At 69.1% G+C, this 452,816-nt stretch carries 407 protein-coding genes, 3 tRNA genes and 18 pseudogenes (2 of these 428 cut by a window edge); 187 read left to right on the forward strand and 241 right to left on the reverse strand.

The features are described 5' to 3' along the window. The 4 genes and pseudogenes from H9L41_RS11925 to H9L41_RS11940 all read right to left on the reverse strand — a co-directional run. Window positions 1–1,299 (reverse strand): annotated as a pseudogene (locus tag H9L41_RS11925) (aminotransferase class III-fold pyridoxal phosphate-dependent enzyme) (its annotated part extends 282 nt beyond the left edge of the window); the annotation flags it as partial. Next, window positions 1,188–4,349, reverse strand: coding sequence for a type I polyketide synthase (locus tag H9L41_RS11930; RefSeq protein WP_187523369.1), 3,162 nt, complete (start codon window positions 4,347–4,349; stop codon window positions 1,188–1,190). The gene H9L41_RS11930 and the pseudogene H9L41_RS11925, both read right to left, overlap by 112 nt. Before the next feature lie 389 nt (window positions 4,350–4,738). Then, entirely contained in the window at window positions 4,739–5,104 is a 366-nt protein-coding gene (locus H9L41_RS11935) for an antibiotic biosynthesis monooxygenase family protein (RefSeq protein WP_028447097.1), read from the reverse strand. A gap of 20 nt (window positions 5,105–5,124) precedes the next feature. Beyond that, window positions 5,125–5,880, reverse strand: a complete 756-nt coding sequence (locus H9L41_RS11940) for a CTP synthase C-terminal region-related (seleno)protein (RefSeq protein WP_051319215.1) — start codon at window positions 5,878–5,880, stop codon at window positions 5,125–5,127. Between the two features lie 108 nt (window positions 5,881–5,988). On the opposite strand from H9L41_RS11940, the gene H9L41_RS11945 reads away from it, so the two are divergent. The 3 genes from H9L41_RS11945 (at window position 5,989) to H9L41_RS11955 (ending at window position 9,418) form a co-directional block, all read left to right on the forward strand. After that, window positions 5,989–6,876 (forward strand): LysR family transcriptional regulator, encoded by an 888-nt coding sequence (locus H9L41_RS11945; protein ID WP_028447095.1) that lies wholly within the window; start codon window positions 5,989–5,991, stop codon window positions 6,874–6,876. A 97-nt stretch (window positions 6,877–6,973) separates the two neighbouring features. After that, window positions 6,974–7,738: a substrate-binding periplasmic protein gene (locus tag H9L41_RS11950; protein WP_028447094.1), complete on the forward strand. Its 765-nt coding sequence runs from the start codon at window positions 6,974–6,976 to the stop codon at window positions 7,736–7,738. Window positions 7,739–7,924: 186 nt separating this feature from the next. After that, window positions 7,925–9,418, forward strand: coding sequence for an AMP nucleosidase (locus tag H9L41_RS11955; protein WP_028447093.1), 1,494 nt, complete (start codon window positions 7,925–7,927; stop codon window positions 9,416–9,418). Window positions 9,419–9,888: 470 nt separating this feature from the next. Here H9L41_RS11955 and modC read toward each other — a convergent pair whose 3' ends face one another. Genes modC through modA form a run of 3 tightly spaced genes read right to left on the reverse strand, consistent with a single transcriptional unit; the run spans window position 9,889 to window position 12,384 of the window. Continuing rightward, a complete protein-coding gene (gene modC, locus H9L41_RS11960; protein ID WP_028447092.1) occupies window positions 9,889–10,962 on the reverse strand; it encodes a molybdenum ABC transporter ATP-binding protein in 1,074 nt (357 codons plus the stop codon). Then, the gene (modB, locus tag H9L41_RS11965; protein ID WP_028447091.1) at window positions 10,959–11,636 is read right to left on the reverse strand and encodes a molybdate ABC transporter permease subunit; all 678 of its coding nucleotides are present in this window, start codon (window positions 11,634–11,636) and stop codon (window positions 10,959–10,961) included. The genes modC and modB overlap by 4 nt, the downstream gene beginning before the upstream one ends. 7 nt (window positions 11,637–11,643) lie before the next feature. Then, entirely contained in the window at window positions 11,644–12,384 is a 741-nt protein-coding gene (gene modA / locus H9L41_RS11970; protein ID WP_034607452.1) for a molybdate ABC transporter substrate-binding protein, read from the reverse strand. Window positions 12,385–12,649: 265 nt separating this feature from the next. Here modA and H9L41_RS11975 point away from each other — a divergent pair, with 265 nt between their 5' ends. Beyond that, a complete protein-coding gene (locus H9L41_RS11975) occupies window positions 12,650–13,429 on the forward strand; it encodes a TOBE domain-containing protein (RefSeq protein WP_051319214.1) in 780 nt (259 codons plus the stop codon). 802 nt (window positions 13,430–14,231) lie between these two features. Next, the gene (locus H9L41_RS11980; RefSeq protein ID WP_084300470.1) at window positions 14,232–15,647 is read left to right on the forward strand and encodes an SGNH/GDSL hydrolase family protein; all 1,416 of its coding nucleotides are present in this window, start codon (window positions 14,232–14,234) and stop codon (window positions 15,645–15,647) included. A 63-nt stretch (window positions 15,648–15,710) separates the two neighbouring features. On the opposite strand, the gene H9L41_RS24750 is transcribed toward H9L41_RS11980, so the two are convergent. From H9L41_RS24750 to H9L41_RS11990, 3 genes are all read right to left on the reverse strand, one after another. Then, on the reverse strand, window positions 15,711–15,947 hold the full coding sequence (locus H9L41_RS24750; RefSeq protein WP_373282008.1) for a transporter substrate-binding domain-containing protein: 237 nt from the start codon (window positions 15,945–15,947) through the stop codon (window positions 15,711–15,713). Between the two features lie 2 nt (window positions 15,948–15,949). Then, a complete protein-coding gene (locus H9L41_RS11985) occupies window positions 15,950–16,489 on the reverse strand; it encodes a transporter substrate-binding domain-containing protein (protein WP_265583756.1) in 540 nt (179 codons plus the stop codon). Between the two features lie 87 nt (window positions 16,490–16,576). Further along, entirely contained in the window at window positions 16,577–17,356 is a 780-nt protein-coding gene (locus tag H9L41_RS11990) for a transporter substrate-binding domain-containing protein (protein ID WP_028447088.1), read from the reverse strand. A 151-nt stretch (window positions 17,357–17,507) separates the two neighbouring features. Here H9L41_RS11990 and hrcA point away from each other — a divergent pair, with 151 nt between their 5' ends. Continuing rightward, on the forward strand, window positions 17,508–18,524 hold the full coding sequence (gene hrcA, locus H9L41_RS11995) for a heat-inducible transcriptional repressor HrcA (protein WP_028447087.1): 1,017 nt from the start codon (window positions 17,508–17,510) through the stop codon (window positions 18,522–18,524). 153 nt (window positions 18,525–18,677) lie between these two features. Here the strand turns inward: hrcA and H9L41_RS24755 are convergent, their stop codons facing one another. Further along, window positions 18,678–18,854, reverse strand: a complete 177-nt coding sequence (locus H9L41_RS24755) for a hypothetical protein (RefSeq protein ID WP_265583757.1) — start codon at window positions 18,852–18,854, stop codon at window positions 18,678–18,680. Between the two features lie 72 nt (window positions 18,855–18,926). On the opposite strand from H9L41_RS24755, the pseudogene mltB reads away from it, so the two are divergent. Next, window positions 18,927–19,766, forward strand: a pseudogene (gene mltB, locus H9L41_RS12000) (lytic murein transglycosylase B); the annotation flags it as partial. 34 nt (window positions 19,767–19,800) lie between these two features. On the opposite strand, the gene H9L41_RS12005 reads toward mltB, so the two are convergent. The 5 genes from H9L41_RS12005 to H9L41_RS12025 form a co-directional block, all read right to left on the reverse strand. Further along, window positions 19,801–21,255 (reverse strand): exonuclease domain-containing protein, encoded by a 1,455-nt coding sequence (locus tag H9L41_RS12005; RefSeq protein ID WP_187523370.1) that lies wholly within the window; start codon window positions 21,253–21,255, stop codon window positions 19,801–19,803. Window positions 21,256–21,461: 206 nt separating this feature from the next. After that, a complete protein-coding gene (locus H9L41_RS12010; protein ID WP_028447086.1) occupies window positions 21,462–21,836 on the reverse strand; it encodes a type II toxin-antitoxin system VapC family toxin in 375 nt (124 codons plus the stop codon). Next, window positions 21,833–22,030, reverse strand: coding sequence for a type II toxin-antitoxin system VapB family antitoxin (locus H9L41_RS12015; RefSeq protein ID WP_028447085.1), 198 nt, complete (start codon window positions 22,028–22,030; stop codon window positions 21,833–21,835). The genes H9L41_RS12010 and H9L41_RS12015 overlap by 4 nt, the downstream gene beginning before the upstream one ends. Window positions 22,031–22,140: 110 nt before the next feature. Then, complete coding sequence (locus tag H9L41_RS12020; protein ID WP_028447084.1) at window positions 22,141–26,160, reverse strand: translocation/assembly module TamB domain-containing protein; 4,020 nt, start codon at window positions 26,158–26,160, stop codon at window positions 22,141–22,143. A gap of 67 nt (window positions 26,161–26,227) precedes the next feature. Beyond that, window positions 26,228–27,976 (reverse strand): autotransporter assembly complex protein TamA, encoded by a 1,749-nt coding sequence (locus H9L41_RS12025; RefSeq protein ID WP_169730212.1) that lies wholly within the window; start codon window positions 27,974–27,976, stop codon window positions 26,228–26,230. A 190-nt stretch (window positions 27,977–28,166) separates the two neighbouring features. Here H9L41_RS12025 and H9L41_RS24760 point away from each other — a divergent pair, with 190 nt between their 5' ends. After that, window positions 28,167–28,892 carry a putative metalloprotease CJM1_0395 family protein gene (locus H9L41_RS24760; protein WP_245589233.1) on the forward strand — a complete coding sequence of 242 codons (726 nt, stop codon included), beginning with the start codon at window positions 28,167–28,169 and terminating at the stop codon, window positions 28,890–28,892. Window positions 28,893–28,917: 25 nt separating this feature from the next. On the opposite strand, the gene H9L41_RS12035 is transcribed toward H9L41_RS24760, so the two are convergent. Beyond that, window positions 28,918–29,262: a thioredoxin family protein gene (locus H9L41_RS12035; protein WP_308417332.1), complete on the reverse strand. Its 345-nt coding sequence runs from the start codon at window positions 29,260–29,262 to the stop codon at window positions 28,918–28,920. Between the two features lie 33 nt (window positions 29,263–29,295). Between H9L41_RS12035 and H9L41_RS12040 the strand changes: the two genes are divergently transcribed. Beyond that, on the forward strand, window positions 29,296–30,471 hold the full coding sequence (locus tag H9L41_RS12040; RefSeq protein WP_157462047.1) for a hypothetical protein: 1,176 nt from the start codon (window positions 29,296–29,298) through the stop codon (window positions 30,469–30,471). A 58-nt stretch (window positions 30,472–30,529) separates the two neighbouring features. On the opposite strand, the gene H9L41_RS12045 is transcribed toward H9L41_RS12040, so the two are convergent. From H9L41_RS12045 to H9L41_RS12055, 3 genes are read right to left on the reverse strand one after another with little or no spacing between them, the layout of a single operon-like run. After that, window positions 30,530–30,937, reverse strand: a complete 408-nt coding sequence (locus H9L41_RS12045; protein WP_028447080.1) for a group II truncated hemoglobin — start codon at window positions 30,935–30,937, stop codon at window positions 30,530–30,532. Between the two features lie 50 nt (window positions 30,938–30,987). After that, entirely contained in the window at window positions 30,988–31,326 is a 339-nt protein-coding gene (locus tag H9L41_RS12050) for a YkgJ family cysteine cluster protein (protein WP_028447079.1), read from the reverse strand. Between the two features lie 25 nt (window positions 31,327–31,351). After that, a complete protein-coding gene (locus H9L41_RS12055) occupies window positions 31,352–32,293 on the reverse strand; it encodes a tRNA dihydrouridine synthase (RefSeq protein ID WP_028447078.1) in 942 nt (313 codons plus the stop codon). A 736-nt stretch (window positions 32,294–33,029) separates the two neighbouring features. Here H9L41_RS12055 and H9L41_RS12060 point away from each other — a divergent pair. Continuing rightward, complete coding sequence (locus H9L41_RS12060) at window positions 33,030–34,271, forward strand: methyl-accepting chemotaxis protein (RefSeq protein WP_187523371.1); 1,242 nt, start codon at window positions 33,030–33,032, stop codon at window positions 34,269–34,271. An 87-nt stretch (window positions 34,272–34,358) separates the two neighbouring features. On the opposite strand, the gene H9L41_RS12065 is transcribed toward H9L41_RS12060, so the two are convergent. Both H9L41_RS12065 and msrA read right to left on the reverse strand, forming a co-directional pair. Beyond that, window positions 34,359–34,961, reverse strand: coding sequence for a GNAT family N-acetyltransferase (locus H9L41_RS12065; protein WP_028447076.1), 603 nt, complete (start codon window positions 34,959–34,961; stop codon window positions 34,359–34,361). Window positions 34,962–35,086: 125 nt separating this feature from the next. After that, a complete protein-coding gene (gene msrA / locus H9L41_RS12070; protein ID WP_034607448.1) occupies window positions 35,087–35,644 on the reverse strand; it encodes a peptide-methionine (S)-S-oxide reductase MsrA in 558 nt (185 codons plus the stop codon). 290 nt (window positions 35,645–35,934) lie between these two features. Between msrA and H9L41_RS12075 the strand changes: the two genes are divergently transcribed. Beyond that, the gene (locus H9L41_RS12075; protein WP_051319212.1) at window positions 35,935–36,756 is read left to right on the forward strand and encodes a putative outer membrane beta-barrel protein; all 822 of its coding nucleotides are present in this window, start codon (window positions 35,935–35,937) and stop codon (window positions 36,754–36,756) included. A gap of 13 nt (window positions 36,757–36,769) precedes the next feature. On the opposite strand, the gene H9L41_RS12080 is transcribed toward H9L41_RS12075, so the two are convergent. The 6 genes from H9L41_RS12080 to H9L41_RS12105 all read right to left on the reverse strand — a co-directional run bounded on the left by H9L41_RS12080 (window position 36,770) and on the right by H9L41_RS12105 (window position 42,367). Next, complete coding sequence (locus H9L41_RS12080; protein ID WP_028447073.1) at window positions 36,770–37,621, reverse strand: DMT family transporter; 852 nt, start codon at window positions 37,619–37,621, stop codon at window positions 36,770–36,772. 110 nt (window positions 37,622–37,731) lie between these two features. Then, a complete protein-coding gene (locus H9L41_RS12085; RefSeq protein WP_028447072.1) occupies window positions 37,732–38,880 on the reverse strand; it encodes a DSD1 family PLP-dependent enzyme in 1,149 nt (382 codons plus the stop codon). 34 nt (window positions 38,881–38,914) lie between these two features. Further along, complete coding sequence (locus H9L41_RS12090) at window positions 38,915–39,256, reverse strand: FKBP-type peptidyl-prolyl cis-trans isomerase (protein ID WP_028447071.1); 342 nt, start codon at window positions 39,254–39,256, stop codon at window positions 38,915–38,917. A 118-nt stretch (window positions 39,257–39,374) separates the two neighbouring features. Continuing rightward, complete coding sequence (locus H9L41_RS12095) at window positions 39,375–40,754, reverse strand: TRAP transporter large permease (protein ID WP_169730211.1); 1,380 nt, start codon at window positions 40,752–40,754, stop codon at window positions 39,375–39,377. Further along, window positions 40,751–41,311 carry a TRAP transporter small permease gene (locus H9L41_RS12100; RefSeq protein WP_028447069.1) on the reverse strand — a complete coding sequence of 187 codons (561 nt, stop codon included), beginning with the start codon at window positions 41,309–41,311 and terminating at the stop codon, window positions 40,751–40,753. Before H9L41_RS12100 ends, H9L41_RS12095 begins: the two co-directional genes overlap by 4 nt. A gap of 147 nt (window positions 41,312–41,458) precedes the next feature. Next, window positions 41,459–42,367 (reverse strand): TRAP transporter substrate-binding protein, encoded by a 909-nt coding sequence (locus tag H9L41_RS12105; protein WP_308419499.1) that lies wholly within the window; start codon window positions 42,365–42,367, stop codon window positions 41,459–41,461. A gap of 303 nt (window positions 42,368–42,670) precedes the next feature. On the opposite strand from H9L41_RS12105, the gene H9L41_RS12110 reads away from it, so the two are divergent. Together H9L41_RS12110 and H9L41_RS12115 are read left to right on the forward strand one after the other, a co-directional pair. Further along, the gene (locus H9L41_RS12110; protein WP_157462046.1) at window positions 42,671–44,566 is read left to right on the forward strand and encodes a sensor histidine kinase; all 1,896 of its coding nucleotides are present in this window, start codon (window positions 42,671–42,673) and stop codon (window positions 44,564–44,566) included. After that, entirely contained in the window at window positions 44,563–45,165 is a 603-nt protein-coding gene (locus H9L41_RS12115; RefSeq protein WP_028447066.1) for a response regulator transcription factor, read from the forward strand. Before H9L41_RS12110 ends, H9L41_RS12115 begins: the two co-directional genes overlap by 4 nt. Window positions 45,166–45,361: 196 nt before the next feature. On the opposite strand, the gene H9L41_RS12120 is transcribed toward H9L41_RS12115, so the two are convergent. The 4 genes from H9L41_RS12120 to H9L41_RS12135 all read right to left on the reverse strand — a co-directional run bounded on the left by H9L41_RS12120 (window position 45,362) and on the right by H9L41_RS12135 (window position 49,061). After that, complete coding sequence (locus H9L41_RS12120) at window positions 45,362–45,562, reverse strand: hypothetical protein (RefSeq protein WP_187523373.1); 201 nt, start codon at window positions 45,560–45,562, stop codon at window positions 45,362–45,364. Further along, on the reverse strand, window positions 45,559–46,560 hold the full coding sequence (locus H9L41_RS12125) for an aminotransferase class V-fold PLP-dependent enzyme (RefSeq protein WP_187523374.1): 1,002 nt from the start codon (window positions 46,558–46,560) through the stop codon (window positions 45,559–45,561). The genes H9L41_RS12120 and H9L41_RS12125 overlap by 4 nt, the downstream gene beginning before the upstream one ends. Window positions 46,561–46,712: 152 nt before the next feature. After that, window positions 46,713–47,870, reverse strand: a complete 1,158-nt coding sequence (locus H9L41_RS12130; protein ID WP_051319209.1) for an HD-GYP domain-containing protein — start codon at window positions 47,868–47,870, stop codon at window positions 46,713–46,715. A gap of 348 nt (window positions 47,871–48,218) precedes the next feature. After that, window positions 48,219–49,061, reverse strand: a complete 843-nt coding sequence (locus H9L41_RS12135) for a tryptophan 2,3-dioxygenase (RefSeq protein ID WP_028447064.1) — start codon at window positions 49,059–49,061, stop codon at window positions 48,219–48,221. 308 nt (window positions 49,062–49,369) lie between these two features. Here H9L41_RS12135 and H9L41_RS12140 point away from each other — a divergent pair, with 308 nt between their 5' ends. Beyond that, window positions 49,370–50,800: a catalase gene (locus H9L41_RS12140; RefSeq protein ID WP_028447063.1), complete on the forward strand. Its 1,431-nt coding sequence runs from the start codon at window positions 49,370–49,372 to the stop codon at window positions 50,798–50,800. 406 nt (window positions 50,801–51,206) lie between these two features. Continuing rightward, entirely contained in the window at window positions 51,207–51,953 is a 747-nt protein-coding gene (locus tag H9L41_RS12145) for a substrate-binding periplasmic protein (protein WP_028447062.1), read from the forward strand. Here H9L41_RS12145 and H9L41_RS12150 read toward each other — a convergent pair whose 3' ends face one another. Beyond that, window positions 51,954–52,985 (reverse strand): LacI family DNA-binding transcriptional regulator, encoded by a 1,032-nt coding sequence (locus H9L41_RS12150; RefSeq protein ID WP_028447061.1) that lies wholly within the window; start codon window positions 52,983–52,985, stop codon window positions 51,954–51,956. A 236-nt stretch (window positions 52,986–53,221) separates the two neighbouring features. On the opposite strand from H9L41_RS12150, the gene H9L41_RS12155 reads away from it, so the two are divergent. Continuing rightward, complete coding sequence (locus H9L41_RS12155; RefSeq protein WP_028447060.1) at window positions 53,222–53,689, forward strand: Dps family protein; 468 nt, start codon at window positions 53,222–53,224, stop codon at window positions 53,687–53,689. Between the two features lie 49 nt (window positions 53,690–53,738). Here H9L41_RS12155 and H9L41_RS12160 read toward each other — a convergent pair whose 3' ends face one another. The 5 genes from H9L41_RS12160 to pcaC all read right to left on the reverse strand — a co-directional run bounded on the left by H9L41_RS12160 (window position 53,739) and on the right by pcaC (window position 57,179). Further along, window positions 53,739–54,614: a DMT family transporter gene (locus H9L41_RS12160; RefSeq protein WP_028447059.1), complete on the reverse strand. Its 876-nt coding sequence runs from the start codon at window positions 54,612–54,614 to the stop codon at window positions 53,739–53,741. A 169-nt stretch (window positions 54,615–54,783) separates the two neighbouring features. Continuing rightward, window positions 54,784–55,071, reverse strand: coding sequence for an HU family DNA-binding protein (locus H9L41_RS12165; RefSeq protein WP_028447058.1), 288 nt, complete (start codon window positions 55,069–55,071; stop codon window positions 54,784–54,786). Between the two features lie 148 nt (window positions 55,072–55,219). Further along, window positions 55,220–56,101: a methylated-DNA--[protein]-cysteine S-methyltransferase gene (locus H9L41_RS12170; RefSeq protein WP_051319208.1), complete on the reverse strand. Its 882-nt coding sequence runs from the start codon at window positions 56,099–56,101 to the stop codon at window positions 55,220–55,222. 62 nt (window positions 56,102–56,163) lie between these two features. Next, a complete protein-coding gene (locus tag H9L41_RS12175) occupies window positions 56,164–56,763 on the reverse strand; it encodes an adenylate/guanylate cyclase domain-containing protein (protein WP_028447056.1) in 600 nt (199 codons plus the stop codon). Further along, the gene (gene pcaC, locus H9L41_RS12180; protein WP_051319207.1) at window positions 56,760–57,179 is read right to left on the reverse strand and encodes a 4-carboxymuconolactone decarboxylase; all 420 of its coding nucleotides are present in this window, start codon (window positions 57,177–57,179) and stop codon (window positions 56,760–56,762) included. The genes H9L41_RS12175 and pcaC overlap by 4 nt, the downstream gene beginning before the upstream one ends. 72 nt (window positions 57,180–57,251) lie before the next feature. On the opposite strand from pcaC, the gene H9L41_RS12185 reads away from it, so the two are divergent. The 3 genes from H9L41_RS12185 to H9L41_RS12195 all read left to right on the forward strand — a co-directional run bounded on the left by H9L41_RS12185 (window position 57,252) and on the right by H9L41_RS12195 (window position 59,857). After that, entirely contained in the window at window positions 57,252–58,490 is a 1,239-nt protein-coding gene (locus tag H9L41_RS12185; protein ID WP_051319206.1) for a mechanosensitive ion channel family protein, read from the forward strand. Between the two features lie 75 nt (window positions 58,491–58,565). Beyond that, entirely contained in the window at window positions 58,566–58,958 is a 393-nt protein-coding gene (locus tag H9L41_RS12190; RefSeq protein ID WP_034607443.1) for a hypothetical protein, read from the forward strand. Between the two features lie 116 nt (window positions 58,959–59,074). After that, a complete protein-coding gene (locus H9L41_RS12195) occupies window positions 59,075–59,857 on the forward strand; it encodes an alpha/beta fold hydrolase (RefSeq protein ID WP_084300467.1) in 783 nt (260 codons plus the stop codon). 391 nt (window positions 59,858–60,248) lie between these two features. On the opposite strand, the gene H9L41_RS12200 is transcribed toward H9L41_RS12195, so the two are convergent. Beyond that, complete coding sequence (locus H9L41_RS12200) at window positions 60,249–60,719, reverse strand: Lrp/AsnC ligand binding domain-containing protein (RefSeq protein WP_028447055.1); 471 nt, start codon at window positions 60,717–60,719, stop codon at window positions 60,249–60,251. Window positions 60,720–60,876: 157 nt separating this feature from the next. Between H9L41_RS12200 and H9L41_RS12205 the strand changes: the two genes are divergently transcribed. Next, the gene (locus tag H9L41_RS12205; RefSeq protein ID WP_028447054.1) at window positions 60,877–62,181 is read left to right on the forward strand and encodes a D-amino acid dehydrogenase; all 1,305 of its coding nucleotides are present in this window, start codon (window positions 60,877–60,879) and stop codon (window positions 62,179–62,181) included. Window positions 62,182–62,438: 257 nt separating this feature from the next. Continuing rightward, complete coding sequence (gene alr, locus H9L41_RS12210) at window positions 62,439–63,506, forward strand: alanine racemase (protein WP_028447053.1); 1,068 nt, start codon at window positions 62,439–62,441, stop codon at window positions 63,504–63,506. A 232-nt stretch (window positions 63,507–63,738) separates the two neighbouring features. Here alr and H9L41_RS12215 read toward each other — a convergent pair whose 3' ends face one another. Next, a complete protein-coding gene (locus H9L41_RS12215) occupies window positions 63,739–65,475 on the reverse strand; it encodes a cation:proton antiporter (RefSeq protein ID WP_028447052.1) in 1,737 nt (578 codons plus the stop codon). Between the two features lie 232 nt (window positions 65,476–65,707). After that, window positions 65,708–66,268 (reverse strand): TetR/AcrR family transcriptional regulator, encoded by a 561-nt coding sequence (locus tag H9L41_RS12220; protein WP_308419500.1) that lies wholly within the window; start codon window positions 66,266–66,268, stop codon window positions 65,708–65,710. A gap of 140 nt (window positions 66,269–66,408) precedes the next feature. Here H9L41_RS12220 and H9L41_RS12225 point away from each other — a divergent pair, with 140 nt between their 5' ends. Both H9L41_RS12225 and H9L41_RS12230 read left to right on the forward strand, forming a co-directional pair. Continuing rightward, on the forward strand, window positions 66,409–66,867 hold the full coding sequence (locus H9L41_RS12225) for a DUF2000 domain-containing protein (protein ID WP_051319205.1): 459 nt from the start codon (window positions 66,409–66,411) through the stop codon (window positions 66,865–66,867). Between the two features lie 15 nt (window positions 66,868–66,882). Next, a complete protein-coding gene (locus tag H9L41_RS12230; protein ID WP_028447049.1) occupies window positions 66,883–67,476 on the forward strand; it encodes a LysE family translocator in 594 nt (197 codons plus the stop codon). Window positions 67,477–67,482: 6 nt separating this feature from the next. Here H9L41_RS12230 and H9L41_RS12235 read toward each other — a convergent pair whose 3' ends face one another. Beyond that, window positions 67,483–68,391 (reverse strand): LysR substrate-binding domain-containing protein, encoded by a 909-nt coding sequence (locus tag H9L41_RS12235; RefSeq protein ID WP_028447048.1) that lies wholly within the window; start codon window positions 68,389–68,391, stop codon window positions 67,483–67,485. A 128-nt stretch (window positions 68,392–68,519) separates the two neighbouring features. Here H9L41_RS12235 and H9L41_RS12240 point away from each other — a divergent pair, with 128 nt between their 5' ends. From H9L41_RS12240 to H9L41_RS12280, 9 genes and pseudogenes are all read left to right on the forward strand, one after another. Beyond that, window positions 68,520–69,134, forward strand: a complete 615-nt coding sequence (locus H9L41_RS12240; protein ID WP_028447047.1) for an FMN-dependent NADH-azoreductase — start codon at window positions 68,520–68,522, stop codon at window positions 69,132–69,134. Between the two features lie 431 nt (window positions 69,135–69,565). Continuing rightward, entirely contained in the window at window positions 69,566–69,670 is a 105-nt protein-coding gene (kdpF, locus tag H9L41_RS12245; protein WP_084300466.1) for a K(+)-transporting ATPase subunit F, read from the forward strand. Beyond that, window positions 69,667–71,467: pseudogene (kdpA, locus tag H9L41_RS12250) on the forward strand (potassium-transporting ATPase subunit KdpA). The gene kdpF and the pseudogene kdpA overlap by 4 nt, the downstream one beginning before the upstream one ends. A gap of 19 nt (window positions 71,468–71,486) precedes the next feature. Next, window positions 71,487–73,606 (forward strand): annotated as a pseudogene (gene kdpB, locus H9L41_RS12255) (potassium-transporting ATPase subunit KdpB). Between the two features lie 99 nt (window positions 73,607–73,705). Further along, the gene (gene kdpC, locus H9L41_RS12260) at window positions 73,706–74,296 is read left to right on the forward strand and encodes a potassium-transporting ATPase subunit KdpC (protein ID WP_028447044.1); all 591 of its coding nucleotides are present in this window, start codon (window positions 73,706–73,708) and stop codon (window positions 74,294–74,296) included. Between the two features lie 170 nt (window positions 74,297–74,466). Next, window positions 74,467–77,178 (forward strand): DUF4118 domain-containing protein, encoded by a 2,712-nt coding sequence (locus H9L41_RS12265; protein ID WP_028447043.1) that lies wholly within the window; start codon window positions 74,467–74,469, stop codon window positions 77,176–77,178. Beyond that, a complete protein-coding gene (locus H9L41_RS12270) occupies window positions 77,175–77,828 on the forward strand; it encodes a response regulator (RefSeq protein WP_308419501.1) in 654 nt (217 codons plus the stop codon). Before H9L41_RS12265 ends, H9L41_RS12270 begins: the two co-directional genes overlap by 4 nt. Window positions 77,829–78,181: 353 nt before the next feature. Beyond that, window positions 78,182–78,622 carry a PTS sugar transporter subunit IIA gene (locus tag H9L41_RS12275; protein ID WP_187523375.1) on the forward strand — a complete coding sequence of 147 codons (441 nt, stop codon included), beginning with the start codon at window positions 78,182–78,184 and terminating at the stop codon, window positions 78,620–78,622. A 30-nt stretch (window positions 78,623–78,652) separates the two neighbouring features. Further along, window positions 78,653–79,570, forward strand: coding sequence for an acetylglutamate kinase (locus H9L41_RS12280; RefSeq protein WP_034607440.1), 918 nt, complete (start codon window positions 78,653–78,655; stop codon window positions 79,568–79,570). Between the two features lie 91 nt (window positions 79,571–79,661). On the opposite strand, the gene H9L41_RS12285 is transcribed toward H9L41_RS12280, so the two are convergent. Beyond that, window positions 79,662–80,033: a DUF6697 family protein gene (locus H9L41_RS12285; RefSeq protein WP_028447039.1), complete on the reverse strand. Its 372-nt coding sequence runs from the start codon at window positions 80,031–80,033 to the stop codon at window positions 79,662–79,664. A 326-nt stretch (window positions 80,034–80,359) separates the two neighbouring features. Here H9L41_RS12285 and H9L41_RS12290 point away from each other — a divergent pair, with 326 nt between their 5' ends. Genes H9L41_RS12290 through H9L41_RS12300 form a run of 3 tightly spaced genes read left to right on the forward strand, consistent with a single transcriptional unit; the run spans window position 80,360 to window position 82,356 of the window. Further along, complete coding sequence (locus H9L41_RS12290) at window positions 80,360–80,827, forward strand: PTS sugar transporter subunit IIA (protein ID WP_034607437.1); 468 nt, start codon at window positions 80,360–80,362, stop codon at window positions 80,825–80,827. A gap of 26 nt (window positions 80,828–80,853) precedes the next feature. Then, entirely contained in the window at window positions 80,854–81,732 is an 879-nt protein-coding gene (locus tag H9L41_RS12295) for an amino acid kinase family protein (protein WP_034607436.1), read from the forward strand. 9 nt (window positions 81,733–81,741) lie between these two features. Beyond that, window positions 81,742–82,356 (forward strand): GNAT family N-acetyltransferase, encoded by a 615-nt coding sequence (locus tag H9L41_RS12300; RefSeq protein WP_051319203.1) that lies wholly within the window; start codon window positions 81,742–81,744, stop codon window positions 82,354–82,356. A gap of 7 nt (window positions 82,357–82,363) precedes the next feature. Here H9L41_RS12300 and H9L41_RS12305 read toward each other — a convergent pair whose 3' ends face one another. After that, entirely contained in the window at window positions 82,364–83,269 is a 906-nt protein-coding gene (locus H9L41_RS12305; RefSeq protein ID WP_028447037.1) for a LysR family transcriptional regulator, read from the reverse strand. A gap of 96 nt (window positions 83,270–83,365) precedes the next feature. Here H9L41_RS12305 and H9L41_RS25740 point away from each other — a divergent pair, with 96 nt between their 5' ends. From H9L41_RS25740 to aroC, 3 genes are all read left to right on the forward strand, one after another. Beyond that, window positions 83,366–83,842: an NAD(P)H-binding protein gene (locus H9L41_RS25740; protein WP_308419502.1), complete on the forward strand. Its 477-nt coding sequence runs from the start codon at window positions 83,366–83,368 to the stop codon at window positions 83,840–83,842. A 5-nt stretch (window positions 83,843–83,847) separates the two neighbouring features. Beyond that, on the forward strand, window positions 83,848–84,354 hold the full coding sequence (locus H9L41_RS25745) for a Rossmann-fold NAD(P)-binding domain-containing protein (RefSeq protein WP_308419503.1): 507 nt from the start codon (window positions 83,848–83,850) through the stop codon (window positions 84,352–84,354). 164 nt (window positions 84,355–84,518) lie between these two features. Continuing rightward, complete coding sequence (gene aroC / locus H9L41_RS12315) at window positions 84,519–85,622, forward strand: chorismate synthase (RefSeq protein WP_028447035.1); 1,104 nt, start codon at window positions 84,519–84,521, stop codon at window positions 85,620–85,622. A 171-nt stretch (window positions 85,623–85,793) separates the two neighbouring features. On the opposite strand, the gene H9L41_RS12320 is transcribed toward aroC, so the two are convergent. The 4 genes from H9L41_RS12320 to hemN all read right to left on the reverse strand — a co-directional run bounded on the left by H9L41_RS12320 (window position 85,794) and on the right by hemN (window position 89,094). Next, window positions 85,794–86,054: a hypothetical protein gene (locus H9L41_RS12320; RefSeq protein ID WP_034607434.1), complete on the reverse strand. Its 261-nt coding sequence runs from the start codon at window positions 86,052–86,054 to the stop codon at window positions 85,794–85,796. A gap of 214 nt (window positions 86,055–86,268) precedes the next feature. Next, window positions 86,269–86,736, reverse strand: coding sequence for a DUF7931 domain-containing protein (locus H9L41_RS12325; protein ID WP_157462045.1), 468 nt, complete (start codon window positions 86,734–86,736; stop codon window positions 86,269–86,271). Then, window positions 86,733–87,428, reverse strand: coding sequence for a sulfite exporter TauE/SafE family protein (locus H9L41_RS12330; RefSeq protein WP_028447034.1), 696 nt, complete (start codon window positions 87,426–87,428; stop codon window positions 86,733–86,735). Before H9L41_RS12330 ends, H9L41_RS12325 begins: the two co-directional genes overlap by 4 nt. Window positions 87,429–87,687: 259 nt before the next feature. Continuing rightward, window positions 87,688–89,094, reverse strand: coding sequence for an oxygen-independent coproporphyrinogen III oxidase (gene hemN / locus H9L41_RS12335; protein WP_051319201.1), 1,407 nt, complete (start codon window positions 89,092–89,094; stop codon window positions 87,688–87,690). A gap of 90 nt (window positions 89,095–89,184) precedes the next feature. On the opposite strand from hemN, the gene fnr reads away from it, so the two are divergent. Then, entirely contained in the window at window positions 89,185–89,916 is a 732-nt protein-coding gene (gene fnr, locus H9L41_RS12340) for a fumarate/nitrate reduction transcriptional regulator Fnr (protein WP_028447032.1), read from the forward strand. A gap of 60 nt (window positions 89,917–89,976) precedes the next feature. Here the strand turns inward: fnr and H9L41_RS12345 are convergent, their stop codons facing one another. Together H9L41_RS12345 and H9L41_RS12350 are read right to left on the reverse strand one after the other, a co-directional pair. After that, entirely contained in the window at window positions 89,977–90,270 is a 294-nt protein-coding gene (locus tag H9L41_RS12345) for a hypothetical protein (protein WP_028447031.1), read from the reverse strand. Window positions 90,271–90,355: 85 nt separating this feature from the next. Further along, a complete protein-coding gene (locus H9L41_RS12350; protein ID WP_157462044.1) occupies window positions 90,356–90,514 on the reverse strand; it encodes a hypothetical protein in 159 nt (52 codons plus the stop codon). 27 nt (window positions 90,515–90,541) lie between these two features. On the opposite strand from H9L41_RS12350, the gene H9L41_RS12355 reads away from it, so the two are divergent. Further along, window positions 90,542–91,465, forward strand: a complete 924-nt coding sequence (locus tag H9L41_RS12355) for a LysR family transcriptional regulator (RefSeq protein ID WP_028447030.1) — start codon at window positions 90,542–90,544, stop codon at window positions 91,463–91,465. Beyond that, window positions 91,456–92,199: a hypothetical protein gene (locus H9L41_RS12360; RefSeq protein WP_028447029.1), complete on the forward strand. Its 744-nt coding sequence runs from the start codon at window positions 91,456–91,458 to the stop codon at window positions 92,197–92,199. Before H9L41_RS12355 ends, H9L41_RS12360 begins: the two co-directional genes overlap by 10 nt. A 95-nt stretch (window positions 92,200–92,294) precedes the next feature. Here the strand turns inward: H9L41_RS12360 and H9L41_RS12365 are convergent, their stop codons facing one another. The 10 genes from H9L41_RS12365 to H9L41_RS12410 all read right to left on the reverse strand — a co-directional run bounded on the left by H9L41_RS12365 (window position 92,295) and on the right by H9L41_RS12410 (window position 104,261). Continuing rightward, window positions 92,295–92,867 carry a phasin family protein gene (locus tag H9L41_RS12365; RefSeq protein ID WP_028447028.1) on the reverse strand — a complete coding sequence of 191 codons (573 nt, stop codon included), beginning with the start codon at window positions 92,865–92,867 and terminating at the stop codon, window positions 92,295–92,297. Between the two features lie 201 nt (window positions 92,868–93,068). Next, complete coding sequence (locus tag H9L41_RS12370) at window positions 93,069–95,258, reverse strand: HDOD domain-containing protein (protein ID WP_051319200.1); 2,190 nt, start codon at window positions 95,256–95,258, stop codon at window positions 93,069–93,071. A gap of 126 nt (window positions 95,259–95,384) precedes the next feature. Further along, window positions 95,385–95,942 carry an SMC-Scp complex subunit ScpB gene (scpB, locus tag H9L41_RS12375; RefSeq protein WP_034607430.1) on the reverse strand — a complete coding sequence of 186 codons (558 nt, stop codon included), beginning with the start codon at window positions 95,940–95,942 and terminating at the stop codon, window positions 95,385–95,387. 2 nt (window positions 95,943–95,944) lie between these two features. After that, on the reverse strand, window positions 95,945–96,820 hold the full coding sequence (locus tag H9L41_RS12380) for a segregation and condensation protein A (protein WP_028447027.1): 876 nt from the start codon (window positions 96,818–96,820) through the stop codon (window positions 95,945–95,947). Continuing rightward, window positions 96,817–98,085, reverse strand: coding sequence for a hemolysin family protein (locus H9L41_RS12385; RefSeq protein ID WP_308419504.1), 1,269 nt, complete (start codon window positions 98,083–98,085; stop codon window positions 96,817–96,819). The genes H9L41_RS12380 and H9L41_RS12385 overlap by 4 nt, the downstream gene beginning before the upstream one ends. A gap of 250 nt (window positions 98,086–98,335) precedes the next feature. Further along, entirely contained in the window at window positions 98,336–99,004 is a 669-nt protein-coding gene (locus H9L41_RS12390; protein ID WP_028447025.1) for a MarC family protein, read from the reverse strand. A gap of 343 nt (window positions 99,005–99,347) precedes the next feature. Then, the gene (locus tag H9L41_RS12395; RefSeq protein WP_028447024.1) at window positions 99,348–100,676 is read right to left on the reverse strand and encodes an ATP-binding protein; all 1,329 of its coding nucleotides are present in this window, start codon (window positions 100,674–100,676) and stop codon (window positions 99,348–99,350) included. Further along, on the reverse strand, window positions 100,673–101,350 hold the full coding sequence (locus tag H9L41_RS12400; RefSeq protein ID WP_028447023.1) for a response regulator transcription factor: 678 nt from the start codon (window positions 101,348–101,350) through the stop codon (window positions 100,673–100,675). Before H9L41_RS12400 ends, H9L41_RS12395 begins: the two co-directional genes overlap by 4 nt. A 139-nt stretch (window positions 101,351–101,489) precedes the next feature. Continuing rightward, window positions 101,490–103,469 carry an LTA synthase family protein gene (locus H9L41_RS12405; protein WP_051319199.1) on the reverse strand — a complete coding sequence of 660 codons (1,980 nt, stop codon included), beginning with the start codon at window positions 103,467–103,469 and terminating at the stop codon, window positions 101,490–101,492. A 507-nt stretch (window positions 103,470–103,976) separates the two neighbouring features. Beyond that, window positions 103,977–104,261 (reverse strand): DUF2277 domain-containing protein, encoded by a 285-nt coding sequence (locus tag H9L41_RS12410; RefSeq protein ID WP_028447021.1) that lies wholly within the window; start codon window positions 104,259–104,261, stop codon window positions 103,977–103,979. 305 nt (window positions 104,262–104,566) lie between these two features. Between H9L41_RS12410 and amaB the strand changes: the two genes are divergently transcribed. The 5 genes from amaB (at window position 104,567) to H9L41_RS12435 (ending at window position 110,735) form a co-directional block, all read left to right on the forward strand. After that, complete coding sequence (gene amaB, locus H9L41_RS12415; protein ID WP_028447020.1) at window positions 104,567–106,141, forward strand: L-piperidine-6-carboxylate dehydrogenase; 1,575 nt, start codon at window positions 104,567–104,569, stop codon at window positions 106,139–106,141. Between the two features lie 233 nt (window positions 106,142–106,374). Beyond that, a complete protein-coding gene (locus tag H9L41_RS12420; protein WP_187523376.1) occupies window positions 106,375–106,701 on the forward strand; it encodes a winged helix-turn-helix transcriptional regulator in 327 nt (108 codons plus the stop codon). Then, window positions 106,698–107,267, forward strand: coding sequence for a hypothetical protein (locus H9L41_RS12425; RefSeq protein WP_187523377.1), 570 nt, complete (start codon window positions 106,698–106,700; stop codon window positions 107,265–107,267). The genes H9L41_RS12420 and H9L41_RS12425 overlap by 4 nt, the downstream gene beginning before the upstream one ends. A gap of 216 nt (window positions 107,268–107,483) precedes the next feature. Continuing rightward, the gene (locus H9L41_RS12430; protein WP_028447017.1) at window positions 107,484–107,954 is read left to right on the forward strand and encodes a methylglyoxal synthase; all 471 of its coding nucleotides are present in this window, start codon (window positions 107,484–107,486) and stop codon (window positions 107,952–107,954) included. 171 nt (window positions 107,955–108,125) lie between these two features. Beyond that, a complete protein-coding gene (locus H9L41_RS12435) occupies window positions 108,126–110,735 on the forward strand; it encodes a M1 family metallopeptidase (RefSeq protein ID WP_051319198.1) in 2,610 nt (869 codons plus the stop codon). A gap of 213 nt (window positions 110,736–110,948) precedes the next feature. Here H9L41_RS12435 and H9L41_RS12440 read toward each other — a convergent pair whose 3' ends face one another. After that, a complete protein-coding gene (locus tag H9L41_RS12440; RefSeq protein ID WP_028447016.1) occupies window positions 110,949–111,860 on the reverse strand; it encodes a LysR family transcriptional regulator in 912 nt (303 codons plus the stop codon). Window positions 111,861–111,977: 117 nt separating this feature from the next. Here H9L41_RS12440 and H9L41_RS12445 point away from each other — a divergent pair, with 117 nt between their 5' ends. Next, window positions 111,978–112,535: a DUF1993 domain-containing protein gene (locus H9L41_RS12445; RefSeq protein ID WP_051319197.1), complete on the forward strand. Its 558-nt coding sequence runs from the start codon at window positions 111,978–111,980 to the stop codon at window positions 112,533–112,535. Then, complete coding sequence (locus tag H9L41_RS12450) at window positions 112,532–113,182, forward strand: glutathione S-transferase family protein (RefSeq protein WP_028447015.1); 651 nt, start codon at window positions 112,532–112,534, stop codon at window positions 113,180–113,182. The genes H9L41_RS12445 and H9L41_RS12450 overlap by 4 nt, the downstream gene beginning before the upstream one ends. Before the next feature lie 296 nt (window positions 113,183–113,478). On the opposite strand, the gene H9L41_RS12455 is transcribed toward H9L41_RS12450, so the two are convergent. Together H9L41_RS12455 and H9L41_RS12460 are read right to left on the reverse strand one after the other, a co-directional pair. Beyond that, entirely contained in the window at window positions 113,479–114,555 is a 1,077-nt protein-coding gene (locus tag H9L41_RS12455; protein ID WP_028447014.1) for an enoyl-CoA hydratase/isomerase family protein, read from the reverse strand. 31 nt (window positions 114,556–114,586) lie between these two features. Continuing rightward, window positions 114,587–115,396 carry an enoyl-CoA hydratase gene (locus H9L41_RS12460; protein ID WP_308419505.1) on the reverse strand — a complete coding sequence of 270 codons (810 nt, stop codon included), beginning with the start codon at window positions 115,394–115,396 and terminating at the stop codon, window positions 114,587–114,589. 111 nt (window positions 115,397–115,507) lie between these two features. Here H9L41_RS12460 and H9L41_RS12465 point away from each other — a divergent pair, with 111 nt between their 5' ends. The 3 genes from H9L41_RS12465 (at window position 115,508) to H9L41_RS24775 (ending at window position 116,536) form a co-directional block, all read left to right on the forward strand. Beyond that, window positions 115,508–115,852 (forward strand): hypothetical protein, encoded by a 345-nt coding sequence (locus H9L41_RS12465; protein ID WP_034607427.1) that lies wholly within the window; start codon window positions 115,508–115,510, stop codon window positions 115,850–115,852. Window positions 115,853–116,059: 207 nt separating this feature from the next. Beyond that, complete coding sequence (locus H9L41_RS24770) at window positions 116,060–116,239, forward strand: hypothetical protein (RefSeq protein WP_265583759.1); 180 nt, start codon at window positions 116,060–116,062, stop codon at window positions 116,237–116,239. A 90-nt stretch (window positions 116,240–116,329) separates the two neighbouring features. Beyond that, on the forward strand, window positions 116,330–116,536 hold the full coding sequence (locus H9L41_RS24775) for a hypothetical protein (RefSeq protein WP_265583760.1): 207 nt from the start codon (window positions 116,330–116,332) through the stop codon (window positions 116,534–116,536). Window positions 116,537–116,550: 14 nt separating this feature from the next. Here the strand turns inward: H9L41_RS24775 and H9L41_RS26170 are convergent. From H9L41_RS26170 to H9L41_RS12485, 4 genes and pseudogenes are all read right to left on the reverse strand, one after another. After that, window positions 116,551–116,925: pseudogene (locus tag H9L41_RS26170) on the reverse strand (GNAT family N-acetyltransferase); the annotation flags it as partial. A gap of 430 nt (window positions 116,926–117,355) precedes the next feature. After that, entirely contained in the window at window positions 117,356–118,807 is a 1,452-nt protein-coding gene (gene tldD / locus H9L41_RS12475) for a metalloprotease TldD (RefSeq protein WP_028447011.1), read from the reverse strand. A gap of 103 nt (window positions 118,808–118,910) precedes the next feature. Further along, window positions 118,911–119,768 (reverse strand): carbon-nitrogen hydrolase family protein, encoded by an 858-nt coding sequence (locus H9L41_RS12480; protein ID WP_028447010.1) that lies wholly within the window; start codon window positions 119,766–119,768, stop codon window positions 118,911–118,913. A 55-nt stretch (window positions 119,769–119,823) separates the two neighbouring features. Next, window positions 119,824–123,723, reverse strand: coding sequence for a YhdP family protein (locus H9L41_RS12485; protein WP_028447009.1), 3,900 nt, complete (start codon window positions 123,721–123,723; stop codon window positions 119,824–119,826). Window positions 123,724–124,557: 834 nt separating this feature from the next. On the opposite strand from H9L41_RS12485, the pseudogene H9L41_RS24785 reads away from it, so the two are divergent. The 6 genes and pseudogenes from H9L41_RS24785 to H9L41_RS12510 form a co-directional block, all read left to right on the forward strand. Further along, a pseudogene (locus H9L41_RS24785) lies at window positions 124,558–124,991 on the forward strand (TonB-dependent receptor plug domain-containing protein); the annotation flags it as partial. 249 nt (window positions 124,992–125,240) lie between these two features. Next, window positions 125,241–126,869, forward strand: coding sequence for a TonB-dependent receptor domain-containing protein (locus tag H9L41_RS24790; protein ID WP_265584051.1), 1,629 nt, complete (start codon window positions 125,241–125,243; stop codon window positions 126,867–126,869). Then, window positions 126,839–127,243 (forward strand): TonB-dependent receptor, encoded by a 405-nt coding sequence (locus H9L41_RS24795; RefSeq protein ID WP_265583762.1) that lies wholly within the window; start codon window positions 126,839–126,841, stop codon window positions 127,241–127,243. Before H9L41_RS24790 ends, H9L41_RS24795 begins: the two co-directional genes overlap by 31 nt. Before the next feature lie 143 nt (window positions 127,244–127,386). Beyond that, a complete protein-coding gene (locus H9L41_RS12500; RefSeq protein ID WP_187523379.1) occupies window positions 127,387–127,572 on the forward strand; it encodes a hypothetical protein in 186 nt (61 codons plus the stop codon). A gap of 129 nt (window positions 127,573–127,701) precedes the next feature. Beyond that, on the forward strand, window positions 127,702–130,404 hold the full coding sequence (gene glnE, locus H9L41_RS12505; protein WP_028447007.1) for a bifunctional [glutamate--ammonia ligase]-adenylyl-L-tyrosine phosphorylase/[glutamate--ammonia-ligase] adenylyltransferase: 2,703 nt from the start codon (window positions 127,702–127,704) through the stop codon (window positions 130,402–130,404). Next, window positions 130,404–130,865: a hypothetical protein gene (locus H9L41_RS12510; RefSeq protein WP_051319195.1), complete on the forward strand. Its 462-nt coding sequence runs from the start codon at window positions 130,404–130,406 to the stop codon at window positions 130,863–130,865. The genes glnE and H9L41_RS12510 overlap by 1 nt, the downstream gene beginning before the upstream one ends. Before the next feature lie 87 nt (window positions 130,866–130,952). Here H9L41_RS12510 and H9L41_RS12515 read toward each other — a convergent pair whose 3' ends face one another. Beyond that, on the reverse strand, window positions 130,953–131,513 hold the full coding sequence (locus H9L41_RS12515; protein WP_028447005.1) for a 3'-5' exonuclease family protein: 561 nt from the start codon (window positions 131,511–131,513) through the stop codon (window positions 130,953–130,955). Between the two features lie 334 nt (window positions 131,514–131,847). Here H9L41_RS12515 and H9L41_RS12520 point away from each other — a divergent pair, with 334 nt between their 5' ends. Further along, the gene (locus H9L41_RS12520; protein ID WP_187523380.1) at window positions 131,848–133,578 is read left to right on the forward strand and encodes a hypothetical protein; all 1,731 of its coding nucleotides are present in this window, start codon (window positions 131,848–131,850) and stop codon (window positions 133,576–133,578) included. Window positions 133,579–133,920: 342 nt separating this feature from the next. Continuing rightward, on the forward strand, window positions 133,921–134,208 hold the full coding sequence (locus H9L41_RS24800; protein WP_211236901.1) for a hypothetical protein: 288 nt from the start codon (window positions 133,921–133,923) through the stop codon (window positions 134,206–134,208). A 73-nt stretch (window positions 134,209–134,281) separates the two neighbouring features. On the opposite strand, the gene H9L41_RS12530 is transcribed toward H9L41_RS24800, so the two are convergent. After that, on the reverse strand, window positions 134,282–134,695 hold the full coding sequence (locus H9L41_RS12530; protein WP_028447003.1) for a DUF1801 domain-containing protein: 414 nt from the start codon (window positions 134,693–134,695) through the stop codon (window positions 134,282–134,284). Window positions 134,696–134,750: 55 nt separating this feature from the next. After that, window positions 134,751–135,302: a hypothetical protein gene (locus H9L41_RS12535; protein ID WP_034607423.1), complete on the reverse strand. Its 552-nt coding sequence runs from the start codon at window positions 135,300–135,302 to the stop codon at window positions 134,751–134,753. A 366-nt stretch (window positions 135,303–135,668) separates the two neighbouring features. Between H9L41_RS12535 and H9L41_RS12540 the strand changes: the two genes are divergently transcribed. Beyond that, the gene (locus tag H9L41_RS12540) at window positions 135,669–136,283 is read left to right on the forward strand and encodes a YybH family protein (RefSeq protein ID WP_051319192.1); all 615 of its coding nucleotides are present in this window, start codon (window positions 135,669–135,671) and stop codon (window positions 136,281–136,283) included. Between the two features lie 317 nt (window positions 136,284–136,600). Here the strand turns inward: H9L41_RS12540 and H9L41_RS12545 are convergent, their stop codons facing one another. The 3 genes from H9L41_RS12545 to H9L41_RS12555 are packed head-to-tail and all read right to left on the reverse strand — an operon-like array spanning window position 136,601 to window position 138,880. Further along, on the reverse strand, window positions 136,601–136,897 hold the full coding sequence (locus tag H9L41_RS12545; protein WP_028447000.1) for a 2Fe-2S iron-sulfur cluster-binding protein: 297 nt from the start codon (window positions 136,895–136,897) through the stop codon (window positions 136,601–136,603). Further along, entirely contained in the window at window positions 136,894–138,126 is a 1,233-nt protein-coding gene (locus H9L41_RS12550; RefSeq protein WP_051319191.1) for a hypothetical protein, read from the reverse strand. Before H9L41_RS12550 ends, H9L41_RS12545 begins: the two co-directional genes overlap by 4 nt. Beyond that, window positions 138,110–138,880: a sterol desaturase family protein gene (locus tag H9L41_RS12555; protein ID WP_051319190.1), complete on the reverse strand. Its 771-nt coding sequence runs from the start codon at window positions 138,878–138,880 to the stop codon at window positions 138,110–138,112. The genes H9L41_RS12550 and H9L41_RS12555 overlap by 17 nt, the downstream gene beginning before the upstream one ends. A gap of 367 nt (window positions 138,881–139,247) precedes the next feature. Between H9L41_RS12555 and H9L41_RS12560 the strand changes: the two genes are divergently transcribed. From H9L41_RS12560 to H9L41_RS12575, 4 genes are all read left to right on the forward strand, one after another. After that, entirely contained in the window at window positions 139,248–140,483 is a 1,236-nt protein-coding gene (locus H9L41_RS12560) for a Rieske 2Fe-2S domain-containing protein (protein ID WP_187523381.1), read from the forward strand. 410 nt (window positions 140,484–140,893) lie between these two features. Further along, on the forward strand, window positions 140,894–142,489 hold the full coding sequence (locus H9L41_RS12565) for a GH3 family acyl-acid amido synthetase (RefSeq protein WP_051319188.1): 1,596 nt from the start codon (window positions 140,894–140,896) through the stop codon (window positions 142,487–142,489). A gap of 95 nt (window positions 142,490–142,584) precedes the next feature. Further along, on the forward strand, window positions 142,585–143,022 hold the full coding sequence (locus tag H9L41_RS12570; RefSeq protein ID WP_187523382.1) for an EndoU domain-containing protein: 438 nt from the start codon (window positions 142,585–142,587) through the stop codon (window positions 143,020–143,022). A gap of 83 nt (window positions 143,023–143,105) precedes the next feature. After that, window positions 143,106–143,855 carry a PH domain-containing protein gene (locus tag H9L41_RS12575; protein ID WP_187523383.1) on the forward strand — a complete coding sequence of 250 codons (750 nt, stop codon included), beginning with the start codon at window positions 143,106–143,108 and terminating at the stop codon, window positions 143,853–143,855. On the opposite strand, the gene H9L41_RS12580 is transcribed toward H9L41_RS12575, so the two are convergent. The 8 genes from H9L41_RS12580 to H9L41_RS12615 all read right to left on the reverse strand — a co-directional run bounded on the left by H9L41_RS12580 (window position 143,852) and on the right by H9L41_RS12615 (window position 153,121). Continuing rightward, entirely contained in the window at window positions 143,852–144,280 is a 429-nt protein-coding gene (locus H9L41_RS12580; RefSeq protein WP_028446996.1) for a GFA family protein, read from the reverse strand. The two genes, H9L41_RS12575 and H9L41_RS12580, sit on opposite strands and share 4 nt — an antisense overlap. Before the next feature lie 251 nt (window positions 144,281–144,531). Beyond that, window positions 144,532–146,562, reverse strand: coding sequence for a methyl-accepting chemotaxis protein (locus H9L41_RS12585; protein WP_028446995.1), 2,031 nt, complete (start codon window positions 146,560–146,562; stop codon window positions 144,532–144,534). Between the two features lie 166 nt (window positions 146,563–146,728). Next, a complete protein-coding gene (locus H9L41_RS12590; RefSeq protein ID WP_028446994.1) occupies window positions 146,729–147,613 on the reverse strand; it encodes a ferritin-like domain-containing protein in 885 nt (294 codons plus the stop codon). Further along, window positions 147,610–148,446 carry an SDR family NAD(P)-dependent oxidoreductase gene (locus tag H9L41_RS12595; protein WP_084300459.1) on the reverse strand — a complete coding sequence of 279 codons (837 nt, stop codon included), beginning with the start codon at window positions 148,444–148,446 and terminating at the stop codon, window positions 147,610–147,612. The genes H9L41_RS12590 and H9L41_RS12595 overlap by 4 nt, the downstream gene beginning before the upstream one ends. Beyond that, window positions 148,443–149,441, reverse strand: a complete 999-nt coding sequence (locus H9L41_RS12600; RefSeq protein WP_034607419.1) for a Rieske 2Fe-2S domain-containing protein — start codon at window positions 149,439–149,441, stop codon at window positions 148,443–148,445. Before H9L41_RS12600 ends, H9L41_RS12595 begins: the two co-directional genes overlap by 4 nt. Beyond that, window positions 149,429–150,169: a hypothetical protein gene (locus H9L41_RS12605; protein WP_051319186.1), complete on the reverse strand. Its 741-nt coding sequence runs from the start codon at window positions 150,167–150,169 to the stop codon at window positions 149,429–149,431. Before H9L41_RS12605 ends, H9L41_RS12600 begins: the two co-directional genes overlap by 13 nt. Before the next feature lie 211 nt (window positions 150,170–150,380). Beyond that, window positions 150,381–151,022: a phosphatase PAP2 family protein gene (locus tag H9L41_RS12610; RefSeq protein ID WP_051319185.1), complete on the reverse strand. Its 642-nt coding sequence runs from the start codon at window positions 151,020–151,022 to the stop codon at window positions 150,381–150,383. Next, window positions 151,019–153,121 carry an amidohydrolase family protein gene (locus H9L41_RS12615; RefSeq protein WP_084300458.1) on the reverse strand — a complete coding sequence of 701 codons (2,103 nt, stop codon included), beginning with the start codon at window positions 153,119–153,121 and terminating at the stop codon, window positions 151,019–151,021. Before H9L41_RS12615 ends, H9L41_RS12610 begins: the two co-directional genes overlap by 4 nt. 110 nt (window positions 153,122–153,231) lie before the next feature. Here H9L41_RS12615 and H9L41_RS12620 point away from each other — a divergent pair, with 110 nt between their 5' ends. Then, the gene (locus tag H9L41_RS12620) at window positions 153,232–155,367 is read left to right on the forward strand and encodes an AsmA family protein (RefSeq protein WP_028446993.1); all 2,136 of its coding nucleotides are present in this window, start codon (window positions 153,232–153,234) and stop codon (window positions 155,365–155,367) included. Window positions 155,368–155,548: 181 nt separating this feature from the next. On the opposite strand, the gene H9L41_RS12625 is transcribed toward H9L41_RS12620, so the two are convergent. Next, the gene (locus tag H9L41_RS12625) at window positions 155,549–155,707 is read right to left on the reverse strand and encodes a DUF3309 family protein (protein WP_034607418.1); all 159 of its coding nucleotides are present in this window, start codon (window positions 155,705–155,707) and stop codon (window positions 155,549–155,551) included. A gap of 500 nt (window positions 155,708–156,207) precedes the next feature. Here H9L41_RS12625 and H9L41_RS25750 point away from each other — a divergent pair, with 500 nt between their 5' ends. From H9L41_RS25750 to efp, 9 genes are all read left to right on the forward strand, one after another. After that, window positions 156,208–157,245 (forward strand): CHASE3 domain-containing protein, encoded by a 1,038-nt coding sequence (locus tag H9L41_RS25750; protein WP_308419506.1) that lies wholly within the window; start codon window positions 156,208–156,210, stop codon window positions 157,243–157,245. Beyond that, a complete protein-coding gene (locus tag H9L41_RS25755; protein ID WP_308419664.1) occupies window positions 157,152–158,741 on the forward strand; it encodes an ATP-binding protein in 1,590 nt (529 codons plus the stop codon). The genes H9L41_RS25750 and H9L41_RS25755 overlap by 94 nt, the downstream gene beginning before the upstream one ends. Beyond that, window positions 158,738–159,274: a response regulator gene (locus H9L41_RS25760; protein ID WP_308419507.1), complete on the forward strand. Its 537-nt coding sequence runs from the start codon at window positions 158,738–158,740 to the stop codon at window positions 159,272–159,274. Before H9L41_RS25755 ends, H9L41_RS25760 begins: the two co-directional genes overlap by 4 nt. After that, a complete protein-coding gene (locus H9L41_RS25765; protein WP_308419508.1) occupies window positions 159,271–159,750 on the forward strand; it encodes a response regulator in 480 nt (159 codons plus the stop codon). The genes H9L41_RS25760 and H9L41_RS25765 overlap by 4 nt, the downstream gene beginning before the upstream one ends. Further along, on the forward strand, window positions 159,747–160,571 hold the full coding sequence (locus H9L41_RS12635; protein WP_028446991.1) for a CheR family methyltransferase: 825 nt from the start codon (window positions 159,747–159,749) through the stop codon (window positions 160,569–160,571). The genes H9L41_RS25765 and H9L41_RS12635 overlap by 4 nt, the downstream gene beginning before the upstream one ends. Before the next feature lie 268 nt (window positions 160,572–160,839). After that, the gene (locus tag H9L41_RS12640) at window positions 160,840–161,430 is read left to right on the forward strand and encodes a chemotaxis protein CheB (RefSeq protein ID WP_028446990.1); all 591 of its coding nucleotides are present in this window, start codon (window positions 160,840–160,842) and stop codon (window positions 161,428–161,430) included. 15 nt (window positions 161,431–161,445) lie between these two features. Further along, entirely contained in the window at window positions 161,446–162,684 is a 1,239-nt protein-coding gene (locus H9L41_RS12645; RefSeq protein ID WP_051319183.1) for a hybrid sensor histidine kinase/response regulator, read from the forward strand. A 45-nt stretch (window positions 162,685–162,729) separates the two neighbouring features. Then, window positions 162,730–163,839, forward strand: a complete 1,110-nt coding sequence (gene earP, locus H9L41_RS12650; RefSeq protein ID WP_028446989.1) for an elongation factor P maturation arginine rhamnosyltransferase EarP — start codon at window positions 162,730–162,732, stop codon at window positions 163,837–163,839. A 226-nt stretch (window positions 163,840–164,065) separates the two neighbouring features. Then, window positions 164,066–164,629: an elongation factor P gene (efp, locus tag H9L41_RS12655; protein ID WP_028446988.1), complete on the forward strand. Its 564-nt coding sequence runs from the start codon at window positions 164,066–164,068 to the stop codon at window positions 164,627–164,629. A 185-nt stretch (window positions 164,630–164,814) separates the two neighbouring features. Here efp and H9L41_RS12660 read toward each other — a convergent pair whose 3' ends face one another. From H9L41_RS12660 to H9L41_RS12700, 9 genes and pseudogenes are all read right to left on the reverse strand, one after another. Beyond that, on the reverse strand, window positions 164,815–166,017 hold the full coding sequence (locus H9L41_RS12660; RefSeq protein ID WP_051319182.1) for a CynX/NimT family MFS transporter: 1,203 nt from the start codon (window positions 166,015–166,017) through the stop codon (window positions 164,815–164,817). Then, window positions 166,014–166,715, reverse strand: coding sequence for a FadR/GntR family transcriptional regulator (locus H9L41_RS12665; protein ID WP_034607414.1), 702 nt, complete (start codon window positions 166,713–166,715; stop codon window positions 166,014–166,016). The genes H9L41_RS12660 and H9L41_RS12665 overlap by 4 nt, the downstream gene beginning before the upstream one ends. Window positions 166,716–167,262: 547 nt before the next feature. Beyond that, a pseudogene (gene cysM, locus H9L41_RS12670) lies at window positions 167,263–168,218 on the reverse strand (cysteine synthase CysM). 96 nt (window positions 168,219–168,314) lie between these two features. Further along, window positions 168,315–169,781, reverse strand: coding sequence for an esterase-like activity of phytase family protein (locus tag H9L41_RS12675; RefSeq protein WP_028446986.1), 1,467 nt, complete (start codon window positions 169,779–169,781; stop codon window positions 168,315–168,317). A 477-nt stretch (window positions 169,782–170,258) separates the two neighbouring features. Next, entirely contained in the window at window positions 170,259–171,254 is a 996-nt protein-coding gene (rfaD, locus tag H9L41_RS12680) for an ADP-glyceromanno-heptose 6-epimerase (RefSeq protein ID WP_028446985.1), read from the reverse strand. Window positions 171,255–171,470: 216 nt separating this feature from the next. After that, window positions 171,471–172,067 (reverse strand): LytR/AlgR family response regulator transcription factor, encoded by a 597-nt coding sequence (locus H9L41_RS12685; RefSeq protein WP_265583763.1) that lies wholly within the window; start codon window positions 172,065–172,067, stop codon window positions 171,471–171,473. 205 nt (window positions 172,068–172,272) lie between these two features. Continuing rightward, the gene (locus tag H9L41_RS12690) at window positions 172,273–173,526 is read right to left on the reverse strand and encodes a sensor histidine kinase (RefSeq protein ID WP_051319181.1); all 1,254 of its coding nucleotides are present in this window, start codon (window positions 173,524–173,526) and stop codon (window positions 172,273–172,275) included. A 107-nt stretch (window positions 173,527–173,633) separates the two neighbouring features. Next, window positions 173,634–173,891, reverse strand: coding sequence for a (2Fe-2S) ferredoxin domain-containing protein (locus H9L41_RS12695; RefSeq protein ID WP_051319180.1), 258 nt, complete (start codon window positions 173,889–173,891; stop codon window positions 173,634–173,636). Then, window positions 173,888–174,799, reverse strand: a complete 912-nt coding sequence (locus H9L41_RS12700; RefSeq protein ID WP_034607413.1) for a LysR family transcriptional regulator — start codon at window positions 174,797–174,799, stop codon at window positions 173,888–173,890. The genes H9L41_RS12695 and H9L41_RS12700 overlap by 4 nt, the downstream gene beginning before the upstream one ends. A gap of 92 nt (window positions 174,800–174,891) precedes the next feature. Between H9L41_RS12700 and H9L41_RS12705 the strand changes: the two genes are divergently transcribed. Next, complete coding sequence (locus H9L41_RS12705) at window positions 174,892–175,857, forward strand: MBL fold metallo-hydrolase (RefSeq protein ID WP_028446983.1); 966 nt, start codon at window positions 174,892–174,894, stop codon at window positions 175,855–175,857. Window positions 175,858–175,923: 66 nt separating this feature from the next. Here H9L41_RS12705 and H9L41_RS12710 read toward each other — a convergent pair whose 3' ends face one another. From H9L41_RS12710 to H9L41_RS12780, 15 genes are all read right to left on the reverse strand, one after another. Continuing rightward, a complete protein-coding gene (locus H9L41_RS12710; protein ID WP_028446982.1) occupies window positions 175,924–176,313 on the reverse strand; it encodes a low affinity iron permease family protein in 390 nt (129 codons plus the stop codon). Window positions 176,314–176,359: 46 nt separating this feature from the next. Continuing rightward, a complete protein-coding gene (locus H9L41_RS12715) occupies window positions 176,360–177,439 on the reverse strand; it encodes a YbdK family carboxylate-amine ligase (protein WP_187523384.1) in 1,080 nt (359 codons plus the stop codon). A gap of 52 nt (window positions 177,440–177,491) precedes the next feature. Further along, window positions 177,492–178,715, reverse strand: coding sequence for a cation:proton antiporter (locus tag H9L41_RS12720; RefSeq protein ID WP_028446980.1), 1,224 nt, complete (start codon window positions 178,713–178,715; stop codon window positions 177,492–177,494). Window positions 178,716–179,026: 311 nt separating this feature from the next. Next, window positions 179,027–180,268: a sensor histidine kinase gene (locus H9L41_RS12725; protein WP_051319179.1), complete on the reverse strand. Its 1,242-nt coding sequence runs from the start codon at window positions 180,266–180,268 to the stop codon at window positions 179,027–179,029. Further along, window positions 180,258–180,503 carry a hypothetical protein gene (locus H9L41_RS12730; protein ID WP_506256280.1) on the reverse strand — a complete coding sequence of 82 codons (246 nt, stop codon included), beginning with the start codon at window positions 180,501–180,503 and terminating at the stop codon, window positions 180,258–180,260. The genes H9L41_RS12725 and H9L41_RS12730 overlap by 11 nt, the downstream gene beginning before the upstream one ends. Further along, window positions 180,434–180,991 (reverse strand): sensor histidine kinase, encoded by a 558-nt coding sequence (locus H9L41_RS12735; protein WP_265584052.1) that lies wholly within the window; start codon window positions 180,989–180,991, stop codon window positions 180,434–180,436. The genes H9L41_RS12730 and H9L41_RS12735 overlap by 70 nt, the downstream gene beginning before the upstream one ends. Beyond that, window positions 180,991–181,710, reverse strand: a complete 720-nt coding sequence (locus H9L41_RS12740; protein WP_187523387.1) for a hypothetical protein — start codon at window positions 181,708–181,710, stop codon at window positions 180,991–180,993. The genes H9L41_RS12735 and H9L41_RS12740 overlap by 1 nt, the downstream gene beginning before the upstream one ends. A 405-nt stretch (window positions 181,711–182,115) precedes the next feature. Beyond that, a complete protein-coding gene (locus H9L41_RS12745) occupies window positions 182,116–182,661 on the reverse strand; it encodes a response regulator (RefSeq protein WP_028446979.1) in 546 nt (181 codons plus the stop codon). A gap of 74 nt (window positions 182,662–182,735) precedes the next feature. Next, the gene (gene nosR, locus H9L41_RS12750; protein WP_034607411.1) at window positions 182,736–184,022 is read right to left on the reverse strand and encodes a response regulator c-di-GMP phosphodiesterase, NosR family; all 1,287 of its coding nucleotides are present in this window, start codon (window positions 184,020–184,022) and stop codon (window positions 182,736–182,738) included. 343 nt (window positions 184,023–184,365) lie between these two features. Next, the gene (locus H9L41_RS12755; protein WP_245589232.1) at window positions 184,366–185,715 is read right to left on the reverse strand and encodes an ATP-binding protein; all 1,350 of its coding nucleotides are present in this window, start codon (window positions 185,713–185,715) and stop codon (window positions 184,366–184,368) included. Beyond that, the gene (locus H9L41_RS12760; protein ID WP_034607410.1) at window positions 185,708–188,206 is read right to left on the reverse strand and encodes an EAL domain-containing protein; all 2,499 of its coding nucleotides are present in this window, start codon (window positions 188,204–188,206) and stop codon (window positions 185,708–185,710) included. The genes H9L41_RS12755 and H9L41_RS12760 overlap by 8 nt, the downstream gene beginning before the upstream one ends. A gap of 1 nt (window position 188,207) precedes the next feature. After that, a complete protein-coding gene (locus H9L41_RS12765) occupies window positions 188,208–189,350 on the reverse strand; it encodes a sensor histidine kinase (protein ID WP_051319176.1) in 1,143 nt (380 codons plus the stop codon). 752 nt (window positions 189,351–190,102) lie between these two features. Continuing rightward, window positions 190,103–191,080, reverse strand: coding sequence for a GTP 3',8-cyclase MoaA (gene moaA / locus H9L41_RS12770; protein ID WP_028446978.1), 978 nt, complete (start codon window positions 191,078–191,080; stop codon window positions 190,103–190,105). Window positions 191,081–191,435: 355 nt separating this feature from the next. Then, a complete protein-coding gene (locus H9L41_RS12775; RefSeq protein WP_034607409.1) occupies window positions 191,436–192,305 on the reverse strand; it encodes a hypothetical protein in 870 nt (289 codons plus the stop codon). A gap of 176 nt (window positions 192,306–192,481) precedes the next feature. Next, window positions 192,482–193,270: a GntR family transcriptional regulator gene (locus H9L41_RS12780; RefSeq protein WP_051319175.1), complete on the reverse strand. Its 789-nt coding sequence runs from the start codon at window positions 193,268–193,270 to the stop codon at window positions 192,482–192,484. 413 nt (window positions 193,271–193,683) lie between these two features. Between H9L41_RS12780 and uraH the strand changes: the two genes are divergently transcribed. From uraH to H9L41_RS12915, 27 genes are all read left to right on the forward strand, one after another. Next, a complete protein-coding gene (gene uraH, locus H9L41_RS12785; protein ID WP_028446976.1) occupies window positions 193,684–194,037 on the forward strand; it encodes a hydroxyisourate hydrolase in 354 nt (117 codons plus the stop codon). Between the two features lie 2 nt (window positions 194,038–194,039). Continuing rightward, on the forward strand, window positions 194,040–195,533 hold the full coding sequence (gene xdhA / locus H9L41_RS12790; protein ID WP_051319174.1) for a xanthine dehydrogenase small subunit: 1,494 nt from the start codon (window positions 194,040–194,042) through the stop codon (window positions 195,531–195,533). After that, window positions 195,520–197,865 (forward strand): xanthine dehydrogenase molybdopterin binding subunit, encoded by a 2,346-nt coding sequence (gene xdhB / locus H9L41_RS12795; protein ID WP_028446975.1) that lies wholly within the window; start codon window positions 195,520–195,522, stop codon window positions 197,863–197,865. Before xdhA ends, xdhB begins: the two co-directional genes overlap by 14 nt. A 19-nt stretch (window positions 197,866–197,884) precedes the next feature. Next, complete coding sequence (gene xdhC, locus H9L41_RS12800) at window positions 197,885–198,979, forward strand: xanthine dehydrogenase accessory protein XdhC (protein ID WP_028446974.1); 1,095 nt, start codon at window positions 197,885–197,887, stop codon at window positions 198,977–198,979. A 342-nt stretch (window positions 198,980–199,321) separates the two neighbouring features. Next, window positions 199,322–200,893 (forward strand): ABC transporter ATP-binding protein, encoded by a 1,572-nt coding sequence (locus tag H9L41_RS12805; RefSeq protein WP_028446973.1) that lies wholly within the window; start codon window positions 199,322–199,324, stop codon window positions 200,891–200,893. Further along, a complete protein-coding gene (locus H9L41_RS12810; RefSeq protein ID WP_308417331.1) occupies window positions 200,883–201,983 on the forward strand; it encodes an ABC transporter permease in 1,101 nt (366 codons plus the stop codon). The genes H9L41_RS12805 and H9L41_RS12810 overlap by 11 nt, the downstream gene beginning before the upstream one ends. A gap of 10 nt (window positions 201,984–201,993) precedes the next feature. Next, entirely contained in the window at window positions 201,994–202,926 is a 933-nt protein-coding gene (locus tag H9L41_RS12815) for an ABC transporter permease (protein ID WP_028446971.1), read from the forward strand. Window positions 202,927–203,119: 193 nt separating this feature from the next. Then, window positions 203,120–204,199: a BMP family ABC transporter substrate-binding protein gene (locus tag H9L41_RS12820; protein ID WP_028446970.1), complete on the forward strand. Its 1,080-nt coding sequence runs from the start codon at window positions 203,120–203,122 to the stop codon at window positions 204,197–204,199. Window positions 204,200–204,449: 250 nt separating this feature from the next. Then, window positions 204,450–205,733 carry a urate hydroxylase PuuD gene (locus H9L41_RS12825; RefSeq protein WP_028446969.1) on the forward strand — a complete coding sequence of 428 codons (1,284 nt, stop codon included), beginning with the start codon at window positions 204,450–204,452 and terminating at the stop codon, window positions 205,731–205,733. A gap of 1 nt (window position 205,734) precedes the next feature. Next, window positions 205,735–207,039 carry a guanine deaminase gene (gene guaD, locus H9L41_RS12830; RefSeq protein ID WP_028446968.1) on the forward strand — a complete coding sequence of 435 codons (1,305 nt, stop codon included), beginning with the start codon at window positions 205,735–205,737 and terminating at the stop codon, window positions 207,037–207,039. A 204-nt stretch (window positions 207,040–207,243) separates the two neighbouring features. After that, complete coding sequence (locus H9L41_RS12835; protein ID WP_028446967.1) at window positions 207,244–208,602, forward strand: 8-oxoguanine deaminase; 1,359 nt, start codon at window positions 207,244–207,246, stop codon at window positions 208,600–208,602. 120 nt (window positions 208,603–208,722) lie between these two features. Further along, window positions 208,723–209,481: a class II aldolase/adducin family protein gene (locus H9L41_RS12840; protein ID WP_034607408.1), complete on the forward strand. Its 759-nt coding sequence runs from the start codon at window positions 208,723–208,725 to the stop codon at window positions 209,479–209,481. A gap of 48 nt (window positions 209,482–209,529) precedes the next feature. Further along, the gene (locus H9L41_RS12845; RefSeq protein WP_028446965.1) at window positions 209,530–209,721 is read left to right on the forward strand and encodes a 4-oxalocrotonate tautomerase; all 192 of its coding nucleotides are present in this window, start codon (window positions 209,530–209,532) and stop codon (window positions 209,719–209,721) included. A 638-nt stretch (window positions 209,722–210,359) separates the two neighbouring features. Next, window positions 210,360–210,875, forward strand: coding sequence for a hypothetical protein (locus tag H9L41_RS12850; protein ID WP_028446964.1), 516 nt, complete (start codon window positions 210,360–210,362; stop codon window positions 210,873–210,875). Continuing rightward, complete coding sequence (locus H9L41_RS12855) at window positions 210,872–211,393, forward strand: hypothetical protein (protein WP_051319173.1); 522 nt, start codon at window positions 210,872–210,874, stop codon at window positions 211,391–211,393. The genes H9L41_RS12850 and H9L41_RS12855 overlap by 4 nt, the downstream gene beginning before the upstream one ends. A 118-nt stretch (window positions 211,394–211,511) precedes the next feature. Then, window positions 211,512–213,743, forward strand: coding sequence for a secretin GspD/PilQ domain-containing protein (locus tag H9L41_RS12860; protein WP_187523388.1), 2,232 nt, complete (start codon window positions 211,512–211,514; stop codon window positions 213,741–213,743). 55 nt (window positions 213,744–213,798) lie between these two features. Continuing rightward, window positions 213,799–214,242: a type IV pilin protein gene (locus H9L41_RS12865; protein ID WP_373282117.1), complete on the forward strand. Its 444-nt coding sequence runs from the start codon at window positions 213,799–213,801 to the stop codon at window positions 214,240–214,242. Continuing rightward, the gene (locus H9L41_RS12870) at window positions 214,243–214,647 is read left to right on the forward strand and encodes a type II secretion system protein (protein ID WP_051319170.1); all 405 of its coding nucleotides are present in this window, start codon (window positions 214,243–214,245) and stop codon (window positions 214,645–214,647) included. Window positions 214,648–214,652: 5 nt separating this feature from the next. Further along, window positions 214,653–215,144 (forward strand): type II secretion system protein, encoded by a 492-nt coding sequence (locus H9L41_RS12875; protein WP_051319169.1) that lies wholly within the window; start codon window positions 214,653–214,655, stop codon window positions 215,142–215,144. Window positions 215,145–215,157: 13 nt separating this feature from the next. Continuing rightward, entirely contained in the window at window positions 215,158–215,592 is a 435-nt protein-coding gene (gene gspG / locus H9L41_RS12880; RefSeq protein WP_034607541.1) for a type II secretion system major pseudopilin GspG, read from the forward strand. A 12-nt stretch (window positions 215,593–215,604) separates the two neighbouring features. Continuing rightward, window positions 215,605–216,789: a type II secretion system F family protein gene (locus H9L41_RS12885; RefSeq protein ID WP_028446959.1), complete on the forward strand. Its 1,185-nt coding sequence runs from the start codon at window positions 215,605–215,607 to the stop codon at window positions 216,787–216,789. An 11-nt stretch (window positions 216,790–216,800) separates the two neighbouring features. Then, on the forward strand, window positions 216,801–218,450 hold the full coding sequence (locus H9L41_RS12890; protein ID WP_245589231.1) for a GspE/PulE family protein: 1,650 nt from the start codon (window positions 216,801–216,803) through the stop codon (window positions 218,448–218,450). Further along, window positions 218,431–219,213 carry a hypothetical protein gene (locus tag H9L41_RS12895; protein ID WP_157462039.1) on the forward strand — a complete coding sequence of 261 codons (783 nt, stop codon included), beginning with the start codon at window positions 218,431–218,433 and terminating at the stop codon, window positions 219,211–219,213. The genes H9L41_RS12890 and H9L41_RS12895 overlap by 20 nt, the downstream gene beginning before the upstream one ends. Then, window positions 219,210–219,740 carry a hypothetical protein gene (locus tag H9L41_RS12900; RefSeq protein WP_028446957.1) on the forward strand — a complete coding sequence of 177 codons (531 nt, stop codon included), beginning with the start codon at window positions 219,210–219,212 and terminating at the stop codon, window positions 219,738–219,740. The genes H9L41_RS12895 and H9L41_RS12900 overlap by 4 nt, the downstream gene beginning before the upstream one ends. A 46-nt stretch (window positions 219,741–219,786) precedes the next feature. Beyond that, complete coding sequence (locus H9L41_RS12905) at window positions 219,787–220,485, forward strand: colicin D domain-containing protein (protein ID WP_084300450.1); 699 nt, start codon at window positions 219,787–219,789, stop codon at window positions 220,483–220,485. Between the two features lie 68 nt (window positions 220,486–220,553). Beyond that, a complete protein-coding gene (locus tag H9L41_RS12910; protein WP_187523389.1) occupies window positions 220,554–220,841 on the forward strand; it encodes a hypothetical protein in 288 nt (95 codons plus the stop codon). 103 nt (window positions 220,842–220,944) lie between these two features. Further along, a complete protein-coding gene (locus H9L41_RS12915) occupies window positions 220,945–221,271 on the forward strand; it encodes a hypothetical protein (protein ID WP_028446956.1) in 327 nt (108 codons plus the stop codon). Window positions 221,272–221,473: 202 nt separating this feature from the next. Here H9L41_RS12915 and fusA read toward each other — a convergent pair whose 3' ends face one another. The 3 genes from fusA to H9L41_RS12930 all read right to left on the reverse strand — a co-directional run bounded on the left by fusA (window position 221,474) and on the right by H9L41_RS12930 (window position 224,467). Continuing rightward, window positions 221,474–223,483: an elongation factor G gene (fusA, locus tag H9L41_RS12920; protein WP_028446955.1), complete on the reverse strand. Its 2,010-nt coding sequence runs from the start codon at window positions 223,481–223,483 to the stop codon at window positions 221,474–221,476. A 101-nt stretch (window positions 223,484–223,584) separates the two neighbouring features. Next, on the reverse strand, window positions 223,585–223,725 hold the full coding sequence (locus H9L41_RS12925; RefSeq protein ID WP_157462037.1) for a hypothetical protein: 141 nt from the start codon (window positions 223,723–223,725) through the stop codon (window positions 223,585–223,587). A 331-nt stretch (window positions 223,726–224,056) separates the two neighbouring features. Beyond that, window positions 224,057–224,467, reverse strand: a complete 411-nt coding sequence (locus H9L41_RS12930; RefSeq protein ID WP_028446954.1) for a VOC family protein — start codon at window positions 224,465–224,467, stop codon at window positions 224,057–224,059. A 361-nt stretch (window positions 224,468–224,828) separates the two neighbouring features. Between H9L41_RS12930 and H9L41_RS12935 the strand changes: the two genes are divergently transcribed. The 4 genes from H9L41_RS12935 (at window position 224,829) to H9L41_RS12950 (ending at window position 229,092) form a co-directional block, all read left to right on the forward strand. Then, window positions 224,829–225,410 (forward strand): hypothetical protein, encoded by a 582-nt coding sequence (locus H9L41_RS12935; RefSeq protein ID WP_187523390.1) that lies wholly within the window; start codon window positions 224,829–224,831, stop codon window positions 225,408–225,410. After that, on the forward strand, window positions 225,353–226,078 hold the full coding sequence (locus H9L41_RS12940) for a hypothetical protein (protein WP_187523391.1): 726 nt from the start codon (window positions 225,353–225,355) through the stop codon (window positions 226,076–226,078). The genes H9L41_RS12935 and H9L41_RS12940 overlap by 58 nt, the downstream gene beginning before the upstream one ends. Next, window positions 226,015–226,815 (forward strand): alpha/beta hydrolase family protein, encoded by an 801-nt coding sequence (locus tag H9L41_RS12945; RefSeq protein ID WP_187523392.1) that lies wholly within the window; start codon window positions 226,015–226,017, stop codon window positions 226,813–226,815. Before H9L41_RS12940 ends, H9L41_RS12945 begins: the two co-directional genes overlap by 64 nt. 183 nt (window positions 226,816–226,998) lie before the next feature. Further along, window positions 226,999–229,092 (forward strand): acyltransferase family protein, encoded by a 2,094-nt coding sequence (locus H9L41_RS12950; RefSeq protein WP_265583764.1) that lies wholly within the window; start codon window positions 226,999–227,001, stop codon window positions 229,090–229,092. A gap of 132 nt (window positions 229,093–229,224) precedes the next feature. Here the strand turns inward: H9L41_RS12950 and H9L41_RS12955 are convergent, their stop codons facing one another. After that, window positions 229,225–230,331, reverse strand: coding sequence for a 3-deoxy-7-phosphoheptulonate synthase (locus H9L41_RS12955; RefSeq protein ID WP_308417330.1), 1,107 nt, complete (start codon window positions 230,329–230,331; stop codon window positions 229,225–229,227). A gap of 472 nt (window positions 230,332–230,803) precedes the next feature. On the opposite strand from H9L41_RS12955, the gene dhbC reads away from it, so the two are divergent. The 7 genes from dhbC to H9L41_RS12990 all read left to right on the forward strand — a co-directional run bounded on the left by dhbC (window position 230,804) and on the right by H9L41_RS12990 (window position 238,205). Then, on the forward strand, window positions 230,804–232,000 hold the full coding sequence (dhbC, locus tag H9L41_RS12960; protein WP_028446950.1) for an isochorismate synthase DhbC: 1,197 nt from the start codon (window positions 230,804–230,806) through the stop codon (window positions 231,998–232,000). Next, window positions 231,997–233,616, forward strand: a complete 1,620-nt coding sequence (locus H9L41_RS12965) for a (2,3-dihydroxybenzoyl)adenylate synthase (RefSeq protein WP_034607406.1) — start codon at window positions 231,997–231,999, stop codon at window positions 233,614–233,616. The genes dhbC and H9L41_RS12965 overlap by 4 nt, the downstream gene beginning before the upstream one ends. Window positions 233,617–233,797: 181 nt before the next feature. Then, the gene (locus H9L41_RS12970) at window positions 233,798–234,679 is read left to right on the forward strand and encodes an isochorismatase (RefSeq protein WP_028446948.1); all 882 of its coding nucleotides are present in this window, start codon (window positions 233,798–233,800) and stop codon (window positions 234,677–234,679) included. A 35-nt stretch (window positions 234,680–234,714) separates the two neighbouring features. After that, entirely contained in the window at window positions 234,715–235,485 is a 771-nt protein-coding gene (locus H9L41_RS12975; RefSeq protein ID WP_028446947.1) for a 2,3-dihydro-2,3-dihydroxybenzoate dehydrogenase, read from the forward strand. A 146-nt stretch (window positions 235,486–235,631) separates the two neighbouring features. Continuing rightward, entirely contained in the window at window positions 235,632–237,005 is a 1,374-nt protein-coding gene (locus H9L41_RS12980; RefSeq protein ID WP_051319168.1) for a S41 family peptidase, read from the forward strand. 44 nt (window positions 237,006–237,049) lie between these two features. Next, complete coding sequence (locus tag H9L41_RS12985) at window positions 237,050–237,421, forward strand: MmcQ/YjbR family DNA-binding protein (protein ID WP_028446946.1); 372 nt, start codon at window positions 237,050–237,052, stop codon at window positions 237,419–237,421. 271 nt (window positions 237,422–237,692) lie between these two features. Then, window positions 237,693–238,205: a hypothetical protein gene (locus H9L41_RS12990; protein ID WP_028446945.1), complete on the forward strand. Its 513-nt coding sequence runs from the start codon at window positions 237,693–237,695 to the stop codon at window positions 238,203–238,205. Window positions 238,206–238,423: 218 nt separating this feature from the next. On the opposite strand, the gene H9L41_RS12995 is transcribed toward H9L41_RS12990, so the two are convergent. Continuing rightward, window positions 238,424–241,558 (reverse strand): efflux RND transporter permease subunit, encoded by a 3,135-nt coding sequence (locus H9L41_RS12995; RefSeq protein ID WP_028446944.1) that lies wholly within the window; start codon window positions 241,556–241,558, stop codon window positions 238,424–238,426. Continuing rightward, on the reverse strand, window positions 241,498–242,751 hold the full coding sequence (locus H9L41_RS13000) for an efflux RND transporter periplasmic adaptor subunit (protein ID WP_265583765.1): 1,254 nt from the start codon (window positions 242,749–242,751) through the stop codon (window positions 241,498–241,500). Before H9L41_RS13000 ends, H9L41_RS12995 begins: the two co-directional genes overlap by 61 nt. Before the next feature lie 424 nt (window positions 242,752–243,175). Here H9L41_RS13000 and fepB point away from each other — a divergent pair, with 424 nt between their 5' ends. Further along, window positions 243,176–244,207: a Fe2+-enterobactin ABC transporter substrate-binding protein gene (gene fepB / locus H9L41_RS13005; protein ID WP_028446943.1), complete on the forward strand. Its 1,032-nt coding sequence runs from the start codon at window positions 243,176–243,178 to the stop codon at window positions 244,205–244,207. A gap of 248 nt (window positions 244,208–244,455) precedes the next feature. Here the strand turns inward: fepB and H9L41_RS13010 are convergent, their stop codons facing one another. Continuing rightward, a complete protein-coding gene (locus H9L41_RS13010) occupies window positions 244,456–245,202 on the reverse strand; it encodes a beta propeller repeat protein (RefSeq protein WP_187523393.1) in 747 nt (248 codons plus the stop codon). Window positions 245,203–246,164: 962 nt separating this feature from the next. Beyond that, window positions 246,165–247,442 carry an enterobactin transporter EntS gene (entS, locus tag H9L41_RS13015; RefSeq protein WP_028446941.1) on the reverse strand — a complete coding sequence of 426 codons (1,278 nt, stop codon included), beginning with the start codon at window positions 247,440–247,442 and terminating at the stop codon, window positions 246,165–246,167. 307 nt (window positions 247,443–247,749) lie between these two features. Here entS and fepD point away from each other — a divergent pair, with 307 nt between their 5' ends. From fepD to H9L41_RS13035, 4 genes are all read left to right on the forward strand, one after another. Further along, window positions 247,750–248,811, forward strand: coding sequence for a Fe(3+)-siderophore ABC transporter permease (fepD, locus tag H9L41_RS13020; RefSeq protein ID WP_034607405.1), 1,062 nt, complete (start codon window positions 247,750–247,752; stop codon window positions 248,809–248,811). Further along, window positions 248,811–249,857: an iron-enterobactin ABC transporter permease gene (gene fepG, locus H9L41_RS13025; protein WP_028446939.1), complete on the forward strand. Its 1,047-nt coding sequence runs from the start codon at window positions 248,811–248,813 to the stop codon at window positions 249,855–249,857. Before fepD ends, fepG begins: the two co-directional genes overlap by 1 nt. A 112-nt stretch (window positions 249,858–249,969) precedes the next feature. Beyond that, window positions 249,970–250,704 (forward strand): ABC transporter ATP-binding protein, encoded by a 735-nt coding sequence (locus H9L41_RS13030; RefSeq protein ID WP_308419509.1) that lies wholly within the window; start codon window positions 249,970–249,972, stop codon window positions 250,702–250,704. Between the two features lie 231 nt (window positions 250,705–250,935). Beyond that, the gene (locus tag H9L41_RS13035) at window positions 250,936–251,412 is read left to right on the forward strand and encodes a Rossmann-fold NAD(P)-binding domain-containing protein (protein ID WP_051319165.1); all 477 of its coding nucleotides are present in this window, start codon (window positions 250,936–250,938) and stop codon (window positions 251,410–251,412) included. A gap of 73 nt (window positions 251,413–251,485) precedes the next feature. Here the strand turns inward: H9L41_RS13035 and H9L41_RS13040 are convergent, their stop codons facing one another. Continuing rightward, window positions 251,486–252,358 carry a substrate-binding periplasmic protein gene (locus H9L41_RS13040; RefSeq protein ID WP_034607404.1) on the reverse strand — a complete coding sequence of 291 codons (873 nt, stop codon included), beginning with the start codon at window positions 252,356–252,358 and terminating at the stop codon, window positions 251,486–251,488. A gap of 309 nt (window positions 252,359–252,667) precedes the next feature. Here H9L41_RS13040 and H9L41_RS13045 point away from each other — a divergent pair, with 309 nt between their 5' ends. After that, window positions 252,668–253,681: a fatty acid desaturase gene (locus tag H9L41_RS13045; RefSeq protein ID WP_028446936.1), complete on the forward strand. Its 1,014-nt coding sequence runs from the start codon at window positions 252,668–252,670 to the stop codon at window positions 253,679–253,681. A gap of 218 nt (window positions 253,682–253,899) precedes the next feature. Here H9L41_RS13045 and H9L41_RS13050 read toward each other — a convergent pair whose 3' ends face one another. The 5 genes and pseudogenes from H9L41_RS13050 to H9L41_RS13070 all read right to left on the reverse strand — a co-directional run bounded on the left by H9L41_RS13050 (window position 253,900) and on the right by H9L41_RS13070 (window position 266,639). Further along, complete coding sequence (locus H9L41_RS13050; protein ID WP_187523394.1) at window positions 253,900–256,140, reverse strand: amino acid adenylation domain-containing protein; 2,241 nt, start codon at window positions 256,138–256,140, stop codon at window positions 253,900–253,902. A 179-nt stretch (window positions 256,141–256,319) separates the two neighbouring features. Further along, window positions 256,320–262,628 (reverse strand): annotated as a pseudogene (locus H9L41_RS13055) (amino acid adenylation domain-containing protein); the annotation flags it as partial. A gap of 158 nt (window positions 262,629–262,786) precedes the next feature. Continuing rightward, window positions 262,787–262,999 (reverse strand): MbtH family protein, encoded by a 213-nt coding sequence (locus H9L41_RS13060; RefSeq protein WP_028446935.1) that lies wholly within the window; start codon window positions 262,997–262,999, stop codon window positions 262,787–262,789. An 89-nt stretch (window positions 263,000–263,088) separates the two neighbouring features. Further along, entirely contained in the window at window positions 263,089–264,396 is a 1,308-nt protein-coding gene (fes, locus tag H9L41_RS13065) for an enterochelin esterase (protein ID WP_028446934.1), read from the reverse strand. 134 nt (window positions 264,397–264,530) lie between these two features. After that, entirely contained in the window at window positions 264,531–266,639 is a 2,109-nt protein-coding gene (locus H9L41_RS13070; RefSeq protein ID WP_028446933.1) for a TonB-dependent receptor, read from the reverse strand. A gap of 461 nt (window positions 266,640–267,100) precedes the next feature. On the opposite strand from H9L41_RS13070, the gene H9L41_RS13075 reads away from it, so the two are divergent. Then, a complete protein-coding gene (locus tag H9L41_RS13075) occupies window positions 267,101–267,763 on the forward strand; it encodes a response regulator (protein ID WP_028446932.1) in 663 nt (220 codons plus the stop codon). A gap of 37 nt (window positions 267,764–267,800) precedes the next feature. Here H9L41_RS13075 and H9L41_RS13080 read toward each other — a convergent pair whose 3' ends face one another. The 7 genes and pseudogenes from H9L41_RS13080 to H9L41_RS13110 form a co-directional block, all read right to left on the reverse strand. Continuing rightward, the gene (locus tag H9L41_RS13080; protein ID WP_051319164.1) at window positions 267,801–268,544 is read right to left on the reverse strand and encodes a response regulator; all 744 of its coding nucleotides are present in this window, start codon (window positions 268,542–268,544) and stop codon (window positions 267,801–267,803) included. Between the two features lie 212 nt (window positions 268,545–268,756). Further along, the gene (locus tag H9L41_RS13085) at window positions 268,757–269,443 is read right to left on the reverse strand and encodes a 4'-phosphopantetheinyl transferase family protein (RefSeq protein ID WP_028446931.1); all 687 of its coding nucleotides are present in this window, start codon (window positions 269,441–269,443) and stop codon (window positions 268,757–268,759) included. Further along, entirely contained in the window at window positions 269,440–270,201 is a 762-nt protein-coding gene (gene rlmB / locus H9L41_RS13090; RefSeq protein WP_028446930.1) for a 23S rRNA (guanosine(2251)-2'-O)-methyltransferase RlmB, read from the reverse strand. The genes H9L41_RS13085 and rlmB overlap by 4 nt, the downstream gene beginning before the upstream one ends. Window positions 270,202–270,288: 87 nt before the next feature. After that, window positions 270,289–271,973: pseudogene (gene recJ / locus H9L41_RS13095) on the reverse strand (single-stranded-DNA-specific exonuclease RecJ). Window positions 271,974–272,167: 194 nt separating this feature from the next. Further along, the gene (locus H9L41_RS13100) at window positions 272,168–272,407 is read right to left on the reverse strand and encodes a hypothetical protein (RefSeq protein WP_187523395.1); all 240 of its coding nucleotides are present in this window, start codon (window positions 272,405–272,407) and stop codon (window positions 272,168–272,170) included. Further along, a complete protein-coding gene (locus tag H9L41_RS13105) occupies window positions 272,389–273,189 on the reverse strand; it encodes a hypothetical protein (protein ID WP_187523396.1) in 801 nt (266 codons plus the stop codon). The genes H9L41_RS13100 and H9L41_RS13105 overlap by 19 nt, the downstream gene beginning before the upstream one ends. After that, window positions 273,189–274,739, reverse strand: coding sequence for a hypothetical protein (locus H9L41_RS13110; RefSeq protein ID WP_028446928.1), 1,551 nt, complete (start codon window positions 274,737–274,739; stop codon window positions 273,189–273,191). Before H9L41_RS13110 ends, H9L41_RS13105 begins: the two co-directional genes overlap by 1 nt. 264 nt (window positions 274,740–275,003) lie before the next feature. Between H9L41_RS13110 and H9L41_RS13115 the strand changes: the two genes are divergently transcribed. The 4 genes from H9L41_RS13115 to H9L41_RS13130 all read left to right on the forward strand — a co-directional run bounded on the left by H9L41_RS13115 (window position 275,004) and on the right by H9L41_RS13130 (window position 278,318). Beyond that, window positions 275,004–276,248 (forward strand): lipoprotein-releasing ABC transporter permease subunit, encoded by a 1,245-nt coding sequence (locus tag H9L41_RS13115; protein ID WP_028446927.1) that lies wholly within the window; start codon window positions 275,004–275,006, stop codon window positions 276,246–276,248. After that, window positions 276,241–276,909, forward strand: a complete 669-nt coding sequence (gene lolD / locus H9L41_RS13120) for a lipoprotein-releasing ABC transporter ATP-binding protein LolD (protein ID WP_028446926.1) — start codon at window positions 276,241–276,243, stop codon at window positions 276,907–276,909. The genes H9L41_RS13115 and lolD overlap by 8 nt, the downstream gene beginning before the upstream one ends. 128 nt (window positions 276,910–277,037) lie before the next feature. Continuing rightward, a complete protein-coding gene (gene serB, locus H9L41_RS13125) occupies window positions 277,038–277,892 on the forward strand; it encodes a phosphoserine phosphatase SerB (RefSeq protein ID WP_028446925.1) in 855 nt (284 codons plus the stop codon). Window positions 277,893–278,126: 234 nt separating this feature from the next. Next, window positions 278,127–278,318 (forward strand): hypothetical protein, encoded by a 192-nt coding sequence (locus tag H9L41_RS13130; protein WP_028446924.1) that lies wholly within the window; start codon window positions 278,127–278,129, stop codon window positions 278,316–278,318. Window position 278,319: 1 nt separating this feature from the next. Here H9L41_RS13130 and H9L41_RS13135 read toward each other — a convergent pair whose 3' ends face one another. The 8 genes and pseudogenes from H9L41_RS13135 to rimO all read right to left on the reverse strand — a co-directional run bounded on the left by H9L41_RS13135 (window position 278,320) and on the right by rimO (window position 288,117). Next, entirely contained in the window at window positions 278,320–279,219 is a 900-nt protein-coding gene (locus H9L41_RS13135) for an alpha/beta fold hydrolase (protein WP_028446923.1), read from the reverse strand. 105 nt (window positions 279,220–279,324) lie between these two features. Further along, window positions 279,325–279,759 carry a DUF1631 family protein gene (locus H9L41_RS13140; RefSeq protein WP_187523929.1) on the reverse strand — a complete coding sequence of 145 codons (435 nt, stop codon included), beginning with the start codon at window positions 279,757–279,759 and terminating at the stop codon, window positions 279,325–279,327. Next, the gene (locus tag H9L41_RS13145) at window positions 279,660–281,915 is read right to left on the reverse strand and encodes a DUF1631 family protein (protein WP_187523397.1); all 2,256 of its coding nucleotides are present in this window, start codon (window positions 281,913–281,915) and stop codon (window positions 279,660–279,662) included. The genes H9L41_RS13140 and H9L41_RS13145 overlap by 100 nt, the downstream gene beginning before the upstream one ends. 289 nt (window positions 281,916–282,204) lie before the next feature. After that, window positions 282,205–283,107: an alpha/beta fold hydrolase gene (locus H9L41_RS26175; protein WP_373282118.1), complete on the reverse strand. Its 903-nt coding sequence runs from the start codon at window positions 283,105–283,107 to the stop codon at window positions 282,205–282,207. A gap of 256 nt (window positions 283,108–283,363) precedes the next feature. After that, window positions 283,364–284,571, reverse strand: a pseudogene (locus H9L41_RS13155) (GNAT family N-acetyltransferase). A 14-nt stretch (window positions 284,572–284,585) separates the two neighbouring features. After that, window positions 284,586–285,734, reverse strand: a complete 1,149-nt coding sequence (locus H9L41_RS13160) for an NAD(P)/FAD-dependent oxidoreductase (protein ID WP_028446919.1) — start codon at window positions 285,732–285,734, stop codon at window positions 284,586–284,588. A 106-nt stretch (window positions 285,735–285,840) separates the two neighbouring features. Further along, window positions 285,841–286,779 (reverse strand): hydrogen peroxide-inducible genes activator, encoded by a 939-nt coding sequence (locus H9L41_RS13165; RefSeq protein ID WP_028446918.1) that lies wholly within the window; start codon window positions 286,777–286,779, stop codon window positions 285,841–285,843. Between the two features lie 72 nt (window positions 286,780–286,851). Further along, window positions 286,852–288,117 carry a 30S ribosomal protein S12 methylthiotransferase RimO gene (gene rimO, locus H9L41_RS13170; protein WP_308419510.1) on the reverse strand — a complete coding sequence of 422 codons (1,266 nt, stop codon included), beginning with the start codon at window positions 288,115–288,117 and terminating at the stop codon, window positions 286,852–286,854. Between the two features lie 77 nt (window positions 288,118–288,194). Here rimO and H9L41_RS24810 point away from each other — a divergent pair, with 77 nt between their 5' ends. Genes H9L41_RS24810 through H9L41_RS24820 form a run of 3 tightly spaced genes read left to right on the forward strand, consistent with a single transcriptional unit; the run spans window position 288,195 to window position 289,827 of the window. Then, complete coding sequence (locus H9L41_RS24810; protein WP_265583769.1) at window positions 288,195–288,848, forward strand: recombinase family protein; 654 nt, start codon at window positions 288,195–288,197, stop codon at window positions 288,846–288,848. A 5-nt stretch (window positions 288,849–288,853) separates the two neighbouring features. Beyond that, complete coding sequence (locus H9L41_RS24815) at window positions 288,854–289,462, forward strand: hypothetical protein (RefSeq protein WP_265583770.1); 609 nt, start codon at window positions 288,854–288,856, stop codon at window positions 289,460–289,462. 38 nt (window positions 289,463–289,500) lie between these two features. After that, window positions 289,501–289,827, forward strand: a complete 327-nt coding sequence (locus tag H9L41_RS24820; protein ID WP_265583771.1) for a hypothetical protein — start codon at window positions 289,501–289,503, stop codon at window positions 289,825–289,827. A 97-nt stretch (window positions 289,828–289,924) separates the two neighbouring features. Here H9L41_RS24820 and H9L41_RS13180 read toward each other — a convergent pair whose 3' ends face one another. Next, a complete protein-coding gene (locus tag H9L41_RS13180) occupies window positions 289,925–290,284 on the reverse strand; it encodes a hypothetical protein (protein ID WP_187523398.1) in 360 nt (119 codons plus the stop codon). Window positions 290,285–290,670: 386 nt separating this feature from the next. Between H9L41_RS13180 and H9L41_RS13185 the strand changes: the two genes are divergently transcribed. The 9 genes from H9L41_RS13185 (at window position 290,671) to H9L41_RS13225 (ending at window position 295,141) form a co-directional block, all read left to right on the forward strand. Further along, the gene (locus H9L41_RS13185) at window positions 290,671–291,504 is read left to right on the forward strand and encodes a helix-turn-helix domain-containing protein (protein ID WP_245589236.1); all 834 of its coding nucleotides are present in this window, start codon (window positions 290,671–290,673) and stop codon (window positions 291,502–291,504) included. 184 nt (window positions 291,505–291,688) lie between these two features. After that, window positions 291,689–292,402 carry an autoinducer binding domain-containing protein gene (locus H9L41_RS13190; RefSeq protein WP_084300441.1) on the forward strand — a complete coding sequence of 238 codons (714 nt, stop codon included), beginning with the start codon at window positions 291,689–291,691 and terminating at the stop codon, window positions 292,400–292,402. Window positions 292,403–292,520: 118 nt separating this feature from the next. After that, window positions 292,521–292,928: a hypothetical protein gene (locus tag H9L41_RS13195; RefSeq protein ID WP_028446913.1), complete on the forward strand. Its 408-nt coding sequence runs from the start codon at window positions 292,521–292,523 to the stop codon at window positions 292,926–292,928. Between the two features lie 20 nt (window positions 292,929–292,948). Beyond that, a complete protein-coding gene (locus H9L41_RS13200) occupies window positions 292,949–293,458 on the forward strand; it encodes a hypothetical protein (protein ID WP_028446912.1) in 510 nt (169 codons plus the stop codon). After that, window positions 293,455–293,697, forward strand: a complete 243-nt coding sequence (locus H9L41_RS13205) for a helix-turn-helix domain-containing protein (RefSeq protein ID WP_157462034.1) — start codon at window positions 293,455–293,457, stop codon at window positions 293,695–293,697. The genes H9L41_RS13200 and H9L41_RS13205 overlap by 4 nt, the downstream gene beginning before the upstream one ends. An 87-nt stretch (window positions 293,698–293,784) precedes the next feature. Beyond that, on the forward strand, window positions 293,785–294,060 hold the full coding sequence (locus H9L41_RS13210; RefSeq protein WP_028446911.1) for a hypothetical protein: 276 nt from the start codon (window positions 293,785–293,787) through the stop codon (window positions 294,058–294,060). A gap of 183 nt (window positions 294,061–294,243) precedes the next feature. After that, window positions 294,244–294,471, forward strand: a complete 228-nt coding sequence (locus tag H9L41_RS13215; RefSeq protein ID WP_028446910.1) for a hypothetical protein — start codon at window positions 294,244–294,246, stop codon at window positions 294,469–294,471. Between the two features lie 44 nt (window positions 294,472–294,515). Beyond that, window positions 294,516–294,872 carry a hypothetical protein gene (locus H9L41_RS13220; protein ID WP_028446909.1) on the forward strand — a complete coding sequence of 119 codons (357 nt, stop codon included), beginning with the start codon at window positions 294,516–294,518 and terminating at the stop codon, window positions 294,870–294,872. Between the two features lie 92 nt (window positions 294,873–294,964). Beyond that, window positions 294,965–295,141 (forward strand): DUF3606 domain-containing protein, encoded by a 177-nt coding sequence (locus H9L41_RS13225; RefSeq protein ID WP_084300439.1) that lies wholly within the window; start codon window positions 294,965–294,967, stop codon window positions 295,139–295,141. A 26-nt stretch (window positions 295,142–295,167) separates the two neighbouring features. Here the strand turns inward: H9L41_RS13225 and H9L41_RS13230 are convergent, their stop codons facing one another. From H9L41_RS13230 to H9L41_RS26180, 37 genes are all read right to left on the reverse strand, one after another. After that, entirely contained in the window at window positions 295,168–295,707 is a 540-nt protein-coding gene (locus H9L41_RS13230; RefSeq protein WP_051319162.1) for a hypothetical protein, read from the reverse strand. Beyond that, window positions 295,704–296,147: a lysozyme gene (locus H9L41_RS13235; protein ID WP_211236898.1), complete on the reverse strand. Its 444-nt coding sequence runs from the start codon at window positions 296,145–296,147 to the stop codon at window positions 295,704–295,706. Before H9L41_RS13235 ends, H9L41_RS13230 begins: the two co-directional genes overlap by 4 nt. Next, complete coding sequence (locus H9L41_RS13240; RefSeq protein WP_157462033.1) at window positions 296,144–296,656, reverse strand: hypothetical protein; 513 nt, start codon at window positions 296,654–296,656, stop codon at window positions 296,144–296,146. Before H9L41_RS13240 ends, H9L41_RS13235 begins: the two co-directional genes overlap by 4 nt. A gap of 73 nt (window positions 296,657–296,729) precedes the next feature. Next, window positions 296,730–297,530, reverse strand: coding sequence for a DNA adenine methylase (locus H9L41_RS13245; RefSeq protein WP_028446906.1), 801 nt, complete (start codon window positions 297,528–297,530; stop codon window positions 296,730–296,732). A 313-nt stretch (window positions 297,531–297,843) separates the two neighbouring features. Beyond that, the gene (locus H9L41_RS13250; protein ID WP_028446905.1) at window positions 297,844–298,278 is read right to left on the reverse strand and encodes a hypothetical protein; all 435 of its coding nucleotides are present in this window, start codon (window positions 298,276–298,278) and stop codon (window positions 297,844–297,846) included. A gap of 9 nt (window positions 298,279–298,287) precedes the next feature. Further along, a complete protein-coding gene (locus tag H9L41_RS13255) occupies window positions 298,288–299,022 on the reverse strand; it encodes a hypothetical protein (RefSeq protein WP_187523399.1) in 735 nt (244 codons plus the stop codon). A gap of 134 nt (window positions 299,023–299,156) precedes the next feature. Continuing rightward, a complete protein-coding gene (locus H9L41_RS13260) occupies window positions 299,157–299,834 on the reverse strand; it encodes a hypothetical protein (RefSeq protein WP_187523400.1) in 678 nt (225 codons plus the stop codon). A gap of 9 nt (window positions 299,835–299,843) precedes the next feature. Beyond that, a complete protein-coding gene (locus tag H9L41_RS13265; protein ID WP_187523401.1) occupies window positions 299,844–300,173 on the reverse strand; it encodes a hypothetical protein in 330 nt (109 codons plus the stop codon). After that, window positions 300,170–302,086, reverse strand: coding sequence for a hypothetical protein (locus tag H9L41_RS13270; protein WP_051319161.1), 1,917 nt, complete (start codon window positions 302,084–302,086; stop codon window positions 300,170–300,172). The genes H9L41_RS13265 and H9L41_RS13270 overlap by 4 nt, the downstream gene beginning before the upstream one ends. Then, window positions 302,087–302,995: a LamG-like jellyroll fold domain-containing protein gene (locus tag H9L41_RS13275; protein ID WP_028446903.1), complete on the reverse strand. Its 909-nt coding sequence runs from the start codon at window positions 302,993–302,995 to the stop codon at window positions 302,087–302,089. Between the two features lie 29 nt (window positions 302,996–303,024). Beyond that, a complete protein-coding gene (locus H9L41_RS13280; RefSeq protein ID WP_034607395.1) occupies window positions 303,025–303,429 on the reverse strand; it encodes a hypothetical protein in 405 nt (134 codons plus the stop codon). Continuing rightward, a complete protein-coding gene (locus H9L41_RS13285; protein ID WP_157462032.1) occupies window positions 303,426–304,439 on the reverse strand; it encodes a LamG-like jellyroll fold domain-containing protein in 1,014 nt (337 codons plus the stop codon). Before H9L41_RS13285 ends, H9L41_RS13280 begins: the two co-directional genes overlap by 4 nt. Then, complete coding sequence (locus H9L41_RS13290; RefSeq protein ID WP_051319160.1) at window positions 304,430–305,533, reverse strand: hypothetical protein; 1,104 nt, start codon at window positions 305,531–305,533, stop codon at window positions 304,430–304,432. Before H9L41_RS13290 ends, H9L41_RS13285 begins: the two co-directional genes overlap by 10 nt. Window positions 305,534–305,544: 11 nt before the next feature. Continuing rightward, window positions 305,545–309,105 (reverse strand): hypothetical protein, encoded by a 3,561-nt coding sequence (locus H9L41_RS13295; protein ID WP_028446901.1) that lies wholly within the window; start codon window positions 309,103–309,105, stop codon window positions 305,545–305,547. A 1-nt stretch (window position 309,106) separates the two neighbouring features. After that, window positions 309,107–309,484 (reverse strand): hypothetical protein, encoded by a 378-nt coding sequence (locus H9L41_RS13300; RefSeq protein ID WP_028446900.1) that lies wholly within the window; start codon window positions 309,482–309,484, stop codon window positions 309,107–309,109. After that, window positions 309,484–313,689: a phage tail tape measure protein gene (locus H9L41_RS13305; protein ID WP_157462031.1), complete on the reverse strand. Its 4,206-nt coding sequence runs from the start codon at window positions 313,687–313,689 to the stop codon at window positions 309,484–309,486. Before H9L41_RS13305 ends, H9L41_RS13300 begins: the two co-directional genes overlap by 1 nt. Window positions 313,690–313,713: 24 nt before the next feature. Then, window positions 313,714–314,487: a phage tail tube protein gene (locus H9L41_RS13310; RefSeq protein WP_051319158.1), complete on the reverse strand. Its 774-nt coding sequence runs from the start codon at window positions 314,485–314,487 to the stop codon at window positions 313,714–313,716. A 59-nt stretch (window positions 314,488–314,546) separates the two neighbouring features. Next, complete coding sequence (locus H9L41_RS13315; protein WP_028446899.1) at window positions 314,547–314,777, reverse strand: DUF7210 family protein; 231 nt, start codon at window positions 314,775–314,777, stop codon at window positions 314,547–314,549. Window positions 314,778–314,824: 47 nt separating this feature from the next. Further along, a complete protein-coding gene (locus H9L41_RS13320) occupies window positions 314,825–315,268 on the reverse strand; it encodes a hypothetical protein (RefSeq protein ID WP_028446898.1) in 444 nt (147 codons plus the stop codon). A gap of 16 nt (window positions 315,269–315,284) precedes the next feature. After that, window positions 315,285–315,875: a hypothetical protein gene (locus H9L41_RS13325; RefSeq protein ID WP_187523402.1), complete on the reverse strand. Its 591-nt coding sequence runs from the start codon at window positions 315,873–315,875 to the stop codon at window positions 315,285–315,287. Beyond that, window positions 315,872–316,417: a head-tail adaptor protein gene (locus H9L41_RS13330; RefSeq protein WP_028446896.1), complete on the reverse strand. Its 546-nt coding sequence runs from the start codon at window positions 316,415–316,417 to the stop codon at window positions 315,872–315,874. The genes H9L41_RS13325 and H9L41_RS13330 overlap by 4 nt, the downstream gene beginning before the upstream one ends. Further along, a complete protein-coding gene (locus H9L41_RS13335) occupies window positions 316,417–316,965 on the reverse strand; it encodes a head-tail connector protein (RefSeq protein WP_028446895.1) in 549 nt (182 codons plus the stop codon). Before H9L41_RS13335 ends, H9L41_RS13330 begins: the two co-directional genes overlap by 1 nt. A gap of 6 nt (window positions 316,966–316,971) precedes the next feature. Next, the gene (locus H9L41_RS13340) at window positions 316,972–317,145 is read right to left on the reverse strand and encodes a hypothetical protein (RefSeq protein WP_157462030.1); all 174 of its coding nucleotides are present in this window, start codon (window positions 317,143–317,145) and stop codon (window positions 316,972–316,974) included. 58 nt (window positions 317,146–317,203) lie between these two features. Then, window positions 317,204–318,517, reverse strand: coding sequence for a phage major capsid protein (locus tag H9L41_RS13345; protein ID WP_308419511.1), 1,314 nt, complete (start codon window positions 318,515–318,517; stop codon window positions 317,204–317,206). A gap of 72 nt (window positions 318,518–318,589) precedes the next feature. Continuing rightward, window positions 318,590–319,549: a S49 family peptidase gene (locus H9L41_RS13350; protein WP_028446893.1), complete on the reverse strand. Its 960-nt coding sequence runs from the start codon at window positions 319,547–319,549 to the stop codon at window positions 318,590–318,592. Beyond that, window positions 319,546–320,793, reverse strand: coding sequence for a phage portal protein (locus tag H9L41_RS13355; protein WP_245589230.1), 1,248 nt, complete (start codon window positions 320,791–320,793; stop codon window positions 319,546–319,548). The genes H9L41_RS13350 and H9L41_RS13355 overlap by 4 nt, the downstream gene beginning before the upstream one ends. Window positions 320,794–320,810: 17 nt before the next feature. Continuing rightward, window positions 320,811–320,975, reverse strand: coding sequence for a hypothetical protein (locus H9L41_RS13360; RefSeq protein ID WP_169730203.1), 165 nt, complete (start codon window positions 320,973–320,975; stop codon window positions 320,811–320,813). 5 nt (window positions 320,976–320,980) lie between these two features. Beyond that, complete coding sequence (locus H9L41_RS13365) at window positions 320,981–322,753, reverse strand: terminase large subunit (RefSeq protein ID WP_084300438.1); 1,773 nt, start codon at window positions 322,751–322,753, stop codon at window positions 320,981–320,983. Continuing rightward, complete coding sequence (locus H9L41_RS13370; RefSeq protein WP_028446891.1) at window positions 322,660–323,490, reverse strand: hypothetical protein; 831 nt, start codon at window positions 323,488–323,490, stop codon at window positions 322,660–322,662. Before H9L41_RS13370 ends, H9L41_RS13365 begins: the two co-directional genes overlap by 94 nt. A 207-nt stretch (window positions 323,491–323,697) precedes the next feature. Then, complete coding sequence (locus H9L41_RS13375; protein WP_169730207.1) at window positions 323,698–323,934, reverse strand: HNH endonuclease; 237 nt, start codon at window positions 323,932–323,934, stop codon at window positions 323,698–323,700. A gap of 337 nt (window positions 323,935–324,271) precedes the next feature. Continuing rightward, on the reverse strand, window positions 324,272–324,832 hold the full coding sequence (locus tag H9L41_RS13380) for a hypothetical protein (protein ID WP_157462029.1): 561 nt from the start codon (window positions 324,830–324,832) through the stop codon (window positions 324,272–324,274). A 420-nt stretch (window positions 324,833–325,252) separates the two neighbouring features. Further along, window positions 325,253–328,042 carry a DUF5906 domain-containing protein gene (locus tag H9L41_RS13385; protein WP_051319156.1) on the reverse strand — a complete coding sequence of 930 codons (2,790 nt, stop codon included), beginning with the start codon at window positions 328,040–328,042 and terminating at the stop codon, window positions 325,253–325,255. A 7-nt stretch (window positions 328,043–328,049) separates the two neighbouring features. Further along, a complete protein-coding gene (locus H9L41_RS13390) occupies window positions 328,050–328,217 on the reverse strand; it encodes a hypothetical protein (protein WP_157462028.1) in 168 nt (55 codons plus the stop codon). A gap of 26 nt (window positions 328,218–328,243) precedes the next feature. Next, window positions 328,244–328,390, reverse strand: coding sequence for a hypothetical protein (locus H9L41_RS13395; RefSeq protein WP_157462027.1), 147 nt, complete (start codon window positions 328,388–328,390; stop codon window positions 328,244–328,246). Between the two features lie 128 nt (window positions 328,391–328,518). Next, window positions 328,519–328,857, reverse strand: a complete 339-nt coding sequence (locus tag H9L41_RS13400; protein ID WP_028446888.1) for a hypothetical protein — start codon at window positions 328,855–328,857, stop codon at window positions 328,519–328,521. A gap of 1 nt (window position 328,858) precedes the next feature. After that, a complete protein-coding gene (locus H9L41_RS13405; RefSeq protein ID WP_308417328.1) occupies window positions 328,859–329,293 on the reverse strand; it encodes a phage regulatory CII family protein in 435 nt (144 codons plus the stop codon). A gap of 206 nt (window positions 329,294–329,499) precedes the next feature. Next, window positions 329,500–329,766, reverse strand: a complete 267-nt coding sequence (locus tag H9L41_RS26180; RefSeq protein WP_051319155.1) for a transcriptional regulator — start codon at window positions 329,764–329,766, stop codon at window positions 329,500–329,502. Window positions 329,767–329,851: 85 nt separating this feature from the next. On the opposite strand from H9L41_RS26180, the gene H9L41_RS26185 reads away from it, so the two are divergent. The 16 genes from H9L41_RS26185 to H9L41_RS13490 all read left to right on the forward strand — a co-directional run bounded on the left by H9L41_RS26185 (window position 329,852) and on the right by H9L41_RS13490 (window position 339,850). Further along, window positions 329,852–330,352, forward strand: a complete 501-nt coding sequence (locus H9L41_RS26185) for a helix-turn-helix domain-containing protein (protein ID WP_157462025.1) — start codon at window positions 329,852–329,854, stop codon at window positions 330,350–330,352. Further along, window positions 330,309–330,872, forward strand: coding sequence for a DUF4124 domain-containing protein (locus tag H9L41_RS13425; protein WP_265583772.1), 564 nt, complete (start codon window positions 330,309–330,311; stop codon window positions 330,870–330,872). The genes H9L41_RS26185 and H9L41_RS13425 overlap by 44 nt, the downstream gene beginning before the upstream one ends. A 210-nt stretch (window positions 330,873–331,082) precedes the next feature. Beyond that, complete coding sequence (locus H9L41_RS13430; protein ID WP_187523403.1) at window positions 331,083–331,538, forward strand: hypothetical protein; 456 nt, start codon at window positions 331,083–331,085, stop codon at window positions 331,536–331,538. Then, window positions 331,535–331,696, forward strand: coding sequence for a hypothetical protein (locus H9L41_RS13435; protein ID WP_157462024.1), 162 nt, complete (start codon window positions 331,535–331,537; stop codon window positions 331,694–331,696). Before H9L41_RS13430 ends, H9L41_RS13435 begins: the two co-directional genes overlap by 4 nt. After that, entirely contained in the window at window positions 331,693–332,232 is a 540-nt protein-coding gene (locus H9L41_RS13440; RefSeq protein WP_028446885.1) for a 3'-5' exonuclease, read from the forward strand. Before H9L41_RS13435 ends, H9L41_RS13440 begins: the two co-directional genes overlap by 4 nt. Window positions 332,233–332,329: 97 nt before the next feature. Beyond that, a complete protein-coding gene (locus H9L41_RS24825) occupies window positions 332,330–332,455 on the forward strand; it encodes a hypothetical protein (protein WP_265583773.1) in 126 nt (41 codons plus the stop codon). 2 nt (window positions 332,456–332,457) lie between these two features. After that, a complete protein-coding gene (locus H9L41_RS13445) occupies window positions 332,458–332,652 on the forward strand; it encodes a hypothetical protein (protein WP_028446884.1) in 195 nt (64 codons plus the stop codon). Further along, window positions 332,649–333,071, forward strand: coding sequence for a hypothetical protein (locus H9L41_RS13450; RefSeq protein WP_028446883.1), 423 nt, complete (start codon window positions 332,649–332,651; stop codon window positions 333,069–333,071). Before H9L41_RS13445 ends, H9L41_RS13450 begins: the two co-directional genes overlap by 4 nt. Before the next feature lie 8 nt (window positions 333,072–333,079). Then, on the forward strand, window positions 333,080–334,030 hold the full coding sequence (locus tag H9L41_RS13455) for a phosphoadenosine phosphosulfate reductase domain-containing protein (RefSeq protein ID WP_034607391.1): 951 nt from the start codon (window positions 333,080–333,082) through the stop codon (window positions 334,028–334,030). Window positions 334,031–334,133: 103 nt separating this feature from the next. After that, a complete protein-coding gene (locus H9L41_RS13460; RefSeq protein WP_034607389.1) occupies window positions 334,134–335,054 on the forward strand; it encodes a recombination-associated protein RdgC in 921 nt (306 codons plus the stop codon). Further along, window positions 335,047–335,442, forward strand: coding sequence for a hypothetical protein (locus H9L41_RS13465; RefSeq protein WP_051319154.1), 396 nt, complete (start codon window positions 335,047–335,049; stop codon window positions 335,440–335,442). The genes H9L41_RS13460 and H9L41_RS13465 overlap by 8 nt, the downstream gene beginning before the upstream one ends. Beyond that, complete coding sequence (locus H9L41_RS13470) at window positions 335,435–336,409, forward strand: DUF5131 family protein (protein WP_028446881.1); 975 nt, start codon at window positions 335,435–335,437, stop codon at window positions 336,407–336,409. Before H9L41_RS13465 ends, H9L41_RS13470 begins: the two co-directional genes overlap by 8 nt. Continuing rightward, the gene (locus H9L41_RS13475; RefSeq protein ID WP_051319153.1) at window positions 336,402–336,713 is read left to right on the forward strand and encodes a hypothetical protein; all 312 of its coding nucleotides are present in this window, start codon (window positions 336,402–336,404) and stop codon (window positions 336,711–336,713) included. Before H9L41_RS13470 ends, H9L41_RS13475 begins: the two co-directional genes overlap by 8 nt. Then, window positions 336,710–338,503 carry a DNA cytosine methyltransferase gene (locus H9L41_RS13480; protein WP_028446880.1) on the forward strand — a complete coding sequence of 598 codons (1,794 nt, stop codon included), beginning with the start codon at window positions 336,710–336,712 and terminating at the stop codon, window positions 338,501–338,503. Before H9L41_RS13475 ends, H9L41_RS13480 begins: the two co-directional genes overlap by 4 nt. Further along, window positions 338,500–339,585, forward strand: a complete 1,086-nt coding sequence (locus H9L41_RS13485; RefSeq protein ID WP_187523404.1) for a DNA-methyltransferase — start codon at window positions 338,500–338,502, stop codon at window positions 339,583–339,585. Before H9L41_RS13480 ends, H9L41_RS13485 begins: the two co-directional genes overlap by 4 nt. Beyond that, window positions 339,578–339,850, forward strand: a complete 273-nt coding sequence (locus H9L41_RS13490; protein ID WP_051319151.1) for a hypothetical protein — start codon at window positions 339,578–339,580, stop codon at window positions 339,848–339,850. The genes H9L41_RS13485 and H9L41_RS13490 overlap by 8 nt, the downstream gene beginning before the upstream one ends. Before the next feature lie 211 nt (window positions 339,851–340,061). Here H9L41_RS13490 and phaR read toward each other — a convergent pair whose 3' ends face one another. After that, the gene (gene phaR, locus H9L41_RS13495) at window positions 340,062–340,622 is read right to left on the reverse strand and encodes a polyhydroxyalkanoate synthesis repressor PhaR (protein WP_028446878.1); all 561 of its coding nucleotides are present in this window, start codon (window positions 340,620–340,622) and stop codon (window positions 340,062–340,064) included. A gap of 253 nt (window positions 340,623–340,875) precedes the next feature. Here phaR and H9L41_RS13500 point away from each other — a divergent pair, with 253 nt between their 5' ends. Beyond that, window positions 340,876–341,418 (forward strand): phasin family protein, encoded by a 543-nt coding sequence (locus tag H9L41_RS13500; protein ID WP_051319150.1) that lies wholly within the window; start codon window positions 340,876–340,878, stop codon window positions 341,416–341,418. Window positions 341,419–341,582: 164 nt separating this feature from the next. On the opposite strand, the gene H9L41_RS13505 is transcribed toward H9L41_RS13500, so the two are convergent. From H9L41_RS13505 to H9L41_RS13580, 16 genes are all read right to left on the reverse strand, one after another. Continuing rightward, window positions 341,583–343,265 (reverse strand): ABC transporter ATP-binding protein, encoded by a 1,683-nt coding sequence (locus tag H9L41_RS13505; RefSeq protein ID WP_028446876.1) that lies wholly within the window; start codon window positions 343,263–343,265, stop codon window positions 341,583–341,585. A 16-nt stretch (window positions 343,266–343,281) separates the two neighbouring features. Next, window positions 343,282–344,310, reverse strand: coding sequence for an ABC transporter permease (locus H9L41_RS13510; RefSeq protein WP_028446875.1), 1,029 nt, complete (start codon window positions 344,308–344,310; stop codon window positions 343,282–343,284). An 18-nt stretch (window positions 344,311–344,328) separates the two neighbouring features. Next, window positions 344,329–345,270: an ABC transporter permease gene (locus H9L41_RS13515; RefSeq protein ID WP_028446874.1), complete on the reverse strand. Its 942-nt coding sequence runs from the start codon at window positions 345,268–345,270 to the stop codon at window positions 344,329–344,331. Next, complete coding sequence (locus tag H9L41_RS13520) at window positions 345,267–346,589, reverse strand: M3 family metallopeptidase (RefSeq protein ID WP_187523405.1); 1,323 nt, start codon at window positions 346,587–346,589, stop codon at window positions 345,267–345,269. Before H9L41_RS13520 ends, H9L41_RS13515 begins: the two co-directional genes overlap by 4 nt. Continuing rightward, window positions 346,589–347,266, reverse strand: a complete 678-nt coding sequence (locus H9L41_RS13525; protein ID WP_187523406.1) for a gluzincin family metallopeptidase — start codon at window positions 347,264–347,266, stop codon at window positions 346,589–346,591. Before H9L41_RS13525 ends, H9L41_RS13520 begins: the two co-directional genes overlap by 1 nt. 43 nt (window positions 347,267–347,309) lie before the next feature. After that, entirely contained in the window at window positions 347,310–349,046 is a 1,737-nt protein-coding gene (locus tag H9L41_RS13530; RefSeq protein ID WP_187523407.1) for an ABC transporter substrate-binding protein, read from the reverse strand. A 626-nt stretch (window positions 349,047–349,672) separates the two neighbouring features. Then, complete coding sequence (locus tag H9L41_RS13535) at window positions 349,673–349,999, reverse strand: ExbD/TolR family protein (RefSeq protein ID WP_308419512.1); 327 nt, start codon at window positions 349,997–349,999, stop codon at window positions 349,673–349,675. 115 nt (window positions 350,000–350,114) lie between these two features. Beyond that, window positions 350,115–350,546 (reverse strand): ExbD/TolR family protein, encoded by a 432-nt coding sequence (locus H9L41_RS13540; RefSeq protein ID WP_028446870.1) that lies wholly within the window; start codon window positions 350,544–350,546, stop codon window positions 350,115–350,117. A gap of 3 nt (window positions 350,547–350,549) precedes the next feature. Further along, entirely contained in the window at window positions 350,550–351,146 is a 597-nt protein-coding gene (locus H9L41_RS13545) for a MotA/TolQ/ExbB proton channel family protein (RefSeq protein WP_308419513.1), read from the reverse strand. Between the two features lie 427 nt (window positions 351,147–351,573). After that, the gene (locus tag H9L41_RS13550; RefSeq protein ID WP_187523409.1) at window positions 351,574–351,945 is read right to left on the reverse strand and encodes a hypothetical protein; all 372 of its coding nucleotides are present in this window, start codon (window positions 351,943–351,945) and stop codon (window positions 351,574–351,576) included. Window positions 351,946–352,022: 77 nt separating this feature from the next. Continuing rightward, complete coding sequence (locus H9L41_RS13555; protein ID WP_187523410.1) at window positions 352,023–352,241, reverse strand: hypothetical protein; 219 nt, start codon at window positions 352,239–352,241, stop codon at window positions 352,023–352,025. Between the two features lie 577 nt (window positions 352,242–352,818). Further along, window positions 352,819–352,895: transfer RNA gene (locus H9L41_RS13560), tRNA-Arg, on the reverse strand. Between the two features lie 30 nt (window positions 352,896–352,925). Further along, window positions 352,926–353,001: transfer RNA gene (locus tag H9L41_RS13565), tRNA-Arg, on the reverse strand. 20 nt (window positions 353,002–353,021) lie between these two features. Beyond that, a tRNA-Ser gene (locus tag H9L41_RS13570) sits at window positions 353,022–353,115 on the reverse strand. A gap of 51 nt (window positions 353,116–353,166) precedes the next feature. Beyond that, window positions 353,167–354,393, reverse strand: a complete 1,227-nt coding sequence (locus H9L41_RS13575) for an aspartate kinase (RefSeq protein ID WP_028446867.1) — start codon at window positions 354,391–354,393, stop codon at window positions 353,167–353,169. Window positions 354,394–354,551: 158 nt separating this feature from the next. Beyond that, the gene (locus H9L41_RS13580) at window positions 354,552–355,064 is read right to left on the reverse strand and encodes a DedA family protein (protein ID WP_265583774.1); all 513 of its coding nucleotides are present in this window, start codon (window positions 355,062–355,064) and stop codon (window positions 354,552–354,554) included. Between the two features lie 342 nt (window positions 355,065–355,406). Here H9L41_RS13580 and lplT point away from each other — a divergent pair, with 342 nt between their 5' ends. Next, a complete protein-coding gene (gene lplT, locus H9L41_RS13585; protein ID WP_028446865.1) occupies window positions 355,407–356,699 on the forward strand; it encodes a lysophospholipid transporter LplT in 1,293 nt (430 codons plus the stop codon). Between the two features lie 42 nt (window positions 356,700–356,741). Beyond that, complete coding sequence (locus H9L41_RS13590; protein ID WP_028446864.1) at window positions 356,742–357,050, forward strand: cupin domain-containing protein; 309 nt, start codon at window positions 356,742–356,744, stop codon at window positions 357,048–357,050. Window positions 357,051–357,139: 89 nt separating this feature from the next. Here the strand turns inward: H9L41_RS13590 and dut are convergent, their stop codons facing one another. Continuing rightward, entirely contained in the window at window positions 357,140–357,592 is a 453-nt protein-coding gene (dut, locus tag H9L41_RS13595) for a dUTP diphosphatase (protein WP_028446863.1), read from the reverse strand. Beyond that, window positions 357,589–358,791: a bifunctional phosphopantothenoylcysteine decarboxylase/phosphopantothenate--cysteine ligase CoaBC gene (coaBC, locus tag H9L41_RS13600; RefSeq protein ID WP_028446862.1), complete on the reverse strand. Its 1,203-nt coding sequence runs from the start codon at window positions 358,789–358,791 to the stop codon at window positions 357,589–357,591. Before coaBC ends, dut begins: the two co-directional genes overlap by 4 nt. A gap of 113 nt (window positions 358,792–358,904) precedes the next feature. Between coaBC and radC the strand changes: the two genes are divergently transcribed. The 8 genes from radC (at window position 358,905) to H9L41_RS13640 (ending at window position 366,946) form a co-directional block, all read left to right on the forward strand. Beyond that, on the forward strand, window positions 358,905–359,609 hold the full coding sequence (gene radC / locus H9L41_RS13605) for a RadC family protein (RefSeq protein ID WP_028446861.1): 705 nt from the start codon (window positions 358,905–358,907) through the stop codon (window positions 359,607–359,609). Between the two features lie 217 nt (window positions 359,610–359,826). Continuing rightward, complete coding sequence (locus tag H9L41_RS13610; protein ID WP_028446860.1) at window positions 359,827–360,846, forward strand: SPM autocatalytic domain-containing protein; 1,020 nt, start codon at window positions 359,827–359,829, stop codon at window positions 360,844–360,846. Between the two features lie 190 nt (window positions 360,847–361,036). Continuing rightward, a complete protein-coding gene (locus H9L41_RS13615; RefSeq protein ID WP_028446859.1) occupies window positions 361,037–362,272 on the forward strand; it encodes a branched-chain amino acid ABC transporter substrate-binding protein in 1,236 nt (411 codons plus the stop codon). A gap of 192 nt (window positions 362,273–362,464) precedes the next feature. Then, entirely contained in the window at window positions 362,465–363,394 is a 930-nt protein-coding gene (locus H9L41_RS13620; RefSeq protein WP_028446858.1) for a branched-chain amino acid ABC transporter permease, read from the forward strand. Between the two features lie 19 nt (window positions 363,395–363,413). Further along, window positions 363,414–364,559 (forward strand): ABC transporter permease subunit, encoded by a 1,146-nt coding sequence (locus H9L41_RS13625; RefSeq protein ID WP_051319148.1) that lies wholly within the window; start codon window positions 363,414–363,416, stop codon window positions 364,557–364,559. Then, on the forward strand, window positions 364,552–365,337 hold the full coding sequence (locus H9L41_RS13630) for an ABC transporter ATP-binding protein (RefSeq protein ID WP_028446857.1): 786 nt from the start codon (window positions 364,552–364,554) through the stop codon (window positions 365,335–365,337). Before H9L41_RS13625 ends, H9L41_RS13630 begins: the two co-directional genes overlap by 8 nt. Window positions 365,338–365,354: 17 nt before the next feature. Next, window positions 365,355–366,077 carry an ABC transporter ATP-binding protein gene (locus tag H9L41_RS13635; protein WP_034607386.1) on the forward strand — a complete coding sequence of 241 codons (723 nt, stop codon included), beginning with the start codon at window positions 365,355–365,357 and terminating at the stop codon, window positions 366,075–366,077. Window positions 366,078–366,184: 107 nt separating this feature from the next. After that, a complete protein-coding gene (locus H9L41_RS13640) occupies window positions 366,185–366,946 on the forward strand; it encodes a competence/damage-inducible protein A (RefSeq protein ID WP_028446855.1) in 762 nt (253 codons plus the stop codon). A gap of 24 nt (window positions 366,947–366,970) precedes the next feature. Here H9L41_RS13640 and nudC read toward each other — a convergent pair whose 3' ends face one another. Beyond that, window positions 366,971–367,792, reverse strand: coding sequence for an NAD(+) diphosphatase (nudC, locus tag H9L41_RS13645; protein WP_028446854.1), 822 nt, complete (start codon window positions 367,790–367,792; stop codon window positions 366,971–366,973). 108 nt (window positions 367,793–367,900) lie between these two features. Here nudC and H9L41_RS13650 point away from each other — a divergent pair, with 108 nt between their 5' ends. Continuing rightward, window positions 367,901–369,544, forward strand: coding sequence for a methyl-accepting chemotaxis protein (locus H9L41_RS13650; RefSeq protein ID WP_028446853.1), 1,644 nt, complete (start codon window positions 367,901–367,903; stop codon window positions 369,542–369,544). 73 nt (window positions 369,545–369,617) lie between these two features. Here H9L41_RS13650 and H9L41_RS13655 read toward each other — a convergent pair whose 3' ends face one another. Next, window positions 369,618–369,920: a PilZ domain-containing protein gene (locus H9L41_RS13655; RefSeq protein ID WP_051319147.1), complete on the reverse strand. Its 303-nt coding sequence runs from the start codon at window positions 369,918–369,920 to the stop codon at window positions 369,618–369,620. Window positions 369,921–370,099: 179 nt separating this feature from the next. Between H9L41_RS13655 and H9L41_RS13660 the strand changes: the two genes are divergently transcribed. From H9L41_RS13660 to H9L41_RS13670, 3 genes are all read left to right on the forward strand, one after another. Continuing rightward, window positions 370,100–370,318 carry a hypothetical protein gene (locus tag H9L41_RS13660; RefSeq protein ID WP_028446851.1) on the forward strand — a complete coding sequence of 73 codons (219 nt, stop codon included), beginning with the start codon at window positions 370,100–370,102 and terminating at the stop codon, window positions 370,316–370,318. 104 nt (window positions 370,319–370,422) lie between these two features. Continuing rightward, on the forward strand, window positions 370,423–371,265 hold the full coding sequence (gene hpnC / locus H9L41_RS13665; protein ID WP_028446850.1) for a squalene synthase HpnC: 843 nt from the start codon (window positions 370,423–370,425) through the stop codon (window positions 371,263–371,265). After that, a complete protein-coding gene (locus H9L41_RS13670; RefSeq protein WP_157462022.1) occupies window positions 371,262–371,840 on the forward strand; it encodes a thermonuclease family protein in 579 nt (192 codons plus the stop codon). Before hpnC ends, H9L41_RS13670 begins: the two co-directional genes overlap by 4 nt. Window positions 371,841–371,843: 3 nt before the next feature. On the opposite strand, the gene H9L41_RS13675 is transcribed toward H9L41_RS13670, so the two are convergent. The 13 genes and pseudogenes from H9L41_RS13675 to gluQRS all read right to left on the reverse strand — a co-directional run bounded on the left by H9L41_RS13675 (window position 371,844) and on the right by gluQRS (window position 386,931). Beyond that, the gene (locus tag H9L41_RS13675) at window positions 371,844–372,662 is read right to left on the reverse strand and encodes a DMT family transporter (RefSeq protein ID WP_028446849.1); all 819 of its coding nucleotides are present in this window, start codon (window positions 372,660–372,662) and stop codon (window positions 371,844–371,846) included. A gap of 114 nt (window positions 372,663–372,776) precedes the next feature. Continuing rightward, on the reverse strand, window positions 372,777–373,895 hold the full coding sequence (locus H9L41_RS13680) for a helix-turn-helix transcriptional regulator (protein ID WP_028446848.1): 1,119 nt from the start codon (window positions 373,893–373,895) through the stop codon (window positions 372,777–372,779). A gap of 405 nt (window positions 373,896–374,300) precedes the next feature. Further along, window positions 374,301–375,839 (reverse strand): amidophosphoribosyltransferase, encoded by a 1,539-nt coding sequence (purF, locus tag H9L41_RS13685; protein ID WP_028446847.1) that lies wholly within the window; start codon window positions 375,837–375,839, stop codon window positions 374,301–374,303. A 45-nt stretch (window positions 375,840–375,884) separates the two neighbouring features. Continuing rightward, the gene (locus H9L41_RS13690) at window positions 375,885–376,376 is read right to left on the reverse strand and encodes a CvpA family protein (RefSeq protein ID WP_028446846.1); all 492 of its coding nucleotides are present in this window, start codon (window positions 376,374–376,376) and stop codon (window positions 375,885–375,887) included. After that, window positions 376,373–377,095, reverse strand: a complete 723-nt coding sequence (locus H9L41_RS13695; protein WP_028446845.1) for an SPOR domain-containing protein — start codon at window positions 377,093–377,095, stop codon at window positions 376,373–376,375. The genes H9L41_RS13690 and H9L41_RS13695 overlap by 4 nt, the downstream gene beginning before the upstream one ends. 9 nt (window positions 377,096–377,104) lie before the next feature. Next, window positions 377,105–378,373 (reverse strand): bifunctional tetrahydrofolate synthase/dihydrofolate synthase, encoded by a 1,269-nt coding sequence (folC, locus tag H9L41_RS13700; RefSeq protein WP_028446844.1) that lies wholly within the window; start codon window positions 378,371–378,373, stop codon window positions 377,105–377,107. A 108-nt stretch (window positions 378,374–378,481) separates the two neighbouring features. Beyond that, window positions 378,482–379,347: pseudogene (accD, locus tag H9L41_RS13705) on the reverse strand (acetyl-CoA carboxylase, carboxyltransferase subunit beta). Window positions 379,348–379,426: 79 nt separating this feature from the next. Then, window positions 379,427–380,230, reverse strand: a complete 804-nt coding sequence (gene trpA / locus H9L41_RS13710) for a tryptophan synthase subunit alpha (protein WP_028446842.1) — start codon at window positions 380,228–380,230, stop codon at window positions 379,427–379,429. A gap of 61 nt (window positions 380,231–380,291) precedes the next feature. Continuing rightward, entirely contained in the window at window positions 380,292–381,515 is a 1,224-nt protein-coding gene (gene trpB, locus H9L41_RS13715) for a tryptophan synthase subunit beta (RefSeq protein ID WP_034607383.1), read from the reverse strand. A 27-nt stretch (window positions 381,516–381,542) separates the two neighbouring features. Then, window positions 381,543–382,163 carry a phosphoribosylanthranilate isomerase gene (locus H9L41_RS13720; protein WP_028446840.1) on the reverse strand — a complete coding sequence of 207 codons (621 nt, stop codon included), beginning with the start codon at window positions 382,161–382,163 and terminating at the stop codon, window positions 381,543–381,545. A 21-nt stretch (window positions 382,164–382,184) separates the two neighbouring features. Then, on the reverse strand, window positions 382,185–382,967 hold the full coding sequence (gene truA / locus H9L41_RS13725; RefSeq protein ID WP_028446839.1) for a tRNA pseudouridine(38-40) synthase TruA: 783 nt from the start codon (window positions 382,965–382,967) through the stop codon (window positions 382,185–382,187). Between the two features lie 94 nt (window positions 382,968–383,061). Next, complete coding sequence (locus H9L41_RS13730; RefSeq protein WP_169730205.1) at window positions 383,062–385,746, reverse strand: motility hub landmark protein FimV; 2,685 nt, start codon at window positions 385,744–385,746, stop codon at window positions 383,062–383,064. 261 nt (window positions 385,747–386,007) lie between these two features. Beyond that, a complete protein-coding gene (gene gluQRS, locus H9L41_RS13735) occupies window positions 386,008–386,931 on the reverse strand; it encodes a tRNA glutamyl-Q(34) synthetase GluQRS (protein ID WP_051319145.1) in 924 nt (307 codons plus the stop codon). A gap of 78 nt (window positions 386,932–387,009) precedes the next feature. Between gluQRS and fdxA the strand changes: the two genes are divergently transcribed. Then, window positions 387,010–387,348, forward strand: coding sequence for a ferredoxin FdxA (gene fdxA / locus H9L41_RS13740; RefSeq protein ID WP_028446836.1), 339 nt, complete (start codon window positions 387,010–387,012; stop codon window positions 387,346–387,348). Between the two features lie 268 nt (window positions 387,349–387,616). On the opposite strand, the gene prpR is transcribed toward fdxA, so the two are convergent. Next, a complete protein-coding gene (prpR, locus tag H9L41_RS13745) occupies window positions 387,617–389,515 on the reverse strand; it encodes a propionate catabolism operon regulatory protein PrpR (protein ID WP_034607381.1) in 1,899 nt (632 codons plus the stop codon). Window positions 389,516–390,040: 525 nt separating this feature from the next. Here prpR and prpB point away from each other — a divergent pair. The 10 genes and pseudogenes from prpB (at window position 390,041) to H9L41_RS13790 (ending at window position 397,848) form a co-directional block, all read left to right on the forward strand. Further along, window positions 390,041–390,960, forward strand: a pseudogene (gene prpB, locus H9L41_RS13750) (methylisocitrate lyase). After that, window positions 390,960–391,529, forward strand: coding sequence for a GNAT family N-acetyltransferase (locus tag H9L41_RS13755; protein ID WP_028446833.1), 570 nt, complete (start codon window positions 390,960–390,962; stop codon window positions 391,527–391,529). The pseudogene prpB and the gene H9L41_RS13755 overlap by 1 nt, the downstream one beginning before the upstream one ends. Window positions 391,530–391,581: 52 nt before the next feature. Further along, window positions 391,582–392,727 (forward strand): bifunctional 2-methylcitrate synthase/citrate synthase, encoded by a 1,146-nt coding sequence (prpC, locus tag H9L41_RS13760; RefSeq protein WP_028446832.1) that lies wholly within the window; start codon window positions 391,582–391,584, stop codon window positions 392,725–392,727. 101 nt (window positions 392,728–392,828) lie between these two features. Beyond that, window positions 392,829–393,464 carry a hypothetical protein gene (locus tag H9L41_RS13765; RefSeq protein WP_028446831.1) on the forward strand — a complete coding sequence of 212 codons (636 nt, stop codon included), beginning with the start codon at window positions 392,829–392,831 and terminating at the stop codon, window positions 393,462–393,464. Between the two features lie 218 nt (window positions 393,465–393,682). Then, complete coding sequence (locus H9L41_RS13770) at window positions 393,683–395,134, forward strand: bifunctional 2-methylcitrate dehydratase/aconitate hydratase (RefSeq protein WP_028446830.1); 1,452 nt, start codon at window positions 393,683–393,685, stop codon at window positions 395,132–395,134. Window positions 395,135–395,416: 282 nt separating this feature from the next. After that, window positions 395,417–395,551, forward strand: a pseudogene (locus tag H9L41_RS26190) (DUF4256 domain-containing protein); the annotation flags it as partial. A 52-nt stretch (window positions 395,552–395,603) separates the two neighbouring features. Then, entirely contained in the window at window positions 395,604–395,963 is a 360-nt protein-coding gene (locus H9L41_RS13775; RefSeq protein ID WP_245589229.1) for a DUF4256 domain-containing protein, read from the forward strand. A gap of 76 nt (window positions 395,964–396,039) precedes the next feature. Continuing rightward, a complete protein-coding gene (locus H9L41_RS13780) occupies window positions 396,040–396,411 on the forward strand; it encodes a VOC family protein (protein ID WP_028446829.1) in 372 nt (123 codons plus the stop codon). A 121-nt stretch (window positions 396,412–396,532) separates the two neighbouring features. Next, on the forward strand, window positions 396,533–397,054 hold the full coding sequence (locus H9L41_RS13785) for a hypothetical protein (RefSeq protein WP_028446828.1): 522 nt from the start codon (window positions 396,533–396,535) through the stop codon (window positions 397,052–397,054). A 320-nt stretch (window positions 397,055–397,374) separates the two neighbouring features. Next, a complete protein-coding gene (locus tag H9L41_RS13790) occupies window positions 397,375–397,848 on the forward strand; it encodes an Lrp/AsnC family transcriptional regulator (RefSeq protein ID WP_028446827.1) in 474 nt (157 codons plus the stop codon). 97 nt (window positions 397,849–397,945) lie between these two features. Here H9L41_RS13790 and H9L41_RS25770 read toward each other — a convergent pair whose 3' ends face one another. The 13 genes from H9L41_RS25770 to H9L41_RS13855 all read right to left on the reverse strand — a co-directional run bounded on the left by H9L41_RS25770 (window position 397,946) and on the right by H9L41_RS13855 (window position 413,325). Then, window positions 397,946–399,091 carry an alpha/beta fold hydrolase gene (locus tag H9L41_RS25770; RefSeq protein ID WP_084300432.1) on the reverse strand — a complete coding sequence of 382 codons (1,146 nt, stop codon included), beginning with the start codon at window positions 399,089–399,091 and terminating at the stop codon, window positions 397,946–397,948. Window positions 399,092–399,271: 180 nt separating this feature from the next. Continuing rightward, window positions 399,272–400,159: a succinate--CoA ligase subunit alpha gene (gene sucD / locus H9L41_RS13800; RefSeq protein WP_028446826.1), complete on the reverse strand. Its 888-nt coding sequence runs from the start codon at window positions 400,157–400,159 to the stop codon at window positions 399,272–399,274. 152 nt (window positions 400,160–400,311) lie between these two features. Then, window positions 400,312–401,481: an ADP-forming succinate--CoA ligase subunit beta gene (gene sucC, locus H9L41_RS13805; RefSeq protein ID WP_028446825.1), complete on the reverse strand. Its 1,170-nt coding sequence runs from the start codon at window positions 401,479–401,481 to the stop codon at window positions 400,312–400,314. A 217-nt stretch (window positions 401,482–401,698) separates the two neighbouring features. Then, window positions 401,699–403,135 carry a dihydrolipoyl dehydrogenase gene (lpdA, locus tag H9L41_RS13810; protein WP_028446824.1) on the reverse strand — a complete coding sequence of 479 codons (1,437 nt, stop codon included), beginning with the start codon at window positions 403,133–403,135 and terminating at the stop codon, window positions 401,699–401,701. A gap of 123 nt (window positions 403,136–403,258) precedes the next feature. Further along, on the reverse strand, window positions 403,259–404,518 hold the full coding sequence (gene odhB, locus H9L41_RS13815; protein ID WP_028446823.1) for a 2-oxoglutarate dehydrogenase complex dihydrolipoyllysine-residue succinyltransferase: 1,260 nt from the start codon (window positions 404,516–404,518) through the stop codon (window positions 403,259–403,261). Window positions 404,519–404,590: 72 nt separating this feature from the next. Next, window positions 404,591–407,413: a 2-oxoglutarate dehydrogenase E1 component gene (locus H9L41_RS13820; RefSeq protein ID WP_028446822.1), complete on the reverse strand. Its 2,823-nt coding sequence runs from the start codon at window positions 407,411–407,413 to the stop codon at window positions 404,591–404,593. Window positions 407,414–407,536: 123 nt separating this feature from the next. Further along, complete coding sequence (gene gltA, locus H9L41_RS13825) at window positions 407,537–408,820, reverse strand: citrate synthase (protein WP_028446821.1); 1,284 nt, start codon at window positions 408,818–408,820, stop codon at window positions 407,537–407,539. A gap of 90 nt (window positions 408,821–408,910) precedes the next feature. Continuing rightward, on the reverse strand, window positions 408,911–409,171 hold the full coding sequence (locus H9L41_RS13830; RefSeq protein WP_028446820.1) for an FAD assembly factor SdhE: 261 nt from the start codon (window positions 409,169–409,171) through the stop codon (window positions 408,911–408,913). A 13-nt stretch (window positions 409,172–409,184) separates the two neighbouring features. Further along, on the reverse strand, window positions 409,185–409,889 hold the full coding sequence (locus H9L41_RS13835) for a succinate dehydrogenase iron-sulfur subunit (RefSeq protein ID WP_308417327.1): 705 nt from the start codon (window positions 409,887–409,889) through the stop codon (window positions 409,185–409,187). Window positions 409,890–409,910: 21 nt separating this feature from the next. Further along, window positions 409,911–411,686: a succinate dehydrogenase flavoprotein subunit gene (sdhA, locus tag H9L41_RS13840; RefSeq protein ID WP_028446818.1), complete on the reverse strand. Its 1,776-nt coding sequence runs from the start codon at window positions 411,684–411,686 to the stop codon at window positions 409,911–409,913. Further along, the gene (sdhD, locus tag H9L41_RS13845) at window positions 411,686–412,033 is read right to left on the reverse strand and encodes a succinate dehydrogenase, hydrophobic membrane anchor protein (protein WP_028446817.1); all 348 of its coding nucleotides are present in this window, start codon (window positions 412,031–412,033) and stop codon (window positions 411,686–411,688) included. The genes sdhA and sdhD overlap by 1 nt, the downstream gene beginning before the upstream one ends. Further along, complete coding sequence (gene sdhC / locus H9L41_RS13850) at window positions 412,027–412,401, reverse strand: succinate dehydrogenase, cytochrome b556 subunit (RefSeq protein ID WP_028446816.1); 375 nt, start codon at window positions 412,399–412,401, stop codon at window positions 412,027–412,029. Before sdhC ends, sdhD begins: the two co-directional genes overlap by 7 nt. Before the next feature lie 201 nt (window positions 412,402–412,602). Then, window positions 412,603–413,325 carry a GntR family transcriptional regulator gene (locus H9L41_RS13855; RefSeq protein WP_051319143.1) on the reverse strand — a complete coding sequence of 241 codons (723 nt, stop codon included), beginning with the start codon at window positions 413,323–413,325 and terminating at the stop codon, window positions 412,603–412,605. A 267-nt stretch (window positions 413,326–413,592) separates the two neighbouring features. Here H9L41_RS13855 and H9L41_RS13860 point away from each other — a divergent pair. Beyond that, window positions 413,593–414,578, forward strand: a pseudogene (locus H9L41_RS13860) (malate dehydrogenase). A gap of 539 nt (window positions 414,579–415,117) precedes the next feature. Here H9L41_RS13860 and H9L41_RS13865 read toward each other — a convergent pair. The 8 genes and pseudogenes from H9L41_RS13865 to H9L41_RS26200 all read right to left on the reverse strand — a co-directional run. Beyond that, the gene (locus H9L41_RS13865; protein ID WP_187523411.1) at window positions 415,118–415,507 is read right to left on the reverse strand and encodes a hypothetical protein; all 390 of its coding nucleotides are present in this window, start codon (window positions 415,505–415,507) and stop codon (window positions 415,118–415,120) included. Between the two features lie 124 nt (window positions 415,508–415,631). Then, the gene (locus H9L41_RS24845; protein WP_265583775.1) at window positions 415,632–418,331 is read right to left on the reverse strand and encodes an RHS repeat domain-containing protein; all 2,700 of its coding nucleotides are present in this window, start codon (window positions 418,329–418,331) and stop codon (window positions 415,632–415,634) included. Beyond that, entirely contained in the window at window positions 418,262–419,092 is an 831-nt protein-coding gene (locus H9L41_RS24850) for a hypothetical protein (RefSeq protein WP_265583776.1), read from the reverse strand. The genes H9L41_RS24845 and H9L41_RS24850 overlap by 70 nt, the downstream gene beginning before the upstream one ends. Window positions 419,093–419,222: 130 nt before the next feature. Next, a pseudogene (locus H9L41_RS26195) lies at window positions 419,223–419,999 on the reverse strand (hypothetical protein); the annotation flags it as partial. Window positions 420,000–420,097: 98 nt separating this feature from the next. After that, window positions 420,098–420,739 (reverse strand): FG-GAP repeat domain-containing protein, encoded by a 642-nt coding sequence (locus H9L41_RS24855; RefSeq protein ID WP_265583777.1) that lies wholly within the window; start codon window positions 420,737–420,739, stop codon window positions 420,098–420,100. Between the two features lie 32 nt (window positions 420,740–420,771). Beyond that, entirely contained in the window at window positions 420,772–421,956 is a 1,185-nt protein-coding gene (locus H9L41_RS13875) for a SpvB/TcaC N-terminal domain-containing protein (protein WP_187523413.1), read from the reverse strand. Window positions 421,957–422,330: 374 nt separating this feature from the next. Further along, a complete protein-coding gene (locus H9L41_RS13880) occupies window positions 422,331–424,142 on the reverse strand; it encodes a prolyl oligopeptidase family serine peptidase (RefSeq protein ID WP_187523414.1) in 1,812 nt (603 codons plus the stop codon). Window positions 424,143–424,288: 146 nt separating this feature from the next. After that, window positions 424,289–424,513: pseudogene (locus H9L41_RS26200) on the reverse strand (hypothetical protein); the annotation flags it as partial. A 472-nt stretch (window positions 424,514–424,985) separates the two neighbouring features. On the opposite strand from H9L41_RS26200, the gene H9L41_RS25775 reads away from it, so the two are divergent. Both H9L41_RS25775 and H9L41_RS26205 read left to right on the forward strand, forming a co-directional pair. Further along, the gene (locus H9L41_RS25775) at window positions 424,986–425,486 is read left to right on the forward strand and encodes a carbohydrate-binding protein (protein WP_373282119.1); all 501 of its coding nucleotides are present in this window, start codon (window positions 424,986–424,988) and stop codon (window positions 425,484–425,486) included. A 31-nt stretch (window positions 425,487–425,517) separates the two neighbouring features. Then, a complete protein-coding gene (locus tag H9L41_RS26205) occupies window positions 425,518–426,990 on the forward strand; it encodes a chitinase (protein ID WP_265583778.1) in 1,473 nt (490 codons plus the stop codon). Between the two features lie 404 nt (window positions 426,991–427,394). Here H9L41_RS26205 and H9L41_RS13890 read toward each other — a convergent pair whose 3' ends face one another. From H9L41_RS13890 to mmuM, 9 genes and pseudogenes are all read right to left on the reverse strand, one after another. Then, the gene (locus H9L41_RS13890; RefSeq protein WP_169730204.1) at window positions 427,395–428,279 is read right to left on the reverse strand and encodes a TIGR02285 family protein; all 885 of its coding nucleotides are present in this window, start codon (window positions 428,277–428,279) and stop codon (window positions 427,395–427,397) included. 309 nt (window positions 428,280–428,588) lie between these two features. After that, window positions 428,589–430,727, reverse strand: coding sequence for a chitinase C-terminal domain-containing protein (locus H9L41_RS13895; protein WP_373282019.1), 2,139 nt, complete (start codon window positions 430,725–430,727; stop codon window positions 428,589–428,591). Next, on the reverse strand, window positions 430,724–431,221 hold the full coding sequence (locus H9L41_RS26210; protein ID WP_373282020.1) for a carbohydrate-binding protein: 498 nt from the start codon (window positions 431,219–431,221) through the stop codon (window positions 430,724–430,726). Before H9L41_RS26210 ends, H9L41_RS13895 begins: the two co-directional genes overlap by 4 nt. Before the next feature lie 723 nt (window positions 431,222–431,944). Next, window positions 431,945–433,845, reverse strand: a pseudogene (locus H9L41_RS13905) (glycosyl hydrolase family 18 protein). A 764-nt stretch (window positions 433,846–434,609) separates the two neighbouring features. Further along, a pseudogene (locus H9L41_RS13910) lies at window positions 434,610–435,523 on the reverse strand (cupin-like domain-containing protein). Window positions 435,524–435,683: 160 nt separating this feature from the next. After that, a complete protein-coding gene (locus H9L41_RS13915; RefSeq protein ID WP_028446807.1) occupies window positions 435,684–436,550 on the reverse strand; it encodes a 2OG-Fe(II) oxygenase in 867 nt (288 codons plus the stop codon). Between the two features lie 150 nt (window positions 436,551–436,700). Beyond that, window positions 436,701–438,479 (reverse strand): glycosyl hydrolase family 18 protein, encoded by a 1,779-nt coding sequence (locus H9L41_RS13920; RefSeq protein ID WP_187523415.1) that lies wholly within the window; start codon window positions 438,477–438,479, stop codon window positions 436,701–436,703. Between the two features lie 1,156 nt (window positions 438,480–439,635). Beyond that, complete coding sequence (locus tag H9L41_RS13925; protein ID WP_034607378.1) at window positions 439,636–440,574, reverse strand: carbohydrate kinase family protein; 939 nt, start codon at window positions 440,572–440,574, stop codon at window positions 439,636–439,638. 129 nt (window positions 440,575–440,703) lie between these two features. Then, window positions 440,704–441,606: a homocysteine S-methyltransferase gene (gene mmuM, locus H9L41_RS13930; protein WP_245589228.1), complete on the reverse strand. Its 903-nt coding sequence runs from the start codon at window positions 441,604–441,606 to the stop codon at window positions 440,704–440,706. A gap of 231 nt (window positions 441,607–441,837) precedes the next feature. Here mmuM and H9L41_RS13935 point away from each other — a divergent pair, with 231 nt between their 5' ends. The 3 genes from H9L41_RS13935 (at window position 441,838) to H9L41_RS13940 (ending at window position 446,675) form a co-directional block, all read left to right on the forward strand. After that, a complete protein-coding gene (locus tag H9L41_RS13935; RefSeq protein WP_187523416.1) occupies window positions 441,838–443,775 on the forward strand; it encodes a type IV pilus assembly protein FimV in 1,938 nt (645 codons plus the stop codon). A gap of 567 nt (window positions 443,776–444,342) precedes the next feature. Then, entirely contained in the window at window positions 444,343–445,380 is a 1,038-nt protein-coding gene (locus tag H9L41_RS24865; protein ID WP_265583781.1) for a transglycosylase domain-containing protein, read from the forward strand. Continuing rightward, complete coding sequence (locus tag H9L41_RS13940; protein ID WP_265584055.1) at window positions 445,302–446,675, forward strand: penicillin-binding transpeptidase domain-containing protein; 1,374 nt, start codon at window positions 445,302–445,304, stop codon at window positions 446,673–446,675. Before H9L41_RS24865 ends, H9L41_RS13940 begins: the two co-directional genes overlap by 79 nt. Window positions 446,676–446,825: 150 nt before the next feature. On the opposite strand, the gene H9L41_RS13945 is transcribed toward H9L41_RS13940, so the two are convergent. Next, complete coding sequence (locus H9L41_RS13945; protein WP_028446804.1) at window positions 446,826–448,388, reverse strand: tyrosinase family protein; 1,563 nt, start codon at window positions 448,386–448,388, stop codon at window positions 446,826–446,828. A 323-nt stretch (window positions 448,389–448,711) separates the two neighbouring features. After that, on the reverse strand, window positions 448,712–449,971 hold the full coding sequence (tyrS, locus tag H9L41_RS13950) for a tyrosine--tRNA ligase (protein WP_308419667.1): 1,260 nt from the start codon (window positions 449,969–449,971) through the stop codon (window positions 448,712–448,714). Window positions 449,972–450,321: 350 nt separating this feature from the next. On the opposite strand from tyrS, the gene H9L41_RS13955 reads away from it, so the two are divergent. From H9L41_RS13955 to H9L41_RS13965, 3 genes are all read left to right on the forward strand, one after another. Beyond that, the gene (locus tag H9L41_RS13955) at window positions 450,322–451,452 is read left to right on the forward strand and encodes an anhydro-N-acetylmuramic acid kinase (protein WP_051319142.1); all 1,131 of its coding nucleotides are present in this window, start codon (window positions 450,322–450,324) and stop codon (window positions 451,450–451,452) included. A gap of 227 nt (window positions 451,453–451,679) precedes the next feature. Beyond that, a complete protein-coding gene (locus tag H9L41_RS13960) occupies window positions 451,680–452,114 on the forward strand; it encodes a hypothetical protein (RefSeq protein WP_028446802.1) in 435 nt (144 codons plus the stop codon). A gap of 93 nt (window positions 452,115–452,207) precedes the next feature. Next, a complete protein-coding gene (locus tag H9L41_RS13965) occupies window positions 452,208–452,558 on the forward strand; it encodes a hypothetical protein (protein WP_028446801.1) in 351 nt (116 codons plus the stop codon). Window positions 452,559–452,642: 84 nt separating this feature from the next. Here the strand turns inward: H9L41_RS13965 and H9L41_RS13970 are convergent, their stop codons facing one another. Then, window positions 452,643–452,816, reverse strand: the 3' end of a protein-coding gene (locus H9L41_RS13970; RefSeq protein WP_028446800.1) for a carboxymuconolactone decarboxylase family protein. It continues 267 nt past the right edge of the window; only the last 174 of its 441 coding nucleotides appear in the window; its start codon lies off the right edge, out of view; it ends in the stop codon at window positions 452,643–452,645.

The raw sequence follows: 452,816 nt of genomic DNA on the forward strand, positions 1-452,816 counted from the left end.
CTCGTCGAAGATCAGCAGGATGCCGTGGCGCGCGGTCAGTTCGCGCAGCCGCAGCAGGAACTCGCGCGGCTGCAGGTCGAGCGCGCGGCTCTGCACCGGCTCGACCAGCACCGCGGCCAGGCTGTCGGCCTCGCGGGCGATCGCCTCCAGCGCCGCGTCGCTGCCGTAGTCGAGCACCAAGAGGTCGGCGACGAAGTTCGGCAGGATGCCGGCGGCGACCGGCTCGGCCGCCTCGCCGACCGCCGCGCGGTCGCCCAGCACGCCGTCGAAGTGGCCGTGGTAGGACTTGCGGAACAGCGCCACCTTGCTGCGCTCGCGCACCAGCCGCGCCAGCCGCAGCGCGGTCATCACCGATTCGCTGCCGGACTGGCAGAACAGCACCCGGTCCATGCCGGTCAGCTTGCACATCAGCTGCGACACCTCGGCCGCCAGCGGCGAGCGGGTGCCGAGCGCGAGGCCGAGGCCGGCCTGGCGATGGATCGCCTCGGTCAGGATGGCCGCGCCGTGGCCGAACAGGTTGACGCCGAAGTCCATCGACAGGTCGACGTAGCCGTTGCCGTCGACGTCCCACAGCCGCGCCCCTTCGGCGCGCGCGCCGGTGATCGGGTAGACCAGCTCCTTCAGCGCCGGCCGGAAGCCGGCCGAGGCGCGCACGTCGGCCAGCCGCTCGCGGCGCTGGTCGGCCAGGCGCTTGGAGCCGGCCGTGCGAGCCACGTAGGCGTGGGTGAAGGCGGCCAGGTGGGCGGCCTGGCGCGGGTCGAGCGCGCTGCGGCCCGGCGACGCGGCGCCGCGGCCCGCCGCAGCGGCGATGCGGCGCGGCTCGGGCCGGATGGCCTGCACCTGCGCCGCGGCGGCCGGCGGCGGCGGTGCGCTGCCGAGCGCGGCGAGCTGGCCGTGGATCACCTGCTGCACCAGTTGCAGTTGCTGCTGGAACAGGCCGGCGTACTCGGCCGGCACGGCGCCCGGCGGCAGCGCCGGCATGGCGAGCGGGGCGACGGGCAATCCGGCGACGGGCAGTCCGGCGACGGGCGAAGCGGCGATGGGCACGCCGGCCGTCGCCGCGGCCGGCACGGCGGCCGCCAGGTGGGCGCTCAGCGCGTCGACCGTGTCGAGCTCGTTGAGCAGCTGGCGCGCGCTGATCCTCACGCCGTAGCGCGCCTGGATCGCGCGCATCGCCTCGGCCATCATCACCGAGTCGGCGCCCATCTCGATGAAGGGCTTGTCGAGCGGCAGCCGCTCGGGCGCCTCGCCCAGCGCGCGGGCGATCTGCTCGACGACGTCGGCGCGCACCTGCTGCACGCGGGCGGCCGCATCGGCCGGGGACGGGTGGGAGGACATGGCGGTTTCCTGGCGCGAAGCGGTGGGGACGGCGGCCGGAACGGCCGCGCTGGGGAATGGGGCGCGAGATCGCACGCGCAGGCGGGATCGAGCGCGACGCCGGCCTGGCGCAGCGCGGCGGCGGCTTCGGCCAGCGCCGGCCAGTCGCGGCCGGGGCCGTCGAGCGCGGCCAGCCATTGCGCCTCGGCGCCGCCGGCCAGCGTCGGCCCCAGCGTGGCCAGCGCCGGCCGCGGGCCGAGTTCGAGGAACAGCCGGTGACCGTCGGCCAGCAGCGCCTCCAGGCCCTCGCGGTAGCGCACCGTGCCGCGCGCATGCGCGGCCCAGTAGGCGGCATCGGGCGCACCGGCGTGGCGGCGGCCGTGCAGGTTGGCGATCGCGGGCACGCCGCCGGCCTGCCAGTCGACCATCGCGGCGAGGCCGGCCAGCCGCAGCACGATCGGTTCCATCAAGGGCGAGTGGAAGGCGGCGGCGACGTCGAGCAGGCGGCTGCGGATGCCGCGCCCGGCCAGCCCGGCCGCCGCGGCCTCGATCGCCGCCGCCGTGCCGGCCAGCACGCAGCTGGCCGGGCCGTTGTCGGCCGCCAGCGCCAGTTCGGCCGGCCGCGCCTCGACCAGCGCGGCAACGTCGGCGGCGCCGGCGCGCACCAGCAGCATGGCGGCGCCGTCGGCGGTCTCCTGCATCAGCGCGCCGCGGCGCGCCACCAGCGGCAGCACCTGCTCCAGCGGCGCCATGCCGGCCAGCACGGCGGCGACGTATTCGCCGAGGCTGTGGCCGGCCAGCGCGGCCGGCCGCACGCCCCAGCCGGCCCACAATTGGGCCAGCGCCCAGCCCAGCGCGAACTGCGCCGGCTGGGCATAGCGGGTCTGCCGCAGCAGCGGGCCGCCGCGCTCGGCGTCGAACAGCAGCGTGGCCAGCGGGACGTCGAGCAGCTCGTCGAGCAGCGCGGCGCAGCGGTCGATCGCGGCGCGGAAGCCGGCGTGGTCGCGGTACAGCGCCGCGGCGGCGCCCGGCTGCGGATTGCCCTGGCCGGGGATCAGGAACACCACGCCGCGGGCGGCCGGCGATTCCGGCGCGAACCAGCAGCGGCGCCGCTGCCAGGGGTAGGCCGGCAGCGCGACCAGCTGGCCCAGCGGCGCCTGGGCGGCCCAGTCGAGCGCGTGGCCGAGCACGTAGAGCCGGGCGCCGAGCGCCAGCCGCGGCGGGCCGGCCGGCAGCTCGGCGCGCGCCAGCCGCTCGGGCAGCCCGGCCGGCCAGTCGGACTCGACGCACAGCAGGTCCCAGCGGCCGGCCAGCCGTTCGGCCAGCGCGGCGTCGGCGGTCTCGGCGACCGCCTTCACGCCCCAGTGGCGCAGCGCTTCGGCGCAGGCTTCATCGCCGCCCAGCAGCGCCAGCCGGCGCGGCCCGGTGGCCGGCCGGCGGCCGAGCAGCAGCGCCGGGTGCGGCCGGCCGGCCACGGCGGCGGCCAGCGCCTCGATCAGCACTGGCAGCGGGCCGAACGCCGCCAGCCGGTGGTCGAGGTGATCGCGCCGCAGCGTGGCGGTGTGCACCAGGTCGGCCAGCGCGGCCGGATCGAGCGTGCGCAGCCGCTCGGCCAGGCGGCCGGCCTGCGCGGCCAGCGCCTCGGGCGAGGCCGCCGACAGCGGCAGCAGCCATTCGCCGCCGGGCTCGCCCGGCGATGCGGCCGGCAGCGCGGGCGGCAAGGCAGCCGCTTCGAGCACTACGTGGGCGTTGCTGCCGCCGAAGCCGAAGCTGCTGACGCCGACCCGCGCCGGCCGGCCGATCGGGTCGAGCGGCACCGCCTCGGTCGCCACGGCGAGGCCGAGCGCGGCCAGGTCGATGTCGGGATTGGGCCGGCTGAAGTTCAGCGACGGCGGCAGCCGCCGCGCCGCCAGCGCCAGCGCGGCCTTGATCAGCCCGGCGATGCCGGCGGCCGCTTCGAGGTGGCCGATATTGGTCTTGATCGAGCCGACCGCCAGCGGCGCCGCGCGGCCGGCGGCATAGACCTCGCCCAGCGCCTGCGCCTCGATCGGATCGCCGAGCGGGGTGCCGGTGCCGTGCAGCTCGACCGCGTCGACCTCGGCCGGCGCCAGGCCGGCATCGGCCAGCGCGGCGCGCAGCACCGCGCTCTGGGCCGGCCCGCTCGGCGCGGTCAGGCCGTTGCTGCGGCCGTCCTGGTTGACCGCGCTGCCGGCGATCAGCGCCAGCACGCGGTCGCCGGCCGCCGCGGCCTCGGCGGCGCGGCGCAGCACCACCATGCCGCCGCCCTCGCCGCGCACGTAGCCGTCGGCGGCCGCATCGAAGGTCTTGCAGCGGCCGTCGGGCGCCAGCATGCCGGCGCCGGCGAACACCTGCATCAGCTCGCCCGACAGCAGCAGGCCGACGCCGCCGACCAGCGCCAGGTCGATCTCGCCGGCGCGCAGCGCGCGCACCGCCAGGTGCACCGCGGTCAGCGAGGACGAGCAGGCGGTGTCGACCGCCATGCTCGGCCCGGCCAGGTTGAGCCAGTAGGAGATGCGGTTGGCGGCGATGCTGAAGGCGTTGCCGGTGCCGGCGTAGAGCTCGCCGCCGTCGCCGCGCCGCATCTGCAGCCGGCTGTAGTCGTAGGTGGAGATGCCGAGGTAGACGCCGGTGCGGCTGCCGGCGAGGCCGGCGCGCGGCAGGCCGGCGGCCTCCAGCGCTTCGACCGCCAGTTCCAGCGCCAGCCGCTGCTGCGGGTCCATCTGGTCGGCTTCGCGCTGGGCGATGCCGAAGAACTGCGGGTCGAACAGCTCGGGCGCCGCGATCAGGCCGGCGCGCTCGATGCCGCCGGCGGCGATGGCCGGCCGCAGCGCGGCGACCGGTCCGATCGCCTCGCGGCCGTCGAACAGCAGTTCGGCCAGCCGATCCGGGCTGTCGGCGCCGGGGAAACGGCAGGCGGCGCCGATGATGGCGATCCGGCCGGGCGGCGCATCGGGTGATTCGTTTATATATTCGTCGGAAGGAATTGGGAATGCATTGGAGGCCGTCGCCATATTTGGATATTCGCCGTTCGTCCCTGTATTTCCGCCGCGGCGATTCCCGGCCAATCAAGGAGGAATGCGACCCGCGGCGGGGCGTATTTCGTTCGGGGCTATTGTCGGCTGACGGACTGATTCATTAGAACCTGTCAGCACTGACAGGCGTTCCGATGGAACGAACGGTGAATACGGCAATTCGGCGGGATTATTTAATAAATATCGCCGTGAAATGGGAATATCGCCGCATTTATAGGCGGCAATATAATGTTTCAATTAAAAGACGGATAGGCCGGAAAATATATGGCCTGTCATTTCCTGCATCGGGCGTTCTGCCGGCCGGAAGCCGGTGCGCCGCTTCGACGATCCTGTGCGGGCCGGGGGGCGGCCCGCAGCGGCCGGCGCGGCTAGCCGGCCGCCTCGTCGCGGCGGAAGCCGTAGGCGCGCTCGACCCGGGCGATGCGCACCTCGAACGCCGCATACCAGTCCGTCCGGCCGCGCGCCCGCGCCAGGCTGTGTTCGCCCTGCCGGCGCCAGGCGGCGATGGCGGCCTCGCTGTCCCAGTAGGACACGGTGATGCCGAGGCCGTCGGCGCCGCGCGCCGATTCGACGCCAAGGAAGCCCGGCTGCTGCCGCGCCAGCTCGACCATGCGTTCGGCTACCTCGGCATAGTCGGCGGCGACCTCGGTGCGCAGCGATGTGAAGATCACGGCGTAGTAAGGCGCGGCCGGCGTAGGCGCGGCCGGCGTCGATGCGAGCGATGAAGGATGCATGGCGGTCTCCGGGTTGGATGTCATTGCCGTACCCAGGCCTGCGCCGCGCAGGCGCGCAGCAGCGCGACCACCGGCGGCGGCGCGAAACCGGCCAGCGCGGCGCGCTCGGGCTGGAACAGCGTGGCGACGAAGAAGGGATGGCCGTCGAGCTCGACCGCGCGGACTTCCCCGGCAGCGCCTGGGCCGGCCGCATCGAAGGCGGTCGCCCGCAGCGGCCCGGCGGTGAGCGCGGCGGCGAAGGCCGGGTTGAGGCCGTAGCTGCAACGGTAGCCCACTTCGAGCGCCAGCGTGCCGTAGGCGCGCGCCAGCCGCGAACCGGCCGCCAGTTGCACCGGCCCGCTCTGCTCGACCAGCGCGCAGGCCAGCGGCGCGATCACCGCACGCGCGGCGCCCGGTGCGGTCTCGGCGTGCGCCGCGTCGTGCCAGCCGAGCACGTGGCGCGCGTACTCGACCAGCGCGGCCTGGAAGCCGCCGCAGGTGCCGAGGAAGGGCAGCCGGTTCGCCCGCGCATGGCGGATCGCGCGCAAGGCGCCGTCGTCGTCGCGGTAGGGGCTGCCCGGCACGCACCAGACGCCGTCGTAGCCGTCGAGCCGCGCCGCGTCGGCGATCGTCTCGGTGCCGATCCAGTCGGCCTCCAGCGCGATGCCGGCCTGCCCGGCCGCCAGGGCCAGCGCGATGGGATTGGCGCGATGCGCCGTGATGCCGTCGTCGCGGTCACCGACCACCGCCAGCCTGACCGTGCGGCGGCCCTGGCCCGCCCTGCCGTCTGCGTTCATATGCGTATCCCCTGGGAAGCGGGCACCGCCTGCCGGTGCCGCGACAGGCACTCTAGGATCGCGCCGGCGCACTGTATATTGACCGCATCGCAATCCATTCTTGCAGCCATGCAATATCGACTCGACCATGCCGACCTCGCCCTGGTGCTCGCCGTGGTGCGCGGCGGCAGCCTCGCCCGCGCCGCGGCCTTGCTGGAACAGGACGTCTCGACCGTGTTCCGCGCCATCCGCCGGCTCGAGAAGGCGCTCGGCAGCGCGCTGTTCGACAAGCGCCGCAGCGGCTATCTGCCGACCGACGCCGCGCTGCGGCTGGCCGAACAGGCCGAGGCGGCCGAGCGCGCGCTGGCGGCGGCCCGGCTGGCGCTGGCGCGCGACGAGGCGATGGTCAGCGGCACGGTGCGGCTGACCTGTACCGATTCGGTGCTGCACGGCCTCCTGCTGCCGGCGCTGCGCCGCTTCATGCCCGGCTACCCGGCGCTGACGCTGGCGCTGGCCACCTCGAACGACTTCGCCAACCTGAGCCGCCACGACGCCGACCTGGCGCTGCGGCTGACCGACCACCCGCCCGAGCACCTGGTCGGCCGCCGGCTCGGCACGGTCGACTACCTGCTGTGCGGCCATCCGTCCTACCTGCGCGCCGCGGCCGGCCAGCCGCCCGAGGCGCTGAGCTGGATCGCGCCCGACGACGTCCTGCCCGACCACCCGACCGTCGCCTGGCGCCGCCGCGCGCATCCGGCCGTGCTGCCGGCCTACCGCTGCAGCACGCTGCTGGCGGCGGCCGGCCTGGCCCGCGCCGGCCTCGGCATCGCCGCGCTGCCGCGCTTCCTGCTCGACGGCGACGGCGACGGCGAGTTGCAGGCGCTCGGCGACGCGCTGCCCGGCTGCGCCACCGGGCTATGGCTGCTGACCCGGCCCGATTGCCGCGCGCTGCGCTCGGTATCGACGCTGTTCGAGGAACTGGGGCGGGCGATCGCGCTGCCGGCCGCGGCCGGTTGAACCGTCCGGCGCAACGCAGCGCGCGCGGCTTGCGCGGCGGCAAAGCCGGCCTATATTTGCTGCGAGCGAATATATTATCCACGGACAGGAGCGCACCATGCCGACCCGGCGCCAATTCATGCTCGACAGCGCAGCCCTGCTCGGCGCCGCCTGTCTCCCCGCGCTCGCCGCGGACAAGGACGCCCCGATCCGCATGGGCTATTTCGACAGCTACGAGCCGTTCAGCTTCCGCGGCGGCGACGGCGCGATGCGCGGGGCGCTGGTCGAGGGCATGGCGCTGGTCGGCCGCAACGCCGGCTACCGCCTCGACAACCAGGGCTTCCCCTGGGCGCGTGCCCAGGCCATGGTCGAGAACGGCAGCCTCGACGGCTTCTGCACCACCATCACCAAGGGCCGGCTGGTCTATGCCGATTTCGCGCCGACGCCGATCGTCAGCGTGCGCTTCGGCATCTACCACCGCGCCGACGACCTGCGTCCGCTCGAGATCCGCTCGGTGGCCGACATGCGCGCCTTCCGCCACGGCAACTTCATCGGCGCCGGCTACCCCAAGGAAAACCTCGAACCCGACCAGATGCAGTGGCTCAAGGACGAGGAGACCGTGCTGCGCATGATCGACGCCGGCCGGCTCGACATCTATGTCGAGGGCGAGGTCGTCACCCGCACCAAGCTGCGCCAGCTCGGCCTGCTCGAGCGCTTCCGCTTCACCCCGGCGCCCTTCCTGCCGCCGGTCAATTTCTGCTTCGGCCTGCGCCGCAGCTACCCGGACGCGGCCGCCGTGCTGGCCCGCATGGAAGCCGCGGCCCAGGCGGCGCGCCGTTCGGGCGAGCTCGACGCGATCCTGGCCGCGGCGACCAAGCGCTGACTATCGCCCGATCGCATGCAGGAGCGGCTTCAACCGCGGATGGTGCCGGCGCACACGACCCTTCGCGGCTGAAGCCGCGCCTAGGTACATCCGTCCATCGCACCTTCCCGCAGGAATCCGCTCCTAGCAGCATCCGCCCACCGCCGCCGCGAGACATCGTCACGGCGGCCGATGAATAATGCCGCCATGAGCTACCTGCCCGCCTTCATCGCCCCCACCCGCCATACCGACCCGGCCAGCGCGCTGGCCCAGGTGCGGCTGATCTACGACCAGAGCGTGGCCCATCTGCGCGAGGCGATGCGCCGCTTCGTCGCCGGCGAGACGCTGCCGGGCCGCGCGCGCGCCTGCTACCCGCTGCTGCGCTTCCAGGCCGACAGCGCGACGCGCCATCCGGCCGCCGAGGACGTGCTGCGCAGCTACGGCTTCGTCTCCGCCGCCGGCCGCTTCGAGACCACGCTGACGCGGCCCGAGCTGTACTCCGACTACTACCTCGAGCAGTTCGCCCTGCTGCTGCAGAACCACGGCGGCGAGCTCGAGGTCGGCACCAGCACGCAGCCGATCCCGGTGCACTTCTCCTTCGCCGAGCACGACCATATCGAGGGCAGCCTGGAGCCGGCGCGGCGCCAGCTGATGCGCGAGATGTTCGACCTGCCCGACCTCGCCGCGATGGACGACGGCATCGCCAACGGCACCCACATCCCGCGGCCGAACGAGCCGCGGCCGCTGTCGCTGTTCACCGCGCCGCGCGTCGACTACTCGCTGCACCGGCTGCGCCACTACACCGGCACCGGGCCCGAGCATTTCCAGAACTTCGTGCTGTTCACCAACTACCAGTCCTACATCGACGAGTTCATCAAGCTCGGCCAGGCCGGCATGACCGACCCGGCCAGCGACTACGTCGCCTTCATCGAGCCGGGCAACGTGGTGACGCGCCGGGCGGGCCTGCCGGCCGAGCCGGCCGACGCGCTCGGCGTGGCGCCGCCGCGGCTGCCGCAGATGCCGGCTTACCATCTGGTGCGGCCCGACCGCAGCGGCATCACCATGGTCAACATCGGCGTCGGTCCGGCCAACGCCAAGACCATCACCGACCATGTCGCGGTGCTGCGGCCGCACGCCTGGATCATGCTCGGCCATTGCGCCGGCCTCCGCACCTCGCAGCAACTGGGCGACTACGTGCTGGCGCACGGCTATGTGCGCGAGGACCACGTGCTCGACGAGGACCTGCCGCTGTGGGTGCCGATCCCGGCGCTGGCCGAGATCCAGGTCGCGCTGGAGACCGCGGTATCGGCCATCACCGGCGTCGACGGCCCCGAGCTCAAGCACCTGATGCGCACCGGCACGGTGGCCAGCACCGACAACCGCAACTGGGAGCTGCAGGCCGACAACCAGCCGCAACGCCGCTTCAGCCAGAGCCGCGCGGTGGCGCTGGACATGGAGAGCGCCACCATCGCCGCCAACGGCTTCCGCTTCCGCGTGCCCTACGGCACCTTGCTGTGCGTGAGCGACAAGCCGCTGCACGGCGAGATCAAGCTGCCCGGCATGGCCAATCACTTCTACCGCGAGCGGATCGAGCAGCATCTGCGCATCGGTATCCGGACCATGGAGTTGCTGCGCGGACAGGGGGTGGATCAGTTGCATAGCCGCAAGCTGCGCAGCTTTGCCGAGGTCCCCTTCCAGTAAACGCTTGGCACGGATTGGGGGCACATGGACTCGAGCGGCGGTTCGAGCCCCGGCTGAGCCGGGGCTTGGCGGGCAGTCCGGGCTCGGGCGGGCTGCGTTTACATCCTGATTTCTTCCCACTCCCCCGCCCTCTCCCAGGGCGAGGGAGCCTCGCTACGCTCGTTCGCTCTCCGTTGTGCCGCCTGCTGGCATATTGCTGCGCTCATACCGGTTGCGAAGGCTGCCATGGATGGGGTTTTGCAGGGGCGGCTGAAGCCGCTCCTACAAGTGCGCTCCCTCAGGCGTCGCAACCGCCGAACGGACTCGCTGACGAGCGCCAGCGAGGCCTCCCCGCGGCGGCGGGGACGGGAGGGGTAGGATTGAATCAGGGTAGGGCCCACCGTCTCGGGCCGCACGAATAGTGAGCGCCCGGGTTCCCCGGGCGCCTGCACTGCATGCATCTACCCTGCCCCGCTCGTTCATTGCAGGCCCTACAGCAAGGCCACCGACTTGATCTGCGCCCATACCCGCTCGCCCGGCGCGATCGCCAGCGTGTCGAGCGACAGCCGGGTGATGCGCGCCACCAGCGTGGCGCCGGCCAGGTCCAGCCGCACCAGCGCATGCGCCGGATGGGCCGCCGGGCCGACGGCGGTCACCACCGCCGGCAGGCGATTGAGGATGCTGGCGTCGTGCTGCTCGCTGCGCGCCAGGCTCACGTCGCGCGCCGGGATGCGCACGCGGCAACGCTCGCCGGCGCGCGCCTCGCCGGCCGGCGCGCGCAGCTCGCCGCCGGCGAAGGCCAGCCGGGCGAGCTGGTAGTGCGCATCGACCTCCAGCACCGTCGCCTCCAGCACCACGCCGATCTCGTCGTCGAACACCGGCGGCAGGTCCAGCCGCGACAGCGTGTCCGACAGCGCGCCCTGCGCCACCACCCGGCCCTGGTCCAGCAGCACCAGGTGGTCGGCCAGCCGGCTCAGCTCGTCGGTGGCGTGGGTGACGTAGATCATCGGCAGGTCGAGCTCGCGGTGCAGCCGGTCGAGGTAGGGCAGGATGTCCTGCTTGCGCCGGTAGTCGAGCGCCGACAGCGGCTCGTCGAGCAGCAGCAGTTGCGGCGAGGTCAGCAGCGCGCGCGCGATCGCCACCCGCTGGCGCTCGCCGCCCGACAGCCGGTCCGGCCGCCGCGCCAGCAGCGCGCCGATGCCGAGCAGTTCGATCGCGCGGTCCCGGCTCACCCGCCGCGCGCCCGCCTCGATGCGGCGCAGGCCGTATTCGAGATTGCGCCGCACGTCCAGGTGCGGGAACAGGCTGGCCTCCTGGAACACCATGCCGATGCCGCGCCGGTGCGGCGGCAGGAACACGCCGCGCGCACTGTCCTGCCAGGTCTCGCCGCTCACCGCCAGGCGGCCGCGCGCCGCCGGTTCGAGCCCGGCGATGCAGCGCAGCAGCGAGGTCTTGCCCGAGCCCGACGGACCGAACAGCACCGATACGCCGCGGGCCGGCAAGGCCAGCGCGGCTTCGAGCCGGAAGGCGCCGAGCGCCAGCGTGAAATCGGCCTCGACGCTCATGGCGCCGGCCGCCTGGCGGCGACGAGATGCAGGCCGAACAGCACGACGAAGCTGAACACCAGCATGCCGCCGGCCAGCCAGTGCGCCTGCGCGTATTCGAGCGCCTCGACCCGGTCGTAGATCTGCACCGAGATCACCCGGGTGCGGTCGGGGATATTGCCGCCGATCATCAGCACCACGCCGAATTCGCCGACCGTGTGGGCGAAGCTCATCACCGTGGCGGTGATGAAGCCGGGTTTCGCCAGGGGCAGGACCACGCTGAAGAAGGCGTCCCAGGGCGAGGCGCGCAGCGTGGCCGCCACTTCGAGCGGGCGCGGGCCGATCGCGCGGAAGGCCTGCACCAGCGGCTGCACCGCGAACGGCAGCGAGTACAGCACCGAGGTGATCACCAGGCCGGCGAAGGTGAACGGCAGCAAGCCCCAACCCAGCCACAGCGTGAGCCGGCCGAGCGGACCCTGGCTGCCCATCGCCAGCAGCAGGTAGAAGCCGAGCACGGTCGGCGGCAGCACCAGCGGCAGCGTGACCAGCGCGCCGACCGCCTGGCCCAGCAGGCTGCGGCTGCGCGCCAGCCACCAGGCCAGCGGCGTGCCCAGCAGCAGCAGCAGGATGGTGGTGGTGGTGGCCAGCTCCAGCGTCAGCCGGATCGCCGACCAGTCCTCGGCAGCGAGCGGCATCGCGGCCTCAGTAGGAATAGCCGTAGGCGGCGATCAGCTTGCGCGCCGGCTCCGAGCGCAGGTAGTCGAGCAGCGCGCGCGCCGCCGGGTTGTCCTTGCCGCGGGCCAGCAGCGCCGCGTCCTGGCGGATCGGCGTATGCAGATTGGCCGGCACGATCCAGGCCGAGCCGCTCTTGATCCGGCCGCCTTCGTAGACCTGCGACAGCGCGACGAAGCCGAGCTCGGCATTGCCGGTGGCGACGAACTGCTGGGTCTGGGCGATGTTCTCGCCGGTCACGAAGCGCGCGGCGAGGCCGTCGTAGAGCTTGAGCGCCTTCAGCGTCTCGACCGCCGCGGCGCCGTAGGGCGCGAGCTTGGGATTGGCCACCGCCAGGTGCTCGAACTTGTCCTGGCGCAGCACTTCGCCCTTGGCGTCGACCAGGTCGTCGCGGGCGCTCCACAGCACCAGCTGGCCGATCGCGTAGGTATAGCGGCTGCCGGCCACCGCCAGGCCTTCCTGCTCGAGCTTGGCCGGCGTCTCGTCGTCGGCCGCCAGCAGCACCTCGAACGGCGCGCCGGCACGGATCTGCGCATAGAACTTGCCGGTGGCGCCCGAGGACAGCAGCGCCTTGTGGCCGGTGGCCTGCTCGAAGGCCGGCGCGATCTTCTGCATCGCCCCGGCGAAATTGGCCGCCACCGCGACCTGCACCTCGTCGGCCTGCGCCGCCACCGCCAGCCACGCCATGGCGCCCAGCGCCGCCCACCGCATCGCTTTCACCGTGCATTCCCTCGTTCTGGACATCATAGGATCGCCGCGCGATCCACCGCGGCCAGGTCGCTATGCAGTAAACTGCATAGCGATGCGAGACTCGCACGCCGGGCGGCTTCCGGTCAATGAGGCCAAGCCATGTGAAACGTGACTCGCCGCCATGCGGCTCGGGTGAAACGTGATACGTGGGCATCAGTGCGGCAAAGCCGCGCAGCTTTCACATTTCACGTTTCACATCCCCTTCCCTCTTCCCCCTTCCCACGACATGCCCGGCTATCCCCTGATCCCCGCGCTCGGCACCGACGGCGGCCCGCCGGTCCCGACCAATCGCATCCTGCTGCTCGAAGGCATCGCCGAGACCGGCTCGATCGGCCAGGCCGCCAAGGCGGCCGGGCTGAGCTACCGCGCCGCCTGGACCGCGCTGGAGGAGCTCAATACGCTGAGCCGCACGCCGCTGGTCAGCACCGTGGTCGGCGGCAAGGGCGGCGGCGGCGCCAGCCTGACCCAGGCCGGCCGCAACCTGGTGACGGTCTACCGCGCGCTGGAAGCGATGCAGCGCAAGCTGCTGAACGAACTCGAGCCGATCGCCGACGCCGCGGTCAGCCTCGACACCCTGCACCGCATGATGCTGAAGACCAGCGCGCGCAATCAGCTGCACGGCACGGTGCGGCGGATCGTGCCGGGCACGGTCAACGACACGGTCGAGCTGGCGCTCGACGGCGGTGATGCGCTGCGGGCGGCGATCACCCGCGAGAGCACCGAATTGCTGGCGCTGCAGCCGGGGACGGCGGCGGTGGCGCTGGTCAAGGCTTCGTGGGTCGGACTGCAGGCCGGCCATGTCGCGGCGGCCAAGGCGGCGCAGAACGCGCTGCACGGCGTGGTGGAGAGCCGCGGCGAGGGCGACCGGCGGGCCGAGGTACGGGTGCGGCTGGTCGGCGGCGGGCTGATCGTGGCGCTGAGCGATGCGGCGGAAGGCCATGCGGTCGGCGAGGCGGTGACGGCGCTGGTCGACGAGGCCAGCGTGATCGTCGGGGTAGCGCATTGAGCCCGATCATGCTCGACCGGCGCTTCGATGTTCGACCGGCGCGCCCTCACCCTAGCCCTCTCCCGGTGGGAGAGGGAACGACAGCGCGGGCTGATGCGGCTGCGGTTTGATTTCGCGCGATCATCGAAACACGCCGGTATTCGACGAACGATCGCCCCACACCTTACGTCACTCGCACGACAACCCCATCCCACCCCAGCCCTCCCTTGAAGGGGAGGGAGCCCGATGGCGCCACGAATGAGCGGATGCGGCCGTAGTTGCGGATGCGGTCCCCTCCTCCCTCTTCAAGGGCGCGGCCGGGAGGGGCAGGGGTTTGCCCTTCGCCCTTCGCCCTTCGCCCTTCGCCCTTCGCCCTTCGCCCTTCGCCCTTCGCCCTTCACCCTTCGCCCTTCGCCCTTCGCCCTTCACCCTTCACCCTTCACCCTTCGCTCTTCCCCGTCGCCCTTCCCCCTTCACCCTTCCCACCTCCCCCGTTGCTCCCCGCTACACCCTCTAGAGCAATCGCTCCACTTCGCATGCATTAAGCATATGATCGCCGCTCGCTCAAGCGCTCGCTCGGCATAACTACCGGGTCGTGCCGCTCGGGCGAAGACCGGCGCCACCCTGCCGGTCCAGGTCGGGCCGCATGCGATCGCGCCTGCGGTCCCGCCTCTCGCGCCGGCATCCCGGTATCCGCATCACCCGCCCGTCACGGGCAAGCCAGGCCGCGGCGGTCCGCCCGGCCGAGCACGTGCTTCAAAGAAGATCACCGGGGAGCCGGCGTTCCCGTCGCGATGATCCGCAGCACACAAGAGGAGACAAAATGAAGATGAAGAAAACCCTGCTACTCGGCGCCGTCCTGTGCGGCAGCTGGGCTTCCGCCGCCCCGACCGCTACCGTCGACGCCCTGCCCGGCGTGGCCCGGCCTAGCGAGGCCCGGCCTAGCGAGGCCCGGCCTGGCGAGGCCCGGCCCGATCCCGCCCTCGGCCACTACCTGTCGCCCAAGGGCCCGGCCTCGGTCGAGGAGCTGCAGCAGCTCAAGGCCCGCCGCGCCCGGATGGGCATCGCGGCGACCACCGCCATCGCCGCCGCCAGCGGCAATACCTACACCTATCTGCGCTGCCACTACCGCACCGGCACCACCAGCAAGCCGACCAGCAACTACGTCTGGGCGCTCGATCCGGTCAGCGGCGACTACTACCGCGTCAACGGCTCCTGGTGGTCCGGCGGCCTGTTCGACTGGAAGAACATGTTCTACAGCGACGTGGCCCAGGGCACGCTCAAGTCGGTCTGCCAGAGCACGCTGAGCCGCAAGGGCATCGCCCAGCCGGTCGCCATGTACGCCGCCGCCGACAACGCGCTGTCGTTCAACTACACGGTGTGGACCAACGACGGCGCCAGCCAGGCCGGCATCAACAAGATCGTGGCCTTCGGCGACAGCCTGTCCGACAACCAGAACATGTACAACGCCTCGCAATGGCTGCTGCCCAACCGCAACAGCTGGTTCCTCGGCCGCTTCAGCAACGGCTACAACTGGGTCGAATACCTGTCGGAAGGCCTCGGACTGCCGCTCTACGACTGGGCGGTCGGCGGCGCCGGCGTGAACACCGAGAAGTACGTGATCTCGGGCGTGACCGACCAGGTGCAGTCGTGGAAGCAGTACATGCAGAAGGCGCCCAACTACCGGCCGGAAAACACCCTGTTCACCGTGCTGATCGGCGGCAACGACTTCGTCAACTACGACCGCACGGTCGACCAGGTGATCGCCGGCGAGACCCGCGCGCTGCAGGACCTGATCAACGCCGGCGCGCGCAACATCCTGCTGCTCAAGCTGCCCGACGTCTCCAAGGCGCCGGTGTTCAAGCTCAAGGGCAACGCGGCCGCGGTGGCGGCCAAGGTGGTCGACTACAACGCCCGGCTGGCCGCGCTGGCCGCCAGCCTCTCGGCGCAGTACGGCGGCAGCCTCAACATCCGGGTGTTCGATACCCATGCGCTGTTCAACGACGTGCTGGCCAACCCGGCCAAGTACGGCATGCGCAATACCACCGCCTCCTGCCTCAACATCAACAGCGACAGCACGCTCAACTACCTGTCGAGCCAGTCGACGCGCAGCGAATGCAGCGATCCGGACACCTTCGTGTTCTGGGACACGCTGCACCCGACCACGCGCACCCACAAGCTGCTGAGCGACGCCGTGCGCGGCTTCGTCGGCAGCAGCTACACCCTGGCCCGGAAGTAAGCGGCCGCGGCAAGCGAAAAGGCCACGCAGCGCTGCGTGGCCTTTTTTCCATGCGCGGTGCGCTCAATAGATGTTGAAGATGAAGTACTTGCGCTGGACTTCCTGGTAGGTGCCGTTGTCCAGGATGACCGCCAGCGCCTTGTTCAGGCGCTCGCGCAGGTCGGCGTCGCCCTTGCGGACGGCGATGCCCTGGCCTTCGCCGAAATACTTGCTGTCGACCACCGCCGAACCGATCAGCTCGAAACCCTTGCCCTTGGGCGTCTGCAGGAAGCCGTAGTAGCCGGCCACCGAGTCGTCCATCGCTACGTCGACGCGGCCCCGGCCAATGCGTCGTAGAGCTCGTCGGTGCTCTTGAAGCGCACGATCGGCGAAGTGGCGGCGTACTTGGCGCTCACGTAGCTGTCGTAGGTGGTATCGGCCTGCACGCCGATCTTGAGGCCGGCCAGCCGCTTGGGCGTGAGGAAGGCGTAGGGGATGCGGTGGGCGCGGGCGAAGAAGAAGGCCGGCGTCTGGGCGTAGCGGGCGGTGAAGTCGACCTCGCGCAGGCGCTCGGCGGTGATCGACATCGAGGCCAGGATGGCGTCGGCCTTGTTGGCCTTGAGCGCCGGGATCAGGTCGTCCCAGTCGAAGCGGACCAGCTTGCACTGCGCCTTCATCTCGCGGCACAGCGCATTGGCGATGTCGACGTTGAAGCCCTTGAGGTTGCCCTTGGCGTCGAGCTCCTCGAACGGCGGGAACTTGCCCTCCATGGCGATGCGCAACTCGGCCGCGCCGGACGGCAGCAGGCAGGCCGACAGGGCCAGGACGAGGATGGAGGACAGGCGGCGATGCAGCGATTTCATGTTAACGATCCCATGGTGACGGCAAAAAACAGGCGGCGCTCATGGCGCCGCCTGCTGCTCGGACCGCCAGTCTAGCCGGCTTCGGCCTCAATAGATATTGAAAATGAAGTACTTGCGCTGAATCTCCTGGTAGACCCCGTTGTCCAGGATGACCGCCAGCGCACGATTGAAGCGGTCGCGCAGCCCGGTGTTGCCCTTGCGGATCGCGATGCCCTGGCCTTCGCCGAAGAACTTGGGATCGACCACCGCCGAGCCGACCAGCTCGAAGCCCTTGCCGCTCGGCGTCTGCAGGAAGCCATAGTAGCCGGCCACCACGTCGTCCATCACCATGTCGACCTCGCCCTTGGCGAGCGCCGCGTACATCTCGTCGGCGCCCTTGTAGCGCACGATCGGCGAAGTGGCGGCGTACTTGGCGCTCACGTAGCGGTCATAGGTGGTCTCGACCTGCACGCCGATCTTCATCTTCTCGACCCGGCGCGGGGTGATGAACACGTAGGGCACGCGACGCGCCTTGGCGAAGAAGAAGGCCGGCGTATTGGCATAGCGGTCGGTAAAATCGACCAGCTTCTTGCGCTCTTCGGTGATCGACATCATCGCGATCGAGGCGTCGACCTTCTTGCCGTCGATCTTGCCGTCGAGCGCCGGGATGATGTCGTCCCAGTCGACCTGCACCAGCTTGCACTGCACCTTCATCTCCTTGCACAGCGCATTGGCGATGTCGATGTCGAAGCCCTTCAGATTGCCCTTGGCGTCGATTTCCGAGAACGGCGGATACTTGCCTTCCACCGCGATATGCAGTTCTTCGGCCTGCACCGCGCCGAGCCCCAGCAGCAGCGCGAACGGGAGGATCAAGCGTAGGCATTTCATGGGGGAAACTCCGGTATTGACTCGCAAGCCTCGCAGCCTACGACAGGCGAGTCGTCCATACAACACATCCGCAGCGGCGCTGTTGCATTGCAGCACCTCGCCGTGCGCGGCGGCCCGCTTGCCGCACGGCGGATGCGCGCTACAATCGGGCATGCTCAGCGAACGCGCGCAAATCCTGCTCAAGACCCTGGTCGAACGGTATATCGCCGAAGGGCAGCCGGTCGGCTCGCGGACCCTGTCCAAGTATTCCGGGCTCGAGCTCTCGCCGGCCTCGATCCGCAACGTGATGGCCGATCTCGAGGAGCTCGGCCTGATCGCCAGCCCCCACACCTCGGCCGGCCGCATCCCCACCGCGCGCGGCTACCGCCTGTTCGTCGACACCCTGCTCACCATCCAGCCGCTCGAACAGGGCCGCATCGCCCAGTTGCAGGGCCAGTTGCTGCCCGACAACCCGACCCGAGCGGTGGCGGCCGCCTCCAGCCTCCTGTCCCAGCTCACCGAATTCGCCGGCGTGGTCATGTCGCCCAAGCGGCGCGGCATCCCGCTGGCGCAGATCGAATTCGTGCGGCTGGCCGAGAAGCGGGTGCTGCTGATCCTGGTCACCGCCGACGGCGACGTGCAGAACCGCATCCTGCTCAGCGAGCGCGACTACGACGCCAGCGAATTGATCCAGGCCAGCAACTTCCTGACCCAGCATTGCGTCGGCAAGACGCTCGAACAGGTGCGCGACAGCGTCTACCAGGAGCTGCGCGGCCTGCAGGGCGACATCGCCCAGCTGATGAACGCCGCGGTGGCGGCCGGCAGCCAGGCGCTGGCCGAGGAACCGCTGCCGATGGTGATCACCGGCGAAAGCAATCTGCTGCGCGTCGACGACCTGTCGAGCAACGTCGAGCGCCTGCGCCAGCTGTTCCGCGTGTTCGAGGAGAAGACCGCGCTGCTGCAGCTGCTCGACCACGGCCAGCGCGCGGCCGGCGTGCAGATCTTCATCGGCAACGAGGCCGGCATCTCGCCGCTCGACGAATGCTCGGTGGTGACCGCGCCGTACAAGGTCAACGGCGAGATCGTCGGCACGCTGGGCGTGATCGGCCCGACCCGCATGGCCTACGAGCGCGTCATCCCCATCGTCGACATCACCGCCAAGCTGCTGTCCTCGGCGCTGTCCCACTGACCGGCCGCCGCGGCGCCGGCCGCGGCCGACCGTCCCTTCCGAGGAATCCCTTTTGCGCCTGCCTTTCTTCCCGCTCCTGCTCTGCCTCGCCGCCCTCGCCTGCCATGCCGCCGACGCGGAGGCGCCGGCCGAGGCCCAGGTCGAGCTCCAGTCCTATGCCGCCACGGGCGAAGCCGTCGCCGCCGTCGAGATCGCCCAGCCGGCGGCGCCGCTCGCCTTCAGCCAGCGGCCCGAAGTCCGCGCCTTCATCGAGGAGATGGCCAGCCAGCACGGCTTCGACGCCGCGGCGCTGACGCTGCAGTTCGACCAGGTGGTCGAGAAGCCCAGCATCCTGGCCATCCTCGACCGCCCTCGACCAGCCGGCCCTACTATGCGTTCCGGCCCAATTTCGTCAACGACCAGCGCATCCGGCTCGGCGTGGCCTGGTGGCGCGAACACGCCGCGCTGCTCGACGCGGTCTCGGCACGCTACGGGGTCGAGCCCGAATACCTGGTCGCCATCCTCGGCGTCGAGACCATGTGGGGCCGCAATACCGGCACCTTCAGGGTGATGGACGCGCTCAGCACCGTCGCCTTCGGCTATCCGCGCCGGGCCGAATTCTTCCGCAAGGAGCTGCGCGAATTCCTGCTGCTGGCGCGCGACGAGGGCGTGTCGCCGTTCAGCTTCCGCGGCAGCTACGCCGGCGCGATGGGCATGCCGCAGTTCATGCCGTCGAGCTTCCATGCCTATGCGCAGGACTGGAACGGCGACGGCCGCCACGACATCTGGAACGATACCGGCGACATCCTGGCCAGCATCGCCCACTACTTCGTGCAGCATGGCTGGCAGGCCGGCCGGCCGCTGGTGGTGCCGGCCGCGGTCGAGGGCGACGCCTACGGGCCGCTGGTCGAGGACAAGTTCAACCTGCACTACCGCGTCAGCGAGCTGGCCGCCTTCGGCGTGCGGCCGGCCGCGCCGCTGGCCGGCGACCCGCTGGCGGTGCTGGCGCCGCTCGAAGGCGCGCCGGGCGTGACCAACTACTGGCTCGGGCTCGGCAATTTCTACGCGATCACCCGCTACAACCGCAGCACGCTGTACGCCATGGCGGTGCACGAGCTGGCGATGGCGACCAAGGCCGCCTATCTCGACCCCTCGCTGCTGCCGCCGGAGCCGAAGCCGGCGCGCAAGGCCAAGCCGCAGCGCGCCAAGCCGAACAAGGGCAAGGCCAAGCCGGCTGCCGTTCATAAAGGCAAGAAGAAGTAGGCGGATCGTCCGCGTGGGCACGAGGAGCGCCACCCTATGGACAGGCAGAAAACCGCGGACCGTCGGTTTTCGTAGGAGCGGCTTCAGCCGCGAAAGCGCCGGTTCCGCCACCACCATTCGCGGCTGAAGCCGCTCCTACAAGGGCGGCCCCTCGCGAAGACCGGCCTAGTCGACCGAGTCCGATCCAGCCTCGTCCGCATAAGCCATCGGCACGATCTCCAGGCCATGCCGGCCGCTCAGCCGCTTGGCCAGGATCTTGTAGGTGTCGACGTCGAACGGCGCGTCGGCGCGGCGCTCGAGCAGCGCATACAGCGCCTCCTGGTTGGCGGCCGTGCCAGGTGGCGCCAATGGTCGACCAGGTGCAGGTCGCAGGCCGCGCTGGCCTCGTTCTGCTCGCGGATCGCCACCAGCCCTTGAACGGCCAGCGCTGCAGCCGCTGCTTGGCCAGAATCGCGCACAGCCGCGCCTGGTGGGTCAGCAAGGGTTCCTTGCCGACGCAGGCGCCGCGGCAGCGACCGACCTGCATGCCGAAGCACGGCGTGCCGCCCTTGCGGCCGGCGCGGTCGAGCCCGAGCGCGACGGTGCACAGCCGGTTGGCTTCGGCGATCTTGCGCAGCGTGTTCTGCGCTTCGCGCGCGCTGCCGTAAAGACCGTACAGGTGCGGATCGCGGCCGAAGTCGTGGCGGTCGGCCTGCACCAGCTCGGGTTGCGCGCTGCCGTCCTCGTTCGGCTCGAAGCGCCAGGCGCAGACCGCCTCGTCGCGGCGCGGCCGCGGATTGTGGCTCGGCTGCAACTCGCGCAGCAGCCGCGCCTCGAGCAGCTGCGCGCCGAGCTCGCCGGCGGTCGACACCCAGTCGAGCCGGCGCACCAGCGGCGCCAGCTTGGCCGCCCGCCCCTTCGGCCCGGCCGCGAAATGCGCCAGCACCTTCTTCTTCAGGTTGTCGCCGCCGCCGACGTAAAGCGGCTGGTCGTCCTCGCCGTAGAACAGGTAGACGCCATGGCCGTCGGGGATCGACTCGACCTGTTCCGGGTCGATGCCCGGCGGCAGGTTGGGCGGCCGGCTCACCTCGTCGAGCGCGGCGGCCAGCGCGTCCATGCTCAGCTCGCGGCTGAGCTTGTCGACGAACTGGTGGATCAGCCGCGCATCGGTCAGCGCGCGATGGCGGTCGCCGTCGACGTAGAGGCCGTTGCGCTCGGCCACCGCGTCGAGGTTGTGCTTGTATTCGCCGGGGAACAGCCGGCGCGACAGCTTGACGGTGCAGACCACGCGGGCGCGGAAATCGATGCCGACGCGCTTGAACTCGTGCTTGAGGAAGCCGTAGTCGAAGCGCGCGTTGTGGGCGACGAACACGCCGCCCTGCAACCGCTCGAGCAGCGCCGGCGCCAGCGCGGCGAAGGTCGGCGCGCCGGCCACCATGGCGTCGGTGATGCCGGTGAGGCGGCTGATGAAGGCGGGATCGCGGTCTGCGGATCGACCAGCGAACTCCATTCCTCGACCCGGCCGCCATGCCACGTCACCACCCGACCTCGGTGATGCGGTCGCGTTCGGCATTGGCGCCGGTGGTTTCGAGATCGACGAAGATCAGCGGTTGATCGAACAGGGAGGGCATGGGGAGAACGACGCGGAGCGGCTGGCGCGGGGAAGGCGCGATTATGGCGTATTTGCCCCGGCGCCGCCGTTCGATATCCGGTGCCTCAATGCTGCGCCTCGGCGAAAGCGCAGCCGAGTTCCTGCGCGATGCCGGCCAGGCGCTTGTCGCGGCTCCATAGCCGCGCGGGCGGCTGCATGACGGTCGACGCCAGCAGGTGCGCGTCGACGTAACCGATCCCGCGCCCCATCAGGCGCCGCTGCTCGATGAAGAACAGCACCTCGGCATCCTCCGCGCGCGGCAGCGCCGGCAAGGCGGCCAGCAGGTCCAACACCTGCCGCCGCGCACCCAGCTGGCCGCAGGCCAGCTCGCCGACCACCATCGGGTGCACATGGACCGAACCGCTTTCGAGCAGGCTGCGCAACTGCTCGTCGCCCTGCCGCAGGTGATCGATCCAGACCGACGTATCGACCAGGATCACGGCTCGCCGTCCCTGCGCCGCGGCACGGCCTGCAGGTCGGGCTCGGAACCGCCGAGGCGGGCCAGGCGGCGCGCGCTTTCGCGCTGGATCAGGGCCAGCAGCGCTTCGCGCATCAGCGCACTGCGCTCCTGCAGGCCGCTCAGGCGCTGGGCCTGGTCGAGCAGCGCGTCGTCCAGGTTGAGGGTGGTCCGCATGGCAGTCTCCTTCAAGCATCGATATCGGCATCATTTGATGCCGATATCGATCGCCTGGCAAGCCGCCTCTTCCGTCCGTACGGCCTGCGCCAGATCGGACGCCGGCTGCGTCAGTCGAACATCCACGAATACAGCACGTCGACCGAACTGGTCTCGCCCGCCGTCAGCGCCACCGACACCCGCTTGGACAGCTGATAGGTCAGCTTCACCGCGTAGCCTACGCCCTCGAGGCTCTGCTCGTAGCTCACGTAGGCGCGGTCGGACAATCGCTTGCCTAGGCTGACCACCCGGCCGGCCATCGGGTTGTTGCCGCTGGCATCGGCGTCCTTGCGCGTATAGGCATCGGAGCGGCCGACGCTGATGTCGTCGAGGCCGAAGGTCGAGGCCATCTGCTGGCGCAGGCTGACCGACTCGCCGGCGGTGAACAGCGCGTCGGCCGCCGCCAGCAGCAGGTCGGCGTCGCCGCCGCTGCCGGCCGTGCCGCGGCCGAGCACCAGCCACGACAGCTTCTCGCTGTCCGGCATCGGCTCGTCGCTGGTCAGCGAGACGCGCGGCGCCAGCGCGGTGCCGACGATCTTGACGCCGACCTCGACCGGCAGGTTCTTGCGCACCGCCAGGATGTCGAGCGCCGGATTGTCGAGCGGGCCCTGGAAGGTGACGATGCCGCGGTCGATCGCCAGGTTCTGGCCGTAGGCGGCGTAGCGGCCCTCCTCCACCTTCACCGAGCCGCTGGCGCCGAGGTTCTGCGTCGGGCTGGCCGACAGCCGCACCAGGCCGGACAGGCGGGCATCGAGCCCCTGGCCCTTGAAGACGAATTTCTGGCCGAGATCGAGATCGAGCCGCAGCGTCAGCAGGATCGGCTTGGCCTGCTTGCGGGTCGCCTCGCCGCGGCCCTTGACCACCACGTCGTCGCCCAGCCGCGGCGCATCGCTGCGCGGCAGCTCGATCAGGCCCTCGTCGGCGGTCAGCTTGCCGGTCAGCGTCAGCGCCTCGCCCTGCACGCCGAGATTGGTCTCGCCCGACACCACCAGGTTGCGGTCCGGCCGGGTCAGCGCGCCGAAGCGGTTGAACTTGACCAGCAGCGTGCCCTCGGGCCCGGCGTCGCGCAGCGACATGCGGCCCGAGGCGGTCACCTCGCCGCGGCCGCCCTTGAGGCTGAAGGCCGCCAGCTGGGCGGTATCGCCCTCCAGCGTGGCCTCGAGCCGGCCCTCCTGGTAGTTGACGCCGCTATCGGGCAGGCGGATCGCCACGCCGTCGGCATTGAGCTTGCCGAACCAGCGCGGCGCGCCGATCACGCCGCCGGCGGTCAGCTCGGCCGCCAGCTTGCCCTCGACCTTGGCGGTCGGGCCCAGCAGCGGGCCGACCCAGCCCAGCGCCGGCATGTCGGCGCGCAGCCGGCCTTCGAGCGGCGCGCCGGCGGCCGGCCGCCAGCCGGTCTCGGTACGCTCGAAGCGGGTGGCCAGCTGGCCGGCCGCCGAGCCGAAGGCATCCGACTTCAGGTCGGCCGCCACGCTGGCGCGGTCGCCGGCCAGGTCGAGCTGGACCCGCGCGCTGGACAGCCGCAGCGGCATCGGCTTGACGGTCGGATCGTCGACCGACAGCGACAGGTCGCCCGACTGCCGCTCGACCACCAGGCTGCCGGCCAGCCGCTCGTCGCCGCTGAGGTCGAAGCGGGTCGCCAGCACCAGGTCGGTGACGATGCGCTTGTTCTGCACCGGCAGCCGCGCCAGCCACTCGGCCAGCGCCAGGTTGCGGATCTCGCCCTGGGCGGCGAAGCGGCCGCCCTGCCATTGCACGCGCCGCACGTCGATGCGGGCGCCGAGCAGCTGGGCGTCGAGCGCCTCGACCGCGCCGCCGCCGGACGACAGCGCCAGCCGCGCCGGCGCATTGAGCTGCAGCGGCCAGGTGCCGTCGTTGCCCAGCCGCTCGATGCGGCCGCGCCAGCCGTCGGCGTCGAGCGCGCCCTCGGCCGCCAGCACCAGGTCGAAATCCTGCCCGGCCGCATGGCCGGCGCCGCTGGCCTCGATGCGGTGGGCGGCCTGGGTGCCGTTGACCGCCAGCTTCAGGTGCGGCACCTCGGTCTTCGGCGCGGTCAGGCCGGCCACCTCGAGCCGCAGCACCAGCGGGCTGCTGGCCGGCTTGTCGGGCGCCGCTTCGAGCCGCGCCGCCAGGCTGGCCTCGCCGAGCCGGATGTCGCCCGGCATGCGCAGCGCGGCGACCTGGGCGGTGCCGTCCAGCGTCGGCCGCTTCAGCGTGCCGGCCAGCGCCAGCCTGGCGTCGACGCGGCCGCTGAAGCCCGGCCCGAAATCGCCGACGTCGGGCAGCGCGAGGTCGAGCGCCAGCTGGTCGCCGGGCCGGCCGAAGGCGCCGCGCGCGTTGAGCCGGTTGGCGCCCAGGCTCAGCGCCAGCGCCACGTTGTCGGCCCGGTTGCCGCGCCAGTCGCCGCGCAGCGTGCCCTGCAGCGGCTGGCCGTTGAAGCGGCTGGGCTGGATCTCGGCCTTCAGGCCGGCGCTCAGCGGCGCCGCCAGCTGGCCCTGCAGCGCCAGCGCGGCATTGATGCTGCCGGCGGCGATCTTGTGGCCGGCCAGGTCCGACAAGGCGGCCGGGTCGAAACCGGCCAGCTTGCCGTTCAGCACGTAGCCGCGGGTGCCGGCCAGCGCCAGCCGGCCGCCGAGTTCGAGCTTGCCCTGGCCGCTGTCCAGCCTGAGCTTGCGGATCTCCAGCGTGCGCCCCTCGCCGGCGCCGGCCAGCGCCGCCTCGAAGCTGGCCGCCAGCCGCTTGTCGCCCAACTGGCCGGCCAGCACCGGCGCGGCCGGCGCGCCGCTCAGCTGCAGCTTGCCCGACACCGGCCAGGCCGGCCCGCCGAAGATGCGCGGATCGAGCTTGTCGAGCTCGGCCGCCAGCGCCAGCCGCTCGCGCGCGGCTTGGCCCGACAGCAGCACCCGGCCGCCGGTCAGCCGCGCCTCGAAGCGCTCGATGCGGGCCAGTTTGGCGTCGAACACCCATTGCGCGTCGAGCGCCGCGAGCGGCAGCCGGCCATCGGGCCAGTCGCCGGCCAACGCGTTGCGCAGCGTCAGGCTGGCGGCCACCGTCTCGCCGCCGCGCGGCTCGGCGCGCAGCGCCAGGTCGAACGCGCTGCGCGGCAGGCCGGGCGCCAGCGCGCCGAGGTTGAAGGCGCGGGTGTTCAGCTGGCCGCGCTGCAGGATGTTCCACGGCGTGGCGGCGAAGGGACTGAGGTAGAGGTCGAAATCGACCGAGAACGGTTCGGCCGGCTTGGCCGGCGCGGCGGCCATGGCAGCCTTGGCCGGCGTGGTCTTCGCGCCCGCCGCGGCGGCCTTGGCCGGTACGGCGACGCGGACGAAACCGGCAGCCGGCGCGGCCGACGCGAGCGGCGATGCCGGCCGCAGGGTGCTGGCGCCGCGGCCGCTGAGCCGCAGCGATTCCAGGCTGCCGGCCAGCGCCACGTCGACGTGCCAGGGCCGCTGCTCGGCCTCGCCGCGCAGCGCCAGCGCGCCGCCGAGCTTGAACGGCCGCGTGCCGGCCAGCCGCAGCTCGCCCTCGCCCTGGAACCATGGCGTGGTGGCCTGGACCAGCCGCAGGCGGTGGTGCTCGCCGTCGCTGTCGGCGGTCAGCACTGCATCGGTCAGCACGCTGCGGCCGTCGACGACCAGCTCGGCCAGGCTGGCACGGCCGAGCTGGATCGACAGCGGCGCGGCCAGCGATTCGGGCACCTTGCTCGGCTCGTGGCTCGGCGCCAGCTTCAGCGCCAGCTTGCCCAGCGTCAGCCGGTCGATCTGCAGGCGGCCGTACAGCAGCTGGGCCGGCCGCCAGGCCAGCTCGGCATGGTCGAGCCGCACCCGGGCCTTGGCGGTATCGACCTCGAGCCCCTGGATCGCCAGCGTATCGAGCACCGAGCCTTCGACGCGGCCGACGCGCACGGCACCGCCGGTCAGCGTTTCGATCGCGGCGAACAGGAAGCGCGTGCCGGTCGGGCTGGCCGCCAGCAGCACCAGCGTCGCGACGCCGCAGACCAGCGCGAACAGCGCCAGCTCGAGCCAGACCGGGCCGAGCCGGAAGCGGCGCCGGCGCGGCGGCCGGGCGGCGGGTGCGGGCGGCGGCGCGTCGCTCATGGCCGGCCCCTGCCGCGGCGCCGGGCCGCGGTGTGCGATGGATTCGGAACGAGGGTCGGGCGGCGCATCAGAATCCGGTCCCCAAGGCGAAATGCAGCCTGATCTTGCGCTCGTCGGCGCCGTAGGCGAGGTCGAGCGCGAACGGCCCGACCGGGCTGGCCCAGCGCGCGCCCACGCCGTAGCCCTTGTAGGCCTTGAACGAAGTCCAGTCGGCCGCCGCGCCGCCGGCGTCGGCGAACACCGCGGCGCGCCACTTGCCCCAGACCCGGTGCTGGTACTCGACGCTGCCGGTGGCCAGCACCTGGCCGCCCTCGACCGTACTGCCGTTCTTCACGCCCAGCGACTGGTAGTCGTAGCCGCGCACCGAGCCGGCGCCGCCGGCGCGGAACAGCCAGTCGCTCGGCACCGCCGAAGTCTCGCTGGCCACCACCTGGCCGGCCTCGCCGCGCAGCAGCAAGAGGCCGTCCTCGCCGGCCGGGCGATACCAGGCGGCGCGGCCCCAGGCGCGCACGAAATCGGTATCGGACAGCAGCGCCTTGGCCGCGCCGCCGAGCTGCCAGCTCAGGATCAGGCCGCGGCGCGGATCGTTGAGGTTGTCGAGTTCGCGCCGGGTCCAGCTCTGCGACGGGATCAGCGCGCGGTTGACGGTGCTGCTGCGCTCGGCCTCGTTCTTCTCGCGCGAACGCACGTACTGCAGCGCCTGGGTGACCTCGATGTCGCCCTTGAGCCGGCTGCGCTGCACGCCGACGGTCTGGCTCAGCTTGTCCAGGCCCGAGATGTCCTCGTGCTCGGCCTTGTAGCTGGTGGCGTAGCGGTAGCCTTTGTGGTCGGGCGGCAGCTCGACGCCGACGTTGAAGGTCTGGGTGCTGCGCTGCAGGTTCAGCCCCACGGTGCCGATCCAGCCCTTGCGGCGCAGATTGCTGAAGCGGTAGTTCCAGCTCGCCCGCGGGCCCTTGTCGGTGTCGTAGCCGAGGCCGACCTCGGTCTTGTGCTGCGGCGCTTCGATCAGCTCGACCCGCACCGGCACGTTGTCCGGCACGCTGGGGTCGACCGGCACGTCGAGGAACACGCTGGAGAAGTACGGCGTGTTCTGCAGCGCGGTCTGGAAATCGAGCAGCTTCTGCTGGCTGTAGCCCTCGCCGGGCTCGAAGGTGGCGAGCCGGTCGACCAGCTCGCGCGGATATTTGTCGAGGCCCTTGACGTCGAGCGGGCCGAAGGTGAAGCGCGGGCCGGAGTCGTACAGCACCGACAGCTCGGCCGAATTGCGCGCCGGGTCGATCGAGGCGAGGCTGTCCTTGATCTTCGCGGCCGGGAAGCGGTCGATGATCAGCGCCTGCAGGCCGCGGCGCTTGGCCGCGTCCCAGCCGGACTGGGTGAAGTCGGCGCCGATCGGCAGCGGCCAGACCTCGATCAGCTCGGCCCAGCGGGACTGGAAGTCGGCTTCCTGGCGGATCGCGCCGGCGATGCTCAGGTCGACGTCGTGGATCAGCGCCGGCTCGCCCGGCAGCACGGTGAAGCGCAGCCGCCAGCGCGGCCCTTCCGGCACCATGCGGGATTCCACCTTGGGATTGAAATAGCCCTGCGGCGCCAGCAAGGCTTCGATCTCGCGCGGCGTGGCCTCGTACAGGCGCTCGAGCTGCTCGCGGTCGATGTAGTCGCTGCCCTGCCAGCGCAGGATGCCGAGGTTGTGGCGCAGCAGGTCTTCCAGCGCCGACGGCGCATCGATCTCGACCAGGTAGTCGACCCCGGCGGCGTGGGCCTGCGCCGCCGCGAGGCAGGCCAGGAGCAACGATGGGAGGAACGGGATCTTCGGCACGGGCGCAAGTTTAACGGTCGAGCGGACGAGCGTCATGGCCGCCGCGAACTCGCCGCCGCGAAACGCATCCAAAACAAGGCGTTGGCGACGGCTGGGCTTGCGACGCACGGCCCGCTGCATAGAATTGGAGTACAGGACGGGCGGCCGCAGAGGCCGCCGCGACGTGGTCGAGACATCTGGCTAGAGACCGATGAGCATCTCCGGGGTTTCCTACAGCAGCGCCTATTCGGCGATGGCAGGCAGCGCACGGCTGCACAGCCCCGGCTGTTCCTGCCCGATGTGCATGCCGGTCCGCGTCGAAAGCACCCCGGCGCAGGTCGACAGCCAGCCGCCGGCGCCCGACCTGCAACAAGGCGGCGGCGGCACGGTCAAGGCCGGCAAGCAGCTGAGCGAGGAACAGCAGGATCAGCTGCGCAAGCTGCAGGCACGCGACCGCGAAGTGCGCCAGCACGAGCAGGCCCACCTGGCCGCGGCCGGCGGGCTGGCCGTCTCCGGCCCCACCTACACCTTCCAGCGCGGCCCCGACGGCGTCAGCTACGCGATCGGCGGCGAGGTGAACATCGACACCTCGCCCGGCCGCACGCCGCAGGAAACGCTGACCCGCGCCCAGACCATCGAACGCGCCGCGCTGGCGCCGAAGGATCCGTCGGGCGCCGACCGCGCGGTGGCCGCCCAGGCGCGCCAGATGGCGCAGGAAGCGCACCGGGCCATCGCCCAGCAGCGCAGCGAAGCGACCGGCGCGGGCGGCGAAGCGGTCGGCCAGGCCGGTGAAGCCGGCAAGCGGGCCGGCAGCGCGGCCGGCGCCGACCCGGGCGGCGAACAGGCCGGCAATCCGCGCCAGGACAAGGCGCGCCGCGCCTACGCCGACAACAGCCAGGCCGAGACCGCCCTCTCCCTGATCAGCGCCTACGCCTGATCGCCGTCCTTTCCATCGCAAGAAACTAACCGGCCGCTGCCTGCGCAGCAGGCCCGTCGATGCGTGCCAGCGCCTCCTCGATCAGCTTCGCGTCGTTCGGCCGCACCAGCCGCGCCACTTCCTGGCCGTCGCGCATGAAGACCAGCGTGGGCCACAGCTTGACCCGGAACGAGCGGCCCAGCGGCCGGCCGCTGCCGTCCTCGATCTTGAAGTGCCGCACTTCCGGATGGCCGTCCATCGCCTTGGCCAGCAGCGGTTGCGCGGCCAGGCAGTAGCCGCACCACGAGGCGCCGAATTCGATCAGGCTCGGCCCGGCGAGCGCGTCGACCTCGGCGCGCGGCGGTTCGGTCTCCGAGTAATGCTTGGTCATGGCCATAGGGAATCCTCCTGGAGAAATGGGCGCTTGCGCCGCCCCGTTGAGGAAATGGACCGCGAGGCGCGGCCTTGGTTGCCGGCCGATCCACGGCAGCGAAGCGAAGGCGGGGAATCTTTGCGGAAAACGGTGGCCCGACATAGGAAGCGCGTCCAGACGCGCGGCCGCCGAGGCCGACCTTCAGGGAGAGACCGCCGGGAGATCGCCATGATCGCGCCAGTCTCGTCAAGCACCAGCCCGCTGGGCCTCGCCCCGATCGGCACGCTCGTCCGGCCGGCCGCCCCGCAGGCGCCGCCCGCGAACAGCGACCTGTTCAGCCCGAGCACCATCGTTTCGCTCGGCAACCGGCCGGATTCCCCCATCGTCTACGACGCGGCCGGGCTGCTCGGCCCGCTGAGCCTGCTCAGCCCGACGGCCGCGCGGCGGGCCGCCCAATCGGACCAGGCGATGCGATCGGCTCTGGAGCGGGCGATCGAACTCGGCCTGATCCCGGCCGCCGATGCATCGTCGCTCGGCATCGACCCGCCGTTCTCCACCGAGCCGGCAGCGCTCGACCCGGCGCTGCGCGCAGCGCTGGCAGCCAATCCAGATCTCGCCAACCGGCTGTTCGGCAATGCGGCGGACGTGAACGCCGGCACCATCGACTTCGGTGCCGACGAGGTGGCGGCGCTCGCCGCTGGCGTGCCCGATACCGAGCCCCTGCAGCAGGCGAATCCGGCCTCCAATACCGTTGCCGCCGAGCGATCCGCCGCCACCGACCGGAATGACGACGGCAGCGCGCCGAACGACGCAGCGAACGCCACGCCGGCCAACGCGACCTCGACCGATGCGGCGCAAGCCGGTACGCAACAGGACAGCGCGACCGCGACGGCCGACTCGGAGCAGAACCTCACGGCGGCCCAAGACCTGAACAATCCGATGGCGCCCCGGACCCAGACCCAGACCACGGAAACCGTCACGGTCAGGCAGCCGCTGCCGCAGCCGGCGGCCACCACGCAGCAGGCCGCCGTCACGCCACAGGTCACCAGCGATCCCGCCTACGCCGGCGTCGCCTCGGCGTTCTACCTCAGCGCACTGGCGGCCCAGATGCAGGCCAACCGCCCCGTGACGACCGGCCTCGATTCGCCGCTGGCGGTCGCGCCGGCGCGGCCGGTCCGGCGGATCGAGCCGGCGCAGCCCGTCGCCTCGGGGCGTTCGGCGCGCTGAGGCCTCGAAGCGATGCGCCGTGGCCGAGCGGACGGCGGCGCATCGCCCATCAGCAGATTCAGCCCTCGGCGTTGCGCATGAAGTCCGCCGTGCGCCAGAACGCCTCTTCCAGGTGGCTCTTCAGCGGCGATTCGCCCGGCAACTGCTCTTCCATCGCCTTGAACATGCAGTACAGCCATTCGTCGCGCATGCGCGTATCGATGCGGAACGGCATGTGGCGCGCGCGCAGGCGCGGATGGCCGTAGCGCTCGATGTAGAGCGACGGCCCGCCGAGCCAGCCGCTGAGGAACAGGAACAGTTTCTCGTTGGCCGAATCGAGGCTCAGGCCATGGACCGCGCGCACGCCGGCCGCGACCGGGTCGGTATCCATGATTTCGTAGAAGCGGTCGACCAGCCGGCGCAAGGCCGCCTCGCCGCCGAGCAGTTCGTAGGGACTCGCTTCGAGCGTCTGTTCGGTCTGTTCCAAGTGTGCGTCCAGTCTTCGCGATGCCCGCTGCGGCCTGCAGCGGACGGGGTTCAATCGGCCACCGGCAAGGGCGGCAGGCCGTGGCGGCCGCGTGCGCGGTTGCAGGCTGCGGGGAAGATGCCGTGCTCGGCCAGCGGCGCGAATTCGCGGCAGGGGCCGGGGCGCTCGGCGTAGATGCCGCAGCGCACCGACTCGCCGATGCGGCCGACCAGGGCCACGCAGCGCGGCCGCGCGTAATCGGTGCCGCGCAGCCGGCACAGCGTGTCGTTCTCGTAGTCGACCAGGCCGGCCGGCACCCGGCCGCCCTCCTCGTCGAGCTCCATGCGGTCGAAACTGACGCGGAAGGCCGCGCAGCAGGCGCCGCAGCTCAGGCAGGCATTGTCGTCCATGCGGTGCGGCGCCCCTTGTCGCGGATCAAGCCGGCTGTGCGCCGGGCATCAGGTCGAGCTGCCGCTGGCCGCGGATCTCGCGGAACAGCGCGCCGGCCTCGGGGTAGCTGAGCTTGAGATAGCCGAGCCACTGCTTGAGCCGGCCCGGCGCGTAGGTGACCGCGCCCTGGCCGTGCACGCTGGCATGGAAGTCATGCACATAGGGCAGCAATGCCGGCCAGTCGACCACGTCGGGCGGCAGCCCGGCCGCGGCGGCGCGGATCTGCCGCGCCAGGTCCGGCCGCGCCACCAGGCCGCGGCCCAGCATCACATCGTCGCAACCCGATTCGGCGCGGCAGCGGAAGTAATCGTCGACGCACCAGATCTCGCCGTTGGCCACCACCGGCGCCTGCACCACTTCCTTGATGCGGGCGATCCAGTGCCAGTGCGCCGGCGGCTTGTAGCCGTCGGCCTTGGTGCGCGCATGCACCACCAGCTCGGCCGCGCCGGCCGTGTCGAGCGCCCGCGCGCAGTCGAGCGCCAGATGGGTGTCGAGGTAGCCGATCCGCATCTTGGCAGTGACCGGGATCGCCGCCGGCACCGCGCGGCGCACCGCGGCGACGATGGCGTGCAACAGCTCGGGCTCGTCCAGCAGCACGGCGCCGCCGCGATGGCGGTTCACCGTCTTGGCCGGGCAGCCGAAGTTGAGATCGATGCCGGGCGCGCCGAGCTCGGCCGCGCGGGCGGCGTTGTCGGCCAGGCAGGCCGGGTCCGAGCCCAGCAGTTGCAGCTTCAGCGGCACGCCGGCCGGCGTACGCCAGCCATGCAGCGACTCGGGCGCCACGCGGCGGAAATAGCGCGCCGGCAACAGCGTGCTGGTGACGCGCACGAACTCGGTCACGCACCAGTCGACGCCGCCGAGCCGGGTCAGCGCGGTACGCAGCGGCGCGTCGACCAAGCCTTCCATCGGTGCCAGAGCGATTCGCAAGATGGGTTCCAAGCCTTTGAAAAGGCGCGGATTCTAACAGGCCGCCGGCAAAGTGGCTAAACGCTGAGGACCGCGCTCCGACCGACAAGACCGGGACGCTTCGGTGCCTGTGGAAATCAATCGGCCATCGTTGCGCGCTTCAGCGCGCCGGCCCTCGCCCCGCGGGGTTTGCGCCATTCAGACACACCGCCGCGCGAGCGGCCGCCGGACCGGCAATTTCCAGGACATGTCTTATGCTGAACTGGATACGGCGGCTTGCAATATATTCGTCATATCTAATAAGCGCAGCCGCCCGGGCCTGGCGGACGCGCCGCCTTCATACCCAGATTGGCCAATTCGGAGCGGCGGACATGAAGAACCTCAGTTTTGCCCTGCGCATCAGCGCGGGTTTCGCCTTGCTGCTGGTACTGATGGTCGCGGTGGCGATCACCGGTTCCTGGGGCGTGGAAAGTCAGTACAGCCAGGTCCGCGCCATGGTCGACGGCGACATTGCGCTCAACAACGCGGCCAACGAGCTGCGCTACCACATGGGCAATCTGCGCCGCTTCGAGAAGGATTCCTTCATCAACCTGGCCGACGCCGGCAAGGTGAAGGAATACCGCGACAAGTGGGAGGCCTCGCTGACCGGTGCCAAGGACAGCCTGAAGCAGGCCCAGGCGCTGGCCGACGCCGAGCTGCGCGGCAAGATCGACACGCTGGGCAGCGCGATGGAGCAATACGCGGGGGCTTCCGCAGCGTGGCCGGCAAGCTCGGCGGCGAGCTGGCCAGCACCGCCGACGCCAACAAGGCGATGGGCGACTACAAGGCGCACGTGCACGGCATGGAAAGCGCCCTCAACGACATCATCAAGGGTACCGGCGACAAGGCCAGCCATGTCGCCGACGTGCTGGCCGACACCCGGGCGCACACGGTACGCGCGCTGTGGCTGCAGGCTGGCGTGGCGATCCTGATCGGCATCGCGGTGGCGGTCGGCGTGGCGCAGTCGATCCGCCAGCCGCTCAATGCGGCGCAGCAGGCGGCGCAGCGCATCGCCTCGGGCAACGACCTGACGGTGAAGATGCCGGCCAACGGCGACAACGAGATCGGCCGCACGGTGAGCGCCTTCCGCCGCGTGCTGGACGGCCTGCGCACGCTGGTGATCGACACCCGCAGCGGCGCGCGCCAGGTGGCGAGCTCGGCCAGCGAGATGGACACCATCTCTGAGCAAGTCGCGCTGGCCTCGTCCAACCAGGCCCAGGCCTCGGCCGCGGTGGCCGCCGCGATCGAGCAGCTGACCACCAGCATCGCGGTGGTGTCGGACAGCGCCGACAGCGTGCGCAGCGACGCCGGCGACGCGGTGCGCCAGGCCGACGACGGCGAGCGGCTGGCCAGCCGCGCGGCCGGCGAGATCGGCCGCATCGCCGAGGCGCTCGAATCGGCGCGCAGCACCATGGAGGCGCTCAATGCGCGCTCGGACGAGATCGGCGGCATCGTGCGGGTGATCCAGGAGATCGCCGACCAGACCAACCTGCTGGCGCTCAACGCCGCGATCGAGGCCGCCCGCGCCGGCGAACTGGGCCGCGGCTTCGCGGTGGTGGCCGACGAGGTGCGCAAGCTGGCCGAGCGGACCTCGACCGCCACCGCCGACATCTCGGGCAAGATCGGCACGGTGCAGCGCGACACCACCGACGCCAACGCGCGCATGAAGGAAGCCAGCGGCCGCATCGACGCCGGCGTGGCCTGCGCGCGCGAGCTGGCCGAGACGATGGCGCACATCCGCAGCGGCTCGGCCGCCAGCATGCACACGCTGACCGAGATCGCCGACGCGATCCGCGAGCAGCGCATGGCAGCCAACAACATCGCCCAGAACGTGGAGAAGATCGCCCAGATGAGCGAGGAGAACCATGCCTCGGTCTCGTCGGCCAATATGCTGGCCAAGCGGCTCAGCGAGCTGTCGCTCGGGCTGAACCAGCAGATCGGGCAGTTCGTGGTGGATTGAAGCCGGGAAGCCGGCCATGTCAAAGGCCCGCTCAGGAAACCGACCGCGGTTTCCTGAGCGGGCCTTCGCATTTCCGGCGGAAGTACGTCAGCCCTTCGCCGGCCGCTCCAGCCTCCGGCCGAACCAGACGCATCCCGGCTGCCGGAACAACTCCTCGAAACCGAAACGCGCATACCACGCCAGCGCCCGCTCGTTGCGCGGGTCGACGCCCAGGTGCACGCCCGCCACGCCGGCCGCGCCGAGCTGATCGAGCGCAGCCTGCATCAGCCGCGCCCCGACGCCCTGCCCCTGCGTGCGCGGCAACAGGTCGACGTGCAGATGGGCCGGCCAGTCGGCCAGCCGGGGATCGAGCGCCCAGGTCGAATGCAGCCGCTTCACCAGCCAGCCGTCCGGATCGTGGCCGGCATGGCTGCGCGCGCGCAGCGGCGGTAGCCAATCGCGTTCCATGCGGGCGTAGAAATCGGTCGAATCGGGCGTGGCCAGCAGGTAGCCGCTGACGCCGGCCTCGTCCTCGGCCACCCAGGCGAAATCGGGCTGCAGTTCCAGATAGGGGCCGGCGTACAAATGGCCCAGCAGCTCCGGGTCGCGCCCCGGCTGGGCGGCATCCTGGCCGGCGTCGCCGGTGGCGAGGCAGATCCGGTACAACGCATCGCGGTCTGACGGCCGGGCAAGGCGGATCGTGGCGGGCATGGCGGGCTCCTCGGTCGGGATCGGCCGCGGATCAGGGCCGCGGCGGCCGCCGATCATAACCGTGCGCGCCGCCGTAGCGGCGGCCAGCCGGACTACCCCGCCGGCCAGACCACTTCATCGGCCGATCACTGCTTGAGCCGCTCGGCGTACTTGGCGATCACCTTGCGCACCTTGGGCGCCACCACCGCGGCGCAATAGGGCTGGTTCGGATTGGCCTCGAAATAGCCTTGGTGATAGTCCTCGGCCGGCCAGAAGGTCTCGGCCGGCACGATCTGGGTGACGATGGCTTCCGGGAAGACCTGCTCGGCCGTCAGCGCAGTCACCATCTGCCGTGCGCTCTGCTCCTGCACCGGGTTGTGGAAGAAGATCGCCGAGCGGTACTGCGTGCCGACGTCGTTGCCCTGCCGGTCGGGCGTGGTCGGGTCGTGGATGGCGAAGAACACCTCGAGCAGTTCGCCGAAGCTGATCACCGTCGGGTTGAAGCTGATCTGCACCACCTCGGCATGGCCGGTGTCGCCCTTGCAGATCTGCTTGTAGGTCGGCTCGTCGACCCGGCCGCCCATATAGCCCGACACGACCTGCTGGACGCCGGCGAGCCGGTCGAACACGGCTTCGAGGCACCAGAAGCAGCCGCCGGCCAGGGTGGCGATTTCGATGGGTTCGGTTTGCGGCGTAGCGGTCATGACGGTTGGCTCCTCGGATATGGGACTGGGTCGGGCAGGATGCCCTTATCTGTCGCGGTCGCGGCGACTTCGTTCTGTGCGCGGGGACTTTCGGTCGGGATAGCCGCGGCCGGAGCCGGCTTCATTCAATTCGCCATTCGCCGGCAAGCTCGCGCAAATGATCTGAAAACCGCCTTTAAGACACTGTATTTCCTACAAAATCGGGCAACGCTTACACAAGCGAAAATATACAGAACTTATCCATTTTGGCCCCAGTCATGTTTATGTCATATGCTTGGAGGAAAGCCAAAATGCACACCCTGCCCTACCTGTCACGCCGTCCGTTCCAGCTTGCCGTCGCCGCCGCAGTGCTGCTGCCGGCGGCCTGGGCCGAGCCCTCGCCGGCGCTCGACCGCTTCGGCGTCTCGATCGGCGCGTTCTACCCCAACAAGGCCGACACCACCTTCAGCCTCGAAGGCAACGGCCAGTCGCTGAGCACCGGCACGATCGACCTCGGCGAAAAGGAGACGGTGCCGCGCATCAAGTTCGACTTCCTGCTCGGCGACAGCCAGGGCCTGGCCTTCGACTACTACCGCTTCGACCGCTCGCGCACCTATAGCGACGGCGCCGCCTTCGTGCTCGACGACGTGCCCTACGACGTCGACGCGACGGTGACCGGCCGCTACCGCTTCGAGACCGCCAACGGCGCCTATCGCTGGTGGTTCGGCCAGCAGAACACGGTGTTCGGCGTCGGCGTCGGCGCGGCCTACTACAAGCTCAAGCTCGAAGCCCGCGGCGAGGCGACCTCCAACGGCGCCACCGTGACCGGCGAACGCTCCGAGACCGAGGACACGCTGGCGCCGATGGTCACGCTCGGCCTGCGCCATGCGATCGGCGAGAACGTGCGCGTCTATCTGGACGGCTCGGGCGTCTACAAGAACGGCGACAAGAAGCTGCACGGCCATATCTACACCGGCGCGGCCGGGGTGGAGTTCTTCCCGTTCAAGAACGTCGGCATCGGCGCCGAATACGGCGTGACCAAGATCAAGCTCAAGCGCGACAAGGACGACTACCGCGCGCGCTTCGACATGCATATGGAAGGCCCGTCGGCCTTCCTGCGCATGCGCTTCTGATCGCGGTCCGGGGCTAGGCGGCCGGCGCGTCCGCGGACGCGCCGCGGTTGCCCAGCCAGGCGCCGGCCAGGATCAGGCCCAGCGCCAGCGCGGCCTGCCAGCCGAAGCGGCCGCCGCCGAAGGCCGCCAGCAGCGCGGTCGACAGCGGCGGCGTCAGGTAGGCCAGCGTGCCGATCGCGCGGGTATCGCCGTGCTTGAGCGCGGCATCCCACAGGAAGAAGGCCGCGCCCATCGGCCCCAGGCCCAGCAAGGCCAGCCAGCCCCACTCCGCGCCGCCCAGCGCATAGGCCGGCTCCAGCGCGGCATGGGCCAGCAGCGACAACAGGCCCGAAGCCATGCAGAAGCCGCCCACCGCGCCGGTCGGGAACGGCGCCACCCGCCGGGTCAGCAGCGAATAGGTCGACCACATCACCGCCGCCGCCGCGGCCAGCAGATAGCCCAGCGCATGGCTGCCGTCGAGCGACAGCGCGCCCTTGCCCAGCACGATCAGCACGCAGCCGGCCAGGCCCAGCGCCCCGCCGAGCAGGTGATGGCCGCCGAGCCGCAGGCCGGGCAGGATCACCGGCGACAGCAGCACGATCAGCAGCGGCCACAGGTAGTTGATCAGGTTGGCCTCGAGCGCCGGCGCGAAGCGCAGCGCCAGGAACAGGCAGAAGTGATAGCCGAACAGGCCGTAGCAGCCGAGCAGCAGCGTGCGCGGCGGCACCCGCCAGTCGCGCCAGCGCGGCAGCCCGCACAGCCCGCCGATGCACAAGGCCAGGCCGACCAGCAGAAACGGCGGCACGGCGACCAGCCGGGTGGACAGCAGCGCGAGCGAGCTCCACAGCGCGATGGCGGCGAGGGCGTAGAGGGTGGCGGCGGGCATGCGGAAACCGGGTAGAGCGAGGAGCCGCCGAGTGTACGGGCTGCGTCGGCCGATGCGGAACTGCGGTTATCCCGGCAAGGACGGCGCGCCGCCGTCCCCGCGCCGCCGCTTCAGCGGCTCAGGCCGCGCGCCGCGATCGGCCAGATCGCCTCGACCCTGCCCGCGCGCACGGCGACCAGTTCGTCGTGCAGGTTCAACGTCGGGTCGCAATGGCCCGGCACCAGCAGCAGCATGCTGCCCAGCGCCGGCCGCGGCTGGCCGGCCTCGCGGCTGCGGACGATGCCGTGCTCGTCGTTGGCCGCGGCATAGACCAGGCTGCCGCTTTCCCGGCCGTCGTCCCACACCCGCGGCAGGCCGGAGTCGACCGCCAGCGATTTCAGCCCGGCGTCGAGCACGATGCGCTCGCCGTTGCCGCAGCTCATCACCGTGCTGGCCAGGAACAGGCTGTGCTCGAAGCGCAGCGCATCGCCGTATTCGCTGCTGCCGTAGTCGGCGTCCATGAATGGGTAGGAGCCGGGCTGCACCTCGGTGTAGACGCCGCTGGCCAGGTCGAATTCGACGCTGCCGGTGCCGCCGCCGGTGACCACCTCGCAGCGCACCCCGGCCCGCTGCAGTTCGGCCAGCACGGCAGCGGTCCGCTCGGCGGCCCGGGCCGCGGCGGCCGCGCGCTCGGCGTGGCCGCGCAGGTGCTGGATCGCGCCGTGATAGGCCTGCAGGCCCTTGAAGCGCAGTTGCGGATGCGCCGCCAGCGCCTCCAGCAGCCGCAGCACGGCCGGCGCGTCGGCCACGCCGCAGCGCTCCTGGCCGATGTCGACCTCGACCAGGACGTCCAGCCGGCTGCCGGCCTCGGCGGTGGTCGCCGCCAAGGCCGCGATCTGGCCGGCGTGGTCGACGCAGACGCTCATGCGCGCATGCAGCGCCATCCGTGCCAGCAGCGCCGCCTTGGCCGGGCCGGCGATCTCGTTGCTGACCAGGATGTCGGGCACGCCGGCCAGCACGAAGGGCAAGGCCTCGCTGACCTTCTGGCAGCAGATGCCGACCGCGCCCTGGCGCAGCTGGGCCTGCGCGATGGCCGGGCATTTGTGCGCCTTGGCGTGCGGCCGCAGCGCCACGCCGGCCGCATCGGCGCGGGCCTGCATGCGCGCCAGGTTGCGTTCGAAGGCGTCGAGCTCGACCAGCAGCGCCGGGGTGTCGATGGCCGACAGCGGATCGCCGGGCCGGGCCGGCGGCGGGAGGACGAGGGAAGGATCGAGGGACATGGCTGCTCGCCTGGATGGAAGGTAGTCGGTGTGCTCAGTCGTCGCGCGTCAGCACTTCGAGCAGCTCGATCTCGAACACCAGGTCCGAGTTCGGCTTGATATGGGCGCCGACCTGCCGCTCGCCGTAAGCGAGATGGGCCGGCACCCACAGCTTGCGCTTGCCGCCGACCTTCATGCCCATCAGGCCCTGGTCCCAGCCCTTGATGACGCGGCCGGTGCCGATCACGCACTGGAACGGCTTGCCGCGCGCGTGCGAGGAATCGAACTGGGTGCCGTCCTCGAGCCAGCCGGTGTAATGGGTGGTGATCAGGGCGCCCTTGACCGCTTCCCTGCCGTCGCCCGGCTCGATGTCGACGATCCTGAGTTCACTGCTCATCGGTCGCTCTCCTGTCCCATGGTCGGTTTGTGCGGGCTGCGTTTTCGCAGGAATCGGCCGGCCTGGCAACAGAAACGGAATGGCCGCCATGACGGCGGCCATTCCGGTACGGCTCGGCCTACATCATCCCCAGCGTCCGCGGCAGCCAGGTCGAGATCGCCGGCACGTAGGTGATCAGCGCCAGGAAACCCAGCATCGCCAGCAGCCACGGCCATACCGCCACCGTCAGCTCGGTGATGCCCATCCGGGTGATGCCCGACGCGACGTAGAGGTTCAGCCCCACCGGCGGGTGGCACATGCCGACCTCCATGTTCACCACGATCAGGATGCCGAAGTGTACCGGGTCGATGCCGAGCTGGATCGCCACCGGGAACAGGATGGGCGCGAAGATCAGCACGATGCTCGACGGCTCCATCACGTTGCCGGCCAGCAGCAGCAGCACGTTCACCGCCAGCAGGAAGGCGATCGGCCCCAGGCCCATGCTCAGCAGCCAGTCGGCCATCGCCTGCGGGATGTTCTCGTGCGTCATCAGGAAGGAGAACAGCACCGCGTTGGTGATGATATAGAGCAGCATCGCGCTCATCGCGGCCGAGCCGACCAGCACCTTGGGCACCTGCTTCAGCGGCATGTCGCGGTAGATGAACACCGCCACGATGAAGGCGTAGACCGCGCTCATCGCCGCCGCCTCGGTCGGGGTGAAGATGCCCGAGTAGATGCCGCCCATCACCACCACGATCAGCAGGATGCCCCACACCGCGCGGCGGAAGGCGCGCCAGCGCTGCGCCCAGCTTGCCTTGGGCAAGCGCGGGTAGCCGAACTTGCGGGCGCGCCACCAGGCGACGAAGCCGAGCACGAAGGCCAGCATCAGGCCCGGGATCACGCCGGCCATGAACAGCGCGCCGACCGAGGTGTTGGTCGCCACCGAGTACATCACCATCACGATCGACGGCGGGATCAGGATGCCCAGCGCGCCCGAGGTGGTGATCACGCCGGCGCCGAACTGCTTGGGGAAGCCCTGCTTGACCATCGCCGGCAGGATGATCGAGCCGATCGCCACCACGGTGGCCGGGCTCGAGCCCGACACTGCGGCGAACAGCGCGCAGGCCAACACGCCGGCCAGACCCAGCCCGCCGTGCCAATGGCCGACCATGGCGGTGGCGAAATCGATCATCCGCCGCGCCACGCCGCCGTGGGTCAGGAAGTTGCCGGCCAGGATGAAGAAGGGGATCGCCATGATCTCGAACTTCTCGATGCCGGTGAACAGCTTGAGCGCCACCGATTCGATCGGCACCTGGGTCATGGTGAACAGGAAGGTCAGCACCGTGAGGCCGAGCGCGATCGAGATCGGCATGCCGGTCAACATCAGGCCGAGCAGCAGGCAGAAGATCATCGCCTTGCCGCCGCCGACCACCGACGCCGCCACCAGCATCGCCAGGATGCCGAGCGGCCATTTGATCGAAACCGGCCTGGCCGGGCTTGCAACGAGATCAGCGCTCATACCGGGGTCCCTTCGATTTCTTCTTCGAGGCCTTCGACGTGGCCGTGGTCGTGATGCGGCAATTCGCCGGTGCGCAGGTAGTTCCAGCCGACCTGCAGGAAGCGGAAGCACATCAGGTAGGAGCCGGCCGGCACCGCCAGGTAGACGATCCACATCGGGATCTCGAGGTCGGCCGAGGTCTGGTCGGTGTGGGCGATCTCCCACACGAAGGTGGCGCCGAGCGTGCCGACGATGCCGGTGAACAAGGCGCCGGCGCCGAGCGCGATCAGCACGAACAGCTTGCGGTGCTTCTCCTCCAGCCGGTTGACCAGCACGTCGACGCCGACGTGGATGCCGGTGCGCACGCCGTAGGCGGCGCCGAACTTGGCCATCCAGACGAACAGGTAGATGCACAGCTCCTGCGCCCAGCTCAGGTTCTGCCGCAGCAGCCAGTCCTGCACGCCGGGGATGGCGTAGCCCGAGGCGTAGCGGTGCAGCACCGCCACGAAGATGACGAGGGTGGCCACTGCCATCAGCGTGGCGATGAACCACTCCTCGAGGTGATCGAAGAATTTCATGTTGTCTGTCTCCCTGGAAAGGCGCGCCGGCTCATCGCGGCGGCGGGCCGCGAAGGATGGCCGCGGCGGCCGGGTTCCCGGCCCGGCCGCCACGCGCCCACGCCCGGGCGGCCCGCCTTAGCGGCCGGCCGCCCGGGCGGGTCCTGCTCAGTTGGCCGGATTGAAGCCGGTTTCCTTGTAGATCGACTGGATCAGGTCGTTGCCGATCCGGTCGGCCATCTGCGCATGCACCGGCACCAGCGCCTTCTTCAGCGCCGCGCGCTCGGCCGGGCTCAGGGTGACGATCTGGGTCTTGCCCGATTTCTTCACGTTCTCGATGTCGCCCTCGTTCTCGCTCTTGGCGATCCGGTTGGCGAACTGAGTGGCCTCCTTCAGCGAGAACTCCAGCTGCTGGCGCAGATCGGGCGGCAGGCCGTCCCAGAAGCGCTTGTTGACGATCACGGCGTAGCCCAGGTAGCCGTGGTCCGACAGCGTCAGGTACTTCTGCACCTCGTGCATCTTCTGGGTGTAGAAGTTCGACGGCGGGTTCTCGGCGCCGTCCACCACGCCGGTCTGCAGGCCCTGGTAGACCTCGGAGAAGGCCATCTGCTGCGGCAGCGAGCCGAGCGCGCGCATCTGCGCGTCGAGCACCTTGGACGACTGGATGCGCATCTTCAGGCCGCGGAAATCGGCCGGCGTCTTCAAGGGCTTGTTGGCGCTGAACTGCTTGAAGCCGTTGTCCCAGTATGCGAGGCCGAGGATGCCCTTGCTGTCGAGCTTCTTGAGCAGCGCGGCGCCGATCGGGCCCTGGGTGACCTTATGCAGCTCGTCGTAGTTGTCGAAGATGAAGGGCAGGTCGAACACCTCGAACTCCTTCACCCCGAGCGGGCCGAACTTAGCCAGCGACGGCGCCAGCATCTGCACCGCGCCGAGCTGCAGCGCCTCCAGCTCTTCCTTGTCCTTGTAGAGCTGGCTGTTCGGATAGACCTCGATCTTGACCAGGCCCTTGGTGCGCTCCTCGGCCAGCTTCTTGAAGAACATCGCGGCCTTGCCCTTGGGCGTGTCGTTGGCCACCACGTGGCTGAACTTGATGACGATGGGGTCGGCAGGGGTGGGGCGGCGGCGAGGGCAGCGGTGGCGGACAGCGCGAGCGCCAGCGCGGCGCCAAGCAGGGAGCGGCGTTGCATGGGGGATGTCTCCTGGATGTTGTTGGGACCAGCGCGATCGATCTTGTCCGGCCGGCCGGGCCGCCGCAATTGTGGTCGGACCCGATGGCGGGCCGCCGGCGCCGGGTGCCACCGGTATAGACCGCGGCCGGACGGGACGCAGTTGTGGCTGACCACGATGCCGCGCTCGTGGCCCTCGACTAGGATGCAGTCCATGCATCCGCCTCCCCTCCCCGCCCTGTCGGCGCGCCAGCTGTGGCTGTGGCCGCGCGTCGCACTGGTCCTGTTCGCTGCCGCCGTGATCGGCCTGATGGCCTACCTGCGCCAGAGCGAGCGCGAAGAAGCGCGGCTGGTGCTGATCAGCGACGTGCTGTGGATCGAGCAGAACCTGCGCTTCCAGTTCGACCAGACCGAGGAGCGGCTGCGCGCGCTGCTCGACGCCGCCCGCAAGAACGAAGTCGACGAGGCCGGCTTCGCCGCGCGCGCCCGGCTGCTGGCCGAGACCAACCCGGCCATCGTCGGCGTCCGGCTCAGCGCCGGCGGCCGGCGCTGGCGCCACGGCGTCGACGCCGAGGCGGCCGCGCTCGACGGCGCGCTGCGCTTCGCCCGCGGCACCGGCCGGCCCGGCTACAGCGACGTGCTCGGCCCGGCCGGCTATACCGCGGTGGCGCTGGTGGACGGCGAGCGCGAGGCGGTGGCGCTGATCTCGCTGCCCAAGCTCTTGGCCCAGCAGGTGCCGTGGTGGTTCGCCACCAAGTACCGGCTGGCGGTGCTCGACGGCCAGGGCCGCGAGGTCGCCAGCAAGTCCGCCATCACCACCGAGCGCGAGGCGCTGAGCTACCAGCTCACTTTCGACCCGCCCGGCCACGGCCTGGCCCTGCAGGTGACCGCCTACCGCGCGCCGACCGGCACGGTGCAGAAGGCGCTGGTGGCCGCCGTGCTGGTGCTGGCCGTGCTGGTGCTGCTGAGCGGCTGGCGGCTGCAGCGGCAGATCCGTGGCCGGCTCAGCGCCGAGGCCGCGCTGCGCGAGGAACACGCCTTCCGCACCGCGATGGGCAATTCGCTGGCGATCGGCATGCGCGCGCGCGACCTGGCCGGCCGCATCATCTACGTCAACCCGGCCTTCTGCCGCATGGTCGGCTTCGAGGCCGACGAGCTGATCGGCACGCTGCCGCCCTACCCCTACTGGAACCCGGCCGACCTCGACAGCCACCAGGCCCAGAACGAGGCGGTGCTGGCCGGCCGCGCGCCGCAGGACGGCTTCGAATCGACCATCCGCCACCGCGACGGCCGGCTGGTCGCCACCCGCGTCTACGCCACCCCGCTGATCGACGCCGGTGGCCGCCAGCGTGGCTGGCTCAGCTCGGTGGTCGACATCACTGCGCAGAAAGCGGCCGAGGCGCGCGAACGCGAGCAGGAAGAGAAACTGCGCCAGACCGGCCGGCTGATCGCCATGGGCGAGATGGCCTCGACGCTGGCGCACGAGCTGAACCAGCCGCTGATGGCGATGAGCACCTACGCCAGCGCCGCCCGCAAGCTGGCCGGCCAGGACGAGCGCGAGCTGCTCGATTCGACCCTGGTCAAGATCGGCGGCCAGGCCCAGCGCGCCGCCGAGGTGGTGCGCCGGATCCGCGAGTTCGTGCGCAAGCGCGCGCCGCACCGCGAGCCGGGCACGCTCGACGCCATCGTGGCCGACGCGCTGGAGCTGATCGAACCCGACGCGCGCGCGCGCAGCGTGCGGCTGACGGTGGAGCTGGCGGCCGGCGAGGCCGAAATCGAGGCCGACCGGGTGCTGATCGGCCAGGTGGTGATCAACCTCCTGCGCAACGCCATCGACGCCTGCGCGCCGCTCGACGCCGAACGGCGCGAGGTGCGGCTGGCCAGCCGGGCCGACGCCGAGGCGGTGCACCTGACGGTCTGCGACCGCGGCCCCGGCATCGCGCCGGAGATCGCCGAGCAGCTGTTCGAAGCCTTCTTCACCACCAAGCCGCTGGGCATGGGCATCGGCCTGTCGATCTGCCGTTCCATCGTCGAGCAGCACCATGGCAAACTCTGGTTCGAACCGGCGCCCGCCGGGGGTGCCTGCTTCCACGTGAGCCTGCCGCGATGAATGCAACCAAGCCGGTCTACCTGGTCGACGACGACGCCGCCGTGCGCGATGCGCTCGGCCTCCTGCTGCTGTCGCACGGCTACACGGTGCGCGCCTTCGACAGCGGCGAGGCCTTCCTGGCCGCCATCGACGCGCGCAGCGAGGGCGTGGCGGTGCTGGACGTGCGGATGACCGGGCTCAGCGGGCTCGACGTGTTCGACCGGCTGCGCGCCGACGACAGCGAGCTGATCGTGCTGTTCCTGTCGGGCCACGGCGATATCCCGATGGCGGTGCAGGCGGTCAAGCAGGGTGCCTTCGACTTCCTCGAGAAGCCCTGCGGCGACCAGCAGCTGCTGGACAAGATCGACGACGCGCTGGCGATCGCGCAGGCGCGCAGCCAGTCGCGCGGCGGCCAGCAGGCGGTGCAGTCGCGGCTGGCCACGCTGTCGCCGCGCGAGCGCGAGGTGATGCAGCTAGTGCTGGCCGGCAAGCTCAACAAGCAGGTCGCCGACGAGCTCAACATCGCCATCCGCACGGTCGAGGTGCACCGCGCCAACGTGTTCGCCAAGATGGGCGTGCGCTCGGCGCTGGATCTGGCGCAGTTGCTGGCGGGGCGCTAGCTCGGGCACGAATTCGCACTGGCCGTCGAAGCCCCTCTCCCTCGGTGAGAGGAGTCGGGGTGAGGGAGCGCCGGTTCAGCCGCCCGCTGACGGCACCAGGCCACGCATCCACGGTCAGCGATCACTCGACCGGCGTCCTTCACCCGGCCCTCCCCGGAGGGAGAGGGTTCAAGCCTCGCTCATCCGGCCATTCACTTCACGCCAGCCGCGCCACCGCCTCCGCCGCCCGCACCATCTGCTCGTCGGTATTGAGCAGATCCGGGCACAGCCGCAGCCCCGCCGCACGCGCGTCGCCGTTCACGCCGGCCGCCTTGAGCCGCGCCGCCAGCCCCATCGGATCGTCGTGCGGCACGGTCAGGAAGGCGCCGTAGTCCTCGCCCTCGCCGAAGCTGCTCACCCGCGCGCGCGCAGCGCCTCGGCCAGCGTGCGCTTCTGCTGCAGCGACCAGGCGCGCAGCCGCTCGACGCCGGCCGCGGCCACGAAGGCCAGGCCGGCTCGCGCCTGGTAGAAGCCGAGCGGGTTCATGGTCGACTCGAGCCAGCCGTCGCCGCCGGCGGCGAATTCGGGCGGCGTCGGCCGGCGGTAGGCGAACGGATCCTTCTTGGCGAACCAGCCGGTGTCGAGCGTGGTCAGCCCCTCGGCCAGCACCTCGGGCGAGACGTAGAGCCAGCACACGCCCGGGCCGCCGCGCAGGTACTTGTAGCTGCCGGCGATGGCGAAATCGACGCCGAGCGCGGCCAGGTCGAGCGGCAGCACGCCGTAGCCGTGGTAGACGTCGAGCAGCACCCGCGCCCCGGCGGCGTGCGCCGCCTCCACCAGCCGCGGCAATCCGGCCAGCACCTGGCCCGAGGCGAAGAACACCTGCGACACCACCACCAGCTCGATGCCGTCGAGCCGCTCGATCAGGTCGTCGACGTGGAAGCGGCCGTCCTCGCGCGGCGCGGTCCATTCGACCACGGCGCGGCCGCGGTCGGCGTACTGCTTGAGGATATGGTCGAGCGAATCGAATTCGCCGAGCGTGGTCAGCACCCGCGGCGCGGTGACGAAGCTGTTGAGCACCGCGCGCAGGCCCTGGCCGGCGCTGGTCTTGGGCACGATGCAGTCGGCCCGCGGCGCGCCGGTCAGCCGCGCGGTGGCGGCGCGCCAGGCCTGCATCTCGTCCCACCACGGGTTCCAGGCGTCGTCCATGCGGGAGAACCAGGCGCCGGCGCCTTCGGCCAGGTCGTCGGCAGTCGCGTCGAGCGGGCGGCCGAGCGAATGGTTGGCGAGGTAGATCTCTTCGCCGTCGCGCGCCAGCACGCGCGAGAACAACGGGAAGACGTGGCGGGCAAGGCCGGCGGCGTCGAACGGGGATGGGCCGAGCGGCGCGAAGGCGGCCTGGATGGCACGGGTCATTGAGGGGCTCCGGTCGAGGATCAAGACCGCGGCGCGTCCCGGCGGTAACCGGGGCACGCCGCAAAGCGCCCATGCTATACGGACTGCGCGGCGCCGGGCAGCCGGACCGGGCCGGGTGGGAACGGCAGGCGACAGTGGCGGGCGGCGCCCGGCTACATCGAGAAGTCCATCTCGCGTTCGCGCCACTGGTGATGCTCGAGGCTGAAATCGCTGGCCTCGCGGCCCCAGATCGACTCCATCTCGATCGGCACGCCGACGTCGGCGGTGCTCAGCGCGTCGACGATGCGGTACTGCGGCTCGCGCGTGTCGTACACCGTGGCGACCGCCAGCGGCATGCCCTCGACGCCGAGCAGGCCGTGCACGCGCGGCGTGTCGACGCGGTCGGTATGGCCGCTGACCACCCCGACCACGCCGTTCTTCAACTGCACCAGCGTACCGATCGGGTAGACCCCGAGCGCCTTGATGAAATAAGCCGCCAGCATCGCGTCGAAATGGTGGCCACGCTCGATCAGCACGTCGCGCAGCACGATCTTGGTACTGTCGGCGCGCCGGTAGCCGCGCTCGCTGACGCGCGCGCAAAAGAGATCGGCCAGGCCCAGCAACTGCGCCGCCGGCGAGATGCGCGGCCCGCGCAGGTGCTGCGGGTAGCCGCTGCCGTCGATCGCCTCGTGGTGCTCGGCCACCGCGCGCAGCCAGATCTCGTCGTTGACGCCGAGCTTGACCAGCCGGTCCATGCCTTCGAGCGGATGGGCGTGCACGCGCGCCTGCTGCGACAGCGTCAGCGGCTCGGCCTGGCGGGCCAGCGTGTCGTGCAGCTCGATCATGCCGATGTTCATGGTCAGCGCGGCGGCCAGCACCGAACCGTGGTTGGGCGCGTTGTTGCCCATCGCGTGCAGCACGTTGACCGCCACGCAGGCGGCGTTGACGGCGTGGCGGATCGAATAGCGGCCGCCGCGGCGCAGCACCACGGTGGCCATCACCACGCCGGGATCGCGCGCGTAGGCAGCCTGGATCAGCGCGACGATCTCGGCCACCGCGGCCTTGAAGTCGGGGGCGAGCTCGGGCTGGCGCAGCAGCACCGCGAGCTGGTAACAGGCATGGAGGATGTTCTGGAGCGCGGAATCGGGCGGCTGGTGCCAGCTCAGCGTCGATTCGATGTAGATGCCCTTGTCGAGCAGGCGATCGAGCTGGGCCTCGGTCTGGATGCTGGCGCCTTCGGCCAGCAGCAGGATGCCCTTGTCGTTGTAGACGTTCCACGGCAGCGGCTGCCCCACCACCACGTCGCCCAGGCTGATGCGTCGACGGTTCATACGACCTCTCCTCGAGACATGACGCCCGGCCGCGCTCCCGAACGGAGCCGGCCTCTTTCCCGCGCCGAATGCCGGAGATGTCGGGTCGGCGGCCTCGAACCGCTTCCCATTCCGGACGTGATTATTGTCGTTGCATCTTAGGCGCCTTTCCGGGCCGCTACATTACCGAAAGATAATATTTCTTACGGACGGCACGCTCGGAAGAAGACCACTTGCATGCGCAAGGAGATCGCCGGACTCGAGGTGCCCTGCATCACCTGGCATAGCCTGAGCATGAACGACGAGCGCCCGGCTGAACCGGGCGCCCGTACCGTCGGCGGATCCATCGAGGGTCCGCCCGCGACGCAGCTACAGGATGGAGCGCACCTGGAACAGCTCGGGGAAGAAGGTCAGCTCGAGCGCCCGCTTGAGGAAGGCCACGCCGCTCGATCCGCCGGTGCCCTGCTTGAAGCCGATGATCCGCTCGACCGTCTTCATGTGGCGGAAGCGCCAGAGCTGGAAGGCCTCCTCGACGTCGACCAGCTTCTCGGCCATCTCGTAGGCGTCCCAATGCGCGCGCGGCGCCTGGTAGATGGTCTTCAGCACCGCCACCACGCCTTCGCTCGCCACGTAGGGCTGGCTGAAGTCGCGCTCGAGCCGGTCGGCCGGGATGGCGAAGCCGCGCCGCGCCAGATGGGCCAGGAATTCGTCCCACAGGCTCGGCGCCTCGAGGTCGGCGCGGATGCGCGCATACAGCGCCGGGTCGTAGCGGAACACCTCGGCCTGGCCCTTGTGCTTGTTGCCGAGCAGGAATTCGAGTGTGCGGTACTGGTGCGACTGGAAGCCCGAGGACTGGCCCAGCACCGGCCGGAATTCGGCGTATTCGGACGGCGTCATGGTCTCCAGCACCGCCCACATATTGAACAGCTGCTGCTGGATCAGCTTTACCCGCGCCAGGATCTTGAAGCACGGCTCGAGCTCGTCGCGGCGGACGAAGCCGATGGCGGCGCGCAGCTCGTGGATCAGCTGCTTGAGCCACAGCTCGGACACCTGGTGCTGGATGATGAACAGCGTCTCGTCGTGCTGCGGCGGATCGGACAGCGGCTGCTGGGTGGCCAGCAGGCGGTCGAGCTGCAGATAGCCGCCGTAGCTGAGCCGGTCGGAAAAGTCGGTCTGGATGCCGGCTTCGAGGTCGCGCTGATTTGCTTGCATGGGTGTCTCCGGTAGCGAGGGCGCGATGATGCGCCCGCCCGGATGGCGACTCAAGCTGCGCTGCGGCACGGCGTGCGAGATGCGAGGTGCGGCGGACCGGTTTGCCATCATAGGCCTTGGCTATTTATTTATTGAATACATTCAATTTCAATAATTCATAGCCATTACCAATAATGATCTCAGTTCCGATCGCCCCCCGAGGAGAGAAACCATGACCGCTCACACGCTTTCCGGCCTGCTATACGAACTCTTGGCCGACTACGGCCGCAGCCGCTGATCCCCGTCCCGACCGCTCCAGGAGACCGCACATGATCCGCCTGACCACCTCCAACGGCGCTCCCGTCGCCGACAACCAGAATTCGCTGACCGCCGGCGCCCATGGCCCGGTGCTGCTGCAGGACTTCCACCTGATCGAAAAGCTGGCCCAGTTCAACCGCGAGCGCATCCCCGAGCGCGTGGTGCATGCCAAGGGCTCGGGCGCCTACGGCACCTTCACCGTCAACGCCGACATCACCCGCTATACCCGCGCCAAACTGTTCGACACGATCGGCAAGCAGACGCCGGTATTCCTGCGCTTCTCCACCGTCGGCGGCGAGAAGGGCTCGGCCGACACCGAGCGCGATCCGCGCGGCTTCGCGGTCAAGTTCTACACCGAGGAAGGCAACTGGGACCTGGCCGGCAACAACACTCCGGTGTTCTTCATCCGCGACCCGAGCAAGTTTCCCGATTTCGTCCACACCCAGAAGCGCGATCCGCAGACCAACCTGAAGAGCCCGACCGCGATGTGGGACTTCTGGTCGCTCAACCCGGCCTCGCTGCACATGGTCACCATCCTGTTCTCGGACCGCGGCACGCCGGACGGTTACCGCTTCATGCACGGCTTCGGCAGCCATACCTTCAGCATGATCAACGCCGCCGGCGAGCGCTTCTGGGTCAAGTGGCACTTCAAGTCCAAGCAGGGCATCCGCAACCTGACGCCGGCGCGGGCGACCGAGCTGGCCGGCAGCGATCCGGACTATGCCCAGCGCGATCTGTTCCAGGCGATCGAGCGCGGCGAATTCCCGCAGTGGCGCGTCTGCATCCAGGTGATGCCGGAGGCCGAAGCCGCCCGCTACTACGTCGATCCGTTCGACCTGACCAAGGTGTGGAACCACCGCGACTATCCGCTGATCGAGGTCGGCACGCTGGAACTGAACCGCAACCCGGTCAACTACTTCGGCGAGGTCGAGCAGGCCGCCTTCTCGCCGTCCAACGTGGTGCCGGGCCTGGGCTTCTCGCCCGACAAGGTGCTGCAAGGCCGGCTGTTCGCCTACCCGGATGCCCACCGCTACCGCGTCGGCACCAATTTCGCCCAGTTGCCGGTCAATGCGCCGAAGTGCCCGTTCCACACCTATCACCGCGACGGCGCGATGGCGCTCGGCGACAACGGCGGCAGCGGCCCGAACTACGAGCCGAACAGCTTCGGCACGCCGGCGGCCGACCCCACGGTGGCCGAACCGCCGCTGCGGCTCGACGGCGCAGCCGGCCGCTACGACCATCGCCAGGGCAACGACGACTACACCCAGGCCGGCGACCTGTTCCGGCTGATGAGCGGCGAGCAGCGGCAACTGCTGATCGACAATATCGTCGGCGCCATGCGGGGCGTGCCGGTCGAGATCCAGCGCCGCCAGATCGAGCACTTCCGCCGCGCCGATCCGGCCTATGGTGCGGGCGTCGCGCAGGGCCTGAAGCTCGATTGAGTCTGTGATCGAAGGTAGTGAACGGAAGGGCCGCCATGCGAATGACGGCCCTTCCCGCTTCGGCACCTGGAAAAAAAGAAGGCATGCCCGTAAGGACATGCCGTCGAAAAACTCCCGGAGAGGAGCGAAGACAAACGAGATGAGCATGGCGAGGGGCCGTCCGGCCCGCCTGCTGCGACCGGGATCGGCTCCATCCGACAGGAGCGATCGTCGATCGGCGTTCCGGCCTTTCCCTTGCGATGCAGAGTTAACGATAACATAATTCGAGCAGCAGTCCAGCCCCTCGACGTAACGGCCGGCCCAATGCTGCAAGAGTGCGTCGCAATACGGAACATCGGCCGCATCGGCAGCCGTCCGATCGGTCATCCACCAGGAAGGGATGGGAGACATGCACCGGAGTGCCGCGATGAAGATCCTGATCTGGGCCTGTACGCTGGCCCTGCTGCTGCCGGCCCAGGCCGCCAAGCTGACGCTGTGCGGAGTCGAATGGGGGCCGTTCAGCGTGCCCGAGGGCGACCAGCTGGTGCGCGGCATCTCGGTCGAGATCCAGCGCGAGGCGTTCCGGCGCCTCGGCATCATCGATCTCGAGTTCCGCAAGGCGCCCTGGCTGCGCTGCAAGACCGGCGTGCAGCATGGCAGCTACGACGCGGTGCTCGACGCCATTCCGGACCGCGACATGGTGGCCGGCGCGGTGCCGAGCGCCTATTTCCCGGTGGCGGTCTATGTGCGGCAGGACTGCCCGCACGACACCTTCTCGTGGAACGCGATGCGCGGCAAGACCGTCGGCGTGGTGCACGGCTACCACTATCCGGGCAACATCGACCGCTTCGACGGCTGGAGCCGCGACGAATCGGTCGATGACGAGCAAGCGATGGTGAAGCTCAAGGCCGGCCGCTACCACCACCTGCTGAGCGACATCTTCACCGCCCCGGCCATGTCGGAAAAAGTCGGCGTGCCGATCAAGATGCTCAAGCCGATGCTCGGCGCGCACGGCCTGTTCCTGGTGTTCGGCAAGCGCAATCAGGCGCTGGCCGATCGCCACGCGGCCGTGCTGGCCGACATGATCGAGGACGGCAGCATGGACCGGATCTACCGGCGTTACCTGCCCTACGGCTACACCGACCTGCAACGCCAGCTGGCAGGCCTGCGCTGATTACCGCGCGGCAGCGAGCGCCGGACCGGTCGAATCGCGCAGCACCAGCTCGCTGGGCAGCTCGATCGTCTGGGCTTCCTGGTCCGGATGCTCGATGCGCTGGATCAGCAGCCGCACCGCCTGCTCGCTGATGTCGGCGAACGGCTGGCGCACGGTGCTCAGCCGAGGGAAGACATAGCTCGCCTGCTGCACGTCGTCGAAGCCCAGCACCGAGATGTCCTCGGGCACCCGGAGCCCGCTGGCCTTGATCGCATCCATCGCGCCGAAGGCCATGAAATCGTTGGCGGCGAAGATCGCTGTCGGCGGCTGCGGCTGGGCCAAGAGGCGCCGGGCGGCCTCGTAGCCGGTGCACTGCTGGAAATCGCCGTCGACCACCTGCGCCGACGCGGCGAGGCCGGCCTCGGCCAGCACGTCGCGATAGCCCTGCTCGCGCGCCTGGCTCTGGCCGGTGAAGGGCGTGCCGGCCAGGAAGGCGATGCGGCGGTGGCCGAGTTCGAGCAGATGGGCGGTGGCGGCCCGGGCGCCCTGGTAGTTGTCGGCCCGCACCACCGGCAGCGCGGTCTCGCTGCGGCAGTAGCCGACCAACACCACCGGCACCTGCTCGGGACTCTGTTCGAAGAAGGCCAGCTGGCTGTCCGGCGAGCCCGGCAGCACCAGCAGCAGGCCATCGCACACGCCGCGCAGCAGCCGGCCGACGTCGGGCCGCGACGGCATGTCGGGCAGCGAGGCCGCGTTGTAGATCAAGAGGTCGCGCCCGCTGCGCTTCACCACGTTGCTGACCTTGCCGATGATGTCGGCGATCAGCGGCGACTCGAGGCTGCTCACCATCAGGCCCAGCACGTTGGTGCGGCTGCCCTTGAGCACCTTGGCCGACAGATTGGGTGCGTAACCGAGCTCGGCGGCCACCGCCAGCACCTTCTCGCGCGTCTTCTCGGCCACGTAGCCGCGGCCGCTCAGCGCGCGCGAAACGGTCATCACCGACACGCCGGCCTTCTTGGCCACATCGATCACCGTGACGGGAACCTCGGACATGCGCACTCCCTGCTTTATAAATTAATTGGTCTGTCATGCGGCGCCGCGGCCGAAGGCCGCTAGTTTCCGCCAAGCGCGGCCCGGCACCAAGCGGTAGATGTACCGCCAGGCCCGCATTGTGGCGCAAGCGGCGCGATCATGCGTACGGACTATCGCCATCGCAGGAACATTCAATTTCCCTCGCGGTCGTTCCGCTTGCACGATGAAGACCTCAACCCACGCAAGGAGGATTGCTCATGGACATCCATCTCGGCATCGACGAAACGAAGCGCCAGGCCATCGCCGAAGGCCTGTCGCGGCTGCTGGCCGACACCTACACGCTCTACCTGCAGACCCACAACTTCCACTGGAACGTCACCGGCCCGATGTTCAACACGCTGCACCTGATGTTCGAGCAGCAGTACACCGAGCTGGCGCTGGCGGTCGACCTGGTGGCCGAGCGCATCCGTGCGCTCGGCTTCCCGGCGCCGGGCACCTATGCCGCGTTCGACCGGCTGTCGACGGTGAAGGAGGTCGACGGCGTGCCGCCGGCCAAGGAGATGATCGCGATCCTGCTCAAGGGCCAGGAAGCGGTGGTGCGCACCGCGCGCGGCCTGCTGCCGCTGGTCGGCGAAGTCGGCGACGAAGCGAGCGCCGACCTCCTGACCCAGCGCTTGCAAGTCCACGAGAAGACCGCCTGGATGCTGCGCTCGCTGCTCGAATAGTGCAGACAGCAACAGTGGGCAATGCAGCGCACGGCCCGGCCGCGCGGCGCTAGCCTTCGCGCCGCGGCGGCCACAGGCCGATGGCCAGCGCCGTGCCGGCCAGGATCACCGCGCCGCCGGCGATCATCGCCGGCGTCAGCGCCTCGGCCAGGAACAGCCCGCCCCAGGCGATGGCGAACAGCGGGATCAGGAAGGTGACGGCGACCGCCTTGCTCGGCCCGACATGGGCGATCAGGCGGAAGTAGAGGAAATAGGCCAGTGCGGTGCAAGCCGCCGCCAGTGCGATCGCGGCCTGCCAGGCCTGGGCCGGCGGCGATTGCGGCGGCCATAGCCAGGCCGCCAGCGGCAGCAGCATCAGCGCCGCGGCGCCCTGGCTGCCGGTCGCCACCACCAGCGGCGCGACGCCGGCGAGCTTCTGCTTGGTGTAGTTGGCGGCGATGCCGTAGGACAGCGTGGCCGCCAGCGCCGCGACGATGGCGAAGCCGTCGCCGCCCGGCTTGAAGCTCACCTTGCCCCAGACCAGCACCACCACGCCGACGAAGCCGATGGCGAGACCGGCCACCCGTGTGGCCGGCAAGGGCGAGCGCAGCCACAGGTAGGCGACCAGCGCGCTCCACAGCGGAGTGGTCGCATTGAGCACGGCGGTGAAACCGGCCGACAGCGACAGCGTGGCCCAGGCGAACAGGCAGAACGGCAGCGCCGAATTGAGCAGGCCGACCACCGCCAGCGGCAACGCGTGGCGCCGGATCGCGCCGGCCTCGCGGCGCCACAGCAGCACCGGCAACAGGCACAAGGTGGCGAGCGCGACGCGGACGAAGATCAGCGCGACCGGGCCGAAGGCCGGCGCGGCGACGCGCATGAACAGGAAGGATGCGCCCCACAGGGCGGCGAGCAGGATGAGTTCGGCGAGGTCGCTGGGTTTCATGGCCGACCTGCCTTCATCGTCTCGAGCGTAGATGCGCCGCTGCGGCCGGGCGGCGCCTTCTTCCCGGCGCGCCCCGGATCAGATCCCTCGCACCGGGCCGGCCCCGTCCCGCCGCGTCGCGGCGGCATCAATAAAAACGGCGCCCGCAGCGCCGTTTCCATCGCAGGTCTCAGGCCACCGAGTCCTTCAGTGCCTTCACGGCGGTGAACGCGGGCACGCGCTTGGCCGGGATCTTGATCTCTTCGCCGGTCTTGGGATTGCGGCCGACCTTGGCAGCCTTGTCCTTGACCTTCAGCTTGCCGATGCCGGGCAGCGTCACTTCCTCGCCGGCCTTCAGCTGTTCTTGCACCACGCCGGTCAGGGCGACCAGCACGCGCGTCACATCGGCCTTGGTGACCGACTGGCCATCTTGGGCGGCCTGGGCGGCAACGGCTTCGATGAGTTGGGCTTGATTCATGTTTTGTTTTCCTCGGCAGGATGGATGAATTTCGTACACGACCGGCGACCGTGTCTGCGCTGGCTGCGCAAGCGCGCAATATTGCCAGTTTGCGCGCGCCGGTCAAACCGGAATTGCACCGAAAGGCCCGATTCTGCGTGATTTTCATTCAATTGACCGCCTCCGACGGACGGTGGCGGCCGAGTTCCAGCCCGAGCAGCGCCTGCTTGCGCACTTCGCCCCAGCGGTAGCCGCCGAGGCCGCCATCATGCCGGATCACCCGGTGGCAGGGAATCAGCAGGCCGATCGGATTGGCGCCGACCGCGCTGCCGACCGCGCGCGCGGCACCGGGCTGGCCGACGCGTGCCGCCAGCTCGCCATAGGTGGTCAGCCGGCCTTCGGGCAGCGCCAGCAGCGCCTCCCAGACCTTGAGCTGGAACCGGGTTCCCTTGACGAACAAGTGCACCGGCTCGGGCCGGCTGTAGCCGGCGAACAGGCGCTGCGCCAGCTTCGCCGCGGCGGCGTCGTCGCGCTCGAGCGCGGCGGCCGGCCAGTCGTGCCGAAGCTCGGCCAGCCGGATCGACTCATCGCCGTCGACGAAGGCCAGCTTGCACAGGCCGCGCGCGGTCTCGGCCAGCAGCGCCTTGCCCAGCGGGGTAGCCGCCACGCCCCAGACGATGGCCAGTCCGGCGCCGCCGCTGCGCACCTCGCCGGGGCTGGCCGCCTCGCAGCTGACCAGCAGATCGTGCAGCCGGCCGGGGCCGGACAGGCCGGCCTCGAGGCTGGCGCCGAGCACGTCGTCGCCGGCCCGCAGCGCGGCGCGCGCGCGCTCCTTGGCCAGGTGCTGCAGGAAGCGCTTGGGGCTGACGCCGGCCCAGCGCGCGAACAGCTTCTGCAGGTGGAATTCGGACAGGCCGACATGCCCGGCCAGTTCGGCCAGCGAGGGCTGCCGTTCGGCGTGGCTGCGCAGCCAGCCGAGCGCAGCAGCCACGGTGTCGTAGGCGCGGGCGCGTTCGTCGAGGTCTTCGGAGGAGGGGATGGCGGTTTCCATGAAGCCGATCTTAGTCAGCGCGGCCGGGGACGCACACCCGATTCTTGCGCCGCCGGCACGGCTCAGGCGGAGCCGTCGGCCTCGCGGTAGCGGTAGGCCGGCCGGCGGCCGAACAGCTCGCCGTGCGGCTCGAACCGATGCTGCGGCAGCGCATCGCGGAACGGGCCGGTGGCCAGGATCTCGCCGCCGTGGGCGATCTCTTCGCCGAGCTTGGACGCGGCATTGAGCTCGGCGCCCCACAGCTCGCCGTCGTCGATGCACAGCATGGTGCCGTAGCCCAGGCCGATGCAGACCTCGATGCGCGTCTCCGGCTGCCGCGTCGGATTGACGGCCACGGTGGCCGCCACCATGGCGCGCGCGCAGGCCAGCGCGTCGGCCGGCTCGGCGAACACCAGCAGCAGCGAATCGCCCTCGCGCTTGACGCAGCGGCCGCCATGCTGGGCGGCCAGCGGCAGGAACAGCGCCTCGGCTTCGTCGATCAGCTGCAGGAAGTGGACGATGCCGAAGGCCTCGACCGCGCGCGAGAAGCCGACCAGGTCGGTGAACATCACCGCCAGCGTGCGGCCGAAGCGCGCGGTGATGGCGGCGTCGATCGCCGCCAGGTCGGCGCCGTCGGCGCGCCGCCGGGCCAGCAGCGCGGCCAGTTCCGCGGCGTCGCTCATCGAGGCGGCTCGTCATTGGTCGCGGAAGCCGCCGCGGCATCGGCCGCCCCGGCCGCGGCGATCACCTCGCGCGCGGCGCGGAACGCATCGACGCACATCGGCACGCCGGCATAGACCGCCGAATGCATCAGCACCTCGCGGATCTCGTCGACGCTGGCGCCGTTGTTGAGCGCGCCGCGCACGTGGCCCTTGAGCTCCTGGGCGCGGCCCAGCGCCGCCAGCATGGCCAGCGTGATCAGGCTGCGGGTCTTGCGGTCCAGCCCGTCGCGGTTCCATACCGTGCCCCAGGCCTGCTCGGTGATGAAGTGCTGCAGCGGACGGGTGAAATCGTCGGCCTCGGCGAAGGCCTTGTCGACGAAGGCGTCGCCCATCACCTCGCGGCGCACCTTGAGGCCGCGTTCGAATTGTTCGCTCATTTCGTCTCCCTATTCCGTTTCGTGTTTTCCGCTTCCCATAATAGCGGCCTCGCGCCACCGCCTCGAACGCCCATGCCCCGCTACCCGCTGCTGTCCGCCCTGCTCCCGCTCCCCGCCCTGGCCGCCGGACCGGCCGTCCTGCCCGATACGCTGCTGCATGCGCTGGGCTACGCCGCGATCACCATCGCGCTGGCGCTGGCGGCAACCTGGCTGCTGGCGCGGCTGTCGCGCCGGCTGCTCGCCGCCGTGGTGCGGCCGCTGCGGCGGCCGGCGCGCCGGCTCGAGCAGCGCAGCCACCACCTGGTGCGCGCCCGCGCGCTGCTGCAGCTGCTCACCGGCCTGTTGCGGCTGGGCCGGCTGCTGCTGCTGGCGCTGATCGTCTACGTGACGATCGAGCGCTGCTTCAGCTATTTCCCGGCCACCCAGGCGCTGTCGGGCAAGCTGGCCGGCTGGCTGCTCGATCCGCTCAAGAACGGCGCGCTGCTGTTCGCGCGGGCGCTGCCGGACCTGCTGTTCCTCGCCGTGCTGGCCATCTGCACCCGCTACCTGCTGCGCGCCACGCGCTACCTGTTCCGCGAGATCGAGCGCGGCAAGCTGCGCATCGACGGCTTCTATCCAGACTGGGCCGGGCCGACGCAGAAGATCGCCAGCTTCCTCTTGATCGTGTTCGCGCTGATGGTGGCCTATCCCTACATCCCCGGCTCGGGCTCGGATGCGTTCAAGGGCGTGTCGCTGTTCATCGGCGTGCTGTTCTCGCTCGGCTCGACCGGCGCGGTGTCGAACATCGTGGCCGGCGTGATCCTGACCTATATGCGTGCCTACCGTGCCGGCGACCTGGTGCGCATCGGCGAGGTGCAGGGTGTAGTGATCAGCCATTCGCTGCTGGTGACCAAGCTGCACACCATCCGCAATCAGGAGATCACCATCCCAAACTCGGTGGTGCTGCAGGGCCACGTCACCAACCTGTCGTCCAGCGGCGCCCGCCGCGGCGCGCTGGTCAGCACCGCGGTCACCATCGGCTACGACACGCCGTGGCGCCAGGTGCATGCGCTGCTGCTGGAGGCGGCCGGCGCGACCGCGGAGGTGATGGCCTCGCCGCAACCGTTCGTGCTGCAGACCGAGCTGCAGGATTTCTACGTGCGCTACGAGCTGAACGCCTATACCGACCGGCCCGAGCGGCTGCCCTTCGTGCTGTCGGCGCTCAACGCCAATGTGCAGGACACCTTCAACCGCCACGGCGTGCAGATCATGTCGCCGCACTACTACGACCGCGCCCGTGCGCCGGTGCTGTCGCCGCCGCCGCACGACTGACCCGGCGGCGACGGCGGCCAGGCACTATAGATAAGCGACCGGCCCGCCAGCGGCCGGCACGACTAGGAGGATGCGATGTTTCCCTGGCTCTGGCTGTACACGCCGCAATTCCACTTCCCGTTCAGCGGCGGGGTGTCGCAGGACATCCGGCCGACCACCGACTGGTTCTTCGGCGCCATTCCACCGCAGGCCGGCGACGGCGATACCGAGCAGCGCGTGTTCGAGCGCGTCTCCTACGGCCGCCAGCTCAATGCGCTGCACGACGCGGTGGTCGCGCTGGCGGCGGCCACGCCGCCGCAGGACGAGGCCGGCCGCGCGGCCATGGCCCGGCTCGCCGCGGTACAGGCCGAGATCGCCGCCGCCAAGCGCGCGCAGCAGGACGACGAGGTCCAGGCGGCGCGCAAGGCGCTGGCGGCGCTCGATCCGGCGGCCCTGGCCGCGCTGCTGCGCGAATTCCAGCCGGGCTGATCGCTTCCGCGGCGGACGCCGGAACGGAACCGCGGCCGGCGCGGTCACTCAAGCATGCCCACCCGCGGCACGGCTGCCTTCCGCGGCCGGCCGCCCCCAACATGGAAAGGGATCGCATGCCTGCCACCGACAAGCTCCAGCTGTTTCTGCTGCCCGGCCTGCTCAACGACGCCCGGCTGTGGCAGCACCAGGTCGAAGGCCTGGCCGACCTCGCCGACGTGACGGTCGGCGACCTCACCGCCACCGACACCATTCCGCTGCTGGCCGCCGCCGCGCTGGCCCAGGCGCCGGCCGGCCACTACGCGCTGGCCGGGCTGTCGATGGGCGGCTACGTGGCGCTCGAGATGATGCGCCAGGCGCCCAACCGCATCCTCGGCCTGGCCCTGCTCGATACCAGCGCCAAGCCCGACACGGCCGAGGCCAGCGCCAACCGGCGCAAGCTGATCGAGCAGTCCGGGCACGACTTCGGCGGCGTGATCGCCTCGCTGCTGCCCAAGATGTTCACGCCGGAGGGCGCCGAGCCCGGCAGCGAGAACGCCCAGCTGTTCACCGAGATGGCGCACAAGGTCGGCCGCGACGGTTTCGTGCGCCAGCAGCAGGCGATCATGGGCCGGCCCGACAGCCGCGAGGACCTGCCGCGCATCGCCTGCCCGACCCTGGTGCTGTGCGGCCGGCAGGACACGCTGACGCCGCCCGAGCTGCATGCCGAGATGGCGTCGATGATCCCCGACGCGACGCTGGAGATGGTCGACGGCGCCGGCCACCTGTCGCCGCTCGAGCAGCCGGACGCGGTCACCACCGCCTTGCGCGCCTGGCTGCGGCGGCTGCAACCGGCGATCTATCCGCTCGATGGGGTGCAGGGGGTGCATGGCGATTCGCCGGCGCGGGATTTGCCATGACGGCTTAGCAGCGGTACAGAAGCCGAGACTGTCCTCAACGTGGCATGGCTGCGGTGTCTGGCCATCGCTCAACCAGCGATGCATCCTGCTACGGAGAGCCCCAACCCCGTCAGAGCCGCCGAGCACCGCTGGGCTCCGCGGGGGCAGTCGGCGAGCACTGTCTGAGGCCCGAAGGGCCGAGTTGCGCAGCCGCCCGCGGAGACCGAGGAGCGCAGGGAACCCCCGCGCAGCGGGGGCGGCTCTGTCGGGTCGCCTTTTCTTTGGTTACTTTCTTTTGGCGAAGCAAAAGAAAGTAACCCGGCCGCGGGACGGGCCCCGCCCCAATCCGCACGCAGTGCGGAATCCGCGGCGAAGCCGCTTAAAAGCGGATGGCCTTATAACGACGAACCCATCAAGCCGCCGCCACCGGCAACACCAAAGTCTCCTTCACCTCCTCCATCACCACATAGCTGCGCGATTCCACCGCCCCCGGCAGGTTGAGCAGGATGTCGCCCAGCAGCGTGCGGTACTGCGACATGTCGGAGATGCGCGCCTTCACCAGGTAGTCGAAATCGCCCGATACCAGGTGGCACTCGACGATATTGGGCAGCTTCATCACCTCGCGGCGGAACTGGTCGAAGATCTCGGCCGACTTGGCCGCCAGCCGCAGTTCGACGAACACCAGCTGGGCGCAGGCCACCGCGCGCGGATTGACGCGCGCGTAGTAGCCCTCGATCACGCCGTCGCGCTCGAGCCGCTTGACCCGCTCCGAGGTCGGCGTGGTCGACAGGCCGATCCGCTCGGCCAGCTCGGTCAGCGCCATGCGGCCATCCTGCTGCAAAAGGGTCAGGATCTTGCGGTCGGTACGGTCCAATTCGCGCATGTCGGCCAAGCCTCAGGTATGAACAGGAGAATTTCTCGCCATGATAGCAATGGACAGGAATAAATCGCGTAATAGCCGCGTAACTTGGCAGCACTTTTTGCAAAGCTATCCATAAACTGCGCGAAATTCCTGAACCTGTTCTCGAGGCAGAAAACCCATGCAAGTGATCGTGCTCGGCGGTGGCGTGATTGGCGTATCGACGGCGTATTACCTGGCGCGCGCAGGCGCCGACGTGACGGTGCTGGAGCGCCAGGACGGCGTCGCGCTGGAAACCAGCTTCGCCAACGCCGGCCAGATCTCGCCCGGCTACTCGACGCCGTGGGCCGCGCCCGGCATCCCGCTGAAGGCGATGAAGTGGCTGTTCCAGCGCCACGCCCCGCTGGCGATCCGGCCGGACGGCAGCCTGTTCCAGTGGCAGTGGATGGCGCAGATGCTGGCCAACTGCAACGACCGCGCCTACGCGATCAACAAGGAACGCATGATGCGGCTGTCCGAATACAGCCGCGACTGCCTGCGCGCGCTGCGGCAGGAAACCGGCATCGGCTACGAGGAACGCACCGGCGGCACGCTGCAATTGTTCCGCAGCCAGCAGCAGCTCGACGGCGCCGCCCGCGACATCCCGGTGCTCGAAGCCTGCGGCGTGCCGTTCGAACTGCTCGACGAAGCCGGCTGCGCCCGCGCCGAACCGGCGCTGGCCAAGGTGCCGGGCCGGGTGGTCGGCGGCCTGCGCCTGCCCAACGACGAGACCGGCGACTGCCAGCGCTTCACCACCGAGCTGGCGCGCCGCGCCCAGGCGATCGGCGTCAAGTTCCGCTTCGGCTGCGAGATCGACCAGCTGCTGGTCGAGCGCGGCCGCATCGCCGGCGTCGCGCTCAAGGGCGGCGAGCGGCTGCAGGCCGACCAGTACGTGGTGGCGATGGGCAGCTTCAGCCGCCAGCTGGTGCGCGGTCTCGGCCTCAACCTGCCGGTCTACCCGACCAAGGGCTACTCGCTGACCGTGCCGATCGTCGATCCGGCCGGCGCACCGGTCTCCACCGTGCTGGACGAGACCTACAAGATCGCCATCACCCGCTTCGACGACCGCATCCGCGTCGGCGGCATGGCCGAGCTCGGCGGCTACGACCTGAGCCTCAACCCGCGCCGCCGCGAGACGCTGGAGATGGTGGTCGGCGACCTGTTCCCCAGCGGCGGCGACATCGCGGCCGCCAGCTTCTGGACCGGCCTGCGCCCGATGACGCCGGACGGCACGCCGATCGTCGGCCGCACGCCCTACGCCAACCTGTCGCTCAACACCGGCCACGGCACGCTGGGCTGGACCATGGCCTGCGGCTCGGGCAAGTTGCTGGCCGACATCGTCACCGGCCAGCGGCCCGAGATCAGCACCGACGGCCTGGCCATCGACCGCTACGGCCGCCGCGCGATCGACGCCCGGCTCGGCTCGCTGAACCCGGCCGCCGCCTGATCCGCTCTTTCGCGGCCCCGAAGTATCGGGCGGCGCCGTGCCGGCTGCCCGATAATCGGATCGAATCGAATTGAATCGAACGGGAAGGCGTTCCGCCGCTGCCTGTAGGTCGCGCGCCTGAGTCGGCCACGGCCGGCGGCGGGGCGGAACCCGCCATCCGGTCGGCCCGTCCATGGCCGGTCGGCCGCAGTGCACACCGCCTTCCCGACTCCCGAACGTCCGCGGGTCCGCCCGCCCTCTCCTGCCCAAGCCTTGCCATGAGCCGTCCGCTGACCGCCACCATCGATCTCTCCGCCCTGCGCCACAACTACGCCCTGGCGCGCCGCCTGCACGGCGGCAAGGTGCTCGCCATCCTCAAGGCCAACGGCTACGGCCACGGCGCGGTGCGCTGCGCCGAGGCGCTGGCCGGCATCGCCGACGGCTTCGGCGTGGCCGCGATCGAGGAAGCGATCCAGTTGCGCGAGGCCGGCGTCCAGGGACCGATCCTGCTGCTCGAAGGCTGGTTCGAGCCGGCCGAGCTGGCGCTGATCGAGCGCTACGAGCTGTGGACCGCGCTGCACAGCCTCGAACAGATCGACGACATCGAAGCGGCCGAACTGACCCGCCCGTTGACGGTGTGGGTCAAGATCGACAGCGGCATGCACCGGCTGGGCCTCGCGCCGGCCGACTTCCGCCAGGCCCATGCGCGCCTGCTCGCCAGCGGCAAGGTCGGCCGCATCGTCGCCATGACCCATTTCTCCCGCGCCGACGAGCTCGATTGCGCGACCACGCCGCAGCAGCACGCCTGCTTCGTCGAGACGCTGGCCGACCTGCCGGTCGAGACCAGCCTGTGCAATTCGGGCGGCATCCTCGGCTGGCCGGCGCTGCACGGCGACTGGGGCCGCGCCGGCGTGATGCTGTACGGCGGCACCGCGGCCGACCGGCTGCTGCCCGACTGGCCGCGGCCGGTGATGAATTTCGACAGCCGCATCATCGCGGTGCGCGAGCTGGCGGCCGGCGAGCCGATCGGCTACGGCGGCGGCTTCGTCACCGAGCGGCCGACCCGGGTCGGCGTGGTGGCCTGCGGCTATGCCGACGGTTACCCGCGCGTGGCGCCGGCCGGCACGCCGGTGCTGATCGACGGCCAGCGCGGCCGGCTGATCGGCCGGGTGTCGATGGACATGCTGACGGTGGACCTGAACGATCACCCTGCCGCCGGCGTCGGTACGCCGGTGCGGCTGTGGGGCGAAGACCTGCCGGCCTGCGAAGTCGCCGCGGCGGCGGGTACCATCGACTACGAGCTGTTCTGCAACGTGAAGCGGGCCGCCTTCGTCTACCACGACTGAAGACCGGGCGCACCGCGGGCGGAAAGGACAACGGGGCCGGCTGGATAAGCCGGCCCCGTTCCGTTTCGATCCGCCGGTGTGCGGGGGATGACGCCACCGACGCCGGAATTATCGCGGCCCGGCGCCCTTTCGGACCACCTGTCATATCCTCCAGTTGAAGGATGCCGCTCGCAGCCGCCCCCTCATGAAAAATGCCCGGCCAGGCCGGGCATCCTCCTTCTGCCCATGCCGCTCAATGGCCGTGGCCATTGCCCTCCAGCGTCTCCATCAGCGCGATCTGCAGCTTGGCGTGGATCGCCACCAGCGCCCGCCGCAGCACCAGCAGCAGGCCAACCGCTATCGCCAGCACCGCCCACAAGAGCTCCCACGGCGGCAGGATGGCCGAGCTCAGCGCGGCGATGCCGAGGCCGATGCCGATCAGCGCGGCCAGCGGGATCAGCCGCGACACCAGCCGGCGCACCCTGGGCGTGTGGCTGCCGGCCAGCCGCTCGTCGATGCCGATCTCGGCCAGCAGCATCGCCAGCGCCACCAGCTTGCGGTAGATCGCCACCAGGAAAGGCAGCGACACCAAGAGCGCGGTGCCCCACAGCATGGCCTTGTGCCAGCCGGCGATGGCGGCCAGGTGACGGCCCAGCCAGGCGCCGCCGAGGAAGATCGCCGCCACCAGCAGCATGTTCACCACCACGTGCAGCAGGATGCGGCGGATCATGCCGGCCACCGCGGCCTTGTCGCCCTCGAGCTGCAGGCTCGACAGCCAGTCGGTATAGAGCCCGGCCAGCTGCGCCAGCGGCCGCGGCACGATGCGGCCCAGGCTGCTGGCGGTGCCGTCGGCGGCCCGGATCAGGTAGGGCGTGGTCAACGTGGTCAGCGCCGACACCGCCACCGCGATCGGGTAGAGGAAGTCGCTGGTCACCTTCAGGCTGGCGCCGAGCGCGGCGATGATGAAGCTGAACTCGCCGATCTGGGCCAGCCCCATGCCGACCTTGAGCGAGGTGCGCGGACTCTGCCCCGCCGCGAAGGCGCCGAAGCCGCAGGTCAGCACCTTGCCCAGCACCACCGCCACGGTGATCAGCGCGATCGGGCCGGCGTACTGCACCAGCACCGACGGGTCGAGCATCAGGCCGATGGCGACGAAGAAGATCGCGCTGAACAGGTCGCGGATCGGCTCGATCAGGTCTTCGATGGTCTCGAGGTGCTCCGATTCGGCCATCACCGCGCCGATCATGAAGGCGCCCAGCGCCACGCTGTAGCCGAGCTTGATGGCCAAGAGGCAGAAGCCGAAGCACAGGCCCAGCACGCTGACCAGCAGCATCTCGCGGCTGCCGCTCCTGGCCACGTAGGCCAGGAGGCGCGGCACCAGCAGGAGGCCGGCCAGCAGCGCCACGGTGATGAAGATGGCGAGCTTGCCCAGCGTGACGCCGACCTCGCCGGCCTGCACCGAGCCGGTCATGGCGATGCCCGACAAGAGCGCGATCATGGCGATGGCCAGCACGTCCTCGACGATCAGCACGCCGAAGATCAGCCGGGCGAAGCCTTCCTGCTTGAGTTTCAGCTCGTCCAGCGCCTTGACGATGATGGTGGTCGACGAGATCGACAGCATGGCGCCGAGGAATAGCGAATCCATGGTCTGCCAGCCGAAGTAGCGGCCGATCTCGTAGCCGATCCACACCATCAGCACGATCTCGGCCAGCGCCGCCACCAGCGCCGCGGCGCCGACGCGCGACAGCTTCTTCAGGCTGAATTCGAGGCCGAGCGAGAACATCAGGAACACCACGCCGAGCTCGGCCAGCGTCTGGATGGTGTCCTGGTCGGTGATCAGCGCGTAGGGCGGCGTGTGCGGGCCGATGATCAGGCCGGCGATCAGGTAGCCGAGCACCACCGGCTGCCTGAGCTTGTGGAACAGCACCGTGACCACGCCGGCGACCAGCATGATGACCGCGAGATCCTGGATGAAATGGATGCCGTGCATCGCTTCTCCCTGTTGTTATGGGTATCGGATTGGATCGGGGCCCTGCCGGGCGCCCCAGAACGCAGACCGGCCCCAACCGGTGGAATTCCCCGATGCTCGTCGATTCGCCGGGAAAAGGTGCGAACGGCCGGGCAACACCGTCCGCGCAGCGCCGAGCCGCGCGCTCAGGCCGACGGCAGGGGGCGGCAGGCAGCCTCGATCATGGCGCGCGCGACCGCCGGCATCGCCGGCATCAGCCGGTGGCCCGGCGCATAGGTCTGGCTGGCGGCGTAGGCCCCTCGATCAGCAGCGCCAGGCCGTCGGCCAGCGCCTGCGGGTCGGCCGCGCCGGCCTCGGCCGCGATCGCCTCCAGCCGCGCCATCAGGTCCGCCTTGGCCTGCGCCACCCGCTGCCGCGCCGGGTGGGCCGGATCGGGGATCTCGGCCGCGACGTTGACGAAGGGGCAGCCGCGAAAGCCCGGCCGCACCGCCCGCCCGGCCAGGTCGGCGAAGAACTGCACCAGCTGCTCGCGCGGCGCGCCAGGATGGCGGGCCACCGCAGCGTCGAAATAGGCCCAGAAGGTGTCGTCGCTGCGCTCCAGGTAATGCAGCAGCAGCGCCTCCTTGGACTTGAACTGGCGGTAGACCGCCATCTTGTTGAGGCCGGCGCGCTTGACCACCGCGTCGACGCTGACCGCCCGCACGCCGTCGCGATAGAACAGCTCGTCCACTGCCGCCAGGATCTGCGCCTGCGCCTGCGGCCCTTCCGTCACCTTGCGCGGCGCCTTGGCCACCGGCTGCGCGTCGTCTTCCATCGGTTCGCCCTTTCTCGCGGCGTTTGACACGTTACTCAGCAGTAACATAGCATCCGCAGCGAAGTTACTACACAGTCACATCGAACCGAATGCCCGCCACCGGCCGCCCGCCGCGGCCATCCAACCGAGGAGAACCCGCCATGCAAACCGCAGCGAACCCGACTGCCGCAGCGCCCGCCGCGCCGGCCGGCACCGACAAGTGCGTGATCGTGATCGACCAGGATCTGCCGCTCGGCGTGATCGCCAATACCGCGGCGGTGCTGTCGCTCTCGCTGGGCAAGGCGTTGCCGGACCTGGTCGGCCACGACCTGGCCGACCAGGGCGGCCACCGCCACCGCGGCATCACCACCGCGCCGATCCCGATCCTGAAGAGCGACCGGGCGGCGCTGCAGGCGCTGCGCGAGGCGCTGAAGCCGCACGAGGACGCGCTGACCGTGGTCGACCTGATCGAGGCGACGCGCACCACCCGCAGCTACGGCGAATACGCCGACCGGCTGGCCGGCACGCCGGTGGCCGAACTGGTCTACCAGGGCATCGCCGTGCACGGCAGCAGCAAGCTGGTGAACCGCTATACCGGCAGCCTCGGCCTGCTGCGCTGAAACCGGGAGCCCGCCATGCTGCTCGCCTTCATCGTCGCCACCACCGTCATCAGCCTGGTCCCCGGCCCCTCGATGGCCATCATCGTCATGAACACCGCCCGGCGCGGCCTGCCGCAGGGCATCCGGACCATCGCCGGCGCCGTGCTGGCCGACGCCGTGCTGCTGCTGGTCGCACTGTCGGGCGTCGGCGCCCTGCTCCATGCCTCGGCCCGGGCCTTCGCCGTGCTCAAGTGGCTGGGCGTGGCCTACCTGCTCTACCTGGGCATCCAGCAGCTGCGCAGCCGGCCGGCCGCCACGGCGGCGGCGCCGGCCCGGCAGGAGGGCAGCGCCTTCCTGCAGGGGCTCGGCACCACCCTGCTCAATCCGAAGATCATCGGCTTCCTGATCGTCTACTTCCCGCAGTTCCTCGATCCGCAGCGCAGCGCCTTCGACCAGTTGCTGCTGCTGGGGCCGCTGTTCCTGCTGGTGGTCTTCCTGGTGTTCCTGCTGTGCGCGCTGGCCGCCCGCGGCATCGCCGGCCTGCTGGCGACGCCGCGCGGCCAGGCCGGGCTGCAGCGCATCTCGGGGCTGTCGCTGATCGGCTGCGGCGCCTACGCGGCGGCGACCTGAGGCCGGCTAGACGTAACGGCCCGGATCGCGGCCGAACGCTTCGGCCAGGTAGTCGACCAGCACCCGCACCGCCGGCATCAGCCCGCGCCGGTGCGGGTAGACCAGCTGCATGAAGCCGCCCGGCAACTGCCAGTCGGGCAGCAGCCGCACCAGCGTGCCGGCCGCCAGTTCCTCGCTGCAGTAGGGCTCGGGCAACATGGTGACGCCGAGGCCATGCAGCGCCGCGGCCTTGCGCAGGCCGAAATCCTCGACCGCCAGCCGCGGCTCCAGCGCGATCTCCTCGACCTGGCCGTCCGCCGCGGTGAAGCGCCAGTGCACGCGGCGGTCGGCCTCGATCGCGCCGAGCGCCGGCAACTGCGCCAGGTCGGCCGGCTGGCGGATGCGCACGCCGGCCAGCAGGCTCGGCGCCATCACCAGCGCCGCGCGCGCCGGCCGCAGCCGGCGGGTGACCAGCGACGGATCCTCGTCGCCGGGAATCCGCACCCGCAGCGCGACGTCGATGCCCTCCTCCAAGAGGTCGACCCGCCGGTTGGTCATCACCAGCTCGAGCCGCACCTGCGGATAGGCCGCCAGGAAGCCCGGCAGCATCTGGGTCAGCTCGCTCTCCACCAGCGCCACCGGGCAGGACACCCGCACCCGGCCGCGCGGCGCGGCGCTCATCTGCGCCACCGTCTCCTCGGCCGCGTCGGCCTCGAGCAGCATGGCCTGGCAATGGCGGTAGTAGCGCTCGCCGACCTCGGTCAGCACCAGCTTGCGGGTGGTGCGCTGCAATAGCCGCGCGCCGAGCCGCGCTTCCAGCACGGCCACCCGGCGCGACAGCCGCGACTTGGGGATGCCCAGCAGCCGCCCGGCCGCGGCGAAGCCGCCGGATTCGACCACCCGGGCGAAATACATCAGCTCGTTCAGATCCTGCATGACCACCTCATCGTCCCATCAATGGAACGAACTATCGCATTTTTGCCGTCTAGTTCGCCATTGGGCGGATCAATAGGATGACGTTCAAGACGACCGCCACCGTGGCGGCCCCGCACAGGAGAACGATCATGAAGCTGCTGCACCTCGATTCCAGCATCCTCGGCGACGCCTCGGCCTCGCGCCAACTGACCCGCGACGTGGTGAACGCCTGGCGCGCCGCCGACCCGGCCGTGCAGGTGAGCTACCGCGACCTGGCCGCCGATTCGCTGCCGCCGCTGTCGGGTGGCAGCCTGGCCGCCAACGGCACCCCGGCCGAGCTGCGCGACGCCGCGCAACGCCACGAGGCCGGCCTGTCGGACGCGATCATGGGCGAATTCCTGGCCGCCGACGCCGTCGTGATCGGCGCGCCGATGTACAACTTCTCGGTGCCGAGCCAGCTCAAGGCCTGGATCGACCGCATCGCGGTGGCCGGCAAGACCTTCCGCTACGGCGCCAACGGTCCCGAGGGCCTGGTCGGCGGCAAGCAGGTGGTGATCGTGTCGACCGCCGGCGGCAAGCACGCCGGCCAACCCTCGGGCCAGGCGCACGAGGACTACCTGAAGTTCGTGCTCGGCTTCCTCGGCATCACCGACATCAAAGTGATCCGCGCCGAAGGCCTGGCGATGGGCCCGGAAGCGCGCGAAGCCGCCTTCGCCGCCGCGCGCGGGCAGATCGCCGATGCGTTCGATACCGCGGCGGCCTGATCGGCGGGCCCGCTCTTCCGCCTCCCTGGACCAGACGGCGCTGACGCTGGCAAGCCCCTCTCCATGACAGGAGAGGGGTCAGGATGAGGGCGGGTTCTACGAAGTACAGTCCATCGTCCAGCCCCTGCGCTCCGCAAACGAGAGAAGTGGAGCGGCAACCGGAGGTCAGGCGCTAGTCCCCAGAGCCCCGCGATAAGCGGGGCTTTTTGTCGTCTGGCAGCGCTGACAGGTCGTCTTTACGCATTCTTTACACCCCCTCCCGCTATCTGGACACCGTCTTTACGCCCCTTCCCTAGCATCCGGCTTGTTCTCATTCCTCGCTCAAATCGGAGTGCCGTCATGGAAATGCTCATCCTGCTGTTGATCCCGGTATTCGGTGCGGCGCTGCTCGCGCTGATCACCGGTTGCCGCCGCCTCGAGGGGTCGACCAAGTGAACCTCGACCTCGAATGGATCTACTGGCTGTCCGGTGGCCTCGCCACCGGGCTGTTCGTCTACTTGTGCTATGCGCTGTTCAACGCCGAGGAGGTCGCATGAACGCTTCGCCCATCCTCCAGCTCGGCCTGTTCCTGGTCGTGCTGTTCGCGCTGGCATGGCCGCTGGGGCGCTACCTGACGGCCGTGCTCGACGGCCGGCTGTCGACCCGCTTCGCCTGGCTCGGCGCGATCGAGCGCGGCGTCTGCCGCCTGATCGGCGCCGACCCGGCCGAAGACATGCCGTGGTGGCGCTACGCGATCGCCATCGTGCTGTTCAACCTGTGCGGCGTGCTCGCCGTCTATGCGCTGCAGCGCCTGCAGGCCGGCCTGCCGCTCAATCCGGCCGGCATGGCCAACGTCGAGGCCGGCTCGGCCTTCAACACCGCGGTCTCTTTCGTCACCAACACCAACTGGCAGGGCTACGGGGCGAGGCGACCATGAGCTACCTCACCCAGATGGCGGCGCTGGCGGTGCAGAACTTCCTGTCCGCAGCCACCGGCGTGGCCGTCGCCGCAGCCCTGATCCGCAGCTTCGCGCGCCGCTCCGCCGCCGGCATCGGCAATGCCTGGCTCGACCTGGGCCGCATCACCGCCTATGTGCTGCTGCCCCTGTCCTTCCTGCTCGCGCTGTTCCTGGTCGGTCAAGGCGTGATCCAGAACTTCGACGCTTACAAGGAAGTGAAGCTGATCGAGCCGGTCGCCTACCAGGTGGCCAAGACCGGCGCCGACGGCCAGCCGGTGCTGGACGCCGCGGGCAAGCCGGTGATGGAAGACGTGAAGAGCGAAACCCAAACCCTGGCCATGGGCCCGGTCGCCTCGCAGGAAGCCATCAAGATGCTGGGCACCAACGGCGGCGGCTTCTTCAACGCCAACTCGGCTCACCCCTACGAGAACCCGACCGGCGCCAGCAACTTCGCCCAGATGCTGGCCATCTTCCTGATTCCGGCCGCGCTGTGCTTCGTGTTCGGCGCCCAGGTCGGCGACCTGCGCCAGGGCCTGGCAGTGCTGGCGGCGATGACGACGATCTTCGCCGCGCTGTACGGCGTGGTGGTCTGGTCCGAATCGCACGCCAACCCGGTGCTGACTTCGCTGGGCATGGATGCGCGGGCCGGCGACAGCCCGGCCGGCAATCTCGAGGGCAAGGAAACGCGCTTCGGCGTGGTGGCGTCCAGCCTGTTCGCCACCATCACGACGGCAGCCAGCTGCGGTGCGGTCAACACCATGCACGACAGCCTGATGCCGCTGGGCGGCGGCGCCGTGATGTGGCTGATGCAGCTCGGCGAAGTGGTGTTCGGCGGAGTCGGCTCCGGTCTCTACGGCATGCTGGTGTTCGCCATCCTGGCGGTGTTCCTGGCCGGCCTGATGATCGGCCGCACGCCGAGTACCTGGGCAAGAAGATCGAGAGCTTCGAGATGAAGATGGTGTCGCTGGCCATCCTGATCACCCCGCTGCTGGTGCTCGGCGGCACGGCGGTCGCGGTGCTGACGCCGGCCGCGCTGTCCAGCCTGTGGAACCCCGGCGCGCACGGCTTCAGCGAGACGCTGTACGCCTTCAGCTCGGCCGCCAACAACAACGGTTCGGCCTTCGCCGGGCTGTCGGCCAACACGCCGTTCTACAACATCGCGCTCGGCATCGCCGTCTGGTTCGGCCGCTTCGTTCCCATCGTCGCGGTGCTCGCCATCGCCGGCAGCCTGGCGCGCAAGCCCCGGCTGGCGGTATCGGCCGGCACCATGCCGACGCACGGCCCGCTGTTCGTGGTCCTGCTGATCGGCTCGGTGATGATCGTCGGTGCGCTGACCTACATTCCGGCCCTGGCCCTGGGTCCGGTCGTCGAACACCTGCAACTGTTCGGTCGCTGAGGAGAGGGCCATGAACGATATGAACAAACAACTGCATTCCCAAGCCGAGACGCACGCCGCGCACACCGCTGCACGGACCTTGCCGCTGTTCGACCCCGCGCTGGTCCGTCCGGCCATCGCCGAATCGTTCCGCAAGCTGTCGCCGCGCGCCCAGTTCCGCAACCCGGTGATGTTCGTGGTCTGGATCGGCAGCGCGCTCACCACCGTACTGGGCATCCATGCCCTGGGCGGCCACGGCGAGGCGCCGGCCGGCTTCATCTTCGCGGTCGCCGCCTGGCTGTGGTTCACCGTGCTGTTCGCCAACTTCGCCGAGGCGCTGGCCGAGGGCCGCGGCAAGGCCCAGGCCGCCGCGCTGCGCGGCAGCCGCAAGAACGTGGTGGCCAAGAAGCTGGCCGAACCGCGCCGCGATGCCAAGGTCACCGTGCTCGATTCCGCCAGCCTGCGCCGCGGCGATCTGGTGCTGGTCGAGGCCGGCGATACCGTGCCGGCCGACGCCGAGGTGCTCGAAGGCGTGGCCTCGGTCGACGAATCGGCCATCACCGGCGAATCGGCCCCGGTGATCCGCGAATCGGGCGGCGACTTCTCGGCCATCACCGGCGGCACCCGGGTGCTCAGCGACTGGCTGGTGGCACGCGTCAGCGCCAACCCCGGCGAGGCCTTCCTCGACCGCATGATCGCCATGGTGGAAGGCGCCAAGCGCAAGAAGACGCCGAACGAGATCGCGCTGACCATCCTCCTGGTGGCGCTGACGCTGGTGTTCCTGCTGGCTACCGTCACCCTGCTGCCGTTCTCGTTCTACAGCGTGCAGGCGGCCGGCGCCGGCAGCCCGGTGAGCATCACCGTGCTGGTGGCGCTGCTGGTCTGCCTGATCCCGACCACCATCGGCGGCCTGTTGAGCGCCATCGGCGTGGCCGGCATGAGCCGGATGATGCAGGCCAACGTGATCGCCACCAGCGGCCGCGCGGTCGAGGCGGCCGGCGACGTCGACGTGCTGCTGCTGGACAAGACCGGCACCATCACGCTCGGCAACCGCCAGGCCAGCGCCTTCCTGCCGGCGCCCAACCTGTCGGACCGCGAACTGGCCGACGCGGCCCAGCTCGCCTCGCTGGCCGACGAGACGCCGGAAGGCCGCTCCATCGTGGTGCTGGCCAAGGAGAAGTTCGGCCTGCGCGGCCGCGAGCTGCACGATGCGCATTTCCTGCCTTCAGCGCCCAGACCCGCATGTCCGGCGTCGACATCCGCGACTCGGCCGGTACGATGCGGTCCATCCGCAAGGGTGCGAGCGATGCGGTGCGCGACCATGTCGAGGCCCAGGGCGGCCACTTCCCGCCGGCCGTGCGCGAGCTGGTCGACCAGGTGGCGCGCCGCGGCGGCACGCCGCTGGTGGTGGCCGACGGCAACCAAGTGCTCGGCGTGATCGAGCTCAAGGACATCGTCAAGGGCGGCATCAAGGAACGTTTCGCCGAACTGCGCCGGATGGGCATCAAGACCGTCATGATCACCGGCGACAACCGGCTGACCGCCGCCGCCATCGCCGCCGAGGCCGGCGTCGACGACTTCCTGGCCGAGGCCCGGCCCGAGGACAAGCTCAAGCTGATCCGCGACACCCAGGCCGAGGGCAAGCTGGTGGCGATGACCGGCGACGGCACCAACGACGCGCCGGCGCTGGCCCAGGCCGACGTGGCGGTGGCGATGAACAGCGGCACCCAGGCCGCCAAGGAAGCCGGCAACATGGTCGACCTCGACAGCAATCCGACCAAGCTGATCGAGATCGTCGAGACCGGCAAGCAGATGCTGATGACGCGCGGCGCGCTGACCACCTTCTCGGTGGCCAACGACGTGGCCAAGTACTTCGCCATCATCCCGGCCGCCTTCGCCACCACCTATCCGCAGCTCAAGGTGCTCGACGTGATGGCGCTGAACAGCCCGGCCTCGGCCATCCTGTCGGCGGTGATCTTCAACGCGCTGGTCATCGTCGCGCTGATCCCGCTGGCCCTGAAGGGCGTCAAGTACCGCGCGCTCGGCGCCGGCCTGCTGCTGCGGCGCAACCTGCTGGTCTACGGACTGGGCGGGCTGATCGTCCCCTTCGTCGGCATCAAGCTGATCGATGTGGTACTGGGCCTGCTCGGGGCCGCATGAGCGCTGGGACGGCCTGCTGCAGGCAGGCCGTCCGCGCGGCCCGATCCCCTCCATCCCGATGTGCAGGCTGCCGAGGCGCCGCCTGCAAGGAGCACCACCATGAAATCCCTGATCCGCCCCGCCCTGTCGCTGTTCCTGCTGCTCAGCGTCGTGACCGGCCTCGCCTACCCCGCCGCCGTGACCGGCGCGGCTCGCCTGCTGTTCCCCGCCGAGGCGGCCGGCAGCCTGGTCGAACGCAACGGCACGGTGGTCGGCAGCTCGCTGATCGGCCAATCGTTCAGCGGCCCGACCTACTTCTGGAGCCGGCCGTCGGCCACCGGGCCGATACCGGACAACGCGGCCGCCTCCAGCGGCTCCAACTACGGCCCGCTGCACCCGGCGCTGGCCGAGGCCGTCAAGGGCCGCGTCGAGCAGTTGCGCGCCGCGCATCCCGACCAGCACGGACCGGTGCCGGCCGACCTGGCGACGGCGTCGGCCTCGGGCCTGGACCCGCACATCTCGCCGGCCGCCGCCTACTACCAGATCGAACGGGTGGCCAAGGCCCGCGGCATGACGCCGCTGGCGGTGAAAACCCTGGTGGACCGCCATATCGAATACCCGAGCTGGCGCATCTTCGGCGACCGCACGGTCAACGTGCTCGAGCTGAACCTGGCACTGGACGAGCTGGCGATGAGCCGCCGCGGCGCATAATGCCGCGCAATGCCGGTTAGATCGGCCTCGGCCGCGAACGGTCGCCCGCGTACCGTTCGCGGCCGAGGCCGTTCCGACGCCGGCCGGCCCGCCTGGATGGGCATGGCTACGCTCGGCGCCGGGCGGCCCTGCCCTGCTTCCTACCCTACCCACTCGAATCCGATGCCGCCATGATCACCGACCGCCCCGATCCCGACCGCCTGCTGGAGACGCTGCACGCCGAGGAGGCCGCAGCCCGCCGCGGCAAGCTGAAAATCTTCTTCGGCGCCTGCGCCGGCGTGGGCAAGACCTACGCCATGCTGCAGGCCGCCGGACGGCAGCAGGCCGAAGGGGTCAAGGTCCTGGTCGGCGTGGTGGAAACCCACGGCCGGGCCGAAACCGCCGCCCTGCTCGACGGCCTGGTCCTGCTGCCTTCGCGCAAGGTCCAGTACCGCGACCGCCTGCTCGCCGAGTTCGACCTCGACGCCGCGCTCGCGCAGCGGCCGGAACTGATCGTGGTCGACGAGCTGGCGCACAGCAACGTCGAGGGCAGCCGCCACCAGAAGCGCTGGCTCGACGTGGAAGAGCTGCTCGAAGCCGGCATCGACGTCTACACCGCGCTCAACGTGCAGCACCTGGAAAGCCTCAACGACGTGGTCGGCTCGATCACCGGCGTGCGCGTGCGCGAAACGGTGCCCGACCACGTGTTCGAGCAGGCCGACGAGGTGGTGCTGGTCGACCTGCCGCCCGACGAGCTGCTGGTCCGGCTGTCTCAGGGCAAGGTCTACCTGGCCGACGCGGCCGAACGGGCTTCCAGGAATTTTTTCCGCAAGGGCAACCTGATCGCGTTGCGCGAACTGGCGCTGCGGCGCACCGCCGACCGGGTCGACGTGCAGATGCGCGCCTACCGCGCCGATCGCGCCATCGCCAACGTCTGGCAGACCAAGGAACGGCTGATGGTCTGCGTCGGCCCCGGCGCCAGCGGCGACAAGCTGGTGCGCGCCGCCGCCCGGCTGGCCGCCAAGCTGCAGGCCGACTGGATCGCGGTCTACGTCGAGACGCCGGCGCTGCAACACCTGCCCGACGAGCAGCGCCGGCGCGTGCTGGCCACGCTCAAGGCCGCCGAGCAACTGGGCGCCGAGACCGCCACGCTGGCCGGCACCGACCCGGTCGACACGCTGGCGGCCTACGCCAGGAGCCGCAACGTCAGCAAGCTGGTGATCGGCCATCGGCTGAAATCGGGCTGGCGCCGCAAGCTGCTGCCCGGCCTGGCCGACCGGCTGGCCGAGCGCGCCGCGGCGCTCGATCTCTACCTGGTCGGGCTGGAAACCTCCGATGCGCCGCCGGCCAGCCGCATCCGGCTGCCGCCGGGCCGGGCCGACTGGCGCGGCTGGGGCGCGTCCTGCCTGATCGTGGCCGTCACCACCGCGCTGGCCGGCGCGCTGCTGTCGATCTTCGACCTGGCCAACGTGGTGATGGTGTTCCTGCTGGCGGTGGTGCTGGTCGCGATCCGCTACGGCCGCGGGCCGGGCGCGCTGGCCGCCTGCCTCGCGGTGGCCAGCTTCGACTTCTTCTTCGTGCCGCCGCGACTCACCTTCACGGTCAACGACACGCAATACCTGTTCACCTTCGCGATGATGCTGACCGTGGCGCTGATCATCGGCCAGCTCACCGCCAAGCTGCGCTTCGAGGCCGACATCGCGCGCCGGCGCGAACGGCGTGCCGACGAGCTGTCGCGGCTGGCGCGCGAATTGTCGGCGGCGCTGACCACCGAGCAGGTCGTCGCCATCGCCATCGAGCAGGTAGGCAGCAATTTCCAGGCACGCAGCGCGGTGCTGCTGCCGGACAGCCAGGAGCGCATGCGCGAGGCCCATGCCGGCGACGCCGCCGCGACGCCCGCAGCCGAGGTCGACACCAGCGTGGCGCAGTGGGTCTACGACCATGCCGAAGCGGCCGGTTTCGGCACCGCCACCCTGCCGTCCAGCCCGGCCCGCTACCTGCCGCTGAAGGCACCGATGCGCACCCGCGGCGTGCTGGCGGTGCAGCCGACCGGCTTGTGGCTGTTCGACGAGCCCGAGGACCTGCGCCTGCTGGAGACCTGCGCGGCCCAGATCGCGCTGGCGCTGGAACGAGTGCACTTCGTCGAGGTCGCCCAGGACGCGCTGGTCAGCATGGAGGGCGAGCGGCTGCGCAATGGCCTGCTGGCCGCCGTGTCGCACGATCTGCGCACCCCGCTGACCGCCCTGGTCGGCCTGGCCGATACGCTGACGCACAGCCCGCTGGCCGAACCAGTGCGGCAGGAACTGGTCGCCGCCATCCGCGACAAGGCGCAGGGCATGGCCGAACTGGTCGGCAAGCTGCTCGACATGGCCCGCCTGCAATCCGGCGCGGTCGAGTTGCGGCGCGACTGGCAGTCGCTCGAGGAAGTGCTCGGCTCGGCCCGCCGCCAGCTCGATGCCGCGCTGGCCGAGCACAAGGTGACCAGCCGCCTGCCGGCCGACCTGCCGCTGTGCGAGTTCGACGCCGTGCTGATCGAGCGGGTGCTGGTCAACCTGCTCGACAATGCCGCCAAATACACCCCGCCGGGCAGCGAGATCGTCGTCTCCGCCGCGCATCGCGGCAACCTGATGCGCGTCACCGTCGACGACGACGGCCCCGGCTTGCCGCCGGGGCGCGAGGAAGCGCTGTTCGGCAAGTTCGAGCGCGGCGACAGCGAATCGGCGCTGCCCGGCGTAGGCCTTGGGCTGGCGATCAGCCGCGCCATCGTCGAAGCCCACGGCGGCAAGCTGCATGCCGAGAACCGCCCCGACGGCGGCGCCCGCTTCGTCTTCACCCTGCCCATGGGCACGCCGCCGACCCTGGCGGAGACCGAACAGCCCACCGAGCCGGAACCGACCCCATGAAACCGAACCGTATCCTGATCGTCGAGGACGATCCCCATATCCGTCGCTTCGTGCGCACCGCACTGGAAGCCGAGGACTTCACCGTATTCGAAGCCGACAACGTCGGCCGCGCGCTGATCGAGGCCGGCAGCCGGCAGCCCGAGCTGTTCATCGTCGACCTGGGCCTGCCCGACCGCGACGGCCGCGAGCTGGTGACCGAGCTGCGCGCCTGGTCGTCGGCGCCGGTGATCATCCTGTCGGCGCGCGACCGCGAGGAAGACAAGGTCGCCGCGCTCGACGCCGGCGCCGACGACTACCTGGTCAAGCCGTTCGGCGTGCCCGAGCTGCTGGCCCGGGTGCGGGCCCAATTGCGGCGCAGCGCCGTCAACGGCGGCCAGGATCCGAGCGCGCAGGTCCGCTTCGGCGAGGTCTGGGTCGATCTCGCCGCCCGCGAGGTGAAGCGCGGCGTCGAAGCGGTCCATCTGACGCCGATCGAATACCGCCTGCTGGCCGCACTGATCAAGGGCCACGGCCGGGTGATGACCCACCACCAGCTGCTGATGGCGGTCTGGGGCCGAACGCCGCCGGCCGCGACCACTACCTGCGCATCTACATGGGCAATCTGCGCCAGAAGCTCGAAGCCGACCCGGCCCAGCCGCAGCACCTGCTGACCGAGCTGGGGTGGGCTACCGGCTGGTCGGCCTGGCCTGAGGACCGGTTCACGGTCCTGCCCCCCGCCGTATCGAGCGAAACGCCGGGACGGGATGGCGCGCGACGAGACGACGCAACGGCCGGCCTACCGGCCGTTTCGCATGGCGGCCAGCGCACCGGCGGTCTTGACGGATTCTTGACGCGGCGCCGACGCCTCTTTGCACGGTCTTTACGTCGAGTTCCGTACGCTGTGTCCATGGCCGGTGCGGATACCGCCGATCCGGTGCCGCGGCCCGGCCCGCATGCGATGGCACGGGCGTGCCGATCGATGCGAACCATCCGAGGACTTCCTAGACATGCAGACCCTTGCCGAATGTGTCCGACCGAGGACATCCTGCTCGACATCGACATCCAGAACCGCGCCCAACTGTTCGACCGGACGGCGCAGCACATCAGGGCGCGCCACGGCCTGGATGGCCACGTCCCCGACCGCGTCGCCGAGCGGCTGACCGAACGCGAAAAACTCGGTTCCACCGCCCTCGGCCAGGGCGTCGCCATTCCCCACGCCCGCATTCCCGACCTGCAGCACCCCGTCGCAGTCTTCATCCGCACCGCGCAACCCATCCCCTTCGACGCCCCCGACGGCAAGCCCGTCGGCCTGTTATTCACTCTTCTGGTCCCCGAACACGCGACGCAGGAGCACCTGCAACTGCTGGCCGACGCCGCGCGCCTGTTCTGCGAGCGCAGCTGCCGCGAGCAATTGCGGGCGGCCCCCACGCCGCTGGATATCCGCCGCGTCCTGCTGGACGCCTGAACTACCCGCCCCATTCGACCGGAGAATCCCATGTCCATGCCTCAACCCGCCCAGCGCGCCCAATCGCTGACCGACTCCCTTCCTTACGTCCGCTCGCTGCACGGCCACACCGTGGTGATCGTCTGCGGCGGACGCAGCAGTTTCGACCCGCAGGCGCGGCAGGCGCTGGCGCAGGACGTCGCGATGCTGGCGCTGCTGGGGGCTCGGCCGGTGCTGGTGCATGGCGGCATGCCCGACATCAAGCTCATGCAGCCGGGCCGGCCGGGCGACGGGCAGGAGCCGCTGCGCCAGGTCACCCGCGCCGCCCTGACCGAAATCAACTTCGAACTGGTGCGCCTGCTCGACCAGCAGGGCGTCAAGGCGGTCGGCACTTCCGGCCGCGATGCGCACGCCGTGACGGCCGGCGCCGTACGCCAGATCGGCCGGATGGCCGAGGCCACCTCCCTGGACCCGAGCCTACTCGCCCTATTGCAGGCCAACGGCCTGGTGCCGGTGCTGATGCCGCTGGCGCCCGATGCCGACGGCTACGACCAGCCGCTGGCGCCGGAGCAGCTGGGCAGCCTGCTGGCGCAGCGGCTGTCCGCAGCCAAGCTGGTGCTGATCGGCGACGACCGGATCCGCCTGCAGCAGGAAGGGATCGAGGCCGGCATCACCGGCCGGCCGGCGCTGGAAGAATGGTTGCGGATGCATGAACGGAGCGAGGCGGCCGACATGGTCCGGGCCGCGCTCGGCGCGATCGACCACGGCGTGGCCGCGGTCCATCTGGTCGGCGCGATGCAGCCCGGCGAACTGCTGACCGAGCTGCTGACCGAAGAAGGCCACGGCACCGTGCTGTGCCGCCGCACCGGGCCGCAGGTGCTGGCCGACAGCGGCCGCTACTTCCAAGACTGCGACAGCGTGATCCGGCCCGACTTCACCGCCACCCGCAAATGCGTGGTGCGCTTCTGATCCGTTCCGCGCCGGGCCACCGGCGCTGCGGAACCTGGCCGATGCGGATCGGCCGCAGCGGGGCCGCGGAGCGGGCGGCTCCGGCTAGCCGCTAACGGCGTACGAGCTTGATCACGCGCGAAATCTGGCCCGTCGTGAAACCGCTGCCCTTGACGTAGGGCTGGCAGTCGGCGGGTGCGGTCAGCGAGTCCGCAGGCGCGTAATGGCCGACGTAGCGCCAGCGGTCGATTTCCCTGCGGATGAAGACCGGAATGGGATCGGTCTGCTTGGCGAGCACCCTGCCGGCGGCGCGGGCGGCACCGCCGCCATTGCAGAGCACCACGTCCGGCGCCTGCGGATTGAGATCCGGCCGCAGGCAGGCCGCGACCACCTTGCCCTTGTGCATGGGCAGGAAAGCCTGCTTGTTGCCGCCGCATTGAATATGGATATCTTCCCGCGTGTAATCCTTGCCGAGTTCGAACATAACATCTCCAGGTGAATGCGCAATGCGCGAATCGCAAAGCACCGGCGAGCATAATAAGCACGTCGTAAACACGGGATAAAATCCGGGCCGTTCCATATAGGAATGGCGTATAGATTATTGACGACCTCCGTCCTGCCTGGCCCGCAGGCATCCATCACTTCGCTGCAATTTATGCGATCCATATTTTTCGGGCCGCACTATTTACGCGATCTTTACGGCATCCGGCCTACGCTTCGATCGCGGCGAAAAACCGGTCCCATTCGACCGGTCGCCTCCCGACAAATGGGAGGACGCTCGCACCCATACCGAATCGACAGGGTTGAACGATGGATGCGCTGGCCCGAATCTGCCCGGCTGAAGATATTCTTCTACAAATCGAATTGCGCGATCGTCCGCAGCTGTTCGAATATGCGGCTCGGCACCTGCAGCGACGCTACGGCCTTTCGGCCGGCCATATCGCGCAGCGGCTGGCCGAGCGGGAAAGGCTCGGCTCCACCAGCCCGGGACAAGGCTTCGCGATTCCCCATGCGCGCCTGCCCGGCCTGTCGGTGCCCCTCGGCCTGTTCATCCGCCCCAACCATCCCATCGCCTTCGATGCCCCCGACGGCGAGCCGGCCGGAGAAATCCTGATCCTGCTGGTTCCCGAGCATGCTCACCGGGATCACCTGCGCCTGCTGGCCGATGCCGTCCGGCTGCTGTGCGACCGTACCTTCCGCAGCGCTCTGCGTGCCGCAGCCACGGCCGAGGAGATCCGCCTGCTACTGCTCGACGGCCCCGGCCGCGGCGCCGCATGAAGCCGGCGCCGTTGCAAGGACCGAGCATGCCGGCCGACCTCCCCCGCCGCCTGGAACGACTGCACGGCCTCGGCCTGCCGGCGGGCGCGCTGCCTTTCCTGCAGGTGCTGCAGCGCAAGGCGATCGTGATCGTCGACGCCGTGGCGCCGGGCGAGGCAGCCGGCGCCCGGCAGGCCTTCGCCCGGGACGTCGCGCTGCTCGCCCTGGCGGGTGCCCGGCCGGTGGTGGTCCATGGCGGCCCGCTGCCCTTCCCCGCCGACGCCCGCCTGCCCGGCTGCCTCGCCACGAACGACATGCGCGCCATGTTGGCCGGGATCAACCGGGAACTGGTGCAATTGATCGGCCGCTACGGTCCCAGGGCGATGAGCCTGAGCGGGCAGGAGGCGGACAAGCTCGCGCACGCGCCGCCTGCCGGCGAAGAACCGGACGGCCTGCTCGGCGCATGCCTGGATCGCGGCATGCTGCCCGTGCTGATGCCGCTGGCGACCGACACGGCGGGCAAGTGCCGGCTGGTGTCGCCCCTGCAGCTGGGCAGCCAGTTGGCGCGGCGTCTCCCGGCCGAAGCCATGGTCGTGATGGGCGATCCAGCCGCAGTGAGCGAACTGGCCAGGCTGACCGGAGCGGACGGCCGGGAAGCGCTGGAACGCTGGTTGGCCCACCATCCCCGCGCCGCGGCGGCAGGCCTGGCCCGGGCGCTGCTCGGCGCGCTGGGTCGCGGTGTGCAGACGGTATTGCTGATCGATGCGGCGAGGCCCGATGCGCTGATCGCCGAACTCCTGGCCGAGGAAAGCACCGGTGCTGTCTTCTGCCGTCGCAGCGCCGCCCAACTGCTGGCCGCCAGCGCCGCCTACCTGCTGGAAGGCGGCACGCCGCGGGACAGGCGAAAACCGGCCGCGCATCCCTGAAGTCCCGCCATGCAAACCGATCGAAGCGCGAAACCCATCTTCCTGTTGCACCCATGGCGGCCCGGCGATGCCGTGGAGGCGCTGACCGAGCTGCTGCACGACGCCTTCGCCCCTTTGCAGGACCTGGGCCTGGATTGCGCGAGCGGGCGGCAGACCGTCGCCGCCACCACGGCCCGGCTGCGGCGCGGACAAGGCTTCGCCGCGACGCTGGACGGCGAGCTGATCGGTTCGCTCACGGTCTATCGACCGCAGCACGACAGCGAGTGCCGGACCTATCGCAGGCCGGGCACGGCGAGCGTTCACCAGTTCGCCGTGCGTCCCGACTGGCAGGGCCACGGCGTGGGCCGGTCGTTGCTGAGCGTCGCCGAAGGCTGGGCGGCGGCGCAAGGCTATGACCAGCTGGCGCTCGACACGCCGGCCCCGGCCGGCCACCTGCTCGACTACTACCGGCGACTTGGCTTCACCTTGCAGGAAGAACTGCGGTTCAGCGGCCGCGCCTACCCCAGCGCCGTGCTCGGCAAGCCATTGAGCGGCCGGGATTGCGAACAGGGCCGCCGATGCGGCACGGCGGGAATGGAAGCGGTGGCCGGCCAGTTTACGCTCGCCCTGGCGACACGCCGCTAGCAGGACTTCAGCGCGAATCCGCGCCCGCGACATGCGCCTGCAGGCCTTCCACCAGCGCGTCGAAGGCCGCCTTGCAGCGCGGGCTGTTGCGCAGGTCCTCGTGCATGGTGACCCAGGTCTCCAGCCGGAGGGCGAACTGCCCGCCCAGCACGCGCACCAGCGGCGCCCCGGGCCGGCCGGCCAGCGCCGTCTGGCAGATGCCGATGCCGCAGCCGGCGCGGATCAGCGCCAGCTGGGCCAGGTCGCTGTCGCAACGCAACGCAAAGGATTCGCGGCCCCAGACCGGCAGCAGCTTGCGGGCAGCGCGCAGGAAAGGCGTCTCCTGGTCGAAGCCGATCAGCGCATGGCCAGCCAGTTCGTCCAGCGAGGCCGGCGTGCCGTACTGGCGCAGATAGTCGGCATGCGCATGCAGGCCCAGCTCCACTTCGCCGACCCGGCGGGCGATCAGTTGCGCCTGCCTGGGCGCGGTCATGCGCACCGCGATGTCGGCCTCGCGCTGCAGCAGGTCCTGCACCCGGTTGGTCGGCACCAGCTCGACCCGCAGCTGCGGATGCGCTTGCCGCAACTGCGCCAGCATCGGCGGCAGCACCTCGATGCCGATCACCTCGCTGGCCGAGATCCGCACGACGCCGCTGACGCCCTGGCCCCGGCTGGCGGCCGCGCGCGCCAGCGCCGCGGCGGTGCTGTGCATGGTCTGGGCGTAGCCGCGCAGCGCCAGCGCAGCCTCGGTCGGCAGCAGGCCGGTCTGCGAGCGGGTGAACAGCGGCTGGCCGAATGCCGCCTCGAGCGCGCCGACATGGCGCCCCACCGTGGGCTGGGTGATGCCGAGCGCACGCGCGGCGCCGGACAGCGACCCCTCGGTCAGCACCGCCAGGAAGGTGCGGTAGAGCTCCCAGCCGATTTCGTTTTCCATACGAAAATGTATAGCTGATCGATCATTCTCGGCAATTTCTTTACACCCGGCCCGTCGTCAGAATGCCTCCATCCCAACCGACGACGGAGCACGAACATGACCACCCAAACCACCCCGATCGGCAAGGCCCTGGTCCTCGGCGCCAGCGGCGGCATCGGCGGCGAAGTCGCCCGCCAGCTGCGCGATGCCGGCTGGCAGGTGCAGGCGCTGCAACGCGGCCTGGCCGAGCCCGCCATGCAGCGCGACGGCATCACCTGGCTGCGCGGCGATGCGATGGTGCGCGACGACGTGCAGCGGGCGGCGCGCGGCTGCAGCGTGATCGTCCATGCGGTCAACCCGCCCGGCTACCGCCGCTGGGCCGAGCTGGTGCTGCCGATGATCGACAACACCATCGCCGCCGCCCTCGCCGAGCGCGCCACCATCGTGCTGCCGGGCACGGTCTACAACTACGGCCCGACGCCTTCCCGCTGCTGCGCGAAGACGACCCGCAACGGCCGGTCACGCGCAAGGGCGCGATCCGGGTCGAGCTCGAACGCCGGCTGGAAGCCGCCGCCGGCCAGGGCGCGCGGGTGATCGTGGTGCGGGCCGGCGACTTCTTCGGCCCGCAGGTCGGCAACAGCTGGTTCGCCCAGGGCCTGGTCAAGCCGGGCCAGCCGGTGCGCACCGTGCGGATGCCCGGCGACCGCGGCGTCGGCCACCAGTGGTCCTACCTGCCCGACGTGGCCCGCACCATGGTCGCGCTGCTGGCCCGCCGCAGCACGCTCGCGCCGTTCGCCGCCTTCCACATGGCCGGCCACTGGGATGCAGACGGCAAGCGGATGGCGGAATCCATCCGCCGGGTGGTCGAGCGCCGCGGCGGCCGGGCCAGGCTCGCGGCCTTCCCGTGGTGGATGGTCCGGCTCGCCTCGCCCTTCGTCGCCACGCTGCGCGAGCTGCTGGAGATGCGCTACCTGTGGCGCCAGCCGGTGCGGATGGACGGCGGCAAGCTGGCCGCGGTGCTGGGCGAGGAACCGCACACGCCGCTCGATCAGGCGGTCGAAGCGACCCTGGCCGGCCTCGGTTGCCTGCCCGGACAGGCAGCCTGAAAGCCGGCCGTCCGGCACCGCCCGATTGACGCGAACGTCAGCGCCGGCGCGCCGCGGCGCCCTGCCCCGCCGGGCCGGCGCCGCGGCGCGCTGTGATAGACTCGTCGACCTTCATCCGATCGTCCGGCCCCGCGGCCGGCGTGTTCCAGGCGAGAGGTCGCACCATGTCGGGCAGTACGCTGGGTCTGTTGTTCACCGTCACCTCCTTCGGCGAAAGCCACGGCCCGGCCATCGGCTGCGTGGTCGACGGCTGCCCGCCCGGACTGGCGATCGGCGAGGCCGACATCCAGGCCGAGCTCGACCGCCGCAAGCCCGGCACCAGCCGCCACGTCACCCAGCGCAAGGAACCGGACACGGTCGAGATCCTGTCGGGCGTGTTCGAAGGCCGCACCACCGGCCACCCGATCGCCCTCCTGATCCGCAATACCGACCAGCGCAGCCAGGACTACGGCAAGATCGTCGAGACCTTCCGCCCGGGCCACGCCGACTACACCTACTGGCACAAGTACGGCATCCGCGACTACCGCGGCGGCGGCCGCAGCTCGGCGCGCGAGACCGCGGTCCGCGTCGCCGCCGGCGCCATCGCCAAGAAATGGCTGCGCGAGAAGTTCGGCATCGAGATCCGCGGCTACATGAGCCAGCTCGGCGAGATCGCCATCCCGTTCAAGGATTGGCGCCACGTCGGCGAGAACGCCTTCTTCGCCCCGAACGACGAGATCGTGCCGCAGCTCGAAGCCCACATGGACCAGATCCGCGCCGAGCGCGACTCGATCGGCGCGCGCATCGAGGTGGTGGCCGAGAACGTGCCGGTCGGCTGGGGCGAACCGGTCTACGACCGGCTCGACGCCGACATCGCCTACGCGATGATGAGCATCAACGCGGTCAAGGGCGTCGAGATCGGCGACGGCTTCGGCGTGGTCGCCCAGCGCGGCAGCGTGCACGGCGACGAACTCACGCCCGAAGGCTTCGCCAGCAACCACGCAGGCGGCGTGCTCGGCGGCATCTCGACCGGCCAGGACTTGCGCGTGAGCATTGCGATCAAGCCGACCTCGAGCATTCCGCAAGAGCGCAACTCGATCGACAAGCAGGGCAATCCGGTCCTGATGCAGACCACCGGCCGCCACGACCCCTGCGTCGGCATCCGCGCCACGCCGATCGCCGAGGCCATGCTGGCGCTGGTGCTGATCGACCACGCGCTGCGCCACCGCGCCCAGAACGCCGACGTGCGCGTCGATACGCCGCGCATCCCCGGACGCATCGGCGGATAAGCCCGGATATATATTTCGCTGCAGCGCATATAAGCCGCTATTGCACTGCGCCATCGCAATGGGAAAGGACGCCTGACGGCGTCCTTTCGCTTATTCGGCGCACGCGCATTAGCGGTCCGAATAAAACAAAAAGCCGACCCGAGGTCGGCTTTTCGCACTGCTCGAAGCGAATTACTGCTTCGGCTGTTCGGCCGGAGCGGCCGGGGCAGCAGCGGCGTCGGCCGGAGCAGCCGGAGCGGCAGCGGCGTCGGCGGGAGCGGCGGCCGGGGCAGCGGCGTCGGCCGGGGCAGCGGCAGGCGCTTCAGCCGGAGCGGCGGCAGGAGCTTCAGCAGCCGGAGCAGCGGCGGGCGCTTCAGCGGCCGGCTCTTCCTTCTTGCCGCAAGCGGCCAGACCCAGGGCCAGCAGGGCAGCGATGAGCAGGGACTTTTGCATGATTTACCTTTAGATGTGAGTTCACAGAGAAAACAAAGCAATCGACCGTTGATCGAGGGCTTTTAAAACCTTTGACGTATCAATGACGACCGACCGCAAAATTCTAGCAGCTTCCAAAGAAAAAACTAGGGGCAAATTGCGTCGCAACATGACGGCGGCCTAGGCCGCGCCGATACGCATTGCCGCGACAAACCCGATGTCAAACGAAAAGGACTCAGATGAATAGTCGGCGCCCGGCTCCCGCCGGCACCGCCTGCATCCATAGGTCGCCGAAACGCTGACGGCACGCCGCATGCGCACGGCCGGGGCCGGCGGCCTCGCCGCGCGGCGAATCGGCGTGGAAACGGCGCACCACCGCCCGTTCGGTCAGCAGGAAGGGCTCGCCCGCCTCGCGATCGGCCTCGCCGGTCAAACGCAATTCGAACAGGTGACCATAGACCTGCATCAGCGCCGCCAGCCGCGGGCAATGGCGCACGAACCAGGCCTCGTCGTGCAGCAGCAGGCGCAGGCGCAGCTGCTTGCCGGCCAATTGCGCATGCAGCGCCTCAGCGCAGGCCGGCGCCTCGGCACCGCTGCCGGCCAGGTCGGGATCGAACCAGTCGAGCGTGCGCTCGGCACCGGCCAGGGCAACGAGCACCTGGGCGCGGTATTGCTCGAGCGTGTCGAAAAGAAGTGGAGTCACGCGACTTGGTGCGCCGCCCAGCGCAGGAGTTCCGCCAGCGCCAGCGCTACCAGCAGGCCACCGGCCGCCAGCCGGATGCCGCGGCGGTCGCGCAAGCGGCGCAGCTGGCCTGCGGCGGCGCCCATGGCCAGCAGATTCGGCAGCGTGCCGAGGCCGAAGGCCAGCATCACCAGCGCGCCGCGCGCGGCCGAACCGCCGGCCAGCGCGCCGGTCGCGGCGGTGTAGACCAGGCCGCAGGGCAGCCAGCCCCACAGCCCGCCGGCGGCGAAGGCGGCCGGCAGGCTGCGCAGCGGCAGCAAGGCGGCGAAGCGCGGCTGCAGGCGGCGCCACAGCGTGCCGCCGATGCGCTCGAGCCGCGCCAGCAGCGGCGACCAGCCGGCGAGATACAGGCCGAGCAGGATGACCAGCAGCTGCGACAACAGGAACAGCAGCGTCTGCAGCCGCGCCGCGGCCGGCAGCCAGGCCACCGCGCCGGCCAGGCCGCCGAGCACGGTGCCGATCGCCACATAGGAAGCGAGCCGGCCGAGGTTGGCCGCCAGCAGCAGCGCCACGCGCCGGCCGGCCACGGCGTTGAGCCCCAGCGCGGCGGCCAGCCCGCCGCACATGCCGAGGCAATGCAGGCCGCCGAGGAAGCCGGCCAGCCACCAGCCGAGCAGGGTGAGCGCGAAGGAAGAATCGAAGGGATCGAACATCGCGCGAGCTTACGTGAACGGCATGTGAAACGTGAACAAGGCTGTGAAACGTGAAATGTGAAAGGTGAAACGTGAACCCCGCTCCTCATCCGCCAGAGCCGCCGGTGGGCGAAGAAGATACGGAAGCGCGGCAATCGCCGCGATTCGTCACGGCGCAGTCCTCGTACAAGGCTTGAAAGATCACTGCCGGCAGAGGAGCGGGGTTCACGTTTCACATTTCACATTTCACATTTCACAGCCTTTCACGTTTCACATGCCTTCAGATCACACGCGAATAGCGCGCCGCCATCCGCGTCTCGCGCAGGTAGCGGTCGAAGCACATCGCCACCACCCGCGCCAGCAGGCGGCCGCGCGCGGTCACGCGGATGCGGTCGGGCCCCAGCGCCACCAGGCCGTCCTGCGCCAGCGCTTCGAGCTGCGGCCACTCGGCGACGAAGTAGCTGCGGAAGTCGATCATCCAGCTGGTCTCGAACGGCTCGATCACCAGCTCGGACTGGCACAGCAGCGCCTGGATCACCGCGCGCCGCAGCAGGTCGTCGGCGCCGAGCGCCAGCCCGCGCGCGATCGGCAGCCGGCCCTGGCCGACCGCATCGTAGTAGTCGTCCAGCACGCGATGGTTCTGGGCATAGACGCCGCCGACCTTGCCGATGGCCGACACGCCGAGCCCGACCAGGTCGCACTCGGCCTGGGTCGAATAGCCCTGGAAGTTGCGGTGTAGCCGCCCCTGCCGCAGCGCGACCGCCAGCTCGTCGTCGGGCAGCGCGAAATGGTCCATGCCGATGTAGAGATAGCCGGCCGCCAACAGCGTCTCGACCGCCAGCCGCAGCATGGCGAGCTTGGTCTCGGCCGAGGGCATGGCCGTGGCGTCGATGCGGCGCTGCGGCTTGAAGCGCTCGGGCAGATGGGCGTAGCTGTACAGCGCGATGCGTGCCGGCCGCCAGGCTTTTACTTGTTCCAGCGTGACGGCGAGGCTGTCCGGCGTCTGCAACGGCAGGCCGTAGATCAGGTCGAGATTGATCGAGCGGTAGCCGAGCGCGCGGCCGGCATCGAGCACGGCGGCGGTCTGGCCGGCCGGCTGCACCCGGTTGATGGCGGCCTGCACGGCCGGGTCGAGATCCTGCACGCCGATGCTCATGCGCTTGAAACCGTGGCCGGCCAGCAGTGCCAGCGTGTGCTCGCCGAGCTGGCGCGGATCGATCTCGACCGAGCGCTCGGCATCGGGCGCGATCGAGAAGGCCACGGTCAGCATGCGCATCAGCCGCTCGAGCTGGGCGTCGGTGAGGAAGGTCGGCGTACCGCCGCCGAGGTGCAGCTGGGTCACCGGCGCCTCGCGGCCGAACAGCCTGGCCTGCATGACGATCTCCTGCTCGAGCGCGTCGAGGTAGGCGTCGGCCTGGCCGCGGTCCTCGGTGACGATCTTGTTGCAGGCGCAGTAATAGCAGGCGGTGCCGCAGAACGGCAGGTGGACGTAGAGCGACAGCGGCCGGCCGGCGCCGGCCATGCGCCGCGCGTCGACCGCACAGCGGTAGCGCGCTTCGTCGAATTCCTCGACGAAGCGGTCGGCGGTCGGATACGAGGTGTAGCGCGGTCCCGGCCCATCGTGGCGACGGACCAGTTCCGGGTCGAATTCGAGCGCGGTGGGGTCGTCGTTGAACGGGATCTGCATCGGTCAGGCTCGGGCTTGGCTTGTTCGCAGTCTAGGGAGGCGTCAAACTTGCGGCGTTGACCTGGGTCAAGCCATCCATCCGAACGCCATATGACCACCCTGTTCCCCGCCCACGAACTCAAGAACATCTGCGCCGGCTGCAGCCTGCGCGAGCTCTGCCTGCCGATCGGCCTCGAGCACGACGAGCTGTCGCAGCTCGACCAGATCATCAAGCAGCGCATCCCGGTCAAGCGCGGCGAGGCGCTGTTCCGCACCGACGATCCGTTCCGCTCGCTCTACGCGGTGCGCACCGGTTTCTTCAAGACCGTGGTGCTGTCGGAGGACGGCCGCGAGCAGGTCACCGGCTTCCACATGTCGGGCGAGCTGATCGGGCTCGACGCGCTCGGCGGCGAGCGCCATGCCTGCACCGCGATCGCGCTGGAGGACTGCGAGGTGTGCGAGCTGCCGTTCGAGCAGCTCGAATCGCTGTCCAAGGACATCCCGGCGCTGACGCGGCATTTCTACAAGCTGATGAGCCGCGAGATCGTGCGCGACCAGGGCGTGATGCTGCTGCTGGGCAATATGCGCGCCGAGGAACGGCTGGCCGCCTTCCTGCTCAACCTGTCGCAGCGGCTCGGCGCGCGCGGCTTCTCGTCCAGCGGCTTCCACCTGCGCATGACGCGCGAGGAGATCGGCAGCTTCCTCGGCATGAAGCTCGAAACCGTCAGCCGCACCTTCTCCAAGTTCCAGACCGACGGCCTGATCGCCGTGCAGGGCAAGCAGATCACCCTGCGCGACCTGCCGGCGCTCAAGCAGCTGCTGTCGGGCTGCGCCCGCAACTGAACTCCGCGCGGCCACGAAAAAGGCGACCCGAGGGTCGCCTTTTGTCCGCCTGCCGCACCTTCAATGCGCCAGCGTGCCTGGATCGTGATCTTGCTGCGGCTTGCTGAAATCGACCGGACAGTAACGGTTCAATTGCTCGCGATCGCGCTCGAAGAACAGCGTCAGCCCGCTCGACAGGCCGGCGAACAGCCAGCAGACGAAGAAACCGATCGAATAGGCCATGACGCGAGTTTCGAACAGCGGCTCGCCCTGGAAGGTCAGTTCGAGCGGATCGAACAAGGTGAAGAACAGGCTGTTGAGGATGCCGGCCACCAGGAAGGACGGCCACAGCACCAGGATCGACTTCAACTTCATGTGCAATGTCTCCATGTCTTTTTGCACTCTGCACCCCTGAATTGACTACCTGGGATCGGTCTGACGCCGACGTCGTGGGGCGATCCTAACGCCTGCCCGGGGCAGCGGCAAAGCCCTTTTCGATCAAGGCTCTACGCCCCGATTGGATGCTGCGATGCAGCACGAGTTCAATAAAATCGAAATACAGGTCGGCAAAGCTGCGCCGCTCGCCCATAATCGAGACGTAACATTCCTTGCCTGCCATGCAGTTGCCCGCTTCGGAATTCCTGACATGCGTCTATCCCTGGATGCGCTGGTCGTACTCGACGCCATCGATCGCAAGGGCAGCTTCGCCGCTGCGGCGGCCGAGCTGCACCGCGTGCCGTCCGCGATCACCTACACGATCCAGAAGCTCGAGCAGGACCTCGACGTGCTGATCTTCGACCGCAGCGGCCACCGTGCGCGGCTGACGCCGGCCGGCCAGGAACTGTTGCGCGAAGGCCGCCCGCTGCTCGACGCCGCCGCCGCGCTCGAGGCGCGCGTCAAGCGCGTCGCCACCGGCTGGGAGCCCGAGCTGCGCATCGCGGTCGGCGACCTGGTCGATTTCGGCGCCCTGCTCGGCTCGGTCGCGGCCTTCGACGGCATCGGCGGCGAGACCCGGCTGCGCTTCTCGCACGAGGCCTTCGGCGGCGCCTGGGATGCGCTCTACACCGGCCGTGCCGACCTCGCCATCGGCGCACCCGACGATGCGCCGCCCGGCGGCGGCTTCAAGAGCCAGCCGCTGGGCGAGGTCGAATTCGTGCTGGCCGCCGCGCCGCACCATCCGCTGGCGCGCGAGCCGCAGCCGGTGCCGATCCAGGCGGTCCGCACGCACCGCGCGGTCAGCGTGGCCGACAGCTCGCGCACGCTGCCGCCGCGCACCTCGGGCCTGCTGACCGGCCAGCCGACGCTGACGGTATCGACCCAGGCCGACAAGCTGGCCGCCCAGCTGGCCGGCCTCGGCGTGGGCTTCCTGCCGCGCCGCATCGCCCAGCCGCATATCGATGCCGGCCGCCTGGTCGCGCTGCAGTGCGAGGAAGCCAAGCAGGTCGCCAAGCTGCATGTCGCCTGGCCGACCAAGGCGCGCGGCAATGCGCTGCGCTGGTTCCTCGACCACCTGGCCCAGCCGGCCGTGAGCCGCCTGCTGTGCGAGGGCGGCGGACCGGCGTGCAGCTGATCGCCTGTGACCTGCCGGCCACGCTGGCGGCCCGGTTGGCGCGGCAGGGCAAGGCGGGCTGGTGTCTCGATGCGCAGATGCCGCCGGGCTGGTCCGCGCCGCCCGGGGGCGTCGCGCCGGCCGGGCCGCAGCTCTGGTTGCTCGGCGGCCCGCCGCCCTGCCCTCTCGCCGCCGGCGACTTGGTCGTCGAGCTCGGCGATGCATCCCCCTTGCCCGATCATCCGCAGCGCATCCGGATCGCCTGGCAGGACAGTCCGTTCGGCGTGGAGCACGGCTTCCTGCTCGCCGTCGGCGGCGAAGCCGGGCCGGTGGCGCAGGCCGGTGCGCTGCTCGACGCGCTGGCGCCGGCCGCCGGTGGCTGGCTGCATGCCGGCGATCTGGCCGCACCACGGCTGCTGGCCGACCTGGCGGCCATGCTCGGCGGCGGCATCGGCCAGTTGTCCGGCCTGATGATGGCGCCGCTGGGCCAGGCGCCCAGCGGCTGGTGGCAAGGCCAGCAGGACTTGCTGCGGGCGCTGGCCGAGCGCGCCGGGCGCTATCTGGACCACGAATCCGATCGCCGGCCCTACTGCGCGGCGCAACCCCTGCCGCCGCTGTTCATGCTGACGCCGCCCGGCGCCGCCGAAACCGATTCGCCGGCCTGCAAGCTGGCGCAACTGCTGCGCTGGCTGGGTCGGCAATCGGCCGGCAACGTACCGTCATCCGGCGCTCGAGGCACTCCGCCCGCATCCTGAAGCGCCCGGATGACGGACATGAAAAAACCCACGCCGAAGCGTGGGTTTTTTCGTTCGATCCGTCGCACCGCCGAGGCGGCGCGACCGGCGATCGATCAGACCGCGGCAGCGGGCGAAGCCTTGCGAGCCGAGGTCTTGGCAACGCCGGCAGCGGCCTTGGCCGAGGTTTCGGCGGCGGCGACGCTGGCTTCGGCGAAGTCGCTGGTGACCTTCTTGGCGGTCTTGGCGACCGTGTCGTAGGCCGAAGCGGCGGTGGCGACGGCGGTCTTGACGGCCGAGACGACGATCTCGGAGCCGGCCGGAGCCTGCTTCACGGCCTTGTCCAGCGTGGTGACCAAGCCCTTGTTGAATTCGATGACCTGTTCTTCGACGAAGGCGCCGAGTTCGGCCTGGGTGCTGCTGGCCGCTTCGTAGACGTTCTTGGCGACGGCCAGGGCCTTGTCGACCACCGGCTGCGACAGCTGCTGCTGCAGCGACAGCAGGCCTTGCACGTCCTTGACTTCGGTCAGGGCCTTGGCGGTGGCGGTGTTTTCGCTCAGCAGTTCGCGGGCGACGTCGAGCTGCAGGGTGACGAGGCGCTCGACACCGGACAGGGCGATATTGGACAGACGGATGGATTTTTCGAGTTGTGCTTGGCCGAGGGCGGCGAAATCGGAGGTTGCGAACATGGGTCTTCTCCTGGCTGATTGTCGGTGGAATGTGCCGTGCACATGGTCTCTTTTGCACCGCAGCATGAGACCATTATGGTCAGCGCCCGGTTCACCGTCAAGCTCTTTTTTGTGCGTTGCACAAAATCATCGATCCGTACTTTTATCCTTTGTTAACAACAGATTAAAAATTCGAGCAAAAAATCTAATGCGGCAGCGCAATCAGGCTCCGGCGACGGGCGGCGTCTTGTGGCGGATCGCCAGCACGGCCTGGTTGCGCAGCGCCTTGCACAGGCCCAGTTCCTTGGGACCGAGCCGCAGGCTGCCCGGCGCGTCCTGGTCGGCGTAGAACAGGCCGACCACCTTGCGGTCGATGACCACCGGCAGCAGGAGGAAGCTGCGGCCGGCGCCGAGCTGGCGGAACCAGGCCGGGATGCGCTCGCGCACCGCCGGGTGGTCGATGTCGTCGACCAGCTCGTCGCGATTGCGACTCAGCGCGGTGCGGAACAGGTCGCCGCTGTCGTCGAGCGGCAGCTGGAAGCGTTCGAGAAACGATTCGATGTCGTCGCCGAAGCCGAAGCGGCCGACCACCGCGTTGCGCTGCACGCTGCGCGTCGCCAGCAGCACCCGGCGCACGCCGAGGCTGCGGTAGAGCGTCTCCAGGATCATGCGCAGCAGGTCGTTGAGACGGAAATCGCCGACCAGGGTCTCGGTGACGTCCTGCACGCAGCTGGCCAGCACCTCGACAACTTCGGGCCGGTCGACCGCCGGCGCCGCCTCTTCCTCGGCCGGTGCCGGCTCCTCCAGCCCGGACTCGGCCGCCGCCATGCCGCCGCGCGGCAGCCCGCCGAGCTTGCGCAGCCGCGCCAGGGTGCCCTCGGACTGGGTTTCCAGGCCGAAGATGGCCGCCTCGCGCAGCGTCTCGCGTGCCGCCTCGTCGACCGCCAACCGCAGGTCGCGCTCGGTCAGCCGCATCGCCACGGCATGGCCGTCGCGCACGCGCAGGAAGCTGGCGAAGCGCTGGCCCTCGTCCTCGGCCAGCATCGCCCGCATCAGCGCGCTGCCGGCGTTGGCATAGAGCCGCAGCCAGTCGCCGTCGTGGCGCGGCGAGCGCGGCTTGGCGTCCTCCAGCGCCATGCTGCCGACCAGCTTGTCGGGCAGGTGCCAGCTGCGCGCGACCGCCATGCCGAGCTCCTCGTAACTGGCGCCGAGCTGGCTGCGGATAGCGCGCTCCTCGGTCTCGCCGGCCTCGATCAGGCGGGCGATCTCGCGGCTCTCGTCGTGGAAGTAGTACAGCGCCAGCAAGCGGCCGAGCCGGTGGAACATGCCGGCCACCCTCGCCTCCTCGAGGTCGCGGTAGCCGGTGCGCTCGGCCAGCTGGCGCGCGATCACGCTGGCGAAGAAGGCGCGCGCGACCTCGTCCTTGAGCTCGTCGGCGAGCGCGTGGTCGCTCAGCCGCTCGATCAGCACCAGGGTCAGCGTCAGCGCCTTGATGGTGTCGAAGCCGAGCACCATGACCGCGCGCGAGATGGTGCTGATGGTGCCGCCGAACTGGCCGTAGCTGGCCGAATTGGCCAGCCGGAGCACTTTGTTGGTGAGCGAGAAGTCGCGCAGGATCACCGTCGCCAGCGCCTGCAGCTTCTCGCTGTCGGCCGCAGCGACCCGGCTGATGGCTCCGACCGCGCGCGACAGCGCCGGGAAGTCGTCGGTCTTGCCCATGCGGCCCAGCAGCAAGCCGGCCGGGCTGTCATCCTGCTGCGCCGCGGTGCTCAGCGCCTCCATCTCGGCCAGGTAGTCGGCCAGCGCGGCGCGCAAATCGAGCGGATGGCCGTAGCGCGGAAAGCCGGCCTCGCCGAGCGCGCCGAGCACGATGCCTTCGAGCCGCGGATCGAGGCCGTCGGCGAAGGCGGACGGCAGCGCGACCTCGCCGCGCTCGTTGGCCAGCGGCAGCCGCGCCGTCAGCATCTGGTAGAGCAGCTCGCCGATGCCGCGCACCGGGTCCTCGCCCACCGCGTCGTCGGGCAACCGGGCAGCCAGCAGCGGTTGACCATCGGCGCCGAGCAGCACGCGCTCGGCCGCAATGAGGCCGATGCGCCAGCCGACCAGCCGCGCATGCGCCAGGCCGTCGAGCAGGCGCAGCGCCAGCCGCGCCGCCTGGAGCCGCGGCAGCGCGCCGGCCGCCAGCCGTTCGGCCAGCGAGGCGCCGGCACCCCAGCCGTAGGCGAGCCAGCGCTCGCCGTCGATCTCGGCGCGGCCTTCGAGCGGGGCGAGCACGGCGTGGCCGCCGGGATGGAGGGGGAAATCGTCGGGCAGGCCGGGATCGCGCAGCAGCAGGACCGGGTGGCCGTCCTCGGCATGCGCCAGCCAGCTGTCGCCGGCCTGCCGGACCAGGGTGTAGAGGGTCTCGTCCATCGCTTCGCCTTGCGAACTCCCAGGTACGGGCCGGCGGGCGAGCGTGGCGGAACACAGGCGTCGCGCCGGCACGCGATCGTTCGAATTATATTCTGCAAGCGTAGCAGAGAACCGGCCGAAAGCCAGTCAGTCCGCGGCTTCCGGCACCGTGAGGCCGCCCAGTTCGGCCAGCGGCGGCAATTCGCTGCGGCTCTTGAGGCCGAGGTCGTCGAGAAAGCCGCGGGTGGTGGCATAGAGACCGGGCCGACCCGGCGTCTCGCGGTGGCCGACCACCTCGATCCAGCCGCGCTCCTCCAGCGTCTTGACGATATTGCTCGACACCGCGACGCCGCGGATTTCCTCGATCTCGCCGCGCGTCAGCGGGCCCTTGTAGGCGATGATGGCCAGCGTCTCCATCACTGCGCGCGAGTAGCGCGGCGGCCGGGCCGGGTCGAGCCGGTCGAGGTAGGGCTGGTATTCGAGCCGGGCGCGGAAACGCCAGCCGCCGGCCAGCCGCACCAGCTCGACGCCGCGCCCGCTCCAGGCCTGCTGGATCGCCTCCAGCACCTCGTGCAGGAATTCGGCCTTGAGCTCTTCGGCGAACAGCTTCTTCAGGTCGTGCAGGCCCAGCGGCTGCTGGGCGACCAGCAGCGCGGTCTCGATGACGGTCTGGATGTGCTGGCGGTCGTGCAGCGCGGACGCCATGTTCAGGCTGCCTCCGCCGCTTCGAGCACGGCCGGCTCGAGGCCGGCCAGCCGCACGTAGATCGGCGCATAGGGCTCGGCCTGGCTCACTGCGATCAGGCCTTCCTTGGTCAGCTCGAGCACTGCGATGAAGCTGACCACCAGCATGGGGATGCCGCGCGCGGTGTCGAACAGCGCGGTGAATTCGAGGTAGCGGCCGCCGGCCAGCTGCTTGAGGATCTCGCCCATCTGCTCGCGCACGCTCAGCTCGTCCGGCTTCACCGTGTGGTGCTTGTTGTGGCGCGCGCGCGCCAGCAGCGCCAGCCAGGCGTGCTTCAGATCGACCGGGCTGACTTCGGGCAGCCGCTCGACCAGCTCGCGGTCGAAGGCGGCGGCGACCCAGGCGAAATCGCGGCCGGCCTGCGGCAGCTGGTCGAGCTCGAAGGCGGCCAGCTTCATCTGTTCGTATTCGAGCAGGCGGCGCACCAGCTCGGCGCGCGGATCGGCCTCGCCGCCCTCGACCGCGGCCGGCCGCGGCAGCAGCATGCGCGACTTGATCTCGATCAGCATGGCCGCCATGAGCAGGTATTCGGCCGCCAGCTCGAGCCGGCCGGTGCGCATCGCGTCGACGTAGTCCATGTACTGGGCGGTGACCACCGCCATCGGGATGTCGAGGATGTCGAGGTTCTGCTTGCGGATCAGGTAGAGCAACAGGTCGAGCGGCCCCTCGAAGCGCTCCAGCAGCACGCGCAGCGCCTCGGGCGGGATGTAGAGGTCGGCCGGCAGCTCGGTGACCGGCTGGCCGAACAGCAGCGCGATCGGCGCGGCCGGCCCGGGCTCCGCCGGCACGGCGGCCGCGTCGGGCAGCGGCGCGGTCAGCGGCTCGGCCAGCCCGCTCATCCGTCCTCGCCGTCGCTGTCGCCCTCGACCGCGGCATCGGGATCGAGCCGCGCCAGCACCTTGTCGATGCGCTTGCCGTCCATGTCGACCACCTCGAACAGCCAGCCGCCCCATTCGAGCGTGTCGGCGGTCTGCGGCAGCCGGCCCAGCAGCAGCATGATCATGCCGGCCAGCGTGTTGTAGCGGCCCTTGTCCTCTTCGGGCACCTGCTTGAGCTCGAGCCGGTCCTTCAGCTCGGGCACCGGGATCAGGCCGTCGAGCAGCCAGCTGCCGTCCTCGCGCTGCACCGCCCAGGCGTCTTCGATGTCCTGCGGCTTGAATTCGCCGGTGATCGCCTCGAGCAGGTCCTGCAGCGTGATCAGGCCCTGGATCTCGCCGTATTCGTCGATCACCAGCGCCATCTGCACGGCCGAGGAGCGGAAATTCTCCAGCAGCTCCATGCCGGTCAGCGTCTCCGGCACATAGGTCACCGGCTGCAGGTGGGCGGCGAAGTCCAGCGCCTCGCCGCGCAGCGTCTGGCCGAGGATCTGCTTGGCGGTGGCGATGCCGAGCACCTCGTCGAGCCCGCCCTTGCAGACCGGGTAGCGCGAGTGGTCGGTGTCGGCGATCTTGGCCAGGTTCTCGGCGCGGCCGTCCTCGACGTCGAGATAGGCGATTTCCGAGCGCGGCCGCATCAGCGAGCCGATCTGGCGGTCGTCGAGCCGGAACACGTTGCGCACCATCTCGTGCTCGTGCTGCTCGATGGCGCCCGATTCGGAGCCCTCGGCCAGCAGCGCGTGGATTTCTTCCTGGGTCACCTGGCTGGCGTTGTCGGCGTTCACGCCGAGCGTGCGCAGCACCAGGTCGGTCGAGGCCGACAGCAGCCGCACGAAGGGCTTGGTGACGGTGGCCAGCCATTGCATCGGCCGCGCGACCAGGCGGGCGATCAGCTCGGGGTTCATCTGGCCCAGCCGCTTGGGCACCAGTTCGCCGAGGATGATGGAGACGAAGGTGATGCACACCACCACCAGCACCAGCGCCAGGATCTCGGCGGTGCGCACCGGCATGCCGAAGCCCTGCAGCCAGATGCCGAACGGGCCGGCCAGCGCCGATTCGCCGACGATACCGTTGAGCACGCCGATCGAGGTGATGCCGATCTGGACGGTGGAGAGGAAGCGGGTGGGATTCTCGCCGAGCTGGATGGCGGCGCGGGCAGCGCTGTCGCCCGACTCGGCCAGCACTTGCAGGCGGGCGCGGCGGGCGGTGACGAGCGCGATCTCGGACATGGCGAAGACGCCGTTGATGAGGATGAGTCCGAGTAGAAGGGCGATCTCCATTGCGGGATGGGGGTGGTTGCGGACGGACTAGTGTACCAGCGGGGCCGCCAAACCGCCGCCGCGCCGGCGCGGCGCTGTTGCGGCGAGGCCCCGGCGCCCGCATTTTGGGCAGGCTAGCCGACCGCCTGGCCGGTCAAGCGCTTGGCCCATTCATCCACAGGCCGCCCACAGCCTTGTCCCTGCCCCGCTGTGGATGGTTCTAGGCCCCGTTGATCAAGCCGTGCAGCAATTCGGAGGCGCCGTTCCAGAAGATCTGCACGCCGATGCACAACAGGATGAAGGCCGACAGCCGCAGGAACACCGTGATGCCGGTCTCGCCCAGCCGCTTGAGCAGGCGGTCGGCGAAGCGGTAGCTGTAGTAGACGATGGCGCACAGCAGCAGCATGCCGATCACGCCGCCGGCGAGGTTCAGCGCGTCGATGCCGCCGCGCGAGCGCAGCGCGGCGCCGAGCGTGATCGCCACCGAGATCGAGCCCGGCCCGATGGTGAACGGGAAGGTCAGCGGGAAGAAGGCGCGCCGGATGATGGCGGCGCCGGCCGGCCGGCGCACGTTCTCGTCCTCGTGGTGATCCTCCGCGTCGAGCAGGCGCCAGCCGGCGGTGGCCACCACCAGGCCGCCGCCGACCTTGACCACCGCCAGCGAGATGCCGAAGAACTTGAGCAGCCAGGTGCCGACGAACATCGCGCCGAGCAGCAGGAACAGCCCGTTGATGGCGATGCGCTTGGCGATCACCTTGCGTTCCTGCTCGGTGGCGCCCTGGGTATAGGTGAGGAAGATCGGCGCGATGCCGGGCGGATTGATGATGGGCAGCAGCGCGGTGAGCACCAGCAGGATGCTCTTGATGAATTCGATCAGGTCGTCGGCCATGGCGGCGTGTTCCGGGGATGGTCTGGCCGCGATCATGGCAGCGCCGGCGCGGGCTGTGAATGACCGGATACCCGCGATGCGCAGCCGCCGTGGACTCGGGTGAGCGCACGGAGGAGCGGCTTCAGCCGCGAATGGTCGTTTCATCCGCCAGCATGGCCGGCTCCGCGATTCGCGGCTGAAGCCGCTCCTACAACACGGCCGCGGCATTGCCCAAAAATCGGGCAGCCCATTTAATCCATTTGAATTGAATGACTTAGACCGGTTTTCCACAGCCGATCCACACCCTTATGCCCGCCCGATGTGAATATGGTTATCAGACCGGGCGGCAATATGGAGCAATCGCTCAACGAACCGGCAACCATAAGGCGGCGCACAGGCCGCCGCTCTCGCGGCTGAAGGCCAGCCGACCGCCGTGCAAGGCCGCGACGCGGCGCACGATCGACAGGCCCAGCCCGCTGCCCGGCCGCGCACTCTCGCCGCGATAGAAGCGCTCGCCGAGCCGCTCGAGCACCGCGTCGGTCACGCCGCCGCCCTCGTCCTGCACCGTCAGCATCGCACCGCCATCCTCGCGCGCCAGCCGCACGGTGACCGTGCCGCCGGCCGGCGTATGCGCCACGGCGTTGTCGACCAGGTTGCGCAACGCCAGCCGCAGCAGGCCCGGCGCCGCATGCAGCACCAGCTCCTCGCCGTCGAGCGCCAGCTCGACGCCATGCGCCAGCGCCTGCGCCGCAGCGTCGGCCAGCACTTCGCGCGCCAGGCCCAGCAGGCCGCAGGCGCCGGCCTCGGGTACCGCCTCGAGGTGGTCGAGCCGCGCCAGCGTCAGCAGTTGGCCGGTCAGCCGCTGGGCGCGGTCGAGGCCACGCACCGCCTGGCGCAGCGCATGCCGGCGCGCCTCGTCGTCGGGCTCGGCGGCGGCCACCTCGACCTGGGCGCGGATGGCGGCCAGCGGCGTGCGCAGCTCGTGCGAGGCATCGGCGGTGAAGCGCCGCTCGTTGTCGAGCGCCACCTCGACCCGCCGCAGCAGCAGGTTGATCTCCTGCACCAGCGGCTCGACCTCACGCGGCGCGGCGGCGACAGCGACCGCCGACAGGTCGTCGTGGCGGCGGCCGGCGATCTGGCGCGACAGCTCCTTGAGCGGCGCCAGGCCGCCGCCGACCGCCAGCCAGAGCAGGCCGACCATCAACAGCAGCGACAGCAGCCAGGGCCCGAGCAGCCCGGCGGCGAGGCCGGCCGCCAGTTCGTCGCGCTCGTGCCAGGGCCGCGCCACGCCGAGCCAGCGGCCGCTGCCCGGCTCCTGCACGCGCAGCAGGCGCCAGCGCTCGCCGCGGGCCTCGACGGTCTGCAGCCGCGCCGGCTGCGCCTCGAAGCGCAGCGGCGGGGCGATCTCGCTGTGGAACAGCAAGCGGCCGTCGCTGCTCCAGATCCATGCGGCGAAGGCGTCGTCGTCGTCGAAGGCATTCAACCCCGGCGCGTCGACCGCCTCGTGCACCTTGCTGGTGTCGAGCGCGAGCAGGGTGGCGGCCACCTGCTCGAGCTGGTGGTCGAACAGTTCGTCGACCTCGTGCAGCATGAACCAGTAGGTCGCGCCGGCCAGCGCCAGCCAGACCGGCGCCAGCACGCCGAGCAGCAGCAGGATCAGGCGGCGCCGCAGCGAGCCCGCCGGCGCGCTCATGGCGAGCCTTCCGCCCGGGCCGGGTCGAGCAGGTAGCCCACCCCGCGCAGCGTCTTGATCCAGTCGGGGCCGAGCTTCTTGCGCAGGTGGTGGACGTGCACCTCGACCGCGTTGCTCTCGACTTCCTCGCCCCAGCCGTACAGCGCGTTCTCGATCTGCTCGCGCGACAGCGGCCGGCCCGGCTGGGCCAGCAGCAGCGCCAGCAGGTCGAACTCGCGCAGCGACAGCTCGAGCGGCGCATCGCCCAGCCGCGCGCTGCGCGCCGCCGGATCGAGCTGCAGCGCGCCGTGGCGCAGCAGCGGGTCGCTGCGGCCGGCGGCGCGGCGGGTCAGCGCGCGCAGGCGGGCGGCCAGCTCGGCGATCGCCACCGGCTTGACCAGGTAGTCGTCGGCGCCGGCGTCGAGCCCGGCGACGCGGTCGTCGAGCGCGTCGCGCGCGGTCAGCATCAGCACCGGCGTGGCGTCGCGGCGCTCGCGCAGCCGCTGCAGCAGGCTCAGGCCGTCGCGGCGCGGCAGGTTCCAGTCGAGCACCACGGCGGCGAAGCTTTCGGTCGTCAGCGCGAGGTCGGCGGCGACGCCGTCCGGCACCCAGTCGACCCGGAAGCCGGACTGGGCCAGGCCGGCACGCAGGCCGTCGCCGAGCAGGGAATCGTCTTCTACGAGCAGGATGCGCATGGGGCAAGTGTAGCGGGATCGAATGGAGGAAGTGGCGGGTCGCCCCGGCACGGCGGCGGCCCGGTCGGACCCGCTCGGACCCGGCCGGCCGCGGCGTGCCGCGCCACGGCCGGCCGGGCAGGGAGAGGAACCGCGGCGGCTAGTGCGCCTTCCAGGCCAGCCCGCCGTGGCCGTAGGCCCAGGCGGCGGCCTGGTACCAGGCGATCGCGTCGGCCGTCAGCTCGCGGTCGTCCGCCAGCCGTTCGGCCGTACCGGCCTCGAAATCCGGCCGCAGCGTGCGGGCGCCCTTGCGCGAATCGAGCTGGACCAGCTTGCCGTCGCGGATGAAGCCGAGATCCTGGTAGGTGCCGATGAAGGCGCGCTCGCGGCCCGGTTCGAGGTCGAACAGGTCGTAGCCGAGGAAGCGGCTGGTGTAGCTGAAGTTGAGCAGGCCCAGCAGCGTCGGCGCCAGGTCGGTCTGGCTGGCCAGGCGGCCGAACTCGGCCGGCTTGATGTGCTTGGGCGAGTAGAACAGCGCCGGAATGTGGTAGCGGTTGACCGGCAGATCGGTCTTGCCGGCGCTGGAGGCGCAGTGGTCGGCCACGATCAGGAACACCGTGTCGTCGAACCAGGGCCGGGTCGAGGCGCGGTCGATGAAGTCGCCGATGGCCCAGTCGGTGTACTTCACGCCGCCTTCGCGGCCCTGCTTGGAGGGGATGTCGATGCGGCCGTCCGGGTAGGTGAAGGGCCGGTGGTTGGAGGTGGTCATCACCTGCATGAACGAGGGCTTGCCGTCGGTCCAGGCCCGATCGGCCTCCTCGATCGCCTGGGTGAACAGGTCCTCGTCGGCCACGCCCCAGATGTTCTCGTGGTGGATGCGCTCGGCAGGGATGGCGGTGCGGTCGACCACCTGGTAGCCGTTGGCCGAGAAGAAGGCGTTCATATTGTCGAAGTAGCCGTAGCCGCCGTAGACGTAGCGCGCCTCGTAGCCCTTGGACTTGAACACCTCGCCGAGCGAGAACAGACCGGCGTTGCCGGGCCGCTTGACGATGGACTGGCCCGGCGTCGGCGGCACCGACAGCGCCAGCGCCTCCAGCCCGCGCACGGTGCGGGTGCCGTTGGCGTAGAGATTGGTCAGCAGCAGGCCCTGGGCGGCGAGCCGGTCCAGCCGCGGCGTGAGGCCCTGGTGGTTGCCGAAGCGGCTCATGAATTCGGCCGACAGGCTTTCGACCGAGATCAGCACCACGTTGAGCCGTTTTTCGGCGCCCGGGTAGGCGACGATGCGGGTCAGGTCGCGCGGCGCGGCGCTGGCCAGCCGCGCATGCGGCGTCGGCAGCTGGCGGCGCAGGCGGGCGAAGGCCTCGTCCAGCGGCAGGGCGCGGTAGAAGGTCGCGTAGTCGAGCTCGTTGTTATAGGCGGCGGCGAAGAACTCGTACACGCCGTTGCCGGCCAGTGCGTTGACGTAGCGGTTGTCCGAGCGGTCTTTCATGCGGGAATCGACGCCCTCGAAGGCCAGCAGCGGCAGCGCCAGCAGCAGCAATAGCCAGCCGAGCCGCTGGCCGTAGCGCGACGGCGCCTCGAGGCTGGCCCACAGCGCATGGCGCAGCCGCCAGGCGATCGCCAGCGCAGCCAGCGCCAGGCCGCCGAGGATGGTGCCGACCGGGTAGGACTCGCGGATGTTGCCGATCACCTCGTGGGTATAGAGCAGGTAGTCGACCGCGATGAAGTTGTAGCGCGAGCCGAATTCGTCCCAGAAGGTCCATTCGGCCGCCGCGTTGAACAGCATCAGGAACAGCCAGGCGACGGCACCGAGCAGCAGCGCCCAGCGCTGGACGCGGCTGCGGTAGAGCCGGTCGGGCAACGCGAACAGGTAGAGCGCGAGCGGGACGAAGAAATAGGCGGCCGCCACCAGATCGAACAGCAGGCCGATGCCGAAGACCTGCAGCAGGTGGCCGAAGCCGGGTTCGCCGGCGGCGCCGGCCTTGATCAGCAGCGCCAGCCGGGTCAGCTGCGAGATCGCCAGGAAAGCCAGCGCCAGCAGCCACAGCGGGCCGAAACGGTGGCGCAGGACGGCATCGCGGCGCAAGGCCGGGACGCGCACCGTGGACAGCGGCCAGGCGCGTTGCAGGGTCTTGTCCATGATCTAGACCCGTCCCTGGCGGCCAGCCGCGGTTTGCCGGCGGAGACGAGCGGTGGCGGCCGGATGGCCGGGATGGCGGGCGGGACGGAGGCGTTCATCGGCGGACGGACCTGGGCATTGGAACGGCCGCCATTGGAGCGCAGCAAGCTTAGGGGAAACTTAAGGAGCTTATTTCCCTGACCGAATATGCGTGCCCAGTGCGAATCAGCCCCTTTCCCGTGGCCGGGAGAGGCTCCCGCTTCCGCTACGCAGAAGCGGGGAAAGCGATGGGCAGTGGTTCGATGAACCGGCCCTCATCCGGCCCTCCGGCCCACCTCCCCCGCGCGCGGTGGAAGCGTGTGATCGCGCGCGCAGGGACCATGGTCAAAGGAGTAAGTCCCGAACTTAAGGAGCGTGCCCCATCAACGCCCGGGCCGAAGAGTAGTGGCCTCGGTCGTTCAATGCGCAGATCTCGGCGCCGAGCGGCATCGTCACCTTGCGCCGCTTCTCCGAGGGCCCCGAGGGCCGTCAGCCCTGGTTGCCGACGCGCCGGAAGCGCAGCGCCGAGCGCTCCTTCGCCTTCGCGGTCTCCTCCTCGCGCGTACGCGACCTGGCGCTGGTGACCAGCGAGCCGATCAGGGCCTCGGCCGAGGCCGCGATGTCCTGCACCGCGCGTTCGAACGCCGCCTCGTTCGCCTTCGACGGATGGGTGAAGCCGCTGAGCTTGCGCACGAATTGCAGCGATGCATCGTGGATTTCCTGCCGGGTGGCGGGCGGCTCGAAGTTGAACAGCGTCTTGATGTTGCGGCACATGGCGATTCCAGTGGGCGATCGGTTGCCGAATGATAGGCCCGCACCGCGGCGGAATGCCGGGCTCGGGGCCCGCGATGCCGGCCTGGCGCCGCCGCTGCCCAATTTTGCGGCAGGCCAGCCCGCGCGCCGGCCGCTCAAGTACTTGCCCGGCTTATCCACAGCCGGCCCACAAGCTTACTCACGGCTGACGTGGACAAGATCGGAACTGGAGAAGGCCGGCCCGACCGACTATGCTCGGCTCATCGGATCGTGGCGCCGGCCGGCCCCGCAGCGAGCGTCCGATCCAGCCCTCCAGAGAGACCCGCATGAGCCTGCCGCTCGACCTGATCGCCGACCTGCACCTGTCCGACCTCGCCGCCGAGCCGCTGTGGCCCTCGGCGCTGGTGGCCGGCGCCGCCCACTACGCCGACGCCGAGCCGCGCGAGATCTGCTCGCCGATCGACGGCCGCCCGCTCGGCCGCTATGCGCCCGCCACCGCCGGCCTGGTCAACCACGCGGTCGAGGCCGCCCACGGCGCCTTCCTCAAGTGGCGCAGCGTACCGGCGCCGCTGCGCGGCGAGCTGGTCCGCCGCATCGGCGACAAGGTGCGCCAGCGCAAGGTCGCGCTGGCCAGCCTGGTCACGCTCGAGGCCGGCAAGATCGCCAGCGAGGCCGAGGGCGAGGTGCAGGAATGGATCGACATCTGCGATTTCGCGGTCGGCCTGTCGCGCCAGTTGCACGGCCTCACCTTGGCCTGCGAGCGGCCGGCGCACCGGATGATGGAGCAGTGGCACCCGCTCGGCGCGGTCGGCGTGATCAGCGCGTTCAACTTCCCGGTCGCGGTATGGGCCTGGAACGCCATGCTGGCGCTGGTGTGCGGCGACGCGGTGGTGTGGAAGCCGAGCGAGAAGACGCCGCTGTGCGCGATCGCGGTGCAGCGGGTGATCGAGGAGGCGATCGACGAGATGGGCGAGGCGGTGCCGGCCCAGGTCTGCCAGCTGGTGCTCGGCGAGCGCGAGGCCGGCGAGCGCATCGCCGCCCACCCTTCCCTGCCGCTGGTATCGGCCACCGGCTCGACCCGCATGGGCCGCGCGGTGGCGCAGGCGGTGGCGGCGCGGCTGGGCCGCAGCCTGCTCGAACTGGGCGGCAACAACGCGATGGTGGTCAGCCCGAGCGCCGACCTGGAACTCGCGCTGCGCGCCATCGTGTTCTCGGCCGCCGGCACCGCCGGCCAGCGCTGCACCAGCCTGCGCCGGCTGATCGTGCACGAGAGCCTGATCGAGCCCCTGACCGCGCGGCTGGCGCAGGCCTTCGACAGCCTGCCGGTCGGCAATCCCGGCGACGAGGGCACGCTGGTCGGCCCGCTGATCGACGCCGAAGCCTACTGGGCCATGCAGCAGGCGCTGCAGGCGGCCGAACAGCAGGGCGGCCGGCTGGTCACCGGCGGCGAACGGCTGGCGGCCGGCGACGATCCGCGCCAGGCCTTCCTCGACCAGGGCTACTACGTGCGGCCGGCGCTGGTGCGGGTGCCCGGCAATATCGACGTGGTGCGCGAGGAGACCTTCGCGCCCATCCTCTACGTGATGCCCTACAGCGAGCTGCTCGACGCGATCGACCTCAACAACGGCGTGAGCCAGGGCCTGAGCAGCGCGATCTTCACCGACAGCCTGCGCGAGGCCGAGGCCTTCCTCGGCCCGGCCGGCTCGGACTGCGGCATCGCCAACGTCAACATCGGCACCAGCGGCGCCGAGATCGGCGGCGCCTTCGGTGGCGAGAAGGACACCGGCGGAGGCCGCGAATCGGGTTCGGACGCCTGGAAGAACTACATGCGGCGCGCCACCAACACCGTCAACTACGGCGATGCGCTGCCGCTGGCCCAGGGCGTGCGCTTCGAGGTCTGAACGGCCGTGAAACGTGACTCGCCGCTGCGCGGCGTCGGGTGAAACGTGAAACGTGTGCGGCGTTGCCGCACTCGAAATCACCGCCGCGCAGCGGCTGCTCCACGTTTCACGTTTCACCTTTCACGTTTCACCTTTCACTCCTTCTCAAACATGCCCTCCACCACCCCGCCCGCCCTCCACCCGCCGCCCGCCCGCCGATCTACGACGAAGACTGCGCCGAGCGCCGCATCGTCATGCTGCTCAACGCCAAGTGGGCCCCGCTGCTGCTGTGCGCGTTGCGCGCCGGCACCCTGCGCGCCAGCCAGCTGCAGCGCTGCCTGCCCGGCATCTCCAAGACCATGCTGACGCAGCGGCTGCGCGAGCTGGAGCGCGACGGCCTGCTGACCCGCGCCAGCGTGCCCGGCACGCCGCCGCAGGTCGAATGCACGCTGACGCCGCTGGGCCGGACCGTGGCCGAGCCGCTGGCCCAGCTGTGCGACTGGGCGGCGCGCCACGGCGACGAACTCGACGAGATCGAATGCAACCGGCTGACGGCCGGCGCGGCAGGAAAGCAATCTTGAACCTCGCCGAAGCCCTGCCCGATCGTCCCGCGCCCTCGCTCGCCGCCATGCCCGGCGCCGACTCAGCCGAGCGCGCCGCCGTGCTGGCGCTCATCGCCGGCTTCCTGGCCGGCATCGGCCTGCCGCTGCGCCGCACCGAGCTGACCGGTCCGACCTTCCTGCCCGGCGTCGACGTGATCGACGGCCGGCTGTGCTACGACCCGGCCCGGCTTGCCCACCCGGGCGACCTGCTGCACGAGGCCGGCCACCTGGCGGTGCTGGCGCCGGAGGTCCGCGCCGCGGCGCAGCACGACGTCGGCGCCGACGGCGGCTACGAGATGGCCGCCATCGCCTGGTCCTGGGCCGCGCTGGTCCACCTCGGCCTGGCGCCCGAATGGGTGTTCCACCGCGACGGCTACAAGGGCGAAGCGGACATGCTGCTGCAGGCCTTCCGCGACGGCGGCGGGGTCGGCGTGCCGATGCTGGCCTGGCTCGGCCTCACCGCCGATCCGGCCCGCCCGCACGACGACGGCCCGGTGTTCCCCGCCATGCGGCGCTGGCTGTGCGAAGCCGCGCCGGGCGGGTAGCGGCGACCCGCCACGCCCTCGCAGCCCGGAATTCATTCCGGCAGCGACGCCGATCGGGCGCGCCGCCGGAATGCCCGGCAAAGCGAGGCAGGCGCCGGATTGCGACCGCCGGAAACCGTTCCCGCCCGCTCGCCGCGACAGGTAGCGGCACGCTTTTGCCTACAGCGCAGGCCGGCCCTACCATGGCCTCCCGCCCAAGCACTGCCCGAAACCTGGATGGCCACCATGCAATACACCGAGATCGCGATGCAGCCCGGCAAGCGCCTGGCCCTGGTCGCCCACGACAACAAGAAGGCCGACCTGCTCGACTGGGCGCGCACCCACCGCGACCAATTGGCCGGCCACCGGCTGTGCGCCACCGGCACCACCGGCCGGCTGCTCGAGGCCGAGCTCGGCGTCGCGGTCGAGCGCTTCCAGAGCGGCCCGCTCGGCGGCGACCAGCAGATCGGCGCCCGCATCGTCGAGGGCGAGATCGACTTCCTGGTGTTCTTCTGGGACCCGCTCGAACCGCAGCCGCACGATCCCGACGTCAAGGCGCTGCTGCGCATGGCGGTGGTGTGGAACATCCCGATGGCCTGCAACCGCGCCACCGCCGACTTCCTGGTGTCCTCGCCGCTGATGGCGGCCGGCTACGTGCGGCGGGTGCCGGACTACGGCGGCCACCTGGCCCGGCCGATCGCGGGCTGAGCGGCACCGGCCGCCGCCGGTTGCGCGCCTGCAACGTGCGATAACGTCCACATCTCCGCCTTCGCGTCGATTGCAGCCAAATCGGCCGCCGCCGGCCGTCGCCGCCGGTCCTGCTTTGCTATAGTCGCAGCCCGCCCGGCCATCCCCGGGCCACTCGAACCAGGACCTCGCATGAACCGGCTGATCCGCCTTGTCGTGCTGGGCCTGCTGGCGCTACCCGCGCTGGCCGGCAGCGGCAAACCCGAACCGATGCGCCTGCCCGACGTGGCGACGCCGCTCGCCTACCGGCTCTCGCTCGAATTCGATCCGGCCAAGCCGCGCCATCGCGGCGATGTCGCCATCGACGTCGAGGTGCGCCAGCCTTCCGCCACGCTGCGGCTCAACGCCACCGACCTGGCGATCCGCTCGGCCCTGCTCGAGGCCGGCGGCCGCACGCTGCCGGCGCAGACCCGGCAGCTCGACGACGACCTGCTCGAACTGCGCTTCGCCGAGCCGCTGCCGACCGGCCGCGGCACGCTCAAGCTGCGCTTCGAGGGCAAGCTGCAGGACAAGGACGTCTACGGCCTGTTCCGCCAGAAGGAAGGCGGCGACTGGTACGCCTTCACCCAGTTCGAATCGACCGGCGCGCGGATGGCCTTCCCCGGCTTCGACGAACCGGGCTGGAAGGTGCCGTGGACCCTGTCGCTGACCGTGCCGGCCAAGCTGACCGCGGTCGCCAACACCCCGGTCGAGCACGAGACGCCGCAGGCCGGCGGCAAGAAGCGCGTCGACTTCAAGACCAGCCAGCCGATGCCGAGCTACCTGCTGGCCTTCGGCGTCGGCCCGTTCGACGTGCTCGACGGCGGCCGCGTCGGCAACACCGCGCTGCGCTACATCACCCCGCGCGGCCGCGCCGCCGAGGCGCAGTTCGCCGCCGGCATCACGCCCCGCATCGTCGAGCGGCTGGAAGCCTATTTCGGCATGCCCTATCCCTACGAGAAGCTCGACAGCCTGGTGCTGCCGGTGACGGTCAACTTCGGCGCGATGGAGAACGCCGGCCTGATCACCTATGCCTCCAACCTGATCATGGCCAAGCCCGGCGAGGAAACCGGCAAGTTCCGCCGCGACTACGTGGCGGTGGCCGCCCACGAGCTGTCGCACCAGTGGTTCGGCAACTACGTGACCATGGCCTGGTGGGATGACCTGTGGCTCAACGAAGCCTTCGCTTCCTGGATGGGCGACAAGATCACCGACCAGACGATGCCCGAATGGGGCTGGGACAGCAGCGTGCTGAACGCCCGCCGCGAGGCGATGTGGATCGACCGGCTGCAGTCGACCCGCCGCATCCACCAGCCGGTGCTGGTCAACCACGACCTCGGCGGCGCCTTCGACCACATCACTTACCAGAAGGGCCAGGCGGTGCTGGCGATGTTCGAGACCTGGCTCGGCCCCGAGCGCTTCCGTGCCGGCGTGCGCCGCTACATGGCGCGCCACGCCTGGGGCAACGCCACCGGCGACGACTTCCTGGCCGCGCTGGGCGCCGAGGAGCCGGCGCTGGCCGTCGCCTTCAGGACCTTCACCGAGCAGATCGGCATCCCGCGCGTGGCGGTCGAATTGTCGTGCGCCGGCAAGCCGACGCTCAAGCTGAGCCAGTCGCGCTTCCTGCCGCGCGGCTCGACCGCTCCCGCCGATGCGCGCTGGCAGGTCCCGCTCAGCGTGCGTACGCCGGCCGGCACCGCCCGCCTGCTGCTGACCGACAGGACCGGCGAGCTGGCCCTGCCCGATGCGAGCTGCCCGGCCTGGGTGCAGGCCAACGCCGGCGGCAGCGGCTATTACCGGCCGGTCTATGCGCCGGGCCAGTTGCAGCGGCTGATGCGCGACGGCAAGCCGACGGTGAACGAGATCCTGGCCGGCCTCGACGACGCCGCCGCGCTGACCGAATCGGGCGACCTGCCGCTGGCCGACGCGCTGGCGCTGGCCGAGCAGTACGCCGGCCATCCGCGCCGCGAGGTGGTCGAGGCGGCCGCCGAGATCCTGCTGCGGCTGCGCCCGCTGGTGACGCCCGAGCTGCGGCCCGGCTACGCCATGCTGTGGCAGCGCGCCTTCGGCCGCCAGGCCCATGCGCTGGGCTGGGCGGTGCAGCCCGGCGAGAGCGACGATGCGCGGCTGCTGCGCGTGCGCCTGCTCGAGCCGGTGGCCGAGCATGGCGGCGACATCCAGCTGCGCGAGGAAGCGCGGCGGCTGACCCGGACCTGGCTCAAGTCGCGCCGCACCATCGACGCTTCGGTGCGGCCGGTGATGCTGCGCGTGGCCGCGCTCGACGGCGACCGCAAGCTGTTCGAGGCCATGCGCGACGCGGCCCGGCGCAGCGACAACCGGCAGGAACGCACCGACCTGTACGGCGCGCTCGGCAACTTCCGCGCGCCCAAACTGGCCGAGGCCGCGCGCGGACTGCTGCTCGACCCTGCGCACGACATCCGCGAGGTGCGGCGGCCGTTCATGCGCAGCCAGAACGCCAACGAGGCGCTGCGGCAGGGCAGCCTGCGCTTCATCGAAACGCATTACGACGCGCTGGCCGGCCGGCTGGACCGCAACGGCCCCGGCGGCCTGCCGCGCGACCTGGACCGCGCCTGCAGCCGCGACGAGGCCGATGCATTCGAACGGGTGTTCGGCCCGCGCGCCGATCGCTATGAGGGCGGCCCGAAGACGCTGACGCAGACGCTGGAGACGGTGCGGCTGTGCGTGGCGTGGCGCGAGGCGCAGACGGCGGCGCTGGCGGAGTATCTAGGGGCGCGGCGCTGAGGCGGTCCTATCCACGCGGGTGGCCATCCTGAGTTGTCTGGGTTTGGCGGCAGTTCAGGTCGCCTCAGCCTGGTGGAAAGATGATCCGAAGGATCGGTGAGGGCTGCAGTTGAAACCACTGCACATCACTCACCCACAGCGCCTCTTTGCCCCCCACATCACGGCTGCGCGCCTGCCAGCAGTACATGATCGACACAAGCGCATGGCGGCAAGCTATTCCCCCGCCGCCACCGCCTCGAACTTCCCCACCAGGAAATCCAGCAGCCCGCGCACCCGCTGCGGCAGGTACTTGCTGCCGAGATAGACCGCATTGAGCGGCGCCGCCTCGCAGCGATAGCCAGCCAGCAGCGCCACCAGCCGGCCCTGCCGCAGATCGTCGGCCAGGTCGAGCGCCGACTTGCAGACGATGCCGGCGCCCTCGACCGCCCATTGCCGCACCAGCGCGCTGTCGTCGGCGCAGCGGTCGCCGCGGATCGGCACCGCGATCGCCTTCTTGCCCTCGTAGAACGTCCATGCCGTGCGCTGGCGGCCACCGCTGTAGAAGCTCAGGCAGTTGTGCCGCGCCAGCTCCTGCGGGGTCCGCGGCTCGCCGCGCGCCGCCAGGTAGGCCGGCGCGGCGCAGACCAGCTGGCGCGCCTGGTACAGCCGGCGCGCCACCAGCCGGGCGTCCTGCAGCGCGCCGTAGCGCAGCGCCAGGTCGACCTTGTCGCGCAGCAGATCGTGCAGGCCGTCGGACACGTGCAGCACCAGCCGCACCGCCGGATGCAGGCGCAGGAATTCGTCGAGCCAGGGCGACAGCACGGTGCGCGCCAGGTCGGACGGCGCGGCCAGGTGGACGTCGCCCGAGAGGCCGCGGCCGGCTGCGATGCGCGCCTCGCCGTCGGCCAGCGCGGCGAAGGCCTGCTCGCAGCTGTCGCGGAACTGCTCGCCTTCGGGCGTCAGCCGCAGCGCGCGCGTCGAGCGCTCGAACAGGCGCACCTGCAGCGCCGCCTCCAGCCGCTTGATCGCGGCGCTGGCGGCCGCCGGGGTGATCAGCAGCTGGCGCGCCGCGGTACTGAAGCTGCCGCTGTCGGCAGCGCGCAGGAACAGCTGGAGATCGGCCAGGCTGTAGCCTTTGGGAGTCATGGGCGGGTTCTCGCGGCTTTCAAATGGATATTGAAACTGAATGAATCCGGCGCACGATTATCAATCTGCCCCCGCAGCCGCACAATGCAGCCGTCTCCTCTGCCCGGCTTACCGCCCATGCCCACGCTCCACGCCGCCGCCGTCCCGGTGTTCCGCCGCTATCTCGCCCGGCTCGCCGCCCTGCTCGACCAGGCCGAAACCCATGCCGCGGCGCACGGCCTGCCGCCGGCCGAACTCTGGCAGGCGCGGCTGGCCGACGACATGCTGCCCTTCCATGCCCAGGTCCGGACCACCGCCGACTTCGCGCTGCGCAGCGCCGCCGCGCTAGCCGGCATCGCCAAGCCGGACTACGGCCCGCTCGCGGCCGACGGCCCGGCGCTGCGCGCGCGCATCGCCCAGGTCGACGCCTTCCTGGCCGCCCTGCCGCCCGAGCGCTTCGTCGCCGAGGACAGCATGATCGTCAGCCAGGCCGGCGAGGCCGCGCTCACGCTGCCGGCCGCGGTCTTCCTGCTGCATTACGCGCTGCCGAACTTCGTCTTCCACCTGACCGCCGCCTACGCGATCCTGCGCCGGCACGGCGTGCCGATCGGCAAGGCCGATTTCGACGGCTTCCATGCCTACCCGGCGCCCGCCGGGAGAACCGTCGCTGATTCACTGCCCCCGGAGCGCCCATGATCGACCTCTACACCGCCGCCACGCCCAACGGCTTCAAGATCAGCATTGCGCTGGAGGAGCTCGGCCTGCCCTACCGGCTGATCGCGCTCGACCTGGCCGCGCTCGAGCAGAAGCGGCCGGAATTCCTCGCCATCAATCCCAACGGCCGCATCCCGGCCATCGTCGACCACGACAACGACGGCTTCGCGGTGTTCGAATCGGGCGCCATCCTGCTCTACCTGGCCGAACGCAGCGGCCGGCTGCTGCCGAGCGACCCCAAGCTGCGCTCGCAGGCGATCCAGTGGCTGATGTTCCAGATGGGCGGGGTGGGACCGATGATGGGCCAGGCCAACGTGTTCTACCGCTACCTGCCGGAGAAGATCCCGCTGGCGATCGCGCGCTACCAGAAGGAAGGCCGCCGCCTGTTCGAGGTGCTGGACGGCCGGCTGGCGCAGCGCGACTACCTGGCCGACGAATACAGCATCGCCGACATCGCGACCTGGCCCTGGGTGCGCGGCCACGACTGGAGCGGCATTCCGATCGACGGGCTGGATCACCTGCAGGCCTGGATGGCGCGCATGGCGGCACGGCCGGCCTGCCAGCGCGGCATCATGCTGCCGCCGTCGCGGCCGGCGCCGGAGGGCGTGCTCAATATGGTGGTGCGCTAGGGGAAGCGGAGAGAGGAACGCGCTCAGGATCGCGGGCAGCTTTATGTAGGCCGGGCTTCATGCCCGACAGCGATCTCGATCGGCGGCGCTGTCGGGCGTAAAGCCCGACCTACGAGGTCGCAGCCGGACTGAAGTCCGACCTGCACGGGCCACGGCCACCTGGGTCGATGTAGGAGCGGCTTCAGCCGCGAATGGCTGCAGTGCGCTGCCGGCCATTCGCGGCTTCAGCTGCTCGTGCATGCTTGCAAACGGCCAGCGGCCGCCCTGCCTGAAATTTCCGGTTGCGGCAGCGCTGCTCACGGCGCCGCGAAAAAGCCGTCGATCAGTTCCGGCGAGACCTCGGCCAGCGTGGCCGGCGTCCAGCGCGGCGCGCCATCCTTGTCCACCAGCAGCGCGCGCACGCCCTCGGCGAAATCGGGGTGGCGGCAGCACTGGCGCGACAGCGTCAGCTCCATCTCGAACACCTCGCGCAGCGACAGCTGGCGCGCCCGCCGCTGCGCCTCGACGATCAGCCGCATCGAGGTCGGCGAGCCGGCCGCCAGCTTCTGCGCGCCGCTGCGCAGCCAGTCGTCGCTGCCTTCGTAATGGCTGATGGCGGCGACCATCTCGTCGAGGCTGTCGTAATCGGTCAGCGACTGGATCGCGTCGAAGTGCGCGCGTACCGGCGAAGGCGCCAGTTCCGGCACCGTGGCGCGCGACAGCTCGCGCAGATGGCTCGACAGCAGGCGCTTGTCGGCCTCGCCCTCGCCGTGCCAGGCCAGGCCCGCCAGGCCCTCGAGCAGGCCGCCGCGCAAGGCGGACGGCAGCACGAAGTCGGCCAGGCCCAGGTAGCGCGCATCGGCCGCGTTGAGGCTGGCGCCGGTCAGGCCCAGGTAGATGCCGAGCCGGCCCGGCAACCGGTTGAGGAACCACGAGCCACCGACGTCCGGATACAGGCCGATGGTGATCTCGGGCATGGCGATGCGGGTGCGCTCGGTCGCCACCCGGTGGCTGGCGCCCGCCATCAGGCCGAGCCCGCCGCCCATCACGATGCCTTGGCCCCAGGCCAGGATCGGCTTGGGATAGGTATGGATCGCGTAGTCGAGCGCGTATTCCTCGGCGAAGAAGGCGTCGGTGACGGCGTAGTCGCGGTCGCGGATGGCGTGGTACAGCGTCACCACGTCGCCGCCGGCGCAGAACGCCTTCTCGCCGGCGCCGCACAGCAGCACGCAGGCGACAGCCGGGTCGTCGCGCCAGGCCGCCAGCTGCGGCGCCAACAGCCGGATCATGTCGAGCGACAGCGCGTTGAGCGACTTCTCGGCATTGAGCGTGGCGACCGCGACCTGGCGGCCGCCGGCGGCCGGGTGCAGCGCGAACAGGACGGATTGGGTCATGGCGTTCCTCGCGATGGCGCCGCGGTGCGGATCAACGGTTCTTCCAGCTCGGCGCGCGCTTCTCGAGGAAGGCGGCGACGCCCTCGCGCTGGTCTTCGGTATCGAACAGATCGACGAACTTCTCGCGTTCAAGCGGCAGCGCCGACCACATCGGCTGGCTGCGCGCCGCCTGGATCAGCTGCTTGCAGGCCGCCACCGACGACGGGCTCTGCTTGGCCACCTTCTCGGCCAGCGCCAGCGCCTTGTCGCGGGCGGTGCCGGCCGGCACCACTTCCTCGACCAGGCCGATGCGCAGCGCGGTCGGCGCATCGATGCGCTCGCCGCACAGGATCATGCGCTTGGCCCAGCCCTCGCCGATCAGCCAGGGCAGGTGCTGGGTGCCGAGGCCGCCGGGCAACAGGCCGACGCTGGCCTCGGGCAGCGCCATCACCGCGTGCTCCTCGGCGATGCGGATGTCGCAGGCCATCGCGGCCTCGAGCCCGCCGCCCATGGCGTAGCCGTTGATCGCGGCGATGCTGACGCCGCGGAAGCGCGCCAGCGTCTCGAAGGCCTGGCCGAAGTAAGTGATCATGCGGCGCGCGCGCGCCTTGTCGCCGTCGGCGAACACGTTGAGGTCGGCGCCGGCGCTGAAGAACTTGGGGCCCTGGCCGGTCAACACCAGCGCATAGATCTCGCGGTCGGCGTCGAGCGACTCGACCAGCGCCTTCAGCGCCGGCAGGCTGTCCTCGGTCCAGGTATTGGCGGGGGATTCTGGATGGTGACGAGCGCGGTATGCCCGATGCGCTCGTAGTGGAGTTGCTCGCTCACGTCGTCTCCTGGGGGATTCTTGGCCGGCCGACACTATAGCGCCAAGCCACCGGCGCGCGCAGCGATTGACGCTGGCGAGCGTTTGTCGCCACACTCGCGGGCGGCGACATTTCGTTGTCAAACTACAAATAGAGAGACCACACCCATGCGTACCCTCGTCCTTCTCGCCGCCCTGCTCAGCGCAGGCGCCCTCGCTGCCGAACCGGCCAAGCACGGCTGCACCCAGCCGCCCATGCTGAAGGAAGGCGCCAAAAAGGCCGAGGCCGATGCCTTCAACGCCAGCTACAAGGCTTATGGCGACTGCATCAACGACTTCATCGCCGCCCAGAACGCCATCATCGACGCCCAGAGCGCCATCGCCGAACAGGCCAAGGCCACGGCCAGGGCGGCCATCGCCACCGGCAAGGCGGCGATCGAAGTCGGCGGCGCCGCCAAGGCCGAGCTCGACGCTTACAACGCCCAGTTCGAAGCGCTGCACAAGAAGAAATAAGCAGTAGTAATACTACTCACCCACAGTAGCGGCGCGGCGGGCAATTGACGCATACGTCAACATATCGCCACACTCGCGGCCTCTTCACCCGAAAGGACGCACCATGGCACGCATCGCCCTCCTCGCCGCCGCCCTGCTGCTGGCCGGCACCGCCGCAGCCGCCGAACCGGCCAAGCACGGCTGCACCGCCCCGAGCATCCGGGCCGGATGGCCAGCGACAACCAGCAGAAGGTCTTCAACAAGAAGAACAAGGAATACGGCGACTGCATGAAGAAGTACATCGCCGACCAGCAGGCCGTGATCCAGGCCGCGACCGACGCCGCCAACGCCGCGATCAACGAATTCAACGAATACGCCAAGAAGATCAACGCGCTGGCCGAGGAATAAGCGCCGGCCCCGAACGGACGACGGACGGGCCGTGGCTCAGGCAAGCTGATCGCGGCCCGCCTCCGGCGCGGCGGCGTCGCCGCGCAATGCATGCGCCAGGCCCTGGCTCGCCGCCAGCGCGCCCTCCGACCAGCCGCGCAGGCCGCGTTCCGCCGCGGCGCCCAGTTCTCCACCATCTCGCAAGCGAAGCTCGCCGCATCGGGCGCCGCCGGCGCCAGCCGAGCGATGCCCTGGCCGTCGCCGACGCCGAGCTTCATGCCGAGCGCGCGCGCCAGTTCGATCAATTCCGTGTTGTAGGGCAGGAAGTACATCACCACCTCGGCCACGCCGAGGTTGCGCGCATGCAGCACGGCACGCGCCAGCATGCGGCCGGCCACGCCCTGGCGGCGGCGGTCGGCGTCGACGCTGACGCCGATCTCGGCGATGCGGCCGCCGGGCTCGACCGCCAGCTGGGTCAGGCCGATCAGGCGGCGTTCGCCGTCGACCGTGGCGTGGACGCCGTAGAAGGCGTCGCGGCCGAAATCGAGCCGCTCGAGGTAGCGCTCGATCACCGCGTCCTCGGCCGGCTGGGCGAAGCGCTGGACACGGTCGGCGGCGTCGAGCCGCAGCAGGTGGGCCCGCATGGCGGGCAGGTCGGCTCGGCTCAGCAGGCCGACGAAGGGGGGCAGATCGGTATGGGCGGACATGGCGACTCCTTGGCGAGCATCGGGCCGTGTCGTCTCCTCGCCCGGTTCTGGCCGGGCGTTTGCGCGTGCGCTTGTAGTGTCTTGATCGATGGTGCGGCGCAATAGTTGCCGAGTATCCGGATCGCGCGAGCGCTAGCAAGACTGCGGCAAACCCCGATGTTGCGGCGCCACAACCGGCTCGCCGGGCCGGTTCGAGCAAACAGGCCGCCTTGCGACCGGACATGTCGTCGGCATACCACAGTCGCCGTTCGTCGGCTGCCGGCGTTCAGGGTCGATCGAACGCCGACTTGGCAGCCATATCCGTAGGAGCGGCTTCAGCTGCGAATGGCGCCGGTCGTCATCCGCCATTCGCGGCTGAAGCCGCTCCTACAAGCTCGCCCATCCTGCGTCCCACAGGATGAATGGCCGCACCGTGCAGGCTTCGGATACCTCAGGCGGTCCCGCCCACCGTCAGCCCGCCGTCGATCCGCACCGTCGGCTGGCCGACGCCGACCGGCACGCTCTGGCCTTCCTTGCCGCAGGTGCCGACGCCCGGGTCGAGCTTCAGGTCGTTGCCGATCAGGCCGACCCGCGTCAGCACGTCGGGGCCGTTGCCGATCAGCGTGGCGCCGCGCACCGGGTACTGGATCTTGCCGTCCTCGACCCAGTAGGCCTCGCTGGCCGAGAACACGAACTTGCCGCTGGTGATGTCGACCTGGCCGCCGCCGAAGTTGACCGCGTACAGCCCGCGCTTGATCGAGGCGATGATCTCCTCGGGCTCGGCCGTGCCGCCCATCATCACGGTATTGGTCATGCGCGGCATCGGGATATGGGCATAGCTCTCGCGGCGGCCGTTGCCGGTCGGCGCCACCTTCATCAGCCGCGCGTTGAGGCTGTCCTGCAGATAGCCTTGCAGCACGCCGTCCTCGATCAGCACGGTGCGCTGGGTCGGATTGCCCTCGTCGTCGACATTGAGCGAGCCGCGCCGGTCGGGGATGGTGCCGTCGTCGACCACCGTGACCCCCTTGGCGGCCACCCGCTGGCCGACCAGGCCGGCGAAGGCCGAGCTGCCCTTGCGGTTGAAATCGCCTTCGAGGCCGTGACCGATCGCCTCGTGCAGCAGGATGCCGGGCCAGCCGCTGCCGAGCACCACCGGCATCTCGCCGGCCGGCGCCGGCCGCGCCTCGAGGTTGACCAGCGCCTGCCGCACCGCCTCGCGCGCGTACTCCTGCAGCCGCTCGACGGTGAAATACGCATAATCGAAGCGGCCGCCGCCGCCGACATGGGCCGACTCGCGCCGGCCGTTCTGCTCGACGATCACCTGCACGCCGACCCGCACCAGCGGCCGCACGTCGGCGGCGCGATGGCCGTCGTGGCGCGCCACCAGCATCACGTCGTACTCGCCGGCCAGGCTGGCCATCACCTGGATCACCCGCGGGTCGAGCGTGCGCGCATAGCGCTCGACGCCCTCGAGCAGCGCCACCTTGTCGGCCTCCGCCAGGCTGGCCAGCGGGTCGATGCCCGGATACAGGCTGTGCGCCACGGTGCTGCGCACCGCCTGCACCCGGCCCGAGCCGCCCTGGCGGCCGATCGCGCGGGTGGCCTGGGCGGCCGAGCGCAGCGCGGCCAGGCTGATGTCGTCCGAGTAGGCGAAGGCGGTCTTCTCGCCGCTGACCACCCGCACGCCGACGCCCTGGTCGATGTTGAAGCTACCCGACTTGACGATGCCCTCCTCCAGGCTCCAGCCCTCGGTGCGGCTGTACTGGAAGTAGAGGTCGGCGTAGTCGACGTCGCGGGCGAGGATGTCGGCGAACACCTGGTCGAGCGCGGCATCGTCGAGCCCGTAGGGGGCCAGCAGGTACTGGTCGGCCGCGGCGAGCGCCGAGGGAAGCGGAGCGTTCATGATGGGTCCGTAGCTGCGCCGCCCGGTCGGGGCGGTGCGGATGAGTGGGGGATGAGGGTTCGAGCGGCGCGGCCGGGCGAGGTTCAGCGGCCGCGCCCCGGCGTCAGGCCAGCACGCGGTGGTCGAGCGCCGGCAGGCTCTGCCGCAGGCGCGCCTTGTAGTCGTTGTCGATGTCGGCCACCACCACGCCCGAGCCGCGCGGCAGGCGGTCGAGCACGATGCCCCAGGGGTCGACGATCATGCTGTCGCCGTGGGTCTCGCGGCCGTTGCGGTGGAAGCCGCCCTGGGCGCTGGCCACCACGTAGGCGAGGTTCTCGATCGCGCGGGCGCGCACCAGGGTCTCCCAGTGGGCGCGGCCGGTGGTCTCGGTGAAGGCGGCCGGCACCACGATCAGGTCGACCGGCTGCATGCGCCGAAACATCTCGGGGAAGCGCAGGTCGTAGCAGATCGCCAGGCCGACCCGGCCGAACGGCGAATCGAACACCACGATGTCGCGGCCGGCCTCGATGGTGTTCTCCTCGCGGTACTTCTCGCCGTTCATCTCGAAGCCGAACAGGTGGATCTTGTCGTAGCGCGCCGCCAGCCGGCCCTGGTCGTCGAACACCAGCGTGCTGTTCTTGACCTTGGCCGGATCGTCGCACCACAGCGGCACCGAGCCGCCGATGATCCAGATGCCGAGCTTGGCGGCCAGGCGCGACAGGAAGGTCTGGATCGGGCCCTCGCCCTCGCGCTCGCGCACGGCGACCTTGTCGACGTCCTTCAGGCCCATGATGGCGAAGTATTCGGGCAGCGCGACCAGGCGGGCGCCCTGCTTGGCGGCCATCTTGATCAGCACCTCGGCCTCGGCCAGGTTGGCTGCCACCGAGGGCCCGGACGCCATCTGCACGGCGGCGATGCGCAGGCCGCCCGAAGTGGCGGCACGCACGGCGGCCTGCTGGCTGGTATGGGCGCGGGTGGACATGGCGGGACTCCTTGGAATTCGATGCGCCGCGGCAGCGGCGATCGCGTTGCGGAAACTAGCGCGGCTTGGCCTGGACCTGGGCCTGCGGCTGCGCCGGCCGGGCGCCGACGCGGGCGACCTGCGGGTCGGCCCAGCCGCCGGTGACGTCGTACTCGTAGGCGATCAGGCGGCCCAGCGGATCCTTCAGCACGCGCTGCAGCAGGAAGGCTCCCACGCCGACCACCGGATTGGCCAGCGCCACGCCGGCGCCGAGCGCCACGCCGTCGCCGACCACCGGCACGATGCGGACGCGGATCTTCTGCGTCTCGCGGCCGATGTCGGCCTCGCCGCGGAACAGCACCTGCGCCGCCGGGCCGGCCACCGTCAGGTTGTCGGTCGAGATCACGCCACGCACGATTTTACTATCGCCCTCGATACGGTCGAAGGCAAAACCCTCGCTGAAGACGTCGCGGAAATCCAACGTCATCCGCCGCGGCAGCGCCTGCAGGCTCAGCACGCCGAGCAGCCGGCCGACGCCGGGCTCGACCTTGGCGAACTGGCCGTTCTGCGCACTCACCGTCAGCGCGCCGCTCAGGCTCGGGTAGTCGGGGCTCAGCGGCGAGCCCTGCCAGCTCAGGTCGCCGCGCAGGCTGCCGCTGCCGCGCCGCACCGTCTCGGCATAGCCGAAGCGGCCGAGCAGCTTGCCGATGTCGCTCGAATCGACCTGCACCTTGAACTGCGAGCTGCCGCCCTCGCCGCCGGGCCGCCAGCTGCCGCTCATGGCGAGCTGGCCGTCGGGGTTGGCGATCGCCAGGCTGTCGATCTGCCAGCCCTCGCGCTGCGGCTGGGCCTTGAGCTCGAGCTTGCCCAGCGCGTGGTCGCGGAAGCGGAAGTCGTCAGCCACCAGGTCGACCGCCGGCAGCCTCTGCTCGCCGCCCGCCGCCGAGGTGGCGCCGGCCGATGCGGCGGCGCCCGGCGCCTCGGGCAGCGGCAGCACCAGCCGGTCGAGCCGCGCATAGAAGCGGCCACGGCCCTGCGGCGCCCAGTTGCCGCGGCCCTCGACCTGGCGGCTGCTGGCGGTGAGCTGCCAGGCGCCCTGCGGCTGCGGCACCGCGCGCAGCGCGACGTCGTCGAGCTGCTTGCCGGCGGCCAGCAGGCGGCCGGTACGCAGTTCGATGCCGTCGAGCGGGTTCGCCGGGGCGGCGGAACCGCCGGCCGCATCGGTGACGGCCCCGTCGTCGAACACCGCCAGCCAGGGATCGAGCGCCAGTTCGGGCAGCGTGGCGGTCAGCCACAGGCCGCGGTTGGCGGCATTGGGCTGGCCGGCGCCGAGGTGGATCTCGCCGCGCTCGAGCCGCCAGTCCTTGCCGGCCGCGGCGCGGCGCAGGTCGGCGCCGAGGCTGGCGGCGCCGCCGGCGCCGACCGATACCCGCCAGCGCTCGCTCGCCTCGTCCGCCTCCAGCGCCAGCTGCAGCGGCCGCACTTCGCCCGCCGGCTTGCCCAGCGGCGCCGGCAGGTCGATGCGCACCTCGCGCAGCGGCGCCTCGACCGCCAGCTTCCAGCCCTTGGCCGGGACGTCGACGCGGGCGCGGTAGTCGGTCTGGCCGGTGACGCGCTCGGCCAGCGGCAGGCCGTAGCGCCGCATGGCCAGACCGGCGTCGGCGCGGCCGCTGGCGTCGATGCGCAGCGCGTGGTCGGCGCCGGTGGCGATGTCGACGTGCAGCGGGCCGCCGAGCATCTGGCCGGCGATGCCGCTGGCGTCGGCGCCGCGTTCGGTGAAATGCAGTTCGCCGCGCAGCGCCTCCAGGTCGGGCATCGCCTCGCCGATGCGCAACCGGTTGGCGGCGAAGCGGTAGCGGCCGTCGACGCGGGTCGCCTCGGCGTCCTCGAACGGGATGTCGAGCCGCAGCGCCAGCTTGCCGTCGCCGGCGGCGTGCGCGTCGCGGCCCAGCCCGCCGAGCGTGGCGTCGAGCGGGCTGTGGGCGATGAAGCGGAAGAATTCGGCGCTGGGGCCGGCGACGGCGCCGTCGATGCGGATCTCGCGGCTGTGGGCCAGGTCCTCGATCAGCGCCTCGGCGCGCTCGATGCGGGTGCCGAGCACCTGGCCGGTGCCGCCGATCTCGAGCCGGTTGCCGCGGATGCGGACCTCGCCGTCGAGCCGTTCGACCGCCGGCCAGCCGTCGGCATAGGCCAGCGTCACGCCGCGCGCGCGGGTGTCGACCCGCCAGCTGCCCTGGCGGCCGTCGGCGAACGGGAAGGCCGCCAGCGGGCCGTCGAGCACGAAGCGCGCGTCGCGCGCCTCGCCGGCGACCAGGCTGCGGCGCAGCCAGGCGCGGGTGTCCTGGCCCAGCACCACCGGCAGGTAGTCGGCCACCTTGGCGGCGGTCAGCCGCGCCACCTCGGCGCGCAGCGACAGCGTGCCGAGGCCCTCGCCCGGCCAGTCCCATTTCGCCTGGGCGCCGGCCTGCAGGTCGGCGTTGCGGACGAAGAAGTCGCGCAGGCTCACGCTCCAGCCGGCGCCGGCACGGCGCCAGTCGGCGGCCAGCCGCAGCTGGTCGAAACCGAGCGGCGCCTCGAACAGCTCGGCCGCCGCCAGTTGCACGCGCTGGCCGCGCAGCGCGACCCGGCCGCCCTGGCCGTCGAAATCGAGCGTACCGTCGAGCGGCCCGACGCCGGGCCAGGGCGCATGCGCGGCCAGCCCCAGGCCGGTGAAGGCGGCGCGGCCGCTCGGTGCGGCCGGATCGCGCCAGTCGCCCTGCCAGCGCAGCGAGGCGCGGTCGATGCGGCCGGCCGGCACCAGGCCCTGCAAGATGGACCGCCAGCGCGGCGGCAGGGGCAGGGCCGGCGGCAGGCCGGCCAGTGCCGGCAAGGTCAGGCCGGCCAGTTCGAGTTCGCCGCCGCCGCGCTGGTGCAGGCTCACGCTGGCCTGGCCGCCGTCGAGCAGCTTGCCGCCCTCGGCGCTCAGGCGCAGGCCGTTCAGCGTCAGCTCGCGCTCGCCGTCGCGGTCGGACCAGCGGCCCTGGCCGCTCAGCGTGTCGACGTCGAGCCAGGCCAGCTCGGGCGCCAGCCGCAGGCTGGCCTGGCGCAGGTCGAAGCGGCTGTCGACCGCGGACGGGCGCAGGCCGTCGAAGGCCAGCTCGAAGGACAGCCTGCCGCGGCCGCGCCGCACCTCGACCGGGTAAGGCAGCCAGCGGCCCCAGGCGGCCAGGTCGACCTCGGCCAATTGCGCTTCGAGCGTGCCGCGCCAGCCGTCGAAGCGCGCCAGGTCGTCGCCGCGCCAGCCGGCCTCGAGCACGAAGGGCGCCGCCAGCGCCGCCGGCGGCGTGGCCGCCAGCCGCAGCGTGTGGTAGCCGAACAGGTGGTTTTCCAGCTTCAGGTCGACCCGGTCGAGCACCAGCGGCGGCGCGCCGCGCAGGTCGTCGCGCCAACTCAGCCGGCCGCCGACGATGGCGATGTCGTGCTGGCGCAGGATCCAGTCGCCGAACGAGCCCTGGCCGCCGCCCTGGTTGAGCGGCAGGCCGGCCAGCCGGATCACCCCGGCCGGATCGCGGGTCAGTTCGAGGTCGGGGTCGAGCGCGGTCAGCGCGTCGAAGCGCAGCTCGCCCAGCAGCAGCGGCCACCAGGACAGCGTGGCCTCGGCGCGCGCCAGCGTCAGCGCCGGCCGGCCGTCGTCGCCGTAGAGGCTGAGCCCGCCCATCGACAGGTAGGGCCGGGTGCCGCGCCAGCCGCCCTCGATCCGCTCCAGGCCGACCGGCCGGCCGGCGCGCTCGCTGAGCTCGGCCACCAGCCGCGGCCGGTAGGCCTCGAGATGCGGGAACAGCCACCACTGCAGCCAGGCCGCGCCGCCGGCCCACAGCAGCATCGCCAGCGCCGCCAGCCAGACCAGCGCGCGGCCATGCCAGTGCAGGATGCGCAGGCAGCGGCGGCGCAGCCAGACCAGGCGGACACGCAGCGAATGGGAATGGGCAGGCGACATCGGGGTGACGGCGAAAGTCCGCGCGCGGCGGACGGCGAGGCGTGAAAGGGCGAGCATTCTAGCCGCCCGCGTCGGCGAGCGTCTCGGCGACCTCGGTTCGGGGCGCATTTGCGACGCTCGGGTGGCTGGGACCGGTGAGGCGTACGGTGGTTCTTGCCTTGGACGGGTGCCTGGGTGGTGCCTGGCAGGTGGGAACGCATGCCGGTCGAAGATGCAGGAGCCACCGCAGGAAGGACGCCATGACCGACAGCAATTGCTCGACCGGCGCTCCCTCACCCTGCCCTCTCCCGAAGGGAGAGGGTGGGCCGCGTCTATTTATCGCGCGAGGTGGGGTTCATCCGCCTCACGCCTCACGCCTCACACCTCACACCTCACACCTCACACCTCGCACCTCGCACCTCGCACCTCGCACCTCGCACCTCGCACCTCGCACCTCGCACCTCGCACCTCGCACCTCGCACCTCGCACCTCGCACCTCGCACCTCGCACCTCGCACCTCGCACCTCGCACCTCGCACCTCACACCTCACACCTCACACCTCACACCTCACACCTCACACCTCACACCTCACACCTCACACCTCACACCTCACACCTCACACCTCACACCTCACACCTCACACCTCACACCTCACACCTCACACCCATCATTTATTCCATTTAATGATTTAGAACATTGTTTTTATAATTTGTAAGCATTTGTTGCATTGCAATATCGTGCCTCCCGACCCTGATCCAAGCCGGTGCTCAGCGGCCCTTACCCGAGGCCGCAAGGCCGGCATCACAACCGGCCGGCCGACCACGAATCGCGCCCGGCCTCTACCGGGAGACCCAAATGAACCGCACGCATCGCCACCCCCACCACGCGCTGGCCCTCGCCATCGCCGCGCTCGCCCTGCCCGCCTATGCCGCCGAATCCGCCCCGCCCGGCGGCGAACAACTGGTGGTCACCGGCTCGCGCATCGCCCGCGCCAGCCAGGAAGGGCCGACCAGCGTCACCGTCATCACCGGCGCCGACCTCGAAAAGCAGGGCTACAAGAACGTGTTCGACGCGCTCGAAGGCCAGACCCAGAACACCGGCTTCGTCCAGGGCGCCGACTTCGGCAACACCTTCACCCCGGCCGCCAACGCGCTGAGCCTGCGCGGCCTCGGCCCAACCACACGCTCACTCTGGTCAACGGCCGCCGCGTGGCCGACTACCCGATCGCCTACGAGGGCTCGATCAACTTCGTCGACCTGGCCAACATCCCGTCGACGCTGATCGACCGCATCGAGATCCTCAACGGCGGCGCCTCGGCCATCTACGGCTCGGACGCGATCGCCGGGGTGGTCAACGTGATCCTTAAAAAGCGCGTCGACGGCGTCGACCTCAACTTCAGGCTCGGCACCACCGAGCGCGGTGGCGGCGACAACGCGCGGCTGCAGATCAGCGGCGGCCTCAACGGCGAACGACTCAGCGCGGTGTTCGGCGCCGAGTTCAGCCAGCGCGACCCGATCTGGGCCAAGGACCGCGACTTCATGGCCGACGCCACCCGCGACGGCGCGGCGCCGACCGCCGTGCTGTCGCGCCGCAACGTCGACAGCAACCGCTACGTCGACCTCAGCGCCGCCTGCGACCGGCTGGCCGGCACCTTCGACGGCAGCCTGCGGCGCTACAGCACCAGCCGCGGCGCCTATTGCGCCAGCGGCCAGTCCAGCTCCAGCTACTGGACCACCCAGACCGGCAACAGGAGCCAGAACCTGTACGGCGGCCTCGACTACGCGCTCGACGCCGCCACCACGCTGTTCGCCGAGTTGACGCTCGGCTTCAACCAGACCCGCAACAACACCCGCGGCCCGAGCTGGACCTCGGACGCGGCCGGCAACGGCTACTTCTTCAACCGCAACACCGGCGTCAACGAGGTCTGGACCAAGCGCTTCGCGCCCGAAGAGATCGGCGGCGCGGCGAGTTTCAACCGCAAATGGTCGGACCGCGCCGCCAACCTCGCCGCCGGCGTGCGCGGCGCAGCGGCCGGCTGGGACTACGAAGCCGCCTACAGCGCCTCGGTCTACACCAGCCGCAATACTGTGCGGCGCCTGCTGGCCGGCATCGATTCCTATTATCTCGGCCCGCGGCTCGGCACCGACGCCGACGGCGTGGCGATCTACGCGCCCGACCCTGCCCGCTTCATCCGGCCGTTCACCGCCGCCGAATTCGACCAGCTGACCGGCACCAGCGAGAGCGACGACAAGGCCTGGACCCAGACCGCCGGCCTCAGCGGCAGCCGCGAGCTGGCACAGTTGCCGGCCGGCCCGCTGCAGCTCGCCGGCGTGCTCGAATGGGGCAGCCAGGGCTTCCACAACCGACCCGACGACCAGCTCGGCCGGGGCGTGTTCTACAACGTCCGGCCGGCGCAGGACGTCAGCGGCACCCGTTCGCGCTACGCCGTCGGTGCCGAGTTCGGCATCCCGCTGCTCGCGCAGCTCGACGCCACGCTGGCCGCGCGCTACGACCACTACCGCTTCGCCGGCCGCGACGACGGCAAGCCGACCTATACCGCCGGGCTCGAATACCGGCCGAGCAAGGCACTGCTGCTGCGCAGCAACTACGCCACCAGCTTCCGCGCGCCGGACATGAACTACATCTATGCGGCGCAGACGCGCGGCTACTACGCATCGTCGACCGACTACTACCGCTGCAAGCAGTCGGGCCAGCCGCTATCGGACTGCGAATTCGCCGACGTCTCGCCGGGCTTCAACTACGTGCAGAACGGCAGCAAGGAGCTGCGGCCGGAGAACGGCAAGTCATTCGGCTACGGCCTGGTGTTCTCGCCGAGCAACCGCTTCGACATCTCGCTCGACTACTGGAACATCCAGATCGACGACCTGGTGACCAACCTGAGCGCCGACACGCTGCTGCGCGACGAGGCCGACTGCCGCACCGGCGTGAAGGACATCGGCTCGTCGCTGTGCGTCGACACGCTGCGGCGGGTGCGGCGCAATCCGGACGACGCGGTGCTCAACCCGGGCACGGTGCGCGAGATCGTGGTCAACCCGATCAACGCCTCGCACGAGCGCACCAGCGGCATCGACCTCGGCGGCAAGCTGCGCTGGGCCTACGAGGGATCGGCGGCTTCGTGCTGCGGATCAACTACACCAAGGTGCTGAGCCACCACTACCGCCAGTTCGCCGGCGACGCCGACAGCGACTACCTCGGCACGCTGGACAGCACCGACTGGCGCAGCAAGCTGATCGGCAGTCTCGACTGGACGCGCGGCGACTGGAACGCCACGGTGCACGCCACACGCTACGGCAGCATCCCGAACGGCGAGCAGAGCGGCCGGCTGTCGCCCTCGACCCTGACCAACGTCAACATCGGCTACCGCATCGGCAAATCGGCCAACGTCGCGCTGACCGTCAACAACGTCGCCGACAAGGTCTATCAGGACAAGACCGGTGGCTGGCCGTTCTACCCGGTCGGCAGCTATAGCCCGCACGGGCGGCGGGTCTGGCTGGAGTTCGGGTATCGGTTCGGTGCCTAGCAGCGCGCTCGCCCGCCGCGGCATGTTCCGCGCCGCGGCGGTGCGATGGCGGTCATATATGCGGGCCGCCTGATCGACCACCAGGCCGTGCAGGCCTGGGCCGACAGCCTGAGCACCGACGCACTGCTGCCGGCGCCACGCGGATGAAACTGAAGTGGACCGGCAAGGCGCTGTCCGACCTGACGCGCCTGTATCCAGGGCTCGACCGTCCACGTGCTGCGACTCTGGCGCACGCGGGAAGATCGCTGACCGCCGCCGCGCAACCGGGTTTCCGTAGGAGCGGCTTTAGCCGCGAAGTCCGCTGCGACGCTGACGCCATTCGCGGCTGAAGCCGCTCCTACAGCCTCCCCGCCGCTTTCGCCCGCGCACGGCTCCCGCACCAAGACTGGGCATGCCGCGCCGCGCCGCCCTATCATGGGAACCCGCATCCACGCTGCGCCCGCCGGGCCAACCCCGCCATGACCAGCCGCCTCGCCCCCGCCCTGCCCCACAGCCGCTACCTGCAGCGCCTGTTCAACGCCCAGCCCGCGCTGCAGGCCGCCACCGAAGCCGCGCTCGACCGGCCCTTCGCCCGCGCCGAGATGGAAGCCATGCTGCCGTTGGGCGCCGACGACGCCGCGCTCAAGCCCGCGCTGCGCAAGCTGCGCCAGGCGGTGATGGCGCGGCTGCTGTGCCGCGACCTGCTCGGCCTGGCCCGGCTCGACGAGGTGATCGCCACCGTCAGCGACCTGGCCGAGGTCGCCATCCTGGCCGCGCTCGAATGCACCACCCGGCCCGACGCCCGCCACGGCCGGCCGATCGGTGCCGAATCGGGCCAGGAGCAGAAGCTGATCGTGGTCGGCATGGGCAAGCTCGGCGGCCGCGAGCTCAACGTCTCCAGCGACATCGACCTGATCTTCGTCTACCCCGAGGACGGCGAGACCGACGGCCCGCGGCCGATCTCCAACCACGAATGGTTCGCCCGCGCCGGCCGCCGCCTGATCGCCCTCTTGCACGACGTGACCGAGGACGGCTTCGTGTTCCGCGTCGACATGCGGCTGCGGCCGTTCGGCGACTCCGGCCCGCTGGTGTCGAGCTTCCCGGCGCTGGAGAACTACCTGCTGACCCAGGGTCGCGAGTGGGAGCGCTACGCCTGGATCAAGGGCCGCGCGATCTGCGACGACAGCGGCCGCTACGCCGCGGCCGGCATACCCGGCCTCGGCGGCGACGCGGCCGGGCTGATGCAGCTGGTCACCCCCTTCGTCTACCGCAAATACCTCGACTACGGCGCCTACGCCTCGATGCGCGACCTGCACGGCCAGATCCAGCGCGAGGTGGTGCGGCGCGACATGGCCGACAACATCAAGCTCGGCCCCGGTGGCATCCGCGAGATCGAATTCATCGCCCAGGTGTTCCAGCTGATCCGCGGCGGCCGCCGGCCGGCGCTGCGCATCCGGCCGACCCGCACCGTGCTGCGCGAGCTGACCGCCATGGGGCAGCTCGAGGCGCTGGCGGTGGCCGAACTGAGTGCCGCCTACGTCTTCCTGCGCGACCTCGAGCACCGGCTGCAATACCTCGACGACGCCCAGACCCAGATGCTGCCGGCCGGCGAGGCCGACCGCGCGCTGATCGCCACCAGCATGGGCTTCGGCGACTGGGCGCGCTTCCTGGCCGCGCTCGATGGCCACCGCGCCAACGTGAGCCGCCATTTCGAGCAGGTGTTCGCGCTGCCGCAGGCCGAGGGCGACGCGGTGCATCCGCTGGCCGGCGTCTGGCTCGGCATCGCCGACGGCCAGGATAGCCACGGCCGGCTGGCCGCGCTGGGCTACGCCGACCCGGCCGAGATGGAACGGCTGCTGGCCGCGATCGCCCAGGGCAGCCGCTACCAGACGCTGGCCGACAAGAGCCGGCGCCGGCTCGACGCGCTGATCCCGCCGCTGGTCGAGGTCTGCGCCCGCCAGCCCAACCCAGACGCCACGCTGGCGCGCATCCTGCGTTTCCTCGACGCCATCGCCCGGCGCGAGTCCTACCTCGCCCTGCTGGCCGAGCACCCGCAGACGCTGAGCCGGCTGGCCGCGATGCACAGCGCCAGCCCCTGGGTGGCCGACTACCTGCGCCAGCACCCGATCCTGCTCGACGAGCTGCTCGACGCGCGGCTGCTCTATACCGCGCCGGACTGGCCGACGCTGGGCGAGCAGCTGCGGCGCGAACTGGCGCTGCACGAGGGCGACACCGAGGCCGAGATGGACGTGCTGCGCCACTTCCAGCACCAGCAGCTGTTCCGCCTGTGCGCGCAGGACCTGGCTGGCGAGTACGAACTGACCACGCTGTCGGACCACCTGTCGGCGCTGGCCGACCTGGTGCTGGCGGTGACGCTGGAACGCGCCTGGGCCGAGCTGCCGGGCCGCCACCGCGACACGGCCGCCTTCGCCGCGATCGGCTACGGCAAGCTCGGCGGCAAGGAGCTCGGCTACGGCTCGGACCTCGACGTGATCTTCGTCTACGACGACGAGCACCCGGACGCCGCCGAGAAATACGCCAAGCTGGCGCGCCGCATCACCACCTGGCTGTCGACCGTGACCGCGGCCGGCACGCTGTACGAGGTCGACCTGCGGCTGCGGCCGAACGGCTCGTCGGGCCTCTTGGTCTCCAGCGTGGCCGCCTTCGCCCAGTATCAGCGCGAGGACGCCTGGGTGTGGGAACACCAGGCGCTGACCCGCGCCCGCTACGCCGCCGGCGACGCCGCGATCGGCGCGGCCTTCGAGACGGTGCGGCGCGAGATCCTGGCCCAGCGCCGCGACCGCGAGCGGCTGGCCGAGGAAGTGGTCGGCATGCGCGACAAGATGCTGCAGACCCACCCGGCGCTGCCGGACGACGTCAAGCACCTGCGCGGCGGCCTGGTCGACGTCGAGTTCATCGTGCAGTACCTGGTGCTGGCGCATGCGGAACGGGTGCCGGCGCTGCTGGCCAACAGCGGCAATATCGCGCTCCTGGGCACCGCGGCCGAGGCAGGGTTGATTCCGCCGGCGCTGGCGGAGGACGCGCAGCAGGCTTACCGGCGGCTGCGCGAATTGCAGCACCGGCAGCGGCTGGACGAAACGCCGCCGCATGCAGAGGAGCTGGCGGCGGTGGAGCCGTATTGCGAGGCGGTGCGAAGTTTGTGGCGGTTGGTATTCGGCTGATGCGCATCGCCGCCCGCATGCACAGATCGACCTACGCCACGACGCCGCACCCGGTCCTGGCCATCGACGGCACGCCGCTCGACGTCTGGCTGCAGAGCCAGACGGGCGAGGCGGACATCCTCGGCCTCGTTCCGGCGCAGGGTTGGCTCGTCGACGAGACGGAACTCGCCCTGGCCTGGCGGCGCATCGAACCGGGCCAGGAGGGCTGCAGCACCATCGTGCCGCTGCTGATCTGCCCGGACGATGCGGATTTCAGCTGTACCACCGTGGTGGTGGAACAGGAGTTGCGCAGTGACGAGGTCGTCTGGCATCGCTTCGGTTACGCGGCCGATCTGCCGCGGGACCAGGTCGGCGCCACGGTCAGGTGGTTTCGCCACGATTCGGCGCTCCGGTTCCCGCGCGCCGAATTCACGACTGCATTGGCGGAGCTGAAAAGACTGACCCAGGAGGTATGGCTGTAATAGGCGCGGCAATACTCTGCCGCCAGGAGTTTCGGCCAAGGCCGACCTGATTCGCTGAATCAGGCCAAAGACGCGAACGCGGTACGGCTATTTCCCGGCAAGCCGACTATCTGCAAGCATGTTGCAGAACAGCGCCCCTTGCCCGATCGCGTCGTCGAGCGCGACGTGGGTATGCGGCAGTGCATCGAACCAGCGCTTGGGCATGTTCCGCTTGGTGCTTTCGCGGTAGTCCGTCTTCAGTACGGCCATCGCGAACGACTTGATGTCCAATGCCGAATGGCTGAACGGGCTCTTTCCAATGAAGCGGATCAAATACCAATACACGAACAGGAAATCGAACCCGGCGGGATAAGCGACGAAGACCGGCCGGCCCGGCAGGGACTTGATCCAGTCGACATAGCGCCGCATGGCATCGGCCGGCGCCTCCAGGTCGGTGCGGCATGCGACCCAGGCTTCGGGCTGGGTCGCCCACCAGGCTGCGGTCTCCGGATGCGGGGCCGCATCGGGCAGGGTTTCGAGATTGGCGCTGAAGGTCGACAGCAGTTGCTTGTCGGCGGTAAATGCAGCCGAGCCCAGGCTCAGCATCGAATGCGGGCCGGGAATTGGACCGTCGGTTTCGACGTCGGTACTGATATAGATTTCGGTCATCGTAGTCCTGATCAAGAATCATCCAATACCAATGGCAAATGGATGACCATGCCTTATGTGCACTGCGCAAAGACGCGCCCAATAAAATAACCAGCCTTCCGGCCAGCCGCCGAAATACCGCATGCACCAGGCCCAAGGTTCCCATAGCGGCTCCCCCACAGTCAGATGTTCGACCCAGCGGCATTCGGGCAATGTCCCCGCGACGACAGCGAGATCGATGATGGGCGATTGAAACAGATCGACGCCTTCTCTCACTTCGCTGGCCGTGACCCCTCAGTCCACCGGCACTGGGAACTGCAACTAATCCATTGTTCCTAAAAGAAATTCCTCCACAGTGCGCAGCAGCACCTATGGTGACAAAGTGCTCGCGGCAGCGAGTCTTATGCTCGCCTCGATGTGCCTACGAACGACGAATTGTCCCCATCGTCACAAGACCTTAAAGGAGGAACCCACCATGAGCCTCGCAGCAGAATGGCCCTTTACGCTCGCCGCGACCTACGCCAGCGCGACGAGCTTCACCGTAAGCGGCGACATCACCAGCGCCGGCAGCGGCGAGGCGTCGCTCGGGCGACGCGTCTGGGTGGATCAGACCGCCGCGCGCTACGGCACGGTCTCCGCAGCCAGCTACGCCGCCGGCGCGACCACGGTCACGTTGCAGGACATCACCGACGGCTCGGGCGCCGCAGCCAGCCTGGCCAATGCGGCGATGACCGCCAATTTCGGCATCAGCAATCCGGTCAATACCTCGGTCCCCTGGCCGTTCCGTGACGTTCGCTCGCAAAGCATCGCTGCCGACGGGAATGATCAGACCGCCGCACTCACCACGCTGTTCGGCGGTCTCAATGCCGCCGAACGGGCGCTCTACCTCACCCCGCCCGGCACGCGTTTCGTCACGGAAGACGTCATCGCGAGCCTGCCACCCGGTGTCGTCGTGCTCGATCTGTCCAGCATCAACAGCTTCAACTCCGCCGGGGAGACGACCAAGGAATACGGCCTGTTGTCGCGCGACAAATCCGTGTCCGACACCAACTTCGTGATGGCCTCGGGCCATCACCCGGTGATTCAGCTGAACAACTACGGCAATGCGGAAGACTCGCCCGGCACGCCGACCACCTCGGCGCTGGAGCGCAAGGCTTCGCTGCTGTGGGCGGCCGGCAAGTTCCGGACCGGGTCGACCGACAAGCACGGCTGGCGCGGCGCCGGCCTGCTGCAGTTCAGCAAGGACGCCAGCGGCGATTTCTGGAAGCTGGCGCTGCGCTCGCTGGCACCGTGGGCCGCCATCGAAGCCGAGTACGAGCGCTGGAGAACCGCGGCCGCCTATACCACGGGCGACTACGCCGCCAACGCCAACAACATCTACGTGGCCGCCAGCACCGGCACTTCGGGTGGCACGCCGCCCACCCACACCAGCGGCACCGTGTCCGACGGCGGCGTGTCCTGGACCTATGTCGATGCCGGCGACCGCACGTTATGGAGCGTGGATGAATACGGCCGCCTGAAGCTCAACGGCGGCAACGGCACCGACGACCTCCTCAGCTGCCGCCAGACCGCCATCGACACGGCGACCACCGCCACCGCACGCATCACCGCGCGCGGGACCAGCCGTGGCGCAGCACTGATCCTGGAACCCACCGATGGCTCGGCGAACGTCGCGGCCACGCCCTACCTGCGCGCGGATTCAGCCAATGGCCTGCGGATCATGAAATCCGACAGTTCGACCGACCTGGGCCTGTTCACCGACAGCGGCGGCTTCTACCACCGCGAGATCCGCAGCCGCCATGCGACCGCGACGGACATGGACGCCACCCCCTCGGTCACCGGCATCGGCACGCTCTACCTGGCCAATTCTGCGGCGACCAGCATCACGGCGCTCGATGACGGCGAAGATGGGCAGCGGGTGACGCTGATCGCGTTCAACGGCAATTCGACCATCGTCAGCAGTGCGACCCTGCTGCTGACCGGCTCGGCCAACCAAGCCCTGACCGCCTGGTCTTCGATCACCTTCGAGAAGGTGCCGACCTCGATCTCGAACCGCTGGATCGAGGTGGCGCGGAGCATCAAGTAGACACGCCGGTGGCGGCGTCCGCAGGCCGGTACGCCGCCCTCGCGGCGCGTCATGCCGTGCACACCGGCTTGCGATAATCCGGGGAGTTGATACCCAAGATGGGCAAGCTCGGGAGGACAACCCATGCAACAAACCAGGCAGCCGCTCTATCGCAAAGTCAACACGACGGCGCGGGGCGTTCACCATCATTTCGGCGGCGACTTTCAAGAGGCTCGGCAGCGGATCGGTGCCGAACAGAATTCGCCCAGGCGCCAGGGCATGAGATAGGGCAAACGCAGAGGCCTCGACTACACACCGCTCTTCCGCTTCCTGTTATCGCGCGTCGGATGCAAGTGGGACGAGGTGTATCGCGAGGCCGCGGCGCGGCTCGACCGGAAGGAGCCAATCTTCTGGCTGGTCGCCTTGCGCGACGAGGATGGGCGGCCTTATGTCCGCACAGGTGAGGCGAGCTACTTCAGCGGTCTCAGGGTCGACGCCGAAGGGGTATTACGAGTTGTCGATCCCGCTGTCGGCACCGGCAGTCTGGCGCCACTGTGTGCTTGCTGTACGCATACGTTCAACGGCGTGCCGTTTACTCGGCGCTACCTGAAGGAGCAGATTCCTCAGGTATCGGCAATTCGGAACGCTTGAGCACACACGTTCGCAAGGCAGGCGTTCTAGCGCAAAAAGTCTTGGCTGACCTGTACCAGCCCCCATTCGAGCCTCAGGAGTCAGAGTCGGCCATCGCTTGCACACGTACCTGCATATCGAGGTGTGCCGCCTCGATCAGCTTCGTCAGTGCCGAAGCATCGACCAGGCTGCTCGGCCTAAGCTTCACGTGCCGCATGAACCGACCGGTGCCTTCCAGCAATCGATCAGGATCGGCCATCTCGGCACCGAGAAAGAAACCGACATTGACGTGCGCCGTAAACGCGTTGACGTAGGCGAACGCCGCATCGCCCACGCAGGCGGTCGGATGGCCGTCGTGCAGCAGCTCGCGCACATCGTCGCCGCAGCCGCGCATGACTTCGAACCAGCGCTGCGCGATGGCACCCAGTTCGCCCGGATGATTCTGCATCCAGGCATCGACGGCCGGGTCATGTTCGACCGCGGTGGGAAATCGCATCAGTCGGCTCATGGCGTTGTCAGCTCCGTGCAAGAGCGAGTGGATCGGGCGACGTCATCCTGCTTGCCTATTGCTCGTCTTCCGGCCGAAGCTCGGAAAAGACCCATTCGAATTCGTCGATCATTCGCTTGGCCTGCGCATCGTATTCGGCCCGGTAGTGATGCACATGCGGCGATGGGATCGAAGGCCGGCCTTCGCTGAAACCGAGCGTCTCGAGCGCTGCCGCGAACCGGGCGATCGGCCCGTAGCCGAACAGCACGCCATGGCGGTCCCATACGATCGTCGCCCGATCCTGCGGCGAATGGACCCAGATGTCGAAACGGGCATCGGCGGCCAGGTAATCTCCGAACTCCCCGATGAACGTTTCGAACCGATCGCCCGAGATCGCCGGACTTTGATATCGCCCCGGCTCGGCTTCTCCTCGCGGCGTGTGCAATACGTAGAGCAGGAAATAAGGCGGAGCAAGGAGCCGGACCAGATGCGCGAAAGGCTTCGATCCCTGGGCAGGCATGCCGGCTACCAGGCGTTCGTATTCCGGCGAATGATCCTCGCGCTCATAGACCGGCAGGTGTGAATGCTCAGTCCATTCACCAGCCACGAGAGACGACAATTTATGCATGTTCTTAACGCCCAAGCTCGAATGGATTCGGCAATCGATATGAATCGAGTCGAAATGCGTAGTGAATCTGCCCCGGTCTACGGCTAAACCCCCGCCCCCACCAACCCCGCATTCGCCTCCCTCACCCGCGCCGCCTCGTCGTCGTACAGGAAAGGCAGGTAGCAGTAGCGCCGCCTCGCGGTCATCGGCGTCGCCTCATTATGCCCGCCCGGACTCCCGAGACCGCTGCGGCAGGCCAGGATGGACCGCCCCCAAAGCATGAAATCGCGATCCCGATCGCCATCGTGCAACCGGGCATCCGCGCGCCGTGTTTTTACATTGCGCCAGGCCGCTCTAAGCTGAAGCTTCCCAACCCGGAGACGACCGATGCCCTTCACCCGGCTGCTGTCCCTCATCTGCTGCTTCCTGCTGCTCGCCCTGCCCGCCCGCGCCCAGGAGGATCGCCACGACGACCACGAAGCGCTGCGGCAGATCCTGCAGCGCGGCGCCACGGCGCTGAACACCCGCGATTTCGATGCGATCGCGCCGCTGCTGCATCCGCGCTTCACCATCGTGACCGTCGACAACCGCAAGTTCACCACGTTGGCCGAGTTCAAGGCCTACTGGAACGGCCTGTTCGAGGGCGAGGGCCGGGTGCTCGACCGCATCGAGGCCAAGCCGGTGGCCGATGCGCTGACCGAGTTCCTCGATGAACAGACCGGCGTCACCCACGGCACCTCGAGCGACGTCTACCACTTCCGCGACGGCGAGGTGCGCACCATGCAGACGCGCTGGACCGCGGTGGTGGCCAAGGACGGCGGTCAGTGGAAGCTGGTGAAGCTGCATTCCTCGGTCGGGCTGTTCGACAATCCGCTGGTGGCGGCCACGCGCGAGGCGGCGATCCGCGGCGCGGTGCTGGTGGGGGTGGCCTTGCTGGCGCTGGGCTTGCTGGTCGGCTATGCGCTGGGGCGGCGTGGACGGCGGGTAGGCGCGCACGCGTAGACGTGGACGGTCGCCGGTGCCGGTCTATTCCATGGCGGCCATATACGCGTAGGAGCGGCTTCAGCCGCGAATTCGTCGTCCTCGGCGCCGCCGGCCGATATATCGACGGCGCCTTCGCGGCTGAAGCCGCTCCTACAGACGCGATGCGACGCCGTAGGTCGGGCTTTACGCCCGACATCGCTGCCGCTCGAATCGAGCACGCGAATCAAACTTCGACCCGTCAGCGACTCCGATGACCGGAGCTGTCGGGCGTAAAGCCCGACCTACGACCGCCCTTGCTCATCGGAACGATCGCCAGGACGGCCTTCCCGCCTCGTTTAACCGATCCGCCGAATCCGCATCGCCCCGGTCACCCTCACCTGGCAGGCCAGCCGGGCCAGCGGCCGCTCGGGCGCGTAGATCTCCAACGCCTCGCGCTCGTCCGCGTCGGGCGGGGCGATGCTGCCGGTCACCTCGGCTTCCAGCTCGACCAGGCAGGTACCGCACAGTCCGGCGCGGCAGCCGAACAGCAGCGGCGAATCGAGCGCCGACACCGCCAGCACCAGTTGCGCACCATGCGCCAGCTCCAGCGGCGCGAAGCCGCTGCCGGGGAATTCGACGCGATGCGTGCTCATGCCGCCTGCTCCGCCGGCATCGCCACCGGTTGCGTGCGCAGCGCTTCGGCGCGGCCGCGGAAGCGGGCGAAGGCGGCGCGGTTGGTCGCCAGGTAGCGCGCCACGCCGTTGCGCGCCATGTGGCGCATCTCCTTGTTGGCGCCGTTCAGCCAGGGGATCGGCTCGACGAACAGCTTGTACGATTCGACCGCCTCGGCATGGGTGCGCGCGGCGGCCTGCACGCCGTCCGAGTCCTCGCAGAAGCAGCGGCCGACCATCGCCAGCGCGGCCTCGTGCTCCAGGCCGAAGGCCGGGCTGCGCAGCAGCCGGTAGACCGTCTCGTACAGCGCCGGGTCGTACCAGAAGATGCCGTTGATCGCGGTCGAGAAGTGGTAGTGGTCGCGCTGGCAGCCGGCCACGCCGCGGTTCACCACCCAGCGCTCGAAGGCGGTCGGCTTGGGCAGCACGCGCGGCACCTCGAGTCCGACGATGCGCGAGGTGTTGAAGTGGAAGCTCTCGTCGGAGAAGTGGTACCAGCTGATCGCGGCCGGCGCGGGCGCCGCGGCCTGATCCGGGTGGCTGGCGTAGTGCTGGCCGAGCTTGTGCTGGACGATCTTGCCGTTGAGCGTGCGCAGGCCGCGGATCAGCAGGTACTGGCTGCCGAGGAAGGCGCTGCCGGCCATGGCGGAGAAGGCGCGCAGTTGCAGGCCCTTCCACCAGGCCTTGGCGCGGTTACTGTCGCCGAACACCATGGTCTCGGTGAACGGGTGGCGCATCGGGTAGGTGAACAGCCGGCGGCCGAACAGCCGGTGCTCGACGTCCTCGCCGATGGTCTTGAAGGCGTGGATGTGCACGCGTTCCTGGCGGGTCTCCAGGTCCAGGCTGTCGCATACCGGCCGGAAATCCTCGATCGCGTACAGGCCGGCGGCCGACACCTGGTTGAGGAAGATGGTGGCGATCTCGGCCGACATGATCTGGCTGTAGTAGGCCACCCAGTAGAGCTGGTTCAGCAGCCGGCGCTGGCTGGCCGACGACTGCTGCCACAGCGGCGTGCCCCACAGCAGCGCGTAGGGTTCGGGATTCCAGTCGGCCAGGCGGCAGTCGTCCCAGCGGTAGGCCGCCACCGCCGCCTCGATCGCCTCGGTGGCGTCCTGCTGGCGGTTGCGCCGCAGGTTGAGTTCGACCTGGCGGCACAGCCTGGCGTCGTCGAGCAGCGAATGCGGCTGCGCCTGTTCAAGTCCGCGATGCATCGCGTCCCCTCCATGGAATGAGCAACTGCGCCCAGGCCGGCTGCTCGGCCGCGACGCCGTATTCGGCCGGATAGCCGTCGGGCGCGCGGTAACTGCCGAACAGCCGGTCCCACAGCGTGAGATTGGCGCCGAAATTGCAGCGCGGCGCGCCGGCCGCGTGGTGCAGATGGTGCACCGCCGGGGTGACCAGCAGCACGGTAGCCCAGCGCCCGGCGCGCGCCCAGCCGGCCGGCCAGCGGATCGCCGAATGGCGCCACAGGTCGAGGCTGGCGGTGAGCATGGCGCCGGCCAGCCAGGCGGCCTTGTCGGCGCACAGCAAGGCCAGCAGCACGCTGGGCAGGAAGTAGACGAACAGCGGGTGCGCCGCCAGCGAGTTGCGCGCGCTGGTCCAGGCGCCGAGCCGGCGCGCGCCGTGGTGGGCACGGTGCAGCACCCAGCCGCCGGCGTGGAACCAGCGGTGCTGCAGGTAGTAAAGCAGGTCGAGTGCGACGAAGTTGAGCAGGAAAGCACTGGCGGCGCCGGGCAGCAGGCCGTTCCAGCCCGGCAGCCATTGGGCCAGCGCGCCGCCGAGCCCTAGCGCGGCCAGCGGGATCGCCGCGCCCTGCATCAGCAGGCCGCTGCCGTTGAGCAGCCAGTCGGCCGCATCGGGCCGGCCGCGCCGCAGCGGGCGCCAGGCCTCGAGCGCGCCGAGCAGCACGAAGCTCAGCAGCGGCAAGGCGAGCCACCATGACGGGGAAGGCGGGGCGATCAGCATGGCGGCATTGTCGGCGGCGGGTGGCGTGCTGCCAAGGTGGCCGACCTAGCCCTGGGTGCCGCCGATCCGCGTGACCGCATCACCTGTAGGAGCGGCTTCAGCCGCGAATGCGGTTCGGCGACGACCGGACCCCGCTCCTACAGAGCTTCCCTGCCCCGCTCCCACCGGAGAGACAGCGCCAGTTCAGACATGGAGCTACCCGCATCCGCGAGAGCGGCAATGACAGAGCACTCGGGTTCGGGCAGAGAAGACTGAACGGCCGCCCCTCATCCCCAGCCCTTCTCCCGGAGGGAGAAGGGAGCCCGGCCAGTGCCGCATCCACGCGCAGTTGGACATAATTGCGCCGGACCCATCCACTGACCGGCGCATGCCCCACTTCAAACCCTACTGGTACGTCGCCGCCGAATCCGCCGCCCTGCGCGGCCAGCCGCTGCGCCGCACGCTGCTCGGCGAGCAGATCGTGCTGTGGCGCGCCGCCGGCGGCCAGCCGGTCGCCCTGCCCGACCGCTGCCTGCACCGCTGCGCGCGGCTTTCCAGCGGCGCGGTGCGCGACGGCCTGCTGCGCTGCCGCTACCACGGCTGGGGCTACGACGCGCAAGGCTGCGTGCGGCTGATCCCGGCCGAGGGCGGCGCGCCGGCCGGTGAACGCCAGCTGCGCGCCGAGCCCTACGAGACGCGCGAGCAGGACGGCTACGTCTATGTCCGCCTGGCCGCGCCGACCGCCGCCTCGGGCGACGCGCCGCCGTTCGCCATGCCGCATTGGGACGAGGCCGGCTGGGGCCACGTCCGGCTGGTCAACCGCTTCGCCGCCGGCGTGGCCGACTGCATCGAGAACTACATCGACATCCCGCACACCGCCTTCGTCCACGACCGGGTGTTCCGCTCCAGCCGCGGCGAGCGCATCGCCGCCACGGTCGAGCGCGCCGGCGGCCGGGTACGGGTGCAGTACCGCGGCGAGCGCGGCAACCTCGGCTTCTGGCGCCGATTTCTCAATCCGAGCGGCGCGCCGGTCGAGCACGAGGACAACTTCTTCCTGCCCAACGTCACCTGCGTGCGCTACGCGCTGGCCAATGGCTACCGCTTCGTCATCACCTCGCAGTCGGTACCCGAGGACGAACGCCACACCCTGGTCTACACCGACCTGGCCTACCGCTTCGGCGTCTTCACCCGGCTGGCCGGGCCGTTCGTGCGCCGTGCCGGCCGCACGGTGATCGACCAGGACCTCGACATCCTGGCCGAGCAGGGCGAGGTGATCGCCCGCCACGGCCGCGACTTCCGCTTCTCGGCGCCCGACCGCATCCACCGCTGCGTCGACGAGATCCGCGCCGCCATCGCCCGCGGCGAGGACGGCCGCGCCCTGCCCCCCAGACCTTCGAGATCGAATTCTTCGTATGACCTTGCGCAGCCGGCTGTTCTCGCTCTTCCCCGCCGCCTTCCTGCTCGCCGCGCTGGCGCTGGCCGGCTGGCTGCTGTACCGGCCCGGCCCGCTGCCGGCGGCGGCGCTGCTGATCCATCTCTACCTGCTGCCGATGGCCTGCTACCGCCTGCACGGTGCACTGTGGCCGATCCGCGAAGGACTGAGCCGGCTCGACCTGCCCGATAGCTACGTGCCGTGGTGGGGCGGCCATATGTGCCAGCTGCCCTACGACAGCTTCCCCCAGCTCGAAGCCGCGCTGCGGCTCTTGCCCGGCGTCTACAGCCTGTGGCTGCGCGGCTGGGGCGCGCGCATCGGCCGCGGCGTCTACTGGACGCCGCTGGTCGAGATCACCGACCGCGCCATGCTCGAAATCGGCGACTACGCGGTGATCGGCCACAAGGCGGTGCTCTGCGCCCACCTGGTATCGCGCAAGGACAGCGGCGCGCTGCGGCTCTACCTGCGCCGCATCCGCATCGGCGCGGGCGCGCTGGTCGGCGCCGGCTCGCGCTTCGGCCCCGGCGCCAGCGCCGCGCCGGGCGAGCAGTTGCCGGCGCTGACCGACCGCTGGGCCGGCGGCGCCCGCCCGAGCGGCAGCCGTGAGCCTGCTGCTGCCGCCGGCGCTGTGGCTGCTCCGGGCCGCCAGCCAGCCGGCCTGGCGGCGCATGCAGCAGGCGCTGCGGCAACCGGCCGCCGTCCAGGCCGCCACGCTCGACCGCATCCTGGCCGCCTCCGCCCGCAGCGAGCACGGCCGCGGTCTCGGCCTGCAGCGCGGCGATCCGCGCCGTGTCTTCTCCGGCCTGGCGCCGGTCGACTACGCCGCGCTGCGGCCGCTGATCGAGGCCGACCTGGCCGGCGGCGGCCATCGCTTCAGCGCCGAGCGGCCGCTGTTCTACGAGCGCAGCTCGGGCAGCGGCGGCGCCGCCAAGCACCTGCCTTACAACCGCGCGCTGCGCGGCGCCTTCGACCGCATGTTCCGCATCTGGGCCTGCGACCTGCTGATGCATGGCCTCGCGCCGCGCAGCGGCCGCTGCTTCATGAGCGTGTCGCCGCCGCTGCTGGGCCGCGGCCAGGCCGCCGACGGCACCCCGATCGGCAGCCGGGACGACACCGCCTACCTCGGTGGTCCGCTGGCCGCGCTGCTGCGGCCCTTCCTGGTGCTGCCGCAGGACGCGCTGGCGCTGCGCGACGGCGACGACTTCAAGGATGTGCTGGCCGCCGCGCTGCTGGCCGAGCCGGCGCTGGAGGTGGTCTCGGTGTGGAACCCGGGCTTCTGGCTGATCCTGCTCGACCATGCGCTGGCCCGGCTCGACGCGCTCGGCCCCGAATTGCGCGCCGGCCGCATGCGCCGCGGCGGCCGCGACTTCCGCTTCGCGCCGATCCCCGCCGCCCGCCTCGCCACGGTGGCGCGCGCGCAGCAGGACGGCTGGCGGGCGGTCTGGCCGCGGCTGCAGCTGATCTCCTGCTGGCAGGACGCCGAATCGGCCCGCCCGGCCGCCGCGCTGCGCGCTGGCTTCCCCGGCGTGGCGGTGCAGGGCAAGGGCCTGCTGGCGACCGAAGGGCCGGTCACCGTGCCGCTGGCGGGCGCCCCGGCGCCGGTGCCGCTGCTGGGCGAGGTCTACCTGGAGCTGGAAATGGCCGACGGCAGCCTGCTGCCGCTGGAACGCTGGCGCGACGGCGACCGGGGCGAGATCGTGCTGACCACGCCGGGCGGCCTGCTGCGCTACCGCCTGCGCGACCGGGTAGCGGTAGCCGGCTTCCATCATGCCGCGCCCTGCCTGCAATTCCTCGGCCGCGCCGGCGGCGTGGTGGACCTGGTCGGCGAGAAGCTGGCCGAGGACTTCGTGCGCGGCGTGCTGGCCGGGCTGCATCCGGCCGCCGCCGTGCTGACGCTGTGCCCGCTGGCCGAGGCCGCGCCGCCGCACTACGCGCTGCTGACCGACCTGGCGGCGGACGGCCTGGCCGAGCGCGTGGACGCAGCGCTGGCCGCCTCGCCGCACTACCGCGTCGCGCGGGCGCTGGGGCAGCTCGGCGCGGTGCGCACGGCGGCGCAGGCCGCGATGGCGGCGACGCTGCATGCGGCCCTGGCGGCCGGCGGCATGCAGGAAGGGAACATCAAGGCGCGCGCCCTGCTGGACGTCGAGCAGGCGCGCCGGGTGTGGGCCGCGCTGCCGCAGCCCGCCCGGCCGCGATGAACGGCCGGCATGGCAAACGGCGCACCATTCACTAGACTGCCGGCAGCCCCGCACGAATGACCGGAGCCCTGGCCGCCCCAATCGGAGGAAAATCCATGCATCTGCCGCGCACTACCCGCTTCGCCGCCCTGACCACGCTGGCCCTCCTGGCCGGCAGCCCGCTCGCTCGGGCCGACGATTGCAATACCGGCGGCTTCGAATGGAGCCGGACCACGCCCGCGATCAATGTGCGGAGCATCTTCTGCGGGGAGATCAAGGGTCCGCGCGTGGCAGGTTTTCACTCGACGCAGTTGCGGAGCAGCTCGGTCGTCACCTCCATCGGCCATAAGAGTTCTCAGCATCAGGGCATCTACACCGCATCGGTGACGTTCAAGAGCGGCAGGTCCAAGTGGTCGACCTTCTTTCCCGACCATTGCAGCTACGACCAGATCGTGGCGTCCGTCGTCCATGCGGCCAACGACCGGCAAGGCGACGCGCAGCCCTGGGCATCTGGGGCTGGTCGGGCACCGACGGCGATGCCGGCCAGTGCATGAACAGCGAAGGCAAGCGATTCAAGATCCGGATGGGCGTGCAGGACGACAAGGTCACCACCGCCTTCCCGATGGATTGAGCCAGCATGAACCCGACCGCCGCGCTGCACGCCCGCTTCAACCCGCTGATCCGCCCCTACCTGGTGCTCTACGGCGGCCTCACGCTGGCCATCACCGTGGTCGGCCTGCCGCTGGCGCTGCTGTGGTTCTGCGGCGTCGGCCAATGGTGGGCGCGCCACTACTTCGACAAGCTCGAATGCGAACTCGGCCCGACCGCGCTGCGCTTCCGCAAGGGCATCCTGTTCCAGGTCGAGAAGACCATCCCGCTCGAGAACATCCAGGACGTGACCTTCATCGAAGGACCGCTGCTCAAGCGCTTCCACCTGAGCATCCTCAAGTTCGAGACCGCCGGCCAGAGCGCCGGGCAGGCGCACGACATGAAGCTGATCGGGGTGATCGACGCGGCGGACTTCCGCGGCGAGATCCTGCAGCGGCGCGAGGCGCTCAAGCACAGCCTGGCCTTGCAGCGCCCGGCGGCCCCGCCGCGGACGACGAAAGCCTGGCCTTGCAGCGCGCCATGCTGGCGCGACTGGACGAGATCGCGGCACTGCTCAGGGAACGCTGACCGGGCGCCGGATCGGCGCTCGCCGTCCCGGATGGCTGACCAGGCGGCCGAAAACCATCCGGCGGCATTCGAACGACCCGGGCTGCCACGAAAGCCGCATCGCCCCTGGCCGCGGCGTCACGATGGAAGTCCGCCAGCCGCCGATGGTTTCCCGCCACATGGGCACGGGCCATCGTCGACAGCCAGGGCCCGGAATGCGGCGCCGGGCTAGAGGGCTGCCACGAACCGCACATCCGCCACCCAGTTGCGCTGCCTGCGCGCCAGCCGCGCCCCGGTCTCCTCGCCCTCGAACGAAACCGGTGCCGGCCGCAGCAGCGACGCGTCCACGTCATCGAAGGCATTGACGCTGACTACCGCGTAGAGGCCGCCGTCGATCTCGCTGGTCACCACCGGCACCACGCCGCACTCCCGGCAGATGTGGAAGCGCGCCGTCCGGCTGCCGAAGGCATAGTCGGAAACCCGCGCGCGGTCGCGGATCGCCACCCGCAGCGAGGCGGACGGGTGGGCGGTCCAGACGCCGCCGTGCTTGACGCAGAAATCGCAGCTGCAGGCCCGCGCCGGGATTTCGGCCGGGTCCGGCGCCCAGTCCAGTTCGAACGAGATGTTGCCGCAGTGGCAACTGCCGTGGATGAGCATGGACACGTCCCTTGGGCCAGGTGAGAAGAGGGGGAATTGTAGGCCGAACGTCCCCCTGGCCACGGATCGGCAGCGATTGCGCGGCTGGCCGCGGCAGGCGCCGCCGCCCGCCGCGGGAATTGCAAAGGCCCCGATCCGGGATCGGGGCCCGCGGGGGCCGCCCGCGATTTCGCACGGGCCGCCTGGCGACGTCGCGCGATCAGCATGCCGCGCCGACCGTGGAGCGGGCTGCCCGGCGGCCATCCCGGCTCTCAAGCGAAGCGGAAAGCCGCCATCCGGCGCTCCAGGCCCTGCGCCAGGCTGCGCAGCTGCTCGGCGGTCGCGGCCGACGACTCGGCGGCGCGGGTGTTCTCTTCCGACATCTGGGCGATGGTCTCGACCCGGCCGGCCACCTCGTGCGCCACCGACGACTGTTCCTGCAGCGAATTCGAAATCTCGCCGACCACCTCCACCACCCGCGCCGAGCCGGTACGGATCTGCGCGATGGCCGAGCCGGCCTGGCTGGCCAGGCTCATGCCGTCCTCGACCTGCCGCACGCCCTGGTCCATGCCCTTCACCGCGCCCAGCGTGCCCTGCTGGATGCGCGCCACCACTTCGGCGATCTGCCGGGTGGACGCCGTGGTGCGTTCGGCCAGCTTGCGCACCTCGTCGGCCACCACCGCGAAGCCGCGGCCCTGTTCGCCGGCCCGGGCGGCCTCGATGGCGGCGTTGAGCGCCAAGAGATTGGTCTGCTCGGCGATCTCCTTGATCACGCCGACGATGCTGCCGATGGACTCGGCTTCCTTGCCCAGGATGCCGACATCGCCCGAGGCGGAGCGGACCGCGCTGGCGATCTGCTCGATGCGCTCGACGGTACGGTCGATCACCTGGCCGCCTTCGGTCGAGTTGCGGCCCGAATCGGTGGACAGCTGGCGGGCATCGTAGGCGTTGTCGGCCATGTGGCCGATGCTGACGGTCAATTCCTCCACGGCCGCGGCCATGGCGGCGGCGGCGTGGCTCTGTTCGCTGGTGGAGCCGGCGACCTGGGCGCTGATGGCGGCGATATGGGTGGCGGCGGCCATCACTTCCTGCGCGCTACCGTATACGTCGCGCATGGTCTCGCCCAGCTTGCCGGCCAGCTCGCCGCCGCTGCGCGCGATCAGGCTCAGTTCGTCGCGGCCGGGCATCCGCGGCGGCGCGGTGAAGTCGCCGCCGGACATGCGCGCCATCTCCCGCGCCAGCATTTCGGCGCGCAGGGTCAGGTCGCGGGCGAAGCCGACGATCAGCCAGCCCACCAGCGCCAGCAGGACCAGGCTCACCGCCACCTGCCCGGCCAGCGTCCTCTGCTCCTCGGCGATGCGCGCCCCCAGCGCGTCGACCACGACGTGGCGCTGCATCCCGGCCTCGAAACGGTCGAGCACCGCCAGGGTCTGGCTCACCTGCTCGAAATAAGCCGCCGCATCCCGTCCGAGCCGGCCTTGCGCGATGATCTTGTCGTTGATCTCGCGGCCCAGCGCAGCCATGGCCTGCACCGCCCGTTCCCATTCGCCCCGCACCGTCCGGGCCAGTTCGGGACTGCGGTCGGCCAGCAGCTCCAGGTCGTTGTCGATATGGCGGATGCCGCCGGCCAGGTTCTGGTTCAGCAGGAGGTCCAGCCGGCCCCGCCTGCGTTCGTCGATGCCGGTCACCGCCATGGCGGCGATCGAGCCGCGGATCTGGCCCAGGCTTTCGCGCAACTGCGGCAACTGGTCGTTCAGGGTCACGATCATGAAATAGGCGTCGGCCTGCGGGTCGAGCAGCAGGCCGGTATCGCCGGCGACGTGGTGGCGAAAATCGTTGACCTGGCCGATCAGCCGCGTATGCGCGGCGAAGTTGTCCTCCGGCCGGCGGCTCCGCCAGCTCGCCTTGATGGCGTTCCACCCGCCGGCGATGGCCTGCAGCTTGTCGCGCCATTGCTCCGCGTCCAGCAGGGCGGTCCGGGCGGTCAGCCCGGCCAAGGCCTGATCGATCTTCCCGGCCGCATCGCGGGCCGCCGGCTCCAATGCGCGGTCGCCGCTCAGCACCACCGTGCTGGCTCCGCGGTGGAGCGCGATCTCCTTGGCCAGCGGAACGATCGATTCGATGTAGCGCATGCCGGCCAGCTCCTGTTCGTCGCGGGCGATGTCGCGATAGCTGCCGACGGCGTAATAGATCGCGAACGCCAGCCCGGGCAGGACGGCGAGCAGGGAAATCAGCAGGAACTTCCTGCGGAAACTGAGCGCACGCGACAGCGCGATGGCTGGGCGCAGGATGGCGTCGAACATGATGTCGTCCAATTCGGTGAACAGGCCGCGTCCCGGGTAGGCGGGAACGGACCTGTACGTTGAAGGGGCTCCGGATGACGCTCATCATCGGCCGGTACGCAACCGGCCGTAACTGGGCCGATGCCCAGCAGGCGCCTGGGGCGATCCCTAGTCGGCCCCGGCCGACTCAGCCGTACAGCGCCAGGCAGGACTCGGCCGGCAAGGGCCGCAGCAGGCCCCCGGCGGCCAGCGCTGCCGCCTCGCCCTCCATCCCGCCGTGCGCGACGTAGCGCGCCAGCTGGTCGAGCTTGGCTTGCGTCGCCTCGCGGTCGAACAGCGCTTCGAAGGCCTCGATCCGTTCCGCCGCGCCGAAGCCGCCGGCCGCCGTCTCCAGCGCCCCCAGCACCGCCAGCGGGCCGCAGGCCAGCATGGTGCACAGCTCCGCCAAGGCGGCGCGGACCAAGGCGCGGTCGGCGGCATCGAGCCGGCCGGCGTCGAAATGCGCCACCCCGGCCGCGTAGTGCAGCGCCTCGTCCTGGGCGATGCCGGCCATCGCCGCGGCGAGGCGCGCATCGGTCGCGTGGGCGGCCAGGCGCTGGTAGTGGTGGATGCCCCAGCCTTCGAGGATCACCTGCAAGAGGTAGGACTGCGCGTGCGGGCTGCCCTCGGCCACCAGCCGCTGCAGGAAGCGGGTGAAGGCGTCCGGCGGCGCCGCGCACAGCGCATCGCCGGCCAGCGTGGCGAGCCAGTGATAGTGGCGCGCCTCGTCGGCGGCGGTGAAGGCATAGACCTGCTTCTCCAGCGGATCGGCGCTGGCCAGCACCCGGCCGGCGCAGTAGTCCATCGCCGTGCGCTCGATGCCGAGCGCCTCGACCAGCAGGCCGGCGGCGCAGCGCGACAGCAGCGCGGCGCGGCCGGCGGCATCGGCGCCCGGCCACCAGGCGCTGCGATCGAGCCGGAAGAAGGCCGCCGGCCAGGCCTGCGCCAGGTCGACCGGCGCCGCGTCCTCGCCCAGCGGCGTGCCGGGCCGGCGCACGGCCAGCTTGCGGCAGACCTGCGCCAGCGTGCTCATGGCGCGCTCCCGAGGCCGAGCAGCTTGCGCGCCAGCAGCCGGTTGAGCGCGGCGTAGACGCGGCCCGGCAGCAGCGCCAGCAGCCAGCTGGCGGCCTGCGCGTCGCGGCCCACGGCGATGCGCAGCGGCGCGCCGGGCCGGCCGGCGGCGCGGACGAGGGCGGCCGCCACCCGTTCGGCCGGCTGGGCGCGTTCCGCCAATCGCGCGCGCAGTGCGGCGAAGCGTTCGCCGCTGGCGCGATACAGCGGCGGCAGCTCGTCGACGAAATGCATGTGGCGGCCGAAGCCGCTGCGGGTCGAGCCCGGTTCGACCAGGTGTATACGCACGCCCTGCCCTTGCGTTTCCAGCATCAGCGCCTCGCTCCAGCCCTCCATGGCGAACTTGGAGGCGCAATAGGCGCCCTGCCAGGCATAGCCGCTGCGGCCGAGGATGGACGAGACGTTGAGCACCGCGCCGCCGGCCGCGCGCAGCGCCGGCAGCAGCGCGGCGGTCAAGAGCGCCGGGGCGATCACGTTGGCGTCGAGCTGGGCGCGCCATTCGGCCTCGCCGAGCAGCTCGACCGGCCCGCTCTGGCCGTAGCCGGCGTTGTTGACCAGCGCGTCGAGCCGGCCGCCGTATTCCGCCGAGATCAGCCCTGCCACCGCGGCGCGGCCGGCCGCGTCGGCCGGGTCGAGCCGGACCGGGCGGATGCGCTCGCCGGCGGCGATGCGCTCGGGCGAACGGCTGGCCGCCAGCACCTGCCAGCCGGCCGCGGCGAAGGCCTGCGCGGCGGCGAGGCCGATGCCGCCGCTGGCGCCGGTGATCAGCACGAGTCGCGGAGAGGTGGAAGTCATGCGGCGTCCCAGTCGGCGAGCGGCTGGCGCTCGTAGTGGCGGATGAAGGCGATCACCGAGCGGTCGGCCACGGTGGGATTGCGGAAATCGAAGCGGATGGTCTGGAACACCCGGGTGTCGCCATGGGCGAAGTAGCGCGCGCCGAGCCGGGTCAGCGCCAGCACCGCGCGGTCGCGCAGCCAGCCCAGCGGGCCGGCGTGGCGCCGCGTCAGCGCCACCGACCAGCCCTCGGTCCTGCCCTCGGGCGTGCGGCGCAGCGCGAACAGCACGTGCAGGTGCAGGAAGTCCGGCCCGAAGCTGGCCACGCCGCAGTGGCCGTACCAGTAGGTGGTCTCGTAGTGGAGCGTGTCGCGGTAGAAGCGGCCGAGCAGCCGGCCCAGCCAGTGGTCGGCCGGCATGCGGCCGCGGTTGCGGAAGCGCAGCGTGTGGGCGTCCTGCTCCTCGACCGCCAGCGACAGGATGTGGCCAGGCAGCTTGTGCACGGTGCGGAAATGGTGCTCGTCGATGGCGTTGACCATCACCACGTTGGGGTGGCAGCCCTTGACGAAGCGGTTGCCGAGCCGGCTGCGGATCGGTCCGTCGGCCAGCTCCGGCGGCAGCGGCAGGAAGGGGCCGGGCGTGCGGCCGGGCCAGATCCAGATCAGGCCGTGGCGCTCTTCCACCGGCCAGCTCCGGGCCGCGATCGCGCCGCCGTCGCGGCCCAGGCAGGGGATATCGGAACAGCGGCCGTCGGCCTCGAAGCGCCAGTCGTGGAAGAAGCAGCGCAGGCCCTCGCCCTCGACCCGGCCCTCGGCCAGGTGGGCGCCCATGTGCGGGCAGTGGGCGTCGAAGGCGCGCACCTGGCCCGAGGCCGAACGCCACAGCGCCAGCGGCCGGCCGGCCAGCTCGACCGCGCGCACCTGGCCGGGCGCCAGCTGGTGCGAGGGCAGCAGCCAGTACCAGCCCTGCACCAGCAGCGGCCGGTTGAACCGGGTCAGGTCGGTCAGGCCGGACATGGCGCCTCCGCCGCGGCCATGCCGCGTTCGAACACGCGCCGCGCCAGCGGCCGCAGGTTGGCCGGCTCGAGCGCGCACAGGCAGCACAGCTCGTCGCCGCGCGCATAGCCGGGATTGCGCTCGAGGAAGAAGCGCACGGCGTCGAGCCGGCGCTCGCGGTCGTCGACCTCGGCCAGCTCGGCGCGCAGATGGCCCTGCGAGGCGGCGAAGCGCACCACGCCGGCGGCCGGGTCGTAGGCCGCGCCGAAGCGCTCGGCCGCCAGCCGTGCCAGCAGGCCGGCCTCGAAGCCGTCGGCGCCCTGCGACCAGTGCGGCAGGAAGCGGCGGGCGAAGGCCGGCAGGTAGCGATAGGTACGGTGGCCCTTGGAGATCAGGAACCAGTAGTGGCGCAGCTCGGGCCGCTCGGCCTGCAGCGCGCCGGCCAGCCGCAGCCAGCTGAACGCCAGCTCCTGCTCGCCCCAGTGCGCGCGCGCCACCACCGTGTCGCCCGAATACAGCACGCGGCAGGCCACGCCCTGGTGCTCCAGCTGCTGCAACTGCAGCGTGGAGAAGCCCTGCACCGTGCCGGCCGCGTCGCGCAGCAGCAGCACCCGGTCCTTGCCGGCCAGGTCGGCGGCGAAGCGCTCGGGCGTGGTGGCGGCGTAATGGCGCTCGAACACCGCGTACATGGCGGCGCGCAACCCGGCGTCGAGCTCGGCGGCGGCGTGCAGCTCGCAGTGCAGGCTCATGGCGCGGAGTTCCGCGAGCATGCTCCAGCGGCCGGCCTGGCAGGACGGACGTCAGGGCCAGTCCCGCGGCATCGGGCATGCCCGACAGCGATCCGAATCGGCAACTGTCTGTCGACCAGTCGGGTAGGTCGGGCCTCATGCCCGACAGCGATCCGTATCGGCGGCGCTGTCGGGCGTAAAGCCCGACCTACCGGGCATGGAACAGCCATCTTCATCGCGCCTCCTGTTCGCCGCCCGGGCGCGGCACAGCCATGACGGGCACCAGCCGGCGCGCGATCCAGGCTCCAAGCAAGGCCACCGCTGCACCGCCGGCCACATCGATGGCGCGATGCTGGCGGGTGGTCAGCACCGACAGCGCGATCGCCGCCGCCCAGGCCGGCGCGGCGACGCACCAGAGGCCGCCGCGGCCCATCAACAGGCCGGCCGCCAGCAGCGACAGCGCCACGTGCAGCGAAGGAAAGCAGTTGCCGGCCACGTCGAGCGCGTACAGCGCCTGCCAGCCGGCGGCGGTCAGCGCGTCGCCGCCGCGCATGGCCTGGCCCACCGTGGTCGGCCAGGCGACGAAGACCGCGCAGCTGGCCAGCGTGGCCGCCAGCATCGCGTAGTAGGCGCGCGTCAGCCGCGCGCTGCGCCATTCGAGCAGGAAGGCCAGCGGCAGCAGCAGGAACTGCGACAGGTAGAGCCACAGGCTGGCCGGCCAGTCGGGCAGCCAGCGGTCGAGCAGGCCGGCTTCGAGCTGGACGGCGCGGCCGCGGCCCAGCGCGTAGCTGCCGAGGTAGAGCGCGCAGAACAGCAGGTAGCCCAGCACCAGCGCCGGCAGGCGATTGGCCGCGGTGATCGCTGGCAGCCTCATGGCCGCACCCCGGCGCGCACCCGCGCCAGCTCGGCGGCATAGCGCCCGCGCAGCGCCAGCGCGGCGAGTTTCGCCAGCGCCGCCATCGCCCGCCAGGAGAACAGCGCATCGCGGCCGTCGACGTGGCTCGGCTCGTAGCGCGCATGGCCGTACTGGCCGAGCAGGTTGGAGGCCGGCACGCCGAGCAGCCACCACGGGTTCCAGGCCAGCAGCGCGGCCAGCGCCGAGCCGTACATGATCAGCACTGCGGCGACGTGCAGGCGGATATTGGCCGGGTGCTGGTGCTTCATCACGAAGATGTCCCAGTAGCGCGCCAGGCCGTGGTCGTACTGCAGGTCGTCGATGCGGTCGCGGTAGCGCCGCCGCACCGCGGCATAGCCCTCGACCGGGCTGCGCGGCCGCAGCAGCCGGCCGCAGCGCGCCTGGCCGAGCACGGGCAGCGGCTCGCCGTCGGCCACCACCTGGCGGCCGGCGATCCAGACCGCCCGCACCGGCGCAGCCGGGTCGCGGTTGACCATCCGCTCGGCGCCGCCGAGCACCGGATCGGCCATCAATTGCGGCTCGGCGCGCGACGCTGCCAGCGCAGCCGGGTCGAGCAGCAGCAGGTCGGCGCGGCGGCCGGGCGCCAGCACGCCGGCATCGAGGCCGAGCCAGGCGGCCGGCTCGCCGCTGACGCGGGCGACGGCGCGTTCGGGCGGCATGAAGCCGGTCTGCAGCGCCTGCCGCAGCAGCGACAGCGCGCCGTCGAAATAGGCCAGGTTGCGGCCGTGCGCGCCGGCGTCGGTGAAACCGGGCAGCACGTAGCGCTGCGCCATCAGCCGGCGCCGCACCGGCGCGCGGTTGTTGGCGCCGCTGGCGACCCAGCGCAGCGCGGTGTCGTGCACCGCCAGCGCGTCCATGAACCAGTCGAGCGGCGCCCTGCCCGCCTGCGCCGCCAGCTCGGCCATGCTGCGGCCGGCCCAGCCGGGCTCGGGCGCGGCCGCCACCCGGATGCGGGCGAAGTCGCGGTGGAAGGTCTTCACGCCGGGCCGCGTCCAGTCGGCGGCGAAACGCGCGCGGAAGCCCGGCGCGGCCCACAGCGCGCGCCGCTGCGCCGCGTCGCGCGCGTTGTTCAGTTCGACGCCGCTGGCGAATTCCTCGAACAGCGGGGTGATCGGACCGTCGCTCCACAGCGTGAACGGCTCGGTCAGGGTCTGCATGCGCAGGTTGTTGCCGGCCACCTTGTTGTAGAACCACAACAGCGGTGCGTAGAGCCGCCACAGCCAAGGCACGGTGTCCAGGTCGAGCGCCGACAGCAGCGTCATGCGCAGCGGCGGCCGCCGCGGGCCGCCCCAGCCGAGCTTGAGGATGTGCCAGACCGAGCGGCGCGATCCGGGATTCGGGGTGACCTGGAACACCGCGTCGCGGCGGCGGCAGACCTCGGCCAGCGCGGCGTACTCGGCGTAGTCGGCATGGTGCGAGGGCAGCGCGCGGCCGGCCCAGGCGCCGTGCACCTTGTGCCAGTGCACCATGTCGACCGACAGGCCGCAGAAGCCGGCCGCCAGCGCGGCGTCGGCCGTGGCGGCCATGCGGGCGATCTCGCCGGCCGTCGCCGGCCCGGCCAGGCTGCGCGCCAGGCCCATCTCGGCCAGCCGCAGCGCGCTGTGGCCCAGCAATACCGCCACATTGGGGCCGAGCGGCAGGCGGTCGAGGTGGTCGAGATAGTCGGCCGGGCTGCGCCAGTCGACCGCGCGTTCGAGCCAGGGCCGGATCAATTCGGCCGGCAGCGTCTCGACGCGCTGGAACACGTCGGCCAGATCGGCCGGCGCGCCGCAGGCGACCGACAGGCTGCAATTGCCCATCAGCACCGTGGTCACGCCGTGGCGCACCGATTCGGCCAGGCCGGGCGCGACCTCGACCTCGAGGTCGTAGTGGGTGTGGATGTCGACCAGGCCCGGCAGCAGCCACAGGCCTTCTGCGTCGATCACCTGTCGCGCCGGCGTCTCGCCGTCGGCCGCCAGGTGGACCACCACGCCGTCGCGCACGCCGACCGCCAGCCGGGCCGGCGGCGAGCCGCGGCCGTCGTGGACCAGCGCGTTGCGGATCAGCAGGTCGAGCATCGTCGGTTGCCTGGCCGGTTGTGGTAAAAACGAGGCCGATTATGCCAGCACGCCGTGGCGCAGCCGCAACGCGCGCCGCTGCGGCGCTCCCGGGGAAGCACGGAATACCGATGAACAAAGCCCTCAAGTACACCCTGATCGGCGGCGGCAGCTTACTGCTGCTGGCCGGCGCCGCGGCCGCCTACATCGCCGCCACCTTCGATCCCAACGCGCTCAAGCCGCAGATCGAGGCGCTGGTGAAGGAGAAGAAGCAGCGCACGCTCAAGCTGGCCGGCCCGATCTCGCTGTCCTTCTTCCCCGGCATCGGCGCCAGGCTCAGCGACGTGACGCTGTCCGAACTCGCTTCGGACACCACCTTCGCCCACGTCGGCCAGGCGCGCGTGTCGCTGCAGTTCTGGCCGCTGCTGCACAAGAAGGTGGTGGTCGACGCGGTCGAACTCGACGGCGCCGAGGTGCGCCTGCTGCGCGACGCCAAGGGTGCGTTCAATTTCGCCGACCTGCTGGACAAGCAGCCGAAGGAGCCCGACGCGCCGGTCGACTTCGACGTGTCGAAGATCCGCGTCAAGAACGTGCGCGTCGACTTCGACGACCGGCAGGGCAAGCGCCGCATCGTGCTCGACAAGGTCGCGCTGTCGGCCGACGGGCTGAACCCCGAGGGCGCCCGCAACCTCGACCTGTCGGCCGAGGCCACCTTGTCGGCGCCGCAGCTGGCGGCCAGGCTGGCGGTCTCGCTCGACAAGCTGGAGATGGACCGCGAAGCCGGCCGCTTCCTGCTCGACGACCTGGCCGCCGCGGTCGAGGGCAAGCTCGGTGCCGATGCGCTCAAGCTCAAGCTCGATGCGCCGCGCGTGTCGGTGGCCGGCGAATCGGCCGAGGCCGACGCGATCGAGCTCGACGCCGCGCTCGACGGCCGCGGCCGCAAGCTCGACGCCAAGCTCAAGCTCGACGGCCTGTCGGGCGACAACCAGCGGCTCGACGCCAAGACGCTGTCGGTCGACGTCGATTTCAGCCAGCCCGGCCAGGCCGCCAAGCTGCAGATCGCCAGCCCGCTGGCGGTGGAGCTGGACAAGCTGGCGGTCGACCTGGGCCGGCTGACCATCAAGGGCGAGGTGACCGGCGGCCCGGCCAAGGCGGCGCCGGTGGCGCTCGACGGCCACCTGTCGGCCGGCATCGAGGCGCAGACGGTCGACACCGCGCTGTCGGGCAAGCTCGACGGCGCCTCGCTGGTGCTGACCGCCAGCGTCAAGGGCTTCGCCCTGCCGGCGATCCGCTTCGACCTGAAGGCCGACGCGCTCGACCTGGACCGCTACTTCCCGCCCGCGCCCGCCTCCGCCGAGCCGGCCCAGGCCGCCGCCAAGCCGGCCAAGGTCGACCTGTCGCCGCTGCGCGCGCTCGACCTCGACGGCCGCGTCAGCGTCGGCCAGCTCAGGAAGGCGCCGCTGGACGCGCGCGACGTGCGGCTGGCGGTGCTGGCGCGCGGCGGCATCATCAATGTGCCGGTGGCCAGCATGAAGGCCTTCGGCGGCGACGTCGCGGCGACCGCCACCGCCACCGCGACCGCCAATCCGCGCATCGTGCTCAAGCCGCGGCTGAACAACGTCGACATCCACGCGGTGCTGGCGCAACTGGCGCATTTCGACCGGCTCGAAGGCCGCGGCACGGTCGACGGCGAGCTGGCCGTGCAAGGCCCCGACACCGCCGCGATGAAGGCCAGCGCCGACGGCACGCTGCGCGCCCGCCTCAGCGACGGCGCGCTGCGCGGCATCAATATCGGCAAGGTGCTGCGCGACGCCAAGGCGACGCTGGCCAACTTCCAGGGCGGCCAGCAGACGGTCGCCAGCAGCGCCGGCGAAAAGACCGACTTCACCGAGCTGACCGCGACGCTGCGGCTCAAGGACGGCGTGGCGCACAACGACGACCTCGCCATCAAGTCGCCGCTGATCCGCGTCGCCGGCGAGGGCGAGGCGGACCTGGTGCGCGAGACGCTCGACTACCTGGTGCGCGCCAGCCTGGTGAACACCAGCAAGGGCCAGGACGGCAAGGACCGCGCCGACCTGCACGGCCTCACCGTGCCGGTGCGGATCAAGGGGCCGTTCGCCCAGCCCGGCTATTCGCTCGACCTGACCGCCGCGCTGAAGGACAACGCCGGCGCCAAGATCGAGGAGAAGAAGCAGGAAGTGAAGGAGCAGCTGAAACAGAAGACCGACGACGCGATCAAGAAGGGGCTGCAGAAGCTGTTCAACTGACGGTGGCCGAGTGTCGGCGGTCGGCCGCATCGACAGGCCGATCGGAGGGCCAAGGTGGTAGGTCGGAATTCAATTCCGACAGCGCCCTGTCACCCATCGCTGTCGGAATTGAATTCCGACCTACGGAAACCCCGTCCAGCTCAGCCGGGACTCCGGTCGGAGCCCGGGCCGGCGGCCGAAGCTAGATGTAGCCGAGCAACAGCAGGATGACGAGGATCAGCACGACCAGGCCGACGCCGCCGCTGGGCCCGTAGCCCCAGCTTCCGCTGTACGGCCAGGCGGGCAGGCTGCCGATCAGGATCAGGATCAGCACGATCAGGAGGATGGTTCCGAGGGTCATGTCGTTCTCCGGCTTGGATGAGTGCACCATCCAAAGCGAAAGCCGTGCCGACCCGCCGAGCCCGCTGCGCCGCGGCCCGGGCCCGGCGCACTGCCCCGCATTTGCACCCGGTGCTGTAACTCTTACCCGTCCGCGTAGCGGACGGGGGTCCGCGCAGCGGACGGGGGCCGCGCAAGCGGACGGGGCACAGAAAGCCGACCGGGCTCGCGAATGCAGCCGGAAGGATCGCGAAAGCGAGAGCCAGGCCTCCGCGGCTGCGGACGAGAGACCGCCTCGGTGGGCAGGAGCCCGCTGGCGACCGCCGCGGCGGACGAAACGCCCGCCGCGCGGCCTCGCGGTCACCCTGCCCGCAAATTGTCCGGCCTGCGCACGCAACAATCGGGCGCCGTACCGGTCAGCCCTTCATGTCCAATCCATCGCCGCTTGCGTCGCCCCGTGCCGCGGCGGTCGGTGCGGCACCGCGATACGCCGCACCTCCCGGAAAACCCAAGAGCCCAACCATGGCCGAAGCCCGCATGACCGCCACCGAAGCGCAGACCTTCCAGCGCATCCTGTCCCGCAATTTCAGCCTGCCGATCACGGCCGGCACGCTGTCGGCAGCGATCTTCGTCGCACTGATCTACTACCTGGTCACCACCCTGGGCTGGGTCGAGCACAGCAGCAAGGTGATCGGCCAGGCCTACTACAGCAACAAGCTGTTCGTCGAAGCCGAGACCGGCCTGCGCGGCTACGTCATCACCGGCCGCGACGGCTTCCTGCAGCCGCACCAAGACGCCAAAACCCGGTTCCCCGCCTCGCTCGCCGCGCTGCGCCGGCAGGTCAGCGACAACCCGGTCCAGGTCGCCCGCCTGCAGCGTATCGAGAACCTGTACGGCAGCTGGAACGCCTATGCCGCCGACGTGCTGGCCGCCGAGCGGCAGGGCGCCGAGGCGCTGGTGCGCTCCGAGCGCGGCAAGCAGATCGCCGATGCGCTGCGCGACGAGTACCAGGGCTTCGTCCGCACGGAGGAAACCCTGCGCGCCGAGCGCAGCAGCCGTGCCAGCGACGTCGCCATCGCCGCGGTGATCGCGGTGCTGATCCTGATGGCGCTGCTGGGCGGCATGCTGATCGTCACCGGCCGGCGCCAGCTGCTGCAGCTGTCGGGGGCCTACGCCGAGGCGCTCGAGCGGCAGGCGCTGCAGAACGAGGCGCTGCAGCAGCAGGACTGGCTCAAGACCGGCCAGGCCGAGCTGGCCGGCCAGCTGCTCGGCCAGCAGCCGGTGTCGCAACTGTGCGAGCGCTCGCTCGGCCACGTCGCCCGCTACGTCGGCGCGGCGGCCGGCGCGCTGTACTTCTGCGCCGACGAACTGCTGTTCCGGCGCGAGGCTTCCTACGCACTCGACGCCGATGCCGACGACGAGCGCGCCGAATTCGCCTGGGCGAGGGCCTGGCCGGCCAGGCCGCGATCGATGCGCGCCTGCTGCGGCTGGACGACGTCCCGCCCGGCTACCTGGCGGTCAGCTCGGCCCTGGGCCGCAGCGAGCCGGCCCACCTGCTGATCGTGCCGCTGCTGGCCGACGGCACGGTGATCGGGGTGCTCGAGCTCGGCCTGCTGCACCGGCCGACGACGCGCGAGGAGACCTTCCTCACCCAGGCGGCCGGCACGATCGGCATGGCGCTGAAGGCGGCGCAGTACCGCCACAGATTGCGCGAGACGCTGGAGGAGACCCAGCAGCTCAACGAGGAGCTGCAGACCCAGCAGGAAGAGCTGAAGACCGCCAACGAGGAGCTCGAGGAACAGTCGCAGGCGATGCGCGAGGTGCAGCTGCGGCTGGAGAACCAGCAGTTCGAGCTGGAGCAGAACAACGCCCGGCTCGACGAGCAGGCGCAGCGGCTGTTGCAGCAGCGCGACCACCTCGACGCGCGCAACCAGGCGCTCGACGCCACCCGCTCCGAGCTCGAGCGCAAGACGCGCGAACTGCAGCGGCTCAGCGAATACAAGAGCGAGTTCCTCGCCAACATGTCGCACGAGCTGCGCACCCCGCTGAACAGCGCGCTGATCTTCGCCCGCCTGCTGGCCGACAACCCGAACGGCAATCTCGACGCCGAGCAGGTGCGCTATGCCAGCCTGATCGCCGCCGCCGGCAGCGACCTGCTGAACCTGATCAACGACATCCTCGATCTGTCGAAGGTCGAGGCCGGCATGCTCGAAGTCCACCCCGAGCCGACCCTGATCCGCGAGGTGGTCGACCACACCGCCGCGCCGTTCCGCTCGCTGGCCGAGCAGAAGCGGCTGCATTTCGAGACCAAGATCGACGCCGAGGTGCCGCGGCTGATCGAGACCGACGGGCTGCGGCTGCGGCAGATCCTGAAGAACCTGCTGTCCAACGCGATCAAGTTCACCGAGCGCGGCTTCATCCGGCTGCAGGTGTGGAAGGTCGAATCGGGCGTGGCGTTCGAGGTGCTCGATTCGGGCATCGGCATCCCGACCGACCAGCAGGAGACGATCTTCGAAGCGTTCCGCCAGGCCGACGGCGCCACCAACCGCCAGTACGGCGGCACCGGCCTGGGCCTGTCGATCTCGCGCGACCTGGCGCGGCTGCTGGGCGGCCAGATCCAGCTGCGCAGCCGGCCCGGCGAGGGCAGCAACTTCGTGCTGATCCTGCCGCTGGCCATGCCGCCGCGGCCCGCGGTCGGCGGCACCGAGACGCTGAGCGGCACGCCGGACGCGGCAACCGGTCAGCGCACCGAGACCGTCGCCGAGGCCGAAACGCCTGTCGCCAGCCCGCCGCTTCCCGTTCCCGCGCCGCCACCGCCGCCGCGCGAGGCCGGCCGCCATTTCGCCGACGACCGCGACGCGCTGCCGCCGCAGGGCCGCACCATGCTGGTGATCGAGGACGACACGCCGTTCGCCCAGGTGCTGGTCGACCTGGCGCACAGCCACGACTTCCACTGCCTGGTGGCGCTCAACGCCGCCGACGGCCTGCTGCTGGCGCGCCAGTACCGGCCCGACGCGATCCTGCTCGACATGAAGCTGCCCGACTGCTCGGCATGACGGTGCTCGAACAGCTCAAGGAAGACCCGGCGACGCGGCATATCCCGATCTACGTGGTGTCCGGCGTCGACCGCAGCGATACCGCGCTCTACATGGGCGCCTTCGGCTACCTGGTGAAGCCGGCCGAGCAGCAGGCGCTGCAGGCCATGTTCGACCGGCTCGAGCGCAAGCTGGCGCAGAAGATCAAGCGGGTGCTGGTGGTCGAGGACGACCCGCTGCAGCGCGAGAGCATCCGCCTCCTGATCGGCGGCACCCAGGACGTCGAGATCGTCGACGTGGCGCTGGCCGAGCAGGCGCTGGAGGCACTCAGGCAGCAACCGTTCGACTGCATGGTGATGGACCTGAGCCTGCCCGACATGCCGGGCCACGCGCTGCTCGCACGGATGGGCGAGGAACCGCTGCGCGCCTTCCCGCCGGTGATCGTCTACACCGGCCGCAACCTCGGCCGCGACGAGGAGGAGATCCTGCGGCGCTACTCGCAGTCGATCATCATCAAGGGGCGCGCTCGCCCGAGCGGCTGCTGGACGAGGTGACGCTGTTCCTGCACCAGGTCGAGACCGAGCTGCCGCCCGAGCGGCAGAAGATGCTGCGGGTGGTGCGCAACCGCGACAAGGCGCTCGAGGGCATCCGCGTGCTGCTGGTCGACGACGACGTGCGCAACGTGTTCGCGCTGACCAGCGCGCTGGAATCGCACGGCGCGATGGTCGAGATCACCCGCAACGGCCGCGAGGCGGTCGACTTCGTGCAGGCCCGCGGCGAGACGCTCGACGTGGTGCTGATGGACATCATGATGCCGGTGATGGACGGCTACACCGCGATCGCCGAGATCCGCAAGGACGAGCGCTTCCGTCACCTGCCGATCATCGCGGTCACCGCCAAGGCGATGAAGGACGACCAGGAGCGCTGCTTGGCGGCCGGCGCCAACGACTACCTGGCCAAGCCGGTCGACCTCGACGGCCTCCTGTCGCTGGTGCGGGTCTGGGTGTCCAAGCCGAGGCGGCCGCGATGATCGAGGCGCCGTCGGACTTCGACATCGAGCTGCACCTGCTGGTCGAGGCGATCTACCTCAAGTACCGCTACGACTTCCGCGACTACGCGGTGTCGTCGCTGCGGCGCCGGGTGCGCCACGCGCTGGGCCAGTTCGGCTGCGCCACCGTGTCGGCGCTGCAGGAGCGCGTGCTGCACCAGCCGGAGACCTTCACGCGGCTGCTGCAGCTGCTCACCGTGCCGGTCAGCGAGATGTTCCGCGACGCCGCCTACTTCCTCGCCGTGCGCGAGCAGGTGGTGCCGATCCTGCGCACCTATCCCTCGCTCAAGGTCTGGGTGGCCGGCTGCTCGACCGGCGAGGAGGTCTACTCGCTGGCCATCGTGCTGGACGAGGAAGGCCTGCTCGAGCGCAGCGTGATCTACGCTACCGACATCAATCCGCACACGCTGGAGCGCGCCCAGCAGGGCATGTTCCCGCTCGACCGGATGCCGCTGTACGGCGACAACTACCGCAAGTCGGGCGGCCGCCGCGCGCTGTCGGACTACTACACCGCCTCGCAGCGCGCCACGCTGTTCAGCAAGGCGCTGCGCGAGCACATCACCTTCGCCGACCACAGCCTGGCCACCGACAGCGTGTTCTCCGAGACCCATTTCATCTCCTGCCGCAACGTGATGATCTATTTCAACCGCCAGTTGCAGGACCGCGCCATCGGCCTGTTCGCCGATTCGCTGTGCCACAAGGGCTTCCTCGGCCTGGGCCAGCGCGAGACGGTGCAGTTCTCGGCGCATGCCGCGCGCTTCGAGGTATTCGACAAGCCGGCGCGGATTTTCAGGAAGAATTGAGATGACGAGCGACACAGCTCATTTGCGAGCGCCGCGAGGCTCCCTCTGGCCTACCCCGCAAAGTCTGCGACTTTACGGGGGACCGCCTACGGGGGACCGCCTGCGGGGACCGCCTACGGGGGCCCCGGCGCGGCGAGGGCGGGGGGAGTGGGGATAGATCGAGGAGGCTCGATGTTCGAGAACGAATTGACCGCAAACGCCCGGCTTTGCCGGATGCTGCGACATAGGCCGATCCCCGCGATCGACCGGAATTCATGAAGGGCCGCCCGTGCCGTGGACCGGAACGATCGAAGCCGTAGTGATCGGCGCCTCGGCCGGCGGGGTCGACGCGCTGCTGGCGCTGCTCGGCGCGCTGCCGGCCGCCTATGCGCCGCCGATCGCCATCGTGCTGCACCTGCCGCGCGAGCATCCGAGCGCGCTGGCCGAGGTGCTCGCGGCGCGCACCGGCCGCCCCACGGTCGAGGCCGAGGACAAGATGCCGCTCGAGGCCGCCACCAGCTATGTCGCGCCGCCGGGCTACCACCTGCTGATCGAGCCCGAGCGCAGCTTCGCGCTGAGCCTTGACCCGCCGGTGCACTACTCGCGGCCGGCCATCGACCTGCTGTTCGAATCGGCCGCCGAGGCCTACGGCAGCCACCTGGCCGGCATCCTGCTGACCGGCGCCAACGAGGACGGCGCCGACGGCCTGGCCCACATCCGCCAGTGCGGCGGCCTGACCCTGGTGCAGGACCGCGCCGAGGCCTATATGGCCACCATGCCGGCGGCCGGCCTGCGCTACGCCGACGCCGAAATGCCGCTGCGCCGGCTGGCCGAGACGCTGGCCGCGCTGGCCCGGCCCAGCCGGCCGGCCGTGCGATGAAGAGGAGAAAATCCCGTGGATAACGGCGAGAAGACCAAGCTGCTGCTGGTCGACGACAAGCTGGAGAACCTGCAGGCGCTCGAAGCGCTGATCGGCCGCGCCGACGTCGAGATCCACAGCGCGCTGTCGGGCGAGGCCGCGCTCGAACTCCTGCTGTGCCACGAGTTCGCGCTGGCCATCGTCGACGTGCAGATGCCGGGCATGGACGGCTTCGAGCTGGCCGAGCTGATGCGCGGCATGGAACGCGTCAAGCAGGTGCCGATCGTGTTCGTCAGCGCGATCGGCAAGGAGACCAACTACGCCTTCAAGGGCTACGAGAGCGGCGCGGTCGATTTCCTCCACAAGCCGCTCGACGTCCACGCGGTGCGCAGCAAGGTCAACGTCTTCTTCGACCTCTACCAGCAGAAGCGCACGCTGCGCGAGCAGCTGATGGCGCTGCAGAAGATCCAGCTCGAGCAGGAACTCCTGCTGGCCGAGTTGCAGAAGACCCAGACCGAGCTGCAGATGGCGGTGCGGGTGCGCGACGAATTCCTGTCGATCGCCGCGCACGAGCTGCGCACCCCGCTGTCGGTGCTCAAGCTGCAGATCCAGATGCGCGAGCGCAGCCTCAAGCGCGGCGACATGAGCGCCTTCAGCCCCGAGATGATCGAGCGCAGCGTGCAGCAGGACCGCCGGCTGGTCGAGATCCTGTTCCGCCAGATCAACGAGATGGTCGACATCGCCCGCATCCGCGCCGGCAAGCTCTACCTGAGCCCGAGCCGCTTCGACCTCGGCGAGATGGTGCGCGAGATCGTCGAGCAGTTCGCCGACCAGTTCGCCGCCTCGGGCTGCGAGGTGAGGCTCGAGGCCGACGAGGCGCTGCTGGGCAAGTGGGACCGCTTCCGGCTCGAACAGGTGCTGATCAACCTGCTGACCAACGCGATGCGCTATGCCCAGGGCAAGCCGGTCCACGTCAGCGTGCGGCGGCGCGGCAGCCGCGCCGGCTTCAGCGTGGCCGACGCCGGCCCCGGCATCGACGCGGCCGACCAGGAGCGCATCTTCCAGCAGTTCGAGCGCGCGGTGCCGGCGCTGCAGGGCGCGGGCCTGGGGCTGGGCCTCTATATCGCGCGCAAGATCGTTGAGGGCCACGGCGGCACGATCCGGGTGCAGAGCCGGCCGGGCGCGGGCGCGACCTTCACGGTCGAGCTGCCGATCGAGGCGGCCGAGCAGGCCGAGGCGCTGCCGGCGCCGGACGAGACGCGCAGCGCCGGCTGAACGGTCCCGGCTGGACGGCCCGGCCGGGCTGTTACCATCGCGGCCATGGACAAGAGCTGGGACATCTTCTGCACCGTCATCGACAACTGGGGCGACGCCGGCGTGTGCTGGCGGCTGGCGCGGCAGATCGCCGCCGAGCGCGGCGAACCGGTGCGGCTGTGGATCGACGACCTCGCCCCGCTCGCGCTGCTGCGCCCCGGCGCCGACCCGCAGGCCGGGTCGCAATGGCTCGACGGCGTCGAAGTGCGGCGCTGGGCGGCGCCCTTCCCCGAGGTCGCGCCGCACGCGGTGGTGATCGAGGCCTTCGCCTGCGATCCGCCCGAATCCTTCCTTGCCGCCATGGCGGCCCGCACGCCGCGGCCGGTCTGGCTCAACCTCGAATACCTGTCGGCCGAGGCGTGGGTCGAGGGCTGCCATGCGCTCGGCTCGAAGCACCCGCGGTTGCCGCTGCGGCGCTGGTTCTTCTTCCCCGGCTTCACCGCCGCCACCGGCGGCCTGTTGCGCGAACGCGGCCTGCCGGCGCGGCGCGAGGCCGAGCGCGCGGCGCAGGCCGGCGATGCGGCGGAGCTGGCCGTCTCGCTGTTCTGCTACGACAACCCGGCCCTGCCGGCGCTGCTCGACGCCTGGCGCGACGGCCCGCCGCTGACGCTGCGGGTGACCGAGGGCAAGGCGCGCACCCAGGTCGAGCGCTGGCTGGGCGAGCCCTTCGGCCCCGGCGCCACGGCGCGGCGCGGCGCGCTGACGCTGAGCGCCCTGCCCTTTCTCGACCAGGACGGCTACGACCGGCTGCTGTGGCGCTGCGATCTCGATTTCGTCCGCGGCGAGGACAGCTTCGTGCGTGCGCAATGGGCGGCGCGCGCCTTCGTCTGGCACATCTACCCGCAGGACGACGATGCCCACCAGGCCAAGCTCGATGCCTTCCTGAAGCGCTACCTGGCCGGCCTGCCGGCCGGGCCGGCGGCGGCGCTGAACGATTTCTGGCAGGCCTGGAACCGCGGCGACGGCCCGGCTACCGTCGCCGCCTGGCCGGCGCTGCGGGCGGCGCTGCCCGCGCTCGAGGCGCATGCGCGCAGGTGGGCCGCCGAACTGGCCGGGCAGCCCGACCTGTTGGCGCAAATCGTTGAATTCGTGGATGAAAAACGAGGTGAAGCGTGAGAGGGAATACAGCGTGAAACGTGCAAAGCGAAAGGTGAAACGTGGAGCAGCCGCCGCGCGGCGGGCTTCGAGTGCGGCAGCGCCGTCCCCCGTTTCACGTTTCGCTCATGCCGCGCAGCGGCGAATCACGTTTCACGCCATGGCGGCCGCGCTGGCGCTGGCCGGCTCCCGCCGGCTATAATGCCGCGTTTTTTCAAACGCTTACCTTTTCCAGCAGGACACCCGAATGAAGATCGCCCAGGAACTCCGCGCCGGCAACGTCGTAATGATCGACGGCCAGGCCATGGTGGTGCAGAAGACCGAGTACAACAAGTCCGGCCGCAACGCCGCCGTCGTCAAGATGAAGCTCAAGAACCTGCTCACCGGCGCTGGCGCCGAATCGGTCTACAAGGCCGACGAGAAGTTCGAAATCATCGTGCTGGACAAGAAGGAGTGCACCTACTCCTACTTCGCCGACCCGATGTACGTGTTCATGGACACCGAATTCAACCAGTACGAAGTCGAGAAGGACAACCTCGGCGACGCGATCAACTACCTGATCGACGGTATGGAAGATGTCTGCGAAGTGGTGTTCTACGACGGCCGCGCCATCTCGGTCGAACTGCCGACCACCATCGTCCGCGAAGTCGAGTACACCGAGCCGGCCGTGCGCGGCGACACCTCGGGCAAGGTCATGAAGCCCGCCCGCCTCAAGGGCACCGGCTACGAACTCCCGGTCTCGGCCTTCATCGAGATCGGCGACCTGATCGAAATCGACACCCGCACCAACGAGTTCAAGAAGCGCGCCTGATCGGTTAGTGGGGCACGTTGAAAAGGGCAGCCAGAGGCTGCCCTTTTTGCGTTGGCGCGTCCCGAACCCGCGGCTCTCGCTGGAACGCGTGAAACGTGACTCGCCGCTACGCGGCATGAGTGAAACGTGGTGCGGCGCTGCCGCACTCGAAACCGCCGCGCAGCGGCTGCTCCACGTTTCACATTTCACTTTTCACGTTTCACCTGTTCCCAAAGCACATACCTGTTCCGCCCGGCCCCGAGTCCCGCCGCCAGCGCCAGCAGCGTCAGCGCGCCGAACCAGGCCGCCACCGCATGCCAGCCGTGCGTCCACTCGTGCAGCAGGCCGACCAGCAGCGGCCCGAGCGCGGCCAGCGTGTAGCCGCCGCCCTGGGCCATGCCCGACAGCTCGCCGGCGACGTGGGCGTCGTGCGCGCGCAGCACGATCAGCGTCAGCGCGATGCTGAAGGTGCCGCCCTGGCCCAGGCCCAGTATCGCCGCCCACAGCCAGACCTGTTCGATCGGCGCGTAGACGCAGCCCAGCAGCCCCGCCAGCGTGAGCGCCAGCACCACCGCGATGGCGGCGCGCTGGTCGCGGCCGCGGGTGGCGAACCACGGTCCGGTCAGCGCGGTGACCAGTTGCACCAGCACCGACAGCGACATCATGAAGCCGGCCGCCAGCGCGCTCATACCGCGGTCGGCCAGGATGGTCGGCAGCCAGCCGAACACGCAGTAGGACAGCGAGGACTGCGCGCCCATGTAGATCATCACCTGCCAGGCCAGCGGATCGCGCCACAGCCCGCGCACCCGCGGCCGGGCCGCGCCGAGCGCGCGGTGCTGGCGCAGCTGCGGCCACCAGGCGGCGGCCGCCAGCAGCGCCGGCAAGGCCCAGAACGCCAGGCCCCAGCGCCAGTCGCCGCCGGCCAGTTGCTGCACCGGCACGGTGAAGCCGGCCGCCAGCGCGGCGCCGAGGCTCAGCGCCATGGTGTAGAGCCCGGTGACCGGGCCGACCTTGTGGGCGAACTCGCGCTTGACGATGGCCGGCAGGATCACGTTGCCGATGCCGATCGCGGCGCCGGCCATCACCGTGCCGAGAAACAGCCCGGCCACCCCGGCGAACGGCCGCAGCAGCAGCCCGGCCATCAGGATCGCCAGCGCCAGCAGCACCGTGCGCTCGCCGCCCAGCCGCCGCGCCAGCACCGGCGCCAGCGGCGCGAACAGGCCGAGGCAGAGCACCGGCAGCGTGGTCAGGAGGCCGGCGGCGGTGGCCGACAGGCCCATGCCGTCGCGCACCACGCGCAGCACCGGCGCGATGCTCGACAGCGCCGGCCGCAGGTTGAGGCCGACCAGCACCATGCCCAGCAGCAGCACGACGGCGGCGCGCCGGTTCGATCGGGTCTCGGCGCTCATCGCTCGTCCCCCAGCCGGCCGCGCAGCACCTCGAGCATCGGCGCGATCACCGCGCGCGCCGCCTCGGCCGCCTCCGCCGCGTCGCCGGCCTCGATGGCGTCGACGATGCGCGCGTGCTCGGCATGGCCCGGCTCGGGCAGCGTGGTATCGCGCAGGGTGGTGCCGAGGTGATGCGCCAGGCTGACCGAGAAGAAGCCGTACAACGCCGCCAGCGCGGCATTGCCCGAGGCGTCGGCGATGCGGCGGTGGAAGCGCACGTCGTGCTCGATGAAGTCCGCCATGCCCTCCTCGCGGCCCTCGGCACGGTCGCCGCGCGCCGGCAGCAGCGCGCGCAATGCGGCCAGGTCGGCCTCGTCGCGCCGCAATGCGGCCAGCCGGGCGGCCTCGACTTCGAGCAGGCAGCGCAATTCGAGGTGCTCGCGCAGCGGCGCGCGGCTCAGCGCCAGCATCGCCCGGCTCGGATCGACCCGGCTCAGCACGTAGGTGCCGTCGCCCTGGCGCGCTTCGAGCATGCCGGCCGCGACCAGCACGCGCACCGCCTCGCGCACGGTATTGCGGCTGGCGCCGGTCAGCTCGACCAGCTCGGGCTCGGTGGGGATGCGGCTCATCAGCGGCCAGTCGCCGGCCTCGATGCGGGCGCGCAAGAGGTCGGCGACCTGGTCGGTCAGCGAGCGGCGGAAGACTTTGCTGTCGGTCATGGCAATCAATTCACCCAATCATCGAATCATCCTAAGATTTTAATCATCGGATGATCGCGATGGCATCGGGTTTACCGAAACCCGCGGTGCACGACTTGCCGCTTCACATGCCAGCCCGTAGGTCGGGCTTTATGCCCGACTGCAGCCCCGATTCAACGGACGCTGTCGGGCGTAAAGCCCGACCTGGCGATCGGTTCCGCCCAATGGGTACGGCCTTCGCCTGTAGGCCGGCCTCGCTCCGACGGCGGCCTTGACCAGCATCGCTGCCGGACTGAAACCCGACCGACTTGTCCGCCCGGTCCGAATTCAAATGGCGGTGGCCGCCCTGTAGGAGCGGCTGGCCCGTCTTGGGCTTCAGCCGCGAATCGCGGAGGAAATCCAGCCGCCCGGGCTACGCTAGACCGGGGTCCAAGCTCGAATGCAGTCATAGGACAGGATCAGCCCGACACCTCTTACCGCCGAGGACGCGAAGGAAAACCAGGACACCTCCGTGTCCTCAGCGTCCTCTGCGGTCAAGCGCCTTTCGCTGCGACGGACGACCCGCCGCTCAGTCCGGGAACACCCCGGTCGACAGGTAGCGATCGCCGCGGTCGCACACGATGCTGACGATCACCGCGTTCTCGACCTCGGCCGACAGCTTGAGCGCCGCCGCCATGGCACCGCCCGAGCTGATGCCGGCGAAGATGCCCTCCTCCGCCGCCAGCCGCCGCGTCATGACTTCGGCTTCCTGCTGGGTCACTTCCATGATGCGGTCGATCTTGGAGAAGTCGCAGATCGCCGGCACGTATTCGGCCGGCCATTTGCGGATACCGGGGATCTGGGCGCCGTCGATCGGCTGCACGCCGACGATCTGCACCGCCGGGTTCTGCTCGCGCAGGTAGCGGCCGGTGCCCATGATGGTGCCGGTGGTGCCCATGCTGGAGACGAAATGGGTGATGCGGCCGCCGGTGTCGCGCCAGATCTCGGGCCCGGTACCCTCGTAGTGGGCCAGCGGATTGTCGGGGTTGGCGAACTGGTCGAGGATGATGCCCTCGCCGGCGTCGCGCATGCGCTCGGCCAGGTCGCGCGCACCTTCCATGCCCTGCTGCTGGCTCACCAGCACGATCTCGGCGCCGAAGGCCTTCATGGTCTGGCGCCGCTCGATGCTCAGGTGCTCGGGCATGATCAGCCGCATGCGGTAGCCCATCATCGCGGCCGCCATCGCCAGCGCGATGCCGGTATTGCCGCTGGTGGCCTCGATCAGCGTGTCGCCGGGCTTGATGTCGCCGCGCGCCTGGGCGCGCCGGATCATGCTGAGCGCGGGCGGTCCTTCACCGAGCCGGCCGGGTTGTTGCCTTCGAGCTTGGCCAGCACGACGTTGCTGCTTCTGCCTGCCAGGCGCTTGAGGCGGACCAGCGGGGTGTTGCCGACGAAATCTTCGAGCGTGGGATACATGGGGCACTCCGGGGAAGGGCCGTATTGTACCGGCGCGCACCGGGCCGCGCGGAAAGGCCCGAATCGCATTTCGATATGCGCGGGCGCGAAGGCGCAGGACGAAAAAAGCCCCGCCGAAGCGGGGCCAGCATGCAGCGGAGAGAAGCGATTCGTCGCGCGGCGCGCCTACTTGGGGAAGAAATCCTTCAGCGGCCGCTTCAGGTGCACCATCCACAGCTGGGTGTCGCGTTCCTCGCCGGCCTCGATCGCATAGGCGGCGTCGGTCGCATTGCCCTTGCCGTCCTGCAGCTTGCCGGCGGCATCGACCTGGAAGTCCTCCGGGTCGCCGTCCTTGCCCACCCGGCCCTTGAGGCCGAAGTCGTTGTCGTTGACGAAGGCCAGCTGGGTCGCGTCGGCGGCCTTGCCCGGCTCGGCCACGATGGCCAGGCCCTCGGCTTTTTCCGGCGTCCAGCCCAGCTCGCGCAGATCGAACAGCCGCGTCTTGCGCGCCATGCGCAGGCCCGACGGCGCGCCGATCGAGACGATGTTGCTGGAGCCGGCCACCGTGCCGCCGGCCTGCAGCGCGGCCAGCGCCTGGGCGTCGCCGTATTCGAGCGCGCGGCCGTCGGCCAGCGTCAGCCCGCTCAGGTCCTGGGCGCCGGCCAGGTCGACCAGGTAGACGATGTTGCGCATGCGCTTGTTCTTGTCCTTGCCTTGCTCGATCAGCAGGAAGCGCGTCTCGTCGATGGCGACGATGTCGCCGAGCTTGGCGTCGCCGGCACGCTTGTAATCGTCGACCTCGAGCGGGTAGGCGAACATCCGGGTCGCGCCGCTGGCCGGGTCGAGCTCGACCAGCCGGATGAAGCGCGCGCTCGAGCGGGTCTCGCCCTTGAGGTCGAGCGTGCTCTGCACCGCGGCCACCACCTTGCCGGCCGGCGTCACCGCCACGCCCTCGAAGCCGCGGTTGGGCTGGCGCTCGGCCAGGATCGCCGGCAGGCCGGCGCCGGGCAGGTATTGCTGCAGGATCTCGCCGGTCTTGGCGTCGACCTGGGCCAGCACCGGGCCGTACTCGTCGACGATCCACAGCCGGCCCTGGCGGTCGACGTCGATGCCTTCCGGGTCGAGGCCGAAATCGTCGAACTTCAAGGGCTTGAGCGCGTCGTCGAGCGGCATTTCGCGCGACGAGCCCGAGCTTTCCGGCGGCAGCGGGCGGCCGCTGACCGGCTTGCCGTCCTGCTTGAGCGGCAGGCTGGAGGCGAGCCGGGCCGAATCGGCCAGTTGCACGTTGATGACGCCGATGCGCGGCGTGAAGTCCGGCGCCAGGAAGACCTTGGACGACAGCGGCTTGCCGCCGGCCGCGTAGCGCGGCGAATCGCCGTTGGGGCCGCGGTCGGTCAGCGCCCAGAAGCTCAGCGAGGCATCGGCCTCGTAGCCCTTGAAGCGCAGGCCCGAGCCGTAGGCGGCCGGCAGGCCGCGCGGGAAGGCCGCGCGGAACAGGCCGGCGTAGGCGATCGACTCGCGCTCGGGCAATTCGACGGTGTAGCGCTCGACCGTGGCGACCACCGGGTGCTCGACCGCGGCGATCTCGACCGGCGCAGCGAGGAGAGGAGCGGACAGGACGGCGAGGACGGCGGCGATCGGACGGAGGTGCATGGCTGGATTCGCGGAGTGAGGAATCCGTACAGCCTAGCGGGGCAAGATGACAGCGGCGCGAAACGGCCGTCGAGGCGGATGAAACGGTGCTCCGACGCAGCGAAACGGCGACGCCGGCGCCAGAAAAGCGTAGGAGCGGCTTCAGCCGCGAATGCCCAGGGTGGAAAAGGCATTCGCGGCTGAAGCCACTCCTACGGCGGATCGATCCCATCCAGAGGTCGGGCTTTGCGTCTGACGGCGATCCCAGCAACGGTCGCTGTCGGGCGTAAAGCCCGACCTACCGACCAGCATGCTCCGCAGCCGGCGGAAGATGCGCGATCGAGCGCAGCGAGGCTCCCTCGCGGCGGCGAGGGCGGGGGAGAGGGATAAATCAGGGGAGCCAGGTGGTTCCGAATACCCGGACCGTCAGCACCCGGCTTCGCCGGGTGCTCACTGCGCGCCGATCTGCAGCGGCCGCGCCAATTCAACCCTGGCGACTCAACCCTGGCGACTCAGCCAATCGATATAGCGATCCACGCCCTCCTCCACCGTCAGGAACGGCGCGTCGTAGCCGGTCTCGCGCAGCCGGCCGATGTCGGCCTGGGTGAAGCTCTGGTACTTGCCGATCAGCGCCTCGGGGAAAGGCGTGTACTCGATGATGCCCTGCGCCACCAGCTCGGCCAGCGGCAGCGCCGGCTTGCCCTCGTGGCGGCGGCAGGCGTTGACGTTGGCGGCGGCCAGCTCGTTGAAGCTCTGGGCGCGGCCGGTGCCGAGGTTGAAGATGCCCGACTGCTTGGGATGATCGAGGAAGTGCAGGTTGACCCGCACCACGTCCTCGACCGACACGAAGTCGCGCCGCTGCTCGCCGTCGCCATAGCCGTCGCAGCCGGCGAACAGCTTGACCTTGCCGGTCTCGCGGTACTGGTTGAAATGGTGGAAGGCCACCGAGGCCATGCGGCCCTTGTGGCTCTCGCGCGCGCCGTAGACGTTGAAGTAGCGCAGGCCGACCACCTGGGCGGTCAGCTCGTCCCAGCGCCGCCGCACGATCTGGTCGAACAGGAACTTGGAATAGCCGTAGACGTTGAGCGGCCCCTCGAACTCGCGCTCCTCGCGGAACACCTTGCCGGCGCCGTAGACCGAGGCGCTCGAGGCGTAGATGAAGGGGATTTCCTCGATCTGGCAGTAGTCCAGCAGCGCCAGCGAGTACTGGTAGTTGTTGTCGAGCATGTAGCGGCCATCCTGCTCCATGGTGTCGGAACAGGCGCCCTGGTGCAGGATCGCGCCGATCTCGCCGTCGAAGTCGCCGGCGTCGAGCTGCTCGATGAAGTCTTCCTTGTCGATGTAGTGCGCGATCTCGCAATCGACCAGGTTGCGGAACTTGTCGCCCTTCTTGAGGTTGTCGACCGCGATGATGTCGCTGACGCCGCGCGCGTTGAGCGCCTTGACGAGATTCGATCCGATGAAGCCGGCCGCGCCGGTGACGACGATGAACATGGGGAGGGTCCGTATCGGGCTGGGAATGGAATGGCCGGGATTTTAACCCGGCCGTGCGGCCGAACGGCATGCGGATGTCCAGCCGTTCGGGTCGGCGGCATCAGTCGCACCCGCTGGAAAGGAAAAGCGCAGTTCGGAATTCATTTCCGACAGCAATCCGAATTCCGGGCGCTGTCGGAAATGAATTCCGACCGACAACCGGGCCGCCAGCTGACGTTAGTCCCGGAACAGATGGGTGAACGCCCGGCTCACCGGCAAGCGCTCGCTGCAACCTTTCACCAGCACCTGCATGCGTTCGGCGTCGATGCGCTCGGCGGCCTGGATGGCGGCCACGTTGACCAGCGTGCCGCGGTGGATCTGCCAGAACCGGTCGGGGTCGAGGCCGCCGAGCAGATCCTTCAGCGGCGTGCGGATCAGCGCCTCGGAATCGCTCAGCACCACCCGGGTGTACTTGGTGTCGGACTGGAAGAACAGCACGTCGTCGACGTTGATCAGCTTGATCTGCTTGCCCACCGTGGCCTTGATCCACTTCATCCGCTCCTGCACCGGCTGCGGCACGGCGGCCTTGAGCCGGCTCAAGAGATCGGCCAGGTCGGCCGGCTGGGCCGCGAGCTTGGCCTTGATGCGCTCGATCGCGCGGTCGAGCCGGTCGGCCTCGACCGGCTTGAGCAGGTAGTCGACCGCACCGGTCTCGAAGGCGTCGACCGCGTACTGGTCGTAGGCGGTGACGAACACCACGTGGGCGGCGGTGCCGATCCGCTCGGCCACCTCGAGGCCGGACAGGCCGGGCATGCGGATGTCGAGGAACACCACCTCGGGCTCGTGCTCGAGGTAGCCGTCCAGGCGTCGTTGCCGTTCTCGGCCACCGCCACCACGGCGGCGTCGGGCCAGCGCTGCGCCAGCATGGCGACCAGGCGCTCGCGCATCAGGGGTTCGTCTTCGGCGATCAGGATACGGGTCGTCATCGGTCGTCTCGTCTGTGTTTGATGTTCGAATTCGGATGGGGGCCGGCAGCTTATCAAACCGGCACGGCGGACGGCGCGACCTGCCCCGGCACGGGCGCGGCGCCGGGCCGCAGGTGGATCGCGGCGACCGTGCCCGCCTCGCCGCCCGCCGCGACGCTCAGCCAGGCCGCCTCGCCGTAGAGCAGCTGCAGGCGCTCGCGCACATTGGCGAGGCCGACGCCCTCCTGCCACGGCTCGACCAGGCCGACGCCGCTGTCGGCCACCACGACCCGCAGGCCGGCCGCGTCCTCGCAGGCCTCGATGCGGATCTCGCCGCCGCGCAGCGCCGGCTCGATGCCGTGCTTGACCGCGTTCTCGACCAGCGTCAGCAGCATCATCGCCGGCAGCTCGCGGCCCGCCAGCGCCGGCGGCAGGACGAAAGTCAGTTGCAGGCGGTCGCCCAGCCGCGCCTGCATCACGCGCAGATAGGCTTCGGCCAGCCGGAAATCCTCGGCCAGCGTCACCCGCTCGCCGCGCATCTGCGCCAGGCTGCCGCGCAGGAACTGGATCAGGTGGGCCGTCAGCGCGGCCGCGCGCGGCGCGCCGTCCTCGGCCAGCTGCTGCACCGCGCCGAGGGTATTGAACAGGAAATGCGGCTCGATCTGGGCCTGCAGCAGCTTGAGCCGCTCGTCGCTGAGCCGGCGCGCCAGCCGCTCGCGTTCCGACTCGAGCCGCATCTGCTCGGCCATGGCCTCGTAGTCGCGGTTGCGGATCAGGCTGACCAGCCCGATCAGGCCGGCGTAGCACAGGCCGGTGCACAGGCCGGCGATCGCGGCCGGCCGGCCGACCCGGGCCAGCGCGTCCAGCACAGGCCGGCCATCGCCGGCGGCCATCGTCAGCGCGCCGCAGAGGGCGCCGGCGACCGTCACCGCCACGATCAGCACCACCTGCCGCGGCAGGTGGCGGCTGAACTGCCGGTAGTTGAACCAGACGCCGAGCACGCCGAAGCCCAGCGACAGGATGAAGCAGTTGGCCAGCAGCACCGCGGCGAGCAGGCTGAAGCGTTCCGGCCAGGCGAAATGCACCAGCGCCCCGATCGTGCAGCACAGCGCGACGAGCGCGGCACAGGCGGCATCGCTGCGCCAGCCGCCGTAGCGCACCATGAAGCGTTCGAGCTGCAACCGCTCGATCGCCGTCAACTTGGCCAGCCGCCGCGCGATGAAGCGGTTCCAGCGCGAGCCGGCCTGCTCGGCCCGTTCCGGCCGCCGCAGCACTTCGATGAACTCGTTCTCGCTGCTGCGGTGCCATTGCACCAGTCTTCGCCACATCGCGCCGCCCTCCTATCGATGAGCCGAGCGTACGCGAGCGGCCAGCCGCACTGCCAGCCGGGCGGGATGAACGACGAAGCGGGCGGGACGGACGACGAAGCCGCGCTTCAATCGTCGTCCAGCGCGGCGGCCAGGACGGCCGGCAGCTCGGCCTCGCCGACGTGGTGGAACAACTCGCCGCCGACGATCTTCATGTTCGGCCCGTCCTCGCACATGCCGAGGCAGGGAAAGCGATGCACACGCAGCGGCAGGCCCCGGGCGGCGATCTCGGCCTCGAGCCGCGCCGCCAGCGCCTCGCTGCCGCGCGCGGCGCACGATGGATTGGGCGCGTAGCGGCGCTTGATGCAGACCATGATGGTTTTCATGGCCGCGATTGTAGAGGCTGGCGGCCCGGCGGCGACGTCAAGGCCTGGCCCAGCTGCTGTTGCAGCAGTTCGAACACCGCCTTGATCCGCACGGTATTGCGTAGGTCCGGATGGATCAGCAGCCACAGCGCGGACTCGCATTCCGCGATCGGTTCGCCGACCCGCTGCAGCGCGGCGGATGCATCGCCGAGGAGGCAGGGCAGCACCGCCAGGCCCAGGCCGGCGGCGCAGGCCTCGCGCACCAGGCCGAAGCTGCTGGTGCGGTAGCCGACCGTCTCGAGCGGCGTCACCGCATCGAGCCAGCGCAGCGTGCGATGGCCGTGATACGCGTCGTCCAGCGCGATCCAGTCGTGCTCGCCGGGCGCCCGGCCCGCCGCCTGCGCCAGGTAGTGCGGCGCGCCGTAGACGCAGAACGGCAGCGGCGCGATATGCCGGCCGATCAGGTAGTCGGGCGGCTGCGCGGTCGGTCGGACGGCGATGTCGGCATCGCGCTTGGACAGGTTGGCCGAGCGATTGTCGACCTGCACCGTCAGGGCGATCTGCGGATAGCGCCGGCGGCACAGCGCCATGATGGGCTGCAGGAGGGCCAGGGCGATGGTGTCGGTGGTCGAGATGCGCACCGGACCGCTGGGCCGCAGGTCTTGCCCGGCGATCCGCAACAGCGCGCGACCGGCGGTGTCGTCCAGCTCGGCGCCGGCGCGCGCCAGCTCCTCGCCGGCCGGCGTGGCGTGGTAACGGCCGCCGGCGCGCTCGAACAACCGCACGCCGAGGCGGCCTTCCAATTGATTCAGCCGGCGGAACACCGTCGCATGGTTGACGCCCATGCGCCGGGCCGCACCGGCGAGCGAACCGGTTTCACCGATCCAATGGACCAGGCGCAGGTCGTTCAGGTCTTCGGGTGTTTGCATTTTCGCAAGTCGATCTGGCCAATTTGGCGAATTGTATGGCGAATATTGCAAAACTAGACTGCAGGCCTCGACAACTTCTGCAGGAGCGCAACATGAAACGCAATCTGAGGGGCGCCTTGATCGCCCTCGCATGCTCGCTGGGCGTGCAGGCCGCCGAACCGATCTGGGACGGCAACACGGTGGAGATGGTCAGCGAGAAGCTGGCCGACGGCGTCTATGCCTACTACGCCGGCAACGCCCGCGAACTCAACGCCAAGGGCGGCGCGGCCGCCACCAGCAGCGGCCTGATCGTCGGCAGCAAGGGCGCGCTGCTGGTCGACACCATGCTCAACCGGCGCCTGAACGCGCAGGTGCAGCAGCTGAGCCGCAAGCTGGGGGCGAAACCGATCCTGTATGCCGTCAACACCAGCGCGCACGGCGACCATGCCTACGGCAACATGTACCTGCCGGCCGGCACCGTGGTGATCCAGCACGCGCAGACGCGCCGCTACATGGACCAGCACCTGGCGGACGACAAGGCCTTCATGATCAAGAATTTCGGCGCCGGTCGCGGCATCGAGGAGATCGAGGCGCGCACCGGCGACCTGCTGGTGGCGCCGGGCGGCACCGTGACGCTGGACCTGGGCGGCCGGACGGTCGACGTGATCGACTTCGGTTTCGCCCAGACCGGCGGCGACCTGTGGGTCTGGGAGCCGCAGGCCAAGGTGCTGTGGAGCGGCAACCCGGTGATCGCCGGCAAGCCCGCCCTGCCCTGGCTGCTCGACGGCCACCTGGTGGCCACGCTTGAGACGTTGCGCCGGGTATACGACTTCCTGCCGGCCGATGCGCGCATCGTGCCTGGTCATGGGGTGCCGATCGGCAAGGAGGATCTGAAGTGGCATATCGACTACCTCGCCACGATCGAGGCGCAGGTCCGCACCGCCATCGCGCAGGGGCTGAGTCTGGAGCAGACGGTGAAGCAGGTCGCCATGCCGGAGTTCGGCGGTTACGCGCTGTTCGGCTGGGTGCATCCGGGATTGAATGTGCCGGCGGCGTATAAGGATCTGGGTGGGAAGTAGGCCCCGGATCGCGGCACGGCGGCCGGACGACCGTCCCGCCTCCATCGCCAGCGGTCCGCCCTGCCCTCACTCCTCCTTCATCGCCTGCCGCGCCTCGCGCGCGAAGTCGAGATAGCGCCGGCGGATGCGCTCCAGCTCTTCTTCGTCGAGTTCCTCCAGGTCGAGCAGCGAATTGTTGGCCTTCTCCAGCACGTGGATCAGTTCGTCGAGCTTGATCTGCAGCGCCTCGGTATCGCGGTTCTGGGTGTTCTGGATCAGGAACACCATCAGGAAGGTGACGATGGTGGTACTGGTGTTGATCACCAGCTGCCAGGTGTCGCTGTAGTCGAACAGCGGCCCGGTGACGGCCCAGGCCAGTACCAGCGCCAGCGCGGTGCAGAAGGTGACGGGCCGGCCGGACAGCGCGGCGATGTGCTTGGCGAAACGGGTGAACAGCGATTTTTTCCTGCTGGCCATGGCGGGCTCCCGGTCGGTCGAAGGGTGGATCGAATCCGCGCGGCGCTCAGCCGTTCGCCCAGCGCTCGGCCTGGCGCAGCATCAGGTGGCCCAGCGAAGGCTCGCGCGCGGCGGTGGCGCGCAGCCAGCCGGCATCGTTCTCCATGCGGCGGACCTGCTGCAGCAACTCGTGGATCGCCTGCGCGCCGCCCAGCGGCACCGAGTGCGGCAGCACCCGCTCGAGCGTGTCGGTCAGGTCGTCGCACAGCGGCCGTTCGCGGCTGCCGGCCACGTCGATGAACTGCGCGGCCAGTCCGAAGCGGCAGGCCTGGAAGCGGTTGAAGGTATAGGGCATGCCGAGGTCGGGATGCGGCACGATGCCCGGCTCGCTGCGCAGCCAGGCCACCAGCGCCTGGGCGAAGGCGGCCAGCCGGGCAGCCTGGCGCGGCGTCAGCGGGGTGTCGCAGATGCGCAGCTCGATGGTGCCGTAGTTGGGCTTGGGCCGGATGTCCCAGTAGAAGTCCTTCATGCTGCGCACCACGCCGTAGCCGGCCATGCGCTGGAAATAGTCGCGGAAGCCGGCCCAGTCGTCGACCGGCGGCATGGTGCCGGACAGCGGGAAGGCGTTCACCGCGCTCAGGCGCGAGCTGTCGAAGGCGGTATCGACACCCTGGTAGAACGGCGAGCTGGCCGACAGCGCGATGAAGTGCGGGATGTAGCGCGACAGCAGCCGCGTCAGCCGCACCGCCTCGTCGCCGTCGCGGCAGGCGATGTGGATGTGCTGGCCGAACACGGTGAACTGCTTGGCCAGGTAGCCGTACAGCTCGGATACCGCGAGGTAGCGCGCCTTGGGATAGATGCGCTGGTCGCTCCAGCGCTGGAACGGATGGGTGCCGCCGCCGGCCAGCGCCAGGTGCAGCCGGTCGGCCGCCGCGACCAGGTGGTCGCGCAGCGTCTCCAGCTCGGCCGCCAGCTCCTCGTAGCGGTGGTGCACGGTCGAGTTCAGCTCGATCATCGCCTCGGTGATCTCGGGCACCACATTGCCCGGATGGTCGCGCCGCGCCAGCTGCTCGAGCAGGTCGGGCGCGCCGCGGGTGAGGTTGTAGTCGTGGCTGGAGAGGATCTGCAGTTCGAGCTCGACCCCCATGGTCAGCTGTTCGCTGCCTTGAAGTCGAGGACCTCTTCGAGTTCGGTATCGGTCATGCCTTCGCTCCTTGCTCGGCCGCGGTCTCGCCGGCGCGCCGCAGCGCCCAGCGGGTGGTGATCGGGCCGATGGCCTCGAGCAGGCACAGCGCCGCCAGCGCGATCGCGGTGGTCTGTGCGCTCAGTTCGGGAATCGCCGCCACGGTGCCGTGCATGGTGAGCACGGCCAGGCTCGACATCGGCAGCAGCACCACGCCGAGCCAGCCGCCCTGCGCATGGCTGATGCCGCTGAACGGCGCCAGCAGCCAGGGCACGGCGATGCGCACCGCGCCACGTACCGCCAGGTAGAGCGCGGCCCACAGCGGCGCCTGCAGCCAGGCGGTCAGGTCGAGGCTGGCGCCGATCTGGACGAACAGCACGCAGACGAACAGGCTGCGCAGATGGTCGATGTTGAGCCCCAGCAGCGCCTCGCCGCGGCCGATGTTGCGGGTGGCGATGCCCAGGCTCAGCACCGCCAGCAAGGGCGGCACGCCGAGCGCCTGAGCGATGCCGACGGCGGCGACGATGGCGCCGAACAGGAACAGCATCGGCAGCACGTCGCGCTGGCCGCGCTGGCGCAGCCAGCGCAGGAACAGGCAGAGCAGGAAGGCGCAAGCCACGCCGAGGCCGACCGCGCCGACCAGCTCCCAGGCCGGGTCGAGCAGCGCCACGCGCCAGCCGTCCTCGCGGGCGAAGCGCGCCAGCGAGATCAGCAGCACCGCCAGCACCAGCGCCAGCGCGTTGTTGACCGCCGCAAACAGCCGCGCCCATTCGCTGACGCGGCCCTCGGCGCGCGTCTCGCGCAGGATCGGCAACAGGATCACCGGCGAAGTGGTCATGGCCAGGATGGCCAGGAGGCCGGCCGCCACCGGTTCGATGCCGAGCAGCGAGAACAGCGCATAGACCGCGGCGAACACCGCCACGCTCTCGATCAGCGCCAGCGCCAGGAGGCGCGGCTCGCGCCGCAGCCAGTGCCAGTCGAGATGGCGGCCGAGCTCGAACAGCAGGATGCCGATGGCGATGTCGGAGAACAGCGCGAGCTGGCGCATCACGTCCGGGTCGATCGCCCGCAGGCCGACCGGGCCGAACACCAGGCCGGTGATCAGGTAGCCGGTGATGGTCGGCAGCCTCAGCAGCCGGTGGCCGGCCTCGGCCAGCAACACGGCGCCGAGCAGGCACAGTCCGATCATGATCAGGTGGTTGTCCTGCATGATGCTGCGCGCGAACAGCGTGTAATCCATGGCCCTCCCCTTCGGATGCCGCGCTACGGACGCCGCGGCTTCATGGGTAGTCCGCCGCGGCGAAGGGCAAGTTCCCTGGCGGGCTCGGCCGTAGGGGGCGTGCGGTGCAAGGAAGGTGGGGGCAAAGCGCAGGGGACAGGCCGCCGGGCGGGGCAGATCTGCGCCGTCGGTCGGACGTCGATGCCGGCCGGACGTCGATACCGGTTTTGTAGGAACGGCTTCAGCCGCGAATGGTCGAGCGCGATGCCGACGCCATTCGCGGCTGAAGCCGCTCCGGCAAGACCCCGTGCCTGCGCATGCGGCCCGCGGTTTCAGACCAGCGGCAGGCGGATGCGGGCCAGGAAACCCTGCGGCGCGTTCTCTTCGAGTTCCAGCCTGGCCGCGGCGCCATAGTGCAGTTGCAGCCGCTTGCGGACGTTGTCGAGCCCGGTGCCGCTGCCGGGCAGGTCGCTCACGCCGCGGCCGGTATCCGCCACCTCGAGCACCAGCTGGCCGCCGTCCTCGCGCGCCGCGATGCGCACCTCGCCGCCGGGCGGATGCGGCTCGATGCCGTGCTTGAGCGCGTTCTCGACCAGGGTCAGCAGCATCAGCGTCGGGACCTGCCGCGCCGCCAGCGCCTCGGGCAGCGCCAACTCGAAGCGCAGCCGCGCGCCCATGCGTGCCTGCATCACGCCGAGGTAGGCCGCGAGCAGGCGGAAATCGTCGGCCAGCGTGGTGCGTTCGGCGCGCAGATTGTCCATGCTGCCGCGCAGGAAGCGGATCAGGTCGGCCGCCAGCGCGGCGGCTTCGGGCGCCTTGCCCTCGGCGCGCTGCTGCAGCGCGCCGAGGGTATTGAACAGGAAATGCGGCTCGATCTGCGCCTGCAGCAGCTTCAGCTGCGATTCGGCCAGCTCGCGGCCGATGCGCTCGCGTTCGGCATCGGCCTGCAGCCGGGCCAGGAGGCCGGCCTGCTCGCGCTGGCGCAGGTAGACGAACAGGCCGGTCAGGCCGACCGCCGCCAGCATCAGCAGGGCCAGCGTCAGCGTGCCGATGCCGGCCGCCAGCAGCAGCGCGGAGACGTTGAGCCGCGCGCCTTCGCGCCAGGCGACCAGGGCGAAGCCGCAGACCAGGCCGAAGATGGCGAACAGCATCGAGAAGCCGAAATAGCGACCCATCGCGCCGAGGTACTTGCGGTAGCCGAACCAGACGTCGAGCGCGGCCAGCGCCAGGACCGGCGGCACCAGGCCGGCCATCCACCAGGCCATCGGCGCCGGCCAGCGCCAGCCGACGCGCAGGCCGACCGCCAGCTCGCCGGCCTGCTGCGGCAGGCCGACCGGATCGAGCACCACCATATGGACCGCCAGGATGGCCAGCGCGAGCGCCAGGCCCAGCCCGGCCAGCGTGGCCCAGGCGCGCGGCGAGCCGGCGAGCTGGTCCAGCCGGTCCAGGTCCGCCTGCTCGACCTGCGAGCGCGAACCGATCATCCAGGCGCTCATCGCATCCATGCGCAGGAACAGCCGGCTCAGCCGGCCATGCGGCTGCAGGGCGGCAGCGGCGGGGCGTTCAGCCTGCATGGCCGGCCTCCGCGGTGGTGGCCGGCCCGGCCAGCGGCAGGCGGATGCGGGCGACGAAACCCTGCGGCTCGTTCTCCTCGAGCTCCAGCCGCGCCGCGGCGCCGTACTGGAGCTGCAGCCGCTTGCGGATGTTGTCGAGCCCGGTGCCGCTGCCGGGCAGGTCGCTCAGGCCGCGGCCGCTATCGGCCACCTCCAGCACCAGCTGGCCGCCGTCCTCGCGCGCCGCGATGCGCACCTCGCCCCGGGCGGATGCGGCTCGATGCCGTGCTTGAGCGCGTTCTCGACCAGGGTCAGCAGCATCAGCGTCGGTACCTGCCGCGTCGCCAGCGCCTCGGGCAGCGCCAGCTCGAAGCGCAGCCGCTCGCCCATGCGCGCCTGCATCACGCCGAGGTAGGCCGCCGCCAGGCGGAAGTCGTCGCCCAGCGTGGTGCGCTCGGTGCGCAGGTTGTCCATGCTGCCGCGCAGGAAGCGGATCAGGTCGGCCGCCAGCGCGGCGGCTTCGGGCGCCCTGCCCTCGGCGCGCTGCTGCAAGGCGCCCAGCGTGTTGAACAGGAAGTGCGGCTCGATCTGCGCCTGCAGCAGCTTCAGCTGCGACTCGGCCAGTTCGCGGCCGAGCCGCTCGCGCTGGTTGTCGGCCTCGAGCTTGGCGATCTGCAGCGATTCCTCGCGGTTGCGCAGCCGCGCCGCCGAGCCGATGCCGGTCGCCGCCGCGATGGCGAACATCAGCACGAACAGGAATTCCTTGGCGGTGGTCTGCGACTTCTCGTGCGCCCCGCCAGTGCGGCCGGGCTGTAGCCGAACTTGAGCTGGATCGTCCGCTCGCCGTTGCCGCCCGTCTCGCTGGCTTGCGCGCCGGCCTCGAAGCCCTCGCGGAACTCGCCCCAGGCGCCGCGCCAGTCGAGCGCCAAGGCCAGGATGGCCAGCACCAGCAGGATCGACAGCAGGGTGCGCCAGCGCTCCAAGCGGCGGAAACCGATCCACAGCAGCCAGGTGACGGCCGGAATGGCGGCCAGCACGACCGCCGACTTCAGCCAGTAGGCCGACATCCCGGCGTCGAGGTTGCCGCCGTTGGAGACGTCGAGCGCAGCCCAGATCATGCCCAGCAGCAGCGACCCCCACAGCAGCAGGTGCAGCCAGCCCAGCGCGGTGGCCAGCAGGCCGACGCGCCGCCGCCACGGGTGCGCCGCCGGCAGGCCGAGCCAGAACCGCCACAGCCGCAATGCCACGGCGTAGAACAGCGCCGTCGTCGCGCCCCAGCCGATGAAGGCGACGTAGAGCGGGCGCGGCTTGGGCACCAGCAGCTTGACCAGCGGCAGGCCGACCACGGCGGCCAGCATGGCCAGCAGCAGCGCATAGCTGGCCCAGACCAGCCAGCTGCGGCTGCGGGAAGGGGCCGGCGGCGGCAGGCCGGCGGTTGCGGGATGGGGAGGAACGGGAAGCATCGCGGATTTCCTTCGGCGGATCGTGGCACGGTGACGCTCGCACTCTAGGGTGCCGCGCCGGCGCGGGCAGCCGCATTGCGATCGAGCCAGGGCATGGAGCGACGAACGACGAAACCGCAGCACCCAGTTCCGGCGGAGGCGCATGATGCCACCGGCCGCGGCCGGCCGGGGAGCGGCGGCCGGGACCGGCGAACGGGCCGGCGCGGCCTCCGGACGAGGGCACGCCTGTAGGAGCGGCTTCAGCCGCGAATGGCAACCGTGCAACGAAGGGAGGCGCAGGGGAATGGCGGCCGTGCCGGAACTGCCGGCGAGGCCGCTACGGGCAGCGGCGCCGCGCGTAGCCATTCGCGGCTGAAGCCGCTCCTACACGGATGGAATGGCGAGGAGCGCTGCCCGGGCGGCCGCTCAATCGTCGAGCAGCACCTCGCCGTTCGGCCCCCACCTCACCTGGGTGATGCCCGGCGATTCCGCTTCGAGCCGCGCCAGCAACGCCTCATGGTGCGACACCTTGGCCTGCTGGGCGCGCACCAGGTCGGCCAGGCGGCGGTTCTCCATCAGCAGCCGGCGCGTCTCCAGGCCCTGCAGCAGCGCGTGCCGGAGCTCGCCCTCGTGCCAGGGCTTGGCGACGAAGCGGAAGATCTGCGCCTCGTTGATCGCGCCGATCATGCCTTCCATGTCGGCGAAGCCGGACAGGATGATGCGGACCGCGTCCTTCTGCTTGGCGCGGAAGAACAGCAGGAATTCGACGCCGGTCATGTCCGGCATGCGGTAGTCCGAGATCACCGCGTCGTAGGCCTTGACCTCGGCCGACTGCAGCGCGGCGACCGGGTCGGAGAAGCAGTCGACCGACAGCGGCACCCGCTCGCCGGCTTCATCGGTCAGGCCGTTCAGGCTGCGGCGCACTGCGTTGAGGATGCCCGGTTCGTCGTCCACCACCAGGATGTGGTACATCGCGTCTCCTCCAGCTGCGGCGCCGGCTGCGGGATCGGCCGCGGCGACGCCTGGCGGTTGGGCCGCCCCGGCGGCTAGGCCGCCGGTTCTTCGGTCTTGTAGATGTAGATCGGCAGCGGCTGCCGCGCGCTGCGTTCGAACGAGTGGATCTGCTCGATCAGGCGGTCGTCCAGCGCGTAGTCGCGCGCCAGCAGCAGCATGCCGCCCTGGGTGCTCAGGTCGCGCGCCAGCACCATGCCGACCTTGAGCTCGGCCGACTTGACGGCGACCTCGGCGCGCGGCGGTTCGGCCGGCTTGGCGCCGAGCAGCTTGGCGAAGGCGGCGACCACCTTGGGATCGTAGCGCTTGCCGCTCTGCGCCAGGATCGCGCGGGCAGCGTCGTCGCGGCCGAGCGAGCGCTCCTCCAGCGTGCCGTTCTGCAGCGAGAAGAAATCGTTGGCCAGCGCCAGGATGCGCGAGCCGAGCGGGATCTGCTCGAGCGCCAGGCCGTCCGGATGGCCCTTGCCGTCGTAGCGCTCGCGGTGGTGGCGGATCAGGTGGGCCGGCTTCTGCAGCTGTTCCAGCGCCATCAGCGCGGCCTGGGCGTTGACCGGGTGCTTCTCGAACTCGGCGCGCTCGGCGGCGCTCAGCTGCACGTAGGGCGTCTGGATCAGCTTGTCGGGCAGGCCCAGCTTGCCGATCGCGTGCAAGAGGCCGGCCACCATCACCTCCTGCGCCTCCATTTCGGTCAGGCCCAGCTCGCGCGCGATCTGGCGCGCCAGGTCGGCCACCTGGCGCGAATGGCCGGCGATGGCGCCGCCGCGCATCTCGATCAGCGAGGTGAACACCTTGATCGAGGTGACGAAACCCTTCTTCAGGCTCTCGTGCGCGCTGTTGAGCTGGGCCATGGTGCGCTGCAGCTCGGCGGTGCGCTCGCGCACCTTCTGCTCCAGCCCGCTGTTGAGCTCGACCAGCTCGCGGTTCTGCCGGTGGACCAGCTTCTCCAGCCGCGCCTTCTCGTCGCGCAGCCCCTTCACCATCAGCGCACCCTGCACCACGGTGACGAATTCGTCGTCGTTCCAGGGCTTGAGCAGATAGCGGTAGATCTCGCCGGTGTTGATCGCCTGCATCGTGTCGTTCACGTCGGCGTAGCCGGTCAGGATGATGCGCATCACGTCGGGCCAGCGCTGCCGCACGATGCACAGCAGCTCGGCGCCGGTCTGCTCGGGCATGCGCATGTCGGACACCACCAGGTCGACCGGATTGGCCTCGAGGTAGGCCAGCGCCTCGCGGCCGCTGCCGGCGGTGACCACGTCGAAGTCGCGGCCGCGGAACAGCCGGCGCATGGCGGACAGGATATTGGCCTCGTCGTCGACGAACATGACGACCGGCCGCGTAGCGGCCGGGGGCGTCGTAGCGGCCGGGGGTGCGGCGGCCGCGGACGGGCCGGCCGCCGGCGCAACGGCCGGAGGAGCCGCCGCGCCCTGCGAGCGGGCGCCCGGATCGTCTGCGGGATCGGGTGTCGTCACGTCCATGGTTTCCCCCGGAGCGGCTCGGCCTTGTGCCTGTCGTGGGCGGCGCCGTACCGCCGGTCGCCGCATGCATCCATTCGATACAGGTATAGCGGGTCCGGGCCCGCGGCGCGACCCCGCCGCCGGGCCGCGGCCCGGTATCGGGTCGACCAGGCCGGCGCGCAGGCGTTCCGGCCGGCCGCCGTCGGCCCCATCACGACGGCACCGGCTCGGCCGCCTGGTCGAGCTCGGCCGCCGCGATCGGGATGCGCAGCGTGAAGCAGCTGCCGCGGCCGACCTCGCTGTCGACCGAGATGTCGCCGTGCATGCGCTTCATGATGCCGAAGGCCAGCGACAGGCCCAGGCCGGTGCCGGTGCCGACCGGCTTGGTGGTGAAGAACGGGTCGAAGATGCGCGTCAGGTTCTCGGCCGGGATGCCGCAGCCGTCGTCGCGGATCTCGATGTAGACGTTGTCCGCGTCGCGCCGAGTGCGCACCACGATGCGGCCGAACTTCTCGATCGCGTGGGCGGCGTTCACCAGCAGGTTGAGCACCACCTGGTTGAGTTGCGAGCCGAGCACCTTGATGCGCGGCAGCTCGGCGTAGTCGCGCTCGACCTCGGCCTTGTACTTGATCTCGTTGCGCACGATGTTGAGCGTGCTGTCGATCGACCGGTTGAGGTCGACCGCCACCCATTCGCCCGAATCGACGTGGGAGAAGTCCTTCAGGTCCTGCACGATCTTCTTCACCCGCTCGATGCCCTCGCTCGACTCCTGCAGCAGCACCGGCAGATCCTCGCCGAGGTAGGCCAGGTCGAAGCGCTCGACGATCTCGCGGTGCTGTTCGGCCGTGACCGCGTCGAGCGCGCGGTAGGCGTCGAGCGCGCCGAACAGCTTGGCGGTGTAGTCCTGCAGCGCACCGAGGTTGGAATTGACGAAGCCGATCGGGTTGTTGATCTCGTGCGCCACGCCGGCGGCGAGCTGGCCGATCGAGGCCAGCTTCTCGGCCTGGATCAGCTGGTTCTGCGCCGCCTCGAGCCGCTCGATCAGCCGCGCCTGGTGCTCGGTCTTCTCCTCGAGCTGGCGCTCCATCCGCCGCCGCGCCTCGACCTCCTCGACCAGCTGCTTGTTGGTCTCCTTCAGCGTGAAGGTCTTGGAGCGGATGCGCAGGTCCATCTGCGCCATGTTCTCGAACAGGTAGTTGAGCCGGTCGGCGACGCGGCTGAACTCGTCCTCGCCGTGCACCGGCAGGCGCAGGTCCCAGTCGTGCAGGTCGTTGATCTGGTCCAGCCCCTGGTACAGCTCCTCGATGGCCTGGCGGAACCCGCGCGTGAGCAGCCCGATCAGCCAGGCGCCGAGCAGCGCGGTGCCGAGGCCGACGCCCAGCATCCGCAGCCGCGTCTCGTCGGCCGTCAGCTCGCCCTCGAGGCCGGACTGCGCCAGCAGGGCCGACAGCAGGAGCCCGCACAGGCAGGTGCCGAGCAAGACGTAGAACCGCATCTGCAGCCCCATCCGGCGAGGCAGCCGCCGCGGCGCCGGGTTCTTCGGGCGGGACTGCTCAGCCATGGCGCTCGCGCTCCGCCGCATAGCGCACGAAGGCCTCGGCCACCGTGGCGGTCAGCTCGCCGTCGTCCCACGGCTTGGTCAGGAACTTGTAGATGGCGCCGCGGTTGATCGCCTCGGTCACCGTCTGCAGATCGGTGTAGCCGGACAGGATCATGCGGATGGTGGCCGGGTACATGTCCTTGACCCGGTTGAGGAATTCGGTGCCGCTGAGCTCGGCCATGCGCTGGTCGGCCACGATCACGCCGACCTCGTGGGTGGCCAGCAGCTCGAACGCCTCGGTCGGGCTGGTGGTGGCCAGGATGCGGTAGTCGCCGTTGCGCAGCACGCGCTTGAGCGCCGCCAGCACATTGGGCTCGTCGTCGAGCAGCAAGAGCGTGTTCGGCACCTTGTTGCGCCGCCACGAGGCCAGCGTGGTGCGGTCGGCCAAGAGGCTGGCGCAGGCCTCGGGCACCAGCGGCCGGCTGAAGAAGAAGCCCTGGATCAGGTCGCAGCCGGCATCGGCCAGCAAGGCCAGTTGGCCCTCGGTTTCGACCCCCTCGGCCACCACTTCGAGGCCGAGCTGGTGGGCGATCGCCACCACCGTGCGCGAGATCGCCAGGTCGTCCGGATCGGTGGTGATGTCGCTGACGAAGCTGCGGTCGATCTTGAGCTTGTCGACCGGGAAGCGCTTGAGATAGCTGAGATTGCAATAGCCGGTGCCGAAGTCGTCGATCGACAGGTGCACGCCCATCGCGCGCAACTGCTCCATCACCGCGATGGTGGCGGCCGGCGCATGCATCGAGGTCGATTCGGTCAGCTCCAGCTCCAGCCATTGCGGATCGAGCCCGCTCAGGTCGAGCGCACGGCGCACGCTGTCGATCAGGTCCGGCTGGGCCCATTGCGCCGCGGCCAGGTTGACCGCCACGGTGATGTGGGGCAGCCCGGCGCGCTGCCACGCCGCGGCCTGGCGGCAGGCCGCCAGCAGCACCCGTTCGCCGAGCGCGATGATCAGGCCGCAGGCCTCGGCCATCGGGATGAACTGCAGCGGCGGGATCAGCCCGAGCCGCGGATGGCGCCAGCGCACCAGCGCCTCGATCGCCACGATGCGGCCGTTGGCGAGGCTCGCCTGCGGCTGGTAGTGCAGCTCGAGCTGGCCCTCGTCCTGCAGCGCCTCGTGCAGCTCGGCCTCCAGCAGCAGCCGCTGGTGCGCCTCGTCCGACAGGATGGGCTGGTAGAACTGGGCGCCGCTGCTCTGGTCGAGCACCGCGCGGTGCAGCGCGGCCTCGGCCGCCTGCAGCGAGAAATCCGGGTCCATGCCCGGCTCGTGCAGCGCCACGCCGAGATAGGCCGGCAGGAAGAATTCGCGCTCGTCGAGCCGGTAGGGCTGGCGCAACTGGTCGAGCAGGCGCTGCAGCTGGCTCGGCAGCTCGCGCTCGTCGGCGCCTTCGAGCACCAGCGCGAAGCTGGCGTCGCCGACCCGCGACAGCCAGTCGCCGGCCTGCTGCCAGCCGAGCAGGCGGCGCGACACCTCGCGCAGCAGCTGGTTGCCGGTGGCGACGCCGAGGCTGTCGCGCACCTCGGGCAGCCGCTCGACCCCGATCAGCACCAGCGCATGGCGCTCGTCGGCCACCACGGCCGCGTCCTCGGCCGTGGCCTGGGCCAACCGGTGGCGCAGCAGCTCGCGATTGGGCAGGCCGGTGACGTGGTCGTAGTGGCGCAGGAAATGCGCCTGCTGCTCGGCGACCTCCTGCTCGGTCACGTCGATGCCGGCCAGCACCGCGTACTCGCTGGCCGAACCGAGCCGCGGCAGCCGGCCGGCCGACCACAGCACGCGGCGGCGGCCGCCCAGCGTGGTGCGCCACGGCACCGGGTCGTCGCCCGCCTCGCCCAGCCGGGCGAACTGGCTGCGCAGGCCGTCCATCTCCTCGGCCGCGGCGAACAGGCTCCAGCAGTCGCGGCCGGCGGCCTTGTCCTGGCTCAGGCCGATCGCGCTCTCGGCGGCCGGGTTGAGCCGGGTGATGCGGCCGGCCTGGTCGAGCACCACGATCAGCGCGCCGGTGGTGCCGAGCACCGCGCGCAAGAGCTGGCGCTCGTGCTCCAGCTCGCGCTGGGTGCGGACCTGGTCGCGCAGCGCATCGTGCTCGGCCAGCGCGCGCAGCACCACCGCCGGCAGCCGCGGCAGGCTCTGCTTGAGCACGTAGTCGGTGGCGCCGGTGCGCAGCGTCTCGACCGCCCGCTCCTCGCCGAGCGAGCCGGTGAGGAACACGAACGGCGTCTCCGGCGCCATCTCGCGCCGGATCAGCAGCGCCGAGAAGCCGTCGAACTGCGGCAGCGTGTAATCGGCCAGGATGATGTCGGGCTCGAACTCGGCCAGCGCCGCGCGGTAGCCCGGCTCGTCCGAGACGTGGCGCACCTCGAGCGCCAGCCCGGCGCGCACCAGCACGTCGCAGGCCAGCTCGACGTCGACCAGCACGTCCTCCAGCAGCAGGATCTTGATCAGCGAGCGCTCCATCTCAGGCATCCGGCGGGTGGAATGCGGGCGGCGCGTCCGCGTTCGTCATCGGCAGGGCGAAGTGGAAGGCTGCGCCGGCGTCGCGCTGGCCCTCGGCCCAGACCCGGCCGCCGTGCCGCGCGATCACCCGCGACACGCTGGCGAGGCCGATGCCGTCGCCGGGGAAATCGTCGACCGCGTGCAGGCGCTGGAACACGCCGAACAGCCGGCCGGCGTAGCGCATGTCGAAGCCGATGCCGTTGTCGCGCACGCGGTAGACGCACTCGTGGCCGCTGCACCAGCCGTCGACCATGATGCGCGGCAGCGCGCGGTGGGCGCTGAACTTGATCGCGTTGTCCAGCAGGTGCAGCCAGACCTGCTTGAGCAGGATGCGATCGCACGTCGCCGGCGGCAGCGCGTCGAGCTGAAACTCGCCGTGGAATTTGGGCCCGATGTCGAGCCAGGCGTCGCGCACCAGCTCGCCCATCTCGATCCGGGTCGGCGCCATGCGCTGGCGGGTCAGCCGCGACAGCGCCAGCAGCTTGTCGAACAGCCGGCCGAGCGTGCGGCCGCTCTCGCGCACCACGCCGAGCAGGCGCTTGTCCTCTTCGTCGAGCCGCTCGCCGGCGCGGCGCGCCAGCATGTCGGCGAAGCCGTCGACCGCGCGCAGCGGCGCGCGCAGGTCGTGGGTGACGGTGTAGCTGAGGCTTTCGAGCTCGTGGCCGATCTCGGTGATCTCGCGCTCGAGACCGCGCATGCGGTCGTTCAGCTCGGCCACCGTGCGCTCGGCGCGGCGCTGGCCGGTCAGCTCGCGGCCGCCGAGCACCACGCCGCCGGCCTCGCCCTCGGCGGTCGGCAAGGGGCTGGCACTGATCTCGTAACTGCGCCGGTCGCCCGCCTCGCCGAACTCGACCAGCGCGCTCTGGCTCTCGCCCTCGAGCGCATGCGCCAGCAGGCGCGGCAGCAACGTGTCGCCGAGCGCGTCGGCATAGCCGGCGAGGCCGGACAGCGCGTTCCAGGCACGGTTGGCCACCAGCAGGCGGCAGGCCGAATCGAACACCGCGATCGGATCCGCACTGCCGTTGAGCACGTCGACCAGCATGGCGGCGTTGCCGCGCAGCGATGCGGCGGCGGGAGGCGGGAGCGCCTGCTCGTCGCGGTTCATGCCGCCCTCCCGGAAACAGGCCGGTTCGATGCTGCGGGGTAACCGCCCGCCCCGGGACGAACCAGTCGGCGCTCGGATTTCGCGCCGGACCCATCGGCAATCTCGGCCATGACCTTCCTCTCTCCTGTGGCTGCCGTTCCGCGCATCGCGCCCGGGCTCGGCCGGGCCGGCGCGGAGCGCCGACACGGTCCTTGCCGCCCGGAGGGAACGGTCCCTGTCTTCGGATACGACGCCCTCCATCTGGCGGGAAGGTCGGTCGGCCACCCCGGTCGCCACCGCTTCGCGGCGGCCCGCGCAGCTTGAGCGCGACCGGTCGGCCGGGCGCACCCGCATCGGGCCGCCCAAGTATCCAATCAAGTCGCCGGGAGCGATTTAGTCAAGGCCGATCTCGACCGAGGCGGCCGGCCCGGCTTGCCGGCATCGGCCGCGGCCCTTGCCGGCACGGGCATGCTGGCGGCGCGGCCGTTCGGCCGGCTGTAAGCGCTATCAGGTAACGCCGGCGGCGATACGGCCAGCCCGGCGAACGCCTTCCGACTGCAGCGCGGCGCATCGACGCGGCCGGCGCGATGCACGATGTCGGCATTCAAAGCACCGGCGAGCACTGCGAGGTCCCCGCCGGCGGCGGGGTGGAGAGATGGGAGTCGATCAGGAAGCGCCGCAGCCTCGGGTCTCGCAAATGGCGAGCGCCCGGGGTTCCCCGGGCGCCCGACTCGATCTCGACGCCGCCAGCGGGCGTCCATCGCGACCAGGCGCTACCCGCCCGTCTGCGACATGAAGCGCACGATCTTGTCCGGCCGTTCGCGGAATTCATGGCGCTCGGGCTTGAGCTCGATCGCCCGGCGGATGGCGGCCTCGAGTTCGGCGTCGTCGGCGCCGCCGCGCAGCAGCGGGCGGAATTCGAATTTCTCTTCCTGGCCCAGGCACAGGTAGAGCGTGCCGTCGACCGCCAGCCGCACGCGGTTGCAGCTGGCGCAGAAGTGCTGCGAGATCGGCGTGATGAAGCCGACGCAGCCCGAGCCGTCGCGGCGCTGCCAGTAGCGCGCCGGGCCGCCGCCGAGCTCGAGCGCGGCCGGCACCAGGTCGAAGCGCCGCGCCAGCCGTTCGCGCAGCGGGCCGAGCTCGAGCTGGCCGCTGGCGCGGCCGGTGGCGCCGACCGGCATGGTCTCGATCAGCCGCAGGATGAAGCCGCGGTCGAGGCAGAAGGCCGCCATGTCCTCGACCTCGTCGTCGTTGACGCCGCCCTGCACCACCATGTTGATCTTGATCGGATCGAAGCCGGCCGCCTCGGCGGCGGCGATGCCGGCCAGCACGCGCGCATGGCTGTCGCGGCCGGCGATGGCGGCATGGCGCTCGGCGCGCAGGGTATCGAGGCTGATGTTGAGGCGCCGCACGCCGGCCGCGCGCAAGGCGGCGGCGTGGCGGTCGAGCTGGGTGGCGTTGGTCGACAGCGACAGGTCGTCGACGCCGGACAAGGCGGCCAGCCGGCCGGCCAGGACGGGCAGGTCGCGCCGCAGCAGCGGCTCGCCGCCGGTCAGCCGCACGCGGCCGACGCCGAGGCGGGCGAAGGCGCCGACCAGCCGCTCGATCTCGTCGAAGGTCAGCCAGTCGGCCGGCTCCTCGAAACCGCTGAAGCCCTTGGGCATGCAGTAGCTGCAGCGCAGGTCGCAGCGGTCGGTGACCGACAGCCGCAGGTAGCGCAGCGTGCGTCCGTAGCGGTCCTGTAATGGCATCGCGACCTCTCTCGAAAGCGTGAAACGTGATTCGCCGCTGCGCGGCCTCGGTGAAACATGGCGCGGCGAACCACCGTGTAGGAGCGGCTTTAGCCGCGAATGGTGGTACGCCGGCCATTCGCGGCTAAAGCCGCTCCTACATCGGATACCGACCTACGGCGGCCTGGACTGCCCGCGGATCGGGTAGGTCGGGCTTTACGCCAGACCTACCCGATCCGCACGGCTTCGGTGAAACGTGCTGAAACGTGGTGCGGCGCCGCCGCACCTGAAACCGGCCGCCGCGCAGCGGCTGCCCCACGTTTCACACTTCACCTTTCACGTTTCACCCGCCCGACCAATACGCTGCTCGCCGAGCCTAGAAATGCGCCTCGAGCTGCAACTGCGGCGTCCGCGTCGTCTTGCTGGTGGTGAACGCGTCCGACACCACGCCATACTTGTTCTTCCAGTACTGATAGCCGACGCCGGCGTGCCAGGTGCCCTTGGGGCCGACGCCGAGCGCGCCGAGGTCGAGCATGTAGGCGGCTTCCAGCAGCGTCTCGGTGCCGGTCTCGGCGGCGAAGCCGTCCTTGCCCTTCTTGCCGGTCTGGGTCAGGAAGCCCTTGAAGCTGCCCGGCCCGAGCGGAATGCCCCAGGCGGCGCTCAGCATGTAGGCGGTGTCGAAGCTGACCTTGTTGCCCGAGCAGTTGGGCGGCAGGCAGAGGATGCCGTTGTGGTTGGTCTCGCGCGAGGCGTAGAGGCCGACGTCGAAGAAGCCCGGCACGTCGAAGCTCAGCGTCGGGCCCAGCACCAGCACGCGCGGCCGCGCGCCGATCTGGTTGTTCTTGCTGCCCATGTTGAAGCCGGCGGTGATGCCGACGTCGCGCACCGGGCCGAAGGCGATCTTGTCGCCGCTGACCTTGGACAGCGACAGCGTGTGGCGGTAGACCGCGTAGATCTCCTGCGCGCCGTCGCTGCCCGTGCCGCCGGACGGGTCGTTGCTGTCCGACATCAGGAAATCGACGTTGAAGAAGTTGCTGCCGTACTTGTAGCCGCTGGCATGGCTCAGCGAGACGGTGTTGAGGCGGGTCTTCTTCTCGGCCATGTCGGCGCCCTTGCCGCCGGGCATGTAGTAGCCGGTGCCGTAGCGGTAGCCGAGCCAGGTGTCGCTCCAGTCGGCGGCCCGGGCGATGCCGGTGGATGCGGCCAGCGCGAGCGCGGCGGCCAGGAGGGTACGGGTCTCTCTCATCGTTCTTTCCTTGCGGATGGTTGGCACTGCCGACGACGAGCCCCTGGCCGCCGCCGTATTCCGGCCCGCCTGCGAGGAGGGAGCCGTAAATATCATATATTTCCAACCACGACAGATCCGAGAACGTGCGCACGCGGGCCGGCCATCGCGAGGTCCGGCCGCGCGCGCCGGGAGCCCTACACCTTCTGCACGTCGAGCCCCAGGAGGCTCGCCAGGTTGTTGTTCGCCTCGCTGCCGTCGAGATCGAGCTTCTCTTCCTGGTGCGACAGGTGCTCGTCCATGATCGCGATGGCGCGGGCACGGTCGCCCGCCTCGATCGCGTCGAGGATGTCGGAATGCTCCTTGAGCGCGCAGGACGGCGAGTCGACGCCGCGGAAATAGAGCATCACCAGCGGCGTGCGCGCCACCAGCTCTTCCAGGAAGGCCGCCAGCACGCTGTTGCCCGCCACCCGCGCCAGCTCGCGGTGGAATTCCACCGACAGCATCAGCGCCTGGCGCAGCTCGCCGCGTCGATAGGCGTCCTGCTCCTTCTCCACGTTGGCGCGCAGCGTCGCCAGCGACGGCCGGTCCTTGCGCTCCAGCAGCACGCCGAGGATGGCCGCCTCGATGGCCCGCCGCGCGGCGAACAGGTCGCGCGATTCGGCCACCGTCGGCGTCGCGACGAAGACGCCGCGGTTGGGGAAGTGCTCCACCAGCCGGCTCATCTCCAGCCGCGCCAGCGCCTGGCGCACCACGCTGCGGTTGACGCCGAAGGTGTCGGCCAGCGCCTGCTCCTTGAGCTGGGTACCCGGCGTCAGCCGCTGCGTCAGGACCGCGTTGCGCAAGGTCTCGTAGATCTGGTCGACGTCGCGCAGCCCGCCATCCTCGCCGGCCGGCGCCATCTCGGCCGCCACCGGGTTCTCCCTGGCCTTCTTCGGCCTGCCCTTCCGCTTCACAGCGGTTTTCGTCTCTTCACTGTCGAACATGTCGTGTATTCCTGCGGAAAGACTACGAAACGAACCATTCATAGTCAACAAAATATGAATTCTTTGTTGACAATTTCACACATCAATCGCCACCAAAATGACCGTCCAGCGATCCCGCCCTGTCCGCCCGACGGGCCGCCCGCAAGCGATTCGACGGCCTACACTGGAACCAGCGCGAAACGGCCCCGGCGCAACGGCCATCGGGCCCGCGCCGGATCGGGCCGGTACAGGCGCGACGCGCGCCAGGCCGAATCTTACCGCAGCGCGCCGGCGGCGCGGCAGAGCTGGCCGTGGGAAGCGGACGCAACAATTGTTGATAAAATGAAGATTACATTGTTGACAATCAAAACCTCGGGTAGCACGATAGCCCCAGCACGACGACTGAACCCATCAAGACAAAAGAGGAGACGCAGATGGGACGACTCACCACCCATGTGCTCGACACCGCCAACGGCACCCCGGGCCGCGCCATGCGCATCGATCTGTATGCGCTCGACGGCGAGGCGCGCCGGCTGATCAAGCGGATCGAGACCAACCACGACGGCCGTTGCGATGCGCCGCTGCTCGAGGGCGGCGATTTCGCGGCCGGCGTGTACGAGCTGGTGTTCCATGTCGGCGCCTATTACGAAGACCTCGGCGCGGCGCTGCCGCAGCCGGCCTTTGTCGATCAGGTGCCGCTGCGCTTCGGCGTGGCCGATGCCGGCCAGCACTACCACGTGCCGCTGCTGGTGTCGCCGTGGTCCTATTCCACCTACCGCGGGAGCTGACCATGGCCGACCAGGCGATCCGCTTCCTGCTCGATGGCGAGGTGGTGCGCGTCGACGACGTGCCGCCCACCTTCACCCTGCTCAATTTCCTGCGCGAGCGGCTGTGCCGCACCGGCACCAAGGAAGGCTGCGCCGAAGGCGACTGCGGCGCCTGCACCGTGGTGCTGGCCGAGCCACGCGAGGGCCGCCTGCATTACCGCGCGGTCAATGCCTGCATCCAGTTCATGCCCACGCTCGACGGCAAGGCGCTGTTCACCGTCGAGTCGCTGCGCGGCCGCGACGGCCGGCTGCATCCGGCCCAGCAGGCGATGGTCGACTGCCACGGCTCGCAGTGCGGTTTCTGCACGCCGGGCTTCGTGATGTCGCTGTTCGCGCTGCACCAGACCGAAGCCGCGCCGGACCGCGAGCGCGTCTGCGATGCGCTGTCGGGCAACCTGTGCCGCTGCACCGGCTACCGGCCGATCCTCGACGCGGCGCAGAAGATGTACCAGTACCCGCAGCAGGCCGAGGCCGCCTGCCCCGCGCTGGCCGGCAGCGAGGCCGCCGTGCTGGCGCAGCTGGAAACCATCCGCCGCAGCGACACGCTGACGGTCGAGCACGCCGAAGGCCGCTTCATGGCGCCGGCCACGCTGGCCGACTTCGCCGCGCTGCGGCTGCAATACCCGGCCGCCCGCATCCTGGCCGGCGGCACCGACGTCGGCCTGTGGGTGACCAAGCAGTTCCGCGCGCTGCCCGAGCTGCTCTATATCGGCAACGTGGCCGAGCTGCAGCGCGCGGCGGTGGTCGACGGCGCGGTCGAGATCGGCGCCGCGGTCAACCTCGAGGACGCCTTCGCCGCGCTGCTCGAGCACCATCCCGAGCTGACCGAGCTGTACCGCCGCTTCGCCTCGAGGCCGATCCGCAACGCCGGCACGCTGTGCGGCAACATCGCCAACGGCTCGCCGATCGGCGATTCGATGCCGGCCCTGATCGCGCTCGGCGCGACGGTGCTGCTGCGGCGCGGCGAGACGGTGCGCGAGCTGGCGCTGGAAGACCTCTACCTGGCCTACCAGAAGAACGCGATGGTCGAGGGCGAATTCGTCCAGGCGGTGCGCGTGCCGCTGCCGCGGCCCGAGGTGGCCTTCCGCGCCTACAAGATCGCCAAGCGCTACGACCAGGACATCTCGGCGGTCTTCGCCGGCCTCGCGCTCGAACTCGACCAGGGCGTGGTGCGCGCCGCCCGGCTGGCCTTCGGCGGCATGGCTGCGACGCCCAAGCGCGCCGCCAAGGCGGAAGCCGCGCTGATCGGCAAGCCGTGGGACCAGGCCGCGGTGGCGGCCGCCCAGGCGGCGCTGGCCGAGGACTTCACCCCGCTGTCGGACATGCGCGCCAGCGCCGGCTACCGCATGCGGGTGGCGCAGAACCTGCTGCAGCGCCTGCTGCTCGACACCACCACCGGCGGCCTGACCACGGTCAACGCCGGCATCGCGACCGAGGTGGCCCATGAAGCCGTTTGAAGCCAGCCCAGACACCCTGAGCGCCGGCCCGCTGGGCCGGGTCGGCCAGCCGCAGCCGCACGAATCGGCCCCGCTGCACGTGGCCGGCGGCGCGGTCTACATCGACGACATCCCCGAGGTGCGCGGCACGCTGCACGCCGCCATCGGCACCAGCACCAAGCCGCACGCCCGGATCAAGTCGCTCGACCTGGCGGCCGTGCGCGCCGTGCCCGGCGTGGTGACGGTGCTGACCGCCGAGGACATCCCCGGCGTCAACGACTTCGGCCCGGTGCTGCACGACGATCCGATCTTCTCGGTCGAGGAAGTGCAGTACGTCGGCCAGTCGATCTTCGCGGTGATCGCCGAGGACATGCGCATCGCCCGCCGCGCCGCCAAGCTGGCCAAGGTGGAATACGAGGAGCTGCCGGCCTACCTCGACGTCGACGCCGCGCTGGCGCAGGAAAGCTACGTGCTGCCGAGCGAACGCATGGTGCGCGGCGACCCGCAGGCCGCGCTGGCGGCCGCGCCGCACCGCCTCAAGGGCACGGTGCGCCACGGCGGCCAGGACCACTTCTACCTCGAGACCCATATCGCCTACGCGCTGCCCAAGGAAGACGGCACCTTCCTGGTCCACAGCTCGAGCCAGCATCCGGGCGAGGTGCAGCACCAGGTCGCGCATGCGCTGGGCCTGCACCAGAAGGACGTGATCATCGAATGCCGCCGCATGGGCGGCGGCTTCGGCGGCAAGGAATCGCAGCCGGGCCTGATCGCCGCCATCGCCGCGCTCGGCGCGCGCAAGCTCGGCCGGCCGGTCAAGCTGAGGCTCGACCGCGACGACGACATGGAGATCACCGGCAAGCGCCACGATTTCCGCATCGACTACGAAGTCGGCTTCGACGACGCCGGCCGCATCCTCGGCATCGAGTTCATGCAGGCCACCCGCGCCGGCTTCTCGGCCGACCTGACCGGCGCCATCGCCGACCGCGCGATGTTCCATGCCGACAACGCCTACTACCTCGAGCACGTCGGCATCACTTCGCACCGCTGCAAGACGCACACCGTCTCCAACACCGCCTACCGCGGCTTCGGCGGCCCGCAGGGCATGTTCGGCATCGAGCAGGTGATCGACGAGATCGCCCGCACGCTGGGCCGCGACCCGCTCGAGGTGCGCCGCGTCAACTTCTACGGCAAGACCGAGCGCAACGTCACCCACTACCGGCAGACCATCGTCGACAACGTGGTGCACGAGCTGGTCGAAGAGCTGGCCGCCAGCGCCGACTACGCCGCGCGGCGCGAGGCGATCCGCGCCTGGAACGCGCAGAGCCCGGTGATCAAGCGCGGCATCGCGCTGACGCCGGTGAAGTTCGGCATCTCCTTCACCGCCACCCACCTGAACCAGGCCGGCGCGCTCTTGCACCTGTATACCGACGGCACCGCGCTGCTGAACCACGGCGGCACCGAGATGGGCCAGGGCCTGTTCACCAAGGTGGCGCAGGTGGTGGCCGAAGAGCTGCAGATCGACATCGGCTGCATCCGCGTCACCGCCTCCGACACCAGCAAGGTGCCGAACGCCTCGGCCACCGCCGCCTCGTCGGGCGCCGACCTCAACGGCAAGGCGGCGCAGGACGCCGCGCGCAAGATCAAGGCGCGGCTGACCGAATTCGCCGCCCGCCACTACGGCGTGAGCGAGAACGAGGTGCGCTTCGAGCGCAACCAGGTGCGCGTGGTCGACACCGTGGTGCCCTTCGCCGAACTCGTGCGGCTGGCCTGGTTCGCCCGCGTCTCGCTGTCGGCCACCGGCTTCTATGCCACGCCCAAGATCGGCTACCAGCGCAAGAGCTGGTCGGGCAACCCGTTCTACTACTTCGCCTACGGCGCCAGCGTGCAGGAGGTGGCGGTCGACACCCTGACCGGCGAGAGCAAGCTGTTGCGCACCGACATCCTGCACGACGTCGGCCGCTCGCTGAACCCGGCCATCGACATCGGCCAGATCGAGGGCGGCTTCATCCAGGGCATGGGCTGGCTGACCATGGAAGAGCTGTGGTGGAACCAGAACGGCCGGCTGATGACCCATGCGCCGTCGACCTACAAGATCCCGACCGCGCGCGACATCCCGGCCGACTTCCGGGTGAAGCTGTGGGAGCGCGGCGAGAACGCCGAGGATTCGATCTTCCGCTCCAAGGCGGTCGGCGAGCCGCCGTTCATGCACGCGATCGCGGTCTGGCAGGCGATCAAGGACGCGGTCGCCGCGGTCGACGGCTACCGCACCTCGCCCAGCCTCAACGCGCCGGCCACCGCCGAGGAAGTGCTGCGCGCGGTCGACGAGATCAAGCGCCAGGCCGCGGCGCGCTGAGCATCCGGGAGACATCGCCATGACCGCGCCCATCGCCCAGCTCGAATCGCTCGTCCGCCATGCCCGCCCGGCGGTGCTGGTCACCGTCGCCGCGGTGCGCGGCTCGGCGCCGCGCGAAGCGGGCGCGGCGATGCTGGTCGAGGCCGGCGGCTGCCACGGCACCATCGGCGGCGGCCATCTCGAGTACAAGGCGATCGACCATGCACGCGCCATGCTGGCCGGCGGCGCGGCCGGCTCCTGCCTGGTGCGCTTCCCGCTCGGCGCCAGCCTGGGCCAGTGCTGCGGCGGGGTGGTGAAGCTGCTGTTCGAACCGATCGACGCCGCCTGCGCCGGCTGGATCGCGGCCGCCGCCGGAATGCAGCGCGAGGGCCGGGCCTGGTTGCGCGCCCACCGCATCGGCGATGCGCCGGCCGCCTCGGTCGTGCTCGGCGCCGACGAAGCCGGCGAAGCGCTGCCGGTCGCCGTGCGGACCGCCGCCCGGGCGCTGCTCGGCGCGGATCGCGGCGAGGCCGGGCGCGACGAAGCGGGGCGCGGCGAAGCCGCGTTGCTGACGCTCGGTGCGGACCAGGGCGACTGGCTGCTGGCGCCGTCCTTCCCGGCCGGGCTGCACGTCGCGCTGTTCGGCGCCGGCCACGTCGGCCGCGCCATCGTCGAACTGCTCGGCCGGCTGCCGTGCCGGGTCAGCTGGATCGACGGCCGCGAAGAGGAATTCCTGCCGGTCCCGCCCGCCAATACCCGCACCGTGGTCGCCGAGGCGCCCGAGGACTGGGTGGCGGACATGCCGGCCGATACCGTCTACCTGGTCCTCACCCACGACCACTCGCTCGACTTCACCCTGGCCGAGCGCATTCTCAAACGCGGCGACTTCCGCTTCTTCGGCCTGATCGGCTCGCAGAGCAAGCGCCGCTCCTTCGAGCAGAGGCTGCGCCACCGCGGCTTCGACGAAGGCCAGCTCGCCCGCATGCACTGCCCGATCGGCGTGCCCGGCGTCGCCGGCAAGGAACCCGAAGTGATCGCCGTCGCGGTCGCCGCCCAGCTGATGCAGCTGCGCGCACAAAGCGCGGTCGCCGGGCTGCAACGACGACGGCCGTCGCAAGAGGCACCGCCCGGCTGAGCCGAAGCGGCCATCGCCGCCCTCCCCCGCCAGCGCTCCATCCGCCCGCCGATCCGGCGCGGCGCAGGGCCGCGCTGCGTCCGGCGGGCATGACGAGCAGCAGCAGGGATACGCGCAGCACATACAAGCAGGCCGGCCAACCGGCCCAACGAGGAGAGCGGCGAATGGATCGGTAACGCGGGCTTCGGCCCGGCGGCACCGTTGGCCGAAGTCCGGTAGGTCGGGCTTTATGCCCGACGGCGCCGCCGGCCAGGGACGCTGTCGGGCATAAAGCCCGACCTACCAGACCCTTTCGACGCTTCTGCAACCAGGCCGCCCCGGCGGCCCACGAGAGACGACGTCATGCAGACCATCGCAACTCCACCCGCCCCGCCGCGCCTGGCGCTCAAGGGCATCCGCAAGGTCTACCCGGCCGTGGTCGCCAACGACGGCATCGACCTCACGGTCGCGCCCGGCGAGATCCACGCCGTGCTGGGCGAGAACGGCGCCGGCAAGTCGACGCTGATGAAGATCATCTACGGCGTCACCAAGCCGACCGAGGGCCAGATCCTGTGGGAAGGCAAGCCGGTGACGGTGGACAGCCCGGCCCACGCGCGCCAGCTCGGCATCGGCATGGTGTTCCAGCACTTCTCGCTGTTCGAGACGCTGAGCGTGGTCGAGAACGTGGCGCTGGCCATGCCGGGCTCGCCCGACCTCGACGACCTCGCCCGCCGCATCGAGGCGGTGTCGACCCGCTACGGCCTGCCGGTCGATCCGCGCCGGCTGGTGCATGCGCTGTCGGTCGGCGAGCGCCAGCGCGTCGAGATCATCCGTTGCCTGCTGCAGAACCCGCGCCTGCTGATCATGGACGAGCCGACCTCGGTGCTGACGCCGCAGGCGGTGCGCAAGCTGTTCGAAACGCTGCGCCAGCTGGCCGCCGAGGGCTGCTCGATCCTCTACATCAGCCACAAGCTCGACGAGATCCAGGAGCTGTGCCACAGCGCCACCGTGCTGCGCGCCGGCAAGGTGACCGGCGCCTGCCGGCCGGCCGAAGAGACGCCGGCCTCGATGGCGCGGCTGATGATCGGCAAGGACCTGCCGGCCTGCCAGCACGGCGCACCGAGCGCCGGCGGCGAGGTGCGGCTCAGGCTGGCCGGCCTCGAGCAGGCCAGCGACGACCCGTTCGGCATCAGCCTCAAGGGCATCGACCTCGAGGTGAAGAGCGGCGAGATCGTCGGCATCGCCGGCGTGTCGGGCAACGGCCAGCAGGAACTGCTGTGCGCGATCTCGGGCGAGCAGACCCTCCGCGAGCGCAAGCAGGTCGAAATCTGCGGCACCGCCGCCGGCCGCATGAGCCCGGGCCGCCGCCGCAAGCTCGGCTTCTGCTTCGTACCGGAGGAGCGGCTGGGCCGCGGCGCGGTGCCGCGCATGTCGCTGGCCGACAACGCGCTCTTGACCGCCCACCGCCAGGGCTTCCTGTGGCGCGGGCTGATCCGCTTCAAGGCGGTGCGCGCCTTCGCCGAGCAGTGCATCCGCGATTACAACGTCAAGTGCGGCGGCCCCGCGGCCGAAGCACGCTCGCTGTCGGGCGGCAACCTGCAGAAATTCATCGTCGGCCGCGAAATCATGCAGGGGCCCAAGCTCCTGGTGGTCGCCCAGCCGACCTGGGGCGTCGACGTCGGCGCCGCCGCCTTCATCCGCCAGTCGCTGATCGACCTGCGCAACGCCGGCGCCGCCATCCTGGTGATCTCGGAGGAGCTCGACGAGCTGTTCGAGATCTGCGACCGGCTGGCGGTGATCGCCAACGGCCGGCTGTCGCCGAGCAAGCCCACCGCCCAGACCAATGTCGAGGAGATCGGCATCTGGATGAGCGGCATCTGGGACGCCACGCCGTCCACCGCCCAACCCACCGGAGTCCTCGCCCATGCTGCTTAAGCTCGAAAGCCGCGCGGAACCCTCGCGCGCGATGCGCTACGCCTCGCCGCTCCTGGCGGTGGTCCTCACCCTGCTCGGCGGCCTCCTGGTGTTCTCGGCGCTGGGCAAGGACCCGGTCGAGGGCTTCAAGGTGTTCTTCCTCAACCCGGTGCGCGACCTCGACGGCATCGCCGAGCTGCTGCTCAAGGCCACGCCGCTGATGCTGATCTCGGTCGGCCTGGCGGTCGGCTTCCGCGCCAGCATCTGGAACATCGGCGCCGAAGGCCAGTTCCTGGTCGGCGCGCTGGCCGGCGGCGGCCTGGCGCTGGCCTTCCCCGACAGCCAGAGCCCGCTGCTGCTGCCCGCCATGCTGGTGGCCGGCGCGGCCGGCGGCGCCGCCTGGGCGGCCATCCCGGCCTTCCTGCGCACGCGCTTCAACGCCAACGAGATCCTGGTCTCGCTGATGCTGGTCTACGTCGCGCAGCTCTTGCTGTCCTGGCTGGTGCACGGGCCGTGGATGGACCCGGACGGCTTCAACTTCCCGCAGACCCGGCAGTTCCAGGACAGCGCGCTCTTGCCGGCGCTGATCGAGGGCACCCGGCTCAACGCCGCCTTCATGGTCGCGCTCGGCGCCCTCTTGGCCGGCTACGTGTTCATGAACCGCAGCTTCCTCGGCTACAAGATGCGGGTGGCCGGCGAGGCCGGCGACGCGGCGCGCTACGCCGGCTTCTCGGCCCGCGCCACGGTGTGGATCGGCCTCCTGGCCGGCGGCGCCATGGCAGGCGTGGCCGGGGTTTCGGAAGTGGCCGGGCCGGTCGGCCAGATCACCGAGTTCGTCGGTTCGGGCTACGGCTTCGCCGCCATCATCGTGGCCTTCGTCGGCCGCCTGCACCCGGTCGGCATCCTGTTCGCCAGCCTGCTGATGTCGCTGCTCTACATCGGCGGCGAGCAGGCCCAGCAATACCTCAACCTGCCCTCGTCGATCTCCAAGGTATTCCAGGGGATGCTGCTGTTCTTCCTGCTGGCCTCCGACGTGTTCATCAACTACCGCCTGCGCTGGACCGCGCGGCGCGCCGTCCGCCCGGCCGCCGTGCCGGCCGCGGCCCAGTGAGGGGAAGGCCATGGAAACCCATCTGTTCACCGCGATCCTGTTCGCCACCATCGTGGCGGCCACGCCGCTGGTCATCGTCGCCCTGGGCGAGCTGGTGACCGAGAAGGCCGGCGTGCTCAACCTCGGCGCCGAAGGGATGATGGCGGTCGGCGCCATCGCCGCCTTCGCCACCGCCCACCACAGCGGCAGCCCCTGGCTGGGCATGCTGGCCGGCATCGGCGCCGGCGTCGCGCTGTCGCTCCTGTTCGGCGTGCTCACGCTCACCTTCATGGCCAACCAGGTCGCCTCGGGCCTGGCGCTGGCGATCTTCGGCGTCGGCCTGTCGGGCTTCATCGGCAAGCCCTACGAATCGGTCGCGCTGCCGACCGTGCCGGCCCTGCCGATCCCGCTGCTGGCCGACCTCCCGCTGATCGGGCCGGCGCTGTTCCAGCAGCAGCCGCTGGTCTACCTGTCCTGGGCGCTGTTCGCGCTGGTCAGCTGGTTCCTCTACCGGAGCCGGGCCGGCCTGGTGCTGCGCGCGCTCGGCGAATCGCCGTCGTCGGCGCACGCGATCGGCTACCCGGTGATCGCCATCCGCTACCTGGCCACCGCCTTCGGCGGCGCCATGGCCGGCCTGGGCGGCGCCTTCCTGTCGGTCTGCTACACGCCGATGTGGGTCGAGGGCATGGTCGCCGGCCGCGGCTGGATCGCGCTGGCGCTGGTGGTGTTCGCCACCTGGCGGCCGCTGCGGGTGATGGTCGGCGCCTACCTGTTCGGCGGCGTGATGATCTCGCAGATGTTCGTGCAGGGCTCCGGCCTGCACATCGAGGTGCCGACCCAGCTGCTGTCGGCCCTGCCCTACCTCGCCACCGTGGCGGTGCTGGTGGTGATCTCGCGCAATCCCAAGCTGATCCGGCTCAACTCGCCGATCTCGCTGGGCCAGCCCTACCGGCCCGATGCCTGAGTCACGCCGCCATCCCGACATGACGACGCGACGACCCCGCAGGTCGGGTTTCATACCCGACGGCGACCTCGGCCAGCGGTGCTGCCGGGCATGAAGCCCGACCTACGGAACCCCGCCGCGGCAACTGAACACCCCGTGCATTCCGCGGACCGGCGCCGGTCGGTCCCGCCCCATCCCAATAAGGAGAGACGACATGCAACACGGCAAGAAAACCCTGCTCGCGATCCTCGCCGCGGGCCTCGTGTCCGCCCTGCCGGCCACGGCGGCCGAGCCGGCCAAGATCGGCTTCGTCTACGTGAGCCCGATCGGCGACGCCGGCTGGACCTATCAGCACAACCTGGGCCGGCTGCAGATGGAGAAGGCGCTGGCCGGCAAGGTCGCCACCAAGTACGTCGAGAACGTGCCCGAGGGCGCCGACGCCGAGCGCGTGGTGCGCGACCTGGCGCGCGACGGCTACAAGGTGGTGTTCGCCACCTCGTTCGGCTACATGAACCCGACGCTCAAGGTGGCAAAGCAATTCCCCGGCACGGTGTTCGAGCACGCCACCGGCTACAAGCAGGACAAGAACGTCGGCGTCTACAACGCGCGCTTCTACGAAGGCCGCTACCTCAACGGCGTGATCGCCGGCAAGATGACCAAGAGCCACATCGCCGGCTACGTCGCGGCCTTCCCGATCCCCGAGGTGCTGCAGGGCATCAACGCCTTCGCCCAGGGCATGCGCTCGGTCGATCCCAAGGCCGAACTGCGGGTGATCTGGACCAACAGCTGGTACGACCCGGGCAAGGAGCGCGAGGCGGCGATGACGCTGATCTCGCAGGGCGCCGACATGGTGACCCACCACACCGACTCGACCGCCGTGGTGCAGGCGGCGCAGGAGCGCGGCGTATACGCCTTCGGCTACCACTCGGACATGAGCAAGTACGGCCCCAAGGCCCAGCTGACCGCCACCACCCACCTGTGGGGCGACTTCTACACCCGCGTGGTCGGCGAAGTGCTGGCCGGCACCTGGAAGCCGACCAACGTCTGGGGCGGCTTCAAGGACGGCATGATCGCGCTGGCCCCGCTGAACCCGGCGGTGCCCAAGGACGTGCGCGACCTGGTCGGCAAGCTCGAGGGCGAACTCAAGGCCGGCACGCGCCACCCGTTCGCCGGCCCGGTGGTCGACCAGGACGGCAAGACCCGCGTGGCGGCCGGCCAGAGCATCAGCGACGCCGACCTGGCGCGGATGGACTACTACGTGCAGGGTGTGGCGAGCAAGCTGCCCAAGAAGTGAGGCCGTGAAAGGTGAAACGTGAAAGGTAAAACGTGGTTCGCCGCTGCGCGGCTCGAGTTCGGGCAAGCCGGGCTTCGAGTGCGGCTGCGCCGCGTTTCACCGATGCGCTTCGCCTTTTCCCGCCCGCCCGAAACGTGACCGGCGCAGCCGTACTCCAAACCGGGCGGGCTCGGCCTAGAACTCGAGCCGCGCAGCGGCGAACCACGTTTCACCTTTCACATTTCACGTTTCACATTCCGTAGGAAACACCATGGAATCCTATCTCGTCGACTGGCTCAACCTGCTCCTGCGCTGGTTGCACGTCATCGCCGCCATCGCCTGGATCGGCGAATCGATCTATTTCGTGATGCTGGACAACAGCCTGCATCCACCCAAGAACGAAGAGAAGAAGAAGCTCGGCATGTTCGGCGAGATGTGGGCCGTGCACGGCGGCGGCTTCTACAACAACCAGAAGTACCTGACCAACCCGCCCGAATTGCCGGCCGACCTGCACTGGTCGTTCTGGAAGTCCTACGTCACCTGGCTGTCGGGCTTCGCGCTGTTCACCGTCATCTACCTGGCCAATCCCTCGTTCTACCTGACCAACCCGGCCAGCGCCTGGCCCTGGGCCGCCTCGCTGTCGGGCGGCGCCGCCAACGTGGTGGCGATCGCCTTCCTCGGCGGCGGCTGGCTGGTGTACGACCAGCTGTGCCGGCGCATCAGCCCGAACATGGAACGCGACGGCCCGCTGAGCTTCGTGGTGGCGCTGATGATGATCGGCGTGGCCTATGCCGCCAGCCACGTGTTCCAGGGCCGCGCCGCCTTCCTGATCACCGGCGCGGTGATGGCCACCTGCATGTCGGCCAACGTGTTCTTCTGGATCATCCCCGGCCAGCGCCGCATGGTGGCCGACCTGCGCGCCGGCCGCGCGCCCAACCCGCTCGACGGCAAGCGCGGCAAGCAGCGCTCGGTGCACAACACCTACTTCACGCTGCCGGTGGTGTTCCTGATGATCAGCAACCACTACGCCTTCACCTTCGGCAGCGCCCATGCCTGGATCGTGATGAGCCTGTTCATCGTCGCCGGCGCGCTGATCCGGCAGTACTTCGTGCTGCGCCACAGCGGCCGCAACGTGGTGGCGCTGCCGGCCGCCGGCGTGGTCCTGCTGGCGATCAATGCCTGGGTCGCCACGCTGCCGGCGGCGCCGGTCGCGGCAACGCCCGCCGTCGCTGCGGCACCTGCCGCCGCGCCGATCGCCGCCGCTGCGGCGGCCGCGGGAACGCCGACGGCCGCAGCCGGCGGCGAGGCCGGCTTCGACCGGGTCAAGGCCGTGCTCGACGCGCGCTGCGTGTCCTGCCATGCCGCCCAGCCGACCCAGCCGGGTTTCTCGGCGCCGCCGGCCGGGGTCAAGCTCGACAACCCGCACGACATCGCCGCCGCCGCCGCCCGCATCAAGAAGGCAGTGGCCACCAACTACATGCCGCTGGGCAACATGACCAAGATGACGCCGGAAGAGCGCCAATTGATCGCCGACTGGACCGGCCAGGGGCAATGACATGAACCGATACGCCTTCCGCGCCTCGCTGCTGCACTTCCTGGGCGACCCGTTCGAGCTCGGTGCGCGCGCCATGCAGTATTTCGACGACGGCATCCTGCTGGTCGAGGACGGCCGCGTGGCCGCCATCGGCGACGCGCGCGAGCTGCTGCCGACGCTGCCGCCCGGCACCGCGCTGACCGACTACTCGGGCAAGCTGATCCTGCCCGGCTTCGTCGACACCCACATCCACTACGCCCAGACCGACATGATCGCCAGCTACGGCGAACAGCTGCTGGCCTGGCTGGAGAAGTACACCTTCCCGACCGAGCGGCGTTTCGACGACCCGGTGCATGCCGGCGAGGTGGCCGAGTTCTTCGCCGACGAACTCTTGAAGAACGGCACCACCACCGCCCACGCCTTCGCCACCGTGCATCCGGCCTCGGTTGACGCGCTGTTCGGCGCGGCTGAGCGGCGCGGCATGCGCATGCTGGCCGGCAAGGTGATGATGGACCGCAACTGCCCCGAGGACCTGCGCGACAGCGCCGAGCGCGGCTACGTCGAATCGCAGGAGCTGATCGCGCGCTGGCACAAGCGCGGCCGGCTCGGCTACTCGGTCACGCCGCGCTTCGCGCCGACCTCGACCGAGCGGCAGATGGAGCTGGCCGGCCAGCTGTTCCGCGACCACCCGGACCTGCACCTGCAGTCGCACGTGGCCGAGAACCAGGGCGAGGTGGCCTGGGTGGCCGAGCTCTACCCGGCGCGGCGCAGCTATCTCGACGTCTACGACCACTACGGCCAGCTCGGCGCGCGCAGCGTCTACGCGCACTGCATCTGGCTCGACGAGGACGACCGCCGCCGCATGGCCGAGACCGGCGCGGCGATGTCGTTCTGCCCGACCTCCAACCTGTTCCTCGGCAGCGGCCTGTTCGACCTCGACGCGGCGCAGGCGATGGGCGTGCGGGTCGGCATCGGCACCGACGTCGGCGGCGGCACCAGCTTCTCGATGCTGCGCACGCTGCACGCGGCCTACGGCGTGCTGCAGCTCAAGGGCCAGTCGCTGTCGGCCGCCCGCGCCTTCTACCTGGCCACGCTGGGCGGCGCGCGCTCGCTCTACCTCGACGACCGGATCGGCAATTTCGAGGTCGGCAAGGAGGCCGACTTCGTGGTGCTCGACCCGGCCGCGACGCCCTTGCTCGAACGCCGCATGGCGCGCGCCGACGGCATCGACGACCGGCTGTTCGCGCTGATGATGCTGGGCGACGACCGCGCGGTGGCCGCCACCCACGTGATGGGCGTGGCGAAGCATGTGCGCGACGCGCATTGAGTAAGAAAGCGCTTTACCGCGGAGGACGCCGAGGACACGGAGGCGAGCGAAAGTAAGTGGTCTTTCCTCGGCGTCCTCCGCGTCCTCTGCGGTGAAACGCAGTATCCGATCGCCGTCCCTCACCCATTCCTCGGCCGAGGCACAGATGGGTTCTCGTCGGCACCGACCGCGTAGATTCAACCCCTTACGCCAGGAAGACCGACCATGCAAACCCTCCTCATCCGCAACGCCCACCTGCTGCTGACCATGGACGCCGCCCGCCGCGAGATCGCCGACGGCGCCGTATTCATCCGCGGCAACCGCATCGAGGCCGTCGGCGCCGGCATCGAGCTGCCGCAGACCGCCGACCAGGTCATCGACATGCGCGGCCACCTGGTCATGCCCGGCCTGGTCAACACCCATCACCACATGTACCAGTCGCTGACCCGCGCCGTGCCGGGTGCGCAGGATTGCGAGCTGTTCGACTGGCTGCGCCGGCTCTATCCGATCTGGGCCGGCCTCACGCCCGAGATGATCCGCGTCTCGACCCAGACCGCCATGGCCGAGCTGATCCTCAGCGGCTGCACCACCAGCAGCGACCACCTCTACATCTATCCCAACGGCTGCCGGCTCGACGATGCGATCGAGGGCGCGCAGGAGATCGGCATGCGCTTCCACGCCTGCCGCGGCGCGATGAGCGTGGGCGAATCGCAGGGCGGCCTGCCGCCCGACCGGGTGGTCGAGGACGAGGCCTTCATCCTGCGCGAGTCGCAGCGGCTGATCGAGACCTGGCACGACCCGCGCGACGGCGCCATGCTGCGCGTCGCGCTGGCGCCGTGCTCGCCGTTCTCGGTATCGCAGGACCTGATGCGCGAATCGGCGCGCATGGCGCGCGCCTATGGCGTCGGCCTGCACACCCACCTGGCCGAGACGCCCGGCGACGTGGCCTACAGCCGCGAGCGCTTCGGCCGCACGCCGGCGCAGTACGCCGAGGAGCTCGACTGGCTCGGCGAGGGCGTCTGGCATGCCCACTGCGTCTGCCTCGACGACCACGGCATCGCGCTGTTCGGCCAGAGCCGCACCGGCGTGGCGCACTGCCCCTCGTCGAACATGCGGCTCGGTTCCGGCATCGCCCCGGTCAAGCGCATGCGGGCGGCCGGCGTCGCGGTCGGCCTCGGCGTCGACGGCTCGGCTTCCAACGATTCGGGCCACCTGCTGGCCGAGGCGCGCCAGGCGCTGCTGCTGGCGCGGGTCGGCGGCGACCCGGCCGGCCTCAGGGCGCGCGAGGCGCTCGAGGTCGCCACCCTGGGCGGCGCCGCGGCGCTGGGCCGGCGCGACATCGGCGCGCTGGCGCCGGGCATGTGCGCCGACCTGGTGGCCTTCGACCTCGCCAGCGTCGATTTCGCCGGCGGCCTGCACGACCCGGCCGCCGCGCTGCTGTTCTGCGCGCCGGCCAAGGTCGCGCTGTCGGTGATCGACGGCCGGGTGGTGGTGCGCGACGGCCAGTTGCTCACCGTCGAGCTCGGCCCGCTGGTCGAGCGCCACAACACGCTGGCCCGGCAGCTGGTGAACGGCGAAGCCTGAACGCGCAGCGGCTTTTTGCAGGAGCGGCTTCAGCCGCGAACGGCGATCGGCTCGCCTCCGCCAATCGCGGCTGAAGCCGCGCCTACGAAGACCATGCGCCCAACCCATGAGGAACCCGAGATGGAACGCCTGCCCGACCACGCCCTCGCCCCGGCCAGCCCGGCCGAGCAGGCGCTGCGGCGCGATCTCGCCGCCGCCTACCGGCTGGCCGCGCACCGCGGCTGGGACGACCTGGTCTACACCCACCTGACCGCGCGCGTGCCGGACGAGCCGGGCCACTTCCTGATCAACCGCTTCGGCCTGCATTTCAGCGAGGTAACGGCCTCGAACCTGGTCAAGATCGACGCCGCCGGTCGCGTCGTCGGCGCGCGGCAGCCGGTCAACCCGGGCGGCTTCGCCCTCCACGCCGCGGTGCACGCCGCGCGGCCCGATGCCCACTGCGTGATCCACCTGCACGCCACGGCCGCCGTCGCGGTCTCGGTGCAGGCGCAGGGCCTGTTGCCGCTGTCGCAGCATGCGCTGCGCTTCTACCGCCGCATCGGCTACCACGACTATGGCGGCCTCGACTTCCCGCCGGCCGAGGCCGCCCGCATGGTGGCCGCGCTGGCCGACCACCCTGCCCTGCTGCTGCGCAACCACGGCAGCCTGGTCTGCGGCCGCACGGTGGCGCAGGCCTGGGTGCTGATGGAGACGCTGGAAAAGGCCTGCGACATCCAGTTGCGCGCCCGGGCATCCGGCGTGCCGCTGCTGCTGCCGCCGACGCGGGTACTGCAGCGCACCGCGGCGCAGCTGACGGCCGACGAAGCGGCCGAAGGCGAACTGGAATGGCCGGCGCTACTGCGGCTGGCGGCGCGGATCGCGCCCGACTACGCCGATTGAAGCTGCCTGGATATCCATCCCCTATCACCCGACCACCGGAGACCCCGCATGCCCACGCTCAACGTCCAACTGTTCGAAGGCCGCAGCCCCGACGAGAAGCGCGCCCTGGTGGCCGCGCTCACCGAAGCCTGCTGCCGCACGCTCGACTGCCCGCCGGGATCGGTCGACATCCTGTTGAGCGAGGTGAAGAAGGAGCATTGGGCAACGGGCGGGGTGCTGTGGTCGGAGCGGACGGATTGATACCGTCTCGCCACCCGCCATATTGAATATCGGGATCGTGAGAATGAATTCCGATTCCGCCCGATGAAACATCGGCGTTGAAATAACGATCGCATTTAGCGGAAAGTCCATCACCGGTTTCGCACCGGGCATATCGCACGAACAAACACGACCCGGCCTCCTCGAAATACCCCGCCATCTTGCTGATTTTCGGAAACATGAGCCCGTACGATAAATCCGAACAATGCACGATACGACCACCAAAGCCATGATTCATCTGGCATCCAGATTTCGACATCATTGCCGCCGGAATAGCCGTCGAGCATTTTTATCATCGACACCAGCCACAATTGCAATCACCAACAGCAATATCGCGATCATATTTATTGCCATTTCAACAATTAAGCCTTTACGCTGCCCCTTGATCTACAGACCATTCCAGCTTCGAGGCCGGATACAAAAACCTTCCATCGGCAACGCATAAGCTGCATACTGCCCTCCTTACATGGTGACGTTCACCTTCGGCATACCCTGCGATCCGGCGAGCCGTTATCCAATCTGCATAAGATGATTCAAATTTGCGCAAATCCATTAGCCGGGCTTTGATAAAGCAAGAAGTCGCAAGCCGTTCCAAAACTTAGCCCCGCCATTGCCTTCCGATGCAGCACATCCTGCTCTTCACCGTTCGTCGCATCGCAGTCAGCGCGCCCGCCGGCACGCTCGCACTGCTGGCAAGCCTCGCCTTGTTGATCGGCGCAGGTATCGCCTACGCCGCCCAGGCGCATGTCCAGCGGCAGTTGCAGACCGAACTACAGCGCCTTCCCGACCGACCCGCCACTGCGGCAAACAAGCCCGGCCTGAGTGACCGACTCGATCTGCCGGATTTCCAGCCCATGGCGCTGCCTGGCGAGCTGGACGCCGCAGCGCACGCAACCGGCCTGGAATTCGGCGAGGTCTCCTACGTCCTCGAAAAAGCGGCGTCGCAAGGATTCCTTCGCTACCGCGCGACGCTCAAGGTCACCAGCAGCTACCCGGTCATCCGCCGTTTCGTCGACCGCCTGCAGGCACGCCAACCGCACCTCGCCCTGACCGCGATCAATTGCTCGAAGGACGATATCGGCATCGGCGAGCTCGATTGCGAGCTGTCGCTCTCGGCCTTCTTCCGCAAGCCATGACGGACGCATGGACCTCCAAACGCTGGCTGATCTGGATCGGCCTGCTGCTCGCCAGCGCAGTGGCGGCCTTCTACCCTGCCGATCCGATCGCATCGGCCGAGGCCGAAGTGACCGAAGCGGCCGATCGCCGGCCGCCGGCCGCCGCAGCCGCGCCGACGGCCGCTGCGCAGAGTGGAGACGCGGACAGCGCAAGCACGGACTACGGCGACCCGTTCGCGCCGCGGCAATGGGTCGCCAAGGTCGAACCCACGCCTACCCCGCCGCCCGTCGTCACACCGCCGCCGGCAACACCGGAGCCCGCCGGACCGCCGCCGCTGCCCTACAAATTCATGGGCAGCCTCAACGACGGCGGCGTGCAGACCATCTATCTGAGCCAAGGCGAGCAGACCGTGCTGGCCAAGCCCGGCGCCGTGCTCGACGGAACCTACAAGGTGCTGTCGATCGACTCGCAGCAGATCGAATTCGAATATCTTCCGACCGGCGAGCATCAGCGCTTACCGCTCGCCGCAATGGAATGACCCCCGCCATGACCCTTCCCTCCACCTTACCGACTGGCGCCGCCTCGCCCCCATACTGCTGCTGCCCGCCGCGCTCGTCCTGGGCGGCTGCGCCGCCGGCTACCACCACCGCAACGGCATGGCCGCGATGGAGCAGGGGCAATACCGCGAAGGACTGGCCGAGCTGCAGCAGGCGACCGATCTGGAGCCGCGCGACGTCCGTTACCGCGGCGACTGGCTGCGCGCCCGCGAGGAAGCCCAGCGCAAGCTGCTGGCCCAGGCCGAGGCCGCCCTGGCCGACGGCCGGGACGAGCAGGCGGCGGAGGCTTACCGGACGATCCAGGCCTTCGACCGCGACAGCGCCCGCGCCCGCGCCGGCCTGGAGCGCATCGAGCTGCGCCGCCGCGCCGCCGAGGATGTCGCCCAGGCGCGCGAAGCGCGCAAGCGCGGCGATACGGCCATCGCGCTGCAGCTGATCAACCGCGCGCTCGAAGCCGAACCGAACCAGCCAGAGGCCAAGGCCGCCAAGCGGGAGCTGGAGACCCTGGCCGCCAAGGAGATGCTGACGGCACCGACGCTGGGCGCGATCTACCGCAAGCCGATCAATCTCGAATTCCGCGATGCCAGCCTCAAGATGGTGTTCGAAGCGCTGTCGCGCACCACCGGCATCAATTTCATCTTCGACCGCGACGTGCGCAACGACCAGCGCACCACGGTCTTCCTCAAGCAGACCACGCTCGAGGACGCGGTCGACGTGATCCTCACCACCAACCGGCTCGACAAGAAGATCCTCAACCCGACCAGCGTGCTGATCTACCCGAGCGACGCCGGCAAGGCCAAGGAGTACCAGGACCTGGTGGTCAGGGCCTTCTACCTGTCCAGCGCCGAGGCCAAGCAGACCGCCAACCTGCTGAAGACGGTGCTGAAGCTGCAGAACGTGTTCGTCGACGACAAGCTCAACATGCTGGTCCTGCGCGAAACGCCCGAGACCATCACGCTGGCCGAGAAGCTGATCGCCCTGCACGACCTGGACGACCCGGAAGTGATGCTCGAGGTGGAAGTGCTGGAGGTGAAGCGCTCGCGCCTGCTCGATCTCGGCATCAAGGTGACCGACCAGCTGACGGTCTCGCCGCTCGGCGTCGCCACCGACAGCGGCTCCGGCACCAGCGGATCGAGCAGCAGCCAGGTGATGCGGCTCAGCGACCTGCGCAACTTGAATTCGAACCGGCTCGGCGTGAACGTGCCGAGCGCGACCGTCACCTTCCGCAAGGAGGACGGCGACGCCAACCTGCTGGCCAATCCGCGCATCCGGGTACGCGACCGCGAGAAGGCCAAGATCCTGATCGGCGACAAGGTGCCGGTGGTCACCACCACCACCACCTCGACCGGCTTCCTCAGCGAGAACGTCCAGTTGATCGACGTCGGCCTCAAGCTCGAGGTGGAACCGACGGTCTACCTGCGCGACGAGATCGGCATCAAGGTCGGGCTCGAGGTCAGCTCGCTGGTCAGCACCATCAAGACCAGCACCGGCACGGTGGCCTACCAGATCGGCACCCGCAGCGCCAACAGCGTGCTGCGGCTGCGCGACGGCGAGACCCAGGTGCTGGCCGGCCTGATCAGCGACGAGGACCGCTCGGCGGCCAACCGCATCCCGCTGCTGGGCGACCTGCCGCTCCTGGGCCGGCTGTTCTCCAGCCAGAAGGACGACCGGCAGAAGACCGAGATCGTGCTGTCGATCACGCCGCACCTGATCCGCAACATCCAGCGCAAGGAACCGACCGCCGAGTCGTTCTGGTCGGGCACCGAGTCGGCGCTGCGCACCCGCCCGCTGCAACTGCGCAGCATGGATGCGGCGAGCCTCGACGCGCCGAAGGCGGCCTCGCCGCAACTCTCGTCGCAAGCCTCGCCGGCAGCTCAGGTCAATCCGGTCAGCCCGCCGCCGGCGGCCGACAACGGCAATCTGAAGCTGTCGCTGCAGGGGCCGGCCAAGGTCAAGGTCGGCGAAACGCTGCGGCTGGCGGTGGAGCTGGACAGCAAGGAGGCGCTGCGCGCGGCGCCGTTGCAGCTCGCCTACGATCCGAAGGTGTTCGCGGCGGTGCAGGCCAGCGACGGCGGCTATTTCGGCAAGGCCGGCAGCGGCTCGTTCAGCCATGTGATCGACGCGGCCAGCGGCCGCATCTCGATCGGCGCCTCGAGCGGCGATGCCGCGGGCGCCAAAGGGCCGGGCCGGCTCTGCCTGATCGAATTCCGCGCACTGAATCCGCAGCAGGGCAGCGAGATCAGCCTGATCGGCATGACGCCGATCGGCGCAGCCCAGCCGGCATCTTCGCCGGCGCTGCCGCTGGTCCACGCGGTCGACGTCGCGGAATGACCATGCCGCGCCACGCATTCCCGCCCCCCCGATCCGGCAGGCCGGCTTCAGCTTCATCGAGCTGGTCGCCACGCTGGCGATCCTGGCGACGCTGGCGGCGGTGGCCCTGCCGCTGGCCGAGACCACCGTGCGGCGGCACAAGGAGCAGGAACTGCGGCGCGCGCTGCGCGACATCCGCCAGGCGCTCGATGCCTACAAGCGGGCCGCCGACGACGGCCGCATCGCGCTGTCGCCGGAGCGCAGCGGCTATCCGGCCCGGCTGGAGGAACTGGTGCAGGGCGTGCCGAACGCCAAGCAGGCCGGCGGCACCCTGCGCTTCCTGCGCCGGCTGCCGCCCGATCCGTTCGCGGCCGATCCGATGATGCCGCCGGCCCAGAGCTGGGCGACGCGCAGCTACGATTCGCCGGCCGATGCGCCGCACGAGGGTGCCGATGTGTTCGACGTCTACTCGCGTTCCGAGCAGATCGGCCTCAACGGCCTGCCCTACCGGGAGTGGTGAATGCGCGCGCGACGATCATCGGGCCGGGCCCGGACCAGCCGCAGTGGCTTCACCCTGATCGAGCTGCTGGTCGCGCTGGCCATCATCGCCACCCTGCTGACGCTGGCCGCGCCGCGCTATTTCAACAGCATCGACAAGGCCAAGGAGGACGTGCTGCGCGAGAACCTCTACCTGCTGCGCGATGCCGTCGACAAGTTCTACATGGACAAGGGGCGCTATCCCGACAAGCTCGAGGACCTGGTCACCCAGCGCTACCTGCGGCGCATCCCGGTCGACCCGGTCACCGACAGCGCGGCCACCTGGGTGATCCAGCCGCCGGCGAACGGCATTGCGGGCGCCGTCTACGACGTCCACAGCGGCGCGCCGGGCAAGGCGCGCGACGGCTCGGCGTTCTCGACGTGGTAACGGCCATGGCGCAGCCGGCGCGCCGGCGTCAGGCCGGCTTCACCTACCTGGTGGCGATCTTCGTGGCGGCCCTGCTCGCGCTGCTGAGCGGCCATGCGCTGGAGCAGGTCCAGACCGCCGAACGGCGCGAGCGCGAGGCGGAGCTGCTGTTCGTCGGCGAAGCGTTCCGCAGCGCGATCGGCGAGTACTACCAGCGCAGCCCGGGTACGGAAAAGCACTATCCGCCCACGCTCGAAGCGCTGCTGGTCGACGACCGGCTGACCCGGCTGCGCCGGCCGCTGCGCCGGATCTACCGCGACCCGCTGACCGCGGAGGCCAACTGGGGCCTGGTCGCCGCGCCGGACGGCGGCATCATGGGCGTCTATTCGCAAGCGCCCGGACAGCCGCTCAAGGTCGACCATTTCGCGCCGGCGCAGGCCGATTTCACCGGTGCGAGCCGCTACCAGGACTGGCGCTTCGTCTTCACCCCGACCGATCCGGGCGCGACGCGTCCATGAGGAAATGATCATCATGCCCAAGCACCGCCCATCCCTCCCGCCGCAGCGCGGCTTCACCCTGCTCGAGCTGCTGGTGGTGCTGCTGATCATCGGCCTCCTGGCCGGCTTCGTCGGCCCGCGCTATTTCGCCCAGATCGGCAAGTCCGAATCGCAGGTGGCCAAGGCCCAGATCGACGCCTTCGACAAGGCGCTCGACCAGTACCGCATCGACACCGGCCGCTACCCAACGACCGAGCAGGGCCTGGCCGCACTGTTCGCCCAGCCGCCCGGCGAGGCGCGCTGGCACGGCCCCTACCTGAAGAAGAACGTCCCCGCCGATCCGTGGGGCCAGCCCTACGAATACAAGTCGCCCGGCGCCGACAACCGCGAATACGACATCGTCGCCTACGGCAAGGACGGCAAGGCCGGCGGCAGCGGCGACGACGCCGACGTGGTCAGCTGGAACTAGGCGGGCCGGACGATGCAGTTCCAGGCCAAGGTCATGGACGGCGAGCAGGTCAAGGCGATGCAGGTCGAAGCCAGCACCGCCGACGAAGCGCGCCACTATGTCGCCTCGATGGGCTGGCGCCTGCTCGCGCTCGAACGCGCCGGCGGCGCCGCCGGCTGGCGCGCACGCGGCGGCCGCTTCAACCTGCCGGTCTTCAACCAGCAGCTCCATTCGCTGCTGGATGCCGGCCAGCCGGTCGTCGACGCCATCGACATCCTGGCCGGCAACGACCGGGCATTCCGCCACCAGGCGGTCTACCAGGCGCTGCTCAATTCACTGCGCCACGGCCGCCAGCTGTCGGATGCGATGGCGGCCCAGCCCGGCATCTTTCCGCCGCTCTACGTCGCCATGCTGCGCTCGAGCGAGACGACCGGCAGCATCCGGGCCGCCATTAGCCGCTACATGCAGTACCAGCGCCAGCTCGACGACATCCGCGGCAAACTGCTGGCCGCCGCGATCTACCCGGCCATCCTGATCGCGGTCGGCTCGCTGGTGATCGCCTTCCTGCTGCTCTACGTGGTGCCGCGCTTCAGCGCGGTGTTCGACGACGTCTCGACCCGCGGCGCCCAGCTGTCTGGCTTCATCCAGGCCTGGGGCGGCCTGGTCCGGGCGCATCCCGGCATGGCCTGGGGCAGCTTCGCGCTGCTCGGCGCCCTGATCGCGCTCCTGCTGTTCCATCCCGCGCCGCGTAGCTGGCTGCTGCAGCGGCTGCTGGCCAGCCCCTGGCTGGGCGAGCGGCTCAAGGTACTGCAGCTCGCCCGGCTCTACCGCACGCTGGGCCTGCTGCTGCGCAGCGGCCTGCCGCTGCTGTCGGCCATCCGCCTGACCGAGGGCTCGCTGCCGGTCAATCTTCAGCCCAGCCTGCGGCGGACCGCCGCCGAGGTGAGCGAAGGCAAGCCGTTGTCTCAGGTCATGGCCAGCCAGGCGCTGGGCACCGAGGTCGCCTATCGGCTGCTGGTCGCCGGCGAATCGTCGGGCAACCTCGACGAGATGATGGAGCGCATCGCCGACTTCTACGACCAGGAAGTAGCGAGCTGGATCGACCTCGCCGGCCGGCTGATCGAGCCGATCCTGATGGTCGGCATCGGGCTGGTGATCGGCGCCGTGGTCCTGATGCTCTACATCCCGATCTTCGACCTTGCCAATGCCATCCAATGAGCCATGACGCCATGCTGAGCCTGCAAGACCTGGCCGGACTGGGCCACGATCCCGGCATCGGCGACTGGCTGGCCGACGTCGCCGAACGGCTGGGCGCCAGCCGCGGCGACGCGCTGGCCCGCGTCGCCGCGCTGGCCGGCCATGCCGACTACCTGCCGGGGCGCGATCCGGCCCTGCAGCCGTGCTTCGACCTGGTGCCCTACGACGAAATGGTCAAGCGGCACGTGCTGGTCGGCCGCGACGCCGCCGGGCAATGCCATGCCTTGCTGACCGCGCCGCTCGATCGCCAGACCGGCCCCTGGCTGGCGCGGCTGCCGCAGCCGCTGCTGCAGGTCTGGCTGGCCGACCCCATGCTGGTCAAGGCCGAGCTCGAGCGCCACGAATCGGGCTTCAGCGCGGTCGCCAGCGCGGTCGGCCCCGAGATCGTCGCCGAACTGAACCGCGACGACCGCGACGACCTGACGCTGACCTCGGTGCAGCGCGAAGTCAGCCCGGCGGTACGGCTGATCAGTTCGACGGTGTTCGATGCCCTGCGGCTGGAAGCCAGCGACATCCACCTCGAGTCGATCCCGCAGGGCCTGGCCATCAAGTTCCGCATCGACGGCGTACTGAGCAGCATCGCCACGGTGAACAACACCGCGCTGGCCGAACAGGCGATCGCCCGCATCAAGGTGCTGGCCGAACTCGACATCGCCGAGAAGCGGGTGCCGCAGGACGGCCGCTTCCGCGTCTCGGCCAAGGGCCGCGACATCGACATCCGGGTCTCGATCATGCCCAGCATCCACGGCGAAGACGCGGTATTGCGGATCCTGGACAAGCAGACGCTGATCGATCACGTCCAGCGCCTCACGCTCGACTCGCTCGGCTTCGATGCCGACACCCTGCACCGGCTGCGCCGGCTGGCCTCCGAACCCTACGGCATGATGCTGGTCACCGGACCCACCGGCAGCGGCAAGACCACCACCCTGTACGCCGCGCTGACCGAGATCCACCACGGCGAGGACAAGATCATCACCATCGAGGACCCGGTGGAATACCAGTTGCCGGGCGTGCTGCAGATCCCGGTCAACGAGCGCAAGGGATTGACCTTTGCGGTCGGCCTGCGCTCGATCCTGCGCCATGATCCGGACAAGATCCTGGTCGGCGAGATCCGCGATCCCGAGACCGCGCAGATCGCGGTGCAATCGGCGCTGACCGGCCACCTGGTATTCACCTCGGTCCATGCCAACAACACCTTCGACGTGATCGGCCGCTTCATGCACATGGGCGTCGACCCCTACAACTTCGTGTCTTCGCTGACCGGCGTGGTGGCGCAGCGGCTGGTGCGGCAGAACTGCCCGCACTGTTGCGCACCGGTCGAGCCGGCGGCCGAGCTGCTGGCCGAATCCGGCATCGCCAATCCTTCCGGCTACCGCTTCATGGCCGGCCGCGGTTGCGCCTTGTGTCGCGACACCGGCTTCAAGGGGCGACGCGCTGTCGCCGAAGTGCTGCGGCTCACCGACGAAATCCGCGAGATGATCATCGGCCGCGCCTCGATCCGCGCATTGAAGGAGCAGGCCAGGCTGGACGGCACTCGCTTCCTGCGCGACGTGGCGCTGGAGCTGGTGCGCGACGGCCAGACCACCCTGCAGGAGGTAAACCGTGTCACGTTTGTGGCCTGAGACCGTCCGGATCGCGCTGTTCCCCGGCCACGCCCACCTGCAGCGCCGCCGCTGGCCGGGCGCGGCAACGGAACATGCCGCAGCGCTGCCGGCCACCGACGACCCCTTCGAGGCACTGGCCGCACTGGGCGACCTGCTCCAGGCGCGGCCCTTGCCGTTCGGCCGGAACGCCGCCGTCGCGCTGACCGTGTCGGACCGCTATGCCGCTTGCACGGCGCTGCCGTGGCAAGCGGCGCTGACCCGACCGGCCGAGTACCGCAGCTATGCGCAGGCCTGCTTCGAACAGCTCGGCCTCACGATCGACGATGGCTGGGTCGTCCATGCCGACTATCGCAGCCACGGCGCGCCCGGCTTCGCCCACGCCTTCAGCCGACCATGGCTCGAAGCGCTGCGCAGCCAGCTGGCCGGCCATGGCCTGCGCCTGCAACGTGTGCTGCCGGTATCGGCGCTGGCCTACCACCGCCACCGCCCCGCCTCGCCGGCCGGCGAGATCGTGCTGCTGCACGAACGGCATGCCTTCACGGCCCTGGTCTACCGGCAGCGCAAGCTGCAGCAGTACGACGTGGAACCCGCCACCGGGCAGCCCGCTGCAGCCTGCCGGCGGCTGTTGATGCGGTCGGCGGCGGCCTGCCCCGGCATCGTCCTGCTGCGCGGCTGGACGCCCGATGCCGCGGCGCCGGGCCTCGATCCTCAGCCCTTGCAGGCGGCTCTGCCCGATGCCGGCTTCGAACGCCTGCACCTGCGCCATTGGGAGCGGCCATGAAGAACCTCCGGCGCTACCTGCGCCCGCCCACGCCGGTTCCCTTGCGCCTGTGGCTGATCAGCGGCGTCCTGATCGTCGCCACCCTGGGGCTGGCCTACCAGGCGACCCGGCTCGCCGTGCGCAACCGTGCCGACCAGGCCGCGCTGGATCGCGCCCAGCGCAGCTACAAGGCCTGGGCGCGCGACGCTTCGCGTTCGGCAGCGCAAGCCGCCGACTCCCGCCAAAGGCTGGCGGTGGTCCGCGCCGAACTGAGCTATCCCTGGCCACAGGTGTTCCAGGCGGTGGAAAAGGTCTCCAATCCGGAGGTGGAACTGCTCGAATTCAAGCCGGATCCGCGTGCAGGCAGCATCGCGTTGCGCGGCGAAGCGCGGACGCATGCCGCGCTGATCGACTACCTGGGGCGGTTGTCGACCCAGCCCGGCTGGCGCGAGGTGCACCTGACCCACCAGCAGGATCTGGTACGCGACCGGCTGGAAACGGTGGAATTCGAGATCAAGGCCGGGATCGATCCGCTAGCGCCACGCTGAACGGGCAGCCGGCCCTGGCAAGCAAGTCCTGATTCGGACGGTCGGCATGGTGGGCCGCTGGCCGACCTCCATACGATCGGATATATTTTCGCCCGGTTCGAGGACGTTCGCTCGAACTGCAGACAAAACCGTTCATTTCGGGCAGTTATATCCGATAATTAGCTTCACTCAGAAGAAACTACAACACGAATTCAAGCACGCTGCTGATTTTGGTTTCAACGACCCTCAAAACAAGGTCAACCTGAGTAAATTTGCGGCGGCAACCAACGAGCACGTCAGTACGGTAGGAATATCCATTATCAAAGGACACATATCACTGGAAATGCAATGCATTTCATTACCACAACCACCAGAGTACTTATATGGGGCAGCAAAAGACCTCCAGGGAAATCTGGTCACAGCATGGCGGCCAAATGCTCAACAAGCAAAAGAACTACTTAAACAAACAGGGAAGCACATGGTAATCAATCGCAGCATCGATCTGTTCGAAATGACTCATGCCTTTTCAACAGCCACAATGCCGGCACAGGATTTCGCGGAGAAATTCTTAGCATTACGCAGGGAGTTTATTCAGCATCAGATCCTTTTGAGCGAAATGGCCCAAACCCTCATGGAACATTTATTCTGGCCAACCGAGGGTTATGAACCCGACCCTGAAGTATTTGATGCCACCGACGGGCACATTGACGAAGAAGAATTTCGCAACCAGGTCAACATAATATCATTAGCAATCAACCCAACCTAACGATTAAAGGCAGGATGCTCATGTATATAGCGCCAAATCGACTACTTGCATTACCCCTCATCACCTTGGTGGCACTACCCACCCTCGCCTATGACTGGAACGTCGCCGGCCGCGTCAAAGTCGTCGAAGGCACTTACGTTCCCGATTCGGTTACGTTCAATATCGACGTAGCCGCAGGCAATTGTCCCGCAGGCGGTTGGCTGACCTGGTCATCGCCCAGCAGCGATCCATCGACTCGACGAGACAATGTGAAGGCAGTCTACGCCCTGCTGCTAACGGCCAAGGCAACTGGCGGAACAGTGACTCTTTTCGGCAGCAACAACGGTTGCAAGGTGGAATTCATCCATTTGAGCTGAACCCAAGGCTGAGCAGGCCCGGGCTTGCCCGCACCACTATCGGCGAATCAACCGTGTGGCAGTAGCAAGCGCTCTGGGCCTCATCGGATACAAGGAGCGTTGAATGATGAAGCTGAAATTAATCTCCGGGACGCTCTCGCTCGTTGCCTCGTTCAACGGTCTAGCCGAGCCGACCGGCGTTCCCGTCAACATTTTGTCCCTCAGGCCTTATACATCCTCCAATCCTGTCGCCTACATCGAAGTGTCGGCAAGCACGCTGTGCAATACCAACGGCTTTAAGATCAACTTGAGTGAACCGGGCGGAAAGGAAATGTACGCGACGGCACTCACCGCAGCGGCAAGCGGTAAACAGGTCAAGCTGGAAGTTTCGAATGCCACTGGCTGCCAGGGCTGGGGAACGGTTCTGCAGTCGATCTACCTAGTCGTCTAGCTATCGAAGATACGGCGCCTTCCCCAAGTATTCTGTCACGACAAACGGGACCGTCGTGTTCATGCACTCGCATCATCGCGACATACCCTGCCATGCATCGTGCAATTGGGTCGCACCCACCGATATTGCGTGCAAAAGAAAAGGGACGAATGCATAAGCATTCGCCCCCTTCACATACCGCTAGCGGCCCATCACAGCACTGTTAGCGATCCAGCACCGCCGCCGGCGCCACCTCATACCGATCGAACTGCATCGTGAAGCTGGCCCGCCCCGAACTCAGCGCGCGCAGCTTGCCGATGTAGCCGAACATCTCCTGCAGCGGCACCTGCGCCTCGACCACCGCCGCGTTGCCGCGCTGCGACTGACCGCGCACCAGGCCGCGGCGGCGCATCAGGTCGCCGATGCAGTCGCCCAGGTAGTCGGCCGGGGTCACCAGCTCGACCGCCATCAAGGGCTCCAGCACCACCGGCGCGGCCTGCCGCATCGCTTCGCGGAAGGCTGCCGCCGCGGCCAGCTCGAAAGCCAGCGCCGACGAGTCGCGCTCATGATGGCTGCCGTCGAGCAGCGTGGCCTTGAAGTCGACCACCGGATGCCCGGCCAGCACACCGGCCTCGGCCGCGCGGCGGATGCCGGCCTCGACCGCCGGGACGAACTCGCGCGGGACCGCGCCGCCGACGATGCGGCTGTCGAACACGACGCCCTCGCCGCGCGCCAGCGGTTCCAGCGCGATCACCACCTCGGCGTACTGGCCGGGGCCGCCGCTCTGCTTGCGGTGCAGATGGCGCACCTCGGCCGCCGCGGCGATGGTCTCGCGGTAGGCCACCTGCGGCCGGCCGGTCGCGACCTCGACGTGGAAGCGGCTGCGCAGCTTCTCCAGCGTCACCTCGAGCTGCAGCTCGCCCATGCCCGACAGCAGCGTCTGGCCCGATTCCGGATCCTGCCGCAGGCGCAGGCTCGGATCCTCCTGCACCAGCACCTGCAGGCCCTTGAGCAAGCCCTGCTGATCGGCTTGGCTGCGCGGCTCGACCGCCACGTCGATCACCGGCTCGGGCGCCACGATGCGCTCGAGCTGCAGCGGGTGGGCCGGATCGCTCAGCGTCTCGCCGGTCGCCGTGGCCTTGAGCCCGGCCAGGGCGACGATGTCGCCGGCCACCGCGCGTTGGCGCTCCTGCTTCTTGTCGGCATGCATCTCGTACAGCCGCGACACCCGCTCGCGCCGGCCGTTGCTGGCGTTGAGCACGCTGTCGCCGGCCGCCAGGCTGCCGCGGTAGATGCGCACGAAGGTCAGCGTGCCGTGTTCGTCGTGCACCACCTTGAAGGCCAGCGCCGCCAGCGGGCCGGCCGGATCGGCATCCAAATCCTCGCGGGCCACGTCGCTGGGCGCCGGCAGGTAGGCCGTCACCGCGTCGAGCAGCGGCTCGACCCCCTTGTTCTTGAAGGCCGAGCCGGCCAGCACCGGCACGAAGGCGCCGGCCAGCGTGCCGCGCCGGATCGCCGCGCGCAGCGCCGCCGCGTCGGGCTCCTGGCCGTCGAGATAGGCCGCCAGCAGCGCGTCGTCCTGCTCGACCGCGTGTTCGACCAGCCGCCGGCGCCACAGCGCGGCGGCCTCGGCCAGCTCGGCCGGGATCGCTTCGACGGCGAACGGCCGGGCCGTCTCGTCCTCGGGCCAGACCAGCGCCTGCATGCCCACCAGGTCGACCAGGCCGCGGAAGCCGGCCTCGCTGCCGATCGGCAACTGCAGCACCAGCGGCGTCACGCCCAGCCGCTGTTCGATCATCTCGACCACGCGCAGGAAGTCGGCGCCGGTGCGATCGAGCTTGTTGACGAAGGCCAGCCGCGGCACCCGGTACTGGTCGGCCAGGCGCCAGTTGGTCTCGGTCTGCGGCTCGACGCCGGCGACGCCGTCGAACACCACCACCGCGCCGTCGAGCACGCGCAGCGAACGGTTCACCTCGATGTTGAAGTCGATGTGGCCCGGCGTGTCGATCAGGTTGATCTGGTGGTCGCGCCAGAACACCGTGGTGGCGGCGCTGTTGATGGTGATGCCGCGCGCCTTCTCCTGCGGATCGAAATCCATGGTGGCGGCGCCGTCGTGCACCTCGCCCAGCCGGCGCTTCTCGCCGGTGTAATAGAGGATGCGTTCGGAGGTGGTGGTCTTGCCCGCGTCGACGTGGGCGATGATGCCGATATTGCGAAGTCTTCTGGTTTCCATGATGGGTGCTCGAAAGAAAAAACCCTGGCGGGTTGCCCGACCAGGGTTCTGCTGTCGATCCCGGCCGGGCGTGCAACGCTCCCGGCCATGCGCGCGGGAGCTCAGCTGTCTTCTTGCGTGGCGGCGTCGATGCGCGGCGACAGGCGCGCGCTCGATACCGGGACGCGACCAGGAGACGGGCGCAAGCCCCCGCTCCCCTGGCCGGTTCGAATCGTGGCGATCAGCTTGTCGTAGGTACGCATGGCGCACTCCCCTTCGAGGAAAGTCGGTGGAAACCGCGAATGAAAAACCCCGGAGGGCGAAGGCCGTTCCGGGGTCGGTTTCCATCCACCCGAAAGGCCTGCGGCCTCCCGAGCGCTGAGCTCGGGAAGCTAGACGTAAATGGCCAGCAGCACGCGTTCGCCCTGGGGCGTGGCGGCGATGTGCTGGTTCTGGATGGAAAACTGCTTCATGTCGGTTCCTGTCGGGTCCCGGTCGCGTGGCCGGGATGGGGAGGCGGCGATGCTACGCCCGGTCGGGGCCGGGCTGCAAGGCCGCCTGCTGCTACTGCAGATGGGGGTGCGCTACCGGGTTTCAAGCACCGCAGCAGGCCGATCCGTCGATCACCGCCTCGATCCGGTAGCCGTCCGGATCGACCACGAAGGCCGCGTAGTAGTCGTCGCCGTAGTCGGGACGCAGCCCCGGCGCGCCGTTGTCGCGGCCGCCTTGCGCTAGCGCCGCGGCGTGGAAGGCCTGCACCGCGGCTCGGTCCGGCGCGGCGAAGGCCAGGTGGAAGCCCTCGCCGGGCGCCGCCGCGCGATCGGCGCGCAGCTTGATGGCGAACAGGTCGCCGCCGCCGGGGCGGCCGTAACCGACCGCGGCGTCCGGGTCGCCGTCCTCGATGTCGGTCCACACCCGTACATAGCCCAGCGGCGCCAGCACGGCATCGTAGAAACGGGCGGCGCGGACGATGTCGCGCACGCCGAAGGAAAGGTGGTGAAGCATGGTCGGTTCCGGTCGGTCGGGATACGAAAAGTCGGGTCCAGCTTAGCGGCAGGCCGCGGCCTGCGGCACCGCTACCGACCAGAAATGTTATCCGGCCAATGTGCCACATGCCAATGCAATAGATTGGCCAGGCATTTCACCAAGCCACACATCTGAATTGAATAAACGATTCGAACATCCGATTCGAATTCGCCCAATTCAGGCACATTGCTGCAAATCAATTGGCAGCAGCGGCCATCGGCGTGAATAGCGCCACGACGTCTGTTATATTCCGAGGCCCGTCGGGCCGGCCATGCGGGAGTCTATCGGTCCTGTCGATAGCATTTCTATTTCGTTCAATTCGATTAAACAGATTCGATCCATGAAAAAAATCCTGCTCGCCACGCTTGCATCCGCCCTGCTTGCGCCCTGGGCCCTGGCCGATGAATTACCCAGCCTGGAAGCCTACTTTCTCAATCCCCAATTCGAATCGCCCGAGCTGTCACCCGACGGCAAGCACCTCGCGGTCAGGCTGCGCAACGCCTCCGGACGCATGGCGCTGGCGGTCGTCGAGAGCGACGACATCAAGGCGTTCAAGATCATCGCAAACTACGGCGATGTCGATATCAACCAGGCCCACTGGATCAACAACGACCGGCTCTACTACGACTTCGAAGACACCCGCGGCGAGCAGGAACTCACTATCGGCAGCGCCTTTGCAATCAATCGCGACGGCAGCCAGCGCACCCAACTGATGACGCAGAACTGGAATTACAGCCAGGAGGACACCAGCAGCCATATCAAGCGCCGGGTCCTCCCCTGGGACTACCGCTACGTGGCAACCTTTGGGGACGGTTCCAACGATCTGCTGGTGCGGAAAACCGTCTACAACAAGGTCGACTATTCGTGGAGCTCCATCTCGCTCTACCGGTTCGACAGCAAGACGCTGGCGCTCACCCCCTGATCGACGGCGGCGCACCGACCGGCACTGTCGGCTGGCTGATCAACCCGGACGGTGTGCCACTGATCGGTCTTAGCTATGACAAGGACCGCCTTTTCCTGCATCTTTATGACAAAGCAAACAAGAGCTGGAGCAAGTTGGCAGACCTCGACCGATATGACAGCCATGACTTCGAGCCCAGCTTCGTCGACTATCAGGACACGCTGTATGTAAAGCGGGCGATCGGCGAAAACAGCTCGGGGCTGTACAGATACGATCTGAAGGCCAGGAAGATCGCCGACGAGCCCATCGCCCAGCTCGATGGCTTCGACTTCGACGCCGTACCGATCTTCGACCTCAAGGCTCGCAAATTCATCGGCCTGCACTACCAGAGCGACGCCTGGGACACCAGTTGGATCGATCCGGCCATGAAGATGCTGCAGAAGCGGATCGACGAAAAATTGCCCGGTACCATCAACACCATCTCCTGCGGCAACTGCCTGTCGAGCGCCGCTTACTTGATCACCGTCAGATCGGACCGCTCGCCCGAGCAATACCTGCTCTACCGGCCCGGCAAAGACGAGCTGGTGCCGATCGGCACCCACATCCCGACATCGAGGCCAAGCAGATGGGCCGCCGCGACTTCCTCCGGGTTGCGGCACGCGACGGACTGTCCATCCCGCTCTATGTGACCAAGCCGGCCAATGCTGCCAGGGGCAAGCTGCCGACTGTGGTGATGGTTCACGAAGACCCCTTCATGCGCGGCGGGTCGTGGGAATGGGAAGCGCAGGCGCAGTTCCTGGCCTCGCGCGGCTATCTGGTGCTGGAGCCGGAATTCCGCGGCAGCACCGGTTTCGGCTTCAAGCATTACCGGGCCGGCTGGAAGCAGTGGGGCCAGGGCATGGTGGACGACGTCGCCGACGCGACGCGCTGGGCGATCGCCGAGGGCCTGGCCGATCCCGACCGGATCGCCATCGGCGGCACCAATTACGGAGGCTACGCCACGCTGATGGGCCTGATCCGTTACCCGGAGCTGTATCGCTGCGGCTTCCAGTGGCTCGGCGTAACCGACATCAACCTGATGTTCGACAACGCCTGGAGCAATTTCACCAATGACTGGCTGCGCTACGGCATGCGCCAGCTGGTGGCCGACCCGATCGCCGACGCCGCAATGATCAAGCGGGATTCGCCATTGGAGCAGGCGGATAAACTGCGCCAGCCGCTATTGATGGCCTACGGTACGCTGGATGCGCGGGTGCCACTGCAGCACGGCACCGAGCTCTACAGCGCGATCAAGCGGAAGAACGCCGACGTGGAGTGGATCACCTATCCGGACGAGGGGCACGGCTGGTACCTCGAACCGAACCGGATCGACTTCTGGAAGCGGGTGGAGGCCTTCCTCGAGCGCAACCTGAAGCGGGCCGAGTGAAGCGAGGACGGCCGGCAACCTCCGCCCGTCCGTGCGATAGCGGCCGTTCCAAGCGGAAGGCAGGCCGGCTATCATGTGCCGCCTTCCGCCGGGCGGCCATGGCGCCGGCGATGTCTGGCCCGGTTCGGGCCCGCCCCCGGTGGATATCGGGTCGCCGGCGAGGCAAGACGGAAGCCGCGTTTCTTGCCTTGTTCAAAGGCGAACCCGCACCGCGCCGGCATTCGCCGGCCATGTCCGGCGATTTCGGCTCGAAATCGATATCCCCGCCCAACGTCCGCCCAGCAGGAGAACTCGGTGCACGGCAGTCAGAACAAGTCTCGCGATTTCAGAACGGACATCAACGGGCTGCGCGCCTGGGCCGTCGTCAGCGTCGTCCTGTACCACTTCGGCATTGCACCGTTTCAAGGCGGTTTCGTCGGCGTGGACATCTTCTTCGTCATCTCCGGTTTCCTGATGACGTCGATCATCGTCACGGCCCTGGCCGCAGACCGGTTTTCCTTCATCCGCTTCTACATGGCCCGTGCGCGCCGGATCATTCCGGCGCTGGTCTTTCTGTGCGCGACATTATTGATCCTCGGCTGGTTCTGCCTGACCTCGATCGATTACAAGCTGTTTGCCTCGCACGCCATTTCGAGTCTCCTGTTCCTCTCGAACGTGAAGTTCTGGCGGGAATCGGGCTATTTCGATTCGTCCTCGCACGAGAAGTGGCTGCTCCATACCTGGTCGCTGTCGGTCGAATGGCAGTTCTATCTCATCCTGCCGATCGGCATCTGGATCATCTGGAAACTGTTTCCGCGCAAGAAGGCGGTCGCGGGCGCACTGGCCGCCGTCCTGCTGCTGTCGCTGGCCCTGTCGGCCTACGTGACGCCGGACAAGCCCTCGCTGGCGTTCTACATGCTGCCGTTCCGCGCCTGGGAAATGCTGCTCGGCGGCCTGCTGTTCCTGGCCAACGACCGGATTGCGGCGCAGCGGAGAATTCCGCCGGCCGCGCTCGAAATCACCGGTTTCGCACTCATCGTCGCGTCGATCCTGCTGTTCGATCATGCGAGCGAATGGCCGGGCTGGCGTGCCGCGCTGCCGGTGGCGGGTACGGCCCTGGTCATGGCGGCTTCCCGCAGCAAGTCGTACTGGACCGGCAACACGCTGGCCCAATGGCTGGGGACGCGCTCCTATTCGATCTACCTGTGGCACTGGCCGGTGGTCGTCGCGCTGGTCTACCTGAACCTCAAGGGCCGCTATGACGCCGCCCTGATCGGCATCGGCCTGTCGGTACTGCTGGGCAACCTGTCCTACCTGCTGGTCGAGGCGCCGGCCCGCAAGCTCCTCGACCGGGTCAGGATGCCATTCGAGATCGGGCTGATCTCGGTCGCCACGGCCGCGACCGCCGTGCTCTGCGCCGGGGTCTACCTCAAGCAGGGCGTGCAGGGCCGGATGCCGGCCGCGGTGGAGATCGCCGCGCGGGAAGCCGAGGATCTCGATCCACGCCGGCCGAGCTGCTTCGCGATCGACAGCCCGACTTCGCCGGCCTGCGTCTACGGCGGCAAGAAGGTCGCCGCGATCCTGATCGGCGACAGCCATGCGGCGGCGACCGTCACCGCGCTGGCGGACGCGGTCCCGAGCCGTGACCTGGGTGTGCTCGACCTCAGCTACATGAGCTGCCCCATGCTGCTCGACGGCTGGAACGCGCCGGGCCGCTTCCCCGGCGGCAGGGCCTGCAGCGAGTTCAACCAGTGGGCGTTGCGCAAGATGGACGACTATCCGGCCGACGTGCCGGTGGTGATCCTGAACCGGACCTCGGTCTACGCCGTCGGGCACAACGAGTCCTGGGAGGGTACGGCGGGCAAGCCGGCCTTCTATTTCACCCAGGCCTACCCCACCGCGACCGAGCCTTACCTGCAGGAATTCTCCGAGCACCTGATCTCTGCGGCCTGCACCGTCGCCAAGAAGCACAAGGTCTTCATCGTCCGCCCGATTCCCGAAATGGGCGTGGATGTACCGAAGGTGGTGGCCAGGTCGCTGGTGGTGGGCTCGCCGATCGAGCCCTCGATCACCCGGACCGAATACGAACAGCGCCACCGCCCGGTCTGGCGGGCCCAGGACGCGGCGGCCGAGCGCTGCGGCGTGAAGATCCTGGATCCGCTGCCCTACCTCTGCAAGGGCGACGTCTGCCGGAGCACGCTCGCCGGCCGGCCGATCTACTACGACGACGACCATCTCAGCGAATTCGGCAACAAGCTGCTCGTCCCCATGTTCAGGACAGTCTTCGCGCAGCAATAAAGCCGCAGGGCCGGACCGGGCATTCGCCTCGGTCCGGCCCTGCGCTGCAAGGTATCGATCGCGCCGTTCGCCGTCCGGTTTCCGGACCTCGTCCAGTGCCGGGTCCGGCGTGGTGCCGTTGCCGGCGCGGCCTCAGAACGCCAGTGCCTTGCGCAACCTCGCCCGCGCCTCGCGCAGCATCGCCTCGGTGGTCTCCCAGCCCACGCACGGATCGGTCACCGAACAGCCGTAGCGCAGCTGCGACAGGTCGGCCGGGATCGGCTGGTTGCCCGGCTCCAGGAAGCTTTCGATCATCACGCCGCGGATCGCGCGGTTGCCGTGGCACAGCTGGCCCACCACGTCGGCCAGCACCATCGGCTGCAGTGCGTGCTGCTTCCAGGAGTTGGCGTGGGCGCAGTCAACCACGATGCTGCGCGGCAGGTGCGCCTTCTCCAGCGCCTTCTCGGCCAGCGCGACGCTGACCGTGTCGTAGTTGGGCCGGCCGCCGCCGCCGCGCAGCACCAGGTGGCAATGGCGGTTGCCGCGCGTGCGCACCACCGCGGCGCGGCCGTCGCGGCCGATGCCGAGGAAGGCGTGCGGGCCCGATGCCGACAGGATGGCGTTGACCGCCGTCTCGACGCTGCCGTCGGTGCCGTTCTTGAAGCCGACCGGCGACGCCAGCCCCGACGACATCTCGCGGTGCACCTGCGATTCGGTGGTGCGCGCGCCGATCGCCGTCCAGCTCACCAGTTCGCCCAGGTATTGCGGCGACACCGGGTCGAGCGCCTCGGTCGCCACCGGCAGGCCGAGTTCGTTCACGTCCAGCAGGAAGCGCCGCGCCAGCGCCATGCCGTCGGCGATGCGGCAGGAATCGTCCATGTCCGGATCGTTGATCAGCCCTTTCCAGCCCACCGTGGTGCGCGGCTTCTCGAAGTAGGCGCGCATCACCAGGAAGAGCGTGTCGCCGAGCTCGTCGGCCAGGCGCCGCAGCCGGCGCGCGTACTCGAGCCCGGCCGCCGGGTCGTGGATCGAGCACGGCCCGACCACCACGAACAGCCGCGGATCGCTGCGGTCGAGGATGTCGCGCAGCACGCGGCGGCCGGCCTGCACCGTGGCGGCGGCGCGCTCGGACAGCGGCAGCCGTTCGCGCAGCTCGGCCGGCGAAGGCATGGGGTGGAATTCGATCGGCGACGGCGGCGGCACGCCGTCCAGGGCCGGGCGCCGGGTCGGCACCGGCGGGATGCTGAGCGAGGCCGTCATCGCAACCCTCCGGCCAGTGACGGCATGTTGAAGCGGGAACGGGCGTAGGGGCGATTCGGGGCCATATTGGTGCTCTCGTGGGGTGACGCTCGCGGCCGCGCGGCCGGCGAGACGCCGGGTCTCGCATGATGGAATGCGGCAGCGCGCCCTATTCCATCGGGAAGTCTGCGCCTCTCCTCCTGAGAAGGTTGGCAGCTTCTTTTCAGTCATTCATCATGCCTATCATGATAATGCGAGTCAATCTCATTTGCATTTGATCGATTTTGCATTAGGATGCGCCCCATCCGGACCCGGCAAGGCCCGGCCGCCGCATGGCGAACCGCCCCGCCGGGTACCGACGAGCGATGCGCACCGCCCGCGCGCCAGCCACGAGCCGGCGCAGCGCGGCCGGCAGTTCGGGCCGGCGCCCGCCGCATCCGCCCCGATAGCGCGAACCGGCCCCGAGCCGGTCCATCCGATGAGGAGCACCCCCATGCATGACCCGCAATCCGCCCTGGCCGCGCCGCAAGCGGCCGACCTGCTGCGGCTTTATCCGGCCGGCGGCTCGCTGTTCGTCTCGCCGCGCCGCGCCGTGCTGGCCCAGGGCCGGCACGCCACGCTGCCGCACGGCCCGGCCGCCACCCTGGCCGAACGCGCCGCCGCGCTGCTCGCCGCCGTCCGCGCCGAGGGCGTGGCCCGGCCGCTGCTGCTCGGCGCCGTGCCGTTCAACCAGGACGCGCCGGCCCACCTGTTCGTTCCCGAAGGCGTGGTGTTCGGCCACGGCGTCGACGGCCCGGCGCCGATCGCCCAGCCGCGCCTGCCGGCCCAGCGCGACGCCGCCGCCGAGGCCGCGCCCTCGCCCGACCGCTACCGCCGCAACGTCGCCCGCGCGCTGGCCCACATCGGCGACGGCGCGCTGGAGAAAGTGGTGCTGTCGCGCTCGCTGAAGGTCGAGGCCGACGTCGCCGTGCCCGCGCTGCTGCGCCGGCTGGCCGGCCGCAATCCGCGCGGCTACACCTTCGCCATCGACCTGCCCGAGCAGGACGACGAGCGCCGCACCCTGGTCGGCGCCAGCCCCGAGCTGCTGCTGTCGCGCCGCGGCATGCAGGTGGTGTCGCATCCGCTGGCCGGCTCGATCCCGCGCAGCGCCGACCCGGTCGAGGACCAGGCGCGCGCCGAGCGGCTGTTCGGCTCGGCCAAGGACCGCCACGAGCACCAGTTGGTGGTCGACGCGGTGGCCCAGGCGCTGCGGCCCTACTGCACCGGGGTGCACGTGCCGGCCGGCCCCTCGCTGGTCTCCACCCCGAGCATGTGGCACCTGGCCACCGAGATCCGCGGCGACCTGGCCGATCCGCGCCACGGCGCGCTCGAGCTGGCGTTGGCGCTGCATCCAACGCCGGCCGTCTGCGGCCATCCGACCGATGCGGCGCGCAGCTTCATCGAGGAGGTCGAGGGCTTCGACCGCGGCTTCTTCACCGGCCTGGTCGGCTGGTGCGACGCCGACGGCGACGGCGAATGGGCGGTCACCATCCGTTGCGCCGAGGTCGGTGAGCGCTCGGCCACGCTGTACGCCGGCGCCGGCATCGTGGCCGGCTCCGAGCCGGCGCTGGAGCTGGCCGAGACCAGCGCCAAGCTGCGCACCATGCTGAACGCGATGGAACTGGAATCGGTGCTGGAGGACGCGGCATGAGCGCCCTGCCCGGCTTCACGCCCTGGCCGGCCGAGTTCGCCGAACGCTACCGCGCGCTCGGCTACTGGACCGGCGAGACCTTCGGCGCGCTGCTGCGCGCGCGCGCCGAGCAGCATCAGGACCGCACCGCCATCGTCTGCGGCTCGCGGCGCTGGTCCTATGCCGAGCTCGACCGCCGCGCCGACCAGCTGGCCGCCGGCTTCGACCGGATCGGCATCCGCGCGCAGGACCGGGTGGTGGTGCAGTTGCCCAACATCGCCGAGTTCTTCTCGGTCTGCTTCGCGCTGTTCCGCATCGGCGCCTTGCCGGTGTTCGCGCTGCCGGCCCACCGTCGGGCCGAGATCGTCCACTTCTGCCGCTTCGCCGAGGCGCGCGCCTACGTGATCGCCGACCTCGACGGCGGCTTCGACTACCGCGGCCTGGCCCGCGAAGTACAGCGCGAGGTGCCGGAACTGGCCCTGGTGATCGTGGCCGGCGACGCCGCCGAGTTCACCGCGCTGGACGGCCTGCACGATGAGCCGCGCGCGCTGGCCGGCCCGGCCGCCGGCGACGTGGCCTTCCTGCAGCTGTCGGGCGGCAGCACCGGCCTGCCCAAGCTGATCCCGCGCACCCACGACGACTACCTCTACAGCGTGCGCGCCAGCGCCGGCATCTGCGGCCTCGGCGCCGACAGCGTCTATCTGTGCGCGCTGCCGGTGGCGCACAACTTCCCGCTCAGTTCGCCCGGCACGCTCGGCGTGCTGCATGCCGGCGGCCGCATCGTGCTGGCGCGGCGGCCGAGCCCGGACGAGGCCTTCCCGCTGATCGCCGCCGAGGGCGTGACGATCGCCGCGCTGGTGCCGCCCTTGGCGATGGTCTGGCTCGAAGCGGCCAGGTCGCGCCGCGCCGAGCTGGCCAGCCTGCGGCTGCTGCAGGTCGGCGGCGCCAAGTTCGGCGCCGAGGCGGCGCAGCGCGTGCTGCCCGAGCTCGGCTGCCGGCTGCAACAGGTGTTCGGCATGGCCGAGGGCCTGGTCAACTACACCCGCGACGACGACCCGGACGAGATCCTGCATCACAGCCAGGGCCGCGCGATCTCGCCGCACGACGAGGTGCGGGTGGTCGACGACGAGGACCGCGACCTGCCCGACGGCGAGGTCGGCCACCTGCTGACGCGCGGCCCCTACACGATTCGCGGCTACTACCGCGCCGACGCGCATAACGCGCGCGCCTTCACCGCCGACGGTTTCTACCGCACCGGCGACCTGGTGCGGCGGCTGCCGAGCGGCCACCTGGCGGTCGAAGGCCGCGCCAAGGACCAGATCAACCGCGGCGGCGACAAGGTGGCGGCCGAGGAGGTGGAGAACCACCTGCTGGCCCACCCGGCGGTGCACGACGCAGCGCTGGTGGCGATGCCCGACGCCTACCTCGGCGAACGCAGCTGCGCCTTCATCGTCGCCCGCGGCAGGCCGCCGCGCGCGATCGAGCTGATGGGCTTTTTGCGCGAGCGCGGCGTGGCCCAGTACAAGATCCCGGACCGCATCGAGTTCGTCGAGCAGTTCCCCAAGACCGGCGTCGGGAAGGTCGACAAGCGCGAATTGCGCGAACGGATCGCGCGGCAGCTGGCCGCGGCCGACTGAAGCGAACCGCGCAGCGGAAGAACCGCTTTACCGCAGAGGACGCCGAAGACGCGGAGGGAAGCGCGGGACGTGCCGAGGTCCCGGCCTCCCCGGCGTCCTCCGCGGTAAGCGTTTCCCGTCCGCATCCCACTTTCGAACGGGCGGCCATGGCGGCCGCCGTCCAAGCCCCAAGCAGACACCCATGACCATCCCCAAGATCGCCTCCTACCCGATGCCGACCGCGCTGCCCGACAACCGCGTCGACTGGCTGCCCGAACCGAAGCGCGCCGTGCTGCTGATCCACGACATGCAGCAGTACTTCCTCGATTTCTACGACAACGCCGCCGCGCCGATCCCGACGCTGGTCGAGCATATCCGCCGGCTCCGCGCCGCCTGCGACGCCGCCGGCATCCCGGTGGTCTACACCGCCCAGCCCGGCGAGCAGTCGCCCGAGCAGCGCGGCCTCTTGACCGAATGGTGGGGCCCCGGCATCACCGCCCAGCCCGAACGCACGCCGGTGATCGAAGCGCTGGCGCCGCGCGAGGGCGACACCGTGCTGACCAAGTGGCGCTACAGCGCCTTCGCCCGCAGCGACCTCGCCGAGCGCATGCAGGCGCAGGGCCGCGACCAGCTGATCATCTGCGGCATCTACGCCCACATCGGCTGCCTGGTGACCGCCGCCGACGCCTTCATGCGCGATATCCGGCCGATCTACGTCGGCGACGCGGTGGCCGACTTCTCGGCCGAGGAGCACCGGATGGCGCTCGACTACGTGTCGCGCCGCTGCGGCGCGGTGCGCGCCACCGCCGAGGTGCTGGCCGCGCTGGCGCCCAAGGCCGCCGCCGTCGCCCTGCCGGCCAGCCTCGACGCGCTGCGCGCCGAGGTCGCCAAGCTCTTGCAGGTGCCGGCCTCGGACCTGCTGGCCGACGACAACCTGGTCTACGCCGGCCTCGACTCGATCCGGCTGATGAGCCTGGTCGAGCGCTGGCGCGCCGGCGGCCACCCGGTCACCTTCGCCGAGCTGGCCGAGCAGCCGACGCTGGCGCAGTGGTGGCCGCGGCTGGAAGCGCTGCAGGCGGCCTGAGCGGAATACCGGTCCGCACACGAGAAGGAGGAAGCATGGAATTCGAAAACAAGATCGCGCTGGTCAGCGGCGCCGCCCAGGGCATCGGCCTGGCGGTGGCGCAGATGCTGGCCGAGCGCGGCGCGCGGGTGGCGGTGCTCGACCGCCAGGCCGACCGCGTCGCGGCCGTCGCCGCCACGCTGCCCGGCGGGCCGCACCTGGCGCTGGCGGTCGACCTGTGCGACGCCGCGGCGGTCGACGGCGCCGTCGCCCGGGTCGAGGCCGAGCTCGGCCCGATCGGGATCCTGGCCAACGTGGCCGGCGTGCTGCGCCTGGGCGCCGCGCTCGACACCCGCGACGCCGACTGGGAAGCCACCTTCGCGGTCAACACCACCGGCGTGTTCCGCCTGAGCCGCGAAGTGGCCCGTCGCATGCTGCCGCGGCGCAGCGGCGCCATCGTCACGGTCGGCTCCAACGCCGCCAGCACGCCGCGGCTTCAGATGGCCGCCTACGCGGCGTCGAAGGCCGCCACCGCCCAGCTGATGCGCTGCCTGGCGCTCGAGCTGGCGCCGCACGGCATCCGCTGCAACATCGTCTCGCCCGGCTCGACCGATACCGCGATGCAGCGCCAGCTGTGGACCGGCCCGGACAGCGCGCGCTCGGTGATCGAGGGCTCGGCCGCCGGCTTCCGCCTCGGCATCCCGCTCGGCCGCATCGCCGACCCGGCCGACATCGCCGAGGCGGTCTGCTTCCTGGCTTCGGACCGTGCGCGCCACATCACGCTGCACGATCTGCGGGTCGACGGCGGGGCGACGCTGGACGCCTGAACCCGCGGCCATGGCCGGCTGCGGCGGCGCCGCAACGGTCGACCGGGTGGCGGCAGCCGGGCTTTGGCGCGATGCGCCGCGATGGTTTAGCGTACGGCCGCGGCAGCCGGCCCGGCTCCGCCATCGCATCCCGATCCAGGATTCCCATGCCCAAGACCTTGCGCGCCGCGCTGCTCGCCCTCGCCACCATCTGGCCGGCCGCAGCCGCGCAGGCCGACGCCGTGCCGTCGACCCCGACCTATTCCGTCGAACAATTGCAGCAGGACTTCCGCTTCCTGCAGGACGCCATCGCCCGGACCCATCCCGATCCCGGCCATTCGACCGATGCCGCCGCACTGGAGCGGGCCTACCGTCAGGTCGAGGCGCAGCTGCGCCAGCCGATGACACGCGACCAGGCCTGGCGCGTGCTGGCGACACTGAACCCGGTGTTCGCCGACGGCCACCTGGCCGTGCTGCAGCGCGGCTGGCAGGCGCAGACCGAGGCCCACCTGGCGGCCGGCGGTACGCTGTTCCCGTTCGAAGTCCACCTCACGCCGGCCGGCGAGGTCTTCATCCGCGCCGAACTCGGCGGCGGCGCCAGCCCGCTGGCCGGCGCGCGCATCGAATCGATCGGCGGCCGGCCTGCCGCCGAGGCCGCCACTGCCGTCCTGGCCCGAGCCCACGGCGACACGCCCGAATACCGTGCCCACCTGGCCAGCCGGCGCTGGCCGTTCCTTTACTGGAAGCTGTACGGCAGCCCGGCCAGCTACCCCTTGGTGGTGCGCACGGCCGACGGCAGCCGGCCGATGCAGGTTGCCGCCGGCCGTGCGGTTCCGGCACCGATCCAGGAGCAGGCGAGCTTCGAGCGCAACTACCGGCTCGAACTGCTGCCGAAGCGAGCGGCGCTGCTGACCGTGCGCTCGTTCTACCAGGACGACAAGAAGCCCTTCTTCGACTTCGCCGAACGTGCCTTCGCCACGCTGCGCGAGGCCAAGGTGGAGACGCTGATCGTCGACGTGCGCGACAACGACGGCGGCGACGACGACATGTGGCAGGACGGCATCCTGCGCTATATCGCCGACAAGCCCTACCGCATCGGCTCGAGCTATCTGAAGAAAGTGCTGGAAAACCGCCGCAACGAGCGCGAGCGGGTGGGCGAGGTCGTGGCCGGCAGCATCGAGCGCGAGATCGCGCCGCAGCCCGGCCATCCGCTGCACTTCGCGGGCAGGACCTACGTCCTGATCGGCCGCCATACCTATTCGTCGGCCATCCTGTTCGCCAACGTGGTGCAGGATTACGGCTTCGCCACTGTGGCCGGCGCCGGCGGCTATGCCCGTGCGCGCCAGAGCGGCGGCGTGCAGAGCCTGCCGCTGCCGCATACCGGCCTGGTGCTGAGCGCGCCACGCTTCGTGCTCGATCGGCCGGCCGGGCCGACCGGCGCCGCGTTGGTGAAGCCGGACCTGCTGCTGCCCGACAGTCCGTTCAACCCGCGCGAGCTGGTGGACGCCCTGCTGGCGCGGCTCGATACCGCCGGCGGCTGAAGCGGCACGACGAACCCTTTCCAATCGATCAACAGGATGGCGCCATGGACACCGAGCAACTGCAAGCCTTCTGCGCCCGCTTCCCCGGCGCCACCGAGCAGGTCATCGGACCGCCCGGCAACGTGCTGCTCTACCGCATCGGCGGCAAGGAATTCGCCTATTTCAAGCTGTCCGAACCGGAGAAGTGGCGCTTCAGCATCCGCACCACGTCCGAACGCTTCGTCGAGCTGACCGACCGCCCCGGCATCAAGCCGGCGCGCTACCGTGGCCGCTACCATTGGGTCACCATCGTCGATGTGCGGAGCATGCCGGAGGACTACCTGGCCGAGCTGGTCGAATGGTCTTATCGCAAGGCGCTGGGTTCGCTGTCGAAGGTCGCGCAGGCGCGGGCGCTGGGAAAGGCCGTAACGCCGTGATCCGAATGCCGACTGCCCGCTGAATTCCAGAACATCGCAAGCGACAGCCCATCCATCAGCTTTTCCACCAGCCTTCCAATACACGAAGCGAGTCGGGCTAAACATCCAGCATTCGACGCCTGACTGCCCGATTTTGCACGGGCGGACAGGCATGCCGGCCCTGCCATCCGCCTGGGCATGGCCACACGGATGATATATTTTGAAATGCCCGTTCAGCGTCTCGCCGCTGGCAGGCCCATGCCTTTTCCATCACTCGAATAGAAAGAACCCGATGCGCAATCTGCTCGCCCTCTGTGCATGCATCACCGTCCTGACCGGCTGCGGCACGCTGGCATTCAAGCCCGCGGAATACCCATTGCGGGATGGCCTCATCCCTGCGTTCAACGTTTCCGGCGACGTAGCCATTTCGAACGCCCAGCCATCGGCGGAGCCGGTCATCGTCTATTCGTATGTGGGCTCGCAACTGAGTTCCGACCTCCAGGCGATTACCGAAACGATGGTCCAGCAGACTCGGAAGGAATTGCAGAAGAACGGAAACCGCACCGGTGCGGGCGGTGAAAAAACCATGGCGATCAAGGTCAATTCGCTGCTCAGCACCTATACCAATGCGTTCTTCTGGAAGAGCAATATCGAATTCCGGGTCACGCTGGGCAATGGGCAGACCCTCGATTTCAAAGTGCCCCACACCAGCGGCTCATTGATGCAGGACTTGAATGGCTGCATCGCCGAAGGCGTCCTCGTCCTGCTCAAGGATGAACGCGTCAGGTCTTATCTGGCCGGCTAGCCACTGCCGCCCGGCGACGAAAAATCGCCTGCTTCAGACAGCCCGAACCGGAGAAGCGGTACTTCCGAATCCCGCGCCGCCGCCGAGTACTTCATCGAGCTGACTGACCGGGCCGGCACCCAGCCGGCGCCGTCGCGGCGGCTACGGCAGGTCGGCATGCATTCCGACATCGACGTCGTTCCATGTCACCGTCGGAATGCACGCCGGCCCCCATCCCGCTAAGCCTGGCCCGCCGCCGCCCGCCGCGGCGCCCAGCGCCCGCCGAGCCAACCGGCCACCCCGCGCACCGCCACATAGAACAGCGGCACGAAGAAGATCGCCAGCACCGTCGCGCACAGCACCCCGCCGAGCACGCCGGTGCCGATCGCGTTCTGGCTGGCCGAGCCGGGACCGCTGGCCAGCACCAGCGGCACCACGCCGGCGCCGAAGGCCAGCGAAGTCATCAGGATCGGCCGCAGCCGCAGCCGGGCGCCTTCGATCACCGCTTCGCGCGCCGCCGCGCCACGCCTGACCGCGGCCTCGGCGAATTCGACGATCAGGATCGCGTTCTTGGCTGCGAGGCCGATGGTGGTAAGCAGGCCGACCTGGAAGTAGATGTCGCTCGGCAGGCCGCGCAGCGTGACCGCCAGCAGCGCGCCGAACACCCCGAGCGGGATCACCAGCAGCACCGCGCAGGGGATCGACCAGCTCTCGTACAGCGCGGCGAGGCAGAGGAAGACGAACAGGATCGCGGCCGCGTACAGCCACGGCGCCTGGCCGCTCGACAGCTTGTCCTGATACGACAGCCCGCTCCATTCGTAGCTGGTGCCGGCCAGCTTGCCGGCGATCGCCTCGACCGCCGCCATCGCCTCGCCCGAGCTGACGCCGCCGGCCGCCGCGCCGAACACCTGGCTGGCGGCCAGGCCGTTGTAGCGCCGCAATTGGGCCGGACCGTCCTCCCAGCGCGTGCTGGCGAAGGCCGAGAACGGCGTCATCGCGCCGCCCGCGCCGCGCACCGACCACTGGCGGATGTCTTCCGGCCGCGAGCGCCACGGCGCATCGGCCTGGACGAACACCTTCTTGACCCGGCCGCGGTGGACGAAGTCGTTGACGTAGCTGCCGCCCCAGGCGGTGCCGAGCGTGGCGTTGACGTCGGCCAGGTCGAGCCCGAGCGCGCCGGCCTTGACCTGGTCGATGTCGACGCGCAGCTGCGGCGCGGCCGCGTCGCCGTTGGCGCGCACCGCCATCAGCCGCGGGTCCTGCCGCGCCTGCCGCATCAGTTCCTCGCCGGCCTCGGCCAGCCGGGCGGTGCCCTGGCCGCTGATGTCCTGCAGCCAGAATTCGAAGCCGTTGGTCTGGCCCAGTCCCTCGATCGGCGGCAGCACCATGCTGAACACCTCGGCGTCGCGCAGCTCGGCGAAGGCCGCGTTGGCGCGCTCGGCGATGGCCTGCGCGCTGCGCTCGGCGCCGGGCCGCTGCGACCAGTCCTTGAGCGAGATGAAGGCCATGCCGGCGTTCTGGCCCGGCCCGCCGAAGCTGAAGCCGGCCAGCGTGTAGATGGCGTCGATATTGTCCTTCTCGGCCTGCATGAAGTGGCGCTCGACCGCCTCGACCACGCGGGCGGTGCGCGGGTAGGTGGCGCCGCTGGGCAGGTTGAACTGCACCATCACCGTGCCCTGGTCCTCGTCGGGAATGAAGGCGGTGGGCAGCCGCTGGTGCAGCCACAGCATCGCCCCGACCAGCGCCAGGTAGCAGAGGCCGAAGCGCAGCGGCCGGCCGAGCAGCCCGCGCAAGAGGCCGGCGTAGCGCACCTGGCCCGCGTCGAAGCGGCGGTTGAACCAGCCGAGGAAGCCGCGGCCCGGCCCGTGCGCGCCGGCGGTGAGGAAGGTGGCGCACAAGGCCGGCGTCAGGCAGATCGCCACCAGCACCGACAGCGCCATCGCCGCCACCAGGGTGATCGAGAACTGGCGGTAGATGACGCCGACCGAGCCGCCGAAGAAGGCCATCGGCAGGAACACCGCGCCGAGCACCAGGGCGATGCCGACCAGCGCGCCGCTGATCTCGCCCATCGACTTGACGGTGGCCGCGCGCGCGTCGAGCCCCTCGTCGCGCATGATGCGCTCGACGTTCTCGACCACCACGATGGCGTCGTCGACCAGGAGGCCGATGGCCAGCACCATGGCGAACAGCGTCAGCGTATTGATCGAATAGCCGGCCAGCGCCAGCACGCCGAAGGTGCCGAGCAGCACCACCGGCACCGTCACCGCCGGGATCAGCGTGGCGCGCCAGTTCTGCAGGAACAGGTACATCACCAGCACCACCAGCGCCACCGCCTCGACCAGCGTCTTCACCACCTCGCGGATCGACAGCTTGACGAAGCGGGTGGTGTCTTCCGCGTAGGCCAGCTCGATGCCGGCCGGGAAGGCGCCGCGCAGCGCCTCGACGCGGGCCTTGACCGCCGCCGCGGTGGTCAGCGCATTGGCGCCGGGCGCCAGCATGATCGCCAGGCCCGAGGCCGGATGGCCGTCGAGCCGCGAGGTACTGCCGTACTGCTCGTTGCCGAGCTCGACCCGCGCCACGTCCGACAGCCGCACCACGGCGCCGTCGGGCCGGGTCTTGACCACGATGTCGCGGAACTGCTCGGGCGTCTGCAGGCGCGACAGCGCGGTGACGGTGGCGTTGAGCTGCTGCTCGGCCGGCGCCGGCCGCGCGCCGAGCTCGCCGACCGAGACCTCGGTGTTCTGCCGCGCGATCGCGTCGGTCACGTCGCCGGGCATCAGGCCGTAGCTGTCGAGCTTGTGCGGATCGAGCCAGATCCGCATGGCGTAGGACGAGCCGAAGTTCTGCACCGAGCCGACGCCCTCGACCCGGCTCAGCGGATCCTGCAGCGTGCTGGCCAGCCAGTCGGAGATGTCGGTGTCGCTGCGCCGGTCGGTCTTGTCGTAGAAGGCCAGGATCATCAGGAAGCCACTCTGCAGCTTGCTCACCGACAGGCCGTTCTGCTGCACCTGCGGCGGCAGCCGGCTGCTGGCCTGGCTGGCCTTGTTCTGCACCTGCACCTGGGCGATGTCCGGATCGGTGCCCTGCTTGAAGGTCAGCATGATCTCGGCGCGGCCGCTCGAGGAGCTGGTCGAGCTGAAGTACATCAGGTTGTCCAGGCCCTTGAGCTCCTGCTCGAGCACCTGGGTCACGCTGTTTTCCACCACCTGGGCCGAGGCGCCGGGGTAGCTGGCGCCGATCATGACCGAGGGCGGCGCGATGTCGGGGTATTGCGAGACCGGCAGGACGCGCACCGCCAGCGCGCCGGCCAGCATCACCACGATGGCCAGCACCCAGGCCAGCACCGGGCGGTCGATGAAGAAACGGGCCAGCATCGCTCAGCCGCCCTTCTTGACGGCGGCGGCCGATGCCGCGGCGGCCGGCGTGGCGCCCGCGGGCGCGGCCGCATCGGACAGCGTGGCCGCCACCGGCTCGACCGGCTGGCCGGGATGGCGCGCTGCAGGCCGTCGACAATCAGCCGCTCGCCGGGCTTGAGGCCGGCGGTGACGATCCAGCGGTTGCCGCTGGTGCCCTCGGCGCGCAGTACGCGTTCCTCGACCCGGTTGGCGGCGTTGACCACCCGCGCGGTCGGCTCGCCGCGGACGTTGTGGCTCACGCCCTGCTGCGGCACCAGGATGGCGCCGCGCTCGATGCCCTGCTCGACCTCGGCGCGCACGTACATGCCCGGCATCAGTAGGCCGTCCGGATTGGGGAACTGGGCGCGCAGGGTGACGGCGCCGGAAGCCGGGTCGACGCCGACCTCGGCGAACTTGAGCACGCCGGGGTGCTCGTAGGCGCTGCCGTCCTCGAGCTTGAGCGCGACCCGGGCGCCGGCCGGCGACAGGCCGCCGGCGGCCAGCCGGCGCTTGAGCCGCACCAGTTCCTGGCTCGACTGCACGATGTCGACGAAGATCGGATCGAGCTGCTGCACGGTGGCCAGCGCGTCGCCCTGGCCGGCGGTGACCAGCGCGCCCTCGCTCACGCCCGAGCGGCCGATGCGGCCGCCGATCGGCGCCACGATGCGGGTGCGGTCGAGCTCGACGCGGGCGGTCTTCAGCGTCGCCTGGCCGGCCTTGATCGCCGCCAGGCCCTGCTGGTAGGCGGCCTGCGCCTCGTCGTAGGCCTGCTGGCTGACGGCCTTGATCTTGAGCAGCTCGGCGTAGCGCTCGCTCTTGCTGCGCAGGCTGGCGAGGCTGGCCTGGGCATTGGCCAGCGCCGCCTCGGCCTGCTCGTGGGCGGCCTGGTAGCTGGCCGGCTCGATCTGGTACAGCACCTGGCCGGCGCGCACCGCGGCGCCCTCCTCGAACAGGCGGCGCCGGACGATGCCCGACACCTGCGGCCGCACCTCGGACACGCGGTAGGCGCTGGTGCGGCCCGACAGCTCGCTGCGCAGCACCGCGTCCTGCGCCTGCAGCGTCACCACGCCGACCTTGGGCGCGAGCTCGGGCGGCGGTTGCTCGGGCTCGGCATTGCAGCCGGCCAGCACGAGAAGGCCGAGGCAGGGAAGGCAAAGGGCTTTGTTGAACATGGCTGATGCCCGGCCGGCGGGTCCTGGCGGCAGGCGCCGGCGCGGGGTGGTCCTCTTGCGGATGGATGACGGAAAACGGGTGGCCGGCGGCAGGCGACCGGCTGCGGGCGACCGGCTGCGGGCGACCGGCTACGGGCGACCGGCTACGGGCGACCGGCTACGGGCAGCGATCACGCCCGGCCTGCGGATCGCCGAGGCTGGCGACCCGCTATGGCGGCTGCTGCAGACGACCGGCTACGGCGCGGCCGCAGATCGACCAAGGCACAGTCCTGATCGGATCAGAGCGCCCGGCTCGGCGCGCAGCCGGCCAAGATAGTAATGATAATACTTATCATTTGAAATAAAATCACGCCCCGGCGCCGCCGCGGGACGATGACGCTCCGGCAAACCCGGGCCGCGCCGCCCCAGACCCACCGGATTCCCGATGACTCCCACCCAGATGATTTCCACCCCGTCCCGCCTGACCGCCCTGCTGCTCGCCGGCGCGCTGGCGCTGCTCGCCGGCTGCGGCCGTGCGCCGTCTTCCACCGCCACGGCCGAAGCGCCGCAAGTTGCCCAGGTCGCGGGCTGGCCGCGCAGCGTGGTCACCTCCAAGGGCACGCTGACGCTCGAACGGCCGCCGCAGCGCATCGTCTCGACCAGCGTGACGCTGACCGGCACGCTGCTGGCGATCGACGCGCCGCTGGCCGGCAGCGGCGCCACCCAGGCCAATACCACGATCGCCGACGCGCAAGGCTTCTTCACCCAGTGGTCGGACGTCGCCCGCGCGCGCGGCCTCGAGCCGCTCTACCAGGGCGAGCCGAACGCCGAGGCGATCGCCGCGGCCGAGCCGGACCTGATCGTGATCGCCGGCACCGGCGGCGATTCGGCGCTCAAGCTGTACGAGCAGCTGAGCCAGGTCGCGCCGGTGCTGGTGGTCAACTACGACGACAAGAGCTGGCAGGAACTGGCCACGCTGCTGGGCCACGCCACCGGCCGCGAAGCCGAGGCCAAGGCGCTGATCGCCCGCTTCGAAGCCCAGGTGGCCGCCACCCGCGCCAGGCTGCGGCTGCCGCCGCAGCCGACCAGCGCGCTGGTCTATTACGAGGACGACTCGGGCGCCAACGTCTGGACGCCCGAATCGGCGCAGGGCAAGTTGCTGACCGAGCTCGGTTTCCAGCTGGCAGCGGTGCCCGATTCGGTGCGCGGCGACACCAGCATGGGCATCCGCCGCGACATCGTGCAGATCTCGGGCGAGCGCTTCGCCGAAGGCCTGCAGGGCCGCACGCTGCTGCTGTTCTCGGCCGACGCGCGCATGGTGCGGCAGGTCAAGGCCAACCGCTTCCTGGCCCGCAACCCGGCGGTGGCCGAGGGCCGCGTCTATGCGATGGGGCTCGATACCTTCCGGCTCGACTACTACAGCTCGAGCCGGCTGCTCGACCTGCTGGCCAAGGAGTTCGGCGCGGCGGCGCAATAGGCTCCGACGAGCATCGCGCCGGTCGTCGTGCGAGATGCAGGTCGGGCTTTATGTAGGTCGGGCTTTACGCCCGACAGCGACCTGGATCGGAGGCGCCAGTCGGGCATGAAGCCCGACCTACGTAGACCATAGCTGCAGGAGCGGCTTCAGCCGCGAATCGCCGGGTAGCGCTTACCGGCGATTCGCGGCTGAAGCCGCTCTACAACACCTGTTCGCCGACATCGATGTTGCGCCTCCCCAGCCCGACCTCAGTCAGCGGCGAACTCGACTACCAGGCCTTTGCCGTCGAAACGCAGGATAGAACCGCCACGCGACAAGCAGAACACCGCCGCGCCGTCCTGCGTCTTGAACGTTCGCCGGCAAGCCTCGGGCGCGGCTTCCAGTATCCTGGGCCAGGTCTGGCCAGCCAGGTCGTAGCGCAGGAACTCGATGTTCGCCGTGAAGGCGCCGGCGCTCCAGCGCGTCGCCTGCGCGGTCTGCGGATCCAGCACCTGGACGTCGTCGACCGTATAAGGCGGCGTCTCCATGCGGCGCCAGGTCTTGCCGGCGTCGGCCGACACGCTGAGTTTGGAGAACATGCCCTGTGCCAGGAAAGCAGTCAGCAGGCCCGACGGCTCGGCGACGCGGAAGTGCGAGACCGGGTGACCCGGCTGTAGCGGCTGCCATTGCAGCGTCGCAGGATCGAGCCGTTCCAGCGCGGTGACGGCGTTCAGGTAATAGGCGCCTGCCCAGACCTGGCCGCGCGTGCCGAGGCCCTGCGGCAGGGTCCGGTGTTGGAGGTCGACGGTCTTGAGCAAAGCCAGGTCGGACGCATCGTCGCGCACGCCCGAATACACTTTCAGGCCGTCGACATCGACCAGCCCGGGAAACGGAGCCGGCTTGATCCTGGCGGCGAGCACCAGCCAGCGCGCACCGGCGCGGTCGATATCGATCACCATCTCGTCGTTCGGCAGGGCCTTGGTCACCTCCCAGCCGGCATCGGGCGAGCGGCGCATGCGGATCTGGCCATGCCAGGTGCCGGCCAGTAGAAGCGGGCCGGCACTGTAGACCGCCGTTACCGGCAGCGTCGTCGCGGTATCGATGACGCTCCATTCCCCGACGGCCGGCGCTGCCGGATCTGGCCGAAATCGGCGCCGAGGTAGAGGTCGCCCTCGGCGCTGCCGGCCAGCTCGTTGAGCGTCGGCACCGCCGCGGTCCGCGCCAGCGGCAGGAAAGCCTCGGGCTGCGCGCCTCCTTGAGCTGCTTCTTGATCGAGGGCCGGTTGACCGAGCGCTCGTAGGCCATCATCAGGTCGACGATCAGGCCGAGGCCGGTATCGGGCTGGGCGATCTGCTGCGCTTCCGGGAGAACGGCCGGGCGCCAGGCGATCGGCGCGGCGCCGTTCAGATAGGCGCGGTTCTGCGCAATGCCGACTTCAAGCTCGGCGCTGATTTCCGGGTGGACGAACGGCACCAGCACGCGCTCGTAGCCGCCGAGATCGAACCAGCGGATCCCGCCTAGGTCGGTCGCCCGGCCCGCCTCGACCCGGATCGGCGGCAGCGCGCTCGGCTGCTTGCCGCGCATCTCCTCGATTTCGTACTCGCCGGCCGGCAGCCACAGCGCATACCGCTGCAGGCCGGCCCGGCCGGGACCAGGGCGAAGCGCTCGCCGCCGGCAGTCGACTTCAGGGTCAGCGTAGTTTCCGCGCCGGACCATGAAGCCGGCACCACGGCCTGCACGAAGCCATGGCTGGCGGCCAGTCGGGCCGGATCCTGCGGCGCGACCTGCGGGCCGCTGGCGCAGGCTGCCAGCAGCGTGGCGAGCAGCAGCGCGCCCAGTTTCTTCTTGTATACATGTACGGCGAACAAATTCGACTCCCCAGTCGTTCGTTGAATACGCGGAACCGGCGGCCATGCCGCTGAAAGCCCAGCGCATCATAGTTCACCGTCGCGTCGAGGACCGACCGGTCCGGCCGGATTCAGGGCGTCGCCGGATCGGGCGCCTCGCCGGCCGGCATCTCGCCCGGCCCGGCCAGCGCCCCCAGCCGCCGCAGCGAACCGAACCCCGCCGTCATCGCCAGCGCGATCGCCGCCGCCGCCGCGCCGAACCAGCCGACCGCGGCCACCGGCGCCAATGCCCGGCCCAGCGCGCCGAGGCCCAGCGCGCCGGCGGCGTCGCCGACCACGTCCTGGGCGTTCCACAGGCTGTTGACGCGGCCCAGCAGCCGGTCGGGCGTATGGCCCTGCACCAGGGTGAACTGCAGCAGCGAGGCGATCGAGCCGAAGTAGCCGAGCAGCGCCAGCGCGACCAGGCCCGGCAGCAGGTGGCCGACCAGGCCGAGCGAGGCCACCGTCAGCGAGGACGCCAGCACGCAGCCGAGCAGCATGGCGCCCGGCCGGCGCAGGCCGCCGACCCAGCCGCTGGTGAAGGCGCCGATCATGGCGCCCAGCGGCACCGCCGAATACATCAGGCCGACCTCGAAGGCGCCGCCGCCCCAGCCTTCCTGGGCCAGCGCCGGGAACAGCACGCGGATCGCGCCGAGCAGCGCCTGCAGCGTGCCGGCGGCGATCACCGCGCCGACCACCTTGTGCTCGAACAGGAACTGCAGGCCTTCGCGCAGCGCGCGCAGCGGGTGTTCCGGCTCGTAGCCCTCGGGCTTGAGCGAAGGCAGCCGGGTCAACGGGATCAGCGTGCCGAGCGTGCCGATGCCGGCCAGCAGGTAGTTCCAGCTCACCCCGGCGCCGGCGATCACGATGCCGCCGACCATCGGCGCCATCACGCCGCCGAAGCGCACGGTCAGCATGCTCAGCGCGCCGGCGGCCGGCAGGTTGTCGCGGCCGACGATGGCCGGGATCGCCGCCATCAGCGCGGTGATGCCCATCGCGCCGAAGAAGCCGTCCCACAGCGAGACCAGGTAGAGCGCCAGCACCGACGGCGCCGCCACGAAGCTGTTGAGCGCCAGCACCAGGAAGCCGGTGCCGCACAGGCCGCGCGCCAGCAGGATCAGCCGGCGGCGGTCGAAGCGGTCGGCCAGCACGCCGCCGCACATCAGCCCGACGAACATGCCGACGCCGTCGAGCGCCATCGCCAGGCCGACCTGCAGGGTGGAGCCGGTCAGCTGGTGGATCTGCACCGGCACGGCCACGGTGAGGATGCCGAGCGCGAATACCGACATCATCCGCGCCACGAACACGGCGCGGAAATGCGCGTTCTGCCGCAAGAGGCTGAAATCGACGAAGAAGGAAGGTTTGCTCATGGGGGCGGTATCGGGGGAAACGTTGCTCGCCGGCCGGGCCGGAAAGCGGCCGCGGCGGGCGGGTTCATCGGATGCGAGGCGGCCGGACGGACATGGAACGGCAAGCCGCGCCGCCGCCCGCAGGAGCGGCTTCAGCCGCGAATGGCCGAGCCTCCCCCATCGTCGGAGCGTGCCCCGCCATTCGCGGCTGAAGCCGCTCCTGCATAAGTTCTGCGAACCGTGCGGCGGCGCGTGGAAAGTCCGGCCGGCGTGCCTCGGACAGCGCGGCATGCTAACATGATTGAATCTAAATAAGAACGATTTGCATTTGAATATCGCAGCACCCAGCGCGCCCGCGTCCTGCCGGAACGCGGCCGCCCCGTCCCCGCCCTCCTCCCGTTCGCCGCGCCTGCTCTGGCTGCTGGCCTGCCTCGGCGCGCTCGCGCTGGCCGTGCTGGCCAGCCTCACGCTCGGCGCCAAGCCCATCCCGCTGGCGGTGGTGGCCGACAGCCTGTTCGGCAGCGGCCTGCATCCCGATGCGGCGATCGTCCAGTCCGGCCGCCTGCCGCGCACCCTGCTGGGCCTCCTGGCCGGCGCGGCGCTGGGCCTGTCGGGCGCGCTGATCCAGGCGCTGACGCGCAATCCGCTGGCCGATCCCGGCATCCTCGGCGTCAACGCCGGCGCCAGCTTCGCGGTGGTGCTCGGGGTGTCGCTGCTGCCGGCCGGCTCGGCCGCCGGCCTGCTCGGTTTCGCCTTCGCCGGCGCGCTGGCGGCCACCGTGCTGGTCTACCTGGTCGGTTCCTACGGCGCGGCGCGGCTCGAGCCGATGCGCTTCGTGCTGGCCGGGGTGGCGATCGGCGCGGTGCTGATGGGCCTGTCTTCGGCCGTCACCCTGCTCGATCCGGCCGCCTTCGACCGCGTGCGCTTCTGGGGCGCCGGCTCGCTCGACGTGCGCGACCTGGGCCTGGTGCAACGGGTCGCCGCGCCGATCGGCCTCGGCTGCCTGCTGGCGCTGACGCTGGCGCGGCCGCTCAACCTGCTCGGGCTGGGCGAGGACCTGGCGCGCGCGCTCGGCGGCCGGCCGCGGCTGGTGCATGCCGGCGCGGTGCTGGCCATCACCGTGCTGTGCGGCGCCAGTACCGCGGCGGCCGGACCGATCGGCTTCGTCGGGCTGATGATCCCGCACGTGGCGCGCTGGATGGTCGGCAGCGACCAGCGCTGGATCCTGCCGTTCACCATGCTGCTGGCGCCGACCCTGCTGCTGCTGTCCGACGTGGCCGGCCGCCTGCTGGTGCCGGGCGAGCTGCGCGTCTCCATCGTCACCGCCTTCGTCGGCGCGCCGGTGCTGATCTGGCTGGCGCGGCGCGGCCAGTCGCCGGGAGCGCGCTGATGTCGCGCGAACGCATCGTGCTGCTCGGCCACCCGGACGGCCGCATCAATATCCGCCTGCGCACCGCCGGCCTCGCCACCGGCGCCTTGCTGGCGCTCGCCTGCGCCGTGCTGGCCGGCCTGGCGCTGCAGGCCGGCGCGCTGCGGCTCGATACGGCGCAGGTGGTGCAGGCGCTGCTGGGCGACGGTCCGCCGCGGCTGGCGGCGGTGGTGCTGCAATGGCGGCTGCCGCGGGTGGCGATGGCGCTGGTGGTCGGCGGCGCGCTGGGCATGAGCGGCGCGATCTTCCAGTCGCTGATCCGCAATCCGCTCGGCAGCCCCGACGTGATCGGCTTCAACACCGGCGCCCATACCGGCGCGCTGGTCACCATCGTGCTGCTGCAGGGCAGCTATTTCGAGATCGCCGGCGGCGCGCTGGCCGGCGGCCTGGCCGCGGCGGCCGTGGTCTACCTCTTGGCCTGGCGCGACGGCATCCACGGCTTCCGGCTGATCATCGTCGGCATCGCCGTCAGCGCCATGCTGGCCGCCTTCAACACCTGGCTCACGCTGCACGCCAGCCTCGAATCGGCGATGAGCGCCGCGCTGTGGGGCGCAGGCTCGCTCAACGGCATCACCTGGGACAAGGGCCTGCCCTCGGCGCTGTTCTGCTGCGCCGCCATGCTGCTGGCGCTGGCGCTGGGCCCGCGCATGCGGCTGCTGGAAATGGGCGACGACGGCGCCAGCGCGCTCGGCGTGCCGGCCGAGCGCACCCGGCTGCAGTTGATGAGCCTCGGCGTGGTGCTGACCGCCGCCGCCACCGCCGCCGCCGGGCCGATCTCCTTCATCGCGCTGGCCGCGCCGCAACTGGCCCAGCGGCTCTGCCGCAGCCATGCCACCACGCTGCTGTGCTCGGCCTGGATGGGCGCCCTGCTGCTCTTGGCGGCCGACTACTGCGGCCAGCACCTGTTCGCCCCGCGCCAGCTGCCGGTCGGCGTGGTCACCGTCAGCATCGGCGGCCTCTACCTGGTCTGGCTGCTGCTGCGCCAATCGCGCCCCGATCCGACATGAACGCTCCCCTGCCCCCTCCCATCCCGACGCGCCGCCGCAGGCCGGCGTCCGCCTGCAAGGCCGCCACCTGCGGCTGGGCTACGGCGCGCGCACCATCTGCCCCGAGCTCGACGTGCGCATTCCGGACGGCTCCTTCACCGTGATCGTCGGCCCCAACGGCTGCGGCAAGTCGACCCTGCTGCGCAGCCTGTCGCGGCTGCTGCCGCCGCAGGCCGGCCACGTCTACCTCGACGGCCGCGACATCCACGGCTACCCGGCCCGCGCGGTCGCCCAGCGGATCGGCCTGCTGCCGCAGAGCGCCAGCGCGCCGGACGGCATCGGCGTGGCCGAGCTGGTGGCGCGCGGCCGCTATCCGCACCAGGGCCTGCTGCGGCAATGGAGCCGCGCCGACGAGGCCGCGGTGCAGGCCGCCATGGCCGCCACCGGCGTGGCCGAGCTGGCCGACCGCGCGGTCGACGAGCTGTCGGGCGGCCAGCGCCAGCGCGTCTGGGTGGCGATGGCGCTGGCGCAGGAAACGCCGCTGCTGCTGCTCGACGAGCCGACCACCTTCCTCGACATCGCCCACCAGATCGAGCTGCTGGAGCTGTTCCGCCAGCTCAACCGCGACACCGGCCGCACGCTGATCGCGGTGCTGCACGACCTCAACCACGCCTGCCGCTACGCCAGCCACCTGATCGCCATGCGCGAGGGCCGCATCGTGGCCGAGGGCGCGCCGGCCGAGGTGATCACGGCCGAGCTGGTCGAGCGGGTGTTCGGCCTGCCCTGCCTGGTGATCGACGACCCGGTCAGCCACACCCCGCTGGTGATCCCGCGCGGCCGGGCCCAGCCGGTCGCCGCGCCGGCCTGAGCGCGCCCGGCGCTCAGGCGCCGCTTTCCATCGCGGCCGCTTCCTGCCGCAGCCAGGCCTCGAAGCGTGCCACCTTCGGCGCCGCCGTCGCGCGCAGCAGCCGGTAACCGTAGTCGGAGGCCACGGCGGCGCACGGCCCGAGCCGCAGGTCCAGCTCCGCGCGGCATCGCGGCCGATGCCTTCGGCGACCGCGTCGGACGAATCCAGGTGGATCGGCGCGACCGAGCGGCCATGGCGACCGCCTTCGCCGGCGCGCGCTACGAGCTGGTCTACGACCAGGTCTGCTACAGCCCGCTCGACGCGCTGATCGGCGCCGAGGTGTTCGCCGGCAAGGTCGGCCGCTACGTGATGGCCTCGACCATCGAGGTCTACCGGCCGCTGCTCGGCCGGCTCGAGCGCCCCTTCCGCGAGGACGACCTCGCGCTGGCGGGCGAACCGATCGAGCTGGACTATCCCTGGCACGCGCCGGCGGCCGCACAGCGCTACGGCGACGGCAAGCGGCAGGCCGAGGCGCTGCTGTACCGCGACGGCCGGCTGCCCGTGACCAGCGTACGCATCGGCCATGTGCTGGCCGGCAGCGGCGACTTCACCGGTCGGCTGGCCGGCTACGCCGACCGGCTGCTGCGCGGCCAGCCGCTGCGCCATGCCGCCGGCAGCGGCCCGAGTTCCTTCATCGAGGCCCAGGGCATCGCCGACTTCCTGCACTGACTGGGCCGGCTCGGCGGCGGCGCCCTGCTGCTGTGCGGCGCGCTGATGCTGGCGGGCGCCGTCCGCTAGCGATTCACTTGGGCAACGGCGCGGCCGGATCGAACCACAGGCTCTTGTCGGCCAACGGCGTCAGCGGCGGCAGGCCGCCGTTGTCCAGCCGGATCACGCGCCGCTCGCCCAGCCGGGCGCGGCGGATCCACTCGCCGTTGTAGCGCCAGAAGATCTCGTCGAAGCCGCCGTCGCGGATCATCATCCGCAGCCCCTGCTCGATCCGCCGCGCCAGCCGCTGGTTGTCCTTGTTGACGAAGAAGTAATAGGGATTGTCGTAGCGCAGCACCAGGCTCTGCTCGACCGCCAGGTCGGGGACCGCGGCGCGGTTGGCCTCGTATTCGGCGAAGGCCTCCGACAGCCCGCGCGGGAACAGGTCGATGCGGCGCATCGCCACCATGCGGAACAGGCTGTCGTAGCTGCTGGTGACCACGTTGAGGCCGGCGTCCGTCAGCACCGCGTTGCCGGCCCAGCCGTTGCCCTGGCCGATGCTGAAGCGCTTCAGGTCGTCCAGGCTGCGCACGCGGTCGAACTCGGCCTGGCGGCCGCGGGCGATCAGCGCGATGCGGTAGCCGCCGAGGCCCTTGCGCAGCGGGATGCGGACCGGCAGGTAGTCGCGTTCCATCTCCAGCGAGGTGCTGCCCCAGGCCAGCGTCAGTTCCTTGCCCTCGGCCAGCGAGACCAGCTGCCGCGCCTTGTTCATCACCGTGCGGGCCGGCTGCAGCGTGTAGTCGCCGTACTGCGGCCGGGTACGTTCGAGCGCCCCCTTGAGATAGGCCAGCTTGTCGTCGTGGCGCACGTCGTTGGCGCCCTCGGGCGCCGGGTAGACCACCCGGTCGGCGGCGCCGGCCGCGGCGGCCAGGCACAGGCCGGCGAGCAGGGAAAGCAGGATGCGCATGCGTCGGGCCTGGCTCGGGAACATGCCATCGTTATAGCAGCACCGCGCCGGCCGGGCCGGCGGCCGGCCGTCCGTCGGAGCCCGGTCCGGCAGCCGGGCGCGCCTGGTCTATACACGGCTTACAAGACCTAGCCAGACCAGGAGGAATCATGCGCCACCCCATCCAGGCCGCCGCGCCGCCCCTGCGCACTTCGCACCGGGACTCCCGCTGAATCCCCGCCGCAACCGGCGTCCCGCGCCCGGCACGACATGCCGCTGCGCGGTCCGCCGCTGCGGCTTCCCGACGTGGCTCATCGAAGGAGCGCCTCCATGGCTGGCTGCGCCTATCGCATCCCGGCGGCGAGATCGCCGGCCTGGCTTTGCCCCGGCGGGCGCGGACGCCGGCCCGTCGCCGGCGCCTCGCCGCGGCAGTCCACCGGCAAGCGGGCCGAGGCGGACCGCGCTGGCGGCTCGCCCGGCCCGCTCGCCGGCCGCGCGCTGGCCGAGCGGAAATTCCACAAGTGGCTGCTGCCGGCGCTGGCCGAGTGGGCCGCCATCGCCGGCCTGTTCGCGCTCGGCCTCGCCGCCGACCGCCTGGCGGTGTGGGCGCTGGTCACGGTGCTGATCGGCAGCCGCCAGCACGGTCTCGGCGTGCTCGGCCACGACGGCGCCCACTTCGCCGCCGCCCGCAGCCGCCGCGTCAACGACCTGGCCTCCGAGCTGCTGTGCTTCTGGCCGCTGTTGACCGGCCTGCACGACTTCCGCAGCTTCCACCTCGACCATCACCGCCACTTCACCACCGAGCGCGACCCGGAACTGCTGTTCAAGCAGCGCTGGAGCCGGCGGCAATGGGCGCTGCCGATGACGCGCGGCCGCATCGTGCGCTACTTCCTGCTCGATCTGATCGGCTTCGGCGTGGTGGAGGTGGCCAAGGCCTACTGGCTGCTCGGCAAGTCCGGCCCGCGCAGCTGGCTCGGGCCGCTGGCCTGGTGGGCGGCGGTCGGCGGCGCGCTGCACCTGCTCGGCCTCGACGTGGTGATCGCGGTATGGGCGCTGGCGCTGCTGACCTCGTTCTGGGGCTTCTTCCGGCTGCGGACCTGGACCGAGCACGTCGGCACGCCGTCCACCCACCGCGTGCAGGCCAACTGGTGGCAGCGCATCCTGATCACGCCGCACTGCTCGTGGTCGCACTACGAGCACCACGAGCATCCGCAGGTGCCGTTCTGGCGCCGCCACGAACTGCGCGGCAGCGAGGCCCGCACGGTCGGCATGGGCGAGCTGTTCGCCTCCTTCGGCCGCGACGCGCGGCCTGCAGCCGACGGCAGTGGAACACGCACGCCCTAGGGGGCCACGTCCTTCGTGCCCACGCGGTGAACATGGCGCGGACCCGGTCTCCGCGTTGGGCCGATCGCTAGCGCGTAGGCTGGAAAGCGTGCCCCCTACCCGCGGAAGTCCGACCTGCGATGGCCGAGCAGCGTAGGAGCGGCTTCAGCCGCGAATGGCGGCAGAGATGCACGACCATTCGCGGCCGAAGCCGCTCCTGCGCCATGTCGGCCGGCATGTCAGCCCAGCGTTGCCACCCGCGCCAGCCGCTCGCGCAGCAAGGGCCCCAGCGTCTCCAGCGTGGCCGGGTCGAGGATGTCCTCGTGGGCGCAGTCGAGCTCGTGCACCTCCAGCCCGCCGAGGTAGTCCGCCCAGCTGCCGCGCGGATCCCAGCCGGCCGGCAGGGTGCGGCTGGCGACGAACAGCGTCGCCTCGCCGTCGAAGCGCCGGGTGCGCGCCTGCGACAGGATGCGTACCGCGTCCTGATAGTTGGCCACGATATGGCCGAACATCTCGGTCTTCTCGCGCAGCATGAACTCGTCGGCGGCCTCCTCGGTGGCGGCCATGAACTGGGCCTGCTCGCGGTCGACCTCGGAGCGCGCCTCTTCCTCGGTCGGGCCGCTCCAGTCCTGGCCCTCGGGCGGATAGGTGTCGAACAGGCCGAGGAAGGCGACCTCCTCGCCGGCTTCTCGCAGCCGCGCCGCCAGCCCCTGGGCGATGGTGCCGCCGAGCGAGTAGCCGACCAGGTGGTACGGCCCCTCGGGCTGGATGCGGCGCAACGTGGCCAGGTGCTGTCCGCACATCGCATCGAGATCGGCGCTGGCGGCGATGGCGCCGTGCGGGCGCGGCGATTGCAGGCCGACCAGCGGCAGCTCGGCCGGCAGGTGGCGGGCGAAGGCGCTGTACTGCCAGGCGAAGCCGGAGGCCGGGTGGATGCAGAACAGCGGCCGGCCGCGACCGCCGCGCAGGTGCAGCACCTCGCCGAAGCCGGCGTTGGCCGGGTCGCCGGCCGCGGCGGCGTCCGACAGCACGGCGGCCAGCTTGGCCACCGTCGGCGACACCATGATCTGGCCGACCGAGACCGGCCGGCCCAGCTCGCGCCGCAGCTCGGCCGCCAGCCGCATGGCCAGCAGCGAATGGCCACCGAGGGCGAAGAAATCGTCCTCGGCCTGCACCGCCGGCAGATCGAGCAGGCGGGCGAACACGCCGGCCAACTGGCTTTCCAGCCCCGGCCGCGGCGCCCGGCCGGCGGCCGCGGCGGCCGACGGCTCGGGCAGCGCCTTGCGGTCGAGCTTGCCGTTGGCGCTGAGCGGGAAGGCCGCGAGCCGCACCACCGCCACCGGCACCATATGGGCCGGCAGCGTGGCGGCCAGCGCGGCACGCAGTGCAGCGGTATCGAGTTCGGCCTGCGGGTCGGCCGCGATCACGTAGCCGACCAGCTGGCGCGCATCCATGCCGGCCGCCGCGGTCTGGCCGCCGAGCACGCGGGCGTGCACCACCGCGCGCGCCACGCCGGGCAGCGCCGAGAGCGCCGCCTCGATGTCGCCGAGCTCGATGCGCTGGCCGCGGATCTTCAGCTGGTCGTCGCTGCGGCCGAGGTATTCGACGTCGCCGCCCGGCAGCCAGCGCACCACGTCGCCGGTGCGGTACATGCGCTCGCCCTCGCCCCAGGGGTCGGCCACGAAGCGCCCGGCGCTGAGGTCGGGCCGGTTCAGGTAGCCGTCGGCCAGCTGCACGCCGGCGAGATAGAGCTCGCCCGGCACGCCGACCGGCACCGGCCGCAGATAGCCGTCGAGGATGCGCAGGCGGGTATTCCACACCGGCTTGCCGATCGGCACGCTGGCGGCCAGGCGGCTGTCGAGGTCATCGTCGGCCGCGGCCTTGTAGGTGACGTCGACCGCCGCCTCGGTCGGCCCGTACAGGTTGTGCAAGGGCGCGGCGATGCGGCGCGCATAACCGTCGGCCAGCTCGCGCGACAGCGCCTCGCCGCTGCAGAACACCCGCCGCAGCGTGGCGCCGGGGCCGGCGCGGTCCAGCCCGTCGAGGTGGCCGACGAAGGCCGCCAGCATCGAAGGCACGAAGTGGGCGGTGCTGACCTGCTCGTCCTCGATCAGCCGCAGCAGCGCCTCGGGGTCGCGGTGCGACTCGGGCGGCGCCATGTGCAGCCGGGCGCCGACGATGGGCGGCCAGAAGAATTCCCACACCGAGACGTCGAAGCTGCTCGGCGTCTTCTGCAGCACCACGTCGTCGGCCTGCATGCCGTACTCGTGCTGCATCCACAAGAGGCGGTTGACGATGGCCTGGTGCGACACCAGCACGCCCTTGGGCTTGCCGGTGGAGCCGGAGGTGTAGAGCAGGTAGGCGGCGTGGGCCGGCGTGAGTCCAGGTTCGAGCGCTGTCTCCCTCCCCTTCGAGGGGAGGGCCGGGGGCGGCCGGCGCAGGCTGGGGATGGGGTTGGTGTCGACGGCATCAAACCCCATCCCCCTCCTCGCCTCCTCCTTGAAGGGGAGGAATGGGTCTGCGTCGCCATTGACGGGTCGTGGTTTTCAATTTCCGCCAGACCGTCGAGCAGCAGCAGTTCGCCCATGGTCGCGAAGCGCGCCGCCAGCTCGGAAGTGGTGACGATCAGCCGCGGCCGCGCATTGCCGACCATATAGGCCAGCCGCTCGTCGGGGTAGCCGGTGTCGAGCGGCAGGTAGGCCGCGCCGGCCTCGACCGTGGCGTACAGCGCCAGGCTCAGCAGCACCGAGCGCGGCAGCGCCACGGCCACCACCTCGCCCAGGCCGACGCCGGCCGCCTGCATGCGGCAGGCCAGCCGGACGGTATGGGCGCGCACCTCGCGATAACTGAGCCGGTGCTCCGCATCGCTCAATGCGATCGCCTCCGGCGTGCGCGCGGCCTGGGCCGCCAGCAGCGCCGGCAGCGTGGTCCGCGGCACGTCGGCGCCGGTGGCGTTGACGCCGTCGATCAGCGCGCGTTCGGCGCCGGTCAAGGCATCGAAGCTCGACCACGGCTGCTCGGGCCGGTTGGCCAGGTGGTCGAGCAGCGCCAGCAGCCGCTCGGCCAGCTGTTGCGGCTCGCGCACCAGGTCGCGGTATTCGATGATCAGCCGCAGCCGCTCGCCCGGCAGCACCATCACCGTAAGCGGGTAATGGGTGTAGCCGCGGTTGCGCAGCTCGCCCAGCCGGGCGCCGTGGTAATCGCGCGCATGCAGGCTGCCGTCGTCCGGGTAGTTCTCGCTGACCAGCAGGGTGTCGAACAGCTTGGCGACGCCGGCGATGCGCTGGATCTCCGACAGGCCCAGGCCGTCGTGCTCGAGCAGCTGGATCTGCTGCGCCTGCAGCGCGGCCAGCTGGTCCAGCAGCGGCCGGCGCGGCTCCAGCTTCACCCGTACCGGGATGGTGTTGCTGAACAGGCCGACGTGTTCGGCGATGCCGTCGACCGGGCTGAAACGGCCCGAGACCGGCGAGCCGAACACCACGTCGTCGCGGCCGCTGAGGAGGGACAGCAGCGCGCCGAAGGCGCCCTGCATCACGGTGTTCAGCGTCAGGCCGGCCTGGCGGCAGCGCGCCAGCAGCGCCTGCTCGAGTTCGGCCGGCAGCGCCATTTCCAGCTCGTGCACCGTCGGCGCCGCGGTGGCGCCGTCGAACAGCAGCGTCGGCTTCACGCCGGCCAGCGCCGCGCGCCAGGCCTCGCGCGCGGCGCCGAGGTCGCGGCCGGCCAAGGCCCGCACCACCGTCGGGTAGTCGACCCGGGTCGGCGGCAGCGCGGCCGGGCCGTCGCCGTAGGCCTGCAGCAGGTCGCGCAGCAGGATCGGCGTCGACCAGCCGTCGACCACCAGGTGGTGGGCGGTCAGGAACACCGTGTTCACCTCGCCGCGCGCCACCAGCACCGCGTTGAGCAGCGGGCCGGCGCCGGCCGCGCCGATGGCGAAGTCGCGGTTCAGCTCGGCCAGCTCGATGCGGCGCAGCTCGGCCGCCTGTCCGTCCGCGTCGAACCCGGCCAGCTCGTGCGCCTGCCAGGGCCAGCGCCGCGCAGCGCCGTCGACCAGCGGCAGCAGTTGCAGCGAATCGCGCCGCAGCTCGACGTCGAAGGCCGCGCCCATCTGCGGATGGCGCCGCAGCACCGCCTCCAGCGCGTCGCGCAGCCGCTCGGCGTCGACCGGGCCGTGGAAATCGAGCCGGGTGATCGAGTTGTACTTGCTGGCCGCCTCGCCGAGCTGGGCGTGGAACAGCAGCCCCTCCTGCAGCGGCAGCACCGGCAGCACCGCGGCCAGCGGGCCGTGGCGCCCGACCAGCGCGGCCAGCTCGGCCTCGCTCAGCGTCTCGCCCTGGCGCGGCAGCGTCTCGGCCGCCACCAGCGTATCGGCGGCGCGGGCCGGCTGCTGCTCGGCCAGCGCGCGCAGCGCGGCGGCGTGGCGGGCGATGCCGTGGTGCAGGCGGTCGACCACGGCGGCGTCGAACACGCCGTCGGCCCAGCTCCAGTTGAGCGCCAGCCGCGCGCCGTCGGCGGCTTCCTCGACGAAGACGTTCAGTTCCAGGCCGTACAAGAGCGGCATGGTCGGGTCGAGGTCGACCGCGAAGGCGTCGGCGAAGCAGCCGCCTGCGCGCTGCGGCGCCCAGTCACCCGCGTCGGTTGCAAAGCGACCGAGGTAGTTGAACAGGATCTCCGGCTTGTGCGCCTGTTCCAGCGCGGCCAGCGCCGGGCCGTGGTCCGGGTCGAGATGGCGCAGCACGCCGTAGCCGAGGCCGCGGTCGGGAATGCGGCGCAGGCCACGCTTGATCGCGCGCAGCGCAGCGGCGCCGTCGCCGGCGTCGGCCAGGTCGAATTCGACCGGGTATTCGGCGGTCAGCCAGCCGACGGTGCGGCCGAGGTCGAGCGTCGAGTCGTCGGCCGGCTGGCGGCCGTGCGATTCCATGGCCAGCCGCAGCCGCGTGGCGCCGAATTCGTCGCGGCAGGCCAGCGCCACCGCGCCGAGCAGCACTTCCTCGACGTTGGCGCGGTAGGCCTGCGGCAGCGCCAGCAGCAGCGCGCCGGTCAGCTCGGCGTCGAGCAGCGTGCGCGCCTCCTGCGCGCGGCCGTAGCAGTCGCGCGCCGGGTCGAGCGGGCGGCGGCCCAGCGGCGGCAGCGCCTCGGCCAGCATGCCGCGCCACATCGCCAGCTCGGCGCGGCGGGCCGGCAGCTGGGCGGCCAGCTCGGCGGCCCAGTCCTGCAGCGAACTGTCTTCGCGCGCGATCAGCGGCGCGGTGCCGGCCGCGGCGGCCAGGCAGGCGGTCCGCAGCTCGGGCAGCAGGATGCGCCAGGACACGCCGTCGACCACCAGGTGATGCAGAACCAGGACCAGCCATGCGCGGCCGGCTGCGTCGGCCAGGCGTACCGCCTGCAGCATCAGCCCGCCGGCCGGATCGAGCCGGGCGGCTGCGGCGCGGAACTGCGCCTCGGCCGCGGCCGAGAAGGCCGCCTCGTCGCCGGCCGGCGACTCGACCGCGTGCAGGATGCGGCCGTCGAGCGCCGCGCCCGGCGCGGCGATGGCCAGGCCGCCGTGCTCGACCCGCGCGCGCAGCGCCGGATGGGCGCGCTGCAATGCGTGCAGCGCCTGCTCGAGGTGGATGGTCTCGACCTCGGCCGGGATGCGCAGCAGCACGCCCTGGGCGTAGCGACGCTCGAGGCCGTAATGCTCGCCGAACCACTGCACGATCGGCAGCGGGCCGACCGCGCCGAGCACTTCGGCGGCCGGCGCGGCGGCCTTGCCCGGCAGCGCCTGCAGCACGGTCGCCATGCGGGCCGGCGTGCGCTGGGCAAAGACGTCGCGCGGCCGCAGCAGCCAGCCGGCGCGGCGCAGCTCGGTGCCCAGGCCCATGGCCGAGATGCTGTCGCCGCCGAGATTGAAGAAATCGTCGTCGGCGCCGACCGCGGCCAGGCCGAGCACGGCCGCCACGCCGGCGCAGACCAGCCGCTCGGCCTCGGTCGCCGCGGCGCGGCCGGCGGCGCGCGCCGGCGGGGCGATCGGCGGCAGCGCCTGGCGGTCGATCTTGCCGTTCACCGTCAGCGGCCAGGCCGGCAGCACCGCCAGCGCGGCCGGCAGCATGTAGTCGGGCAGGCTCTCGGCCAGCCGCGCCAGCAGCGCTGCCGGGTCGTCAGATACGCCGTCGGCCACGGTGCAGTAACCGAGCAGCCGGTGGCTGGCGCCGGCCGGCTCGGCCAGCACCACCGCGCCGGTCACGCCGGCCAGGCTGGCCAGCGCGTGCTCGACTTCGCCGAGTTCGATGCGGAAGCCGCGCACCTTGATCTGCTGGTCGGCGCGGCCGATGAATTCGAGCTGGCCGTCGGCGCGCCAGCGCACCAGGTCGCCGCTGCGGTACATCAGCCCGCCCTGCCTGGCCGGATCGGCCACGAAGCGCGCCGCCGTCAGCGCCGGCCGGTCCAGGTAGCCGCGCGCCAGGCCTTCGCCGGCGACGTAGAGCTCGCCGACCACGCCGACCGGCACCGGCCGCAGCAGGCGGTCGAGCACCTGCACCCGGCTGTTGGCGACCGGCCGGCCGATCACCGGCGTATCGGCCACCGTCATGGCGGCGGTCAGCGTATCGACGGTGTATTCGGTCGGGCCGTAGCAGTTGTGCACGGCCAGCTGCGGATACCGGCGCACCGCCTGCCACAGCGCCGGCGGCACCGCCTCGCTGCCGGTCAGCGCCAGCAGCGGATGGTGGCGGCCTTGGTCCATCAGCCCGGCGGCCAGCATCTGCTGCAGCAGCGAGGGCGGCACGTCGAGCGCGTCGATGGCCTGCGCCTGCACCAGCTCGACCAGCGCCTGCGCATCGCGGCGCTGCTCCTCGTCGCACAGGTGCAGCTCCTGGCCCAGCAGCAGCCAGATCAGCTGTTCCCACGAGGCATCGAACGAGAACGAGGTGGTGTGCGCCGCGCGCAGCCGGCGGCCGCCGAGCCTGCGCAGCGTCTCGCCGTAGAAGCCGGCGCGATGCGACAGCAGCAGGTTGAGCAGGCCGCCGTGGCGCACCATCACGCCCTTGGGCGTGCCGGTCGAGCCGGAGGTGTAGATCAGGTAGGCCAGGTGCTCGGCCGACAGCGGCGCGGCGCGCTCGGCGTCGGCGATCGGGCCGGCCGGCTGCGTAGCCAGCCGGGCCGCCACGGCCGCGTCGTCGAGCGCGACCAGGCGTTCGACCTGCGGCAGCCGTGCGGCCAGGCCGGCGTGAGTCAGCAGCAGGATCGGCCGGGCGTCCTCGCACATGCGCGCCAGCCGCTCGGCCGGGTAGTCGAGGTCGAGCGGCAGGTAGGCGGCGCCGGAAGCCAGCACGGCCAGGATGGCGACCACCGCGTCGGCGCCGCGCGGCAGCGCGACCGCCACCACCCGGTCTGGGCCGGCGCCCTCGGCGATCAGCAGGCGGCCCAGCCGGGCGACGCGGGCCGACAGCGCGGCAAAATCGAGCGCCTCATCGCCGCAGACCAGCGCGCGTTCCGCGCCGTGGGCGGCGACGGTGGCCTGGAAGGCGTCGAGCACCGTCGCCAGCTCGGCCGGCCGCGCCAGTCGCGGGCCTTGCGACCATTGCGCCAGCGCCGCGCGCTCGGCGGCCCCGAGCAGCTCGACCGCGGCCAGCGGCGCCGCGTCGTCGCGCAGCAGCGCGGCCAGGAAGTCGGCCAGCCGGTCGCGGTGCAGCGCCAGCTCGTCGGCGCCGTAGCGGGCCGGATTGGCCGCCAGCTCCAGCGTCAGCGCCTCGCCCTCGTGCCACAGGCCGAATTCGAGGTCCTCGACCGGACCGGCGGCCAGCAGGTGGGTGGTGCCGGCCACGCCGTCGAGATCGAGCGACTGGTCGTAGATCTTCAGGTTGAGCGTGGGGCCGTACAGCGCGCGGCGCGAGCCGACCAGGCCGAGATCGCGCTGGATCTGTTCGGCATCGTAGCGCTCGTGGCGGCGCACGCGGCGCAGTTCGGCCGACAGCTGCTGCGCCAGCGCGCCGAGGCCGCGGGCCGGGTCGACCTCGAGCTGCAGCGGCAGCACGTTGACCACCGGGCCGGTGGCGCGCACCGCGACCGAGCCCATACGGCGCATGAAGGGCACGCCGACCACCAGCCGGGTCTCGCCGCTCATCCGGTGCAGGTAGGCGAACACCGCCGCCATCGCCATCTCGGCGGCGCTGACCTGCAGCGCGCGGCCCTGCTCGGCCAGCCGCGCCAGCCGGCCGGCGTCGAGCTGCAGGCGCTGGCGCAGCACCTCGACGTTGGCGAAGGTCTGCGCCGCACGCGCGTCGCGGCTCGACAACGAGACCGGCGCGGCGAGGCCGGCGGCGTAGTCGCGCCAGAACGCCGCATCGCGCGCACAAGCCTCGCCGGCGCGGTAGGCGGCGTATTCGTCGACCACCCGGGCGAACGGCACGAAGGGGCTGTCGCCGATCGCGCGGCCCCGGCGCAGCGCGGCATAGAGCTCGGCCATGCGGCGGGTCAGCGCGGCGAAGCTGTAGCCGTCGACGCAGAGGTGGTGGTAGCGCTGGTACCAGAACCAGCGCTCGCCGCCCTCGCCGGCGGCCACCCGCAGCAGCAGGTGGCGGTACAGCGGCTCGGCGGCGTCGGCCGGCAGCGGACGGGCCAGGTCGGCCTGCATCAGCGCGTGGGCGGCGGCCAGCGGATCGGCGCCGGCGCTGAGGTCGAGGTATTCGGGTGCGGCCAGCGCCTCGCCCCAGGCTTCGACGCTGCGGGCGGGCGGCAGGTATTGCAGCGGGCCGTCGGCGCTTTCGACCACCCGCGCATGCACGGTGTCGGCCTCGGCCAGGCCCTGGCGGATCGCCTCGGCCAGGCAGCGCGGATCGATGGCGCCGTCGATCTCGACGTAGTGGGCCACGGTGTAGCCGTTGCGGATGGCGGCGATCTGGTCGGCCAGCCAGATGCCGGGCTGGGCGCCGGCCAGCGGCAGCGCGGTGTCGGCGGCGGGGATGGGGTGGGACTGGGCAGTGCTCAACACGATTCTTGACCTCGGTGAGGTGGGGGTACCAGGGGGCCGGCGCGAGCGAAGGCGAGACGCAGGCCGTGGTGTTCGTAGGAGCGGCTTCAGCCGCGAATCGCCGGTGCATCGCCAGCCCGTTCGCGGCTGAAGCCGCTCCTACGGAAGTGCGGACGGCGTCAGGCGCCGCGCACGGCCAGCGGCCGGATATCGGTCCAGTTGCGTTCGAGCCAGTCGACGCAGGCGGCGCGGCTGTCCGGCCCCAGCACCACCCGCCAGCCGGCCGGCACCGCGGCGAAGGTCGGCCACAGGCTGTGCTGCTGCTGGGCATTGGCCAGCACCAGGAAGGGTTGGCTCTCGTCGTCGAAGGGGTTCAGCTGTTCGGTGCTCATGTTCGGTTCTCCTGGGTCGATGCGCCCGGGCCGCAGCGGGCCGGGCGTCCTGCATTGGGATCGGGTGGGAATGGGCGGCGCCGCGCGGCTCAGTCGGCCAGCAGCCAGGCCAGGCCGTCGAGCAGGCCGCCGCGCCAGCACAGGCCGTCGTGGCCGCCTTCGAACAGGCGGTAGCGCACCGTGTGGCCGGCGTCGCGCAGCGCGTCGCACAGGCTGTCGTTGACGTCGATCATCACGTCCTCGCGGCTGCCGACTTCGAGCCAGACCTTGAGCCGGCCGCCCCGGCCGAGCTCACCGGCGTCCAGCTGCTCGGCCAGCCGGCCGCGGCTGCCGGGCTTGCGCGCGCACGGCTCGCCCGGCGGCGCCTGCAGCAGGTCGACCTTGGGCCACCAGAACGAGCCGGACTGGCTCAGCACCCGGCCGAAGCGCTCGGGCCAGTGCAGGCCGGCGTACATCGCACCGAGGCCGCCGAGGCTCTGGCCGGCCACTACGGTCGCGGCGGCGCCGGCCGGCGCGAAACGGTCGAGCCGCGGCAGCAGCTCGTCCTGCAGCGCCTGCCAGAACGCCGGCCGGCAGCCGAACTCGGCTTCGCGGTCGAGCGATTCGATCAGGACGTAGTCGGCCGGCGGCAGGCGGCCGCGGGCGGTGTCGGCATCGAGCGCCGCGGCGATGCCGCGCTCGAACCAGCCCTGGCCGTCGAGCAGCAGCACGCGCGGCCGGCGCTCCGGGGGCCGGCCCTCCGCCGGCCGCGGGCCGGCCGCCGGAGGGGCCGTGGCGTAGAGCCAGACGCGGCGGCCGTTCCAGTCGAGCTGGCGCAGCCGGGCCAGGTCGGCCGCGGGCGCCGTCCCGGCGGCCATGGCGGCGTCGACCGCCTGCCAGGCCGACTGGTCCGGCGCCTGCGGCAAGTGCAGCGCCGACAGCGCCGCGCCCCAGTTGCTGCGGTGGCCGCGCGGATTGAGCGGATCGGCGATCGCGCGGTCCATGATCGAGCGCCACCAGTGCCGCTGCGCCCGATTGCGCGCCTCGGCGTCGCCCTCGAAGGCCGGCGGCAGATCCTTGGCGCCGACCGGGATGAAGGCATAGCTGCCGCGCCAGTCGGCCGGCAGCTCGACCTGCCAGAACCACGCGTCGGTGCCGGCGATGCGCGCCAGCGACTGCGGATCGGGGCTGTGGTGATCGGTCACCGAGTTGACGTCGACGTAGACGCGGCGGGTATCCGAGCGCGTCTCGTCGCCGTGCGGATCGCGCCAGACGAAGGTCGCGCAGACCGTGCGGTCCGATACCGGCTCCTGCAGCGGCACGCCGGCTTCGACCAGCGCCTGCCACCAATGCGGCTGGCCGACCTCGGCCGCCGCCAGCCTCGCCGCCGTGCGCGGCGCTGCCCGATTGAATTCCAAGACCTTCCTCCTGCTTTTATTTATTCGGTGTTCCGCCCGATTCCAGGCCGGGGCGGACCCGCCATCCGTTCTTGCGGCGGGCCTCGGCCCGTGCCGGGACTTGCGCCCCGGCAGGGCATACGGGCGCGAAACCCTTAGAACCAGTAGTCGAGCGTCACGCCGAAGGTGCGCGGCGCACCGACGTCGCCGACGATCACCTCGCCGGTCTTCGGCCAGCGCTCGCTGCCGATGTCCTTGGCGTACATCACGTCCTGGTCGAACAGGTTCTTCACGTAGACGCGCACGCTGAAGGCATCGCGGTCGTAGCCGGCCTGCAGATTGGCCAGCACGTAGTCGCCGGCCTGCTCGCGCCGGTCGTTGTCGATGCCGGAGAAATACTCGCCGGTGTAGCTGACGTTGCCCGCCAGGTACCAGTGATCGGCGAACTTCTGCTTGAAGCCGAGGTTGGCGGTCATCGACGGCGCGGAATCGAACTCGTTGCCCTCGATCGCCTTGCCGTGGACGCCGCCGTCCTTCACCTCGGTGTGCAGCAGGCCGATCGCGCCGTACAGGCTCAGGCTCGGCGAGACGCGGGTCGCGGCATCGACTTCCAGGCCGTAGCTGTTGCCCTTGCCGATGTTGACCAGACGGCGGTTGTAGAGCGCCTGGTAGCCCTTGTACTCGTTGTAGAAAGCGGTGGCGTTGACGCTGAGGCGGTTGTTCAGCAGCACCGAGCGCGAGCTCGCCTCGTAGGTGACGACCTCTTCCTTGGCGTACTCGTAGTAGGCGCTGGTCACCCAGTCCAGGCCGCCGCCGCCGGGGTTGTAGCCCTTGCGCGCGGTGAAGCCCAGCGTGGTGCCCTGCAGCGTGTACTGCAGGCCGAGCTTGGGCAGGAACATGGTCTCGCCCTTGTCGGTGTCGACCTTGCCGGCCCACGGCATGCCGGGCCAGGCGTCGAGGTCGCGCTTCTGCTTCTCGCGCTCGACGCGGGCGCCGGCGACCAGGTCGAGGCGCTCGGCCAGGCCGACGGTGGCTTCGCCATAGCCGGCCACGGTCTCGACCTTGTCGTCGCCGGCGAAGGTCACCGCGAAGTCGTCGGCGGCGATCAGGTTCTGCTTGCGGTCGAAGTAGTACAGGCCGGCCACGCCGCTGATGCGGCCATCCCTGGGATCGAACACCAGGCGGCCTTCCAGCGTGTTGCTCTTCTGATCCTGGTCCAGGTAGAAGCGCTCGGCACCCGATTCGTCGAAGTGCAGCTTGTCGTTGCCGTGGCTGTACAGCAGGTGGCCGCTGACCGCCGTGCTGAACCGGTAGTCGAGGTCGATGTTGGCGGTGTTGCCCTTGGAATCCTGCCGGCGGGTGTTCGAGGTCTTGCCGTAGAAGGCGTAGCGCTCGAACAGATCCTTGTCGTTGCTGCAATCGGCGCTGCTGCACGGCGCTTCGATGCGGTTCAGGTACTCGCCGTCGTAGGCGCGGTTCACCAGCGTCAGCTTGGCCTTGAAGTCGGGCGCCGCGCTCGGCGTCCACAGCAGCTTGGCGCGCACGGTGTGGTTCTGCACTTCGGACGGATCCCACGGGAAGGCGCCGTCGTAGTCGATGAAGCCATGGCCCTTGGCGACCTCGGCCGCCAGCCGGAACGCCAGCTCGTCGGCCACCACCGGGCCGGACAGCATGCCGGCCAGGTAGGCGCGGCCGTCCTCGTTCTCGGCGCCGACGCGCACCGCGCCCTCGCGCGTGAACGACGGATCCTTGCTGTTCACCACCACCGCGCCGGCGATGGCGTTGCGGCCCTGGATGGTCGACTGCGGGCCGCGCAGCACTTCGACCTGCTCGACGTCCCACAGGCCCACGTCCAGGTATTGCTGGCCGGCCCAGGTTTCCGCCGCGCCGTCGACCGTGGTGCTCAGGCGCGGCCGCGCGCCGGAGATGAAGGTGAACACCCCGGTGGTCGGGCCGGAACCGGCCACGCCGCGCACGTTGATGCCGCCGGCGGCATTGTGGGTGGCGTTGGGCACTTCCTGCGCCAGGTCGTTGATGCTGTGGTTCTGGCCGTCGTCGACCTTCGGCGTCTGGAACACGGTCACCGCGGTGGTGGTGGCCTGCTGGCTGCGGTCGATCTTCTCGCCGGTGACCGTGATGGTCGGCAGCGTGACCTCGTCCTCGGCATGGGCGCCGGATGCAGCGATCCCGGCCAGGCCGGCCAGCGCCAGCCGGGTGGCGAGGAACAGGTGACTGCGCTGCCTGGCGGCAGTGGGCTTACTCATGGTGCGTGAACTCCCTGGGCTTTTTTACAGTGAAAACGAAGGACATCTGGAACCGGTCCGCTCCGGCGCCGGCCGCCTGCTCGCGCAGGCCGGGGCTCGGGGGCCCGAGGCGGCAGTGATCGGCGGAGGAAAACCCGGCGTGGCGGGCGGCGCGGCCATATAACGCAAACCGTGGTTTTGCGTCGTTTATTGTGTGAATTTAAATGATAATGCTTCTCATTATTCTAATCAATAAGATCGGGGCCATGGGCGCCTGCATGGATGCGCCGCTGGCCGGCATCTGCAGGAGATCCAGGAGTGAATGGGGCGTGCTTCGTCGCGCGTCACGGCGACCTGACAACTCTGACCAAGCCATCGCATGGCGCAGCCATCAACGCCAGCCGCGTGCCCCGGCCGCGCGCGGGCAAAACCGGGCGGGAAGGCATAGGATGGAATCGTCGCGCCCTTCCCTACCGCACCGTATGACCACCGATCCCACACCTGATGGCGCCGCCGGTCTCCGCGTCCTGCTGCTCGAGGACAATGCGGTCAACCGGATGGTTCTGCAGCGTCTGCTGGATCGCGCCGGCGCCACCGCCTGCAACGCCGCCAGCCTCGACGAGGCGCGCGCGCTGCTGGCCTCGCCGCAAGCGTTCGACTGCGCCCTGCTCGACCGCCGCCTGCCCGACGGCGACAGCGCCGACCTGCTCCCGCTATTGCGCCGCCACGGCGTGGCGCGCCTGGTAGCGATGACCTTCGTCGACCGCCCGGCCGACCGGGCCGCCCTGCTCGAACTGGGATTCGACGATGTGCTGCCCAAACCGGTGACGGCCGCCGCGCTGCGCGCCGCGCTGGCCGGCCAGGCGCCGCCCGCCGCGGCAACCGGTGCGGACGCTCAGCCGGTAACCGGCCCGGCAGCGGCCTCGCCGGACTGGTCTGCGCGGGTCGAGCGGCTGCGGCAGCATCACGCCGCCGGCCGGCTGGCCGAGTTGCGGGCCGAAGTGGAGGCCGGCTTGGGCGAGGCCGACCGCCACGGCGCGGCAGCCGGCCGCGGCCTGCGGGCGCTGGCGCTGCTGCTGGCGGCCGGGACGCCCGATCCGCTGCGGCTGGCGCTGCTGCTGGACGGGCTCGACGCCCCGACTTGATGCCGGACTGGAATTGGAGAAGAGCGGGCCGCCGCCGTCAGGCCGCGGCCCTTTGCATATCCGTGCCGACCGGATAGAGGCAGAGCCGCAGGCAGGCTTCCGGCTCGGGCAGGCAGACCGCCTGGAAATCGCGCCCCGCCAGCCAGCACGGCGTGCACAGCGGCAGCCGCTGGCGCGCCACCGTGCCGGCCAGTTGCCGCAGCGGCGCGGCCCATGGCGCATCGAGCAGCCGGCCGGCCAGCGTCTCGCCGCCGGGCAGCAGCCGGCAGGCCTGGTCGTTGAGCGTCAGCACGCGGCAATCGGACGACAGCTGCAAGATCGCGGCCGGCAGGATGGCCGGCTCGGCGCCGCCGCCGCGCGGCGGCCCGGGCCGGAAACCGTCCTGGCGCAGCAGCAGTTCGAGCCGCTCGAAGGCGGCGGCGATCTGCATGCGCAGCTGGTCGTTGTTCCACGGCTTGCTGAGGAATTTCCACACCGTGCCGCGATCGGCCGCCTCGATCAGCTGGTCGATCCCGCCGTAGCCGGTCAGGATCAGCCGGACGGTATCGGGAAAGCGGCGCTCGACCTCGGCCAGGAAGGTGGTGCCGTCCATCTGCGGCATGCGCTGGTCGGACAGCACCACCGCCACCGGGTCGGCCTGCAGCAGGGCCAGCCCGGCCTCGCCCGACGGCGCGGTGCGGATGCGGTAGCCGTCGTAGCGGAACAGCCGCGCCAGCGAAGACAACATGCTCGGCTCGTCGTCGACGAGGATCAGGACGCGTTCCGGTACGGGCTGGGCCATGATGCGTGCTCGCGCTGCGGGGTGAAGGCGGGCGGCGTACAGGCGGGCCTGCAGACCGTCGATTCGGCCGACCGTCGCGGGACGAGGGGACCGATGCCTATTGTCCGGATCGGGCGCAAGCGCGGAACTGGTGCGAACACCGGGACGACCGGTGCGGCCCCTGGTGATTCACCCGGGTGGGTGGCGGCGCGAAGGCGCCGGCGCTGCGGCCTTCAGGCCCGCTCGCCCGATGCCAGCGCGGCCGAATAACCGGCCGGTGCGGGCAAGCGCCAGGCCTGCGTCGCCCGGCAGTCGGCGCCGTGCAGCGACAGCGCATAGCGGCCGTCGGCCAGCGGCAGCGCCGTCAGCGCCGGCAGCAATTCGCCGATGCCGACGCCCCAGGCCTTGAGCACCGCCTCCTTGCCCGACCAGATGTCGTAGAACGCCGCCAGCTCGGCGCCGCCGCGGCAATGCCGCTGCTCGGCCGCGGTGAAAATCTCGCCGGCCAGGCCGGTGAGCGAGCGGCTGGCGTCGTGGCGTTCGAGGTCGATGCCGACCGGCTGCGACTCGGCCAGCGCGATCAGCGCGTGGCCGCCGGCATGCGAGACGTTGAAATGCGGCAGCTCGCCGCCGGCCAGGCCCGGCTTGCCGTGCGGCCCGGCCTGGAACTGGATGGCCGCCGGCGGCCGGCCCAGCCGCTCGCCGAGCAGGCGCCGCAGCGTCAGCCGGGTCAGCGCGAAGCGCACGCGGTCGGCCTGGCGGTAGTAGCGCGCCGCCTGGGCACGCTCGGCCGCGTCGAGACCGTCGAGCTGGCTGCGGCTCAGCTCGGCCGCGAGGTCGAAGCTCAGCCGCCACACCGCCACGCCCGCCCCCGTCCGCCCGTCGAGCGCGACCGGTTCGAGCGCGGCCAGCCCGTTCATGCCTTCGCCGCGGCCTCGGCCGCGCGCACGCGCTGGCGGCGGCTCTCGGCCACGCACATGCCGCTGGCGACCGAAACGTTGAGGCTCTCGACCGTGCCGAACATCGGGATGTTGACCAGCACGTCGCAGTGCTCGCGCGTGAGCCGGCGCATGCCGTGGCCCTCGGCACCCATCACCCAGGCCAGCGGCCCGGTCTGGTCGAAGTGGAACAGGTCGGTGTCGGCGTCCATGTCGGTGCCGGCGATCCAGATGCCGGCGTCCTTGATGTCGCGCAGCGTGCGGGCCAGGTTGGTCACCACGATGTAGGGCAGCACCTCGGCCGCGCCGCAGGCCACCTTGGAGACGGTGGCGGTGATGCCGACCGACTTGTCCTTCGGCGCGATCACCGCGTGCACGCCCATCGCGTCGGCCACCCGCAGGCAGGCGCCGAGGTTGTGCGGATCGGTGACGCCGTCGAGCACCAGCAGCAGCGGCGGTTCGGCCAGGTCTTCGAGCACGTCCTCGAGCGACATGAAGGTCTTGTTGGCGTCGATCACGGCCGCCACGCCCTGGTGGCGCTGGTGGCCGGCCAGGCCGTCGAGCCGGGCCGGATCGGCCGGGATCACGCGGCGGCCCTGCCGCTCGGCCAGCTTGAGCAGCTCGGCCATGCGTGGATCGTGGCGGCCGCGCGCGACGTAGAGCTCGAGCACGCTGTCGGGCAGGCGGGCCAGGCGGGCGGTGACGGCATGGAAGCCGTGCAGGATGCGTTTGTTGGACATGGATGAACCGGGTTCGATTTCGATTGTTGGTGCGGACCGGGCCATTGTAGGTCGGGCATAAAGCCCGACCTACGAAGTCGACCGCTGCTACAGCGTATGTTCGACCAGCAGCTGCAGGCTGCGCCGCCCCTGCCACTCGTTGACCGACAGCTGGTACACCGCCTCGATCATATCCGCCAGGGGCTCGGCATGCTGGAAGCGCATCGCTTCGAACAACTGGCCGCCCGGCCCTTCGAGCTGCAGCTTCAGGTGCTTCTCGCCGACCACGCGCTGGCTGCGCACGCGGAAACGGCCGACGAAGCTCGGCACCGGGAAGCCCTGGCCCCAGACGCGGCGGTCGAGCCGTTCGGCCAGCTCGATGTTCATCGCCAGCGGGTCGAGCTCGCCGTCGACCTCGATGGTTCGGGTCAGCGCGGTCTCGCTCATCGACTGGCGGCAGACCGCCTCGAAGGCGGCGCGGAAGCGCTCCACCCCGGCCGGATCGGCCAGCGTCAGGCCGGCCGCCATGGCGTGGCCGCCGAACTTGGCGATCAGGCCGGGCTCGCGCTTGCTGACCAGGTCGAGCGCGTCGCGCAGGTGCAGGCCGGCGATCGAGCGGCCCGAGCCCTTGACCTCGCCTTCCATGCCGCTGGCGAACACGATGGTCGGCCGGTGGTGGCGATCCTTGAGCCGGCTGGCGACCAGGCCGACCACGCCCTGGTGGAACTCGGGGTCGAACACCGTCAGGCCATAGCAGTCGCCGACCGCGATGGCGTCGAGCTTGGCCTGGGCGATGTCCTGCATCTCGGCCTCGATGCCGCGCCGCTCGCGGTTGAGCCGGTCGAGCTCGCGCGCCATGTCGAGCGCCGCGCCGGCATCGTCGGCCAGCAGGCAGGCGATGCCCAGGCTCATGTCGTCGAGCCGGCCGGCGGCGTTGAGGCGCGGGCCGAGCATGAAGCCGAGGTCGAAGGCGCTGGCGCGGCGCGGCTCGCGGCCGGCCGCCTGGAACAGCGCCAGCAGGCCCGGCTGGGCGCGGCCGGCGCGCATGCGGCGCAGGCCCTGCTCGACCAGGATGCGGTTGTTGCCGTCGAGCCGCACCACGTCGGCCACGGTACCGAGCGCGACCAGGTCCAGGAGGTCGGCCAGGTTCGGCTCGGGCCGGCTGGCGAAGGCGTCGCGGCTGCGCAGTTCGGCCCGCAGCGCCAGCAGCGTGTAGAACATCACGCCGCAGCCGGCCAGGTGCTTGCTGGCGAACGTGCAGCCGGGCTGGTTCGGGTTGACGATCAGCGCCTCGGGCAGCGCGTCGCCGGGCAGGTGGTGGTCGGTGACCAGCACCTCGATGCCGAGCGCACGGGCGCGCTCCACCCGGCCACGCTGGCGATGCCGTTGTCGACGGTGACGATCAGCGCCGGCTTGTGCGTCGCGGCCAGCTCGACGATCTCGGGCGTGAGGCCGTAGCCGTATTCGAAGCGGTTGGGCACGATGAAGTCGACCACCGCGCCCATGGCGCCGAGGCCGCGCAGCGCCACGGCGCAGGCGGTCGCGCCGTCGGCGTCGTAGTCGGCCACCACCAGGATGCGCTCCTGCCGCGCGATCGCGTCGGCCAGTCGCCGCGCCGCAGCCTCGATGCCCTTGAGGCCGGCCGCCGGCAGCAGGTGCTTGAACTCGGTCTCCAGCTCGGCCGGATCGGCGATGCCGCGCGCCGCGTAGACGCGCGCCTCGACCGGGTGCAGGCCGGCGGCGAGCAGTGCACGCTCGGCGTCGGGAGGAATGGAGCGATTGAGGATACGCATGAGCCTTGTGAAACTTGATTGCTTTGGATCGGATTCGACGGTCGGCGCATGCGCCCGGGAAACCCGGGCGCTGGCCATGGGTTCGGGCTGAAGCAGCGGCTCACCCTCGATTCATCCCCGCCGGCGGGGAGCCTCGCTACGCTCGCCGGCGCATCGGATCAGCGGATTCGCAACTCGACGGCCGGCAAGGCGGCTCAAGCGGGGACGGCCGGCGCGGGCTCGGCCAGCAGCCGGGACGGCTCGGCCGGACGGCGCCAGAACTTCCAGCGCGCAGCCGGCTCGAGCCGCGCCGCCAGCGTCTGGCCCTCGCCGGGCAGCAGCAGCTCGCAGGCCGGCAGCGCGCCGCCGCGCCAGGCCGCCAGCAAGGGCACGAACCAGGCCGCTTCGAGCCGTTCGAACTCGGCGCGCCAGCCGTTCAGGTCGCCGTTGCGCACGAAGCGCTCCAGCGTATCGAGCCAGACCAGGCCATCGGCGCGGCCGGCGTCGAAACCGGCCGGCAAGGCGGCCATCTCGACCCCGGCGGCGCAGGCCAGGCCGCGCGCCAGCGGCGCATCGGCCCACAGCCGTGGCCAGGGCCGGGCCAGGCCGCTTGGCGCGGCGCCTTCGCCCAGGGCCAGACCGAATTGACCGGCAGCAGGCCGCGCGCTTCGCGCGCATCGTTGACCGGGTGGCTGTAGAGGTACATCTGGATTTCGTTGAGCAAACGATGCCAGCGCAGCGCATCGGGCCCGGCCGGCAGGCAGGGCCGGATGTCGTGCCCGGCGGCCTCGGCCAGCGGCGTGGTGGCGATCGCCGCCGGCTCGGCCAGCCGCAGGTACCAGCGCGTCGGCGTGGCGGCGAGGAAATGCAGGCCGTCGGCGGCGTACAGCGCATTGAGGCCGGCCACCAGCTGGGCGGCCTCGCCGGCGTCGAGGTCGAAGGCGCTGGCGTCGAACAGCAGCGCGCGGTCGCGGTCGGGCCGCAGGTGGACCGGGTCGGCACGCAGCCAGTGGCCGGCCGGCGCATCGGGCGCATCGACCGCCAGCGTCAATGCGGCGGCCGAGACCTCGGCGGCGCCGAAGCGCTCGCGCAACCATCGCTCGGCCGGCCGGCCCGGCTGCGCCGCGCGCTCGGCGCGGCCCAGCAGCGAGGCCAGGGCCGGCAGGCGCAGGTCGGACAGGGGATCGAAACCGAACTGGCGCACGAAACGTGCGCCGGGGATGACCAGCGTAAGCATCAGACCGACAGCTTGCCGTCGTTCGGCGGCGACGGCGGCGGCGCGCCGGGCACCGGGGTGGCGACCCGCTCGGCGCGGTAGAACACGCAATCGGCGCCGATCTCGTGCTGCGAGATCACTCGGAACACCAGGTCGCCCTCGCGGGTACCGGGCGCGCCGTAGCTCTTGCCGATCTCGAGTTCGGCCTTGCCGACGATCAGCAGGTGATGGTTCTCGTTGAGGGCCTCGGGCCGCAGGTAGAGGCCGAGCAGATTGTCCCAGGCCTGCTGGTCGGTCACCCGCTCCCAGTTGGACACCCGGGCCTGCCGCGTCAGCCGGATCGACTCGGGATTGCGGCCGAGCAGCTGCACGCCGGCCATCATCTCGCCGTGGTTGCGCGCCACCGCGCGCCGCACGATGCCGAGCCGCCAGTTGGTGTCCTTGTCGGTCTTCACGCCCATCAGGAGGCCCAGCCGCAGCCAGCCGGTGTGCTTGACCAGCTTGAGGCCGATGCCGGTCGCGCTGACGTCCTCGACCATGGCGCGCTCGACCGTGCTCTCCACCGTCTTGACGGTGCTCTGCTGGGTGGCCTGCACCACCATGCGGCGCACGGTGTTGAAGTCATAGCAGATCATCAGCGAACCGTTGACCGTCTTGCGCTCGGCCATCCGCTTCACTTCGCGGCCGCTCCAGCGGTTCTTCAGGTGGCGGATCACCGCCAGCACCTCGGCCGGGTTGATGCGGCCGTCGGGGTCCATCTTCTGCGGCACCTTGCCCTGGGTCGCGATCAGGGTCTCCAGCGCCATCAGTTCCTGCAGGCTCTGCTCCAGGCCGTAGAACAGGCCCTTGCCCTCGGCCTTGAGCTGCGAGGGCATGCGGGTCAGCACGGTGGGCGGATTGTCGTCGTCGCTGGCCTGGCCGAACGGCGTCTGGGAAGTGTGCTCGTCGCTGATGCGGATGAAGCTGGCGAGGCTGTCGGCGATGCGGTCGGCGATCAGCAGCTGGCGGCCCTGCAGGTCCGGCGTCAGCGTGCGCGACAGCAGCACCAGGTGGGCCAGCTGGCGCTGCAGCCGGCCGGCCTCGCCGTCGGGCCGGGCGATCTTCTGCGTCAGCGAGCCGCCCAGGCCGAGCGCGAATTCGGTGGCGGGACGGATCTCGAACCACGGCAGCCGATCGATCTTGGGCTCGCGCACGAAGCGCACCACGTGGTCGCGGCCGATCCAGTACAGCCAGTTGGCGACGGCAGCCTGCACCAGCGGCGCGTTGTTGGACTTGCGCGCGGTCTCCACCATCTCGCGCCGAAGCGCCTCGGTATAGGTATGCAGAATGGTGGCGCAGAACGGCACCGTGGTCTGCAGCAGCAGGTTCATGCGGGCGTGGTTGGTATGCGCCTCGATCATGCCGGCGAGCGCAGCCTCGACGATGGCGCGCAGGTCGGCGTCGATCGCCCGCAGCACGGCCAGGCCGTCCTGGCGGTTGGCCGCCCGACTGTTCTCGTGATGCAGCCATTCGCCGATCGACTGCATGGCCTGCACCGGTGCCAGCGTCCGCGCGCTCGACACCGTCTCCACGGCTTTTTCCAGCCGCGATTCACGGCCGAAAACAAAGAGTTTTTTTAATGTCCCGATCATCTCGCCGATTATTGCCTTATGCCTATACCGCCTGGGTCAGGCGGCCATTTTAACCATTTAGACGCACGACCATCGCGCTTGTTACGCATCATTTGCAATTTAGGTATTAACGCCGCCGCCGGGACGGCCCGGAACACCGCGCCGGCTTTGGTTCGCAGCGGCCGTGTGGCACACTGCGCCCTCCCCGTTCCATAAGCCCGTCCAGTGAAATCATTCGAGTGGCTGATCGGCCTGCGCTATACCCGCGCCAAGCGCCGCAACGGCTTCATATCCTTTATCTCCGCCGCATCGATGGTCGGCATCGCGCTCGGCGTGATGGCGCTGATCACCGTGCTGTCGGTGATGAACGGCTTCCAGCGCGAGATCCGCGGCCGCATCCTCGAGGTCGCCTCGCACGTCCAGGTCACCGGCCGCGACAACCGCCTGGGCGAATGGCAGGCGGTGGCCGCCGAGCTGGCCGCCGACCCGACCGTCAAGGCCACCGCGCCCTACGTGCAGGCGCAGGGCTTGCTGTCGTTCGACGGCAACGTGTCGGGCGCGCTGGTGCGCGGCATCGTGCCGGCGCGCGAGGACGCGGTGGCCGGCCTCGGCCGCCACATGGCGGCCGGCCGGCTCGACGCGCTCCGGCCCGGCGAATTCGGCATCGTGCTGGGCCAGGAGCTGGCCCGCTCGATCGGCGCCACGCTGGGCCAGAAGGTCACGCTGATCACGCCGCAGGGCAATATGAGCCCGGCCGGGCTGATGCCGCGCATGAAGACCTTCACCGTGGTCGGCATCTTCCGCATCGACATGTACCAGTACGACGCCGGCCTCGCGCTGATCGAACTGGCGGACGCGCAGAAGCTCTACCGGCTGGGCGAGGACGTCAGCGGCGTGCGGCTGGCGATCGCCGATCCGCTCGACGCGCCCAATGCGCGGCTGCGGCTGGCGCAGGGCAATCCGCGGCCGCTGTGGTTCAGCGACTGGACCATGGAGAACGCCAACTACTTCCGCGCGGTGCAGATCGAGAAGCGCATGATGTTCCTGATCCTCACGCTGATCGTCGGCATCGCGGCCTTCAACCTGGTGTCGAGCCTGGTCATGACGGTCACCGACAAGCAGGCCGACATCGCCATCCTGCGCACGCTGGGCGCCTCGCCGGCCAGCATCCTCAAGATCTTCGTGATCCAGGGCGCCACCATCGGCATCGTCGGCACGCTGGCCGGCGTGCTCGGCGGCGTGCTGCTGGCCAGCAACGTCGGCGCGGTGGTCGGCTTCTTCGAGCGGCTGGCCGGCGTGCAGATCCTGTCGCCGCAGGTCTACTACATCTCCGAACTGCCGAGCGAGGTGCTGGCCGGCGACGTCGGCTTCATCGGCGCGGTGTCGCTGGTGCTGGCCTTCCTCGCCACGCTCTACCCGAGCTGGCGCGCTTCGCGCATCAACCCGGCGGAGGCGCTGCGCTATGAGTGAATTCATCCTCGACGCCCGCGGCCTCGCCAAGACCTATCCCGACCTCGACGTGCCGGTGCTCGACGGCGTCAGCCTCACGGTGGCGCGCGGCGAGAAGCTGGCCATCGTCGGCGCCTCCGGCTCGGGCAAGAGCACGCTGCTGCACCTCCTGGGCACGCTCGACAAGCCCAGCCGCGGCAGCCTGGCGCTGGCCGGCCAGGATCCGTTCAAGCTCGGCGAGGCCGCCCGCGGCGCGCTGCGCAACAAGCTGCTCGGCTTCGTCTATCAGTTCCACCACCTGCTGCCCGAGTTCACCGCGGTCGAGAATGTCGCGATGCCGCTGCTGATCCGCCGCATGAACCGCGCCGAAGCCGAACGGCAGGCGGCCGCCATGCTCGAGCAGGTCGGCCTCGGCCACCGGCTGCGCCACAAGCCGGGCGAGCTGTCGGGCGGCGAGCGCCAGCGCGCCGCCATCGCCCGCGCGCTGGTCACCGGCCCGGCCTGCCTGCTGGCCGACGAGCCGACCGGCAATCTCGACCGCCACACCGCCCACGCGGTCTACGAGCTGATGCTGGAACTGAACGACCGGCTCGGCACCGCGCTGGTCATCGTCACCCACGACCCGGAGCTGGCGGCGCGCACCGGGCGGGTGCTGACGCTGGCGGACGGGCGGCTGGTCTGAGGCCGGCGTCGCCGGCGCCCGAAACTTCCTTGTAGGAGCGGCTTCAGCCGCGAATGGTCGAGCCGGCACGTCGGCACGATTCGCGGCTGAAGCCGCTCCTACGCTCACGCTCATCGATCGCAACCACCATGCACAAGCTCGTCATCCAGGCGCCCGAGATCGCCACCCAGAACCTCAAGCGGCTGGCCCAGCTGGCCGGCGCGACCGACATCGCCGCGGTGCGCCCGGGCGAGCTGGCCCATCAGGCCTTCAAGCTGACGCCGGCCGATCCGGCCAGCCGCGGCGCGGTCGCCGCCTTCTGCGCCGAGGCCGGCTACGACCATGCCTTCCTGCCGCACGACGCACGGCTGGCCGACATCGGCCTGATCGTGATGGACATGGATTCGACGCTGATCACCATCGAATGCATCGACGAGATCGCCGACCTGCAGGGCATCAAGCCGCAGGTGGCGGCGATCACCGAGCGCTCGATGCGCGGCGAGCTCGACTTCCGCCAGAGCCTGACCGAGCGCGTCGCGCTGCTGGCCGGGCTGGACGAATCGGCGCTGGGCCGCGTCTACGACGAGCGGCTGGCGCTGATGCCGGGCGCCGAGACGCTGCTGCGCACGGCCCAGGCGGCCGGCATCCGCACGCTGCTGATCTCGGGCGGCTTCACCTTCTTCACCGACCGGCTGGAAAAGCGGCTCGGGCTGACCCGCACCATCGCCAACCGGCTCGAGATCGTCGACGGCAAGCTGACCGGCCGCATCCTCGGCGACATCGTCGACGCCCAGCGCAAGGCCGACGAACTGGCCAAGATGCGCGAGGAACTCGGCCTGCGCCCCGAGCAGGTGATCGCGCTGGGCGACGGCGCCAACGACCTGCCGATGCTGGCGGCGGCCGGCTACGGCATCGCCTGCCACGCCAAGCCGCTGGTCAAGGCGCAGGCGCCGTATGCGCTCGATGCGAGCGGGCTCGACGCGGTACTGGCTTATTTCGACTGAGGTCAGCCGCACCGCCCGCACAAGTAATTTTGCACTGCAACAAAAACCGAGGCGATCCGTCATACGACGGATCGCCTCGATGTTTTACCACTCGCCAGAATCAAGCCGCGTAGAGCATTTATTCTGAAATTCGGCCTTCCGACGCGATCTTCGTTTTGTTGTTGCAACGCACAAAACTACATCCCACAATGCCAATTGCATCCATAAGATGCATCACGCAAAGGAGCGTCCATCATGATCCTCATCCCCGCCCTGGCCCTCCCGCTGCTGCGCGAAATCGAAAGCCTGTTCGACCGCAGCCCCCGCCCGTCCGACGATCTGCCGGCCGAGTTCCGCCAGGAAGCGCATGGCGACGGCCTGAGCCTGACCGCCAGCTACGCGCCGGCGCAAGGCGCGCCGGTCTACGTCCAGGCCGAGTACCGCTGATTCAGTCCGCCAGGAAGTCCACCACCCGCCGCGCCACCTCGGCCGGCGCGTCGTGGTGCAGGTTGTGGCCGCTGCAGGCCACCACGGCGTAGTCCAGATCGGCGAAGCAGGCGCGCCGCAGGGCGAACTGCTCGGCCGACTCGCCCAGCCATTTCAGCAGCCGCGCCTCGTCGCCGGCCAGCCATAGCGTGCGTGCGCTCACGCGGCGCCAGCAGGCCATCGCCTCCTCCAGCCGGTACAGCACCGGATTCACCCATTTATGACGAGGGTCGCCGCGCAGCCGCGCGCCGCCGGCCTCTACGTGCGCCAGTTCGCCGGCCAGCCAGGCCGCCTTGTCGGCCGGCAGCCGCGGATCGTTGGCGCGCAGCTTGGCGATTAGTGCGGCCGGGTCGGCGAAGCTGCGCTCCGACGCGCCGGCACGCAGCTGGTCGAGCCAGCGCCGGTAGCGCTCGGGCGCCTGCGCCGGCTGCGCCGCCGGCAGGCCGAAGCCTTCCAGCGACACGTAGTGGCCGACCCGCTCGGGCCGGATGCCGGCATACAGGCCGGCCACGATGCCGCCCATGCTGTGGCCGACCAGCGCTACCGGGCCGTCCGGCACCAGCCGGTCGAGCAAGGCGTCGAGATCGGCCAGGTAGTCGGGGAAGTAATAGGAATCGGCCGCCCAGCCGCTGTCGCCGAAGCCGCGCCAGTCCGGCGCGATCAGCGCGCAGTCGCGCAGCGCCGCCGGCGCCGCGTCGACCATGAACTGGAAGCTCGCGGCGCAATCCATCCAGCCGTGCAGCAGCAGGACCGGCCGGCCGTCGGCGCGCCCCCAGCGCAAGACGCGGTGGTCGAGGCCGCGCAGGCGCACGACGGTCGATTCGGCGGGATGGACGGGGCGATAGCGGTCGGACTCGGACAAGCGGTTCTCCCAATGCAAAGTGCCCGCCGTAAGGCGGGCACGATTCGTTCGACGTCCGGCACGGCCGGCCGGCGACCAGGTGGCCGGCACTCGGGCGGCCGGAAGTCAGGCGGCCTGCGTCTGCAGCATGTCGATCATGTCGCTGACCGCGCGCTCCACCGACGGCGTGCTGTCGATCATATTGGCATCGCCGCGCTTGAACAGCGCGATCAGCTCGACCAGCGTGAACTCCAGCCCGTTCTCGCCCTGGCGGTTGGTGAACAGGTAACGGCTCTTGCGCGGGCTGACCCAGGCCAGCTTGGCGCGCATGCTCGAACCGTCGTCCTGGCGGAACTCGACCCAGGCGCCGCGCTTGAGCTGGTTGGCGACCACGTCGTCGTAGTCGCGGTACTTGTCGAGGCCGCTGTCCCAGTTGGTGTCGGTCACCTCGAAGGCGCCGGTCAGCGAGCCGATATCGAGCTTGGGCAGGTCGGACAGATCGACCGGCGCCGGAATCGGGGTCGGCGCGGCCGCGCCCGGCATCTCGAGCGGGGCCAGCACCGGGGCGGCCGGCGCCGGCATGGGGCCAGGCCCGACATCGCGACGGAGGCGGTCATCGTCGGCACGGCCGGCGGCGGCTCGGCCTGGCGCAGGCCGCTCTTGATCGCGTTGGCGTGGCAGTGCACCAGCTCGGAGAAGAAGGCCTCGCGCTCGGTGCGCTCGAGCCCGGCCTCCTCGGTGGCGCGTTCGAGTTTCTTCAACAGGCGCGGCAGCACGTTGACCAGCCGCAGCCGCTCTTCCACGCCGACCTTGGGCGCCACGCTCCAGATCAGGTCGTCCATCGCCTTGACCGCATCGCCCCAGGCGTCGGGCCGCTGTTCGTTCTCCAGCGCTGCGCGCTGCAGCACCGAGCGCCACTGGCGCGACAGGAAATCGCGGATCAGCTGCGGCGCGTCCGCCGCGCCGGCCAGCTTCTGGCTCACCGCCAGCTCGGCCTGGCGCGCCGCCAGCTCGGCCTTCTCGGCCGCGATCATCTCGGCGGCGGCGGCCTCGGCGCTCGATGCCGAGCGCAGTTCTTCCTCGGCCAGGAACTGCTCGAGGTCGGCCAGCGAGGTTTCGAAGATCGGCAGGTTCTCGTCGAAGTCCTTCACGATGTGTTCGACGATCGAGGCGATCTTGCGGTACAGCCGGTCGTCCAGGCCGTCGGCCTCGTCCCAGCCCAGCGCGGCCTGCGCCAGCGCGTCGAGCAGCCGGCGGGTCGGGTGCTGCTTGCGGGCGAAGAACTTGCTGTCGAGCATCGCCACCTTGAGCACCGGGATCTGCAGCCGGCCGATCAGCGCCTTCATCGGCGCCGGGATGTTGCGGTCGTCGAACAGGTTGTCGAACAGCATCGCCACGATATCGATGGTCATCGCATCGACGTGACCGAGCGAGTCGGCCAGGCTGGTGGTCTTGATCTGGTGCAGCACGTTGCCGCTGCCGGTGCTCAGCGCATGCGCGTCGAGCTCGCCCGGGTCGGCCAGCGCGCCGTCGATGCGGCCCTGTTGCAGCTGGTTCAGCGCGTCGAGGAAACTCTGGCCCACGCTGGTGATGAACATCGGCGCCGGGCTGGCGGCCGCGGCATTGAGCGCTTGCGCGGCGGCGAGGCCGGCATCGGCCATCGATGCGCCGGTCGCGGCACCGGCGGCCGGCGCGGCGGCCTGTCCTTGCGGCAGCGCCTGCATGGCCTGGTTGAAGGCCAGCAGCTGCTGCAGCGTGGTGATCAGCTCGTGTTCGTTGCCGACCGCGTAGGCCGGCAGCTCGCTGGTTGCGCCGGCACCGGCCGGGGCGAAGCCGCCCGCGCCGTAGCCCAGTTGCGAGGCGTAGTTCTGCACGCCGTAGCCCTGGCCGCCGAAGCCCATCTGGGCGGCGAGGCCGGCAGCCTGCGCCATGTCGGCGGCGCCCGGCATCCCGCCCGGCATCTCGCCTTGCGGCGCCGCCGGCTGCTGGCCCTGGCGCGGCGGAGCGCTCGGCGCACGCCGGCGCAAGCCGGCCTTGGGCAGCACCGGCAGGATGTTGCGCTCGACCAGGAAGCGGTTGAGGTTCTGGTAGACGTCGGGGACGTTCTCGGCCGCCATCTGCTCGAACTGGCGCAGTACCAGCAGGCGCACGTTGAGATCGGATTCGAGCTTGAGGCAGGCGCTGCGGAACGCTTCGACCACCGACTGCGGGCTCAGCGGATTGTCCTCGCGGCTGGCCTCGGGCAGCTGCATCAGGTGGCCGATGCGGTAGTTCAGCGCATTGAGTTCGTCGCCGAGCTTGTTCTTGAGCTTGCTGGCGATATTGGTGACGGCGAGGTCTTCCTCGTAGTCGTCGTGGCCGACCAGCGAGAGTTCGAGCTTGTCGAGGTCGAGCTTGTCGAAGCGGTCGGTGTCGCGCTTGCGGTCGCCGCTGACCATGATGTCGAAGCCTTCAACGAAGCGGCGGCGGAATTCCATCTCCAGGTCGGCGCGCTTCTGCTGGGCCTGGCCGCGCGCTTCCATGTAGAGATTGTAGGTATCGCGGTCGAGCGCCTTGTCGGCGAGCTCGAACAGCGACTCTTCGATCTTGTCGAGCATGGTCGAGAGCGATTTCGATAGCAGGTCGGCCGCGAGATCGCGGCACGACGACAACATCGAGGCGTTTTCCGGCTTCTTGCTCATCGTGTTCGGACGGCTGCCGCTCGGGGGTCGCTGCATGGACGGCCCTGCTGTGAAATCCGCAAATTTGTTCTGTTCGGCTGCACTCATCGCCCTGGTCTCCGCATGGCACGGCCCGGCACAGCCACCATCCATGGTAGCACCGCCGGGCTGGAGCACGCGCCGCGTTGGCTGGTCCTATCGCGATTGGATCACCGCCGTTTTCCGATCCATCACAATGGAATATAAGGGCATGTTAATTTTTTGTTCAGCTCGCCGTCAACTCTGCGAGAAACCGCCTCAACTCATCGACACAAGCTATTGATTCACATAGAACACCAGCAAATCATCAATTAATGACATAAACATAAATGACCATCGCAAACCTGTGGATAACCGAGGCCGACGCCGTCAATTTTGCCAAGGACAAAATCGCGCCGCCCCGGCATTCAGCGATGCGAGCGTAACCAGTCGAGTACCAGCGGGTAGACCTCCTGCTCGGCCTGCGCGTGCGTGAGCATGTCGACGTGGCCGTAATCGCGGCCCAGGCCGCCGCGCCGCGCGAGCAGGCGGATCGCGTGCGGGTGCGGCCCCGATTCGGCGGCGAAGCGGCGCACGTCGCGCTCGTGGCCGCGCACCGGGTCGTTGCCGCCGACCAGGTAGAGCGTCGGCGGCAGGCCGCCCTGGCGCAGCGCGGCCGCATAGTCGAAGCCGTCGTCGCCATCGACCCAGCCGCGCTCGCGCACCCAGCGCTGGCTCTGGCGCAGGCTCTTGGCGGTCTCGTCGTCAGCGCCCATGCCCAGCCGCGCGGCCGGCAGGTAGCCGTCGCGGCGCAGCCACAGATTGGCGGCGCGGTTCCAGAACAGCTCGATCTCGTACAGCCGGCGCCAGTTCCATACCCGGATGCTGCGCTTGCTGCCGAGGTAGACGCTCGAACGCACGCGCACCGCCCAGTCCGGCCGCCGCGCCAGCATCGACGACAGCAGCACCCCGCCCAGGAATGCGCCACCAGGTGCAGCGCGACCGATTCGCCGCGCAGGCGGACGATCTCGGCCAGCGCGGCCGGCAGGTCGTCGCGGATGCTCTCGGTCTGGCCGTGGCGCGCGCGGCGGTCGATCTTGGGCAGCGAGGCGCCGCGGCCGCGCAGGTCGAGCACGTAGACATCGTAGCCGCGGCGCGCCAGCCACGGCCCCAGGCCCTTGCCGCGCTCGCTGTAGAAGGTGCGCGCGTTGGCGATGGCGCCGTGCACCATCAACACGGCCGGACTGCCGGGACCTGGACCATCCAGGCCGGCGTGGATGCGGCGCAGGTGCAGCCGGTCGGGCTGGCCGGCGATGACGGCCGGCGGCGGCGCATCGAAGAACAGCGAAGCTTGTTGCGGCAGGTCGGGATCGGATGGGGTCGTCACGGCGGGAGCGGAGAAAGGAATCGAGGGCGGACGAATTCTAACAAGCGCTTGATTTTATCAGTTGAGGCCTGTCGGCGCCCTGCTCCACCCGATCGCCGATTCAACCGGCCGGCCCGGCCGCCTGCGCGAACGGCGCACGCTCGCCGAGTTCGTCGAGGTATTGCCCCACGCCCTGCCCTTCGCGCTGCAGGTAGCGCGATACCGCCTGGGCCAGCGCCGGCTGCGCCAGCCAGTGGAAGGAATGCGTCTCGACCGCCTCGAAGCCGCGCGCCAGCTTGTGCTCGCCCTGCGCGCCGCCCTCGAACACCGCCAGCCCGCGCTCGATGGCGAACTCGATGCCCTGGTGGTAGCACAGCTCGAAATGCAGGTTCGGCACGTAGCGCAGCGCGCCCCAGTAGCGGCCGTACAGCCGCTCGCCGTCGAACAGGTCGAGCGCCGCGGCGATCGGCTCGCCGTCCTGACAGGCCAGCACCAGCAGACAGTGCTCACCGAGCTGCGTGCCGAGGCGCCGGAAGAAATCGAGGTTCAGATAGGGCGTCGAGCGGTGCTCGGCATAGGTGCGCTGATAGCAGCGCACGAAGAAGGCCCAGTCCTCGGCGGTGATCGCCGCGCCGGTCCTGCGCACGATCTCGACGCCGGCGTCGGCCACCCGGCGCCGTTCCTGCCGCAGCTTCTTGCGCTTGTCGCGCTGCAGCGAATCGAGGAAGTCGGCGTAATCGCGATAGCCGCGGTTGCGCCAGTGGAATTGCACGCCGCGCCGGTGCAGCATGCCGGCCGCGGCGCAGATCGCCGCCTCGTCGTCGCGCGGGAACAGGCAATGCAGGCCCGACAGGCCGGCCTCGCCGGCGAAGGCCAGCACGCCGTCGAGCAGGCCGCGCGCGGCGGCCGCATCCCGCGCCAGCAGCCGCGGCCCGGGCACCGGGCTGAACGGCACGGCAGCCAGCAACTTGGGGTAATAGTCGAGCCCGGCGCGCTCGCTGGCATCGGCCCAGGCCCAGTCGAACACGTACTCGCCCAGGAATGCTGCTTGAGATAGAGCGGCATCGCCGCGATCAGCGCGTCGCCGTCGTACAGGCCGGCATGCAGCGGCGCCCAGCCGGTCTCGCCGCCGACGCAGCCGGCCTGCTCGAGCGCATCGAGAAAGGCGTGGCGCAGGAAGGGCTGGCCCATTGAGGGCTGGCCCATTCCGGGCCGGCCCACGGGAGACTGCTCGATCAGGGACTGCCCCGCCGGCGACCGGCCGCCGGCCAGCGCATCCCACTGCGCGGCCGGTACGGCATCGATGCGTTGGTGGAAACGCAGCTCCATCGCGCCGCCCGGGGTTAGGCCAGTACCGGCGGCACGCGACCGACGAAGGCCTGCCGCTCGGCGGTGGCGGCGCCGAGCAGGGCGAAGCCGAGCAGCTTGCCGTCGGCGGCGACGAAGCTGGCGCGCAGCGCCGCATCGTCCTGCTCGACCTGCCAGGTACCGGCGGCCCCCGGCGCGGGCGGCGAGACCACCAGCGGGCAGGCCGGCGTCTTCACCAGTACCGGCATCGCCGGATAGCTGACGGCGGTCTCGTTGCCGGCCAGCGTGGCGGCCAGCGCACGCGCGGCCTGCATGATCGGCATCACGTAGGGCAGCAGCCAGCCGTCGACCTCGGCGCAATCGCCGAGCGCATAGATGCCCGGCGCGCTGGTCTGCAGCCGCCGGTCGACCACGATGCCGCGGCCGACCGCCAGCCCGGCGGCCTGCGCCAGACCGATGCGCGGCTTGAGGCCGATCGCCGACAGCACCAGCTCGGCCGCCAGCACCCGGCCGTCCGACAAGGTGACGCGGTAGCCCGCGCCGTCGCGTTCGACCGACTGCGCGCTCACGCCCCAGTGGAAGGCCACGCCCAGTTCGGCCAGCTTCGCCTCGAGCCGGCGGCCGGCGGCCTCGGGCAGCAGGCGGCTCAGCGGCCAGCCGGCCGGGTCGATCACCTCGACCGCATGGCCGGTAGCGGCCAGGTCATTGGCGAATTCGCAACCGATCAGGCCGCCGCCGAGCAGCACCACGCGCCGCTTGCCGGCCAGCGCGCCGCGAAAGCGCGCATAGTCGGCCAGGTCGTTGACGCTGAGCACCTCGCCGGCGGCGTCGCCGGCCAGGCCGTGCGAAGCCTGGTCGGCGCCGAGCGCCAGCACCAGCCGGTCGTAGTCGAAGGCGCCGGCGCGGGTTGCGATCCGGCGCGCCGCCGGGTCGATCGCCTCGAGGCGGGTATGGGTCAACAGCTCGGCGCGCAGCTCCTCGGCCATCTTCGCGGCCGGCTTCATCGCCAGCTGCTCGGGCGACTTGTTGCCGGCCAGCGCGTTGGACAGCATCGGCTTCGAGTAGAAATCGCCGGCATCGGCGCTGACGATGCGCAGCGCCGCGTCGGGCGCCAGCTTGCGCAATTCGCGCGCGAGGTTGTAGCCGGCCAGGCCGGTGCCGACGATGGTGATCGGGGCGGTCATGCGAACTCCAGGGGAACGATCCGCGCGGGATCGGAAAAAAGGAAGAACCGCGTGCAGCACGAAGGCCGGACGCGGCGAAGAAGACGGAAACGGGACATGGCGACGATCAGTCGACCTTGGCGTCGTGCAGCATGGCGACGCCGGGCAGCTCGCTGCCGAGCACCGCCTGGCGCACCGCTTCGATCGCCTCGCGGCGCGGGAAGTTGCGGCGCCAGGCCAGCACCACCCGGCGGGTCGGCGCCTCGCCCTTGAACGGGCGGATCGCCAGCAGCTGGGCATCGGCCGGGGTGACCGAGGTGACCGGCAGCACGGTCACACCGATGCCGCCGGCGACCATGTGGCGGATGGTGGTCAGCGAGGAGCCCTGCAGCGTGCGCTGCAGGCTGCTGCCGGCCGGCAGCGCCTCGCGGTTGAGCTCGGGGCAGGTCTGCAGCACCTGGTCGCGGAAGCAGTTGCCCGGCGACAGCAGCAGCACGTTCTCTTCCTCGAGCTGGGCGGCGTCGATCGCCTTGAGCTTTTCCCACGGGTGGCCCTTGGGCGTGGCCACCACGAAGGGCTCGTCGTAGATCGCCTGGGTGGCGAGGCCGCTTTCGCGGAACGGCTCGGACAGGATGGCGACGTCGATGTCGCCCTGCTTGAGCATCTCGGCCAGCCGGGCGGTGTAGTTCTCTTCGAGCAGCAGTTGCATCTGCGGTGCCGCGGCGCGCAGGCGCGGGATCAGGAAGGGCAGCAGGTAGGGGCTGATGGTGTAGATGGCACCGAGCCGCAGCGGGCCGGACAGCGGATCCTTGCCCTGCTCGGCCAGCTGCTTGATGGTCTGCACCTGCTCGAGCACGCGCTGCGCCTCGGACACGATGCGCTCGCCGATCGGCGTGACCGAGACATCGCCGGCCGAACGTTCGAACAGCGTGACGCCGAGCTCGTCCTCGAGCTTCTTGACCGCGACCGACAAGGTCGGCTGGCTGACGAAGCAGGCGCCGGCGGCGCGGCCGAAATGGCGCTCGCGCGCCACGGCGACGATGTATTTCAGCTCGGTCAGGGTCATGGAAGCACGCCGAAGGAGGTACGGGACACGAACGCCGGCGGGGCCGGCACGGCCGAGAATATTAGCAAGAACTTACACTCTTGCCGCCCACAAATCATACTCGTCGGCATCGACGACTTCGACCTCGACGAAGTCGCCGACCTTGAGGCCGGCCGCATTCTCTACATAGACCATGCCGTCGATCTCGGGCGCATCGGCGTAGCTGCGCGCGGCCACGCCTTCCTCGTCGACTTCGTCGACCAGCACGGTGAGCCGGCGGCCGATCTTGGCCGCGAGCTTGGCGGCGCTGATGGCAGCCTGCTTTTCCATGAAGCGCGCCTTGCGTTCCTCGGCGATCTCGGCCGGCACGTGGTCGGGCAGGTCGTTGGCGGTGGCGCCGTCGACCGGCGAATAGGCGAAGCAGCCGACGCGGTCGAGCTGGGCCTCGTCGAGGAAGTCGAGCAGGGTCTGGAAGTCGGCCTCGGTCTCGCCGGGGAAGCCGGTGATGAAGGTCGAGCGGATCGCGATGTCGGGGCAGACGGAGCGCCACTTCTCCAGCCGCTTGAGCACGTTCTCGGCATTGGCCGGCCGCTTCATGGCCTTGAGCACCGAATGGCTGGCGTGCTGGAACGGGATGTCGAGATAGGGCAGCACCTTGCCGGCGGCCATCAGCTCGATCACCTCGTCGACGTGCGGATACGGGTAGACGTAGTGCAGCCGCACCCAGATGCCCATGTCGCCGAGCTCGCGGCACAGCTCGGTCATGCGGGTCTTGACCGGCCGGCCGTTGTGGAAGCCGGTCTTGTACTTGACGTCGACGCCGTAGGCGCTGGTGTCCTGTGAAATCACCAGCAGTTCCTTGACGCCGGCGCGCGCCAGGTTCTCGGCTTCCTTGAGCACTTCGTGGATCGGCCGCGAATCGAGGTCGCCGCGCATCGACGGGATGATGCAGAACGAGCAGCGGTGATTGCAGCCTTCGGAAATCTTCAGGTAGGCGTAGTGCTTGGGCGTGAGCTTGACGCCCTGCGGCGGCACCAGGTCGACGAAGGGGTCGTGCGGCTTGGGCAGGTGCTGGTGCACCGCGGCCATCACTTCCTGCGTCGCGTGCGGGCCGGTCACCGCCAGCACCGACGGATGCACGTCGCGGATCTGGTTGCCGCCGTCCTTGGCCCCCAGGCAACCGGTCACGATCACCTTGCCGTTCTCGTTGAGCGCCTCGCCGATGGCGTCGAGCGACTCGGTCACCGCGCTGTCGATGAAGCCGCAGGTATTGACCACCACCAGGTCGGCGTCCTGGTAGCTCGGCGAGATCGCATAACCCTCGGCGCGCAGCTGGGTGAGGATCTGCTCGGAGTCCACCAAGGCTTTCGGGCACCCGAGCGATACCATACCTATACTGGGAATCTTGTTCATGTCACTGCCACAAATTAGAAAACATGAAAGTATACAGCTACCTACGTTTTTCAGACCCTAAGCAGGCTACCGGCAACAGCATAGAACGACAGATTCAGTACGCGAACCGATGGGCGGAAGAGCGCGGGCATGATCTTGACCAGACGTTGTCTCTTCGTGATGAAGGGCTCTCGGCCTACCACCAGAAGCACGTCAAGCAAGGCGCCCTCGGCACCTTCCTCCGCGCGATCGAAGAGGAGCGCATCGCGCCTGGATCAGTGCTGATCGTCGAGGGCCTGGATCGCCTGAGCCGGGCTGAGCCAATACAGGCACAGGCACAGCTCGCGCAGATCATCAACGCCGGGATCACCGTAGTCACGGCCAGCGATGGGAAGGAGTACAACCGCGAGCGGCTAAAAGCCCAACCGATGGACCTGGTCTATAGCCTGCTCGTGATGATCCGGGCGCATGAAGAATCGGACACCAAGAGTAAGCGGGTCACCGCAGCACTAAGACGCCAATGCGAGAACTGGATGACCGGGGCATGGCGCGGCGTCATCCGAAATGGCAAGGATCCAGCCTGGGTCAAGTGGACCGGAACATCGTGGGAGCTGATCCCTGAGCGCGTCACCGCCGTTAGGCACGTGATCGACGCATACAAGAAAGGGCACGGGGCACAGAGATCGTACGCCAGCTGACATCCTTGGGCCTATCGCCGACAGGGAAGCTCGTCGCCGCATCCAATCTGTACCGCACCATCCGACTCAGGGCACTGATCGGCGAAAAGGAAATCGAGGTCCAAGGCACCACCTATCGGCTACCTGGCTACTACCCCAGCATCATCAGCGATGCCGAGTTCGCCGAACTGCAGCAGCTTGCCTCCCACCGCGGTCGACGCAAGGGGAAAGGTGAGATACCAGGCATCATAACCGGGCTGCGCATCACCTACTGCGGCTACTGCGGATCAGCCGTAGTCGGCCAGAACAACATGGCCAGAAGGCGAAACGAGGATGGAAGCGTACAAGACGGACAACGCCGGATTCTTTGTGTCGGAGTTAACCACTCCAAAGGATGCAAGGGCGGCAGCTGCAGCGTCGTACCGGTCGAGCGTGCACTCCTAACTTACTGCGCCGACCAGATCAACATGACCGCCATGCTGTCAGGCGGTGGCGCAGAGCAAGCCGCGCGCGACCGTGTCGCCCTTGCCAGGCAGCGCGTTGCGGAACTGCAGACGCAGATTGAGCGAATCACGGACGCAATCCTCGGGCCGCCCAAGAGTCCACGCCGCTGGCGTTCACGCGCAAGGCGCTAGCGCTAGAACAGGAGCTGGACGCGGAGATGAAGCGAGCAATGGCTGCGGAGCAGGAACTTACAGCACTACAGAATCGCGCTGCACCAGCCCTCGCCGAGGCCTGGGCGGCCCTAGCAGGCCACGCCCAGGCACAAGACTACGACGCGCGCATGAAAATACGCCGACTCGTGGCAGACACCTTTTCACATATCGTCGTCTACACCCGCAGCATCAATCTTGAATCTGACGATTCCCGACGTTATATCGACCTAGTATTGGTCGCCAAATCAGGCACGACCCGCACACTGCGGATTGATCGGCGATCCAGTGCTTGGGTAGCGTCAGAGGATTTCGATTCCAGCGCCCTGACCTCGAACGAATTCTAGCAAGGAGTACCGCCTCCGCCTTTTCGAAAAGGCGGAAGCGATGCTCAACTTCAAAGTCATCACGCGCACTCGGCCTTTGCCGCTGCATATTCCGCAATTACCCTAAAGAATCCTGCCACCTGCCCCGAAGCGACAATATGTCATCCGGAAGAAGCGTCATCGGAGTATTCAAATGCAGCTTTAAATCCAATGCAGCGCTCTGCCGAATCATTGAATCGACTATCTGGAAAAGCACGAGACTGTTCTCAGGGTACTGTCCGATGTAATCAATAAACACCACGCCCATTGCCTTGCCGGCCGCATATCCGCCAGCATAGCCATCAACCAGCGGCACATTCCAATAGTTCAAACCGTCAACGAATGGCAGATTGGCCGCAACCGCGCCCCCGCCATCTTTCTTACTAGACGCCAAAATCTCACGCGCCGCCTCGATGTCTCGCTTCTTGCGGACATTCATAGTCTCCCCGCTTTCACCATGACAATATTATTTGTTTTGATCGAATGCAGATACTGCAAGCAATTCACCACCTGTAGGTGCCTGATTATTTTGTCGGACCGAAGCCGATTCCATATTCGAATTAAATTCATTCGAACTAGAAATTACGGCACATGGCCGAAGTGCGCTAATCCGACCAAGCCGGATTAAAGGATGGCGACTCAACGCCAGGGGAACATCTTGATGGTCATTCAATTTACTTCTCCTCCTTCAAACGGTCGTTTTTTTGGTCCGCTAGGCGGCCTACAGACACGCTAGCCTGTCGCCCAACGGCCGCGCAAGGTTACACTGTCTCATATCCTGCGACACTCGACCGGAAGCCGCGCCAGGCCTCAATTACAGCCATGATGCTCTCTGAGCGAATCGCCCAAAATGTTCGGCGACTGATCCCTTTGTTCGAGACAAGCCCTCGACACTACGTCAGTACGCTCGCACGGCTGCTCGGGGTTCACCGGTCCGTCGCAGACCGGCACATGCGCCACGTGCTGAGCATCGAGATGCTGGAGCGGATAGCCGCTGCACTGGGCGTTCCTCCAGCCCTGCTACTGGATGGAACACCGGAGACAGTGCAAGCGATCAAGGCCAAGGTCGAGGTCAACGGCGTCCGGTCAGACTGCGTAGCGTGGATTGAGCCTGAGCTGGTACTGCCGGTCGCCGCAGATACGCTGCTGGCTTGGCCGGACGGTAATGGCTGGCAAGTCGGTCGGTTCCGGTACCGCCGCGAAGCCGGGCGGCCGGTCGTTAGACTCGACGTCATACCGGAAGTGGTCGCCGACACCGAGACCGTGGTGGCAGTGCACGGCGACGACATGGAGTTCGTCACACGGCTGGCCAGGAGGCTAAGCGACGAAGGCTATTCGGCAGTCGTCTGTCACGACGTCTACAAGCTCATGAACGAGTTTCGTCGACCAAACGCGCAACTGGCGCACGCCGACGAGACCAGAGCCAACCGGCTCGAGCCTCGCCGGCACCTCCCTGACATCCTGATCGTGCAGTCCAACGCTGCGGACAGCTTGGCTACCCAGGCCTCGATCGTGGCCGGCGAGATTGTCCAAACCATCATCGTGACCAACGCCGTCCGCGAGGACGACCTTGTGGCAGGGCGGTTTTTCGCCCCGAAAAATGTGACTCGTATACTGGCTCTGCTTTGCGATCTGGCCCCAGGCCAAATTGCAGGGTGACCTATTTTTTACTGTCACAGGAGCCACAAAATGAAGAAGTCTGCCATTATTGCCGCATTCGTTCTCGCAACCGCCGCTCAAGCTGCACCGACCACAGCCGCGAGCGCATCGTGGACCGAATCCCTGGCAGCGTACCTTTTCATGATTGTTAAGGGTACATAACCTAATACGCTAGAGAAGAAATATGCCAAACTTTAGTTCGCTCGCACTGGACCTCGCAGGCATTGAGAATGAAGCCGATATAGGCGAAGCATCTCTTAAATTTGCCCGCGAGCTAGGATTTGATGGACGCACAATCGTCTACCTCAATCCCGCCGCACAAACGGACCCAGGTGCGGGCGAACATTTTTCGATAATTACAAATCACCCCGAAATGGATTTCGGCGATATCGAGAACATTGCGGAACGCGACCCGGTTTTACGTCAAATCCAGATACGCAACCCAACCCCATTTCACTGGGGACAAGATACATATAGAGACGCACCCGATCTTTATGAAGTTGGAAGCCATTACGGGGTTCGATCCGGGCTAATAGTTCCACTTCTATTAGGCGAAGGCCGAAGAATGACCATATCGTTTGATATCGGGAAAGAGCTTGACGGAACACCTAAGCAAATAGAAAGCAGATTGGGTGACATGACACGTTTTGCGCAGATATTCGCTGGATCAGTTATTCCGCTATTCGATACGCGCTTTGAATTATCAAGTGCACTCGACAAAACGGAAAAGCTTTTACTACAACTTCTGGCCGAGAAGTTTAAGCAGCACGAGTTGCCAAGCAAGTTGCGCCTCGGCGAAGACCTGGTCAAAGCCAAACTGCGTAGTGCCGCTCAAAAGTTAGGTGTAGGAAATCCTCGAACCGCCGCCTTTCTAGCAAGGAATATTGGCGCCATATAGGTTGCCGACGAGCGGCCGTCGCCTCTGTTGACTTAATTATTAAGTACAATAGAATACGGCTCATGGGCTGCAGCAACGCAGCCCGCCGACGCCTCCGGCAGCAGGCAGGAGCACGACAATGTACCTAGGACAAAACCCCGCTTACGCCAGCAATCTCCGTCTCCAGCATGCCGCCGTCGATGCCGCGGCAGATGCACTGATCGTTGCGCTGAACCTCTCGCCGTTGCCAGCCATTGATCTTGATGCCGGGCTTCGCCAGCTGCTCGGCGACGCTCCCGAAACGGCCGAGCAATTGACCCGCCGCAAGCAGGCCCACGTCCGCGATGCCCTCGAAGCGCGGTACAAGGCCGCCCGCGCCGATCGAGTTGCCGACGACACATATGTCCAAGGTGCAACCACCGCGGAGATGTCACCCGAGGCCCGCATCGAGGCCGAGAACACCCGACTGCCCGCGCAGTATCACAACCTGGTCAACTGGGTGCGCTACGCCTACGGCGATTTGATCGCCATGGTCGTTTTTGCCTGATCACGGGAGTCGAGCCGCTGATGCCCTACCTCAATCACTACACCCTGACCACCAGCCACAACCGCCGCAGTGATCGAGCCGAGGTCGCGGAAGCTACGATGGCCGTCGTCGCACCATGGGTCCTCGAGCACGCCGCCATCGATCGCAGGCCAGGCGATCCTGTCGCGCTGCCGGTGCCCGAATGGGCACACTACACCGCCCACCTGCTATCCCACGACGGCGCACTGATCGTCACGGTGTACGGGCCGGACGGCCCCTTTGTGCTCGGTAAGCCGCCCACGCGCACCACACCGCTGCTGACGTTCGGGGTCGCCACCAAGAGCCGACATGCCATACCACTATGGGAGATGCTGATGCAGCAACCCTTCGTCCACCCAAAGTCTCAACGACCACCCGCACCGTGGTGTGCGGTCGCGCTGTATCCCGTATTGCAACAACATCCGGAAGCGGCCCGTTGGATGGGCGACTTCGAACGATGTGTCGCCTGGGCCTGGATCACCCGCAACGTCGGCATCGAGTCGGCCTCATGACCACCGCTGACCTTCTCGATTGGCGGAACAAAATGGGCTACAGCCAACGCGCGGCTGCAGCCGCGCTCGGCGTGACGCTTGCAACCTATCAACGGCTGGAACGTGGCGCCGACTGGACCACCGGCGTAGCGGTCCATATCGACCGTCGAACGGCGCTGGCGTGCGCCGCGCTGATGGCAGGACTGGCGCCCTACGGCGAGACGGAGATAGTGCCGACAGACGGTCCACCGGAGAATTGACTTAATTATTAAGTAGAATAGAATACGACTTATGGGATGCAGCAACGCAGCCCGCCGACGCCTCCGGCAGCAGGCAGGAGCACCAAAATGCAATACTTCTCGACTCAACGGTGTGCGGAAGTCGAAATCGACCTGAACACGGCGTCGCTCGAAGCGCTCAATGACGCTTACACCTCGCTGCTCGAGATGTCCGACTCCCGCGGCGCTTACCCCGGATCGAAAGCTTGGCTCAAGGCCAAACCCCACGCCGACAAGCTGGCCGAACTCATCGCAGCCCGCCCGGAAGTCGAAGCGTATCGGAAGCAAGTGGCGGCGGAAAAGCGCGCCGCGCGCCTGGAAGGCCGCGATATCTACGGCATGTGAGGCAACGTCGGCGAGGGTATCCGCCGCGCGCTGTCCGCCGCTGGCAACCCGCCGACAGACGGTTAATTTATACACAAAATCCAATTTGCCAGCACTTGGTTAAGGTGTAATATTCAAACCATGGAATGCACGCAAAGCAAACCACCGTCCCGGCGGGTTCCGGGTCTCGATTAGGAGAACATCATGAACACCATCGATATCACCAAAGCCAACAACGAATTCAACGGCGGCAACATCAACATCGGCGAATACGTCGCCTACTGGATCAGCGAGGACGGGCAAGCCAGCCTGCCCATCACCTGGGGCAGCTTCAAGACCGCAGAAGAGGCAGAAGCGGCGGGTGCAGCAGAAGTTGCAAAGGAAGGCTTGATTGGCGATATCAGTGTCGTCCTTGTTATCGCCGACGAATAAAGAACAACGGCCCGCCATAGCGGGCCTCTCTTCTGGAGCCCGCTATGTTCCGTGTTTATCTCCGGCACCCTGACCAATCGGTCAGCGATAAGACCAACACCAGTGATCCAGCCGTCGCTCAGGCCGCCTACGATGCACTGCTGGACCGTGCTGAATTGATCGGTAGCCCGATACTTGCCGTGATGAATCAGGACGGCAAGCCGGTCGCCCACCACCGATTCGACGGCAAGGGTTCGCACGGCGGAGCCCGCCCAGGCGGTGGCCGACCCAGCATCGGTGACGTGCGGCGCAACGTGACGCTACCGCAGGACGTCGAAGACTATCTGCGTGACCTCGGGGACGGCGGCCTGTCCGCCGGCATCATCAAGGCCGTGCGCCGCTTGCAGAGCACTCAATCGTAACCACCCCTTGTTACCTAAGCACAATTGCCGGCATACAGTTTTTCGTCCTTAGTGATTAGTTGCCATTTGGCAATTTCACCAGGAGGAATCTCATGAGCGACAACCTTGGCATTAAGCAGCCAGCAGACCCGAAGAAAATTAACGTCAACGAGGACTGGGAAGTGAAGTACTGGACCAAGGAACTCGGCGTCAACGAAGCGACACTGCGCGCTGCAGTGAAAGCCGTTGGCCCGCTGGTTGTCGACGTCCGTCGGCACTTGGGTAAGTGAATGTGCGGCGCGGCCTAGCCGCGCCGTTATCGCGACTCGATCGACGGCGCTTGAGCGAGCAGCTCGGTCTTGCGATAGCTCCCTCGGGTTGTGCCGAAATTGAACGCGAGCGCCATCAGCCAGGCGCCCTCGAGTGCGCCCAGGATCCGGCCCACGATTTCGCCGGGAATGGCATGCGGATAGCCGTTGACGATCACCCAGCCGTCGATCGCGAACACCATCAGCGTCAGCAGGTACGTCAGGTTCCGCGGCGTGTTGTCGCTGGTTGCCTGCTGGCGCAGGCGCGCGCCGGCGCGGTCGGCCGCATCGATCCTGGCCAGGTCGATGGCGTAGTTCGCTTCGAGTTCCTGCCGGCGCAGCGCGAACGCATAGTCAGCCTGGCGCAGCGCCTGTACTTGCTCGGGTGTGCCGTCGCCGACACTTACCGCGGCCGCGATAGCCGCCTCGGTTCGCTCCGGCAGGCCGAGCGCGTCGGCGATCGCGCTCACGGCCATACCGGCGAGCGGTCCGCCCAGTGCTGCGCCGGCAAGCGGCGCCGCCTTCGAAATCAGATCCCGCCAGCTCATCGCCACACCCCACGGTACATCATTGCCTCGTCACGCCGCCGCGCCTCGAGGCCAGCCAGTACCTTGCCGCCGGCCTTGTTCCAAACGGCAAACTGAGACGCAGCATCGGAAAAGCGACCAGCGTTGTGGCGGCGCAGCAGCGTGCTCCCGCGAAGCTTCGGCGCGCCCACGTTGTAGGCGAACGATACGAGCGCGTCGAACTGGTCCTGCGACGTATTGATGGTCAGCATGTCGGCCACCTCTGCGGCGAAGCGATTCGCGTCGGCCTCGAGCAGCGCCCGAGCCTGCGCTTCGGTAATCGTCATGCGCTCGTGCACATCCGGCCCAGTGTGGCCGTAACCAATGGTTAGGACACCGGCCGGGCAAAGGTACGCGGTCAAACGCAGCCCCTCGAACCTGCAAATCAAGTCGAGGCCGCGCTGCGAAATTTTCATAGTCATGATGGGATTCCAGGTTGTGAGGGTTCCGCCGTACGCCGGCGCAGTAGCGCCAGGAGACGCTGGGTATCGGCATCTTCGGGAAGCGGCGTCCCATGTAGGAGGTGGTCGACCACTTCCAGCAGGAGATCCGCGCTACGGGAGAATTTCGCGACCTCGTCGCGCAGACCCGCAACCTCGGTGGTAAGCCGCTGGACCTTGAGTTCCAAGCCGGCCCGGCTGTTGTCGGCATCCAGGGCGCGCTGCTCGGCATCGATGCGCAGCCGACGCAGCTGCTCGATGTCGCCGGCCTGCGCCACGATCACCTCGCCGCGGCGCCTGATTTCAGCGTTGAGCTCATCGAGCAACGCCTTGGTTCCATCGTCGACTAGGTCCGCGCGCCGATCGGCTCGGCTATCAGCGCGGATGCGACGCCAAGCGTCGTAGCTCTTGGTTGCCCCACCACCGAGCAGCGCCGCCAGCAGTAACTTCCAGAGCGGCAAATCAGGCGGGATCAATGAAGGTTCGGCCATCGCACATCCCAAAGAAACGCCCCGAGCACTGCCCGGGGCGATGTTGAAGTTGTTGGCGTCTCTCCCTGTACAGCTATCCGAACAGCCCAGCGTCCGCCGCCGGATCCCAGTTGGTGATCACCAGCTCGCCGGATACCGGCCGATCGCCCGAGGCCCGGCCGCAGCTGTACTTGATCTCCAGCTCGAGCACGTGGTGCTCCTCGAAAGCGGCGCGGATGTCCGGGTGGTCGTTGATGCTGACCATCATGCGCCCTTGCATGTCGCGCATCAGCGCCGCCATCTCGACGTAGTGATCGAACGGGAAATCGACGCCATAGCCCTCGGTCCGCCAATAAGGCGGGTCGGCGTAGACAAAGGTGTGCGGCCGGTCATAACGCCGCACGACCTCCTGCCACGGCAGATGCTCGATATAGACGCCGGCCAGCCGGTACCACGCCGCCGACAACTGTTCCTCGACGCGGGTGATGCTCCAGCCCGGCTGCGTGGTAGCCGTACCGAAGGTCTGGCCGGCCACGCGACCGCCGAAGGCGTTGTGCTGCAGGTAGAAGAAGCGCGCAGCGCGCTGGATGTCGGTCAGAGTTTCCGGTCGCGTGGCCTGCAGGGTCTCGAACGTTTCGCGCGAGGTGAGCAGCCACTTGAATTGCCGCACGAATTCATCGAGGTGATGCTGGACGCATCGATACAGCGTGACCAAGTCCCGATTGATGTCGTTGAGAACTTCGGACTGCGCGCGGTAAGGCTTGTTGAAGAACAGTGCCGCGCCACCGGCGAACGGCTCGACGTAGCACTGGTGGTCGGGGAACAGCGGAATCAACTTGTCGGCCAAGCGGCTCTTGCCGCCCAACCACGGGATGATGGGTGTCGCTTGTTGCATGGATCTGCGCGCCTGTTGTGGCGTTAGGCCGCTTCCGATAGTCTCCCGCACGCCTCTAGCTAGACGGCAGGGGCCTCGGTTTGGCTCGCAGGCTACTCTGCGGACTGGATGGCCGGACAGTGCGTTGCAGCGCACTGGCCGGTCGCCCCTCTTTAAATACTCGGCATCGTAGTGGACTAGATCGGCTGCAGTTGATCGACCACCGTGCGACTCCTCATGCCGCTGCCTCTAGGGCGGCGAGCCGCGCTTCGAGCGCATCGGCTCGAGGCCGTGCGACCGCATGATCTGGATCGCACGCTGCACGGTAAGAAGGTCAGTCGGCGCTTTGCAACTGGGCCTGCAGCGCCGCGCTTCGCGCCACCTCGACGTTAAGCTGCGCCGTCAGCGTCCCCAGCTGGATCCGTGCGTCTTCCAGCGCCTGCCGGACCTGATCGAGGGCCAACTGGCCGTCGCACAGCTGCTGCGACAGCTCGTCGACCTTGATCGTCAGCCCGTCGCGCTCAGCCTGTAGCGCGACAACCTGGGATCGCAGCGCCTCGTTGTGCGTCAGCGCGACAGCACAGCCTTCGCCCAAGGCCTCGGCCAGCGTGGGCAAGCCGTTGCCCGGCTCCACCGCCAGCGGCTGCGCGTCGCCGACCAAGGTCGACGGCGCGCCGGTGAACGGATGAAGCTGGTTCGCCGCGAACACTTGGTGTGCACCGACGACACCGGCCTCATTCAATCGGATCAGGATCTCGTAGCGGAACATGCGCATTCCTCAGGACAGAACAGTGGTGGCGTCGGCCGACTGCACCCAGTTGGTGCCGTTGCTGACGTATTCGCGGGCGCCTGCCGCGGCATTGCTCACCCAGATCTTCGAGCGGGCATTGGCCGAGGCAGCGGGAACGGTCGCCACGGTGTAGCTGGGCAACTGGATTGGGCCGGCAAAGCTGGCCGCCCCATTCACGGTCAACAGTGCGCTACCGCTTTGGCTGGTCGTGCCGATCCGCAGGTCGCCCGCCAAATAGTTGGGCGCGGTGCCGCTTGCGTGGAGGTTCCACGAACCGGCAGCAGCGGCCAGCTCCAGCGAGATGCCGTAGGCGTTGGTGACGCCGGCATTGGCGATCGTTGCCCGGCCGCGGAAGCCGTAGTGATTGGTGATCGCGGAACCAGCACCGAGCGTCACCACGCCGAACGCGTCGTAGCCGATCACGGTGGTGCAGGTCCACGAAGCGGCCTGCGTGTTGGTGACGGCGGCAAAGACGCGCGCTTCCGAGGTGGCGTTGGACGTGATGGTGTTGTTGACCAGAACACCGTAATTCGTCGTCCCGGTGCTCGTGATCGTGCCGCCGACGTTCAGCGCCGCGGTCGTGCCGGACGGCACGCCTATGCCCGCCGTACTGGTGGTCTGCAGCGTGGTCGCCCTGACCGAAGCGGCGGTAGTTGCGCCGAACGCGGTGCCGTTGATCGTGCCACCCGTGACCGCCACGGCGCCCGCGCCTTGGGTCGCCATTGAGCCGAGCCCGAGCGTCGTGCGCGCCGCCGTATCATCGGCCGCACCGGACAAGCTCCGACCGAACGACGTCAGCGTGTACGTCGACGCCGTGCCGGACCCGGTCCAATACGTCGCGAGGTTCGCCGCCGTGGTCAGCCCGGCGATGGCAACGACGTTGGCCGGCTTCGATCCGACATCAGCCCAGTTACCCGTCCCGCCAGCGGCGACAGCGCACTGATCTGCCCCTGCAGCTTGCCGAACCCGGTCAGCACCGTGTCGGTCGCCGCAACCGCCGTCGCGGTCGAAGTGCTGAGCCCCGTCAGCGCGACGGCCCGCACGCGCGCACCGGTGAAGTACTGATTCGTCGACCCTTCGCTCACCGCATCGGTGCTCGGCATTCGACTCGACGGCACCTTCCCGCCCGATAGGTCGCACACCGTGACGCCGACGTCGTCGGCATCGACCGCTCCCACGTCGGCGGCTGCCGACGGAATCGTCGGTGGATCGATCAAGTCGCCATAGGCTCCCGACGTCGCAACCAGGGCCAGGCCCGCGATCGTCCCTGCATCCTGCGTGCCAGTGTGGTGGCCGCGGTCGAGCAGATAGGCGTCGGTCGCGTTGGCCGTAGCCCCGGTCGCGACGCCGTTGAGTTTTGCTTTGTCCTCCTTGCTCATCAGCCCGTCGATCAGGGTGGTCGCCAGGGCGAACAGGCTGCGCAGCTGGGCCAGCGTCAGTTTCCGGTCGACGCCCTCCTGCACCAGGTACATGAGCTCGTCACCCGTGATGGACTCGGCGGCCGGGAGCGCGCCGAGCTGCTTATCGTCTGCCATATCGGTCTCTCAGAGGGAGGTGAGGCGGAGCCGGCCGCCCGAGGCGAGCAGCAGGTAGCCGCCGCTGGCCAGCCGCATCGACGGCTCGGGCGCCGGCGGCGGTGTGTCGGGCATCTCGATCTCGATCAGCACCGCTATGCCGGTCGGCGCGGCGCCTTCAAGCTTGCCGGCGCGCACGAACACCCGCGCGCCGGCCTCAGCCTCACCAATCGCCCGTAGCGTGCCGCCGGCGACCAGTTCGACCGTGACGGTGCCGTCGCCGTGCACCGTCGCCACGCTGCCGAGCAGTCGCGGCGGGCCAGCCGTCAGCGCACGGAAGGTCTGCCAGATGTTGCTCATGGGTAGTGCCTTTCGAGCGTGAGCGCCTGCTCGATCAGCAGCTCGCGATTGCTGACCGAAGCCCGGATATCGACACCCGTCACCAGGCCGCGCCAGCTCTGCAGGCCCTCGCCAAAATGCAGCAGCAGCCCAGGCGTGATCCGGCCGAGCTCGGCGTACAGCGGCAGCGCCAGCGTCACCTCGGCCTGCGCCCCGGTGTCAGCCAGCACGTTGAGCCCGCGTGCCCGGGCCGGCGCCGGGTCGCACACCAGCCGGTCGATCACGTCGTCGGCCGACAGGTCGCCGGCGGTGCCCTGCAACTGCACTTGGTAGACGTTGCCGTCCAACTCGCCCGAGACGATCACCGCGTTGTAGGCCGGCTTGTGGGCGAACTTGGTGCCGAGACTGCGCACGCCGGCAGCCGGGATCACCAGGTCGGGGGCAAGATCGGCCCATGTCCACGGCATGTTCGCGTATCGCGGCAGCGCGATCAGGCCGCGTTCGTCCGGCGCGCTCTGCAGGATGCCGCCGGCGGCCTGCACCAGGCGCGCCACGGCGTCGAGCGGCGCGGCGCTGTCGATATTCCACAGCCGTGCCGGCACCAGCCAATCGGGCACCCCCCAATCGAGCGTGTAGCCGGTCAGCGCCAGCGCCTGCTCGGCCAGCTGCCGCGCGTTGGCCGCCGAGCTGCTGGTCCACTGCCGCCGCGGCGCGTACGGATCGGCCAGCCAGGCCGTGAGGCTGCGGCAGCGGATGCCGACGCGGCCGGCGGCGAACCCGCGCTGCTCGTCGATCTCCTCGACCAGGCCCCGCCAGCTGAGGCCGTTGACGATCACCACGACCTCGGCCGGGCCGTCGTCCGTCGGCTGCAGCAGCGGCAGTTGCGCCCGCGGCAAACTGGCCGTCAGCGTCCAGGCCCACGAGTCGCGGTCCGTGCCGATACCGACGGCGGTCGGCGTCAGCGGTGCGCCGTCGGCGCGGTACATCTCGACGGTGTTGAGCACGATGTAGACACTCCGGATCGGCAGGATGCGTGGCAGCTCGGCGGGCCGGCCGAGCCAGAGCGCGCCGGTGGCGACGCTCCAGCGGTGGTGCAGCCACAGGTCGGGTCGGCCCTCGAAAGCCGGCGGCTCCGGCGGCTCGATGCCGCCACCACCCGGCCCCGGCCGGCGCGCTGTTTGCCAGGGCACGGCAGCGCGGCGCTCGATGGCGCGGGCCGATCCGCACGGCGCGACCAACCCGACCGCAGCAGGCGCCGCGGTCGCGTACGCCAGCGCGGTACGCCCGGACCGCAGCGACAGCTCGATCCAGTCGCTGTCGAGGCGCTGGTCGACCGGCGCACCGTCTCGCCAGCCGACCGCAGCCTGCGCCTGCTGCAGTTGCAGGGATCGCCACGGCGCGGCCAGTCGACCGTCGACGGCCGCAGCCTCGCGCCATGCCAAGCCGGCGCGCTCCGTGACAACGACCATGCCCCGCCACGGTGCCGGCGCTGTCCGCCCTAGGCGGGCCGCGTCGCGCCAACCCGGGGTGTTGCTGGATCCGGTCCGGCGCTGGCCGCGCCACGGCGCAGGCAGCGCACGCGCGCCCGCCGCTGCGTCGCGCCACGCGCTGGCGGCGCGGGCGGCCGGACCGCGGAATACCGCGTGGTCGTAGGTTCCGTCGCCGACGGCGAGATCGCCGGCCGACGCCGCCGAGGTTACGCGGCAGCGCAACGTGGACGTGCCGACAGCCAGCGCAGCCGCGGCATCGACCACCGCACGCAGGCGCAGCCGGGCAGCGGACACGGCCACGGGCAGCGCGACGGCATCGGCCACCGCGTGTAGCGCCAGCCCATGGCCTAGATTGAAATCGACCGCCGTACCGGCCGGCGGGGAATAGGCAGCGCCGTCGACGGCAAAGTCGACTGCACCGCCCGAGGGCGGCGTGTAGGCCATCTAGACCCCCGTGACGTGGTCGTAGACCTGGGCGTTGCCGTCGTCGTCGTAGCAGACCACCGTCAACTCGCCGACATCGGCCGGCAGGCTATAGGCGCCAGTGACTGGATCGGACAGGCCGGCACCGAGCAGCAGCCCGGTGTCGCGGCTGTAGACCCGTACCAACCGCGACACCGGGTCGCCGGCGGCATCCCGCACCGTACCCGACACCGACACCGGCCCCGGGAACGGTCCGCCGGCCGGGGTGTAGTCGGCGCCGTAGCGCACGCCGTGGCGAGTGAGGCGTAGGTTGCGCAGTAGGAAATCGTTGACCCGCAGCCCGGTGTAGTACGGCCCCCACAGCGAGCCGACGCGCAGCCCAAGCACATCGGCCTCGTACGGCGTCACCGTCGCCCAGTTGTTGGTCGCACTGAATGCCGTCGACGACACCTGCGCGCCACCGACGAACACCTCGGCCTTGCGGTCGCCGTAGTGCTCGACCGCCACCGCGTACCAGCTACCCGGCAGGATCAGCCCGGCCGCCGTGGTGACCGTATTGAAGTAGGCCGCGCCGGCCTTGTAGTCGCCGATCCCGAAGTTGATCGCGCCGTCCGACCGGATGCCGACGCCGAAGCCGCCATTGACCGGGTCGTTGTCGTCGCCGGCGCCGGCGGCGCCATTGGTCAGTACCGCGGCATAGCCCGGCAAGCTGATCGCGTAGAAATCGAACTCGACCGTGAACCCCTCTCCGGGCGGGATCGCCAGGTCGCCGACGGTCGCAGCCTCAAGGTAGGTCGCGGCATTGTTGAGCCGCAACGCCGGCCCGCCCGGCACCGACGGCACGGCCTCGACCGTGCAAGCGCCGTCGTGCGGCAACCAGGTGTTGCCCTTTCGGTCGCTGAAATCGCTGCTGAACGGCAGCGACACCATCACATCGCTCCACCGCGGATCGCCCGACATCACGCCAGCCTCATGCCGTCCAGCGCCAGCAGGCCGCCGGCGTACAGGGTGACACCGTCCGGGCCACCGTCGACCAGCAGCCGCAGCGAGGCGTCGCTGGACTGGTCGCCGACGTCGAGATCGGCCACCGGATTGCCGGCGCCGTCGAACAGGCGGCCGGTGATCGGCTGGCCGGTGTGCGCGACCGCGGTCTCGGTCAGCGCGGCGATATGCAGGCCGTCGGCGTCGACGGTGCCGCACGGATACGGCAGCGGCAACGTGATCAGCGCCGGCTCGGCCGGCGCTTCGCCCTCGTCGAGGTCGACGGCGTACAAGGCCAGCGCGCCGGCGCTGCCGGCCGCATCGAGCGCGGCGCGGATCGCCATGGCGCGCGCGATGCGCAGTGCAGGGACATACTCGATCATGAGCTGGGCTCGCGAGTGGGGATCAATTGGTCGGCCGCGTCGGCCTCGTAGCGGATCGGCTCGTCGTCGAGGCCGACAGCCACGTAGCGGGCGGAAGGGTCGAGCGCGGCCAGGCGCCAGGCACCGGCAGCGTCGCTGCGCGTTTCTCCCGCGAAGCGGCCGGTGACGCGGTGGTACAGCCGGACCGTGCGGGCTGCGTAGTCGCCGACGGCGCCGACCCTCAGCGTGCCGGACAGCACGGCCGGCCCGACACCGACGCCGAAATGCGCGCGGCGCAGGTCGGACCGGCCAGCCGCTTGCAGTGCAGGTCGGCCGCTGAGCGATGCCGCGGCGCCGGCCGTACCGAGGCCGGCCAGCGCCGCACACAACCCGGCGCGCAGCATCGCCACCTCGTCGTCGTCGAGCGCGCGGTCGTACAGCGCGACCTGCGCCAGCGCGCCGGCCAGCGGTTCGCCGCCGTCGGGCCGGTTGCCGAGTACCAGCAGCTCGGCCGGCGTGTTGGCGCCACCGTAGCTCAGCCGGCGGCCGGCACCGGATGGCAGCAGCAGGTCGACCGACAGCACACCGGTCGCATCGTCGTTACGCACCAGCAGCAGCGCATCGGCATCGAATTCCAGCGGCAGCGGACCGAACTCGCCGAGCCCGCCACCCGGGAACGCCCCCGGGTTGAGCCAAGCCTCGACGGGATCGCCGAGGCGCAGCCACACGCCCCAGTCCAGCAGCCGCCCGCCACCGCTGCGCACCAGCGCGGCCAGCGTCCAGGCCGGCGGCCGCGACACCGAGATCTCGATCTGGCCACCGATGCCGATGGCAGTCGCCTCGCCATGCCACAGCGTGGTCGCGCCCGGCACGGCGCCGACATAGGCGCCGTGCAGGCCGTGCCCGCTGTCGTCGCGCGCGATGCCGCCGGCGTCGGCCGCGTCGAGCGGCCAGTAGCCAATCGGCGCCAGCGCGAGCAGCGCGTCGCGCAGCGCCGCCCGCAGGCCATCCCAGGCGGCCATCATCGCCACGGCCCGGTCAGGTCGAGCGCCAACCGGCCCGGCGCGCCGCCGTCGACGTCGACCGCCAGCAGCAGCACCTGGCGGTAGCCGCCGCCGATGCGGCAGTCGAGCCGGTCGCCGTGGCTCAGCGGCGCCGAATGCAGCACCTGCCACGCGCCGGGCAGTGTGCCGCGCGGCGCGCCGGATTCGGCCAACTGCAGCGCGCCGAGCGCCAGCAGCGTGTCGCGGCCAGCCGGGAACGCATAACCGCCGCGGCCGAGCGTGCTGCTGACCGACGAGCCGGCGAAGCTGCCGCGCAGCGGCGCACCGGCGCCCCACCAGGCGCACGGCAGCCAGCGGCCATCGGTGACGCCGAGCTGGCCGCCGAACAGCCCTGCGTTCGCGCTCGCCGGCGCCGCCTGATCGTGCCCCATCAACAGCGTGGCGTACGGATCCTCGAGGCTGCGCTCGGCCAGCTCGCCAAAGCCGTACAGCGGCGCACCGTCGGCCCATGCAGGCAACAACCAAAACGCCTGGCTGTCACCGACCAGCACCCAGTCCCGCGCGCCGGCGCTCGTGCTCTTTCGCCATGAGACGCCGAAGGCCGACTGCAGGTCGCCCGGGAACGGTCCGGTGCCGCTGTCGACGGTCGCCATGGTCTGGTAGCCGCGCAGCGCGGCCACCTGGGCGCCGCCGTCGTCGACGCGCAGGAAGCAGCGGTTGCCGGCCGTCGCGCGGTAGACGGCCTTGCCGGTGGCGGCATAGGGCCGCTCCCAGTCCAACGGCGCCACCCGGGCGGTCAAGCTGCCGATCGCGCTCGCCGGCACGTCCTCGGGCACGTCGAACTGAAAGCTCGTCGTGGTGACGTTGCGCACGCGCCAGTCGCCATTCCAGGGTGCTTGCGCGCCGGCGATGCGGATCACGGCGCCATCGCGGAACGGATGGCCGGCCGAGCGCACAGCGGTCGCCACCGTGCCGCTGCGGCTCAGGCTGTCCAGCGAGGACAAGCCGAAGCCGTCGACCAGGCAGGCGTCGAGCACGGCCAGCAGACTGCCGGCCGTGCCGTCGAGCACCGGCGCGCCGGTCCAGCGCGAATCGAACCATTTGACGGGGATGGATGCCATGTCGAGTCCTGTCAGGCGTCCACCGCGCCGAGCAGGCGCAGCCGGAACGCATCGCTGTCGCCGGTCGCCGGCCCGATGCCGACCGACCGAGCCAGCCAGAGCGGGTAGAACGCCGCAATGGTGTTGGTGCGCAGTAGGTTGCCGGCGGCCCAGCCGCCGCCCCAGCCTGCGGCGCGCACCACCATGTAGGGCCGGCCGGTGACCGGGTTGAGCGGCGCGAAATCGGTCGATGTGTTGCCGGTGGCGACCTCGCCCACCTGCTCGCCGATCAGCTTGAACGTGGTGCTATTGGTGAACTCGATCCGCCAGCGCTGCTGGATCGCGCCGAGGTTGCCGCACTCGACCGGGTACAGCGCGTGGTTGTACTGCGCGCTGGTGCCCGGCCCCTGCACGGCGTCCGACCAAGTGCCGAGCCAGGTTTGTTGCGAAAACGGCGGCGTGGCCCGGGCACGCAGATCGCCGACCTGCAGGCAGCTCGACACCACCGCCTCGCCGAGCGGGTAGTGATGCGTCAGCGGCCGCAGCAGGCTCAAGTCGCCGTTGATCTGCACGTCGTTGACCAGCGCGATATCCTCGACCCGGTGCTCGGCGAACAGCGGCACGGTGTAGCCCTCGAGGTCGAGCGGGTCGGCCAGCTCGGCCGTGCCGGCGTCGAGGTCGGCGCTGTAGGCGTCGTCCGGCAGGTATCGGCCAGCGGCATCGACCACCCGCAGCTCGGCCAGCCGCTCGCGCTCGACGTCGACCGTGGCGCCAGGCACCGAGCCGGCGAAGGCCGTGCGCGCGGTGTGGTGGATCGACACCACGTCGCCGCGGCGGACCATCGGCACCCGGCCATCGCTCGGCAACCGCACCGGGTCGAGCCCGAGCAGGTCCGCCGACAGCGGCAGATAGGTGTAGGCCACCGCGTTGTAGCGCACGCTACTGGCCTCGCGCGGCTCGGGCCGCCAGATCATGCCGTCGCCGTCGACCGCGTCGGCGTCGTACCACGGCTCCGACTCGTTGCCGGCCGCCGTCACCATCCGGCCAAAGCGCAGGTACACCAGCCCGGTCTGTGCGTCGACCTGGCCCTGGATGCCGGTCGCCTCGAGCAGGCCATCGCTGCCGGCGTTGACCGACAGCGTGCCCGTGCCGTCGAAGGCGTCGGCAACCAAGTTGAACAGACCCGGCCGCAGGGGTGCCATCGGCACGCGGAACTGGGCGTCGGCCACCGGCTGGCCGCCGACCTCGGTCAGCAGGCTCTGCAGCTGCACCGTGTTGGCCGCGCCCGGCGTCCAGGCGGTCAGCAGCACGCGGCCGGTGCTGCGGTCGATGCTGCCGCCGAGCGTGCCGGCGCCGGTGGCCGGGTCGAGCGCGTAGTACAGGCTGCCGGTGCGGTCGGCGTAGACCTGGCCGCCGAGCGCGAACCGCACCGAGCCGGCGACGATCAGCTCGGCGTAGCGCGGCGTCAGGTCGAGCGACAGGCCGCCGGTGGCGGTCACCGGGTGTGCCTCGACGCCGCTGGCGTTGAGGTAGCGCAGGCCCTCGAGCCGCAGTACCGCGCAGGGCTGGCCGGAATAGCTCATGCCGGTCACCGCAGCGCTGCCACCGCTGGCACCGCCGCCCCATCCGGCAATCTCGACCGTGCGGCTGGCGATCACCGCGAACTGCGAGGCCGCGACGCGCAGCAGTCCGGTCGCATAGTCGATATCGCCGTCAGCGCCGATCAGTCCACCATCGCCGTCGTCGCGCACCATCAGCTTGACGTCGGTGTTGCTGATCCACGGCGCCGGCGTCTGGCCGACCCACAGCGCGAAATTGACCGAGCGCGGCACGATGCCGGTGTGGGGCAGTGGGATCTCGACATAGCCGCCGACCGGTGCGGGCAGCGACGGCACGGCGTGCTCCTGCGGCGGCTGGTCGTAGTAGCTGCAGACCAGGGCGTACTCGGTGCCGTGCAGCGGCAGCTGCGCCGGCAGCAGCCGCACTCGGCCGTCGAGATAGGACACCGTGCCGGTCGCATCGCCCTCGAGGGCGCCGGCGCCGTCGTCGGTGACGCTCAGGTCGGCACCGCCCTCCGGATCCGGCCACGTCACCGTCACCGAGCCGGGCTGCGCGTACTTGCCGTCCGGCAGCTGCAGGCTGAGCTCGACCGCGGCGCCGGGCACCGTGAAATCGGCACGGTTGAAGGTGGTGACCTTCGTGCCCCAGGTCATCACGATGGCGGATCCGACGTCGGGCAGCGCACCCAGCGTGCAGTCGAGCGTGCCGGTCTCGAAGTCGATGTGGCCGGCGCCGAACGCTGCGTCGCTACCGCGCAGCTCGCCCAGGCCGTTGTCCTGCAGGTCGATCCACTGGTCCTGCACGCGGTAGCTCAGCGTCAGCGCGCCCGGTGCCGGGATCGGCACCAGCGTGTGCACGACGCGGGTCGAGCGCGACTCGACCGTCACCGGCTGCGAGTAGCTGTTGCCGAGCCGCGAAATCTGCGTGGCGAAGCGGGTGCGGATCGTCTTCAGGCCGGACCAGGCCGGCGCAGACGCGTTGAATGTCAGCGTGCCGCGGCCATAGTCGATGGCGGCCACGGTGGCGCCGGCCAGCTGCAGCACGCCGCCGGCATCGACCAGCGTCTGGCCGGCATACTCGACCCGCGTGGCGCCCGGCAGCAGGCCGCTGCCGATGTAGATCACCTGCCCGGGGCCGACCGGCGCCGACACCTCGAGGGCGATCTCGCCGCCGCCCGAGTCGACCATCGGCGCCACTTGGCCGGCCGCGTTGAGGTTGACCAGCGCGGTCTCGACCTGGGCGCTCGGCACCAGCTGCGAGTAGATCGATTCGACACGGACGCGGTAGGCGCCGGGTTCGGCGGCCTCGGCCAGCCGGCTGGCGCCGTAGTAGCGCGCGGCGTTGGCGACCACCGTCTCGCGGATGCTGGCTCCGGCCGCCGTGTCGTACGGCGACGGCTGCGCGCCCGGGAAATCGGCCCGCAACGGGTCGGCCAGCTCGCACGTGACCACGCGGCGCCGCACCGTGATCGGGTTGCCGCCGCTCGACACGTCGACGGTGAACTCGCGAATCACGGCCGTGACGCGCGTGACCCTGACGTACTGCTCGAACTCGCCGGCGATGCCCTCGTTTTTGACGAGGACGAAGACCTGTCCGACCTTGGGCAGCGGAACCTCTTCGCGCTGGATGATCGCGATCGTGCCCTGGCCCTCGAGCTGCGTGTCGAGCAGGTTGCCCGACCAGCGCACCGAGCGCGCCAGGTAGCGCTCGACCCGGTCGCGCGCTGCGCCACGGCGGTCGAACCAGTCCGACGTCGTGAACAGCGTTACAGCCACGCGCGGATCGGCCGGCGGCTCGTCGACCGTCAGCATGGCTTTGAACAGCGGGTCGGGGTCCTCGGTCCGCACGCTGGCGAATACCTTGCGCAGCGAAACATTGCCGGTCACCCGGTCGGAGTGCGGCGAGATGTCGTCGAAGACATTGTTCTCCTCGCCGGGCACGATCAGCACGCCGGTGGCGGCGCCGCCGCCGTCGACGTCGTCGGCCAGGCGCTCGGGGCGGACGAACTGCAGGTCACCTTGCAGGATGGGCATATCACACGGTCCGGAAATTGAGGGTGAGGGAATACGGGTCGGTCGCCTGGTAGGCCACCCGCAGCCGCAGTGGCCGGGCCTGGATGCCGTCGGCCGCGAACAGCACGTCGAAGGCGCGACCGTCGGCCAGGGTCAGGTGCAGCACCCGACCCGGCTCGGCGGCCATGGCACGCAACTGGTCGACCACGCTGCGCGTGGTCAGCGCGTAGTTGTCGGCGCCAGCCAACGTGATCGGCCGGCCGCCGGTCATCGTGCCGGTCTCGACGATCAGCGCGCCGCTGAGGCTGCGGGTCTCGGTCTGGGCCACCGGTCGCCAGTCGTGCTCGTCGAGCCAGACCAGATCCGGCAGCGTCAGGCTGTCGAGGGTGTGGGACGGCATCAGCCACCTCCGAATGCGACGGATTTCGCGTTGGCGATCTGGACCAGCAGCGCCTTGACCTGATCGCCCTGGCCCGGTGCCAGGTTGTCCAGCACGGTGGATTTGCCGCCGATCTCGACCACCAGCCGCTCGGTCCGCGACGGCGCGCCCGCCGCGGGTTGCGCCGCTGACGTCGCCGCGTCGGCCTGACCTGAACGCTTGCGTTCGGCGATCTCGGCCAGCTCGACGCGGCGCTTGGCTTCGAGCCGGGCCAGCGCGTCATCGGCTGCGCGCTGTGCGCCGAGGTCGCTCCCGGCCTGCTGGCGCAGCTGCTCGATGCGCGCCTTCTGCTCGGCGATCTGCCGCTCGAGGATGGCCGCATCGTTGCCGGCCGCGCGGTCGAGCTCGTCCTGCAACTGGTCGTTCATCTCCTGTAGCGACGCCCGGGCAGCGCGCGCCTCGTCCTGCAGCGCTTGCAGGCGCTGGCGGGCGCCGTCGAGCGCGCCGTTGAGCGTGTCGAGCTGGTTGTCGTCAAGCAGACTGAACTGCGTGCGCAGTTGATCGAGCGTCGGCACCTGGCTGGACAGCGACACATCCATATCTCGGTAGCTCGCCGACAGACGCTCCGCTGCATCTGCCTGCTCGAGGAACTCCGCGCGCACCGCCGCGGCCTGGCCCTCGGCGGCGGCGTACCACCGTCCGAACTCGTTCCCGGTGCTCAGTGCCTGCTGCTGCAGGTTGCCGACCTCAGCCCAGGCAGCCCGCGCCTGCTCGGCCAGGCTGCGCATGCTGTCGCTGGCAGCGTCAGCGCTCCACTCGATGCCACGGCGTTCCTGGAAGGCATCCGCCGCAGCCTCGGAAAGGCGGGCCAAGTCGTCGCGCAGACCCACCTGGTAGGCACGCATCTGCGCGAGGATGTCGCCCAGGTGCGCCGTGGCCTGGCGGGTCGAATCGATGCCTTCCTTGGCCGCAGCCATGCCATCGGCCACGTCCTCGCCGGCGCGACGGCCGGCATTGCCGGCCGCATCAGCCACTTCCTTCAGGCCCAGCAACTCCATCCGCACCTCGGCCGCTCGCACCGCAGCCTCGGCCAAGCCGGTAGCGGCCACATCGCCGGCCGCCTTGGTCGCCTCCAGCCACCGCTGCGCCGCCTCGAGCATGCCCTCAGGCGCGGCCTTCCCGGACTCGTTGATGCGTTTGAAATCGGCCTGTGCCTGGGCTGCGAGCGCCGCCAGCTCGGCCTTGGTCTTGATACCCATGCGCGCGAAGGAGGCCGCCACCTCGTCGGTGCCGGCGGCCAGTTCGCGCGCTTTCTGCTCGAGCTCGAGCAGGCGCTGCTTGACCGCGTCGGCGGACAGCACGCCCGCCTTGCCGAAGGCCTCGATCCGCTGCCGCAGCTCCTCGATCGCCTTGGCGCCGTCGGCCTTGGCGATCGCGGCCAGCAGCGCTGATCGGATGGCACCGCCGGATTTGACGCCGGCGGCGCCGAGCGCATCGAGCGCGGCGATGGCCTGGCGGGATTCCTGCGAAATCCCGTCGAGCGCCAGGTCGGCGTCAAGCCCGAGCCGACGCATCGCCTCGCCGGCGATCTCGCGAGCGGCCTGCGACACCGCGCCGAATTCCTCGCGCGCCCGCTTGGCGAGCCGTGTCAGCTCGACGTCGGTCAGTTGGCTGAGCGCGTCGCCCAGCGTGGCGCGGATCTGCAGCTTGCCGGCTTCGCCAGACTGCCGAATCGTTTCGGGGATGGCCTTGAGCTTGGCGATCAACTCCTCGGCCTTGTCGATCGCCACCTTCTGGCCTGCGGCCGCCTGTTTACCGGCGGCCTGCGCGGCCTGGCCGAGCTGCACCTGCGCCTGCGCTGCCTGCTTGGCGGCCTTGGCCTGCTGCTCGGCCGCCGCCGCGGCCTGCTTGGCCGCCTCGATCTGCGCCGGGGTGCCTTGCTCGGCCTGCGCGTACATCTCAGCCGTGATCGACTGGATCTCGGCGACGCGGGCCTTGTAGCGCTCAAGCGACGCCTCGACGGTGTCGTCGGTAAACGGCGCGGAAATCACATCGCGCACCAGCTGGCTGGCCGCACTGAGGTGCTCGAACACCTGCACCAACGCGACGCCGGCCTTGCGGGCGATCGCGAAGTTGTCCGACAGGTAGCCGCCGAGGTTGTAGCCGGCGACGCCGGCTGCCAGCACGCCGAACGCCGAATTCAACAGGCCGACCTGCTTCACCGCCTCGCCGATCGGCAGCTTCAGCGCCGCGGACTGCGCAGCCAGTTCCGCGAACGCGCCGACACCGGCAACGCGCATCGCCAGCAGCGACAGCCGCAGCGCGCCGATCGACGCGGTCAGCGTGACGACGGTGGTGGCCATCGCCGCCAACTGCGGATGCGCCTTGGCGAAGTCGGCGATCGCGGCCGCCATGCTGCCGAGACCCTTGGCCGCATCGACCACCACCGGCAGAAAGACCGTCCCGAGATTGATGGCCGCGACATTGAGCGCGTTCTTCATCAGCTCGAGCTGGTTCGCGGTGGTCGCCGCGCGCTTGGCGAACTCGGTATTGACCGCGCCGGCCACCTTCGATTGATCCGACACCGCGGCCAGCGCGGTGCGGAATTGGCCCAGCGCGCCAACCAGCGACGAGATGTCGTCCTGGTATTCCTGGCCGAACAACTGGCCCAGGATCTCGGCGCGCGATTGGTTGTCGAGCTGGTCCAGCGTCCGCAGGAACTCGGTCAGCGCCGCCTGCGGGTCGCGCCGGATATCGGCTGCCAGCTGCTGGGCGGAGACGCCCATGCGGGCCAGCGAGGCCTGAAACTCCGGTCCCTGCTGGCCGGCCTGCTGCAGCTTACCGAGCAGCGAGTTGATGCCGGTGGCGGCCACCTCGGGCGACTTGCCGAGCGAGATCAGGCTGGCACCGAGAGCGGCCGTCGCCTCGGCACTCAGGCCGAACTGCTTCGCCATGCCGCCGGTGCGGGTCAGGAAGTCGAGCAGATCCTTCTCGGTCGCGGCCGTCGTGTTGCCGAGCACGTTGATCGCGTCGGTCAGGCGGCCGATGTCGTCGATCGGGATGTTAAAGACGTTGGCGAGCTTGCCGATGGACTCGGCCGCCTGCTCGGCCGACAGGCCGAAGGCGGTACCGACCTTGGCGGCCAAGATGACGAACCGCTCGAGCTTCTCGGTCGGCACGCCGAGCTGGCCGCCAACCGCGGCGATCTTGGCCAGCTCGCCGGCGCTGAGCGGCAGCGTCTCGGTGGACAACTGCTTGAGCCGCTCGCCAAGGGCTTCGATTTGCGCGTCGGTGCCGTCGATCACCTTGGCGACCTCGGCCATTGCCGATTCGAAGTCGATCGCCTGCTTGGTCACCACGCCGATACCGGCGCCGCTCGCCGCCAGCCCGGCCAGGCTGCTGCCGGCCTCGTTCAGCGACTGGGTCCAGCCGCTGGTTTGCCGTCGCAGTTCGCGGATGCGCTCCTCGGTGCGCAGCGCAGCCTGCGCCAGCTCGCGCTGGCTGAGCGCACCAGAGGTCCGCAGCGTCTCGTAGGCGCGGCGGATGCGCGTCAGCTCGTCGGCCAGGTCTTCGTGCGCCTGCAGGCCGAGCAGCTCGCGCGCGTCGCCGACCTGGCGCAGGGATGCCATGCGCTGGGCCAGCTCGGCGTAGCTGCCCGACAGGTGTTGCTGCGCGCTGGCGAGCTGCGTGGCGTCGACGCCGGCCCGGTTGAGGTCGGCGCTGACGGTGCGTAGCTGGGCGTCGAGCCGCTCGTAGCGCTGGCGTGCCGCATCGGTCGCCGCGGTCTGCTGCTGCAGCTCCCGCGTCAAGCGCTGGCTTGGCCGCCGCGCGCCCTCGTAACGATCGGTGACCTCCTGCAGCTTGGCCTGCTGCTCGGCCAGCGCCTTCGACGCAGCCTTGCTCTGCGCCTCGAAAGCGCGGAATTCGTTGACCGCCTGGTCGATTCGGGACAGTTTGCCGAGCTGCAGGGCCAGCTCTTCGGCCTCTGCCGCAGTGACCCGGCCGGCCTGCGCCAGCTCTTCGAGCTCTGCCGCCATCGCCGAGACGTCGCGGGTACGCTGCGCGGCGGCCGCCAACGCGGTGGCGATGCGACCATAGTTCTCGGCTTCGGCGTCGCCGCTTTCGCGCGCCACCGCGGCCAGGCGATCGAACTGCTTGGCCAGCTTCTCGAGGTCGGCGGCGCCCTGGGTGCGCGCCGCGACCAGCATTTCGACGGATGCCACCACGGCGCGCGCTCCAGATTGCCGGCGTTACGGCTGATTGATCATCACCACCCGGCCGAAGTAGCCGTACTCGTCGTCCTGCTGCTTGGTCGGATCGAGCAGCACCGAGGCCTTGAGCGGAAAGGTGGTCGAGGTCTCGGTCAGCAGGGTGATCTTCTCGAGCAGGTCGGTCTGGCAACGGTAGAAATCGACCAGTACCGGCTCCATGTTCTCGGCGCGGTTCAGCCCCTCGAAGCTCAGCCAGAGCTCGACCTCGTTGCCGGACAGGATGGTCATCGAGGTCGACGCCGCCTGCGCGTAGTCCGCCTTGAACGGCTGCGTGAAGCCGGTGACGTCGAGGAACTTGACGCTGCCTTGCGGCGTGGAGATGTAGTGCTCGCCCGGGTCGAGCGTGGCCGGCGAGCTGGCGCTGTCCTTGATCACCACGGACGAGACGTTCACGCCCTTCAGCCGCACGATGTCGCCGGCGATCAGATCGTCGAGCAGCGTCTCGCCGGTCACCGTCTTGGCGGGCATGGCCTTGCCGGCGGACTTAAGCAGCAGCTTGGCGTTCGCCTGGTTGAAGTTGTGCAGATCGGCGGCGATCTCGATCTCGGGGCTGTGGTAGTCGGTGCGCAGCGTGCCGCCCTGGCCGGTCTGCGTTTCCTTGATCGGCGTCGCGGTGCGCTTGAGAGTGACCTCGAGCTTTTCGAGGTTGCCCAGCTCGAAGAACTTGCCGGCCACGCCGTTGATGGCGATGGCGGCGATCAGGGAGCCCTGGCCGTTGTAGAGCTTGTTGTCGGTGGTGACGAGTTGGGACATTGCCTGCTCCTGAAAAGGAAAGGGCCGCGAATGCGGCCCGGGTCGGGAATACGGAAGGGTCAGCGCGCTTTGCTGCGCCGCGCGCGTGGGCGCGGCGACTGCTCGTCATCGAGCCCGGCCGCCAAGGCGGCGCCCTCCTCGAAGCCGTCGTCGTCGGGCGCTGCAACCGCCTTGCCCAGGCCGATCAGCCAACTGGCTTGATCGGTGAAGAGCTCCAGGCGCTTGCCGGGCGGCTCGGTAGCCCCCTCGTGTTCGTGGGGCTGGGTCAGCTCGATCCATACTTTTCGCATCGGATGCTCCTGCGCCGGCAATGCCGTCGCGCAATCGGTTGACACCGCTAGCCGAGCTGCTCCTGGTAGCCCGCGGTGTAGGACGCCTCGATCAGGGTCAGCTGACTACCTGGCTGCGGGTCGGCCCGCACGTGCAGGGTCGGACGGCCGTCGGCGCCCTGGGTCGCCCGCAGCAACGCCGACGTCGGCCGGGCGAAGGCGCGCTTGAGGTCGCGCAGCAGTTGGTGCACCAGCGGCCGCGACGCGGCGCCGACGCCGTCGACCCAGACCTCGAACGGGAAGGTGACCTCGCCCTTGCGGACGCCGGCGCCGACGCGGCCGAGGTATTCGTCGTCGAAGTCGCCGACCACCATCAGCGGCGCCGGATCGCTGTCGGTGTAGGTGTGCCCGACGAACACCCGCGCGCCAAGGTCGGTTTCATAGCCGTTGGTCGGCAGGATCTGCCGAAGCGTTTCCAACAGGCCTGCTTCGATGGCTTCGGGTCCGCTCATGGCGTGATCTCCCGGCTCAGCTTTTCGACCATGCGCCGCGCCAGCGCCTGGGCGATGCGGTCCTTGAGGCCAGCCTCGTCGAGACGGATCTGGTCCCGCACCATCCGCGCGACACTGGGGCCAGCGCGATGTCGAGATCGTCCTTGCCAAGCTCGCTGTACTGCCGCTTGATCGCGTAGGTGTAGACCTTGCCGCGGTTTCCGACCTTTCGGTTGAAGGTGCGCAGCGGCAACTGATACCGGCCGGCAGGGTTGGCGAAGCCGGCCACCAGCTTGCTGCCACCCACCCAAGGCACGAAGACGCGCCCCCGTGTCCGGTCCATTGCCTGGATCGAAAACTTGAACCGAGTCGCCGGGATGCCGGCGCTGTCGGCGGTGATCTTGGCGATCGGGTTGCCGGCCGATGCACGCACCAGCTTGACCCGCCTGGTCAGCTCGGTCGACGGCAAACCGCTGGCTTCGCGCAGCGGCTTGAGCAACTCGTCCTTACGCGCCTCGCCGGCGATCTCGTTGACGGCCTCGGCCTCGATCCGCCCGATGGCGCGCTCGGCGCCGCGCAGGCGGGCCGCCTGCTCGATCGCCCCTTCCAGCCTGACGTTCAGTGTCATGGTGTGCGCACCCAGAGTGAACGGACGATTCCGTCGTCACCGCCCTCGACGGGGCCGACAACGACGTAGGTGGTCGCGCCGACGAGCAGTTGCTCGCCGGCCTGCGGCCGGCCGACCTCAACGACCGGGAGATCCGCACGAAGCCGGTATTCCGGCCGCCGCATCACGCTGCCGGGCTGGGGCGCATCGGCCTGCACGAATACCCGTGTCGGCCGATCGTCGCCGGCGGCCGGCCGATACACCGCCGGCTCGCCGACCAGCTCGGTCAGGCTGAGCCGCTGCAGCGTGCGGCGCGAATCGTGATCGACCGCCGCGTCGATCCGCAGCAGCCGCGGGCCGATGCGCAGGTAGCGGCCGCCGACCAGGTCGACGGCATACCGTGCCCAGCCGGTGTAGGCGGTCGGCGAGCGCAGCCCGGCCTGCGGCGGGTCATCCGTATCGCGGCCAGTCAAACCGACCCAGACGCCGCGCAGCACCTGCCCCAGCAGGTCCGGCCCCTGGGCGAGCAGTTCCGCCCGAGTGTTCAGTTCGCCGATGCGCATCACAGGCTTTCGTAGCGGTGGCCGTCGAGTAGCCGGTCGAGGTAGGTCGTGGTGTAGAACGGCTTGTCCGAGATCACCTGCCGGGTGGTATCGAATGTGCCGGCCTGCACGTACAGCCAGTTGCGGATCCCGTCGGGCACGCTGGCCGAGTTGGCGCAGTAGGCGGCGATGAAGCCCACCCGAACAGAATGCCCAGCCGGCCACGACTTCAATGGCTCGAGCACCCGCTGGCCGATCAGGCTGTAGTTCTCCGGCGGCACCAGCTGGTCGACGCCGTCGCGGTCGATGTAGCGCACCGCGACCACCGACTGCACATCCGGCATTAGCAGCAGCCGGCCGCCGGGGAAGGCGTCCAGCCGCCGGACCCAGTGGCGCGGCAGCAGCGAACGACCAAGCGCGGCGTCAGCCATCTCGACAGCGGCCCAGAGCCAGGAACAGATCAGGCCGTCGTCGTCGTCATGATGGATCTTGAGCGCCTGCTTGGCCTTCGCCAGGTCGACGGGCGGCTGGTCGGCCTCTTCCTGCGTGAGAGGTTCACGGACCAGCATGGCCGCTTACGCCGCGGGCGGCGGCGGGGTCTTGCCGCCGGGCTTGGCCTTGTCGGTCTTTTCGCCGCAGGGCTCGACGCGTTTCTGGCCGATCAGCTTTTCGGCATACGCGTCGTCGAAACCGGCGACGTCGCCCACCGTGTACGGCCCGAAGGGCTTCAGTACCTTGACGATCTTCATGGCGTTCCTCAATTCAAAGGTGCGTGGTGGCGGCAGGCAAGCCCGCCGCATGGAGGGTTTACTTGCCCCACTTCACCGCGGTCAGCACCGCGATGGACTCGACGTGGCGCGGACCGAAATCGTGGTGGGTGATCACGCGGATCAGGGTCTGGTCGCGCTGGAACGCGGAGACGACATTGCCCTCGTCGTCCTTGTAGGTCGCCTCCTTCGAGTAGTCGATCATCAGCGTGCCGTCCTCGCCGATGAAGCAGTCACCGAAGTCGGCGAAGTAGATTTCCGACTCATCGCCGCCGCTGCCGAGGTTGACCGGGATCTGGGTGGTTCGACGGATCGGATAGCCCTTCAGCATGCCTTGGGCGAGCTCGGAGTAGACCTTGTTGCCGTTGCCGTCGCGCAGCGCTTCGAGGAAGCGGAAGGTACGCGGCGCCATGATCCAGCCCGGCGCCAGCAGCCGAGAATTCGCACCTTCGAGGCAGAGGATCGCCTTGTTGAGGTCCGTCTCGACCTTCTGGAGAGTCGACGCATCGCTGGCCGGGATCTTGTTGCCGCTGAGCGCCCAGGACAGCAGGCCCTTGGGCAGGTCGCCCGAGCCGTTGTCGCGGATGAAGGCCTTGTCCTCGCGGGCGCCGATGGCGCCGGTGATATCGGCAACCACGATGCCCTCGACGGCAACGCCCGCGGCGGCGTTGCGCAGCAGATCGTTGCCGACCGGCACCAAGGCGGCCAGCTTCTTGGCGCTCAGCTTCAGATCATCGAAGCTTTGCTCGGTCGCAGGGATGTCGCTGTCGACGCCGACGTAGCCGACCACCGCGCCGCCGTTGATACGCGGGATCGTGGCGTTGCCGTTCATGAGCGGATACGAGCGAACACCCAGACTGCGTACCGTACTGGCCGGCCGCAGCAGTTCGATGATCTCCTTGGCCAGGTTGACCGGCACCAGCACGCCGCCGGCGCCGGCGCTCGATTGCGACAGCGCCATCGAGACGTCTTCGCCGTAGCCACGCTGCTCCGCGATGCCGGCTGCCACCGAGGGAATGCCTCCGGCGGCGATCAGGGCGATCGCCATGCTGGCAACGCGCGCACCGGGCACGGCCGGCGTGCGCGGCTGAGCGTAGGCCGGCGGCGCGTTCGCGCCCTGGCCCTGGCTCGCCCGGTCGACCGGCTGGGCCGCGGCAGCCGCCATGCGCTCCGCCTGTTCCATGCGGCTGATGGTGGCGCCCAGTTCGGCGAAGCGCGCCGAGAGCTGATCGAACTCGGCCAGTTGCTCGGCCGTCAGCGCAGTCCCGGCCGCCTCGAGGGCGGCCAGTTCTTGCACGCGGGTGTTGATGGTTGCGCGTTCGCGGCGCAGGTCGTTGATGTCCATTTTCGGCATTTCGGGCTCCAAAGCTCCAAAGAAAAAGGCCGCCCAACGGGCGGCCCGACGATTCCCGCGAACGCGGAGAATTCAGCTGCACTGCATGGCTATTGCTGCCGCCTGCATACCAATGCGGCGGGACGGCCGGCTCGCCGCGCGACGCCCGGCAACATCCGCGACCAAGCCGGCCAAGGCCGCGTGCGGCGTTTCGACCCGATCGGCGAAGCCGACGGCGACACCCTGCTCGCCGCGATACAGCGCGGCCTCGGTCGCGCGCACCGCCTCGGTGGTCATTGCCCGGTACCGCGCGACGGCGTCGACGAACATCCGATAGCTGTCCTGCACGACCGCTTCGAGCACCGCGCGCGACTGGTCGCTGAGCGGCTCGGTCGGCGTCAGATCGTTCTTGTGCGCGCCGGCGTAGATGGTGGTGACCTTGCGACCGGTCTGCGCAAGCGCCTCGCTGATGTCGATGTGCTTGGCCACCACGCCGACCGAGCCGGTCCCGCCGGTCGGCGGCACGACGATCTGGTTGCAAGCCGCGGCCAGCAGGTAGCCGCCAGAGTAGGCGCCGAAGTTCACCACTGCGGTGGTCCGCTTGATCGAGCGGCTGGCGAAAATATCCTCGGCGCATTCGAAGCAGCCGACGGCCGAGCCGCCCGGCGTGTCGATGTCGAGCACGATCTCCTCGACCGCGGGGTCGGCCAGCGCCTGCTGGTGCGCGGCGCGGATCTGCTCGTAGCTGGTCATCGTCTCGCAGACGTTGAGGTTGCCGTTCCGGCTGACCAGCAGGCCGTGCACCGGAATGACCTGAACGCCGGTCTGCTCTACCGCGCGCTGGCGGGATTCGGCCTGCTGCGCGAGCCGGTCATCGGCGCCGCCGTGATCCTCGAACGCCATGCGCGGCGCGGCGCCGGACCCCACGCTGACGTTGACGATGTTGAGGTTCAGGTGGCTGTTCGCCCAATGGACCGCGAGGTCCATCATGTCGGCGGTCACCAGTTGCGGCTGGTTGAACAGCAGGCTCGCCAGGTGAAGGTAGGGTCTCATTGAACGCAGTCCTCGATTTCCTTGACCATGCGATCGGTCGGTTTGTCGGATGGCCGCACCGGCTTGCCGTTGGCGTCCACCATGTTGAGCGGCTGCAGGTAGGTGTCGCCGCCGGCGACCGGCGGCAGGTTCTCCAGCCGACGGATGTCGTTGACCGACAGCCACCCCCACTGCCGGCCGAGCGCATAGGCCTCGAAGCGGCTTTTCTGATCACCGCGTAGCAAGCCGCCGACGTTGAACTCGACGTAGTAGTCGGCGCGCTCGCCGGCCGACAGCAGATCGCGGTTCATCGCCTGCTCGTGGCGCTTGAGCCAGGGCAGCAGCGTGTAGATCACGTACTGGATGCCCTGGTGCTCGATGTTGCTGAACGTCGCGCGATCGAGGTCGCCGATCATGTGCGGCGGCACCTTGTACATGCGCGCGATGTCGGTGACGCTGAACTTGCGGCTGAGGATCAGTTGCGCGTCCTCGTTGCTCATGGACAGCTGGCGGTAGCTCATGCCCTCCTGCAGCAACGCGACCTTCGCGGTGTTCCCCTGCCCGGCGTAGCGGGACTGCCAGTCCTTCAGCAGCTGGTCGACGACGGCCTGGTCCTTGATCGCCCCGGCCTCCTTCGAGCGTTCGATCACGCCAGAAAGATTGGTGCCGTTGGCGAACACGCTCGAAGCGTGCCCTTCGGTCGCCAGCGCCAGGCCCAGCGCGTCGCGGTGCAGGCCGATCGGCGAGATGCCGGTGTAGCCGTTGAGCGAAAACCAGGTGACGTGGTGCACCATGCGCTGCGGTACCAGGCCTTCTCCGGGTACGAGCTCGTAGTAGGGCAGTCGGTCGGGTCCGACGTAGACCGTCACGCGATCCGACTGGCAGGGATAGAGCGCTGTCGGCGTGCCGTCCGGACTACGCTCGATCAGGCTGATCGCGTTGCCGCGCAGACCGAGCTGACCCTGCGCCATCTCGCGAAACTGGAAGGCCGTCTGCCACGGGTTCGGCGCGTTGCGCACCAGATCGTAGACCGGGTGATCGGTCGCCTTGCGGCGGCCGTCCACGCCCTCGCGCCGGTACAGCTCGCACGGAAGTTGGGCGACCGATTCGGCCAGCAGGGTGACGCAGGACTGCACCGCAGTAAGGGCGAGCGCGCTTTCCGGTGTGACGAAGGTGCCGGAAGCGGAGCGACCGCCGCCCCCCACCAAGGAGGACACCCAGCCACCGCCACCGGCCGGCCGCGGCGCTCCGCCGGCGGCGAACATCTGTCGGAAGAACATGCTCAATCCCCTTGGCTGCTGGCCGCGGCCCCGCGCGCCGCTGCGTAAGACCAGCCGAGCAGGCCGATACCTGCGCAGATCAGCGCTGCTGGCACGTTCAACATGGCGACGCCACCGATCAGCAGGCCGAAGCCCGCCACGCCGACCCCGAATGCGATCAGGTCCATTGTCTTCATATCCTGATTCCTTGCTCGTAGACCGAGGTGCCGTCGGGCACTTTCACCATGCCGCGGTTGAGCGCCATGATCAGCGCCACGATGCCGTCGATCCGCTCGCGGCTGCGGCGCTTGTTGGGCCGGTAGTTATCGTTGGTATCGCGCAGGAGCACGACGTTGCCGGCCATCCAGCGCAGCACCGGGTTGCCGCCGTGACCGAGCCGGGCCGACAGCACGAGGCCCTCGAGCTCCTTGCTCGGTGCGGTCAAGTGGGCGAAGTTCTGCGAGATCGGCACCGCGTTGACCCCCTCCTCGAGTAGCTCGACGGCGATCTTCGCGGCGTTCCACACGTCGTAGCCGACCTCGCCGAGCTCGAACTGGGCGGCGTCGCGCAGGATCTGCTGCTTGATCGCTTCCTGATCGATCACATTGCCCGGCGTTGCCGTCAGCCAGCCGGACTTGACCCACGCCGTATACGGCACGCGGTCCTTGCGGGCGCGCCGCTCGATGTTGTCCTCGGGCACGAAGAAGCGCGCCAGCACCCGCCACTGCGGATCGGCCACAGTCGGCTCGAACAGCAGGACCCAGGCCGCGATATCGGTCGTGCTGGCCAGATCGAGGCCACCGGTGCAGCGCCGCCCTTCCAGCAGCGACGGGTCGAAGGCCGCGCCGCCGCGGTCCCAGTCGTCGAGCGACAGCCAGGATTCCGCCTGCTGGGTCCAGACGTTGAGGTGCTTGGTCAGGAAATTGACCAGCGCCGCGGTCGAGATCGACGCCTTGCGGGCCGCGTCGCGCAGTGCCTCGAGCTTCACCGACACGCCGAGGTTCGGATTGGCCTTGATCCAGACGCGCTCGTCCCGCCAGTCGTCGTCCGCATCCAGCGTGTAGATCACGCCGCCGTGCGAATCGTCGTCGATCGCCCCCTCGAGCACCTGCACGGTGTAGCCGCGCTGCTCGAGGCAGATCGATCCTTCCTGATTGAATCCGGACGTGGTGATCGTCCAGATCAGCGGGTTCAACCGCGATCCGATGGCCGAGATCAGCACGTCCCACAGCGCCCGCGTCGGGTGCGCGTGGAACTCGTCGATGATCGCGCCGTGGATGTTGAGACCATCCTGCGTCTTGGCGTCGGCGCCGAGCGGCACGAACTTGTTGGCCGTGCCGCGGATGAACAGCTTGTTCTTGTGCTCGGTGATGACGCGACGAAGGTGCGGCGACTGCCGCACCATCATCTCGGCCTCGGCGTGCGTGATCTTGGCCTGGTCGAGCTTGGTCGCCGCGGTGTAGACCTCGGCGCCCGGCTCGCCATCGAACGCGAACAGGAACAGGCCGATGCCGGCCAGCTTGGTGCTCTTGCCGTTTTTCCGTGCGACTTCCTCGTACCAGGTGCGGAACCGCCTGGTGCCGTTGACCCGGCGCCAGCCGAACATCACCGCGATTTCGAACTGCTGCCACGGCGCCAGCGTCAATAGCTCGCCAGCCCATTCGCCCTTGCTGTGGCGCAAGTATTCGTGGAAGAAGCGGATGACGTACGCCGCATGATCCGGCCGCCACACCAAACCGCGCTTGGCGGCCTCCTTCATGTCCCGGTAGTGCCGCTCGACGTAGAGCCGGGTGTAGCGGCAAACCTCGATCCGCCCCTCGAGGACCGCGATACCGTAGTCGTCCCAGGGCTGGGCGACGTAGCCGGCCGGGATCAGTCCGCGGGTCGATCGCCGGCGAACGCCAGGATCTCGCGCAGCACCTCGTCGACCAGCTCCCCGCGCGCCATTGCTTTGTTCTTGGCGCATGAGTACACCGTCATCCCGTTCTTCTTCAGCAGCTCACGGATCTGGCGGGCGATCTTCACGCGGTTGTAGCTCGCGGACACCTCGTAGCTCCGGCCCGTTTCGCCGCTGACAGCGAAAGTGCGGCCCTTGTGGTCCGCGATCCACTGCTTACAGTCGAACCAGTCGGCAATCGCGCTGCTAAGCAGGGCCATCGACAGGCCCGCCGTGGAGAAATCGAAGCCGGCCGCGGTGAGCATCGGCATCAGATCGGCCCAAGCCCGCTTCTCCGCAGGCCGCATCGTCCAGGGCGGCAGCTCCGGCAGGCGGGCCATATCAACCCGGCTGTCGAGCGATACCAGCGGGTTGCCGAACAGCTCGCCCTGGTTGGTCGCGAGCCGGTCGATGGCCCGGATGCGCGAGAAAGCGACCACGGTCATGCCGGCCTCGTCGAGGTCCTTGAACACTTCGGCCCGCGCGCGCCGCTCGGCGCGCGACTCGTCCGTTTCGAGCGAACCCTTGTTCGAGTCCTCCTCGTAGCGCTCGCCTGCCTTCCGCACCAGGTCGGCGTACTCGCGCCAGGTGTCGATCTTGTCGGCCAGGATGGCCAGCCCGGCCAGCGCCGAACCGTAGTCGAGCTTCGCCGCCTCGAGCGCGCCGATCAGGTAGCGCCATACCGCGCGCGACCGTTTCGACCGCAGGAAGGTCGGCGGTTTGGGGGGCGGCCGAGCAATGGCCGCGCTTGCCGTTTGCAGGGCCATGACGGACCTCGTCGCGAGGCTGGACCTCAAAAATGACCCGGACGGGTCAGAGAGTGGGACCGGGGGCTGGTTTATACCCCCCCTATGAATTTTCACCGTGCGAATATTGGACGCTGACGCACGTTCGGGCCTGTCGCCCACCCCAGAGATTTGGCACCCCTACCCGCCGGCCACACACCCGGATGGTGCGCAGCCGCAGGGCGCCGTTCAGCGCCGCCGATTGCCGAAACCGCCGTCCGCCGCCGCCGTCTTGCGACTGTGGCACGACTGGCAAAGCGACTGGTGGTTCGCCGGATCATCAAAGCTGCCTCCATCGGCGACCGGCTTGATGTGGTCGACATGCGTCGCAGGCACTACAGCGCCGGAATCCAGGCAACCCTGACACAACGGCTGTCGCGCCAACTGCGCCGACCGCAGCCCCTGCCACCATGCCGAGTCGTACATACGCTTTCGCTCGGCACTCTCTACTGTTGGCACCGGACGCAGCACTGCGTCGCAACTCACGCAATATCGCGAGCCCCGCCGAGATCGGCCGGCGCAACCCGGCTTCGCACATGGACGGGAGGGTGCACTGGGCATGCGGGGCTCGATTAACTAGATGTTGCACGCCGCCGCTAGCGCAGAGGCGCGGGTCCGCCCGCCCGTGTGAGCCTCAAAGACGCCAGGGTCCCCGCCGATTTTGGCGCTCGGCCGGCCACACCGAAATGGCGCGGCAGCCGCCGACCCGGCCGACCGCCGCGGACGACAAAAAGCCCGGCACAGTGGCCGGGCTTCCTTTGCATCAGACGCAACACGCCTGATTAGCATTTTTAGTCTGCCTGCGTTTGGGCCTGCGTGTCAATTCCTCGTCGTCATCGCTCTTCTTTTCGATGAGATCGGGATAACGCTGTTCGATCCGCTCGTGCGCCGCGCTCAGGATCAGATCCAGCACCGCCGCCACGCTCTTGAAGTACCGATGGGCCGGCTCGCATGAGCGATTGATCTTGTCCGCGATGTCGCGAATGCCGACGCGCCCGTCCTGGTCGAACCACTTCCGGACGGCCACCCTGGCGCCGTCTATCCCGTACTGCTGCGGTACCGCGCCGATCAGGATGTACTCCATCGTCGCGCGCTCGGCGATCTCGCCGTATCGCAGGAAGAGCACCAGCTTGTGATCCAGTTGCATCGTGGACACGAAGCCCACTACCTGCAACGCCATCGCCCTGCTTTCGAGATAAGTCATCGACCCGCCACCACCGCCAGCGAGCCCGGCATTGCCGAGCGACGAGCGAGCGCCCGCGGAATCACCAGTAGCTGCGAATGCCCATGCGAGTAATGCGCTTGCAGACTTGAACGACACCATTGCCTCCGTATTCGTCAGGAGGCCCCTAGCCAGGTCGAGCCCGGCTTTATTGGTGTCGCGATTTTACTGGGTCAGTCGGAATTCTGCAGGAGGCTGTCGTTTCACCGACTGTTGGCACCTTGTTAAGGCCTTGTTATGCGCTGACAACTCCCTGAAAGCCTTATGCAGACTGGCTTTGTGAAGGGTGTGATGATTGTGAAGGGCATTTTGGGTTTCACGCGCGAGATATTTCCCTTTACCGCCATAAAAATAAAAAGGTGTGAGAGGAAGATTTTTCGCTCGTGCGCGGGCGCGCACATGCGTTTCCCCATCACACCCTTCACAAACCCGCGCCGTTGCTAGGTTTCAACCCATAACAAAGGCCATAACAAGCCCTTAACAAGGCCACCACAAAGGCCTCACTTGCGGGCGTGCCGCCGTTCAATTTCCGAAATCAACCCCCCAGGCGCCCGCCTTCACCCGGAAATTGACGATGTCCTGGCCCAACCAGACTTCTTCGGCAACGCCTTCCGGCCTCCGGCCGATCTTGAATACCGTCAACTGCCGCCGCTCCTTACTACCCGGCATAACAAACCACCGCGCAGCCTTCGGTATCTTGGCGGACATGATCTCGCTGAACTTGTTCGGCGGCATCTCGCGCTCGCCGCTCTGGCTGCACCAGTACGCGTAAGCGAGGCCCAGGTCACGGGCGGTGCAGCTACAGTACGGCAACCTGTCCTCAAGTCGCTCCCCGCCAATCTCGCCAGCCTGCCAGTCCCGCAGGAAGAGTTCCCACCCAGACAGCCCGTAGCTAATCACGCGCGCCTTCTCAGGCGTCATCATCGGCTTCGAGTGAGGGGTAAAGGGAACACGCACGGGCGTTGCCCCCTCGGCCAGCGCCGCGCCATCGGCGTCGACCAGCTCACCGAACTGATCCACCTTGCAGCACGTCAACGGGTGGGCCAGCAAGAAGGCATAGAACGCCTGCACGCCGCCGCGCGCGAGCTCGTACTCGACCTTGGCCTGCAGTTCCTCGGTGAACTTCTCCGCCGGCCAGACTACCAGGAAGCGCCGGTCACCGCGCTCGACGTGGAACGGCTGGACGCTGTTCGACAAGAACACGCCGTTCATGTGGTTTTCCTCCTCCCACGCGTCGACGAATTTCTTCTCGATCATGTGGGTCTTGCCGGTCACCATCTGCTTGAGCGTGCCGGTGTGGCTGTACCGCTGGTTGCTCGACAGGACCTCCTCGAACAAGCAGAACAGCTTGCGCGATCTCCAGCCGGTGTACTGGCTGTCCAGCTGGTGTTGGCTCAGCGTCGAGGCGTATTCACCGTAAATCGGCTTGATCACCCGTTCGAAAAACAAGCTCTTACCCGAGCCGTGGACATCGCCGTGCATGAGTATGGCCGTGTCGAGCTTTGCGCCAACGTGCTGGAGCGGATAGGCCAGCCAACACAGAATCCAGTTGATAACTTCGACGCGGTGGTTGCACAACCACGCCAACAGCCCAATGATCGCCTCGCACCCACTGAACTTGCCCCAAGCCTCGAACGGGTCGGCATAGCGCTCAATGCCAGGCGGGAACGCCGGCGTGAGCGGCAAGCCGCGGAACAGGTTGATGTGCGTTTCCGGGTTGACGCGCTGCGTCGGATCGAACACCAGGTGCTCGAACGGCAATACACGCCGGCGCGGGCTGTTCACCCACGTCTTGTACCAGTCGCCCAGCGCCAGCTTCAGCGCGCTGTTGCTGATCACCTTGAGCAGCTTGGCATCCCAGATGCTGTCGGATCCGTCGAGGTACACGTACCGCGCCATGAACTCGCCGAACTGCAGGCTCTCACCCTGCTCGGCAGCCTCCTTTTCACCCTTCAGGCGGGCTACATCGGCCGCCAGGATCGTTCGCTTGTCGTCGCGCGCCAACCAGGCGTCGACAAGCTTCCTATCGCCGACCAGCGCCACTAGCGCAGGCCGCCCCATCTCGGTCTTGTTCAGGTCGCACCAGAACCGGTTCTTGCCGACGATCAGCGCATAGTGGCGCAAGAGGCGCTCCGGCCAAATCGACGCCACCTCCTCCCCCGCCCCCTTGTCGGTGTCGGCGCCAACTGGCGCCCCCGCCTCAGCGGAGGGAGTGGGAGGCGCAGATTCCGGCCCCGGTCCGTCGTCGACAAAGGAGGGTGAGGGAGGAAGAGCAGCCGGCTCCGCCGGCGGACCTTGGATTACCTCGAGCAACTGCGTGCGCAGCTGCTCGAGGCCCTCATGCACGTGCAGGTCGTTGTAATCGGTGAGCTGGGGCAGCGCGCTGTCCTCGCGCGTCGCGCGCCGGGGCACGCTGAACCGGGGCAGTACCACGCGCGCATTGCCGACCGCTACCGCTGCCAGGTCGGCCTTGAGCCGTCCGGTGTGGTTCGGGGTACCGTCTTTCCTGGGCAGATAGTCGTCGTCGGCCAGGAACACGATGGGGGACTTGGGGAAGCGCGCACGGAAGATCGACGCGACATGCCCCAGGTTGCCGGCGTTGCAGGCCATCACCACCGGATGCCGGTAGCCCAGTCCCTCGCGCACACTGGCGCAGGTCGCATAGCCTTCGGCGATCAGGATCGGGTCGCCGTCGACGGGCATATCGCCTAGCAACAGCGCCGCCCCGTCCATCGCCATGCCCTTGTTGAACCGCTTGTCGCCGCCGTCGGGCTGGCGCTCGCCGGCGATCTTCTGGCTTCCGACGACCTCACCGGCGCCGCGGCCATAGTGGTACAGCAGCAGGATGATCCAGCCCTGCCAGTCCGGCAGGGACATGAAGCGCACGCCTTCGGCGCGCGCAACCTGTTTTCGAACTAGGTAGGCGGACGCTCCTTCGGGCTGCGACTTGTTCCACTGGTCGCGTGCCCGATTGGCTGCGCGGTGTGCCTCGTCAGCGATCCGCGCAGCCTCCTCGCGCTGCTTGGCCTCGCGTTCGCGCTTTAACGTGGACCACTCCTCGGCGGAGAGGCGCTCCCTGACCGAACTTTCAGGCTCGACCTTCCATGGCCCGTCGCCACCGACACCGAAAGTGCCGTAGCTGACCATCTGCTCGCCGCTCTTGGCGGTGTAACCAAAGAGCTTGTAGAACGCCTTGCGCCCTGGGCCATAGCGGACCCATCGGCCTGTATCCAACTTGAGGTCCTGCGGTGAAATAGGCGGTAGCCCAGCAGCCAACATCTGCTGGACCACCCCGTCGAGCGTCGCGCCCATAGTCGCCTCAGAATCGGGTGGTTTGGGCCTCGCGGAGCGCCTTGCGCTTCGCCTGGGCAATTTTCTGCAGCGCCGGCCGCAATCGTTCGGCGCTGTCGGGGTAGTGGTGGATCAGCCACCGGTAGACCTCGCGGCAGTACGACGGCGCGCTGGTCGCCTCGCATACCTCGAGCACGGCCCGCTCGTGTGGGTGGGCGGTATTCAACGCCGACCCGCCATCACCGCGCGCACCAGACGCTGGATCCGGCGCCGCTTGCGGAGGATTTCCTGCCAGCTGCGCCGGCGCTTGTTGCGCTCGTGCAGGCGGTGGGCCGCCTCGAGCGTGGGGTCACGGTGCACGCTTGCCATCGGCCTTACCTCCCAGCCACTCGATTAGGTCGTGTAGGAGCCGGCGACCGGCCTCGCGCCGCTCGCCGACGGGCCGATACCTGATGCCGCGCGCCTGCCGCTGCAAGGTGCGCTGGTCGAACTCGGGATCACGCGTCGGCTTCACGGCAGATTTCCGTCACGGTGTAGCCGTACTTCCTCGCCAAGGCTTCGCGGACCAGGTCGGGCTCGAGGTCGACGGCGTCGCAGGCGACCTGCAGGCCGACCCGGCAACGCTTGCCGAAAAGGAAGCGCAGCGCGCCTTCACCGTCGGCGCGCGCCGTCGACGTCACACCACCGACCGGCTTGCCGGCAAGCCACGCCGGCAGGTAGCGGTCGAGGTCCTCGACGGACATGCGCAGCACCTCGGCCCACATGCTGCGCATGCCACCCAGGCCTTTGTCGGGGATGATCAGGTCGGCATCCTCGATGCGGATAATCTGGCCCATCTCACGAGCCCTCCGCGGACACGACCGTACCGGCAAGCGCCTGCTGGACGTCGCGAGTCCCGAACACAGCCAGCGCCAGGCCGACGAACTCCCGCGCCGCGGCGCTCAGGTCCGCTACGTCGGTCTGCAGTACCTTGCATTCGCGCACGTCGATTTGGCCGTCCTTGATGGCCCGTTCGAAATCCGCCGACATCTGGCCCATGCGCATCACGCACTTGTTCAGGGCCTGGGCCAGGTCGCCACGCGTCGCTTCGGCCGGCGGTAGCTTGACGAACACGCCCCCGCAGTCGTGCGCCCACGCCTCGACGATCGCCGTGCTATCGCAGAGCAGCTGCATGTCATGCACATGGTCCACATCGAGGCGGGCGCCGCGGTGGCCCAGCAGCCGTTGTCGCAGACCTTCGCCACCACCACCGATTGCCAACGCGGCGGCCATCGCGTCGAGACCTCCCGAATACTGCCGCGCCAGAACGGCTGCGGCACTGCGTAGAGCTGTTGTCAACCTACACCTCCGTATGTAGCGCGCCCCGGGGTGCGGCGGTACATTGCACCCGACGACGCAGGTAGAAAAAAGCCGACGGGCAGGTCGGCGAACTGGCGCGCTGACGAGGAGCACCAGAGGGGCAAACGAACGACGAGCAGCTAGGCTGCTTGCTTGAAATCTGGGTGGTCAGGAGGAAGTAGATGCGGATACAAAGGGGCCAGCTCGGGCCAGATCAGCCACCAATCTTCTCGGCGCATCTCCGGCCTCGTCACTTGCCCGCCCAAAGCCCTCTCAATCTCGACCGCCTTGATCGGCGGAACTGAACCGTGAATCCACTGGCTCACGAGGGCTTGAGATACCTGGAACTGGCGGGCGAACTGATGCTGCCGAGTCTCGGTCCGCTCTAGGTACGTTTGGATGTCCATGCAGCGACATTATCAGCGCTGCTAATTTTTTTCAATATCAGCAGTGCTGTTTTGCACTCATAAGCAAAGCTAATAGAGTCACGAGATGGCACAACGACGAACAGTTAGCCCCGAAGGAACCCAGGCAGCAGCACGCCTGAAGGCAGCCTGGGAGCGCTTTAGAGAGGCTCAATACGGGGTCACGGGCCGGACCGTGACGCAGGAAGAGGCGGCCCTTGCGATTGGGTTCAGCAGCCAGTCCGCTCTAAACCAGTACCTCAACGGAAAAATCGAGCTCAACCTCGACGCCCTCACAAGGATCTGCGCCTATATCGCTCCGCACGGAGAGCCACAAGAGATCGCCCCACACCTAGTACAGGGTCGACAGGTCATGCTCCCCGCCATCGTCACCAGCACTCATTCCGGGCCAGCCAGAACGCGCCGAATTCATGCGCTTCTTGGACCGCAAGTCCGCGACGAAACAGCCGAGAACCTGGACAGAATGCTCACCGCCACCCGCACAGGGGAACTCACCGACGACGACTGGGTGCATATACTGTGGTTTGCTGAACGCCTACGGACACGGCGCCAGCCAAGTCAAACCTAAAGCACAGAGGGAGGATATGTTGAAGCCAACCATCGCAGCCCTAGCAGTTGCCGCCATCGCGATGCCAGCCACAGCAATCAACAAGTGCGTCGACTCAGCCGGCAAGATCACCTTTAGCGACACTCCATGCCCTACCAGCGACAAGTCGACCAACATCAAGATTCGACCCAGCACCGGCAACGCCGCCCCAGCCAATGCACAACCCGCAAGTACGGATCGACCCCTAACGGCCGGCGAGCGGCTAGTTGAAGAGGCACGACAACTGGACCGATCGAAGAAGAGATCGGAAGTAGAAGCCTCAATCGCCAAACTGGACAGGGACTACGAAAATCTCGCGGCGAGCATGCAGGCAGACCTAGACGCGTTGAAAGCCAAGAAATCCCGCGCCAAGAACAACCTGGCCGGCGCCACATGGGAGCAGAGCATCAGTACCGAGATGCAAGCAATCACGACCTCCTACGACAATCGCATGAAGACAAATCGAGAACAGGCCAACCGCCTACGCGAGCAACTGAAGTAGCCACCGCCCCACCCAGCAGCCGCAGCCCGCCAGTTGGCGGGCTTTTTCTCGCTCAGAATTATTAGCACAGCTGTTTACATTAAAAATTAGCAGTGCTAATGTTTTCTCACCCAGCTTGATAAGCAAGCACGATGAGGAGCGAGCGATGCCCAACCAGACCAACCAGAAGCTCAGCCAGGCCCGCGCAAGACGCGCCATCCTGGACCTGGCTTGCATGTCCATTTCCCCGAGAACGAGCAACAACAGGCCCTGCGCTTCTTGCCCAACCTTGCGGTTGCAAGGGTGGACCGCCTCATCGACGAAGCTGTGCGGAAGACGAAGCAGATTGTTCTCAACGCCGCTCTCATCAAGGAAATGGAAGAAGTCGCGGCGAGCTTGAACGCGGACGGTACCGCTAAGAATCTGGTCGTCTGCCCAAACTACAACTCCATAACCTTCTGGATGCAGATCAACTGCCAGGAAGACCTCGACAACCTGGCCTCTCACTTACACGCAATCGGCTATAGCGCCAGGCGCACCCCCGAAGGTGACGCAGGCTATTCGGCATTTGCCCTCACCAGTGCTGCCGGCGTAGAGGTCCCGCTGACCATCCTTGTTCACAGGTCTGTCAACGCATCTGCGCTGACACCCAAGCGCAAGGTGGCGAAGAAGGGTGGTGCAGCGTGACCTACACCACCTACGGCGAGGACTACCACGTCGCCCCGCGCGCCGAATCCTGCCCCATCCTCGGCCGGCCGCGCGCCGAATGCCGCTGCGATGCCTGCGAAGCCGCCCGTGCTTCGGCATACCCGTCCGACGTCGAAAGCGACGGGGGTGAGCTGTGAGCCGCCACATCGTCCTCGACATCGAAACGCTCGATACGGTCGCTACGGCGAGGATCCTGTCGGCCGCCATGCTGTGGGTCGACGTCGACCACGGCGAGGTCGACGTCATCAAGTCGATGACACTGTCCATCGCGACTGACTCGCAACCTGACCGCACCGCCAGCGCGGCGACGCGGGATTGGTGGGGCAAGCAACCGCTGGAAGCCCGGCACGCAGCCTTCGCCGCCAAGAGCCCGATCCCGCTGCAAAACGCCGTGCGCATGATCGCGCAGCAGCTCGAGGCTGACCCCGCCCCGATCTGGGGCAATGGCAGCGACTTCGACAACGCGACGCTCGCGCACGCGTTTGCCCAGCAGGGGCTGGAATGGCCGTTCCGCCTCAACCGCTGCTTGCGGACGTTGCGCGCCACCGTCGACGCGCTCCGCCCGGGCTTCCGCCCGCCCGTTCGGCCGCCTGAGCTGATCCCCCACATCGCGCAGTACGACGCCCGCTACGAGGCCACCTGCCTCGCAGCCCTGCTGCACGCGCTCGATTAATCCCTCGCTCCTCCGATTTGGCCTCGCGAGAGGCCGCTTTTTCGGGCCGGCTCATCGAGTCGGCCAGAGCAAGCGGCATCGACCCCAGGAGATCGCCATGGTGATTGCGCTGTACCTCGACTGCACCCCCGCCGCGTGGCGCGCCTCGATGGCCGCCGCCGGTTTCGACAGTGTGCGCGTCCGCCGACTGGCAGGCCGCGTCGTCCTGATCGCGAGCCACTGATCATGCGCCGCGACGACGTGCACGAACTACCCACCACGCCGGCCTTGCCGCCGCAGACCGCGCCCGAGGCGCCGGCCAGCCGCATCGCGCTGGTGCTTGGCGCGCTGGCGCTGCTGTCGACGATGCTCACCGATTGCACCGAGCCGCAGGCCCGTCCGGCCGCCGCACGCCAGACCACCGCGGAGGTACGGCCATGACACTCGACCTGCAAGCGATGCTGTCCCGCATCTCCAACAACGCCGGCCGCGGCTACCTGACAAAGGCGGAGCTCGATGACATGGCCTTGGCCGGCAACACCGTCGCCGAGGCCGGCCGCCGCGCAGGCGCCGGGCAGGCCGTCGACGCCGCAGCCACCTGGTCGCGCCTGGCCATCCGCCTCGCGTCTGCCGGAGATCGCCAGCGCGTAACGCTGCGCGACGGCGACCTCGAATCGATTCGTGCCGGCGCTTACGTGCTGGGCTGGCTGATGCGCGACCAGCCGCCCGGCGCGATCGACCAAGCCTACGAGCGGGTGATGGGGCTCACAGCCTGCGGGCTCCGGCCACGGTACCTGACCAGCGCGCACCCGCGGTTTCGGTCGCTCAGACGCCTGTTTCGCCGCGCGGCACACCTGTGAGATCTGATATGGAAACCATTCACGTCGTCAGCCTTTCTGGCGGCAAAGACAGCACGGCTACTGCGCTGATCGCACTCGAGCTACATGGCCACGAGCGGTGCCGATTCGTCTTCGCCGACACCGGCAATGAGCACGAGTCGACCTACACCTATGCCCTGGAATACCTCCCACGCGCGCTCGGCATACAAGTAGACGTGGTTCGCGCCAGCTTTGCCGACGAATTCGCCACCAAGCGAACCAATCTCGCCCGGCTCGCCGCCGGCGAGCCGGAAGTTGCTGTCTACGGTCGCCGCCAATTCAAGTACGCGTGGACCGCGGACGCCGCAGCTCGGGCGTTGGAATTACTCCATCCAACGGGGAACCCGTTTCTGGATTTATGCATGCTCAAGGGCGGCTTTCCCGCACGCCGGCGCCAGTACTGCACCCAGTATCTCAAGCGCAACCCCATCACCGAGTACCAGATCGATTTGATCGACCAGGGCTATCACGTCGAGTCATGGCAAGGCGTGCGCGCCAACGAATCCGAGGCCCGCCGCTGGCTTGCGCAATACGAATACCTGGGCGGTGGCTTGTCGGTGTATCGCCCAATCCTGCGCTGGCACGTCGAAGACGTGTTCGACGCTCACCGCGCCGTCGGCATCGAGCCGAATCCCCTCTACCGACAAGGCATGAACCGAGTGGGATGCATGCCCTGCATCAACTGCAGCAAAGGCGAACTCACTGAGATTGCCCGCCGATTTCCGCATCACATCGCCCGCATCGCGGAATGGGAGCGCCTGGTGCAGAGCGTCTGCCGGCCCGAGGCACCGGCGACCTTCTTCCACTCCCAAAAGAACGGCGCAGCCGGCGTTGCCGCCGCTGTTCAGTGGGCCCGCACAGACCGCGGCGGCAAGCAGTTCTCCTTGCTGACCGATGTCGAGCCTACTGCCTGCGCCTCGGCCTATGGCCTCTGCGAATAACCGACTTCCCTCGCTCCTCAATTTGGCTGCGCAAGCGGCCGCTTTTTCGGGCCGGTTCCCTGAGCCGGCCAGCAAGAGCCAAACCCCACGACCGGAGCCCGCCATGTGGTTCAAGAACCTACAGCCGTACCGCATCACCGATCCCACCAAGATCGACCTCGCCAACCTCGACGCCGAGTTGAAGAAGCGCAGCTTCGTGCCGGCTGGCACGACCGACCGCATGGTGGCGGGATGGATTCCGCCGGCGCCCCACACGCCCGACGTCTTCGCCTACACCCAGTCGGGCGCCGCGCTGGTCGCACTCAAGACCGAAGAGAAGCTGTTGCCGCCGAGCGTCGTGAAAGAGGCCGCAGACAAGCGCGCCGCCGAGATCGAGGCCAAGGAGCTGCGCAAGCTCGGCAAGAAGGAGCTGAAGGAGATTCGTGAGCGGATCGCCGAGGAGCTGCTGCCGCGCGCCTTCTCGCGCTCGCGCGTGCTGCGCGCCGTCATCGACCCCGTCGGGGGCTGGATCTGGATCGACAGCTCGGCGCCGGCCAAGGCCGAGCAGCTGGTGCAGTTCCTGCGCGAAACGCTGGGCTCGCTGCCGACCAAACGGGCAGAGACCCAGCTCGACCCGGTGACGGCCATGAGCACCTGGCTCGAGCACGGCGCCCCGCCCGGCTACTCGCTGGACGATCGCGTGCGTCTCAACGTGCCCGGCACCGGCGGCGGCCAGGTCGCGTGCTCCGGCCTCGACCTCAACGCCGACGAGGTCAAGTCGCACCTGAAGACGGGCAAGGTGGTGCGGGAGCTGGCCCTCACGTGGGGCGATCGCATCGCCTTCGTACTGACCGAGAAGCTGCAGCTCAAGCGGCTGCAGTTCCTCGACCTGCTGCAGGACCAGATCAAGCAGGCCGACGCCGAAGACGCTGCCGCGCTGTTCGACGCCTGCCTGGCGCTGCAGATCCTCGAGGGCCGCGCGTACCTGGCGGCGGTGATCGAGGCGCTGGGCGGCGAGCTGGGCCAGGAGAAGAACCATGACTGACCAGGAACTGCTGGAACTGGCAGCAAAAGCGGCAAGCTTGCGTATCAGCAATCGCTTGACGGCCGGCGGGCTGATGGTGTGCAGCAAGGCACGGCCTTCGCCGCACAAATGGAATCCCCTCGCCAGCGATAGCGACGCCATGCGGCTGGCGGTCCACCTCGACATGACGACGCGCTTCTACGGCAATGCCTGCGCCCAGGCCACGCGGCCGGGCGGCCCTGCCGCCTACGAGACCGTGGACTATTCGGGCGGCGACCGCATGGCGGCCGCGCGCCGCGCCATCGTACTTGCCGCGGCAGTGATGGGGAGGGCGCCGTCGCCCCGCCCGTGCAGCAGGCCGAGCAGCACCGCCTGCGATGACCAACTACGGGAGGCCGATCATGGCTGACCGCACGGGCATCGAATGGACCAACGCGACCTGGAATCCCGTCACCGGCTGCACAAAGGTCAGTCAGGGTTGCAAGCATTGCTACGCGAAGCACCAGATCTGGCCGCGCCTGTCGGCCATGCCTAACACGGTCTACCACGGCCGCGAATTTGAGCAGGTGGAGTGCCATCTCGAGCGCCTGGCCCAGCCGCTGCGCTGGGCCAAGCCGCGCCGAATCTTCGTCAACTCGATGTCCGATCTGTTCCACGAGGCCGTGCCGGACGATTTCATCATCGACGTATTCGAGACGATGGCGCATGCCCAGCAGCACACCTTCCAGGTCCTGACGAAACGGCCGGCACGCATGGCGTACCTGCTGGGCCTGCAGAGCTGGGATGTGCAGATGGAGATACGCGACCGGCTCAAATACACCCCCGCCGCGGATACGCTCCAATGGCCCCTCCCCAATGTCTGGCTCGGCGTGAGCGTCGAGGACCAAGCCACGGCCGACGAGCGCATTCCGCTGCTGCTACAAGCACCGGCGGCCGTGCGGTGGATCAGCGCCGAGCCTTTGCTTGGGCCGGTGACCATTTTCGACCTCGACGGCCCAGTTGACGTCGCCGAGGGCATGGCGTCGCCCATCCACTGGGTGGTGGCAGGCGGCGAGTCCGGGCCTGGCGCCCGACCGATGAGCATACGGTGGGCGCGCGACCTCCGCGATCAGTGCGCCGCAGCAAGCGTGCCGTTCCTGTTCAAGCAATGGGGAGAGTGGGCTCCTGCGAGAGTTCGGCCGAGCGAGACATCAGGTCAATTCGCGTTCGGTGATTACGAGCATCAACCCGATCGCTTCGTCCTTACCGACCGATACCCGCGAGCCTTCACCAGCTTCGGCGCTCGCGCCATTGTCGAGCGCGTCGGAAAGAAGACCGCTGGCAGGCTGCTGGATGGGCACCTCCACGACGCCTATCCGGAGGTGCGCCATGGCTGATCGTGCACCCTTCACCACCGACGGCTGCAGCGGCGGTATGAGCTGGATCTGGCGCCGCGTGCTGCGCCGGCGGCCGCCGTGGGAGCACGCGTGCGTCTCTCACGACTTGGCGTACTGGCGCGGCGGCTCCGCGGCGGACAGGCGGCACGCCGACGCGATGCTGGCTGCCCGGGTCTGCATGAACGGCCACCCCGTCTGGGCCTTCACGATGTGGCTTGCCGTCCGGATCGGCGGCCACCCCCTTCTCCCGACGCCGTGGCGCTGGGGCTACGGCTTTCCCTATCCGACGAGCTATCGCAAATGATTCAGACCGAAATCACCCACTTCCATTTCTGCTGCGGGCTCGGCGGTGGCGCGGCCGGCATGAACGACGCCAACCCGCGCGTCGGCAACCTGCAGGCGAAATTCGTATGCCTTGGCGGCATCGACAACGACCCGGCCGCCATCCGCGACTTCGAGCGTCTCACCGGTGTCGCCGGCACCGTGATGGACCTGTTCACGCGCCAGCAGTACACCGCGTTTCACGGCAAAGAGCCACCACACGGCTGGACGGAGGCAACGCCGGCGGACATCCGGCGCGCGGCCCAGAACCGCCGGCCTGACATCGTCTGCATCTCGTCGCCCTGCAAGGCCGCCTCGGGCCTCACGCCCGAGAGCCTGAGCATCACCCCGAAGTACGTTGCGCTGAACGAGCTCACGCTGCGGTGCGTCTGGCTGATGCTCGAGGCGTGGGCAGACGATCCCGTCCCGCTGATCGTGTTCGAAAACGTCCCGCGGCTGGCATCCCGAGCTCGGCACCTGCTCGACCAGATCATCGCGCTGTTCGCCGCATACGGATACGTCGCGAACGAAACCAAGCACGACTGCGGCCAGATCGGCAGGCTGGCCCAGAGTCGCAAGCGCTTCCTCATGGTGGCCAGGCACGCGGCGACAGTGCCGCCGTTCCTGTACGAGCCGGAGCAGCACCGCCTGCAGGGCGTGGGCACGGTCCTCGGCCGTATGCCGCTACCAGGTGATCGCACCGGAGGCCCGATGCATCGCGTGCCAGCGCTGCAGTTCAAAACCTGGGTGCGCCTAGCCTTCGTCGAAGCTGGCAAGGACTGGCGGAGCCTTGAGCGCCTTGCGGTCGAGAACGGGCACCTGCGCGACTACCTGATCGTGCCAGCTCGGCACGACGGCTACCTCGGCGTGCGCCGCCGGGACGAACACACTGGCGCCGTCTGTGGCGCCAGCGGGCCGAGCAACGGCGCATTCTCGGTCGCAGATCCACGGCCGGTCGGCATGGCCGAATACAGCCAGTACGGCGTGCTCGAATGGGAGCGGCACGCTGGTGCTATCAGCGGCCAATCAAAGCCCGGTGGTGGCAGCTATTCGGTGGCCGACCCGCGCGTCGACGGCGTGCGCCACAACAACGTCTTCCGGGTCGTGCCGTTCGACGAGCCGGCCGGCACCGTCACCGGTGGCGTCGGACCAACCAGCGGTGGCCAGGCTGTCGCCGATCCACGGCGGGCCGGCCCTACCTTCGGCAAATACGCGGTGACGGACTGGGCCAGCCACGCCGGCACGGTGATCGCTGGCAGCACGACCGGACAGGGCGCGTACGCAGTGGCCGACCCGCGATCGGGTCTTAACCGCGGGCGCGGCGACCACTACCTAACCGGCGGCCACTACGGCGTGGTCGGCTGGGACGAACACAGCGGCGCCGTCACTGCGGCTGCCTGCCACGACAACGGCCGATGGTCCGTGGCCGACCCTCGCATGCCGGCGAGCAATGACCGTCTGGTCGCCGTCATTCAGTCGCTGGACGGCACTTGGCATCGCCCATTCACGACGCTCGAGATGGCCGCCCTGCAGAGCCTGATCGAGCCCGAGGAATACCTCGAGCTCGACGGTTTGAACGACGAGGCATGGCGCGAACGGATCGGCAACGCGATCCCGCGCAAGGCCGCCAAGGCGATCGGCGAGGTGATGGGCACCACGCTGCTGCTGGCCAGGTCCGGGGAGACTTTCGTGCTCGGCTCGACGCCAATCTGGGTCCGCGACGTGGCCCTGGCGCTCACCCTGCCCGGCAACCTCGAGGGGCTGGCGCCATGACGAAGTTGGAAAACCAGTGCTATTTCGGGGACTGCCGCGAGCTGCTACCGGCCATGGCGCAGGAAGGGCTGAAGGCCCAAATGTGTGTCACGAGCCCGCCGTATTTCGGCCTTCGGGACTACGGGGTCAACGGCCAGATCGGTCTCGAGGGAACGCCAGAGCAGTACATCGAGCACCTCGTTGAGGTTTTCCGCCACGTGCGCCAAATCTTGAGCGACGACGGCACGCTGTGGCTGAACATCGGGGACAGCTATGCCGGTGGTGGAAATGGCGGTGGCGGCAGCTTCGCGATCGACGGCATCCGAGGGGCTCGGCTGGGCGCCGACAAGAATAAGGCCCTCCGCAAGAACGCTCGGGGTGCCGTGGGCACTTGCAAACCGAAGGACTTGATCGGCATCCCGTGGATGCTGGCATTCGCTCTGCGCGCCGATGGCTGGTACCTGCGCCAGGACATCATCTGGTCCAAGCCGAATCCGATGCCGGAAAGCGTGCGCGACCGCTGCACGAAGGCGCACGAGTACCTGTTCCTGCTGAGCAAGTCCCCGCGGTACTTCTTCGATAGCGATGCCCTTCGCGAACCGGCCGCGGAATCGAGCCGACAGCGATGGACACAGGACATCGAGGCCCAGGCTGGAAGCGACCGGGTGCCGGGCAAAACCAACGGGCCGATGAAGGCAGCGGGGGGGGCTCGCAGCAGCCGCAACAGCTTCGCCCGAGCCACCAAGGACACCAGCGGCCAGTCAGGGCAGAAGCCCCAGCACCGCGAAGACCGTCCGGACGTCCACTACGACCAGGTACGCAACAAGCGCAGCGTCTGGACGGTGGCCACACAGTCGTACAGCGGCGCCCACTTCGCGACATTCCCGGAGGCACTGGTCGAGCCGTGCATTCTCGCCGGCAGCAGGGCCGGCGACATGGTGATCGACCCATTTTTCGGCAGCGGCACGACTGGGCAGGTTGCTCAGCGACTGGGCCGGAAATTCATCGGGTGCGAGCTGAACCGCAGCTACGAATCGCTCCAAGCTCAGCGGCTGCGCCAGCTTGGTCTAGTGCTGCACAAAGAAGCTACTGCCAATGTTTGAAGACGAGGCCGACCACATGAAAAACGCCAACATCAGCGCGGTGTCACACCAAGGGCTCAGCATTGTAGACAGCGCCGGCCGGCCAGCGCGCCTGGCGATCGTAGATCAGGACGGCACCATCATCGATGACGGACCCGAAATCGCACGGACAGTCTGGGAAGTGTCCCTACAGAGCTACCGTAACTACCTGCGCGGACAAGGCTACCTGCGTGTCCACGCGGCCCCACCCGGCGCGGACATCCAGCAACCGAAGGCTGCGGCGTAACCACCCAGCCGATAACGCAAAGCCCAGCATCGCTGGGCTTTTTTCTTCGTCGCGCCAAAGTATAGATTCAGAATCTTATGGGCAACCAAGGCTAACAAATCCGACTTTGGGGCGTGCATGTACGTCTATCCTTCGTCAAAAAGCAGGCGGGCGTGTCGCTCGACACGCCCGCCATCGGGAAAAGCGATTTTAAATCAGAGAACTAAGGCCGTCACTTCTTGTCGCTGCCGGCCGGCGGGAAACCGAAGCCCGACCACATGTTCTTGGCGCGGTCCTGCAGCTGCTGCTGCATCTCGACGAACATATTGGTGCTCTGCTCGAGGTAGCTGGTCATCATGTTCTGCATGGCCGGCGCCTGGAACTTCATGAACTCGCCCCACAGGTTGGCGTTGGCCGCCATCGGGTTGTCGCCGCCGTAGACCGACTTGGACTGGTCCTGCAGGCGCTGCTGCATCTGGCTGAACAGCTGCAGGTTCTTTTCCAGGTAGTTGCCCATCAGGCCCTGCATCGCGTGGCCGTAGAAGCGGATGATCTGGGTCAGCACGTCGTAGGTGAACATCGGCGCGCCGCCGCTTTCCTCTTCGAGGATGATCTGCAGCAGCACGCTGCGGGTGATGTCCTCGTGGGTCTTGGCGTCCTCGACCACGATCTCGACATTGTCGAGAACGAGCTGTTTGACGTCGTCGAGCGTGATGTAACAGCTGGTGGCGGTGTCGTAGAGGCGGCGGTTGGGGTACTTCTTGATCACGCGCTTGTCGTTGTTGTCAGCCAAGTTTGTCTCCGTGTTGTTCTGCGAATCAATGACTTAACATGCAAACCGGCGTATGCTGCATTGCAGCACCATTTCTTGACGGTGCCGGATTCGATTCCTAGAATGAATCCTGTTGTGCGAAGCAGCATAACTATATACGCAAGGCGTCAGGCACGACACCCCCGGAGTCCAAGCGTGCGTCGCCGGCGACACCGTCCACGACGCCAAGCCACTCGCCGCCAGCCTGCGATGGCCCACCCATGAGGAGCACAGCATGACCCAAGTCCCCTATTCCGATCTGACCCAGCAGCAGCTCGAAACCGCGATCCGGGTGGCCCACATCAGCCTGGCCGGCGCCGAACGCGTGCTGCGCCTGCAGTTCGAGGCCGCCAAGGAAGCGCTCGAGCAATCGGCCCAGAGCGCGGCCAAGCTGGCCGACGCCACCGACGTGCAGAGCGCGCTGGCGATCCGCACCGAGGTGGCCGAGCAGAGCATCGGCTCGCTGCTGGGGCTGTCGCGCCACCTGTACGAACTGGCCTCGCAGACCCAGGCCGAATTCGCCAAGCTGGCCGAGGAGCGCACCGGCGCCTACCAGAAATCGCTGCTGAACAGCCTGGAAAGCCTCGGCAACGCCGCACCGGCCGGCTCCGACGTGGCCTCCTCGCTGTTCAAGTCGACGCTGTCGGCCAGCCAGGCCGCCTTCGACAGCCTGTCCAAGGCCGCCAAGCAGGTGACCGAGTTCGCCGACGCCAGCGTGAAGGCCGCCACCACGGCGACCACCGACGCGGTACAGAAGGGTACGCGCGCCGGCCGCTAAGCCGCCACGCAGCCCACACCACCCGACGCCGGCCTTCATGGCCGGCGTTTTCTTTGCCCGGCCGCCGCCGCGGCCCTACCCCGCATAAGAAAAAAGCCGCCTTGCGGCGGCCTGTCAATCAACACGGCGGACCGGCATCGAGCGCCGGCCGCCCTGCCTACCCATCAGTTCCGGCCGGGAATCGCGGCCAGCAGCTTCTGCGTGTACGGGTGCTTCGGATCGCGGTAGAGCTCGTCGGCGTTGGCGTACTCGACCATCTCGCCGTGGTTCATCACCAGCACCTCGTCCGAGATGTACTTCACCACGTTGAGGTCGTGCGAGATGAACAGGTAGCTCATGCCGTACTCGTCCTGCAGCTCCTGCAGCAGGTTGAGCACCTGCGCCTGCACCGAGACGTCGAGCGCCGACACCGATTCGTCGCAGACCAGGATCTCCGGCTTCATCGACAGGCAGCGCGCGATGCTGATGCGCTGGCGCTGGCCGCCCGAGAACTCGTGCGGATACTTGTGGAAGGCGCGCTCGTCGAGGCCGACCCGTTTGAGCAGCTGCAGCGCGTGCTCGCGGCGGTCGCGGTCGTTGTCGTGGATGCGGTGCACGCGCATCGGCTCGAGCAGGATGTCACCCACCGTGAAGCGCGGGTTGAGGCTGGCGTACGGGTTCTGGAAGATGATCTGCATCCGCCGCTTGTAGGGCTGGAATTCCTTGTCCGACAGGGCCATCAGGTCGCGGCCGTCGAAGCTGACCTCGCCGCCCTGGCAGCTGTGCAGCCGCAGGATGGTCTTGCCCAGCGTGGTCTTGCCCGAGCCCGATTCGCCGACGATGCCGACCGTCTTGCCGCGGGCCAGCTTGAAGCTGACGCCCTTGACCGCATCGACTTCGCGCCGGCCAAACAGGCCCTGCTTCACGCTGAAGCTCTTCCGCAGGTTCTTCACCTCCAGCACGATCGGATCGGCCGGGTTCACGCCGCGCTGGCGCTCGCCGCGGGGCAGCTCGTGCTCGCGGCCGGACAGGAAGTCGTCGACCACCGGCAGCCGGATCGGCCGCTTGTCGATCGACGGCCGGCAGGCCAGCAGCGCCCGCGTGTACGGATCGGCCGGCGCGGCGAACACGTCCTTCGAGGCGCCCTGCTCCTTGATCACGCCGTGGTGCATCACCACCACGTGGTCGGCGGTCTCGCGCACCAGCTCCAGGTCGTGGGTGATGAACAGGATGCTCATGCCGTGCTGCTGCTGCAGCTTCTTGAGCAGCTCGACGATCTGCTTCTGCACCGTCACGTCGAGCGCGGTGGTCGGCTCGTCGGCGATCAGCAGCTTGGGCTCGCAGGCGATCGCCATGGCGATCATCACGCGCTGCTGCTGGCCGCCCGACATCTCGTGCGGATAGCTGTCGATGCGCTTCTCCGGATCGGGGATGCCGACCTCGCGCAACAGCTCGATGGCCCGCGCGCGCGCAGCCTTCTTGCCGATGTCCTTGTGCAGCTTCAGCACCTCGACGATCTGCTCGCCGACCCGGTAGACCGGGTTCAGCGAGGTCATCGGGTCCTGGAAGATCATCGAGATCTCCTTGCCGCAGCGCTTGCGGTTGGCGGCGTCGGACTCGCGCAGCAGGTCGCGGCCTTCGAACAGGATCTGGCTCTGCGCGCCGAACTCGGTATTGGACTTCGGCAACAGGCCCATGATGGCCATCGCCGAGACCGACTTGCCCGAGCCCGATTCGCCGACCAGCGCGACGGTGCTGTGCGCCGGGATCACGTAGTTGACGCCCTTGAGCGCGTCGAAGCGCTCGCCCTTGCCCATGCGGAAGCTCACACGCAGGTCTTTGACTTCAAGCAGGTTGTTTTGACTCATGTTCGGTTTTCCCGGCTTATCGGCGGCTGGCCTTGGGGTCGAGCGCATCGCGCAGCACGTCGGTGAACAGGCCGAAGCACACCACGAAGGTGGACATCACGACGGCCACGGTGGCGAGCTGCCACCACTTGCCGAGCACCAGCTCGACCATCACCTCGTTGATCATCACGCCCCAGGAGATGGAATCGAGCGGCACGCCGAAGCCGAGGAAGGACAGCACCACTTCGGCCTTGATAAAGTCGATCACCAGCTGCGACAGCTGGACCAGGATCAGGTGGGAGACGTTGGGCAGGATGTGGACGAACATCATGCGGCTCTGGCTCGCGCCGATCGCGTTGGCGGCCTGCACGTACTCGCGGCTGCGCTGCTTGATGTACTCGGCGCGCACCAGCCGGTAGACGCTGGTCCAGCCGGTCAGGCCCAGCACCATGATCACCGTGCCGATGCCCTTGGTGCCGAGCGCGCCGGCGATGGCGAGCACCAGCAGGAAGTACGGCATGGCGGTGAAGATGCTGTAGAACCACTCGAGCAGGTCACCGATCCAGCGGCCGAAATAACCGCTGACCGCGCCGAGCACGGTACCGATGGCGACCGCCAGCAGCGCCGCCAGCACGCCGACGGTGATCGACACCTCGCCGCCCTTGATGGCCTTGTCGAGCACGTTGCGGCCCCACTTGTCGCCGCCCAGCGGCAGCGTCCAGGAACGCTGTTCCTCGACCTGCGGGTAGGCCTTGGCCGCCTGGTCGATCTGGTCGTAGTACGGCGCCAGCGGATCGACCGCGCGCGCCTCGGCGTCCAGCGGCACTTCCTCGGGCTTCATCTGGCTGTTCTTGCCGAACGGGTTCGGCTCGTCGGCGATGAAGCTCGGGTTGGCGAACGACACGCCGGTGCCGCGGTTCCAGTCGGTGGCGACCAGGCCGAGCTTGGAGGCGATCGCCAGGCCGAAGTAGAACACCAGCACGACGATGCACAGCTTGGCCAGGTTGTCGCGCCACAGGCGCTGCCCGGCTGCCCGCCAGAAACTCTGCGATGCATTTTGAGACATGGCTTCTTTTCCCTCGCCTTATTTGAGTTCGACGCGTGGGTCGAGCCACTTGTAGAGCACGTCGACCAGCAGGTTCGCGATCATGGTGACCATCGCGGTGTAGACCGTGATGGCCTTGATGATCGGGAAGTCGTTGTTCGACACGGCGGTGACGATCTCGCTGCCCACGCCGGGGATCGAGAAGATCTTCTCGATCAGGAAGGAACCGACCAGCAGGCCCGGCAACTGCAGGCCGAGGTTGGTGACGATCGGCACCGCCGCGTTGCGCAGCACGTGCACCACCATCACCCGGCCTTCGCTGGCGCCCTTGGCGCGCGCGGTGCGGACGTAGTCCTGGTTGGTCTCCTCGACCACGAAGGAACGGTAGAGCCGCAGGCTCGGCGCCACCGACACCAGCAGCATCAGAATCACCGGCAGCGGCACGTAGCGGGCCAGGTTGGTCCACAGGTCGCCCTGCGCCCAGCCCGAGACCGGGAACCAGCCCAGCACGCGGCCGAACACGAACTGGCCGACCACCACGTAGAGCAGCAGGCTGATCGACATGGCGGCGGTACAGATCGCGACGATGCTGCGGTCGGTCAACGAGCCGCGGCGGTAGGCCACCCAGGCGGCCAGGCTGACGGCGATCAGCGCGTCGAACAGCCATACCGGCAGCATCACCGTCAGCGTCACCGGCGCGCGCTGCAGCAGCAGCGCGGAGACCGACTCGTTGGTGCTCCAGCTGCGGCCGAAGTCGAAGGTCACCACCTGCTTGGCGAAGATGGCGAGCTGCACCCACCACGGATCGAGCAGGCCGAGCTGGGCCTGGATCGCGGCGATCTTCTCCTTGTTGGGGAACTTGCCGGCCAGGATCACGCTCGGGTCGGAGCCGAATACGTGGAAGATGACGAACACCAGCAGCATGACCCCGATCATGGTCGGGATCATCTGCCAGATGCGGCGGATCAGGTAAGCGCTCATCGGGCCACCTCGGCCTGGCCGGTGATCTCCTTGAAGAACGCCTCGGAGTTCGGTTCACGGCCGAGGAACTGGCGCACCAGGTCCATCTCGGCGACTTGCGAGCCGTTCTCGAGGATGGTCTGGCGGAAGCGCAGGCCGACTGCCGGGTCCATGAAGTTGCTGCCGAAGGCGGTGCGCATGTCGAGCGCCAGCACTTCCGACCACATGTAGCCGTAGTAGCCGGCCGCGTAGCCGCCGACGATGTGACCGAAGGTGCCGGGGAACTCGGTGCCCTTGACGTAGCCCAGCGGCGTGGCGCCTTCCATCTTCTTCCACAGCTTGAGCGGGTCCTGCGGGATCGGGCCGGCCAGCGCCATGTCGTAGGCGGCGTACAGCCACTGGCGGGCGTACTTGGTGCCCTGGCCGAACTGGCGCGCCTCGTTCATCTTGGCGACCAGCTTCATGTCGATCGGCTTGCAGCTCGGGCAGATCTCGTTCCACAGCGCCAGCGAGGCCGGGTTGCGGCTCCACCCCTCGTACATCTGCGACGGCGCTTCGACGAAGTCGCGCTTGGTGTTGGTGCCGGCGTTCAGGGTGTAGCGGGTACGGCTCAGCACGCCGTGCATGATGTGGCCGAACTCGTGGAACAACGTCTCGAGCTCTTCCTGGTCGAAGCCCTTGCGGCTGAAGTTGGTCACCAGCGTCGAGATCGGGGTGTTGCCGACCAGGGTGCTGGCCTGGCGCACGCTGAAGGCGGCGGCGTGCTTGTACTTGCCGTCGCGCGGGAACAGGTCGAGGTAGAAGGTCGAGCGGTATTCGCCGCTGGCCTTGTCGAACACGTCGTAGGCCTTCACGTCGTCGTGCCACACCGCCAGCGTGGTGTTGGGACGGAACTCGACGCCGTAGAGCCGGCTGGTCACCGCCATCATCCAGGCGATGGTCGGCTCGGTCGGGAACTGCTCGCGCACTTCGGCCTGGTCGATCTGGTAGCGCGCCTTCTGCACGCGGCGTTCGTAGAAGGCCTGGTCCCAGCGCTCGATCCTGGCCTTGGCGTCGCCGGTGAAGCGGGCCTTCTCCTGCGCCAGGTCGGCCAGTTCGCGCTTCTCGACTTCGGTCACGGTGTGCTTGACCTTGTCGAGGAAGCCGAGCACCACCTCGGGCTTGCCGACCATATTGTTGCGCGTCGCCCAGGCGGCGAACGAGGGATAGCCCATCAGCGTGGCCAGCTGCTTACGCAGGTTGGCCACCTCGTGCAGGATCGCCAGGTTCTTCGGGCCGCCGCGGCGGGTGTAGGCGTACTGCAGCTTGCGGCGGGTCTCGCCGTTCTCGGCGTTTTCCATCACTGGCAGGTATTCGGGTAGTCGAAGCCGACCAGGTAGTTGCCCTTGCCGTCCTGCTTGAACGACTTCAGCACCTCGTCGGGCACGCCCTTGAGCTCGGCGGCGCTGAAGGCCAGCTTCTGCTTGTTCTCGCGTACGTTGCGGGCGAAGTCCTGCTGCAGCTTGTCGAGCCGGGCGAACAGCTTGGCCGCCTCGGCGCGGCGCTTGGGCGGCAGGTTGACGCCCTTGTCCTCGAACTCGGCCAGTACGCCCTTCAGCGTCTCGGCGTCGATCGCATCGGCCGGCTTGACCGCCTTGAAGCGGGCGTACAGCGCGGCGTCCTGCATCACGCCGTTCATGGTCTCGGACAGCTTGAGGTCGCAGGCCTCGTTGGCCTGGCGGATCTTCTCGTCGGGATGGACGTTGGCGATCAGGCCGCCGCCCCACCAGAACTCGACCAGCTCGCCGCTGGCGACGCTCCAGGGCTTGAGCACGGTGGCCGGGGTGGCCTGGTCCAGCGGCAGCTTCTGCAGCTCGGCCACGGTGGCCTTGATCTTGGCCGCGGCCTCGTCGCACAGGCGCGGCACGTCGGCGGCCGGGGCCTGCAGGATGCCGCCGCGCGGCAGGGAGCCGAGATCGGCGGCGAGCGTCGACGGTGCCACCAGTGCAGCGGCGACCAGCAGAGAGAGTCTGTTCATTTGCGTCTCCAGGAATCTTGTGTGAACGGGCGGCTGGCGCCGTTTACTTGGGTTGGCTGCCGAGCGCCTTCAGGCGCTTGTCCATATCGATGTCGATGTACATGAAGTGCGCCATCTGGTCCGGGTGCGGTCTGAAGCCGCTGACCCAGGGCTGCGCCAGGTGGGTGTCGACCTTGTGCATCTCGTAGACCCAGGGCACGTAGGCGCCGACGATGCGGCTCATGCGCAGCAGCTTCTGGTTGCGCTCGGGCGAATCGGGCATCGAGGCGATGTCTTCGTACAGCTTGTCGAACTCCTTGTTGCGGAAGCGCGCCTCGTTGGCCGGGCCGGCGTTCGGGCCGTACAAGAGCTGCATGAAGTTCTCGGCATCGGGGTAGTCGGCGTTCCAGGCGCCGTAGGTCATCTGGTACTTGCCGTTCTGCCGGGCGGTGACCAGGTCGGGGAACTGCACCTTGCGCACTTCGCCGCGGATCTTCAGCAGCTTCCAGGTGTTGACCGTCAGCTCCTCATAGTCGCGGGTGTCCTTGCCGGTCGAGTACAGGAAGGTGATCGTCAGCGGCTTGCAACCGGGCGCCTCGCGCCAGCCGTCGCCGTCGCAGTCCTTGTAGTTGAACACGTCGAGCAAGGCGTTGGCCTTGGGTACGTCGTAGCGCAGGAAGGCGTTACGGAAGTTGGCGTCGTAGCCGACGATGTTCGGCGCGATCGGCGAATGCGCCTGTTCGACCGTGCCCATGTAAACCACCCAGTTGTTCCAGGCGGTATTGAAGGCCATCGAATAGGCACGGCGCAGTGCGACCTTCTCGGGCGTGTAGCCGCCGACCACCGGGTCGTCCATGTTGAACTGCTTGTACTGGATGCTCTGGCTGAGCTCGCGGTAGCTGTGCCAGTCGCGCTTGGCGTATTTCTCGATCAGCTGGCCGCCCGGCGCCACCATGTTGGCGAGGTTGGGATCGAGCTCGACCATCACGTCGAGGCCGCCGTCGTCGAAGGACAGGAAGGCCGATTGCGGCGACTCGATGATGCGGATGTCGATCACGCCGATGCGCGGCAGCGTCTTGTCGCCGATCTCCTTGACCGCGGTCTGGTCGATGCCGGTCGCACCCTCGGCCGGCACGTAGCGGTAGCCGCGATAGTTCGGGTTGGCCTCGAGCACGATGCGGTTGCGGCGCTGCCAGTCGCGCAGGCGGTAGGCGCCGGTGCCGACCGGGTGGGCGTCGAGGTCGTCGCCGTACTTCTCCACCACCTCGCGTGCGGTGATGCCGGTGGCCGGCACGGCCAGAATCTGCGGCAGCAGGAAGTCCGGCCGCTTCAGGTTGAACTGGACGGTATAGCGATCGATCGCCTTGATGCCCTCGATCGGCTTGTCGTATTCGAACTTGTTGGTCTTCTGGGCGACGGCGATCTTCTCGTCGAGGCCGATGAACTTGCCCTTGAACAGGAAATCCCACGGCGCGCCGCGGTTGGCCGGATCGACCATGCGCTGGATCGAATAGACCACGTCCTGCGCCACCAGCTCGCGCTTCTTGCCGCCGAAGGCCGCGTCGTCGGCGAACAGCACGCCCTTCTTCAGGCGGACCGTGTACTGCCGGCCGTCCGGGCTCATCTGCGGCATGCCGTCGGCCAGCCGCGGCACCAGCTTCATCGGCCGCGCCAGGTAGTCGTAGTCGTACAGCGCCTCGAAGATCGAGTAGTTGACCATGCCCGAATAGTGGTCGGTGTACTTGGCCGGGTCGAAGCCGGCCTCCGCGGCCCTGAAGTAATAGCGGAGCACCTTGTTCATGTCCGCCGATTGGGCGGCGACGGGCGCGGACATGCCGAGGGTGAGGCAGGCCAGGCCGAGAAGGGTGGAGATGGGTTTCATAAGTGACTTATCGCGGGAAATTGCGGGTGCGGCGGCCGCTTCGGACTGACCGCGGCCGGTACTCGAATCCTGGCGGAAGCGTCGATCCATGGCGTGCCGTAGACATGGCCCGCGCATGCGGCGGCAGCGCGAACGCGAACCCCGTCATGCCGATGACGCCGCCGCCGGTCATGCCGAGGCGAGAAGAACGGGAATGGACCGCGGCGAGGCGGCCCCGGATCGATCGGCCGGCCGCGACGACGCGCGGCCGCGGTACGACGGCGCATGCCGCCGCATTGCGGCCGAAGTGGCGTGCCGGGCGACGCCCTGTCCTGGCTGCCGGCAAGCCCGGCCCGGCATGACGCCGGCCCGGACCGTGAACGATGGATGATCCATGAAAGGCATTCGCAAAAAACAGCGTTGAATCAACGCCTCATCAAAACACGCCCTGGTCGGGCGCTCGCCAAACCCGGCGGCCGATCGGCCGCCGGGCCTTCACCGATGATGCTGCGACGCAAAGCGGCGGCATGCTGATGCATGCCGCCGCGGAGACTACCTGTCGTCGATTACTCGACCAAACCGAACTTGGTCACGCCCGTACGCTGGGCCAGTGCCATCACCATGGCGACCGTGCGATACGGCGTCGCCTTGCGCGGCTTGATATGCACTTCCGGCTGGTTGGCCTGCTTCGCATAGCCGATGAAGGCCGCCTCGAGCGCATTCTGGTCAATCACCACGCCATCCATGTAGATGGCGCCAGCTTCATCGATATCGAGCCGGTGAACCACCGGTTCGGTCAACGGCGGGGGCGGGTTGCCCACCGGGTTGTCGGTATCGATCGAGTGCAACTGCACCGGGATCGTGATGATCAGCATCACCAGCAGAACCAGCATCACGTCGATCAGGGGGTGGTGTTCATCTCCCCATGACTTCCATATCGCCGGAACCGCTTCCCGAACCAACATTCATGCCCATGGCATTACTCCCATTCTGTCCAGCGGAGCCGGATCAACCACGCGGCGGCGGCTCGATGATGAAGCCCACCTTGAGGATCGCTGCGCGCTTGCAGGCCCGTACCACCCATTGCACCGATTCGTAGTTGGCGTTCATGTCGCCACGGATCTGGATCTTGGGTTGCGGTACCTGCTGCGACACTTCGTCCTTCAGCTTCGCCGTCAGCGTCTTCTCGTCCGCGATCAGGCTCTGGTTCCAGTAGACCTTGCCGGCCCGGTCGATCGACAGATTGACGTTGATCGGCGTGGTCTCGTTCGGCTTGGTCCGTTCCGGCGGCAGCTTCACCGGCACCACGTGCGCCGCGACCGGGATCGTGATCAGGAAGATGATCAGCAACACCAACATCACGTCCACGAGCGGCGTGGTGTTGATTGCCGATACCACCTCGTCTTCACCGCCGCCATCACCTCCGACGCTCATGCCCATGACTTAACCCCGCTTGGCTTGACCGCCACCCAGCACGACGCTGTGCAGGTCGGCACCGAAGGCGCGGACTTGCTCCATGCCGCTCTTGTTGCGACGGACCAGCCAGTTGTAACCGAGCACCGCCGGAACCGCGACGGCCAGACCGATGGCGGTCATGATCAGCGATTCACCGACCGGGCCTGCGACCTTGTCGATCGAAGCCTGGCCCGACATGCCGATCTGCACCAGCGCACCGTAGATACCCCACACCGTACCGAACAGGCCGATGAAGGGAGCGGTCGAACCGACCGTCGCCAGGAAGGCCAGGCCATCCTGCAGGCGGTTCTGCACGTTCTCGATCGCACGCTGGATCGACATCGTCACCCAGGTGTTGCGGTCGATCTGCTCGAGCAGCGCGCCTTCATGGTGTTCGGTGGCGGTCACGGCGCTTTCGGCGATGTAGCGGAAGGCGCTGCCCTCTTCCAGCGTGTCGACGCCGGACTTGACCGAACCGGCCGACCAGAAGCCTTCACGGGCGGCACGGGCTTGACGATACAGCTTGCTTTGTTCCCACAGCTTGGTGACCAGGATGTACCAGGTGCCCATCGACATGATGATCATGATGATCAGGGTGCCGCGGGCGACGAAGTCACCCTGTGCCCACAGGGCCTTCAGGCCATAGGGGTTCTCGACGGCGACGCCGTCGGCCGGGGCGCCGTGGGCGTCGGCTGCGGGCGCTGCCGGAGCGGGGCGGCGGCCGGGGCCTCGACCGGAGCGGCCGGTGCAGCGGCGTCGGCCGGAGCGGTGGCGGCGGCTTCTTCGGCGTAGGCCGACTGGGAAACAAACAGCGTCGCCGCAGGGGCAGCGACAAGAGTGACAGCCGCGAGGAAAGCGGACAAACGGTTTGTTACAGACATGATCCTTCCAGCTCCTTAGCTTGGTTACTCGCCCGCCCCGGCAAAAGGAGCGGAACGAGACAATCAACAACGAAATTAAGACAAGCATCCCTGAAGACGACCCGGGGCCGGGCCATCCGCCAAACGATCTTTTAGTCAGCCAGCCTGAACGTGGTCTCGAACAGCAGCCAGTAGTCAGTACCGGTCGCCTGGCACTTCAGGCGACGCAGACCGCTCGCGGCCAGCCGGCCCACCGCGGAATTACCGGTCTGGGTGATCTGGACATCCTTGACTTCGCCACCCGAACCGATCAGCACACGAGCCCGCACCGGAACCGGATCCGTGATCCCTTCCTTATCGGCCAAGGCGGACCATTTGTCGCCAAGGGTTTGCATGGTGTCGGAAGCATTCGAGCAGGCACCGGCGACTGTCGCGGGCTGCTGCGGCGCCGGCTCGGCCTTGGGCGGCGGCGGCGGTGCCGGCGGCGTCTCGACGGCCGGCGGCGCGGTGTTCTGGACCGCCATCTGCGGGACCTGAACGGGCGCTGCGACCTGGACTTCCGGCGGCGGTACGTAGGATTCGGGAGGAGGCGGAGGCGCCTTTACATCAGGAGGAGGTGGGATTTCCTTGGGCTCTTCCGGCGGGGCGGAGGTGGCGGCTCGTCGATCAGCTTAACTTCAAGCTCTTTCTGGATCAGCTTGATGCCTTCCTTCGCCAAGCCATTGATCAACGCATACACAATCCCGACATGCAGAAGAACAACGAAGCCGATACCGACCAAGTGCTTCCCCGGCTTCCTCTGCTGCTGCGCAAAATCCATGTTTTACCCTCTGCACCTGCCACGCGGTATAGGCAGGGTTAAGCAATGTAAACAAGCCCAAACGGATCACGATGGACTTGCCATCAAGCGACCGTCGAACCCTGGTGGAATGTAACACCACTTTAACACCACACGGAACACGACGGGAACTTTTCGAGCTTAGCGCAAGCGACCGCACGACCATGTAGGCAAGATCAGCAACAACTCAAGTACTTCGACCCCGGCAGCAGCCGGATCAGCAATGCTTCATATCCGATGGAAACGTGAAGCAACGGCGTGACCCGACAACAACCTTAACACCACTTTAACACCACAATTCACGCTGCGTAAATGTGCAGTGCAACATAAGTCGGGGTAGCACTTGAGCTGCGACAGGATGCGACAAAAACCTCGGCGTCGCAATCGACTATTGGCGTAAACCCAAACTCAGGACGATAGCAAGAAAATAAGCCGCCATGAATATGGCGTTCGAGAAGATACAGATATGTTGCCTTGAAACAACACAAAATTGAAACATGCGCAGGACGCGCAGATACGACAAAGGCCACTTGCGTGGCCTTTGTCGCGGTCTTGAATCTGGCGCGCCCGAAGAGATTCGAACTCCTGACCCCTTGGTTCGTAGCCAAGTACTCTATCCAGCTGAGCTACGGGCGCGATGCCTTGAAAAGTTCTGAATGAATCGAATGGCGCGCCCGAAGAGATTCGAACTCCTGACCCTTGGTTCGTAGCCAAGTACTCTATCCAGCTGAGCTACGGGCGCGCGGTACAACACATTCAGTTTGGCGGAGAAAGAGGGATTCGAACCCTCGATACAGGTTTATGCCCGTATGCTCCCTTAGCAGGGGAGTGCCTTCGACCTCTCGGCCATTTCTCCGTTCAAGGAGGCGAGACTATAGCCTCCCCGATCGAACCCGTCAAGCGTTCATCAAGCTTCTTGATCGAGTCCGAATGCCTTGTGCAGTACGCGCACCGCCAGTTCGAGATATTTCTCGTCGAGCACGACCGAAATCTTGATTTCCGAGGTCGAGATCATCTGGATGTTGATGCCCTCTTCCGCCAGCGTGCGGAACATGGTCGAGGCGATGCCCACGTGCGAGCGCATGCCGACGCCGACCACCGAGACCTTGCAGATCTTGTCGTCGCCGGAGATCGACTTGGCGCCGATATGGCCCTGCACGCCCTCCAGGATGGCCAGTGCGCGCTGGTAATCGTTGCGCGGCACGGTGAACGAGAAGTCGGTGTGGCCTTCGATGCCGACGTTCTGGATGATCATGTCGACGTCGATGTTGGCGTCGGCCACCGGACCGAGGATCTGGTAGGCGATGCCCGGCTTGTCCGGCACGCCGGTGACGTTGATGCGCGCCTCGTCGCGGTTGAAGGCGATGCCCGAGATGATGGCCTTTTCCATATTGTCTTCTTCCTCGAATGTGATCAGGGTGCCCTCGCCTTCCTCCTGGAAGCTCGACAGCACGCGCAGCTTGACCTTGTACTTGCCGGCGAATTCGACCGAGCGGATCTGCAGCACCTTGGAGCCCAGGCTCGCCATCTCGAGCATTTCCTCGAAGGTGACGGTCTTGAGCCGGCGCGCTTCGGGCACCACGCGCGGATCGGTGGTGTAGACGCCGTCGACGTCGGTGTAGATCTGGCATTCGTCGGCGCCGAGCGCGGCCGCCAGCGCGACGCCGGTGGTGTCCGAGCCGCCGCGGCCGAGCGTGGTGATATTGCCGTCCGCATCCACCCCCTGGAAGCCGGCCACGATGACCACCCGGCCGGCCTTGAGATCGCCGCGCATGGCGGCGTCGTCGATGTGCTGGATGCGCGCCTTGGTGTGGGCGCTGTCGGTCAGGATCTTGACCTGGCTGCCGGTATAGCTGCGCGCGTCGAGGCCGATATCCTTCAGCGCCATCGCCAGAAGGCCGATGGTGACCTGTTCGCCGGTGGAGATGATCACATCGAGCTCGCGCGGATCGGGCTGGGCCTGGACCTCCTTGGCGAGTGCGATCAGGCGGTTGGTTTCGCCGCTCATGGCCGAGACGACCACGACGACGTCGTGCCCCTGGCCTTTGTATCTGGCGACGCGGCGGGCGACGTTCTTGATCCTGTCGGGCGAACCCATCGAGGTGCCGCCGTATTTCTGGACGATCAGCGCCATGCACTTCCCTCTGGCATGTAAAGAAAAGACTCTGAATCTAAAGAAAGCGCCCTGTGAAGACAAGGCGCGTGCGGGAGGAGAAGCTAGAACTTTTGGACCGGGGCAAAGCACCGACGGCTATATTCTGCCGCCGCGGAATCGGCGCGGGCCGGATCGCCTCAATGATGGTGGCCGCTGCAGCGGGCAGCGCGGCGATGGCGGTAGTGGGCGAACAGGAGGAAGACGACGGCGATGCCCAGCAGCACCAGCAGACCGGTCTGGCCGCGGCCGACCCACATCAGCAGCCACTCGCGGTTGTAAGCGCCGAAATAGCCGAGATAGACCCAGGCCGGCACGCTGATCAGCGCAGCCAGGCCGTCGAGCAGCAGGAAGCGCCAGTACGGCACGCGCCGCGTCATGCCGGCGGTGAGGAAGATCGCACTGCGCAGGCCCGGCAGGAAACGGGCCACGAACATCAGGCGGTTGCCGTAGCGGGCGAACTTGTCCTGCACCGCGCAATAGCGCGCCGGCGTCAGCAGCTTGGCGACGAAGCGCCAGGCCAGCACCTTTTCGCCGAACAGCCGGCCGATGGTGAACATCGTCGCATCGCCGATCAGCACGCCGAGCATGCCGACCACCACCATCCAGTGCACGTCGGCATAGCCGAGCCCGGCGATGACGCCGCCGGCCACCAGGCTGATGTCTTCGGGATGGGAATGCCGAAACCGCAAATCAGCAATACCGTGAACACCGCGAGATAGCCGTAGTCGGTGAACAGGCTCAAGAGGATGGTGAGGAAATCCATCTTTGCGGGACGAAGAAAGGGTCGCCATATTAGCACAGGCTGTCGTAGTGGCCGGCAGCGGCGGTTTGCATCGCCGTGCCCCGGCGAGGGATGCGCATCCTCCGGCCACCGCCCGATACAGGAACCGAGCGACGGCTGGCGAGCGGCTCCTGCGCGCAGACTGCAATTTCATCGAGGATTCGCGCCATCTATGGTAGAAGACGCGCTTTCCCGCCCGACGATCGTCCGCATGAACCGAGGCTTCTACACCATCCTGCTGGCGCAGTTCCTGTCGGCACTGGCGGACAACGCGCTGTTCATCGCGGCCCTCGCGCTGCTCAAGAGTCAGCAGGCGCCCGAGTGGCACCAGTCGATGCTGCTGTGGTGCTTCACCGTGTCCTACGTGCTGCTCGCGCCTTTCGCCGGCTCCTTCGCCGATTCGATGCACAAGGGCCGGGCGATGATGATCTGCAACGGGATCAAGCTGTTCGGCTGCGTCGGCATGCTGTTCGGCCTGCCGCCGCTGCTGGCCTATGCGGTGGTCGGTTTCGGCGCCGCAGCCTACTCGCCGGCCAAGTACGGCATCATCACCGAGCTGCTGCCGCACGAGCAGCTGGTCGCCGCCAACGGCTGGCTCGAGGGCGCCACGGTGGCCGCCATCATCTTCGGCACGGTGATCGGCGGCCTGGTCGCCGGCCCGCGCATGGCCGACTGGCTGGCGGCCTCGCCGCTGTCGATGCTGTCGGCGCCGGTGTTCGCCATCATCGTGCTGTGCCTGCTCTATCTGCTGGCCGGCTGGGTCAATCTCTACATTCCCAAGCTCAAGGTCGAGCTCAAGCCGATCCATTTCAATCCGGGCTACCTGGTGCGCGAATTCGCCGACTGCCTCGCACGGCTGTGGCGCGATCCGCAGGGCCAGCTGTCGCTGTCGGTCACCACGCTGTTCTGGGGCGCCGGCGCCACCATGCGGCTGGTGGTGATCAACTGGGCGGTGATCTGGCTCGGTTTCAATCTCGAGGAAGCGACCCGGCTGGTCGCGGTGGTGGCCTTCGGTACCGCCGCCGGTGCTCTGGTCGCCGGCCGCTTCATCCCGCTCAAGGATGCCTTCCGCGTATTGCCGGCCGGCATCGCGATGGGCGCCATGGTGGTGTCCATGCTGCTGATCCACGACGTGATGGTGGCCGCGGTGCAGATGTTCCTGGTCGGAGCGCTGGCCGGCTTCTTCGTCGTGCCGCTCAACGCGATGCTGCAGCACCGCGGCCATATGCTGATGGGCGCCGGCCACTCGATCGCGGTGCAGAATTTCAACGAGAACCTCGGCATCCTGGTCATGGTCGGCGCCCATGCGCTGCTGGTGCGCTACCTCAGCGCGCCGCTCAGCGACACCATGCACGGCCACGCGCTCGCCTACTTCCAGCACGCCGGCGGCGTTCCGCCGATGCACGGCATCATCATCGGCTTCGGCCTGCTGGTGATGCTGACCATGGTCTACATCACCATCCGCTACCGCCGCGGCCTGGCGGCCGGCATCATGCACGACTGAACGCCGCCCTTCTCGCCGACACACACGCAGGAAACCACCGACATGATCGAGATCACCGACCTGGCCGCACTCGGCCGCACCCTGCCGGTCGACCACGACCACCTGCTGACGCGGATCAAGGACGGCGCCGCGCTGCTGATCCATCTCGCGCCGCCGGTCGAATACCCCTACGAGGCGCACCAGGTCGAAGAACGCATCGTCTGCCTGCACGGCCAGCTCGCCTTCGAGACCGAGGCCGGCGAACGCTTTCCGCTCACTGCCGGCCAGATGGCCAGCATCGCGCCGGGTACGCGCCATCGCTTCGCCGCCAGCAGCGATGCGGTGATCTTCACGCTGTTCGGCGGCGCCTGAGGCGGCCGGCGCGCGGCCTCTCTCTAAATAGATAAATACGAAAGGAGCCGCGCAAGGCGGCTCCCGATCGGCAGGACGCGCGGCGGCGCTCAATGCTTGCCGGTACTGCCGAAGCCGCCCTCGCCGCGTTCGCTGGCGTCGAACTGCTCGACGAAATTGAAGCCGACCTGCACCACCGGCACCACCACCAGTTGGGCGATCCGCTCGAGCGGCTGCACCACGAAGGTCTCGGTACCGCGATTCCACACCGATACGAACAGCTGGCCCTGGTAGTCCGAATCGATCAGGCCGACCAGATTGCCCAGCACGATGCCGTGCTTATGGCCCAGGCCCGAGCGCGGCAGGATGATGGCCGCGTATTGCGGATCGGCCAGGTGGATGGCCATGCCGGTCGGCACCAGCGCGGTGGCGCCGGGCGCCAGCGTCAGCGGCGCCTCCAGGCAGGCGCGCAGGTCCAGGCCGGCGGCGCCGGGCGTGGCGTAGGCCGGCGGCTGGTGCTTGAGGCGCTCGTCGAGCAGGCGGACGTCGATCTGTTTGGTCATGACTGGTACTCACGGTAAAGCTTGGCGGCATGCCGCACGATGGTGCGCGCGATCTCCTGCTTGGGCGCGCGCGGCAGTTTGTGCTGGCCCTGGTCGTCGAGCAGCCAGACTTCGTTGTCGTCGGCGCCGATCGCCGACTGGACCTGGTTGGCCACCAGCAGCGGCAGCTTCTTGCGGCGGCGCTTCTGTTCGGCGTATTCGAGCAGGTTCTCGCTCTCGGCGGCGAAGCCGACGCAGAACGGCGGCGCGGCCAGGCCCGCCACGTTGGCGAGGATGTCCGGGTTGGGCGCCAGTTCCAGCGTCAGGATGTGCGCGTCCTTCTTGATCTTCTGCGCCGACGGGTTGAGCACGTAGTAGTCGGCCACCGCGGCCACGCTGACGAAGATGTCGATCTTCGCCACCTCGGCGTTGACGGCCGCCAGCATGTCCTTGCTGCTCTCGACGTCGATGCGTTTCACGCCGGCCGGCGTCGCCAGCGCGGTCGGCCCGGCGATCACCGTCACCTCGGCGCCGGCCTCGAGCGCGGCGCGGGCGATGGCGAAGCCCATCTTGCCGGAACTCGAATTGGTGATGCCGCGCACCGCGTCGATGCGCTCGAAGGTCGGCCCGGCCGTGATCAGCACCCGGCTGCCCTGCAGGTATTTGGGCTGGAAGAAGGCCTCGACGTATTCGAACAGCGCCTCGGGCTCCAACATGCGGCCGAAGCCGGTCTCGCCGCAGGCCTGCTCGCCCTGGTCGGGCCCGAGCACGATCACACCGTCCTGTTCGAGCTGGGCGACGTTGCGCAGATTGGGCGGGTTCTCCCACATCTGGCGGTTCATCGCCGGCGCCACCAGCAGCGGGCAGTCGCGCGCGCTGCACAGCGTGGACAGCAGGTCGTCGGCCGCGCCGTGGGCGATCTTGAACATGAAATCGGCCGTGGCCGGCGCCACCAGGATCAGGTCGGCGCCGCGCGGCAGATCGATGTGCGCCATATGGTTGTCGATGCGGTTGTCCCACAGGTCGGTGAACACCGCCCGGCCGGACAGCGCCTGGAAGGTGGCCGGCGTGACGAAGCGGGTGGCCGCCTCGCTCATGGCGACCTGCACGTCATAGCCCGCCTTGACGAACAGGCGGGTCAGTTCGGCCGCCTTGTAGGCCGCCACGCCGCCCGTTACGCCGAGCAGGATGCGTTTGGGCCGGGGTTGCGCCTCGCGCATGGGAATTCCTTTGCAAATGAGCTGGGGTAGGCCGAAAGTGTAATTCATCGCCCTACTCCGCCCTAATCCGTGATCCAGACCGGGATCCAATCGACAGACAAGAAGAGCAAGACATGGCAATCACCGACTGGCCCATGGCCGAGCGCCCGCGCGAGAAGCTGCTGCATCGCGGGGCCGCAGCCCTCTCCGACGCCGAACTGCTGGCGATCTTCCTTCGCGTCGGCGTCCCCGGCAAAAGCGCCGTCGACCTGGCTCGCGAGCTGCTGTCGCGCTTCGGCTCGCTGACCCGGCTGTGCCACGCCAGCCGCAGCGAGCTCGCCGCCGTGCGCGGCATGGGCGCCGCCAAGTTCGCCCAGCTCCAGGCCAGCGTCGAGATGAGTCGCCGCGCACTCAAGGAAGAGCTGTCGCGGCCCGAGGTGATGAGCAATCCGCGCGCCGTGCGCGACTACCTGCGGCTATGGCTCGGCGGCGAGGCGCGCGAATGTTTCGGCGCCCTGTTCCTCGACAGCCAGCACCGCCTGCTGTCGGCCGAGCTGCTGTTCCTCGGCACGCTGGACCAGGCCGCCGTGCACCCGCGCGAACTGGCGCGCCGCGTGCTCACGCTCAATGCGGCGGCGGTCATCGTCGCCCACAACCATCCGTCCGGCGTGGCCGAGCCGAGCGCCAGCGACATCGCGCTGACCCACCGGCTGACCGAGACGCTCGCCCTGCTCGGCACCCGGCTGCTCGACCATTTCGTGGTCACCAGCAGCGAAGCCGTTTCCCTGGCCGAACGCGGATTGATCCAGGCCAGCCGCAAGATCGGCTTTATCGACTGATCGAAATGTTAACGTAACCACATACGAACCCAGCATGCCACCCGCCCCTCCGATGATCGCCCTGGAGCGCCGCGCGCAAGGCGCGCATGTGTTCCGGCCGCCCATCGGCTTGTTACCCGTCCGCTACCGCAACCGCAACGCTTGGCCATCAAGTTGTCGTCGTTCCCGCCGATAAACCCGGCATAAAAGGCCGTGACAGGCGGCCAGGAGAACGATCATGAAAATCCAGCAATCCCAGGTGCAGCTCGCCGGGCAGCACGAGGCTGCGCGCCAGCATCAGGTCCAGTCCAGCGTGAGCATGGAGACGCGCAACGCGGTGGCCGCGCCGCGACAGGCCGACCGGGTCGACCTCTCGGCCGAGGCGATGGCGGCGCAGCAGGCCGAAAGCAGCCTCGACCTGCGCAGCCAGCTCGAAAACAACCCCTTGTGGAAACTGATCAAGCAGCTGGTCAAGAAGCTGACCGGCCGCGACATCGATCTCGACGACATCGTGCCGAGCCAGCGCGGCGGCGGCGCGCAGCAGGCCGCCCCGGCCAGCCAGACCAGCCAGGCCGCAAACGGCGTCGAGTGGCAGGTCGACTACCACTACCGCGAGGAAGTGCACGAAACCGAGTACACCCAGTTCGCCGCGGCGGGCAGCGTCACCACCGCCGACGGCCGCCGCATCGACTTCAGCGCCTCGCTCGAGCTCTACCGCGAATACAGCCAGGTCAGCGAAACGCGGCTGACCATCGCCACGCCGGGGATGAAGAAGGATCCGCTGGTGATCAACTTCAACGCCCCCTCGGCCAGCCTGAGCCAGGACAAGATCGATTTCGACGTCGATGCCGACGGCAAGCTCGACAAGGTCTCCTTCGTCGGCAGCGGCAGCGGCTTCCTCGCGCTCGACAAGAACGGCGACGGCAAGGTCAACGACGGCAACGAGCTGTTCGGCGCGCAGAGCGGCGACGGCTTCGGCGACCTGGCGCAATACGATGACGACGGCAACGGCTGGATCGACGAAGGCGACGCGGTGTGGGGCCAGCTCAAGCTGTGGGTGCGCGACGAGCAGGGCCAGGACGCGCTGACGGGCCTGGCCGCGATGGGCATCGGCGCGATCCACCTCGGCAGCGCGCAAACCGACTTCTCGCTGACCGACCAGCAAAATCAAGAACATGCCCAGATCAGGCGGTCCGGAATTTATATTCGCGAAGACGGCCAGCTCGGCACGGTCCAGCAAATCGATCTCGTCGCATAAGGGAAAACCCGCCGCAAACCCTTGCTCCATGCGGTATCCATGGCCGCAACACTAGGGTTCCCCGCGCGTTGACAAGCGCAAAAACAAGGGCGCAATATTCCGCACGCATTTTGGCTCACAGGGAAGTCCCGCCAAGGGGTGGGACTTCTGTCCATTCGCAGTATCGCGTTTAGTCAAAAGGGGAACATACATGACCTTGGCTCGTTACAGCCTGATCGCTACCGCCGTCCTGGCACTGGCCGCTTGCGGCGAGAAGAAAGCCGAACCGGCGGCCGACGCCGCGCCTGCAGCCGCACCGGCCGCAGCGCCCAGCGAAGAAGTGATCAAGATCGGCCACGCAGCACCGCTCACCGGCAACATCGCCCACCTGGGCAAGGACAATGAAAACGGTGTCCGCCTGGCCATCGATGAGCTCAACGCCGAAGGCGTCGAGATCGGCGGCAAGAAGGTCAAGTTCGAAATGCTGTCGGAAGACGACCAGGCCGACCCGAAGACCGCCACCACCGTGGCCCAGCGCTTCGTCGACGCCAAGGTCGCCGGCGTGATCGGTCACCTGAACTCGGGTACCACCATCCCGGCCTCCAAGATCTACTCCGATGCCGGCATCCCGCAGATCTCCCCGTCGGCCACCAACCCGGCCTACACGCAGCAAGGTTTCAAGACCGCCTTCCGCGTGATCGCCAACGACGTCGCCCAGGGCGGCGCGCTGGGCGAATTCGCCGCCACCAACCTCAAGGCCAAGAAGGTCGCGATCATCGATGACCGCACCGCCTACGGCCAGGGCCTGGCCGACGAATTCGAGAAGGCCGCCAAGGCCAAGGGCGTCGACGTGGTCGGCCGCGAATTCACCACCAACCAGGCCACCGACTTCATGGCGATCCTGACCACCATCAAGGGCAAGAAGCCCGAAGTGGTGTTCTACGGCGGCATGGACGCCCAGGCCGGCCCGCTGGCCCAGCAGATGAAGAAGCTCGGCATCAACGCCAAGCTGATCGGCGGCGACGGCTTCCAGACCGGCGAGTTCATCAAGCTGGCCGGCGACAACGCCGAAGGCCAGTTCGCTTCGCAGCCCGGCATGCCGAAGGACAAGATGCCTGGCTTCGCGGCCTTCAACGACAAGTACAAGGCCAAGTTCAACACCGACATCCAGATCTACGCGCCGTTCACCTACGACGCGACTCGTCTGATGGTCGAGGCGATGAAGAAGGCTGGCTCGGCCGACCCGGCGAAGTACCTGCCGGAGCTGGCCAAGACCGATTACCAGGGCGTGACCGGTCCGATCAAGTTCGACGACAAGGGCGACATCCTGGGTGGCCAGGTGACCGTCTATCAGGTCAAGGCGGGCAAGTGGGAAGCCGTCGCGACCGTCGGCGGCGCGCCTGCGCCGGCAGCGGCTGCGGCGCCTGCCGAACAGCCGAAGCAGTAAGCCTCTCCCCAAAAGGCGGCGTCGAAAGACGCCGCCTTTTTCACTTCCGGTTTTCCCCAACTACAACGGTATTCACACCGCAGTCACAATCCGGCCGCGCCGATAAATATAAATCCACCGGCGCAGGGGTTTCGTGCCCACGAGGTACGAATTCGGGGTTCTCCCGCACGCACACAGACGAGGAGTCAACGCGTGGACATTTTCATCCAGCAACTCATCAACGGCCTGGTCGTCGGCAGCATTTATGCGCTGATCGCTCTCGGCTACACCATGGTCTACGGCATTCTTCAACTGATCAATTTCGCTCACGGCGAAATCGTGATGATGGGCGCCATGATCACCATCTCGGCCATCCAGGTGCTGACCGCCAGCGGAGTTGCGCTGCCCGGCCCCCTGATGGTCATCGCCGGCCTCCTGATCGCCATTCCGATCACGATGCTGCTCGGCTTCCTGATCGAGCGCATCGCCTACCGGCCGCTGCGCAAGGCGCCTCGCCTCGCCCCGCTGATCACCGCCATCGGCATCTCGATCGTGCTGCAGCAGCTCGCAGTGCTGATCTGGAAGAACAACCCGCGCTCCTTCCCGGACCTGCTGCCGCATGAGGCCCACAACTTCATGGGCGCCATCATCACCGACCTGCAGATCGTGATCGTGGTGCTCGCCATCCTGATCATGGCAGGCCTCCTGGTGATGGTCGAAAAGACCAAGCTCGGCCGCGCCATGCGCGCCGTGTCGATGAACCAGGCGGTCGCCAGCCTGATGGGCGTCAACATCAACTACGTGATCTCGATGACCTTCGTGATCGGCTCGGGCCTCGGCGCCATCGCCGGCGTGATGGTCGGCGCCAACTACGGCCTGGCCTACCCCACCATGGGCTTCATGATCGGCCTCAAGGCCTTCACCGCGGCCGTGCTCGGCGGCATCGGCAACCTGGCCGGCGCCGTGGCCGGCGGCATCCTGCTCGGCGTGATCGAGAGCGTCGGCGCCGGCTACCTCGGTCCGCTGACCGGCGGCGTGCTGGGCAGCCACTACCAGGACATCTTCGCCTTCATGGTGCTGATCCTGGTGCTCGTCTTCCGCCCGTCCGGCCTGTTGGGCGAACGCGTGGCCGAACGCGCCTGATCTCCGGGAGACCATAGACATGCAAGCCATCAAGCAATCCAAGCCCGCCGCCTACGCCGGCATGGCCATCTTCGCCGTGGTGCTCGCGGTGCTGCCCTTCATCATGGGCGGCGTCCTGGGCAACACCTGGATCCGCAACCTCGACCTCGCCATGCTCTACATCATGCTGGCGCTCGGTCTCAACATCGTGGTGGGCTACGCCGGCCTGCTGGACCTCGGCTACATCGCGTTCTACGCGGTCGGCGCCTACACCTACGCGCTGCTCAACTCGCCGCACCTGGCGCCGTTCCTGGCCGGCACTTCGTTCGAGTGGATGCTGCACGCGCCGATCTGGTTCGTGCTGCCCGTGGCGGCGCTGCTGGCCGGCCTGTTCGGCGTGCTGCTGGGCTCGCCCACGCTCAAGCTGCGCGGCGACTACCTCGCCATCGTGACGCTGGGCTTCGGCGAGATCGTGCGGCTGTTCATGAACAACCTCGACCGCCCGATCAACATCACCAACGGCCCGCAAGGCGTGAACCTGATCGAACCGGTGAGCCTGTTCGGCCACAAGTTCTCGCAGGCGATCACGGTGTTCGGCATCGAGTTCCGCAACGTCCACCTGTACTACTACCTGTTCCTGGCGCTGGCACTGCTGATCATCGTGGTGTCGATCCGGCTGCAGAGCTCGCGCATCGGCCGCGCCTGGGTCGCCATCCGCGAAGACGAGATCGCCGCCCAGGCGATGGGCATCAACACCCGCAACGTCAAGCTCCTGGCCTTCGCCATGGGCGCCAGCTTCGGCGGCGTGTCGGGCGCGATGTTCGCCAGCTTCCAGGGCTTCGTCTCGCCCGAGAGCTTCATCCTGATGGAATCGATCGTGGTGCTCGCCATGGTGGTGCTCGGCGGCATGGGCCACATCCCCGGCGTGATCCTCGGCGCGGTGCTGCTGTTCCTGACCCCCGAAGTGCTGCGCGACATCGTCAACCCGCTGCAGGACAAGCTGATCGGCGAGCGCGTGGTGAATCCGGAGAACCTGCGCATGCTGCTGTTCGGCATTGCCCTGATCTTCGTGATGCTGGTGCGCCCGGAAGGCCTGTGGCCGTCCAAGCGCCGCAAGGCCGAGTTCCACGAGGCCGAGGAAGAAGCCGCTGCTGTCGACGCCAAGAAGGAGGCCGCCCATGTCTAATTCCGCCAAGACCGAGCTGCTGCTCGAGATTTCCGGCATCCACAAGCGATTCGGCGGCCTGCATGCGCTCAACGACGTCGCGCTGTCGATCAACAAGGGCGAGATCTACGGCCTGATCGGCCCGAACGGCGCCGGCAAGACCACGCTGTTCAACGTGCTGACCGGCCTCTACCAGCCCGACGAAGGCAAGTTCACCTTCAAGGGCATCGACCTGTTCCGCAAGAAGCCGAACGTGGTGGTCGAGAGCGGCATCGCCCGGACCTTCCAGAACATCCGGCTGTTCCACAACATGACCGCGCTGGAAAACGTGATGGTCGGCCGCCACGTGCGCACCTCGGCCAGCGTGGTCGGCGCCGTGCTGCGCGATCCGAAGACGCGCAAGGAAGAGAGCGAGATCCGCGATCGCGCCCTGTCGCTGCTCGAATACGTCGGCATCAAGAAGCACGCCACCGAATTCGCCAAGAACCTCTCGTACGGCGACCAGCGCCGGCTCGAGATCGCCCGTGCGCTGGCGACCGATCCGCAGCTGCTGGCGCTCGACGAACCGGCCGCCGGCATGAACCCGAAGGAGACCGACGACCTCAAGAAGCTCATGGAGAAAATCCGCAACGATGGCGTGACCATCCTGCTGATCGAGCACGACGTGAAGCTGATGATGGGCCTGTGCGATCGCATCGCCGTGCTCGACTACGGCAAGAAGATCGCCGAAGGCGTGCCCCAGGAGGTCAAGAGCAACCCGCGCGTGATCGAGGCCTACCTCGGCGCGTCGCCGGAATGAGTCGGTGAGGACATAGCATGAGCGAACAAAAGACACTGCTCGAAGTCAAGGGCCTGCAGGTCGCCTACGGCGGCATCCACGCGGTCAAGGGCATCGACCTCGAGATCAAGCAAGGCGAGCTGGTCGCGCTGATCGGCGCCAACGGCGCCGGCAAGACCACCACGCTGAAGACGCTGGTCGGCATGGTCAAGCCGGCCGCGGGCACCATCCGCTACGACGGCCAGGACAGCACCCGCATCCCGGTGCACCACTACGTCTCGCGCGGGCTGGCCATGGTGCCGGAAGGCCGCGGCATCTTCCCGCGCCTGACGGTGGAAGAGAACCTGTACATGGGCGCCTACTATCGCAACGACAAGGCCGAGATCCAGAAGGACCTCGAACGCGTCTACGAACTGTTCCCGCGCCTGAAGGAACGCTACAAGCAGCTGGCCGGCACGCTGTCGGGCGGCGAGCAGCAGATGGTGGCCATGGGCCGCGCCATCCTGTCGCGCCCCAAGCTGCTGCTCTTGGACGAGCCGTCGATGGGCCTCGCGCCGATCATCGTGCAGAAGATCTTCGAGATCATCCGCCAGATCGCCGCCGAGGGCGTGACCATGCTGCTGGTGGAGCAGAACGCCAAGCTGGCGCTCAAGACCGCCAACCGTGGCTACGTGATGGAAAGCGGCCGCATCACCTATGCCGACAGCGCCGAGGCGCTGCTGGCCAACGAGAAGGTGCAGCACGCCTATCTCGGCGAGTGAGTTCGATCACAGGGAAGTACGTTCGGCCCGCCTCGTGCGGGCCGTTTTTATTCGCGGCCACGGCGAGTGCTAGGATGCCCTCCCCTACCCTGCCGCAGGAGGTTGCCATGTCCCCATCGTTCGGTGCCGTCATCGTCGGCGACGAGATTCTGTCCGGCCGGCGCGAAGACAAGCATCTGGCCGCGCTGGCCAGAGAACTGAACGGCCGCGGACTCACGCTGAGCTGGGCGCGCTACGTCGGCGACGACCCGGCCGCCCAGGCCGCGCTCTACCGCGAGACGCTGCAGGGCGACGCCATCGTATTCAGCTTCGGCGGCATCGGCGCCACGCCGGACGACCACACCCGTGCGTCCGTCGCCGCCGCGGCCGGCGTCGCGCTGATCCAGCATCCCGAGGCCACCGCGCTGATCGAAGCACGCTTCGGCGAGGCAGCCCGGCCTCACCGCATCCGCATGGCGCAGCTGCCGGACGGCTGTACGCTGATCCCCAACCCGGTCAACCAGGTCGCCGGTTTCACGCTCGGCCGCCATCACTTCGTGCCGGGCTTCCCCGACATGGCCTGGCCGATGCTGCGCTGGGTGCTCGATACGCATTACGCCGGCCTCGGCGAAGCGCGGACGACCCTCGGCTTCATCGTGCCCGGGGCGAAGGAAGGCGATCTGATCGAGACGATGGAGCGCATGGTCGCCGCCCATCCGGAGGTGCGGCTGTCCTGCCTGCCGAGCTACGGCAACGCGCGGCATGCCGGGCCGCATATCGAGTTCTCGTTCACCGGCGCGCCGGAAGCGGCGCGGACGGCGAGCGACGCGCTGCGAGCGGCCTTGGCGGAACGCGGCTATGCGACCCTCGCCGCGCCCGGCGCGAGCTGAGCGGGGCCGTGTGCGGCCGCCGGGCTAGCGCAGCGAGCGGCCGGCCCGCATGGCCGCCACGCTGTCGCGGATCAGGTGGCCGGCGATGCTGAAGCGCGGCGGAATGCCCGGCAGCGCGTCGATATGGAACCAGCCGGCCTCCTCGATCTCGCCGGGCTGCGGCACGATCTCGCCGCCGACCCATTCGGCCGTGTAGGCCAGCATCAGGCTGTGCGGAAACGGCCAGCTCTGGCTGCCGTAGTAACGCAGCCGGTCGACGCGCACGCCGACCTCCTCCATCACCTCGCGCGCCACGCATTCCTCGACCGATTCGCCCGGTTCGACGAAACCGGCCAGCGCACTGAACACCCCGGGCGTGAAGCCGGGCGAGCGCGCCAGCAGGACTTCTTCGCCGCGCCACACCAGCGCCATCATGGCCGGACTCAGCCTCGGGTAGGCGACCTGCCGGCAGGCTGGACAGGCGCGCGCACGCTCCGCCTCCATGCGCTCGGTCGGCGTGCCGCAGGCGCCGCAGAAACGATGCGCGCGATCCCACTCGATCACCTGGGCGGCACGCGCCGCCAGCATCATCAAGGGCGCATCCAGGCCCATCATCGCGCTGCGCAGCGGTACCGCGCGCCAGCCGGCCGGCTCGGCCTCGAGCGTGCAGGCCCAGCAGTCGCGGCCTTCGAGCCGGCCGAGGTAGTGGGCATCGGCCGCCGCCGCGGCGAATTCCGGCCAGGCCAGCGGTGCCAGCTCGATGGTTTCGGCCTCGCGCACCAGGAAGCGGCCGGCGACGAAGGCAAAGCGCCAAACCTGCTCGCTGGCGGGTTCGACGGGACGGATCGAAGGCTGGAAAACGGCCATGGACGGGACACCAGACGGGAAAGCGGCAGTATATCGTCCACCGTCATCGCTTATAGTGATTGCATACGCCATCATCATTGGCAGCACGAGCACAGGGGAGATTCATACATGCCGCAATTCAGGGACTGGTCGCTCAAGGCCAAACTGCTGGCGATGTTCTTCGTCGCCAACCTGATCACCGGATTGTTGTACACCGGCTACGCCTACTACCTCAAATCCCAGGCCGTCCTGGCTGGCATCGACGGCCGCCTGGCCGCCGCCGCCAACGCGGCGCCGGACCTGGTCGGCGACAGCTACCTGCAGCGCGGCAACGGCGCCAACACCATTTCCGACAGCGAATACACGCGCAACGGCGTCAAGCTCGACCAGTTGACCGACAAGGTCGGGCTCGCCCACCTGTATTTCATGACGGTGAACAACGGCAAATACGTCTTCCTCGCCGACGCCTTCAACGAGGAAGAGAAGAAGAAAGAGCTCTACCGCAAGCATTTCACGGCCCATCCCGCGCCCACGGCCGGCCTCAAGCGCGCCTTCGCGCAGAACAGCCAGAACTACGACGAATACAGCGACCAGTACGGCCATTTCCGCTCGGTCTTCATTCCCAAGAAGACCGAACAGGGCCTGCTGTACGTGATCGGCGCCGACGTGAACATCGACCACGTCGCGGCCGAACTGCGCAGCACGCTGATCCAGTCGCTCGGTATCGGCGCGGTCGGTTTCCTGATCGGCATGGGTATCTCCTATGGCCTGGTCACCCTGCTGGTGCGCCGCGTGCAGGGCATCAGCGGCACCATCGACCGCATCGCGCGCGACAAGAACCTGGCGCTCAAGGTCGACGCCAGCCAGCGCGACGAGCTCGGCAATATCGCGCGCAACCTCAACGAGCTGACCACCAGCTTCCGCGCCGCGCTGGCCGAGGCCAAGTCGGCCGCCAGCGGCAATGCCGCGCTGTCGACCGAGTTCGCCGAGCAGACCGCCGCGATCTCGCAGGACACCATCGGCGCGTCCGAAGGCCTCGACGAAGTGACTCGTCGCGCCGACGAGATCGCGGCGGTGACCGCCAACTCGGCCGAACGCGCCGGCAGCCTGAGCCGCGAGATCGGCCAGGTCGAATCCAAGCTGGCCGAGGCGCGCCGCCAGATCGAATCGATGACCGGCCAGATCGAGGCCGGCGCACGCGCCAACCGCGAATTCACCGGCGCGTTCCAGACGCTGTCGACCAATGTGCGCGAGATCACCGGCATCCTGCGCACCATCGCCGACATCTCGGACCAGACCAACCTGCTGGCGCTCAATGCCGCCATCGAGGCCGCCCGAGCCGGCGAACAGGGCCGCGGCTTCGCCGTGGTGGCCGACGAGGTGCGCAAGCTGGCCGGCCAGACGCAGGAGACGCTGGGCAAGACCAACGACATGGTCAATCGCATCCTCTCCACCATCGAAGCCACCAGCCGCCAGGTGAACGACCAGGCGCGCCAGATCGACGGCCTGGTCAGCGCCTCGAGCACCGTCGACGAGGCGATCGCCAGCACCGCCGAGCTGATGGCGCAGACCAGCGGCGTGGTCGGCGAGACCGCGACCGATGCCGACGCGGCACGGCAGGCGGTCGAGGCGATCCGCGGCGCGCTCGGCGCGCTCAACGACACCATGCACGCCAACCGCGACAAGGCCGAAGGCATGGGCGAGGCGGCGCGCCGGCTCGGCGAGACCTCGACCCGGCTCGACCGTACGCTGGCGGTGTTCCGCACCGAATAGCGGCGTAGGCCGACCAAAACAAACGGCGACCTTTGGGTCGCCGTTTGTTTTGGGAATACCTGGATACGTCGGGTCAGCTGACGATCTCGACGATCTCCACCCCGATCTCGTAGCACACGCCGCGCTCGACCTCGTGGCAGCGCCGCACCCGCACCCGCGCCGTCATCGGCTGCGGCGCCAGGTTGGCACCGCGCGGCGGCATCACGGTGACCTCGAGTTCCTCGTCGTGCTTGGGCACGAAGCTGCTCTGCAGCGTCAGGCCGCCGACCGACAGGTCGGTGCAGGTGCCGTAGTGGCTCGGGCCGAGATCGAGGGTACGGATCCGGGCCGGGCAGATGACCGGTACGCGACGCGCGGTGCGCTGGTCGCGGCTCATGCGGATGACCTCGGGGCGATTGGCTTCATGGTGAAAGGAAGGGACTGGAAACTACATCAGAATAAGCTAAACCAGCCTCATCCGGCCACCCTGCGTCCTCGACCGACGGTTTGTCCGCCGCGCTGCAGCCGATGTATATTGAACAAAGCTGATCCACTTATAAAAGACAGGAGCCCACGATGGCCGATCTCAACGCGGTACGGAACTTCAGTTCCAGCATGTCGCAAAGCCTGCACGAATCGGTGCGGCTGGTGATGAACGATGTGCAGGCCAACGTGAACCGCCTGGACAACAAGAAGCAGGCCATCTCCCAGGCAGGGCTCGAGCGGGTTCAGCAAGCCAACCAGACATCCAGCATGATGGCCAAGCAGCGCAGCAAGATCGACGTCTACGTATAAAGGACGCGTGCGATAGACCACGGGCCGCTCAAAGCGGCCCGTTTCCTTTTCCGCCGCCGTTCCGGCCGGAATCCGGCGTGCGCCGGGCCGTATAATCCGCGCCCATGACCACCGAAACCTACGCCGTCGACCATTACGAGAATTTCCCGGTCGCCTCGCTGCTGCTGCCCCGGCCGATGCGCCGGCCCGTCTCCATCGTCTACCGCTTCGCGCGCAGCGCCGACGACTTCGCCGACGAGGGCGAGCGCACGCCGGCCGAACGCCTGGCGCTGCTCGACGGCTACCGCGCCGAGCTCGACCGCATCGAAGCCGGCCAGGCCCCTCAGACACCGCTGTTCCGCGATCTCGAACGCGAGGTCATCCGCGCGTGCGACGTGCCGATCGGGCTGTTCCGCGACCTGCTCGACGCCTTTTCCCAGGACGTGGTGAAAACCCGCTTCGCCGACTTCGGCGAGGTGATGCAGTACGCGCGCCGCTCGGCCAACCCGGTCGGCCGCATCGTGCTGCACCTGGCCGGCCAGGCCAGCCCGCGCAACCTGGCCTGGTCCGACGGCATCTGCTCGGCGCTGCAGCTGATCAACTTCTGGCAGGACATCGCCATCGACTGGCGCAAGGACCGCATCTACCTGCCGCAGGACGAGATGGCGCGCTACGGCGTCGACGAGGCCGCCATCGCGGCCGGCCGCAACGACGGCCCCTGGCGCGCGCTGATGGCCTTCCAGCTCGACCGCACGCGCCGCATCCTGCGCGCCGGTTCTCCGCTCGGCACCGCCCTGCCCGGCCGGCTCGGCCTCGAGATCCGCCTCACCGTGCTCGGTGGCGACCGCATCCTGCAGAAGATCGCGGCGGTCGACTACGACGTGTTCGAGCGCCGGCCGACGCTGACCGGGCGCGACTGGCCCGGACTGGTGCTGCGTGCGCTGTTGCCGCGGCGGATCCGCTCATGAGCCTGTTCCGCTTGCTGCAGCGCGCCTGCGGCGGACGCAGCTGGAGCGTCCGCCTCGGCGCCGTCGCCGCACTGGCGGTCGCAGCCTTCATGGCCTGGCAAGGCGAACTCGGCGGCGCCTTCGGCGCACCGGTGGCCGGCACCGAGCTGCACGGCCGCGTCATCGGCGTGGCCGATGGCGACACGCTCGAAGTGCTGACCGAAGCCGGCCAGCGCGAACGCGTGCGGCTGGCCTATATCGACGCGCCCGAGCACGACCAGCCCTGGGGTACGCGTGCCAGGCAAGCGCTGGCCAAGCAGGTGTTCGGCCGTGCCGTCGTCGTGCGCGAACATGGCCGCGACCGCTACGGCCGCCTGCTCGGCGACGTGCTGGTGGAGGGACGCGACGTCAGCGAAGCCCAGCTCGCCGCCGGCATGGCCTGGCACTACCTGCACTATGCGCGCAAGGATCAGCCTGCCGACTCGTTCGAACGCTATCAGGACGCCGAGCGTACTGCACGCAACCGGCAGGAAGGGCTGTGGCACGACGACGCGCCGACCGCGCCTTGGGACTTCCGCCACGCCGGCCGGCGCTGAGCCTCAGCGCTTGGTCAGATTGGTGATCAGGCCGCTCGCCACGATCAGCAGCATCGCCAGGCAGCTGGTCGCGCTGAGCGCGTCGCCCCAGATCAGCCAGCCGAACAGGCTGGCGCCGACCACGGTGGTATAGGCCAGGCTGGCCACCGCCAGCGTGCGGCCGCAGCTGTAGGCGCGCGTCAGCGCCAGCTGCGCGGCGGTGGCGCAGCCGCCCATGCCGATCAGCAGCCAGACGTTGCGCCAGGTGACCGGGCTGAAGCGGTCGAACACCATCCAGACGCCGGCCGCCGCGGTCGCGATCAGCGAGAAGTAGAACACGGTGCGCCACTCAGGCTCGCCCGACTCGCCCAGCATGCGCACGTTCAGATAGGCGATGCCGGCGCCGAAGCCAGACCCCAGCCCGAGCAGGCCGGCCAGCCACTGCTCGCGCTCGAAGGTCGGCCGCAGCAGCAACACCGCCCCGACGAAGCCCAGAGCGACCGCGCCCAGCAGTTGCGGCGACGGGCGCTCGCGCAGCCAGAGCGTGGTGAGCAGGGCGAGGAATAGCGGCGAGGTGTAGTTGAGCGTCACCGCGGTGCCGAGCGGCAGGTGCACGATGGCGTAGAAATACAGCATCAGCGAGGCGGTACCGGCGATCGCTCGGGTGAACTGCTTGCCCAGCACCGGCGAAGCCAGCGAACCGCCGCGCAGGACCACCACGCCGCCGACCGCCAGGAGGCCGATGAAGCAACGGTAGAACACCAGCTCGGCCGGGCTGAACTGGCCGGCGCCGAGCTTGACGAACACGCCCATGCAGGCGAACAGGAAGGACGCGACCAGCATCCAGAACGGACCTGAGCGGGACAAGGCGGGCGGAACTCGAAGCATGGCCGCATTCTACCGTGCCGCCCCTCCCCGCCCTGCCGCTGCACCGCAATATAAGCGCCGCCCCGGCGTTCAGGCCTTGAGCATCAGCGCGCCGGACAGGAGCTTGAGCAGCTCGCCCTGGCGATGGGTGCCGGTCTTCCAGAACATCGACTTGAGCTGGGTGCGCACCGTCGAGACCTGGACCGACAGGCGAGCGGCCGCCTCGCTCGGCGTCGCGCCTTCGAGCAGCAGCGCCGCCAGCCGGCATTCGGCCGGCGAGAGACCGTACAGGGCGGCCAGCACGTCGAGCGGCTGCGCTTCCGCCGCGTTCGGATCGTGCGCCATCAGGAGCGCCAGCGGGCGCTGCCAGTCGACCACCAGCGGCGAATCGGCCGGCAGCGGCGCCACCAGCACCGTCAGCCGGCCGCCGTCGGGCCGGTCGAGCGCCAGCGCGCCGCTCTGCGCCGTGCGCTTGGTCGCGTCCTGCAGGCGCTGCGCCAGCCGGGCCGCCACGCTGGCGGTCTCGGCCACCAGCTTGCCGTTCCGGACCGACACGCCCGGCAGCACACCGCCCTGTTCGGCCGCACTGTTGGCGAACAGCACCCTGCCGTCGGCATCGACCACCCACAGCGGCGCCACCAGCCGATCGAGCGCCTGGCGGGCGACCGCGGCCTGCATGCGCAGGCGCGAAAACTCGGTGGACAGCCGGCAGGCCAGCTCCAGGTGCGGCGACAACCGGCTCAGCAGCTCCAGCTCGGCGGCGCCGAAGACCTGCGTGCCGATGCCGCGCTGGAAGCCGATCAGGCCGTCCGTGATGCCGTCGTCGAAGGTCCGGGTGCCGACGATGTGGCGCAAGCCGTTGGGCAGCATGTAGCGCTGGAAGAATTCATCGCCGGCGACGAAGCGGTCGTCGAAATGCTCGTGCTCGGCCACCCAGCGGCCGACCGGATAGCGGCTCACCACCGCCGACCACGGATCGAGCGCGATATAGCGCTCGATGTAGGCACGCCGGACCGACTCCTCCAGCCCGAAGGCGTGCCATTGCGTCGGCATGCCGTTCGAGCGATCACGCAGGTAGAACGCACCGGAACAGGCATCGACGGCTTCGCCGATGCGCTTGAGCAATCCTTCCCATTTCGACGGCTCGAGCACCGCCGCATGGATGGTGGTGACCAGCGTGTCGTATTGTTTCAGCTTGTTATCGACCATCTGCGGTCGCTCCCTCGCGACCCTGGCATATCTGACATGCCGCAGTATTCTTTCCTGGACTACGTGGCATAAGCCTTTCGGCAGAAATGGCCTCGCCTGACTTTATGTCGACAGAGCCTAACAGCGTTGCGGCAATATTCAAGATGATTCCGTAGCAAGCCCAAATGTCCACCATATGGGGATGACGGCCCCATTGCAGGCGACTACATTCAAGTCTCCGCCCGAGGAGGAGGAATCTCGGGGAGGGGAAGTCCCTCGCGGCCGGCGACCTAGTCGATGGCCATCGGATTCCGCAGCGAGACGCCTCAACGATCGGCGCCATGCGGAAACAAAAAAGGACGGGCGACTCAGATGAGTCGCCCGATCCATTTCCACCGTCCGATTTCCCGGCGGCTGATCCGAAGATCAGATCAGGTTCTGCTCGGCGACCCCGACATTCATGTCCAGCACCCGGCTGCCGCTGTCCGCATCCTTCGACAGCGGGCTCGCACGGCGGTTTTCCATCTCGGCCAGGTAGGCCTCGTCGACATCGCCGGTGATGTACTCGCCCGAAAAGCACGAGGTCTCGAAATACGAGATCTTGCCGCCGCTCGCATCGGTCACGGCCTGCACCAGCGCATCGAGATCCTGATAGAACACCGCGTCGGCGCTGATTTCCGCGGCGATCTGCGCGTCGTTGCGGCCGGTCGCGATCAGCTCGGCGCGGGTCGGCATGTCGATGCCGTAGACGTGCGGATAACGGACCGGCGGTGCCGCGGACGCGAAATACACCTTGTTGGCGCCGGCTTCGCGCGCCATCTGTACGATTTCCTTCGAGGTGGTGCCGCGCACGATCGAATCGTCGACCAGCAGCACGTTGCGGCCGGCGAACTCCACCGCGATCGGGTTGAGCTTCTGCCGGACCGACTTCTTGCGCGTCGCCTGGCCCGGCATGATGAAGGTGCGGCCGATGTAGCGGTTCTTCTGGAAGCCCTCGCGATACGGCAGGCCGAGGTGGTTGGCCAGCTGCAGCGCGCTGGCGCGGCTGGTGTCGGGGATCGGGATCACCACGTCGATGTCGAGCTCGGGCAGCTCGCGGCGGATCTTGTCGGCCAGGTTGTCGCCCATGTTGAGGCGGGCCTGGTAGACCGAGATGCCGTCCATGACCGAATCGGGCCGGGCGAAATAGACGTGTTCGAAGATGCAGGGCACCAATTGCGGCTTGTCGGCGCACTGGCGGCTGTACAGCTCGCCGTCCATGGTGATGAAGATCGCCTCGCCCGGAGCGATGTCGCGCACCATCTTGAAACCCAGCGTATCGAGCGCGACCGATTCGGATGCGACCAGCAGCTCGCGGCCGTCGGCGGTGTCGTGCTCGCCGAGCACCAGCGGCCGGATGCCGTGCGGATCGCGGAAAGCCACCAGGCCGTAGCCGGCGATCACCGCCACCACCGCGTAGGCGCCGCGCACCCGGCGATGTACCGCGGCGATCGCGTCGAAGATCGTGTCGGGCTTGAGCGCGAAGCCGACCACCCGCTTCTGCAGCTCGAAGGCGAACACGTTGAGCAGCGCTTCGGAATCGGAATGCGTGTTGATGTGCCGCAGATCGTTGCGGTACATCGCCTCCTTCAATTCCTTGTGGTTGGTCAGGTTGCCGTTGTGGGCCAGCACGATGCCGAACGGACTGTTGACGTAGAACGGCTGCGATTCGGCCAGGCTCGAGGCCGAGCCGGCGGTCGGATAGCGCACGTGGCCGATGCCGACGTTGCCCATCAGCGAACGCATATTGCGCGTGCGGAACACGTCGGCCACCAGGCCCTGCCCCTTGTGCATATGCATCACGCCGTTGGGTTCGGCCGTAACGATGCCGGCGGCGTCCTGGCCGCGATGCTGCAGGACGAGCAAGCCGTCGTAGAGCAGTTGGTTAACGGGTGTCTTCGCCACCACACCGAGAATGCCGCACATGATGCTTCCTTGCTTTACTGAATCCGGAACCGGCCGGCGGCCGGCTCATTCAAACTTGATACGGCTGGCCAGCTCGGCCGGCAGCCAGGGCTTGAGCGTAGCCGCCAGCGCCTCGAGCGGCGGGCTGAACATCGCATCGCGCCAGATCGGCTGGCGCGGCAGCGTGGTCATGCCGGCCACCAGCACCAGTGCCAGCGTGATCAGCACGCCGCGCGCCAGGCCGAACACCGCGCCGAGCAGCCGGTCGACCGGCGCGAGGCCGGTCGCCTTGATGAACTGGGCCAGCGTGATGCGCACGATGGCCGAAACGAACCAGACGCCGAGCAGGATGCCGACGAAGCCGCCGATCAGCCGCAGCTCCGGCGTCGGCACGTCGGCCGGCAACATCGCCCCGACCGTCGCGGCATAGCGCTGCGCTAGCCAGAAGCCGAGCACCCAGGCCGCCAGCGACAGGATTTCCGACAGCCCGCCCCGCAGCACCGCCAGCAGCACCGAGATGCCGAGGATGGCCAGTACCGCGTAGTCGAAGCCGGTCATTTACCGATGACGCTGCTGGTCACGCCGACGCCGGCCAATCGCTCGTGCGCCTTGTCCGCCAGCTCGCGGCTGGCATAGGGGCCGGCGCGCAGACGAGTCAATTCGCCCTTGTCGGTCCGCACCGTCTCGGACTGCAGTCCGACGCCGGCGCCGCGCGCCTTGGCGATCAGCGCGTCGGCCTTGCTCTTGTCGGCGAAGGCGCCGATCTGGAGATAGAACTTGCCGGCCGGCTTGTCGTCCGCCTGCGGCACAGGCTTCTCGGTCGGCTTGGCGGCGGTGTGGGCGGGCTCTTCGGCGCCGGCCAGGATGCGGGCGGGATCGCGCTTGGGCTCGGTCGGGCGGGTTTCGGATGGCTTCTCGGCCGGCTTGGCCGGTTCGGGCCGCAACTCGGGTCTGGGAGTGGGCGTCGGCAGCGGGGTCGGAACCGGCGTCGGCTTCGTCGGCACGACCTGCGGCGCGAGCGTCGGCGCGGGTTGGCTGGAGGGTGCCGCCGGCGGTACGGCCTCGACGGCGGGCACCGGATGAACCGTCCCCGACAGCGCCGGCGTATTGCTGACGATGGCGACCGGCTGGGTCACCAGGCTCTGCGGCGGCTTGTCGTCCATCACCGTCCACAGCACGACCAGGGCGGCGAGGACCAGCGCGATGGCGCCGACCAGGCGGCGGCGCGCACGTTTCTTGAGGGCAGTGAGTTCTTCGCTGATCGGGGCGTCGGCCATGGGCGATGGTCAGCGTGGTCCGAGCGCGAGGACGCCGGCCACGGTATAGAACGATCCAAAGGCCGCGATTCTATCATTTTCGCCGGCCGCCGACCGCGCGGCGGCGAAGGCCTCGGCGATCGAGCCGTGGATCTGCACCCTGCCCTGCGCGCCGGCCGCTACGATCGCCCGCGCCAGCGCCTCGGCCGTGGCCGCGCGCGGCGTATCGAGGGTCGCCACGTGCCAGACCTCGATGCGGTCCTTCAGGCAGGCCACCACGCCGGCGATGTCCTTGTCGGCCATCATGCCGAACACCGCATGGGTGGCCTGGAAGAAGCCTTGGTTGAGCAGGTTCTGCGCCAGCGCCGCCGCCGCGTGCGGATTGTGGGCCACGTCGAGCACGATCGACGGCCGGCCCGGCAGGACCTGGTAGCGCCCCGGCAGTTCGACCTCGAGCAGGCCGCGCTTGAGGTCGCCGATGCCGACCGGCAGGCGCGCGTACAGCGCATCGAGGATCGCGATCACCAGGCTGGCGTTGCCGAGCTGGTAGGCGCCGCGCAGCGCCGGGAACGGCAGGCCGGGCTTCTGACCGTTGCGGCCGCGCCAGCGCCACTGGGTGGTCTCGTTGACATAGCCGAAATCGCGGCCGATCAGCTGCAGCTCGGCACCGATCCGCTCGGCCTGCTCGACCAGCGCGCGCGGCGGATTCGGATCGGCGCAGAAGGCCGGCTTGCCCGGCCGGAATATGCCGGCCTTCTCGAAGCCGATGCTCTCGCGGTCGTCGCCGAGAAAGGCCTGGTGGTCGATATCGACGCTGACCACCGCGGCGACGTCGGGCTCGAACACATTGACCGCGTCGAGCCGGCCGCCGAGGCCGACCTCGAGCACCGCTACCTCGACGCCGGCCGCGATGAACTGGTGCATCGCGGCCAGCGTGCCGAATTCGAAATAGGTCAGCGAAGTGTCGCCGCGGGCCGCCTCGACGGCGCGGAAACCCGCCACGATGGCCGCGTCGTCCGCCGGCAGCAGGTCGATCGCGACGCGCTCGTTGTAATGCAGGATGTGCGGACTGGTATAAGTGCCCACCTTGAAGCCGGCCGCGCGGTACGCGGCGGACAGCATGGCGCAGGTCGAACCCTTGCCGTTGGTGCCGCCAACGACCACCACCGGGAAATCGGGCGCCAGGCCCATCGCGTCGCGCACGCGCGCGACACGCTCGAGGCCCATGTCGATGGCGCTGGGATGCAGTTGCTCGAGGTGGGCCAGCCAGGCGGCCAGGCTGTCGGCGTCGAAAGACATGTCGGATGCGCGCTCGCGGGCGCCCTCAATGGATCGGGGGACGCGAAGGATATAAGGCTTTCGCCCGTTTGTATCCTTCGCGTCCCCCGCGATCGGCCAAAGGCGGAATCAGGCGATGGCCGGCTGCCGCATCAGCAGGGTCAGGAGATCGGCCAGCTTCTGGCGCAGCTCGCGGCGATCGACGATCAGGTCGATCGCGCCCTTCTCCAGCAGGAACTCGGCGCGCTGGAAGCCTTCCGGCAACGTCTCGCGCACGGTCTGCTCGATCACGCGCGGGCCGGCGAAGCCGATCAGCGCGCCCGGCTCGGCCAGCACCACGTCGCCGAGGAAGGCGAACGAGGCCGACACGCCGCCCATGGTCGGGTCGGTCAGCAGCGAAATGAAAGGCAAGCCCCTGTCGGCGAGCTTGGTGAGGATCGCGCTGGTCTTGGCCATCTGCATCAGCGACATCAGGCCTTCCTGCATGCGCGCCCCGCCCGAGGCCGACACGCAGATGAAGGGACAGCCGTTGTCGATGGCGGCCTGTGCGCCGCGCACGAAGCGCTCGCCGACCACCGAGCCCATCGAACCGCCGATGAACTTGAATTCGAACGCGGCGATCACCACCGGCAGCGAATGGATCGCGCCCTGCATCACCACCAGCGCATCCTCTTCGCCGCTCGAGTCGCGCGCGGCGTCGAGCCGCTCGGGATAACGCTTGGAATCCTTGAACTTGAGGAAATCGGTCGGACGGACCTCGCTGCCGATCTCGACCCGGCCTTCGACGTCGAGCATCAGGTCCAGCCGGCGCCGCGCCGATACGGCATTGTGATGGCCGCACTTGGGACAGACGTCGAGGTTGTTGTCGAGGTCGGTGCGGTACAGCACCGCCTCGCAGGCGGAACACTTGCTCCACAAACCCTCGGGCATCGACTTGGACGGACCGGTGGGCTTGGCCTTGATCTTGGGGGCAACAGCTTTTGCAACCAACTCATGCTTCATCGTCTCCGGCGCCGGCCGCAATTCGACCGAGCGCTTGAAAATACAAAGGGCCGCAGCAGCGGCCCTGGGATTTTACTGCCTTGCAGCATCCATCGCGGTACGCATCTCGCGCAGGAAAGCCGTCAGCCTCGGCGCGGCGTCGGCGCCGTGCTCCTCGATCTCCTGCACCAGCCGGCTGCCGATGATGACCGAATCGGCCACGCGCGCCACGGCCTGGGCCGACGCCGCGTCGCGGATGCCGAAGCCGACGCCGATCGGCAGGCTCAGCGCGCCGCGCAGTTCGCCCAGCTTGGCCGCCACGCTGGCGAGATCGAGCGTCGCCGCACCGGTGACGCCCTTGAGCGACACATAGTAAACATAGCCGCTGGCATGCTTGGCCACCTCGGCCACGCGCCACGACGGGGTGGTCGGGGCCAGCAGGAAGATCGGATCGAGCCCGTGGCACTTGAGCGTCTCGGCCAGGCCGCCGGCCTCTTCGGGCGGCAGGTCGACCGTCAGCACGCCATCCACGCCAGCCTCGCGCGCGCGCGCTGCGAACGCCTCGTAGCCCATCGATTCGACCGGGTTGGCGTAGCCCATCAGCACCACCGGCGTCTCGGCATCGCGGCGGCGGAATTCGCGCACCATGTCGAGCACGTCGGCCAGGCTGGTGCCGTGCGCGAGCGCGCGTTCGGACGCCTTCTGGATCACCGGGCCGTCGGCCATCGGGTCGGAGAACGGTACGCCGAGCTCGACGATGTCGGCGCCGCCGGCGACCAGGGCGTGCATCAGGCCGACGGTCGCCGCCGGGTGCGGATCGCCGGCAGTGATGAAGGGGATCAGCGCCTGCCGTTGATGTTCGTTCAGACGCGCGAAAGTGTTCTGGATTCGGGACATAAGCCTGGGAACGGTAGCCGGCCGCCGCGGCGGCCGGTGTTTGAAGGTGTGCGCGGGGTGTCTACAGCTCGATGCCGGACAGCTTGGCGACCGTCGGGATGTCCTTGTCGCCACGGCCGGACAGGTTGACCAGGATGATCTGGTCGCGCGCCATCGTCGGCGCGACGCGGCGGGCATAGGCCAGCGCATGGCTCGACTCGAGCGCGGGGATGATGCCCTCGGTACGGCACAGCTCGTGGAAGGCCGCCAGCGACTCGTCGTCGTCGGCCGCGGTGTATTCGACCCGGCCGATGTCCTTGAGATAGCTGTGCTCGGGGCCGACGCCCGGGTAGTCGAGGCCGGCCGAGATCGAATGCGTCTCGATGATCTGGCCGTGTTCGTCCTGCATCAGGTAGGTACGGTTGCCGTGCAGCACGCCGGGCCGGCCGGCGCTCAGCGGCGCGGCATGGCGGCCGGTCGCGACGCCGTCGCCGCCGGCTTCGACGCCGACCATGCGCACGCCGGGCACCTGGATATAGGGATAGAACATGCCGATCGCATTGGAGCCGCCGCCGACGCAGGCCACCACCATATCGGGCTGGCGGCCGGCCAGGTCCAGCATCTGGACCTTCGACTCCTCGCCGATCACGGCCTGGAAGTCGCGCACCAGCATCGGGTAGGGATGCGGCCCGGCCGCGGTACCGAGGATGTAGAAAGTGTGGTCGACGTTGGTGACCCAGTCGCGCATCGCTTCGTTGAGCGCGTCCTTGAGCGTCTTGGAGCCGCTCTCGACCGGCACCACGGTGGCGCCGAGCAGCTTCATGCGGTAGACGTTGGCGGCCTGGCGCTTGACGTCCTCGGAGCCCATATAGACCACGCACTCCATGCCGTAGCGGGCCGCCACGGTGGCCGAGGCCACGCCGTGCTGGCCGGCGCCGGTCTCGGCGATCACGCGCTTCTTGCCCATCCGCCGCGCCAAGAGCGCCTGGCCGATGGTGTTGTTGATCTTGTGCGCGCCGGTATGGTTGAGGTCTTCGCGCTTGAGATAGATCTGCGCGCCGCCGAGCTGCTCGGACCAGCGCTTGGCGTGGTAGATCGGGCTCGGCCGGCCGACGTAGTGCTTGAGCTCGTAGCGGTATTCGGCCATGAAGTCCGGATCGACGCGGGCCTTCTCGTATTCGGTACGCAGCTCGTCCAGCGCCGCCATTAGGGTTTCGGCGACGTAGATGCCACCGTAGTCGCCGAAGCGGCCGCGGCCGTCGGGCAGGTCGTAGCTGGCGGGAATGGGCAGATCACTGATATGCATGGGTCTTTCCGTGAAACGGTGGCGCGGTCAGCGGGTCGCGTGGACGGCGTCGATGAAGGCTGCGATGCGGGCCGGGTCCTTGACGCCGCGCTCGGCCTCGACGCCGCTGGAGACGTCGACCGCCCAGGGCTGGACCGAACGGATCGCCTCGCCGACGTTATCGGGCGACAGCCCGCCGGACAGCACGATCGGCAGCGACAAGTCCTTGGCCAGCAGGCCCCAGTCGAAGCGCTCGCCGGTGCCGCCGGGCGCGGCCGGCGACCAGGCATCACACAGGAGGCCGCGCGCGTCGGCGTAGCGGTCGGCGAATTCTAGCAAATCGACACCGGGTTTCACCCGTACCGCCTTGATGTAGGGCAGGCCGAAAGAGCGGCAGTATTCGGGCGGCTCGTCGCCGTGGAATTGCAGCAGGTCAAGCGGCAGGGTGCGCAGCACGCCATCGACCAGCGAGTGCTCGGCATCGACGAACAGGCCGACGCTGGTGACGAAGGGCGGCAGCGAGGCGACGATCTCGTGCGCCATATTGATCGAGACATGGCGCGGGCTCGGCTCGTAGAACACCAGGCCGATGGCGTCGGCGCCGAGCGCAGCCGCCTTGTTGGCCATGGCGACGTCACGCAGGCCGCAGATTTTGACTCGTGGGTGCATACCGGGAAGCTGCAGGAAATATCAGACCAGATAGTGGCGGAAGCACGGCTCGCTGGCAATCTCGAAGGCGGCCGGGTAGCTCACTCCGGCGAAGTAGAGGCCATCCGGCATGAAGGTCGGCGGCGCCACCGTCCGGTCGCGCAATGCCAGCAGTTCAGCCATCCAGTCCGGCGGCATGGCGCCCTTGCCGATATGGATCAGCGCCCCCATCAGGTTGCGCACCATATGGTGCAGGAAGCCGCCAGCGGACACGTCGAAGCGCAGCAGGTCGCCGTCGCGGGCGATCTCGAACCGGGTCAAGTGCTTGACCGGGCTGGCCGCCTGGCACTCCGAGGAACGGAAGCTCGAGAAGTCGTGCTCGCCCAGCAGCAGCACGGCCGCGGCCTGCATCGCCGCCAGGTCGAGCGGCGCATGGTGCCAGCCGACCCGTCCGGCCAGCAGCGCGGAGCGGACCGGGTGGTTGAGCAGCAGGTAACGGTAGTGCCGCGCCGTTGCGGAAAAGCGTGCATGGAAGGCCTCGTCGACCTCGCGCGCCCAGCGTACCGCGATGCTCGGCGGCAGGAAGCTGTTCACGCCGCGCACCCAGGCGGTCAGCGGGCGGACTGCGCCGGTGTCGAAATGGGCGACCTGCAGGCTGGCATGCACGCCGGCGTCGGTCCGACCCGCCGCATGCAGGCGCACCGGCGCGCCGGCGAGACGGGCGATGGCGGTCTCGAGCGTGTCCTGCACCGATAGTCCGTTCGGCTGCGACTGCCAGCCGCAGAAGGCGCGTCCGTCGTATTCAAGGCCGAGCGCGATGCGCATGCCGTCTCCCGGTTGCGGCGGATCGCGGCCGCCGGACAAAACAAAAGGCGTGGACCGCTGAGCGGTCCACGCCGACAGGAAGTATAGCGGGCGCTTAGAGCTGGGCGAGCAGCGATTCCGCCGTCGACTTCTGCTCCGAGTTCCCTTCGTGCAGCGCCTCCTGCAGGATCTCGCGTGCGCCTTCCTTGTCGCCCATGTCGATATAGGCGCGGGCCAGGTCGATCTTGGTGGTCACCGGATCGTCGAGTTCGGCGCCGAAATCGATGATGTCGCTGCCGTTGGCCGGCTCCGGCGCCACGTCGAGATCGATGTTCATGTCGCCCAGGTCCAGCGCGGCGGCGTCGATCGAGGCATCGCCACCGGCAGCGGCCGGCTCGCCCAGGTCGAAGTTGAAGTCGAGATCGGAGGCCAGGTCGGGCGATTCGAGCTCGGCCGGGGCGAGCACCGGTTCGGCCAGGTCGAACGAAGGCATGGCCGGCTGCTTGGCATCGCCGCCCAGTTCCAGCGGAATGTCGAGCGACAGGATGCCGTCGTTGATGTCGGGCCGTGCGACCGGCGCCGGGGCCGGCTCGGCCGCGGCGGCCGGCAGGTCGAGGTTGAAGTCGCCGAGGTTGAAATCGAGCGAAGCATCCTCGGCCGGCGCGACGTCGACCATCGTGGCTTCGACCGGTTCGGGCTGCGGAGCCGCAGCCTGCGGCACGGGAGCTGGCGCCGGCGCAGCCGCATTGAAGCCGAGGTCGAAGTCGAGCGTGTCGGCCTCCGCGGCAGGCGCAGCAGGTTCCTCGATGTCGCCGAGCTGGAAGTCGAGGTCGCCCGCCACGTCCACCACCGGCTGGGCGGTGTCGAGCAGGTTCTCGGCCTTGCCTTCGGCCAGCGCGCTCAGCGTGCCGGCCGACAGCACCATGGTCTTGTCGAGATCGTTGGTATCGACCGGTGCCTGGTGCTGGTAGAGCGAGTTGTGCGGATCGAGGCCGCGGCCCATCTCAGCCGCCTGGGCCCACAGCGGGCCCTGGCCCTGGGTGCCGGCGTAGAGCTCCTGGGCGAGCTGTTCGAACGCCGCGACGTTCTTGCGGCCGCTGTAGATCTCGAGCAGCTTGAGGCGGACTTCCTGGCGGCTGCCGTCGCGCGTCAGCGCATCCTTGAGGATTTCCTCGGCCTGGGCATCGCGGCCGTAGGCCATGTAGACCTCGGCTTCGGCGATCGGGTCGACCTCGTCGGTATCGATGGTGCCGAGGCCGGCGCGGCTGAAGTCGGTCAGGAAGGAGTTCTCGGTCACGCCGGTGCTGATGACGGCTCCGCCGGTGTTGCCGACCATGGTGTTGGACTTGAGGTCGGAACCGGTGATCACGCTGTCTTCGAAATTGCCGCGCTTGCGCCGGCGCATCGCGAAGACGGCGCCGCCGATCGCGGCCAGCACGGCGAGCGCACCGCCGCCGAGCACCAGCGGGTTCTCGAGCAGCGAAGGTTCGGGTTCCGGCTCCGGCACGAAGACCGGCTTCTTCTTGGGCTTGGGCGTCTCGGCCGGCGGCGGGGCCAGGACCGGAGTCGGCGCCTCGACCGGCTTGGCCTCGGCGGCCGGCTCGGCTGCCGCGGGCTCGGCCGGCTTGGCCTCGACCTTGGGCGGTTCGACCGGGACCGGCGTCGGAGCCGGGGTGGGCGCCGGCGTCGGGGTCGGCTTGACCTCGGCCGCCTTCTCCACCGGCTTGGCCGCGGCCGCCTTGGCGGCTTCGGCCTGCTTCTGCAGCTCGGCGCCCTGCTTGTTCTTGAGCGCCAGCAGCTCTTCGAGCTTCTTGTTGGTCTTTTCCAGCTCGCTGACGCGCTGGTTGGCCTCGGCCAGCGCCTTCTGGCGGGCGGAGGCTTCTTCCTCGAGCGACTGCATGCGCTCGCGCAGCTTGCCCTCGTCGCCCTTGGACAGTTTGAGCGTGTCCTTGGCGGCCGGCAGTTGCGAGGCGGCCTTGTCTTCGACCTTGGCGGTGATCTTGCCGCTGCCCGGGGCCTGGTCGGCCTGCGAGGCACCGGCCGAACCGGCCAGCTTGGCACGGTAGCTGCGCCAGTCGTCGGCCTGGACCTTGACCTCGCGGATCGCTGCCTGGCGATCGACCTCGGTCAGCGTCTCGCGGCTCGGCACAGTAAGAATCCGGCCCTTTTTGAGCCGGTTCATGTTGTTGCCGTCGAATGCGCCCTGGTTGGCGCGGTAGAGCCCGACCAGCATCTGCTCGAGGCTCACGCCGTCGACCTGATTCTGGCGGGCGATGCCGGCCAGGGTCTCGCCCTGCTGCACGGTATGGGTCTGGCCCGACGGCGCCGGAGCCGCTTCCTGAGCCGGCTTGGCGACGGGTTCGGGCTTGGCGGCCACCATCGGCTTGGCCGGCTGCGGGGCCAGCGTGGGCTGCGGCCTGGCCGGCGCGGCGGCCGGCCGGCCGGCCACCGGAGCGGCGGTCACGCCGTTGGGGTTATAGCCGACCGGGTCGAGCAGCGCGGTATATTCGCGCAGCACGCGGCCGCCGTCCCATTTCAATTCGACCAGAAAATCGAGAAAGGGCTCGTTCAGCGATTGCGCCGAATTAACCGCGATGAAATATTGCCCGTTCGGGCGCTTATCCAAATTGAAACGCAGGCCGAGCGCGGTCGGCGGGTAATCGATTTGCGCTTCGCGGTAGGCTTCGACCGAGGCGAGCGCCGCGCGCAGCGACTCGACTTCGCCCGGCTGCACGGCGACCAGGTCGATTTCCGCGCGCAGAGGCTGCCCGAGCCCGGACAGCACATTCAATCGACCCAAGCCAGCCGACTGCGCAGCGAGTGGAATCGCTGCCATCGCCACGGCCATGACGGTGGCTTTGAGTTTTGATTTGATTCGCACGGCTCCCACCCTTTTGCGGATTCGTTATTGCAACAAGTAAATTAACATCATGGGGTTACCCACGCAAGCTCAGGCGCCACCTGAGTTTAGACACGGTTTGGGCCAAATAAAAACCCGCGTAAATTTGCCCATTATATTTCAATGGATACATGACATTGGCGTGAAACTTACCCAGGTCATCTACCCATCCATGATGGCGCGTTGCCGCGGTACGACACCGAGCCGCCAATGCGCGAACGCCCACCGCCACACCTCCGCCGGCGCCGCGCCGCGCAGCCCGGCCGGCGGCTGCTGGCCCAATATCGTCAACGCCTGCCATAACTCGAGCCCGGCGCGCTCGATTTCGAGCGCCGGTGCGCGGGTCTGCTTGCTGAGCTTCTCGCCGGCCGCGTTGGTCAGCACCGGCAGGTGCGCATAGCCGGGCAGCGGACTGCCGAGCGCCTGCTGCAGATAGATCTGTCGCGGCGTCGAATCGAGCAGGTCGGCGCCGCGCACGACGTGGCTGACGCCCTGCAGCGCATCGTCGACCACCACGGCCAGCTGATAGGCGAAGTAGCCATCGGCGCGCAGCAGCACGAAGTCGCCGAGGTCGCGCGCCAGCACCTGCGACTGCCAGCCCTGCACCGCGTCGAGGAATCCGGTCTCGCCCTCGCCCACCCTCAGGCGCCAGGCACGCGGCGCCCGGCCTGCGGCGAGGCCGGCGCGGCAGGTGCCGGGATAGACCGGACCGTCGATGCCGCGCAGGCTCGAATCGGCGATCTCGCGACGGGTGCAGGCGCAAGGATAGGCCAGGCCGGCCGCCACCAGGCGGTCGAGCGCGGCGCGGTAGTGGTCGAGCCGGCGGCTCTGGTAGACCACCTCGCCATCCCATTCGAAACCGTAGGCTTCCAGCGTGCGCAGGATGCCGCAGGCCGCGCCCGGCATTTCGCGCGGCGGGTCGAGATCCTCGATGCGCAACAGCCAGCGGCCGCCGGCCGCCCTCGCCTCCAGGTAGCTGCCGACCGCGGCGAGCAGCGAGCCGTGGTGCAGCGGCCCGGTCGGGCTCGGGGCGAAACGGCCGACGTAGGCCGCACTTATGCGGGGCGCATCTTTGGTAATAACCATGCCGAACGGGAGAGTGGGAGGGGGCTTCTGCTACAATCGCGGTCGTTTTAGCGCGCCGCAAAATCGAGGAAAAGAGAAATGACTTACGTGGTGACCGATGCCTGCGTGAAGTGCAAATATACCGACTGCGTCGATGTCTGTCCGGTCGATTGCTTTCGCGAAGGCCCGAACTTCCTGGTGATCGATCCCGACGAGTGCATCGACTGCACGCTGTGCGTGGCCGAATGTCCGGTCGAAGCGATCTATGCCGAGGATGACGTGCCGGCCGACCAGCAGATCTATATCCAGCTGAACGCCGATCTCTCCAAGAGCCCGAACTGGACGCCGATCGTCGAGAAGAAGGACCCGCTGCCCGACCACGACCAGTGGGCCGGCGTGACGGGCAAGCTGTCGCAGCTGGACCGCAACGGCGCCTGATCGACGCGCCGCCCGCCGCACCACGACAAGCCCGGACCCGACCGGGCTTGTTGCTTTTCGGGCGGTGCGAATTCGTATGAGCACAGTGCGCCGGCTGGGTGACCATCGCCTCCATTGCGCGGCGCGAGAAAAACTTTCACCGCAGAGGACGCCGAGGCCCGGAGGAAAAGCGGCCTGGCTCGGCTCACTGCCCGCGGTCGGCTTCACCGAACTTGCTGTTCTCCGTGCCCTCCGCGTCCTCTGCGGTGCATCTTTTAGATTTGCCGCCTCAGCGGCGCAGCAGGCGCCACAGCGTGGTCCGGCTGATCCCCAGCCGTTCGGCCGCCACGGTGCGGTCGCCGCCACATTCGGCCAGCACCGCCTCGACGTGGCTACGGCGCACCTGCTCGGTGGTGGCGGCCAGCGCCGCATCGTCGCCGCCGGCGCGGCCGGTCAATTCGGGCGCCAGCCGGCGCACGTCGGCATCGAGCAGCCGGCCGGCCGCGCGCAGGAAGACCGCCAGCCGCTCCACCACGTTCTGCAATTCGCGCACGTTGCCGGGCCAGCCGTAACCATCCGCAACCGACAGCAGCGGCGCCACCAGCCGTTCGGCCGGCACCTCGGCCGACAGCCGCGCCAGCGCATCGCCGGCCAGCCGCAACGCCAGCAGCCGCACGTCGCCGCCGCGGCGCGCCAGCGCGGGCAAGGGCAGCGTGAGGATGGCCAGCCGGTAATACAGGTCGGCGCGGAAACGGCCGGCCTCGACCGCGGCGCGCAGCTCGGCATGGGTGGCGGCGATCACCCGCACGTCGACCGGGATCGGCTCGCCGGCCCCCAGCCGCAGCACCTCGCGCTCCTGCAGCACGCGCAGCAGCCGGGTCTGCAGCGGCAGCGGCATGTCGCCGATCTCGTCGAGGAACAGCGTGCCGCGGTCGGCCAGTTCGACCAGGCCGGGCTTGCCGCCGCGGCGCGAGCCGGTGAAGGCGCCCTCCTCGTAGCCGAACAGCTCGGACTCGAGCAGGCTCTCCGGGAAAGCCGCGCAGTTGAGCGCGACGAAAGGCCCCTCGGCACGGCGCGAAGCCTGGTGGATGCCTTGGGCGAACAGCTCCTTGCCGGTGCCCGATTCGCCCTCGATCAGCACCGACGAATCGGAGCCGGCATAGAGGGTGGCCAGCTCGCGCGCCGCCTCGATCAGCGGCGACTCGCCGAGCACGTCGGCCAGCGCGTAGCGCGCGCGGAACGGGCTCTTGCGCGCTTCGGCGCGCAGCTTGCGATCGGCGCGCTCGATCGCGGCCGATTCCTGTAGCGTCAGCACCGCGCCCGACTGCTGGCCGGCTTCGAACAGCGGCAGCCGCTGCGTGACCAGCTTGCGGCCGGCCACCGTGACCACCTCGTCGCGGCGCGGCTCGCCGCTCTTGAGCACGCCGGCCAGCGACAGCGCCGGCGCCAGTTCCGACAGGCGCCGGCCGACCGCCCACTCGGCCGCCACGCCGACCAGGCCGGCCAGCGCCGGGTTGATCGCCTGCACCCGCTCGTCGAGGTCGACCGCCGCCACGCCTTCCGACAGGCTTTCCAGGATGCGGTCGAGCCGCTCGCGCTTGGCCTCCTCGAGACTGGCCACCCGGGTCAGCTCGAGCGCCGATTCGAACGCCGCCATCACCGATTCGACCGAATAGATCAGTACCGCAGGCAGGTCGTACTGGCTGGCCAGGTGGACGATCTGGCTCGAGCCGACCACCACCGGCCGCACCGCGCGCGACAGGGTGTCGAGATGGCGGCGCGCGTCATCGTCGCCGTCGTACAAGAGCGGCGTCAGCTCGAAATTGAGCAGCGGCTTGAGCACTTCGAATTCGCCGGCCAGCCGCCTGCGCGTCAGCAGCACCGCGCGCGGGTTATGGCGGCGCGCCTCGGCCAGCGCGCGCAGGATGTCGTAGCCGGTCACCGGGATCTGCGTCACCGGCACGTCGAGCGCGGCGCGCAGCACCTCGGCGCCGCGGCCGGCCGCGATCACCGCGTCCAGGAGGCCGGCCTGCGCCATTTCGCGCGCGACCGGGATCGCCTCTTCGGCGCTCTTCTCGATCAGCCGCAGCTCGAAGCGGCGGCCGAGGCCGGAGGCGAGATTGCGCACCATGTCGGCCAACGCGCGAGTGGCGACAACGCCGAACTGGGGAATGGGCTGACGGGCCATGATCGATTCAATTGCGAAACCGGAATGTTTCAGATTATGAACAATCGCATTGCCGGGCAAGCTTTTATCTTTTGGCACGCTCCGCCCGGTGAGCGCCCCTTTCCCGCGCCCGGGGAGGTGGACCAAGCTGCCGTCGAACCTTGCCATTCGTCCCTCTCCCGCTCGCGGGATGGGCCTGCGGGGTCGAATGAGCGGGGCTCTTCGTAGAACCGGCCATCACCCCAACCCCTTTCCCGTGCAAGGGAGAGGGGCTTGCTTCCTTTCCCTCCCTAGTTCCTTAGCGAACCCTTGCGATCGCCATATTCCGCAAGCAAAGCTTCAGACCAAGCCACGCCGCCATCGAAGCAGTGCGATCCCGGTCCCTCGAGGCAACAATCGTTTCATCGATGTAACATTCGATTTCAGCAAGAAACCCGATCAGCGGGCCACTCGACGGGCCACCGCAGTGCACCCGACGATCTATGCTCATGATTCGACGCGACTTTCCGTTGCAATCCCGCTCACCGTCACGGCCTGGCGCGGCTTTTGCACTGCTGCCGGCCTCTTCGCCCAAGGAAGCACCATGGCCCTGTCCTCCCCGGCGCGCGTTTCCGCGCTGCCGTCGAAGCCGAGAAACCGCTGCAGATCGTCGGCGCCATCAATGCCTATGCCGCGCTGCTGGCCGAGCACAGCGGCCACAAGGCGCTCTACGTGTCGGGCGGCGGCGTGGCCGCCAGCTCCTGCGGCATCCCCGACCTCGGCATCACCACGCTCGAGGACGTGCTGATCGACGTGCGCCGCATCACCGACCGCACCGCGCTGCCGGTGCTGGTCGACATCGACACCGGCTGGGCGGCGCCTTCAACATCGCCCGCACCGTGCGCGAGATGATCCGCGCCGGCGCCGCGGCGGTGCACATCGAGGACCAGGTGCTGGCCAAGCGCTGCGGCCACCGGCCGGGCAAGGCCATCGTGTCGGCCGAGGAGATGGTCGACCGGGTCAAGGCCGCTGTCGACGCCAAGACCGATCCGGACTTCGTGATCATGGCGCGCACCGACGCGCTGGCGGTCGAGGGGCTCGATGCCGCCATCGAGCGCGCCTGCCGCTGCGTCGAGGCCGGCGCCGACATGATCTTCCCCGAGGCGATGGAAAGCCTCGAGATGTACCGGGCCTTCGTCGATGCCGTGAAGGTGCCGGTGCTGGCCAACATCACCGAATTCGGCAAGACCCCGCTGTTCACCCGCGACCAGCTCGGCTCGGTCGGCGTCAGCATGATGCTCTACCCGCTGTCGGCCTTCCGCGCGATGAGCAAGGCCGCGCTGAACGTCTACGGCCATATCGCCGCCGAAGGCACCCAGCAGAACGTGCTCGACAGCATGCAGACCCGCATGGAGCTGTACGACCACCTCGGTTACCACGACTACGAGCAGAAGCTCGATGCGCTGTTCGCGGCGGAGAAGCGCTGATGGCGTTCGAACTGCGCGGCGAGCGCGTGATCCTGCGCGACTGGCGCGACGAGGACCTCGACGCCTGGGCGGCGATGAATGCCGATCCCGAAGTGCGGCGCTACTTCCCCGACCTGCTCAGCGCGCAGGAATCGCGCGAGGCGGCCGACCGGCTGCGTGCCCATGCCGAGCGCGAAGGCTTCACCTTCTGGGCGCTGGAGATTCCCGGCGTGGCCGATTTCGCCGGCTTCGTCGGGCTGCTGCGCACCAGTTTCGAGGCCCACTTCACGCCCTGCGTCGAGATCGGCTGGCGGCTCGCGTCGAGCTGCTGGGGCCGCGGCTACGCCACCGAGGCGGCGCGGCTGTCGCTCGACCACGGTTTCGGCACGCTCGGCCTGGAGCAGATCGTGGCGCTGGCGGTCATGGACAACCGGCCTTCGCACGCGGTGATGGAACGCATCGGCATGCGGCGCGACCCGGCCGCCGACTTCGACCATCCGCGCCTGCCGGCCGGCCATCCGCTGCAGCGCCACCTGCTCTACCGCATCGACCGCGCCGACTGGCTGGCCACGCGCCGGCCGGCGGCCTGAACACGCATCGCCCGGCCCCAGCCGGGATCGTCATGACAACAGGAGACACCGCATGACCGAAGCAGTCCTGCCCAAGCCCAAGAAATCCGTCGCGCTGTCCGGCGTCGCCGCCGGCAATACCGCGCTGTGCACCGTCGGCCGCACCGGCAACGACCTGCACTACCGCGGCTACGACATCCTCGACGTGGCCGCCGCCTGCGAATTCGAAGAGATCGCCCACCTGCTGGTGCACGGCAAGTTGCCCAACGCGGCCGAGCTGGCCGGCTACAAGCAGAAGCTGCGCGCGCTGCGCGGCATCCCGGCCAGCGTCAAGGCCGTGCTCGAGGCCCTGCCGGCCGCCGCCCACCCGATGGACGTGATGCGCTCGGCGGTGTCGGCGCTCGGCTGCGCGCTGCCCGAGAAGGACGACCACAACGCCGCCGGCGCACGCGACATCGCCGACCGGCTGATGGCCTCGCTCGGTTCGATGCTGCTGTACTGGTACCACTTCAGCCACAACGGGCGCCGCATCGAGGTCGAGACCGACGACGACAGCATCGGCGGCCACTTCCTCCATCTCCTGCACGGCAAGAAGCCGTCCGACAGCTGGGTGCGGGCGATGCACACCTCGCTGGTGCTCTACGCCGAGCACGAGTTCAACGCCTCGACCTTCACCGCCCGCGTGATCGCCGGCACCGGCTCGGACATGCACAGCGCCATCACCGGCGCGATCGGCGCGCTGCGCGGCCCCAAGCACGGCGGCGCCAACGAGGTCGCGTTCGAGATCCAGAAGCGCTACGACACGCCGGACGAGGCCGAGGCCGACATCCGCGCCCGGGTCGAGCGCAAGGAAGTGGTGATCGGCTTCGGCCATCCGGTCTACACCGTCAGCGATCCGCGCAACGTGGTGATCAAGGAAGTGGCGCGCACGCTGTCGCAGGAAGCCGGCAACAGCAAGATGTTCGACATCGCCGAGCGGCTCGAGAGCGTGATGGCCGAGGTCAAGAAGATGTTCCCCAACCTCGACTGGTTCAGCGCGGTGAGCTACCACATGATGGGCGTGCCGACCGCGATGTTCACACCGCTGTTCGTGATCGCGCGCACCAGCGGCTGGAGCGCCCACGTGATCGAGCAGCGCATCGACGGCAAGATCATTCGTCCGAGCGCCAATTACATCGGCCCGGAAAACCTGGAATTCGTGCCGCTGGCGAAACGCTGAGGCGGCATGTGGCGCACCGGCTCTTGTGCTAACTTTGCCGCGCTGTCCCGCAGCCATCACGGAGCGGGCCGGCGCGGACACGACACAAGGGAGACAAGACGTTGAACGCGATACTGCGCAAGAGCGAGGCCGGCCTGCAGGCACTGCAGATCCGCGAGGGCGAGCACAAGCTGCCGGCCCGGCTGCGGACCCTGCTGTTGCAGGTCGACGGCAACAAGTCCATCGACCAGCTCAAGGCCCTGGCGGTCTCGCTGGGCAATCCGGCCGAGCTGGTCGACCGGCTGCTCGAGCAGGGGCTGGCCGAGGTGGTGCCCGGCACCGAGGAAGCGCAGCCGGCACCCGAACCGGCAGCGCCGACGGCAACGGCCGTCGCCGCTCCGGTCGCGGTGCCGGCCGCGGCACCCGAGCCGGCGGCGACGCCCCAGGCGGCGGCCGAAGCCGAGCCCGAAGCCGACGAGCTGCCCGACCTGCCGGTCTCGGCCAAGCTGCCCGAACACCTGCGCCCGGTCGCGGCCGAGATGCGCCGCGTGGTCGAGCAGCATGTCGGCCTCAAGGGCGTGCTGCTCAAGCGCCGTATCAGCCATTGCGACACCGAGGCCGAGCTGCGGCTGGCGCTGGTGGCGCTGACCGAGGCGGTGGCCAAGGCGCGCGGCAGCGAGGAGGCCAAGCTCATCCTGCAGGAAATCAACACCCATCTACCGATGATCGGGCTCAACCGGGCCCAGACCTTCCGATAGAGAAATACCGAGGAATACCGGGCCGGCCAGGCAGTCGATTTTCAGCCCGGCACCCGGCCAGTCCGCGGCGATTCGTCCGGCTCGCCGCCGATCGATTCACTCCCCCGCCCTCGCCGCCCCGGGGTCCCCGCACAGCCGGAGACCTCGCGGGCGATCCGAGGGAACCTCGCCGAGGCTCGCGAGGTGTTTTGTCCAAAGCTCCCAAACAAGGATCTGTCATGTCCGCCCATATCTCCAACGTCCGCCCCGACCCCGATCAGGTCCTGGTCGACATCGCCGACTACGTCTGGAACTACGAGATCCAGTCCGACGAGGCCTACGACACCGCCCGCCTGTGCCTGATCGACACGCTGGGCTGCGGCTTCGAAGCGCTCGAATACCCGGCCTGCACCAAGTTCCTCGGCCCGGTCGTGCCCGGCACCGTGGTGCCCAACGGCGCCCGCGTGCCCGGCACCCAGCACCAGCTCGACCCGATCCAGGCCGCCTTCAACCTCGGCGCGATGATCCGCTGGCTCGATTTCAACGACACCTGGCTGGCGGCCGAATGGGGTCACCCGTCCGACAACCTCGGCGGCATCCTGATGGCGGCCGACTGGCTCAGCCGCACCCGCGTGGCGCAGGGCAAGGCCCCGCTGCAGATGCGCGAAGTGCTGACCGCCATGATCAAGGCGCACGAGATCCAGGGCGTGCTGGCGCTGGAGAACAGCTTCAACCGCGTCGGCCTGGACCACGTCGTGCTGGTCAAGGTCGCCTCGACCGCAGTGGTCACCAAGCTCCTGGGCGGCACGCGCGAGGAAGTGATCAACGCGGTGTCGCACGCCTGGCTCGACGGCCAGGCCCTGCGCACCTACCGCCATGCCCCCAACACCGGCAGCCGCAAGAGCTGGGCCGCCGGCGACGCCACCAGCCGCGCCGTGCGCCTGGCGCTGATCGCCCTCAAGGGCGAGATGGGCTATCCGGGCGTGCTGACCGCCAAGACCTGGGGCTTCTACGACGTGCTGTTCAAGGGCCAGCCGTTCAAGTTCCAGCGTCCCTACGGCAGCTACGTGATGGAACACGTGCTGTTCAAGATCAGCTTCCCGGCCGAGTTCCACTCGCAGACCGCGGTGGAATGCGCGATGACGCTGCACACCAAGCTGGCTGCCATGGGCAAGAGCGTGTTCGACATCAAGAAGATCACCATCCGCACCCACGAGGCCTGCATCCGCATCATCGACAAGAAGGGCCCGCTCAACAATCCGGCCGACCGCGACCACTGCATTCAGTACATGGTGGCCGTGCCGCTGATCTTCGGCCGCCTGACCGCCTCCGACTACGAGGACGGCATCGCGATCGACCCGCGCATCGACGTGCTGCGCGACAAGATCGTCTGCGTCGAGGATCCGCAGTTCACCGCCGACTACCACGATCCGGAAAAGCGTTCGATCGCCAACGGCCTGACCGTGGAGCTGAACGACGGCACCGTGCTGGCCGAGGAAGTCTGCGAATACCCGATCGGCCATCGCCGCCGCCGCGCCGAGGGCATCCCGGTGCTCGAGGCCAAGTTCCGCACCAACCTGGCGCGCCAGTTCCCGCCCAAGCAGGCCGAGGCGATCTACGCGCTGTGCCAGGACCAGGCCAAGCTCGAAGCCACGCCGGTGAACGAGTTCGTCGATCTGATGGTGATCTGACGGCGCCTCGTTCGCGCCACGGCGAAGAAAGGGGAGGCTTCTAGGCCTCCCCTTTTTCGTATGTCCGGCGCCCTCCCTGTCCGCGACCGCGGCGGAGCGGACCGTCGGCGAGCGGATTCCCCCGGCCGCGAAACCTCGACCGGCCGGCGGCGTCCAAGGCCGGACCAGGCCCGGTCGGCCGTGGCCCAGGCCAATACGCCACAAGAGAAGCCGTGTCCCCTATACGCCGCCCGCCGTGCAATGCGCTCGCCCAACCCATCGAACCCGGAAGCCTCGAAAACCATGAACGCGCAAGAACGTGAAGCGCTGCTGCATACCCTGAAGACCCGCTTCGAGCGGCACGCGCAACGGCACGCCGGCCTGGCCTGGACCGAGGTACGGGCCAGGCTGGAGGCCCATCCCGCCGCGCTGAAGTCATTGCACGACATGGAAGCGAGCGGCGGCGAGCCGGACGTGATCGGCCGCGACGATGCGACGGGCGGCTATCTGGTTCTGCGACTGCTCGGCCGAAAGCCCGGCCGGCCGCCGCAGCCTCTGCTACGACCGCGCGGCGCTGGATGCGCGCAAGGCGCACAAGCCGGCGGACAGCGCCGCCGATCGCGCCGCCGCGATGGGTGTCGCGCTGCTGACCGAAGAACAGTACCGGGCGCTGCAGCAGCTGGGCGAATTCGACCTGAAGACGTCGAGCTGGATCGATACGCCGCCGGAGCTGCGCGCACGCGGCGGCGCGCTGTTCTGCGACCGGCGCTACGGCCGGGTGTTCACCTATCACAACGGCGCGGAGTCCTACTACGCGGCCCGGGGCTTCCGGGCCGCGCTGGTCGTCTGAAGGCCGTTCCAGACGCGATCGCCTACGATTCGACAGACCGGGCGATCCCCGCTTCCGTCCTCGACAAGGAGCAGACATGCAACTCGGCAACTTTTCGGTCAGCCTGGCCGTGAAGGACATCGCGGCGTCCCAGGCCTTCTACGCGAAGCTCGGCTTCGAGGTCTTCGCCGGCGACGCCGCGCAGAACTGGCTGATCCTGAAGAACGGCGACTGCGTGATCGGCCTGTTCCAGGGCATGTTCGAGCGGAACATGCTGACCTTCAACCCGGGCTGGGACGGCAACGCCGACCGCCTCGGCGAGTTCACCGACATCCGCGAGCTGCAGCGCCGGCTGAAGGCGCAGGGCGTGCCGATCGCGACCGAGGCCGACGAGACCGGCCAGGGACCGGCGAGCTTCATGGTCGTCGATCCCGACGGCAATCCCATCCTGCTGGACCAGCACGTCTAGGCGCCGGCACGCGCGGGACGCCCTCGCCGGCTTGCGGCGCATCCGCCCTGTGCTACCTTTGCGATGGGCCGTAGCGAAGACATCGGCATAAAACGATATTCCAGGAGACAGGAGCGCAGCGATGAGCGAGGCAATCTTCCACAAGACCGAAGCCGGCGGGCAGGCGCTGCAGGACCGCAGCCGCTGCCCGGCGCTGACGCCGCGGCTGCGCAGCCTGCTGCTGCAGGTCGACGGCAAGCGCGGCGGTGCCGAGCTGCGCGAGCTGGGCCGGGCGCTCGGTGCGCCGGACGATGGCCTCGCCACGCTGCTGACGCTGGGCCTGGTCGCCGCCGACGGCGCAACCCCGGCCTCGCCGTCATCGCCGGCCGCTTCGGCCGCCCCGACCGGGCCGGCCGGCGACACCGCGGCAGCGCCGGCCGATGCCTTCGCCCGCCTGCAGGAGGCGACCCGCCTGATGAACAAGGCCGCGGCCGACCACATGGGGCTCAAGGCGCTGTTCTTCACGCTCAAGGTGGAAAAGGCGGCCAACCGCGAGGAGCTGCTGGGCCTGCTCGGCGACCTGCGCGCCGCCATCGCCAAATCGCGCGACGCCGGCCAGGCCGATCGGCTGGTCGACGAGATCCGGGCCTTGCTGGCCGGCTGAGCGTTCCCCCTCCTCCCCGTCCGTATCGCCCACCTGAATACGCTCCCTGTCCGCCGGCAGGATGCGGCCGCTCGTCGCGGCCGCCGCCCTGCCGCGCTGGCCGCGGATGCGGCCGGCAGTGGCGCCCGGTGCCGGTAGGCGCCAGGCCGGTCCGGTCGGCTTCGTGGGCTGCAGAGGCTGCACGGACATGGATTGCGTGGATGGAAATGTACCGCTCCGGGCGCGGAATAGGCTTCTCTCTTGCGACCCGATCGGCATGAAATGCAGAACATTCATCCGTGTTAAATTCGATAACCGGAAGAACGTTCACAAGGAATCGCATGACAGCCAAGAACCGTCCGCTCGACAGCCAGGACCGCAAGATCCTGCGTGCGCTGCAGGACAATGCCCGGCTCAGCAATGCCGAGCTGGCCGAACAGGTCGGCCTGTCGCCGACCGCCTGCTGGAACCGCACCCGTTCGCTCGAGAGCGAGGGCTATATCCAGGGCTACGTCGCCCTGATCGACCAGCGCAAGCTCGGCCTGGCCGACACGGTGCTGCTGGAGGTGACGCTGGACCGCCACGAGGACAATGCGCTGGCGCGCTTCGGCGAAGAGCTGGCGGCGCTGCCCGAAGTGCTCGAGGCCTATCTGGTCTCGGGCGACTACGACTACCTGGTCAAGGTCGCGGTCGAAGGCACGGCCGGCTACGAGCGCTTCCTGCGCGAAAAGCTCTACCGCATCCCCGGCATCCGCCACAGCCGCTCGATGTTCGCGCTGCGCTGCATGAAGTGGGTGCCGTCGGTGCAGATCTAGCCGGGCCTGCCGCAGGCGCAGCTCCGGCCGCAGCGGAGGCTTCGCGCCGCGTCCGCCCAGCCGCGGCCGAAGCCGTGCCCGCGCAGGGCAGGCCCGCTCACAGGTGCTGCAGGATGTTGAGCAGCCGGCCGAACGGATCGCGCACGTAGAAGCGGCGTACGCCCCAGGGCTCGATGGCCGGGCCGTATTCGATCGCGATGCCCGCCGCCAGCATGCGCGCCAGCGCCACGTCCAGGTCGTCGACCTCGATCGACAGGTCGGGCACCGCGGTCCCCGAGCCGCCCTCGGCGGCGATGCTCAGCTGCACGCCCATCGGCTGTTCCGAGCCATAGGTGCGGATCCAGCCGTGATCCATCAGCAGCTCGAGCCCGAGCAGGTCCCGGTAGAACGCCTCGGCCCGTGCGGGTTCGGCCGTGGCGATGTTGGCGACGATCCGGCGGACTTGCATATCGGCTCCTTCGGTCGAATTCGATCGGCCCTCGGCGGGCTCGGGCGGCAGGCCGGCCAGCGCCTCGATCACCGAGACCACCAGCTGCGGCTCGCTGAACTGCGGAAAGTGGCCGCTGCGCGATGCGATCAGCTGGGTGCCCAGCGGCGACAGCCCGGCCAGCGCCTGCTGGTGCACGCGGCGCGCCGCCAGCGCCGCCGGCGGGGTCGCCCAGGCCATGACTGGCCGGCCGCCGGTGACGACCCGCAGCGGAATGGCGGGAAAGCCCGGCGCCGCCTCCAGCTCGGCGACGGTGGCCGGCAGATGCTCGGTCTCGGCGTGGACATGGGGCGGCGAGATCCAGCGCAGCAGGCTGCCGAGGTGGCGATGCAGCGCGCCCTCGTGCTGCGACAGCGTCGCGATGTCTTCCGGCGCCGTCGCCTCCAGCAGGACCACCGCCGCCACCTCCTGCGGGTGCTGCCGAGCGAACAGGTTGGCGATGAGCCCGCCCAGCGAATGGCCGACCAGCACATAGGGCGGCGCCAGCTCGACCTCGGCCAGCGCCGCCCGCAGCACGGCCACCATGCGCGCGCCGGTCTGGGGCGCCGCCGGCGGGCCGCTGCCGCCCAGGCCGGGCCGATTGTAGGCGAATACGGTGGCGAAGCCGGTCAGCGGTTCGAACACCCTGTGCCAGCCCTCGATGGGTCCGCCGGAACCGTTGATCAGCACCACCGTGGCGTTCCCCTCCCCGGCCAGGATGTATTCGATCCGTTCGTCGAGGACATTGCACCTGCGCTTGGGCGGAAACTTGAACATGCGGCACTTCCCGGTTGGATGGCGGCACGCCCGATCAACGCCGAAATCATGCCGATGAGGACGTGACCGGAGCGGAGCCCGCTCCGTTCCACCGGGCCGGCGAGCGGCGATCCGCGGCGCGCGGAAACGACGACGCCACCCGGTGGGTGGCGTCGTCGTCGGTCGCGAGTGCGAAACGGCTTACTTGATCATGCCCTTGCTCTTCAGCAGTTCGAACATGGTCTTGCCGATCTCGGCCGGGCTACGGGTGTAGGCGATGCCGGCCTTCTCGAAGGCGGCGAACTTCTCTTCCGCCGTGCCCTTGCCGCCCGAGATGATGGCGCCCGCATGGCCCATGCGCTTGCCCTTGGGCGCGGTCACGCCGGCGATGTAGCCGACCACCGGCTTGGTCACGTAGGACTGGGCGAACTCGGCCGCCTCTTCCTCGGCCGAGCCGCCGATCTCGCCGATCATGATGATCGCGTCGGTGTCCGGATCGTCCTGGAACAGCTTCAGCGAATCGATGTGGCTGGTGCCGGGGATCGGGTCGCCGCCGATGCCGATGCAGGTCGACTGGCCCAGGCCCAGCGCGGTGGTCTGCGCCACGGCTTCGTAGGTCAGCGTGCCGGAGCGCGACACGATGCCGATGCGGCCGGGGTTGTGGATGTGCCAGGGCATGATGCCGATCTTGCACTCGCCCGGGGTGATCACGCCGGGGCAGTTCGGGCCGATCAGGCGGATGCCGGCTTCGTCGACGGCCTTCTTCACGTACAGCATGTCGATGGTCGGCACGCCTTCGGTGATGCAGACCACCAGCTTCACGCCGGCGTCGATCGCTTCGAGGATCGAATCCTTGGCGAACGGGGCCGGCACGTAGATCACCGAGGCGTCGGCCTGGGTCTCGCGCACGGCGTCGCGCATGGTGTTGAACACCGGCAGGCCCAGGTGGCTGCTGCCGCCCTTGCCCGGGGTGACGCCGCCGACCACCTTGGTGCCGACCTTCAGCGCCTGCTCGGCGTGGAAGGTGCCATTCTTGCCGGTGAAGCCTTGCACCAGGACTTTGGTGTCTTTGTTGACGAGAACGCTCATTTCTAAATCCTTTGTGAGGGGTGAGGTGTGAGGGGCGAGGCGACGCGTCTCGGCGTCTCCTTCATCTGCCGCCACAGCTCACGCGGTACACGATTGCGAAAAGTCCGGTTCAGGCCGAGGGGTTCAACCCCTCACGCCTGACGCCTCACTCCTCACTTGCCGCCAACGGCGGCAACGATCTTCTCGGCTGCGTCGTTCAGGCCCTGGGCCGAAGTCAGCTTGAGGCCCGATTCGTCGAGGATCTTGGCGCCGAGTTCGGCGTTGTTGCCCTCGAGGCGGACCACCACCGGCACGGTCACGTTGACTTCCTTCACCGCGGCGATGATGGCCTCGGCGATCATGTCGCAGCGCACGATGCCGCCGAAGATGTTGATCAGCACGCCCTGCACCGATTCGTCGGCCAGGATCAGCTTGAAGGCCTCGATCACGCGCTCCTTGGTGGCGCCGCCGCCGACGTCCAGGAAGTTGGCCGGCTGGCCGCCCTTGAGCTTGATGATGTCCATGGTGGCCATCGCCAGGCCGGCGCCGTTCACCATGCAGCCGATGTTGCCTTCGAGCGCGACGTAGTTGAGGTCGAATTCGGAAGCCTTCAGCTCGCGCTCGTTCTCCTGCGACTTGTCGCGCAGCGCGACGATCTGCGGCAGGCGGAAGGCGGCGTTGCTGTCGATGCCGATCTTGGCGTCGACGCAGGCCAGCGTGCCGTCGCCGCGGATGGCCAGCGGGTTGATCTCGAACAGCGCGAAGTCGTTCTCGACGAAGGCCTTGTAGGCGCCGAGCATCAGGCCGACGAACTGCTTGATCTGCGCGTCGTCCAGGCCCAGCGCGAAGCCGACTTCGCGGGCCTGGTAGGGCTGCAGGCCGACCAGCGGGTCGACCACGGTCTTGATGATCTTCTCGGGCGTGTTGTGGGCGACTTCTTCGATCTCCACGCCGCCTTCGGTCGAGGCCATGAACACGATCGAGCGGGTCGAGCGGTCGACCACGGCGCCCAGGTACAGCTCGCGCTGCACCGGGTACATGTCTTCGCAGACCAGGAGGCTGTTGACCGGTTGGCCCTTGGCGTCGGTCTGGTAGGTCACCAGGCGCTTGCCGAGCAGCGACTTGGCCACCTCGGCGGCCTCGTCGGCGCTCTTCACCACCTTCACGCCGCCGGCCTTGCCGCGGCCGCCGGCATGCACCTGGGCCTTCACCACGGCGAACTTGCCGCCCATCGAGCGGAAGGCGTTGGCGGTCTCTTCTGGCGTGGTGGCCAGGATGCCCTTCTGCACCGGCAGGCCGTATTTGGCCAGCAGGTCTTTGGCTTGGTATTCGTGGAGGTTCATTGCGTGTTTCCCTTTTGAGAGAAGTTGCTGTTAGGGAAGGGCGAAGGGAGGAAAGCGCGGGAAGGGAGAAGAGGGAAGGGGGAAGGGTAAAACCCTCGCTCCTGCCGCCAGCGTCTTCCTGATGCCTTCTCCCCTCCCCTTCTCTCAAATGCGAGTCCGGAGAACGGAGCGCCGGGAAGCGAACCCTTCCCTCTTCTCCCTTCCCCCTTCTCAATCCTTAGCTATGCAGCGTCCGGCCATCGCAGCCCAGCGCCGCTTCGTGCAGCGCCTCGCTGAGCGACGGGTGGGCGTGGACGATGCGGGCGATGTCTTCGGAGCTGGCCGAGAATTCCATCGCGACCACCGCTTCGGCGATCAGCTCGGAGGCGAACGGGCCGACGATGTGGACGCCGAGGATGCGGTCGGTCTTCTTGTCGGCCAGCATCTTGACGAAGCCCTTGGCCTCGCCGAGCGCCAGCGCGCGGCCGTTGGCCGAGAACAGGAACTGGCCCTTCTTGTATTCGACGCCCTCGGCCTTGAGCTGCTGCTCGGTCTTGCCGACCCAGGCGATCTCGGGGCTGGTGTAGATCACCCACGGGATCACGCCGAAGTCGATGTGCGGATGCTGGCCGGCGATGCGCTCGGCCACCGCCACGCCTTCTTCGCTGGCCTTGTGCGCCAGCATCGGGCCGCGCACCACGTCGCCGATGGCCCAGACGTTGGGCAGGCTGGTGCGGCAGTCGTCGTCGACCTCGACCTGGCCGCGCTCGGTCAGCTTGAGGCCGACCGCGTCGGCATTGAGGCCGGCGGTGTTGGGCACGCGGCCGATCGAGACGATCAGCTTGTCGAACACCATCTTCTGTTCGGCGCCGGCGGCGTCGACGTAGTTGACGGTCACGTCCTTCTTGCCGGCCTTGATCTCGCCGATCTTCACACCGGTGCTGATGACGAGGCCGGTTTCCTTGGTCAGGAACTTGAGCGCTTCGCGGGCGACCTGGTCGTCGGCGGCGCCGAGGAAGGTCGGCATCGCCTCGAGCACGGTCACTTCGCTGCCGAGGCGCTTCCACACCGAACCCATTTCCAGGCCGATCACGCCGGCGCCGATCACGCCGAGGCGCTTGGGCACGGCCGGGATGGCCAGCGCGCCTTCGTTGTCGAGCACCAGCTTGTTGTCGATGGTCACGCCGGGCAGCTGGCGCACGCTCGAGCCGGTCGCCACGATCACATGGGTCGCCTCGATCTCCTCGACCTTGCCGTCGGCCAGCTTGGCCTCGAGCAGCCACTTGTCGCCGTTCCTGGCCTTGAAGCTGCCGGTGCCGTGGAACGGGGTCACCTTGTTCTTGCGGAACAGGAAGGCGATGCCGCCGGTGTTCTTGGCGATGATCTCTTCCTTGCGCTTGAGCATCTGCGCCACGTCGATCTTGACCGTGCCGGTGCTGATGCCGTGGTCGGCGAAGCTGTGGGCGGCGTGGTGGAAGTTCTCGGACGACTGCAGCAGCGCCTTGGACGGGATGCAGCCGACGTTAAGGCAGGTGCCGCCGAGGCTCTGCTTGCCTTCGGCGTTGGAGGTGGCGTCGATGCAGGCGGTCTTGAAGCCGAGCTGGGCGGCGCGGATCGCCGCGACGTAGCCACCGGGGCCGCCGCCGATCACGACGACGTCGAATTGTTGGGACATGGGCGAAAACCTTGTGAGGGGTGAGGCGTTAGGTGCGAGGTGTGCTCGCTCGCACCGGTCTGGTCATGGCTCGAAGGGTCGGGGCGAAGAGCGGACAACACCTCACTCCTCACCCCTCACGCCTTACAGATCCAGCAGCAACCGCGCCGGATCCTCGATCGCTTCCTTGATCGCGACCAGGCTCAGCACCGCTTCGCGGCCGTCGATGATGCGGTGGTCGTAGGACTGCGCCAGGTACATCATCGGACGCACCACCACTTCGCCGTTCTCGACCACGGCGCGGTCCTTGGTGGCGTGCATGCCGAGGATGGCCGACTGCGGCGGGTTGATGATCGGGGTCGACATCATCGAGCCGAAGGTGCCGCCGTTGGAGATGGTGTAGGTGCCGCCGCTCAGCTCTTCGATGGTCAGCTTGCCTTCCTGGGCGCGCTTGCCGAAGTCGGCGATCTGCTTCTCGATCTGGGCCAGGCTCAGCTGGTCGGCATTGCGGATCACCGGCACCACCAGGCCGCGCGGGCTGCCCACCGCCACGCCGATGTCGTAGTAGCCGTGGTAGACGATGTCGTTGCCGTCGACCGAGGCGTTGACGATCGGGAACTTGCGCAGCGCATGCACCACGGCCTTCACGAAGAAGCCCATGAAGCCCAGCTTGATGCCGTGTTCCTTCTCGAAGCGGTCCTTGTAGCGGTTGCGCAGGTCCATCACCGGCTTCATGTTCACTTCGTTGAAGGTGGTGAGGATGGCGGCGGTCGATTGCGATTCGACCAGGCGCTCGGCCACGCGCTGGCGCAGGCGCGACATCGGCACGCGCTGCTCGGCGCGGTCGCCGCCGGCGACCGTCACGGCCGGGGCCGGCGCAGCCTTCGGCGCGGGAGCCGGGGCCGGCGCGGGTGCGGCGGCCGGCTTGGCGGCGGCCGCCACCACGTCTTCCTTGAGCACGCGGCCGTCGCGGCCGGTGCCTTGCACCTTGTCGGTGTCGACGCCGAGGTCGGCGGCGGCCTTCTTGGCGGCCGGCATCACGGCGGTGCCGAAGCCGATGGCGTTCTCGGGCACGCCGGCGGCCGCGGCGGCGGCGGCCACGCGGCTCGGTTCCTGCGCGATCGGCGCGGCGGCCGGCGCCGCGGCGGCACCGGCGCCGGCCTTCGCCTCGGTGTCGATGGTGGCGATCACTTCATTGCTGACCACGGTGCTGCCGTCGCCCTTGACCAGGTTGACGATCACGCCGGCCTGCGGCGCGGGCAGCTCGAGCACCACCTTGTCGGTTTCCAGGTCGATCAGGTTCTCGTCGCGCTCGACGTATTCGCCGACCTTCTTCTTCCAGCTCACCAGGGTGGCTTCCGAGACGGACTCGGGCAGTTGGGGGACTTTGACTTCGATCAGCATGTTGTCGGCTCCATGCGTTGGGCAGTGGGGATAAGGCGAAAGGCCGCGCGAAGGCGGCCGTCGGTTCCGGGTTTACTTGGTCAGCGTCATCGCTTCGTCGAGGAAGGCCTTGAGCTGGGCGGTGTGCTTGCTCATGTAGCCGACCGCCGGCGAGGCCGACGACGGCCGGCCCGCGTAGGCCAGCGTCTGCTTGGGCGACATGCAGGCCTCGAGGCGATGGCGGATCTGGTGCCAGGCGCCCTGGTTGCGCGGCTCTTCCTGCACCCAGGTGATCTCCTTGGCCGCCGCGTACTTGCCGAGCTCGGCCTTGAGCTCGTCGGTCGGGAAGGGATAGAGCTGCTCGACGCGGACGATGGCGATGTCGCGGGCCTCGCGCTCCTTGCGGGCGTTGTAGAGGTCGTAGAACACCTGGCCGGCGCAGACCAGCACGCGCTTGACCTTCTTGGCGTCCGGCTGGTCCGGGTCGCCGATCACCGGGCGGAAGCCGCCCTGGGTGAAGGCGTCGAGGTTGCTCATCGAGTCCTTGTAGCGCAGCAGGCGCTTGGACATGAAGATGATCAGCGGCTTGCGGTACGGCCGCAGCTGCTGGCGGCGCAGCACGTGGAACATCTGGGCGGCTTCGGACGGCATCACGATCTGCACGTTGTGCTCGGCGCACATCTGCAGGTAGCGCTCCAGGCGCGCCGAGCTGTGCTCCGGGCCCTGGCCGTCGTAGCCGTGCGGCAGCAGCATGGTCAGGCCGCAGAAACGGCCCCACTTGGTCTCGCCCGAGGTGATGAACTGGTCGATCACCACCTGCGCGCCGTTGGCGAAGTCGCCGAACTGGGCTTCCCAGATGGTCAGCTCGTCGGGCGCCGAGGAGCTGTAGCCGTATTCGAAGGCCAGCACCGCTTCCTCGTTGAGGATCGAGTCGATCACCAGGAAGTGGCCCTGGTTGTCGCTGAGGTTGCGCAGCGGCACGCAGGCGCCGGCATCCCACTTCTCGCGGTTCTGGTCGTGCAGCACCGCGTGGCGGTGGCTGAAGGTGCCGCGGCCCGAGTCCTCGCCCGAGATGCGGACGCCGTAGCCCTTCTCCAGCAGCGAACCGTAGGCCAGCGTCTCGGCCATGCCCCAGTCGACGTTCTGCTTGCCGGCGCCCATGTCGCGGCGGGCGGCCAGCACCTTCTCGACGGTCGGATGCAGCTTGAAACCGTCCGGCACGCGGGTGACCTTCTCGGTCAGCCGGCCGATCTCGGCGGCCGACAGCGTGGTGTCGGTCGGGTGCGCCCAGTGGGTGCCCTTGTAGGCGCCGAAGTCGATGGCGAAGCTGCGCTTGAAGTCGGTCAGCGTGGTCTGCTCGACGTGCTCGCCCTTGTCCAGCGCGGCGCGGTATTCCTTGATCAGCGCGTCGGCGGCCTCGGCGCTCAAGAGGCCCTCGGTGACCAGGCGGTCGGCGTACAGCTTGCGGGTGCCGGGGTGCTTGGCGATCTTCTTGTACATCATCGGCTGGGTCAGCATCGGGTCGTCGCCCTCGTTGTGACCAAGCTTGCGGAAGCAGACCAGGTCGATCACCACGTCGCGGCGGAACTCGCGGCGGTAGTCGAGCGCGGCCTGCACCACGAAGCAGACCGCTTCCGGATCGTCGCTGTTCACGTGGAAGATCGGCGCCTCGATCATCTTGGCGATGTCGGTGCAGTACAGCGAGGAACGCGTGTCGCGCGTGTCGCTGGTGGTGAAGCCGATCTGGTTGTTGATGACGATGTGCATGGTGCCGCCGACGCCGTAGCCACGGGTCTGCGACAGGTTGAAGGTGCCCTGGTTGGTCCCGAGGCCGATGAAGGCCGAGTCGCCGTGCAAGAGCACCGGCATCACCTGGTCGCCGGTACGGTCGCCGCGGCGCTGCTGGCGCGCGCGGGCCGAGCCGACCACCACCGGGTTGACGATCTCGAGGTGGGACGGATTGAACGCCAGCGAGACGTGGATCGCGCCGCCCGGGGTCGGGATGTCGGAGCTGAAGCCCATGTGGTACTTCACGTCGCCCGACGGCAGGTCGTAGCTGTACTTGCCTTCGAATTCGGAGAACAGGTCGCGCGGCTGCTTGCCGAGCGTATTGACCAGCACGTTGAGGCGGCCGCGGTGGGCCATGCCGATCACCATCTCCTGCACGCCGGTCTCGCCGGCGCCCTGCACCAGGTGGTCCATCGCCGCGATCAGGCTCTCGCCGCCTTCGAGCGAGAAGCGCTTCTGGCCGACGTACTTGGTGTGCAGGTAGCGCTCGAGCGTCTCGGCGGCGGTGATCTGCTTGAGGATGCGCAGCTTCTTGTCGCGGCCGAAGCTCGGCGTCGAGCGCGCGTCCTCGAAGCGCTTCTGGATCCAGTGCTTCTGCGCCGAGTTGGTGATGTGCATGTACTCGAGGCCGATGCTGCCGCAGTAGGTCTGCTTGAGCCGGGCCAGGATGTTGGCCAGCGAATCGCGCTCGGGGCCGACCAGGCTGCCGCAGTCGAAGGTCAGCGCCATGTCGGCGTCGGTCAGGCCGTGGCTGGCCGGGTCGAGCTCGGGCATGGCCTGGGCGTCGAGCCGCTTGAGCGGATCGAGCGTGGCATAGCGCGAGCCGAGCACGCGGTAGGCCGAGATCAGCTTGAGCACGGCGACCTGCTTCTTCACCGTCTCGGTCTGCGCCGCGGCGCTGATGCCGCCGGCGCGCGGCTGCTTGGCGAGCTCGACGAACGATTGCTCGATGGCGGCGCGCGGGATGTCGCGGTCGCTGTTGCCGGGCAGTTGCTGCAGCTTGTCGAAATAGTCGCGCCACTCCTGCGCCACGGATTGCGGATCGGCGAGGTATTGCTCGTACAGCTCCTCGATGAACGGCGCGTTTCCGCCGAACAGGTGAGATTGAGCCTGGAATGCTTGCATCATGATGGGTTGGCCTTTGGCGTTTTTGCTTTTCGCTTGGGCGAGACGATTTCGACGGTCAGGTTGGAACGGGAATGCGGATGCGCAAAGGCGCGCCCGGCCGGAACCGGGCGCGCCGCAGGGCGATTACTTGCGCTGGTCGACCGGCACGTAGTCGCGGCGCGGCGAACCGGTGTACAGCTGGCGCGGACGGCCGATCTTCATCGACGGATCGGCGATCATCTCGTTCCAGTGCGAGATCCAGCCGACGGTGCGGGCCAGCGCGAAGATCGGGGTGAACATCGACACCGGGATGCCGATCGCCGACAGCACGATGCCCGAGTAGAAGTCGACGTTCGGGTACAGCTTGCGTTCGATGAAGTACGGGTCTTCCAGCGCGATCTTCTCCAGCTCCATGGCGAGCTTGAGCTTGGGATCGTTGTGCAGGCCGAGCTCGTTCAGGACTTCGTCGCAGGTGCGCTTCATGATGGCGGCGCGCGGGTCCATGTTCTTGTACACGCGGTGGCCGAAGCCCATCAGCTTGTAGCGCTTGTCCTTCACGCCCTGCATGAACTCGGGCACCTTCGACACGTCGCCGATCTCGTCCAGCATCTTCAGCACGGCCTCGTTGGCGCCGCCGTGCGACGGGCCCCACAGGCAGGCGATGCCGGCGGCGATGCAGGCGAACGGGTTGGCGCCCGACGAGCCCGACAGGCGCACCGTCGAGGTCGAGGCGTTCTGCTCGTGGTCGGCGTGCAGCGTGAAGATGCGGTCGAGCGCGCGCGCGGTGACCGGGTTCACCTTGTATTCCTCGACCGGGGTCGAGAACATCATGTGCAGGAAGTTCTCGGCGTAGGTCAGGCCGGCCTTCGGGTAGGACAGCGGCAGGCCCTTGTTGTAGCGGTAGGCCTGGGCGGCGATCGTCGGCACCTTGGCGATCAGGCGGAAGGCCGCCACTTCGCGGTGGCGCGGATCGTTGATGTCGAGCGAGTCGTGGTAGAAGGCCGACAGCGCGCCGACCACGCCGACCATCACGGCCATCGGGTGGGCGTCGCGGCGGAAGCCGCGGAAGAAGTTGTGGATCTGGTCATGCAGCATGTTGTGGCGCATGACGGTGTAGTCGAAGTGCTTCTTCTGCTCGGCGGTCGGCAGCTCGCCGTTCAGCAGCAGGTAGCAGACTTCGAGGTAGTCGCTGTTCTCCGCCAGTTGCTCGATCGGATAGCCGCGGTAGTAGAGCTGGCCCAGGTCGCCGTCGATGAAGGTGATCTTGGATTCGCAGCTGGAAGTCGAGAGGAAGCCCGGATCATGAGTGAACATGCCGGTCTTGCCGAAGGCGCGGATATCGACGACGTCCGGGCCCAGCGTGCCGGAGAGGACCGGCAGATCGATGCTGTTCTGGCCGTCGTTGTAGGAGAGCGTGACTTTGGACATGTGAAAAATGCTCCAGATTGAATTTCGGGTGAACCTGCGCAAGGCGTCAGCACGCCTGTCGTGGCCCTCGAACTAACCGCATCTTGTTATTTATTCGTTGTCTCGTACTTGCCAGCGCCGCAACCGCGCGACCAGGGGGTTCAGGCGCACGTCATCGGTTTCGGTTTTGCCGTCCACCAGGTCCAACAGATCGTTGTCCGGCAGCATCAGCAAGTCCTGGTAGGCGTCCAGTTCGGCGGGGCTCAGCGAGTCGAACTCGTGTTCCAGGAAAGGCTGGAACACCAGGTCGAGCTCAAGGAGCCCGCGCCGCGAACGCCAGCGGAGTCGATTCTTGTCCGCTTGGGTATGCATTGCGTCTGCCAACTCAGGCGATCCGCTTGACCATCAGTTCCTTGATCTTGCCGATCGCCTTGGTCGGATTGAGCTCCTTGGGGCAGACGTCGACGCAGTTCATGATGGTGTGGCAGCGGAACAGGCGGTACGGGTCTTCCAGGTTGTCCAGCCGCTCGTTGATGGCGGTATCGCGCGTGTCGGCGATGAAGCGGTAGGCGGCCAGCAGGCCGGCCGGACCGACGAACTTGTCCGGGTTCCACCAGAACGACGGGCAGGAGGTCGAGCAGCAGGCGCACAGGATGCACTCGTACAGGCCGTCGAGCTCCGAGCGGTCCTCGGGGCTCTGCAGCCGCTCCTTCTCGGGCGGCGGCGTGTCGTTGATCACGTAGGGCTTGATCGAGTGGTACTGCTTGAAGAACTGCGCCATGTCGACGATCAGGTCGCGCACCACCGGCAGGCCCGGCAGCGGGCGCAGCTCGATCGGCTGCTTGAGCGTGTCGATGTCGGTCACGCAAGCGAGGCCGTTCTTGCCGTTGATGTTCATCGCGTCCGAGCCGCACACGCCTTCGCGGCAGGAGCGGCGGAACGACAGCGTGTCGTCCTTCACCTTGAGCTTGACCAGGGCATCGAGCAGCTTGCGCTCGGTGGCGTCGACCTCGACGCTGATGTCCTGCATGTAGGGCTTGGCGTCCTTGTCCGGATCGTAGCGGTAGATGCTGAATTTGACGGTTTGCATGGTCATTTCGCTCGACCCCTTTTAGTAAGAACGCGCCTTGAGGGCGATGGTTTCGACGGTCAGCGGGGTCAGGTTCACCGGCTTGTATTCGAGTGTGTTGCCCTCGCGCTGCCACAGCGTGTGCTTGAGCCAGTTGGCGTCGTCGCGGCCGTTCGGACGCTCCGGCGTATCGGGCGCGTCGTCGCGGACGTGGGCGCCGCGCGATTCGGTGCGCGCCTCGGCCGAGATCATGGTGGCCTTGGCCACTTCGATCAGGTTGTCGAGCTCGAGCGCCTCGATGCGGGCGGTGTTGAAGACCTTGGACTTGTCGCCGATCTGGGTCTTCTTGACCATCTGCTCGACTTCCAGAATCTTCTGCACGCCTTCCTTGAGCTTGTCCTTGAAGCGGAACACGCCGCAGTGCGCCTGCATGGTGCGCTGCATGGCGGTACGCGCCTCGTTGACCTCGACGCCGCCGGTCTGGTTGTTGAGCCGGTCGACGCGGGCCAGCGTGCGGTCGATCTCGCCCTGCGGGATCTCGGGCAGCGCCTTGACCTGGGTCTTGACGTAGTCGATCAGCGAATCGCCGGCGCTCTTGCCGAACACCAGCAGGTCGAGCAGCGAATTGGTGCCGAGGCGGTTGGCGCCGTGCACCGAGGCGCAGGCCACTTCGCCGGCGGCGTAGAAGCCCGGCACCACCTGGTCGCCGACGATCACTTCGCCGCGGTAGTTGGTCGGGATGCCGCCCATCTGGTAGTGGCAGGTCGGCACCACCGGGATCGGCGCCTTGATCGGGTCGACGCCGGCGAACTTGATCGAGATCTCGCGGATGCCGGGCAGGCGGTGCTTGATGACTTCAGGGTCGAGGTGGGTGATGTCCAGCAGCACGTGGTCCTTGGCGACGCCGCAGCCGCGGCCTTCGTTGATCTCGGTCACCATCGCGCGCGACACCACGTCGCGCGAGGCCAGGTCCTTGGCCACCGGCGCGTAGCGCTCCATGAAGCGCTCGCCGTTCGAGTTGCGCAGGATGCCGCCCTCGCCGCGCACGCCTTCGGTGATCAGCACGCCGGCGCCGGCCACGCCGGTCGGGTGGAACTGCCAGAACTCCATGTCTTCGAGCGGGATGCCGGCACGGGCGGCCATGCCCAGGCCGTCGCCGGTATTGATGAAGGCATTGGTCGACGAGGCGAAGATGCGGCCGGCGCCGCCGGTGGCGAACAGCGTGGCCTTGGCCTGGAACACCACGATCTCGGCGGTTTCCATTTCCATGGCGATCACGCCCAGCACCTTGCCGTCGGCGTCGCGGATCATGTCCAGCGCCATCCACTCGACGAAGAACTGGGTGTTGGCGCGCACGTTGCGCTGGTACAGCGCGTGCAGCATGGCGTGGCCGGTCCGGTCGGCGGCGGCGCAGGCTCGGCGCACCGGCTTCTCGCCGAAGTTGGACATGTGGCCGCCGAACGGGCGCTGGTAGATGGTGCCGTCGTCGTTGCGGTCGAACGGCATGCCGAAGTGCTCGAGCTCGATCACCGCCTGCGGCGCGGCGCGGCACATGAATTCGATCGCATCCTGGTCGCCGAGCCAGTCCGAGCCCTTGACCGTGTCGTACATGTGCCAGTGCCAGTGGTCGGGCTCGGAATTGCCGAGCGAGGCCGACACGCCGCCCTGGGCCGCCACGGTATGCGAGCGGGTCGGGAACACCTTGGACAGCACGGCCGTCTTCAGGCCGGCCTCGGACAACTGCAGCGCGGCGCGCAGACCGGCACCGCCGGCACCGACCACCACCGCATCAAACGTTCGCTTGGGAAGATTCGCCATTACACACCCCACACCACTTTAACCGCGTAAACAAAGCTGCCGACGAGCCACAGGATGGTGGCGACATGGAGCGCGAGGCGCAGCCCCAAGGGCTTGACGTAGTCCATCCAGATGTCGCGCACGCCGACCCAGGCATGCAGCAGCAGCGCGATCACGGTGACGGTGGTGAAGACGCGCACCCAGGTGCAGGCGAACAGTTCCTTCCAGCCCTCGAAATTGGCGTGGGCAGCCAGGAACAGGAGGGCGACGAGGCCCACGGTGTAGACCAGCATCACCACGGCGGTGATGCGTTGCAGCAGCCAGTCGCGCAGACCGTAATGCGCGCCGATGACGTGACGATTTACCACAGGGCACCTCCGATGGTGGCCGTGAGCAGCAGGCTGACGACCATCACAGCCTTGGCGGTATTACGCGCGGTGGGGAGATCGATGCCCTTGTGCACGTCGAGGAACAGGAAGCGGACGCCGGCGCAGGCGTGGTGCAGGTAGGCCCACAAGAGGGCCAGCAGGGCCAGCTTGACCAGCGGGAAGCCGATGAAGCCGCGGAAGGCGTCGAATTGCGCCTGGCTCGACAGCGAACCGGCCAGGAGCCAGAACACGACGGGGATGGCGATGAACATGAGCGCACCGCTGACGCGGTGCAGAATCGAGACGATGCCCGGTAATGGCAACCTGATCTTGGGGAGATCCAGGTGTTTGGGCCGTGTTTTCTCCATGACGCGTTTCCTTTTTTTGTATCAAACCCGGCGAAGCCGGCACTGCGCACTGCCGACCGGGCCGCTGATTCGACCCGATCCGGCATGCCCTGGCCGGACGCGATCGGGTCCGGCCGGCCTGGGCAAAGCCTTTCGATTGTAGCAAACCGGCACGCCGCTACCGGCCCAACTCCATCCTTGCAATCTCACCGCCGTGGCGGCTCAGACACGGTAGACGTAGCGATCGGTGCGGCAACGCAACACCGACCATTCGATCGCCTGGCCGTCGAGCGTGCCGGCCGACTTCGCCACTTCCAGGAGCGGCGCGTCGAGCTCGACGCCGAGCAGCCTGGCGTCCTCGCGCCCGGCCGCGCCCGCGCGGAACTGCGGCGGCGACGACAGCACCCTCAGGCCGAATTCGCGCCACCATACCGTGCGCAAATTGCAATTGGCCTGCCGGATGCGGCGTGCGTCGAGCCCCTCGAAGCGCTCCGCCGCCACGAAACTCTCGATCAGCGCGAACGGCTCGCCGGCCACCCGCGCCAATCGCTTCACCACGATCAGCTCGGCCCCGCGGCGCAGGCCCAGCATCGCGGCGACTTCCTCGCCGGCGTGGCTGCGCGCGCAGGCGAGCAGCTCCACCGAAGTATCCTGGGCCCGTGCAAGGCCCGGCAATTCGGCCTTGCCCCAATCGTCGTCGACCGCGGCGACGAAGGTGCCGAGCCCCTGGCGCCGCAGCAAGAGGCCCTCGGCCACCAGCGAATCGAGCCCCTTGCGCACCGTGCCCTGGCTCACGCCGAGCCGGTCGGCCAGGTCGACCTCGCTCGGCAGCGCCTCGCCGGCATCCCACTCGCCCTGCTCGATGGCGGCCACGATGTGCTCGCGCACCTGCTGGTACAGCGGCTGGCGGGCAGGCAAGGCGGTCGATACGCGATGGACAGCCATGAACCCTCGCAGTTTGCGAAATTCCGCGCTTTATACGCTGGCGCGGGAAGGCTGTCCAATCAAGTCTTATATAAGACATAAGATTGCGTTGCAACAAGCGCTCCCGAAATCGGGAATCCGGGTGATTTCAGCAGGTTGTGATGCTAGACTCGCCGGCATCGCTGCACTGCGACATGGCGCGCGCGTGCCGTTTTTTTATATTCGGACGCGGCCAGGCCGCAGCGGCGCCGCTATCCCCTCCCCATCCAGACTTCTAGGAGCCTCACGATGAAGAAGCCCGTTCGCGTTGCCGTCACCGGCGCCGCCGGCCAGATCGGTTACAGCCTGCTGTTCCGCATTGCTTCCGGCGAAATGCTGGGCAAGGACCAGCCCGTCATCCTGCAAATGCTCGAGCTGCCGATGGAAAAGGCCCAGGCCGCGCTCAAGGGCGTGATGATGGAGCTGGAAGACTGCGCCTTCCCGCTGCTGGCCGGCATGATCGGCACCGACGACGCCGAAGTGGCCTTCAAGGACGCCGACGTCGCCCTGCTGGTCGGCGCTCGTCCGCGCGGCCCCGGCATGGAGCGCAAGGACCTGCTGCTCGAGAACGCCAAGATCTTCACCGCCCAGGGCGCCGCCCTGAACAAGGTCGCCAGCCGCGACGTCAAGGTGCTGGTGGTCGGCAACCCGGCCAACACCAACGCCTACATCGCCATGAAGTCGGCGCCGGACCTGCCGGCCAAGAACTTCACCGCCATGCTGCGCCTCGATCACAACCGCGCGCTGAGCCAGCTCGCCGCGAAGGCCGACGTGGCCGTGGCCGACATCGAGAACCTGGTGGTGTGGGGCAACCACAGCCCGACCATGTACCCGGACTACCGCTTCGCCACCGTGAACGGCGAGTCGCTGAAGGACAAGATCGGCGACGAAGCCTGGAACAAGGACACCTTCATTCCCAAGGTCGGCAAGCGCGGCGCCGCCATCATCGAGGCGCGCGGCCTGTCGTCGGCCGCCTCGGCCGCCAACGCCGCGATCGACCACGTGCGCGACTGGGTGCTGGGCAGCAACGGCAAGTGGGTGACCATGGGCGTGCCGTCGGACGGCTCCTACGGCATCCCGAAGGCGTGATGTACGGCGTGCCGGTGATCTGCGAGAACGGCGAGTACAAGCGCGTCGAAGGCCTCGAAGTCGACGCCTTCGCCCGCGAGCGGATGGACTTCACACTGGCCGAGCTCGAGGAAGAGCGCGCGGGCGTGGCGCACCTCCTGGGTTGATCGTTCCACAGAGCGATCAGCAGCAAGTAAAAAAGGCGAACTTCGGTTCGCCTTTTTATTTCTACACGTTATTTTTGCTTCCAATTTCCTGCGTAGATGACTATCTCCATTTACTGCCGTCAATACCCGATATTCCGATCTTCAACGGTTAAGGGCACATTCAGAAACGTCGAATTCTGGCACCTTGGTCATCATAACCCGTTGATTTTTCGTTGCATAGAGTTCCGAAAGTAGGCTTCTGGATGTACCCTATTACCTTTCCTTCGCAAGATCGCAGCCGCAATTTGTGCATTTATCATCAATATAAAGCGAATATCGACGCAGCCCAGGAATATCGCCAATTGGCTTGCCGCACCCAGGACATCTAATACGCGTCAAGAAATACCTAAGCAAATTTGCTACAAGGATCGTAACAACGAAAACAACAAAACCATGAAGACCTGAATTCAATCCTATAATAGCAAACAAAAACAGGCCAATGAAGGATCCCATAATTAGAAGCCTATACTTAGCAAGCGGCGACATATGAAGGACCTCAATCATTGATGTTGCTGTGGGTATCTTGGCCCATATTGCATTAAGCCTCTATACATTTGTTCAAAAAACCCGCTTGCAGCCTGCAACACACTGGTTAAACCGCCGCCTAAGCTGAGGGTGTAAGTTGTGGGCCTGGATACCCAAGCACCTAGAGCAGCTTTAGGACCAACCGCATATGCCACGGTATTTTTCGGCATATTTGGCGCACTAGCGTATGTTCCAGAAAAGACAGGGCCTGCAAAGTTTATATTATCAGTCACCCCCGCAATGTTTGCAGTAGGGCCTGGCGTTCCGGTCAGCATGGGGCCGGCACCAATTGTATATCCAAACGTCGGACCTACCGAGGCCTGATATCCAAAATCAGTTGGAATAATCATATCCTCGAAACTCATATAAATACCGACACTTCCTTCAGCACCACTAACAACTGACACCGCCCCCCCACAGTCAACGAAAGACTATGGCATTTATTACACTTGTCCGATTCCGCGTTATACGCCCTTTCAAATGCAGCCGTCAACGCACCATTCCCAAATTTCCCGCCAGCAATAACCGATACGGTGCCCCAATCACGGCTGCGGTAGCTACACGCTCCGCCTTATACATTGGATTACTCCAATTTTCGCCGTCATTATCACTACCAATCTGGTCAATAGCAGGAGCCGCAGCAGCTGAAATACCAGCACTCAGAAACCCGGCCTTGAAGTCGCCACCAGACATTTCTGCCTGCATACCACCGACAATGGCATGCAGGGTGACATTAGCGAAATAAGCATCGCTACCAAATACACTAGCCCCCTTCGTCCCCTGACCAATCCCATTATTGATCACAGCCATGACACCCGCTTGAACCCCTCCTTGGATCGAATCACGTGCGGAATAGCCGTGCGCCCGCATGTTGTCATACGTACCGGCGGCTTCACATGCCATATACGCGGGGCCACAGTACATCGAGCCCACCGTCACCAGGAGACTTCCCGTCTCATACGAAACATGACTCAGGATTTCCCGGTTGAGATACGAACCCGATATCACGCCACCCAGCTTCTCCATGAAGCTGTAGCCGCTCGGATCCGTCAACATCAACGGATTGTTCAATACATAGCTGTAACGGTTGTAGTTCTGCCAATTCGAAGCATCCTGCAACACCGGATCGACGCTCAGAAAACGCGCCACCACCGGGTCGTAGACACGGCCATTCATATTGACCAGGCCAAGGCCATCGATTTCCTCGTGTCCGGTATAGCCACGACGAGTCGGATCGACCGAACCGGCCGAGCGCACCTGATTGCCCCACGGGTCATAGCGATAACGCGCAACCACGGCGCCAGCCTCGTCGGTCACCGCAATCACAGAACCAAGGTGGTCATGATGCATCCACTTGGTGCCGCTCTTGAGCCCGGTCTCGATCAGCGCGACATTTCGGCCTCCAACCGAGACATAGACCTTCTCGGTCGTGCCGGCCGTCTCGACCACCCGCTGGTAGCCATGGCCCAGATCCAGCCGCGGATTGATCGTGTAGGTAACCCGACCACCCAGGCTGTCGGTCTCCTGCACGCGCTGGTGATCGAAATCGTAGAGGAAGGTATAGCTGCGCGTGCCGCTGGCCAGCGTCTTGGGCTGGTTGAAGCTGAACCAGCTGGCGCTGCGCCCTGCCCCCGCGAGCATGTTGCCGTTGGCGTCGTAGCTGAAGGTCGGGTTGACCACGCCGTTGACCGTACCGGCGATGCCGGTCACGCCGTGCGGCCGCGGCTGGCCCGCCGCCGGATAGGCGTAGGTGCCGACGCCGGTCTTGGTCCTGATGTTGCCGTTATCGTCGTAGGTGATCTCGCGGGTGGCGTCGAAATTGCTGACGGTCTTCCACAGTCGGTTGAACTTGTCGTACTCGTGACTCTCATTCAGGCCGGTCACGAAATCGTCGCGCTTGACCAGGCGGCCGATGGTATCGATGCGGTAGACCTGATTGCTGATGCCGTACTGCACGCCGTTGCCGGCTGCGATGCTGACCGCGAAGCCGGTATCGGCGTCGTAGCCGGTGTCGGTCACAATGCCGTTGCCGTAGCGCTCGTGGCGTAGCCGGCCGGCCGCGTCGTAGGCAGCGCTGCCCTCGGCCTTCCAGACCGATTTGCTGCCGTTGCGGATCTCGACCAGCCAGCCGCGCTCGTCGTAGACGTTGTTGAGCACCACCGCGTTCGGATAGCTGATCGACGCCACCCGGCCATAGTTGTCGTAACTCGTACCGATGGCATAGGCGCGGTCGATGGTGGTCGTCACCGACTCCACCCGGCCCTTGGCCTCGTACTTCACGTCGCGCCGCATGCCATTGCTGGCCTTGGCATAGCACAGCGCACCGATCCAGCCCTTGGTCGCGCAGTGCATGTCGGCCGGCTTGTCGAACACCCAGGTCGACACCAGGTCGACTTCGCTCCGCTCGGTCAGCCGGCCCAGCAGGTCGTATTTGAAGGTGGTGGTCTTCTGGTTGGCGTCGGTCTGCGAAGTCAGCTGGCCCAGCACGTTGTAGACGTAGGTCCAGGTACCGGCGTCGGGATCGGCGTTGCTGGTCTTGCGTCCCAGGAGGTCGTAACCGGTCACGACCTTGTTGCCGTCCGGCTGGGTCACCCGCACCAGCGCACCCATCGCGTCGTAGTCGTAGGTGGTGATCCTGCCGCCGATGTCGGTCACCGATTTCAGCTGGCCGGCGGCGTTCTTGGTTTCGACGCGAGTCTGGGCTTCCGAATTCTGGCTGGTCGTCTTCAGTCCGTCATAAACGACGTATTCGGTCACCAGCACTCGCGAACCGGCCTTGTTGGTCGCATAGCGCCGGGTCAGCTTGGGTCGGGCGACGCCGTCGTACTCGATCTGGACCAGGTCGAATCCAGGCTCGGCCTCGCCCTCGTAATGCGGCTTGGATTTGGCTTCGACCTGGCCCTTGCTGTTGTAACGGGTCTTGACGAGCACGCGGCGACCGTCGAACCCGGTGGTCGCACGCATGATCTCGCGGTTGAGCACGTCGAAATAGACGGAGCTGACCACCCTGCTGCCGCTGTTCGCACTCGCGCTGTAGTACGCGGCATTGGCCGGGCAACTGGCGTCGCAACGCAGCACTCGGCTCACGGTGCGCGTACCGTCGGCCCGCAGCTCATCGATCACCTGGCCGAAACCGTCGTAGGTCCAGACCGTCGAGAGATTGTTGGGACCGACCAGGGTCCTGAACACGCCCAGCCCGGCAGGTAGTCCTTCTTCTGCTCGCTCTGCAGCAAGGCATTGGTGCTGCTGACCGGATAGCGGCCTTGCGTGTCGTAGGCCGTGCTGGTCGAACGGGTCCGCACATTGGGCGAGACGTCGCTGTCGGCCGCGCTGCTGGCCGTCGCCTTGGTGCGATTGCCGAACTTGTCGTATTCGTAGGCGGTGGTGAGCTGGTACTGCGGATTGCCCGGCTCGACGATCTCCTTGGACAGCAAGCCATCGGCGTAGTAGTCGAAAGACGACAGCCGCGTCTTGACCTGCACCGCGCCGCCATCGAGTCCGGGCGACTCGTGCTTCACGGTCGCCGTGCGCAGCCGGCCGAGCCGCCAGTTGGCCGTATCGTCGGTGTAGGTGCTGGTGGTCGTGGTCCGGTGCACGTCGCTGCCCTGGCCCGAAGTCGTCACCACCACCGAGGTTGGGTTGCCGCAGTTGGCCACGCCGATGCCGGTCTTGCAGGCGTCGGCGCCGGTGTAGGCGTCGTAGCGGGTTTCGGTCGTCACCGTGGTGATCGGCGTGGCCGCGCTGCTGTTGAGCTCGTAGCTGCGGACCGTAGACGAGGTCGCATAGGGGAACCAGGTCTTGCCGGTCAGCGAGGCCAACTGATTGGTCTCGTCCTTCAGAAGCTTGCCGGCGAGCCGGGTATAGCGGACCTGCACCTGGCCGGCATAGGGCCAGTCGCGCCGGAAGCGGGTCTCGATCTCGATCCCGGAGCGCTCGTCGGTCACCCACATCGCTTCGAAGCCGGGGCGACGGGCCGGCGTAACCGGCGGTCCCGGCAGCCAGGTCGGCCACGGTGCGATAGCCCTGGTAGCGGTAGCGGCTGGTCGCGTAGCCGCCCAGGCCGTCGCTGGCCGATACGGTGCCGACCACCGGCAGCGGTGCGACGATCTCACGCTCGGGATAGCTCAATGCCTGACTCGAGCGCTGATAGACGGTGCTGTCGGTCAGCGGCTGATAGTCGATCTGCGTCTCTGCACCATAACCGTTGCGGATACGCTTGACGACGTCGAAACCGTTGGCGGCGGCGATGCCGATGTCCCATTGGCCATTGTCGTAGTAGACCGCGAGATCCTCGCGGCCGTCGCCGTTGAAGTCGCCAAAGGCTTCGTGGACATCCGGCTTGTGCGGCTGCATGAACCAGTTGTTGCACGACCAGCCGGTATCGGTCTTCTGGCAGACGCCCCACTGGTTGTTACCCAGGTAGTAGGTCCCATCCGCCAGGCTGTCGCCGTTGACATCGCCGACCGTACCCTGCGCCATGACCTGATTGGCCGGGAAGGCCGAACAGCTGAACGGCCAGGCAGTGCGTGTTCCCAGATTGAGGCAATACTGGACGCTGCCGGTTTCAGCCGTCTCCAGCATGAAGTCGGGCAGGCCGTCGCCGTTGAAATCGGCGATCTTGGGCGGTTTGGGATACCAGGTACGGTAAGGCGTCAAACCGTCGCGGGCCGGCACGACCCAGCTCCCGGCAGCGGTCGTGTAGCTGCCGACCAGCGAGAAACTGCTGCCCGTCGAACGATATACCGACCATTTCCGCGTGAAGCTGCCGCTCGCCCCCGCCGGCGGCGCCACATCTTCATACACCAGCCAGTCCGACAAGCCGTCACCGTCCAGATCGAGCGGGATGGCGTCGTCCATCGGGACCTGGCTGCCATAGGGACTCTTGAGCGTCAGGTTCGATGCGGCGCAATCGAAGCGCTGGCCGGCGTTGGTGCAAATACGGGTCGGCTTGTAGGTCACGGTCGTGACGCAGTTGTGCGGATCGTTGCCCGGGCAGGTCTTGTCTTCCTGCTTGACGAATTCGGCGTAGTCGGCGCGCCCATCCCCGTTGAAATCGGCGGAGACGACCTTATTGAACGGCGAGGACGAAGCCGGCCACTGCTGCACCGAGTAGCTGCCATCGGTACCGGCCAGGGCAATATCCCAGCCATAGTCGGCGGCCCGTTGAGGAATACCTTGCGCCGGCCGATGTCGACCCGGCCATCGCCGTTGAAATCGGAAAACAGCAGCGAGTAGGCCTGGCCACCGTCGTAACCGACGGCCGGCACCGTCTTGCGTTCGAACTGGTTGCCGCGCGACAGCGCAACATCCCAGTTGGCGTTGTTGCAATCGCCGTCCGGGCACGATTTGCGCAGGAAGTCGGTCCGGCCATCGCCATCGACGTCGACCGTCATGGTGCCCTGTTCGATCCAGGGCAGGCCGGCGGTCCAGCGGCCGGAGCCACCGCCGTTGAACGCGCGATTGATCGCCTGCTGCGACTGCCAGTCGAAGGTCGTGGCAGGCAGGCAGTTGCCGGCACCGTCGCAAGGCTGGACCGAGGCAAGCAGGCTGCGGCTGGAGGTCTGGCTGGTCGCGTAAGCAAAGCGGTAACTGCGCACCGCGCTGCCGCTATCGGTGATCGAAATCCGGTTCAGCAGCAGGGTGCCGGAGAATTTGCTGCCCGCGACGTAGCCGACGCTGGGTCGGCCCGGTTGACGTACTCGAAGCGGACGACGGTGGCCGGCGTGGTCAGGCCGGCGCCGGCGTTGGTGACATAGCGGATTTCCTCGGGCACCTGCTCGCCGGCCGCCAAGCTGTTCCGATAGACGAAACTGATCGTGTTGCCGCGCACATCGGCGATGCTGCTCTGGCTCCAGCTCACCGCTTCGGTCTTGCCGGCGGCATTGGCCAGGAGGCGGGAGTCCGCGGTCACACCGTAGTCGACGATCAGGCCGGATTTGGTCCAGACGCGGAAATACTGCGGACCGCTGCCCAACGTGCCGTAGGAGACGATCTTGCTGAACGATTCGAGCTGCGTGCGGTATTCGGTGCCGTTGGCGCCATAGCTGCCGCTGACCGCGATCAGGCGCTGGCCGTCGAGGCAGAAGCGGTCGTTCGCATCATGGCCGACCGAGCCTTTCTCGCCATCGATGAAACGCGACTTGGGGCAGCGGCTGACGGCCGACAGTCCGGTCAGCGACCAGCCCATCCCCAGCGGGCTGTAGCCGCCCTGGCTGCTGTAAGCCAGGCCCAGCGTGGGCTGCATGCCGCCGCTGCCGGACGGCAGGCCGAGCGGGATCGTGTAGGTCGCCGCACCCGAGGCGGCCACTTCGAAAGTGCCCGGCAGCGATCCAGCGGCAGCACCAGTCGGCAGCATGCCGGCGGGGTCGTCGAGGGAAACCGGCGGCACGGGCGGAACCGGTGTCGATCCACTGCCATCGGCGTCGGACAGGATCAGATCCAGAATGCCGGGCAGCGCAGCCAAGGTGCCTGCGCTCGCCCCCACCGTGACATCGATCGTCTGGGTATTGGCTTGACGCGGACCACCGGTGGCACTGTGCGCCGTCGCGGCGGCGCGGAAACGATAGGCCTTGGCCTGCAGTCCCGTCACGGTCAGGGAGAAGGGAGATGTCGCCCGCCCCAGCAGCGTATCGCCATCGTAAAAATCGACGTAACTCGGCGAAAAGCCGGAATCCACGACCATGCCGGCACTCAGGGTGATGGCGGCAGGTGCGGCATAGCGGGCACCGTTGGCGGGCGCGGTGAGCGTGGCCGTCATCGCCCAGACCGGCGTGGCCAGCATGCCCAGCAGCAGCATGACCACACCGAACAGCATCGCACTACGGTCCGGCCATCCGGCTACCCCACGTCTCGCAGGCCCTGAAGTATCCGGCCACGCCCTTTCGAACCCGCAATGCAGATGCTGCCCACGCCCCTGATATTTCATGATTTCAGACCCTATCCAACTCATTCTTATTTATTCATGGCACCCATCGGTACCGACCGGCGTATCGGCTAGGTATAGCCCGCCCGTAGGTCAGATGCGGATCAAGCGTACAAAAATGGCTTGTGAATATATCCGAACGGCCATGGCGCGTCATAACCGGCCGCGCGCATTCGCGGTACGGGAATGACCTGCCAATCGAGCCGATGCGCTGCGTGACGCGCCATACGGCGCGAACACGCAGCGATCGGCTGAGCCGGTCTACCTCAATCGCGCGGCTGGAATCCCTCCACCCCCATCCGCCACAGGAAGAAACTCCACACGTCCGCCGTCTCGGCCACCTGCTGCGACTTGGTCGAGCCCATGCCGTGGCCGCCGTCGTAGTCGACCCGCAGGATCACCGGCCGCTTGCTGCTGCTGGCGGCCTGCAGCCGCGCGGTCAGCTTGGCCGGCATCCAGGCGTCGACGCGTGGGTCGTTGGCGCCGGTGGTGACGATCACCGCCGGGTAGGCCACGCCGTCCTTGATGCGGTGGTAGGGGCTGTTGGACAGCATGGCGCGGAAGTCGGCCTCGCGGGTCACCGTGCCGAATTCGGCGATGTTGGGCGGGCCGTTCGGGGTGAATTCCATGCGCAGCATGTCCGACACGCCGACGCCGCTGTTGGCCGCGGTGAACAGCTCGGGCCGCGCGGTGATCGCGCCGCCGATGGTGATGCCGCCGGCGCTGCGGCCCTGGCCGGCCAGCCGCGCCGGCGAGGTGTAGCCCTCCTTCACCAGGTATTCGGCGCAGGCGATGAAATCCTTGGCGGTGTTGGCCTTGGTCTGGATGTAGCCGGCACGGTGCCAGTCCTCGCCGTACTCGCCGCCGCCGCGCACATGGCAGATCGCGCTGACGCCGCCGCGTTCGAGCCAGGCCAGCCTGCCCGCGTCGAAACGCGCTTCCATGGTGATGCCGTAGGCGCCGTAGCCCATCAGCAGCGTCGGGTTGCTGCCGTCGCGCTTGAGCGCCTTGGGATAGACCAGCGACAACGGCACCTCGACGCCGTCGTGGCTGCGCACCATCACGCGGCGTGCCTCGATGGCCGAGAAATCGACCGGCGACGGCGCCTGCAGGCCGGTGTCGGCCAACTTGCCGCTGCGCGGCGCGACCGCGTAGATGCGCGGCGATTCGACCCAGCCTTCGAGCTTGACCAGCGCACCGGCCCGCTCCGGGTCGGTCGACAGCATGCGCAGCGTGCCGGCCACCGGCAGCGCGAGCCGGGCCGGCTTGCCGCGGATCGGCTGGCCGCCGTGGGGCAGCCGCAGCAGCTGGTCGACGCCGCCGAGGTTGGCGCGCACATAGAGCGCGTCGCGCGCCACCGCGGCGTCGCGCAGCACGGCCTGGCCGGCCGGCAGCACGCTGCGGGCGCGGCCGATTTCCGGCCGGGCCAGGTCGAGCGCCAAGAGCTTGCCGCGCGGTGCGCCCCGGTGCGACAGCAGGTAGAGCGTCTCGCCGTGCTGCCAGGCGGCCGCCACCTGGTCGGCCGGCGCGACGATGCGGCGCCACGGCGTGGCCGGGCCGTCGATCCGGTCCAGCGGCGCGATGTAGTAGGAATGCTCGACCGCGTCGCCGTGCATCAGGTCCAGCACCGCGTAGCGCGAGCCGGGCGCGACCCGGACGTTGGGGATGTCGGCGATGTCCAGCGGCATGTCGGCGCGCAGGCCGTAGCCGAACACCGCGGCGTCGCGCTCGAGCGGCTGGCCGAGCTTGTGCAGGTAGACCGCGCTCTTGTTGTAGCGCTCGCGATAGCCGTTGGCGTCGGCCGGCGGCAGCCGGTTGTAGAAGAAGCCGCTGCCGTCGGGCAACCAGCCGAGCTGTTCGTTGAGGCCGGCGCGGTCGATCCGCTCGGCCAGCCACTTGCCTTCGGCCAGGTCGTAGACGCGCAGCTCGCTGTCCTCCGAGCCGCCCTGCGACACGCCGACCGCGATGCGGCGGCCGTCCGGCGCCGGCGCGTACCAGTCGATCGCGTAATGCGCGCCCTCGCTGGGCAGCGTGTCGGGGTCGAGCAGCAGCGTCTCGGCGCCGCTCGCATCGCGCACGTAGAGCCGGCGGCCGTTCCGGCCCGGTTCGGTCTTGAGGTAGAACTGGCGGCCGCCGCCAGCTCGACGTTGCCGATCGAGGTAGTGGCGTTGGCCAGCTCGGTGAGCCGCGCGTTCAGCGCGGTACGGCCGGGGATGCGCGCCAGCACCGCCTCGGCGTAGCCGGCCTGGGCCTTGAGCCAGCTCTTGAACTCGGCGCCCTGCATGTCCTCGAGCCAGCGGTAGGGATCGGCCACCTCGGTGCCGAAATGACGCTCGAGCACCGGCCGCACCGCGGTGGCGGGCGGCGCGCCGAGATCGTCGGCATGGGCTTGGCCGAGACCGGCCAGCAAGAAAACGGACAGCGCGGGACGCAGGGCGGGACGGATCATCGGTTTCCTCTTGTTGTAGATAGGCACAGCCGGCTCGTGACCGGAAGGACCTCGCAGCGTAGCGAATCGGCGCCGCGCCCGACAGGTACAGGACCGGCCCCGCCGTGATATCACGCGCCTGTTCAATACCAGTCCGATACCCGCCCGGCAGCGACCCGCCTGCCAGAAGGCCCGCCCCGCCTGCCTAACGGCCCGGCGGCAAGACCACTTTCCTTGGTCCCGGCAAGGCAATCCGGGCCCGCGGCAAGCCTTGACCGGCGCGCCGTCGATTCACCAATCAATGACAAAGGCATATAAAATAAATTGTGCCATGCAAAGTGGATTCATACTGGCATCGTCACTAATATGTCACATGGCCAATCCGGCACGAGCCGGCATCCCCGGATATGTGCCATCCGCAACGCCGTCAGAGCGTGAACCGAACCTGCGATACACCAAGACGGAGAAACCTCAGATGCACAACACCCGCAAGATGGGCCGGCGGCTCGTGCCGCGCGCCGTCACGCTCGGCCTGATCGCGGCCGGCGCGCTCTATTCACCCAGCGCACTGGCCGCCGCCTGCGCCACCGCCTGGACCGAGGGCAGCACCTATACCGCCGGCGTGCTGGCGTCCTACCAGGGCAGCAACTACAAGGCCCTGGTGACCCATACCGCCTATGTCGGCGCCGGCTGGAACCCGGCCGCGTCGACCACCCTGTGGCAGTCGCAGGGCACATGCAGCGGCACGCCGACCCCGACGCCCACGCCGACGCCGACCCCCACGCCGACCCCACGCCGAAGCCGTCGCCGACCCCGACGCCCACGGCCACCCCGACCCCCGCGCCGACGCCCAGGCCCTCCCCGACACCGACGCCAACTCCCACGCCGACACCGAAGCCGTCCCCGACGCCCACGCCTGCGCCGACGCCCACGCCGGGCAGCTGCTACACGGCCTGGAAATCGGGCACGGCCTATACCGCCGGCCAGCGCGTGACCTACAACGGCCGCAACTACGAAGCGAAGTGGTGGACCACGGATACGCCCTCGGCCAGCACGGCCGGCGACGGCAAGCCCTGGCTCGACCTCGGCGCCTGCAGCGGCACACCGACGCCCACCCCGACGCCGACACCCACGCCGACACCGACACCCACGCCCACGCCCACGCCCACGCCGACACCGACGGCAACCCCACGCCGACGCCCGCACCGGCTGCCTACAAGCCGCAGGTCCGCTTCGTCGCGGCGCCCGCCGGCTACCCGACCGCCGCGCAGTTCACCGCCGCCGAGCAGGCGCTGGCCGCCCAGATCGGCACCGACGCCCAGGCGCTGAACCGCATCCGCGCCGCGCTGCGCGTGCTGCCCGACGCCGACGTCAACGCGGTGGTGGCCGGCCGCACGGCCAACCCGGACAACGTCAAGCGCGTCGAGCGAGTGCTTGGCCAGGCCAAGTTCGACCAGTTGTTCCCGGTCCGCCACGTCAACTACACCTACACCAACTTCCTGCGCGGCATCGCCAAGTTCCCGGCCTATTGCGACAACTACAGCGACGGCCGCGACGCCGACGCGATCTGCCGCAAGCTGCTGGCCACTTCGTTCGCCCATTTCGTGCAGGAGACCGGCGCCAACTGGCCGGCGCTGACCGCGGCCACCGCGCGCACCTACAGCGAGCACAACAACGCGGTGCTGGCGACCTTGCCGCAGAACGACGCGATCGCCAGCTACCGGCAGGCGCTGTGGTACCTGCGCGAATCGGGCTATGCCGAGGGTTCGTCGGTCGGCGCCTACCAGGACTGCTTCAACGGCGCCGGCAGCTCGATCTTCTCGATCTTCTATCCCTGCGCCCAGAACACCCAGGGCAAGTACCTCGACTACTTCGGCCGCGGTTCCAAGCAGCTGTCCTGGAACTACAACTACGGGCCGTTCAGCAAGTCGCTCTACGGCGACGTGAACGTGCTGCTCGACGATCCGGGCCGGGTCGCCGACAGCTGGCTCAATTTCGCCTCGGCCGTCTGGTTCGCGGTCTACCCGCAGTCGCCCAAGCCGCCGATGACCTGGGTGGTCGACGGCAGCTGGGTGCCCAACGCGGTCGACCTCGCCAACAATATGAAGCCGGGTTTCGGCGCTACCGTGTTCATCATCAACGGCGGCATCGAGTGCGGCGGCGGCGGCGCGGAGAAGACCCAGGTGCAGAACCGGATCGCGGCCTACCGCGAGTTCGCCCGCGAGCTCGGCGTGACCATCGCGGCCGACGAGCCGCTCGGCTGCGCCGCGATGAAGGGCTTCCAGTCGGGCTCGGCGGCGGCCACCCGCACCTATCTCGACAAGGACTGGAGCTACAACGCGAACAATCCGGGCGGGGTGAGCTGGGCCTGCAAGCTGGTCGACTATCAGATGCCGTTCTCGCTGGCCAATGCGGGCGACTACAAGCAGTGCGTCGACTACATGTTCCGCGGCCAGGTGGTGTGGCAGGGCACGACGGTGATCGACAACACCAAGTAGGCGACTCTCCACCTTCCATGCCGTACTCGACGGCGTGCCTCACGGCACGCCGTTTTTCATGGCCGCTCGCCGGCGGGGAAACGGATGCAGGAGCGGCTTCAGCCGCGAATGGCCGATCCGCGTGCGGCGGGTTCTCGACCATTCGCGGCTGAAGCCGCTCCCACAAGATCGGCCGGTGCGCCCAGGGCGCGACGGCGTGCGCCGCGGCGCATCTTTTTCGCGCCCACTCGCCGGCGGGAAGCGGATGTAGGAGCGGCTTCAGCCGCGAATAGCCGATCTGCGTGCGGCGGATGTTCGACCATTCGCGGCTGAAGCCGCTCCTACGGATCAATTCCTTCGGATCAATTCCTTCGGATCGATTGCTGCGGATCGATTGCTGCGATCCGAACAATGGGCGCGGCGGACTACTTGGCCGCCAGCCGGCTGCGGTAGACCGGTACCAGGTAGGGCGGCAGCCAGCGCTCGTAGGCGGCCTGGAAGGTCTTCTGCAGCTCCGGCGTCCTGGCCAGCGCGTCGAGGTCGGCGAAGACCGCGTCGGTGCGCGCGTCGCGGGTACAGCTGAAGCTCAGCGTGACCAGGTCGCGGCTCTCGGCGATCGGGTAGGTGTAGTAGGCGCTCTCGTCGCGCGAGATGTACATCGCCTCGGTCGGATAGGCGAGGAAGGCGTCGACGCGTTCGGCCTGCAGCATGCGGAACAGCGTCGAGGTGACGTTCTGGCCGTAGACCGGCGCGATGCGGCCGGCCGATTCGGCGGCGACGCGCTTGAGCACCGCATCGGCGCGAGCGCCGTAGGTGCGCTTGGCGGTCACGCCGAAGACCAGGCCGGCCTGCTTGCCCAGCGTGTCGAGGCTGATCAGGCCGTCGGCGTCGCGCAGGCGGTCGTAGCGCACGCGGTCGGCGGTGCGCACGATCAGCACCACCGGCAGGATGCGGCCGACCGGGGCGGAAAAGCGCAGGAAGGCCTCGCGCTCCGGCGTGGCCAGGAAGTCGCGGGTGCAGTAGGCGCCGCCCTGTTTCATCATCTCCAGCTCGCGCACCAGCGGCACCTTCTCGATGCTCGCCTTGTGGCGCGGCAGCTTGCCCAGCGTGTAGTCCACCAGCTGGTCGATATAGCCCTGGCCCTCGTTGGGCCCTTCGGTGATGGTCGCCGGCGGCAGGTTCTGCTTGAGCCAGACCAGCGGTTCGGCCTGGACCGGCGCGATGCCGGCCGCGGCGAACGCCAGCAGCGCGGCCAGCCGGCCGGCGCGGCGCCGCAGGCTGGACGGCATGGATGGAAGACGGTCGGGCATGGTGCGCTCCTTCGCCGCGAAGGCGGGTGTCGGGAATGGATCCGGACCGCTGCGGTCCGGCTCGCGGATCGGCCAGGCCGTGGATCGGCCAAAATCGGGGGAGGCATACGGCCGGCGCCGCGGCGAAGCGGCTTGCGGAATGCGCCGCGCAGGACGCGCGGATCGCGGAAACGGGGTGCGGGAAGGTGAAACGCCGGACGCGCGCCCCGCGGCGCCGTCCGGCCCAGTGATCGATCGCCGTCGCACGGGAAAGGCGGATCCCCCACGGCCCGCCCTTCCCTGCCAGACGATACGATTATTGCATCGATCTTACGGCGTGCCAGCCGGCAGGTTCGGGTACTCCTGCTTGATGGCGAAGGTCTTGCTACCCACCGTCACGATGTAGTTCGACGGCCCGGTGATCGGCAGGTAGTAGTTCAGCGTGATGTCGACCGTGGCGCCCGGAGCCAGCGTCTGCCAGGTCGGCAGCGTGATCTGGGCGGTATGGAAGTCGCCCTTGAAGCCGCCCACGTTGGCACCGGTATGCTCGGACGCCGTCACCTTGAGCCCCATGCCCGACTGGTCGGCCATGTTGTTCGGCGCGGAGACCGGATACTGGAACTCGATCTTGCTGCCGCCCGGGATCGTCGCCGTGGTCTTGTTGGTGATGCGCAGCGTCGGGTTGAGCGGGTAGTTCTGGTCACCGAGCTTGAAGTTGATGACGTCGAACTGCAGATCGAGCGTGCTGGTCGGCATCGTCTTCTTGGCGCGCTTGTTGCCGTAGACGGTCGCGCTCTTGAAGGCGTCGTTCAGCTTGGTGGTCAGCGTCTGGCCGATGTAGTACTGGCCGTTGGTCTTGGCATAGTCGCCCGCCAGCTCCCAGAACATCACGCCGCCGATGCCGTTGTCGATGACCCACTGCGCCTTGCGGGCGATGGAGGTCTCGTCCTCGGTCGACAGGAACACCTTCTTCGACGCGTTCCACAGCCACGGCGCGACCAGGGTCGCATCGTAGTTGCGGGCGTAGGTGCCGACCAGATCGGCCGCCGTCAGGCCGTACAGCCCGAGGTAGCTCGGCACGATGCCTTCCTCGAGGTTCTTGGCGTGCCACATCGGGTTGGAACCCGCACCCATCTCCACGCCGTTCGCGTCGAGGTCGTGCCAGATGTTGTCGATGCCGGTCGCGCCGGTACCGCACTCGGTCAGGCCCGGTCCGCACTGGGTCGACTTGGCCGAGGTGCCCCACAGGCCGTTGGTGCCGCCGGTCACGCCCTTCCAGCCGCGCGTGTAGTACGGCACGCCGACGTTGATGCGGCCGGCCGGCAAGGCGCCGCGGAAGTAGCGGTAGGCCCAGTCGGTGTTGAGGTAGCCGATGCCGCCGTACTGGCTGGTGGTGTAGACGCCCCACTTGGCCAGCTCGGCATCCTTGCCGTCGTCGAACAGCGCGGCGTTCGGACCGACGAACTCGTTCCAGGCGCCGTGCAGGTCATACGTCATCATGTTGACGTAGTCGAGGTACTGCACGCCCTGGAAGGTCTCCATGCCGCGCAGCAGATAGCCCGACGAGGGCGAGGCGATGGTCAGCATGTAGTAGCGGTTGTCGGCGACCGACGCCTGGTCGAGCTTCTGCCGCAGCACCTTCAGCAGCTCGCGGTAGGACGCCTGCAGGCCGGCCAGGCGCGGTTCCGACACCGCCCAGTCGAGCGGATTGCCCGCCTTGGACATGGTGGTCGGGTACTCGTAGTCGAGGTCGGCGCCATCGAAGTTGTACTTGCGCAGGAAGGCGACCACCGAGTCGGCGAAGGTGTTGATGCCGGCGGTGTTGATGCTGCCGTTGGCATTGGTGGTCATGCTGTAAAAGCCGCCGGAAGCGACGCGGTTGCCGTCGCCGCCGAAGTAGCCGCCGGTCTCGGCCCAGCCGCCGATCGAGATCAGCGTCTTCACGCCCGGGTTCTGCTTCTTGTACTTGTTCAGCAGGTTGAAATGACCCTTATAGGTCAGCGTGCTGTCCATCTCGGCGCCCGCCACGCCCGGCCATTCCATGCCGGTCGCCTCGTTGCCGGCCACCGTTTCGTTGACCGAGATCTTGTTGGCGCTGTCGATGTGGGCGAAGGCGTAGTTGATGTGGGTGATCTTGTTCCAGGGAATGTCCTTGGCCAGATAGGCCGGCAGGCCGTTCTTGCCGGTACGCCAGCTGGTGAAGTAGCCGATGATGCGGCGCTTGTTGCCGTTGGCCAGCTTCTCGCGGCCCTGGCTGTCGTACGCGAGGCAGTAGGGCACGTCGATCGCCGCGCCCTTGGTCAGGCCGTCCGGACGGCAGGCTTCGTTGCCGGTCGGGGTGGGCGTCGGGGTTGGCGTGGGAGTGGGAGTGGGCGTCGGCGTGGGCGTCGGGCTCGGCTTCGGCGTGGGCGTCGGGGTCGGCGTGGGGGTCGGCGTCGGGCTGGGCTTCGGCGTCGGGGTCGGCGTCACCGTGGGCGTCGGGGTCGGGCTCGGCCGCGGGGTCGGCGTCGCCGTGGGAGTCGGCGTGGGCGTCGGGGTCGCAGTGGGGGTCGGCGTCGGCGTCGGGGTCGGCGTCGGGGTCGGCGTCGGCGTCGGGTCGTCGTGCCGCAGGTGCCCTGCGAGCTCCACAGCGACGGCGTGGTGGCCGGGTACCAGCCGGTGCCGGTGTAGGCGGTGTGCGAAACCAGTGCCTTGTAGTTGCTGCCCTGGTAGGACACCACCGTGTTGATCGCGTAGTAGGTGTTGTTCTCCACCCAGGCGGTGGCGCAGGCGGCGGCCAGCGCGCTCGGGGTGTAGAGAAGGCCGGCGGCGGCGAGGCCGACGGTGACGGCGCTCAGCGAAAATCGCCGGGCCGGCTTGCAGGGAATGCGCATGCGTTGAATCTCCATAGCTCTTGTTCGGTGGAAATAAAGTGGACTTATCAAGCTGCTGATTCGACCTCGCCACTCCTTGCAATTCGGCATCGCAGCCACATCCGCACGGTCGCTACGCTGGCAATCCGTACCCTTCCGAGGTCGCAGCCATGCTAAGCCCGGCCTTGAAACACCGTCAACATCGCAAAACAAATCAACCACTTACAAAACACACCACGATTCGTAACAATTTCAATTGGACTACGAACCGAATGCAGCCGGACTCAGGCCGATATCGGCGCTTTTAAAGACCAGCTGGACAATCGAAATTTAAGTGGTATTAATCGACCGCCATTTCGGAGGCAAGGAAACGGACATGCACCGCGGTTCCGTTCGCCTCAAGACCATGTATTCAAAGTGGATTCGCCGCAGGCCCGTCGCCTCGCCGCGCGACGGTCTGTAACAGTGGTCTGGCAGGCCGGCTCGACCTGGCAAGGCCGGCCGGTCGGCGCCGTTTTCCCGTGCACGCTATGGCGGCCGGCTTTAATAGCCATTCGCTATGAGCCGCCGTAGTCCGGCCGGCCTGGCGATAGGCGACTACCTGCCGAACGGCAGCCGCGCTATGGCGGAAGCGACACACCCGCGACGGACGGACACTGGCGGCCAGGGGCGACGCGGGCATGCGACGCAGCGCTGCACCTTGCCCGTCGCCATGGAATCCCCATCGGCGCCCCCCGATGAATGGGCCTTGCCTGCACGACCCAATGAAAAAGGCCTCCCCGTGGGGAGGCCTCGGTCGACGCGGCGACGCAAGGTCGCCGGAGCCGGCGCGGCTTACTTGACGGTGCTCATCTTGGTCATCAGCTCGCCGTCGGCGGTATCGCCATCGAGCGACCAGCTCATCATCCCGCCCAGGCCGCGGGATTTGACGTAGTCGATCTTGGTCTGGATCACGGCCGGGGTGTCGTAGGACCAGAAGTTGCTGCCGTCGAACTTCCAGCTCTGCTTGGTCACCGCATGGGTGAACACGCTGCCGGCCTTGTTCTTCAGCACCTTGTAGTCCTCGATGCCCGGCTCGTAGGTCCCGGTGGCCGGTCCCGTCGCAGCCTGGTACAGGCCGTTGTTGGCATTGGTCACGCCGGTCCAGCCGCGGCCGTAGAACGGGATGCCGATCACGATCTTGCTGGCCGGCGCGCCGCCCGCGATCAGGTTGTCGACCGCTTTCTCGATGTTGTAGTTGGCGCCGAGCGCGGTGGCCGAGTTCGGGCTGGCCGGATCGTTGTACAGGTGCGAATGGAAGTCCGTCGGACCCTGGGCGTCCCAGCCGCCGTGGAAGTCGTAGGACATCAGGTTGATCCAGTCGAGGTACTGGCTGTAGTTCGCCGGCTCGGTCATGTCGATCTTGTCCTTGCCGGCACCGATCGCCACGGTCAGCTTGTAGGTCTTGCCGGTGGTCGCCGTCAGGGCCGTCAGCTGGGTGCGGAACTCCTTCAGCAGCAAAGTGAAGTTCTGCTTGTCGGCCGGGCTCACGGTGTTGTAGCCGAAGCCCTGCACGCCCGGGAATTCCCAGTCGATGTCGATGCCCTCGAACACGCCGACCGCCGCGCCGGCGCCGCCCGCGCCGTCATAGCTCGGCAGGTTGCCCTTGATGTAGATGTTGATGCAGCTCGACACCAGTTGCTTGCGCAGCGCATCGGTCATCGAGGCCGCCGAGAACCACTTGGACCAGGACCAGCCGCCCAGCGAGATCATCGGACTCAGGCCGGGGTACTTGGCCTTCAGCCGCTTGATCTGGCCGAAGTTGCCGCGCAGCGGGCTGTCCCAGGTGTCGGCCACGCCGTTGACCGAGCTGGCCGCGTCGAACGACTTGCTGTAGTCGGCGAACGGATCGCCGCCGTCGCCGTTACCCGATTCGGTGCGGTACTGGATGTCGCATTCGTAGCCGCCGTTCTTCTGGTAGATGTTGCCGAAGGCGTAGTTCAGGAAGGTCAGCTTGGCGGCCGAGCCCGAGGTGTCGATGTTCTTCACCTGGTAGTTGCGGCCGTAGATGCCCCATTGCGCGAAGTAGGAACCGACCTGGCGCGCGCTGGGCGTCGGGGTCGGGGTCGGGGTCGGGGTCGGGGTCGGGGTGGGAGTCGGCGTCGGCGTTGGGGTAGGCGTTGGGGTCGGCGTCGGAGTGGGTGTGGGAGTCGGAGTTGGCGTCGGCGTCGGTCCATTGCAGACACCGACGTCGTTCCAGGGCTTGCCGCTGCCGGTATTGGCCGACGGCACTTCGCCCATCGTCCACCACTTCGCCTCGTAGTTGCGGCCGTCGTAGGTCACGCGCTGGCCGGTGGTGTAGGCCGTGCCGATGCCCAGGCTGCATAGCAGGTGGTCGGAGTGGGCGTCGGCGTTGGGGTCGGCGTTGGGGTCGGCGTTGGGGTCGGCGTTGGGGTCGGAGTAGGCGTCGGAGTCGGGGTCGGCGTCGAGGTGCAGGCGCCTTGCGACGACCACAGCGTCGGCGTCGCGGCCGGGTTCCAGCCGGCGCCGGCATAGGCGGTGTGCGTCACCAGCGCCTGGTAGTTGTTGCTCTGGTAGGACGCCAGCGTACCGGCCGCGTAGGTATTGCCCTCGGCCCAGGCCGTGGCGCAAGCGGCGGCCAGCGCGCTCGGGGCATACAGGAAGCCGGCGACGGCCAGGCTCAGGGTGACGGCGTTCCGCGAAAAGCGCCGGGCCGGTTTGCAGGGTTTGTGCATAGCTTGACTCTCCGTATCTCTTTCAGTGGAAACAAAGTGGACTTATGAAACTGCCCTTTACGACCCCGCCACCCAGCACGGCTCGGCATCGAAACCGGCCGTTGAACCGTTCATGCGGTCGCTACGCTGGCGATCCGCATCCTCCCGAGGTCATGACCCATGCTATGCCCAGCGTCGAAAGATCTTCAACATCGAAAACAAATCAAATACTTACCAGACAGGCCACAATGCGTAGCCGATGACGATGGACTACGCGCCGACTCCGCTCGCCGCCCTGGCCGCGAGCACGCCAAGGCGATCGCTCCGATCAAGCGCAATTGAAGTGGTATTAGACGAGCGCTCGCTCGGACATCGGAAACCGGCCGCGAACCGAGCGGCCGATTCGCCAAGACCCTGTATTCAAAGCGCATTCGTCACCGCACCGCCCGGCCCTCGCACCGGCGCCGGCCGTAGTGGTCTGGCATGCAGCCGTCATCGCGGCTTGACCGGTTTCCGAGGCCGTCGGCGACCACGAGATTGAATGCCGCGCGCCGATAGATCGCCGCTATGGATTGCCGTAGTCGGCCCGCCGCAGCGGAAAACGACTACCTGCCGAACGGTAGGCCGGCGCGCGCGGATGCAACGTATCCGACACAGGAATCGAAGCCGGATCGGCCCCGGCGGCCGCGGTCGAGCGGCAAGCACCCCGCCAAAAGCGAACGCCCGGCATGGCCGGGCGCTGCATTCCGATCGTTCCCCGCGTGCGAAGCCGGGCGAGGAAGGATTCAGACTCCGTGATAAGTCCCGTAGAAGCTCGCGAAATCGTTGTCCCAGCGGAAATTGATGAAGGACATGGTGATGCTCACGTCGAGCCCCTCGACGTAATGCCAGCAGCCGACCGGCAGGAACAGGATCTCGCCCGGCGCCAGCTCGACCTCGAGCCGCTGCGCGTCGCGCATCAGCGGGAAACGGTCGTAGTCGACGCGGCCGGCGTCGACCGGGTGTAGCAGTGCAGGTCGTTGTAGACCTGGCCGAGCTCGACCGCCGGGACCAGCACCACCCGCTTGCGGCCGGCCACCTGGGCCATGAAGTTGTTGGTCAGATCGTGGTGCAGCGGCGTGCGCGTGCCGCGCGGGCCGAACCAGAGGAAGCCGTCGCGGCTGCCGTCGAGGTATTCGGGCAGGCGGCCGATGTCGTCCCACAGCTCGGTCAGCGCCTCGCGGTTGCGCGAGGTATTGTTGGCCGTCATGTAGAAATCGTTGGTCTCGCCGGCCGCCTCGACCTGGTCGACGTAGTCGCCGAAACGCATGGTGCGGCGCAGCCTGGGCTGGTTCACCTCGAAATTGGCGTCGCCGCTGCGGCCGTACTGGACCTCGACTTCGCGCTCGCCGAAGCGGCTGCGGAAGTAGTCGTGATTCCACCGGGTGCGCGCCGGCCAGTCGTCGAGCATGCCGGTGATGATCACCGGCCGGTTGAGCGCGTAGAACTCTTCGAAGAAGGCCTGGCCGTCGAGCCGATGGCGGCGCGGCACCTGGTGGGTACGGCCGTCGAGCCGGTTGAGCTTGCGCTGGATGTCGAGCGGCCAGGTCCGCTTGCGCAGGCGGTTGCGCAGCCGTGCCGCGCCGGCCAGGTAGGGGCTAGCGAGCGCCGCGTCGAGCTCGCGGCCGGCTTCCTCAGGATGGATGCCATTCTCGACCATCGCGCCGAAGATGCTGCCCGGCTCGCCGTCGAGCAGCAGGTTCTCGGCGATCCAGCGCCGCCATTCGTTGTCCACGTGCTTGGTTTCCACCGCGGGGTCCTTGCAGGGCGGACGCCGCGACGCGGCGATCCGCTGGGTTCGTCGGCCGGGGCGATCGCGCTCAGCCGTAGCGGCGCTCGCGCATCCACTTGGTCATGATCCACTTCTCGCCGGCGGTCACCGGCGCGCCGCCGTGCAGCGTCAGCGGATCGAGCTGGCCGCGGCCGTTGGCATAGCGGAAATACACCGCGCAACCCTTGCGCGGCGTCACCGACAGGCCGGCATCGGGAAAGATCGTCGCGCCGCCGGCCTCGACGTCGTTGAGATAGATCACCATGGTCGCCACCCGCTGGCCGCTGCGGGCGACATGGGTGGCGCTGCCCGGATCGGCCGGCGGGAAATAGTCGAAATGCGGGCTGTACTCGCCGCCCACGCCGTAGCGCAGGATCTGCAGGCCTTCGCCGTTCTCCAGCGGCCAGTTCATCAGCCGCGACACCCGGGTATCGATGCGGGCGATGAATTCGTCCTCGCACAGCTTGAAGAAGGTGCCGTCGCTGGTACGCCGCTCGATCACGCTCTCGCCGCCGGTCTGCGGATCGACCGTGGTGGAGCGGCTGAGCTTGCTGCGCGAGCGCTCGATGATCTCGTCGCATTCCTCGTGCGACAGCACGCCGTCGAGCACCAGCACCTGCGGCTTGTCGCAGCGCATGGCCACGGCAACCCGGCGGTCGCCGCCGTCGAGCCGGTTGCCGGCCTCGAACGGCAGATCGTCGTAGACGTAGCCGGCATCGGGCCGCGCCGCGACGGCCGCGGGCTTGAACGAGGACGGCGAGGCCAGCCCGCCGCGGGCATACACGTGCACCAGCGCGCCGGCGTGGGTGGAGTCGAAGCCGGCCCGCACCATGGCGTCGATCATCGATTCGGACGAGCAGCCGCGCGCCACGTTGTCGGATAGCCAGCCTTGCCATTCGGCGGTCAGTTCGGTCATGCGCATCTCGCTGCGGGTCGTTCAGGGAACTTGCATCCACCGGTCGCGGCGCGGGGCCGCGCACCCATGGATCGAAGAAAAAGTGCCTCCCCGCGAGGAGGAGGCCACAGTACTCACGGCGACTCGTGGCCGCCAGAGCCGGCAATCGTATTACTTGACCGTGCTCATCTTGGTCATCAGTTCGCCGTCGGTCGTGTCACCGTCGAGCGACCAGCTCATCAGGCCGCGCAGACCCTTGGCCTTGACGTAGTCGATCTTGGTCTGGATCACGGCCGGGGTGTCGTAGGACCAGAAGTTGGTACCGTCGAACTTCCAGCTCTGCTTGGTCACCGCGTGGGTGAACACGCTGCCAGGCCGGTTCTTCAGCACCTTGTAGTCCTCGATGCCCGCCTCGTAGGTGCCGGTCGCCGCGCCCGTCGCAGCCTGGTACAGGCCGTTGTTGGCGTTGGTCACGCCGGTCCAGCCGCGACCGTAGAACGGGATGCCCAGCACGATCTTGTTGGCCGGTGCGCCGGCGGCGATCAGGGCGTTGACCGCGCTGTCGATGTTGTAGCTGGCGCCGAGCGTGGTGGCCGAGTTCGGGCTGGCCGGATCGTTGTACAGGTGCGAGTGGAAGTCCGTCGGACCCTTGGCATCCCAGCCGCCATGGAAGTCGTAGGACATCACGTTGATCCAGTCGAGGTACTGGCTGTAGTTGCCCGGCTCGGTCATGTCGATCTTGTCCTTGCCGGCACCGATCGCCACGGTCAGCTTGTAGGTCTTGCCGGTGGTCGCCGTCAGGGCCGTCAGCTGGGTGCGGAACTCCTTCAGCAGCAAGGTGAAGTTCTGCTTGTCGGCCGGGCTCACGGTGTTGTAGCCGAAGCCCTGCACGCCCGGGAATTCCCAGTCGATGTCGATGCCGTCGAACACGCCCGCCGCCGCACCGGTGCCGCCCGCGCCGTCATAGCTCGGCAGGTTGCCCTTGATGTAGACGTTGATGCAGCTCGAGACCAGCTGCTTGCGCAGCGCGTCGGTGGCCGAGGCCGCCGAGAACCACTTGGACCAGGACCAGCCGCCGATCGAGATCATCGGGCTCAGGCCGGGGTACTTGGCCTTCAGCCGCTTGATCTGGCCGAAGTTGCCGCGCAGCGGGCTGTCCCACTTGTCGGCCACGCCGTCGACCGAACCGGCCGCGTCGAACGACTTGCTGTAGTCGGCGAACGGATCGCCGCCATCGCCGTTACCCGATTCGGTACGGTACTGGATGTCGCATTCGTAGCCGCCGTTCTTCTGGTAGACGTTGCCGAAGGCGTAGTTCAGGAAGGTCATCTTGGCGGCCGAGCCCGAGGTGTCGATGTTCTTCACCTGGTAGTTGCGGCCGTAGATGCCCCATTGCGCGAAGTAGGAACCGACCTGGCGCGCGCTGGGCGTCGGGGTCGGAGTCGGCGTGGGGGTCGGCGTCGGGGTCGGCGTCGGGGTCGGCGTCGGGGTGGCCGTCGGAGTCGGAGTCGGCGTCGGGCTCGGCCTCGGCGTCGGGGTGGCCGTCGGCGTGGGGGTCGGCGTCGCAGTAGGCGTCGGGGTGGGGGTCGGGCTCGGCTTCGGGGTCGGGGTGGCCGTCGGAGTCGGCGTGGGGGTCGGCGTCGGAGTGGGGGTCGGCGTGGGCGTCGGGGTCGGCGTACCGGTGCAGGTGCCTTGCGAGCTCCACAGCGACGGCGTCGTGGACGGGTACCAGTTGGTGCCGGCGTAGGCGGTGTGCGACACCAGCGCCTTGTAGTTGCTGCCCGCGTAGGACACCACGGTGTTGACCGCGTAGTAGGTGTTGTTCTGGGTCCAGGTGGCGGCACAGGCGGCGGCCAGCGCACTCGGCGAGTACAGGGCGCCGGCGGCGGCCAGGCTCAGGGTGACGGCGGTCAGGCCGAAACGGCGGGGCGGCTTACGAGTTGCTTGCATGCAGAAGTCTCCATCCGAGAAGGATCAAGCGAGGTAGCCGGATTGAACCCCGGTCTGATTTGTTCGATCCCGTCGCCCCCGCAACCATAACGACGTGATCCAGATCATTGGGTCGTGCGTTTTTGCCGCTGCATGTAATACCGGACTGGTCCAAACGGCTCGGACGATACCGGTATTATCATATTGGTCATATGTTGTTTTAATTTGGTATTGGCCGATGCTAGGGCATGCAAAAAATGGGTGTCAATAGCGTTCGGTCAGAAAGCAAGTGGTCCTCCCGGCAGCGTAGCAAATATAAAATTCGCTACACAAAATGATGCAGCGCAATAAATCGTCTCGCGAAACCGGCATCTCAGAGCTTGCAATCCTTATTCAACGCCATATCCGAACCTGCCACCCGACTTTGCATCGCAGCATGAAAAACGGACAACCCGCACCGCCGCGGCCGGAACACCGCCTTCGGCCGTCACATGCTTGTAGTCTTGCTACGCGGCATGAATACGACGCTCGGCGCCAGGAAGGCCCGAACGCCGTCCCGGCGGGACGCTCGCCCTTGTGGCATGGCGCTCTGGATATAAAGTGGACTTATATAAGCAAAAGGCGATTCACGGCATCCGGCCAGCCGCGAATCCACCCTGCCGGTATTCGCCGGCCGCTGCGCCAAGCCGGCTCCGGCAAGGCCATCCGGCTCGAAGCCGGGCAAGAAAACGGACAATCGGGCCGCGATGGCCGGCCGGTTTACGAATGGATACGGACAGGAATTGCGGCAGGCCCGAAATCGCCGTGCGCATTGATTGAACGGGACTTGAACCGGCATGAAGCGCGATGGCCGGCCATTCGATCCAATTGGGTGCATTGACCAATCGCCCGACGCACCGGATTCAGGCATTCATCCATCGCGGCGATTTAATTCGGGAGCCTGGTCAATACAGGAATCGATCCGGCCCGATCGGCCATTTGCACCAATTCGAATCGGGCAGCGGACCGGAGAGTGGTATTGAATGCACCGGACCGGTGCCTGCCTTTGCCCACCCCTCGTGCGCCGATGGATGGCGGCATCGCCCATGGGCGGTAGGCATGGCTACAACCGGCCCATGCCGGCCTATCGGCCCGATCCGGCAGTCCCGGCGGTGCAGCCGGGCGCGACGGCCCCGCCTCAGCCTTGCGCGGCCGGCCCGGCCGCCGGCGCATCGCCGAGCGCGGCGCGCAGCCGCAGCAACTGCTCGCGCGTGACGAAATCCTCGTGAGTGCCGTGGCAGCTGCAGGCATAGGCGCCGGCCAGCGCGCCGAGCCGCGCGCATTCGGCCGGCGGCAGGCCCTGCAGCCAGCCATAGAGAAAGGCCGCGGCGAAGGAATCGCCGGCGCCGTTGCTGTCCACCACCGGCCGCTCGGGCGCCAGCGCCGGCTGGTGGCCGGGCATCGCGTCGCCGCGCGCCAGCCACCAGGAGCCCTGCTCGCCGCCCGTCGCCACCACCAGCCGCGCCCTGCCCTGCTCGAGGATCTCGCGCATCACCTCGAAGTGGCGGCCGCCCATCGCGACGATGCTGACGAACACCAGGTCGGCCTGCTGCGCGAAGGCGCGGTGGTAGTCGTTGCGGCCGTCCCAGTCGTGCAGGTCGGTCGAACTGCTCAGACCCAGCGCCTGCACGTCGGCGAAGCAGTCGCGCGCCCAGGCCATGATCGACAGGTGCACGTGCCGCGCCGCGCGCATCGACGGCAGGTAGAAGTCGCGCGGCATGCGCAGCGCATCCGGGTGGCGGCCGTCGTACAGCGACAGCCGGCGGCCGGCCGGATCGACCAGGTTGACGCTGCGGCGCGTGCCGCTGGGCTCGACGATGTAGTCGAAATCGAGCCCGCGCCGGCGGTAGCGCTCGAGCACCAGCCGGCCCTGCTCGTCGTCGCCGAGGAAATCGAGGAAGCGGGTGCGCAGGCCGAGCGCCTGCGCCGCCAGCGCATAGCCGTTGCCGGTATGGGCGACGTAGTCGCGCACGGCCGGCACGTGGATCGAATCGGCCAGCGGCAGGGGCAGCGCCGGCACGCGGACGATGGTGTCGATGCCGACACCGCCGAGTACGAGGAGATCGAGCGTTTGCATCGTGAGGGAATCCCGGGAATGGACGCCGCCCGGACGGGCGGCCGATGGAGCGCGGCGGAAGCGACGCGCCGGCCGATCATCGCGCCGCCGCCGCAGGTAGCCAAGCGACCGCTCGCTACATGCCGCGGGCTAGGCTGCGGCGGCGCGGGCCCAGGCGGCGATGGCCGCGATCTCGGCCGGGCCGGTACGGCAGCAGCCGCCGATCAGGCGGGCGCCGGCGGCATACCAGCCGCGCGCCGCGGCGGCGAACTGTCGCGCGTCCGCCGCACCGTGCCAGCACTTGCCGCCGGGGTCGTAGCGCTCGCCGGAATTCGGGTAGGCCAGCAGCGGCTTGGCGGTCGCCGCGCGGCCGGCCGTCAGCAGCGGCACCACGTGGGCCGGCGCGGTGCAGTTGAGGCCGACCGCCGCCACCTGGCCGAAGCCGTCGAGCGCGCGCAGGCAGTCGTCGAAGCGCTCGCCCTGGCAGACGTGGGCGTCGTCGCGGCAGCTGAAGGCGATCCAGGCCTCGGCGCCGGGAAACTCGGCCAGCAGTTGCGCCAGCGCGAGCGCCTCGTCGAGGCAGGGGATGGTCTCGCAGGCCAGCAGGTCGGCGCCGGCTGCCAGCAGCGCCCCCATCCGCGGGCGGTGGAAGTCCATCAGCGCCGGGCGCGCCAGGCCGTAGTGGCCGCGGTATTCCGAGCCGTCGGCCAGCATCGCGCCGTAGGGGCCGACCGAGGCCGCCACCAGCGGGCGGCGGCGGCCGACGCGGTTGCGCGGCTCGGCCCAGAACGCGTCGCGCGCCGCGGCGGCCAGCTCGACCGAGCGGCGCAGCAGCGCGTTCGCCTCCTCCGCGCCGATGCCGCGGCGGGCGAATCCTTCGAAACTGGCCTGGTAGCTGGCGGTGATCGCGACGTCGGCGCCGGCGGCGAAATAATCGGCATGCACGGCCCGGATCAACTCGGGTCGTTCGATCAATATCCGGGCCGACCACAGCGGATCGCGCAGATCGCAGCCGCGGTTTTCGAGTTCGGTCGCCAGCGCGCCGTCGAGCACGACCGGCTCATCGGCTGCAAGCCAAGCGCGAAGCGGGGACGCGGATGGAGACATGACGGTACACTCGCGGAAATCCGGATCGGTAAGCGCGTTACCGTACAAACAGTCCCGGCGGTCGATCCGCAATATATCCTTGCGCAGGCGGATATTTGGCTTTCGCGGCGGTCCGACCGATAACAAATATTATGAAGACAAGACTAATCAATAATTGCGCGATGCTAGGAAGAATCGATGGCAATTCGCCCAGCCCGTAAACCGCTCTCCTTCAGTCTTCTCTCCGCCAGCCTGGCCGCGGCCTGGCTGAACACTCCCGCACACACTGCGTCGCTGGGCGAACTCAGTCTCCAGTCCACCCTCGGCCAGCCGCTCGAGGCCAGCGTCCGCGTGCAGGCCGCGGCCGACGAAGGACTGGCGGCCGACTGCTTCTCCGCCATCGTGCGCGACGGCGGCGCCGACGGCCCGATGCAGACCGCCCGGCTGGGCTTCCGCCGGACCGCCGGCGGCGGCGTGCTCGACATCCACAGCGTCGATACGGTCGGCGAACCCATCGTGGCGCTCACCGTCCGCCTGCGCTGCGGCGATGCGGCGCTGGTACAGCGCGACTACACCCTGCTGCTCGACATGCCGTCGACGCGGCCGATCGCCGCACCGCTGGCCGCGCCCGCCGCCAATCGCGCCGCCGTGCCGGCCGCGCCCCCGCGCGCGCAACCGGGCGCCGTCGCGGCCACCGATCCGCTGGCCGCCCAGAACGGCGCATGGCTGACCCAGGGCGGCGAGACCTACGCCAGCATCTCGCGCCAGCTGCTGCCCGGCCAGCCGGATGCGCAGAAGGCGCTGGTGCTCGAGCTGCGCCGGCTGAACGCCCACCTGCCGCCGCGCGGCAAGAAGCCGCTGGCCGCCGGCATCAAGCTGAACCTGCCGGTCAAGCTGGCCGACGTGCCCGGCATGCCGGCCGATGCGCGCGCGGCGCCCGCCCGCCGCGCGACCCAGCCGAAGCCGGCCGCGCCCAAGCCTGTGCCGCCCAAGCCGGCCGCGCCGCCGCCGGCCCAGCCGACGCCGCAGCCGCAGGTCATCGCGCCGCCGCCGGCGACGCCCACCACCAAGCTCAGCATCAGTGCGCCGCCCGAGACCGGCGAGCCGCTGCAGTCGGCCGAGATCGACCGGCTCAACACCATGCTCGCCAACCAGTCGAAGGAGCTCGAAGCGGCCCGCGAGCAGGTCGCCCGGCTCGAACAGCGGCTGAACACCCTGCTGACGCAGGTCCAGGAACGCAACAAGGCCATCGTCGAGGAAGAGACCGAGGCGCGCGACCGCGCCGAACGGCGCAGCCAGTGGATCTGGCTGGGCGGGCTGGTGGGGCTCGGCGGCCTGGGGCTGGCCGGCCTGGCCGTGCTGATCGGCCGCTGGCGCGCGCTGCGGCGGCAGCAGGAGGAGAAGGCCAACTTCCTGGCCGACACCAACTCGCCGCTGTTCGCCCAGGAAGCGTCGAACGGCCACCAGCGCCGCCACGACGAGACCCAGCCCTACCACCCGCCGGCCTCGTACGAGCCGGCTCGCCTGGCGCCGGAGCTGGCGCCGCAGGCCGACCAGGAGCAGGAAGCGTCCGACCTCAACGTGGTCTACCTCAGCGACGTGGCGGCCGAGGCCACGCTGCTGGCCGCCCACGGCCAGTACGACTACGCGGTCGAGCTCCTGCGCGGCGAGATCGCGGCGCGGCCGACCCACGTGGTGAACTGGATCCAGCTGCTCGAACTGATGCACAGCCGCCGCGACACCGATGCCTTCCTCGAGGTCGCGGCCGATTTCCGCAACCACTTCGTCAGCGAGACGCTGTGGGAAAAGGTCAGCATCATGGGCCGCGACCTGGCGCCGGCCAGCGCGCTGTTCAGCGGCCAGGGCGTGAGCGGCAGCAATGCCGACGAGATCACCGCGATGCTGGACCAATTGAGCGAGCCGCAGTCCTACGCGCCGCCGGCCGCCCCGGCCCCGGTGCCGGCCCCGGTCCAATATGCGCCGCCGCCCCGCCGGTGGCCGAGCCGCTGGTGTTCGAGCTGCCGACCGAGCAGGAAACGCCGCCGGCCCCGGCCTCCGAGCTGCCCGAGTTCGAATTCGACCTGCCCGAGGAAGTGGCGCCGCCGCAGGTGGAGCCGATCCCGGCCTTCGACCTGATCGACATCGAGCCGCCGCTCGAACTGGTGGCGCCCGACGAGCCCGAAGAAGCCGATACCGACGCCGTGCCGGGCGAGCACGCCGAGCTGCGCGCGGCGCGGCGGCTGATCCAGTCGGGCCAGCAGGAAGCCGGCGCGGCCATCCTCGAGCGGCTGATGATGAGCGGCTCGCACGAGGAGCGCGCCGCCGCCGGCGAGATGCTGGTCAAGCTCACCATGCCCCGCTGAAGCCGGCGCCGGGCGGCGCGAACTTCCCGCCGCCGGCGCCGCTCGCATCCGGAAGCCCCGCCCGAGCGGTCCGGATCGTCGCGCCGTGCGCGGCGATCGCACCGCTCCCCACCACCCCACGCTGACCCGCGCCCGGCGCCCGCCTCATGACCGAACCGCCCATCCCCGAGCAGCAGCCCCCGATCGAGCCGACGATCGAGCCCACCTTGGCGCCGCGGTCCGAGCCCGCGCCGCCACCGCCTCCCCGCCACGCCGCCCGCGCCTGCGCGAACGCCTGGCCGACTTCTGGCAACGTTACCGCCGCCCCCTGCTGCTGCTCGCGGCGGCGCTGGCACTGGCCATGCTGGCCGGCCTGGCCTGGCTGCTGCGCGACCTGCCCTCGCTGGCCGAGCTCGACGACCTGCAGCCCAAGGTGCCGCTGCGGGTCTATTCGCGCGACAAGGTGCTGATCGGCGAATTCGGCAAGGAGCGGCGCAGCCTGGTGAAGCTCGCCGACATCCCGGCCGACCTCAGGCAGGCGGTGCTGGCGATCGAGGACGCGCGCTTCTACGAGCACGGCGCGATCGACCTGGTCGGCGTGCTGCGCGCCGGCCTCGCCAACCTCGGCAGCGGCGGCCGCGGCCAGGGCGCCAGCACCATCACCATGCAGGTGGCGCGCGACCTGTTCCTGACCCGCGACAAGACCGTCACGCGCAAGCTGCGCGAGATCGTGGTGGCCTACAAGATCGAGGCGGTGCGCAGCAAGGACGAGATCCTCGAGCTGTACATGAACCAGATCTACCTGGGCCAGCGCGCCTACGGCTTCGCCAGCGCGGCGCGGGTCTACTTCGGCAAGGAGCTCGGCGCGCTGACGCTGGCCGAATCGGCCATGCTGGCCGGCCTGCCCAAGGCGCCGTCGGCCTACAACCCGGTCAGCAATCCGCGCCGCGCGCGGGTCCGGCAGGAATACATCCTCAAGCGCATGCGCGAGCTGGGCTACATCGGCGAGGCGCGCTACCGCCAGGCGCTGGCCGAGCCGCTGCAACTGGCGCGCAGCCAGGACGCCGCGCCGGCCAGCCAGCCGCATGCCGAATACGCCGCCGAGATGGTGCGCCAGGCGATGTTCGACAAGTACGGCGAGGCCGCCTACTCGCGCGGGCTGACGGTGGTCACCACCATCGACTACGCCCAGCAGCAGATGGCCTGGGAAAGCGTGCGGCAGAGCCTGCTCGACTACGACCGCCGCCGCGGCTGGCGCGGCCCGAGGCCTACGTGGCGCTGCCGGAGCCGGCCGCCCGCGAGGACAGCGCGGACGAGCTGCTGGCCGCCCACCCGGATGCCGACGGCCAGGTCGCCGCCGTGGTGGTCGCGGCCAGCCCGCGCAAGGTGGTGGCGCTGACGCGCGACGGCGACACGGTGGAGATCGCCGAGCCCGGCCTACGCTTCGCCGCCGCCGGGCTGCGCGAAGGCGCGCCGGCCAAGCTACGCATCCGGCCCGGCGCCGTGGTGCGGATCGGCAGGGATGCGCGCGGCGCGCGCGAGATCGTGCAGCTGCCGCAGATCCAGGGCGCGCTGGTGGCGCTGGCGCCGCAGGACGGCGCGATCCGTGCGCTGGTCGGCGGCTTCGATTTCGGCGTCAACAAGTTCAACCGCGCGGCGCAGGCCTGGCGCCAGCCCGGCTCGACCTTCAAGCCCTTCGTCTACTCGGCCGCGCTCGAACGCGGCGTCGGCCCGGCCACCATCGTCAACGACGCCGCCTTCTCGGTGCAGCTCGACCCGGGCAGCGACAAGCGCTGGGAGCCGAAGAACGACGACGGCAGCGAGGCCGGCCCGATCAGCATGCGCAGCGGCCTGCAGAAATCGAAGAACCTGGTGGCGGTACGCGTCGCCGACTATGTCGGCGTGCCCTTCATCCGCGACTACGTGCAGCGCTTCGGCTTCGTGCCCGCCCAGGTACCGCCCTACCTGCCGATGGCGCTCGGCGCCGGCCAGGTCACGCCGCTGCAGCTCGCCGGCGCCTACGCGGTGTTCGCCAACGGCGGCTGGCGGGTGCCGCCCTACCTGATCGCCGAGGTGCGCGACGGCCGCGGCCAGTTGCTGCTGCAGGCGCGGCCGGCGGTGGCCGAGGCCAACGCGATCCGCGCGCTGACGCCGCGCAACGCCTTCGTGATGCACCAGCTCCTGCTCGGCGTGGCCCAGCGCGGCACCGCCTGGCAGAGCAACGCGCTGGGCCGGACCGACATCGGCGGCAAGACCGGCACCACCAACGACATGCACGACGTCTGGTTCGCCGGCTACCAGCATTCGCTGCTGGCGGTCAGCTGGCTCGGCTACGACCAGCCGCGCTCGGTCGGCGCCGGCGGCGCGCAGCTGGCGCTGCCGATGTGGATGCGCTTCATGGGCCGAGCGCTCAAAGGCGTGCCGACCTACCAGATGCCGCAGCCGCCCGGCGTGCTGCAGATCGGCGGCGAGTGGTACCTCGACCTGTTCACGCCCGGCAACGGCTTCGTCAGCGCGATCGGCATGGACGGCGTGGAGATGCCGGCGCCGGACGAGCTGACCGACGAGGACATGAGCGGGGACGAGCCGGAAGAGACCGAGGCGGAAGCCGGCGATTCGACCTATGTCGAGCCGCCGGCCGCGGAGCGGAACCCGCCGATGGACGAGGCGACGCCGCCGCCGAGCACGCCCTGAGCGGTTCGGCCCGGCGTCTCCGCGCTTCCGCCCGGCACGCACGGAACACTTCACCGCAGGAGCGGCTTCAGCCGCGAATGGGCGGAAAAGACCCGACCGCCATTCGCGGCTGAAGCCGCTCCTACATCCTCCCGGCGAGCAGCGGCAACCCTACAGCGGCGCCAGCGTGATCGTCTCGTAGCTCAGCTCGACCGAGGCCGGCTGGCGGCCGCGCGGCGTGATCGGCACCAGCGTCACCTGCAGCGTGCCGTCGGCGGCGATCTTGCGCGCGAGCTCGACGTTGATGACGAAGGTCATCCGCTCGGGCTTGTGCTCGCCGTGCGGCTCGCCCTTGCGCACCTTGGCCACGCTGGAGATCAGCCCGACATAGTTGGGCAGCTCGGTGCTGGTCGCCGCATTGGCCTTGGGCAGGTTGACATAGACCTTCACCGCCACGCCGACGTGGGCCGGGATGCGCACGCCCTCGAAGGTCAGCAGGTAGCGCTGGCCGCCGGCCAGCGCCGCCAGCGCGTCGCGGTGGGCTTGCGGCAGCGCCGCCACGTGGGTGGTCGGCGCGGCCGACAGCGCGCGCGGCGCGGCGCTGGAGAGCACGCTCAGGGCCTCGGCCGGCACGGTGCGCGGCGGGCGCTCGGGCGAATAGAACACCGGGCTGGACTGGGTCGGCACCGCCAGGCTGTCGTAGACGTAGCCGATGGCCGCGGTCTCGACCACGTCGCGGACCTTGATCGAGGTCCAGGTGCCGTTCTCGTCGTAGAAATTCCAGGCGTGGTCGAGCCAGCGCTCGTCGGTCGGATTGTCGTGGCCGCCGCCCAGCGCCAGCCAGCTCGGCCACATGCGGTCGACGTTGGCATGGTGGGCGAAGAACACCGGGTCGCGCGCGGCGGTGGCCAGCACGCCCATGTCGCAGCCCTGGTTGACGCTGTCGCCCGGCGTGCCGGTCCAGTTGTGCACGTTGTTGTGCGGGATGCGCTCGAGCAGGCCCGAGGCGGACTGCCCCAGCGTGAGGTGGACGTCCGGATCCATGCCGCCGAACTGGCCGAAGCTCGGCGCGTCCAGCACCAGGCTGATCGCCTTCGGCCCGACGAAGGCCTTGGGGATCTGGTCGCCGTAGGTCACGCCGCGGCGGGTGTTGTAGAGCGCGTTGGGCCGGCGCATGGCGAACTTGCGCGAATAGGCCAGCGGCAGCGTCTGGGTCTGCTCGCTCTGGGTGCTCCAGTCCCAGTACGGCAGCCGCAGCTCTGGCGCGCCGGCCAGCCGCGCCAGGATGCGTTCGAGGAAGTACAGGTAGCAGCGGTGCCAGGGCAGGAACCACCAGCTGCCGTGGATCTCGGGGCCGGCCTGGCCGTCGGTGCCGCCGCCGCAATACCAGCAGTGCACATAGCTCTGGCGCAGCCAGCCGAGCGGGTTGTCGGGCTGCTTGACGGTCAATTCGCGCAGCCGGGCGAAGGCCAGGGTCAGCGTACGCAGCTCGGCCTCGCCGAGCGAATTGATGCTGCGCCGCGGCAGCACCGGCAGCCGGCCCGGCACGAAGGGCACCGCCGGTCCGGTCGGCGTCGGCGGCGTGCAATCTTCCGGGTAGTCGGGCGGCGCATCGTCGGCCAGGGCCGGCAGGACGGGCAAGGCGGCGAGGCCGGGCATGGCGCCCAGCGCGATCATCTGGCGCAGGATTTCGCGGCGCGCCAGCGGCGCGTCGAACAGCTTGGACTTCGACATGGTTTCCTCCGTGGAACAGCGGGCTCGATGTGTTCTTGTAGGCCGGCATGCCCGAGCGAGCGGGCCCTGCCTTTATAGAACCGCCCGGCAGCGGAGGGAATGACGATGGGTTACAGCGGGACGTGACGCAGGCACCGCAAGGTAACGATGTCGACGCAGGAACGGCTTCAGCCGCGAACGCCGGGAGAGGACGCCCGGCCATTCGCGGCTGAAGCCGCTCCTACAAGGGCATTGCCGCAGCGGTCACATCGCGGACGCCGCAATGCGCACGGCCCCGGCAGCGCGCGAACGCCGCCGGGGCCGGGTGCGGATCGCGTGGCCGCTCAGGCCCAGCTGATCAGCCCGTACAGTTTCTTGCCGCGGCGGAGCAGGGTGAAGCGGCCGAACAGCCGCTCCTCGTCGCCGATCGCGTGTTCGATCGTCTCGGCCTTGCGGCCGTTGACGCTGACCGCGCCGCTCAGGATGAAGGTACGCGCCTCGCTCTTGGACTTGGCGAGGCCGGCCGCCACCAGCGCGTCGATCAGGCCGGACGTGCTGCGCTCGAGCGTCACGCCCGGGACGCCGTCGAGCGCCAGCTGTTCGAAATCCGACTCGGTCAGCTCGGCCAGGCTGTCGCTGAACAGGCTGCGGCTGATGCGTTGGGCGGCCTCGACCGCGGCCTGGCCGTGGACGACGGCGGTGACCTGCTCGGCCAGGATGCGCTGGGCTTCGGGCTTGCCTTCGCGGGCGCGGTCGGCCGCCTCGATCGCGGCGATCTCGGCCGGGGACAGGAAGCTGAAGTAGCGCAGGAAGGTGTAGACGTCGGCGTCGGCGGTATTGAGCCAGAACTGGTAGAAGCCGTAGGGCGAGGTCTTGCGGGCATCGAGCCAGATGGTGCCGGTCTCGGTCTTGCCGAACTTGGTGCCGTCGGACTTGGTGACCAGCGGCAGCGTCAGGCCGAACACCTGCTGCTGGTTGAGCCGGCGGGTCAGGTCGGTGCCGGCGGTGATGTTGCCCCACTGGTCCGAGCCGCCGATCTGCAGCTTGCAGCCGTGGCGCCGGTTCAGCTCGCTGAAGTCGTAGCCTTGCAGGAGGCTGTAGGCGAACTCGGTGAACGAGATGCCCTGGTCGTCGCGGTTGATGCGCTGCTGCACCGATTCCTTCTTGATCATGGCGTTGACCGAGAAGTGCTTGCCGATGTCGCGCAGGAATTCCAGCGCGCCCATGCCGCCGAACCAGTCGTAGTTATTGGCCATGATCGCGGCGTTGGGGCCGTCGAAGTCGAGGAAGGGCTCGACCTGGGTGCGGATCTTGCCGACCCAGCTCTCGATCACGTCGGGCGTGTTGAGCTTGCGCTCGGCCGCCTTGAAGCTCGGGTCGCCGATCATGCCGGTGGCGCCGCCGACCAGCGCGATCGGCTTGTGGCCGGCCAGCTGGAAGCGCTTGAGCACCAGGATCGGCACCAGGCTGCCGATGTGCAGGCTGTCGGCGGTCGGATCGAAGCCGCAATACAGCGTCACCGACTCGCTGGCCAGCAGCGCGTCGAGCGCCTGGGCATCGGTCGTCTGCGCGATCAGGCCGCGATCGTGCAGATCCTGGATCAGGGGGACTTGTACATGGGGTTCTCCAACGGCTGAGGTCGTACGCGAAACCGGCGATTCTAGCCGAATCCGGGCGAGCGCCGATTCTGGAGGTGGGGACGATGGGCCTGTGAATTTGAAGATGGGAAGGGGGAAGGGTAACCCCATCCCCTCCCAGCCTCCCCCTTGAAGGGGGAGGAGTGGATTGCACCATATCGAACGGCTGCGCCCTCATCCGCATCGCTGCTCCGCTCCCTCCCCTTCAAGGGGAGGGTTGCCTTCTCCCTTCCCCCTTCCCCCTTCACTCCTCCCCCTTCCCTCTACTCCGTCCACCGGCTTACGCTTCGCCCCTCACACCCTCATTCCCCTCTCCCATGCCCTCCTCCCTCTACATCGGCCTGATGTCCGGCACCAGCCTCGACGGCATCGACTGCGCCGTGGTCGATTTCGCCGCCGGCAAGCCGCGCCTGCTGGCTGCCACCCTGCGCGCCTTCGCACCCGCTCTACGCGACGAACTGCTGGCGCTGCAGGCGAGCGGCCCGGACGAGCTGCACCGCGCCGCGCTGGCCGGCAACGCGCTGGCCGACGCTTACGCCGCCAGCGTCGCCGCCACCCTGGCCGAGGCCGGCCTCGACGCCGGCGCGATCGCCGCCATCGGCATGCACGGCCAGACCGTGCGCCACCGGCCCGAGCTCGGCTACACGCTGCAGATCGGCAACGCGGCTCGGCTGGCCGAGGCGAGCGGAATCACGGTGGCGGCCGACTTCCGCAGCCGCGACGTGGCGGCCGGCGGCCAGGGCGCGCCGCTGGTGCCGGCCTTCCACCTCGGCATGTTCGGCGGCGCCGCGCACCGGGCGGTGGTCAACATCGGCGGCATCGCCAACCTGACCGACCTGCCGCCCGGCGGCGCCGTGCGCGGCTGGGACACCGGACCCGGCAACGTGCTGATGGACGGCTGGATCGCCCGCAACCGCGGCCAGCCCTACGACGCCGACGGCGCCTGGGCCACGGCCGGCCGGGTCGACGCCGCCCTGCTGGCCGCCCTGCTGGCCGAACCCTACTGCGCCGCGCCGCCGCCCAAGAGCACCGGCCGCGACCTGTTTCATGCCGGCTGGCTCGACGACCGGCTGGCCGGCCGCACGCTGGCGGCCGAGGACGTGCAGGCCACCCTGCTGGAATTCACCGCGCGCAGCATCGCCGCCGAGATCGAACGCGAGGCGATGGCTGCGGCCGAGGTCTACGTCTGCGGCGGCGGCGCGCGCAACGGCGCCTTGATGGCGCGGCTGACCGCCTTGCTGGCGCCGCGGCCGGTGGCCGGCACCGAAGCGCTCGGGCTGCACCCGGACTGGGTCGAGGCGACGGCGTTCGCCTGGCTGGCGCGGCGCTGCCTGCTCGGCCAGGCCGGCAACCTGCCGGCGGTGACAGGGGCGGCGGGGTTGCGAGTGCTGGGGGCGATCCATCCGGCGGTGGTGGGGTGGCCAGCGGCGCCGGCAATCGCCGGGTGAACGACCGGGCACTGCCCGGCAAAGCGATCGGTTTGTTGCCAAGCAGTTGCTTCATCGCCGTGGCCACGGGAAACTTGCCAGCCCTGCCCATTCATTCAGAATGTCCGGCAGATATATTGATCGTTTCTTTTATGTTGCGGTGATTCAGGAGAATCAATTTGGTCATATGCGCAAAATGCAATTGGGAGTGGCAGGGTTTTAACCAAACCTGCCCCAAGTGCGGAGCCATGATCGGCGAGAAGGAATTCAGCAAGCCCAAGTTCTATATATTGGCCGCCTTGGGCTTGATCGGCCTGATCTGTTTCATGTCGATATCCTGGTATTTCCAGAACAGGAAAGCCGCTGCGAACGATAAATCGATTCAGGCGCAACTGAACAGCGCTTCGCCCGAGCAGGCCGAAGAGGCCGCCTTGATCAGAACCGGCATCGCCGAAGATCTAGGGCGCTCAATACGCGGCAGATTCGTGGGTGCCAAGCTGAAGACGATGAAGATGAATTTCGACGCGTCGATCGTTTGCGTGGAATTCTCGAGCAGCAATGCCTGGCAGGTCATGAAAACGAAACGGTTGGTGATCCTCGGCGATCGCACCGAGACCGATGCAGCGAAATGGGATGTCCATTGCGCCGGCAATATGATCGATATGTCATCCGCGGCTCAATAGCGGAAACCCCGCCGAAGAATCGAAGACTTCACGCGGCGTGGTTCATAAATAAGCAAGTTGCACATCGAACAACCATCGAATCCGAATCCAGACATGCATTCCAAATCGCGCCACCTGACCGCCGTGGTGATCCTGGCCCTAGCGGCCGCCCTGTACGCAGCGGGACAGTACTACTCGGCCCTGAGCGCCTGCGCCGCCGATCTGAAAGCAGGCGAAGGCAATATCGAGCAGGGGTTCGCCCTCGCCGATACCGCCTTCGCCTATGCCTTCGCCGGGCTCGTCTGCCTGTCGATCGCCTTGTCGTTCTGGCTGGTGAAGGCCCACCGGGTCGTCCGCCAGATCGTCGCCGTCCCGGTCCTGCTCATTGTGCTGAGCCTGCCGTACTTCCTGCTGGATACGCTGCTCGACCTGTCGCGACCGCTCGGCGACTGGCTCTGCAGATAGGCCACGGCCCGCAGCCGACTCATGCAGCCGGGCCACGCCAGATCGGCCGCATCGGCTCGATTCGGTACGGCCCCGGGCCGTTCCTTACCCCGCCGGCTGCAACCCGAACCCCACCCCGATCCGGTTCCACGAATTGATCGCATTGACCGCCAGCGTCAGGTCGACCATTTCCTTGTCGCCGAATTGCGCCTTCACCGAGTCGTACAGCGCCTCGCTCACCTCGTGGCCGGCCAGTTGCGTCAGCGCCTCGGTCCAGGC

The organism is Chitinimonas koreensis, from assembly GCF_014353015.1.
Lineage (GTDB): Bacteria > Pseudomonadota > Gammaproteobacteria > Burkholderiales > Chitinimonadaceae > Chitinimonas > Chitinimonas koreensis.

What these genes read in the sequence shown, in the direction of transcription:
- H9L41_RS11930 (WP_187523369.1), bottom strand. Translation starts at nt 4,349, where the DNA reads ATGGCGACGGCCTCCAATGCATTCCCAATTCCTTCCGACGAATATATA.
- H9L41_RS11935 (WP_028447097.1), bottom strand. Translation starts at nt 5,104, where the DNA reads ATGCATCCTTCATCGCTCGCATCGACGCCGGCCGCGCCTACGCCGGCC.
- H9L41_RS11940 (WP_051319215.1), bottom strand. Translation starts at nt 5,880, where the DNA reads ATGAACGCAGACGGCAGGGCGGGCCAGGGCCGCCGCACGGTCAGGCTG.
- H9L41_RS11945 (WP_028447095.1), top strand. Translation starts at nt 5,989, where the DNA reads ATGCAATATCGACTCGACCATGCCGACCTCGCCCTGGTGCTCGCCGTG.
- H9L41_RS11950 (WP_028447094.1), top strand. Translation starts at nt 6,974, where the DNA reads ATGCCGACCCGGCGCCAATTCATGCTCGACAGCGCAGCCCTGCTCGGC.
- H9L41_RS11955 (WP_028447093.1), top strand. Translation starts at nt 7,925, where the DNA reads ATGAGCTACCTGCCCGCCTTCATCGCCCCCACCCGCCATACCGACCCG.
- modC (WP_028447092.1), bottom strand. Translation starts at nt 10,962, where the DNA reads ATGAGCGTCGAGGCCGATTTCACGCTGGCGCTCGGCGCCTTCCGGCTC.
- modB (WP_028447091.1), bottom strand. Translation starts at nt 11,636, where the DNA reads ATGCCGCTCGCTGCCGAGGACTGGTCGGCGATCCGGCTGACGCTGGAG.
- modA (WP_034607452.1), bottom strand. Translation starts at nt 12,384, where the DNA reads ATGCGGTGGGCGGCGCTGGGCGCCATGGCGTGGCTGGCGGTGGCGGCG.
- H9L41_RS11975 (WP_051319214.1), top strand. Translation starts at nt 12,650, where the DNA reads ATGCCCGGCTATCCCCTGATCCCCGCGCTCGGCACCGACGGCGGCCCG.
- H9L41_RS11980 (WP_084300470.1), top strand. Translation starts at nt 14,232, where the DNA reads ATGAAGATGAAGAAAACCCTGCTACTCGGCGCCGTCCTGTGCGGCAGC.
- H9L41_RS24750 (WP_373282008.1), bottom strand. Translation starts at nt 15,947, where the DNA reads ATGGACGACTCGGTGGCCGGCTACTACGGCTTCCTGCAGACGCCCAAG.
- H9L41_RS11985 (WP_265583756.1), bottom strand. Translation starts at nt 16,489, where the DNA reads ATGAAATCGCTGCATCGCCGCCTGTCCTCCATCCTCGTCCTGGCCCTG.
- H9L41_RS11990 (WP_028447088.1), bottom strand. Translation starts at nt 17,356, where the DNA reads ATGAAATGCCTACGCTTGATCCTCCCGTTCGCGCTGCTGCTGGGGCTC.
- hrcA (WP_028447087.1), top strand. Translation starts at nt 17,508, where the DNA reads ATGCTCAGCGAACGCGCGCAAATCCTGCTCAAGACCCTGGTCGAACGG.
- H9L41_RS24755 (WP_265583757.1), bottom strand. Translation starts at nt 18,854, where the DNA reads ATGCTGGGCTTCTCGACCACCTGGTCGAACTGCAGCGTCAGCGCCGCG.
- H9L41_RS12005 (WP_187523370.1), bottom strand. Translation starts at nt 21,255, where the DNA reads ATGGAGTTCGCTGGTCGATCCGCAGACCGCGATCCCGCCTTCATCAGC.
- H9L41_RS12015 (WP_028447085.1), bottom strand. Translation starts at nt 22,030, where the DNA reads ATGCGGACCACCCTCAACCTGGACGACGCGCTGCTCGACCAGGCCCAG.
- H9L41_RS12020 (WP_028447084.1), bottom strand. Translation starts at nt 26,160, where the DNA reads ATGAGCGACGCGCCGCCGCCCGCACCCGCCGCCCGGCCGCCGCGCCGG.
- H9L41_RS24760 (WP_245589233.1), top strand. Translation starts at nt 28,167, where the DNA reads ATGAGCATCTCCGGGGTTTCCTACAGCAGCGCCTATTCGGCGATGGCA.
- H9L41_RS12035 (WP_308417332.1), bottom strand. Translation starts at nt 29,262, where the DNA reads ATGACCAAGCATTACTCGGAGACCGAACCGCCGCGCGCCGAGGTCGAC.
- H9L41_RS12050 (WP_028447079.1), bottom strand. Translation starts at nt 31,326, where the DNA reads ATGGACGACAATGCCTGCCTGAGCTGCGGCGCCTGCTGCGCGGCCTTC.
- H9L41_RS12065 (WP_028447076.1), bottom strand. Translation starts at nt 34,961, where the DNA reads ATGCCCGCCACGATCCGCCTTGCCCGGCCGTCAGACCGCGATGCGTTG.
- msrA (WP_034607448.1), bottom strand. Translation starts at nt 35,644, where the DNA reads ATGACCGCTACGCCGCAAACCGAACCCATCGAAATCGCCACCCTGGCC.
- H9L41_RS12075 (WP_051319212.1), top strand. Translation starts at nt 35,935, where the DNA reads ATGCACACCCTGCCCTACCTGTCACGCCGTCCGTTCCAGCTTGCCGTC.
- H9L41_RS12080 (WP_028447073.1), bottom strand. Translation starts at nt 37,621, where the DNA reads ATGCCCGCCGCCACCCTCTACGCCCTCGCCGCCATCGCGCTGTGGAGC.
- H9L41_RS12085 (WP_028447072.1), bottom strand. Translation starts at nt 38,880, where the DNA reads ATGTCCCTCGATCCTTCCCTCGTCCTCCCGCCGCCGGCCCGGCCCGGC.
- H9L41_RS12090 (WP_028447071.1), bottom strand. Translation starts at nt 39,256, where the DNA reads ATGAGCAGTGAACTCAGGATCGTCGACATCGAGCCGGGCGACGGCAGG.
- H9L41_RS12095 (WP_169730211.1), bottom strand. Translation starts at nt 40,754, where the DNA reads ATGAGCGCTGATCTCGTTGCAAGCCCGGCCAGGCCGGTTTCGATCAAA.
- H9L41_RS12100 (WP_028447069.1), bottom strand. Translation starts at nt 41,311, where the DNA reads ATGAAATTCTTCGATCACCTCGAGGAGTGGTTCATCGCCACGCTGATG.
- H9L41_RS12110 (WP_157462046.1), top strand. Translation starts at nt 42,671, where the DNA reads ATGCATCCGCCTCCCCTCCCCGCCCTGTCGGCGCGCCAGCTGTGGCTG.
- H9L41_RS12115 (WP_028447066.1), top strand. Translation starts at nt 44,563, where the DNA reads ATGAATGCAACCAAGCCGGTCTACCTGGTCGACGACGACGCCGCCGTG.
- H9L41_RS12125 (WP_187523374.1), bottom strand. Translation starts at nt 46,560, where the DNA reads ATGACCCGTGCCATCCAGGCCGCCTTCGCGCCGCTCGGCCCATCCCCG.
- H9L41_RS12130 (WP_051319209.1), bottom strand. Translation starts at nt 47,870, where the DNA reads ATGAACCGTCGACGCATCAGCCTGGGCGACGTGGTGGTGGGGCAGCCG.
- H9L41_RS12135 (WP_028447064.1), bottom strand. Translation starts at nt 49,061, where the DNA reads ATGCAAGCAAATCAGCGCGACCTCGAAGCCGGCATCCAGACCGACTTT.
- H9L41_RS12140 (WP_028447063.1), top strand. Translation starts at nt 49,370, where the DNA reads ATGATCCGCCTGACCACCTCCAACGGCGCTCCCGTCGCCGACAACCAG.
- H9L41_RS12145 (WP_028447062.1), top strand. Translation starts at nt 51,207, where the DNA reads ATGAAGATCCTGATCTGGGCCTGTACGCTGGCCCTGCTGCTGCCGGCC.
- H9L41_RS12150 (WP_028447061.1), bottom strand. Translation starts at nt 52,985, where the DNA reads ATGTCCGAGGTTCCCGTCACGGTGATCGATGTGGCCAAGAAGGCCGGC.
- H9L41_RS12155 (WP_028447060.1), top strand. Translation starts at nt 53,222, where the DNA reads ATGGACATCCATCTCGGCATCGACGAAACGAAGCGCCAGGCCATCGCC.
- H9L41_RS12160 (WP_028447059.1), bottom strand. Translation starts at nt 54,614, where the DNA reads ATGAAACCCAGCGACCTCGCCGAACTCATCCTGCTCGCCGCCCTGTGG.
- H9L41_RS12165 (WP_028447058.1), bottom strand. Translation starts at nt 55,071, where the DNA reads ATGAATCAAGCCCAACTCATCGAAGCCGTTGCCGCCCAGGCCGCCCAA.
- H9L41_RS12170 (WP_051319208.1), bottom strand. Translation starts at nt 56,101, where the DNA reads ATGGAAACCGCCATCCCCTCCTCCGAAGACCTCGACGAACGCGCCCGC.
- H9L41_RS12175 (WP_028447056.1), bottom strand. Translation starts at nt 56,763, where the DNA reads ATGAGCGACGCCGCGGAACTGGCCGCGCTGCTGGCCCGGCGGCGCGCC.
- pcaC (WP_051319207.1), bottom strand. Translation starts at nt 57,179, where the DNA reads ATGAGCGAACAATTCGAACGCGGCCTCAAGGTGCGCCGCGAGGTGATG.
- H9L41_RS12185 (WP_051319206.1), top strand. Translation starts at nt 57,252, where the DNA reads ATGCCCCGCTACCCGCTGCTGTCCGCCCTGCTCCCGCTCCCCGCCCTG.
- H9L41_RS12190 (WP_034607443.1), top strand. Translation starts at nt 58,566, where the DNA reads ATGTTTCCCTGGCTCTGGCTGTACACGCCGCAATTCCACTTCCCGTTC.
- H9L41_RS12195 (WP_084300467.1), top strand. Translation starts at nt 59,075, where the DNA reads ATGCCTGCCACCGACAAGCTCCAGCTGTTTCTGCTGCCCGGCCTGCTC.
- H9L41_RS12200 (WP_028447055.1), bottom strand. Translation starts at nt 60,719, where the DNA reads ATGCGCGAATTGGACCGTACCGACCGCAAGATCCTGACCCTTTTGCAG.
- H9L41_RS12205 (WP_028447054.1), top strand. Translation starts at nt 60,877, where the DNA reads ATGCAAGTGATCGTGCTCGGCGGTGGCGTGATTGGCGTATCGACGGCG.
- alr (WP_028447053.1), top strand. Translation starts at nt 62,439, where the DNA reads ATGAGCCGTCCGCTGACCGCCACCATCGATCTCTCCGCCCTGCGCCAC.
- H9L41_RS12215 (WP_028447052.1), bottom strand. Translation starts at nt 65,475, where the DNA reads ATGCACGGCATCCATTTCATCCAGGATCTCGCGGTCATCATGCTGGTC.
- H9L41_RS12220 (WP_308419500.1), bottom strand. Translation starts at nt 66,268, where the DNA reads ATGGAAGACGACGCGCAGCCGGTGGCCAAGGCGCCGCGCAAGGTGACG.
- H9L41_RS12225 (WP_051319205.1), top strand. Translation starts at nt 66,409, where the DNA reads ATGCAAACCGCAGCGAACCCGACTGCCGCAGCGCCCGCCGCGCCGGCC.
- H9L41_RS12230 (WP_028447049.1), top strand. Translation starts at nt 66,883, where the DNA reads ATGCTGCTCGCCTTCATCGTCGCCACCACCGTCATCAGCCTGGTCCCC.
- H9L41_RS12235 (WP_028447048.1), bottom strand. Translation starts at nt 68,391, where the DNA reads ATGCAGGATCTGAACGAGCTGATGTATTTCGCCCGGGTGGTCGAATCC.
- H9L41_RS12240 (WP_028447047.1), top strand. Translation starts at nt 68,520, where the DNA reads ATGAAGCTGCTGCACCTCGATTCCAGCATCCTCGGCGACGCCTCGGCC.
- kdpC (WP_028447044.1), top strand. Translation starts at nt 73,706, where the DNA reads ATGAAATCCCTGATCCGCCCCGCCCTGTCGCTGTTCCTGCTGCTCAGC.
- H9L41_RS12265 (WP_028447043.1), top strand. Translation starts at nt 74,467, where the DNA reads ATGATCACCGACCGCCCCGATCCCGACCGCCTGCTGGAGACGCTGCAC.
- H9L41_RS12270 (WP_308419501.1), top strand. Translation starts at nt 77,175, where the DNA reads ATGAAACCGAACCGTATCCTGATCGTCGAGGACGATCCCCATATCCGT.
- H9L41_RS12275 (WP_187523375.1), top strand. Translation starts at nt 78,182, where the DNA reads ATGTGTCCGACCGAGGACATCCTGCTCGACATCGACATCCAGAACCGC.
- H9L41_RS12280 (WP_034607440.1), top strand. Translation starts at nt 78,653, where the DNA reads ATGTCCATGCCTCAACCCGCCCAGCGCGCCCAATCGCTGACCGACTCC.
- H9L41_RS12285 (WP_028447039.1), bottom strand. Translation starts at nt 80,033, where the DNA reads ATGTTCGAACTCGGCAAGGATTACACGCGGGAAGATATCCATATTCAA.
- H9L41_RS12290 (WP_034607437.1), top strand. Translation starts at nt 80,360, where the DNA reads ATGGATGCGCTGGCCCGAATCTGCCCGGCTGAAGATATTCTTCTACAA.
- H9L41_RS12295 (WP_034607436.1), top strand. Translation starts at nt 80,854, where the DNA reads ATGCCGGCCGACCTCCCCCGCCGCCTGGAACGACTGCACGGCCTCGGC.
- H9L41_RS12300 (WP_051319203.1), top strand. Translation starts at nt 81,742, where the DNA reads ATGCAAACCGATCGAAGCGCGAAACCCATCTTCCTGTTGCACCCATGG.
- H9L41_RS12305 (WP_028447037.1), bottom strand. Translation starts at nt 83,269, where the DNA reads ATGGAAAACGAAATCGGCTGGGAGCTCTACCGCACCTTCCTGGCGGTG.
- H9L41_RS25740 (WP_308419502.1), top strand. Translation starts at nt 83,366, where the DNA reads ATGACCACCCAAACCACCCCGATCGGCAAGGCCCTGGTCCTCGGCGCC.
- aroC (WP_028447035.1), top strand. Translation starts at nt 84,519, where the DNA reads ATGTCGGGCAGTACGCTGGGTCTGTTGTTCACCGTCACCTCCTTCGGC.
- H9L41_RS12320 (WP_034607434.1), bottom strand. Translation starts at nt 86,054, where the DNA reads ATGCAAAAGTCCCTGCTCATCGCTGCCCTGCTGGCCCTGGGTCTGGCC.
- H9L41_RS12330 (WP_028447034.1), bottom strand. Translation starts at nt 87,428, where the DNA reads ATGTTCGATCCCTTCGATTCTTCCTTCGCGCTCACCCTGCTCGGCTGG.
- hemN (WP_051319201.1), bottom strand. Translation starts at nt 89,094, where the DNA reads ATGCAGATCCCGTTCAACGACGACCCCACCGCGCTCGAATTCGACCCG.
- fnr (WP_028447032.1), top strand. Translation starts at nt 89,185, where the DNA reads ATGACCACCCTGTTCCCCGCCCACGAACTCAAGAACATCTGCGCCGGC.
- H9L41_RS12345 (WP_028447031.1), bottom strand. Translation starts at nt 90,270, where the DNA reads ATGAAGTTGAAGTCGATCCTGGTGCTGTGGCCGTCCTTCCTGGTGGCC.
- H9L41_RS12350 (WP_157462044.1), bottom strand. Translation starts at nt 90,514, where the DNA reads ATGGCAGGCAAGGAATGTTACGTCTCGATTATGGGCGAGCGGCGCAGC.
- H9L41_RS12355 (WP_028447030.1), top strand. Translation starts at nt 90,542, where the DNA reads ATGCGTCTATCCCTGGATGCGCTGGTCGTACTCGACGCCATCGATCGC.
- H9L41_RS12365 (WP_028447028.1), bottom strand. Translation starts at nt 92,867, where the DNA reads ATGTTCGCAACCTCCGATTTCGCCGCCCTCGGCCAAGCACAACTCGAA.
- H9L41_RS12370 (WP_051319200.1), bottom strand. Translation starts at nt 95,258, where the DNA reads ATGGACGAGACCCTCTACACCCTGGTCCGGCAGGCCGGCGACAGCTGG.
- scpB (WP_034607430.1), bottom strand. Translation starts at nt 95,942, where the DNA reads ATGGCGTCCGCGCTGCACGACCGCCAGCACATCCAGACCGTCATCGAG.
- H9L41_RS12380 (WP_028447027.1), bottom strand. Translation starts at nt 96,820, where the DNA reads ATGAGCGGGCTGGCCGAGCCGCTGACCGCGCCGCTGCCCGACGCGGCC.
- H9L41_RS12385 (WP_308419504.1), bottom strand. Translation starts at nt 98,085, where the DNA reads ATGTCCGAGATCGCGCTCGTCACCGCCCGCCGCGCCCGCCTGCAAGTG.
- H9L41_RS12390 (WP_028447025.1), bottom strand. Translation starts at nt 99,004, where the DNA reads ATGGCCGACGACCTGATCGAATTCATCAAGAGCATCCTGCTGGTGCTC.
- H9L41_RS12395 (WP_028447024.1), bottom strand. Translation starts at nt 100,676, where the DNA reads ATGAGCGCGCCGGCGGGCTCGCTGCGGCGCCGCCTGATCCTGCTGCTG.
- H9L41_RS12400 (WP_028447023.1), bottom strand. Translation starts at nt 101,350, where the DNA reads ATGCGCATCCTGCTCGTAGAAGACGATTCCCTGCTCGGCGACGGCCTG.
- H9L41_RS12405 (WP_051319199.1), bottom strand. Translation starts at nt 103,469, where the DNA reads ATGGACAAGACCCTGCAACGCGCCTGGCCGCTGTCCACGGTGCGCGTC.
- H9L41_RS12410 (WP_028447021.1), bottom strand. Translation starts at nt 104,261, where the DNA reads ATGTGCCGCAACATCAAGACGCTGTTCAACTTCGAGCCGCCCGCCACC.
- amaB (WP_028447020.1), top strand. Translation starts at nt 104,567, where the DNA reads ATGAGCCTGCCGCTCGACCTGATCGCCGACCTGCACCTGTCCGACCTC.
- H9L41_RS12420 (WP_187523376.1), top strand. Translation starts at nt 106,375, where the DNA reads ATGCTGCTCAACGCCAAGTGGGCCCCGCTGCTGCTGTGCGCGTTGCGC.
- H9L41_RS12430 (WP_028447017.1), top strand. Translation starts at nt 107,484, where the DNA reads ATGGCCACCATGCAATACACCGAGATCGCGATGCAGCCCGGCAAGCGC.
- H9L41_RS12435 (WP_051319198.1), top strand. Translation starts at nt 108,126, where the DNA reads ATGAACCGGCTGATCCGCCTTGTCGTGCTGGGCCTGCTGGCGCTACCC.
- H9L41_RS12440 (WP_028447016.1), bottom strand. Translation starts at nt 111,860, where the DNA reads ATGACTCCCAAAGGCTACAGCCTGGCCGATCTCCAGCTGTTCCTGCGC.
- H9L41_RS12445 (WP_051319197.1), top strand. Translation starts at nt 111,978, where the DNA reads ATGCCCACGCTCCACGCCGCCGCCGTCCCGGTGTTCCGCCGCTATCTC.
- H9L41_RS12450 (WP_028447015.1), top strand. Translation starts at nt 112,532, where the DNA reads ATGATCGACCTCTACACCGCCGCCACGCCCAACGGCTTCAAGATCAGC.
- H9L41_RS12455 (WP_028447014.1), bottom strand. Translation starts at nt 114,555, where the DNA reads ATGACCCAATCCGTCCTGTTCGCGCTGCACCCGGCCGCCGGCGGCCGC.
- H9L41_RS12465 (WP_034607427.1), top strand. Translation starts at nt 115,508, where the DNA reads ATGCGTACCCTCGTCCTTCTCGCCGCCCTGCTCAGCGCAGGCGCCCTC.
- H9L41_RS24770 (WP_265583759.1), top strand. Translation starts at nt 116,060, where the DNA reads ATGGCCAGCGACAACCAGCAGAAGGTCTTCAACAAGAAGAACAAGGAA.
- H9L41_RS24775 (WP_265583760.1), top strand. Translation starts at nt 116,330, where the DNA reads ATGCGCCAGGCCCTGGCTCGCCGCCAGCGCGCCCTCCGACCAGCCGCG.
- tldD (WP_028447011.1), bottom strand. Translation starts at nt 118,807, where the DNA reads ATGAACGCTCCGCTTCCCTCGGCGCTCGCCGCGGCCGACCAGTACCTG.
- H9L41_RS12480 (WP_028447010.1), bottom strand. Translation starts at nt 119,768, where the DNA reads ATGTCCACCCGCGCCCATACCAGCCAGCAGGCCGCCGTGCGTGCCGCC.
- H9L41_RS12485 (WP_028447009.1), bottom strand. Translation starts at nt 123,723, where the DNA reads ATGTCGCCTGCCCATTCCCATTCGCTGCGTGTCCGCCTGGTCTGGCTG.
- H9L41_RS24790 (WP_265584051.1), top strand. Translation starts at nt 125,241, where the DNA reads ATGGCCGACGCCACCCGCGACGGCGCGGCGCCGACCGCCGTGCTGTCG.
- H9L41_RS12500 (WP_187523379.1), top strand. Translation starts at nt 127,387, where the DNA reads ATGAAACTGAAGTGGACCGGCAAGGCGCTGTCCGACCTGACGCGCCTG.
- glnE (WP_028447007.1), top strand. Translation starts at nt 127,702, where the DNA reads ATGACCAGCCGCCTCGCCCCCGCCCTGCCCCACAGCCGCTACCTGCAG.
- H9L41_RS12510 (WP_051319195.1), top strand. Translation starts at nt 130,404, where the DNA reads ATGCGCATCGCCGCCCGCATGCACAGATCGACCTACGCCACGACGCCG.
- H9L41_RS12515 (WP_028447005.1), bottom strand. Translation starts at nt 131,513, where the DNA reads ATGACCGAAATCTATATCAGTACCGACGTCGAAACCGACGGTCCAATT.
- H9L41_RS12530 (WP_028447003.1), bottom strand. Translation starts at nt 134,695, where the DNA reads ATGAGCCGACTGATGCGATTTCCCACCGCGGTCGAACATGACCCGGCC.
- H9L41_RS12535 (WP_034607423.1), bottom strand. Translation starts at nt 135,302, where the DNA reads ATGCATAAATTGTCGTCTCTCGTGGCTGGTGAATGGACTGAGCATTCA.
- H9L41_RS12540 (WP_051319192.1), top strand. Translation starts at nt 135,669, where the DNA reads ATGCCCTTCACCCGGCTGCTGTCCCTCATCTGCTGCTTCCTGCTGCTC.
- H9L41_RS12545 (WP_028447000.1), bottom strand. Translation starts at nt 136,897, where the DNA reads ATGAGCACGCATCGCGTCGAATTCCCCGGCAGCGGCTTCGCGCCGCTG.
- H9L41_RS12550 (WP_051319191.1), bottom strand. Translation starts at nt 138,126, where the DNA reads ATGCATCGCGGACTTGAACAGGCGCAGCCGCATTCGCTGCTCGACGAC.
- H9L41_RS12555 (WP_051319190.1), bottom strand. Translation starts at nt 138,880, where the DNA reads ATGCTGATCGCCCCGCCTTCCCCGTCATGGTGGCTCGCCTTGCCGCTG.
- H9L41_RS12560 (WP_187523381.1), top strand. Translation starts at nt 139,248, where the DNA reads ATGCCCCACTTCAAACCCTACTGGTACGTCGCCGCCGAATCCGCCGCC.
- H9L41_RS12570 (WP_187523382.1), top strand. Translation starts at nt 142,585, where the DNA reads ATGCATCTGCCGCGCACTACCCGCTTCGCCGCCCTGACCACGCTGGCC.
- H9L41_RS12575 (WP_187523383.1), top strand. Translation starts at nt 143,106, where the DNA reads ATGAACCCGACCGCCGCGCTGCACGCCCGCTTCAACCCGCTGATCCGC.
- H9L41_RS12580 (WP_028446996.1), bottom strand. Translation starts at nt 144,280, where the DNA reads ATGCTCATCCACGGCAGTTGCCACTGCGGCAACATCTCGTTCGAACTG.
- H9L41_RS12585 (WP_028446995.1), bottom strand. Translation starts at nt 146,562, where the DNA reads ATGTTCGACGCCATCCTGCGCCCAGCCATCGCGCTGTCGCGTGCGCTC.
- H9L41_RS12590 (WP_028446994.1), bottom strand. Translation starts at nt 147,613, where the DNA reads ATGAGCACGCTGGCGCAGGTCTGCCGCAAGCTGGCCGTGCGCCGGCCC.
- H9L41_RS12595 (WP_084300459.1), bottom strand. Translation starts at nt 148,446, where the DNA reads ATGACTTCCACCTCTCCGCGACTCGTGCTGATCACCGGCGCCAGCGGC.
- H9L41_RS12600 (WP_034607419.1), bottom strand. Translation starts at nt 149,441, where the DNA reads ATGTCCGGCCTGACCGACCTGACCCGGTTCAACCGGCCGCTGCTGGTG.
- H9L41_RS12605 (WP_051319186.1), bottom strand. Translation starts at nt 150,169, where the DNA reads ATGAGCCTGCACTGCGAGCTGCACGCCGCCGCCGAGCTCGACGCCGGG.
- H9L41_RS12610 (WP_051319185.1), bottom strand. Translation starts at nt 151,022, where the DNA reads ATGAGGCTGCCAGCGATCACCGCGGCCAATCGCCTGCCGGCGCTGGTG.
- H9L41_RS12615 (WP_084300458.1), bottom strand. Translation starts at nt 153,121, where the DNA reads ATGCTCGACCTGCTGATCCGCAACGCGCTGGTCCACGACGGCCGCGGC.
- H9L41_RS12620 (WP_028446993.1), top strand. Translation starts at nt 153,232, where the DNA reads ATGAACAAAGCCCTCAAGTACACCCTGATCGGCGGCGGCAGCTTACTG.
- H9L41_RS12625 (WP_034607418.1), bottom strand. Translation starts at nt 155,707, where the DNA reads ATGACCCTCGGAACCATCCTCCTGATCGTGCTGATCCTGATCCTGATC.
- H9L41_RS25750 (WP_308419506.1), top strand. Translation starts at nt 156,208, where the DNA reads ATGGCCGAAGCCCGCATGACCGCCACCGAAGCGCAGACCTTCCAGCGC.
- H9L41_RS25760 (WP_308419507.1), top strand. Translation starts at nt 158,738, where the DNA reads ATGACGGTGCTCGAACAGCTCAAGGAAGACCCGGCGACGCGGCATATC.
- H9L41_RS12635 (WP_028446991.1), top strand. Translation starts at nt 159,747, where the DNA reads ATGATCGAGGCGCCGTCGGACTTCGACATCGAGCTGCACCTGCTGGTC.
- earP (WP_028446989.1), top strand. Translation starts at nt 162,730, where the DNA reads ATGGACAAGAGCTGGGACATCTTCTGCACCGTCATCGACAACTGGGGC.
- efp (WP_028446988.1), top strand. Translation starts at nt 164,066, where the DNA reads ATGAAGATCGCCCAGGAACTCCGCGCCGGCAACGTCGTAATGATCGAC.
- H9L41_RS12660 (WP_051319182.1), bottom strand. Translation starts at nt 166,017, where the DNA reads ATGAGCGCCGAGACCCGATCGAACCGGCGCGCCGCCGTCGTGCTGCTG.
- H9L41_RS12665 (WP_034607414.1), bottom strand. Translation starts at nt 166,715, where the DNA reads ATGACCGACAGCAAAGTCTTCCGCCGCTCGCTGACCGACCAGGTCGCC.
- H9L41_RS12675 (WP_028446986.1), bottom strand. Translation starts at nt 169,781, where the DNA reads ATGCACCTCCGTCCGATCGCCGCCGTCCTCGCCGTCCTGTCCGCTCCT.
- rfaD (WP_028446985.1), bottom strand. Translation starts at nt 171,254, where the DNA reads ATGTTCATCGTCGTCACCGGCGCGGCCGGCTTCATCGGATCGAATCTC.
- H9L41_RS12690 (WP_051319181.1), bottom strand. Translation starts at nt 173,526, where the DNA reads ATGTGGCGAAGACTGGTGCAATGGCACCGCAGCAGCGAGAACGAGTTC.
- H9L41_RS12695 (WP_051319180.1), bottom strand. Translation starts at nt 173,891, where the DNA reads ATGAAAACCATCATGGTCTGCATCAAGCGCCGCTACGCGCCCAATCCA.
- H9L41_RS12700 (WP_034607413.1), bottom strand. Translation starts at nt 174,799, where the DNA reads ATGCAAACACCCGAAGACCTGAACGACCTGCGCCTGGTCCATTGGATC.
- H9L41_RS12705 (WP_028446983.1), top strand. Translation starts at nt 174,892, where the DNA reads ATGAAACGCAATCTGAGGGGCGCCTTGATCGCCCTCGCATGCTCGCTG.
- H9L41_RS12710 (WP_028446982.1), bottom strand. Translation starts at nt 176,313, where the DNA reads ATGGCCAGCAGGAAAAAATCGCTGTTCACCCGTTTCGCCAAGCACATC.
- H9L41_RS12715 (WP_187523384.1), bottom strand. Translation starts at nt 177,439, where the DNA reads ATGGGGGTCGAGCTCGAACTGCAGATCCTCTCCAGCCACGACTACAAC.
- H9L41_RS12720 (WP_028446980.1), bottom strand. Translation starts at nt 178,715, where the DNA reads ATGGATTACACGCTGTTCGCGCGCAGCATCATGCAGGACAACCACCTG.
- H9L41_RS12725 (WP_051319179.1), bottom strand. Translation starts at nt 180,268, where the DNA reads ATGCAGGCTGAACGCCCCGCCGCTGCCGCCCTGCAGCCGCATGGCCGG.
- H9L41_RS12735 (WP_265584052.1), bottom strand. Translation starts at nt 180,991, where the DNA reads ATGTTCGCCATCGCGGCGGCGACCGGCATCGGCTCGGCGGCGCGGCTG.
- H9L41_RS12740 (WP_187523387.1), bottom strand. Translation starts at nt 181,710, where the DNA reads ATGCTTCCCGTTCCTCCCCATCCCGCAACCGCCGGCCTGCCGCCGCCG.
- H9L41_RS12745 (WP_028446979.1), bottom strand. Translation starts at nt 182,661, where the DNA reads ATGTACCACATCCTGGTGGTGGACGACGAACCGGGCATCCTCAACGCA.
- nosR (WP_034607411.1), bottom strand. Translation starts at nt 184,022, where the DNA reads ATGTTCGTCGACGACGAGGCCAATATCCTGTCCGCCATGCGCCGGCTG.
- H9L41_RS12755 (WP_245589232.1), bottom strand. Translation starts at nt 185,715, where the DNA reads ATGGCTGAGCAGTCCCGCCCGAAGAACCCGGCGCCGCGGCGGCTGCCT.
- H9L41_RS12760 (WP_034607410.1), bottom strand. Translation starts at nt 188,206, where the DNA reads ATGGAGCGCTCGCTGATCAAGATCCTGCTGCTGGAGGACGTGCTGGTC.
- H9L41_RS12765 (WP_051319176.1), bottom strand. Translation starts at nt 189,350, where the DNA reads ATGAACCGCGACGAGCAGGCGCTCCCGCCTCCCGCCGCCGCATCGCTG.
- moaA (WP_028446978.1), bottom strand. Translation starts at nt 191,080, where the DNA reads ATGCCATTACAGGACCGCTACGGACGCACGCTGCGCTACCTGCGGCTG.
- H9L41_RS12775 (WP_034607409.1), bottom strand. Translation starts at nt 192,305, where the DNA reads ATGAGAGAGACCCGTACCCTCCTGGCCGCCGCGCTCGCGCTGGCCGCA.
- H9L41_RS12780 (WP_051319175.1), bottom strand. Translation starts at nt 193,270, where the DNA reads ATGTTCGACAGTGAAGAGACGAAAACCGCTGTGAAGCGGAAGGGCAGG.
- uraH (WP_028446976.1), top strand. Translation starts at nt 193,684, where the DNA reads ATGGGACGACTCACCACCCATGTGCTCGACACCGCCAACGGCACCCCG.
- xdhA (WP_051319174.1), top strand. Translation starts at nt 194,040, where the DNA reads ATGGCCGACCAGGCGATCCGCTTCCTGCTCGATGGCGAGGTGGTGCGC.
- xdhB (WP_028446975.1), top strand. Translation starts at nt 195,520, where the DNA reads ATGAAGCCGTTTGAAGCCAGCCCAGACACCCTGAGCGCCGGCCCGCTG.
- xdhC (WP_028446974.1), top strand. Translation starts at nt 197,885, where the DNA reads ATGACCGCGCCCATCGCCCAGCTCGAATCGCTCGTCCGCCATGCCCGC.
- H9L41_RS12805 (WP_028446973.1), top strand. Translation starts at nt 199,322, where the DNA reads ATGCAGACCATCGCAACTCCACCCGCCCCGCCGCGCCTGGCGCTCAAG.
- H9L41_RS12810 (WP_308417331.1), top strand. Translation starts at nt 200,883, where the DNA reads ATGCTGCTTAAGCTCGAAAGCCGCGCGGAACCCTCGCGCGCGATGCGC.
- H9L41_RS12815 (WP_028446971.1), top strand. Translation starts at nt 201,994, where the DNA reads ATGGAAACCCATCTGTTCACCGCGATCCTGTTCGCCACCATCGTGGCG.
- H9L41_RS12820 (WP_028446970.1), top strand. Translation starts at nt 203,120, where the DNA reads ATGCAACACGGCAAGAAAACCCTGCTCGCGATCCTCGCCGCGGGCCTC.
- H9L41_RS12825 (WP_028446969.1), top strand. Translation starts at nt 204,450, where the DNA reads ATGGAATCCTATCTCGTCGACTGGCTCAACCTGCTCCTGCGCTGGTTG.
- guaD (WP_028446968.1), top strand. Translation starts at nt 205,735, where the DNA reads ATGAACCGATACGCCTTCCGCGCCTCGCTGCTGCACTTCCTGGGCGAC.
- H9L41_RS12835 (WP_028446967.1), top strand. Translation starts at nt 207,244, where the DNA reads ATGCAAACCCTCCTCATCCGCAACGCCCACCTGCTGCTGACCATGGAC.
- H9L41_RS12840 (WP_034607408.1), top strand. Translation starts at nt 208,723, where the DNA reads ATGGAACGCCTGCCCGACCACGCCCTCGCCCCGGCCAGCCCGGCCGAG.
- H9L41_RS12845 (WP_028446965.1), top strand. Translation starts at nt 209,530, where the DNA reads ATGCCCACGCTCAACGTCCAACTGTTCGAAGGCCGCAGCCCCGACGAG.
- H9L41_RS12850 (WP_028446964.1), top strand. Translation starts at nt 210,360, where the DNA reads ATGCAGCACATCCTGCTCTTCACCGTTCGTCGCATCGCAGTCAGCGCG.
- H9L41_RS12855 (WP_051319173.1), top strand. Translation starts at nt 210,872, where the DNA reads ATGACGGACGCATGGACCTCCAAACGCTGGCTGATCTGGATCGGCCTG.
- H9L41_RS12860 (WP_187523388.1), top strand. Translation starts at nt 211,512, where the DNA reads ATGGCCGCGATGGAGCAGGGGCAATACCGCGAAGGACTGGCCGAGCTG.
- H9L41_RS12870 (WP_051319170.1), top strand. Translation starts at nt 214,243, where the DNA reads ATGCGCGCGCGACGATCATCGGGCCGGGCCCGGACCAGCCGCAGTGGC.
- H9L41_RS12875 (WP_051319169.1), top strand. Translation starts at nt 214,653, where the DNA reads ATGGCGCAGCCGGCGCGCCGGCGTCAGGCCGGCTTCACCTACCTGGTG.
- gspG (WP_034607541.1), top strand. Translation starts at nt 215,158, where the DNA reads ATGCCCAAGCACCGCCCATCCCTCCCGCCGCAGCGCGGCTTCACCCTG.
- H9L41_RS12885 (WP_028446959.1), top strand. Translation starts at nt 215,605, where the DNA reads ATGCAGTTCCAGGCCAAGGTCATGGACGGCGAGCAGGTCAAGGCGATG.
- H9L41_RS12890 (WP_245589231.1), top strand. Translation starts at nt 216,801, where the DNA reads ATGCTGAGCCTGCAAGACCTGGCCGGACTGGGCCACGATCCCGGCATC.
- H9L41_RS12900 (WP_028446957.1), top strand. Translation starts at nt 219,210, where the DNA reads ATGAAGAACCTCCGGCGCTACCTGCGCCCGCCCACGCCGGTTCCCTTG.
- H9L41_RS12905 (WP_084300450.1), top strand. Translation starts at nt 219,787, where the DNA reads ATGGTGGGCCGCTGGCCGACCTCCATACGATCGGATATATTTTCGCCC.
- H9L41_RS12915 (WP_028446956.1), top strand. Translation starts at nt 220,945, where the DNA reads ATGATGAAGCTGAAATTAATCTCCGGGACGCTCTCGCTCGTTGCCTCG.
- fusA (WP_028446955.1), bottom strand. Translation starts at nt 223,483, where the DNA reads ATGGAAACCAGAAGACTTCGCAATATCGGCATCATCGCCCACGTCGAC.
- H9L41_RS12925 (WP_157462037.1), bottom strand. Translation starts at nt 223,725, where the DNA reads ATGCGTACCTACGACAAGCTGATCGCCACGATTCGAACCGGCCAGGGG.
- H9L41_RS12930 (WP_028446954.1), bottom strand. Translation starts at nt 224,467, where the DNA reads ATGCTTCACCACCTTTCCTTCGGCGTGCGCGACATCGTCCGCGCCGCC.
- H9L41_RS12935 (WP_187523390.1), top strand. Translation starts at nt 224,829, where the DNA reads ATGAAAAAAATCCTGCTCGCCACGCTTGCATCCGCCCTGCTTGCGCCC.
- H9L41_RS12945 (WP_187523392.1), top strand. Translation starts at nt 226,015, where the DNA reads ATGGGCCGCCGCGACTTCCTCCGGGTTGCGGCACGCGACGGACTGTCC.
- H9L41_RS12955 (WP_308417330.1), bottom strand. Translation starts at nt 230,331, where the DNA reads ATGACGGCCTCGCTCAGCATCCCGCCGGTGCCGACCCGGCGCCCGGCC.
- dhbC (WP_028446950.1), top strand. Translation starts at nt 230,804, where the DNA reads ATGCATGACCCGCAATCCGCCCTGGCCGCGCCGCAAGCGGCCGACCTG.
- H9L41_RS12965 (WP_034607406.1), top strand. Translation starts at nt 231,997, where the DNA reads ATGAGCGCCCTGCCCGGCTTCACGCCCTGGCCGGCCGAGTTCGCCGAA.
- H9L41_RS12970 (WP_028446948.1), top strand. Translation starts at nt 233,798, where the DNA reads ATGACCATCCCCAAGATCGCCTCCTACCCGATGCCGACCGCGCTGCCC.
- H9L41_RS12975 (WP_028446947.1), top strand. Translation starts at nt 234,715, where the DNA reads ATGGAATTCGAAAACAAGATCGCGCTGGTCAGCGGCGCCGCCCAGGGC.
- H9L41_RS12980 (WP_051319168.1), top strand. Translation starts at nt 235,632, where the DNA reads ATGCCCAAGACCTTGCGCGCCGCGCTGCTCGCCCTCGCCACCATCTGG.
- H9L41_RS12985 (WP_028446946.1), top strand. Translation starts at nt 237,050, where the DNA reads ATGGACACCGAGCAACTGCAAGCCTTCTGCGCCCGCTTCCCCGGCGCC.
- H9L41_RS12990 (WP_028446945.1), top strand. Translation starts at nt 237,693, where the DNA reads ATGCGCAATCTGCTCGCCCTCTGTGCATGCATCACCGTCCTGACCGGC.
- H9L41_RS12995 (WP_028446944.1), bottom strand. Translation starts at nt 241,558, where the DNA reads ATGCTGGCCCGTTTCTTCATCGACCGCCCGGTGCTGGCCTGGGTGCTG.
- H9L41_RS13000 (WP_265583765.1), bottom strand. Translation starts at nt 242,751, where the DNA reads ATGTTCAACAAAGCCCTTTGCCTTCCCTGCCTCGGCCTTCTCGTGCTG.
- fepB (WP_028446943.1), top strand. Translation starts at nt 243,176, where the DNA reads ATGACTCCCACCCAGATGATTTCCACCCCGTCCCGCCTGACCGCCCTG.
- H9L41_RS13010 (WP_187523393.1), bottom strand. Translation starts at nt 245,202, where the DNA reads ATGCGCCGCTCGCCCGATGCCGGCTGGGAGGTGACCAAGGCCCTGCCG.
- entS (WP_028446941.1), bottom strand. Translation starts at nt 247,442, where the DNA reads ATGAGCAAACCTTCCTTCTTCGTCGATTTCAGCCTCTTGCGGCAGAAC.
- fepG (WP_028446939.1), top strand. Translation starts at nt 248,811, where the DNA reads ATGTCGCGCGAACGCATCGTGCTGCTCGGCCACCCGGACGGCCGCATC.
- H9L41_RS13035 (WP_051319165.1), top strand. Translation starts at nt 250,936, where the DNA reads ATGGCGACCGCCTTCGCCGGCGCGCGCTACGAGCTGGTCTACGACCAG.
- H9L41_RS13040 (WP_034607404.1), bottom strand. Translation starts at nt 252,358, where the DNA reads ATGCGCATCCTGCTTTCCCTGCTCGCCGGCCTGTGCCTGGCCGCCGCG.
- H9L41_RS13045 (WP_028446936.1), top strand. Translation starts at nt 252,668, where the DNA reads ATGGCTGGCTGCGCCTATCGCATCCCGGCGGCGAGATCGCCGGCCTGG.
- H9L41_RS13050 (WP_187523394.1), bottom strand. Translation starts at nt 256,140, where the DNA reads ATGGGGTTTGATGCCGTCGACACCAACCCCATCCCCAGCCTGCGCCGG.
- H9L41_RS13060 (WP_028446935.1), bottom strand. Translation starts at nt 262,999, where the DNA reads ATGAGCACCGAACAGCTGAACCCCTTCGACGACGAGAGCCAACCCTTC.
- H9L41_RS13070 (WP_028446933.1), bottom strand. Translation starts at nt 266,639, where the DNA reads ATGAGTAAGCCCACTGCCGCCAGGCAGCGCAGTCACCTGTTCCTCGCC.
- H9L41_RS13075 (WP_028446932.1), top strand. Translation starts at nt 267,101, where the DNA reads ATGACCACCGATCCCACACCTGATGGCGCCGCCGGTCTCCGCGTCCTG.
- H9L41_RS13080 (WP_051319164.1), bottom strand. Translation starts at nt 268,544, where the DNA reads ATGGCCCAGCCCGTACCGGAACGCGTCCTGATCCTCGTCGACGACGAG.
- H9L41_RS13085 (WP_028446931.1), bottom strand. Translation starts at nt 269,443, where the DNA reads ATGAACGGGCTGGCCGCGCTCGAACCGGTCGCGCTCGACGGGCGGACG.
- rlmB (WP_028446930.1), bottom strand. Translation starts at nt 270,201, where the DNA reads ATGTCCAACAAACGCATCCTGCACGGCTTCCATGCCGTCACCGCCCGC.
- H9L41_RS13105 (WP_187523396.1), bottom strand. Translation starts at nt 273,189, where the DNA reads ATGCTTACGCTGGTCATCCCCGGCGCACGTTTCGTGCGCCAGTTCGGT.
- lolD (WP_028446926.1), top strand. Translation starts at nt 276,241, where the DNA reads ATGAGTGAATTCATCCTCGACGCCCGCGGCCTCGCCAAGACCTATCCC.
- serB (WP_028446925.1), top strand. Translation starts at nt 277,038, where the DNA reads ATGCACAAGCTCGTCATCCAGGCGCCCGAGATCGCCACCCAGAACCTC.
- H9L41_RS13130 (WP_028446924.1), top strand. Translation starts at nt 278,127, where the DNA reads ATGATCCTCATCCCCGCCCTGGCCCTCCCGCTGCTGCGCGAAATCGAA.
- H9L41_RS13145 (WP_187523397.1), bottom strand. Translation starts at nt 281,915, where the DNA reads ATGCAGCGACCCCCGAGCGGCAGCCGTCCGAACACGATGAGCAAGAAG.
- H9L41_RS26175 (WP_373282118.1), bottom strand. Translation starts at nt 283,107, where the DNA reads ATGGTGCACGGCGCCATCGCCAACGCGCGCACCTTCTACAGCGAGCGC.
- H9L41_RS13160 (WP_028446919.1), bottom strand. Translation starts at nt 285,734, where the DNA reads ATGACCGCCCCGATCACCATCGTCGGCACCGGCCTGGCCGGCTACAAC.
- H9L41_RS13165 (WP_028446918.1), bottom strand. Translation starts at nt 286,779, where the DNA reads ATGACCCTGACCGAGCTGAAATACATCGTCGCCGTGGCGCGCGAGCGC.
- H9L41_RS24810 (WP_265583769.1), top strand. Translation starts at nt 288,195, where the DNA reads ATGAAAGTATACAGCTACCTACGTTTTTCAGACCCTAAGCAGGCTACC.
- H9L41_RS24820 (WP_265583771.1), top strand. Translation starts at nt 289,501, where the DNA reads ATGGCTGCGGAGCAGGAACTTACAGCACTACAGAATCGCGCTGCACCA.
- H9L41_RS13180 (WP_187523398.1), bottom strand. Translation starts at nt 290,284, where the DNA reads ATGAATGTCCGCAAGAAGCGAGACATCGAGGCGGCGCGTGAGATTTTG.
- H9L41_RS13185 (WP_245589236.1), top strand. Translation starts at nt 290,671, where the DNA reads ATGCTCTCTGAGCGAATCGCCCAAAATGTTCGGCGACTGATCCCTTTG.
- H9L41_RS13190 (WP_084300441.1), top strand. Translation starts at nt 291,689, where the DNA reads ATGCCAAACTTTAGTTCGCTCGCACTGGACCTCGCAGGCATTGAGAAT.
- H9L41_RS13195 (WP_028446913.1), top strand. Translation starts at nt 292,521, where the DNA reads ATGTACCTAGGACAAAACCCCGCTTACGCCAGCAATCTCCGTCTCCAG.
- H9L41_RS13200 (WP_028446912.1), top strand. Translation starts at nt 292,949, where the DNA reads ATGCCCTACCTCAATCACTACACCCTGACCACCAGCCACAACCGCCGC.
- H9L41_RS13205 (WP_157462034.1), top strand. Translation starts at nt 293,455, where the DNA reads ATGACCACCGCTGACCTTCTCGATTGGCGGAACAAAATGGGCTACAGC.
- H9L41_RS13210 (WP_028446911.1), top strand. Translation starts at nt 293,785, where the DNA reads ATGCAATACTTCTCGACTCAACGGTGTGCGGAAGTCGAAATCGACCTG.
- H9L41_RS13215 (WP_028446910.1), top strand. Translation starts at nt 294,244, where the DNA reads ATGAACACCATCGATATCACCAAAGCCAACAACGAATTCAACGGCGGC.
- H9L41_RS13220 (WP_028446909.1), top strand. Translation starts at nt 294,516, where the DNA reads ATGTTCCGTGTTTATCTCCGGCACCCTGACCAATCGGTCAGCGATAAG.
- H9L41_RS13225 (WP_084300439.1), top strand. Translation starts at nt 294,965, where the DNA reads ATGAGCGACAACCTTGGCATTAAGCAGCCAGCAGACCCGAAGAAAATT.
- H9L41_RS13230 (WP_051319162.1), bottom strand. Translation starts at nt 295,707, where the DNA reads ATGAGCTGGCGGGATCTGATTTCGAAGGCGGCGCCGCTTGCCGGCGCA.
- H9L41_RS13235 (WP_211236898.1), bottom strand. Translation starts at nt 296,147, where the DNA reads ATGACTATGAAAATTTCGCAGCGCGGCCTCGACTTGATTTGCAGGTTC.
- H9L41_RS13240 (WP_157462033.1), bottom strand. Translation starts at nt 296,656, where the DNA reads ATGGCCGAACCTTCATTGATCCCGCCTGATTTGCCGCTCTGGAAGTTA.
- H9L41_RS13245 (WP_028446906.1), bottom strand. Translation starts at nt 297,530, where the DNA reads ATGCAACAAGCGACACCCATCATCCCGTGGTTGGGCGGCAAGAGCCGC.
- H9L41_RS13250 (WP_028446905.1), bottom strand. Translation starts at nt 298,278, where the DNA reads ATGTTCCGCTACGAGATCCTGATCCGATTGAATGAGGCCGGTGTCGTC.
- H9L41_RS13255 (WP_187523399.1), bottom strand. Translation starts at nt 299,022, where the DNA reads ATGGCGACCCAAGGCGCGGGCGCCGTGGCGGTCACGGGTGGCACGATC.
- H9L41_RS13260 (WP_187523400.1), bottom strand. Translation starts at nt 299,834, where the DNA reads ATGGCAGACGATAAGCAGCTCGGCGCGCTCCCGGCCGCCGAGTCCATC.
- H9L41_RS13265 (WP_187523401.1), bottom strand. Translation starts at nt 300,173, where the DNA reads ATGAGCAACATCTGGCAGACCTTCCGTGCGCTGACGGCTGGCCCGCCG.
- H9L41_RS13270 (WP_051319161.1), bottom strand. Translation starts at nt 302,086, where the DNA reads ATGGCCTACACGCCGCCCTCGGGCGGTGCAGTCGACTTTGCCGTCGAC.
- H9L41_RS13275 (WP_028446903.1), bottom strand. Translation starts at nt 302,995, where the DNA reads ATGGTGTCGCTGCCGTTCAGCAGCGATTTCAGCGACCGAAAGGGCAAC.
- H9L41_RS13280 (WP_034607395.1), bottom strand. Translation starts at nt 303,429, where the DNA reads ATGATCGAGTATGTCCCTGCACTGCGCATCGCGCGCGCCATGGCGATC.
- H9L41_RS13290 (WP_051319160.1), bottom strand. Translation starts at nt 305,533, where the DNA reads ATGGCATCCATCCCCGTCAAATGGTTCGATTCGCGCTGGACCGGCGCG.
- H9L41_RS13295 (WP_028446901.1), bottom strand. Translation starts at nt 309,105, where the DNA reads ATGCCCATCCTGCAAGGTGACCTGCAGTTCGTCCGCCCCGAGCGCCTG.
- H9L41_RS13300 (WP_028446900.1), bottom strand. Translation starts at nt 309,484, where the DNA reads ATGCCGTCCCACACCCTCGACAGCCTGACGCTGCCGGATCTGGTCTGG.
- H9L41_RS13310 (WP_051319158.1), bottom strand. Translation starts at nt 314,487, where the DNA reads ATGTCCCAACTCGTCACCACCGACAACAAGCTCTACAACGGCCAGGGC.
- H9L41_RS13315 (WP_028446899.1), bottom strand. Translation starts at nt 314,777, where the DNA reads ATGCGAAAAGTATGGATCGAGCTGACCCAGCCCCACGAACACGAGGGG.
- H9L41_RS13320 (WP_028446898.1), bottom strand. Translation starts at nt 315,268, where the DNA reads ATGAGCGGACCCGAAGCCATCGAAGCAGGCCTGTTGGAAACGCTTCGG.
- H9L41_RS13325 (WP_187523402.1), bottom strand. Translation starts at nt 315,875, where the DNA reads ATGACACTGAACGTCAGGCTGGAAGGGGCGATCGAGCAGGCGGCCCGC.
- H9L41_RS13330 (WP_028446896.1), bottom strand. Translation starts at nt 316,417, where the DNA reads ATGCGCATCGGCGAACTGAACACTCGGGCGGAACTGCTCGCCCAGGGG.
- H9L41_RS13335 (WP_028446895.1), bottom strand. Translation starts at nt 316,965, where the DNA reads ATGCTGGTCCGTGAACCTCTCACGCAGGAAGAGGCCGACCAGCCGCCC.
- H9L41_RS13340 (WP_157462030.1), bottom strand. Translation starts at nt 317,145, where the DNA reads ATGAAGATCGTCAAGGTACTGAAGCCCTTCGGGCCGTACACGGTGGGC.
- H9L41_RS13345 (WP_308419511.1), bottom strand. Translation starts at nt 318,517, where the DNA reads ATGCCGAAAATGGACATCAACGACCTGCGCCGCGAACGCGCAACCATC.
- H9L41_RS13350 (WP_028446893.1), bottom strand. Translation starts at nt 319,549, where the DNA reads ATGAGACCCTACCTTCACCTGGCGAGCCTGCTGTTCAACCAGCCGCAA.
- H9L41_RS13355 (WP_245589230.1), bottom strand. Translation starts at nt 320,793, where the DNA reads ATGTTCGCCGCCGGCGGAGCGCCGCGGCCGGCCGGTGGCGGTGGCTGG.
- H9L41_RS13360 (WP_169730203.1), bottom strand. Translation starts at nt 320,975, where the DNA reads ATGGACCTGATCGCATTCGGGGTCGGCGTGGCGGGCTTCGGCCTGCTG.
- H9L41_RS13365 (WP_084300438.1), bottom strand. Translation starts at nt 322,753, where the DNA reads ATGCGCCAAGAACAAAGCAATGGCGCGCGGGGAGCTGGTCGACGAGGT.
- H9L41_RS13370 (WP_028446891.1), bottom strand. Translation starts at nt 323,490, where the DNA reads ATGGCCCTGCAAACGGCAAGCGCGGCCATTGCTCGGCCGCCCCCCAAA.
- H9L41_RS13375 (WP_169730207.1), bottom strand. Translation starts at nt 323,934, where the DNA reads ATGTACGACTCGGCATGGTGGCAGGGGCTGCGGTCGGCGCAGTTGGCG.
- H9L41_RS13380 (WP_157462029.1), bottom strand. Translation starts at nt 324,832, where the DNA reads ATGGTGTCGTTCAAGTCTGCAAGCGCATTACTCGCATGGGCATTCGCA.
- H9L41_RS13385 (WP_051319156.1), bottom strand. Translation starts at nt 328,042, where the DNA reads ATGGGCGCGACGCTCGACGGGGTGGTCCAGCAGATGTTGGCTGCTGGG.
- H9L41_RS13395 (WP_157462027.1), bottom strand. Translation starts at nt 328,390, where the DNA reads ATGGCAAGCGTGCACCGTGACCCCACGCTCGAGGCGGCCCACCGCCTG.
- H9L41_RS13400 (WP_028446888.1), bottom strand. Translation starts at nt 328,857, where the DNA reads ATGGGCCAGATTATCCGCATCGAGGATGCCGACCTGATCATCCCCGAC.
- H9L41_RS13405 (WP_308417328.1), bottom strand. Translation starts at nt 329,293, where the DNA reads ATGGCCGCCGCGTTGGCAATCGGTGGTGGTGGCGAAGGTCTGCGACAA.
- H9L41_RS26180 (WP_051319155.1), bottom strand. Translation starts at nt 329,766, where the DNA reads ATGGACATCCAAACGTACCTAGAGCGGACCGAGACTCGGCAGCATCAG.
- H9L41_RS26185 (WP_157462025.1), top strand. Translation starts at nt 329,852, where the DNA reads ATGGCACAACGACGAACAGTTAGCCCCGAAGGAACCCAGGCAGCAGCA.
- H9L41_RS24825 (WP_265583773.1), top strand. Translation starts at nt 332,330, where the DNA reads ATGGTGATTGCGCTGTACCTCGACTGCACCCCCGCCGCGTGGCGCGCC.
- H9L41_RS13445 (WP_028446884.1), top strand. Translation starts at nt 332,458, where the DNA reads ATGCGCCGCGACGACGTGCACGAACTACCCACCACGCCGGCCTTGCCG.
- H9L41_RS13450 (WP_028446883.1), top strand. Translation starts at nt 332,649, where the DNA reads ATGACACTCGACCTGCAAGCGATGCTGTCCCGCATCTCCAACAACGCC.
- H9L41_RS13455 (WP_034607391.1), top strand. Translation starts at nt 333,080, where the DNA reads ATGGAAACCATTCACGTCGTCAGCCTTTCTGGCGGCAAAGACAGCACG.
- H9L41_RS13460 (WP_034607389.1), top strand. Translation starts at nt 334,134, where the DNA reads ATGTGGTTCAAGAACCTACAGCCGTACCGCATCACCGATCCCACCAAG.
- H9L41_RS13465 (WP_051319154.1), top strand. Translation starts at nt 335,047, where the DNA reads ATGACTGACCAGGAACTGCTGGAACTGGCAGCAAAAGCGGCAAGCTTG.
- H9L41_RS13470 (WP_028446881.1), top strand. Translation starts at nt 335,435, where the DNA reads ATGGCTGACCGCACGGGCATCGAATGGACCAACGCGACCTGGAATCCC.
- H9L41_RS13475 (WP_051319153.1), top strand. Translation starts at nt 336,402, where the DNA reads ATGGCTGATCGTGCACCCTTCACCACCGACGGCTGCAGCGGCGGTATG.
- H9L41_RS13480 (WP_028446880.1), top strand. Translation starts at nt 336,710, where the DNA reads ATGATTCAGACCGAAATCACCCACTTCCATTTCTGCTGCGGGCTCGGC.
- H9L41_RS13485 (WP_187523404.1), top strand. Translation starts at nt 338,500, where the DNA reads ATGACGAAGTTGGAAAACCAGTGCTATTTCGGGGACTGCCGCGAGCTG.
- H9L41_RS13490 (WP_051319151.1), top strand. Translation starts at nt 339,578, where the DNA reads ATGTTTGAAGACGAGGCCGACCACATGAAAAACGCCAACATCAGCGCG.
- H9L41_RS13500 (WP_051319150.1), top strand. Translation starts at nt 340,876, where the DNA reads ATGACCCAAGTCCCCTATTCCGATCTGACCCAGCAGCAGCTCGAAACC.
- H9L41_RS13505 (WP_028446876.1), bottom strand. Translation starts at nt 343,265, where the DNA reads ATGAGTCAAAACAACCTGCTTGAAGTCAAAGACCTGCGTGTGAGCTTC.
- H9L41_RS13510 (WP_028446875.1), bottom strand. Translation starts at nt 344,310, where the DNA reads ATGTCTCAAAATGCATCGCAGAGTTTCTGGCGGGCAGCCGGGCAGCGC.
- H9L41_RS13515 (WP_028446874.1), bottom strand. Translation starts at nt 345,270, where the DNA reads ATGAGCGCTTACCTGATCCGCCGCATCTGGCAGATGATCCCGACCATG.
- H9L41_RS13520 (WP_187523405.1), bottom strand. Translation starts at nt 346,589, where the DNA reads ATGGAAAACGCCGAGAACGGCGAGACCCGCCGCAAGCTGCAGTACGCC.
- H9L41_RS13525 (WP_187523406.1), bottom strand. Translation starts at nt 347,266, where the DNA reads ATGAACAGACTCTCTCTGCTGGTCGCCGCTGCACTGGTGGCACCGTCG.
- H9L41_RS13530 (WP_187523407.1), bottom strand. Translation starts at nt 349,046, where the DNA reads ATGAACAAGGTGCTCCGCTATTACTTCAGGGCCGCGGAGGCCGGCTTC.
- H9L41_RS13535 (WP_308419512.1), bottom strand. Translation starts at nt 349,999, where the DNA reads ATGCTGGTTCTGCTGGTGATGCTGATCATCACGATCCCGGTGCAGTTG.
- H9L41_RS13540 (WP_028446870.1), bottom strand. Translation starts at nt 350,546, where the DNA reads ATGGGCATGAGCGTCGGAGGTGATGGCGGCGGTGAAGACGAGGTGGTA.
- H9L41_RS13545 (WP_308419513.1), bottom strand. Translation starts at nt 351,146, where the DNA reads ATGATCATCATGTCGATGGGCACCTGGTACATCCTGGTCACCAAGCTG.
- H9L41_RS13550 (WP_187523409.1), bottom strand. Translation starts at nt 351,945, where the DNA reads ATGGCGGTCCAGAACACCGCGCCGCCGGCCGTCGAGACGCCGCCGGCA.
- H9L41_RS13555 (WP_187523410.1), bottom strand. Translation starts at nt 352,241, where the DNA reads ATGGATTTTGCGCAGCAGCAGAGGAAGCCGGGGAAGCACTTGGTCGGT.
- H9L41_RS13575 (WP_028446867.1), bottom strand. Translation starts at nt 354,393, where the DNA reads ATGGCGCTGATCGTCCAGAAATACGGCGGCACCTCGATGGGTTCGCCC.
- lplT (WP_028446865.1), top strand. Translation starts at nt 355,407, where the DNA reads ATGAACCGAGGCTTCTACACCATCCTGCTGGCGCAGTTCCTGTCGGCA.
- H9L41_RS13590 (WP_028446864.1), top strand. Translation starts at nt 356,742, where the DNA reads ATGATCGAGATCACCGACCTGGCCGCACTCGGCCGCACCCTGCCGGTC.
- dut (WP_028446863.1), bottom strand. Translation starts at nt 357,592, where the DNA reads ATGACCAAACAGATCGACGTCCGCCTGCTCGACGAGCGCCTCAAGCAC.
- coaBC (WP_028446862.1), bottom strand. Translation starts at nt 358,791, where the DNA reads ATGCGCGAGGCGCAACCCCGGCCCAAACGCATCCTGCTCGGCGTAACG.
- radC (WP_028446861.1), top strand. Translation starts at nt 358,905, where the DNA reads ATGGCAATCACCGACTGGCCCATGGCCGAGCGCCCGCGCGAGAAGCTG.
- H9L41_RS13610 (WP_028446860.1), top strand. Translation starts at nt 359,827, where the DNA reads ATGAAAATCCAGCAATCCCAGGTGCAGCTCGCCGGGCAGCACGAGGCT.
- H9L41_RS13615 (WP_028446859.1), top strand. Translation starts at nt 361,037, where the DNA reads ATGACCTTGGCTCGTTACAGCCTGATCGCTACCGCCGTCCTGGCACTG.
- H9L41_RS13625 (WP_051319148.1), top strand. Translation starts at nt 363,414, where the DNA reads ATGCAAGCCATCAAGCAATCCAAGCCCGCCGCCTACGCCGGCATGGCC.
- H9L41_RS13630 (WP_028446857.1), top strand. Translation starts at nt 364,552, where the DNA reads ATGTCTAATTCCGCCAAGACCGAGCTGCTGCTCGAGATTTCCGGCATC.
- H9L41_RS13635 (WP_034607386.1), top strand. Translation starts at nt 365,355, where the DNA reads ATGAGCGAACAAAAGACACTGCTCGAAGTCAAGGGCCTGCAGGTCGCC.
- H9L41_RS13640 (WP_028446855.1), top strand. Translation starts at nt 366,185, where the DNA reads ATGTCCCCATCGTTCGGTGCCGTCATCGTCGGCGACGAGATTCTGTCC.
- nudC (WP_028446854.1), bottom strand. Translation starts at nt 367,792, where the DNA reads ATGGCCGTTTTCCAGCCTTCGATCCGTCCCGTCGAACCCGCCAGCGAG.
- H9L41_RS13650 (WP_028446853.1), top strand. Translation starts at nt 367,901, where the DNA reads ATGCCGCAATTCAGGGACTGGTCGCTCAAGGCCAAACTGCTGGCGATG.
- H9L41_RS13655 (WP_051319147.1), bottom strand. Translation starts at nt 369,920, where the DNA reads ATGAGCCGCGACCAGCGCACCGCGCGTCGCGTACCGGTCATCTGCCCG.
- H9L41_RS13660 (WP_028446851.1), top strand. Translation starts at nt 370,100, where the DNA reads ATGGCCGATCTCAACGCGGTACGGAACTTCAGTTCCAGCATGTCGCAA.
- hpnC (WP_028446850.1), top strand. Translation starts at nt 370,423, where the DNA reads ATGACCACCGAAACCTACGCCGTCGACCATTACGAGAATTTCCCGGTC.
- H9L41_RS13670 (WP_157462022.1), top strand. Translation starts at nt 371,262, where the DNA reads ATGAGCCTGTTCCGCTTGCTGCAGCGCGCCTGCGGCGGACGCAGCTGG.
- H9L41_RS13675 (WP_028446849.1), bottom strand. Translation starts at nt 372,662, where the DNA reads ATGCTGGTCGCGTCCTTCCTGTTCGCCTGCATGGGCGTGTTCGTCAAG.
- H9L41_RS13680 (WP_028446848.1), bottom strand. Translation starts at nt 373,895, where the DNA reads ATGGTCGATAACAAGCTGAAACAATACGACACGCTGGTCACCACCATC.
- purF (WP_028446847.1), bottom strand. Translation starts at nt 375,839, where the DNA reads ATGTGCGGCATTCTCGGTGTGGTGGCGAAGACACCCGTTAACCAACTG.
- H9L41_RS13690 (WP_028446846.1), bottom strand. Translation starts at nt 376,376, where the DNA reads ATGACCGGCTTCGACTACGCGGTACTGGCCATCCTCGGCATCTCGGTG.
- H9L41_RS13695 (WP_028446845.1), bottom strand. Translation starts at nt 377,095, where the DNA reads ATGGCCGACGCCCCGATCAGCGAAGAACTCACTGCCCTCAAGAAACGT.
- folC (WP_028446844.1), bottom strand. Translation starts at nt 378,373, where the DNA reads ATGTCTTTCGACGCCGACAGCCTGGCCGCCTGGCTGGCCCACCTCGAG.
- trpA (WP_028446842.1), bottom strand. Translation starts at nt 380,230, where the DNA reads ATGTCCCGAATCCAGAACACTTTCGCGCGTCTGAACGAACATCAACGG.
- trpB (WP_034607383.1), bottom strand. Translation starts at nt 381,515, where the DNA reads ATGCATATCAGTGATCTGCCCATTCCCGCCAGCTACGACCTGCCCGAC.
- H9L41_RS13720 (WP_028446840.1), bottom strand. Translation starts at nt 382,163, where the DNA reads ATGCACCCACGAGTCAAAATCTGCGGCCTGCGTGACGTCGCCATGGCC.
- truA (WP_028446839.1), bottom strand. Translation starts at nt 382,967, where the DNA reads ATGCGCATCGCGCTCGGCCTTGAATACGACGGACGCGCCTTCTGCGGC.
- gluQRS (WP_051319145.1), bottom strand. Translation starts at nt 386,931, where the DNA reads ATGGTTATTACCAAAGATGCGCCCCGCATAAGTGCGGCCTACGTCGGC.
- fdxA (WP_028446836.1), top strand. Translation starts at nt 387,010, where the DNA reads ATGACTTACGTGGTGACCGATGCCTGCGTGAAGTGCAAATATACCGAC.
- prpR (WP_034607381.1), bottom strand. Translation starts at nt 389,515, where the DNA reads ATGGCCCGTCAGCCCATTCCCCAGTTCGGCGTTGTCGCCACTCGCGCG.
- H9L41_RS13755 (WP_028446833.1), top strand. Translation starts at nt 390,960, where the DNA reads ATGGCGTTCGAACTGCGCGGCGAGCGCGTGATCCTGCGCGACTGGCGC.
- prpC (WP_028446832.1), top strand. Translation starts at nt 391,582, where the DNA reads ATGACCGAAGCAGTCCTGCCCAAGCCCAAGAAATCCGTCGCGCTGTCC.
- H9L41_RS13770 (WP_028446830.1), top strand. Translation starts at nt 393,683, where the DNA reads ATGTCCGCCCATATCTCCAACGTCCGCCCCGACCCCGATCAGGTCCTG.
- H9L41_RS13775 (WP_245589229.1), top strand. Translation starts at nt 395,604, where the DNA reads ATGCGACGGGCGGCTATCTGGTTCTGCGACTGCTCGGCCGAAAGCCCG.
- H9L41_RS13780 (WP_028446829.1), top strand. Translation starts at nt 396,040, where the DNA reads ATGCAACTCGGCAACTTTTCGGTCAGCCTGGCCGTGAAGGACATCGCG.
- H9L41_RS13785 (WP_028446828.1), top strand. Translation starts at nt 396,533, where the DNA reads ATGAGCGAGGCAATCTTCCACAAGACCGAAGCCGGCGGGCAGGCGCTG.
- H9L41_RS13790 (WP_028446827.1), top strand. Translation starts at nt 397,375, where the DNA reads ATGACAGCCAAGAACCGTCCGCTCGACAGCCAGGACCGCAAGATCCTG.
- H9L41_RS25770 (WP_084300432.1), bottom strand. Translation starts at nt 399,091, where the DNA reads ATGTTCAAGTTTCCGCCCAAGCGCAGGTGCAATGTCCTCGACGAACGG.
- sucD (WP_028446826.1), bottom strand. Translation starts at nt 400,159, where the DNA reads ATGAGCGTTCTCGTCAACAAAGACACCAAAGTCCTGGTGCAAGGCTTC.
- sucC (WP_028446825.1), bottom strand. Translation starts at nt 401,481, where the DNA reads ATGAACCTCCACGAATACCAAGCCAAAGACCTGCTGGCCAAATACGGC.
- lpdA (WP_028446824.1), bottom strand. Translation starts at nt 403,135, where the DNA reads ATGTCCCAACAATTCGACGTCGTCGTGATCGGCGGCGGCCCCGGTGGC.
- odhB (WP_028446823.1), bottom strand. Translation starts at nt 404,518, where the DNA reads ATGCTGATCGAAGTCAAAGTCCCCCAACTGCCCGAGTCCGTCTCGGAA.
- H9L41_RS13820 (WP_028446822.1), bottom strand. Translation starts at nt 407,413, where the DNA reads ATGATGCAAGCATTCCAGGCTCAATCTCACCTGTTCGGCGGAAACGCG.
- gltA (WP_028446821.1), bottom strand. Translation starts at nt 408,820, where the DNA reads ATGTCCAAAGTCACGCTCTCCTACAACGACGGCCAGAACAGCATCGAT.
- H9L41_RS13830 (WP_028446820.1), bottom strand. Translation starts at nt 409,171, where the DNA reads ATGCATACCCAAGCGGACAAGAATCGACTCCGCTGGCGTTCGCGGCGC.
- H9L41_RS13835 (WP_308417327.1), bottom strand. Translation starts at nt 409,889, where the DNA reads ATGCAAACCGTCAAATTCAGCATCTACCGCTACGATCCGGACAAGGAC.
- sdhA (WP_028446818.1), bottom strand. Translation starts at nt 411,686, where the DNA reads ATGGCGAATCTTCCCAAGCGAACGTTTGATGCGGTGGTGGTCGGTGCC.
- sdhC (WP_028446816.1), bottom strand. Translation starts at nt 412,401, where the DNA reads ATGGAGAAAACACGGCCCAAACACCTGGATCTCCCCAAGATCAGGTTG.
- H9L41_RS13855 (WP_051319143.1), bottom strand. Translation starts at nt 413,325, where the DNA reads ATGGCTGTCCATCGCGTATCGACCGCCTTGCCTGCCCGCCAGCCGCTG.
- H9L41_RS13865 (WP_187523411.1), bottom strand. Translation starts at nt 415,507, where the DNA reads ATGAGTTTCGAGGATATGATTATTCCAACTGATTTTGGATATCAGGCC.
- H9L41_RS24850 (WP_265583776.1), bottom strand. Translation starts at nt 419,092, where the DNA reads ATGTGGGTGACCGACGAGCGCTCCGGGATCGAGATCGAGACCCGCTTC.
- H9L41_RS13875 (WP_187523413.1), bottom strand. Translation starts at nt 421,956, where the DNA reads ATGCTGTTCGGTGTGGTCATGCTGCTGCTGGGCATGCTGGCCACGCCG.
- H9L41_RS25775 (WP_373282119.1), top strand. Translation starts at nt 424,986, where the DNA reads ATGGGCCGGCGGCTCGTGCCGCGCGCCGTCACGCTCGGCCTGATCGCG.
- H9L41_RS13890 (WP_169730204.1), bottom strand. Translation starts at nt 428,279, where the DNA reads ATGCCCGACCGTCTTCCATCCATGCCGTCCAGCCTGCGGCGCCGCGCC.
- H9L41_RS26210 (WP_373282020.1), bottom strand. Translation starts at nt 431,221, where the DNA reads ATGCCGAATTGCAAGGAGTGGCGAGGTCGAATCAGCAGCTTGATAAGT.
- H9L41_RS13915 (WP_028446807.1), bottom strand. Translation starts at nt 436,550, where the DNA reads ATGACCGAACTGACCGCCGAATGGCAAGGCTGGCTATCCGACAACGTG.
- H9L41_RS13920 (WP_187523415.1), bottom strand. Translation starts at nt 438,479, where the DNA reads ATGCAAGCAACTCGTAAGCCGCCCCGCCGTTTCGGCCTGACCGCCGTC.
- H9L41_RS13925 (WP_034607378.1), bottom strand. Translation starts at nt 440,574, where the DNA reads ATGCAAACGCTCGATCTCCTCGTACTCGGCGGTGTCGGCATCGACACC.
- H9L41_RS13935 (WP_187523416.1), top strand. Translation starts at nt 441,838, where the DNA reads ATGGCAATTCGCCCAGCCCGTAAACCGCTCTCCTTCAGTCTTCTCTCC.
- H9L41_RS24865 (WP_265583781.1), top strand. Translation starts at nt 444,343, where the DNA reads ATGCTGGCCGGCCTGGCCTGGCTGCTGCGCGACCTGCCCTCGCTGGCC.
- H9L41_RS13945 (WP_028446804.1), bottom strand. Translation starts at nt 448,388, where the DNA reads ATGTCGAAGTCCAAGCTGTTCGACGCGCCGCTGGCGCGCCGCGAAATC.
- H9L41_RS13955 (WP_051319142.1), top strand. Translation starts at nt 450,322, where the DNA reads ATGCCCTCCTCCCTCTACATCGGCCTGATGTCCGGCACCAGCCTCGAC.
- H9L41_RS13960 (WP_028446802.1), top strand. Translation starts at nt 451,680, where the DNA reads ATGATCGGCGAGAAGGAATTCAGCAAGCCCAAGTTCTATATATTGGCC.
- H9L41_RS13965 (WP_028446801.1), top strand. Translation starts at nt 452,208, where the DNA reads ATGCATTCCAAATCGCGCCACCTGACCGCCGTGGTGATCCTGGCCCTA.